This window comes from Stenotrophomonas sp. CASM101 (assembly GCF_049384845.1).
Lineage (GTDB): Bacteria > Pseudomonadota > Gammaproteobacteria > Xanthomonadales > Xanthomonadaceae > Stenotrophomonas > Stenotrophomonas hibiscicola.
Genome location: NZ_JBMRFR010000002.1, coordinates 56,338 through 502,602, shown reverse-complemented (window position 1 = coordinate 502,602; position 446,265 = coordinate 56,338). Strand labels below are relative to the sequence as shown.

Sequence of the window (446,265 nt, the reverse complement as noted above, 5' to 3'; positions counted from 1 at the left end):
GGACGCCGTGAATCCCCAGTCCGGCCCAGCCGCTGGCGGCTGGGCGTTCGGGCGCTTGCGAAGCAATGCTTCGCAAGCGAAGCGCCCTCACCCATGGGGGCTCGGTCGCGCCTTGCTCGTGTGCGCTGTCCTGCGCACACGGCAAGACCGGGGTTGGGCGTCCTGCCCAACCCGCCCGAGGCATGCCTCGGGCCCATGGCGCTCACGCCCCCGCAACCGGACCCACCCCGCCTTCGACAGGTTCCTGCGGTCTGTTGGAATGGCTCTTGGGGTCAGATCCGTTTTCCTTCGGAAAACGGATCTGACCCCTGATTGATTTCGATATCTGACAGAAGTGTCGACCAAGGTCGACACCTACCAACCGCCATCGGAATCTGTCAGAAGTGGGGCGGTGTCGGAGTGCGGGGTGTCAGCCGCATGGATGCGGCTGCCAAGCTTACAGGGACGTACTTGCAGCGTCCCCGCAGTCCGACACCGCCGCGCCATCCCACGGAGAGCCCGCTTTTGATTTTGCTGTTGAGGTTGCCGGCCAGCGGCCGGCACTACCGCGGGTGCAGGGCTGCAGGCCCTGCCGAACCCCCCCCCTAATCGTGCCCGCTGTCGTCCAGGCTGATGATGCCGCGCCGCAGCGCCTGGGTGACCGCATGGGTGCGATCACCCACGCCGAGCTTGTCCATCAGGCTTTTCATGTGCGCCTTCACCGTCTGCTCCGAAATCTGCATGCGCTCGCCGATGCGCTTGTTCGACAGCCCTCCGGCCACGTACCGCAGTACCTCGGTCTCGCGCGGTGACAGGCGGTCTTCGATCACATGCGCGGCGATGCTGGCGGCCACCGCTGGAGGAATCGGCGCACGGCGGCCACCGGCCACCATGCGGATGGTGTCGACCAGTTCGTGGCGCAGCATGTCCTTCAGCAGATACGCGCTGGCGCCGGCCTGCAGTGCCCTCACCGCACGTACGTCACCGCGATAGGTGGTCAGCACGATGATGCGGGCGCGTGGGTCCAGCGCGCGGATCCGCACGATGGCTTCCACACCATCCAGGCGGGGCATCTGCAGGTCCATCAGCACCACGTCGGGCTGCAGCTGCTGGTAGCGTGCGATGGCTTCCTCGCCATCGGCGGCTTCGCCCAGCAGGCGCAGGTCGGCATGAGCGCCCAGCAGTGCCGCCAGGCCATCACGCAGCAGCGGGTGGTCGTCGACCACCAGCACGCCGATCGGGGCAGGGGACTCAGTCATGGTTTTCTCTACTCCAGGGCCAATGCCAACGCGATCGGCGGCGCTGATACAGCCGCCGGGCCGGAACTGCCAGCGCGACTTCGGTACCCAGCCCGGGGCGGGTCCACAGCTGCAGTTCCGCGCCGAGGCGCTGGGCGCGCTCACGCATGCCCTGCAGGCCCCAATGGCCATGGCCGGCATTTTCGTGGGTGATGCCCACGCCATCGTCGCGCACGTGCAGCAGGAAGCAGCGCGTTCCGTAGGAAAGTTCCACTTCGATGGCGCTGGCGTTGGCATGACGCAGCGCATTGCGGATGGCCTCGCGCCCGATCAGGAACACCTCCTCGGCCGCGTCGGCCTGCAGCGGTGGCGTCGCGCCTTCCACGGTCAGGCGCAGGGGATTGATGCCATGCCCGGCGTATTCGGCGTGCACGTCGGCCAGCGCCGAAGCGAGGTCGCGGCCCGCGAACGGCGCCTCGCGCAGCGCATTTACCCGCTCGCGACCCTCGGCCAGGTTGCGCTCGGCCAGCTGCATCGCTGACTCAAGCTGGCTGCGCACCGGTTCCGGCGTCTGCGCTGACTGGCTGATCGCGTGCAGGCGCAGGATCAGGCCCTGGCTACCCTGCAGCAGGGTGTCGTGCAGGTCGCGCGCGATGCGTTCGCGTTCGCCGTTGCGCTCCTGCAGGCGCGCGCGGAACAAGGCTGCCAGCTGGCCGCTGCGGATGCGTACGGCCAGCACCAGCAGTGCAAGCACGGCGGCGGTGCACAGCAGCTTGAACCACAGGGTCTGCATGAAGGTGGGAGCGATGCGGAAGCTGCGGCTGGCCGGTGCGGTGCTCCAGATGCCATCCTCGTTGGCGGCTTCCACCTCGAACCGGTAGCTGCCGGGCGCGAGGTTGGTGTAATACGCACGTGTGCTGCTGCCAGCGTCCTGCCAGCCGTCATCCACGCCCGACAGGCGGTAGCGGTATCGGTTGCGCTCCGGACGTGCCAACGACAGCGCCACGTAATCGATCTGCAGCTGGCTGGTGCCGGCCGGTAGGCGCAGACCATCGCGTAGCGGCGCGTGCTCGCTGCCATACAGCACCTCGCCGATGCGCACGCTGGGAGCCATCGTATTGACGTGCGAGCGGGTGGTGTCCAGCCAGGCCAGGCCCTGGTTGGTGGCCAACCACAGCAGGCCGTCGTCGGCCAGCGTTGCGGTGGCGATCGGTCCGCTCTGCAGGGCAATGCCCGGCATGCCGTCAGCTGCGTCGAACAGGCGTGGCATGACCGGCAGGCCGTTGCGCACGGCGCGGCGCAGCAGGCCGGTTTCCAGGCGAACCAGGCCACGGCTGCCGTTGAGCCACAGGTATCCATGTGCATCGGTGACCATGCCGGTGATGCCTTCCAGTACGCCGGCCATGTCAGTGCGCACCGGAACGAAACGGCCATTGCCCAGGCGTGCTGCCAGCCCGGCCTCGCCGGCGATCAGCAGAAGGTCCCGGTGGTGCAGCATCGCGGTGATCGGCCCTACCGACAGGCCGTCCCCGGAGTCGAAGCTCTCGGTGCCATTCGCACCCAGGCGGCGCAGGCGGCCATCGGCATAGCCGAGCAGCAGCTGGCCATCGGCATCCAGCGCCAGCGATGAGCAGGCCTGCTCGGGCAGGCGGATTTCACGTTGCCACTGGTCATGCTGGTAGTGCAGCACCCCGCGTTCGCCGGTGCAGACCCAAGCCTGTCCGTCATCGGGGAACAACAGGGCATGCAGCGGCTGCCCGGTGAACGGCGCCGGCAGCGGGATCAATGTGGTGTGGCCGGCGACCGTGCGCGCGAGGTTGACCCAGTCGAACTGCCAGATCGGCGTGGGTGTCTGGCGCGCGGCAGCCTGCAGCTGCGTGGCGCTGCCATCCAGCAGGGTGCGCCGCAGGTCGTAGGGCTTGAGGTCTTCGCCATAGCCATACACGCGGCCATCGCTGGCCCGTACCAGCGAGCGGTAGGGATCGCTTGGACCCACCGCCAGGGTGTGCACGCTGCGTGCGCGGAAACGGTTGAGGCCGAGATTGGTGCCAATCCAGAGATTGCCTTCGCGATCGACGATGATCGGCACGGCCGAGGTGGCGGTCAGTCCTTGCGGCGAATCGAAGCGTTCCATGCGCGCGGCCCGGGTGCCGGCGAAGGTGATGTGGGCAACGCCGCCGTGCGGACTCATCGTGGCCCACAGCGCGCCATCGGCAGTGAACTGCAGGCGCGCAGCGACCAGTTCCGGCAGCCGCCGTGCCTCACGTTCGCTGTCTGCCAGCAGACCCTGCGCGTTCGCCAGTGGCGAGGTGCCGCGCACCCGGTCGGCCAGCCACACTTCACCCTGCGGGCTTTCGGCCAGCGTCGCCATCTGCGAGACCGCGATGCCGGTGTCCTCGAACGCGGTCTGGCCCGCCGCGCGCATCCAGATCTTCAGGCCGGCCAGCACCCAGAACCTGCCCCGGCTGTCGTGCAGCACCCACTGCACACGGTGCTCGGGCAGGCCGGCAGCGGCCGGCAGTGGCTGCCAGCGGTGTCCGTCAAAGCGGCGCAGCCCGCCATTGATCGCCGCCCAGAGTTGGCCATCGCGATCCTGGCTGAAGCGCGGCACCACGCCGACCGGCACCCCCTGCTCACGGCCGTAGCTGTGCAGCCGTCCCTGCGCGAAGCGGCTGATGCCGGCCTGGAAGTAGCCGATCCACAGGGCGCCGTCGGCGGCATGCGCCAGCGTGACCATGTTGGTGGACGGGAACTGGCTACCGACGGGCGCTGCCTGCCGTTCGAAGCGACGGCCATCGAAGCGGTACAGGCCCGAGCCGGTAGCCAGCCACAACAGGCCCTCACGGTCCTGGGCAATGTCCCATATATCGCCTGGGGCGCCCTGGCCGACACGCCAGGCGGTATGTTCGTAATCGGGCAGGCCACCGCTCACTGGCGGGCGCTGCACGGCAAGGGCGGGCAGGGCGGTCAACAGCAGCAGGCACGTCAGCAGCGCCGGCAGGCGACGCAGGAACGGGAAGGGGCGGCCACGCATGGCGCGCATTCTGGCAGGTGTGGGGCAGCCCGGGGTGACCCGAACGGGGTAGGCGGTGGCCGCTGCGGTCGGCTATCACGCCGGCATCTCCTCCTGGAACCTGGCCATGCAGCGCCTGTTCGTGATGTTCCCTGATCGGGGGCCGGGCATCGGCCTGCTGTGGTTCCGGCTGTGCGTGACCGCCGCGCTGTGCGCGCCGGATGCTCAGGGCAGTGGGTGGTCGGCGCTGTGCCTGCTTGCAGCGGCCATGCTTGCACTGGGTATGTTGACGCCACTGGCAGCGCTCACGGCGGCCGTGGGCCTGTTCGCGCAGCAGGCGCCCTGGCCACTGGTGGCATTGCCGCCGGCGCTGCTGCTTGTGGGGCCGGGGGCTTATTCACTGGACGCGTGCCTGTTCGGGCGCCGCCTGCTCGGCCGTCGGCCTCCCCCATTCGGGTAGGTGCCGGCCTCGACCGACGGGGGTAGGGCATCGCGCAACGGCCACGCACCATGGGGCACCCCCTCGCGGCGCCCCGCATGGTCACCGTCACTCCGCCCGATCCGCCCGCCGCGCCACTGGCACCGCAGCAGGCCGCCGCACTGCAGCGCGCCCTGCGCTATGTCGATGAGCATCTGTCGCAGCCGCTGCGGGTCACCGAACTGGCGGCCGTCGCCTGCGTCAGCCGCTTCCACCTTGTGCGCCTGTTCCGTAGCGGCACCGGCGCCAGCCCGCTGCGCTATGTGCGCCGCCGCCGCATCCAGCGCGCCTGCCAGTTGCTGCCGGGCGCGCAGTTGCCGATGGCGTGCCTGGCCCAGCAGCTGGGCTTCTTCGACCAGAGCCACTTCGTCCGCAGCTTCCGCGCGGAGACCGGCTGCAGCCCCGGCCAGTACCTGGCCGGCGATGCCGCCCTGTCGCTTCCCCTTGATCGTGTTTCCAACGGAGTCCATCCATGACCCATGCCACCGCCACGCCCGCCCCGGCCCTGCTGTCGCCCACCGACCATGCCCTGGTGCTGATCGACTTCCAGTCACAGATGGCGTTCGCCACCCACACCATCGATATCTCCACGCTGCGCAACAACGTGTCGCTGATCAGCAAGGGCGCCAAGGGGTTCAAGGTGCCGGTGGTGCTGACCACGGTCGCCGAAGCGTCGTTCTCCGGGCCGATGTTCCCGGAACTGCCGCAGATCTTCCCCGGCCAGCCGGTGTTCGACCGCACGTCGATGAATACCTGGGAAGACCGGCCGGTGATCGACGAGATCAACCGCATCGGCAAGCGTCGGCTGGTGCTTGCCGGCCTATGGACCAGTGTCTGCATCGTGGGTCCGGCGCTGTCTGCGCTGGCGCAGGGCTTCGAGGTCTACGTGATCACCGATGCCTGTGGCGATGTCAGCGAAGAAGCGCACGAGCGTGCGATCACCCGCATGGTGCAGGCCGGCGCGGTTCCGATGACCAGCGTGCAGTACCTGCTCGAGCTGCAGCGCGACTGGGCGCGGGGTGAAACCTACGACCTGACCACCGGCATCGCCCGCGACCACGCCGGCGGCTACGGCATCGGCATCCAGTATGCCAAGCGCATGTTCGGCGCGCAGGAAGGCGGGCACTGAGCATGCTGGCCGGCCATGGCCTTGACCTGGCCCTGCTGATGCTGCGCGTGGCGGCAGGAGGCTTCCTGCTGCCGCACGCGCTGGGCAAGCTGTTTGGCTGGTTCGGCGGACCGGGGCTGGCCGGCTTCGCCACCGAGCTGCGCGGTTTCGGGCTGCCGGCAGTGGCGCCGTTGCCGCTGCTGTTGGCCCTGTTGCAGGTGCTGTCCGGGCTGGCCGTGCTGCTGGGATGGCAGACCCGCATTGCCGCGCTTGCAGCGGCCGCCTTCATCGGCTTCACCGTGCTGTTGGCCCTGCCCAGGGGCTGGTTCTGGATGCGCGGTGGCAGTGAGTACCCGTTGATGTGGACCACGGTACTGCTGGCCATCGCGCTGGCCGGGCCCGGCACCTGGGCACTGGACGTCCATCGCCTTCCGGGAGACCTCGCATGAGTCACGATCCCCTCGACCACGGCCGCCGCACCGTGATGCTGGCCAGCGGCGCCGCGGTTGCGCTCGGCCTGGCCGGTCGTGCCGCTGCCGCACTCGATTCCACTTCCAAGGAGCGTCGCATGAGCACCCTGGTCATCCGCAATGCCCGCATTACCACCCTCGACCCTCAGCAGCCGCACGCCCAGGCACTGGCCGTGCAGGAGGGCCGCATCGTCGCCGTCGGCAGCGACGAGGAGATCATGCGCGGCTGGGGCAATGAAGCGACGCTGATCGACGCGCAGGGCAGGCGCCTGCTGCCTGGCCTCAACGACAGCCATACCCACCTGATCCGTGGTGGCCTGAACTACAACCTTGAACTGCGCTGGGACGGCCTGCGTTCGCTGGGCGACGCCCTGGACATGTTGAAGGCCCAGGTCGACCGCACCCCTGCACCGCAGTGGGTGCGCGTGGTCGGTGGCTTCACCGCCGCACAGTTCAACGAGAAGCGCCTGCCGACGCTGCAGGAGCTCAACGACATCGCGCCGGATACGCCGGTGTTCCTGCTGCACCTGTACGACCGCGCGCTGCTCAACCGCGCCGCGCTGCGTGCGTGCGGCTACAGCAAGGACACACCGGATCCGCCGGGTGGCCAGATCGTGCGCGATTCGCTGGGCAACCCGACCGGGCTGCTGCTGGCCAAGCCGAATGCGCTGATCCTCTACGCGACGCTGGCCAAGGGCCCGCGCCTGCCGATCGAGTACCAGGCCAACTCGACGCGCCACTTCATGCGCGAACTGAACCGGCTTGGCATCACCTCGGTGATCGACGCCGGCGGTGGCTTCCAGAACTACCCCGAGGACTACCAGGTCATCGAGCAGCTGCATCGCGATGACCAGCTGACGGTGCGCATCGCCTACAACCTGTTCACCCAGAACAAGGGCAGGGAAGTGGATGACTTCCGTGGCTGGAGCGAGATCCTGCAGCCGCGCCAGGGCGATGACCTGCTGCGCCACAACGGCGCGGGCGAGATGCTGGTGTTCTCCGCCGCCGACTTCGAACTGTTCAACGAGCCGCGCCCGGAACTGCCGCCGGAGCTGGAGCCCGAACTGCACGACGTGGTGAAGCTGCTGGTCGAGAAGCGCTGGCCGTTCCGCATCCACGCCACCTACGACGAGAGCATCACCCGCATCCTGGATGTATACGAACAGGTCAACCGCGAGGTGCCATTCGATGGCCTGCACTGGTTCATCGACCACGCCGAGACCATCACTCCGCGCAATATCGAGCGCATCCGCGCGCTGGGTGGGGGTATCGCCGTGCAGCACCGCATGGCCTACCAGGGCGAAGCCTTCGTCGAGCGCTACGGCGTGCAGGCGGCACGGCACACGCCGCCGGTCAAGCGCATGTTGGCCGAGGGCGTGCCGGTGGGCGCAGGCACCGACGCCACCCGCGTGGCCAGCTACAACCCGTGGGTGGCGTTGTCCTGGCTGGTGACCGGGCGCACCGTGGGCGGGTTGGCCCTGTATGGCGAGGAAAACCTGCTCGAACGCGAGCAGGCGCTGCGCCTGTGGACCCAGGGCAGCGCCTGGTTCTCCGGCGACGAAGCAGTGAAGGGGACATTGAAGGTTGGTCAGCTGGCCGACTTCATCCTGCTCTCGGCCGATTTCTTCCGCGTCCACGACGCGCAGATCGCCGACATCACCAGCATGCTGACCGTGGTCGGCGGGCGCATCGTGCACGCCGACGGCGATTATGCTGGGCTGGCGCCGCAGCTGCCGCCGGCGATGCCGGACTGGTCGCCGGTCAACCGGTTCGGTGGTTACCACGTTGGTGGTGCCGCCACCGGATTGGCCGCTGCCCATCGCCACCATCACGGTGTGGCCTGCAGTACGCATGGTGCTCACGGTCATGCCGCGCATCACGCGGCGCCGACCGATGACCTGGCCGGGTTCTGGGGCGCGATGGGATGCTCGTGCTTCGCGTTCTGAGCCTGGCGCTACTGTCCGTGCCCTCGCTGGCGCTGGCCTGCGAGGGCGGCCGCTGCAGCGACGCGGGCAACGGCGAGCTGCAGCTGGACGCATCGCTGCGCCTGCGTGGCCTGTACTACGACCCGACCCGGTTCGGTATCGGCGGCAGCGAAGATGGCTATGGCCTGCTGCGCGCACTGGCGTCGGCCACCTATGTGGAGGACACCTGGCAGGCAAAACTGCAGCTGGGCGTGCATGCCGAGAATGGCAAGGCAGGCGGCCCGGGCCGCACCGACCGTGGTGCCTTGGACGTGCAGCAGGCGTACTGGCGCTGGCAGCGCGGTGGCTTCCATGTGCAGCTCGGCCGGCAGGAAGCCGGCTATGGCAGCTCGCGGCTGTTGTCGGTACGCGATGGGCCGAACATCCGCCTGGCCTTCGATGGTGCGCGCCTGGGCTGGGAGGGGCGGCTCGGCACGCTTGACCTGATGGCCCTGCGGCCGGTCGAGAACCGGCCGGGTGCCTTTGATGATCGCAGCGAACACGGTGCGCACCTGTGGGGTGCCTATGCCACCGCGGCACGCGGGCAGGGCGTGGGACAGTGGGATCTGTACCTGCTGGACTATCGTCGCGACGGTGCGCGCTTTGCGGCGGGCTCGGGAACCGAGCGCCGGCAGACACTCGGTGCGCGCTGGTTCGGCCAGTCAGGTCTGCTGGACTGGAACAGTGAGCTGGTGGCCCAGGGCGGTGAACTGCGTGCCGCCACCGGCCCACTCGACGTCCGTGCCTGGACGCTGGCGACCGACACCGGCTGGCGCTGGACCGAGCGGCCGCTGCAACCGAGGCTGGGGCTGAAGGCGGATATCGCCAGTGGCGACGGCAAGCTGCATGACGGCCGCCTGGGAACCTTCAATGCACTGTTCCCTAAATCGGCCTACTTCAGCGAGGCCAGCCTGCTGGCCCCGGCCAACCTGATGGACCTGCAACCGACCCTGACCCTGCGCCTGCATCATGCGGTGACCACGGAACTGGGCGTACAGATGGCGTGGAAGCAGCGTCGTGCCGATGCGGTCTACACCACACCGGCACCGCTGCTGGCGTTGCCGGGGAGCGCCGGTGGCGCGCGCCGCATCGGCACCCAGTACAAATCTGAAACCCGCTGGCAGGCCAGCAAACATTGGCAATGGCAGCTGCAGCTGGCCTGGGTCGACGCCGGTCCTGCACTGAAGCAGGCCGGAGGCCAGGACACGCAGTTCGCCTCGATCGTTGGAGCATGGCAATGGTGAACGCAACCGCGTCGCAACACTCCACACAGGCCGCAGGCGCCTGGTCCCCGCTGAAGATCCAGATGTTCCGTTCGATCTGGCTGGCAATCCTGGCCAGCAACATCGGCACCTGGGTCAATGATGTAGCCGCCGCCTGGGTGATGGCCGAACGCACCGGTTCGCCGTTGATGGTGGCCCTGGTGCAATCGGCCACCACGGTGCCGATCGTGCTGCTGGCGCTCGCTGCCGGCACCCTGGCCGACATTGTCGATCGCCGGAAGTACCTGCTGGCGACCCAGGGCTGGATGCTGCTGGTGGCCGCAGCGATGGCCGCGTTGACCGCGATGGACCTGCTGACCCCGCAGTTGCTGGTGCTGCTGACCTTCTGCATGGGCTGTGGTGCGGCGATGGCAATGCCCGCGCAGGCCGCCATTGTCTCCGAGCTGGTACCGCAGCCGATGCTGGCCTCGGCGGTGGCGCTGAACTCGATCGGCATCAACATCGCGCGCTCGATCGGCCCGGCCATTGGTGGCGTGATCGTGGCGCAGCTGGGTGCGGTGTGGGCATTCGGCTTCAACGCCATCACCTTCGCCGCGATGCTGTTCGTGGTGTGGGGCTGGACGCGTGATCCCAAGCAGTCCAGCCTGCCACCGGAAGGTTTCGGTGCCGGCTTGAAGGCGGGCCTGCGTTACGCCAGCCGCGCCGGGCGGCTGCAGGCGGTGCTGATCAAGTCGGTCGGCTTCTTCTTCTTTGCCGCGGCGATGAACGCGCTGTTGCCGGTGGTGGTGCGTGGGCAGATGCATGGCGGGGCGGGGCAGTACGGCATGCTGCTGGGCTGCATCGGCATCGGCGCAGTGGGCGGTGCGCTGCTGCTGCCGAAGCTGCGTGCGCAGCTGGATCGTGACCTGTTGGTACTGCTGGCGACCTTGTCGCTGGCCCTGAGCCTGGTCGGGCTGGCGCTGACCCGCAGCTGGTACGTGCTTCCGGCGGTGATGCTGGTCAATGGATTTGCGTGGATCACCGTGCTGTCGTCGCTGCAGATCGCTGCGCAGACTGCGGTTCCGGCATGGGTACGTGCGCGTGCGCTGGCGCTGTACATCATGGTGTTCTCTGCCGGCATGGCCGCCGGCGGCCTGAGCTGGGGCGCGCTCGCACAGCGTACGTCGCCGGAGCTGGCGTTGCTGGTGGCTGCCGCAGGTGCGGTGATCGGCGGATTGCTGGTGTGGCGCGTGCGCATTGCTGGCACCGAGGATCTGAACCTGCGTCCGGCCGGGCACTGGCCGGCGCCGGAACTGTCGGTGCCGGTGTCGAATGATCGGGGGCCGGTGCTGGTTACCATCGAGTACCGCATCGACGATGCTGACCGTGCCAAGTTCCAGGCGCAGATGCGCGCGCTGGGCACGATCCGTCGCCGCGACGGTGCGGTGGTCTGGGGTGTCGTCGAGGACGTGGCCAGCCCGGGCATCCACCTGGAGTATTTCGTGACCCCGTCGTGGCTGGAGCACCTGCGCCAGCACGAGCGCATCACCGCGGATGACAAGGCCATCCAGGAAGTGCTTCGGGAGCTGCATCGCGGCGAGCGCGCCCCCGTGGTGCGTCACTTCGTGGGAGGGCATGACCCGCTGCCAGCCGCCGTGCCGCATCACCACACCGACATCTGACCCGCAGGTGGCAGAGCCGGCCGCTGGCCGGCTCCGCGTGATCACGATGGATGATCGGGTTGCCGGCCAGCGGCCGGCACTACCGAAGGAGCGGCGGCGCCCTGGGGCGCCACCGCGGGACATCATTTGCGCGCGAACGCCAGCAGGTCGGCGTTGAACTGGTCGGCGTGGGTGATGGTCAGGCCATGCGGCGCACCGGCGTACACCTTCAGTTCGGCATCCTTGATGATCTGCGAGGACAGCTTGGCCGAGGCATCGAACGGCACGATCTGGTCGTCATCGCCGTGTACCACCAGCGCCGGCACGTCGATCTTCTTCAGGTCTTCGGTGTAGTCCACTTCCGAGAATTCGTGCACGCAGTCGTACTGGCCCTTGACGCCACCGAGCATGCCCTGCAGCCAGAACGCATCACGCATGCCCTCGGTGACGGTATTGCCATCGCGGTTGGCACCGAAGAACGGTGTGGTCAGGTCCTTGAAGAACTGCGAGCGGTCACCGCCCGTGCCCTTGCGGATGCCGTCGAAGACCTCCAGCGGGGTGCCGGCGGGGTTGGCATCGGTCTTCAGCATCAGCGGCGGCACCGCGCCGACCAGGACCACCTTGGCCACGCGCGCGCTGCCGTGGCGGCCGATGTAATGGGCCACTTCACCGCCGCCGGTGGAATGGCCGACCAGGATCGCGTCCTTCAGGTCCAGCGCTTCGATCACCGCGGCCAGGTCATCGGCATAGGTGTCCATGTTGTTGCCGTTCCAGGTCTGGCTGGAGCGTCCGTGGCTGCGGCGATCGTGGGCGATCACGCGGAAGCCGTTCTGGCCCATGAACAGCATCTGCGGATCCCAGGCATCGGAAGACAGCGGCCAGCCGTGGGCGAAGACGATCGGCTGGCCGGTACCCCAATCCTTGTAGAAGATGCGGGCGCCGTCGGCGACGGTGATGAAGTTGCTCATTGTGGTTTCCTTGGCGGAAGGGAGGGACGGCCCCGGCGTGGATGCCGGAGCCTCCGGCAGTACAGCGCAGCGCCAGAGCGGCGACTTGCACGGCTGTGCTGGATTGCGCCGGATGTGACGCATATCGCTCTAGCACGAAGCCGTTCCGGCATTGACGATGGCGGCTGCCCTGTCGAGGAGCCTGCAATGTCGAATGCGTTCTGGAGCCTGTGGGTGTGCCTGCTGCTGACCACGGCGGCGCACGCCCGGACCAACGTCTACAAATGCGTTGACGGGCCGCATCCTGTCTACCAGCAGACGCCGTGCCAGGGGCGTGCGGAATGGCGCTGGGAGGTGCCGCCGGAGCCGCCTTCGACAGGTGCGACCGTGGCCAAGCCAGCGAGCCCGGCCTCAAGCCGTCCGCGTGTGGTGCAGCAGGGGCGTGCGCGGGCCGCTCTGATACCCATCAGCACCGATCCCGCCGCCTGTGAGCACGCGCGGCAGCAACGCGGGAAGGCGCTCGCCCAGGCCAAGCGCCTGGACTTCGTACAGCGGCGGCAGCTGGATGATGCGGTGCATGACGCGTGCCGTTGAATCCAGGTGCCAGAAACGACAACGGCGCCCAAGGGCGCCGTTGAGAGCAGATGCCAGGTGCCGGACCTCAGCGACCGTCGCTGGCCGTCGCCGGTGCCGGCGAGGGCACGCTGTCAGGTTTGGGCAGGCTCAGCTCCGGGTTGCCCTGTTCGGCCTGCAGGATCTGGATGCGGCGCTGCAGGGCGTCCAGCTGGCTGTTCGTGCTCTGCACGTCGCTGCTCAGGCTGACTGCCTGCTGCTGGGCCTGCTGCAGGGCCGCGCTGACCTGGGCCGACTGCGCCTGCTGCTGTTCCATTTCCTGCTGCAGGGTGCGCAGGCGTTCCTCGTTGTAGGCCACCAGGCGCTCGGTATAGCGCTTGCCGGCTTCCAGGCGGGTGGTGTCGATGTAGACCTGGGCAAGCTGCTCGGACTGTTGCGCGAAGGTGCGGTAGACACGCTCGGCGTTGTCGACGGCGTCAGTCTTGATCACCCGCCAGAAATTCTTCTCCTGGAACAGGGCGACGTAGTAGGTCAGGGTGTTGGCGTTGAACAGCAGGCTGGCGCCGTAATTGCCGTTGTAGGTGGTGCGCAGCTCGGTCAGCTGGCGGGCATCCATCAGCTGCTTGAGCTCGTCAACGGTATTGCGCACCACCGGTGCGCTACGAGCGGCCGGCTCTGCGGCAGCTTCGCGGTCGCCACGGGCAGCCATCGCCGCTGGTGCCACCAGCATCATGCTCACGGCCAGCAGTGCCGCGCCGTACGCGCGCCGGGCGAAGACCACGCCCCCTGAAGTTTCTCGCATGTCTAGACCATCCACGGATGAGTGTGGGTTGAGATGAAAGTGGTTCCCCGCCGGGAGTCTAGCATGCGCGCGGGCGCCGCCAAGGGCGCCCGCCACGGGTCAGTAGACCAGCTGTGCGGCGCTGCACTGGATCGACTGCACGTTGACGTCGGTGCGCCCCAGCTCCAGGCCCAGCACGCTGGCCAGCAGGTTGGTCAGCAAGGTGCCGACGCTGTTGAGGACCGGGCGCAAGGCGGACAGGATCGGCTTCAGCAGCGTGCACAGCAGGCCACTGCAGCTGACCGTGCCATCGGGGTTGGTGACGCCGGTGCCGCCGGTGCCGTCAAGGAACCCGGCCGGCGCGGTCTGTATGTACGAGGCCAGGTTGTTGCGCACGCAGCCGTTGTAGTCGATCAGGTTGCCCAGCAGGCTGTCGCAGCGGTTGATCAGCAGGCCACCCACCAGCGAGCCGAGCAGTCCATCGAGCACGCCCAGTCCTTGACCGGTGACCGTCACCTTGAACGCATCCCAGACCGGACCGTCCTTGTGGCAGGTGGACAGGTTCAGCAGGCCACAGGCGTAGGGCAGGCCTCCGGGTACGGTCCAGCTGTTGAGCGGGGCCAGTTGCCGGCTGGCGTCGCCATCGCGCAGCAGTGGAATCAACTTGTCCACCTCATACCGGGTGTTCGGCGGGAAGGTGGCCTGCAGGTAACGGTCGGCCAGGGCCTTGGCCGTGTCGTTGGCACTCATGCCCTGCTTGGGTGAACTGAGCATGCCCGACAGCACGCGCAGCAGCTCATTGACAAGGTCGGATACTGCGTTGCCGAGAGCAAGTGGATTGATGCGCGTCGAGCCGGTTTCGCCAGCGGCCAGGGTGAGGTTCTGCGAGCTGGTCAGGGCCGGCAGCGTGATCTTGTCGTTGATCAGGGGTTGTCCGAGCAGTTTCAGCAGCTGTTCGTTGTTCAGCGTCGCGTCGCAGACATTGTTCTTCGAGAAACGCTGCGATGGATCGACGTTGCCGACGCAGGCCCGCAGGACCGACGAATCCACCTGGATGGTGGCCCTGGGTGGATTGGCGCCACACTGGATTCCGGTCAGCGTTCCCATTCCGTTGGCGACATCGACATGCAGCGGCAGGTGCAGGCGCGTGCCCAGCAGGTTCAGAAGTGGCCCCAGTGCGAACAGGTTGTTGCTGTCCACGTCTGCCACCAGCCTTACCTGCGCGTTGTAGGCGCGGCTGCCGACACCGCCGATGGCGATCGATGGCGGCTCGACCACGCCGGCCTGGATCTTGATGCCCAGCAGGTCCAGCCCCTTGACCGCCACGCCGTTGCGATCGTTGGCGATGGAGATCGCAGTGTTGATCAGGTTGAGCACGTTGATCTGTGACTCCAGTGCACTGCCGACCGTGCCGTCGGGCGAGACGACTTCGGCGAACAGGCCGCCGCCGCCGGACTGGCTGCCCAGCACGATGTTGAGCTTGTTGATGTCCAGCTGGGTGGCAACCAGGTCGGACAGGGCGCGCAGCTGCACGCCCACCGTGGAGTCGCGGCCGACCACGGTGGCGGTGGCGTCGACCAGCTGCGCCAGCGAAACCTTGTTGACCGACAGAAGCCGGTTGAAGTCAGCCACGCTGAGGTTGGCGCTGACCGGGATGTTCAACGCCTTGAGCAGGCCCGATGGCGTGATGTTGGCCTGGGCGAGGCCGTCATAGGAGAGCACGGTGGCGTTGGTCACATCCAGGCCGACCAGGCGCAGGGTCGACAACAGTACCGAGTCGCCATTGGTGCGCAGTAGCTGCGAACCGACCGCGAACACCGCAGTCGGTTCGGAACGGCGGGCCACGGCCTCCACGCTGACGGTGGGCAGGGTGGTGTTCTGCCCGAAGAACGGCAGCACGCTGCGCTGCGCGACGACCTGCACGGCATTGCGCGGGTTGCTGGCATCGATGGTGGTGACGAAGCGGTTGGCGGTGGTGCGGTTGGCGCTCCAGTTGCCGCAGCGGATCTGCAGGCTCCCTTCGAACGTGTTCTGGGTGAGCGCGCTGTGCCGCGCAGCGCTGTTGTCGCTGTTGTCCGAGGTGCACAGCTCCAGTCGTTGCGCTCCGGCCAGTGCGGCCAGATCAGCAACTTTCTGCGCATCGCGCTTGGCCCAGAACAGGTAGCCGATCTCGATCAGGCCCAGCATCGCCAGCAACGCCAGCATGACCAGCATCATGGTGATCGACATGCCGCCCCGTGCGCGGCTGAAACTGAACTGGCGTGGGCGTTTCATGGCCTACCTCAGCGTCCGGATGAGGATGATCCCTTGGACTTGGCGACATCGGTCTCAAAAAAGTCCGGGATCTCGTGTTCGAAGCTCTTCATGTAGCGTGCGTAGCTCAGCGTCGCCTGGTCGCCGAGGATCGGCAGGTGCTGCCCGGCCTGCTGTCCGGACGCCTGCAGGCGGAACAGGTTGCGCGCGGTATCACCGATCTGGCTGCGGCCGGGTCGCGCGGTTGCAGCGTTGCCGTCGGTGATGTCCACTGCAGCAGGCGCCGCCTGCGGCACTGGTGCGGGCCGGGCCGCCAGGTCCACGGCGGGCAATGACTCGGACTGCAGCGGCTGCGCAGCCGGCGCTGCCGGTGTGCTGCGGCCAAGCATCTGTCCGGTGAGCGGCTGTTGCTGCGCCTGCACTGCGGCGGCCGGCAGCAGGCAGATCAGAGCGGGCAGCAGGCGTCGGGCCAGGGGCGTCGCGGTCATGGTGTGTTTCCGTTCGGGTGGTCGTTGGCGCTGAAGCGTTCCAGCATCGAGGGCGGCAGGCGCTGTGGATCGCGTTCGTCGCGGCTGTCGCGGCGCGGTTCCGCCGCCAGTCGCGTGACGCCGCGCGGGTTGTTGGTGGCGTCGCTGTCGACAGCGCGCACAGGGGGCGGCACGACCGCCGCAGCAGCCGCTGCGGCCTGGCGCTGCTGCAGGCGGGCCCGGATCTGCGCCGCCTGCTGCTGGATGCTGAGCCGGGTGTCCTTGTTGAGGTTGGCCTGCTGGGCGAGGCGCTCGGCGGTGGCGGTGTCGCCACGCAGCACCGCCCACAGGGCGAGGTTGGCGGTGGCCTTGGCATTGCCTGGGGACAGTTCCAGGGCCTTGGCCAAGGGTTCGCGCGCGCGCTCGAACTGCCCGGCGCGCAGCCTCGCATAGCCCAGATCGCCGAGATAGCTGGTATTCAACGGTTGCAGTTGGGTTGCCCGTGCCAGCGCCTGCTCGCTGCCGGCGTCATCGTCTCGGCGCGCGGCGATCAGGCCGAGCCCATGCGCGGCTGCGGCGGCCTGGGGGCCGCTGGAAAGCGCGCGGTACAGTGCGATCGCGGCATCGGCCTGGCCGGTCTCTCGCAGCGCATCGGCCTGCAGCAGCCGCAATGCCGGCGGGTCGCCGTAACGCTGGCGGAAGGCGTCGACGTGGGCGAGCGAGGCATACCACGCGCCTTGCTGCTGCATGCGCTCGATCAACTCCAGGTACGCATTGCGGCTGTCCTGCGGTGCCGGTTCGGGCGCAGCCAGGCTGGGCGCGCGCAGGTACTTCGGCGTGGTCGACCCACAACCAACGGTGATGGCAGCGAGGGCAAGCAGCAGGCAGGAGGTGCGCAGGGCAGGCATCAGGGCGATCCCATCTTGGACAGGGTGGTGGCCAGCGCGACCAGCGCCGGCCCGGCGAGCACCAGCATCAACGCTGGCAGCAGGGTCAGCATCATCACCACGGTCATCTTCACCGAGAGCTTGCCGACCTTTTCCTTCAACGTGTTGCGACGCTGCTCGCGCAGGCGGAGGCTGAACTGCCGCAGGGGCTCCTGCACCGCACCACCATGGGCATGCACCTGCAGGATCAGCTGCATCAGGCTGGTCAGGTCATCGTCGGCATAGACTTCGCTCAGCCGCCGCAGGGACTGCGCGCGCGTGCGGCCATGGGTATAGGCGACATTGGCCTCCTGAAGTTCGCTGCCGAGTACCGGCAATGCATCGCGAAGCTTGTCGCCGAGCGTCTGCAGGCTCTGGTCCATGCTGAAGCCTACGCCCTGCAGCAGGCGCAGCAGGTCGATCAGCAGCGGCAGCTCGGTTTCGACTGCACGCCGGCGCCGCTTCACCCAGGAAGAGAGAACGAATTTGGGCAACAGCAGTCCAGCGGCCAAGGCACCGATGATCACCATGATCCTGGCCAGCCCGGTGACGCTGCTGAATGTCAGCACCAGTGCCAGCACCAGCACGGCCAGCAGCAGGCGCAGGCCGAGGTAGATGGCCGTACCGCGACGGGTGTTCCACCCGGCCAGATCCAACAGCAGCCGATCTTCATTGGCCAGCAATGCCGTTTCCAGGCGGCCGCCGCTGAGGGCACGGCCGAAGCGTTCGAGCCAGCCCAGCGAATCGTGCCGTGCAGGTTCGGTGTCACGGGACGTCTCGCGCGGCTGCAGGGCGGTCTTCAACGTGGCCGTTGTACGCTGCTCACGATGGCTGCGTATCCAGCCGCCGATACCCAGCAGGGCGATGCCGGCAGCCAGCACGAGCAGGGAGAGGGCGAACCAGGCGCTGGCGCTCATCGGTCGTCTCCGGCGGGGCGGGGGTTCATAGCGATTTGGCCAGGCGATACAGCAGGAAGCCGCCGACAAGCTCCATGCCCAGTGCAAGCAGCAGGATCTTGTGGCCAAGCGGATCGTGCAGCACCGGCTGGAAGAAGTCCGGGCTGGCGATCGCCATCAGCACCGCGCAGGCCGGTGGCAGCAGGCCCAGCACCCACGCAGACATGCGTGTCTCGGAGGTCGTCGCCGAAAGCTCCTGCTGCGCCTGTTCCAGGTCGCGCATGAAATCACCCATGCGCTGCAGGATCTGGTCGGAGCGCCCGCCGATGCGCACGCTGACACCGATCACCACCGACAACACCTTCAGCACCTCCATGCGATAGGGGTGCGCGGCCTGCGCGAGTGCACGGTCCAACTCCATGCCGCTGCGCGCAAAGCGCACCGTGGTGTCCAGCAGCCCGCGCAACGGCGCGCTGGTCTGCATCGACGCAACCTGGAACGCGGCCTGCAGGCTGTTGCCCAGTGCAGTCAGCCGCACCAGGTTGTCGAGGAAGTCCGGCAGCTGATGCAGCAGTTGCGCACGCAGCTTCGTGGTCCGCCGCATCACCCACAGCCAGCAGCCAAGCAGGTACAGCAGCAGGGTCAGCGGAAACATCCACGCGGTGCCCAGCCGCGCCATCGCCACCACCGACAGTACCAGCCCCGGTACCAACAGCATGATGGGGATTTTCCAGCCGGTCTGCAGCCCTGCGCGCTGCAGCAGGCCATCCAGCGGCAGCACGCGGCGCCCGGTGCTGGCGGGCCGCGCCGGATCATTGGCAGCGGTGACGGACGGCCCGGCGGGTGCCCCGCCCGTGGCGCTTCCGCGCGAAAGCTGCTGCTCGGCGTGCCGCATTGAAACCTGGCGTTGTTCACGGCTGCTGGCCGTGCCCCACAGCCAGGCTGCCAGCGCCAGCAGCACCGCGATGATGCTCAACATGCCCAGCAGCGCGCCGGTTCCCATGCTCAGAAGTCTCCGTAGAGCGATTCGCGCAGCTGTTGGCGGAACGGCTCCAGCTTGTGCGAGTGTGGATAGAAGCCCAGCCCGACCCAGCGATCGATCTCTTTGCCGTTGCCGTCGATCTGCAGTTCGTGGCGGAACATTTCCTGGGTGGTGATCAGGTTGTCGCTGACACCGGTGATCTCGGTGATCGATACCAGCACGCGGCGGCCGCTGCCCAGGCGCGAGATCTGCACGATGAAGTCGATGGCACTGGCGATCTGCCGGCGCAGGCTGTCCTCGCTGCCCTGGAAGCCGGCAAATCCAGCAAGCATCTCGATCCGGTACAGGCAGTCGCGTGGTGAATTGGCGTGGATGGTGGCCATCGAACCGTCGTGGCCGGTGTTCATGGCCTGCAGCATTTCCAGCACCTCGGCGCCACGCACCTCGCCCACCACGATGCGATCAGGGCGCATGCGCAGGCTGTTGCGGACCAGATCGCGGATGCTCACCGCGCCATGGCCTTCGGCGCCACCGATGCGGCTTTCCAGGCGGACCACATGCGGGTGGTTGAGCGAGAGTTCTGCGGTGTCCTCGACGGTGATCACGCGCTCGTTCGCGGGGACGTAGCTGGCCAGGGCGTTCAGCAGCGAGGTCTTGCCGGAGCTGGTGCCGCCGGATACCAGGATGTTGCAGCGGCCCAGCACCATCGCCTTCAGCAGGGCGTGCATCGGTTCGTCGAAGGTGCCCTTGGCCAGCAGTTCATCGGGAGTGAATGGATCCTTGCGGAACTTGCGGATGGACACCATCGGTCCGTCCACGGCCAGCGGCGAGATGATCGCGTTGAGACGGCCGCCGTTGGGCAAACGCGCATCGACCATCGGGTTGGAGTCATCCAGGCGGCGCCCGAGCGGGGCCAGGATACGTCGCAGGATGCGCAGCAGGTGCGTATCGTCGGTGAATCGCTGGGTGGCCCGCTTGAGCTGGCCACCCTGGGAAACATGCACATCCTTGAAACCGTTGATCAGGATGTCTTCGATGGACGGGTCGTGCAGCAGGTCGTCCAGCGGGCCAAAGCCGGTCAGCTCCTTGACCAGGCCGTCGGCGACCACCTGCATCTCTTCTTCGTTGATCGGGATGCGCCACTCCTGGATGAAGCCCACCGTCTGCACCTGCACCCAGCGGGCGATGGTGTCGGGCGCCCAGGAATCGATGTCGATGCGCTCGTCCTCGATGCTGTTGAGCAGGTGCTCATGCGCTGCCGACAGCACCTTCTGGTACTGCTCGGTCTGCGCGAACGGCTGATGGCCCGGCGTGCTTTCGGGCAGCACCGGCCGGGCAACGGCATGCGGGAAAGGGGTTACCTTGTCTTCCATTGCGATCCACCCAGGGCAAGGGAGAGTCTTTCCCGCAGGCCCTGCGCCTGCACCCGGCAAGCGGCCGGGTCCAGGCGCGAAACCAGTGGGGCGAGGGCACGCAGATAGGGGTCACGCGGCGCATCCTGCAGCAGCAGGTGGCCCTGGCTCGCTGACAGGCGCACGCGGGGGCGCTCGGGAAGCGTGGCCAGCAGGGGCACCTCGAAGCGGCGCGCAATCTGCTCCGGGCTCATTCCGCTGCTGTCATCGTGGCGGTTGATCACCAGCTGCAGCCGCTTCTCGCGTTCGCGTTGCCCGGCAAGGTGCTTCAGTGCCTGATCGAGCGACACCAGCGTGGCGATCGAGGCATCTGTGACCAGCCAGATCTCGTCGGCCTGGTCCAGCAGCAGCGGTGGCAGCTGGCGCACCGGGCAACCGCCGGCATCACACAGCACGTTGGCGAACACGGTGCGCAGGCGCTGCAGCAGCGCACCCGGATCGGACGGCGGCACCGCGTCGCTTCCGCTGGCGCGGTCCAGCAGCACCAGTCCGGAATCGTGCCGGGCCATGGCCGTGCGGGCGAGGGTGGCGTCGATGCGGCTGGCGTTGCGCAGCGCGTCTTCGTAATGGAAGCGGCTGTCCAGGTTGAGGTACAGCGCAAGGTCACCCGAAGGCTGGGCCAGTTCCATCAGCAGGCCGTCCTGCTGCACTGCCTCGCCCTGTGCCAGCGCACGGGTCTGCTGTGCCAGCACCGAAAGGTGCGCGGCCATCGTACTGGTGCCGACCCCGGCGCGCACGCCCAGCAGGACGATCAGGCGCGCCTTGTGCGCGTGTTGCGCGGCGGCAGCTGGTCGTGGTGACAGGGCACGACGCAGTGCGGCCTCGACACCGGCGTTGTCGCTGTCCAGGTCCAGTACGTCACGCAGGCCCGCCCGCAGTGCGATGACGACGCCCTCTACCTGTCCGGCACTGGTGGCACCGACGGCAACCAGTGCGAGGTCCGGTTCTGTCTGTTGCAGTTGCTGGCCAGCACGCTGGAGGCGGCGGCATGCTCGGGGCGGAAGTCGAGCAGCACAAGGTTCTGCGGCCCGCGGTGCAGGTCCTGGGCGGAGGTCGGGGCGCTGCTGTCCTGCCAGTGCAGGGTGGTGGTCGGCGGCAGTTTGGCCGCCAGCCGGGGCAGCAGTTCGCGATCCATTCCGTACAGGACCAGGTTCATCGGCGGTCCTTGCGGATGCAGCGGCTGGGCAGTGGCGTAGGGCATGGGCGTGGTATCGCAGGCATCATGGAATCAGCGTGAGAAGCCGGGTACCGGGTCCTGGCTGATTGGACCCAGCAGCCAAGCGCCCCATTCGGGCATGTGCGGCTTGGCTTCGCGGTCGCCGGGCAGTGGCAGTTCGGTGTTGCGGGCCAGCGGCTTCACCAGGCGTGGCGTGACGATGATCACCAGCTCCTTGTCCTGGCGCTTGTAGTCGAAGTTGCGGAAGAACGAGCCGATGACCGGCAGGTCACCCAGCAGCGGAATCTTGCCGACGCTGGAAACCACGTTGGAGCTGACCAGGCCACCGATCACGAAGCTCTCGCCATCGCCCAGCTCGACCGTGGTGTCGGCGCGGCGGGTGGTGATCGATGGAATCTGCACGCCATTGAGCGCGATGGCGTTGCTGTAGTCCAGGTCGCTGGCTTCCGGCGCGACTTTCAAGGCGATGCGGTTCGGCGCCAGTACCGTCGGTGTCACGGTCAGGCCGATGCCGAAGGGCTTGTAGGTGATCGTGGTGGTGCCCAGCCCTTGCGGCTCCAGGATTGGCAGCTCGCCGCCGGCAAGGAAGCTGGCGCTCTGGCCGGACAATGCGACGAGGGTAGGTTCGGCCAGCACGCGCGCCATACCATTGCTCTGCAGCAGGTCGACGTCGGCATTCCACAGGCCCTTGGTCGAGCCGAACACCAGGCGGAACGCCGAAGAAATGGGCGATTCGGCTTCGTTGCTGGAGTTGCCTTCCTGCATGCCGGGCAGGATGCCGGTGTTGCCCGGCAGCTGGCCGCCCGGGCGGGCGAATCCGTAGGCGAAGCTGCCATTGCGGTTCTGGAAGCTGATGCCGATCTGCTTCAGAGCGGTCTTGTTGAATTCGACCACCTTGACCTCGACCTGCACGACGCCGCCGCTGCTTACGGTCGATGCGTCGGCAAGCAGTCCGTCCTTGCCCAGGGCCATCGCGGCGGTCTTCTGTTCCTGCATGTGGGACAGCACACTGTCGGTGCTTCCCTGCAGCAGGCCCTGATTGTCCTGCTGGGTGAACACCAGTCCGTTCGCGCCCGCGTCGGCCGCGCCCTGCACCGCGCTTTGTACCCGCACCTGCAGGCGCTGTGGCTCGGCCTGCTTGCGGTGCCAGAGCAGGAGCGTGGTGGTGCCCGGTGCCTTGCCGACCAGCAGTGCCTGGCGCTGGCCGCGCAGCATCACGATATCGGCCACGCCCGGGTCGGCAATGGCCACCCGCTCCAGGTCACCCGGCAGGGGCCAGGGGCGCTGCTCGCGCGTCTGCAGTACCAGGTCGTCGGCGGCCACGCTCGTCGCCGGTGCCAGCAGCACCAGCAGCAGGGCCAGCCAGCGCTGGCGGGGGGAAGGGCGTGGACTGCGGCGACGTTCGGTCATGGATGCGCTCGATGCAGGTCAAAGGGAACCACGGGGGGCGGAGCTGTCACCCCGGATGATTTCGATACCCGATGCGCGCGGGGCGCTGCGCCGGGGTGCGGGTGTGCGTGCCGTGGCATCCTGGGTGCTGCGGGCCGGCGTGTTGCTGCGGCCGGCCAATGCATCACCGTCGATGCCGGCGTAGGCGTGATTCTCCGGCCGTTGCAGCGCAAGCTGCTGTTCCGCATCCAGCCCCCGCAGCGGATCGATCACACCGCGTGCCTGCGGGAACAGCGCTAGATCGGGCTGGCCGGGATCGGCAGGGTTGCGCAGGGCCAGGAACAGTTTGCCCTGCTGCGCACCCAGCAACAGCCGGTTGGCGTCGGCCACCGGTACCGCCAGTACCGCGCTGCGTGCCGGCTGGGTGGTCTCGCTGCCCGTGCTCTGGGTGCTGCTGCTTCCGGTGATGTCGGCGGCGCGTGGATCGTTGCGCGCATCGGCTTCAGTGCTGGCGACAGCGCCAGCGTTGGCCAGGGCGATGTCCTGCTGGCCATAGCTGAGCACGCGCAGGCGCGACAACAGCAGGCGCGTCTGTGCTGCATCGGCCGGCCCGCTGGCGTTGGGTTGGGCGTTGCGCAGGTTGAGGAACACGTCGACAAAATCGCCCGGCACGATGCGGTTGCCGGCACCCACCAACTCGTCAACCGGTACCGCGAGTGCGCGCTCTCCGGGGCGCAGCTGCAGCGAGAATCCCTGCGCAAGCGCATTGCTGCTGATTGCCGTGCCTTCGGCAATGTCCTGCACCGGCACCTTTCCCACCACGGCGGAAATGCTGGAGGCGGCACCGGCAATCGGGGCGCTGCGCTGCGCCAGGCGCAGTCCATTGGCAGAAATGGGTTCGCCGGCCGGCAGTCGCGCCACCGCCTCCACCACGGTGATTGCCTGGGCTTCGCTCTGCGCGGCCGGGGCAGCCGTGGCCGGCGCGGCTTGCCTGCGCCCGATCATCAGGGCGATGACCGCCAGCAGCACGGCCAACCCGATCAGGGCGACGGCGGCGATGCGGGTCAACTTGAGCATGGAACCGTCTCCTGTAGCGATCGTCAGTTGCCGCTGCCGAGGTCGAGTTGCGCGACCGCCACGCTGCGGATGGGAGCCCGCATTACCCACTTGTAGAGCGTGGCGGTGCCGGGCAGGAAGGGATGGCTTGCGTAGTCGTAGCTGACGGTCACGGTCATGCACTGGGCGCTGGCCAGTCCGGCGCAGGGCGCCTGCGCGGAAACCAGGATGGCGTTGCTTCCCCCATTGCTGCAGTCGACGGACTGCCCGGAGAAGTTCAGCAGCCACTGCATCGAGCTGCGCGCCGCAATACACGCCGCGGTACGACGTTCATTGGCGCTGCCATAGCGCAGCGATGCGCGCGCACCCTCGGCTGAAGCGGTTGCCAGCGTCTGCTGGGCCGCCATGATCATCACGCCGGAGAACGTAAACAGCAGCAGTGGCAGCAGGCCCAGCATGAGCATCAAGGCGAACTCGATGCTGGCCGCACCACGTTGCCGGCGCGGGTTGGGGGCGTTCATGGCACACCTCCATACGTAGTGATGAGGATCCAGGCGATGGCCGACACGGCCAGGTAGGCTGCATAGGGAATGCCATGGCGTCCCTGGCGGGCGTTCTGCATGTCGCGCAGCGCCGGGTGTGAATGCCACTGCGAACTGGCCCGGTTCAGCTGGGCTTGCAGGCCGATGGGCAGTACTGGACCCACCCGGCGTGACGCCAGCACCAACGCGGCATGTGCGCCCGCTGCGAGGCTGGCCGCGATCCAGATCGGCAGCAGTGTCTGCCAGCCCAGCATCAATCCCAGCACGGAAAAGAACTTGACATCCCCGGCGCCCATCCAGCGCAACGCATGGAACGGCAGCAATGCGACCAGGCCGAGCGCCGCGCCGGCAACGTGGGAAGCCCACGGCAGGCGCGGCGCGTTGAACTGTCCGGCGATGAGCACGACAACGGTGATCGCGCATGCGGACAGCAGCCAGGCGTTGGGCACCCGCCGGGCGTACAGATCGCTGATCGCGATCCGCAGGCATACGCCGATGGCCAATAAACCCAGCAGTGTCATCGCACACTCCGTCGCCCGTCAGTGGACGCTCAGCAGTTGCTGTCCCTGATCCAATCCAGGAGGCGGCTCAGGCGGGCGTACTGCCTGAAGCCTTGTTGGCAAGCTTGGTGAGATTCTCAAAGAGCGTGCTGAAGAATGTCTGGATCTGCGTACTGCCCAGTGCGATCAGCACTCCCGCAATCACAGCGGCCAGCAGCCCGTACTCGAGCGCGGTGACACCATCTTCTTCCTTCAGGAACTTGCGGATCGATGCGTTCATGACGATTGTCTCCCTCTACCTGTCTGCTACAGGACACCTGTTGGGCGGTGGCCCGGCTCCGCCGGGATCGTCCGTGGACCTCCGCACGTCCTGGCGGAGGAGGCAAGGCGGGATGGACCCGCTGTGCTCAAGCAGGGTGATCGCTTCCAGGCGGGACGCCGTTCGCACAACCGCGACCGCGCGGCGCGGGGCCGGTGGTCGACGTGTCGAGCGATACGTGCATGGTCATGCTGTCCCCCTGGGTGCGGTCATTATCAAAGACCGGATCACCGTGTTATCGACTTTGCCTGAATGGCGGCCGGCTGCAACCGGAACCTATATGCAAATTCGGCAGAATCTCTTCGGTCCTTAATTTTTCACGCGGGTTCTGTGACGGAAATCCGTTCGCTCGCACAACGATTCATCGACGTGCAGATAATGTGATTTTGGGTTCAGTCGAATGCGAGAACTGTGCCAATCACGTCAGCATGATTTTCACGTCTGTATCCATCCTATTCAACGCGGGGCAGATGTTTACCCCGCTGAATTATCGGGCATACTCGTATTCAAGTACTCGCGTTTCTTTTGGGGTGCGCACTTTGCTGGCGCGCATCCCGGCGATGGAAGAGATTCCATGAGAGGTGCGCGCCCTGTCAGGCAGTGGGGGCCGTATCGCACGACGGATAATCGGGGGACGACACTGTCATGGTCGATGGTGGGGTAGGAGACAGCGACGACAGCGGCCTGCGGTCGATCGACCTGGCGACGCTGAGCGGCGTGCTTCGTGTATGTGATGTTGAACTGCTTCTGCTCGATGGCAATGGGCCGCGGGCAGCCTTCGCTTCACGCGTGCACGAGGAGGCGTTGTTCTGCAGCATCAGCTGTGGATTCCATTGCCGTGGCCGCTTCATGCTGCCGCCGGACTGGGCGATGCTCGGCTATCTGCACGCCACCGATGAGACGCTGAGCTGGTGCCATGGTGTACCGCTTGCGGCGGGTATGGCGTTGACCGTGATGCCGGAGGGCATCAGCGAGTTCACCTGAGCCCGGGCACGCACATGACGCTGATGCTGGTGCCGGCGGCGCGCGTGCAGCGCAAGCTGACCGAACTGAGCCTGCGCAGCACGCCACCGGCTGGGCAGGCACTTTCGTTGTTCAGCCTGGCCAACGAAGCAGCGCCGTTGGCGCGCCATTATCAGCAGCTGCACCTGCAGCTGGGGCAGGGTTCCGGCCTGCAGCCGGAAGAAGCCGAGCGGCTGCTGCATGAGCATGTGCAGGCACTGCTGGGCGCGGGTACCGCCGACCGCCCGGGCTGCAGCCGTGCGCGGCGCACACATTATCTGATTGCTCAGCGTGCCGAGAATTTCATGCGGCTCAACCTGCGCCGCAACATCTACATGAATGAAATCTGCGATGCCGCTGGCGTCAGCGAGCGCGGCCTGCGTTATGCATTCGAGGACCTGTTCGGCACTTCGCCGAACCGGTACCTCTCCATGCTGCGCCTGTGTGCCGCCTGCCGGAGCCTGTCGATGGCCGATTCCAGCCGCCGCTCGGTGAAGGCCATCGCGCTCAGCTGCGGGCTTTGGGACCTCTCGCGCTTCGCTGACAATTATCGCAAGGTATTCGGCGAACTGCCGCGCGATACCCTGATGCGCGCGCCCGCGCAGATCGGCCAGCCGGCCTGAGCCAAGGTCCCGCAAGGGTTTCCACGGCATTTATGCCGGAATTGCGCATCCGTTTGCCGATCATGCTGCCGCTTCTGCATAGACGGCTGCCGATTCCGGCCGTGGATTTGCCGGAATGCGCGATTGCCGTGCCGGATTGAAGTGCGCCACCGCCGTTGCAAACGCTGAAATGTCAGTCACCTGCCTAACGGCAAGTCCACTGACATTCCAGTTGTTCGCCTACGGGGGAAATGCTCATGAACCGCATCTACCGGCGTGTATGGAACCGCCAGCTCAATGCTCTGGTTGTGGCCTCGGAACTGGCCACCGGCGACAGCGGCGGCAGCGCCGCCCGCGATCCGCGCAGTGCACTGCTGATGCCGACCGCCCTGGCCCTTGCCCTGTTGTGTGCGCTGGCCAGCGGGCATGCGGGCGCAACCGAATCCAATCAGTCGCTGCGCGACCTGCAGGCGCTCGCAGCCAAGTACGCGCAGCCGATGCCGGTCAAGGTCGACGCGGAAGTGGCGCTGGCTGCCGCATCGCGCCAGGCGCAGAGCAGTCCGGCTATCAGCGCTGACGCGCGTGTCGGCCTGCAGCTGAGTACGAACTCGCTGCCGATCGTACGCGACGTGCTGCCGGCCACCGTGCAGGTGAAGCTGGCGGCGAGCGCTGCGCCGAAGCAGGTCGCGGTTCCTGCGCTGGCTGCCGATGTCCGCGCCAATGTCGGGCTGGGTCATGCAGCGTCCCATGTGGCGAAGATTGATGCATCGCTGGCGGCCAACGTTGCGCCGTCCGCGCATGCGCCGCTCGGTGTGGCTGCGGATGCCCAGGCGAAGGCCGGCGTTGGCATCGCCGGTACCGAGGTGGCCTCGATCGATACCGGTGCCAAGGCGGCCGCCGCTGTTGCTGGCGCACCGGCTGGCTCGCTGTCCGGCCTCAAGGCGTCCGTTGACGGCAAGGTGGATTCGCAGCTGAAGCTGGCGGGCCACCAGATCGACGGCCAGGGGCAGGTCAAGGCGACGGCGGCGGTCACGCTGCCGGCCAAGGAGGAGCTGCCGGGCGAGACTCATGATCGTGCGATCACCGCGGCCTTCGATACCGGTGTTGCCGGCAACGTGCGCGTGCAGGCGCCGGGTGGCCACGAAGTCGTGGCCGACCGCAATCTGAAGCTGGCCGGCCAAGCGACCGTGGCGGCGCAGAACAGCGCGCTGGGCGTCGATGGCCTGGTGGGCGGCGTTGTCGGCGCGGCAGGCGGCGCCGTAGGTGGCGTGCTTGATGGCACCGTAGGCAACACGGTTGGTGCGGTCGGCGGCGCCTTGCACGGCACGGTTGGAACGGTAGGCGAAGCACTGGGCAGCACGCTCGATGGCACCGTTGGAACTGTCGGTAGCGCGGTGGGTGGTGCAGTGAACGGGGCTGTTGGCACGGTTGGTGCAGTTGGCGGCACCGTGGGTGGTGCACTCAACGGCACGGTCGGTTCGGTCGGCAGCACCGTCGGTGGCGCGCTCAACGATGCAGTTGGCACCCTCGGTGCCGTTGGCGGTGCCGTGGGCGGCACGCTCAACAATACAGCGGGTGCAGTGGGCAGCACCGTCGGCGGTGTCCTCAATGGCGCTACAGGTGGCAGCCTCGGCGGCCTGGGTGGCCTGCTGGGCGATACGCTGGGCAATGTCGGCAGTGCCGTAGGCAACCTGCTCAACGGCGACCTCAACGGCACCATCGGCAATCTCGGCAGTGCCGTAGGCGGCCTGGTCGGCGGCACGCTTGGCGGGCTCGGCCTGACCCAACCCTCGGCCATACCGCCCACCAGCCCAAAGGCGCCGGCGCCGGCCGACCCGAACGCGGGCCTGATCATCGGCACCGGTGGCCTGGTCGGCAATGTCGGCCAGCTCATCGGGCCGACCACCAGCAGCCTGTTCGGCGGCGACGGCTACCTGAGCAACGGCAATCTCAAGCTCAGCAACGCCAACGTGATGCAGACCTACTCGACGGTCAATGTGCTGGGCCTGCCGGTGGTCAACCTGTCGCCGGTCGGTAGCACCCTCAATGGCCTCGGCGGCGCCGTCACCGGCGGCAGCTCGCACCTGACGCTCATTGGCGGCGTTACCTCGGACAGTTACATCTACAACATCAACAACGGCAATCCGGGTGGCCTGCTCGGGCTGCTGCTGCCAACGGATTCGCCGGAATGGGCGGCGAAGTGCCTGGACATCGCGCTGGCCGACATCTCCTGCTGGGCCGTCAACGCGGCACAGGACTACCAGGTGCTGATGGGTGACGGCGCCTTCGCCAACGGTTCGAAGGAAGTGGTGATCGGCGCCAATGCACGGCACGAACTGCCCAGGGTCGATGCCAACGTTGCCTTCCCGGGCGATGGCGTGAACGATCCCACCAACCCGACCGGCGTCCCGACCGCAGACTACGCTGCGCGCATGGGCCATTCGGTGATCGTCGGTGACAGTGCCGTCGGTACCGCCAACGGCCAGACCCTGCTGGGTGCTGAAGCCACCTCCAACCAGGCGAACTCGGTCGCACTGGGCTACCGTTCGGCTGCACTGCGCGGCGCGCAGGCCAGCTACAGCGCTTATGGCCTCACTGCACCGCAGGTCTCGGCCGGCGAAGTATCGGTGGGCACCGCCGGTGGCGGCGAGCGCCAGATCACCAACGTGGCTGCCGGCAGCGTCAACACCGATGCGGTCAATGTGGCCCAGTTGAAGGGCGCCATCAGCCTGATCGATGATGTGGCGGCAGCTGCGGTGACCTACGACCTGGACGGTGCCGGCAACCCGAACTACCGTCGGGTGACGCTTGGCGCGGGCACTGGCACCACCACCATCGGCAACCTGGCCGGCGGCGCGGTCACCGCGGGCAGCCTGGAAGCAGTCAACGGTGGCCAACTGGCTGCGACCAACGCCGCCATCGCCAGCTTCTTCGGTGGCCGCGCCGCGTTCGATCCGGCCAGCGGTGCCTTCACTGCGCCGCTGTTCGAGATCAGCACGATCTCCACCACCGGCGCCATCGCCCAGGGCCTGTACACCAACGCCACCGATGCCTTCGCGGCGGTGGATGGTTCGCTGGTCAACCTCAACACGCAGATCACCGATATCCGCAACGGCGGTACCAAGTACCTGCGGGTGAACTCGACCGGTACCGAGGCCGTGGCCACCGGCGCCGACTCGATCGCGGTTGGTACCAATGCCCGCGCCACCGCCTCCAACAGCATCGCGGTGGGCGCCGGCAGCCTGGCTGACCGTGCCAACAGCGTATCCATCGGTGCCGCCGGTGCCGAGCGCCAGGTCACCAACATGGCGGCCGGTACCGCAGCGACCGATGCGGTCAACCTGGGCCAGCTGCAGGCCTCGGAGCAGGGCGCCCTGCGCTAGGACCTCAACGGCGACGGCAGCGTCAACTACGCCAGTGCCACGCTGGGCCAGAGCGGCACCGCCACCACGCTGCGCAACCTGGGCCCGGGCCAGGTCAGTGCCACCAGCAGCGAGGCCATCAACGGTGCCCAGCTGTTTGCGGCCAACCAGGCCGTTGCCACCCACCTCGGAGGTGGCGCGGCGGTCAACGCCAGCGGCGTACTGACCGCGCCGACCTATTCGATCAATAACGTTGCCGCCAACGGCACGATCACCAAGGGCAACTACAACGACGTCGGTACCGCCTTCGACGCGGTCAGCAATTCACTGGCCAATGTGGCCGACCAGACCGGCGAGATCGACAAGCTGGCCGTGAAGTACGACGTCGACGGCAGCGGCAACGTGCTCAACAGCGTGACGCTGACGGGCACCGGTACCGGTGCGGTGAAGATCACCAACGTCGCCGCCGGCAGCATCCTGGCCGGCAGCAGCGACGCCATCACCGGCGACCAGCTGTTCAGCACCCACAGCACCATCGCCAACTACTTCGGCGGCACCACTGCCTACAACGGCACCACCAACGCGTGGACCGCGCCGACGTTCAGCATCTCCAGCATCGCCACCGATGGCACCTTTACCAGCGGCGATTACAACAACGTCACCGCCGCCTTCACTGCCGTCGATGGCTCGTTGAAGGTCCTCAACCAGCGCATCACCAACGGTGGCGGTGGCAGTGCCTACCTGGCGGTGAACTCGACGGCGGCCGCAGCCACCGCGGCCGGTGCGGAAGCGGTGGCGGTCGGCCCGCAGGCCAGTGCGGCCGGTGCCAACAGCGTGGCGGTCGGCAACGGTGCCAGCAGCAGTGCCGGCAACAGCGTGGCGCTGGGTGCCGGTTCGGTGGCCAGCGTTGGCGCACAGAGCGGCTATACCGGTGCCTACGGCCAGACCGGTGCCAGCAACTCGGCCGGTGAGGTCTCGGTCGGCAGCAGCGGCAGCGAGCGCAAGATCACCCACGTTGCCGACGGCTCGGACACCTACGACGCGACCAATGTCGGCCAGCTGAAGAACGGCGTGAATTACGCCATCGACGAGTCGAAGAAGTACACCGACCAGAAGATCCAGAACATCACCAACGTGGCGGGCAGCTTCCGCGCCAACAACACCAACAACCTGGCCGACCCGTCCGCCAGCGGTGCCAACTCGGCCGCCGGCGGTGCAGGCTCCACCGCCGCCGGTACCAACTCGACCGCGCTGGGCAATGGTTCACAGGCGCAGGCCGACAACTCGGTGGCATTGGGTGCGGGTTCGGTGGCGAACCGGGCCAACACGGTCTCGGTGGGTGCGAGCGGCGCCGAACGCCAGGTGGTCAACGTGGCTGACGGCTCGCAGGCCACCGACGCGGTCAACGTGCGCCAGCTGCAGGCCTCGCAGCAGGGTACGCTCCGCTACGACACCACGGTGAACGGTGCGACCAATTACAACAGCGTCACGCTGGGATCCACCGGCAGCGGCCCGACCACGGTGCGCAACGTTGCCGCTGGTACCGCCGGTACCGACGCGGTCAACGTGGATCAGCTGAAGTCGGGGATGGCGCAAACCCTGGACTGGTCCAAGGCCTACACCGACGAGCGCATGGGTGGCTTCGAGCGCGACCTGCGCAAGACCGACAACCGTGCTTCGGCCGGTATCGCCTCGGCGATGGCCACCGCAGCGCTGCCGCAGCCCAGCGAGGCGGGCCGCAGCATGGCCTCGATCGCGGCTGGCAGCTACAACGGCGAATCGGGCGTGGCGCTGGGCATCTCCGGTGTCTCCGAAGGCGGCCGCTGGATCTACAAGTTCAGCGGTTCGACCAACAGCCGTGGCGAGGCCGGCGTGGCCGTCGGTGCCGGCATCCAGTGGTGATATCTCCGCCGCCGGGCCGCACGCGCGGCCCGGTACCGCGGAAACGTCTACAGGGGGAATGACATGAAACAGCATCGTATCGCCCGCGCCGGCCAACATGCCGCTACGCTGGGCCTTATCCTGGGGATGGGCCTGCTGGCCGCCTGCCGCAGCCATGCGCCGGCCACCGACGGTCCTGCCGAAGCCACCGTCGTGCAGTTCCCTGAGGCCTCCAGGGCCTCGTTGAAGGAAGGCATCTATCCGGACGTCGCCGACCTGCGCCGCTTCGCGCCGGGCATGAGCAAGCGGCAGTTGTACACGCTGCTGGGCACGCCGCATTTCAATGAAGGCATGTGGGGCGTGCGCGAGTGGAACTACCTGTTCAACTTCCGCACCGCGCAGGGCGCGGAGTACTTCACCTGCCAGTTCCAGGTCCGCTTTGACAGCAAGGGCATTGCCCAGGCGGGGTACTGGAAGCCGGAATCGTGCGCGGCCGTGCTGGAGCCGCCGCGGCCACCGGCCCCGCCGGCACCGGCACCGCTGCCAGAACAGCCGCTGCGGCTGTCTGCCGACGCGCTGTTCGGCTTCGACAGCGCTGTACTCAGCGCCGAGGGCCAGCAGGCGGTGCAGGGCATCCTGGCGCAGGTGCGTGAAGCCGCACAGGTGCAGTCGATCCGGGTGACCGGCTACACCGACCGTATCGGCAGTGCCAGCTACAACCAGACCCTGTCGCAGCGCCGCGCCGAGGCCGTGCGCAGCGCGCTGGTGCAGGGCGGCGTGCCTGCAGCCAGCATCAGCGCCGAAGGACGCGGCGCGGCCGAGCCGATCGTGCAGTGCGAGCAGCGCAATCGGCGCGCGCTGATCGCCTGCCTGGCGCCAAACCGCCGCGTGCAGATCGCCGGAGTGGCACAGCCGCGCTGAAATTCCCTCACCGGGGCCAGGCCCCGGTCCCGAGTCCCCCCTGACCGCCGGCAGGCGTGGCAACGTCTCCCCCGTCGTCCACGCCTGCCTGCGGCTCAGGTCTTCTAACGGTGCACGCGATGAACGCTCAATTCCTGCCTCTTTCCATGAAGACGGAAACCACACTCAGCGTGTACGGCCAGCTCGGCAACCATGCCGTGGTACGCATTCCGGGGCGGCGCCTGCCAGGCCTGATCCTGCAGGCCGATACCGTGGCCGGGTTCCTTGCCCAGCTGCAGGAGGCCCAGGCCTGCCTGCGCAGCGGCCGCGCGCAGCGTACCGATGCGGAGCTGGACATGCTGATCGACGTGCTACAGCAGTGGTATGCGTTGATCGAATCTCGTCTGGCCGACGCCGGTGAGGCGCTGTAGACGACAAAAGGGGACGGAGGGGATTAAGTCGTTTCCGGCACGACACGGACATGGACGACTTAATCCCCTCCGTCCCCTTTTCTGTGTCATGCGCGTGCGCGGATCAACCAGCAGGCAGCACCCACGCGGACCCGATCGCCCTCGATGAATGGTGTGAATGCTGCCAGCGCCTGGTCGCGCAGCCCGGCGGCCTCCGCTTCGGGCAGCGCCCGCAGCGCCTGGCCCACCGGGCCCAGCTGGCCGACGTAGGTCGGCAGCTCATCGCGTGCGATCGAACACGGAAGGTCCACCGCAACCACCTCCACATCCTTCCAGCCGGCAGCCTGCAACAGGCGCTGCACGCGTTGGCCATCTGCGAAGGCGAACTGTCCCGGGGCACCGGGTGCGCGCGGCGGAAGCTCAAGCGCATCGCCGATCGCGCGCTCGGCCGTGGTCATGAATGGATTCTCGTCAGCGCTGCGCCAGGCAATGAAACGCAGGCCGGCACCGGGCCGCGTGGCGCGGCGCAGGTTGGCGAAGGCCGCACCGGTATCTTCGAAGAACATCACGCCCAACCGAGATTGGATCCAGTCGAAGTGCGCGGTGGGCAACGGATGCTGCTGTGCGTCGGCGACGATGAAGTCTGCGTCCAGCCCTGCCGCCTCGGCGCGTTGACGGGCCAGCGCCAGCATCGGCGCGGAGATGTCCAGGCCGGTGCAGTGCGCCGACGGGCGTGCGGCGGCTGATGCCAGCAGGCTGGCCCCGGTACCGCAGCCGATGTCGAGCAGTTGCGTGACGGTTTCCGGAAGTTCGGCCACGAGCAGGTCGGCCATCGGCTGGAACAGGCCATCGAGAATGGCCTGCTGCGCAACCCAGACCTGGCCGCCAGGGCCGTTCCACAGGGCGTTCTGATCAAGGGGGGGGGTGCTGGCCATGGCCTTGCCTCGGTGGGTAGTTGCCCATAGGTTGGCGCTTGAAGGTCACTTGAGGTCAAGCCCGTGCGCGAACTGGATATTGGCGAGGTGGTCAAGCGCAGCGGCGTGCCGGCCTCGACCCTGCGCTACTACGAACAACTTGGGCTGCTGCAGGCACTGGGCCGTCGCGGCCTGCGCCGGCAGTACGACGAGCAGGTGCTGGAACGGCTCGCGTTGATCGGCCTCGGCCAGGCGGCCGGTCTGTCGCTGCAGCAGATCGGGGCATCGCTGCCACTGCAGCGCGGGTGCATCTCCCTGGACCGGGAGGCCCTGCTGGCGCAGGCCGATGTGCTGCAGCGGCAGATCACCCGGCTGCAACGGGTGCGCCGGCACCTGCAACGCGCGGCGGCCTGCCCGCAGGCGGAGGACGCCCGGAAGTGCGGTTCGTTCCAGAAACTGCTGCGTGCGCAGCAGCGCATGGCGGGTCGGTGAGAGAAGCATCCACGCATGGCGTGGATCTACTTCACCACGACCTCGGTAGATCCACGCCATGCGTGGATGGAATCAATCGCGGGTACTGACTTCCCAGGTGGCATGCAGCACGCCCGGCACCTGCTCCATCCGTGCCAGCACCACGTCCAGTTCATCGGCACTCACCGCCGTACTGACCAGCACCGCGATCACATCGGTGGGCGCGTCGGCATGCTCGACCAACTGCACATCGCCCACCGGATACTGCGCTGCTTCCAGCGCGTCGACCAACCGCTCGCGCACGCGCGGCACGGCTTCGGCATCCACGCTCAGGCGCACTTCGTAGGTCGCCTCGGTGGCGGCCTCATTGATCGGAATGCGGTTGATCGCATTCACCAGCGGCCGCAGCAGGGTGTTTCCGGCGATGATCAGCACGGTCAGCAGCACGCCTTCGGCCAGCATGTCCGCGCCGGTGCAGCTGCCGACCGCCGCAGAGCACCACAGGGTGGCGGCGGTGTTCAGGCCGCGCACGTTCATGCCTTCCTTCATGATCACGCCGGCGCCAAGGAAGCCGACGCCGGAGACCACGTAGGAGATCACCCGCACCGCCTCGGCGCTGCCGGCGATGCGCATGCCCAGGTCGACGAAGGCAGCCGCGCCGACGGCCACCAGCACGTTGGTGCGCAGGCCGGCGGTGCGCTGCCGGTACTGGCGTTCGGCGCCGATCAGCGTGCCCAGTACGAAAGCGGCCAGCAGGCTGACCACGGTGTCGGCGAAGGGACCGGCCTGGAAGGTCTCAATAAAGCGCATGGCCGGAGTCTACCCGGTTGAGGTGACAGTAGATCCACGCCATGCGTGGATTTCCAGCGGTCCACGCCACGCGTGGTTAGTCAGCGTGCCCGAAACGACTTAATCCCCTCCGTCCCCTTTTTGCGGGGTCAGTCGGTGTCCTCGACGCGCTCGCCCATCAGTTCGCGCTGGCGCTTGTCCAGTTCCTCGGCGTAGCGCTTGCGCACGAAGGCTTCGGAGACGACGCCCAGCACCTGGCCGTCGGCGCCGACCACCGCCAGTTCGTCGGCCTGGGTCTGGTCGAAACGCTGCATCACGCTGACCACGTCCGCGGCCGGCGACAGTGAAACGTCACGGTTCTCGGCCAGCTCGCCGATCATGGTCTCCGGTTTCACGCCATCGCCGTAGACCCGTGGAATCTGCACGATGCCAGCGTAGTGGCCCTCGCTGTCGATCAGGATCACCCGGCTGCCCGAGCCCAGCGGGAAGCGCTGGCGGAACGCGGCGGCATCGAGATCGGCCGGAGTAGTGGCCACGCCCTTGCGCATCAGCCGGCCGGCGTTGAGGTTCTGCACCCAGCCCACGTCGCGGGCGCTCTTGATGGTCTCGCCGCGCAGGTGCATGCGCCAGGTCGAGAACGAGTAGCCGAACCACTGCCGCACCAGCGTGCTGGACACCAGTACCGCGCTCATCACCACGCTGGTCAGCAGGAAATCGTGCGTGCCTTCCAGCACCAGCATGGCCATGGTCATCGGCGCGCCAACGACGGCAGCAGCCAGCGCGGCCATGCCGGCCAGCGCGGCCGAGGTGGCGTCGATCACCGGAACGCCGGTGGCCATGCCCAGCAGTCCGGCGAACAGCGCGCCGACCAGGGTGCCCATGAACAGCGAGGCGAAGAACAGTCCGCCACGGAAGCCGAAGCCCAGCGAGATGCCCGAGGCCAGGCACTTCAGGGTCAACAGGCCGCCGATCCAGATCAGCGGCAGGTGCGTGGTCAGGTCCAGATGCAGGGCGCCGTGGCCGGACGACAGCACCTGCGGGCTGGCCAGTGCCAGTGGAATCAGCAGCAGCCCACCCACCACCGGCCGTCCCCACGCGGGCAGGGGGCTGCGCTTGACCGTGCCTTCGATCGAGGCGATCAGCCGCATGATGGCGATGCCGACCATCGCGCAGCAGCAGCCCAGCAGGCCGTAGATCGCGTAGTCGGCGGCGCGCACGTCGATGGTCGAGGCCGCTGGCAGTACATAGGCTTCGATGCCGGCCTGGTCGGCCACGAACGCACCGGCCAGCGCTGCGACGGCCACCGGTGCCAGCGCAGCGGGGGTGTAGGCGCCGATGACGATCTCGAAGGCGTAGAACGCACCGGCCAGCGGCGCACCAAACGCAGCGGCGATGGCACCGGCGGCACCGGCACCGACCAGGATGCGCACGTCGTTGCGACGCAGGCGCATCACCCGGCCCAGCTGCGAGCCGCTGCCCGCGCCCATCTGCGTATACGAAGCCTCAAGGCCGACCGACGCGCCGCAGCCGTTGGACAGCAGGGTCTGGGTCAGCACGATCAGGTTGTCGCGCATCGACATGCGGCCGCCGTGCAGCGCATTGGCTTCCACCGCATCGAGCAGTGGCCGTTTCAGTCGCGTCGCCGCCAGGCTGACCAGGCCGACCAGCAGTCCGCCCAGTGGCAGCACCAGTAGCGCGGTCCAGGTCAGCGAGGGCAGGGAGCTCAGCCGCATGCCGTCGTCCAGCCCATACAACGTGCCCTGCAGCCAGCGCGCGATGCCCGACTGCAGCAGGGTCAGGTAGCCGGCGATCAGGCCAACCAGCAGCGCCAGCGCGATGAACCACAGGTCGCTGCCGCGCAGCCGCAGGCGCAGGCCCTGGAAGGCCAGATGCAGGCGCGATGGCGAAACGGGCGAAGACATGGTGGCGGCATGATACGCCGCCACCGTGAGCGCCACCGTCACCGCATCGGGTGGCTACCGCCTCAGAAGCGGTAGCGGCCCTGCACGTAGAACGTGCGCGGCGCGGCCACCATGCGGCCGGCGTTGCCATCAACGTTGCGGGTGTACCAGCGCTTGTCGGCCAGGTTGTTCACGCCCAGTGCAATCTCGCTGTCACCCAGGCCCGGCACCTGCCAGGCCACCTGCGCGTTCCACAGGCGCACGCCCGGCACGCGACCCACGCGCGCATCGGCGGTTTCTTCCCAGGTGTTGGCGGCATCGGAGAACTGGCCGCTCTGGTGGGTGCTGGAGACATTGAAGGTCCAGCCGGCCAGCGCTTAGCGGGCGCCCACGCTGTCAGTGTCGCGCGAGTAGAAGGGCACGTCCAGGCCACGGTTGTCGCCGGACTGCTGGATCGCCTTGGTCCAGGTGTAGTTGGCGTACAGCTCCAGCCCGGCCAGCGCGCCGTCCTCGGCGAAGTGGTACTCCAGTGCGCTCTCCACACCCTTGTGGTCGGTGGCACCGATGTTCTGGAAGGTGGGCGGGGTGATGCCCGGCACCTGCAGGATCTGGTTGTCGAAGCGCATCTTGAACACGGTCACTTCCGCGCGCAGTGCCCCATCCTGCCAGCGTGCGCCCAGCTCGGTGGTCCTGGCCACTTCCGGGTTCAGCGGATTGCTGGCGGTCTGCGAATTGAGCTGGATGTTCTGTACCGGTCCGAACGAGGTGGTGTAGTTGCCGAACACGGTCAGCTGCGGAGTCAGCAGGTAGGCGATGTTGATCGAGGGCAGGGCCTTGTCGTTGCGGCTGCTGAAGGTCGCCGTGCCTCCGGCCTGGCGGCGGTCCATGTCGATCCATTCCATGCGCACGCCCGGCGTGATCCGCCACTGGCCGATCGCAATGCGGTCGTCGATGTAGAAGGCGTGCGCGTCGGTGGCGTTGTCGAAGCGGGTGGTGGCACTGGCCGCGCCGGTGCGGCGGGCGACGGTGGAGCTGCGGTCGTTGCCGCGCTCGCGCAGGAAGCGGTAGCCGGCGGTGATGTCATGCACCGCGCTGCCCCAGTGCAGGCGCCGGGTATAGCGCGGCTCGATGCCAAGCACGCGGTAGTCGCGCGGCTGCACGGTCAGCTGGGTATTGGCGGCGTTGATCAGCGAGCTGGCTCGGCTGCTTTCGTTGTAATAGGCCAGTACCTCGAACTCGCTGTTGGCCGACAGCGTGTTGGTGTAGGCCAGGTCGACGCCGGTGCGGTGGCCCTTCCAGAAATCGGTGGGGCGGGTGTTCTGGAACGGATCGGCCTCGTACTGGTTGCGGGTCAGGCCGCCCGGGGTCAGCGAGCGCACATCGTAGTAGGACAGCTTGGCGCGCAGTTCCTGCTGCGCATCGATGGCGTAGGCGAACTTCAGCGCGAGATCATTGAAGCGGTCATCGCTGCCCCGGCGCCAGCCGCGGCCGTCCTGGCCGGAGTAGAGCAGGGCGGCGCCCAAGCCGTTGTCGCCGGTGCCGCCGAGGAAGGCGTTGTACTGGGCGCTGTCGCCGCCGCCATGGTCGTAGGCGGTGTAGCGCACGCCGGCTTCGCCGTGCAGGCCGGCCTCGGTGGGAATGGCGCGGGTGCTGAAGTTGATGATTCCACCGACGTTCTGCGGTCCGTAGCGCACCGCGCCGCCGCCGCGCACCACGTCGATCGACTCGATGTTGGACAGGCTGGTCGGCGCGAACGACAGCTGTGGCTGGCCATACGGCGCCACCGCCAGCGGCACGCCGTCCAGCAGTACGGTCGAGCGTGGCGAGTAGCGCCCGGTCAGGCCGCGCACGCCGATGTTCAGCGAGACCGAGCTGCCGGCCGTACCGGAGTTGTCGGTGACCTGCACGCCGGGGATGCGGCGCATGGCATCGCCGATGCTGGCCGCGCCGCTGGCCTCGATGCGCTGGCGGTCGACCACCGTGCGCGCGCCGGCGAAGCGCTTCACGCTGTCATGCAGGCCGGTACCCAGCCAGCTGCCAGAGACCTGGATGCTGTCGAGCGTGGTAGCGCCGTCCTGGGCGAAGACGCTGGCGGCCGGAAGCAGGCACAGGGTGAGGGCGGCGGCCAGGGGCAGGCGGGCCGGTTGCAGGGCGTGGATGGGCATCGGTGCAGGCTGTGGAAGGTCGTAAATGAGAATTATTGCTGATTCCATTCGCCAATGGAATGCGCGTCGGGTTCATGCCGTTGCCCCGGTGGTAGAGTGGGCGATTGCTTCCTGACTCGCCGAGATCCGCCATGTCCCAAGCCGCCTTCTACCCCGTCGGAACCCCTGGCCAGCCGTGGGGAGCGGCGGAACGGGAGCTGTGGCGTGGCCGCCAGCAGCGCCTGCGTCGCTATGACCAGGAGGTGCTGCCGCGCATCGAAGCGCTGGCCTCGCGTTTCGACAAGGTGGCCTATGGCCAGCTCGACTACGCTGGCGAGACCTATACGTTGTTCGCCCTGCGCAGCCGCGACTGGAACCCGGCGCTGCCCGCCGCGCTGGTTACCGGTGGCGTGCACGGCTATGAGACCAGTGGCGTGATGGGCGCGCTGGAGTTCCTCGAAAAGCACGCCGCCGACTATGCCGGCAAGGCCAACCTGCTGGTGGCGCCGTGCGTGAATCCGTGGGGCTTCGAGCGCATCAACCGCTGGAACTTCGATGCGATCGACCCGAACCGCAACTTCCGCGCCGATGGCCCGGCCCGCGAGTCGACCGCGCTGATGGAGCTGATCGCACCGATCAAGGACCAGTTCGTGCTGCACATCGACCTGCACGAGACCACCGACAGCGACGAGAGCGAGTTCCGCCCGGCGCTGGCCGCGCGTGACGGCAAGCCGTTCGAGCCGGGCCTGATTCCCGATGGCTTCTACCTGGTGGATGACAGCGAGAACCCGCAGCCGGCCTTCCAGCAGGCGGTGATCGCCGCGGTGGAGAAGGTCACCCACATCGCGCCGGCTGACGACAAGGGCGAGATCATCGGTTCGCCGCTGGTGGCCCACGGCGTGATCGAATATCCGCTGGTGAAGCTGGGCCTGTGTGCCGGCATCACCGGTGCGACCTACACCACCACCACCGAGGTCTACCCGGACAGCCCGCGGGCGACCCCGCAGCAGTGCAACGACGCCCAGGTTGCAGCGGTGTGCGCGGCGCTGGATTACGCGCTCGCCCATCGTTGACCGGTAGTGCCGGGCGCGGGCCGGCAATCTTGCTGTCGCGTGGTTGCCGGCCCGCGGCCGGCGCTACCTCACCCCAACGCGTCGGCCCACCACAGCGCCGCTGGCCCCGGCGGCGTGTCGCGGCGCCACAGCAGGTCGCTGTGGATGCGCCGCGGCCACCCGGGCAGGGTCAGTTCCACCAGTTGCCCGCGGTCGTAGCGCTGCACCAATGCGCGGGGCAGCTCGGCCCAGCCGATGCCATCCTCGGCCATCTCCATCACCATCAGGTAGTCGGTGGCGGTCCACGCCAGCCCGGTAACCGCCCGCGCATGGTCGACCTCCGCGCTCAATCGCACCTGCCGGTACCGTGCCAGCTGGGAAGCTGCGCGACGGCCGGCGTCGGCCAGCGCATGGTCGCGCGCCACATACACCGACAGTTCGCTGTGATGGGCCAACGGCCGTGCCACCAGACCATCCGGGTAGCTTTCCTGGCGCGGCAGCAGGCCCAGCGCGGCGCGACCACTGCCGACCAGTTCCAGGACGTCTTCGCCTTCGGCATCCAGCCATTCCAGTTCGATCTCGGGGAACGCTTCGGCAAAGCGCTGCAACACGCGCTGCTCCGGATCGAGCTGATACACGTCGGAGAACACCACGGTCAGCCGCGCTTCGACCGGGGCGGCCAGCCGCACGCTCAACTGCTGCAGGCGGGTATCGGCGGCGAGGATTTCCTGGGCATGGGCGAGCACCTGGCGCCCGGCTTCGGTCAGCTGCGGGTAGCGTCCACTGCGGTCGAACAGGCTGACGCCCAGGTCCGCCTCCAGGTGGGCGATGGCGGTGCTGACCGTCGATTGGGTCTTGCGCAGGCGACGCGCCGCCGCCGAGAACGATCCGAGCGCGGCCGCTTCGACGAACGCCTGCAGGGATTCAGGGGAATAGGGCATTGATCCATCGCTCCTATCGATGGTATCCATTTTGAATCGACCGTAAAAGGCGATGATACTGTCCGCCGTCGCCCCCTTTCTGCGGGGCATCCACGCATGGCGTGGATCTACTGAGGGCGGGGCGCTGTCCGCGTCCCGCAAGGAGTTTCACATGTCCCGTACTGTTCCCGCCCGTGGCGCGCTGGTCGCCTGGGCCTGCCTGACCGTGGCGATCGTTGCCGAAGTGGTCGGCACCTCGTTCATGGCCCATGCCGCCCGCGATGGTGGCTGGACCGGCTACCTGATCATGGCCGGCGCGCTGGCGTTGTCCTACTTCTTCCTGGCGCAGTCGGTGCGCCGCATTGCTGTGGGCGTGGCCTACGCGGTGTGGGAAGGCCTGGGCCTGACCCTGCTGACCGTGGTCGGCCTCACCGTGTTTGGCGAGAGTCTGTCGCTGCAGCAGCTGGCCGGCCTGATGCTGGCCGTGGTCGGCATCGTCTGTGTCACCCTCGGGGAGGCGCACTGATGAATACCCTGGCTCTGTTTTTCGTGATCTGTTCTGCGCTGATCGACGTTGCCGCCAACATGATGGTGGCAACGTCGGAAGGCTTCCGCCGCTGGCGCTGGGGTGTCGGCGCGGTCGTCATGGTCTGGATCGCCTTCGCCCTGCTGGGCCAGGCGGTGCGCTACATGGACCTGGCCACCGCCTATGCGATGTGGGGTGCAATCGGCGTGATCGGTACCGCCACTTGCGGCCGCGTTTTGTTCGGCAACCGCCTGCGGCCGATCGGCTGGGTTGGCATCGCCCTGGTCACGGCGGCGGTACTGCTGCTCAGCACCGCCAAGTAGCAGAGCGCCTTGTCGCGAGCTGGGCGGCGATTGTGCAGCGATTTGCGAAGTCGCCCCTGCTCATCGACACTGCGGTTTTCCACATGGAGTGCCCGCATGTTCAGCCACATCACCGTAGGAACGAACGACATGGAGGCCGCGCGTCGCTTCTACGACGCCCTGTTCGCCGCTATGGGGGCACGTGCGGGCGTATTCGACGAGAAGGGACGGCTGCTGTACTTCAAGGATGGGCGGATGTTCGGTGTAACCGCGCCGATCGATGGGCAGCCAGCGTGCCATGCCAACGGTGGCACCATCGGTTTCAGTCTGGGCAGTGCAGAGGCCGTGCGTGCCTGGCAGGAAGCTGGCGTGGCTCACGGTGGTACCGCCATCGAAGATCCCCCCGGCGTCCGCAACATGTCCGGTCGGCAGGTGTTCCTGGCCTATCTGCGTGACCCGGATGGCAACAAGCTGTGTGCGGTGCATGTGATGTCGTGATTGGACAGGACGCGCGTGGCCGCACCGCAGCCCGCGCGGCCAAGGTTGCGCTCCGGCGCGCGCGTGATAACACGGAATGGTGGGCCGGGCCTGTGACCACAGGCCGCAACTTCATGCTCTGTCCACTGCGGTTCAGCCAGAATCGGTCGGCTAACCCTTTGATCTACCGGAGAACGCCGCCCCATGGATGTACTGGAGCCGCAACAATCCCCGGTGCGCACCCTTCGGCCTGTGTTCGCCTTCGCGGCGATCGTTGTCGTGGCGTTCGCGCTGTTCGTCAGCCTGTTCCCGCTGGGCGCAGGCCGCCTGCTGCTGAAGGCGCAGGACTGGGCCGCACTCAACGTCGGCTGGTACTACCTGCTGGCCATGACCCTGTACCTGGTGTTCGTGGTCGGCGTGGCGCTGTCCAAGTACGGTGGCATCAAGCTCGGTGCCGACCATGACGAACCGGAGTTCAGTTACCTCTCCTGGGCCGGCATGCTGTTCGCTGCAGGCATCAGCATCACCCTGTTCTTCTTCTGCGTATCCGAACCGCTGACCCACTACCTGCAGCCGCCGCAGGGCGATCCGGCCGCAGGCGAGGCTGGCGCGCGCCAGGCCATGCAGCTGCTGTTCCTGCACTGGGGCCTGCACGGCTGGGGCGTGTTCGCGCTGGCGGCGATGGCGATGGCCTACTTCGCCTATCGCCACAACCTGCCACTGGCGCTGCGCTCGGCGCTGTACCCGCTGATCGGCAAGCGCATCAATGGCCCGATCGGCTACACCGTGGATGCGCTGGGCATCGTCGCCACCGTATTCGGCATCGGTGCCGACATGGGCTTCGGTGTGCTGCACCTCAATGCCGGCCTCTCGCACCTGTTCGACATTCCGCACTCCAACCTGGTGCAGATCATCCTGGTGGTCAGCATGATGGGCGCGGCCGTGGCCGTGGCCGTGTCCGGCGTCGAGAAGGGCGTGCGCTGGATGGCCAACATCAACATGCTGCTGGCGATCGCGCTGGTGCTGTTCATGCTGTTCGCCGGGCCGACGCAGTACCTGTTCAGCACGCTGATGCAGAACCTGGGCGACTACCTGGGCAGCGTGGTCGGCAAGAGTTTCGATGTGTACGCCTATGGCGGCCGACCGGAATGGCTGGGCGGCTGGACGGTGTTCTACTGGGCCTGGTGGATCGGCTGGGCACCGTTCGTCGGCCTGTTCATCGCGCGCATCTCACGTGGCCGCACCATCCGCGAATTCGTGTTCGGGGTGCTGCTGATCCCGCTCGGCTTCACCCTGGCGTGGTTGTCGATCTTCGGCAACAGCGCGCTGGACCAGGTGCTGCACCACGGCCAGCAACAGTTGGCGCAGCTGGCGGTGGATGATCCACCGACCGTGCTGTATGCGCTGCTGGACGGCTACCCCTGGAGCCGCGCGGTGATCACGGTGACAGTGCTGGTCAGCTTCATCTTCTTCGTGACCTCGGCCGACTCGGGCGCGGTGGTGTTGTCCACGCTGTCCTCGCATGGCGGCGCACCCGAGGATGATGGTCCGCGTTGGCTGCGGGTGTTCTGGGGCACGGTGATCGCGGTGCTGACCGCGGGCCTGTTGCTGGCCGGCAGTATCGACGCACTGAAATCGGCGGTGGTGCTGGCGTCGTTGCCGTTCTCGGCGATCCTGTTGTTGATGATGTGGGGGCTGACCCGCGCCTTCAGTGACGAATCGCACCGCAAGCGCGCGCTGCAGTACCGGCCATCGCCGCTGATCGGCGATGATCGCCATCATCAGGGCTGGCGCCAGCGCCTGAGCCAGGCCATGCACTTCCCGGTGCGCGACCAGGTCTACCGCTTCATGGATGACACGGTGAAGCCGGCGATGGAGGCGGTGGCCGAGCAGCTGCGCGGGCAGGGTTGGGATGTATCCACCCGCTTCGAGGCCGGCGACATGGAGCTGACGGTGAACCACGGCGAGCAGCAGGACTTCCTGTACCGGGTGATCCTGAGCGGCTACCTGACCCCGTCGTTCGCCGCGCAGCAGTTGCGCAACCAGCGTTACTACCGCGCCGAGGTGCACCTGTTCGAAGGCAGCCAGGACTACGACCTGGTGGGCTACAGCCGCAAGCAGATCATCAACGACATCATCAGCCAGTACGAACGGCACCTGCAGTTCCTGCACCTGAGCCGGTGATGCGGTGGGTGCGGACCGTTGATCCGCACCCCCTGTAGAGCCGAGCCCGCGCTCGGCTCCTCGGTGTCGGAAGAGCAGCCGAGCATGGCTCGGCTCTACAGTGGCAATCAGAACCTGTAACGAGCACCCAGCGAGACGAACTGTCCGCGCAGGTTGTACTGGCTGATGTCGAAACCGTTGGAGCCACCGGCGGGGTCGAACGGCGGGTCCTTGTCGGTCAGGTTCAGCACCGACAGCGACAGCGTGGTGTTGGCAATACCTTCGTACGCTACGTACAGGTCCAGCTGGTGATACGGCTTGATGCGGTCGCGCAGACCCGGGTTGCTGGTTGCCGTCGCCACACGCTGGTCGTAGCCACTCACGTACTGCAGGCTCAGCGTACTGCTCCAGTCGCCCACCGCCCAGTTCAACGAGGTGGTGCCGCGGGTACGCGGCAGCGCGCCGTGGCGGTTGTTGCCGGCGCCGTCATACGGTGCCTGCCCAGCCACCAGCGGCTGCTTGAAGCTGAGCAGGTGGGTCCAGCTGCCGGCCACGGTGAAGTTGCCCCAGCCGTCGGTACGGAAGGTGCGGCTGGCGTCCAGATCCAGCCCCGAAGTGGTCAACTCCCCTTGGTTGGCGTACTGGTTGGTGATGAACTGGATGCGTCCCTGCGCATCACGTTGCACGCGGCCCGGGAACAGGGTCGGGTTGTCGACGATGAACTGCGCGCTGTCCGGCTTGACCAGGTTGTCCTGCTCGATGCGGTACCAGTCCAGGCCGATGCTGGTATCGCCATCCGGCGACCACACCGCACCCAGGTTGAAGTTGCGCGAGCGCTCCGCCTTCAGATCCGGGTTGCCGGTGCGGATGTTGGTCACGCCACGGCTGCCGCCCGGTTGCAGCGGATCCAGCGGATCGATCACCGAGCCGTAGCTGACGGTCTGGCCCGGCGCGATCTCCGGCAACGAGGGCGCGCGGAACCCGCGCGAGAACGAGCCACGCAGCAGCAGGCTGTCCAACGGCTGCCAGCGCAGCGCCACCTTCGGCGAGAACGCCTTGCCGAAGTCATCGTAGTGATCGCCGCGGCCGGCCACCTGCAGCTCCAACGTGCGGTGCAGTGGCACGCTCAGTTCGGCATAGGCGGCACTGACCTGGCGCTCGCCGTTGACCACGTTGATGGCCGGGCGCAGTTCGGTGCCCGACAGCACCTGCGCGCTGGTGCGCGCATCCAGCGATTCCTTGCGGAACTCCGCACCCCAGGCAAAGCCGACCGTACCGGCGGGCATCTCCCACAGCGAGGTCGAGGCCTTCACGTTCAACGCGTGCAGCTTGTACCAGCCCGGACGCTTGGTCTGCAGGCGCAGTGCATCCAGCGCGCCCGGCGTGCTGGACGGGTTGAGGAAGTTGTAGCTGCCATCGCGCAGGATCTGCTCGAACGCATAGCGATTGACGAAGTTGTCGACGTACTCGCGCTGTGCACTCTGCGAGGTCAGCGCTGCCACTTCCCAGTCCCAGCGTTCGCCGCTGCCGCGCACGCCCGCCAGGGCACGGTAGAACACCTGGGTGTTGTCCTTCAGGCGCGGGCCGAGGTCGAAGAAGGTGTACTCGAACGGCAGTGGCGTGCTGCCCGGGTTGTTGGGATGGCCGACCGGCAGCACCGCCGGCACGTCGATCAGCGTGCCGCTGGCCGGGTTGTAGGCACGCAGGCCAGGGCCAACGGTCAGCGGCGCACTGAAGATCTGGTCGGCTTTGTTGTGGCTGTACAGCACGTCGGCGAACGCTTCGACACTGTCATTGAAGCGGTAGGTCGCGCTCAACGACGCCTGCAGGCGCTCGGCGCCGGGCTGCAGGGTCTTGAACGGCTGCGCGTTGAAGGCGCAGGCCTGGCCGGGCAGGGTGCTGCCGGAATCGCTGTAGGGACGCAGCTGACTGCCATCCGGGCAGTTGGCGAACGGTTGCGGCGCGCGCGGGTTGGACAGCCAATTGCCACCGGCGGTGGACCAGCCGGCCAGGCGTCCGCCGGGCTTGTCGCGGAAATCGCCGCTGCGGGTATAGGCGCGCTGGTCGGCGTCGAGGCGATCACGCTTGAGCAGGTCCAGCCCGAACAGCACGTTCCAGCCCTGCTGCTCCAGGTCGCCGAAGCCGGCCAGCAGGTTGGCCTTGCGTTCGTCCAGGCCGCCCTGTGTGGCGGTACCGAAGCCGCCGCCCACTTCCAAGCCCTGGAAGTTCCTGCGCAGGATGATGTTGATGACACCGGCGATGGCGTCGGAGCCATACACCGCCGAGGCGCCGTCCTTCAGCACTTCGATGCGTTCGACCGCGCTGATCGGCAGCGCGTTGAGGTCGACGAAGGTGTCCTGGGTATTGAGCGCGAAGCCGAAGTTGGACACGCGGTAGCCGTTGACCAGCACCAGTGTGTTCTTCGGCGACAGGCCACGCAGGCCGATCGAGGCCGAGCCGGCGGCGAAGCTGCCGGTGTACTGCTCGTCGAAGCTGTTGCCGGCATTGGCCGACAGGTTGCGCAGCACGTCGGTGAGGGTGGAGCGGCCGGTCTGCTCGATCTGTTCGCGGCTGACGATCTGCACCGGGTTGGGCCCGGCGGTATCGCTGCGCTTGATGTTGGAACCGGTCACCAGCACGGTGCCGAGGGTGGTGCTGTCCTTGCCGGTGTCGGCGGATTCAGCGGCGCCGGCAGCGCCGGCGGTGAGGCCCAGCGCGATCGCGCCGGCAAGCAGGTTCAGGGTGGTGCGGTACATGGAAGCGACAACGCCGAACGGGGGAGGAGCCGTCAGTACCGCACGCAGGCACGTGCACCTTCCAATGACGAAAGCGCATTCAGTTATACATCACAGGTTCTTAACGAAAGTCGGTGCCTCCGTTGGAGCAGACCCACTCGGTGGGTGCGGACCGACCTTTGGTGGGTGCGGACTGTTGGTCCGCACGCCCCTGTAGAGCCGAGCCTACGCTCGGCTCCACACACTGGCCGGAAAGCAGCCGAGCATGGCTCGGCTCTACAGAACGCAATGTCAGACGATCACGGCCGCAGCAGCACCTTGCCGTTACGACCCGAACCCGCACCGGCCTTCGCTGCCTGGGTGATATCGTCCAGTGCGAAGATCTGTTCCACCGGCAAGGTCAGTTCGCCGCTGGCCGCACGCTTCAGCAGCTCACCCACCAGCCGGCGCTTGTCCTCCACGGCCATCGCCTGGCTGACCTTGCTGCCCCAGAAACCCTTCACCGTGGCCTCCTTGTAGATCAGGCCGCCGGCCGGGATGCGCATCGGTTCGCCGCTCATCACCCCGAACGACACCAGCGTGCCGTGGTGGACGAGCAGGTCGACCAGGTCACCGCTGGCATCACCGCCGATGGAATCCACCGCGGCCGCGGCCTGTGCTTCGCCGGTCGCTTCACGCACACGATCCTTCCAACCATCCACCGAGGTGTCGAACACATGATCGACGCCCAGCGCCCGCAACTGCGCGACCGCATCGGCATTGCGCACCAGGTTGGCCACATGCACGCCACGCGCCTTCGCCAACATCGCCAGCGACTTGCCGACCGCGCCGTTGGCGGTGTTCTGCACGATCCACTGGCCCGGCTCGACGTGCAGGAATTCCAGCAGCATCAGCGCGCTCAGCGGCATCGCGATCAACTGTGCGGCCATCTCGTCCGGAATCGCCTCCGGCATCGGAATCACCATGCGTTCCGGTGCAATGAACGCTTCGGCCCAGGTACCGTGCACCGATGCGGCGGCGACGCGTTGGCCGATCTGCAGGCCGTCGACGCCGTCGCCCAGTGCGTCGACCACGCCCAATGCTTCGCTGCCGCCAATCGCCGGCAGCGTCGGCTTGTAGCCATACAGCCCGCGCACGGTCAGCAGGTCGTGATTGTGGATCGAGGCCAGCACAGTGCGGATGCGCACCTCGCCGGGGCCGGGCTCGGGCAGGGCGGCATCGGCAGTGGCTAGGACGTCGGCCGGGTTGCCGAAGGAGGAGTACTGGGCAGCGCGCATGGGTGGTATTCCGGGGAAAGTTGATGTTGTACCGAACTGGGGCCGCAGGGGCTGTCGACAAGGCGCCGCAGCTGCAACACGGCATCCTGCGACTGATCGTCGCGACATGTGCTGATTACCGCATCTTGTGTTGACGGTTCGGGATATCCCCACTATGTTGTGGCCGTCACTCCCGGTCAGCCGCCGCCGCCGGACATGCAGCAAACGTCCCGCGGCCCGCCCCTGATGGCTTGCCGTGTCGACGCGGCCGCCATCGTGCGGACGCAGGTCGCCCCCACGGCCCGGATACCGGCCGCAGGCGCAGGCAGATGCCGACGACCTACGTTCCCGTGCCCTGGCAATCCACCCGTTCGCCCCGTGCGCCGGTATCGCGTTCAGGGCCGCCATGGCATCGACCGCCAAAGCGCGTGCGAGCCTGGAGTTCCACCACCATGACCGACAGTACCTTCCGCGTGGCCGATCTGGCCGGCGCCGGCGACGCCTTGCGCGCCGGTGGCGAGCGCGTGCCGACCTGGATCACCAAGGAGGCCGGCAACCGCCGCCTGCCGTTCGAGGCCGAGCGCCTGCAGCGCAGCATCGACGCCGTGCATGCCGAGTTCCCGCAGCTGGACGTGAGCGACTATCGCCGCGTGGTGCAGGCGATGGTCGAGCGCAAACCGAGCATCAGCGCCGACGACCTGGTCGATCTGCTGATCCGTGAGGCCGAATCGCGGGTGGACCTGGTTGCACCCGAGTGGGAACAGTTTGCCGCGCGCATCTACCTGCGTCGCCTGTACAAGCGCGCCAGCCGCAACCGCTTCTACGACGTCGGCTTGAAGTACGGTTCGTATGTGGGCCTGCAGGAAAGCCTGGCTGACCGCGGCATCTACAGCAACGACATCCTGCGCTGCTATTCGAAGGAAGAGCTGCAGCAGGCCGGCGAGATGATCGACCCGGAGCGCGACCGCCTGTTCGCGTACAACGGCCTGTACCTGCTGGCCACGCGCTACCTGGCCAGCGATCGCAGCCGCGAGGTCTACGAACTGCCGCAGGAGCGCTGGCTGACCATCGCGCTGTACCTGATGCAGGAGGAAAAGCCGCGCGAACGCCGCATGCAGCTGGTCGGCGAGGCGTACTGGGCGCTGTCCAACCTGTACATGACCGTCGCCACACCGACCCTGGCCAATGCCGGCAAGGTGGGTGGGCAGCTGTCCAGCTGCTTCATCGACACGGTGGACGACAGCCTGCAGGGCATCTATGACTCCAACACCGATATCGCCCGCGTGTCCAAGCACGGTGGCGGCGTCGGCGCCTACCTGGGCTATGTGCGCAGCAGCGGCGCGCCGATACGGGGCGTGGCCAATTCCTCCGGCGGCGTGGTGCCGTGGATCAAGCAGCTCAACAACACCGCGGTGTCGGTCGACCAGCTTGGCCAGCGCAAGGGCGCGGTGGCGGTGTACCTGGACATCTGGCACCGCGATATCGAGGCCTTCCTGGATCTGCGCCTGAACAACGGCGACCAGCGCCTGCGCGCGCACGATGTGTTCACCTCGGTGTGCGTGCCCGACCTGTTCATGGAAGCGGTCGAGCGCCGCGCCGACTGGTACCTGTTCGACCCGCACGAGGTGAAGCAGGCCAAGGGCTGGTACCTGCAGGACTTCTACGATGAGACGCGCGGCGCGGGCAGCTTCCGCGACCGCTATGCCGAACTGGTGGCCGACGAGCGCATCAGCCGCCGCACGGTGAAGGCGATCGATCTGTTCAAGCGGATCATGCTCAGCCAGCTGGAGACCGGAAATCCGTTCCTGTTCTACCGCGACGAGGTCAACCGCCGGAACCCGAACAAGCACGCGGGCATGATCTATTCCAGCAACCTGTGCACCGAGATCCTGCAGAACATGAGCCCGACGCGGATGATCCAGGAGATCGTCAGCGGCGACCAGATCGTCACCACGCGCCGCGCCGGTGACTTCGTGGTCTGCAACCTGTCTTCGATCAACCTCGGCCGGGCAATCAGTGCGCCGGATGACCTGCTGGCCACCGATGTGCTGGAGCGCCTGATCCCGATCCAGGTGCGCATGCTCGACAACGTGATCGACCTCAATGCGTTGCCGGTGCCGCAGGCCACGATCACCAACCGCAAGTACCGCGCCATCGGCCTGGGCACGTTCGGTTGGCACCACCTGCTGGCGCAGCAGGCGATCCAGTGGGAGTCACCGGATGCCGAGGATTTGGCCGACCGTCTCTACGAGCGCATCAACTTCCTGACCATCCAGGCCAGCGCGCAGCTGGCGAAGGAGAAGGGCAGCTATCCGATGTTCACCGGCAGCGATTGGCACCACGGGCGTTACTTCCGTGACCGCGACTACACTGGCGCCGCATGGGACAGCCTGGCCCGCGAGGTCGCCACGCACGGCCTGCGTAACGGCTGGCTGCTGGCCGTCGCGCCGAACATGAGCACCGCGCAGATTGCCGGTTCCACCGCGTCGATCGACCCGATCTACAGCGCGTTCTACTACGAGGAAAAGAAGGACTTCCGGCGGCCGGTGGCGGCCCCGGGCCTGTCGCTGGAAACCTGGCCGTACTACGAGAAGGGTGCCTACAAGGTCGACCAGTTCGCCAGCGTGCGCCAGAACGCCCGCCGCCAGCGCCATGTCGACCAGTCGATCAGCTTCAACCTGTACGTGCCCAGCACCATCCGCGCCAGCACGTTGCTGGAGCTGCACCTGAGCGCCTGGCGCGAGGGCCTGAAGACCACCTACTACGTGCGCTCCAACGACATCGACATCAGCGAATGCGAGTGGTGCTCCAGCTGATCGCTGCGCCTCTTGTAGAGCCGAGCCCGCGCTCGGCTCAGACGCGAAGAGCAGCCGAGCATGGGCTCGGCGCTACATCCGCAATGCACGTAATACGAAGGTAAACGACCATGGCAACTCCCCTCGACCGCATCAAGATCCTCGAACCACGCCACCCCAACCGCAGCACCGGCATCATCAACGGCCAGACCAGCGGCATCCTCAACTGGAACGATATCCCGTACCCGTCGTTCTATCGGGCCTACAAGGAGCTGTCGACCAACTTCTGGATTCCCGACGAAGTGGACATGAAGCTGGATGCGCGCCAGTACGGCGAGCTGTCAGGGCGCGAAAAGAACGCCTACGATTCGATCATCGGCCTGCTGGCCACGCTGGATTCACCGCAGACGCGCTTCATCTACAACGTGGCCGAGTACATCACCGACCCGGCCGCGCATGCCAACGCAGCCATCATCGGCCAGCAGGAAGTGATCCACAACGAGAGCTACAGCTACGTGCTGGCCTCGATCACCGACCTGCCGAACCAGAACCGCATCTTCGAGATCGCTCGCACCCACCCGACCATCATCAAGCGCAATGCCCCGATCATGGGCGCGTATGACGATTTCATGCGCGAGAAGACCGCCGAGACCCTGCTCAAGTCGCTGATCCAGTCCTCGATCCTGGAGGGCATCAATTTCTATTCCGGGTTCGCGTACTTCTACAACATGGTGCGGCAGAACCGCATGAACGGCACCGGCAAGATCATCAGCTTCATCAATCGCGACGAGCTGGCCCATACCAAGTTCATCAGCGAGCTGATCCGCGCCATCATCGGCGAAAACCCCGAGCTGCAGACCAATGAGTTGACCGCCTATGTGCACCAGTCATTCGAACATGCCATCGAGCTTGAGACGCAGTGGTCGTCGGAGGTGCTGGATGGCATCGATGGCATCGACGTGGACGAGATGACGCGCTACGTGAAGTACCGGGCCAACAAGATGGCCGGCATGCTCGGCATCGAGCGCCTGTACAGCGACACCACTGACAACGTGATGCCGTGGATCAAGGCCTACGCCGACAACTTCACCGAGACCAAGACCGACTTCTTCGAGATGCGCAATGCAAGTTACAAGAAGACCAACGTCGACAACGGCTTCGACGACCTGTGAGCCAGGCGCCGCGCTGAGCATCCTGGTGGTGGTCGCCTCGTTGAGCGGTAATACCCGCGAACTCGGCCGGCAGATCGCCGAGCGCTGCCGCGCTGCCGGCCATGTGGTGCACTGGCAGGAGGCCGACGACCTGCGTCAGGCCCCCTCATTGGCGGCCAACGAGGCCGACCTGGTGCTGCTGGGCTGCTGGACCGACAACGCCGGCCGCACGCCAGCGGAGATGAAGGCATGGGTGGCCGGCATCGCCGAGCGCGGCGAGCGGCCACGGCAGCTGGCGGTGTTCGGCACCGGCGAAACGCAGTGGGGGCAGGAGTACTACTGCGGCGCCGTGCACCGGCTGATCGGCTATTTCCGCAGCGACTATCCGCCGCTCGAGATCGAGCAGATGCCGCATGGCGAGCGTCACGCCGCAGCCATCGACGCCTGGACCGATACGGTCCTGGCCCACTACTGGAGCAACACCGATGCAGATCATCGACGCCACCACGCCTGAGCAGTTCCAGCAGCTGCTGGCCGAGCACCCGCGGGTGCTGGTGGATTTCCACAAGGACCAGTGCCCGGGCTGCCGGATGCTGGAGATGTCGTTGCATCGCGTGGCCAACAGCGTGGCGGGGCAGGGCACGACCCTGCTGCGCGTGCAGCTGGAGGTGCTGGGTGAGGCGTTCTTCAGGGAGCTGGGACTGCGGCAGACGCCGACGCTGTCCCTGTTCCGTGATGGTAACGAACGCACGCGCCTGGCCGGGTTCCAGTCGCCGCAGCAGATCGAGGCCGCGATCGCGCTGCATTTGTAGAGCCGAGCCCATGCTCGGCTGCCGTTCGCGCGGTGAGCGATGAGTCGAGCATGGCTCGACTCTACAAGGGCATCCACGCGTGGCGTGGATCTACCGGGGCAGGGTCCGTGCTTTGGCGTCAGGCTCCGCTGAAGGTATCCACCAGCAGCTTCACGTTCAGCACCACGATCACCAGCGCGATCACCCAGGCGATCGCGCCGAGCCAGCGCGGTGCCACCAGCGTCCCCATCGTCACTTTGTCGGTCACGATCCGCACCAGGGGGATGATCGCGAACGGCAGCTGCATCGACAGCACCACCTGGCTCAGCACCAGCAGCTTCACCGCGCCCTGGTCGCCGAACAGCATGATCACCACCACCACTGGAATGATCGCCAGTGCGCGCGTGATCAGCCGACGCAGCCACGGCGGCAGGCGCAGGTGCAGGAAGCCTTCCATCACGATCTGGCCGGCCAGCGTGGCGGTCACTGTCGAATTCAGGCCCGAGGCCAGCAGGGCAATCGCAAACAGTGTCGCCGCCGCGCCCACGCCCAGCATCGGCGCCAGCAGCTGGTGGGCCTGCTCGATGTCTTCCACATCGAAACGGCCATTGGCATGGAACACCGCCGCCGCCAGGATCAGGATGCTGGCGTTGATGAACAGTGCCAGCGTCAGCGCGAGGGTGCTGTCGGTCACCGCCCAGCGCAGCGCGCTGCGACGGCCCTCGTCGGTGCGCGGATAGGCGCGGGTCTGCACGATGGAAGAATGCAGGTACAGGTTATGCGGCATCACCGTGGCGCCGATGATGCCGATGGCGATGTACAGCGCGTGCGGATCAGTCACTACCTGCGCGCGCGGAATGAATCCGCCCAGCACGTCCATCACCGGCGGTGCGGCCAGCGCGATCTGCACCATGAAGCAGCCGAAGATCACCATCAGCAGCGCGATCACGAAGGCCTCCAGCGCACGGAAGCCGCGGTTCATCAGCAGCAGAACCAGCAGCGTATCCAGCGCAGTGAACACCGCGCCCCAGAGCAGTGGCAGGTCGAACAGCAGCTTCAGCGCGATCGCGGTGCCGATCACCTCGGCCAGGTCGCAGGCGATGATCGCCGCCTCGCACAGCGCCCACAGCGCCAGGTTCACCGGCTTGGGGTAGCGCGCGCGGCAGGCCTGCGCCAGGTCCATGCCGGTGGCGATGCCGAGCCGCGCCGACAGCGCCTGCAGGATCACCGCCATCAGGTTGGAGATGAGGATGACCGACAGCAGCAGGTAGCCGAAGCGCGAACCGCCGGCGAGGTCGGTGGCCCAGTTGCCCGGGTCCATGTAGCCGACCGAGATCATGTAACCCGGGCCGAGGAAGGCCAGCAGGCGGAACCACCAGTGACCCTTGTCGGGCACCGCCACCGAGGCATTGAGTGCGCCCAGGCTGGCCGAGGTGGAGGCCGAAGGGTCGTGGGGCGCCAGGGTGTTCATGGGTCCGAATATAGCTCCTGCTATAGTCATTAGCAATGTGAAACAATCGTCTTTATCGCGTTACTGGTCCAGAATTCAGTTTCAAACCCGGAGTAGACCGGAAGGACAGGCGCAGGCGTGGGCAAGACCGACGATTCGACATCGCTGAAAAGCACCCCCTTGATCGAGGCTGAGCGCCAGGTCGAGAGCTTCCGGCAAGTGCGCGAAGCGCACCGGATGGAGCTGGTGGAGGACTATGTCGAGCTGATCTCGGACCTGCTGGCCGACGGCGGCGAGGCCCGCCAGGTCGACATCGCCACCCGCCTGGGCGTGGCCCAGCCCACCGTGGCGAAGATGCTGCGGCGCCTGGCCCGCGATGGCTGGGTGGTGCAGCGACCGTACCGCGGCGTGTTCCTGACCCCGGAAGGCGAGGCGCTGGCCCATGCCAGCCGCCAGCGGCACCAGACCGTGGAGCGTTTCCTGCTGGCGCTGGGCGTGGACCCTGATACGGCACGGCGTGATGCGGAGGGTATCGAGCACCATGTGAGCGAGCAGACGCTGGCGCTGTTCGAGGCGTTCGTGCGCAAGGCCGAGGGCGAGGCGCCGTATCGGTAGCACCGGGCCATGCCCGGCGGCCGTTCGCGCGATCCGGTTTTTGTAGAGCCGAGCCATGCTCGGCTGCCGTTCGCACGGTGATGGAATGCGTCGAGCATGGCTCGACGCTACAGGTCAGGCGGGCAGCGGGCCTGTACCTGCGCGCACGCCCGTTTCGTCCATTCCTTCAACACCGGCTGCAGGCCTTGGTAACGCCGGCCTTGCCAGCCATTGGCCAGCACTGTGCCGTCGGCATCGATCAGTATCAGATTCGGCGGTGCCAGCCCGGCCAATGCCTGCAGGGCCGGCATGCGCGCAGCGCGGCGCGGGTCAAGCACCGGCCACGGCATGTCCTGCGCGTGCATGTAGCGGCGAAGCGCGGCCTCGCTCTCATCCAGGCTGATGTAGACCACTTCGGTATCGGCCCCGGCCTCGCGCAACATGTCGCGTACGCTGCGCAGCGTGGGTACGAACGCATGGCACGGTGCGCACCAGTCGGCACCGAAGTACAGCGCCACCAGTTTCGGCGGCTGTGTCCATTGCATCGGTCGCAGCGAGCGCTGTTCCGGCCGCATCAGCGAGGCCGAGACCTGCGCGTGCAGGTCCGCAGCCATCGCCGGTGCAGCCAGCAGCACGGCACAGGCCAGCAACAACGCTCGCAGAGCTTCAGAACGCATAGCGCAGGTTGACGTACCACGAACGCGCGAAGCGCGGCCCGTAGACATAGTCGCTGTCACGCAGCGCGCCCACTTCCAGATCTTTCTGGCGCTGATCGAACACGTTCTTGACACCCGCGGCCACCGACACTTCCTGCTGCGCCTGCGCGCCCAGATGGCGGTGCCAGCGAGCACCAAGATCGGTGACCAGGAAGGAACGCGTACGGTGCAGCTCGCCCAACCGGTTGTTCAGCACCGACATCGGCCCGGTATGGCGCAGCGCGACGAAGGTTTCCCACGGCTCGGCGGGCATCCAGCTGAGCTGCGCCAGGCCGGTCCAGCGCGGGGTCTTCAGGTAGTCGCGGCTTTCGATGATGGTGTCGCCACCGTCGCCGGTGTCGTCGAAGATGCGCTGCGGTTCGCGGAAGCGCGAGCGGTACCACGAGGCACCGGCGGTCAGGCGCCACTGCGGCGAGGGTTGCCAGCCGAGGTTGGTTTCCGCGCCCAGCACGTTGGAGCCGGAAGCGTTGTAGCGCAGCTGGCTCAGTTGTCCGTCATCGCCGCGCTGGATCTCGCCCAGCGCGAAGGTGTCGCGGATGCGTGCATAGGAGGCGGTAGCATCCCAGCTCCACACTGGATTGGCCGGGTCCGAGCGCCAGTCGAAGCCGAACAGGGTGGTCAACGCGCGCTCTTCCTTCAGGCCATCGGTGTTGCGCACGCGCACCTGCTCGCCACCCAGCGTATCGACGTGCACGTCCTCGACGAAGATCTCCGGCGCACGGAAGCCGGTGGCGATGCCGGCGCGCCATTTCAGGTTGGGCGTGGCCTGCCAGGCCAGGGCGATGCGCGGCGAGAACACCGCGCTGTCCAGTTCCGAGCTCTTGTCCACGCGTGCGCCCAGTACCAGGTCGACGTTGTCACGCAGGCTCCATTCGTCCTGGATGAAGGCGCCCAGGTTGTGGAAGGTTGCATCTTCCAGCACCGCCAGGCGCTGCCCGTCACCGGTGCGGTTGCCGTCGCGCAGCGCCTCGTGCTTGTACTGCACGCCGAAGGCCAGCGCGTGCGCGCCCAGCCGCCAGTTCAACTGGCTGTCGATATAGTGCAGCGGGTTGTGGGTGCGGCCGTATTGGCGCCACGAACGCGAGGCCGCGCTGCCGGCCACGTTGGGATCCAGCTGCGACGGGTCATAGCCGGGTGCAGACGGATCGGTAACCACGTCGCCAAGACCGCCGTAGAAACTGTCGCGGTCGATGTCGGCGAAGGCGTAGGCCAGGCGGAAATCGACGTCGGCATTGATTTCCTGATCCCACGACACGCTGCCGCGCCGGTATTTCGTATCCAGCGATTCGGCGATGTTGGCCAGGTATTCGGGCTGATCCAGTCGATTGCCGCCACGCCGGGTTTCATCGGTCACCTGCAGGTCCAGGCGCAGCCGCGTGCCCGGCGTGGGCGCGTACCAGGCCTGCAGCCCGCCGACCTTGAGGTTCTTGCGGGTGATCTCGGTGTAGCCGTCACCGTTGTAGTCGATGCCGCTGTTCCAGTTGCGCTGGGCAATCACTGAAAGCCCGGCGTCGGCATCTTTCGCCACCAGGTCCAGGCGCACGTCGGCATTCTTCTGCGGTGTGCCCTTCAGGACATCCACGCCGGCCTGCACATGGCCGCCGCTGCGCGCCGGCAGCGGCCGAATCAGGTTGATCACGCCGGCCACCGCACCCGGGCCGTACAGCGCCGAGCCGCCGCCCTTGACCACTTCGATGCGGTCGACGAACCCGGCCGGGATCTGTTCCAGGCCGTACACGCTGCCCAGCGTGGACAACAGCGGGATGCCATCGAACAACAGCTGGTTGTAGGCACCGGGCAGGCCCAGCAGCTGCACTTCGCTGGTGTTGCAGTTCTGGCAGTTGCTTTCCACGCGCAGGCCGTTGATCAGCTCGGCGGCGCGCGAGAAGTCGGTGGCCGCGCGCAGCGCGATGTCTTCCTTGCGCAGCACTTCGGTGCGGATCGGGACATCGGATAGCAGGCGTTCGCTGCGGGTGGCGGTGCTGACCTTGACCTGCACGCGGTCCAGCTCGGTGGGCTTCGAGGTGGCGGCCAGTGCAGGCAGCGGCACGGTCAGGGCAATGGCGGCGGCCAGGGGCAGCCGATGGAAGAGGGGCGTGGCAACGGGCATGAGGGCGTCGTCCTTGGGAGAAGAAAGGCGGCGAGGGCGACCTGGCTGACGCATATGAAAGCAGCGGCTTATTAATATAGCAAGTGCTATATAACGAGGCTGAGGCAATTACGCTTTGGGTACCAGTCGAGTCAGATCATGCATGTGTTATAACATTACATAAAACGACCGCAACCCTGCCGGTGGTCATGTCCATAGGATGGAGTTGCCGTGTAGGCGCGGTCGGATCGTCAGCCGCGGCGGAATGCGGCGGGGGTCCGGGCGCCGACGATGATCATGCGGATCATCGTGGAGATCTGTTCGACCAGTTCCGGATCCTTCTCCGGCGGCAGGTCCATGGCGGTGGCACCCATCGCGAACACCAGCCGGGTGATGGCCTTGGCCACCAGCTCGGGGGCATGCAGCACGGCGCCGTCCAGTGCAGCCAGGCGCACCAGGTCGTGCTGCAGCTCTTCTTCGAAATAGTGCAGTTCGCGTTCGACCGCATGCTTGAAGTCGTCCGAGCCGACCGCGCCTTCACGCAGCAGCACGTGCAGCAGCTTGTCGTCGGCGCGCAGCTGTTCCATGAAGGTCTCCACGGAAACGCGCACCACGCTGGTGGCGGTAGACGTGGCGCGCTGGCGGGCCTCGCCGATGATGGTGCGCAGCGAGCGGCCGGCGGCGTCGATCAGCGCCACGGCCAGTTCGTCCATGTCGCGGAACTGCCGGTAGAAGCTGTTCGGCGCAATGCCGGCCTCACGTGCCACTTCGCGCAGGCTGAGCGTGGACAGGCTGCGGTGTGGCCCGATCAGCTTCAGGGCGGCGGCCAGCAGATCCTCGCGGCTCACCGTACGGCGGGCCGGGCTGTTGGCATCTTCAGGCGTCGACAAGGCGGTGGCGGCGGCCATGGGGGTTCCGGTGGGGCGAGGCTGAATCATACCCAATCCGGTTCAATATACACATGTATACACAGGTGTATGTGCGCCCGTATAGTGCGCCCATGAGCGCTGTCGTCCGTCCGTCCCTGTTCTCTCCGTACCGCTGGGTCTCGCCGTCGCTGTTCGATTTCTGGGCGGGCCAGCTCAATCCCCTGTGGACCCTGCGCGAGCCGGTGGCCCGACTGGTCCGGCGCGAGCCGGCCGGCGAGGGCGCGGCGACCCTGGTCCTGCGCACCAACCGGCACTGGGCCGGCATGCGCGCCGGCCAGCACGTCACCCTGGGCGTCGAGATTGAGGGGCGCCTGTGGCAGCGCAGCTACAGCCCTACCGCACTGGGTCGGCGCGAGCTGGCGATCACCGTCAAGGCGATCGATGGCGGCCGGGTCAGCCAGCATCTGGTCAACCATGCACAGCCGGGCGAACTGTTCCGCCTCGATGCCGCCTTCGGCGAGTTCCATATGCCGGCCGCGGCGCCGGTGCTGCTGCTGGCTGCCGGCAGTGGCATCACGCCGATGCGCAGCCTGTTGCGCGACGCCTGCCAGCGCCCGCTGGCAGCACCGGTGGACCTGTTCTATTGGGAGCGCACCGCCGCCCATCTGCAGTTCCGTGATGAACTGCAGGCGCTGGCCGCGGCACATCCGAACCTGCGCGTGCATCTGCTGACCACCCGCGAGGGTGAGGCGCCGGCCGCGCGCATCGATACCCATGATCTGCAGGTGGCCGGCGATGACACGCCGCTGGCGCAGCGCCATGTGTTGGTCTGCGGTCCGGATGGATTCGTTGCCGCTGCGCGTGAACGCCTGGCGCACCAGGTGGCTGGCTTCCAGGCCGAAGCCTTCACCCCGCCGGCGCCACTGCGCGATGCCAGCAGCGAAGGCGAGGTGTCGCTGACGCTTGCGCGCAGTGGCCGCCAGCTGAGCGTGCCGCGAGGCCGCTCGCTGCTGGAAAGCCTGGAAGCGCATGGCATCAAGCCCAAGCACGGTTGCCGCATGGGCATCTGCAACACCTGCACCTGTGATCGCGTCAGTGGCGCCACCCGCCACCTTCGCACCGGCGACCTGCAGTCCGAATCGGCACAGCCGGTGCGGATCTGCGTGAGCGCACCGATCACCGACCTGACTCTGGATCTCTGAGGACGCCTGCCATGACCCGCGCTACCGACCGTGCCCTGAGCACCGCCGAGATGCATGCCTTCGGTGAGGAACTCGATGCGATCCGCGACCGTGTGATCGGCAGCCTCGGCGCCTCCGATACCCGCTACATCCGCCGTGTGGCTGCCGCCGTGCGATGGTTCGGCGTGGGTGGCCGTGGCCTGCTGTTCCTGGCAGCATTCTCGCCGCTGTTCTGGATGCCGCTGCTGTGGCCGGCCGCGATCACTGGCACGCTGCTGCTGGCGTTGTCGAAGATCCTGGAGAACATGGAGCTGGGCCACAACGTCATGCACGGCCAGTTCGACTGGACCGGCGACCCCAAGCTCAATGGCAACACCTACGAGTGGGACATCGTTGCCACCGCCGACAACTGGCGCAAGACCCACAATTTCCGCCACCACACCTACACCAATGTGCGTGGCATGGACGATGACATTGGTTATGGCCTGCTGCGAATCTTCCCGGAACAGCGCTGGAAGCCGTTCTACCTGCTGCAGCCGATCATCGCGCCGATCTTCGCGCTGCTGTTCCAGTGGGGTGTGGCCGCGCAGGACCTTCGCCTTGGCCGCTGGCTGAAGGGCCGCATCAGCGGCCGTGCGATGTGGCTGCAGACCCGCCCGGTGGCGCGCAAGATGGCCCGCCAGGTGCTGAAGGACTACGTGTTCTTCCCGCTGCTGGCTGGTCCGTTCTTCCTCACCGTGATGCTGGGCAACCTGGTCGCCAACGGCCTGCGCAACATCTGGACCTACGTGATCATCTTCTGCGGGCACTTCACCGCCGAATCGGAAACCTTCCCCAAGGAGTGCCTGCGCAATGAGTCGCGCGGCCATTGGTACCTGCGCCAGCTGCGCGGTTCGTCCAACATCAGCGGTGGCTTCCTGATCAACGTGCTGTCGGGCAACCTCAGCCACCAGATCGAGCACCATTTCTACCCGGATCTGCCGGCCAACCGTTATGCGGCCATCGCCAAGGAAGTGAAGGACATCTGCCGTCGTTACGGCCAGCACTACAACAACGGCTCGCTGCCGCGCCAGTTCGGCCAGGTGGTCTGGCGCATCCTGCGTCACGCGTTCCCGAGCAAGCCGCGCCGCCTGCCGATGCCGGACATCATGTCCGCACCGGCATCGGCCAACGCGGGCTGATCGACTCAGCCCGCTTTCGCCAGGTCCGCCTGCTCGCGGTCCAGGCGACGCAGGAACACCTGCATTTCCTTGCGTGCCTGCTGGTCGCCCTTGCTGCCGGCCACGCTCAAGCCGCGCCGCCATGCTTCGCGCGCCGCCTGCGGCTGGCCACTGGCCAGCCAGGCTTTGCCCAGCAGCTTCCACGCCGCGGAGTACTGCGGATCAAGCACCACGCACCGGCCCAGATGGGTGGCCGCGCGCACAGGGTTGCCGGCATCCAGCCAGCCCTTGCCCAGGCCGAAGCGCAGCAGCGCGCCGTCCTTGCCGGCGGCGAGCATGCATTCCAAGGCTTCGATGTTCATCCGCGCACCTCCACCAGCAGTTCGGTGGGGCCGGGCTGGAAGCGGCCACGATGGAACAGCAGCGGCGCGCCGCCGTTCTCGTGCACTTCGATGATGCGGCCAGCCAGCAGCAGATGATCACCCACCGGCCACTGTGCGTGGCGGGTACAGGTGAGGTGGGCGACCGCACCGGCGATGCGTGGTGGGGCATCCTCGTCATCATCCAGCAATGCCAGGCCGTCGAAGCGGTTGCGTACCTGCGGATCGGCAAAGCGCCGCGCCAGTGCTTCCTGGTCGGCCGCCAGCACGCTGATCGCAAAGCGGGTGGCGCGCTGGAAGGTGGACAGGCTCTGCGCGTGCAACGCCAGGTTCCACAGCACCAGCGGCGGCTGCAATGACACCGGCACGAACGAATTGATGGTCAGGCCGATGGGTTTGCCCTGCGCATCGCGGGTGCAGACGATGGCCACGCCGGTAGGAAAGTGGCCGAGCAGCCGCCGCAGGGCCCGCGGCGGCATCTCGACCGACGGCACCGGGGCCGGGGAGGGGAAGACCCCCGCCCACGGCCCGGCGTACGGCAGTGTCTCGCCGCTCATGAGGCCCTGGCCTGGCGGTAGCGCCGGCCGACCTCGGCCCAGTTGATGATGTTGAAGAACGCACCGATGTAGTCCGGGCGACGGTTCTGGTAGTGCAGGTAGTAGGCGTGTTCCCAGACATCCAGTGCGAGGATCGGGGTGTTGCCGGACAGGCCCACGGCTGCACCCATCAGCGGGCTGTCCTGGTTGGCGCTGCTTTCCACCTGCAGGCGGCCATCGCGATCGCTGGTCAGCCAGGCCCAGCCGCTGCCGAAGCGGGTCTGCGCCGCCTTGGTGAAGGCCTCCTTGAAAGCATCGAAACCGCCGAGGTCACGGTCGATGGCGGCGGCCAGTTCGTCATCGGGTGCACCACCGTTGGTGCTGAGCACGGTCCAGAACAGGCTGTGGTTGGCGTGGCCGCCGCCGTTGTTGCGGATGGCGCCGCGCTGCGCCTCGGGCACGGCATCGAGGTTGGCGATCAGCGCCTCGACCGGCTGCTCGGCGATGCCGGCCTGCTCGATGGCGGCGTTGAGGTTGTTGACGTAGGCCTGGTGGTGCTTGCTGTGGTGGATCTCCATCGTGCGCGCATCGAAATGCGGCTCAAGGGCGTCGTAGGCGTAGGGGAGCGGGGGAAGCGAGTACGACATCGAAGCAATCTCCGTGGGGAAGGCCAGAGGGCTGGCCGTGGGGAGACTGTTATCGCACCTCAACATTGGTTGAGGTCAAGGGGCGGGATTGAGGTGCGTGCGCGTTCATCGCTTTGATTCTTCCTGCAGGACAGCACGAGCGAAATGGTAGTGCCGGCCGCTGGCCGGCATGCCGGCAAGGTCGGGTTGCCGGCCAGCGGCCGGCACTACCAGAACCCGCTTTTCGAACCTCACCGGCGCGCTGAAGTGCTGCCCGCGCTCGCAGGAAACGGTCCGGTGGCGGGGGGAGGGGCTGGCCGGGACCGTCGGCGCCATGGATGGCGCCATCGAGCCCCCAAGGATGGGTTTACGGCGTGTCCCGGCCAGCCCCTTCCCCCGCCACAACCGGTATCAACAAAGGCGCCGGCAGGCGAACCAGCCGCCGGCGTTTTCATCAACTCAACTCAACCAATCCTTGCAGGCGCCATCCACCTGCTCCCCGCACGCCTGCTGCATCCGCTGCTGCAACCGCGCCAGCGTCTCCGCGCCCTGGTGCTTGCCGCTCCACGTCTTCAACTGTCCTGCCAGGCGTTCGAAACGCTGGCGGGTACGCTGGTGGTAACCGGAAGGCTGCGCTTCCAGTTCGGCGATCAGCGAGGCGGTGGCCTGCTCGATGCGTGGTGCGTCGTCCGGCGCCAGCTTCAGCAGGCCCTCCACGTACAGCACGCCCCACTGCACGCGGGTGGCCGGGCCCTGCGCACCGTCGTAGGCACGCTTCAACCACTCCAGCGCACCGGCGGTGTCGCCGCGCTGCTCGGCCAGTTCGGCCAGCTCGGGCATGTAGTAGTACGGCTGTTCGCTGCGCTTCAGTTCCGCCAGCAACAGCGACTCGGCGCCTGCGTCGTCGCCGACCTGGCGTAGTGCGTAGACCGCGCTGCTGATCGTGGCCTGGCGCGCATGCGCATCGGTGGCGGCAGCGTCGGCAGCAGCCACGCGCTGCTTGACCCGATCAACCAGGGCCGCGGGCAATGCGCCCTTCGGCTGCTGCTGGCGGGCCAGCGACACTTCGGTCAACGCACGCGACAATGCGTCGTCGGCGCGGTCGCCGCGCTCGGCGTCTGCCCGCTCCAATGCCACCAGCAGCTGCTGTCCCAGCGTGTTGCTGGTGGCCGGCCCGGCACTGGCCTGCTTGACCAGCTGCACGCCTGCATAGCCCAGCAACTCACGGTTGCGGCGGACTTCGGCGGGCTGCGCCAGCACCGCCTGCAGCAGCTCGCGTACTTCGGTGGGCGAGGCATCGGGCTTTTCGGCCGTTGCCAAGGCCAGCAGGGCGAAGCGGCGCTGCAGGGCGGCATCCGGTGCGGCCTTGGACAACTGGTGCAGCACATCCTCGCTGCTGCGCTCGCCGGCCAGGCGGTTGGCGTCGACTTCCCAGCCGTAGTCGCCCAGCACCTGCCAGTCTTCTGCGGCCAGTCGGTCCGGCGTGGCCAGTGCCGTTGCCAGGGTGGCGGCGATGGCGCTGCGGCGCCCGGCCGCGACGGTCAGCGCACGGGTCAATTCGGCCGCGTCGTTGCCGCCGGCCACGCGGGTCAGTTCATTGCGCTGTGGGTCCAGCACGATCAGGGTGGGATAGCCGCGTACGCCGAAGCGTTCGCCCCAGGCCTGCGCACCTTCCTCGTCGCCATCCAAGTAGACGGGAACGAATTTGCTGGTCAGCGCGATGAAGGCCGGGTCCTTGAACAGGCCCGCCTTGAGCTGGTTGCACGGTGGGCACCAGACGGCGCCCCAGTACAGCAGCACCGGCTTGCCGCTGTCGGCGGCCTCGGCGAAGGCATCATCGACATCGCCCTGGCGCCAGGCGATTGCCTTGGCCGGCGCGGGCACCTCGGCGGAGTTGGCGATGGACACCGGGGCCGGGGTGCAGGCGCTCAGCGCCGAAGCCAGCAGCAACATAGAAAGCGCGACGCGCATCGGCAGCATCTCGAAGGGCAGGGTGACAGGCCATTGTAGGAACGGCCGGGGAGCCTGCTGATTCAGTTTGCTTATGACGGGCGTGCCGCAGGGCATGACGCCCGCCGGGCATTGGCCGGCGGATGCCTTCAGGCCGCTGCCCGCACCATCTGCTGATACACCAGCCCATTGAACTCGCCGACGTCGCCGTCCAGCACGAAGCCATAGCGCAGGTAGGTTGGCACTGCATTGAGTGAGGCGCGCACGGTCAGGACCGGCTCGCGCACCTGCGGGAGCACCGCGTCGAACAAAGCATGGCCGATGCCTTGGCCCTGGTAACTGGGATCGACGAACAGCATCGCCAGGTGCCGGCCTTCCTTCAGTTCGATCACGCCGACGACGCGGCCGTCCTGCTCGGCCACCAGGATGTGGTTGTCGCCGTGTAGGCGCGCGCCGAACGCTTCGGCCGCGGCGACGCTGCCGAAGGTGGCGATGCCGGCCGCGCTTAGCGAAGGTGCGACCGCCGCAGTGAAGGCAGCCAGGCACACCGTGCTGATCGCGGGCAGGTCATCGACGTGGGCGGGGCGGATCGTCGGCATGCAGTGTTCTTCCGGTGGTGGGCGGCGCGTCATTGTTGCCGCAGGCCTTCACGCTAAGCTGGCGGCATGAGTGATTTCAATCCCGCGTACGCTGCCTTGTTTCCGCAGCAGGGTCTGAGCCTGGGCCTGATGACGCCCGTGGCGTCGCATGGGTTGGCCGATCCGCGTGAGGCGCGACGTATCGCGCGACTGGCCGATGACCTGGGCTTTGCCGCGTTGTGGACGCGCGACGTGCCGCTGATGGTGCCGCAGGGTCCGGACGCGACAACGAGCGCGTTGGACGACCCGTTCCTGTGGCTGGGCATGCTGGCTGCGGCGACCGAGCGCATCGTGGTCGGCAGCGCGGCCATCGTGCTGCCATTGCGCCATCCGCTGCAGGTGGCGAAGTCGGCCTTGAGCCTGGACCGGATCAGCGACGGCCGCTTCGTGCTGGGCCTCGGGTCTGGCGATCGGCCGGAAGAGTTCGCGGCATTCGGCGAATACCTGGAGGGCAGGGCGGCGACGTTCCGTGAGCGCTGGACCTTGTTGCGCGCGGCGTTGTCACCGGAGGCTGAAGAAAGGGTCGCGGTAGTGCAAGCCACCGGTGGCTTCGACGTACTGCCGGCCCCGGCCACGCGCATTCCGATGCTGGTGGTGGGCACTGCGCGGCAGAGCCTGCAGTGGATCGCACGCGAAGCCGAAGGCTGGGCCACCTATCACCGCGAAGAGGCCGCGCAGGAAGGGCGCATCGGCCTGTGGCAGCAGGCGCTGGTGCAGCGCGGTGGGCCGGGCAAGCCATTCGTGCAGTCGATGCTGCTGGATCTGCAGGCAGATCCGCAGGCGCCAGCCGAGCCGCTGCCGCTGGGCCTGAAGGTCGGCCGCGATGGCCTGCGTGACTACCTGCTGCGCGTGCATGCGCAGGGCGTGGGGCACGTGATGTTCAACCTGGTCGACAACGGGAGGCCGATGGACGCGGTGATGCGCGAAATTGGAGAGCAGGTGCTGCCGGATGTGCTTCGGTAGGTGTCCACCTTGGTGGACACGCCGTGTTGCTGATGACGGTGCGCCCGCCGGGCATGGCCCGGCGCTACCTGCCGAGGCGTGCATCTGCGTATCATTCGCATTTGATACCCCGATGCCGGAGCCCCGCGTGACCCAACGTTCCCCCATGCACCCGACCGGACGCCTGTTCGCCGCGGTCGCTTTCATCGAGGCCGTGACCTGGGCCGGCCTGCTCATCGGCATGTGGATGAAGTACGGCCCGATGGCCAACGTGGCCCTGGTGAAGCTGTTCGGACCCCTGCACGGCGTGGCCTTCCTGCTCTATGTGGCGGTGACGCTGTTCGCGGCGCTGCGCCTGCGCTGGCCGTGGTGGGCCAGTGCGCTGGCGCTACTGGCAGCCATCCCGCCGCTGGTGACGCTGCCATTGGAATGGTGGTTCAAGCGCCGTGGCCTGTTGGGCCTGCGCGCAATGCGCTGAACCCACTGTTGCATGCCCATTCAAGAGAATGGGTATCAAATGCAAATACGAGCCGTTATCATTTGAGGGTAGTATCCGGTCCTGAGTGGGGCGGGTGCCGGGCGGGGCGTGCAGACGCGCCCGGCCAATCCTTTCCTGTTACGGCTGGTGTTCCATGCACGCACGTCCCGTCGTTCCCGGCTTGCCGGCGCTGGTATTGGCCGCCCTGATCGGCACCATGGCGATGATGTCCTTCGTCGCCGTGATCGGTCCGGTGGTCCGCATGCTCGGGCTGTCCGAGTGGCATGCCGGCCTGTCGGTTACCGCCGCAGGCGTGTTGTGGATGCTGGCTGCGCGCCCGTGGGGCCAGCTCAGCGACCGCATCGGCCGCAAGCGCGTGTTGATGCTGGCGATGACTGCCTACACCGTCGTCTATATCGCGCTGGCGGTGTTCATCGATGTCGCCCTGCAGGCAGTGCCGCCGGTGCTGGTGTCAGTGCTGGTGCTGGTCGGTGCGCGTGGCCTGATCGGCCTGTTCTACGCGGCTGTGCCTCCTACCGCAGCGGCGCTGATCGCCGACAAGGCACCCACCGGACAGCGTGCAAAATTCCTCGCCCGCCTGGGCAGTGCCAACGCGCTGGGCATGGTGCTCGGCCCGGCCGCCGCGGGCTGGCTGGCCTATACGAACCTGTCGCTGGCGCTGTATGTGGCCGCCCTGCTGCCATCGGTGGCGTTGGCGCTGCTGGCCTGGCGACTGCCGGCGACGCCCCCGGTGGCCGCTGGCAACGCACAGCGTCGCGCGCCGATGAGCCGCCTCGACCAGCGCCTGCGCCTGCCACAGCTGGCCGCGTTCATCGCGATGGTCTCGGTAACCATCGCGCAGGTCACGGTGGGCTTCTTTGCGATTGATCGCCTGGGCCTGGATGCAGCGGCGGGCGCGCGGATGGCCGGCATTGCACTCACCGCCGTTGGCGTCGGCCTGATCCTGGCGCAGGCGCTGGTGATGAAGCTGGAGGCACATCCACGTCGCTGGATCGTCCTCGGCGCCCTGATTTCCGGCATTGGCTTTGCCTCGGTGGCGGGCGTGCAGCAGGCCTGGCAATTGCCTGCGGCGTATGCGCTGGCTGCGTTCGGCATGGGCTTCGTATTCCCCTCGTTCCAGGCGCTGGCCGCCGACGCGGTGGAGGCGCACGAGCAGGGCGCCGCCGCAGGCACCGTGGCGGCCGCGCAGGGGCTGGGCATGGTGGCCGGGCCGATGCTCGGCACGCTGTTGTATCGCGGCGGGCCAAGCCTGCCTTACCTGCTGGTGGGCGCGCTGCTGCTGTTGCTGTGCCCGCTGGCCGCAGCGCATCGGATGAAGGAGACCCCATGAACGATTCCCTGATGCAGAGCGCGTGGCCGGAGGCTGCGCCAGCACCACAGCAGAGCACCGACGACGCGTCGCTGTTCCTGCTGCGGCATGCCGGCCAGCACGTGCACGCCCGCGGTTGCCGCGCCACGTTGCCAGCCGGTGTACTGGCGACGTTGGCAGAACGCGTTTCGGAGTTCTTTGCCCAGCAGCGTGGCGGCCCGGGCCTGCTGGTTGGCGCGGTGCCGTTCGAGCCGCGTGCCGACGATGCGCTGTACCAGCCCGAGCGCCTGCTGCCGGTGCTGGCACTGCAGCCGCAGGCCGCACCGCCGCTGGACGGCGCCCTGCGTGCCGAACCTGTGCCGCAGGACTATGCCGCTGCAGTCGCTGCGGCAGTGCAGGCCTTGCGTGCGCCCGAGCAGAACCTGCATAAGGTGGTGCTGGCGCGCAGCCTGCTGGCACGCACCCGCCAGGTGCTTTCTCCGGACGTGCTGCTGGCACGTTTGGGCGCGGATCCGTCGGTGGCGACCTACGCGGTGCCGCTTCCGGTGGAGCTGGGCCAGGCGCCGGCCTGGCTGGTGGGCGCGACGCCGGAACTGCTGCTGCGCAAGCGCGGCGCCGAACTGTTGTCGCATCCGTTGGCGGGTTCCGCGCGGCGCAGTGCCGATGCCGCCGAGGACGAGCATGCGGCGCAGGCGCTGCTGGCCTCGACCAAGGACCACGACGAGCACCGCCACGTGGTCGAGGCCATCGTCCAGGGCCTGGCACCGTACTGCAGCCACATCGATGCGCAGCCGCGCCCGGCGCTGCATGCCACCGCCAGCATGTGGCACTTGGGCACCCGCATCCACGCCACGCTGAAGGATCCGCAGACGTCAGCCGCCGAACTGCTGGCGCAGCTGCACCCTACGCCGGCGGTCTGCGGTACGCCGCGGTTGGCGGCGCTGCAGCGCATCCGCGAGCTGGAACCGGTGCCGCGTGGCTTCTATGCCGGCGCCGTGGGTTGGTTGGACGCGCAGGGTGACGGCGACTGGTACGTGGCGATCCGCTGCGCGCGCCTGCAGGGCACGCAGCTGCGCCTGTATGCCGGTGCCGGCATCGTCGCCGAGTCACACCCCGAGGCCGAGGTGGCCGAAACCGCAGCGAAGTTCGCTGCCCTGTTGAACGCGCTGGGTGTCCATGAATCCGCGCCCGCCATCGAGCCTGCCGCATGAGTACCTCCACTGACGCTTCCCGCCTGCCGCTGCAGCAGGTGTGGCCCGACACGCTGGTGGCGCGCTATCGCGAAGCCGGTCACTGGCGTGGCGAGACCTTCCCGGGTTTCCTGCGCGAGCGTGCAGAACGCTATGCCGATGACATCGCGGTGGTCGCCGGCGACGTACGCCTGAGCTATGCGCAGCTGTGGCATGAGGCAGGCCGCATCGGTGCGGGCCTGCTGGCGCTCGGCCTGCAACCTGGCGAACGGGTGCTGGTGCAGCTGGGCAATACCGCCGGGTTCATCGCCACGGTCTGCGGCCTGTTCCGCGCCGGCCTGGTGCCGATGTATGCGTTGCCGGCGCACCGCATCACCGAGCTGGTCCACTTCGCCAACAAGGCGGAAGCCAGTGCCTACATCACCACCACACTGCACGATGGCTTCGATCATCGCGGGTTGGCAAGGGCGCTGCAGGCCGAAGTGCCGGCGGTTCGCCATGTGGTGATCGACGGCGATGCGGCGGAGTTCATCGCGCTGGAGGCACTGCAGGGCGATCGCAGCCAGCTGCCGTCCGATCCGGACCCGCAGTCGGTGGCGTTCCTGCAGATTTCCGGAGGCAGCACTGGGCTGTCCAAGCTGATTCCACGCACGCACGACGACTACATCTATTCGTTCCGTGCCAGCAATCAAATCTGCGGCATCGACCGCGACAGCGTCTATCTGGTCGCGCTGCCGGCCGCGCACAATTTCCCGATGAGCTCGCCCGGTTTCTTCGGCGCGTTGTACGCCGGCGCCCGCGTGGTGCTCAGCCCGGGCCCCGGCCCGGATGCGGCCTTCCCGCTGATCGCACGGGAGCGGGTGACCTGCTGTGGGCTGGTGCCGCCGCTGGCGTTGCTGTGGGCGCAGGCCGCCGCCACCAGCAGGCATGACCTGTCCAGCCTGCGGGTACTGCAGGTGGGCGGCGCCAAACTGGTGCCGGAAGCCGCACGACGGGTGATCGACGGCCTTGGCTGCACGCTGCAGCAGGTGTTCGGCATGGCCGAAGGCCTGGTCAACTACACACGGCTGGATGACCCGGAGGAACTGATCGTCGCCTGCCAGGGCCGGCCGATCAGTCCGGATGATGAAGTGCGCGTGGTCGATGATCACGACCAGCCGGTGGCCGAAGGCGAGGTAGGGCATCTGCTCACCCGTGGCCCGTACACCATCCGCGGCTACCACAACGATGCGGTGGCCAATGCGCGCTCGTTCACCGACGACGGCTTCTATCGTACCGGCGACCGTGTGCAGCAGCTGCCCGGTGGCTACCTGGTGGTACAGGGGCGTGCGGGTGACCACATCAACCGGGCGGGCGAGAAGATCTCTGCCGAAGAGATCGAGGATCACTTGCTGGCACATCCGGGCGTGTTCGATGCGGCCGTGGTCTCCATTCCCGACGAGTACCTGGGCGAGCGCAGCTGCGCCTTTGTGATCCCGCAAGGCGAACCGTTCAAGGCGCCGGCACTGAAGGCCTGGATGCGCGGGCGCGGCCTGGCTGCGTTCAAGGTGCCCGACCAGGTCGTGTTCGTCGACCGCTTCGATACCACCGCGGTCGGCAAGGTCAGCCGCCGCGAACTGCGCGCGCAGCTGCGTGCGCGTCATCTGCAACAGACAGGAGGAGCGCGCTGATGGCGCTGCCCCGTATCACCGACTACCCCTTGCCGACCGCGGCTGAGCTACCGCAGGCGCGCGGACCGTGGCGTCCCCGGCGCGATCGTGTCGCGCTGCTGGTGCACGACATGCAGCGTTATTTCCTGGCCGCATTCGACGCCGGCAATGCACCGCTGCGGCCGGCCGTGGACAACATCGCACGCCTGCTGGCGCATTGCCGCGCGCACGGCATTCCGGTGTTCTACACCGCGCAGCATGGTGACCAGGACCGTCGCGACCGTGGCCTTCAGGCTGACCTGTGGGGACCGGGCATGCGCCGCAGCGCCGACCATGAACCGATCATCGAGGCGCTGGCACCGCACCCGGGCGAGCACGTGCTGGTGAAGCACCGCTACAGCGCATTCCAGCGCAGCAACCTGGAGACGCTGATGCGGGTGCGTGGACGCGACCAGTTGCTGGTGACCGGCGTGTACGCCCATATCGGCTGCACCGCGACCGTCGTCGAGGCCTTCCAGCGTGACATCGAGGCCTTCATCGCCGCCGATGCGGTGGCGGACTTCTCGCGTGCCGATCACGATCAGGCGCTGCACTGGATCGCGCGCACCTGTGGTGTGCCGATGACCACCGATCAGCTGCTGGAGGTGCTGTGATGGCTGCCATGGGTGAGGCGCTGGATCTGGAGCGGATGCGCGCCGACGTAGCGCGCGTGCTGGAGTGCACGCCGGCCGAGATCGGTGACGACGACAACCTGATCGACCTGGACCTGGATTCAATGCGCATGCTCGGCCTGGTCCTGGCCTGGGGCAACACTGGCCTTCCGCTGGAGTTCTCGCAGCTGGCCGAGCACACCACGCTGCGTCAGTGGTGGGGTGTGGTGCAGCAACTGCAGGCCGCGCAGAACGCATGAACACCGCAGCGCTGGCCACGCCGGTGGCGTTGACCGAGGCCCAGGCCGGGCTGTGGTTTGCACAGCGGCTGGCACCGGACAATCCGTCATTCAATACCGCGCACGCGGTATGGATCGACGGCCCGCTGGACGTGGCCGCATTTGTCGCAGCGGCAGACCAGGCTGCGCGCGAGGCCGAGGCCTTCGCATTGCGCTTTGCCGAAGGGGCCGATGGCCAGCCGTTGCAGTGGCATGACCCCGCACACGTGCCGTTGCTTTCGGTGCGTGATGTGTCCACCGAGACGGATCCCGCCTCTGCGGCACGCAACCTGATGCACGCCGACCGGCTGAGCCCGGTCGATCCCACCCGCGACCGGATCAGCCAGCAGGTGCTGCTTGAACTGGGCGGGCAGCGTTGGGTCTGGTACCTGCGCGTGCATCACCTGGCGGCCGATGGTTACGGCATGGCGCTGTTCACTGATCGCGTGTGCGCGTTGTATGCCGGTCGTACCGGTGAGCCACTGCCGGGGCTGACTGGCGTGCTGGCCGATGATGCCGCCTATCGTACCGACCCGCGCCGCACGCAGGCCGGGCAGTGGTGGCGCGAGCACATGCAGGGGGCACCGGCGGGCGTCGGCCTGGCCGGTACGCTCGCGGCCAGTGACGACGCGCTGCGCTGGGTGCAGCCGCTCGATGCGGCATTCCGTGAGCAGTTGCTGCAGGCATCGGTACGTTGGTTGCAGCCCTGGCCGGACGTGCTGGCCGCGTTGTCGGCCGAGTACCTGCGGCGGATGAGCGCGGCCGATGAAGTGGTGCTGGGCGTGCCCTACATGGGCCGGCTTGGCAACGCGTCGGCACGGGTACCGGCGATGGTGATGAATGTGTTGCCGCTGCGCGTGGCCGCCGGCGAGGGCAGCGTCGAAACCTTTACCCGCAGCTTGGGCCGGCAGCTCAGCCAAGGGCGCAAGCACGGCCGTTACCGAGGCGAGCAACTGCGCCGGGATCTGGGCCTGGTGGGCGCGCAGCAGCGCCTGCACGGTCCCATGGTGAATGTGCAGCCGTTCTACAAGCCGCTGGCGCTGACGGGCGTGCAGGCGACGCTGGAGGTGCTGTGCACCGGGCCGGTGGATGACCTGACGCTGGGCTTCCGTGGCGATGGCCAGCGTCTGCTGGATCTGGAGATCGAGGCCAATCCCGCGCTGTACAGTCGCGAGGATGTCGAGGCACACGCGGCACGGTTGCTGCATTTCGTGTCGGCGGCACTGCAGGCTGACGATATCGCGGCCGTACCTCTGGCGACGACCGACGAGGTGCAGCAGGTGCTGCACGGTTTCAATGCCACCGCGCACGCCCTGCCGGAGACGACCCTGGTCGAGCTGCTGCAGCAGGGCATGGATCGGGACCCGCACGCGCCGGCACTGGTGTTCGGCGACACTACGCTGGACTACGTAACGCTGGAAGCGCGCAGTTTCGCGCTGGCGGCACAGCTGCGGGCGATGGATGTCGGCCCGGGCAGCGTGGTGGCGGTGGCATTGCCGCGCTCGCTGGAGCTGGTGATCGCGCTGCTGGCGGTGCTGCGTGCCGGAGCCGCCTACCTGCCGTTGGACCTTGCTCATCCGGACGAGCGCCTGGCGCGTATTCTCGCGTCGGCACAGCCGGTGTGCGTAATGGCTGCGTCCGAGGTTTCGGCGCGCATGGCCGGCGTACCGGTGCTCACGCCGGAGCAGTGGACCGCGCTGAGCTTCGCCGCGCCGTGGGCCGATCCGGCGCCCAGCGATGCGGCCTATGTGATCTACACCTCCGGTTCGACCGGCGAGCCGAAGGGCGTGGTCATCGAACATCGTGCCATCGTCAACCGCCTGCTGTGGATGCGCGAGCACTACGGCATTCGCGCCGATGACCGCGTGCTGCAGAAGACCCCGGCAACCTTCGATGTGTCGGTCTGGGAGTTCTTCCTGCCGTTGCTGTGCGGAGCAACGCTGGTGATTGCCGGGCCCGATGCGCATCGCGACCCCACTGAACTGGCGCGGCTGATCCGCGAGCATGGCATCACCACGGCGCATTTCGTGCCATCGATGTTGGATGCCTTCCTCGCTGCACCGGCCTCCGAAGGGCTGCAGCTGCGACGGGTGTTCACCAGTGGCGAGGCGCTGGATGCTGCGTTGCGCGACCGCTTCCATGCGCGCGTGCACGCTGAACTGCACAACCTGTATGGCCCGACCGAGGCCGCAGTGGATGTAAGCTACTGGCCGGCGTCGGCGCAGGATCGCTCGCGGCCGGTGCCGATCGGGTTCCCGGTCTGGAACACCCGCCTGTACGTGCTGGATGCCCGGATGCAGCCGGTGCCGGTCGGTGTGGCCGGTGACCTTTACCTGGGCGGCGTGCAGTTGGCACGCGGCTATCTTGGTCGCGACGATCTGACCGCCGAGCGCTTTCTTGAAGATCCTTTCCTGGCGGGCGAGCGCATCTACCGTACCGGCGACGTCGCGCGCTGGCGCCACGATGGCGCGGTCGAGTACCTGGGCCGCAGCGACCACCAGGTGAAGCTGCGTGGCCTGCGCATCGAGCTGGGCGAGATCGAGGCGGCACTGCGCGAACTGCCGGGCATGGAGCGTGTGGAAGTGCTGCTGCGCCAGGATGCGCCCGGCGACGCGCGCCTGGTGGCCTATGTGCCCGTGGCCCTTGCCGACGCGGTAGTGCTGCGCAGCCACCTGGCCACGCGCGTGCCGGATTACATGGTGCCCTCGGCGTTTGTCGGCGTGGACCACTGGCCGGTGACCGCCAACGGCAAGCTCGACCGCAACGCGTTGCCGAAGCCCCCGCAGCATGAAGTCGCTGGACTGGCACCACGCACACCGTTGGAACAGGAACTGGCGTTGCTGTTTGCCCAGGCACTGGGGCGTGAAGCGCCGGTAGCGGTAGATGCGGATTTCTTCAGTCTCGGCGGTGACTCGCTGTCGGCGGTGCACCTGCTGCTGGCGGTCGAGCAGCGCTGGCGCTGCGACCTGGGCCTGGGTGCCTTGTTCGCGCAGCCCACCGTGGCCGCGCTGGCGGTTCGCATTGCCGAGCCGCCCGCGCTGGCCGATCACGCACTGGGGCCGGTGATCGCGCTGGCCGCGACTGGCGCTGCCGGGCCCACGCCGCTGTTCGTGCTGCACCCGGCCGGTGGCATCGCCTGGAACTACCGCAGCCTGGCCCGGGCACTGCAACCCGCCCGCCCGGTGTATGGCCTGCAGTCGCCGGCACTGGACGCGCGGTTGCCACTGCCGAGCAGCATCGAGGCGATGGCCAACGACTACGTACAGCGCGTGGTCGCACTGCAGCCGAAGGGGCCGGTGCATCTGCTGGGCTGGTCGGTGGGCGGCATCCTCGCCCAGGCGATGGCGGTGCGCCTGCATGAGATCGGCCGCGGCGTCGGCGAACTGGTGCTGCTGGACGCCTATCCCAGCGAGTGCTGGCGGGCCGAGCCGGAACCGGATGCCATCGCCGCACTGCGGGCACTGCTCGCGATCGCCGGCCACGATCCGGATGCGCATCCGGAACTGGACAGCCGTGAACGCATTCTCGCGTTCCTGCGACGCGGCGGTAGTGCACTGGGCAGCCTGCCGGATATGGTGCTCGATGGCGTGGTGCGCGCGGTGACCGGTACCAATCGGCTGATCCGCGAACACATCCACCAACCGTTCGACGGCACGCTGGTGCACGTCCGCGCGGGCCGGGATCACCAGGCGCGGCCACAGCTGCAGTCGGCGCTGTGGCGGACGCACGCACGCAAGGTGCAGGCGCTGGAACTGCCGTTCCTGCATGCCGAGCTGACCGGCCGCGACGCGGTGGCGCAGCTGGCGCCGTGGTTGTCGGCGCGGTTGCGCCACTGGGACGAGCAACAGGAGATCGCAACATGCAGTTGACCGGCTTTGAAGGTCGCGTGGCACTGGTGACCGGCGCTGCCGGGGGCATCGGCGAGGCACTGGTGCGGCTGTTGGTCGAGGCCGGTTGCATCGTGGTGGCGACTGATCGCGAGGCGCCGCGCGTGGCCGATAGCCGGGTGACGTCGCTCACACTTGATGTAACCAACAGCGCCGCAGTGGACGCCTTGGTGGATCAGGTCGAGTCCAGCATCGGGCCGATCATGCTGGCCGCCAGCGTGGCCGGCGTGCTGCACGTGGGCAGCGTCGCCGAGACCGGCGACGCCGACTGGCGCCGGGTGTTCGCGGTCAACGCCGATGGCGTGTTCCACGTTGGGCGTGCCTTGGCGCGGGTGATGTCGCCGCGCCGGCGGGGCGCGATCGTTACCGTCAGCTCGAATGCGGCCGGCGTCCCGCGGCACGGCATGGCCGCCTATGCGGCATCCAAGGCCGCCGCCACCATGTTCACCCGCTGCCTCGGGCTGGAGCTGGCGCCGTTGGGCATCCGCTGCAACATCGTCGCCCCGGGGTCCACGCTGACCCCGATGCAGACCGGCATGTGGCAGGACGAGCACGGCGCCGAACGGGTGATCGTCGGCAGCCTTGAGACCTACAAGGCCGGCATTCCACTGCGCAAACTCGCTACGCCGGAAGACATCGCGCAGTCGGTGATGTTCCTGCTCTCCGAGCAGGCCGGGCACGTAGCGATGAGCGACCTGTACGTCGACGGCGGCGCGACCCTGCGTGGGTGAGCCCCGACCGCCGCCCGCCGGCAGTGGTAGTGCCGGCCGCTGGCCGGCAATCCATAGCCCCGGTAGTGCCGGCCGCTGGCCGGCAACCTCATTCAACTTCAGACATCTCCCAACCCCCATCGAGGCTTGGCCTGACAGCCAACGCCCAATGATCAACCCACCATGGCGCATGAGCAGCCATCGCCTCCGCCTGGGCCGTCACTCGATCATCGGCCAGGCCTATGTCCTGACAACCACGACCCATCAGCGCCGCAGGCTCTTTGAAAGCGACGCTTCGGCAGCATGTGTAATCGATCAGTTCGATTACATCGAACAGCGCGGGCTCGTACGGTCACAGGCATGGGTTGTCATGCCGGATCACGTCCACTGGATGTTCGAGCTGCGTGCAGCTGACCTTCCCGACATCGCGCGCCGGATGAAATCGTCGAGCGCGCTTGCCCTGAATCGCCTGGCGGGCCGTCGAGGTACGGTGTGGCAGCCCGGCTACTTCGATCATGCAGTAAGGACCGAAGAGTCGCTGGCGCGGCAGGCCCTGTACATCCTGGGGAATCCGGTGCGCGCCGGTCTTGCTGGGCAGATTGGCGAGTATCCGTATGCGTGGTCGGCCTGGGGGTGATGCCGGCCAGCGGCCGGCACTACCACAGCAGAACCGAAGCGCCGCGCAGATCGTGTTCCGGCGCACAGCGCCCGCGATGGTAGTGCCGGCCGCTGGCCGGCAACCGTACGAACCGACGCGGAGACCCGTAGCTGCCGGCCGGCGACCGGCACTACCATTCAGTGTTCAGCGCGGGCATTCGCTGTTCAGCGCCGCTTGCGCGCTTCGGCCGTGGTCAGCCTGGATGTGATGCCGCCGCGCAGATTCCGTTACTGCGCACAGAGCCCCCTCAATGGTAGTGCCGGCCGCTGGCCGGCAACCACATGACCCGCACAGAGATGCGTGGCTGCCGGCCAGCGGCCGGTACTACCAATCAATGGTCAGCGCGGCCATTCGCTGTTCAGCGCCGCTTGCGCGCGCTTCGGCCGTGGTCGGCCTGGATGTGATGCCGGCCAGCGGCCGGCACTACCACAGCGGAACCGAAGCGCCGCGCAGAGTCCGTTCCGGCGCACAGAGCACCGGCGATGGTAGTGCCGGCCGCTGGCCGGCAACCACATGACCCGCGCGGAGATGCGTAGCTGCCGGCCAGCGGCCGGCACTACCATTCAGTGTTCAGCGCGGCTTGCGCGTGCGCTTTGGCTTTGTGGTATCACCGCCGCTGGCGGCGCCATCCTGCAGCGCCTGCAGCCAGGACAAGGTGTCCACATAGTCGATGAAGTGGCGCAGGTAGCCGGGGCTGGTGGCCTGCATCGTGTCCAGCATGCGCTGCACCAGCACCGCCGAGTTCAGCGGGCCGCCGTCAGCCGGGGCCTCGGCGCGTAGCGAGCGGCGCACCTGCAGTTCGCTGCGCAGCTCCGACCATTCGCGCTGCACCTGTTGCAGCATCGGCACCTGCGGGTAATGCGGCAGCGAGCGCGACCCCGCATCGAGGTCACGCACCAATGCGCGCAGGCCTTCCAGGGCGGGCGGCTTACTTGCCATCCGCCGCCTTGGGCTTGGGAATCGGCGCGATCTCCACGCGACGGTTGCGTGCGCGGCCTTCCTCATTGGCATTGGAACTGACCGGCTGCTCGCTGCCGAACGCGGCGGCGAACACGGCATCAGCGGGTACGCCGTCGGCAATCAGGGTGCGGGTCACGGTCAGCGAACGCTGCGCGGACAGCTCCCAGTTGTCGGCAAAGCGGCGGTTGCCTTCGCGCACGGGCGCATCGTCGGTGAAGCCGCTGACCATCAGGATCTCCTCGCGGCTGCCCAGGTAGGCGGCCAGCGGTGCCGCCAGGCTGCGCAGCAGCTCTTTGCCTTCCGGCTGCAGCTGGTCGGAGTTGAGCGCGAACAACACGCTGCCGCTGATGCCGATGCGGCCATCGACCAGGGTCACGCGACCGGCGGCCAGTGGGCCGGCCAGCGCCTGTTCCAGGGTCTGCAGGCGCTTGGCTTCGGCCTGGCGCTGCTTCATTTCCTGGTCCAGCCGCTGCGACAGCTCCAGCTGCACCCCGACCACACCCACCAGGATCAGCACGAACGCACCCAGCAGCACCGACATCAGGTCGCCGAAGGCGGCCCAGATCGGTGCGTGCGAGCCGCCATCGACCTCCAGCTCGTCGCTCATGCGCTACCGGCCTTGCCGCGGCGCGCGGCCAGCTGCTGCAGTTCTTCCATCACCTGCTTCTGCGACAGCAGGCTGAGGTCGACCACCTCGCGCGCCTGCGCCACGTAATAAGCCAGCTGCTCATCGCTACGGGCCAGCGAGGCATCCAGCGCGCCGCCAATCTGTTCCAGACGGCCGGACAGCTCGGTGGAGGCGTTGCTGAACTGCGCGACCGCTTCACCGAAGGCGCCGGCCAGCTGGCTGACTTCACCTGCGCTGCCGTTGAGTGCTGCGGCAATGCCATCCAGCTTCCCGGTCTCGGCGGCGATATGGTCGGTGAAGCGGTTGCCGACGCGCTCCAGCAGCTCGGCCGAACCACCGACCAGCGCGTCCACGGCGGTGCGCTGTTCGTGTGACGCATGGTTGATTGCATCGAGCAGCGTCTGCACGGTGGCCAGCAGGCGGCCGCGCTCTTCCAGCATCGCGTTGTCGCGCACCAGGCTTTCGGACAGCGTACTGCGCAGCTCGTTGATGACGTCGGCCGCAGCCTTCGGAGCGGCGACCGCGGTCTGCAGCAGGGTGGACACTTCGGCCAGCGTGGCACTGGCCTGCGCGCGACCGTTCTCGCCGATCTGCTGTGCGGTGGCCGCCAGCGCGTCGCAGACCTGTTGCTGCTGTGCAGCCAGGCGTTCGCCATTGGCCTGCAGGCGCTCGGCCAGCTCGGTGGAAACGTGCTGCAAGGCATCACTCCAGCGCTGCAGGCGCTGTTCGTCGCCAGCCTGCAGTTGCGCCTGCAGGGCGGCGTGGGCCTGCTGCAACTCGGCGCTGACCGCGTCCCAGCGCGCCTGGCGCTGCTGCTCGCGGCTGTCCAGGTTGGCCTGCAGTTCGGCGTGCGCAGTCGCGGCGGCGGCCTGCGCGGCCTGCCACTGCTGCGAGCGCTGCGCTTCATGATCCTGCAGCAGTGACTGGTTGGCGCTGTGCTGCTGTTCCAGTGCCTGCAGCAGCGCCTGCGCACGCGCATCCAGATGTTCGCTGGCGGCGATCAACGCCTGCTGCTGGCGCTCGACCAGCGCGCTGTTGAGGGCCTGCTGCTGCTCGGCGGCGGCACGCAAGGCGTCTGCATTGCTCTGTGCATCGGCCTGCAGGCGCTCGCCGATGCGCGCGATCAACGCTTCGGCATGCGTGCCCTGGCCATCGCTGAAGGCCTGCAGGTGCTGGCGCAGATCACTCACCAGCGCCTGCTGCGCCTGGGTCTGTTCACTCACCACCTTGGCCCAGCTGGCTTCGGTGGCGACCCGGCTGCGTTCGAAACCGTCGCTCAGGCCGGCCAGCTGCTGCTGCACGGCCTGCTCGACGCGGGCATGCAGTGCTTCGCCGTGATGGGCCAGGCCAGCCAGGGTGGTCTCGGCCATCGGCTGCAGCGCGCCACCGATGGCGGCGGCGCTGGCTTCGGCACCTTCGCGAAGTGACTGCTGCAGCGACAGGGCCAGGCGTTCCTGCAGGGCCTGGCTCTGGGTCAGGAACTCGGCCTGGCCGGCCAGCAGGCGCTCATTGGCGGCGGCACTGTGCTGTTCAAAGGTGCTGGTCATCGCCTGCAGGCGGTCGACCAGCGCCGGCAGCGCTGCGGACTGCGCCTGCAGCAGGCGCAGCGATTCGGCGCGCTGCCAGGCCTGCGAATACGGGTGCAGGTCGCCGGCAATGGCGCGGTCCAGCTGCTGCACGGCCAGCAGGCGGTCACGACGCAGCAGCGCCGCCAGCAGGCCGAGCATGGCCGAGCTGGCCACGCCCGCGATCGAGGTACCGAAGGCCACCGCCAGGCCCTGCACCGGCGAGGCCAGCGAGCCGCGGATGGCGGCCATGTCGGTGGCGCTCTGCAGGGCCAGGCCGGTGCCACGCAGCGTGTCCATCATGCCCAGCAGGGTACCGAGCATGCCCAGCAGCACCAGCAGGCCGACCAGGTACGGGGTCAGCACCGGTGCGGGCAGGGCGGTGCGCTCGCCTTCCACGCGCAGGCGCACGGCGTTGCGCAGGCCTACCGGCACGCGCTCCAGCCATGGGGCGAGGCTTTCCTTCGCGCTGGACAGGTCATTCAGTGCGGCGCGCAGGCCGTTGCTGGCCTGGCGGTAGCGGTACAGCTCCACGCCACCGGCGATGTAGCAGGCCGCGATGATCGCCGCCACCGCTGCACCCAGCGGATGCACCGAAACATAGCCAATGCCGATCCAGCACACGGCCAGCAGGCCGACAAGGAAAACAACGACATGGAAAGCAGTTCTGGACATGGTGTTCCGGTCAGTGGGAGCGCAGGGCGTCTTGCAGCCCTTCGATCGGGTGGAAGCGCAGCTGCAGCTCGGCGAGCAGCAGGGTGCGCATGTCATGGCGGAAGGCCGCGCGCCAGCCGGGCTGGCCGTGCACGCGGTCGAAACGGGCGCCGAGCACTGCCGGCGCCGTGGCCAGCAGGCTGTGCTCGCGCGGGGTGAGGGTCTGTTCCATCACTGCATCGACCTCGGCCAGCCGCGCCAGCTCCGGCGAGACCTGTACCAGCTGGTCGCGCAGGCGGCCGCGCAGGCGCCCGGTGGCGGTCTGGATGGCCTGCTGCAACACCCGGTAGCGCTGGCGCAGCGAGGCGAAGTTGGGTGCGGCAGCGGCCTCGGCCAGGTCCAGCAGGCGCTCGGCCTCGGCGTCCTCACTGATCGAGGCGCGCAGGCTGGCGTGCGCCTGGGCGCAGTCGGCCAGCACATCCTCGACCGCTTCGACGGCTTCACCGGGCTCGGGCAGGCGTCCTCCGAGCGCCCCGGACAGGGCCACGGCACGGCTCCAGTCCACCCACTGGCCGAGGCGATCGGTCAGGGCGGGACTGCTGGCCGGCATCGCGCCGTCGCTGAGACGGGCGAGCAGGCGGAGGAACTCCGGTCCACCCAGGACCGGCTGCGCTGCGTTCGCCATCAAGGGGTGAGGGGCCAAAAACCGTTGATTTTACAACCAGATGACCCCGGCTGGATGAAGGCGGGGCCTGGGGGGCGGTACCCGCAGGCGCGACAAGGCTTAGAATGTCCGGCTGCATCCACCCGTTCGATCCTTGGAGTACCCCCATGACTGTTGCGCAGTTCTACCCGATCGGCACCCCCGGACAGCCCTGGGGCGACGCGGAACGCGCACAGTGGCGGGCCCGCCAGCAGCGCCAGCGCAGCTACCATGATGACGTGGTGGCCGCCCTTGAGCGCCTGGACGACAGCGTTTTCGACGTGATCCAGTACGGCCAGCTGGACTATGCGCCGGACCATTACCCGCTGTTCGCCGTGGTCAACCACGACTGGAACCCGGCGCTGCCGACCGCGCTGATCACCGGTGGCGTGCATGGCTACGAGACCAGCGGCGTGCACGGTGCCCTGCAGTTCCTGGAGCAGCAGGCGGAGCGTTACCTGGGCCGGCTGAACCTGATCGTCGCGCCCTGCGTCAGCCCGTGGGGCTATGAGCGCATCCAGCGCTGGAACCCGGACGCCATCGACCCCAATCGCAGCTTCCGTGACGGCGGCCAGATCGAGGAAGCCGCCGCGCTGATGCGCTGGGTGGCCGAGCGCAAGCCGAACCTGCTGGTGCATCTGGACCTGCACGAGACCACCGACAGCGACCTGAACGAGTTCGATCCGGCGCGCTGCGCCCGCGACGGCAAGCCGTTCGAGCGCGACACCATTCCCGATGGCTTCTACGTGATCGGCAACAGTGAAGATCCGCAGGCCGAGTTCCAGAAGGCACTGATCGCCGCAGTGGCGCCCATCACCCATATCGCCCCGGCCGACGCCGAAGGCAATCTGGTCGGCCTGCCGTTGCAGTCGCCGGGCGTGGTCTGGGGCGAATCCCGTTCGATCGGCGCCTGCGCTGGCTTCACCGATGCGCGCTTTGCCACCACCACCGAGGTCTACCCGGACAGCCCGCGCACCAACCCGCAGGAATGCAACGACGCCCAGGTGGCGGCGGTGTGTGCGGGCCTGGATTTCGCCCTGGCGGCGCAGTAGCGCGCCACGTTCCGGGCAGCGACCGGCATCAGCCGGCGCCTTTCTTTCGCCGGTGAGGTGGCCACAGCCGGCGAAGCCGACGCGCGGCAACCTGCGAACACATCCAGATCGTGCTGGTACACCCCGCTGTTGACCGCGAACAGGCCCAGCAGCGAGTGGAAGAGGTTGTCGTGGCTGTGCGCCCGGTGCAGGGCATTCTGGTGCAGGCAGGCCAGGTCCAGGCCTGCGTTGCGGCTGAATTCGGGTGAGAACCACATCACCATCGGCACCTGGGTCTGCTCGCGCGGGGCGATGAAGTAGGGCGTGCCGTGCAGGTACATCCCGCGTTCGCCCAGCGACTCGCCATGGTCGGACACATAGATCAGTGCGACATCACGCTGGTCCGCATAGCCCTGCAGCAGGTCGATGGCCTTGCCCAGCAGGTGGTCGGTGTGGACCAGAGTGTTGTCGTAGGTGTTGACCAGCGCCTCGTTGCTGCAATGCTGGATCTGATTGCTGTCGCAGGTCGGGCTGAAAGCCCGCGACGCTGCGGGATACCGTTCAAAGTAGGTCGGCCCATGACTGCCGAGCTGATGCAGCACGATCAGGGCGTCGCCGTTGATGGCATCGATGCGTGCGCCCAACTGGTGCAGCAGCACGTCGTCGTAGCAGGTGCCGTCGGCGTTGACGCACTGGCCGGCTACCTTCAGCGCAGGCATGTCCTCGGTCGGTACGCGTTCGCACACGCCCTTGCAGCCGCCGTTGTTGTTGTTGCGCCAGAGCACGCTGATGCCGGTGCGCTGCAGGATGTCGAGCACGTTCTCCTCGGTTGCGGCGCGCACGTCGTCGTACTGGCCTCGGGTCATCTGCGAGAACATGCACGGCACCGAGATGGCCGTGGCGGTCCCGCATGAGGAGACATCATTGAAGCTGATGACGCCTTCCTTGCGCGAGAGCCGGGGATTGGTTGCGCGTGGGTAGCCGTTGAGCTGGAAGTTCTGTGATCGCGCGGTCTCGCCGACGACCAGGATCACCAGCTTCGGACGCGGGCCCGGCGCGCGCTGTGCGTCCATGCCAATCGCGCGCAGCGGTTGCTGGCGGGTGCTGTAGAGACCTTTCAGATAACCGTGGGTATGCCGCACCACGTTCAACGGCAGCACCTGGTCGCGGATGTGGCGGTTGTTGCGCAGCAGTGAGGAATAGTCCTTGTAGAACGCGAAGCCGATTGCCAGCAGTACCAGCAACGACGCCAGGACGCTGGCCGGCCACACCAGCAGCGAACGTGTCGAAGCCGCTCCGCTGGTGGTGCGCACCCAGGCCAGCCCGGCAGCGGGCAGCACGCCCAGCGTCAGCAGGGTCAGCAGCAGCGGCAGCGAGAGATAGGCGTTCAGTTCGGCCTGGTTGGTCTCGAACACGTTCTGCACCATGCTGCGATCGATCAGCACGTTGTAGTGCAGCATGAAATAGCTGCAGGCGGCGCTGGTGACGATGAGTACGGCCAGCAGCGGCTTGCGCACGAAGGGTAGTGCCAGCAATGGCGTCAGCAGAAGATTGAACAGGCAGAACAGCACCAGCGGCAGGCTGGCCAGGAACAGGATGCTGCGCGCACCGTTCAGATCGATCAGTTCCCACAGCGACTTCCAGAGGGCGATGTTTCCAATCGTGGTGAAGAAAAACGCTGCGGCCCAGACCAGGATGATCGGATGGGGCCGTGGAAAACGGAGGCATTGGCGCACGAGCAGGTTCCGCGGAACAGGAGTGCGCGCAGTATCGAAACGGCTTTATCAGGAAGTTGTCAGCCTTGCCGGGCTAGCCCAGCAGGATCACGCCCCACACTGCGCCGACCATCAACAACGCGGTGGTCTGCGCGGCACTGCCCATGTCCTTGGCGTTCTTGGACAGCGGATGCTGCTCCAGCGAAATGCGATCAACCACGGCTTCAATCGCCGAGTTGAGCAGTTCCACCAGCAGGCTGATGAAGCAGACCGCCAACACCAATGCGCGCTCGACCGCGCTGATGTCCAGTACGAACGCTGCAGTGATCAACAGCGCGTGCAGGAGCAGCAGCTGGCGAAAAGCAGCCTCGCCACGAAAGGTAGCGATGAATCCGTCTCGCGAATGGATCAGGGTGTGGAAGATGCGGCCCAGGCCGGTCTTGCCATGCGGGTACTTGCCGCTGTCCTTGGGGTGCTGCATGCCGTTTCCGCCGTGAAGTGAGCAATCCCCAGCATGTGCACGCGCGTGTCAGGAAACCGTCAGGCGGGCCATTCCAGGCTGAACCGGCATCCCTGCTGCGAGGAGTGCACCGTCATCCTCCAGCCCAGGTGCTCGACGATGCGCTGCACGATGGACAGCCCCAGTCCCTCGCCATTGTGCGGGCTGCCGGGCACGAAGCGCTGGAACTGCTGTGGGTCGATACTGGAGGGCAGGCCGGGTCCGGTGTCGGCGACGGTGAGTGCGGTGTCGTGGAGGGTGATCCTCACTTCGCCCCTTTCGGTGTACTGGCAGGCGTTGCGCAGCAGGTTCCAGATCACGCTGTGCGCCAGATCTGCGTTGGTGTCCAGCACGGCGTCATGCCGGGCATCAAACGCAACGATCACCGGCTTGCCGGAAATCCACGGTTGGCAGCGCTCCATGCAGGATTCGATCAATGGGCGCAGGGCCACCTTGTTGCGCGGCACGGAGCCGGGGGTACGTGAGAGCAGCAGCAGGCAGGACAGCTGGCGCTGCATCTCCTGGGTAGTGCGCAGGATACGCTCCGCGCTGGGGACCAGGTGGCTGTCGGACGGAAGCTGGCAGGCAAGGGTTTCCGCAGCGCCGCCGATGATGGCCAAGGGCGTGCGCAGCTCATGGCTGGCATCGCCGCTGAAGCATTGCTCGCGATGCAGGAACCGTTCGAGCTCATCACTGTGCCGGGCGAAGGCACGGGCGAGTACACCGATCTCGTCGCGGGCGTCCTGACAGGGAAAGGGCTTCCGCCCGCTCTGCACGGCATCGGCCAACTGCGTGATGGGCGCGATGACGTGCGATGCCACCCTGCGACCGATCAGGAAGGCGCCGAGCACGCAGATCGAAATGACCACCGCGGCAAAGGCATTGATCAGGTGTTCCAGGTAGCCATAGGGTGCAGCGTCCTGCAGCAGGTAGTAGCGCTGGCCGCCACTGTCGAACACACGCAGGTGCCACTCGTCGGGTCCTGCTTCGCCGTGGTAGCCCAGGCCGTACTGGCGCAGCACCATCGGCACGCTATGGCTGTCGTACAGCTGGCTGCCCGTGGGCAGGGCGGGGCGCTCGCCACGGGCCAGTGCTGCCTGCAGCTTGTGCACGGCACTGTCCTGGGTCCGGGCGATGACCGCGGCCCTGACCTGGTCGTAGTCCACCTGTTCGGCCAGGACGATGAAGCCCATCGCGCCGGCCATCAGCAGCACGAACGAAATCGTGATGCGGGTACGCAGGGCCAGGCGGCGGTAGAGAGCGGCAGGGGTCACGCCGGCATGCGCCAGCCGACGCTGTGCACCGTGGCGATCAACGTGGTGTCGAAGCTGCGGTCCACCTGCAGGCGCAGCTCATGGATGTGGGTACGCAGCGCGCCGCTGTCCGGTGGCTCGTCGCCCCAGACCAGGTATTCCATCTCCTGCTTGCGCACCACGGCCGGGGCCGCGCGTACCAGGCACATCAGCAGTTTGTGCGACGTAGGCGTCAGCGCGATGCAGCGCCCCTGTCGCCAGGCCTGCGGCGAGCGCGTATCTACCTGCAAGTCCTTCCACGCCAGTACGCTGTCGACCTGACGGCCCTGGGCGCGTCGCACCAGGGCCTTGATCCGCGCATCCAGTTCCTTCAGCGAGAACGGTTTGACCAGGTAGTCATCGGCGCCGAGAGCGAGGCCCTGCACGCGGTCCTCGACCGGATCGCGCGCGGTCAGCATCAGGATCGGCACCGGGTTCTGGAATTCCCGGCGCAGCTTTCGGCACAGCGTCATGCCATCCAGGCGCGGGAGCATCAGGTCCAGCAGGATGGCGTCGTAGTCGTGCTGCGTGGCCCGGCGCAGGCCGCTGGCACCGTCGCGGGCGTCGTCCAGCACGTAGCCGATAGGCTCAAAGAAAGCGTACAGGTTGGCTACGAGCTCGGGGTTGTCTTCGATGATCAGCAGGCGGGTCATGGCGTGCGTCCTTGCGCGTGGCCGAACTGTGCCCGATCCCTGACTGATTGCCAATGCGCATGCTGAATGGTTCGCGGCCTGGGTTCGGCCGCGTCAAGCGACGTTCAATCGGCCGGCATCTTCGGAAACGAACTGCCAGCCGATATCTTCCGGTCTGTCCGAAAAGAACAGGCTCATGTAGGTCGGCTTGTCCTTGTTGATGAGCGAGGCGCGGAATGACTCGACCACGTGTTCGATCGCCGCTGCATCAGCCGACGATGGGCGTTGGCTTGCATGGGCCGGCAGGCCTGCGGCGAGGCACGCAGCGAGAAGCGCGTTCTGGATTCCGGTGGTTCGCATCGTTCATGACGGCCTTCGTAGGGTGGAAGCGCCGCCGGGGCCACGGCTACAGGGCCCCGGCGCGCTCCGCATTCAACGATGCAGCGCGTCGATGATCAAGCCGGTCGCGATCTCCACCAACAGGTACTCGGTGTCGGACTGGCGCACCCAGCGCTGGCCGCGACCCGGATTGCGCAGGTCATAACGCGCGTAATCATCCACCCAGTAGCGGCGGTCCACTTCGGCCCAGGGCAGGCGGTCGCCACGACGCCAGGCCTTCTTCTGCCAGCCGGGCGGCGGCGCATCACGGTTGTGCGGGCCGCCGGCATGCGGCGGCGGGCCGTTGCCGCGGGCGTGATGCGGCGGGTCAGCGAAGGCGGGGGCCGCAGCCAACGCGGTGGCGGTGGTCAAAGCGATGGCAAGCAAACGTGTGGTCTTCATGGAAGTGCCTCCGTCATGGCCGCAGCATGCGGCGCTGTGGCGGGAATATAGGGCAGTCAGTGTGAATGAATACGGGTTTGGGCGGCACTTTTCTGAACAGACGGCGCGGCCTGCAGCCGCTGCCAGGCAACGGGTCACTGGACCCCGCCCGGGGCTGAATCTGTTGCAGCCCAGCCTCCACCCAACGACAGGAAAAGATCCATCTGCCGGTCAATGCGCTCCGCGCGCAAGACGGCCAATGCGGACTCCGCATCTGCCAGCGCGGCCTGGGCCGAAAGCAGGTCGAGAAAATCGATCCTGCCGAAACGGTAGAGCTGCTGCGCCTGCCCGGCGGCCCGCGCTGCATCCCCACGCGCCTGCGCCAGGCTGCGCTCGCGTTCAAGTTCCTGCGTGCAGGCAGAAAGCGCGGTCTCGGTCTGGCGCAGTGCCTGCAGCACGACGCCGTCAAAGGACGCGAGCGCGGTATCTGCATTGGCACCTGCCGCTGCGACGCGGGCCTTGGCCACGCGGCGGTTGGGCCAGTGCCATGACAGCGCGGGACCGATGCTCGCACCGAAGCCGTCGGCCGACAGCAGATGCGCCGGTGTGCCGGCCACGCCCGAAGAGGCGCCCAAGGTGATCTGCGGATAGAGACCCGCCGTCTCGACACCGATCATTGCAGTCGCGGCGGCCAGGCTGCGTTCGGCTGCGCGTACGTCGGGGCGCCGCTGGAGCAGTTGCCAACCATCACCGACCGGCAGCGCCTGCTCCAGCTCCGGGGGGCCTGGGCAGGCTTCGGCCTCCCTGGGATAGTCCGCCGGGAGCCTGCCCATCAATGCGGCCAGTTCGAACAGTGCGGCCTGGCGTTCCGCCAGAAGGTGCGGTATCCCCGCCGCGCTGCGGTTGACGGCGGCACCGGCACGGCTGACATCGAAGTCCGTTCCGCGCCCTCCGGCAGCCAGGCGTCGGGTTGCCTCCAGGGTGGCGCGCTGCACCGCCAGCACCTGCCGGGTTGCAGCGAGCGTGTGATTTCGGGTGCATACCTGGAGATAGGCACGGGTGACGGCCACAGCGACGACCACGCGGACCTGGTCCCGCGCCGCAGCGACGGCCTCGGCGTCCGCGTTCGCGGCTTCGATGCCGCGGCGGATACCGCCTGCAAGATCCAGTGGATAGGAGAGGTGAAGGCCCAGCGCGTACGACTGCGGCGCGGCCGACGCCTGGGTGTAGCCACCTGCATGGATGAGCGTGCCCGACGCATCCACGTCGGCCTGTACGGCACCGCGCGCGCGATACTCCAGCACGGTAGCGCTGGCGCGCCGGAGGTTGGCATCGGCAGCGCGTAGGTCGGTGTTGGCCGCCAGTGCTTCGCGCACGTAGCCGTCAAGCTGGGGGTCGCCATACAGTTCCCACCACCGATCCGGTGGCGCGTCGTGGCTGAACGATGCCTCCCCGCCCGAGACGAATGCCCGCGCTGCCCGTGGCGTGGCAGCGACGGCATTCGCAGGCAGGTGATAGTCGGGGCCGGAGACGCAGGCCGTCATCGGCAGCAGCAGGGCAAGCAACCCACCGCGTAGTGTTCGCAGGCTCACTTGCAGGCTCCCGCTGCCGAGGGTGTGATGGTCACGCTCGCAGTGCGACCCACGATCAGGCGGGTATCCGACGGCGCATCATCGATGCGGATGCGTACCGGGATGCGCTGCGCCAGCCTCACCCAGGTGTAAGTTGGCGCCACGGCGGGCAGCAGGTTGTGTGTGCTTGAGCGCTGATCGTCGGCAATGCCGGCGGCGATGGTTTCCACGTGCCCGCGCACGTCGTGGTTGTCGCCCATCAGCCGGGCCACGGCGGCATCGCCCTCGGTGATGCAGCCCAGCTTGGTTTCCTCGAAATAGCCCTCGATGCGCAGGCTGCGGGTGTCGATCAGCGCCAGCGCCTGTGCCCCCGGCTGCAGGTAGTCGCCCGCGTGCAGGTCGAGGTTGGTGATGATGCCATCGGTGGTTGCGCGCACCTCGGTGCGTTGCACGTTGAGCTGGGCAACGCGCTGTTCGGCCCGTGCCTGCGCCAGCGCGGCCAGCTCGGTATCGACCTTGGCGGCGTTGCGTTCGCGGGTTTCCGAAGCGACCAGGTTGCCAAGTGCGTTGTCCCGCGCCGATTCGCGGCGAGCCAGCGCCAGCGTGGCATGCGCGCTCCTGACCGCCGCGTCTGCCTTCTCCAGCGTGGCGGCGAAGCGTGGCTGATCGAGCACCAGCAGCAGCTGGCCGGCACTGACCCGCTGGTTGTCGTGCACGAGCACTTGGGTGACCAGCCCCCCCATGTCCGACGCAACGCGCACCACATCGGCGCGCACCCGTCCATCACGCGTCCACGGGCGTGTTTCGTAACGGTTCCAGAGGGAGAACGCGGCAATGGCGGCAAGCGCACACACGCCCAGCGTTGCGCTCCAGCGCCCGATAACAGCAAGCAGGTCTTTCATTTCATTTCCCGAGCAGGGGCACGAGCCGGATCATCAGCTCCGCCAGGATCACGAACAGGGACAGGCCCACCAAGGGCCGCGCGGCGAACAACCGGTACACGCCGAGGCTGGCGAGCAGGCGTGAAGTCAGTATCGACAGCGCCAAGGCGGCAGCGGCCACGGCGAGCAGGCCAGGAATGAGCACGCCATCAATGGAAAGATCAGAGAGCATGCGGTCAGTGCCGACGGGTGAGCGGTGAGGCCAGCAGGTCGCGGCGCAACCCGCTGAGCAGGTGCAGCAGATTCCCTCGATCGGCCTCGGCGATGGCTGTTGCGGCCTCGCGCATGCAGTCCAACAACTTCAGAAGATGGGCATCGACACTGCGTGGCGCGTGGGCGCGAACCCTGAAATGTGCGGCGACGCGTTCGACCAGCGCCGCGTGTAGCGCCCGAACGTGCGGGGTGTCCAGGTACTTGTCCAGTGTGCGGAGTTGGCTGGATGCATGTGCCGCACGAACGTCCGCAAACAATGCCCGCAGCTCGTGTACTGCGCTGGAACGGCCCTGCAACCTGGGAGCGAGCAGCCCGATTCGATCCAGCATGCGGCTGAGCCACGCGCGGCTCGCACCGCCTTGTCCGGCGGCGTGTCGTGCGATATCCCGACGGATCGAACGCTCCAGCCGTGCGCGGTTGCGGCCCGCATCGGTGGTCTGGAACAGCTGCATGCTGCACAGTGCCACCGTTGTACCAACGAACAACGCAACGCTGTTGTTGAGTGCGCCGACGATGTTGACCGAATTGGTCGCGCCCAGGCCGGCGATGAGCGGAAACGTCAGCACCACGCCCAGGGCAGCCATGGTGAAGGGTGGCCGGGCCAGGAACGATCCGCACAGCAGCAGCATTGGCGCGAGCGCGGCAATCAGGCCGACGAAATCGGAGAGCGCGAGGAAGATCAGTAGACCGTAGAGCAGGCCGACGGCAACGCCGATCAACGACCCCACCAGATAGCGCATGACATGCGGTGCCGGCGCTTCGATCGTGCCGAACAGCACGCACGCCGTGCCGATGATGGACACCGCCGTGGCGCCCTCCGACCAGCCGGTAGCGATCCATAGAACGCAGCTCAGCAGGATGCCGACGAACGCGCCCAGCGCGCTGCGCAGGGCAAGCCGATGATCCCGGTTAAGTACCGCACCCGGCACATGTCGTGCAAGGCGGGCAGGTACATGCCGGCGCCAGTCGGGACGGGCAGTGTGCAGTTGCGCCTGCAGCACGCGGCAGTCGGCGTGGGCGAGGTCGAGCTCCGTCTGTTGCGCGGCGAGGCCGGCCTGCAGCAGATCGCGCCAGCCCGTTGCATCCACCGCGCCGGCCTGTGGTGAACGCAGCCGGTCGATGGAATCTTCCACCGCGCTGGACAGCATCAGCACGTCCAGCATCCGGTCATGCAGGGCGCGCAGGATCTGCACCTGCGCCACGCCGTGGGCGCTGTCGTAGGGCAGGTGGATCGACAGCACATGCAGCTCGAGCAGGTCGGCGGCCACTTTCGAGCGGTCCGTCGCCAGCACCGTGTCCGATGCACCGGCGCGCATGTCCCGTGTCCATCGTTCCGCATCATCCAGCACGGCAGCAACCCGTGCGTGCACGCGCATCGAGACCCGGCGCGGCAGCACCAGCGCATGTACCAGCGTTGCGGCCAGGATGCCGATGGAGATTTCCTGCACCCGCGTGATGGCAATGGTGAACACGTCTCCCGGCACCATCACCGCAGGAAACCCGATCAGGCTGGTGGTATAGCCGGTCAGCAGGAACGCATAGGCACGTGGCGTGCGGTCGAGCATCGCCAGATACAGGCACAGCGCCATCCAGGTGGCGAGCGCGGCGCTCAGCACCAGGGGTGCATTGGCGAAACGCGGCACCAGCACGACGGTGGCGACGGCCCCGCCCACGGTACCGAGCAGGCGGAACAGGCCGCGGCTGAGTGTCGCCCCGGACAGAGGCTGCGATACCAGATAGACCGTGCCGATCACCCAGAACGGGCGATTCAGGCCGATCCTTAGAGAGACATACAGCCCCAGCGACGCGGCGAGCAGGCATTTGAGCGAGAAGAGCACCGCCTCCTGATCGGTCCTGAGGGCAGGGCTTTTCAATCGGGCGAATGCCTGGAACACGTGGGGACGGGCAGGAGTGGGGGAGTGCATGCGGCTCATGCTAGTGATCGGCCGCACTGGCGAATGTCGCTACAATGACAATCAATCGCTAAAACCGGTCAATGTGAGAATGGCTCGCATTTCGCTCCCCGGCTTTGACCTGGACCCGGACGAGACCGATCGCCCGGCGGTTGCCAGCCGCCTGCAGGTGGCCGAGCACGACGCGGAAATTCCGGTGCATGAGCATCGAAAGGGCCAGCTCATTCTTGCGCTGCATGGGGCGGTGACCTGCGAAGTGGCCAATGCGCTGTGGATCGTGCCGCCCCAGTGTGGCGTCTGGATTCCGGGCGGCATGCCGCACAGCAACCGCGCCACCGCCAACGCGCGCCTGTGCTATCTATTCGTCGAGCCCGGCATCGTCGACCTGCCGGCGCAGTGCGTGACGCTGGCCATCTCGCCGATGCTGCGCGAGATGATCCTGCACCTGGCCGACGCGCCGCTGGACTATCCGCATGGCAGCCACACCGACCGGCTGGCGCGGGTGTTGCTGGACGAGCTGGTACAGATGCCGGCCGAGCATCTGTCGCTGCCGGTCAGCCATCACCCGAAGGTGCGTGCGCTGGCGGCGGCGCTGTCGGCGGATCCGGCAGACCGCAGCACCATCAGCCAGTGGGCTGTGCGCCTGGCCCTGGGCGAGCGCACGTTGACCCGCCTCATCGAACGGGAAACGGGACTGTCCTTCGGACGCTGGCGGCAGCAGCTGCACCTGCTCATCGCCATTCGTGAACTCGCCGCGGGCGCACCGGTACAACGCGTATCCGAGACGCTGGGCTATGAGTCGGTGACGGCCTTCATCACGATGTTCAGGAAGGCGCTTGGCCTTTCCCCGGCGCGGTACTTTGCGGTGCGCCTGCGTGGGCAGTAGCAGGGAACAACCCGGAAAGCCATTGCCTGGAACGGCTACTTCAAAGTGCCGGAGACGGATTGAATCGCGGCCACCACTGCAGCAGGATCCTCGCGCTGGAGGGTGTGCCCGGTCGCCAGGTAGCGATGCGAGCCGCGCGTGAATCCCGAGAAGAGCAGGCTATGTCTACAACGGTTTCGGTGATCTGACCGGGCAAGTCAGCCCGGACAGCGGTGCCAGCAGCTTCACCGTGGATGCCGCCGGCAACCGCAAGACGGCTACCGATGCGCGTGGCGTCACCGCCACCTATCACTACGATGCACTCAACCGCCTGATCGGCATCGCCTACCCGGATCCCAATCTGGACGCGGGCTACAGCTATGACGTGGCGCCTGCCGCCTGTGCCGCCGACGAGCGCTTCGCCAAGGGACGGCTGGGGCAGGTGCTGCACGCCAATGGCAGTACCCAGTACTGCTATGACCGTTTCGGCCAGGTCACCCGCAAGGTACAGACCGTCAACGGCGTTGCCAGCACGCTGCGCTACGCCTATAGCAAGTCGGGCCGCCTGACTGCGTTGACCTACCCCGACGGCAGCGTGGCCGACTACGTCCGCGATACCCAGGGCCGCATCAGCCAGATCGGCCTGACCCGCCCCGGCCAGGCCCGCCAGATCGTGGTGAACAACCTGACCTACGCGGCTTTCGGCCCGGCGACCGGTTGGGCCTACGGCAACGGCCGCCAGCTGCAGCGTCCGTTGGATCTGGATTATCGCCCGCAGGCGGTGCATGACCCGGCTGCAGGCGGCCTGTCGCTGGGCTATGGCTATGATCCGGTCGGCTCGATCACTGAGCTGAAGAATGGCGCAGGCTCGACGGTGCTGGCCAAGTACGCCTACGACACGCTGGGCCGCCTGACCCAGACCCAGGACGGCACGACCGGCACCCCGATTGAAACCTATGCGTATGACGCCACCGGCAATCGCACCGCGCTGACCACCTCGGCAGGCACGGCCAGCTACACCTATCCCGCAACCAGCCATCGCCTGACTGCGGTGGATGGCGAGTCGCGCAACCATGACGCGGTGGGCAACACCACCAGCATCGGCGGCAAGACGTTCACCTACAACGATGCCAACCGCATGAACGCAGTGAAGCAGGGCGATGCTGTACTGGAAAGCTACGCCTACAACCATCGCGGTGAGCGCGTACTGCGTACCCCGGCCGGTGGCGCAGCGCAGATCACCTTGTACGACGAAGCAGGGCAGTGGCTGGGCAACTACTCGGCCACGGGCCAGGCGCAGCAGCAGGCCATCTGGCTGGACAACTACCCGGTGGCGTTGATCAACATGCCGGCCACCGGCGTGCCGGAACTGGCCTACGTGCAGCCGGATCACCTGGGCACACCGCGCGTGGTGATCGATCCGGTACGGAATGTCGCGATCTGGGAGTGGAGCAACAAGAGCGAGGTGTTCGGCAACCAGATTCCGAGTGCAGACCCGGACGGGGATGGTGTGGCGTTCGAACTGGCGCTGCGCTTCCCGGGCCAGCAGGCGACGGATGCGAGTGGGTTGTTCTACAACTACCAGCGGGAGTATGACCCTGCGGTGGGTCGTTATTCGCAGAGTGATCCGATTGGGCTCGCAGCGGGGCCAAATACCTTTGGCTACGTGATGGGAAATCCGATGAGTTGGATTGACCCTGGGGGCTTGGAAGTACTTGTATGTAGTCAGCCGGCCTTTGGAGTATCCAACAATCCAATTGATCACCAATGGATTCGTACGGATACAGTTGAGGCAGGCATGGGTGGCACTCGTGGAAACGTACCTGGTAACGACAGTGGAGACATGCCGGGCGATCCCGTGCAGGTGACCAACCATGTCGGTCGTAGCAATGAGCCTGGAGCATCATGCAAAGTGGTTAAAAATGTCGACGAAGCGAGAGTCAATTCCCAGCTTCAGATAGGGAGATCACTTGGTAGGTGGGGGCCTGCCAACCATTGCCAATCATTTGTAGCCAAGACACTTTGGAATGCTAGTACAGTCGAACTGCAGCAAGAGCAGAACAAACGATTGCTCAACTCGAAGGTTCCTGGGCTGAGGTAGGTATGAAGAGATACATGACATGCGTCCTGCTGGCGTCACTTTCTTCGGCATGTGCGGATCAGAAGCAGGGCGCAACGACGAATTCGTTCGACGATGAGCGGATAGAATGTGTTGAGCCCGCTCGACTGAAGACCGAGCCGTGGGGAAAAGCGGGCTCTTTGAAGGGGTGCGAGATTGCTGATGGTCCATTTGTCGCCGCAGATGATGGGTATATTCGTATGCGTGGACAGTTTAAGAATGGGCATAAGGCCGGTGTGTGGCGATGGTACGACCGAAGTGGAAATGTCACTAAAGAAGTCAATTACTCACAGTAGTCTTTGCGGGGGAGGCTGGATGCAGTGCTCTGAAGGACATCCCGTGCCCAGATTCCTCACCCCCGACGAGGTCTCCCTCATCCACAGGCTGCTGCCCGAGACGAACGAGCTGTCCGAACGGTTGTTGAAGGATCTGGCGCTCGCCCAGGTGGAGGACGTGGAGGTCGTCGGATTCGGAGGCGTGGTGTTCCTGTCCAGCACGACCCAGGTCTTCGGAAGCGACATTGCCACTGCAATGCTTGCCGATGCCGACGGCGTGCCGGTGAGAGTCACCCTGTGCCTGGGCAATCACGATCAGCTCTTCGAGCTGGAGCTGTGCAAAGTGGACTTCTCACCGATCATCGGGGTCGATCTGAGGAGTGCTTTCAGCTAGCACTGACGCCTGCTGAAAGCGGTCCTCGCTGAAGGGCGTTGCGCATGCCCTTCACCCTTCGGGCTGCAACCGCCCCACCGCCTGCGCGCACAACGACTGGCAGGCCATGACCAACCCCTCCATCACCCGGTCGCCCACGTACTCTTCCGGTTCGCCGTTCTGGCGGGTGCGCTCCGCCGCCAGCAGCATTTCCAGCACCACCCGCAACCCGGTCAACGCTCAATCGGCGTCGGCCAGGGCGAGGCGGCGGCCGGGCAGCGGGTGACGCTCCGGCCACGGTTGCCCATCGGCCGCCGCACCGGAGCCGATGCGGTGGAGATTGGCAATGAAGGTGTTCCTGTCCACTGTTGGCGCAGCCTGTGGCGAACCGTCATCGCCGGCGGCGCTGCGGTAGGCGTGCAGATGCGGGAAGTCCGATTCGTTCATGGCAAGGCTCCGTGCAGGGCAATCGGTAGCCGCCACCCGAAAGGTGGCGGGCGGTACGTGGTTCGAATCCGGGTTGGCCTCAAGCCGGCGGGCGCGAACGCCCCCAACGCACCGCCCGCCATAGCCGGCAGACGGATTGCCAGCCGGCGCCACGCATGGTGACGCCGGCTGGCAAGCGCACTTACTCAAGGCCAACACGGGATTCGAAGCCCGGCCACCCTTTTCCGGTGGCACGCCATCTGAGCCCCTGGCGCTGTGCAATGCCAATCAGAAGAGTTGCAAACATCACTCGATTGGAGACGCTTTTGACATTGTCCTACGCTGTTAAGCCCCGCCAGTGCTGGCTGGCGTAGTGATCCGCCCGCAACGTGCAATCTGCGACATGTGTCGAGGTTGTCACGGCGAACGGGACGGGCGGGGAGGGCCTATCACGACAGGCGGTGCCAATTCAGGCTGCGTGCCTCCCGGGTTGACGCTTTCAACGCCCCAGCGCACTCTGCGGGTTGGGGTCGACAACCCGTTCAGGGGCAGGGCTGCAGGGTGGTACCAGGAGGCGGAACAGCGATGAGCCAACTCACCGACAGCTTCGGACGCAGCTTTCCGTACCTGCGCTTGTCGCTCACCGAAGCCTGCAACTTCCGGTGCAGCTACTGCCTGCCCGACGGTTACCAGGCCGACGGCCGCCCGCGTTTCCTGCAGGTGGACGAGATCGACCGCCTGGTGCGGGCCTTTGCTGCGCTAGGGATGAGCAAGATCCGCCTGACCGGCGGCGAGCCCAGCCTGCGCAAGGATCTGGACGAGATCATCGCCACCGTGGCGGCGGTGCCGGGTATCCGCAAGGTGGCCATCACCACCAATGGCACGCTGCTGCCGCGGCGCCTGCCGGGCTGGCACCGGGCCGGCCTGACCGCACTGAACGTGAGCATGGACAGCCTGCAGCGCGAGCGTTTCCACACCATCACCGGGCACGACCGCCTGCCGGAGATCCAGCAGGGCCTGGCCTTGGCGCAGGCGCTGGGCCTGCCGGCGATCAAGCTCAACGCGGTGCTGCTGCGCGGCCTGAACGACGACGAGCTGCCGCAGTGGATGGATTACCTGCGTGACCGCCCTTTCAGCGTGCGCTTCATCGAACTGATGCGCACCGGCGACAACGAAGCCTATTTCCAGCGCCACCACCTGCGCGCCGACGTGGTGATCGAGCAGCTGCTGGCCGCGGGCTGGCACGAGCGGCCGCGCGCGGCCGATGCCGGCCCGGCGCGCGAGTTCGGCCACCCCAACCATCGCGGCAGCATCGGCATCATCGCGCCGTATTCGCGTGACTTCTGCAAGGGCTGCAACCGCCTGCGGGTGACCGCCAAGGGCGACCTGCGGCTGTGCCTGTTCGGCAAGTTCGGCGTACCGCTGCGCCAGCTGCTGCAGCGCGACGAGGACCACGACGCGCTGCTGGCACGCATCACCACCCAGCTTGGCCTGAAAGCGGCCGGGCATGGACTGCACCAGGGCCAGACCGGGCTGACCCCGCACCTGGCCTCGATCGGAGGATGAGCAACACGATGAGTGGGGAATTGAATGCGGCCTTCCACATGGCCGATGTCCGTAACAAGCGCATCAGCCGCCGCCGTGCGGTGGCGGTGGGCGAGCTGCATGCCGGTCCAGTGGCCTATCCGCTGATCGTCGAGCGCCGCCTGCCCAAGGGCGATGCGCTGGTGATGGCCGAGATAGCCGGCCTGCAGGGCGCGAAGATGGCCTCGATGCTGATGCCGCTGTGCCATCCGTTGCCGCTGGAGCTGGTGCAGGTGTTCTGTGCGCCTGTGCCGGAGCGGCAGGCGATCCGCGTGTGGTGCGAGTGCGCCAGCGAGGCGCGCACCGGCGTGGAGATGGAGGCACTGGCGGGCGTCAACGCGGCGCTGCTGACCCTGTACGACCTGAGCAAGCCAGTGGAGCCGGCCCTGCGCATCGAAGGCATCCGCCTGCTGTTCAAGGAAGGCGGCAAGCGTGGTGTGTGGCTGCACCCGGACGGCATGGACGAGGCCGAGCGTGAGCGTTTCAACCCGCGTGCGCCAAAGGGGTTGGAGGGTGCGGCCTGCGCGGTGATCACACTGAGTGATCGCGCCAGCGAGGGCAGTTATGAGGATGTGTCCGGCCCGACCCTGGTGACTGGGCTGAAAAAGCTGGGTGGCGAGGTGGTGGCCGCCGAAGTGCTGCCCGATGGCATCGAGCCGTTGGCGGGCCGCCTGCAGGCGTTGGCCGCCGAGGGCGTGCGCCTGTGCCTGTGTACCGGCGGTACCGGGCTGGGCCCGCGTGACCTGACCCCGGAGGCGCTGCGTTCGTTGAATGCGCGGCCGGTGCATGGCCTGGCGCAGATGGTGCGGGCACTGAGTGCACAGCACACGCCGATGGCCTGGCTGAGCCGCGCCGAGGTGGTGCAGCTGGGCAACATGCTGGTGTTCGCGCTGCCGGGCAGCCCAAAGGCGGCGGCGCAGTGCCTGGACATCCTGGCGCCGGTGCTGGGCCACGCCTTGGCCATGGTCGATGGCGGTGGCCACTGATGATTGCCTACAGCGAGGCCTTGCAGCACCTGCTGGACGCGGCTACGCCGCTGCCGGCCGAACGCCTGCCGCTGCACGAGGCCGCGGGCCGCACGCTGGCCCGTGACATCTACAGCGCGCAGTCACTGCCCCCGTTCGACAATTCGGCGATGGACGGCTTCGCGCTGCGCGCCAACGGCGCGACGTTCGAGGCCGGCCGCGAGTTCGCGGTTCAGGGCTGGCAGGCGGCCGGCGATGCCGGCGCCGAAGGCGGCGAGGGTGCCTGGGAAATCATGACCGGTGCGCGCATGCCGGCCGGGCTGGATACGGTGGTACCGGTCGAGAACGTGGAGATCCTCGCCAGCGAGGATGGCCGCCCGACCCGCATTGCCCTGAAGGGCACGGTAAAGCCGGGCCAGAATGTGCGCCTGCGTGGCGAGGATGTGAGCGACGGCGAGCGCGTACTGCAGGCCGGCCAGGTGCTGGACATCAACGCGCGCACCCTGCTGCATGCCATCGGCATGGGCGAGGTGGCGGTGGTGGCAAGGCCAAGGGCCGCGGTGATCGCCACCGGCAAGGAGCTGGTGACCGAGGCGGCGCAGACGCTGGCGTCCGGGCAGATTCGTGACAGCAACCGGCCGTACCTGGTGGGCCGCCTGCAGGCCGCCGGTGCCGAGGTGGTCTGGCAGGGCACGGTGGGCGATGAGGTGGCGGCGTTCAACGCTGTCCTGGATGAATCGCTGGACGCGGGTGCGCAGCTGTTGATCAGCACCGGCGCGGTGTCGGCCGGCCGCTACGATTTCATTCCCGACGCGCTGCGCGGCCGAGGTGCGCGCATCGTGTTCCACAAGGTGGCGATCCGCCCCGGCAAGCCGTTGCTGTTCGCGGTGCTGCCCAATGGCGCGCTGTATTTCGGCCTGCCGGGCAATCCGGTCTCCGCTGCCGTGGGCCAGCGCTTCTTCATCGAGCCGGTGCTGCGCCGCCTGCTGGGGCTGGCACCGGAGCCGGTGCTGACGTTGCCGCTGCAGGCCGACGTGCGCACGCCGCCGGGCCTGCGCTTCCACGCGCGGGCGTGGGTGGAAGTGGATGCGCAGGGTCGCCTGAGTGCGCGCGTGCTGGCCGGGCAGGAGTCGTTCCGGTTGATGTCCATGCTGCAGGCCAACGCCTGGGTGGTGCTGGAAGGCGAGGGCGGTCTGGCCCCTGCCGGCACGCCGGTGCGTGTGCAGGGCTGGGGTCATCAGGACCCGGTGCAGCTGGCGAGCCAGGAGCCGTGATGAGACAGGTGAATCTGCAGTTGTTCGGCGCGTTCTCCGATCTGGATGCAAGCCGTGAAATCGCGGTGGAGGTGGCTGGTGGCACCGTGGCCGATCTGCGCCAGGCGCTGCGCGAGCTGCTGCCACTGCGTTGGCCGGGTTTCCGTGCCGGCCTACTGGATTACTCGGCATTCGCCGATCAGCAACGCGTGCTGCGCGACCACGACGCGTTGCCCGACGATGGCCGGGTGGCGATCCTGCCGCCGGTGAGCGGGGGCTGAGCGATGAGCGAGAAGATCATCGCGAAGGTGGTGGACCGCGCGCAGGCGGCGATTGATCCGGCCGAGGGCATCGCGGCGGTCTCCGATCCGGGCTTCGGCGGCATCGATGTGTTCATCGGCAAGGTGCGCGACGTCAATGTGGGCCGGCGGGTGACCGGGATCACCTACGACCTGTTCGAGCCGCTGGTATTGAACGAGTTCAAGCGCCTGGCGGCCGAGGTCGAAGGCACGTTCGGGCCGAAGCTGAAGCTGTATGTGGCCCATGCCAAGGGCCGGCTCGGCATCGGCGATGTGGCGGTGGTGGTGGCTGCCGGCAGTCCGCACCGGGACGAGGCGTTCCGCGCGTGCCGGCAGCTGATCGAGGTGGTGAAGCACCAGTGCCCGATCTGGAAGCAGGAGCATTACGAGGACGGCGACAGCCAGTGGAGCGAGGGTTGCAGCCTGTGCCATGTGGACAGCGAAGCTTCGCACTCCCACGACCACACACATGACCATGGGCATTGACCGCGCCCTTCGGGAGGGCGCCGGGTCCAGTAGATCCACGCCATGCGTGGATGAGGCGTTCCCGATGAATCCGGCCGACGCAGCCACGCATGGCGTGGCCCTACTGCGATGAGCATCAACGGCATCGTGCTGGCCGGTGGCCTGTCCAGCCGGATGGGCCGCGACAAGGCGCTGCTGCCCTGGCAGGGCCGCACCCTGCTGGAACACATGCGCGGCGTGTTGAAGCAGGCGGGCGCCGGGCGGGTATGGGTGAGCGGCAACTACCCGGCGTTCGGCGGCGTGCCGGACTGCGTGGCACGCTGCGGCCCGCTGGGCGGGCTCTACAGCGTGGCGATGCAGATGCCTGACGGGCCGGCCTGGGTGGTGCCGGTCGATACGCCGCGGATGACGCCCGCGCTGTTGCTACGTCTGCAGGCCGATCAAGCGCGCGCCTGCACGGTATTCGACGATGAACCGTTGCCGATGCGGCTGCAGATCGATGATCATTGCCGCCGCGTGCTGCGGGACTTGATTGATGATCCGATGGCGCGACGTTCACTGCGCGCCCTGCAGGAACGCCTGGGCGTGACCCGATTGCCATTGGCACCCGAGGATCAGGCGTTGCTGCTCAACTGCAATACGCCATCAGAGTGGGAGTCCATCACAGCATGAAGGTCCAGCTGCAACAGCAATCGATGCGCCTGCGCGTGGATGAGGAAGAGCTGGCACGCTTGCTGGCCGGCGAGTCGGTCGAGAACCTGACCCGCTTCGGCGGCAGCGGCGGCTGGGGCGTAGCGCTGTCGCTGCATGCCGGCGATCAGGCGGTGCTGCTCGATGGCGGTACATTCTGCCGGTTGGTACTGCCGCGCCAAGCCGTTGAGTCGCTGGCGGGGCGGTTGCCCTGCCGGGATGGCTTGGGCTTCGGTATCGCCCTGGATGACGACAGCATGTTGCAGCTGCAGTTCGATGTGGACGTGCGCGACAGCATGCGGCAGCGTGGCCCGCAGCGACGCGCTGAACCTGCGCCGGAGTAGGCGCATGACGCGCAGGGCCGGCTGGCACGCTGTCGTATGATGGGCGCCTTCGTTCCTGCGTTGCTGCAATGCCCCTGAACCCCTCCGCTCCCTCTGCGTCCCGACCGGCCACGCCCAATCCGGCAGCGGCCGATGACGGTGACGCGCTGCACTTCTGCAGTACCTGTGCGTTCTCGGACGCCTGCATGTCGCAGGGCTACGACAAGACCGCGCTGGGCGAGCTTCATGTGCTGGTCGACCACGTCGGCCCGTTCCAGGCCGGAGACTATATTTTCCGTGCGGGCGATCCGTTCGATTCGATCGCAGCGGTCCGCGCGGGCATGGTCAAGACCTTCGTCGATGACAGCCAGGGCAACGAGCAGGTACTGGGGTTCAGCCTGCCCGGCGAGGTGATCGGGCTCAATGCCATCCATGGCGCGCGCTTCCCCTGCAATGCGGTGGCCCTGGACACCGTCTACCTGTGCCGGATCTCGTTTCCGCGATTGAGCCTGCTGGCCACCCGCATGCCGGGGTTGCAGGCACGGCTGTTCAGCCTGCTCAGTGCCGAGATCGGCAAGGTGGCCACGCTGGCTGCCAACCATCGCACCGAGGAGCGCATGGCGGCGTTCCTGCTGGATCTTTCCGAGCGCTATGCCCGGCGCGGATTCTCCGCCACCCGTTTCAACCTGAGCATGGCCCGCACCGAGATTGCCAACTACCTGCGGATGGCGCCGGAGACGGTGAGCCGGGTGCTGCGCCGGTTGAGCGACGAGGGTGTGATTGCGGTGAACCAACGTGAGATGCTGTTGCTGCAACCCGAGCGGCTGGCGGAACTGGCCGTGGCTCGGGAATCCGGACTGGACTGATCAGGCAGGCGAGGGGCCGACCCATGATGCGAGCGGGGCTGTTGGTGCTGGGAATGCTGGCTGCAGTGCCGGCCTGGGCGGCCGAGTTGACGGTGTCGGCGGCATCGAGCCTGACCGAGAGCTTCCGCGAACTGGGCAATGCCTATGAGAAGGCGCACCCGGGCACCAGGGTCGATTTCAACTTCGCCGCGTCCGGCGTGTTGCTGCAACAGATCAGCCGCGGTGCGCCGGTGGACGTGTTCGCCTCGGCCGACGAAACCACGATGGACCAGGCCCAGCAGCAGGATCTGCTGGCGGCCGGCACCCGCGAGGTGTTCGCGGTGAACGCGCTGTGGGTGGTGGTGCCGCCGCAGGCCAAGGCCGCGCCGCGTACATTGAAGGACCTGGCCGGTGCCGGTGTGCAGCGCATCGCACTGGGCAACCCGGACAGCGTGCCGGTCGGCCGCTATGGCAAAGGCGCGCTGGAAGCGGCGGGCCTGTGGCCGTCGGTGCGGGGCAGGATCATCACGACGCAGAACGTGCGCCAGTCGCTGGATTACGTGGCGCGCGGTGAAGTGGATGCCGGCTTCGTCTATGCCACCGATGCACAGGCAATGCCCGACCGGGTGCGCCGTGCCTTCGCGGTGCCGGTGCCCGGGCGCATCGCCTATCCGCTGGCGGTGACCAAGGCCAGTACGCAGCCGGTGGAGGCCAGGCGCTTCGCTGCCTTCGTGCGTTCGCCGCACGGCCAGGCGATCCTGGCCAGGCACGGGTTCGGCAAGCCCTGAGGCATGGATCTGGACTGGAGCGCACTGTGGTTGTCGCTGAAGGTGGCCGGCTGGGCCACCGCGATCAATCTGGTGCTGGGCGTGGCACTGGGCGCCCTGCTGGCGCGTCGGCGCTTTCCGGGCCGTGACCTGCTGGATTCACTGCTCACTCTCCCGATGGTGCTGCCGCCGACGGTGCTGGGGTATTACCTGCTGGTGCTGATCGGCCGCAATGGTCCGATCGGTGCGTGGCTGCAGTCGTGGTTCGGCATCAACCTGGTGTTCACCTGGCAGGCGGCCGTGATTGCTGCGACGGTGGCCTCGCTGCCGCTGGTGTTCAAGCCGGCACGCGCGGCGTTCGAGGAAGTGGACGGTCAGCTGGAGCAGGCCGCGCGCACCCTGGGTGTATCCGAAGCGGCGGTTTTCTTCCGCATCACGCTGCCACTGGCCTGGCGCGGCATCCTCGCCGGCCTGCTGCTGGCGTTTGCGCGCGCGATGGGCGAGTTCGGCGCCACGCTGATGGTGGCGGGCAGCATTCCGGGCCGCACGCAGACGCTGTCGATCGCCATCTACGAGGCGGTGCAGGCCGGCCAGGACGGCAAGGCCAATGCGCTGGTGATCCTGACCTCGGTGGTCTGCATCGTGATCCTGTTGCTGGCCGCGCGGCTGGTGGGCGGGCGTCGCCGGGAGCTGCGCGATGTGGCTTGACCTGCAGGTGCAGCGTCGCCTGCAGGCGGCCGGCCAGGATTTCGTGCTGGATGTATCGCTGCAGTGCACGCAGCGCCAAGTGGTGTTGTTCGGGCCCTCGGGCGCGGGCAAGAGCCTGACCTTGAAGGCGGTGGCCGGGCTGCTGCGGCCGGGCCAGGGTCATGTGCGCGTGCAGGGGCAGACCCTGTTCGATGCGGCCACCGGCGTGGATCTGCCGCCGCAGCGCCGCCGGCTGGGCTATGTGTTCCAGGACTACGCGCTGTTCCCGCACCTGAGCGTGCGCCAGAACGTGGCGTTCGGGCTGCAGAAGGGCTGGTTGAATCCGGGGCTCGGCCAGCGTTTCGATGCCGTGGAGCAGTGGTTGCACGCCTTCCGCATCGACACGGTGGGCGATCTGCTGCCCTCGCAGGTCTCCGGTGGCCAGCGCCAGCGCACTGCATTGGCGCGCGCCCTGGTGACGCAGCCGCAGGCGCTGCTGCTGGATGAGCCGTTCTCCGCACTGGACCATGACCTGCGCCAGCACCTGCGTCAGGAGCTGGAAACGGTGCTGGACCGGACCGGCATCCCGTTGCTGTTGATCAGCCATGACCCGCAGGATGTGGCCATGTTCGGCCAGCAGGTGGCGCGCGTGGTGGACGGCCGCATTATAGGCAATTGACCCGTGATGGACGCACCGGCGATGGTTGGTCACATCTGATGGTAGTGCCGGCCGCTGGCCGGCAACCACGGAATCCTGAGCAGCCGGCCAGCGGCCGGCTCTACCGTGATGCGTAGGCGACGGCTATCTAGAGCGGGGTAGTGCCGGCCGCTGGCCGGCAGCCGTGGCATCCGGAGCAGCCGGCCAGCGGCCGGCTCTACCGGTTCAAGGTCCGTGCGGTCCGGTGGCCATGGATCAGTACAGCTCACAGTGCGTGCGGCCTTCACCGCCCAGCGCGTCCCAGCGCCCTTCGCCAGCGACGGCATCGATGGCCTCGCGCACCGCGCCTTCCAGGTGGCGCTTGTTGCCGCACAGGTACAGATGCCCACCGCGGGCCAGCACATCGCGCACTTCATCGCCGCGCTGCCGCAGTACATGCTGCACATAGACCTTTTCGGCGCCATCGCGCGAGAACGCGGTATGCAGGCCAGCCAGCACGCCCCGGGTATGCCAGTCCTGCAGCTGGTCGCGGTACAGGTAGTCGCGCTTGCTGTGCTTCTCGCCAAACACCAGGTGCACCTCGCGTTCGCAGCCGTTGGCCTGCAGTTCCTGCATCAGGCCCATCAGCGGTGCGATGCCGGTGCCGGTGCCGACCAGCAGCAGCGGCGTCTGGCCGGTATCGGGCAGGTGGAAGCCGGGGTTGGAACGGCAGTACACACGGGCGTGGTCGCCACCGTGCAGCAGGCTGCCGGTAGCGGTGCCGAAGCGTTCGCGGCCGCGCAGGGTGTAGCGCACTTCGCGCACGCACAGGCTCAGCTGGTCGTCGCGCGGGTGCGAGGCGATTGAATAGGCACGCGGCAGCCGTGGTGACAGCAGTTCACGCAGCCGGGGCAGCGGCATGCTGTCCGGGGTGGCGTGGTCCTGCAGCACGTCCAGCAGGTCCAGGCCGTGCAGGTAGGCGTCCAGCTCGCGCTTCTGGCTGACCTTCAGCAGGCCCTTCAGCGTTTCGCTGCCACCGAGCCGGGCCAGCTCGCGCAGCACGCTCTTGCTCAGCAGGCGCAGCTCGCGGTCGCGCAGGGCGGCCACGGCCGTGGTATCGCCGTACCAGCGGGCCAATGCGTGCAGCAGGGTTGGGTCGTTCTCCGGCACCACGTGCAGGGTGTCGCCCGCGCGATAGGCCATGCCACTGCCGGCAATGTCCAGCTGCAGGTGCCACGCGGCCGGGTCGCTGCTGTTCAAGCGGCGGCGTTCGAGGATGCGCGCGGCAAAGGCGTTGTCTTCACCATAGGCGGTGACCTGCAGGTGCAGGTCTTGGCCAGCGCTGAGGTCGCCACCCAGCACCTGGCTTAGCACCGGCTGCCATTGCTGGAAGAACTGCTCGTAGCCCAGGTCGGCATCCACCCGGTGCAGCAGCGGCTGCGCCTGGCGCTCGCTCAGCGCGGCATCCAGCGCCTTGGTGAAGCCGCAGAAGCTCGGGTAGCCGGTGTCACCGAGCCCAAACACGGCATAGCGCAGGCCGCTCAGCGTCGGGGTCTGGCGCAGGGTTTCGAAGAACCGCTCGCCATTGGCCGGCGGTTCGCCATCGCCGAACGAGCTGGAAATCGCCAGCAGCACGTCGCCTTGGCCGAGACTGGCCACGTCGATGTCGTTGAACGGGAGCACCTGCGGCGCATGCGGCTGCAGGTCCGCGCCCAGACGCTGGGCCAGGGCGCGGGCGTTGCCCGACTCGGACGCAAAACCCACCAGCAGGCGGCTGAAGGGCGTACTGGTCGGGAGAGCGTTCACGCGGCCTCGTAGAAGTCGTCGAACTTTTCCTTGCTGAACTCGACCAGGTCGTAGTTCTGCATCAGGTCGTTCACCACGCGGCGGATGCTGATGTAGGAGGTGATGTTGCCGTCGGCGTCGAACAGCGGCTGCACGGTGGTGTCGACCACGTAGAGCACGCCGCCCTTGCCGAGGTTGGGCACGATCCCGGTCCAGGTCTTGCCGGCCTTGATGGTGTCCCACATGTCCTTGTAGACCGCCTTGGGCACATCCGGATGGCGCACGATGCTGTGCGGCTGGCCGATCAGTTCCTCGCGGGCGAAGCCGGTGAGCGTGCAGAACAGGTCATTGGCGTAGGTGATGTTGCCCTGCAGGTCGGTGGTGGAGATCACCATGACGTTCTGCAGCGCATTCAGGAGCTGGGCGTTGTCCGGGGAGTAGTTCATCGCGGGGGTCCTTGTAGAGGCCGGCAGCGCCGGTGTGTTCGGGTCCTGCATAGGAATACGCCCGCGTGGCGGCGGGCGATTTGACATTGGTCAAGCGCGTGGCGCGAAGGCCTGCGACCGGGTGTCGCAGGGAGAATCTCTGTAAAGCCGAGCCCATTTTCGGCTCGAGCGCCAACGGGACTGCCCGCAGCCGAGCGTGGGCTCGGCTCTACAGGAGAGGCACGGGCGGCTGGCGGGCGTACCTCATGCGTACTGAGCTCATGACGCCTTGTCACAAAGAAATCGCCATGGCTTCACGGTTGATTGATCGCATGGAGGGCTATTGTCGTCCTGAGCCTCTCGCTGGCGTCCCCCACGTCCTGCGTCGACTTCCTTCCCAGCACCAGCGCCCGTCCGGGCGCCGCTGGCGTCTGTCTGCCTGAAGCATCCGAGATCATCCCCATGGCCCGCGCCGCCCAGTCCGCTTCACCCGTTGCGATCTCTCCCGTCACGCCCGTGCCGATCGGCACGCGCCGCGGCCATTCGCAACCGTTGGATCTGCCGGAACTGGTGCAGCGCGTGTTGTTCGTTGCCACAGAGATGGCGGACTTCGTCAAGGCCGGTGGCCTGGGCGACGTCGCTGCGGCCCTGCCGCGTGCGGTGCGCGGTGCGTGTGATTCGCGCGTGCTGCTGCCCGGCTACCCGGAGGTACTGCAGCGCCTGCCACAGCTGCAGCGGGTGGGGCACGTCAGCGCGCGGGCCGGCCTGCCAGCGTGCACGATCGGCATGGCGGTGCAGGCCGACGGCCTTCCGATCTACGTCTTGCTGTCGGCGGAGCTGTACGAGCGTGAGGGCTCGCCCTACGTGGACGGGCAGGGACAGGAGTGGAAGGACAACGCGGTTCGATTCGCCACGCTTTCGCATGCGGCTGCGGAGATTGCGGCCGGGCGTGCCGGGCTGGACTGGTCGCCGCAGCTGCTGCACCTGAATGATTGGCCGGTGGCCATGGCGGCCGCCTACGTGCGTTGGGACCGGACGGCCGTGCCGACCCTGCTGACGATCCACAACCTGGCTTACCAGGGGCTGTTTCCGTACGCGCTTGCACCCGTGCTGGGCGTGCCGGCCGAACACCTGGATGAACTGCACTTCCACGGGCAGATGTCATTCCTGCAGGGCGGGATCACCAACGCCACGCGCCTGAACACGGTCAGCCTGCGCTACGCGCAGCAGATCACCGCCCCGGATGACGGCTGCGGGCTGCATGATCTGTTGGCGCGTCGCGCGGCCGGCGGGCACCTGAGTGGAATCGTCAACGGCATCGACGCCAGCTGGGACCCGCGCCGCGATATCCATCTCAAGGCCCACTTCGGCATTGGTGAGTGGACCGGGCGCGCCACCAACGCGCATGCGGTGCGCAAGGCGTTCGGCCTGGCGCCGTCGACCGGCCCGCTGTTTGCGGTGGTCTCGCGGCTGGTGCACCAGAAGGGCCTGGACATCACCTGCGACGTGGCGCCCCAGATCGTGGCGGCCGGCGGCCAGCTGGTCATCATCGGCGGTGGCGAGCCGCAGGTGGAAGCACAGGTGCAGGCGCTGGCCCGCCGCTACCCGGGGCGGGTGGGCGCCTTCATCGGGTTTGAGGAAGCGCTGGCCCGCCAGATGTTTGCCGGTGCCGATTTCCTGCTGATGCCTTCACGCTTCGAACCCTGCGGGCTGAGCCAGATGTACGCACAGCGCTTCGGCTGCCTGCCCATCGCGCACGCGACCGGCGGGCTGGTGGATACCGTCGAGGATGGCGTGACCGGATTCCTGTTCCATGGCGCCAACGCTGATGGACTGCGCCGCTGCGTGGAACGGGCGATGCGCACCTTCCGCCTGCCCGGCCTGCTGCAGGCCATGCGCCGCGCCGCCATGCTGCGGCCGGGTGGCTGGGATGCGGCCGGTCGCGCGTATCTGGCCCTGTACCAGCAGACCTGCCAGGTGGCTGCATGAGCCACGACAGCCTGCATCTGGCCGCCCTGGAGGATGAAGCGATCACGGAGACGGGATTGGATCAGCGTATCGCCCCGGCGCTGCAGGACCTCGTCCACGCGCGCCCGGCCGATGCATTTGCCTGGCTGGGCCCGCATCGCCAGCCAGAAGGCGGACGCCAGCTGCGCGTGCTGGTGCCGCACGCGCAGCGCGTCGAGGTGATTGCAGACGGTGGGCAACGCTGGGACTTGTCTCCCGGCCCGTTGTCAGGCCTGTTCGAGGGCGTCGCCGGCGACGCGGCGATACCGCTGCTTGCCCTGCATTTCGAGCAGGGCGTGGAGCAGGTGCACGATGCCTATGCGTTCGGTCCACTGTTGGACGAAGCACTGCTGCAGCGGTTCCATGCCGGTGATGCCGATGCGGCGCGGCAGCTGGGGGCGGTGCCGATGCAGGTGCAGGGCATCGCGGGCGTGCGCTTCGCGGTGTGGGCACCCAATGCCCAGCGGGTCGCGGTGGTTGGCGATTTCAACGGGTGGGATGGCCGGCGCCATCCGATGCGGCTGCGCCACACCGCTGGCGTGTGGGAGCTGTTCCTGCCTGGCGTGCAGGCCGGTGCCCGTTACAAGTTCCGCATTGTCGGCGCCGACGGCCGGGTGATGCCCGACAAGTTCGATCCGATGGCGCGCTGGGCCGAGCTGCCACCGGCCACCGCTTCGCGGGTGCCTTCGGCGGCGCCGATGCAGTGGCACGATGACGCCTGGTTGGAGGCCCGGCGGCAGGCCGGAACCCGCACGCCGCTGTCCATCTACGAAGTACATGCGGGCTCCTGGCAGCGCAGCGACGAGGGTGCGCCGCTGGACTGGGACGCCCTGGCCGACCGGTTGATTCCGTACGTGGCCGGACTCGGCTTTACCCACATCGAGCTGCTGCCGGTCAGCGAGCATCCCTTTGGCGGTTCCTGGGGCTATCAGCCGCTGGGCATCTACGCGCCGACGGCGCGCCATGGCACGCCGCAGGCCTTCGCACGCTTCGTGGACCGCTGCCACCAGGCCGGCGTAGGGGTGATCGTGGACTGGGTGAGCGCGCACTTCCCGAACGATGCGCATGGCCTGGCAGGGTTCGATGGCACCGCGCTGTACGAGCATGCCGACCCGCGCGAAGGGGTGCACGCGGACTGGGACACGCTGATCTACAACTATGGCCGCAATGAGGTGGCCGCCTACCTGATCGGCAGTGCCTTGGAGTGGGTGGAGCGGTTCCACATCGACGGTCTGCGCGTGGATGCCGTGGCGTCGATGCTGTACCGGGATTACAGCCGTGCCGAGGGGGAGTGGATTCCCAACGAGCAGGGCGGGCGCGAGAACCTGCAGGCGGTCGCGTTCCTGCGGCGGATGAACCAGGCGCTGCGTGAGCGTTTCCCGGATGTGCTGGTGATCGCCGAGGAATCCACCGCGTGGACGGGGGTGACCGCGCCGGTGGAGGAGGGCGGGCTTGGCTTCACCCACAAATGGAACATGGGCTGGATGCACGACACCCTGCAGTACCTGGGGCGCGATCCAGTCCATCGCCAGCATCACCACAGCGAGATCAGCTTCGGCCTGGTCTACGCCTTCTCCGAACGGTTCGTGTTGCCGCTGTCGCATGACGAGGTGGTGCATGGCAAGGGAGCGCTGCTGGCCAAGATGACGGGCGAGCCGGCGCAGCGGCTGGCCCAGCTCCGCGCGTACTACGGTTTCATGTGGGCGCACCCGGGCAGCAAACTGCTGTTCATGGGCGGCGAGTTCGGCCAGGGCCACGAGTGGTCGCACGATGCGGCACTGGACTGGGCACAGGCGGCCAGCAGTGAGGGCCAGGGCCTGTCGCGCCTGGTGCGAGACCTCAACGGCGTGCTCCGCGCCGAACCCGCGTTGCATCGCGACGAGCGTGACGAGCGGGGTTTCGACTGGAGCGTGGCCGACGACAGCCGCAACAGCGTTTACGCGTTCATCCGCCGGGATCCGGCCGGCAGCGGCCGCACCCTGCTGGTGGTGAGCAACTTCACCCCGGTACGTCGCGACGGCTACCGGGTCGGCGTGCCGCACCCGGGGCGTTGGAGCGAACGGCTCAACACCGACAGCGCGTATTACGGTGGCGGCAATGCGGGAAACCTCGGTGCAGTGCATACCGAGTCGAGGCCGATGCACGGCCACGCGCAGTCGCTGCGGCTCACGCTGCCGCCGCTTTCCACGCTGTACCTGCAGGTTGATGCATGACCACAGTGGCCCCGCGCCTGGGCGCTTGGCCGGTGGCCGGTGACGGGGTGGAGTTCCGCGTGTGGGCACCGGACGCAAGGACGATGGCGCTGTGCCTGCGCGGCACGCAACAGCCGATGCAACGTGCCCCGGACGGCTGCCACTGGCTGCGGACACCGGCATCGCATGGCGACCGCTACCGTTTTCGCCTTCCTTCCGGTCAGGACGTGCCCGACCCGGCCTCGCGCTGGCAGCCGGACGGCATCGACGGAGACAGCGCGGTGGTGCTGGACACGGCCATGGCGCAACCCGCTTGGCGCGGGCATGCCTGGCAGGATCTGGTGATCTATGAAGCACACATCGAGGCCGGCGGCGGCTTCGCGGCGTTGACCGCGCAGCTGCCGATGCTGGCCGCGCTGGGCATCACCGCCATTGAACTGATGCCGGTCGCGCAGTTTCCCGGCCAGCGCAACTGGGGCTACGACGGCGTGTTCCCGTATGCGCCGGCCCATGCCTATGGCGGGCCGGCAGCGCTGAGGGCCTTCATCGAAGCGGCGCACGATGCAGGGCTGTCGGTGCTGCTGGATGTGGTCTACAACCACTTCGGACCACAGGGCAACCACCTGCGCGACTACGCGCGCGGGTTCTTCCGTGACGACCGCAGCACGCCGTGGGGCGAGGCCATCGACTTCCGCCAGCCCTGGGTGCGGCGCTTTTTCATCGACAACGCGCTGATGTGGTTGCGCGACTACGGCTTCGATGGCCTGCGCCTGGACGCGGTGCACGCCATTGACGATGACCGTTTCCTCCAGCAGCTGGCCGATGAGGTACGTGCGGTGGCCCCGCACGCGCACCTGGTGCTGGAGAACGAGCGCAACCAGGCGCGGTGGCTGCGCGGCGCCTACCAGGGGCAGTGGAACGATGACTTCCACAATGCACTGCACGTGATGCTGACCGGCGAGCAGGAGGGCTATTACGCGGCCTATGCCGGTCGCGCCGAAGCGCTGCTGGCGCGCTGCCTGGCCGAGGGATTCGCCTGGCAGGGCGAACCGGACCTGCGCGGCGATCCCCGCGGCGAACCCAGCGCCGACCTGTCTCCCGCGTGTTTTGTGGCATTCGCGCAGAACCACGACCAGGTAGGCAACCGTGCTTTCGGCGAGCGCTTGTCGATGCTGGTGGATCCGGCGCGGCTGCGTGCGGCGCTGGCGTTGACCCTGCTGACGCCGATGATCCCGCTGCTGTTCATGGGCGAACCGTGGCAGGCGCAATCGCCGTTCCTGTTCTTCACCGACTACGCGCCGCCGCTGGACGAGGCGGTGCGCGAAGGGCGTCGCCGCGAGTTCGCTGGTTTCAGCGCCTTTGCCGACGCCGCCGCGCGCGCGCGTATTCCCGACCCGAACGACCCGGCCACCCTGCAGGCGTCCTACACGTCGCCGCCCGGCGATGATTCCTGGTCGCAGAACTGGCTGCGCTGCACGAGCGGGTTTCTGGCACTGCGCAGGCGCTATCTGCAGCCCGGGTTGCTGCAGGCGCGGTCGTTGGGTGCGCGCGTGCTGGGCGAAGGCGCGGTGCAGGCGGGCTGGCAGCTGCCGTCGGGCCAGTGGTGGATCGCGGTCAATGTCGGCCCGTCGCCGGTGGTGCATGTGATGCCGGCCGGGGAGCACGTTGTAGGGCCGGACGCTGCCACGTTGCTGCCCGCAGGCGGCGGCGTGCTTGCCTGTTGGGTCGCCGCATGAGGACCGATGCGGCGGTTCTGGAGGCGGCACGGCGCGCGGGCCTGCTGGTCCGCTGGACCGACGTGGCCGGAGCAGAGCGCGAGGTTGCGCCCGACGTTCTGCGCGCCGTGCTGGCGGAGTTCGCGTGCGACGGTGCGCCGGTGGCCCACCCGTTGCTCACCGCATGCTGTGGTCAGCTCCTGGCCATGCCTGAGGCAACGGGCGCGGCGTGCTGGGTGGATGAGCAGGGCGCAGCGTTGCCTGCACGTGCGGATGCGCAAGGGCGCTGGCGGGTTCCGGATCAGCCAGGCTATTGGCAGTGGCGCCAGGGCGGGCAGCAACAGGCGGTTGCGGTGGCACCGCAGCGTGCCTGGTGGCCGCAGGGCCTGCTGCGCGGTTGGGGTCTGTCGGCGCAGGTCTATAGCCTGCGCGCGCCCGGTGATGCCGGCATCGGTGACAGCGCCGGCTGTGCGCGGTGGCGCGAGCTGCTGCACCGTCACGGCGGCGATGCACTGGCGTTGAGTCCGCTGCACGCCGGCCTGCCACCGGGCCCGGGCTACAGTCCTTACTCGCCCAGCGACCGGCGCTGGCTCGACCCGCTGCAGGTGTCACTGCCGCAGGTTTTGCCGGAGGCCGCCAGCAGCGTGTTGCGCGAGGACGAAGCACTGGCGATGGCCGTTGAAGCGGCTACCGCAGCACGCCGCATCGACTGGCCGCACTCGGCGGCAGTGAAGTGGCGCTGGCTGCGCCAAGTGCGCCAATGGCTGCGGCAGCAGGCGCCGGCACAGTACGAACAGATGCAGACGTGGCGCGATGCGCAAGGTGAACCCCTGCTGCGCTATTGCCAGCACGCCGCCGACCGGTTCACTGGAAGCGCCGACGACCATGCGTTTGCGCAATGGTTGGCGCGGCAGGGCTGGGCGCAGGTGCAGGCGGGATTGCGCAACGACGGCGCGTTGATCGGGCTGATCGCGGATCTGGCGGTGGGTTGCGCACCGCAGGGCGTCGAGGCGCGGACCGGCGGCGACCAACTGCTGCAGGGTCTTGAACTGGGCGCGCCGCCGGATGCGTTCAATCCGCTGGGCCAGGCCTGGGGTATCACCAGCTGGTCACCCTTCGCCCTGCAGCGCGAGGGCTTTGAGCCGTTCATCCGCGTGCTGCGCGCTGTGATGGCCGGCCGTGGCGGGCTGCGCATCGACCATATCCTTGGCCTGCAGCGCCTGTGGGTGCTTCCCCGCGGGGCGGGCGCCGGGCAGGGCGTTTACCTGCGCTATCCGTTCGATGATCTGATCAACCTGCTGGTGCTGGAATCGTGGCGGCATCGCTGCGTGCTGATTGGTGAAGACCTGGGCGTGGTGCCGCCGGGCGTTCGCCAGCGGCTGGCAGCCCGCGGCATCCTGGGCATCGAGGTGCTGCCGTTCGCCCGCAACGGTGAGCGCTTCCTGCCGGCGCCACGGTGGCGCCGCGATGCGGTGGCCATGCCCTCCACCCATGATCTGCCACCGCTGTCCGGCTGGCTGCACGGGCGCGACCTGCGCTGGCGTGCCCGCCTGGGTGAGCTGAGCGGGCTTCCGTCGGCGCTGCACGCGCGCTCCAGAGAGGTCCAGGCGCTGTCCGCAGTCGCCCGGGGCGAGGGGGCCACGCTTGAAGCGCGTGCGCTGTCGCTGGTCGCGCAAGCATCGTCACGGCTGGCGCTGCTCCCGCTGGAAGACGCCCTGGGCAGTCGCGCGCAGGTGAACCTGCCGGGCACCGTCAACGGCCATCCGAACTGGCGCCGGCGGCTACCGCTAGCGTGGGACCAGGACGCGGTTGACGCACGTATTGCCCGCTTCAGCGCCACGCGGCGGAGGGAGCGGCGATGACTCCATTGCGTGCCACCGTACGCCTGCAATTGCATGCAGGCTTCGACCTCGAGGCCGCCGCGACGCAGCTGCCGTACTACGCCGCGCTGGGCGTCAGCCACCTTTACCTGTCGCCGATCACCGCCGCGCTGCCCGGGTCTACGCATGGCTACGATGGCATCGACCCGGCCCGCATCAATCCGGAACTGGGCGGCGAAGAAGCCTTCCGGCAACTGGCCACAGCGACGCGCGCGCACGGCATGGGCCTGATCCTCGACATCGTACCCAACCATCTGGCGGCGTCCCCGCACAGCCATTGGTGGAGCGATGTGCTGATGCACGGGCGTCGGAGCCCGCACGCAGATTGGTTTGACATCGACTGGGAGGCGCCGGGCTGCGAGGGCCGGCTGTGGCTGCCTGTGCTGGACCGGCCGTTGCACGACGCGGTGCGCGATGGCTTAGTGCGCGTGGTGGTGGACAAGGCGCGGCCCGTGCTGCGCCACCATGGGCTGGCGTTGCCGTTGTCGCCGCGCAGCCATCCACTGGACCCCGCGCAGTGGCCGGCGTGGGCCGAGCGCTGCAACCGCGGCGTTGAACGGCTGCATACCCTGCTGCAGCGGCAGCACTACCGGCTGGCCTGGTGGCGCACGGCGGGCGATCAGGTGAATTACCGGCGCTTTTTCGATATCAACGAACTGGCCGCGCTGCGGGTGGAGCGCGACGACGTGTTCGAGGCGGTGCATGCGCTGCCGCTGCGGCTGGTGCGTGAGGGATGGGTTGACGGCCTGCGCGTCGACCATGTGGATGGCCTGTCGCGTCCGGGCGCCTACCTGCAGCGCCTGCGTGAATCGATCAGGACGGCGTGCGCGGCCGGCGACCGTGATCCGCAGGCGGTGAGCCTGCATGTGGAGAAGATACTGGCCGAGGGCGAGCAGCTGCCCGACAGCTGGGCCTGCGACGGTACCACCGGCTATGACTTCATGGACCAGACCGGTGCCTGGTTGCACGATCCGGCGGCTGCCCCCGCGCTCTCGCGCACGTGGCAGGCGCTGGGCGGTGACTCGCGCAGCTTTGACCGGATTCAGCAGGACGCTCGCGGCATGATGTTGCGCCAAGGCCTTCACGCAGACTTCCAGCGGCTGCTGCGCAGTGCGCAGCAGGTCCTGCAGCCCCGGCTGGCCGAGGCCGATATCGGACTGGCTGCGCTGGCGCGCGCATTGGCTTCATTGCTGCGGCATTACCGCACCTACCGGCCCTATTCGCTGCAGGGGGCGGGTGAACGAAAGGCGCTGGTGGACGCTGCCGGTGCTGCGCGCGAGGCGCTGGACGGTGCCGCACGCGCCGCGCTGGATCTGCTGCTGCAGGCACTTCCCGGCCAGGCGCCGGCTGAAACCGAGCTGCGCGTACGGTTCGGGCAGCTGGCCGCGCCGCTGAATGCCAAGTCGGTGGAAGATACCGGGTTCTATCGCTATTTCAGGCTGCTGTCGCGCAACGAAGTCGGCAGTGATCCACAGCGGCTGGGCATGGAGGGGCGCGAGCTGCTGGAACATGCAGCCGGGCGCCTGCGGCGCCATCCCAGGGCGCTGCTTGCGCTGGCGACCCACGATCACAAGCGCGGGGCCGACAGCCGGGCACGGCTGGCGGTTCTCAGTACCTGCACGGTCGAGTGGCGGGACGCGGTGCGGCGCTGGAGCCGGATGGCGACCCACGCCGGCGCGCCGATGCCGTTGCCGGGTGCCGAGACCTATGCGCTATGGCAGGCGCTCGTCGCCGCGTGGCCGATGCACGGTACCCCCGGCGCCGACTTCGCATCGAGGATGGTGCAATGGCTGACCAAGGCATTGCGCGAGGGTAAACGGGTCAGCAGCTGGTCCGATCCCGACGTGGCCGTGGAGGAGGCCGCCGCGCAGTGGCTGCACGCGCTGCTGGATGGAGCGCCATTGCAGCCGGTGCGGGAGGCGCTGGCGACGTTCGTGGCGCGCATCGCGCCGGCGGGCGCCTGCAACGGCCTGGCACAGCTGTGCCTGCAGCACTGCCTGCCCGGCGTGCCCGACCTCTACCAGGGCGGCGAAGGCTGGGACCTGAGCCTGGTGGACCCGGACAACCGGCACGCGGTGGACTATTCGGCGCGGCACGCGTGGCTGCGTGATGCGCGCGGGTGGCCCGCGCTGCTGGATGACTGGCGGGACGGTGGGATCAAGGCATTCCTGCTCCGGCAGTTGCTCGATTGCCGCCGCAGGCACCCGCATCTTTTCCTGCACGGCGCGCTGCAGCCGCTGTCCGCGCCTGCGCGCTCGCCGTGGCTGGCGTTCACGCGCAGGCATCAGGCGCAGGTGCTGCTGGTGGTCGTACGGCGAAGTTCGCCCACCACCATGCCGGGGCCCAGCCTGCACATTCCGCGCGACGTCGGCAGCGGCGTGACGCTGCGTGGGCTGCCGGCAGGCCCCATGCGCAATGTCCTGGACGGGCGCATCGAACATTTCAACGCAACCGCGGACGTGGCCGGGCTTCTGGCTGGCAGCCCGTTGGCGATATGGATCAACGAGGAGACAGGTAGGGATGGACAGCAGGGAACGACGGCAGCGGATTGAGGCACTTGCCCACCAGATCTGGGAGGCAGAAGGGCGCCCGGACGACCAGCAGCAACGGCACTGGCACATGGCCGAGCGGCTGGTGGAAGCCGAGATTGCCGCCGCGCGCGGGGAGGAGGGCACTGATGGCGAGCCGTAAGTGGACGCAGACCTCGCGGGTGCGCGAAGGCCGGCCGTTCCCGCTGGGGGCGACCTGGGACGGATTGGGTGTGAACTTCGCGCTGTACTCGCGGCACGCCACGCGGGTGGAACTCTGCCTGTTCGATGGACGCAACCGCGAAGTGGAACGCATCGCGCTGCCCGAGTACACCAACGAGATCTGGCATGGTTACCTGCCGGACGTGCGGCCCGGGCAGCGTTACGGCTACCGGGTGCACGGCCCGTATGCGCCGGAAGAGGGCCATCGCTTCAATCCCAACAAGCTGCTGCTGGACCCCTACGCCAAGCAGATCGTCGGCGAACTGAAGTGGGCCCCCCACCTGTTCGGCTACACCCTGGGTCACCGCGATGGCGATCTCAGTTTCGACCGCCGCGACAGCGCCAGCTACATGCCGCGCTGCGCCGTGATCGACCCGGCCTTCAGCTGGGGTGTCGAGCGTGCACCTGCCACGCCCTGGGACCGGACCGTGATCTACGAAGCGCATGTGCGCGGGCTGACCATGCAGCATCCCGATGTCCCGCAGGCCGAGCGTGGCACCTTCTCTGCCCTGCGCCATGACGCAGTGGTCGACCACCTCAGCCATCTGGGCGTGACCGCCATCGAACTGCTACCCGTGCACGCATACGTCGATGACCAGCAGCTGCTCGAGCGCGGGCTGCGCAATTACTGGGGGTACAACACCATCGGCTTCTTCGCGCCGCAGCCTCGCTACCTGTCGCTGGGCATCGTGGCCGAGTTCAAGCAGATGGTCGCGCGGTTGCACAATGCCGGCATCGAAGTGATCCTGGACGTGGTCTACAACCACACCGCCGAAGGCAATGAGCTGGGCCCTACGCTGTCCTTCAAGGGCATCGACAACGCCAGCTACTACCGCCTGGCCGATGATCGCCGCTACTACATCAACGATACCGGCACCGGAAATACGTTCGACCTGACCAATGCCGGTGCGCTGCGCATGGTCATGGACTCTCTGCGCTACTGGGTGACCGAGATGCGGGTGGATGGGTTCCGCTTCGACCTGGCAACCATCCTCGGCCGTGAACGGCATGGCTTCGACGCCTCGGGCAGCTTCCTCGATGCGGTACGCCAGGACCCGATCCTGAGCCAGGTGAAGCTGATTGCCGAGCCATGGGACATCGGCCCGGGCGGCTACCAGCTGGGCCAGTTTCCGCCGGGCTGGGCCGAATGGAACGACCGCTTCCGCGACACGGTGCGCGCGCTGTGGCGTGGCGATGGCGGGCAGCTGGCGGAGTTTGCCACGCGCTTCACCGGCTCGGCCGACCTGTTCGAACACCACGGCAGGCGGCCGTCGGCCAGCATCAATCTGGTGACGGCGCATGATGGATTCACCCTGCACGATCTGGTCAGCTACAACGATCGCCACAACGAGGCCAACGGCGAGGACAACCGTGACGGCCACTCGCACAACCTTTCCAGCAACCACGGCGTGGAGGGAGACACCGATGATGCGGCGATCCTTTCGTTGCGTGCGCGGCAGATGCGCAACCTGCTGGCCACGCTGCTGCTCGCGCAGGGCACGCCGATGCTGCTCGCCGGGGATGAGTTCGGCCATTCGCAGCAGGGCAACAACAACGCCTACTGCCAGGACAATCCACTGAGCTGGATCGACTGGGAGCGCGCAGCATTGCCGGCTGCACAGGCGCAGGTGGCGTTCGTGCGGCGGGCGCTGTCACTGCGCCGGCGCTACGGCCTGCTGCGCCGGAACCGGTTCCTGCGCGGCGAGTACGATGAGGCGCTGGGCCTGCGCGATATCGACTGGCGGCATCCCGATGGTCGCGGCATGGAGGAAGCGGACTGGCATGACGCAGGGCTGCGTGCGCTGCTGATCGTGCTGGACGGTCGCAGTCCGGACAGTGGCCTGCGCGAGCCCGGGCGGCATGTCAGCCTGGCCCTGCTGTTGAACGCCGGGGAGCAGCCGCAGCGGTTCTGTGTGTCAGACGACGCCCTGTCGTTCCGGCGCGTACTCCTGCAGACCGACGAAACGCCGTTGGAGCCGGATGAGGAAGGCGCCTGGACGCTGCCGCCGCGCAGCCTGTGCCTGCTGGCGGCAAGCAGCAGCGCGTGATTGCACTGCTGCGCCACTACGGTGCGCCGGGCGTTGCCCGGCGTACCGGTAGCTACCCCACCAGATAGCGCAACACACCCGCCGAGACCACGCCGATCAGCACGGTCGGGAGCATCGACAGCCGCGTGGCGGCCAGCAGGGTAATGGCCAGCGCGGCCAGGTCGGCGGGTTTGTCGGCAACGAAGTCCGGGGCGATCACCGAGATCAGCACGCAGCCCGGCGCGGCTTCCATCACCGTCACCGCACGTTTGCTCAGGGTGCGGTTGCGCAACGCCAGGAAGCCGACGATGCGGGTCAGGTAGGTGGCGGCGGCCATCAGCACGATGGTCAGTACCGAGGTCCAGTGGATCAGGCCATTGAAGATCATGCTGCGTCCTCCGCCAGCAGCCAGGCGGCGGCCAGGCCGGCCAGTGCGCCGCTGGCCACGTACCACGCGCCCGGGACCAGCAGATAAGTGGCGGCGGCCACGACCAGGCTGACCAGCCACGGCCGCGCCGCCTTCATGCCCTGCCACATGCCGCGCAGCAGCACCAGGAACACGGCGGGGAAGGCCATGTCGAAACCATAGGCGTGGATGTCGCCCAACAGCGGCCCGATGATCGCGCCGAGTGCGGTGCAGGCCACCCAGACCGTGTACAGCCCTGCCGACACGCCTAGGTAGTAGGCCAGGCTGAAGCCAAGCGCGCGCCGGCGCGCATCGGCCACGCCCATCGCCCAGCTTTCGTCGCACATGAAGAACAGGGCCGGCAGCACGCGTCGGCGCGGCAGGTGCTGGAGCAGCGGGGCCAGGCTGGCGCCCATCAGCAGGTGGCGGCTGTTGACCAGGGCGGTGATGGCCACGATCAGCGCGATGTGCGGTGGCGAGGTCCACAGTTCGACGGCGGCGAACTCCGAGCCACCAGCGAAGTTGAGACCGGTCATCAGCGGTACTTCCAGTGCGCTCAGGCCCTTCTGGGCCGCCTGCGCACCGAGCACCAGGGCAAACGGAATGAAGCCGATCATCACCGGCACGGCGGCGCGCAGGCCGCGCAGGAATTCGGCACGCGGGGCGGTATCGCAGGTGGCGGGCGGGGGGAGGGTGGTACGGGCGTCCATGGAACGGCACAACAAGGTGGGGGTGGCCCATGCTAGCGGTCCAATCACGAAATCGGGTTGCGTTGATGCCACTTGATTCTGGATGATTGATATTTCATGCGGCCAGAAGCGAAACGGGTGAAATCCCATGCAGTACCAGCTCGACAACCTCGATCGGCGCATCCTCGACGCCCTGCAGCGCGACGGTCGCCTGCAGAACCTGGAGCTGGCTCGCCTGGTCGGGCTGTCGCCGTCGGCCTGTCTGCGCCGGGTGCGGTTGCTGGAGGAGGGCGGCTACATCGACCGCTATGTGGCCTTGTTGAACGAGGCCAAGGTGGGCCGTGGCTTCACGGTGTTCGTGCGGGTGTGGCTGCGGGGGCAGGACGAGGACACCACCAATCACTTCATCAACAGCATCAAGTCGTTCCCGGAAGTGCTGGAATGCCATCTGATGGCCGGTGACTGCGATTTCCTGCTGCGGGTGGCGGTGGCGGACCTTGATGCCTACCGGCAGTTCCAGATGCAGCACCTGAACCGGATCGCCGGGGTGCAGAACACCAAGACGGAGATTCCGATGCAGCGGATCAAGCAGACGACCCAGCTGCCGCTTTGAGGGATGGGGTTTGCGGCCGGGTTGCACCCGGCACCCGCGGGTAGTGCCGGCCGCTGGCCGGCAACCTCAACAGCAACAGCAACAGCGGGCCTACTGAGGGATGGCGGGGTGGGGCCGGTTGCGGGGGACGCTGCAAGTACGTCCATGTAGGCTCGGTCGCCGCATCCATGCGGCTCACGCCCCCGCAACCGGACCCACCCCGCCTTCGACAGATTTCCACGATCTGCCGGAACGGCATGAGCTGCTCTTGGTGGGTGTCGACCTTGGTCGACACGTCTGGGTCGGCACGGGGTCGGATCCCGTTGCTGCGCAACGGGCTCTGACCCCAGGCGTGGATGAGGTGGTCTGTTCGATCTATTGATTCCTGATGGGTGACTGGCTTCAGGTCGGCTGTAGGTGGCGGTCATCGCAATGACATGTGACCCCGGTACGGTTTGAGCCCGCTTGCGGGTCGCGCGCGGGCCGGGGTTCCGGTCTTGGCGCGCGTCCACTGCAGCTGCTGTCGCTGCCGAGGGTCACGTGTTCTACGTCAGGGGGCTGAATGGACACCATGCGGTCAGAACTTGGAAGGTGGCCATCGCGGCATGGCTGCTGCTGTCCTTTGCCGCTGCCGGGCAGGACGGTGTTCATGCCTACGACATCCCTGCGCAGCCGCTGGAACAGGCGGTCGAGCGCTTCAGCGTCATCAGTGGGTGGTCCGTGATGTACCCGGGTGACCTGGCCGCCGGCCGCAGCAGCCGTGCGCTGCGCGCCAGCCTGCCGCCGCTGCCCGCCCTGCAGGCGCTGCTGCAGGACTCCGGCGTCGAGGCCGAGGTGATCGGCAAACAGCGTGTGGTGCTGCGCCGGGGCGCGCCCTTGGCTGCCGAACCCGGTGTCGGCGCGGAACTCGCCAATGCGGAACGTCGACGTCGCTATGGTGGGCTGCAGCAGCGGCTGCGTGCGGTGTTCTGTGACGATCCGGAGATCGCTCCCGGCCGCTATGCCGCGACGCTGCGTTTCCGTGTCGACAGCGAGGGCCAGGTGCATGCGCCCGAGCTGCTGTCAGGCAGTGGCAGCGAGCGCCGCGATGCGCGCCTGCTGCAAGCGCTGCAGCACTTGGTGCTGGCGCCCGATGCCGCTGCGCTGCCGCAGCCGGTAACGCTGCAGATCCGACCTTCCGGCACCGACCACGACTGTGGCGGGCGCGCGCCCCTTCCATGACTTCAAGGATTCGAACATGAGCAACGGTACGGCTGGGGCAGTTGACCTGATGGACCACCTTCTGGGTGCCTACGATGAACTGAAGCGCCGGCTGGTGCGCAAGCTGGGCTCGGAGGAGCTGGCCGGCGACGCGCTGCAGGACACGTGGATGCGCCTGAGCGCGCGGCGTGACCGCCTGGATGCCGTGCAGAACCCCGCGGCCTACCTGCTGCGCATGGCAATGAATACCGTGATCGACCGCCAACGTGCTGACCACCGCCTGCTGAGCCTGGAGGAGGTGGATACGCTGATGGACATGGCCGACCCTGCACCCGGCCCGGCGCAGGCGGCTGAACTGGACTTCGCGCTGGAAGACATGGTCGGCCTGCTGCAGCGCATGCCCGAGCGCCGTCGCCGCATCCTGCTGGCGATCCGTGTCGACGGCCTGCAGCAGCGCGACGTCGCCGATCACCTCGGTGTGTCGCTGCGGCTGGTGCAGCGTGAGCTGAAGGCCGCCCAGGACTATCTGGCCGAGCGCAGCGGAACGGGGCGCCAGGTGCGGTTCTGAACGGCGGCATCCGTCTACACTTTGACGCCGAGCAGAACCCCGCAGCGTGCGGGTCCGGCATGAGCCCCCATGGATCCTGACGATCGCCCGCAACGCCCGCTGGATGCCGTCGAGCGTCAGGCGCACGCGTGGGTGGTGCGGCTGACCTCGGGCGAGGCGACCGCCGCCGACGGGCGCCGGTTCCGCGCGTGGTGCGAGTCCGACCCGCGTCATCGTGAAGCGTTCGGACGTGCGCGCCGGCAGTGGGAGCAGGTGCGGCTGGCCGGCGAGCAGCTGCCCGCCGCCGCGCGTCAACCGGTCGCGCCGACGCCGGCCCAGCGCTGGAGCCGACGCGCCTTCCTGGGCGCCGCGATTGCCGCCCCGGCCAGTCTGGTGGTGGTGGCGGCCATCCGCCCGCCGATGGGCCTGTGGCCCTCGGTGACAGCCATGGCAGCCGATTTCCATACCGGCACCGGTGAGCGACTGCAGATCGCGCCCTCGCCGCAACTGAAGATCGAACTGGATACGCAGAGCAGCCTGCGCCGCCGTGCGCACACGCAGGGCGAAGGCTTCGAGCTGGTGCAGGGCCAGGCCGCGATCGAGACCCAGGCCGGTCTGCGCCTGGCGTTGCTCGCGGGCCCGGGCTGCGTGATTGCCGATGAGGGCGCGGTGCGCCTGGACGTACGCAACACCCAGGGCCAGGTGCGGGTGACCTGCCTGCAGGGCAGTGCCCGCATCGAGCATCCGCAGGGCCGGCTGCGGCTGCAGGCGGGCCAGCAGACCCGGTACGACGAGCGCCTCAGTGGTGTGGTGGCCGAGGCCGTGGCGTCGGAAGTGAGTGCCTGGACGGAGGGCATGCTGGTGTTCCGCCGCGCACCGCTGCGTGAGGTGGTGGAGGAGATCAACCGTTACCGCCGCGGCAAGGTACTGCTGGGCGAATCGGCATTGGCGCGCGCCCCGGTCAGCGGCCGCTTCCGCATCGATGATCCGGACGCGGCGCTGGAGCAGCTGCGACGGACGATGTCGCTGGATCTGCGTCGCTTTCCGGGTGGCATCGCCGTCCTTGGATAGATGAAGGCGCTGGCCGTGCGCGCCGCGCCGGGCTGTTGCAAGCAAGGAGAATCCAAGGATGCGCAACGAGACCATCGGTGTGCTCGATCTGCGCCGCAATCTGTCTGCATTGCTGGAAACCACCCAGCGAAGGCCCCTGATGGTGCATCGCTATGGTTCGCCCTGGGTGTGCGTGGTGTCTGACGCGCAGTGGCAGCAGCAGGCGGTGCTGCTGGACTTCAATCCGCAGTCACACCCATTGGCGATGCTGCTGCGGCTGCAGCAGCAGGAGATGCCTTTGGTCGAATCCGGGGCGCTGCCGCCTGCGGTGCTCGCACGCGCACTGCTGTTAGCGGGCATGCATGGCATCGACGATCTCACGCAGCTGCATGAGCAGGTACTGCATCATCGGCTCTGGCACTGGTTCGTGGCGGGCGCCCATGGGGTGATGGAGGGCTGGCAGCTGCCCGCACTGCGCGTTGCGCTGGCGTCATGGTGCGATGACGTGGACATGACCGATGCACTGGTCGCATTCGCTGCCCGCAGCGACGTGGCGGTACTGGCCCGCCGTTGTGGGGGTGACGCACCGCGGCTGCAGCGCGAAGCCTGCAGGCGGATGACGCTGCGATGACGTTGCCGATGAAGCGCCACCCCGTGCACAGAGTTGCATTCGCGGTGTCGCTTCACCTGCCTTGCTGACGTCTTCTCCAGAGTACGACGCACCACGCGTCGTGGAGCACGGGCGGCGCAGATGGAAGACAGTCGCAGGATCAGCATGCTGGAGCTGGATCGCCACCTGAGCCAGTCGCTGGAGCAGGCACGGCACACGCCCCTGAACGTACAGCGCTATGGGCGCTCGTGGGTCTGGGTGCTGTCCAGTGACGCCTGGGCGGATGCGGCGCGCTGGGCGGCACTGGACAGCAGTGCGCATCCACGGGCGGCACTTCGAAAGGCCCTCGACCTGCGGCTGTGGCCCTGGCCCGACGCGGCCATGAGCGCGCTGCCGCTTGGCGCAGCCGATGCGCGACTGCTGCAACGTGCGGCCCTGCTGGTGATCGTGCGTGATCTCAACACTGCGCAGCGCGTGTACGACGACCTGCGCTACCACCAGGCCTACCGCATGTTCATCGGCCTCGACCACGGCACCGCGTGGTCGCCGACGCAGTGCGTGCGCCTGCTGCAGGCGTGCGTGCATCCGTTGTTGCGCGAGTGCATCGACCAGACACTGGCCAGCGTGCCGCCGCACCTGCTCGAGGCGGCACGCGTGCCGGCTGCACGTGCGCCCGCACAGGCAACCGCGCAGCGAATCGCAGGCGGATGTTTATCGTACTGACACATGCACCGCTGACCATGGTGCAGCGGTCTCTTCCAGGATGACGAGGGCGGAACAATGGCAAGGCAGGCAGGTGGTTGCAGGGCTCGGCAGCAGGGCTTCAGCCTGATCGAGATCATGGTGGTGGTGGTGATCATTGGCATCCTTGCCGCGCTGATCGTGCCGCGGTTGATGGACCGTCCGGACCAGGCGCGCGTGGTGGCGGCGCGCCAGGACATCGCGGCGCTGATGCAGGCGCTGAAGTTGTTCAAGCTGGACAATGGGCGCTATCCCAGTGCCGAACAGGGCCTGCAGGCGCTGGTGAAGCCGCCGCAGGGCAGCGGTGCGTTGCCGGTGACGCCGTATCTGGATCGCCTGCCGAATGACCCGTGGGGCCATCCGTACCAGTACCAGGTTCCAGGCACTCATGGCGACATCGATGTGTTCTCGCTGGGTGCGGACAGCCAGCCCGGTGGCGACGCCGGAAACGCGGATATCGGCTCCTGGCAGCTGTGAGGCGTGCTGATGACAGCCCGGACGCATTCGGTCTCGTGCATCCGCCAGCGTGGCGTGGCGGTGATCGTCGCCTTGCTGGTGGTGGCATTGGTGGCGGTGATTGCCACTGCGCTGCTGACCCGGCAGTCGGCGCAGTTGCGTGCGCTGCGCGGCGACCAGTTGCGCGCACAGGTACGCATGGCGGTGGATGCCACGCTGGAGCGTGCGGCGCAGCAGCTGCGTGAGGATGTCAAGGAACAGCTGACCACGGTGCGCAGCGGGCGCTGGGCGCGCCCGTTGGAACTGCAGGCGCCGTTGCCGGTGCAGGTGCAGCTGGTCGATGCGCAGTCGATGTTCAACCTGCGCAACCTGCTGGCCCATGGCAGGCCGGACCCCGAGGCGCGGGGCGCGTTCGTCGCGTTGTGTGCCGGGCAGGGGCTGGGCCAGGGCACCTGCGCATCCGCAGTGGACCGCATCCAGGCGCGCCTGCGCGACGGCGATATGCCGGCGCAGGCGCCGCTGCCGCGCGAATCACTGATCGAACAGGCGCTGGCCGGCGCCGACCCGGTGGCGTTGCAGGCGCTGGCGCGGCGCACAGTGGTGTTGCCCGCGCAGACCCTGGTCAACGCCAATACCTGCGACCTGAGCGTCCTGCAGGCAGTGACGCCTGCGGTGGAACCGGCAAGGCTGCAGGCGCTGCTCGCTGAGCGCGACGCCGGCCACTGGCTGCTCAACCGCGGTGACATCGCCAACCGACTCCAACTGAGCAACGAACAGATGGCCGTGCTTCCGCTGGGTATCCATAGCGAGTGGTTCCTGGCCGTCGGCCGGGTGCAGGCCGACGGCAGCGCGGTTGATTTCCGCGCGCTGCTCTGGCGCGAGTACCGCGACGACGGGGTGCGTGTACAACGGGTGTGGACGAGGATCGGCGCATGACCGTGCAGCTTCGGGTGCGCCTGCCGGCGCTGGCGCACCTGCGCGCTGACAGCGCGGTGCACTGGGCGCAGCTGCACAAGGGCGAGGTGCTCGCCCACGGTCGCGACACGCTGGCGGCGCTGGGCCTGCGGCATCCGCGGGCCACGGTGCACGCCTGCCTTGATCCGAACGACCTGATCCTGCTGGAACTGCAGCTGCCGCCGCTGTCCGGGCGCCGCCTGCACGCGGCGTTGCAGGGCGAGGTGGAGGCCATGCTGCTGGATGATCTGCAGGAGGTGGCGCTGGCCCACGGTGCGCAGGCGGCAGACGGTACGGTTCCGGTGGCCTGGCTCGACCAGCAGGCCATTACGCAGGCGCAGCAGCTGCTGGCCTCGTGCGCGCTGCAGCTGCAGGCGTTGCATCCGACGCCACTGCTGCTGCCTTGGCAGGACCGCCACGCCACGCTGCAGGTCAGCGGCGAGCATCTGCTGGTGCGCAGCGGGCGCGATCGGGGACTTGTCCAATGGTATGGCGGACGTGATGCGTCTGCGGTGATGCAGGCGTTGGCCACCCGCCTGCAACAGGCCGGCGTGCAGGCCGTGCAATGGATCGACAGCGTACCGCCGGCGTGGCCGGGCAGCCTGCCGGCCACCGCCGTCGCGCATGAACGGCAGGCCTGTGGCCCCTTGCCGGGTTGGTCATTGCCGCTGCCCGGCGCAGGCCGTCAAGCGCCGCGACTGGCGATCGGCCTGGCACTGGCGGCGGTGCTGTTGGCCGCACTTGGGCTGCAGTGGCAGGTCTCGCGTTGGCGGATCGAGGGTGAGGCGCTGCAGCAGGACATGGCACGGCAGTTCAGCGCACGCTTCCCGGAGATCACCGATGTGGTGGACCCGGTGTTGCAGGCAAGGCGAGCGCTTGCGGTTCCGCCGCCAGCGCCGCCGTTGCCGGCGCTGCAGCGTCAGGTCGCCAGCACGCTGCACGCGGTTCCGGAGCTGGCGGGGCAGGTGCACAGCCTGCACTACCAACCCGGGCAGGTGTACCTGGAGCTGGACGCTGATGCTCGGGCATTGGCCGACGATCCACAGCGGCTTGAGCACTGGCAGCAAGCGATGCAGGCGCAGGGGCTGCAGCTGGCGCGCGACGCCGGTGGACGCTTGCGGGTGAGCGGAGCGGGACAGTGACGACCCGAACCCTGCGGCTGGGCGAGGGGCTGGCGGGCGTGCAGCAGCGCTGGCAACGCCTGCCACCGCGCGACCGGCTGATGCTGTGGGTGATGGTGGTGGCGCTGCTGGTGGCGGGCCTGTGGTCGTTATGGCTGGAGCCCTTGCTGAAGCAGCGCACGCACTGGCAGGCCGAACTCCCACGGCTGCAGGCGCAGCAGCGCGCACTGGCACCGCTGCTGCACGCCCGTGAGCGCCAGCAGCTGGCGCAGGGCCAGCATCCGACCCTGGCCGGACTGCGTGACCAGATCAAGGCTGCCGGTCTGGCTGGCGGCCTGCATATCGAAGCGCGCGACGGGTGCTGGCACCTGCAGGTACGGGCCGTACCTGCCGATGCGCTATGGAACTGGCTGCTGCCGCTGCTGGCCGACCCTGCCATCGAGCTGCAGCAGCTGCAATTGACACGCACAGGGGATGCGAACATGCCGGCGGCACGGATTTCAGGACACATCGTGATGGTGGCCCCTGCGGGTGCCCATCCATGAGGGCGATGCGCAGCCTTGCCTGCAGTGCCGCATTGGCCCTGATCGTGGGCGTGGCCCACATGCCGGCGCCGGTGGCGGCGCAGGACACAGGCGATGAGCCGGTGCAGCTGAACCTGGTGGATACCGATATCGGTGGCGTACTGCGCATGGCAGCGCGCTTCACCGGGCGCCAGTTCCTGGTCGATCCACGGGTGACCGGCAAGATGACAGTGGTTTCCGATGGCCCGGTCAGCCGTACCCAGGCCTATCAGCTGCTGCTCGGGGCGTTGCGCATGCGCGGCTTTGCGGTGGTCGAGAACGGCGGCGTCAGCCGGGTGGTGCCGCAGGCCGACGCCAAGCTGCTTGGCGGCCGGGTGGGCGCCGGTGGTGCAGGGGGCGAGATCGCCACGCGCACCTTCCCTCTGCGCTACGAGAATGCTGCCGCGCTGGTGGCAGTGCTGCGGCCGATGATCAGCCCGGACAATCCGATCACTGCCAACCCCGGCAACAACACCCTGGTGATCACCGACTATGCCGACAACCTGGAGCGCATCGCACGGGTTATCGCCAGCGTCGATACTCCGGCCGGCATGGACACCGATGTAGTGAAGCTGCAGCAGGGCATCGCTGTGGACGTCGCGGCGATGGTCGCGCCGCTGCTGGATGCGCAGGGCGCCGAGCCCAGCCAGAAGGTGGTGGTGATGGCCGACCCGCGCAGCAACAGTGTGCTACTGCGTTCCAGCAGCCCCGGCCGCACCCGTCTGGCGCGGCAGCTGGTGGAGAAGCTGGACCGCGCCCAGGACGAGTCCGGCAACCTGCATGTGGTCTACCTGCGCAATGCCCAGGCCAATCAGCTCGCCGGCGTGCTGCGCGGCGTGGTTGCGGGGCAGAGCGATGCGCCGGCAGTGGGCAGCAATGAAGGCATCACGCCACTGCCTGGCGATGCAAGCCGTTCCGCACCGGCGCAGCCGTCGCAACCGCAGCAGGCCAAGACCGGAAGCAATGCGCTGGAATCGCAGCGGCTGGACCCGAGCCGGCGTGACCCGATCGATGCGGGAAGCACCGGCTTCAGCCAGAACGGCATCTCGGTGCAGGCGGACGTGGCCACCAACACGCTGCTGATCTCGGCGCCGGAGCCGGTGTACCGCAACCTGCGACGGGTGATCGACCAGCTCGACCAGCGCCGTGCACAGGTGCTGGTCGAGAGCCTGATCGTGGAGGTCAACCAGACCGATGCGGCCGAGCTGGGCGTGCAGTGGATGCTGGGCAATGGACGCACCTTTGGTGGCACCCACTTCGGTGGCGCCACCGGCGGCAGTGGACTCAATACCGGTGCCCGCACCACGCTGGACGTGCTTCCCCGGGATGGCCTGAAGATCGGCGTGATCGACGGCACCATCAACCTTCCAGGTGTCGGCCAGATCCTCAACATGAAAGCGCTGGCCAACGCACTGCAGAGCAAGGGCGGCGCCAACATCCTGTCCACGCCGAACCTGATGACGCTGGACAACGAAGCGGCCAGCATCATGGTCGGCCAGACCGTGCCGTTTGTCAGCGGGCGCTACGTGACCGACGGTGGCGGCGGCAGCAACAACCCGTTCCAGACCATCGTGCGCGAGGACGTGGGCCTGAAGCTGCGCGTGCGCCCGCAGATTTCCGAAGGCGGCACGGTGAAGCTGGACATCTACCAGGAAGTCAGCAGCATCGACGCGCAGAGCGCGAACAGCACGGCCGGCATCATCACCAACAAGCGCGCCCTGGATACCAGCGTGCTGCTGGACGATGGCCAGATCATGGTGCTGGGTGGCCTGCTGGAAGACAGCGTCAGCCATGGCCGTGATGCGGTGCCGGGGCTGGGAAAGATCCCGGTGCTGGGCGCCTTGTTCCGCAGCGACACGCGCAAGCGCGCCAAGACCAACCTGATGGTGTTCCTGCGCCCGCACGTGGTGCGTGACCCGGCCGCCGGCCAGCGCCTGACCCGCGACCGCTACGACTACATGCGCAACGCGCAGGCGGGCGCGCAGCCAGTACAGAGCTGGGCCTTGCCGGCGCTGTCGGCACCGCAGCTGCCACCGCAGGACCTGTCTGTACTCGGCCAAGGCAATGCGCGCGATGGCCGGGGCCAGCCGTTGCAGAACACCAGCCTGGCCGCGTTGTATCCGTCCGGTGACGGCGATGCGCAGCTGGTGCAGTTCGCGCAGGGGCTGGACCCGGGGCGTGCCAGCCAGGGCGTGGCGCAGGTGCGGGCGCTGGGCCTGCAGGCCTATGCTGAAGCGACGCCCGGCGAGAGCGGGCAACGCCTGCGCGTGCGATTGCCGCGCGATCCGGCGACGCTGGACCCTGCGCTGCAGCAGCTGCGCGTGCTGGGCTACACGCCGGAACTGGTGATCGGGCCGTGAGCGCTTCCGCGCCGCTGGCGTACGCCTGGGTGCGCAGCCATGGCGCGATGCTGTCCGAAGTTGGCGGCGAGCCCGTGTTGCTGGGCACCGCCGACACCGCAGCGTGGGCCGTGGCCGAGCTGCGCCGGCGGCATGGCCCGCTTCCGTTCCAGATGCTGGATGCGGCAGCCTGGCAGCAGCGCTTGGGCGAGCAGTACCGTGACGGCGGCGATGCCGCTGCCGTGGTGGGGGCCGCCGAGAGTGAAGTCGATCTGGACCGGTTGATGCAGGACATGCCGGAGGTCACCGACCTGCTGGATGCGCAGGACGATGCGCCGGTGATCCGCATGATCAATGCGTTGCTGGCACAGGCTGCACGCGACGGTGCCAGCGATCTGCATATCGAGCCGTTCGAGACCCATTCGGTGGTGCGCTACCGGGTGGACGGCACGCTGCGCGACATGGTTCAGCCACGGCGCGCACTGCATGCAGCGCTGGTGTCGCGCATCAAGATCATGGCCCACCTGGACATCGCCGAGAAGCGGTTGCCACAGGATGGGCGCATTGCGATCCGCGTGGGCGGGCGGCCGCTGGACATCCGTGTTTCCACTGTACCGACCGGGCATGGCGAGCGCGCCGTGCTGCGATTGCTGGAAAAGGATGCCGGCCGCCTGCAGCTGCAGCGCCTGGGCATGGCCGATGACACCTTGGCCACATTCACCGGGCTGATCCGGCAGCCGCACGGGATCGTGCTGGTGACCGGGCCGACCGGCAGCGGCAAGACCACGTCGCTGTACGCCGCGCTGGGCCAGCTCGACAGCAGCACCAGCAACATCCTCACCGTGGAAGACCCGGTGGAGTACGACTTCGCCGGCATCGGCCAGATCCAGGTCAATGCGCGCATCGGCATGAGCTTTGGCACCGCGCTGCGCGCGATCCTGCGCCAGGATCCGGACACGATCATGATCGGTGAGATACGCGACCTGGAAACCGCACAGATTGCCGTGCAGTCGTCACTGACCGGGCATGGCGTGCTGGCCTCGCTGCACACCAACGATGCGATCTCGGCGGTGACCCGCCTGGCCGACATGGGAGTGGAGCCCTTTCTGCTGGCTTCGTCGCTGCGCGGCGTACTGGCGCAGCGGCTGGTGCGGCGGCTGTGCACGCAGTGCCGGCGTGCCGAGGTGGATGGCGAAGGCCGAACCGTGTGGCGCGCGGTGGGCTGTGCGGCCTGCGCCAACAGCGGCTATCGGGGTCGTACCGGCATCCACGAACTGTTCGTGGTCGATGACCGCGTGCGCGCATTGATCCATGAAGGGCAGGGCGAGCCCGCGCTGCGCGAGGCCGCGCGGCACGCCGGCATGCGCACGTTGCGGCAGGACGGCCAGCGCTGGGTCGACAGCGGGGTGACCACGCTGGAAGAAATCCTGCGCGTCACCGGCGACGACTGAGACGACGATGGCACTGTTCGATTATCAGGCCGCCAACGCGCAGGGCCGCGTCGAGAAAGGCCAGCTGGACGCCGACAGCCCGCGCGGCGCGCGTCAGCTGCTGCGCGGGCGTGGGCTGACGCCTGTGCAGGTCAGTGCGGCGCGCAGTGCCGGCAGTGGCTGGGGTGCTCGCCGGTTGTCAGCCAGTGAGCTGGCCTGGGCCACGCGCCAGCTGGCCAGCCTGCTGGCCGCCAGCCTGCCGTTGGAAGGTGCCTTGAGTGCGGTGATCGAGCAGGCCGAGCGCCCGCACGTGGCGCAGGCGCTTACTGCCGTGCGTGCGGATGTACGTGCTGGCCAGCGCCTGACCGTGGCACTCGCCGCGCGGCCTCGCGATTTCCCGCCGATCTATCGGGCCCTGGTGGGGGCGGGTGAAGACTCCGGCGACCTGGCGCGAGTGATGGAGCGCCTTGCCGACTACATCGAAGAGCGCAACGCGCTGCAGGCCAAGGTGCTGACCGCCTTCATCTACCCGGCGGCGATCAGCCTGGTGTCGGTGGCGATCGTCATCTTCCTGCTCAGCTACGTGGTGCCGCAGGTGGTGACCGCGTTCGTGCAGGCGCGGCAGACGCTGCCGATGCTGACCCAGGTGATGCTGGCGGCCAGTGCTTTCGTGCGCAGTTGGGGCGTGTGGGCGGGGCTGGGCATCGCTGCGCTAGTGGTGGCATGGCGACTGGCGCTGCGCCGGCCCGAGCTGCGCCTGCGCTGGGACGCGATGCTGCTGCGGCTGCCGATGGTCGGGCGTTTCGTGCTGGGTGTGAACAGTGCGCGCTTCGCCTCGACACTGGCGATCCTGCTGGATGCCGGCGTGCCGCTGCTGCGCGCGTTGGAAGCTGCACGGCAGACACTGGGCAATGCGTTGCTGGCGCGTTGTGCCGATGACGTGTCCGCGCGCGTACGCGAAGGCGCTGCGCTGGGTGCTGCGTTGAAGGTACAGAAGGTATATCCGCCGATCCTGGTGCATCTGGTGGCCAGTGGCGAGAAGACCGGTTCGCTGGCGCCGCTGCTGGATCGCGCCGCGCAGACCATCTCACGCGAGATCGAGCGTCGCGCGATGGCGCTGACCGCCCTGCTGGAACCGACCATGATCCTGGTGATGGGCGGCGTGGTGCTGACGATCGTGCTGGCGGTGCTGATGCCGATCATGGAAATGAACCAGCTGGTGCAGTGATGCGCAAAGCGCATCACAGGTAGAGTCGACTGTTAGTCGACTAGCGCGCAGCGCGCGTGCTTCGTACTGCTGCTGCGTGTGAAGAGCAGTCGACTAACAGTCGACTCTACCCAGTCGATTCGATCCAGCCGATCCCATCAAATCGATTCGATCCAGTCGATTCCATCGAATCGATCCCATCCAGTCGATCGGACGGCGTCGTTGGAATGTGGCATGGGCCGATTCTCCACACAATCCTCCACACCTTTTTTCGATCTTCCACAGGTTTCTTAAGCGGCCTGTCATCGGTGCGGACCAGCATGGACACGTCGCCGCAGAGTGGGCTGGGAGGCCCTCGGCGGCAGCAGGCGTGTAGTGACCGTTCCTCCCTTGGCGTTTCCCTTCGCAGTAAACCCTTCAGGAGAAGATCATGAACAAGTACAAGACCCTGGCCGCGCTGGTTGCTACCGCGCTGCTGGCCACTGCTGGTGCCGCTTCGGCCCAGACCGCCGTCACCGGCGGCGGCGCTTCGCTGCCGGCCGACCTGTACAAGGGCCAGGCCGACAGCATCCTGCCGGCCAACTTCAGCTATGCCGTGACCGGTTCGGGCACCGGCAAGAAGGCCTTCCTGGAAAACAATTCCAGCCTGTTCCAGGCCACCGGCACCGTACATTTCGCCGGTAGCGACTCGGTGCTGAGCGGCACCGAGCTGAGCACCTACAACAGCACCTACAACGTGTCCGGCGACGCCAACCGCTATGGCGCACTGGTGCAGATCCCGTCGGTCGCCACCTCGGTCACCATTCCGTTCAACAAGGCCGGTTCGGCGGTTGACCTGTCGGTCACCCAGATCTGCGGCATCTTCTCCGGCAAGATCAACAACTGGAGCCAGCTGGCGGGCTTGGGCCGTACCGGCGCCATCCAGGTCGTCTACCGCGGCGAAAGCAGCGGCACCAGCGAACTGCTGACCCGCTTCCTGACCAGCGCCTGCCAGCCGGCTGACGTGTCGGGTACCAACCTGAAGCTGACCAACGGCGTGCCGGCATTCTCGGTGCAGTCGACCTTCGCCAACCTGTTCACCAGCGTGCCGTCGAACTTCATCGCTGCCCCGGCCACCGGTGGCACCGCGCTGTACAACGCCGTCTATGCCGTTGACGGCCGCGTCGGCTATGTCGGTCCGGACGTGATCCCGAGCCTGACCGATGCCACCAAAATCGCCAAGGTCAAGGGCTTCTCGCCGGATGAAGTGAGTGTGCAGGCCACGCTGGAAACCGCTGCGCCGCCGACCGGTGCCGCCGCCGAGAACCCGGCGAACTGGGTGCCGGTGTTCGGCAACCCGAACGCGGGCTATCCGATTGCCGGTTACACCAACTTCGTGTTCGGCCAGTGCTACAAGAATGGCACTGTGGGCGCCAACGTGCGTGCCTTCCTGGCACGTCACTACGGCAGTGTCGTCGATGCCAGCGGCGTCGAGAAGGGGCCGAACGACGACGCGATCCGCGCGCACAAGTTCATTCCGCTGACCAAGACCTGGCGTGATGCGGTCCGCACCCGCTTTGCGACCGCCACGAACGCCGGTGCCGTGAACAACCCCAGCACCTGCTCGGGCATCGGCCGTCCGCTGTAACTGCGATTGCTTTGGTCGTTGCAGGAAACGCAGAGGGGCGCCGGCAGTAATGCCGGCGCCTTCTGCGTATGTCCGCTGCATGACAGTGATGCGCCTGTCGCCTTCACGCCGTCGCCACCGTCTATGAGGTGCAGGGCGTGCCTGGCGCAGGCCCATCCGTACACACGCCGCGGCCGACGCGGCCCATCAGGTTGACGAGGTCCCCGATGTCGCACCCGCATTCGCCCACCGCCCGTTTCCCTGCTGCCCTGTGGCGCAGCCACCCGATGGCCTGGGCCGTCGCAGTGGCCCTGGGCAGCGTGGTGGCTCCGGCCACTCAGGCCCAACAGGCGTTCAGCCCCGGCTGGTTCGCCGAGCGCGGTGCGGCGCAGGGCGCGGCGGCACAGAGCGGGCGCATGCCCAATGGCGTGCCGATCCAGTTACAGCTGCCCGCGCAGCAGCAGGATGCGGCACGGCAGAAGCTGCAGCAGTCGATCGACAACCTCGGCACGGCCGCGCAGGCCATCGCCCTGCAGCAGCGCCTGCAGGAGCAGGCACGGCAGGCGCGCCGCGAGGCGGGTTTCGTAGTGGCCGATGGCCTGGGCAAGGATGGCCTGAAGGTCGACGAGAATCCGCTGACCCGTGGCTGGATCAACGCCCGTGAGGCCATCCAGTCGCAGACCGCCGAGGGGCGGGTGCTGGTCAACATCGAGCAGACCGCCGACCAGGCGATCCTGAACTGGGAGACCTTCAACATTGGTGGCAATACCACGCTGAACTTCCTGCAGAACCCCGACTGGGCCGTGTTGAACCGGGTCAATGATCCCGCTGCAAGACCCAGCCAGATTCTCGGCCAGCTGAAGGCCGATGGCACGGTGTTCGTGGCCAACCGCAACGGTGTGGTATTCGGCAACAACAGCCAGGTCAATGTCCGCAATCTGGTCGCGGCGGCGGCGCGCATCAGCGATGCGCAGTTCCGCAAGCAGGGCCTGTACAGTGCCGACGCGAACACCTCGGCGCTGACCGACGCCGTGGGCAAGGTCATGGTCGAACGCGGTGCACGCATCACCACGCACGAACCGACCACGGCTACACGGGGCGGCGGTTATGTGCTGCTGGCTGGCCACAGCGTGGAAAACGCGGGCCAGATTGAAACCCGCAAGGGACAGGCCCAGCTGGCCGCCGGTGACAGTTTCGTGATCCGTCGCGGCGTGGGAACCGCCCAGAACACCGCGTCCACCACCCGCGGCAATGAGATTGCCCCGCGCTTCGTCGCTGACAGCACGGCGGGCAGTGTTCGCAACAGTGGTCTGATCCAGGCGCGCGAAGGCGATGTCACGCTGGCCGGCCGCACCGTCGAGCAGGCTGGAGTGGCCGTTGCTACTACCACGTTGAACCAGCGCGGTACGGTGCACCTGTTGAACTCGGCGTCCGATGCGGCCGGCAGCGTGACTCTGGCCGCCGGCTCGACCACGGCAGTACTGCTGGAGGACGATGGCAAGAGCACGGCGCTGGACAGCCAGCGCAACGCGCTCATCAAGGAATCGGCCGAGCAGGACAAGCTGCGTGGTTCCAGCAACAGTGGCACCTTCGATAATCTCTCGCGCCTGCAGGACCGCCGCGAGCAATCGCGCATCGAAGTCGTGTCCGGCGGCGATGTGAACTTCCAGGCCGGCTCGCTGGCAGTGGCCACCGGCGGCCAGGTGATCGCCGACTCCAGCCGGCGCAGCTATCTGGATGATGGCGCGCGCGTGGACGTCTCCGGTGCCGTGGGTGTGCAGGTGGCGATGGAAAGCAACAGCGTCAAGGTGAAGGTGCAGGGCAACGAGCTGCGCGACTCGCCGGACAATCGTGACAGCGGCAAGCTGATCAGCAGCGAGGTGTGGATCGACCGCCGCCAGTTGACCGAAGTTGCCGCCGGTACCGGTGGCTATGAAGGCACGCGCTGGTATGCCGGCGGCGGCCTGCTGGAAGTGGGTGGCTATCTGGACAATCAGGGGCATTCGATCAGCGAATGGGCAGCGCAGGGCGGCACCGTCCAGTTGGCAGGCAAGGAAGTCGTCAGCCACGCCGGTTCGCACATCAATCTGGCTGGTGGCAGCCTGGATGTGCAGTCCGGCGTGGTGCAGCAGAGCTGGCTGCGTGGCCGCGATGGCCAGTTGTACCGCCTTGACGACGCGCCGGCGGAGATGCTGTACGACGGCCTGTACCAGGGCTATGAAGTGAAGCAGGAACGTTGGGGGGTGACCGAATCGTTCCGCAATCCGCTGGTTGCCCCGGGCCAGCGCTTCGACAATGGCTACACCGTGGGACGCGATGCTGGCCGCCTGTTGATCTCGGCGCCCACGGCCGTCCTGGAGGGCCAGGTGGATACGGTGGCCTTCCAGGGCGCACAGCAGACGCGCCGGCCCGATCAGGGGCAGGAGGGCTATGCGCAGGCACAGACGGCGGTGGCCCGCAACGCCCAGCTGTGGCTCGGGCGTTTTGACAACAGCGGGCGCAGCGCGGTGTTCGACTCGAATGTCCGCATTGGAGCGCTCAAGGCCGATCCCCGGCCGTGGACGCTGCAGGCGCCGGTCGGGGAAGCACAGCGCAATACCGTGTGGTTGGACAGTGAGGTGCTGAGCGCCCAGCGATGGGGGCAGGTGGACCTCGCTTCGGCCGGCCGTATCGACCTCGATGGCACGCTCAGGTTGCAGGAGGGCGGCCGGCTTGGGCTCACCGCAAGCCGCGTCAGCTTCGGTGGAACGGTGCAGATTGCCGGCGGGCAGGTGGAAGCCGGAAATCTGCTTGCGGCGCTTGGCGGGCCCACGGCATTGCTGACGTCCGGACGTGGTGCGGTGGATGTCGCGGCCGGCGCCCGGATCGATCTTGGCGGTGGCTGGAGCAACGCGCTTGCAGCGCCGGAGGGCGGTCCCGCACAGGCGTGGATCGACGGCGGGCAGGTGCGCTTCAACAGCAGCCACGATATCGACGTGGGCCAGGGAGCAGCGATTCTGGTTGATGCCGGCGGTGCGATCGATGCCAACGGCAAGGGGCGCGTCGGCAAGGGCGGCAGCGTCAGTCTGCTCGCGGCCAGCACCGAGGTCGCCACCGACGGCAGCGGCCGGCTGGGCTTCGGCGAGGGCGCGCGCTTCAGCGCGCTCGGCAATGGCAGCGGCAACTTCATATTGGCAACCGGCGGTGCGGTGTCTATCGGCGTGCCTGGCACGGAAGCATCGGCAGCCTCGCTGCGATTGCAGGCAGCGCTGTTCAACAGCGGCTTCGCCGGCTATGACATCGCCGGTCACAACGGTTTGACGGTTGAAGAGGGCACCCCGCTGCAGGTGCAACGACCTGCGCTGCGCTTGGCCGACGGCGCAGCACAGGCTCTGGTCCGCGAGCAGGGCGTGCAGGCCTGGATGCCATCGTTGTACGAGGCCGATCCGAGCAGTGGTCGCGTGTCGCAGCGTGGCGGCGCGAGCCTGACACTGCGCGCGGGGCATCTGCTGTCCACGGCCGACCTGCGCGTTGGCAAGGGGGCCAGGATCGAGGTCGACCCGGGCCAGTCGATCGAACTGTCCAGCGCCGGCAACCTGAGCGTGGCCGGTCATCTGAAGGCAGCCGGCGGCCGCATCCGCCTGGATGAGGCGTTCGATCCATCCGGTGTACGTGGTGATGCACGCCGCGAGCGCCAGTGGACGATCGCCGATGGCGCGCTGCTGGACGTGAGTGGCGATACCGTTTCGCTGCGCGACGCGCGCGGGACGTTGCGCGGGCAGGTGCGCAAGGGCGGAACGATCGAGATCGGGGGCGCGCTGGACTGGGAAGACCAGGACAACGTACGCCACCTGCCACCCGATACCTTCGTGGTGGTGGAGCGTGGGGCGCGGCTGGATGCCTCCGGTGCGTCGGCGCTGCTCGATATCGATGGCAGCGGGCGCACCCGCGTGGACAGCGATGGCGGCAGCATCGTGCTGCGCAGCGGCAATTCCCTGTACCTGCAGGGTGAACTGAACGCAGCGGCCGGCGGCGACGGCGCGCGCGGCGGCACCCTGGGGGTTGCCTTCGGTGGTGGCACCTACGGCAGGACGGCAAACGGCAAGGACGTGCTGGCACCGCGGATGATCTCACTGACCCAGCACGCCGCGCAGACGGCGGACCTGCCTGCACGCCTTGAGTACGGCCATGCGGCACTGTCGGTGGAGCAGATCGAGGCCGGTGGTTTCGATCATCTGGCCCTGTTCGGTGACATCCGTGCGCAGGGGGATGTCAATCTGCGCATGGACCAGAGCCTGCGCATCCAGGGCTTGAACGAGCGTTACCTCGGCTTCGTCCCGGGTGGCAGCGAGGGCGGCCACCTGCAACTGGCCGCGCCGTATGTCCGCCTTGCGCAGGGCCGCTGGTGGCAACCGGCTGGCGAAGGCACGTTGCGCCCGCTGGAGGCGCCCCTCGACGCCGGCCGGCAGCATCGCCTGGAGGTGGGCGCCGATCTGATCGACCTGCGCGATGTGACCTGGCTGGCGGGCTTTGATCAGGTCGCGCTGCGCAGCCGCGGTGACATCCGCTTGCTGGCCCCGGTCGCCAGCAGTTCGCTGGTCTCCACGCTGGCAAGCCCGGGGTCTATCGACATCAGCGCCGCACGCCTGTACCCGGCAGCCCGGGCCAAGGGACGCATCGTGGCCGGCGTCCCCGACATCGGACCTTCAGGCGAGCCGTTCTGGCAGAACCCCGACGCCGTGCTGCGCATTCATGGCATTGCAGGCGGCGCGCAACCGGCACCGGATTCTGCGTTCGGAAGCCTGGAGCTGGTGGCGGCGACGGTGGTGCATGGCGGCAATGTGCAGGTGCCGTGGGGCCATGTGCAGCTCGGCGGCCGGAAGTTCAACGCCGATGTCGCCGGCCGCGTCGACCTGCTTGCAGGCAGTGTGACGTCGGTGAGCGGGGCGGGCCTGCAGCTGCCGTTTGGCGGTACCGTGGATGGTGTTGGCTGGCGCCGCAACGGTGCCGACTTCGATGTGCTGGGCCCCGGCTCGAACAACATCCCGATCGGTATCGACATCGTGGCCAACGCCTTCAATGGCGTGGCGGGCAGCGTGCTGGACATGTCCGGCGGCGGCGAGCTGTCCGGCGCTGCATTCGTGGCCGGACGGGGTGGCTCGGTGGACGTCCTGCGGCATGCGCTGGCGGATGCGAACCCGCGCTACCGCTTCAGCGGCAGTGACAATGCGGTCTACGCGATCATGCCGGGACGCGAGGGCACGCAGGCGCCGCAGGCGCTCGCTGACGGCAGCGCCGATCCGCGCGTTGGCCAGCAGATTGTCATCCCTGCCGGGGTTCCCGGCCTACCGGCGGGAACCTACACGCTGCTGCCGGCCAGCTACGCACTGCAGAAGGGCGCATTCCGCGTCGAAGTCGGGGCTGAAAGCGCCGTCGGCAGCCGACAGCCAGTGGCGACCGGCACCGGTTCCTGGCGCGTCAGTGGACACCAGGCGCAGAGCCTGGGGGGTGGAGTCTCATCGCTGCTCACTGATCTGGTGCTGACGCCGGCGGATGTGGTGCGCCGCCATGCCAGCTACAACGAGACCTCCTACAGCGCGTTCGTACAGGGCGTGGCCGAGCGGCGTGGTGAAGCGCTGCGCTGGCGGCCAACGGATGCCGGCAACCTCAACCTGGTGCTGGGTGATGGCGCCGGACGTTCGAGCGTGCCAGCCGCGATCTTCCAGGGCGTGTCACGCTTCAACGCCGGCAGCAATGACGGACGGGGCGGCACGCTTTCGGTCAATCTGCTCGCTTCCAATGAGGCGATGCTGGAGATCGCCACCCAGGGCGTTAGTGCCGGCAGTGGAAGCGGTGCCACCCTCTTCGATTCGGCGCTCAATGCGTTCCGCCCGGAAACAATGCTGATCGGCGGCGTGCTGCGACGTGACGCGACGACTTATTCGCTGGAGGGCAGTGCGCAGCACATCGTGGTGCGCAACGGCGTCACCCTGACGGCGCAGGAAGTGCTGCTGTCGGCTGCGTTCGGGGGCAAGGGGATCCTGGTCGAGCAGGGCGCTTCGATCGATACCTTGGCCGGAGCCGATCCCTCGCGCGTGGCGCAGCCCACGGCGCCCTATCTGGTGTCGGGCGGCCTGCTTGCCGTGTCCAACCAGCGCTTGACGGCGCTCAGTGCGCAGGGCGGCAGTGCCGCCGGTCCGGTGGCGATCGACATCGGCGGATGCGAGGTGGACTGCAGTGGCCAGACCCGGTTGCTGTCGGCAGGCAGCATCAATGTGGTCACCGACGGCGCCTTGAACATTGGCGACGCAGTGAGCTATGGAACGCGCCAGCTCGGCCTGGGCATGTCGGCCCTCAACCTCGGTAGTGCCGAAGCCATTGCGACGGCAGCGGCAGCTGGCGGCCTGCCGGCCGGCATGACCATGAACCAAGAGGTACTGCAGCGATTACTGCGCGGAAACACCGCCACCGCCACCGGCGCGCCGGCGCTGGAGGCGCTCAGCCTGACCGCGCGCGATGCCATCAATGTGTTCGGCAGCGTGGACCTGGATACGCGTGACAGTGCGACCGGCCGCAGCAGTCTACGCAGTCTGGTGCTGGGTGCCCCTGCCATTCACGGCTACGGCAGCGCTACCGACCGCGCGCGCATCTTCGCCGATACGCTGGTCTGGGACGGTACGCTGGCCGGCACCGCATTGGCCGGCGGTGAGCAGACCCAACCAGCCGGCGAGGCGATGGTGGGCCGGCTTGGCCAAGGGCAGCTGGAGATCAATACGCGGGTGCTGGAGCTGGGGCGTGCGCCCTTCACCCGGTCCAGCTCGACGGTGGCCGCAGATCGCCAGGTGCTCGGCTTCGCCGGCGTAACGCTGGCGGCGTCGGATCGCATGCTGTTCTCCGGCAAGGGCAGCCTGGACGTCTTCCAGCGCCAGGGCGACTACGTGGCAGGCAGCGGCTGGCAGTTGAATGGCGGCGCGCTGGATATCGTCACCCCGCTGCTGACCGGCAACGCGGGTGCGCAGCTGGCCATCCGCAATGGAGGAACGGTGCAGCTGCGCGGTGCTGCGGCGACCACGGGCAGCGATGCGTTGGGTGCAGAGTTGTCGATCACGGCCGAACGGATCGGCATCGACAGCCGCGTGGCGCTGGCGTCCGGCCGGTTCGAAGCCAATGCCCGCCAGGGCATGACGCTTGGCAGCAACGCGGTGCTTGACATGGCCGGCCGCAAGGTCAGCCTGTTCGACGTGGACAAGTACAGCTGGGGCGGCGACGTGGCGCTGACGAGCCGCGAAGGTGACATCGTTGCCGACACCGGGTCGCGTATCGATCTTTCCGCCCGCAACAACCGCGGCGGCCGCCTGACCGTTGCTGCACTGGGCCCGCAGGGCGGCCGTATCGATCTGGCCGGGACCCTGCTGGGCGGCGCCAGCGGTCGCTACGATGCCGGTGGAACCGAAGTGCCCTATGACGGTGGCGAGCTGGTGGTGCGTGCACGCCAGTTGCAGGACTTCTCCGGCCTGAACGCTCGGCTTACCGCCGGTGGCATCACCGGTGGCCGGACCTTCCAGTTGAGTGAAGGCGACCTGGTGATCGGCGATGAGGTGAAGGCCCGAAACGTTGATATCAGCGTCGATGGCGGCAGCCTGCAGGTCAATGGCCGCGTTGATGCCAGTGGCGAACAGGTCGGCAGCGTCCGCCTGTCCGCCCGCGACGTGCTGCGTATCGATGGCACATTGGACGCGCATGGCAGCGGCCTGCGCGTGGACAGCTACGGCAAGATCATCGACAGCCCGAACCGGGCCATGATTGAACTGACCTCTGCCAACGGCAGCCTGCAGCTGGGTGCGGCTTCCTCGATGGACCTGCGCGCCGGTACGTCGGTGGCGACCGGTAGCGGCCCGGGCCAGAACGACGGCCGCGCACGCGGCAGCGTCAAGCTCAACGTGCCCCGCGTGGGCAGCAACGATGCAGCAATCGAAGTGGCCAGCGGCATCCGCATTGCCGGCGCCGGCGACCTCCAGGTCAACGCCTTCCGCAGCTACGATTCGGCGCCGCTGGCCAGCGCTCCAGACGTGCACGGCCATCGTCCGCAGGTGATCAACCAGCAATGGCTGGATACGGTGGTGGACCTGGACAACAGCCTGTGGATGAACGCCGCGCTGGCCAATACGGGATTGCAGCAGCGCACCGCCGCCCTGGGCAGCTACCGCCTGCGTCCCGGCGTGCAGCTGGTGGCGCGGAGCAGCAATGACAATCCGCGTGGCGACCTGGTGGTGGCCGGTGATATCGATCTGTCCGGCTACCGCTACGGACCGCAGTCGAACCGGACTGATCCAGCGCGCCGTGGCTTCGGTGAATCGGCCGCGCTCGTGCTGCGCGCCGAGGGCGATATCAACGTCTACGGCAGCATCAACGACGGTTTCGCACCGCCGCCTGCCAACCCGGATGAGGACGGCTGGGTGCTGCTGGAAGGGCGGAGCGCGGGCTCGCCGAACACCGCATTTGGTGGCGATCTGATCGTGCCTGGCGAGGGCGTCAAGCTCCAGATCGGCACTGAGTTCCGCGCCGGTGCGACACTGAATTACGACCTGCCGTTCCAGGCGCTGACATTGCCGTCGGGTACGGTGCTGCCGGTGGCCATGACACTTTCCGCAGAGCTCACGCTGCCCGCCGGCAGTGTGTTGGGGGCGGCGGTGACCACCGATGGCGGCCAGGTGCTGGCAGCAGGCACCGTGCTGGCCCAGGCGCTCACCCTTCAGGCAGGCGCACGGCTGGGCGCCGGCTTCCGCCTGCGCAGTCCGGCACCGGTGGCGGCCCAGATCTGGCCTGCCGGAGTGGCGTTGCCGATGGTGATGCGGCTCTCCGGCGCGCTGGATCTGCACGCCGGTGCCATCATCCCCTCGATGACCAAGGTGGAACTGGCCGGCGACGCTCCGGTGAAGCTGCGGGTGGCCGACGCCAGCGGCCGACAGGGGCGCAATTGGGCGTTGGCCTCGATGTTGCCCGAAGGGACCACGTCATGGGACCTGACTGCGGTGGCTGGTGCAGATACAGCGTCTGCCGATCCGCGCACGCGTCGCTGGGGCAGTGACGGCAGCATCGTGCTCGCCGACAGCCACTACAGCACCATCGGTACAGTGACCACCACGACGGAATGGAAAGGCGATCGTGTCGTCAACCTGGAAGGTTCGCTGTTCTGGTGGGGGGACGACAGTCTGGTCGGCAAGTCGCCCCGGGAGGCGGCTGAAATGCTGGGTGTCGCCGAAGGTGACATCTGTGAACTGGGACCGTTCTGCGGCGCGGCGCCGCGCCTGGTGGACAAGGAGGGTTCGCTGATGTGGTGGGGGGACGAGTCCTGGGTCGGCAGGCCTGCGTCGGAACTTGGCGCCGAGATGGGCATGTCCGAGGAAGATATCTGTGCAGTCACCGGTTACTGCTACGGCGGCGGCACGCTTACCGAAGTCACCACCTACGGCAAGCGCCTGGGCTCGCCGGCCTGGAGCGTGTTGCGTACCGGCAAGGGAGACCTGGCGCTGCTGGCGGCGCAGGACGTGCGCATGAAATCCGGCTTCGGTGTCTACACCGCAGGTACGCCCACCCATCTGGGTGATGGCAGCGATCCGCGCTTCAACGCGGCGCGTGCGCCGAAGCCGGAGAACACCTTGCTGCTTGGTTCGACCCAGGCCTCCGGGGCCTACGACGCGGCCCTCGCCAGCTATCAGGCGTGGTATCCGGACCAGGGCGGCAATCTGCGCATCGAGGCGGGGCGCGACATCATCGGCGATACATGGAGCTTCCGCGCGGAATCGGGCACGGTCCAGCGCGACCAGGCTGGCCACTCAAGCGCAGCAGTGGGCAACTGGTTGTGGCGGCAGGGAACGGGCACCACCGGCGGTGTCGTGCAGACGCCGACCAGTTGGTGGATCAATTTCGGAACCTACAGCACGGTGAGGCCCGAACTGGATGCAACCCCCCGCCTGGTGGGCTTTACCGGGTTCGGGACGTTGGGGGGCGGCAATCTGAGCCTGGACGCAGGCCGCCATATGGGCATGCTGGACAGCATGGGCAACGCGCTGGGATACGAGATCTCGCCGCATTCGAGTGCGCTTTCGGTCGCGGTCGGATCAACCGGGCGCGTGGTCGATGGCCAGTTGCATGTCACTGGCGGTGGTGACATGGCCCTGCGCAGCGGGGGTGCACTGAATCCGGGCCTGCGTGCCAGCAGTCGTGGCAGCACATCGGATCAGCAGGACCTGGACGTCAATGGCGTGGTGACCAATGTTCGTGGCAATACCCGCATCGACGCTGCGCGCATTGGTGGCCTCAGTACAGTCCAGGCCAGCTATGGGCAACTGGGCCTGAAGGATCCGCTGGTGGCCGACAGCCCGGTTGCGATGGCCGGACCGGTGCTGGTGCTGGGCGACTCAACCGCGCAGTTGCAGGCGCGCGGCGACGTGGTGCTGGGTAGTGCCGCCGATCCAGGCCGGGTTCCCGTGGCCAATTTCAACACGATCGTGCTGGATGATGGCAGCCGCGCGTCTGGCACGAGCTGGTTCTCGCTATGGACGCCGCGCACCGCGCTGGACCTGTTCTCCGCCGGCGGGAATCTGTCGCCGGGCCTGGTGGGCACGCAGCATGCGAGCGGCAGCAATCAGGCCAGGGAGGTGGTCGAAATCAACGCCAGCAATGGCGACATCTATCTCAACTATTGGTTGCATCCCTCCCGGTTCACCGCCATTGCAGCCTCGGGCAACATCAATCTCGCCAATCTGCGCAGCGGCAGTGTGCCTGATGCCCAGGACGTCATCCTGCTGGCGCCCTCGGCGTCGGGACGGCTGGAGGTGCTGGCGGGAGGATCGATCCTGGCCGCCAACCGAGCGACACAGATCGCGCGCTCCAGCAGTGATGCCCGCATCCCTGGGCCGTTCGATCCCGGCTTCATCGCGCAGGGGCCCGGAAACGCGGGAACGGTGCGCAGCAATGTATCCGTCGATGGGAACGCCGCCAGCCCTGACACCGTGCTGCCGTATTTCGCGTTCGGTCCCAATACCGCGCTTGGTGCGTCGTTGCCGGCTACGCCGACGGCGGTCAGCCGGTTCTATGCCGTGGCCGGCGATATCATCGGGCTGGGCAGCGGCAGCAGGCGGCAGCTCTCGCGCAATGGCCAGAATGGCGGACGTACCGTATTTGACTGGTTTGAGGCGGGCTCGGCGGTACGGCTGCGCGCCGGCCGCGATGTCATCAGCGCCGATGTCACCGCGCTCAACACCCGCGGAACCGATATCAGCGGGATCGAGGCGGGCCGGGACATCATCCGCAGCAATCTGACGGTGGCCGGCCCGGGCAATGTCGAGGTCAGCGCCGGTCGCCAGCTGCGCCAGGAAGAGGCAGGAAGCATCGTCAGCCTGGGCGGCATCGTGCAGGGCGATACGCGCCCGGGCGCAAGCATTGCCTTGACGGCGGGCAATCAGGCCATTGATTTCGATGCACTGCGCACGCGCTACCTGGATCCGGCCAACCTCGCCGATCCCTCGCAGTCGTTGGCTGCGCAACCGGGCAAGGCGGTGAAGATCTACGACAAGGAGTTGAGGGAGTGGCTGCAGCAGCGCTTCGGTCTGGCGGTTGGTGGCGCCGAGGCCCTGGCGGCATTCGACCGGCTGCCGAAGGAACAGCAGCGCATCTTCCTGCGCCAGGTCTACTACGCCGAACTGCGTGAAGGTGGGCGCGAGTACAATGATCGGAATGGGCCACGCGTTGGTTCTTACCTGCGCGGCCGCGAGGCCATCGCCACGCTGATGCCGGACAAGGACGCTGCCGGAACGGCCATCGACCGTACCGGCGACATCCTGTTGTACGGAGGCTCCGGCGTGCGTACCGAAGCCGGCGGCAACATCGAGCTGATGGCGCCGGGCGGACAGATCGTGGTGGGTGTGCAGGGCGTGGTGCCGCCGGCCAGTGCCGGGCTGGTGACCCAGGGGCAGGGTGACATCCGGCTGTTCAGCCAGGACAGCGTGCTGCTGGGCCTGTCGCGGGTGATGACAACGTTCGGCGGTGACATCCTGGCCTGGTCGGAGCAGGGTGACATCAATGCCGGCCGTGGTTCGCAGACCACCTTGTTGTACACGCCACCGCGCCGCGTCTATGACGGCTGGGGCAATGTGCTCCTGTCGCCGCAGGCCCCGGCCAGTGGTGCAGGCATCGCAACGTTGAACCCCATTGCCGAAGTGCGGCCGGGTGATGTCGACCTGATCGCGCCGCTGGGCACCATCGATGCGGGCGAAGCTGGCATCCGCGTCTCGGGCAACATCAACCTGGCCGCGCTGCAGGTGCTCAACGCCGCCAACATCCAGGTACAGGGTGAAAGCAAGGGCCTGCCCGTGCTGGCCACGGTGAACGTCAACGCGCTGGCCTCGGCCAGTGCAGCAGCCAACAGCGCCAGCCAGGCGGCACAGGATGTGATGCGCAAGAGCCAGGATGATGCGCGGCGCAACCAGCCATCGGTGATCAGCGTGCAGATCCTCGGTTTCGGCAGCGGCACCAGCAGCATCAACCCGCCGGCGCGTGGCAATACTGCCAACGCTGGCTATGACGCCAACAGTGCCTTCCAGTTCCCGCAGGCAAGTCGCGACGAGGGCACGCAGCGCCGGTAGGCCTCTTGCAACGGTGCCGATCAACAGTCGGCACCAAGGTAGATCCACGCCATGCGTGGATGCGATCGGGCCGGAAGAACGGACAGCATCGGGCCAGCCGCCACGGAGCGGTGGAGGCCCCAGCCAGGACGGCACGGAGGGCAGGGAACGGCCATCAGCGGTGAGGACCACCGACACAACGCCGCCGGGTGCAGGAGAGTGCCCGGCGGCAGGCGGGGGGATCCATGCAATGCGCGGATTCCGGAGCCAACAACAATGCCGACCAACGGTCGGCACCCACCAAGGCACGGTCGGCACCCACCGTAGATCCACGCCGTGCGTGGATGCTTTTGCCTGGGAAGAATCCTACAGCTCCAGCACGCGCCGGTAACTCAACGGCCCACGCCCATCACGCAGGCCCAGCCGCAGTTCCAGCCCGGTGGCCGGCAGCACTTCGCCTTCGCTCGGCAACGGCGCCCAGCCGGCACCGGGCTGCCATGCCCACACCTCGAACCGCTGTACCTCGTGCGCCACGGCAATGCCCTTCGACAGTTCCGGCGCCGGCAACGGATACTGGTCCGTAGCCGTACCACTGGCCCGCCACAGCGTATTGCCCTGCCGCCACCAGCGTACCCGTTGCCAGTGCAGCCCATCGCTGCCGACACTGCGGGTGATCTCCAGCGCGAAGCTCCCATCCGGGTGCCGCTCGCTCACCAGCGACGGCGGTAGCAACCGCTGCGGTTGATCGGCCGGCCGCACTGCGCCATTCATCAACGCATCGTCTGCGCGCATTTCGATATCACGCTGGAACTGCTGCAGCACGCGCAGCGCCGTCGTGGTCTCGGCATCGGCCTGGCGCAGGCGCTGATTGCTGTTGGCCACGCTGTCGAGCGCCCGCCAGCAGATCAGCGCCAGTACGCCCATGATGGTGATCGCAATCATCACCTCGATCAGGGTGAAACCGCGCACGGCGCGCGTCATTGCGCCGCCGTCCATGGCAACTGCATCCGCGCCAGCGACTGCCGGGGTGCATCTTCGGCAACCACACTCAGCTCCAGCTGCGGCTGGCCGTCGTTGCCCGTGCGCAGATGCTGAAGCACCAGGAAGCTGCTGCGCCCCTGCACACAGCGCTGCCGTGCATCCTGCGGTGCCTGTCCGCTCAGGCGCAGTTCCTGCCAGCGATCCTGCACGCACATCAGTGCCAGGCGACGGTCATGCAGCCGTGACTGATCGTCGGTCGCCACTGCCACCGAGCGCATCACCGCTGCCAGCGCAATCGAAACGATCGCCAGCGCGATCAGCACTTCGATCAGGGTGAATCCGCGCATGTTCCGCTTCACTGCACGACCTGCAACTGTCCGCTGCCATCATCACGAAGACGCAGTTTGCGGCCATCCAGCGACAACGCAAGCTCCCAGGCGATACCGATCCACTCCGGGCTCAGCTCAATGGGGCTGGCGGGCTGCACCGCGATACCCGTTGCCTGCCACTTCTGCGGTCGCAGCAGATCATCGCGTTCAATGATCACCCAACCGCTGCCTTCGCGGCGGCTGAAACGATAGCCGTTGGCGTCGGCCTGCCAACGCAGGGGGCGGCCATCGATGCGCGCCTCATCGCGCGCCACCTGCAGGCGCTGCGCCAACCGCTCGGCTTCCTGTCGCAGCTGCCGGCCCGGGTCGAGCAGGCTGCCCAGGCCCAGCCCGATTCCGGCCGTGCAGATGCCGATGATCACCAGCACCACCATCAGTTCCAGCAGGGTGAAACCACGCTGCACGCGCTGCATCGACGTTGCCTCCTGTCCGTGTCGACACCTGCCAGCGTAGGCCTGCATGATGAAACAAAAGCGTCAGCCACAGCTGCTAGCGTAGGCGGACACGAACGTGGCGGTGGTGCGGAACATGGATGGCAGGCGCTGGGATCGCAATCGCATGTTGACCCTGCTGGCGGCGACGCTGCTGCTGGCCGTGGTGGCCTATTGGAGTGTCACCCTGTCTGCCGTGGCGCCAGCGGCCGCGGCCAGCGAGACGAAGGCCGTGGCGCCGGTACGGCCGATGTTCGATGCAGTGGCGAGCCTGCCGCTGGTACGGCTGCTGTCCCCCGGTGCAGTGCAGACCGAGGTGGTGGTGCTGGGCGTGATGGCCGGTGACCATGCGCCATTGGCCCTGCTCTCGGTGGATGGACGCCCGGCGGAAGCGTATGCGCCCGGCCAACGGCTCGGACCCTGCACGGTGCTGGCCAGCATCAGTGCCAGCGCGGTGGAACTGAACCAGGCCGGGCAATCGCGTAGCCTCCCGGTGCCCGAGCTGCCGCCGGTGCCGAGCGATGGCATCGTGCCCGCGGTACCGTAGAGCCGAGCCTACGCTCGGCTGCGCCTGCGCAGCATCGCCGATGAATGCAAAGACAGCCGAGCATGGGCTCGGCTCTACAAAGGCGCTGGCTCAGCGCGCAGGTCGCTGCGGCACCACCGAGCGCCCGAACGCATCGCCCATGCGCTGTCGTGTGCCTTCCAGGTTGTACTGCATCAGTTGGTTGCCGGGCTGCCGCATCAGGCGTTCGGCCTCCGGTAGCGCCGGTGATTTCGCCGTTTTCGATGCCGGCGCAAGTTTGCGCTGCAGGCAGTCCCAGGCCGGAATGCGCTCGCCGTTGACCTGTACTTCGATGCAGGGCGCGGCGTCTTCCTGCTTCTTCGCCTCGTCGGCGCGCACCGGGGCCAACGCCAGCAGCAACGCAAGGGTGAGGGCAGCGCGCAGTTCCGCCATCAATGATTCACGCATCTCGAATCTCCCGCGGCAATCGACGTTCTGCAATGAAGACGTGTGGAGAGGGCAGGGTCCGCCTGCGTGCATTGCGCTGCCGTCAAAAGATGACAGTGCTGTCACAAAACTGTTGGCGGTTTTGACGCGACGTGCACGTCCTGTTGGTAGACCCACGCGCCGCTCCATGGCCATTTCCTTCGATACGACGCGATGCCTTCGATGACTCCTGTTCCGTGCCGAGCCGTCCGCCTTCCGCTGCGCCTGCATCCACTGGTGCTGGCCCTGGCGGCGCTGCCGCTGCCGCTGTTCGCGCAGGAGGCGGGGCCTGCGCCCAGCGTGAACATCAATGAATACATCGTGCGCGGCAACACCGTGCTCGATCCGCGCCAGATCGAGCGCGCGGTGGAGCCGTTCCTCGGCCCGGGAAAGACTCTGGCCGATGTCGAGAAGGCACGCGATGCAGTCAATGCGCTGTACCAGCAGGCGGGCTACCAGTCGGTCTACGTGGAGTTGCCCGAGCAGCAGGTCAGCGGTGGCGTGGTACTGCTGAAGGTACAGCAGACACCGATCGGCCAGCTGCGGGTCGTGGGAACGAAGCACGAATCGCCCGAGCGCATCCGCGAACGCGTACCAGCGCTGGCGGAAGGCAAGGTGCCGGACTTCGACCAGGCCCAGAAAGAACTGACCGCGCTGAATGAGGGCGGGCGTCGCCAGGTGATGCCGCTGGTGCGCGAAGGCCAGGTGCCGGGCACGATGGATGTGGACCTGCAGGTCGAAGAAAAGTCGCCGTGGCGTGCCAGCGCGTCACTCAACAACGACCACAGCGCCGACACCGAGAAGCTGCGCCTGAGTGCATCGCTGGCCTACGACAACCTGTGGAAGCGCGGGCACAGCGCCAACATCGGCGTGTACCTGGCACCGGAAGACACCAAACAGGCCAAGGTGTTCTCGGCCTCGTACACGATGCCGTTTGAAGGTACCCCATGGAGCCTGGAAGCGTCTGGCTACAAGTCCGACAGCCGTGTGCTGAACGCGGGCGGGCAGGTCGGTACCGGCACCGGAACCAATGTGGTCGGCAACGGCCATTCGATCGGTCTCAAGCTCAACTATCGACTGGCCGGCAGCAGCCAGTGGTGGCGCCAGCTCAGCCTCGGCGTGGACTTCAAGGACACCGAGGAAGACACGCAGATGGGCAAGGAGAGCCTGAAGACGCCGCTGAAGTACGCGCCGATCACCCTGGGGTTTGTCGGTGTGCGCCAGGGCGAGCGGGATCAGTTGAGCATCAACACCCAGCTGGTGGCCGGTACCCGCCGCCTGTTCGGCTATGGCAGTGACGCCACCGCCTTCGGCCAGAAGCGCTACTGGGCCGATCCGAGCTTCGTCGCCTTCAAGGCCGACGTGGCCAACACCCACACCTTCAGCAGTGACTGGCAGTGGTATGCGCGTGGCTCGCTGCAGGTAACCGATGCGCCACTGGTGTCGGCCGAGCAGTTCGCTGCTGGCGGCATGTACACCGTGCGTGGCTACCTGTCGGCCGAGGCGATCGGCGACTACGGCGGCCTGGCCAGCCTGGAATGGCGCACCCCGGCGTGGTCGCTGTGGAGCGGCACCGACCTGCGTGTCTACAGCTTTGCCGACGCGGCCTACCTGCGCCTGCGCCAGCCGCTGCCCGAGCAGCGTGACAAGTACAACCTGGCCTCGGTCGGCCTGGGCGCGCAGCTGCGCCTGGGTGAACACCTGCAACTGCGCCTGGACTACGCCTGGCCTTATGCCGATGGCCCGGTCACGCGCAAGGACGACCCGCGCCTGCATTTCAACATCAGCACCAGCTACTGAACCTTCCCTTGAACATGCGTTCTCCGGAGACCCTTCGCATGGACCGTTTGCTTTCCCGAGTGTTGTTGCTGCTGGCCGCGCTGGTTGCGCTGCCGGCCGCTGCGGCCGATGCCAATTGGTGGCAGGCCGAATGGAAGTACCGCAAGCCGATCACTGTCGACGCCGGCCCGCAGGGCGCGGGCCTGGCCGGTGACCCGGGTCGCACGCCGCTGCTGCTGCGCCTGCATACCGGAAACTTCGGCTTCGACGGCACCCAGGATGCGGGCAACGACCTGCGCTTTGTCTCGGGTGATGGCCGCACCGTGCTGGCCCACCAGATCGAACAGTTCGATCCCAAGCTGGGCCTGGCGCTGGTCTGGGTGGACGTGCCGGCGGTCAGCGCTGCGGCACCGCAGACGATCTGGATGTACTACGGCAATGAAAAGGCCCCCGCCAGCGGCAACGGCCAGCAGGTGTTCGATCCGGACTATACGCTGGTCTACCACTTCGCCGAGGCCAATGCGCCGGCACGCGACACCACCGCTTATGGCAACAATGCCGGTGCCGTGGTGCCGCCATCGGAAGGCTCGGTGATCGGCCGCGGCGTTCAGTTGGGTGCAGCCCCGCTGCCGCTGCCGGCCAGCGCATCGCTTGCGCAGGAGGCGGGCGCGCCGCTCACTGTTTCGGCCTGGATCAAGCCAGGCAGCAACAACGCTGCACAGGCGATCTACGCCCGTCGCGACGGTGCGTCCGAACTGGTGCTGGGCATCGAAAACCGGGTGCCGTTCGTGCAGCTCAATGGCCAGCGCAGCACGCCGGCGCAGCCGATTCCGGAAGGGCAGTGGGCGCATGTGGCGCTGACTGCGGAGAAGGGCGCACTGCAGTTGTACCTCAATGGCCGCGTGGTCGCCCAGCTGAGCGGCGAGCTGCCGGCGCTGACCACCGCGCCGGTGGTGGGCGCTGATGCGCCGGGCGCGGTGCAGCCGCTGGCCAATTTCGAGGGCGCACTGGATGAGCTGCGTATCTCGCGCGTAGCACGACCGGCGGCACTGCTGCTGGCCGATGCCACCGCACAGGGCGCCGATTCGCGCCTGATCAGCTACGGTGCCGACGAGCAGTCCGCCGGTCAGAGCCACTTCGCCTTCATCCTCAAGGCAATGCCGTTCGACGCCTGGGTGGTGGTGGCGATCCTCGGCCTGATGATGCTGCTGTCGTGGGCGATCATGATCGCCAAGGGGCGCCACTTCGGCCGCACCAGCAAGGCCAACGCGGTGTTCACCGAGAGCTTCGGCAAGTTGTCCGGCGTGCCGCTGCGCACGCTGTCCGACATGGACCGCCAGGGCAAGGCGCCGACCGCGATGCACGACGGTTCGCTGTGGCGGATCTACCAGGTGGCCATCGATGAAATGCAGCAGCGCCACCAGCGCGATGGCAACAGCGGTTACCTCAGTGGCGCCACCATCGCAGCGATCCGCGCCTCGATGGATGCGGTGATGGTGCGCGAGCAGGAAGCGATGGCACGGCGCATGAACTGGCTGTCGACCACCATCGAAGGCGCGCCGTACGTGGGCCTGTTCGGTACCGTGATCGGCATCATGCTGGTGTTCGTGGTGGCGGCGATGGCCGGCGCGGTGGACATCAATTCGGTGGCACCGGGCATGGCCGCGGCGCTGCTGTGTACCGCAGCCGGCCTCGGCGTCGCGATTCCCGCGCTGTTCGGCTACAACTACCTGGGTGCACGTGCCGAGGCGATCGGCGCCGACATGGCGGTGTTCATCGACGAGTTCGCCGCGCGCCTGGCCGAAGAGCAGGACGGGCGCGGCCCGGCCGCGGTCCAGGGCTGAGGGGCGCGCCATGGGCCAGAAGGCGAAGTTCGGCATCAAGAAGCGCGAGAAGGGCATCAACGTAACGCCCTTCGTCGACGTGCTGCTGGTGGTGCTGGTGATCTTCATCCTGACCAGCAACGCCTCCATCCCCGGCATCGAGGTCAACCTGCCGAAGGCCAGCAACAGCGTCGCACTGGAGAAGCCGAAGACCAAGGCGATCACCATCGACCCCAGTGGTCAGGTGTTCCTGGATGCCTATCCGGTGACGATGGCCGAGCTGGAAGATCGCCTGCGCACCGAGCGCGCGACCACCCCGGATTTCCCGGTGATCGTGCGCGGTGACGCGCAGGTGCAGTACGCCCGTGTGGTCGAGGTGCTGGACCTGCTGCGGCGGCTGGAGCTGGCCCAGGTTGGCCTGGTCACCGGCAAGGCGCAGGGCTGAGGCATGACGGCCCATCAACCCCCTCGGCCGGAGCCCGGCATGCGCGGTCGCCAGTTGCTGGTGACCTTCGCGTTGGTGCTGGCCGCTTTGCTGGTGCTCGGCATCGCCGTGTGGTGGATGCTGTTCAAGGACACCGCCAGCACCCGCAGGCCGGTGGTGCAGCCGCCGATGCTGGCGCTGCCACCACCCCCGCCGCCGCCGCCACCGCCGCCGGAAAAGCCACCGGAACCGGAGACGCCGCCGGAAGAAGCGATGCCAGAGCCGGAACCTCTGGATCCACCAACGCCGGCTGAAGAGCCAACGCCAACGCCGGACAACGCCGACCCGGTGACGATGAATGCTGATGCGCAGGCCGGCGGTGACAACTTCGGTATCCAGTCCGGCAGTGGCGGCGGCTCGTCCGGCGTCGGCCGCGGTGGTGCCGGCAATGCCACCTACGGGCGCTACCTCGGCTACCTGATGCAGCAGGCGATCTCGCGCGACGACAAGGTCAAGCGCCTGGCGTTCCAGCTGCAGGTGAATGTGTGGCTGTCCAACGATGGCCGCCTGGAAAAGGTCGAGCTGGTGCGCGGCAGTGGCAACGGGGAGGCCGACGCGGCCGTGCTCGATGCGCTGCGACGCATCGGCAAGGTCGACCAGGCACCGCCGCCGTCGCTCGATTTCCCCGCCCGCGTGCTGATCCAGGGCCGCCGGCCCGGGGCCTGATTCCCGACTTCCGTGATTTCCCTTCTTTGGATGAGAACCGTGATGAACGACCACGACCGCGCACGAACCGACTCCCGCTGCTCGCGGCCGGCCCGACGGGCGCTGCTGTGCTGCGCCGTGCTGCTCAGCCTGGCCGCCCCGGCCGGTGCGATGGCCGCAGAAACCACCATGGTCAAGCTGATCAAGGGCCTGATCGCCAGTGGCGCGCTGAAGCCCGAAGACGGCCAGGCATTGTTGGTGCAGGCCGAGGCTGAAGCAGCGGCCGCGTCGCGCACCGGGACCACCGTACCTTCGGCCGCCAGCGGTGGCGTGGCCCTGGAGGCCGGCGACGTGCGCGTGCCCTACGTGCCGCAGAGCGTGCGCGACGGCATTCGTGACGAAGTACGGCAGGACGTGATGGCGCAGGCCAGGTCGGAAGGCTGGGCGGCACCGAACGAAGTGGCTGAGTGGACCAGGCGCATCAAGGTGACCGGTGACATGCGCGTGCGCAGCGAGTCGCGCTTCTATTCCGAGCGCAACAGCGACATCGTGAGCAACTGGTCGTCGATCAATTCCGGCAACGGCTTCGACACCAACACCAACACCAACCTGCAGCTGCCGCCGCTGCTGAACACCCGCCAGGACCGCCGCAACCTGTGGCGCATCCGCGCCCGCCTGGGCATCGAGGCCACCATCGGCCAGCACACCACGGCCGGCGTGCGCCTGGCCAGCGGCAGCAGCAATGGCCCGGTGTCGACCACCGAGCAGCTGGGCGGTGGCCTGAGCAAGAAGGACGTGTGGCTGGACCAGGCCTGGCTGGCCTACAGTCCGGCCGACTGGGTGACGGTGCGCGGCGGCCGCTTCGGCAATCCGTTCTGGACCAGCGATACGCTGTTCTCCAACGACCTGAACTTCGACGGCCTGGCCGCCAACCTGCAGTATGACTTTGACGGTGGTGACCTCGGCCTGTTCGCCAACCTGGCCGTGGTACCGCTGGAGTACACCTCCGACAGCGCGCCCAGCCAGAGCCGGGTCAAGACCCCGAACGAGAACAAGTGGCTGTCCGGTGCACAGGTCGGCATGAACTGGCGCTTCAACGACGACAATGCGCTGCGTGCCGCACTGGGCTACTACGATTTCAAGAACATCAGCGGCCGCCTGTCCTCGCCGTGCGCGCTGTATGCGGGCGCGGTGGGCTGCGATACCGACTGGTCGCGCCCAGCGTTCATGCAGAAGGGCAATACCCTGATGCTGATCCGCGACATCGCGCGCAATCCGCTGGACCCGGCCAACACGCCGACCCCGCAGTATGTCGGCCTGGCCTCGGCATTCCGCCTGGCCACGCTCAACCTGCGCTGGGATACGCAGCTGGCCCAGGGCATTGGCCTGCGCCTGGATGGCGACTACATCCGCAACCTGGCCTACGACAAGCAGGCCATGTTCAGCCGCGCCAACAACGGCATCGTCAACAACTACGGTGCCGGTGGCGCCGCCAGCATCGATACCTTCCGCAGTGGCGACACCGCCTGGATGGTGCAGGCCACCTTCGGCGCCACTGACCTGAAGGAGAAGGGCCAGTGGCAGGCGCTGCTGGGCTACAAGCGCATCGAGGCCGATGCGCTGCCCGATGCCTACAACGACCCGAACTTCCACCTCGGTGGCACCAACGCCCGCGGCTACTACGTGGGCGGCGCCTACGCGCTGGACGCGCGCAGCTGGATCAGCGGCAAGTGGATGGCGGCCAAGGAAGTGTCCGGTGCTCCACTGTCGATCGACGTGTTCCAGCTGGAGTTCAATTCCGGGTTCTGAGTGACGGCGTGATGTGGATCACGTAGTGCGTGGCGGGGGCGCAGTGATGCGCCCGTCTAGGGAAAGGAGACCACGCGTTGCACATAAGGAGGAGTGGATGAGCCGTCGCAAGCTGTTTGAAAGTTCCGAACCGTCCAGTCGATCGCTGGGCATCGGGCCGGCCTATGTCTCGGTGGAGGGGCTGCGCCAGCACTTGGCGGAGTTCCTGCTGTATGCAGGCCGGCCGGTGGTGATCATGCGCGGGCGCAGCGAAGTGGGTTACTTCCTGCCGGCGCGCTGCTGGCGCCAGCGTGACGACGATCCGCTGGCGGCGGCCGCCGCCGGCCAGCTGTTGGACGCGGCCGGGTTCCAGGCCGAGGATATCCAGCAGGTGGAGCAGGAATTCAATGCGATGCGCCAGCGCACCGTGCTGCATTCACGGCGCTGAGCGGCCGCCGGGCATGGCCCGGCGCTACCCGATGGCCCCGCGCCGCTCCGGTAGCGCCGGGCCATGCCCGGCGAGCGTCGTCTGTAGATCCACGCCATGCGTGGATGGGGCTACGCTGCAGCCCCACGCTCACTGGTGATGCGCGCACCTTCGCGCATCACCAGGGTCACCGGGGTCTTTTCCACCACCTCCAGCAACCGCTGCCACTGCGCATCGCTCAGCGCGGCGCTGGCATGCAGCACGCGGTGCACATGGAAGCGACCATCCGCGTCACGTTCCGAGCGCAGCTCGGCATGGAACTCGCCCAGTTCCCAGCCCTTGCGCTGCGCATACATGCGCAGGGTGATGGCGGTGCACGCCGCCAGCGAGGCCAGGTACAGGTCGAACGGTGCGAAGCCCTTGCCCTGGCCGCCCAGCGAGGCAGGCTCGTCCGCATCCACATCGAATGTGCCGTTGCTGATGTGGTGCAGGTAGTTGTCGGCGGTCGAAACAATACGTGCGTAGGCCATCACGTTCTCCATCTGTCTGTGGCGTCGAGCCATGCTCGACTGCTCCAAAAGGCGGCGCCAGCCGGGACCGGCGCCGCCACCCAATCACTCGGTACGATCGTACGAGAACTGGATGCCCGCCGTACCGCCGGTTTCAATGAAGAGGTTCATGAAGGCCGGCACCGTTTCCGAACGTGCCCAGTCGCGCTGCAGCTCGCAGAACAGCTGCGGCACGCTGATCAATTGGCCACCGGCCTGTTCGATTCGGCGCAGCGCGGCATCGTGCGCGGCCAGCGAGGTACCGCCGACGGCGTCGACCACCACATACACCTCATAACCTTCCTTCAACGCATCCAGCGCCGGGAAGGTCAGGCAGGCCTCGGTCCACAGCGCGGTCATGATCAGCTTGCGGCGGCCGGTGGCTTCCACCGCCTTGCGGAACTCGACGTCCTCCCAGGAATTGATGGTGGTGCGGTCGTAGGTGGGGTAGTCGCCCAGCACCTTGCGCAGCTGTGGAATCGGCGGCTTGTTCAGGCCGGTCTTGACGTTGACCGTCGAATGCACGATCGGCAGACCGTAAGCCACTGCGGCCTTGGCGGTGCCGACGATGTTGTTGACCAGCAGCTGGCGGTCCATCGAGGCGATGGAGTTCACCTGCACCGGCTGGTAGTCGATGATGATGAAGGCGGAATTCTGCGGGGTCAGCAGGTGGTCGCTGACCGGGTCGCGGATCGGTTCACTGGACATGATGGGTCTCCTGGTTCGGGGAAGTGCCGGCGGTCGGCCGGCACCGGGACAGCTCAGCTGCGTTGAGAATCCAACGGTTCGTGGCTCTTCTGCACCTCCTGCGCCTTCAGGTAGCTTTCGATCAGCAACTGGTAGTTCGGGAAGATCTTCGTGTAGACCTCGGCCCATTGCTGGGCATCGTCGCGGTTCCAGGTGCGCTGGATCTCCGAGGCCACTGCGGCGGTGTCCATCGGTACCACGCCGGCCTGCACCACGCGGGCCAGGGTGATCTCCTCGGCCATCTTCGAATAGGTGCCGGACGCATCGATGACTGCGAACACCTGGTAGCCATCGGCAACGGCGGCGATTGACGGGAAGGCCATGCACACGCTGGTGATGGTGCCGGCAATGATCAGCTGCTTGCGGCCGGTGGCCTTCACTGCGGCAACGAATTCCGGGTTGTCCCAAGCGTTGATCTCACCCTTGCGTGCCACGTACTGGGCATGCGGGGCTGCGTCGTGGATCTCCGGGATCAGCGGGCCGTTCGGGCCCTGCGGAACAGAGGCGGTGGTGATCACCGGCATCTTTGCCAGCGTGGCCATCCTGGCCAGTGCGGTGGCGTGGGCGCGCACGCTGGTGAACGGCATGTCACCGATGGTCTGGAACAGGCCGCTCTGATGGTCGATCAGCAGCATCGCGGCGTTGTCCGGATCGATCACCGGGCGGGCACCGTTGAAGTTGGCGGGGGTACTCATGGTCAGTCTCCTGGAGAAGGTGGGCGATAGCCCGGAAGGTGCGGCGGGCCAATACCGCAGCATTAAAACGATCAGTGCGCGATCTGGCCGAAGCGGCCGCTGTTGAAGTCGTTGACCGCCTGCGCGATCTCGGCCTGGCTGTTCATCACGAACGGGCCATAGCCCACCACCGGCTCGTCGATCGGTTCACCGCTGAGCAGCAGCACGGTGGCGTCGCTGTCGGCGTCGACGAACACGTCCTCGCCGCTGCGGTCGAAGGTGACCAGCTGTGCCTCGCCGACCGGCTGGCCGCCGTTGATCCGCACCGAGCCCTTCAGCACCACCAGCGCCAGCGTGCGGCCATCGGCCACCGGCAGTTCGGCGTGGTGGCCCTGCCGCAGGCGGATGTCCCAGACATCCATCGGCGTGTGGGTACGCGCCGGGCCGGCATGACCGTCGAAGCGGCCGGCGATGACACGCACGCGGCCGGCGCCATCGGGCAGATCCACCGAGGGAATCTGTGCGTCGAGCAGGGTCTGGTAGCCCGGTAACCCCATCTTGTCGCGTGCCGGCAGGTTCACCCACAGCTGGACCATGTCCAGCGTGCCGCCGCGTTTGCTGAATTCCGGCGTGTGGAATTCCTCGTGGAGGATGCCGGAGGCAGCGGTCATCCACTGCACGTCACCCGGGCCGATGGTGCCGCCGGCCCCGGTTGAATCGCGGTGGGCGACCTCACCTTCATAGACGATGGTGACGGTCTCGAAACCGCGATGCGGATGCTGGCCAACGCCACGCGGGGTATCGCTGGGAGCGAAGGTGTAGGGGCCGGCATAGTCCAGCAGCAGGAACGGGCTCAGGTGCTGGCCGTGGGTGTTGTAGGAAAACATCGAACGGGCGGGGAATCCGTCGCCCACCCAGTGCGGGCGGGGGGCGCTGTAGGTACCGGTGACACGCTTCATGGCGATCTCCTGGCCGGGGCTGCCGGCCGCTGTTGTTCGTTGCGAAGACGATATCGCCGCGACAATGGGGCCAGTAGACGCCAATATTTGCCGTCATAGTCCTATCTGGGGAACAATGGTCGCAGGCCATGAGCCGCAGGAGATCGTCCCGTGTTCATCGCAGATATCCGCCGTTGTGACCTCAACGATCTGTTCTACTTCGCCAGGGTGGTCGAGCACGGCGGCTTCTCGCAGGCCGGCCGGGCGCTGGCCATGCCGAAGTCGAAACTGAGCCGGCGCATCGCGCTGCTGGAAGAACGGTTGGGCGTGCGCCTGATCCAGCGTTCGACGCGACGCTTCTCGGTCACTGACGTCGGCCAGGACTATTACCGCCATTGCAAGGCCATGCTGGTCGAGGCCGAAGCGGCCGAAGAAGCCATTGCGATGTCACGCGCCGAGCCGCGCGGCACGATCCGCCTGGCGTGCCCGATCGCGATCCTGCATGCACGCATCGGCACGATGTTGGCCGATTTCCTCGCCCTGCACCCGCAGGTCACGGTGCAGCTGGAGGCCACCAACCGGCGCGTCGACGTGGTGGGCGAGGGTGTGGACGTGGCGATCCGCGTGCGACCGCCGCCGCTGGAGGACAGTGACCTGGTGGTACGCGTGCTGGCGCGCCGGGTCTGGTGCACAAGTGCCAGCCCGGCGCTGTTGCAGCGTCTGGGCGCGCCGCAGGTGCCGGCCGATCTGGCGATGATGCCGACCGTCGATCTGGCATCGCCCAGCCAGCAGCATGTCTGGGAATACACCGGGCCGGACGATGTGCTGGCCAGCGTGCACCATCGCCCGCGGCTGGTCAGCGATGACATGATCGCGCTGCGCACCGCCGCGGTGGCCGGGGTGGGCCTGCTGATGCTGCCGCGGATGATGATCACCGATGAGTTGGCCAGTGGCGCGCTGGTGCCGGTGCTGCAGGAGTGGGTGCCGAGGCACGGCATCGTGCATGCGGTGTTCCCGTCGCGGCGGGGGCTGCTGCCAGCGGTGCGTGCGTTGATCGACTACCTCGCCGAGCGTTTCGATGCGTTGGACGAGCCCTAGGTCTTCCATCCACGCATGGCGTGGATCTACTGAACCTGCCATGCGTGGATGATGGTTTGGGGTGCGGCTTGCCGCCTGCGGCTGCGCAGCCCACAATCCACGTCCGGACCGTCGCCATCACGCCCATCATTCCCCGGTCCGGCCTTGGCACCTATGTCTCCCAATGCCCTGGCGCTGGTCGAGCTGCTGATCCGCGAGCGCCGTGCGTTGTCTCGCTTCATCGCGCGCTATCTCGACCCGGCCAGTACCGAGGACACCCTGCAGAACCTGTACCTGAAGGCCAGCAGCGTGCCCGGCGATCCGCCCATCCTCGAGCCGCGCGGCTATCTGTACCGGATGGCCTACCACCACGCGCTCAACCGCAGCCAGTCCGACGCCCGCGAGCGGCGTGCGATGGCCGAGTACGCCCTCGACATGGCCGAGGCCAGCCGCGATGGCGAGGCGCAGGCGCTGGACCAGGCGCAGCTGCGCGAGATCACCCAGACCATCCTCGCGCTGCCGGCCCAGGTGCGTGAGTGCTTCGTGCTCAACCGCTACCTGGGCCTGAGCGAGCGCGAGATCGCCGCCAGGCTGGGTATTTCCAAGAGCCTGGTCGGCAAGAATGTGCTGCGCGCGGCGCTGTTGATCCAGCAGCATCAGCAGGGAGTGCATTGATGAGCTGCGATTGCCGTGGGCAGATCGCGCCCGCCGTTGTCACAACAGGAAGGCGCACCCGTTCGTGGTGCGGCAGGCCACAACCATGACCACGTCCGAACCCTCGCCGCGTCAGGCCAGGCAGGCGTTGCGCTGGGTGATCCGGTGCAGTGCAGGCCCGCTGCCGGAACGTCAGCAACGAACCCTGCAGCGCTGGCTGCAGGCCGACCCTTGCCATGCGCTGGCCTGGCGCCAGCAGCAGGCCTTCTGGCAAGGCTTGGATGCCGCCGGGCCGGAGGTGCTGGCCGCGCTGCCTGGGCTGACGGCTGATCGCGAAGGGTTGCGCCCGATCGCACCGCGCCGCCGCCTGCCGTGGCTGTTGGCCAGTGCCGCCGCCGTGGTACTGGTGGTCGCGGCCGCACCGCAGGCGTTGCTGCTGGCACGCAGTGACCTGCGCAGCAGCGATGCACCGCGCGTGGTGCACCTGGAGGACGGCAGCACCGCCGTACTCGATGCGGGCACCGCATTGGCGGTTGAGTTCGATGGTCAGCGGCGGCACCTGCGCCTGCTGCGCGGCCAGGCCTGGTTCCAGGTGGTGCATGAACAGCGACCGTTCCAGGTCGAGGCCGGCGGTGGCCAGATCCGTGACATCGGCACCGCCTTCAGCGTGTCGATGCGGGACACCACGGTCGTGACTCAGGTCAGCGAGGGCGTGGTCGATGTGCGCCCGGGCGATGGCAGCGTGCAGCGCCTTCATGCCGGGCAGGCACGGGTGTTCCGTGACGGTCGCTGGCTGCGGCCGGTGCAGCTGGAAGATCTCGAGACGATGGCGCCGTGGCGGCGTGGCGAGGTAGTGATCGACGATCAGCCGGCCGCGCAGGCCATCGCTGATCTCGCGCGCTACCGTCGTGCACCGGTCTGGGTACTGGGCGGGCAGGGCGCGGACTTACGGGTCAGTGGTCTGTTCCATCTGCAGCAACCGGAGGCCGCCATCGATGCGGTGGCCGCGCAGGCAGGGCTGCGTGTGCAGCGCTTGCCCGGCGGCGCGCTGGTGGTGTGGTGAGGCTCGCGCAATGCCCGGATGAACCGGTCGCATAAAAAAAAACATGAAAAAACCGTGGGCAATCGCCACATCGCCCTGTCTATAGAGGTATAGCCAGAGCGAAACACCGTTTCTCCTCAAGCCAGACATGCCACCGGCACCGGATGTGCCCGTGGTTCCGCCACGCTTGAGGAGTTCCTGTCCATGCCGTCCACGGCATCCGCCTGTCATCGTCGCGCCACCGTCCTGGCTCTTGCCATCTCCACCGCATTGCTGCCGCTGGCCTGGGTGCCGGCCGTGCAGGCGCAACCGGCGGTCGTCGCGCCGTTGCGCCAGTACACGATTCCGGAACAGCCCCTGGCCGACGCTGTGCGTGCCTTTGGCCGCCAGGCCGATGTGCAGGTGGTGTTCCGCAGTGACCTGGTGGAGGGCCGCCGCTCCAGTGCGGTGAAAGGCGAGTACAGCCAGATGCAGGCGCTGCAGCAGCTGTTGCGCGGGAGTGGCGTGCGCGCACAGCGCGGCATGGACGGCACCTGGAGCCTGCGGGCCGCAGTGGAGGCGGGTGAAGGGGAAGGGGTGCGGGTAACCGAGACTCTGGACGTGGCCGGTCGCCTGCAGTCGGAAGGGGGCGAGGCGCGTGATCGGCGCGGCTACGATGATGTGTTCGCGCTGGACCTGACCACGGCGTATTCGGGGCGCGACCGGGTGGAGCGCTACCGCGGCTCCAACCCGGCCGACGTGGTCAAGGATCTGGTCGGTGTGTTCAGTGGCGATGCGCGCAACAGCGGCGCACTGGACATCAACATCCGCGGCATCCAGGGCCCGGGACGGGTGCCGGTCAGCATCGACGGTGGCGAACAGGCGCTCACGGTCTGGCGCGGCTACAACGGCGTCAGCAACCGCAATTACATCGATCCCAACCTGATGGGTGGCATCCAGGTCATCAAGGGGCCAGGGCTGGTGCGCGATGTGCACAGCGGGATCGGTGGCGCGCTGGTGATCAAGACCATCGACGTCGATGACATCGTGGAAACGGGTGAGCGCTTCGGCGGGGAGCTGAAGATCGAAGGCAGCAGCAATGCGGTGGCGCCACGCCTGCCGCGGCTGCACACCGGCGAGGATTACCGCACCGTGCCGGGGTTCCCGCAGGGCTCGCCGAACTCGCCCTACGACGACCGCACCCTGGTGGTGCCGGTGAAGTCGCGCAGTGGCAACACCCCCTTGGATGGCGAGGATCAGGCCTGGCGCCTTGCGCTGGGCGTGCGTGGCGACAACGTCGACCTGATGGCCGCCTACGCCTGGCGCAAGCGCGGCAACTACTTCTCCGGGACCCGGGGCAACGCCTACTACGACCAGGACCGGCGCGAGCAGTTCGAGTACCAGGGCATCGACTACATCACCACGCTGGCGCGCTACTTCAAGCCCGGCGATGAAGTGCCCAACACTTCCAGCGAACAGGAGTCCTGGCTGGTCAAGGGCAGCTGGCAGATCAACGATGACCAGCAGTTGAAGGCGACCTGGCGGCGAACGCTGTCGCACTATGGCGAGATCATGCCGTCGCGCATCCTGTCGGCACCGGACTATGGGCGCATCCAGTGGCCGCTCAGCCGGGTTGCGTCCGATGCCTGGAACCTGGAGTACCGCTTCCAGCCGGCCGGCAGCCGCTGGCTGGACCTCTACGCCAACCTGTGGCGCACAGAGACGGACAGCGATACCTACACCGCAGGCGGCTTTCCGAACTTCGCCCCGGGCAATCCGGACTGGAATGCCGGCGCCAGCCCGATTCTGCGCAACACCGCGCTGGCCAATGCGCGCAACGACCGGACCGGCCTGACCCTGAGCAACCGCTTCGCGCTGCATTCGACCCTGGACCTGACCGTGGGCGGCAACTGGCAATACGAGAAGCTCGGTTCGCGCGACCCGTTTTTCGGCCCGTCCGACGGCTGGCGCATGTACCCGCGTGCCGGCCGTCGCCAGGAGGGCGAGGGCTACCTCACTCTGGAATGGCGTCCGGTCGACTTCCTGACCCTCAATGCCGGCGTGCGTTACAGCCGTTACTGGGCGTTCGACGACTTCCTGCAGGCCCACCCGGAACTGCAGACGACCTCGATCGTGCCGCGCGAAGCGCAGTACCGGGTGAATGAACTGCCGCCGCGGCCGGACAGCCTGCAGGGCGAGATCGACGCACTCGAGAGTGAGCGGGAATTCTGGGACAGCATCGGCATGGGCTGGATCGTCGATCAGTCGCTGGCCGACCTGCTGCGCAAGTACGAGACACCCAGGGAGGTCCAGCACGGCATTCCCTGGTTGCCCGATGCAAACGGTAACTACAGCCGAGCCACCAATCCCTGCCTCAACGGCCAGGTCGCCGCCATCCCCGGGCTGCTGCCGATGGTCCTCGGCACCGACATCCGCTGCAGGATCGGGGGCGGGGCGATGCAGTCGGTGGCCGGGCGCAACGAACGGCACCGCGATCACGCCTGGTTGCCGACGTTCTCGGCGACGGTGCGTTTCTCGCCGGCCGCTCGTGCCTATCTGCGCTACAGCGAGGCGGTGCGCTTCCCCAGCATGTTCGAAAGCACCATTGCGTTCTCCAGCAGCCTCAATCCGCTGTATCCACTCAAGCCGGAGCATGCCTACAACTACGAGCTGGGGTACGTGCACAACCTTTCCGGGCTGTTCGGCAACACCGCCGATGCCGACGTCAAGCTGGCCTACTACGTGCACAAGACCCGCAATGTCATCGAGCGTGATGCGTACTTCATGTTCGACAACATCGACAAGCAGACCATCCGCGGCATCGAGCTGCAGGCGCGCTTCGACAACCGGCGCTTCTTCACCGATCTGGGCATCAGCCGCATCCTTGAAAACGAAGTCTGCGATGAAAGCTCGGCGGTACGGCTGGATGCGGACCAGGGGCGGGTCCCCAACTGCGTCCAGGATGGCTTCGTCAGCGGCTATCTGCTGACCCAGGCCACGCCGAAGCTGTCGGTGAACTGGTCACTCGGCACCCGCCTGTTCGATGAGCGCCTGGAGCTGGGCAGCCGCATCGTGCACTACCAGCGGCACGACAATCCGGACCTGCAGGCCTACCGCGACCGCCTGATCGCCGGGGGCAGCAGCCTGCTCTGGCAGAACGTGCCCTTCACCTGGGGAAACATCACCACGGTGGATGCCTACGCCCGCTGGCGCTTCAACCAGCACGCCAGCGTCGAGCTGGTCGGCAGCAATCTCGGCAACCGCTATTACGTCGACCCGGCAACACGCTCAACGCTTCCGGCACCGGGCCGCACGATCAAGCTTGGCATCACCGCGCGCTTCTGAGTCCGCATTCGACAGGGAGAATCAACCGTGAAACAGCCCCGCACCCTTGTACTTTCGATCGGCCTGCTGGCTTCCATGCCGGTCATGGCTGCCGACATCGCTGGCGGGCAGAGCCCGGCCCAGGACGGCGTCCATTACATCAACGCAGGCGAATCGACACTCAATGCCGGTCCGCACCGTTCCGGTCGCGCAGGCATTTCGTTGGGGCCGTATGCCAACGCGGCGCGAGTGGACGTGGCCAGCCTTGTGCCGTACGCCACCACGGTGGTGCGTGGCGCAACCACGGTCCGCACGCTGGGCCCGGACGCAGGCCTGCCGTTCGCCACCGCTGGCGTGGGCCACTTCAGCTTCGTGCAGGTGGGCAATGCAGATGTCTGGTTCGGTGAATGGTCATCCAGCGGCGCGCAGGCGGGCTTCAATCACCGCCAGGTGTTCTTCGTCGGTGACCGTGCCGGTACTTCGCTGCCAGCAGGCATCGTGACCTACACCTTGGCTGGCATCAACCGCTTTGATGGCAGCGGCGTGCTGGAAGGCGCACTGCGGGCGAATTTCGATACCGGCACCGTCACCGCCGGCCTGGTCGGGACCGGATACAGGCTCGCCGCGAGCGGCACGCTGGATCGCGCCACCGGTGCGTTCAGCGGTTCGGCCATCGCCAATGGTTCGATCATCGGTACCAGCAGCGGCCAGTTCTTCGGCGCCGGTGCCAGTGCGGTGACCGGCATCGCAACCTTTGCCGGCAACAGCCAGTTCGATACGTCCTACGGCGGTCAGCGCAACTGATCCGCCGCCGTTCCTTTTTATGTTGTACCCGTAGTTCCCTCAACCCAAGGAGCAATACCATGAAAATGATCAACCGTTCCCTGTTGGCCGTCGCCGCTGCACTGGCCCTGGCCGGCACTGCGCAGGCGGCCGACATCGTCGGCGCTGCCAGCCCGGCGACCGATGCGCAGCTGTACGTCAAGGTGGGTGCGTCGGAAGTCAACGGCGGCCCGCACTCGGCAGGCAAGGCCGGTATCGGCGTTGGCACCGTGTCCAATGCCAAGCCGGTCGATTTCCAGGGCCTGGCGGCCTACTCGGCCCCGACCACCGTCAATGGTGTCACCGTACGCACGCTGGCCATGCCGATCACCGGTACCCCTGGCAGCCATTCCGGCATGGGCCACTTCAACTTCGTGAAGGTTGGCAGTGGTGACGTGTGGTTCGGCGAGTGGTCCAAGGATGGCGCCGCGGGTGGCTTCAGCAACCGCCAGGTCTATTTCGTCGGTGACCGTGCCGGCACCACGCTGCCGGCCGGCGTGGCCACCTACAGCGTGGCAGGCCTGAACAAGTTCAATGGCAGCAACCTGCTGTCGGGTACGTTCCGCGCCAACTTCGGCAATGGCACCCTGCTCGGTGGCCTGAGCGGTGGCGGCCTGTCGATCAACGTCAACGCCAACATCAACAGCGCCAACGCCTCGTTCGCCGGCACCGCCACCGCCAACGGCAGCGTTGCCGGCACCACCCAGGGCCAGTTCTTCGGCGCCAACGCGGCCACCCTGGCCGGTATCGCCACCTTCAGCGGCAACAGCCAGTACGACACCGCCTTCGGCGGCAGCAAGAACTGATCGCCACGCCCCTGACGGGGCAGGGCAGGGACAAGCCGCGATCCGCCAGTCCCTGCTTCGGCCCGCTGCATGCATCACCACGGATCGACCATGCGCCATTCCATCTTCCTTGTCGTACTGCTGTTGGCCGCCACCGAGGTGCGCGCCCAGCAGGACGATCTTCGACGCGTGCTTGAACAGGGCACTGAGCTGCGCCACCAGCAGCAGGACCAGCAGCGCCTGCAGCAGGCCGAGTCGGAGCGGCCAACCATCACCATCGACGGCCAGACGCTGCGCGTGGAGCGCACCGTCGATGATCTGGGCCAGGCTCTCTACCTGTCTCTGCAGCATCAGCAATGGCAGGCCGCCGCTGCGTTTCTCGACGAGTACATCGAACTGCCTGGGCATGATCCCCTGCTGCGCCACCATGCGCAGGGAGCGCTGGCACGGGTGGCCGGCAACCATCGTCGCGCGGCGAAGGAGTACGAAGCCCTGCTGGCTGCGCAGCCGGATTTTCTGCCAGCCCGCCTCGAGCTGGCGCGTGTCTATGCGGAAGATCAGCGCGATCGCGATGCGGTCGCACTGTTCACGGCCATCGCTGCAGGCATCAATGCCGATGATCCGGCCACGGCCGGCGTCCGCGCGCGCGTGGACGGCTACCTGGGTGCCCTGCACGCGCGCCAGCGCTGGAAAGGCGCGCTGTCCGCCGGCCCGGCATGGAGTGACAACATCAACCGCAGCTCGGCCAGCCGCACCTGCCTGTTCGGCGTGGGCGACGCCTGCATCATCGAACGGAAGCTGCCCGACGCCCAGCGCGCGCCCGGTCTTGACTACGACGCCAGCCTGGAACGGCGCTGGGTGCTCAGCGGGCATCATGGGCTGTACGTGCGCGGTCTCGCCTTTGGTCAGACATGGCGCGGGCACAGTGCGTACAACGAGCTCAATGCCAACGTACAGGTGGGTTACAGCTGGCGCAGCGCGCGGCAGACCGTGCTGCTCGCCCCCAGCCATGACTACCAGGGCCTGGGTAACCAGGCGCTGCAGGGCGGCAGTGGCGTGCACGCGGAATGGCAGTACGCCCTGGACGCGCGCAGCCTGCTCAAGCTGGAGGCCGACTGGAAGCGCCAGCGCTATCGCCAGCAGGGCCTGGCCAGCAACTACGACGGCGAGCTGGCATCGGCGTATGCCACCTGGTTCCGCGCGCTCAACCCGCGCTGGACGGTCTTCGCCGGGCTGGATGTCACCGGCAGCAGCGCCGCCGACCCGGCCAACGGTTACCGCCAGCATGGCCTGCGCCTGGGGGCGGCGCGCCAGTGGACGGGCACCACCGCCACCGTATTCGTGTCGCTGCGCCACCGCGACTACGACGCCTGGAGTCCGTTGCTGGAGGCGCGCAGGCAGGACGACGAACAGAACCTGATCGCCATCGTGCGCAGCGAGCGCCTGGCCGTGGCCGGGCTGGTACCCAGCCTGAGCCTGCGCCACGCGCGCATCGACAGCAACGTCGGCTGGCTGTACAGCCACGACCGCAGCCTGCTCAGCCTCAAGTGGGAGCGCGCGTTCTGACCTGATGGCCAGCTGATTTGGCTGGGCGGCCGGGGTACGGCCGCCCACCCAAGGCCTTCATCGATCGTCACGCGTTCTTGCAGGCCGGATCGCGCATTCTGACCGCGTTGCGATCGCAGGCAGGTCGCGTGCATCGAGGAGCGTAGGGCGTGCTGGAAGTGGGCAACAAGACGGAGGGCTTGAAGGGGCTGCGCGTACTGGTGGCAGAGGATGAATTCGCCATCGCGATGTTCCTGGTCGATTACCTCGAGCTGAAGGGCGCGCAGGTAGTGGGTCCTGCTGGCGACCTGCAGGCGCTGGGGCGGTTGGTCGATACCCATCCCATCGATGTGGCGCTGCTGGACATCAATCTGGGCGGCGAACAGGTCTATCCGTTGGCCGACCGGCTGGCCGAGGCCGGCACCCCGTTCCTGCTGACCTCCGGCTACGACGACAACCTGCCAAGCCGCTTCGCCAGCGCGCCGCGCTGTACCAAGCCGTATCACATTGAAGCCCTGGTGCAGCAGCTGGCCGGGCTGGTGGCGACGCCGCAGGTCTCTGCGGGCATCGCCTGATCGCGCGGCATGTCGCGCCGTCCTGAAGGCATCCGCGCCACCGAGCTGCGTGGCGGCATGCCACCTGCAGCGCACCCGCACGGGCGCCACGATGGCATGGCTGCGCGCATCGCCCGCCATGACTGGTCATCCACGCCGCTGGGAGCGTATGAGCGGTGGCCGCCACACCTGCGCGCCACCGTCGACCTGATGCTGGCGCATGGTTTCCCGATGATCGTGCTGTGGGGCGAGCAGCTGGTGCAGCTCTACAACGATGGCTATGCCGAGATCCTGGCCGACAAGCATCCCGGCGGACTCGGCCAGCCGACCCGTGAATGCTGGCCCGAGGTGTGGCATATCAACGGGCCGATCTACCAGCGCGTCTGGCAGGGCGAAACCATCACTTACGAGGACAAACTCTATCCCCTCGCGCGCCGCGGGCGGTTGGAGGATGTGTGGTTCACCATTACCTACAACCCCATCCGTGGCGAAGAGGGGCGCGTCAGCGGCGTGCTGGTCACCATGTTCGAGACGACGGCGGCGCATGTGGCCCAGTCGGCCCGCGAACGCGAAGAGCAGAAGCGGCGGGAGGCGGACCGCCGCCTGGCATTGGCCTTCAAGGTACTGCCGGTGGGCGTCTGCATCGTCGATGCCGAGGGGTGCCTGCAGCTCTCCAACGACCAGATGCGCACCTACCTTCCCACCGGCAAGGTGCCCTCCACGGATCTGCCCAACCACCACCGCTGGCAGGGATGGCACCCCGACGGCTCGCGCATCGAACCCAGGGATTTCGCCATAGCCAGGGCCTTGCGCGGTGAGACGGTAGTGCCCGGGCTGGAGTTCCAGTTCAAGCATGACGACGGGCGCGCGCGCTGGACCCGTGTGGCCGCCGCGCCGCTGCGCGATGCAGACGGCGAGGTGACGGGCGTATTCGCCATCGCTGTGGACATCGACGATCTCAAGCGTGCCACCGAGCGCCAATCGGTACTGCTGGCCGAACTGCAGCACCGGGTGCGCAACATCATGTCGACCATCCATGCCATTGCCTGGCGGACCCGTGAGTCGGTCAGCAGTGTGGATGATTACGCTGAACGGTTGTGCGGACGATTGATGTCGCTGGCGCGCACGCAGAGCCTGCTTACCCGTGGCGCCAATGCCGGGGTCTGCCTGCGTGGCATGCTCGATGAGGAGATCGCAGCGCAGACGCCGGTCACCGCCGCCTATCGCCTGCAGGGCGAGGATGTGCTGCTGCCACCGAAGGCGGCCGAAGTGCTGTCCCTGGCGATCCACGAATTGGCGACCAACGCCCTGCGGCATGGTGCGCTGACCCATGAGGATGGCCGGATCGACGTGTCCTGGCACCTGCAGGTGCAGGACGGACAGCCATGGCTGGGCCTGCACTGGTGTGAACGCCATGCCGCCGTGGAAGACTGGGAGCTGCCGCGCCAGCGCGGCCTGGGCCGTGCGCTGATCGAGCAGCGCGTGCCCTATGAGCTGGCCGGCAGTGGTGAACTGCACTTCGATCCGCAGGGGCTGGATGCCTGGATCCGCTTCCCACTGCGCGAGCGTGACAGCCTGCTGCAGACCGATGCGCCACAGACCGGCTCCGGCGCGTGAAACGGCATTTATATCCAATTTGGCCAAATTGGGTATAGTCGCCATTATCCACTTCTGCCTGGAGCCGTGCCATGACCCTGCCACTGGATCTGCCTGGACTTGAGAAGGCCCCGGCCTCGTCTGTGAAGACCCGGGGCTGGCCGAGCCTGATGCGTACCGTGCGCGAGAAGCAGGCGCTGGTCATCACCAACCACAACCACCCCGAAGCGGTGATCGTGGACATCCGCACCTACCAGGAGCTGCTGGCCAAGGCCGCCGGCAGCGATGCCGGTGAGCGCAGTGAAGAACTGCTGCGCCTGCGCGGCGAATTCGACCAGACCCTGGCTGGCCTGCAGCGCGGTGAGGGGCTGGGCAAGGTGCTGGGCCAGCCGATCCGCCGCGGCCGCAAGGTCACCCTCGGCCGTCCGCTCTGACCGATGGGGCGGATCCTGGTGCTGGCCGGCGTCAACGGCGCCGGCAAGAGTTCGCTGCTGGGAACCTGGCTGGAAGCCGAAGGGCTGGGCTGGTTCAACCCCGATTCGTTCACCCGCCGCCTGGTAGAGGCGGGCTGGCCGCTGCCCGACGCCAATGCCGAGGCCTGGCAGGAAGGCACCCGCCGCCTGCGCCAGGCCATGGCCGATGGCACGGACTTCGCCTTCGAGACCACGCTGGGCGGCAACACCGTTCCGCGCCTGCTGCGCGAGGCCTGCGAGCACCATCACGTCGCGATCTGGTTCTGTGGCCTGGCCACGGTGGACCTGCACATTGCCCGTGTTGCAGCGCGGGTGGCCGCCGGCGGCCATGACATTCCGGTGGAGAAGATCCACGCCCGCTTCGATTCGGCACGCGAGAACCTGCTGGAACTGCTGCCACACCTGGCCGAGCTGCATGTCTACGACAACAGCGCTCCCGCCGGCGCCGACGGCTGCGTCGAGCCGCTGCCGGTGCTGGCGATGGCGCACGGCCAGCTGCAGTACCCGGTCTCGGTGGCCGAGCTGCTGCACACGCCGGACTGGGCCAAACCCATCGTGATGCGTGCGATGGATTTGAACGCTGCGCGCGATTGAGGGCGCGTACGTTGTAGAGCCGAGCCCACGCTCGGCTGATCCCTCGAAAGGCAGCCGCGCGCGGGCTTGGCCGTACAACAACGCCGGCTTCGCCGAGCCTCAGGCCGGCTTTACCTGCTCAGGCTCCGCAGTCTCCGGCAGCGGCGGCAAGGTCGGGTCCACCGTCACCGGCACATCGCTCTTCAGCAGTGCGGCGGCTTCCTTGTCGCTGCCGACCGCCGGCGGTGAACCGCGCAGCGGCAGGCCAGCGGTCTCCTTCACGAACAGCATGGTGACCAGGCCGATCACTGCCGCGCCCATCAGGTAGTAGGCCGGCACCAGCGGATCGCCGGTACGTTCCACCAGCCATGCGGTCACCAGTGGCGTGGTGCCACCGAACAGCGACACCGACACATTGAAGGCGATCGACAGTGCGCTGTAGCGCACCGGGGTATAGAACAGCGCCGGCAGCGTGGACGGCATCGAGCTGGTGAAGCACACCAGTGCCAGGCCCAGCAGCATCAGGCCGAGGAAGATCAGCCAGTCGTTGCCGCTGCCGATCAGCAGCAGGCAGGGTAGGGCCAGCACCAGCAGCGCGATGCAGGCACCGATGATCATCGGGCGACGGCCAAGCTTGTCACTGAACAATCCGCCGACGATGTTCAGCGGCATCATCACCAGCATCACGATGATGATCAGCAGCAGGCCCTTGCTCTCGGCATAGCCCATGGTGACGCTGAGGTAGCTGGGCATGTAGGTCAGCAGCATGTAGTCGGTCACGTTGAACACCAGCACCAGGCCCATGCAGACCAGCAACTGGCGGCCATGTACCTGGAACAGCGCGGCGAGCCCGGGCCGGTCGTGCTCGCGCTTCTCGGCTTCCTCGGCGAAGGCGCGGAAGGCCGGCGTTTCCTCCAGTTTCATGCGCATGTACAGGCCGAGCAGGCCCAGCGGGCCGGCCACCAGGAATGGAATGCGCCAGCCCCAGTCCAGCATCTGTCCGCTGCTCAACAGCATGTGCAGCGCGGTCACGGTTCCGGCGCCGGCGATGTAGCCGCCCAGCGTGCCGAACTCCAGCCAGCTGCCCATCAGGCCGCGGTTGCGGTCGGTGGAATACTCGGCGATGAAGGTGGCCGCACCGCCGTACTCGCCGCCGGTGGAGAATCCCTGCACCACACGTGCCAGCAGCAACAGCACCGGTGCCCAGATTCCGATGCGCTCGTAGGAGGGAATCAAGCCGATCGAGAACGTGCCCAGCGCCATCAGGATCATGGTGAACGCCAGCACTTTCTGGCGCCCATAACGGTCGCCGAGCGGGCCGAACACCAGGCCGCCGAGTGGACGCACCAGGAATGCCACGGTGAAGGTGGCGAAGGCGGCGATCACCTGTGCCGTGGGGTTGCTGGACGGGAAGAACACCTGGCCGATGGTGACGGCCAGATAGCCGTAGACACCGAAGTCGAACCACTCCATGGCATTGCCAAGTGCGGCGGCGCCCACGGCGCGCTTGAGCATGGGCTTGTCGACGACGGTGATCTCATCGACCTTCAGGTGGCGGCGGCGTTTGAACCAGCCGAAGTGGGCATGGGAATCGGGCGTGTCCTGCATAGGGGCTCCCTTGTAGGTATGGAATAGGGGAATGGGTGCTGTGGTGTGTCCCGGAAATCGGAAACGGCGATGCAGGCGCAAGTGGCGCAGGGGCATCGGAAGGCGGCGTGGGGGCCGGGGAATGTGTGCAGGCGCAACGCCACGCGCACGGCAAAGCACCGCCGCAGGGGCGGAGACGCGAAAACGGGATCACAGCGGCCGCGCAGTCAGCGGCCAGGTATCACATCAGCGCAGGGGTGCAGGCAGAGCGCCTGCTGGCGTCATCCGCCGGGATCCAGCGCGAGGCGATGGAAATGCAGGGCGGGAGCATTCGTGGCAAGCGAAGCGCCGGTCGGCAGTGCTTCCCACGTAACAGGTGCGCCCGTCACGTAGTGGGTCGTGTCGATCATCCGTTCATCATAACGGCATCGGCGTGAGCATGCAGCGAAGCAGGCCGATCTGCACGCTGTGTTCCACCTCGCCTGTTCAGAAGGCTCAGGCCGACTTCGCCACCAAACCGAACACCGTGCAGGCCATCGCCAAGGCGCCCGGCAGTGCCAGTTTCCGCGTGACCAGTGCGGCGCCGATCATGGTGAGCACCGAGAGCATGATGGCCAGGGCGAAGAACGGTTGGCCCTGCAGGAACTGGTGGATGCAACCGGCACAGCCGGCAATGGCCAGGCTGGTGGCAAAGCAGACGTGGAACAGTGAGCCAGCGTACACAGACGTTCCTCGCGATGATGGAAGCCATAGCGGCAGGCAGGTGGACAAATTTAGCGCTGATTGCAGATTGCGATGACGGGATCACATCCTGTACCCGCTCTGGTGACATCGGCGTGCATAAGGTGGAGCGCACAGCCACTTTTCGGATTGATGGAGGATGCAATGGCGCGGACGATTCCCGAAGGAACCCTGATAGTGGTAGCCGACGGTGGTTCGGCGCGGGTGTTCACCAACGTGGGCAGCAACCACCAGTTGACCCTGAAGCAGGAAGGCGAACTGCGCCTGCAGGACATCAGCGAGCAGGGTGTATCCGGGCAGGGGCCTGCGGGTGCCGTGCCGAAGGACATGTCGGTCTCGCAGCTCAATGAGGCCACGTTCGCCAAGCAGGTGGCCGAACAGCTCAACGAAGATGCCTTGAAGAACCGCTATGCGCACCTGGTATTGATCGCCGACCCGACCACGCTGGGCCGCATTCGTCCGCTGCTGCATAAAGAGGTCCAGGCGCGATTGCTCGGGGATATTGCCAAGGATCTGACCAACGCGCCGCTGGAAGACATCCAGAAGGCACTGGCGGCGTAGCGCTCATGCCGTTCATGCGTGATCACCTTGCGAACGAGCCCACCTCTGCGGAGGTGGCGGCGCAGCCTGGCTGGCAGGTGCTGGAGTTCGGTGCGCCCTGGTGTGGTCATTGCCAGGCCGCGCAGCCCGCGTTGCAGGCCTTTGTCGAAGCGAACGATCTGCCGCATTGGAAGATCGAGGATGGCAAGGGAAGACCATTGGGGCGAGCGTTCAAGGTGAAGCTGTGGCCGACGGTGGTGCTGCTGCGCGATGGAGAAGAGATCGCGCGGGTGGTAAGGCCGCTGGACAGCGCGGATCTCATGTCGTTGCAGAGCGCACTTCCCGGTTGAAGAGTAAACCCGGTTCGGGACACCGGGCAGTCGCACTGCAGCATGCGGCGTGACAGGCCGGGTGCTAGGATCCGGCTATCGCCTGAATCGATCCAAATGCCGATGCCCACGCTGGACCGTCGTCTCCTGATCGCTGTCGCCGCCACGGCGATGCTCGCTTCCGGCCTGGCGTCGGCCGCGCCTGCCAGAACCGCCGCCGACAAGGCCTATGCCTCGGTCGACCCGTTCATTGGTACGGGTGGTGAAGGCCACACTTACCCGGGTGCCACGGTGCCGTTCGGCATGGTCCAGCTCAGCCCGGACACACGCATCCAGCCACGCGAAAAGGCCTATGGCTGGGCAGCCGGCTACCGCTACGACGACAGCAGCATCGTCGGCTTCTCGCACACGCATTTTTCCGGCACTGGCCATTCCGATCTGGGCGACATCCTGCTGATGCCGTTCACCGGCAGTCCCGCCCTGGAGCGTGGCGATCCTGAGAAGCCGGGCAGCGGCTATGCCTCTCGCTTCCGCCATGACGATGAGAAGGCCGAGCCGGGCTACTACGCCGTCACCCTGGACGACTACAAGGTGCGCGCCGAGCTGACCACCAGTGCGCGCGTGGGCGTGCATCGCTACGCCTTCCCCAGGGGCGCCGACGCCAAGGTGCTGCTGGACATGCGCACCAGCATGTACGACTACCCGGGCAAGGTGCTGTGGTCGCGGGTGCGGGTGCGCGCCGATGGTACCGTGACCGGCTTCCGGGAGACGCGCGGCTGGGCGCCGGGTCGCCAGCTGTACTTCGCGATGCGTTTCTCGCGGCCGCTTTCCGGGCATGAGCTGCACAACACCGAGCAGGACATCGTCTACAAGGGCTTCCCGCCGCCGGGCGAGAAGGATCCAGCGCAGCGCGCACAGGTCGAGGGCCGCCAGCTGGTCGGTACCTTCGCATTCGGCAAGCTGGATGCACCGCTGGTGGTCAAGGTCGCGATCTCGCCGGTCAGCGAAGCCGGCGCCATTGCCAACATCGACGCGGAAGTGGCCGACTTTGATTTCGATCGCGTGCGTGCGCAGGCGAAACAGGAATGGACGCAGGCGCTGTCGGTGCTCGATATCGATGCGCCCGAGCACGCCCGCCGCAGTGCCTATACCGCGCTGTACCACACCCTGCTGGGGCCGACGCTGTTCATGGATGCCGATGGCCAGTACCGCGGGCCGGACAATGCCGTGCACAAGGCCGAGGGCTACACGAACTATTCCACGTTCTCGCTGTGGGACACCTACCGTGCGCTGCACCCGTTGCTGACGCTGGTGCAGCCGGAGAAGCGCAACAGCGACTTCGTCAATTCGATGCTGGCCCACCACGAGCACAGCCCCTACGGCATGCTGCCGGTGTGGTCGTTCCATGGCCTGGAAGACTGGTGCATGATCGGGTACCACGCGGTGCCGGTGATTGCCGATGCCTACGTGAAGGGCATTCGTGGCTTCGACGCCGACAAGGCACTGAAGGCGATGATCGAGACTGCCAACTACGGCCCCTATGACGGCATCGCGCAATACCGCGAGCTGGGCTATGTGCCGATCGACGAGGAAGGCGAGGCCGCCAGCAAGACGCTGGAGTACGCCTTCGATGACTGGACCATCGCGCGCATGGCGCAGGCGATGGACAAGACCGATGTGGCGGCGACCTTCGACAAGCGTGCCGGCAACTGGCGCAATGCCTTCGACAAGGACACCGGCTTCATGCGTGCGCGCAAGCGCGATGGCAGCTTCCGCACTCCGTTCGACCCCAGCGCCAGCGGCTATGGCACCGACTACACCGAAGGCAACGCCTGGCAGTATTCGTGGTACGTGCCGCAGGATGTTGCCGGACTGGCAGCAGCGCACGGTGGCAGCGACAAGCTGCTCGCGCGCCTGGACGATGTATTCAACGCCAAGGTGGATCCGTCCATCTTCGAGCACATGGAAGACATCACCGGCCTGATCGGCTGGTATGCGCACGGCAACGAGCCCAGCCACCACGTGGCCTACCTGTATTCGTATGCAGGTCAGCCGTGGCGCACCCAGGCGCGGTTGAAGCAGATCATGGACACCCAGTATGCCGACCGCCCCGATGGGCTGGCCGGCAACGATGATGTCGGCCAGATGTCGGCCTGGTACGTGTTCACCGCGCTGGGCTTCTATCCGGTGGCCCCGGGCTCGGGCGAGTACATCCTCGGCCGCCCGTTCCTGCCTAAGACCGCGATGCGCCTGCCGAACGGCAAGGCGTTCACCATCGTGGCCGATGGGCTGGATGACAGGCACACCTACGTCGGCAACGTGAGCCTCAACGGCAAGCCGCTGCAGCGCACCTTCCTGCGCCATGACGAGATCCTGGCAGGTGGCGAGCTGCGCTTCAGCATGCAGGCCGAGCCGAACAAGGACTGGCCGGGGCAGGACGCGCAGGCGCCCTATTCGATGAGCCGATGACGCGCACTCGGTAGGTGCCGACCTTGGTCGGCACGCTTCACGGGTGACCTGGAACCTGTAGAGCCGAGCCCATGCTCGGCCCAGGTATCGCGTCAACGGCAGCCGAGCATGGGCTCGGCTCTACAAGGGCAATTCGACAAAGGTCAGCGAAACCGCAACCCCACCCGCGCACCGCCGATCGGGGCGGTATCAATCATCAAGGTCGCGCCATGCCGCTGCGCGATCTCGGCCACGATCGCCAGCCCCAGCCCGCAGCCGTCGCCCTTGCTGCTCGCCCGGTAGAAGCGTTCCGTGACGCGCGCGCGTTCGGCTTCGGCGATGCCTGTACCGTCATCGTCCACCCACACCTGCACGCCCTCGGCATCCCGCTGTAGTCCCAGGGTGATCACGCCGGGCACGGCGCCGTAGCGCAGCGCGTTGTCCAGCAGGTTGCCCAGTGCCTCGCGCAACAGCTGCGGATCGCCTTGTACCTGCACGCCGTCGTCGGGTCCGTCGTAACCCAGGTCCACGCCCGCCGCCAACGCACGGTCGGCGTAGCGCTCGACCACGCCCCGCGCCAGCGCGGCCAGGTCGAGCGGCTGCAGCGGCAGTACGCTGCCATGGGGATCTTCCGAACGGCTGAGCATCAGCAGTTGGTTGACCAGGTGCTGCAGCCGCGCCAAACCGGCCAGCGTGCCTGACAGCGCCAGCTGCTGGGACTGCGGATCCTGTTGCCGCAATGAACTCTCCAGCTCCACCTGCATTGCCGCCAGCGGCGTGCGCAGCTGGTGCGCGGCGTTGCTGACGAAGCGCCGTTGCGCGGCCTGCATGGCGTCCAGTCGCTGCAGCAGGGCGTTGTAGGCCTCCACCGCCGGCCACAGTTCGCGCGGCGCCTCCTGCGCCGGCTCCAGCGGCGCCAGCGGGTCGGGGCGTGGGCTGGCCAACCGCCGTGCCACCTGGTTGGCGTGGCGTGCAGCCGCGCCGGTACCGGACCAGGCCAGCCACGCAGCCAGCGCCAGGATCGCGGCCTGGAACGGGATGCTGGCCAGCAGCAGCTTGCGCTCCAGGCGGTGGCGCTTGCGCAGCGTCTCGGCCACGCGCAGGCGGATATCGTGGCCCGGCCCGGCGCTGACCACGACTTCGACCATGCGCACCGGCTGCCCACGCAGGCGCGCGTCGTAGTAGACGGCATCGTCGCTGCCGGCAGCGATCGCGGGGCGGGGCAGCGCTTCGGGCAGGTCGCCATACAGGCGCCCGCCCGCGGCGTCGACCACTTCGCCATGCACTTCGTCAGCGGTATCCCAGGTGAACATGCGCGACACTGCAGGCGTGATCTCGATCGAGGCACGCCCGTCCTGCACCTTCACCAGCTCGGACAACGACATCGCCGAATCCAGCAGCCAGCGGTCATAGACCTGGCCGGCGTAGAAGCGGGCCAGCGCGAACGAACCGACTGCGCTGCACAGCAGCAGCACCAGCAGGGGCAGCCACAGGCGGCGCAGCAGCAGCCCCCGCAGGCTGTGCACGCGCTCAGTCACCCCCGGCCTCCAGCCGATACCCCAGGCCACGCAACATGCGGATGCCGACGCCGGCGCGTGCCTGCTCCAGCTTGCGGCGCAGGCGGCTGACGTGCACTTCGATCACCGACAGGTTGGCCTCGTGATCCCAGCTGTACAGCGCGTCGAACAGGCGCTGCTTGGTGACGGTGCGGCCGGGATGCTGCATCAGTGCCTCGACCAGCGACAGCTCGCGCGCGGTCAGTTCGATGCGCTGGCCTTCCACCTGCACTTCATTGCGGATGCTGTCGAAGCACAACCGGCCCAGCCGCTTCTTTGCCGGTGCGTCGCTTCGGCGGCGTGACAGCGCACGCAGGCGCGCCTCCAGCTCACCGAGTGCAAATGGCTTGGCCAGGTAATCGTCGCCACCCCGGTCGAGGCCGAGGATGCGGTCCTCCACACCGTCGCGCGCGGTCAGGATCAGCACCGGCAGGGTGACGCCGTCGTTGCGCAGGCGAGAGAGCAGGTTCAGGCCATCGACGTCAGGCAATGAAAGGTCCAGCACCATCACGTCATACGGCACGCTGGCCAGTGCAGCCGGCGCGTGCAGCCCGCGCGAAAGGTGGTCGCACAGATGGCCGGCGCCCTGCAGGGCGCGGATCAGTCCATCGGCCAGAGCGGCGTCGTCTTCGATCAGCAGGATTCGCATTGCAAGCTTCGTGCAAGGTTGGGGCAAGTTTGGCGCAAGTGCATCACCTTACCGTGACGTGCATGAATTTCTCCCGTTGTCTTGCGGCCCTGCTGGCCGCCCTTTCGTGCGCGCCTGCGGCTTCGGCGCTGTCCCTGCAGGAAGCGCAGCGCGCCATGGAAGCACACAACCCGGACCTGCGTGCGGCGGCACTGGAGCTGCGCGGCGTGCAGGGCGATGTGCAGACGGCGGCGTTGCGCCCGGCGACCGAGTTGTCGATCGGCACCAGCAAGATCAGCCCCAAGCATGGCATCGGCTCCGGACGCTGGCAGGACAAGCGGGTGGACAGCACCGTGGGCCTGGGCTGGACCTGGGAGCGCGGTGGCAAGCGTGCGTTGCGTATCCGCCAGGCCGATGCGCTGCTGGAAGTGGCCGGGCTGGAGATGCTCGATGCGCGGCGCCGCCAGCAGGTGGCGCTGCATGAAACCTATTTCGCTCTGAAGGGCGCACAGGAGCGGGCGCAGATTGCCGATGCCAACCGCCAGAGTTCGGCCGAGCAGATGGCGGCGGCGGACAAGCAGGTTGCCACCGGGGCGATGGCGCCGGTCGACCGCGCGCGGCTGGCAGTGGACGACCTGGCGGTGGCCGATGCGGCGCGCGAGGCGGCCCTGGATCTGCGCGATGCACGGCATGCGCTGGGGCTGCTGCTCGGCCGCGACGACAGCCATGACCTCAGCGCCGATGATCCGTGGCCAGACCCCGCGGGCAGGGTCGATACGCGTGCGTTCGACCCACAGCAGCGTGCCGATCTGCGCGCGGCACGTTCGCGCCTGGCCGCGGCCGACGCCGGTGTGGCACTGGCGCGCAGTGAGCGCCATCGCGACATCCAGCTGGGTGTGGAGGCCGAGCGCGAGCCGACCGACATCAGCGGTGTCACCTGGGGAGTGTCATTGACCATTCCGCTCGGCGGCCCGTCACGTGCACGCGGCGCGATCCAGCGTGCCGAGGCCGACCGTGACAGCGCCGCGCTGGAGCTGCAGGTGCTGCAGCGCCAAGCGCGTGCCGAACTGGACCAGTTGCAGGCCAGCGCCCAGTCCGCCGCGCAGCGCCGGAGCGACTACGAAGGACTGCAGTCCGACGCCGCACGCAGGGCGGTGCAGGGCATCGAGCTGGCCTACCGCCGCGGCGCCGCCAGCCTGACCGATCTGCTGGATGCGCGCCGCAGCTGGCGCGAGTTCGAGGCCGCGTTGATTGAAGCGCGTGCCGACCATGCCATTGCTCTGGCGCGCTGGGAAGCGGCCACATCCGTTGCTGAAGGAGAGTCCCGATGAAGTCCACCGTCGCTTATCGACCGCAGGCGCGACAGGCCGTGTTGCCGGCCTTGCTGGCGCTGGCCCTGCTGGGCGGCTGCGGCCGCGAACCGGCGTCGTATACCGAGGACGCGCCGAAGGTCAGTGCTGGCCAGATCCAGTTTCCTGCCGGTAGCCGCCAGCTGGACGTGCTACGCAGCGAGGCGGTCACCGCCGGCGCCAGCGCCAGCCTGCAGCTGCCGGGCCGGGTGGTCTGGGACGAGACGCGCTCCAGCGCGCTGCGTACGCCGTTGGCCGGGCAGGTGGCGCGTATCGAGGCACAGCCGGGGCAGAAAGTGAAGGCGGGCCAGGTGATCGCCTGGATCACTTCGCCCGAATTCGGCCACGCCCAGGCGGAGGGCGTGCGCGGCCGTGCCCAGCTGCAGCAGGCGCGCAAGGAGCTGGAGCGCACCCGCGAGTTGCATGCGGCAGGTGTGGCGTCGGGCCGCGAACTGGACGAGGCCGAGGCCAATTTCGCCGGCAGCCAGGCCGATCAAGCGCGTGCCACCGCCTTCGCCAAGGCCTATGGCAATGGCCAGCACGTCGATCAGCGCCTGCCGTTGCGCGCGCCGATCGATGGCGTGCTGGTGGAGCGGCGGATGAGCCCGGGCATGGCGGTCAGCCCCGACAGCGAACGGCCATTGGCGGTGATTGGCGATCCGGACCGCCTGTGGTTGCAGCTGGATGTACCGGAGGGCCTGGCCGGACGTTTGAAGGCGGGCATGCAGGTGAGCGTGCCCGGGGCCGATGGACAGCCGCTGCAGGCGACCCTGCAGCACGTGGATGACTTCGTCGACAGCGAACGCCGCGTGGTGCAGGCGCGCGCCGAGCTGGACAACCGCGCACGCGGTTTCAAGGCGGGGCAGTACGTGCGCGCCCAGGTGGCGTTGCCGGCCGAGGGCGGTGTCTCGCTGCCCGATGCGGCCGTGTTGTTGATCGACGGCAAGCAGGTGGTGTTCGTGGAGGAGGGCAAGGGCCGCTTCGTGCGTCACGCGGTGCATGCCGAGGAGCTGGGCGATGGCCGGCTGTGGGTGCGTGAGGGCCTGGCCGCAGGCGCCAGGGTGGTGGTAGAAGGCGGCCTGCTGCTGCAGCAGCTGGCGGACAGCGCACCGGCCGCCGCCAGCACCGGCACGGGGCACGCCGCCCCATGATCGATCGCCTGATTGCCTACTGCCTGCGCCAGCCATTGATGGTGATGCTGGCACTGCTGCTGTTCATGGGTGCTGGCATTGCCGCGTTCCGCGTACTGCCGGTGGAAGCCTTCCCGGATGTGTCCGACACCCAGGTGACCGTGGTGTCGCTGCACCCGGGCCGTGCCGCCGAAGAGGTCGAGCGCGAGGTGACGATGCCACTGGAGGTGGCGTTGTCCGGCATCCCGCATTCGGTGCGGGTGTTCTCGCATACGCAGTTCGGCCTGTCGATGATCATCCTGACCTTCGACGACAAGGCCGACGATTACTTCGCGCGCCAGCAGGTGCTGGAACGCCTGCAGGGCGTGGAGCTGCCCGAAGGGGTGACGCCGGAGCTGGAGGCGATGAGCTCGGCGGTGGGCGAAATCTACCGGTACGTGCTGAAAGGCCCGCACCTGACGCCGACCCAGCTGCGCACCGTGCAGGAATGGACGATGGAGCGCAGCCTGCGCACCGTGCCGGGCGTAGCCGATGTGATCAGTTTCGGTGGCTTCGCGCGTACGTTCCAGGTCAAGCCGGACCTGGACAAGCTGCGTGACCGCGGCATCAGCCTGGGTGAGTTCGCCGAGGCGCTGGAGAAGGGCAGCTCGAACGCGGGCGGCGGCTACGTGGAACGTGGCCAGCAGCAGTTCCTGATCCGCGGCGTGGGACTGATGCGTTCGCCGGCCGACATCGGCAACGTGGTCGTGGCGCAGCGCAGTGGCACGCCGATCCTGGTGCGCGACCTGGCTGGCATCGCCGATACCGGCCTGCCCCGGCAGGGCCTGGTCGGCCAGGATGACAACGACGATGCGGTGTTCGGCATGGTGCTGATGCGCAAGGGCGAGAACCCGTCCGACGTGCTCGACGCCCTGCATGCGCGCATCGCCGAGATCGAGGCGAACCAGCTGCCGGCCGGGGTCAGCATCGAGCCGTTCTACGACCGCTCGTGGCTGGTCTCGACCACGCTGAAAACCGTCTTCAGCAACCTGCTGGAAGGCGCGGTGCTGGTGTTCCTGGTGCTGTGGCTGTTCCTGTACAACGCCCGTGCCGCGCTGATCGTGGCGGCGATGATGCCGCTTGCGCTGCTGTCGACCTTCCTTGGCCTGCATCTGTGGGGCGTGCCGGCCAACCTGCTGTCGTTGGGTGCGATGGACTTCGGCATCATCATCGATGGCGCGGTGATCGTGACCGAGCACATCGTCTCGCGATTGTCGAAGCTGCCACCTGCGGCCGATCGTAAGACACGGTTCTCGACCATTCTTTCGGCAGCGTCGGAAGTGGGGCGGCCGACGTTCTTCTCGATGCTGATCATCATCGCCGCGCATATCCCGATTTTCACCCTGCAGCGCCAGGAGGGCCGCATGTTCGCGCCGATGGCGTACTCGGTGACCTCGGCATTGATCGGCGCGCTGATCCTGGCGCTGGCCGTGGTGCCGTTGTTCTGCTACTGGTGGCTGCGGCGCGACCGCATGCGCGACGGCAATCCGCTGATGGACCGCCTGACCGGCTGGTACCGGCCGGTCCTGGAGCGCGCACTGGCCCGCCCGCGTGCGGTGGTACTGACCGCAGTCGCGCTGCTGGTGGGCACGCTGGCGCTGGGCACCCGCCTGGGATCGGAGTTCCTGCCCGAGCTGGACGAAGGCTCGATCTGGCTGACCGCCACGCTAGACCCCAGCACCAGCCTGGCCGAAGCGCAGCAGCAGTCGCGGCGCATCCGCGAACTGGTCGGCACGTTCCCGCAGGTATCGACGGTGGTGGCCAAGCTGGGACGCCCGGAAGACGGCTCCGATGCCAAGGGCGCCAACCAGATCGAGGCGCTGGTGGCGTTGAAGCCGGAGAAGGAATGGCCGAAAAGCGTGGACAAGCGACAGCTGGTGAGCGACCTGCAGCGCACGCTGGAGCAGCGCATTCCGGGCCCCGAGTTCTCGATTTCGCAGCCGGTGCGCGACAACATCCTGGAGAGCATCTCGCAGATCAAGGGCCAGGTCGTGATCAAGGTCAGCGGCTCGGATCTGGACGTGTTGAACCAGCAGGCGCAGGCGATCCTCGGGCAGGTACGCGGCGTGGAGGGCGTGGAGAGCGCCTTCATCGACCGCGACGGCTCGTTGCCGCAGCTGCAGATCGAGATTGATCGCGACCGCGCTGCGCGCTATGGCCTGAACGTGCGCGACATCGACGAGGTGATCGAGACCGCACTGGGCGGGCGCCAGGTCGGCGAGCTGTGGGAGGGGGACCGCAGGTTCCCGATCACCCTGCGCCTGGACGATGCCGATCGTGACCTGCAGCGGCTGCGTACGGTGCCGGTTGGCATCGGCGATGGCCACACCGTGACACTGTCCGACGTGGCCGACTTCCGCATGGCCAGCGGCGCGATCAACATCTCGCGCGAGAACGCACAGCGGGTGAAGGCGGTGAGCATCTTCATCGCCGGCCGCGACATGGGTAGCGTGGTGGCTGACATGCGCAAGCGCGTGGATGCCAGCGTACAGCTGCCGGAAGGCTACCGACTGGAGTGGTCCGGCGAGTTCGAGAACCAGCAGCGTGCGATGAAGCGCCTGGCCTGGGTGATTCCGCTGTCGGTGCTGATCATCTTCGTGCTGCTGTTCGATGCCTTCAAGGACATCAGCAGCGCCGCGCTGATCCTGGCCAACGTGCCACTGGCGATGATCGGCGGCATCCTGGCCCTGTGGCTGACCGGCATTCCGCTGTCGGTGTCGGCGGCAATCGGCTTTATTGCATTGTTCGGGCAAGCGGTGCTGAACGGCGTGGTGATGCTCAGCCGCTTCGCCCAGCTGCGCGAGCAGGGCATGGACCTGCTGCAATCCGTGGTGCAGGGTTCGCTGCAGCGCCTGCGCACGGTGCTGATGACCGCACTGCTGGCGATGTTCGGCCTGCTGCCGATGGCCACCTCGCATGCGATCGGTGCCGAGACCCAGAAGCCGCTCGCGGTGGTGGTGATCGGCGGCCTGCTGTCGGCGATGCTGCTGACCCTGCTGGTACTGCCCACGTTGTACTACTGGGTGCATCGCCGCCGCGAGGCGCGCATCGCCTGACCTACCTGTAGAGCCGAGCCCATGCTCGGCTGCTTCTGGCGTTTGCGCGAAGAGCAGCCGAGCATGGGCTCGGCTCTACAAGGGCGTCGCGCCATGCGTGGATGCCACCTGTGCGGACTACACCATCCCGCCATTGGCGCGCAGCACCTGGCCGTTGATCCACCCGCCATCGGCACCAACCAGGAACGCCACCGCACCGGCGATGTCCTCCGGCGTACCCAGCCGCTCCAGGGGGTTCATCTTCGCCAACCGCTCGATCAGCTCGGGCGATTTCCCATCCAGGAACAGATCGGTGGCGGTCGGGCCCGGCGCCACGGCGTTCACGGTGATGTTGCGCCCGCGCAGCTCCTTGCTGAGGATCGCGCCCATGGTCTCCACCGCCGACTTGCTGGCCGCATACACGCTGTAGTTCTCCAGCCGGGTCCCGACCACGCTGGTGGACAGCGTGATGATGCGCCCGCCGTCGCGCACCCGTCGCGCGCTTTCGCGCAGCACGTTGAAGGCGCCCTTGAGGTTGATGCCGATCACCCGCTCGAACAGGGCGTCGTCGGTGTCGGCGAGCGGCGCCAGCTGCAATACGCCGGCGCTGTTGACCACCACGTCGATGCCGCCGAAACGGGCCTCGATGGCGTTGAACAGCTGGTAGACCGCCTGCGGATCGGCCACATCGGCCTGCAGCGCGATGGCCTGCGCGCCGGCTGCGTTGAGTTCGGCCGCCAAGGCTTCGGCGTCGTCGCGGCGGCCCGCATAGTTGATCGCGACCGCGTGGTCATCGGCGGCCAGGCGGCGGGAGATGGCCGCGCCGATGCCACGGGAGCCGCCGGTGACCAGAGCGACAGAGCGGGCGGGGGAGAGGGTCATGGTGGCTTCCACTGGGGCGCGCCGGAGCGGCGCAGGGCCATGTTCGCGCCATCGCACGTTCGGATAATCCTGCATAATCCGCCAACATCATCCGGATAGCCGAACAATGGACCGCTTTACGGCCATGCGCGCCTTCGTCCGTATCGTCGAGCGCCGTAGCTTCACCCGGGCCTCCGAGGACCTCGGCCTGCCGCGGGCCACGGTGACCGACGCGATCAAGGCGCTGGAACAGCGGCTGGGCGTGCGCCTGCTGCACAGGACCACGCGGCTGGTGGTGCCGACGTTGGAAGGCGAGGCCTTCTATGGCCGTTGCCTGCGCCTGATCGCCGACATGGACGATGCCGAGGCCGCCTTCCGTGACGCGCCGCCGCGCGGCCCCTTGCGCATTGAAGTGCATGGCACGCTGGGCCGGCACCTGCTGTTTCCGCACCTGCCGGAATTCCTGCAGCGCTATCCGGAGATCGAGCTGGACGTCAGTGAAGGCGACCGCTATGTCGATCTGCTGCGCGAAGGCGTGGATGCGGCGTTGCGGGTGGGGACGCTGGCCGATAGCGATCTGGCGGCGCGCCGGTTGACGATGCTGCGCGAGGTGACGGTGGCCTCGCCAAGCTATTTGCAGGTCAGGGGCGCGCCGGGCAGCATCGATGCCCTGCAGGACGGCCACCAGATGGTCGGCTATCGCTCCAGCGCCACCGGCCAGCTGATTCCGCTGGAGTTCCAGCAGGGCGGGCAGGTGCGCTACGTGCCGCTGCCGGCGCGGGTGCGTGTGTCCGGTGCGGATGCGTTCCTCGGCGCCGCGCTGGCGGGCCTGGGCATCATCCAGGCTCCGCGCTACCGGATGGACCCGTATATCGCGCGCGGGCAGCTGGTGGAGCTGTTGCCGGACGCGCCGCCGACCCCAAGCCCGTTGAGCCTGGTCTACCCGCGCAACCGCACGCCGTCGCCGCGCTTGCGGGTGTTCATCGACTGGGTGGCCGGGGTGTTCGAGCAGACCGGGGTTGCCGGCCAGCGGCCGGCACTACCGGAGCGGCACGCGAAGCTGTCCGACCGCAGGGGGTAGTGTCGGCCGCAGGCCGGCATCACAGCGCTGCCAACGGCCCCTGCATGCGATGGAAACTGCCATCGGTGGCGGTGAACCAGGCCAGCGAACGCCCGCCGACGAAGTCATCGACATGCACGACCGTAGCGCCATCGGCTTCCTGCCACGAAATGGCATAGACCCCTTCGCTGATCTGTTGCCACTCGCAGGCGGCGTCGCCCTGCGCACCGGCGTAGGCGCCGGAGACGATGGCGTACTGCACGTGGCGGCCATCGGCGCTGTAGACGTTGTCGGCGGCCAGGCCGTCATAGCGGACGCGGAAGCGACGGCCGGCGAACAAGGGCAGGGCGGAGGCGGCGCTCATCGGATCGCCACCGGGTTGATGTTGACCTGGGTCGAGCCGACGTACAGCGGCTGGCCGAGCACGAACAGGAACTCCCAGGCCTTGTCGCGCACCAGCGCACGGCTGTCGATCAGCTCCAGGTTGTAGATGCCGCGCTTGGCCAGCATGTACTGGTTGATCGGGAACTCCTCGGCACCGTGCGGGTTCGGGTAGACCTCCGAGGCCCAGGTGTCGCCACCGAAGGCGACGATGCCCTGGTCGGCCAGCCACTTCGCGGCCTCCATGCCGATACCCGGCTCCACTTCGAGGAACTGCGTGTTGTCCTTGCCGATCAGTTCCAGCCAGCCGGTGTTGAACAGCACCACGTCGCCCTTGCGCAGGCTCAGGCCCTGCTTCTTCAGCACGGCCTGGATGTCTGCCACGGTGAACTCGGTGCCGCCGGGCACGATCGCCTTGCCGTAGTACGCGGTCATGTCCAGCACGACGCCGCGGGTGACCATCGGCGGTACCTTCTCGACGCCGAGCTTGCGCACGCCGTCCACGGTGACGAAGTCGGCGGCCTTGCTGCCGTTGTAGTAGACGTTGTCGATGCCGATATGGCCGATGCCGTTGAGCTGGGTGCCAACGCCGGTCCAGGCGTTCACCAGTTCATCGTTGAAGGTGAACTTGTTGGGGCCCAGCGACGTGCCGGCCTGCTGGCCGACCTGCACGTTGTACAGGCGGAAGCTGCGGTGGCGGAACGCGGGCAGGTTCTTGTCCACCGGCACCGCCAGCGGATAGGTCTTGCCGGTCCTGACCAGCGATACCGCGTGCTTGACCACGTCCGTGGTGAGCAGGTTGGCGGCGCCGATCTCGTCGTTGGCGCCGTAGGCAGAGGGGTACCAGTCCTCGGCGGTGGCCTGGAAGGACAGCGGCAGGGTGGCCAGCGCAAGCGCGGCCAGGGTCTTGATCTTCATGGCAAAGCTCCGGTAACTGTCAGGCCGTCGCGGGGGCGGCAAGCGGGGCATGCGGCGCAGCGGCGTCGGCATGGGCCGGGAAGTGCGGCAGCACGTACTCGGCGATCTCGTGGAAGGTCTCGGCCAACGGCCGTTCGTTGCGGCGGAACTGCAGGCCGATGTGGTCGACACCGGCCGCCTGCATGGCGTGCAGCTCGGCCAGCAGGGCCTTGCGGCCGCCGCGCAGCCCAAAGCGCCAGCGCTGCAGCGGGGCATCGGCATCGGCCACCAGGTCCAGGTGGATGAAGCTGGCATACGGCTTGTTGCCGGCCACGGCGCGCCAGGCCGCCACGCGCTGCGCATGGTCCTGTGGCGTGCCCGGGTAGGCCAGGCAGCCATCCATGTGCTGGCCGATCCACGCCGGTTGCTGCTGGGCCAGGCCGGCCACGAACAACGGCAGGGCCGGGCCAACCGCAGGCAGCACGTCCAAGCCCTGCGGCAGGTGCGCGGCGGCGCCTTCGCGCAGCAATGCGATCTGCTCGCGGAAGCGGCTGCCCCGCGTGTCGAAATCGCGGCCGAACAGCGGGTACTCCACCGGGCGGTCGCCACTGGCTACGCCCAGCAGCAGGCGGTCTCCGCTCAGCCGCTGCACGCTGCGCGCCGACTTCACGGTCAGCAACGGCTCACGGATCGGCAGCACCACCGCACCGGTGCCCAGCAGGATGTCATAGGTGATGCCGGCCAGGTAGCCGAGGTAACTGAATACCTCGAACACCTGCGCCGCATCGCCGAAGGCTGGGTCGTACACCGGTACGTCGCGCACCCACAGCGCACGGAAGCCGAGGCGGTCGGCCAAGCGTGCCAGTTCTGCATGGCGCTGCAGGTCCGGTTCGCCGGGCAGGCGTCGCGCGGCGCGTCGTGCCTGTTCGCCCAGCGGCGTCCAGTCATTGTCCAGCGGTGCTTCGATGCCGATGCTGAAACCACCGGCCTGCAGCCGCGCCAACGCACTGCCCATGGCGAGGCTCCTCAGTCCCAGGCCGGGGCCAGGCCCGGCGGATCGACTTCGCGGCCGTTGCGGTCAAGCGCGGCGATCGCGGCCATGTCATCGGCATCCAGGCGCAGGTCCTGGGCGAGCAGGTTGCTGGCCAGGTTCTCGCGCTTGGTCGAGGACGGGATGACCGAGTAACCCCGCTGCAGCGCCCACGCCAGCGCAACCTGGGCCACGGTGGCCTGGTGCTTGCCGGCGATGGCGGCCAGCACCGGATCCTTCAGCACCTTGCCGTAGGCCAGGGTCATGTAGGAGGTCACGGTGATGCCCTGGTCCTGCAGGAAGGTGGTCAGTGCCGGGTTCTGCAGGTAGGGGCTCAGTTCGATCTGGTTGGTGGCGATCTCGCCGGCACCGACCACCTCGATGGCCTGCCGGGTCAGCTCGATGTTGAAGTTGGACACACCGATCTGGCGGGTCAGGCCCAGCGTCTTGGCGTCGGCCAGCGCGGTCATGGATTCGCGCAGTTCAACGCCATTGCCCGGCGCCGGCCAGTGGATCAGCAGCAGGTCGACATAGTCGGTGCGCAGCTTGGCCAGGCTGTCGCGCAGGCTCGGGATCAGCTTGTCGGCGGCGTAGTTGTCCACCCAGATCTTGGTGGTCAGGAACAGCTGGTCGCGTGGGACGCCGGATTCGGCGATGGCCTGGCCGACTTCGGCTTCGTTGCCATAGATCTGCGCGGTATCGATCGCACGGTAGCCGACCTCAAGGGCGTTGCGCACCGAGTCGATGACGGTCTGGCCGGTCAGGCGGAAGGTGCCGACGCCAAAGGAAGGAAGGCTCATGATGGACTCCAGGGACTTCGTTGAGAGCCGGTGGGCTCGGGACAGGGCGAAGTGTGGGCGCTTTACATTTGTTGATTAAGCTGTGTATACGGGAAGCGCTTTTGCGCCGAGGTAAAAAATGAAAACCACCCTGGATGAGCTGAAGGCCTTCGTGGCCGTGGTCGACAGTGGTTCGATCACGGCGGCGGCCGAGGCGCTGGAACTGACCATCTCGGCCACCAGCCGCACCCTGGCGCGGCTGGAAGACAAGCTGCAGACCACGCTGCTGCGGCGGACCACGCGGCGGCTGGAGCTGACCGAGGAAGGCGCGGCGTTCCTGGAGTACGCGCGCACGATCCTGGCCACGGTGGACGAGGCCGAGGAACAGATGGCCGCGCGGCGGCTGCAGCCGGTCGGGCGCCTGCGCGTGGACGCCGCCACGCCGTTCATGCTGCATGTGATCGTGCCGTTGCTGGAGGGCTTCCGCGAGCGCTACCCGCAGGTCGAGCTGGAGCTGAATTCCAACGAGGGCATCACCGACCTGATCGAGAAGCGCACCGACGTGGCGTTCCGCATCGGCGTGCTGCGCGATTCCACCCTGCATGCGCGGCCGATCGGCCACAGCCGCATCCGCGTCGTCGCCAGTCCCGAGTACCTGCGACGGCATGGCACGCCGACACGCGTGGAGCAGCTGCGCAAGCACGATCTGCTGGGATTTACCCAGCCCAGTTCATTGAACGAGTGGCCGCTGCACGATGCCGATGGCGGGCCTTTCGTGATCGCGCCGGCGATCGCTTCATCCAGTGGCGAGACGCTGCGGCAGATGGCGGTGGCCGGGCTGGGCATCGCCTGCCTGTCTGATTTCCTGACCCGCCAGGATCGGCGTGAGGGCCGCCTGGTGCAGCTGTTGGCCAAGCAGACGCAGGAGGTGCGGCAGCCGATCAATGCGGTGTACTACCGCAACACCGCGCTGGCCGCGCGCATCACGTGCTTCGTCGACCACGTGACGCAGACGCTGGGACAGCGACCGTTCGACGAATAGAGAAGGGTAGAGCCGGCCGCTGGCCGGCTTTCCCCACCTGCCGGATCACCGCAGCTGCCGGCCAGCGGCCTGGCACTACCGTTGGCTGCGTCGAGCGCATCGGTAGATCCACGCCATGCGTGGATGGCGTGTTCCAACCGACCTGCGGCCGGTGTTAGCGGTTGCGCAGCGCGCGCCGATTGCCGATGTGAGCGAACGCCAGCAGCGCGCCACCACTGGCTGTCACTACGCCATGCCAGAGCAGCGATTCCTTCAGCGGGAGATACAGAGAGGCCGACAGCAGCAGGATGGCGCCGGCGCAGGCCAGCTGCACAGGCCGCCAGCGCCGATGCCGGTGCACCCCGGCCGAGGTGCTCGCCAAGGCCAGCGAGGAGGCCAGCAGCGCGAACAGCCACTCCCAGCGCGACATCATCAGCAGCAATGTCATCGCGCCATGGCCGGGATGCTGGAACGAGCGCAGCGCCATCATCGCTGCCGGCACGAAGGCCAGCAGCAGGGGCAGGGCGATGCAGTGGGCGGCGCAGGCCAGGGACAGCCAGGCACCGGCAAGATCGAAGCGGGGGTGCCAGCGTGCCGAAGTTGGCGGCTGGGCCAGGGCCCTTGCGGGCGTCGTGGGGATATGGTCCATAATGTTACATAGTAACAATTGGAGACTCCCCCCATGAAGCTTCCTGCTGTTCTATTCCTGCTGCTGGCTGCCAGCGCCGCACAGGCCCATGACATCCGCCAGCACGCACCGCACGTGCATGGCCAGGCAACAGTGGATGTTGCGCTTGACCAGCAAACCCTGGAATTCGCCCTTCAGGCCCCCGGCATCGGCATCCTCGATTACGAGCGGCCGCCGGCCAATGCAGCCGAGCAGGCCGCGCTGGCACGGGCGACGTCATTGCTGAAGGGCGGCAACTGGGTCACCTTGCCCACCGCTGCAGAGTGCCGTCTGGCCACCGGTAAAGCCGATGCAGAGGGTTTCGACGCGACGGCCGCCGCGCCGCCGCCGGGACAGCACCGGCACGCAGGTTTCAGCGCAACGCTGCAGTACCACTGTGCCAAACCTGCCGAGCTGCGGGCGATCGTCGTGCGCTTGCCCGTGCTGTTCCCGGGCCTGCACGAAGTCATCGTCAACAGTGCAACCGCCAATGGCCAGAACCGCAGTGTGCTGACGCCCGACAACCTGCGCGTGGTGCTGGCACCGTGAGCGCGGCACCGGTGATCTCGCTGGAAGACGTGCAGTTCGGCTACGGCACGCGGCTGGTGCTGGACATCCCGCGGTTGTGGGTCGAGCAGGGCAGCAGCGTGTTGCTGCGCGGAATCAGCGGTGGCGGCAAAAGCACCCTGCTGGGCCTGCTGGCGGGCGTGCTGCTGCCCGGCAAGGGCCGTGTCGAGGTGGCCGGCCACGCACTGCAGGACGTGGGTGCTGCGGCGCGGGATCGTTTCCGTGCCGACCAGCTGGGCGTGATCTTCCAGCAGTTCAATCTGCTGCCGTTCCTCACCGTGCGCGACAACATCGCGCTGGGCCTGCGCTTCTCGCGCCTGCGCAGCGCACGCATCAGCGGGCCGCTGGATGCCGAGATCGCCCGCCTGCTGCAGGCCCTGCAGCTCAATCCTGAGCTGATGCAGCGGCGGGCGGGTACGCTCAGTGTTGGCCAGCAACAACGCGTGGCGGCAGCGCGCGCCCTGATCGGCCGTCCGACGTTGCTGCTGGCCGATGAGCCCACCTCGGCGCTCGACCGCGAAGCGGCGGCCGCCTTCCTGCAGCTGATGTCCGCGCAGTGCCAGGCGGCCGGCACCACGGTGCTGGTGGTCAGCCATGACGGCAGCCTGCAGCCGTTGTTCGACCGCACCATTTCACTGTCCGAGATCAACCAGGCAGGTGCCGGCCATGCTTGAGCTTGCCTGGGCCAGCCTGCGCAGCCGCGCGTTGAGCGTGGGCCTGACCGTGCTGGTCATCACCCTCAGCGTGGTGCTGCTGCTGGGCGTCGAGCGTGTACGCACGCAGGCGCACGAGGGGTTTGCCAGCACCGTATCGGGCACCGATCTGATCGTCGGTGCGCGCTCGGGACCTGTGAACCTGCTGCTGTACTCGGTGTTCCATATCGGCGACCCGACCAACAACGTGTCCTGGCAGTCCTACCAGGAGCTGTCTGCATTGCCGCAGGTGAAGTGGTCGGTGCCGCTGTCGCTGGGCGATTCCTGGCGCGGCTACCGGGTAGTGGGTACCACTGGCGGCTACTTTGAACACTATCGTTATGGTTCCGGCCACGCGCTGGCCTTTGCACAGGGGCGGCCCTTCGATGATCTGTATGACGCGGTGATCGGCGCGGAGGTGGCTCGCGAGCAGAAGGTCGGCCTCGGCGACGAGATCGTGCTGGCGCACGGCACCGGCGCGGTCACGCTGGCCACGCATGCCGACAAGCCGTTCCGCGTTGCCGGCATCCTGCAGCGCACCGGCACGCCGGTGGATTCGTCGCTGCTGGTCTCGCTGCCGGCCATCGAGGCGATCCATGTTGACTGGCGATCGGGCGTGCAGCTGCGCAGCCAGAGCGTCAGCGCCGAGCAGGCGCGCCACCTGGACCTGACCCCGACCAGCATCACCGCCTTCATGCTCGGCCTGAACTCGCGCATCTCCACGTTCTCGGTACAGCGCAGGATCAACGAGTATCCGGACGAGGCGATGCTGGCGATCCTGCCCGGCGTGACCCTGCAGCAGCTGTGGCAGTCACTGGGCACCGCCGAGCGGGCGTTGCAGCTGATCAGTGCGATGGTGGTACTGCTGGGCATGGCCTCGCTGGTGGCGCTGCTGGTCTCCACCCTGCAGGAGCGGCGGCGTGAGATGGCCATCCTGCGTGCCACCGGCGCGCGACCGGGTTACATCGCTGGCCTGCTGGTGGTGGAGGCGGTGGCGACCAGTGCGGTGGCGTGCGTGCTGGCCCTGTCGCTGCTGGTGGTCGCCAGCATTGCCGGGCGCGGCTGGGTACTGGCCACCTTCGGTCTGTCGATCACCCATGTCTGGCCGGATGGCCGTGAACTGGCATGGGCTGCGGGCGTGCTGCTGATCAGCGCCGTAGCCGGGCTGGTCCCGGCGTTGCTCGCTTACCGGCGCACCTTGGCCGATGGCCTTTCACCGGGAGGCTGAGCATGCGATGGATGCGGGTAGTGGCAATGGTGCTGGCGCTGGCCGCCTGTGAGCGGCCGGTGGATACCGGCGTACAGGCCTTGCCACCCTCGCCGGTCGTCGACCGCGATGACCCTGCAGGCGCTGTGGAGCAGGAGCTGGACTGGTTGCAGATGATGCCCAAGGACGAGCTGGCCGCGCTGGAGCGGGGCGAGGGCCCGGAGGTCGAGCACAACGGCAGCCGGCGCATGCCGCAGTTCGGTACCTTCCGCACGGTGGACACGGTCCTGCAGCGGCCGGTGCGCCTGCCGGGTTACGTGGTGCCACTGGCCAACGCGCAGGACGGGCGGCTGACCGAATTCCTGTTCGTGCCGTACTACGGCGCCTGCATCCACGTGCCACCACCGCCACCGAACCAGATCGTGCACGTAGTGCTGCCGCGCCCGATCGAGATGCCGGACATGTACTCACCGTTCTTCCTGGCAGGCACCCTGCGCGCCGAACGGTTGGATGACGATCTGGCCGGTTCGGCCTACACCATGCGTGACGCACAGCTGAGGCCCTATGAACCGTAGTCACCTGTTGCTGGCGGTGGGATGCCTGTGGTTGGCAGGCTGTACGGCGCCGGGCGGCGATGCCGTGGTGGTCACGCCGCAGGACAAGCCGGCGCCCTCCGCCACGGCCGAAGCCCCCATCGACCGTTGGGACGCGTTGCGACCCGACGAAGTGACCTACCAGCGCCCACCCCCCCAGATCGGCCTGTCACGCAATGGCATGGAGGGCGTGGGTGGCCTGATCGACGACACCGGCTCGGGCACGCCACCGGGGCTGGAGATCGACCATTCCAGCCCGGACCGGGCCAAGCAGTTCGGCTCCTCGCGCGTGGTCGACGCTGTCGACGGTCGCGCGGTGGATCTGGATGGCTACGTGGTGCCGCTCGGCACCAACGATGCCGGCCTGGTCGATGAACTGCTGTTCGTGCCGTTCTACGGCGCGTGCATCCATGTGCCGCCGCCGCCACCCAACCAGATCATCCACGTGACCCTGGCGACACCGATCGCGCTGGGCGATCTGTGGGATCCGTACCGGCTTGCCGGCCGCCTGCAGGTGAAGCGTTTCGACGCGGACATCGCCAGCGCGTCCTACGATGCCGCGGCAGCCACGCTGACGGCGATCCGCAACTGATGCGCAGGCGATGGCTCATGGCTACCGCGGTGCTGCTGGGCGCGGTGGTGCTGCTGGTGTGGTGGCAGCGGCAGCGCGCCCCCATCGCGCCACCGGCGGTCGCGTTTCCGGCGCCTTCTTCCGACGCCAGCCAACGCATCGAACAGCGTCTGGGTGATGACCCCGCGTTTCGCAACGACGTGCTCTTCCTGCTCGCAGCAACATTACGCGACCGCTGCCAGCCGGCGCAGGCGGGGCTGCTGGCACGCATGGCCAATCGTGCATCGCTGCCGGTGCTGGCGGCAGTCAGCGCGGTGACCCAGCAGGACCCATCGCTGGACCGGCCGATCTACCAGTACATCCAGCACCGCGCCGATGCGACGCCGTGCGGGCAGCCGCTGCAGATGCCGTTGGCCGGTGGGCGCAGCATGGCCGTGGACATCGAACAGTATGCGCGCACGTTTCCGGACAGCTACTTCGACCCGCAACGCAGCAGCGAACCGCGGGATTTTGGTGGACTGTCGCTGCAGCAGCGTGCCGGCAACGCCTGCAACAGCGTGGTGTATTCGGTGCTGCCGCTGGGTGGCGCCGACTGGCGGTGCAGCAGCCTGCGCGCGAATGCCCGTGCGCGGGTGCGCGGCCTGTGCGAGGACGAGCTGCGGCGCCAGCATGGGGGAACTGGCGGGGAACTGGACATGGCCGTGGGGAAGGGCATGCAGGCGGCGGTGGTATCGGCGATTGCCGCACTGCCGGAAGATTGCCGGTGATGATCCCTGACACCGGGCACGACCCGGCATGAGGGGCACGACAACATGAACATTGCCCGGGCCCCAATCTGAATTGGTGGTGCTGTTTGATAACTATACAGGACATCCTGTATAGTTATGGCCGTATTCCACCCCCGATCAGGTTCTCCCATGGCTTTGTCCCAGCCCTTGGCCGGTGCGCCGGCCCTGTCGCGTGCCCGTCGCTGGGCACTGTTGTTCACCGTCGCCGCTGGCCTGCTGCTGGTCACGCTCGACAACTCCGTGCTCTACACCGCGCTGCCCACCCTGACCGAGGAACTCTCGGCCAGTGCCGGCCAAGCGCTGTGGATCATCAACGCCTATCCGCTGGTGATGGCCGGCCTGCTGCTGGGTGCGGGCACGCTGGGCGACCGCATCGGTCACCGGCGCATGTTCCTGATCGGCCTGGTGATGTTCGGCGTCGCCTCGCTGGCAGCGGCGTTCGCCGACAGCGCAGCGCAGCTGATTGCCGCACGCGCGTTCCTGGCGGTCGGTGCCGCAGCGATGATGCCGGCCACGTTGGCGCTGATCGGCCTGAGCTTCCACGAAGAGCGCGAACGCAACATCGCCATCGCGATCTGGGGTTCGGTGGCCATCGTCGGCGCGGCGCTCGGACCGATCATTGGCGGCTGGCTGCTGCAGCACTTCTGGTGGGGCTCGGTGTTCCTGATCAACGTGCCGGTGGTGGTGGTCGCGTTCGTGGCCACGCTGTTGCTGGCGCCGGAAGGACGGCGCGACACCTCGCGGCCATGGGACCTGGTGTCGTCAGTGCTGGCATTGGCTGCACTGTCCGGCCTGGTGCTGGCGATCAAGTCGCTGATCGCCACGCCGCCCTCCTATGCGCTGGGCGCAGGCGCGCTGGTGTTGGCCGTCATCAGCGGTGCGGCGTTCGCGCGCCGCCAGCAGCAGCTGCCGTACCCGCTGCTGGACTTTGCGATCTTCCGTAATCCGGCGTTCCTGGCCGGCACGCTGTCGGCGGTGTTCACCCTGTTCGCGATGGCCGGCCTGCAGTTGGTCACCACGCAGCGCTTCCAGCTGGTGGCAGGTTTCACGCCGCTGCAGGCGGGCCTGCTGGTGTCGGTGGCGGCACTGGGCAGCCTGCCCAGTGCGCTGCTCGGCGGCAGCATCCTGCACCGGGTTGGCCTGCGCCCGCTGATCTGTGGTGGCCTGGCCGGAGGTGCACTGGGCGTCGGCGTGGTGGCGTTCGGTTTCCCGCACGGCCTTGGTTGGGTGGTGGCTGGCATGGCCATCACCGGCTTCGGTATGGGTTCGGCCATCTCGGTGGCGTCCACCGCCATCCTCAACAACGTGCCGGCGCACCGTGCGGGCATGGCCTCGTCGGTGGAAGAAGTGTCCTATGAGTTCGGTGGCCTGCTGGCGGTGGCGATGCTGGGCAGCCTGAGTGCCGCAATGTACAGCGCGTTCCTGCCGGTCTCGGCCGATATGCCCGCGCTTGCCCGCGAGGGTTTCACCCAGGCGCTGCATGCCGCGCGCGAGAGCGGGCAGGGCGAGTGGTTCGCACAGGCTGCGGCCGCGTATGACCGTGGCTACCAGATCGTGCTGCTGGTGATCACGGCGGTGCTGGCGCTGGGTGCGGCGATCATCGCGCGCCTGCTGCGCGGCCGCGTCGGCAGCCGCGAGGGCGCGGCCGATCGCGTAAAATGAAGCGATGAGAACCAGCAAGCGCGATCGCATCCTCGACGCCGCCGTCAACGTGATCAATCGTGACGGCGTGCGCGCGGTGACCTTCGAGTCGGTGGCGGCCGAGGCCCAGCTGACACGTGGTGGCCTGCTGTATCACTTCCCGTCGCGCGAGGCGCTGCTGCGGGGGATCGACGAACACCTGGTACAGGCCTGGGAGACGTCGATGGAAGCATTGCTGGGCAAGACCGCCGAGCAGGCCACTGCGTTGGAGCGTTACCAGACCTTCGTGCGCGTGTCAGCCCAGAGCGCCACCCGTGCCGAGCTGATGTTCATGCTCGAATCGGCCGACCCGGACGCCGAAGAGCGCCCGTGGGGACCGGCGGTGCGTCGCTGGGCACCGCTGCCGCCGGAGGCGGGTACAGCGGAAGACAGCGCAGCGCTCGACAATTTCGTGGCGCGGCTGGCCGCCGATGGCCTGTGGATCTACGAGGCGATGTACCAGGGCCAGCTGGATGCAGGCGTGCGCGCCCGTGTTGCCGAGCGCATCGCCGGGCTGTTGGCGAAGTCTGACGGATCACCGCACTTGTAGAGTCGACTGTCAGTCGACTGCTCTTCGCTCAGACAACGAAACCCCGCGCTTCGCGCGATAGTCGACTGACAGTCGACTCTACCGCTCGCGCGTCTGCCCAGCCTGGCCCCCAGCCGCTTGCGGAACGCCTTCGACAGCGAGAATGACGGAACGTCCAGTTGAGCGGCCCGCCGGCGCGCAGACATCGCCCGTGGTAGAGCCGACCGCTGGTCGGCTGCCCTTCGGTCAGGCCACGAAAATGCGCTTCGGTAGAGTCGACTGTCAGTCGACTGCCCTTCGGTCAGACAACGAAAACCCCGCGCTTCGCGCGCTAGTCGACTGACAGTCGACTCTACCGCTCGCGCGTCTGCCCAGCCTGCGCGGCGCCCGCGGCCAGCCACGCCCTCGGCGATACCCCCAATCGCTTGCGGAACGCCTTCGACAGCGAGGCGGTATCGGCAAACCCCACCTCGATCGCCACCTGCTTGACCGCCACGCCTGCCCGCAGCTGCGCGCAGGCCAGGCTCAGCCGCCAGTCCAACAGGTAGCTGGCTGGCGTTGCCTGCATCACGTCCTTGAACACGGCCGCGAACGCGCTGCGCGACATGCCGGCGGTCGCGGCCATGCGCGGCAGCGTCCATTCGTCCTGCGGTGCCTGGTGCATCGCCACCAGCGTGCGTGCCAGCCGCGCATCGGACAGCCCCCGCATCAACCCGTGGCTGACGCCGGCTGCATCCGGGTGGTCGACCACCCAGCGCAGGATCTGGATCAGCGCCACCTCGAACAGGCGGTTGGTCAGCAGCCGTGACCCGCAGCGCTGGCGATCGGCTTCGGCGAACAGCAGCTGCAGGGTGTCATCCAGTTCGGTGATCGCGGCCAGCGGCACCACCATCACCGGTGGCAGCGACTGCACGATCGGATTGCGCGCGCCACCATCGAAATCCAGCGTGGCACAGGTGAAATCCGGGCCATCCAGCGGCGCGTTGAAGAACACATGGTGCAGCGGCTGCGGATACAGCAGGAGGCTGGGTGTATCGATCTTCAACCGGGGCAGCGTGCTATCGCCCCCAGGATGACGGACTTCCATCTCACCCTGGCGCAGGATGTGCAGGAACGCACGACCGGGCTGCGGCTCGAAGACATGCTGCCCGCACAGCGGGCCACTGTGGAACAGGGCCGCCTGCACCCGGAAACGTTCCAGCAGAGAGGAGAGTCGATCTGGCGCAGGGGTGGCGGCGCGCATGCTCATGGACGTATGGACAACATATGTGGCGCATTGAGGATGTTGCGTCCAGGGAGTCTACCTAGGATGAGCGGGTCGTCCAATCCCGGGCGCTTTCCCAAGGAGATCCACCATGTCCCGTGTCCCCCTGATCGATGCCGCCAACACCACCGCCGACCGCCAGGCCCTGCTGGGCCAGGTCCACGCTGCCTTCGGCGCCACCCCGGCCATGTTCCGCGCCGTGGCCAACTCGCCGGCTGCCCTGCAGAGCATGTGGGGTTCGTTCGGCGCGCTGGGCGGCGGTCGCCTGTCGCCGCTGCTGGGCGAGCAGATCGCCGTGGCCATCGCCAACCGCAACGCCTGCGAGTACTGCCTGGCCGCGCACACGGCATTGGGCCGCAAGGCCGGCGCCAGCAGCGAGCAGATGGCTGCCGCGCAGATCGGCCAGTCCAGCGACCCGGCCACTGCGGCGGCGCTCGACTTCGCGTTGAAGGTGGTCGAGCAGCGTGCGCAGATCGCCGACGGCGACGTGCAGGCGCTGCGCGCGGCTGGCTTCGATGATGAGCAGGTCGTCGAGATCCTCGCGCATGTGGCGCTCAACCTGTTCACCAACTACGTCAACGTGGCGTTCGACGTGCCGGTGGACTTCCCGAAGGTCGCGCTGCGCTGAGGTGTACCGGGCCGGGGGACGCGGTGCTCCCGGCCATCCTCAGCGGGCGTGGCCGTCGTGCGCCTGCAGCCGCTCCGGATGGGTATACACATTGAACCCGCTTTCCCGCGCGAACCCGACCAGGCACAGGCCGGCGCTGCGGGCCAGATCGATCGCCAGCGCGGTCGGCGCGGACACCGCCGCCAGCACGCTGGCGCCGGCGCGCACTGCCTTGCTGACCATCTCGTAGCTGGCCCGGCTGGAAATCACCAGCAGGCCGCCTTCGATGGCGTGTTCGTTGTGGTGCAGGGCACCGATCAGCTTGTCCAGTGCATTGTGGCGGCCCACGTCCTCGCGTACCCAGCCGATGCGCCCACTCGCGTCGGCCCAGGCCGCGGCGTGGATCGAGCCGCTTGCCGCATTCATCGGCTGGTGCTGCGCCAGGCTGGCCAACGCCCGCTGCAGGGCGGTGGCGGTATAGCTGCGGCGCTCGCGGATCTGCGGCAGTGGGCGCAGCACTTCTTCCAGCTGGCGCGTGCCGCACAGGCCACAGCCACCACGGCCGGGCAGCAGGCGCCCCTTGTCGGGGTCGAGGTTTGCGCCGGGCGCAGCCTCGTCCACGGTCATCTGCAGCTCGATGCCTTCCAGCTGTGGGTGGATATCGATCGACAGCAGCTGCGAGGGCGCGCTGATCAGGCCTTCGCTGAGCGAAAATCCGAGTGCGAAGTCCTCCAGATCACAGGGTGTGGCCATCATCACGGCAAAGGCGGCATCGTTGTAGCGCAGCGCCACCGGCACTTCCTCGGCCACTACGTCGACCTGCTGCTGTTGCGTGCCGCCGCGCCATCGCTGCAACCGGCGTTGGGCGGTGCCGGCAGGCGGGGTGTGCGGCGGGATCGAATCAGGCATGCAGCGCGTCCGGACAAGGGAGAAACGCGGGCGGGCCACCGCCTGCGGTTTTGAGGATAGCGCAGTGGTCGCGCGCAGACGCGGCTGTAACCGCTGCCATGGCAGGTTGTGCTGAAATCAGGCTGTGCCCTCTGGCGAAGCGCCGTGGGCCGTGCTTGACTGTGCGGCTGGTCGTGCCACTGAATGCACCGCCGGACCGCGTTGTGCCGTTCGTTGTTGCGTTCCTTCCGCCAGGTTCCCGAACATGTCCGAGCAGAAACCGCCGCGCTACAAGCCCTACAACCAGCCCGCCGGAGGCTGGGGTGCCGCTGGTGCCACCGCCAAGGTGCTGCTGCAGCAGAGTGTGATCGGCAAGGGGTCGAAGGCGCTGCTGGCGATGAACCAGCCCGGTGGCTTCAAGTGCCCCAGCTGTGCGTTCCCCGATGCCGACGAACGCAGGAAGCTGGAGTTCTGCGAGAACGGCGCGAAGGCACTGGCCTGGGAAGCCACGCAGTTCCGTGCCGGTCGTGAGCTGTTCGCCCGGCACACCGTGACCGAGCTGATGGCGCAGACCGACTACTGGCTGGAGATGCAGGGGCGGCTGACAGAGCCGATGCGCTACGACGCTGCGACCGATCACTATGTGCCGTGCAGCTGGGACGATGCCTTCGCACTGATCGGCCGTCACCTGCGGGCACTGGACAGTCCTCACCAGGCCGAGTTCTACACCTCCGGGCGCACGCCCAACGAAGCGGCGTTCCTGTATTCGATCTTCGTGCGCGAGTTCGGCACCAATAATTTCCCGGACTGCTCGAACATGTGCCACGAGCCGACCAGCCGCGGGCTGCCGCCGGCCATCGGGGTGGGCAAGGGCACCATCGTGCTGCAGGATTTCGATCACGCCGAGGCCATCTTCGTGATTGGCCAGAACACCGGCACCAATTCGCCGCGGATGATGAGCAACCTGGTGGAGGCACGCAAACGCGGCATCCCGATCGTGGCGGTCAACCCGATGCCCGAGCGCGCGCTGATCCGCTTCGCAGAACCGCAGGACGTGGTGCAGATGGCCACGTTCGGTTCGACAGAGATCAGCAGCGAGTTCGTGCACATCCGCATCGGCGGCGACCTGGCCCTGATCAAGGGCATGATGAAGGTGATGTTCGAGCGCGAGGCGCAGGGTGAGCGTGTGCTCGACCATGCATTCCTCGCCGAACACACGGTGGGCCTGGAGGCGCTGCGCGACGACGTGATGGCGCAGGACTGGGATCAGATCGTGCAGGTGTCCGGCATTTCGCAGGCGCAGATCCGTCGCTGTGCGGAGATCTACATCCGCTCCAATGCCACCGTGATCTGCTACGGCATGGGGCTGACCCAGCACCAGTACGGCTCGCGCCTGCTGCAGCAGGTCGCCAACCTGCTGTTGCTGCGTGGCAACTTCGGCAAGCCCGGTGCTGGCATCGGGCCGATCCGGGGCCATTCCAATGTGCAGGGCGACCGCACTGTCGGCATCGATGAAAAGCCGAAGCCGGCCTACCTGGACCGCGTGCAGGAGGTATTCGGCTTCGACCCGCCGCGCGAGCATGGCCATCACGTGGTCGAGTCGATCGAGGCGATGCTGGATGGCAGTGCCAAGGTGTTCATCGGCCTGGGTGGCAACTTCATTCATGCGGTGCCTGATACACCGCGCGCGTACGAGGCAATGCGCGGCCTGGACCTGACCGTGGGCATCGCTACCAAGCTCAACCGTGGGCATCTTGTTCATGGCCGCGATGCGCTGATCCTGCCGGTGGTGGCGCGCTCGGAGCGCATCGTCACGCCGGCCGGCGAGCAGTTCATCACCATTGAAGACGCGATGTCCAATGTGACCGCCTCGCGGGGCGTACTCGAGCCGGTCAGCCCCGATGTGTTGCCCGAGGTCGAGATCGTCTGTCGCATGGCGATGGCCACGCTGCCACGGAGCAGGGTCGACTGGGCAGGCTGCATGCACGACTACGCACACATCCGTGAGTTGATCGCGGCCGTGTACCCGGAGATCTACACCGGCTTCAACCAGCGCATCCAGCAGACGCACGGCTTCCATCTGGATATCCCGCCGCGTCGCCGCGTCTGGCCCACGCCCAATGGCAAGGCCAACATCCTGGTGATGCCTGGCCTGGACGTGGATGATCCGGTTCACGACCCCGACATGCTGCGGCTGGCCACCGTGCGCTCACACGATCAGTACAACACCACCATCTACAGCTACAACGATCGCTATCGCGGCGTGTACAACGATCGCATGGTGCTGTTCATGAACATCGAGGACCGGCTGGCGCGCGGGCTGCGGAAGGAGGCGCTGGTCAGCCTGGAGACGATCAGCAGTGATGGCGTGCAGCGACGCATTGAAGGCTTGACCGTGCTCGATTACCCGATGCCGCGCGGCGCGCTGGCCGGCTACTACCCCGAACTGAACCCGTTGCTGCCGCTGGATTACCACGACCGGATCAGCGGCACCCCCGCAGCCAAGTCGATCCCGGTGCGGATGCGGGCGATGCCGGCGGTCACCTAGCAGTGGATCAATCCAGTCCTATGGGCTTCCGGCATGTGGATTGGGTTCATCCAGCGCAAAGGAGCAACGGAAATAGTTGGCGGTATCCCGCCAGGCGCCAACGATCGGTTCCTGGATCTGCGCCAGCAGTTCACGGGCCTTGACGGGATCGTTGGCCTGGCAGGCGAAGTACGCGAATGATTGCAGGTTCCATGGCGAGGGATAACGTGACAGCACGTCTTCGAAGCCGCGTTTCATGGTCGGCCAGTTCACTTTCGACTCGGTGAACAAACGGTCCTCGTACTCCCGCTGCGAGGCGACCCAGTAGATACGGGCGTACAGCATGTATTGGTCCTGCGGTGGGGCCGCAGTCATGACCCTGCGTGCATAGGCTTCCAGGCCAGCCGGATCGCCGCCCCACTTCGGAGCGAAATAGCGCACGGCAGCAAAGTAGAGCGGGAAGTAGCTTGGATGGCGCGCGATGCCTTCGTCATGCAATGCGAAGAAGCGGTCTGCATCCCAACTCTGTTCGATTGCCCGGTGTTCCATCGACTCGTACCAGTACGGGTCCGTGCTGGCGATGTCCTTGTACTTCAGCAGGTAGTCAACGGCCTGCTGCTGCAGCGCCTTGAACGGAGCCCAGTCCTCTTCCTTCACCGTATTTGCATAGCCGGGGCCGCGGATGCTCCATCCCTGGTGGCTGAGCATCTCAGCCATGGCCAGGCGCGCCGACGGCGACCTGGGGTAGCGCGAGATCCATGCCTGCACGAGTTTCTCGCGACCCTGCCAATAGGCCGGGTCACGGTTGCTCATGCTGAAGGCATAGCCGATGCCAACGTAGTACGCCGAGAGCTTCCAGACACCGCTGCTGAAGTAGCGATCCGTATCCCGGTAACGACTGGCGAGTTGCTCCAGTCTGGCGAAATCCTGCTTCTCCAGCAGTTGCTTTGCCTGCCGGGAGACTTCGGCGCGTTCGCTTGCTTCATCTTCACCGGATGCACCGGCGTGGGCGATGGTCGCGCACGACAACAGCAGCACCACAAGCAGTGTTCGCATGAATCCATTCATGAAGGGAACTCCGTGTCGGGGACAGGGGCAGGGGCGTGGCAATGCAGGGTGGCACGATTGCCATCTCGCCATAGCAAGGGGCGTCGCGCAAGTCGGCCGCGTGGTTGTCAAGCTGTCAGGGTCGTTGCCAGCCCACTGAGGGTGCCTGCATCGGCTATCATCGGCGTGTGAACCTGCCTGGCCTGCTGCTGCGTTGGATGTTGCTTGTCGCCCTGGTGCTGAATGCACCGGCGCTGGCGCTCGCTGCGTTTTCGTACAGTGGCCCGCCCAGCCAGGAGCATTGCGCTGCACCGCACTCAGCCGCGATGGCTGCGGCCGGCTGTTGCGATGATGCGGTCCCGGCGGTCTGCCAGAGTGGTGAGTGCGAATGCCCGCCGGCCTGTCTTGGCATGCTGGCGACATTGAACGGAACACCGGCCTCGCCTTGGCGCGAGGCGCCTGTTCCGGCCAATACCCAGCAACGCGCGCCGCCGCCGATACTCGACCCGCTGCGGCCCCCCATCGCGTGATTTCCTGCAGGCCTTGCGCGCCTGCCGTAGCTGCTCGACTTCTTCTCGACTCTGCCCGCGCCTTCGATGCGCGGGCGGCGGGCTACGTTGCCCGCCTCTGCAAAGGAATCACTCAATGAACCGTACTCTTTCCCTCGGCCTGCTGCTGGGCACCGTGCTGGCCACGACCGCCTGCGCTCGTGCCGCCGAAGAATCCTCCGCGGCACCGGTCGCCAGCGAAGCACCGGCACCGGCCCAGGCCAGCCCGGCCAAGATCGATCCAGGCTTGCCGGTCGCCATCGTGCACAAGACCGCCAGCTGCGGTTGCTGCGGCATCTGGGTCGACCACCTGAAGGCCGCCGGCTTCCAGGTCGATGTGCGCGACACCGATGACATGAATCCAATCAAGGTCCGCCTGGGCGTGCCGGTCGGCAAGGCCTCTTGCCATACCGCCGAGATCGGCGGTTACGTGGTCGAGGGTCACATCCCGGCCGAGGACATCAAGCGCCTGCTGGTCGAACGCCCGGCCGCGCGCGGGCTGGTGCTGCCCGGCATGCCAGCCGGTTCGCCGGGCATGGAAATGCCGGACGGCTACGTGCAGCCGTACACCGTCGAGCTGGTGCGCACCGACGGCAGCACCGAGCCGTTTGCCCAGCACGGCCAGGGCGGCTGATGGACGGAGGGTGCCGGTCGTCCTGACCGGCACTCTCCGACGCGTCTTGTGTAGAGCCGAGCCTATGCTCGGCTGTGTTTGGCCGGCAAGCCGAGCATGGGCTCGGCTCTACAGGATCAGCGTGCCGTGGCCGTTTCCTTGGCCAACTGCGCGTCGAACTTCTTCTCGGCCGCATCCGCGTAGGCTTTGCAGCTCAGTACCTTCTCGCTGGCGTTGCTGCCAGCAGCATAGTTCCAGTTGCTGGCGCCCGGATGCGGAGTCAGCAACAAGTCGCAGGGCAGGCCGCGCACCATGGCGAAGCTGCGTCGGTAGTCCTGGACCAGGCGGGGATAGCGGGCGTTGCCCTGGAGCTGGTAGCCCGGCGCGCTCAGGCTGTCGGCATAGGCGATGCGCACCGGCTTGCCATCGCGGGTATCGGTCCAGGTCCAGGCGGTGCTGCCGGGGGTGTGGCCCGGCATGAAGTGCGCGGTGAACGCGATGCCGCCCACGGTGACCACCTCGCCATCCATGATGATGCGGTCGGTGCTGGCCGGCGGAAAGGTGATGCTGTCGCCAAAGTGCAGGTCGTTGCTGCCACCGCGCGCCAGCAGCACGGCCGTTTCTGCATTGGCCGCCACATGCGCGCCGGTGCGACGCTTGAGCTCGGCGACCGGGCCGGCGTGGTCGGCATGCGCATGGCTGAGCAGGATCAATCGCAGGTCCTGCGGGGCCACGCCACGTGCCTTCATGTTGTCCAGCAGGTGACCGGCCATCTGCGGCATGCCGCCGTCAAGCAGCACCGCACCGTCGGCGGTCTGCACCAGTAGCGCGGTCAGGTCCTCGGTGCCGATCTGCCAGGTGTGGTCGGCGATCTGCAGCGGTGCCATCGGCTGCAGCCAGGATGCGTCTACGGTGTAGGCCTGCAGCTGTGGCAGCGGTGAGTCGGCGGCAGTGACATCCATGGCAAGCGTGGCAGTCAGGGCAAGGGTCGTCAGGCAAAGGCGCATGGCGGAGAGGTGTCTGGGCAGGGTCGGATGAAGCTAGCACGTACCCTGGGCGGGCCGTTTCGCGAATAATTCATGGCTGCCATAAGCTCCGCCGCAGTCGATGCAGGGATTGTTCGCTTGCTGTGGATTGTGAATCCATCTCCACAGGCTGGAGCGCAGAATCGGCCGGGGCTAGCCTGCTTTCAGGCTCAAGGAGGTGGACCATGCATGTGCTCATGGTGATGCTGGGTGGCGTGCTCCTGCTAGGGGTGTTCCTGCTGTTTGGCCGCCTCTGGAGCGTGGGCACCTCGCAGCTGCCCACGGCGCTGATCGCCTTCATCGCCACCTGGCTGCTGGTGGCCGTGGCCAACATGTGGGTGGGGGTCAGCAGGGCCGGTTACGCAGTACGCGAGGAGCTGCCGATCCTGCTGCTGGTGTTCGCCGTGCCGGCGCTGCTGGCCGGTTTCCTGTACTGGCGCCTGGCGCGCTGAAGGAGTTGCATGAGTACCCGACTGCGCCTGCCCGCGCTGCGCCACCGCGATGGCCATCATGCCCGCGTGACCTACGAAGAACTGTTCTTCGACCTGGTCTACGTGTTCGCGGTCACCCAGCTCAGCCACCATCTGCTGCATCACCTGGACCTGGCCGGCGTGCTGCAGACCCTGGTGCTGTGGTTCGCGGTCTGGCTCGGCTGGCAATACGCGTGCTGGGTCAGCAACTGGTTCGACCCGGAGGCGCCGCGCATCCGGGGCCTGATGTTCGGCACCATGCTGCTGGCGTTGTTGATGTCCTCGTCCATTCCCGAGGCATTCGCCGATCGTGCGTGGATCTTCGCCGGGGCGTACGCCACGATGCAGGTCGGACGCACCGCGTTCGTGTTGCTGGAGGTCGGCCGCAAGCATCCGTTGGCGCCGAACTTCCGCCGCATGCTGGCCTGGGTCAGCGTGTCGGCCTGCTTCTGGCTGGCCGGCGCGGCGGCCGAGGGCCACCTGCGGCTGGCACTGTGGGCGGTGGCGGTGGCCTGCGAATACATCTCGCCGATGTTTGGCTTCGCGTTCCCGGGCATGGGTCGTTCGCACACCCGCGACTGGACCATTGAGGGGGGTCACCTGGCCGAACGCTGCCAGCTGTTCGTCATCGTCGCACTGGGTGAGACGTTGCTGGCCACCGGGGGTGTGCTCAGCGACGTCGAGCACTGGGACCTTGAAGTGGTATCGGCGGTGCTGGCCACCTTCGCCGGCACGATTGCGATGTGGTGGCTGTACTTTGGCATCTCCAGCCACGATGCCACAGAGGCCATCACCCACGCGGAAGACCCCGGACGGATGGGGGCCAACTTCCATTATGTGCATGCATTGCTGATCGCCGGCATCATCGCCACCGCGGTGGGCAACGACCTGGTGATGGATCACCCGGAAGCGGCGGTGACGCCGGTATATGCAGCGGTGCTGGCCGCCGGGCCGTTGATCTACCTGCTTGGCAGCGCCCTCTACAAGCGCGTTGTGTACGGGCGCGCCCCGTATTCGCATCTGTTCGGTGCCATGGCGCTGGTCGTGTTGGGCGTGGTCTTGCCGCACAGCCACCTGCTGGCCGCCGGTTGGCTGACCAGTGCGGTACTGCTGGCCGTGGGGTTGATGGATACGCGGTTGAAGCGTCGCCTGCAGCGGGCGTGATCCGTTGCGTCAGCAAAGCGCTCCAGCCGCCATCGAGCGCAAGCGCTGAGCAGTCGATTGACACTCGACTTCAACACCGCTGCACAAGAAATGCTGGCAGGCTAGGCCAGCGCGGCGGCCATCGCTGCAAGCTTGCCCACCGTGTTCATGTTGCGGGCAGTGCCTTGCTGGGCATAGGGCATCCGCAGGCGCGAGCCGGCCATGCCGTCTCCGTAATGGATGAAGATCTCGCGCGTGCCGAGTGCGAGCTGTTCGTCGCGCAGGCCGGTCACGCCGTCGAGCGGATCGGCGGGCGGGCTGCCGTCGAGGAACAGGGCGACCACACGGTTGCCGGCCGCCTGCGGAAATGGATTGCGCGCCACCACGCCGGCGATCTCGTTGGCCGAGCGCACCAGCACGCCCACCGGCTTGCCAGCATAGACCTTGAGCCGCTCGCCGAGGGCCTGGCGCACGCCCGCCCCGTCGAGCGAGCTGCGGAACACCACGTTGCCGCTGGCGATGTAGGTGCGGACATCGGCGAAGCCTGCGTCCTCGCACATCGCCACCAGTTCGCGCATCGGCAGCTTGCCGGTGCCGCCGACGTTGACCGCGCGCAGCAAGGCGACGTAGGCGTTCATGGCGTCCCCGCCTGCAGGCGGTCGTACATGCGTACCAGGTCAACCAGGGTGCGCGCGCCCATCTTGCGCATCACCTGCGCACGACGCACCTTGACCGTGATCTCGCTGACCCCGAGGTCAGCGGCGATCTGCTTGTTGAGGCGGCCGCGCACCACGCCATCGACCACCTCGCGCTCGCCCGCGCTCAATGAATCCCAGCGCTGCTGCAGGGCGCCCAGCACGTCGCCGTCGCGGCGGCGCTGGCGGTCGATCTCGATGCCCCTGTGGATGGCATCGAGCAGCTCCTGGTCACGGAAGGGCTTGGTCAGGAATTCGATGGCGCCGTCCTTGATTGCGTTGACACCCATGGCGATGTCGCCGTGGCCGGTGATGAACACCACCGGCAGCCGCAACCCATGGTTGCCCATCGTGCGGTGGAATTCCAGGCCGCTCTGGCCGGGCATGCGCACGTCCAGCACCAGGCAGGCCGGTGCGTCTACCAGGTCGTGTTCAAGGAACGCCTGGGTGGATGCAAAGGCGTGCACCCGCAAGCCCATCGATGCCAGCAGGTCTTCCAGCGCCGCGCGCACCGACGGATCGTCGTCGACCACATACACGATGGGTGCCGGATCGACGGCAGGGGTAGCGGGCCTACGCATGTTGGGCATCCGTGACGATGGGCAGGTCGAACACGAAGCAGGCACCGCCGCCTGCCGGCCGTTCGGCGCGGATCTGGCCGTCGTTGGCTTCGATCATCGAACGGCTCAGGCTGAGGCCCAGGCCCAGCCCGTGTGACTTGGTGGTCCAGAACGCATCGAAGACGCGTTCGGGATGGTCGGCGGGCAGGCCGACGCCACGGTCGCGTACGCTGAGGCTGACACGCTGGCCGTCGCGCCGGGTCAGCAGCGACAGACGCCGGTCGCCTGCGGGTATGGCTTCCATTGCATCCACTGCATTGAGGATCAGGTTGCCGATCACCTGCTGCACCTGCACGCGGTCGGCGTGTACCTGTGGCAGGTCGGGGTCCAGCAGCAGGGCTACGGCCACGCCATGCCGGTTCAGTTCGCTGCGCGACAGCGCCAGCATTTCCTCCACCGCCTGGTTCAGGTCGAAGGCGCGTCGTTCCGGTGCCGCGCCCTGCGTCAGACCGCGGATGCGGGCGATCACGTCACCGGCGCGGTGCGCGTCGGCGAGGATGCGGGCTACGGTCTGCCGGGCCTTGTCCACGTTCGGCGGGTCCTGCGCCAGCCAGCGCTGGCAGGCTTCGGCGCTGCTGGCGATTGCGGCCAGTGGCTGGTTGACTTCATGGGCGATGGAGGTGGTGAGCTCGCCTACGGTGGACGCGCGTGCCACCCGCAGCAGGCGGCCCTGCGCTTCCTGCACTGCGGCCTTGGCCGCTTCCATGTTCAGAGCGAGATAGGTGGTGATGCCGATCACCAGCATGCCGATCACCGAGTTGACCAGGCCGATGCGGTAGGTGCCGAAGCGGGTCAGGAAGAAGCTCAACCCCGTCAGCGCGATGCAGGCGATGGCCAGGGTGATCAGCCCGCGCGCGCCCAGCACGCGCGACGCCGCAAGGATGACCGCTGCATAGAAGCAGGCCGCGGCAATCGCATAATCGGTGACGGTGTCGATCAGGAAGATCGCCGCCATCACGACGATCAGGGCCAGCAGCACCAGCGGGCGGCGAGGCGACAGCGATGGCATCGGGGAGCTCCCTGGTGTGGGGGAAAAGGATAGCAAAGCCATCACCGTTGGATGCCGACCTTGGTCGGCGTGCTCTCGTGCGGTGGGTGCCGACTCCTGGTAGGTGCCGACCGTTGGTCGGCACAGCAATTGAATGGCGGGGGCGATGAGGGTTTGTGCCGACCAACGGTCGGCACCCACCAAAGCGATGCACGGTGCGTCCGGGGATCATGGGGTTGCCGGCCGGCGGCCGGCACTACTCCTCAAGGCTGGCGTTCCAGAAGCCCTGCAGTACGCCGGGCGTGGTCGCCAGCGTGGCCAGCACGGCATCGAGCTCACCGGCATCCACCGTGGTGGCATACAGCACCGCTTCGATCTCCACGTCACGCTCGCCGAATGGCCGCTGGTCCACCGCGCGCACCGGGTACTGCGCCTGCTCAAGCAGCAGCAACAACCGGTCCAGTACCTCGGCCTGCTGCTCGCGCTGGCAGACCACGTTGATCGCATAGGTCGCCTCGCTGAACGCTTCCGGCAGCGGCTGCCGCTGGATGCGGTTCACCACCGGCCGCAGCAGGGTGTTGGCGGCCAGCACGAACACTGCCGCCAGCACCGCTTCGGGCAGCAGCTTGATACCGGCACACGCACCCACCGCCGCCGAGCCCCACAGGGTGGCGGCGGTGTTCAGGCCGGACACCTGGGCGCCGTCCTTCATGATCGCGCCGGCGCCGAGGAAGCCGACGCCGGAGATCACATAGGCCACCACATGCAGCGGCGAGGGTGAACCACCGTACAGGTCATGGAAGCGCACGGCCAGATCGACGAACACCGCCGCTCCCACCGCCACCAGCGTGTTGGTACGCAGGCCGGCGGTGCGTTGGCGCAGTTGCCGTTCCAGGCCGATGGCCGTGCCCAGCACGAACGCCACCGACAGGCTGATCAGCGAACTCAGGGTTGCGCCGGCGTTGAACGCCGGCAGGTTCGGATTGATGTCCATTGTGTTTCTCCCTGGACAAAGCGGCGGGCGTTTACTGCCAGCCGTACCGGCGGATGTAGAACTTCTTCAGCGCGGTGGTCAGCACCGCATAGCCGAACAGGATCGCCACCAGGAACGGCCAGTAGCCGGCCGGCAGCGCCTGCAGCTTGAAGTAGCCGGCCAGCGGGCTCATCGGCAGGGCCACGCCAATGGCCATGATCAGGCCGGTCATCAGCAGCAGTGGCGGCGCGGCGATGCTCTGCAGGAACGGCACCTTCGGCGTACGGATCATGTGCACGATCAGGGTCTGGGTCAGCAGGCCGACCACGAACCAGCCGGACTGGAACAGGCTCTGGTCGCCGGCGGTGCGCGCATCGAACACGTACCACATCAGCGCGAAGCAGGTCAGGTCGAAGATCGAGCTGATCGGCCCGAAGAACACCATGAAGCGGCCGATGTCCGCCGGGTTCCACTTCAGCGGCTTGCGCACCAGTTCCTCGTCCACGTTGTCGAACGGAATGGCGATCTGCGAGATGTCGTACAGCAGGTTCTGCACCAGCAGCTGCAGCGGCAGCATCGGCAGGAACGGCAGGAAGGCCGAGGCTACCAGCACCGAGAACACGTTGCCGAAGTTGGAGCTGGCGGTCATGCGGATGTACTTCAGCATGTTGTTGAACGTGCGCCGGCCCTGGATGACACCTTCCTCCAGAACCATCAGGTTCTTTTCCAGCAGGATGATGTCGGCCGCCTCCTTGGCGATGTCCACCGCGCTGTCCACGCTGATGCCGATGTCGGCCGCGCGCAGCGCCGGTGCATCGTTGATGCCGTCGCCGAGGAAGCCGACCACCTTGCCCTGCGCACGCAGCTCGCGTACCAGCCGCTCCTTGTGCAGCGGCGTCAGCCGGGCAAACACGCGATGGTGGTGCAGCGCCCGCGACAGCGCGCCATCATCCATGCGCTCGATCTGCGGGCCGGTCAGTATGGTGTCCGCGTCCAGCCCCACCTGTGCGCAGACACGGGCGGTCACCAGTTCGTTGTCGCCGGTGAACACCTTGACCTCCACGCCATGCGCGGCCAGCGCCTGCAGCGCCTGCGCTGCCGATTCCTTCGGCGGGTCCAGGAAGGCGACGTAGCCGACCAGGGTCAGGCCACATTCGTCGGCCTGCGAATAGGTGGTCTGGCTTGCGGCGGTCTCCTTCATCGCCACCGCCACCACGCGCAGGCCCTGTTCGTTCAGTTCCTCGGTGGTCTGCCGCACCCGCGCCAGGCGACGCTCGTCCAGCGGCATGTCCTGGCCGTTCTCGCGCACGGTGCTGCACACCGCCAGCATTTCTTCCACTGCCCCCTTGCAGATCAGCTCATGATGGTCCTCGCGCTCGGACACCACCACCGACATGCGGCGGCGCTCGAAGTCGAACGGGATCTCATCCACCTTGTGGTAGTCCTGCGACAGCCGCAGCGAGCTTTGCAGCTCCACGTGCTCCAGCACCGCACGGTCCAGCAGGTTGATCAGCCCGGTCTGGAAGTGGCTGTTGAGATAGGCGAACTTCAGCACGTCTTCCGAATCGTGGCCGAACACATCGGTATGACGCTCCAGCGCGATCCTGTCCTGGGTGAGGGTTCCGGTCTTGTCGGTGCACAGCACTTCCATCGCGCCGAAGTTCTGGATTGCATCCAGGCGCTTGACGATCACCTTGCGCCGCGACAGCAGCACCGCACCCTTGGCCAGGGTGGAGGTAACGATCATCGGCAGCATTTCCGGCGTCAGGCCCACCGCCACCGACAGCGCGAACAGGAATGCTTCGGTCCAGTCGCCCTTGGTCCAGCCGTTGATCAGCAGCACGAGCGGCACCATCACCAGCGCGAAGCGGATCAGCAGCCAGCTGACACTGTTGACGCCGGCCTGGAACGCGGTCGGCGCACGGTCGGTGGCGGTGCTGCGCAGGGCCAGCGTGCCGAAATAGGTGCGGTTGCCGGTGGCCAGCACAACGGCGGTGGCAGTGCCGGACACCACATTGGTGCCCATGAACAGCAGGTTGTGCTGTTCCAGCAGGCCAGCCAGGCCGTCGCCCGGGTGCGCGAACTTCTCCACCGGCAGCGACTCGCCGGTCATCGCGGCCTGTGCCACGAACAGGTCCTTGGCAGTCAGCACGCGGCAGTCGGCCGGAATCATGTCGCCGGCCGACAGCACGATGTGGTCGCCGGGCACCAGTTCGCGGATCGGCAGGTCCAGCAGGCGCGCCGGGCGCCGGCTGTGCAGGTGCGCACCGAAGTACTGGTCGGCCACATCGGCGGCCTCGGTGCCCGGATTGCGGCGCAGCACGCGCGCGGTGTTGCCGACCAGTGCCTTCAGCCGCTCGGCTGCACGGTTGGAGCGGCCTTCCTGCACGAAGCGGATCAGCGTGGACAGCAGCACCATCGCACCGATCACCACGGTGGCCTTGATGTCCTCGGTCAGCCAGGACACCGCGGCCAGTACGGTCAGCAGCAGGTTGAACGGGTTGCGGTAGCACTGCCACAGGTGCCGCCACCATGGCAGCGGCTTTTCGTGATCCACCTCGTTGGGGCCGAGCGTGGCCAGCCGCTCCTCGGCTTCATGCGGGCTGAGGCCATCGGCATGCGACTCCAGCGTGGCCAGCAGCTCGGCTTCCTCCTGCTGGGCAAGGGTGACCAGGCCGGTGGTAAGCGCGAACGGCGCGGCCTCGGCGCTGCCCGGGCCAAAGCCGGCTTCGGGCATCGCGCGGCGGCGGAACAGGTTGCCTGCGCGACGGCTGCGCAGGAAGGCATTGAACCAGGCGTTGAGCAGGCTCATGGGGCGCTCCTCGAATGTCAGAGCCGGCCGCAGCCGGAACACGAACGGAATGGGTGAGACAGTTCAGGCGTGGCGCATCGCCAGCACCGCCGGCGACCACGGCTGCATGTGCAGGCGCTGGCTGCCACCAATGCACAGCGGCTTCATCGCATCGCGCAGCGGGTAGGGCAGATGGCGCAGCACGGTGATCCGCTCGCTGATCGGCAGCAGCGACAGCGCGTCGGCCACCACGCGCGGCGAACCGAGCAACAGCGAACGGGCAAACATGACCGGTCCGTGCTGCAGCAGCTGGCTGCGCAGGGCGGCAACATCGCGCTCACCGATCAGGCGGCGCAGGGTGATGTAGAGGATCTTGTAGGACATGGGGGCGATCTCCAGGCAGGCGGCACCTGGCGGTCCCCCGTCACTCAGGCAGGCAGGGACCGGCGGGCAGGCGCCAGGAACAGGCAACAAGCGGGCATCCGGGGCGCGGTGCGCCCGGCAGGGTCGGGGTCCATCTGCGTCTCCATGAGGGGAGGGGGCCGGCCAGGGTTGCCCTGGCCAGTGGCGCTATTGTCCGCCCCTGAATGGGGTAGTCCTAGAGGCCCGTGGGGTAGCCCGGCTATACCTTGGTATAGCCGGGCGTATGCGGTGCCGATCGAGGGTTCAGTGGTGGGTCAATGCGCGCCGCTGGTCTGCTTGCAGACGTCGTACTCGCCACGGGTCAACGTCTTGTCACGGTCGGTATCGCAGGCATGCAGGCGCTCGGCCCAGTCGGGTGCCACGGCATCCACTTCGGCCAGCGTGACGATGCCGTCCTTGTCCTTGTCCAGCGACTCATACGGCGGTATCAGCTTCACTTCGGTGACGTCCTCGGCGGCGGTGGCCTTGCTCGCCTCCTGGGTTCTGGAACAGGCGCCCAGCAGCAGGCCGATGGTGATGAGGAGGACAGCAGGAACGCAGCGAATACCGGTCATGACAGGCTCCAGAAGTGGGGGCGCGGGCCATGGGGGTGGATGGCCACGGCCGGATCTTCGGCCCGGGTCCGTAAGCGAGCTGCGAAGAACCGGCGGGGTCGCCATGCAGCGGTGGGCGCGCGTTCACCCGCACGCCCCATGCGTGTGCCAGCCGCCGATGCTGATCCAGGGCGTGCCGTCGCGATGTGCAACGGGCCAGACCGCCGCGGCCGAGTGCGCGGACAGGATTTCCGGGTTGACCTGGGCGGAGCCACTTTGCGAGGTCGGAAATATCTGACCTTTTTGCAAGTTGTTGCATAGCCTGATTGTAAAGCTGCCGTGAAACTAACCGCTCGCCTCTCCCCGCGGGTTCGTCATGCAACGCGCACTCCTTCTCCTCCTGCTGGCCCTGTTCGCCAGCAGTGCCCAAGCCACGACACCACAGATCAATGTGGGTCTCCTGTTCGATCATCTTGCGCCCGCGCACAGCAACCTGCTCAAGCGCATACGCAATACCGGTGATGTGACCGCATACGTGCGCGTTGAGGTCACCCAGATGCACTTCGATGCAGACGGCAAGGTTGTCGAAACGCCGGTGGACACCGTGGCGCTGGTACGCAACGCACCTGGCGCGAACGGGGTGATCGCCAGCCCCAGCCGCCTGATCATTGCCGCCAACGGCCAACAGGCGACGCGCCTGGTCTATCGCGGTGACCGTGATGAGGAGCGCTACTACCGGCTCCGCTTCATTCCGGTGGTGCCCAGCGCCGAGGAATTCTCACTCAGCGATGCGCAGGTGCAGGAGATCACCGGGCTGACCTCGGCAGTTCGCGTGTTCACCGGCTACGGCACCGTCCTGTTCGTGGCACCGCGGAACACGCGCTATGACACCCGTGTGCAGGACGGTCACGTGCACAACGGTGGCAACGCCACGGTGGTGCTGGACAACCTGCGGTACTGCGAGCGAAGCAGTCCGGATGCCTGCACGCCCGGCATCATCGTCCATGTCCGGCCCGGGCGAACCTATGCGCTGCAGGCCGACGACAGCCGGTTCGCCCGCTACGACCTGAGGGAGGGCGACGACCACCGCAGCATCGACTCGCGCCGCTGATCGTCCGCCCATCTCCCCTTTCTGCAACGTCCCCACCGGGTTCGCCAGGCGCCCGGCGGGGAGGCTGTGTCTTCGTCCTGGCGTCGTATCCCATCGTATCCATCCACCGATCCCGGAGCATTTCCATGTCCCTGAAGAAGTACGCCCTGGCTGCAGCCGCTGCAGCCCTCATCGCACCGGCTGTCAGCCTGGCAGCCACCGAATCCAAGTCGATCACCGTCAACGTGACCGCCGACGTCCCGAACACCGCTGGCCTGCAGGTGTCCACGCCTGACGGCTGGGAAGGCCTGCCGCAGAACCTGCCGTGGGACACCGCGCGCGAAACGCTGGGCGAACTGACCGGGCGCGTCATCAACATCAAGTCGCCGGCTGCCATCACCGCCTACCTGACGTCGCCGGCACAGATGGCGTCGGCCGCAGACGTCGTGGACCTGGTGGTGAAGCTGGACAACGTGGAGGTTCCGGCAACCGCCGCCGCCAAGATCACCGTTGCCAACGCGGCCCAGGCCGCCGCGGGCAAGTCGCTGGCCTTCGCCATTGCGCCGACTGCGCCGACGGGCGGCTACAAGCAGGGCAGCTACGGCGGCCAGTTCCACATGATCTTCGAAAGCGACATCACCCCCTGAGTCCTTTCAGGCGCCCCGTCGCATCCAATGATGCGGCGGGGACGCCGGAACAGCGCCCATGCTCTCGTCCTCCAACCACCGTCGATTCCGACTGGCCCGGCTCGCGACCGCGATCGGTGCCGTGGTCCTTGCCACCTCAGCGCATGCGGCCGGCCTCGCGCCGGGCGAGCTGCCCAGCCTGCTGCAGCAGCGCGAACGCATGCCGGCCGAGTTCCGCGAGCACCTGTTTGGCAACCCGCTCACCGTGCGCGTGGAGCTGGACGGCCAGTATCTGGGTGACGCCGAGGTTCTGCTGCACGAAGACAACCGGGTGCAGGTGATCGGCTTTGGTGACAGCCACGAAAGCCGGCTGGCACAGACCGAGCGTGCCCGTTGGGGCGAGCAGCTCGCTGAACCGATGGCGCTGGGCGTATGCAGGCAGCAGTGCCGGGGCATGGCAGCGCTGCACTACAGTCTGTCCAACTCGCTGCTGAGCGTGCTGACGCCTGCCGGCGCGCAGAAGGAGCGGCGCCACATCGCCTTGCCGGACGCGGGCAGCCGGGGGTTGATCGTGCGCAACAGTCTTGCCGTGCACGGCGGCCAGGAACAGCAGGCCACCGTACGCTACAGCGCCGAACTGCGCGGCAGTGCCGGCCACTGGAGCACGGTTGGCAGCTACCAATACTACGCCCAGCCCGGCAGCAGCGAGCACTACCTCAGTGCCCTGTATGCCCAGCGCGAACTGGGCGATCACTTCGTTCGCGCCGGCTACTTCCTGCCCACCTTCGAGGGCATTGTGCGCCAGCCCCGCGCGCCGGGTACGCAGAACGATACGGCGCTGGGCCTGATGTTCGGATCCTCGGACGTGCTGCTGGCCGATACGCGAAGCCCCAGTGTCTATCCCGTCTATGTCACCGCCAGCGGCGAAGGCGTGGTGGAGATCTATCGCGACGGGAACCTGCTGTCCACGCAGGCCGTCAAGCCCGGCATCCAGGAAATCGATACGCGCCGGCTACCCGGCGGGATCTACGATGTGGAACTGCGGGTGGTCCAGGACGGCCGCGAAGCGTCCCGCGAAAGCGCGTCCATCCACAAGCCCAGCCGCTGGCAGGATCCCAGCCGCCGCTGGCGCTACAGCGCATTCGCAGGGCAGCAGCGCGGGCTGCTGGCCAGCGCCGGAAGCACCCGCGAGGGCGGCGCCGCGGCCGGTGCCGTGGTCAATTACCTGTTGCATTCCCGTGCGGTGGCCGGGGCCACCGTGCAGCGGATCGGCGCGCGGCATGCGGCGGGTGTGTCGATGGACTGGCAGGCCAGTGACCGCTTCAGCACCTATACCAATGTCTATACCTCCAGCGACGCCGGGCGCGGCGTGGACCTGCAGGGCCTGTACCGCTATCGTGCCGGCTCGGTGGTGGCCAACCATGCGCGCGGTTGGGTGGAGCAGCGCGAGCGCGTCGTGGCGGACGCGAGCAGCGCCCCACGCTGGGAGACCCGCGGCGGCTGGCAGGACACCACGGCCATCTCGATCACGCATCGTTTCGGGCACCGCGACACTGCCAGCCTGCGCGTGGCCCGCAGTTCGGGCTTCACCCGCGGGACCGGCATCGATGTCTCGTACGGGCGCCGGGAGACGGTGTTCGGCAAGCATGATGTCAACTGGCGCGTTTCCGCCTATGACCGCCCCGGCGCCCGCTACACGGGGTACCGGCGGCAACGCGGAATCGACCTGACGGTGAGTGTGTCGCTGGGCAGCGATCGACGCAGCTACAGCGGCAGCCTGGGCAGCCGCACCGGCGAAGCCGGACGCCGCGGCACCTATGTGACCGCGACCGCCACACAGCGCGTGGACGGCGCCGTACTGCAGAGCGTGAATGGCACGGTCACCGCCGAACGGGGCGGGCTGGGCGCAGGCGCGGGTGCCTCGCTGCAGAGCGCGTTTGTGGAAGGTGACATGCAGGTCTACCGCGGCGCGGCGTCGGGTCGCATCAGCGGCACCGCCAACCTCGACAGCACCGTGGTCATTGGCGGTGGGCGCGCCGCCGTGCTGGGGCAGGGGCGCGGCAGAAGCGCCGACACCGGGCTGATTGTCGATGTCCGCAGCGATTATCCCGATCTTGCCCTGCGTGCGGACGACAGTCACGGTGGCGGCGTTGCGCTGCGCCCGGGCCGCAACTTCGTTCCGGTGGCCGCGTATCGCGCAGGCCACGTGCAGTTCGATTTCCAGGGCCGGCATGCGCCGTCGGCAACGCTGCAGCCCTCGGTCGTCAGCTATCACCTCAACAAGGGCGGCGTGATGCATGCCACGCTGGACGTGCTGCGCACCTTCACCGTCATGGGCCAGGTACTGGATGCAGACGGCAACGGAGTGCGCGGCGTGCAGGTGATCAACCACGCCGGCCGCAGCGTCAGCCAGGAGGACGGCTTCTTTACCCTGGAACTGAGCGCCCGTGCGCCGGTGGTGGAGTTGCGTTACCCCAACCTGGTCAGCTGCACGCTGACGATGGAGGAGGGGCGCTACCCCAGGGAAGGGGATGTGTTGATGGTGGGCACCGTCGGATGTCCAGCCCCACTGGCAGGTCCGTGAGCGAACGCAGGAGAAACTACGTCATGGCAAACACTGTACTTCGTTCTCGAACATTCCAATCATCCATCGCACTCTACCTCGTTGGGCTCCTGCTGTTCCTGCCGCTGCCGCCTGCGCGTGCGGTAGATCTGCAGATTACCGCGGAGTTCAGGCCGACGGCTCTTGATCCCACCCACAACCGTTTCGTCAATACCACACCGCAATCAGGGTACTGTGCCCAGCACTCGGGCTACTGCAAGCCAGGCGACTTCACCATCAACACGGGCCTGAACGTCAGCCAGCGGCGGCTGTTCGGGGGGGGTGAGGAGGCGCGCGAGAAGTGGTACCTCGGCGCCGATGGAAACTGGCGCGACGTGACGGTTGTCAACGCCGCAGGCCATGAACTGAAGGCGCGCATACGACTGTTCCTCGTCGGCATGGAGTGGGGTTTGGCTCACGATGGCACGTCACCCGGGCTATATGGATCATCTACAGGAGGCTGCGCCGGTCGAACGGGCGTTGGGAATGCGGTGTTCTATCGATATGCCTGGGAAGTGCCAGAGCGCAGTGCGGTCTGCGCGCGCAATCCGCGTGCTACCACCGATTCCGTCGCGAACTATCTGCGATTCTCCATTGGCTATCACCTTGAAACCCCGAATCCGTTGCAGGCGCAGGATGGACAGTACAGCGGCAGCGTGACGTACACGGTTGGCAACGGGCAGCAGATCGACCTGGGGCAGGGTGACTATTCCGACTCGGAGCTGACACTGCAGCTGTTGTTGGACGTGGTCCACGACTTCAAGGTGCGTTTTGCAAGCGAGCGTCCAACCGTCAAGCTTGCCCCGGAAGGAGGCTGGGCACAGTGGAACGATCATGGCCTACCCCCGGCACGCCTCTATCAGGAGCTCCCTTTCTACCTGACTACGTCGATGGACTTCAGCATGAAGCTGCGCTGTGAGCACGACGCGGGCAATCGCTGCGGCATTCGCAATCAGACGCTTGGGCAGGTTGTACCGGTGGATGTGGACGTCACCTTGCCCGGCATGCGCAATCTGCGCGATGGGCGCCCGGCGCAGGACACACCGCTGTTACCCGACGACGCACAGGCGCCGCGCTTCACGCCGGATGGCTATCTGATGCAGCGGCGGTCGACCTTGCGGTTCACCGCAGGGCGGGACGCCGTAACAGAGATGCTGAAGGCGCCAGGCTCGCATTGGGAAGGCAACATGACCGTGGTGTTTGACGCCAACCCGTAGTCGCACGCAGGAGTGTGTTGCGGGGGTGCCGGCCAGCGGCCGGCACTACCCCAGGCGTTCAGAACCGGTCGGCAAAGGCATCCGTCGCCCGCACCAGCGCATCGACCGTGGCCGGCTCGTTGGCGCTGTGGCCGGAGGTCACCATCTCCAGGCGCGCTTCCGGCCAGGCCTTGGCCAGGTCCCAGGCGCTGCGCGGCGGGCAGATGATGTCGTAGCGCCCCTGCACGATCACGCCGGGCAGGTGGCGGATGCGATCGATGTTGCGCAGCAGCTGGTCCGGCTCCAGGAAGATGCCGTTGCGGAAGTAGTGCGCTTCAATACGGGCCTTCGCCAGCGTATCCAGCGGATCATCGGTGGATTCGGCATCCACGTCGTGCTGCAGGGTGGCGGCGTTGTCTTCCCAGCCCAACCAGGCCTGCGCGGCTTCGATGCGGGTCGTCTCGTCCGCGCTGTCCAGCCGCGACCAGTAGGCTGCGATCATGTCACCACGCTCGGCCTCTGGAATGTAGGCCTCATAGCGGTCCCAGCGCTCCGGGAAGATCCAGCGCGCACCCCCATCGGCCTCGGCGAACCAGCGGTTCTCCATTTCGCGGCCGAGGAATACGCCGCGCACGATCAGGCCGGTGGCGCGCTCGGGATGCGCCTGCGCATAGGCCAGTGACAGGGTCGACCCCCAGGAGCCGCCATAGACCAGCCAACGCTCGATGCCCAGGTGCTCGCGCACCTTTTCGATGTCCGCCACCAGGTCCTGCGTGGTGTTGTCGCGCAGCTCGCCGAACGGTGTGGAGCGGCCGCTGCCACGCTGGTCGATCAGCACGATGCGGTAGCGGGCCGGATCGAAGAAGCGGCGATGGGTGGGTGAAATGCCGGCGCCTGGGCCGCCGTGCAGGTACACCACCGGAATGCCCTCCGGCGTGCCGCACTCTTCGATGTGCAGCGTGTGCAGATCGCTCACCTTCAGGGTGAACTCGCGGTAGGGCTCGATGGCGGGGTACAGGGTGCGCATGGCGGGGGCCTCACAAGCAGGGTCGGCCAGCATAGCGCCGCGACCTGCTGGCTGCAGCGACGGACTCCTGCGCGGCGCTGGAAATGCGCTGGCCGATGCGCATAAGCTTCCGCGATGCAAGCGACCACGACCGGGACGTCCACGTTCAACCTCAGCCTCGGCAGTGGCGCGCGCGAGCTGTTGAAGTGGATCGCGCTGCTGGCCATGACCGGCGACCACGTGGCCAAGGTGGTGCTCGGGGGCTACGTGCCGGTGGTCAGCGAACTGGGGCGTATCGCCTTCCCGCTGTTCGCGCTGGTGATGGCCTGCAACCTGGCCCAGCCGGGCGCCGACCTGCGCAAATCGATCCGCCGGCTCGCGCTATGGGGGCTGATCGCCCAGCCAGTGCACGCATTCGCGTTTGGTTCCTGGCTGCCGCTCAACATCCTGCTTACTTTCACTCTGGCGGCCGTGGCCGTTCATGCGCTGGCGAACCATCGGCCCGTTCTGCTGTTGCTGGCTGCCGGCGTGCTGCCGATGTTCGTGGATTACCAGTGGGCGGGTGTCGGCTGCGTGCTGCTGGGATGGATCGCGTTCCGGCATCGCGCGTGGTGGCTGCTGCTGGTCGGGCTCGCAGCGGTGTGCTGGGCCAACCACAACGGCTGGGCATTGCTGGCTGTTCCTATGGTCGTGCTGGCGACGCGGGTGCCGAGGCAACTGCCGCGCTGGCGTTGGGCGTTCTATGGGTACTACGTTGGGCATCTGGCGGTGCTGGCATTGGTTGCCCATCTGCTTGCGTAATGTCGGAACTGGCATGTGGCATGTCCTGAATGCCGGATGCGGTCAAGGAATGCGCGGTGCCGATGCGGGTGAAGCATGCCGCCATCGGCATGCTGCAAGTTATTGAATTTTCGGCGCGATTGTCGATATGCGACAATGCTGCCACTGCGTGAACGTTGCTGTCTTTGCACTTGGGTTGTTGGCGCCTGCCACCCCGCTGTGCACATGATGGATTGCCACCGAAAAAGGGTGGCCGGGTGTGGAAACCCGTTTAGCTATGCGTTGTTTACGCTTGCCAGCCGGCGTCGCCTTGCGCGGCGCCGGCTGGCATTCCGTTCGCGTTCTATGGCGGGCGGTACGTGGGGTGCGCGCAAGCGAACCCACCGGGTAATGACGCTTAGCTACCGGTTTCCACACACGTACCGTCCGCCGCCTTTGTTAAGGGCGGTGGTCCCGCATGCCTTGCACAGAGACCTGCCATGAACGCATCGGAGTTCCCCCATCAGCGCGCCCCGGCCAATGCCGATGAGGGGCACGACATCCCGCCCGATCCCAACAACCTGACGGCCCTGCTGCACAGCATCGGGCTGGGCGCGGCTTCTGACGGCCAGCCTTGGCCCGAGCGCCACCAGCTGCCGGGCCGGTGCCTGGCGTTGGCCGACGCCGACGCTGCGCTGGCCAGGCTGCGTGTGGTGCAGGAGATCCTGCTGGCGGCCGAACGCGCCCGCCAGAATGGCGGCCCGGAACAGTACGTGGGTGATCGCGTAATGGAAGGGCTGAAGCTGGCGGCATTGGCGTTGACCAGCCACGCCATTTTTCGTCTGCACCCCGAGTAGACCTACGACGAGCGTGGATGCTGTTGGTGTAGAGCCGAGCCTGCGCTCGGCTCATCGGGCAAAACGCAGCCGAGCGTGGGCTCGGCTCTACAGGATATTCGCATCCTGCCTGGATGCCGTTGGCGGATGGCCCCGCGTTCTGTAGAGCCGAGCCTATGCTCGGCTCACCGGACGAAACGGAGCCGAGCATGGGCTCGGCTCTACAAGGGGTCCATGCCAGCTCAGAAATCCATCGTCGCCGACAGCAGCACCGTCCTCGGTGCACCCAGCGCCAGGCTCGACAACAACGGCATGCCCCAATACGCCTTGTTGGTCACGTTGTTGACGGTGGCGCGCAGCGCCAGCGGCCTGCCGGCCAGTGTGGTGCTGTAGCGCGCGCCGACATCGAACAACGTCCGCCCAGGCACCGACAGGCGGTTGTCGGCACTGATGTACTGCTTCGACATCGCCGTGGCATTGCCGGTGAGGGTCAGGCCTTCCAGCGCGGGCACATCCCATTCCACACCGAGTTTGGCCTGCCGCTGCGCAATTGCCGTGGCCATGCGGCCTTCATTCACGCCGCCAGCCGTCCGGGTCAGCTTCGGCTGTACATAGGCCACGCCACCGAGCAGGCGCACGCCGTCCAGTGGCGCGCCGAAGAAGCCCCATTCCACGCCACGATTCCGCTGTTCGCCGCCAAACGAGAAGATATTCGTGACCGGGTCGGTGTAGCTGCTGGGTCGCCTGATTTCATACAGGCTGAAGGTGTGCGCGAAGCGGCCCAGATCCAGCTTCAGGCCCAGCTCCTTCTGCTTGGTGCGGAACGGCGCGAACACGTCACCGGCATTGGCGGCGGTCATCGGCGCGGTGGCGCCCTGGCTGAGGCCTTCGATGTAGTTGGTGTAGAGGGAGATCGTGTCGGTCGCCTTCAGCAGCAGCGCCGCAGCCGGGGTGGTGGCGCTCTCGTCGTAGCGTGAGGTGCGTGCGCCCGTGGCCACGCTGAAGGTCTCGCTGACTACCTGCTGGCGGCGCACGCCCAGCGTCAGCTGCACGCGGTCATCGGCGAAGGTCAGCGTGTCGGCGACGCCGAGGCTGTCCAGCCGCAGTTCGGTATGCGAGATGTGCGGTGCCACGAACGGCGCGGCCGGGCCCCATACCGGGTTGTACAGATTGGTGGTCCAGTCCCAGCCGGGTACGCTGCGGCGGCCGTAGTCGTTCTGGGTATGCCGATAGTGGGTCACGTTGGCAGCCCATTGGTGACCGACGCTGCCGGTATGGAACGAACCGCGCAGGCCGGCATCGCCGGACTGCTTCCTGATATCGAAGGCGAGCTGGCCGATCACCGTGGTGAAGTCACCGGCCGGGTTGAGGATCTGCGCACTGATCGAGCCGTTGTAGCGGTAGTCGGTCCTGCTGGTGCCGTAGGCCAGGTAGGCCATCAGGTGTTCGTTGATGTCTAGTTCGCCACGCAGCATCGCGCCCTTGTCCTGGCTGTCCACGTAGGCCCAATCCGGGTTGATCAGCGTGTCGCCACGCGGTGGCCGCGGAATGGCGACGCCGGGTGCCAGGCCGACGCCACGTGCGGGGCCGTCAACACGGTCATCGGCGCTGTACAGGTCGGCCGACAGCCGCGCACGTTCGCCGCGCCAGTCCAGTGCCAGCGAACCGAGCTGGACCTTCTTGCGTTGCTTGCCCACGGGGCCATCGCCATCACGGTACGCGCCGTTGAAGCGGACGCCGAACTGCTTGTCCGCGCCGAGCCGACGGCCCATGTCCACATGGGTGCCGAACTGAGCATCGGAGGCGAAGTTGGCACTGACCCGCAGCAGCGGTTGATCGCCGGCACGCTTGGGGACCAGGTTGACGCTGCCACCGACCGAGCCGCCCGGCGGCATGCTATTGAGCAGCGCGGAGGGGCCCTTCAGCACTTCGATGCGCTCGAACATTTCCGGCGAGGTGCGGTAGTAGGGCGCCATGCCGCTGAGGCCGTTGAAGGTGGTGTCGCTGGTGTTGGAGGCGAAGCCTCGGATCGCGTAGTTCTCGCTCCACGAACCGGTGACGCCGTTGCTGAACACCGTGGGGTCGGTGGCGGCGATGACGTCGGTGAGGTCCTTGGCCTGGCGGTCGCGGATGAAGGACTCGGTGTAGCTGACCGTATTGAACGGCGTGTCCATGAAGTCCTTGTCGCCGAGCAGGCCGACGCGGCTGCCGGCGGCCACCTGACCGCCGGCATAGTCGCCGGTCACGCGGCGCTGTTCCTGCACCTGCACCGAGGGCAGGGTGGACGGCGCGGTTTCGGCCAGCGCGGCGCACGATGCCATCAGGCCAAGCGCGAGCGCCGATGCGCGGTAGCGCCGGGCCAGGCCGTGCAGATGCGCTTGGCCGCATGACGCGGCGGCAGCGCGGTTCTGCGGGGAAGAAGAGGGGTACGTGGTCATTCCAGGGTCCTGTGAATCTTGGGCGCGAGCGCGCCTGGCGCGCTGCCATCGGCAAGCACGGGAAGAGCGCGCAGCGCAGGGTTGTCGGCTGGGTGGGGACCTGGCGGGAAGTGAGCCTGGGGCTCGGTTCGGGTTGCGAGATGGTTGCGAACCAGACGCATTCCGAATTAGTTGAGTAAATTAAACTAAAGAGACCAAAGCGGACAAGAGGGTCCCTTTGCTGGCACCCTCGGCAGGGTATGAACACGCAACGCGAAACCAAGGTGCCGCCTCGCGGCCGTCCACCGACTATCACCCCGGAGCGCCTGGCCGACATCGGCATCCGTCTGGGCCTGCCCAACCTGACCATGGCCAACGTGGCCGCCGAACTGGCGGTGACCCAGGCGGCGCTGTACAAGCGCGTGGCCAACCTGGAGGCGTTGAAGCGGCTGGTGGCCGAAGCCGTGTTCCAGCGCTGGCAGATCCCCCGCGCCTCGGCCGATGCGGCGGGTGGCCTGCAGGGCTACCTGACGGTGTTCGTGGAGTCACTGTGCGAGGTGGTGAAGGCGCATCCCGGGCTGCCCCCGTACCTGCTGCGGCGCACGGTGGCGACCGCGCCGATGCTGGAAAAGATCGCCTCGCACCAGGCACACGTGGCCGAGGTGTTCGGCCTGCCGGTGGACAAGGCGCGCTGGCTGCTGGCCACGATCGCGTTCTACTGCATCGCCGGCGCCGACACCATCTACGCGATTGCGGATGACGAGGAGGGACAGGTGATCACCGAGTTCAAGCAGGGCATGCGGGCGCTGGTAATCGGGTCGTTGCAGTTGTTGGATGCGGACGACGGGGACGGATTGCCGTGACCCCATCCACGCATGGCGTGGCTCTACAATGCGGCCATGCCTGCCACGCCCACTCTCGATGACCTTCGCCGCTACGCGGTGGCGCGCACCCTGTTCAAGCCGACCACGCTGCTGACCGCGATACGACGGTTGGGCTTCGTGCAGGCCGACCCGATCAGGGCACCGGCGCGCGCGCAGGACCTGACCCTGCGCCACCGGGTGAAGGACTATCGCGCAGGCGATCTTGAGCGCCGGTATACCCGCCTGCCGGTGGAAGAGGATTGCCTGGTGAACTACGGCTTCCTGCCGCGCGAGCATCTGGCACTGATGCACCCGCGCGTGTCCAAGCGCGAATGGGACGCCGAGACCCAACGCCGCGCCGCCGACGTGCTGGCCTTCGTGCGCGAGCGCGGCAGCGTGCACCCGCGTGAGGTGGACCAGGCGTTCGCCCATGGGCGGGTGACCAATTACTGGGGCGGCACCAGCAACGCAAGCACGCATCTGCTTGACGGCATGCACTACCGTGGCCTGCTGCGGGTGCAGCGGCGCGATAGTGGCACCCGCATCTATGCAGTGGCCGAGCACGCCGAGCCGGACGCCAGCGAGCAGGCGCAGGTTGAACGGGCCGCCGCCCTGATCGACCTGGTGGTGCGCAAGTACGCGCCGCTGCCCTCGGCCAGCCTGACCTATCTGGTGCGCCTGCTGGGCTATGGCGCCCCACATCTGGCCGAGCAGACCCGGCAGGCGTTGGCGTTGGCCAAGCAACAACTGGCCAGCTGCACGCTGGAGGGCACCACCTGGTACTGGCCGGCGGACGAGAATCCGCGTTCGCGCCGCTATGCACCGGACGAACAGGTGCGCCTGCTGGCGCCGTTCGACCCGGTGGTGTGGGACCGCCGTCGCTTCGAGCTGCTGTGGGGATGGGTGTACAAGTTCGAGGCCTACACGCCTGCACCGAAGCGCCAGTATGGCTACTACGCACTGCCGGTGTTGTGGCACGACCAGGTGGTGGGCTGGGCCAATCTCAGCGTGCGCGAGGGTGAGTTGGTGTCGAACGTGGGTTATGCCGGCAAGTCGCTGGCCCGCGACAAGGTGTTTGGTGGTGCGCTGGACGACGAGCTGCAGCGCATGGCGGAGTTCCTGTAGCGTCAAGCGGCGCATGGGTACCTATCTGGTGCTGGCCGCGTTGATGTGTTGGTCTGTGATCGGGCTGGGCTTCGGCTGCTTCCCGGCACACAGTGCTGCACAGCTGGACCCTATCCAGGCATTGACGGCGGAATAGGGCCGCCCGCTATGCACCTGTAGAGCCGAGCCCGCGCTCGGCTGCACTCCGTTCAGGTCGCGCCGTACCGAGCGCTGCGCGCAGCAAGCCGAGCATGGGCTCGGCTCAACAGCTACTCAGCGCACCTTGCCTTTGATCGGCACGCTTCCCGGCAGCTGGGAATAGCCGCTGTCACCCCAGTGGCGGGTGATGCGCTGGAAGAACAAGGAGTTGGGCACGCGCAGCAGGCAACCGCGCGCGCCTTCGCCACGATCACTCAGCGTGGTGTAGATCAGGTTGATGTCAACCACCTGACCGCACAGGCCCGGCTTGTCCACGCTTTCCAGCACTTCGATGGTGTCATTGATGCGGAACGGGCGCGTGGCGACGATCAGGAACGAACAGAACAGGTTGGACAACACGCTCCATGCGGCGAAGAACGCCACCGCACCGACGGCCATGAATCCGGTCAGCGCGGTCCACAGCACCGAGCGCGAAACGCCCAGCCGCTCCAGTATCAGCAGCGCGGCCGCCAGATACAGCAGCAAGGCACCGCCGCGGCGCAGGCCCACATGAAGCTCTGGCGCCAGCCTGCCGCGCTGCCGGGCCTGCACCAGCAGCCACGCCAGCGCACGCACCATCAGCCATGCGACGCCGAGGATGGCCAGCACCTCGGCCACCGGCACAACCACGGTCAGCCAATCCTGGATCCAGGCGGGCAATCCGGCCATGAGGGGTCACAGTGTTGCCGCGCCGCCGGAGATGGTCAGCAGTGCGCCGGAGGTATAGCTGGCGCTGTCCGAAGCCAGCATCACATAGGCCGAGGCCAGCTCGGCCGGCTGTCCGGGGCGGCCGAACGGCGTCTGCGCGCCGAACTGTTCGACCTCTTCGGCGGCCATGCCAGCGGGAATGAACGGCGTCCAGATCGGGCCGGGCAGCACGGCATTGACGCGGATCTGATGTTCGGCCAGCAGGCCGGCCAGCCCCAGCGTCAGGTTGGCGACGGCACCCTTGGTTGCAGAATAGGGAAGGATGTTCGGCGTCGGCCGCTTGGAGTTGACCGACGCCGTGTTGATGATCGCGCCGCCACCGCGAAGATGTGGCACGCACAGCCGGGTCAGATTGAACACGGCATGCACGTTGGTATCGAACGTCCGCTTCCAGTCATCCAGGGTGATGTCGTCGAAATGCTCGTAATAGCGTTGGTAGGCCGCGTTGTTGACCAGGATGTCGAGGCCGTCAAGCTCGCTGGCCACGCGGTCGACCAGCGAGCGCGCCTGCGCCGGGTCGCTGATGTCACAGGGCACCAGCACGGCCTTGCGCCCGGCCTGTTCGATCTGCTGCTGCACATGGCGGGCGTCGTCCTGCTCTCCATCGAGGAATGCGATGGCAACGTCGGCGCCTTCGCGCGCGAACGCGATTGCCACCGCCGCGCCGATGCCGCTGTCACCGCCAGTGATCAGTGCCTTCTTGCCCTGCAGCAGTCCATGCCCGCGGTAGCTGTCCTCGCCGTGGTCCGGCCGGGGCTGCATCTGCGCGGTCTTGCCGGGGAAGGATTGCTGTTGGGCGGGGAAGGGCGGGCGTGGGTAGTCGGGCAGGGCCATCGTCACTCTCCGGAAGGAAACCGGGGCCAGTCTCCCTCCATGGCGGTAAACGGCCGGAGGGCGCGGTGTCGTTGCGGCGTGGATGTGTGCGCGCAGGACTTCACAGCGGATGGGCGATGGTGGTCATGATGCTGTTGGCCGGTTGACGCGAATCCAGTCGCGTGTGCTGCACGATGATCGGCTGGTCGGATTCGACGAGGGTAGCGAAGCCGGTGCCGCGCGGTACCGGCGCCGGATCCTGCAGGTCATTGAAGCGCAGGTGACAAGTGCGTCGTGCCGGCACGGTGACCCGGTAGGGGCCCACCGGATCTCGGTCTTCGAAGTAGAGGGTCAGGGTGACATGCGCCTCCTCGTTGCCGGCATTGAGGACACAGCAGGTTTCGTGACTCTGCATCTCCGGTGACGGGCCGTTGCTCCAGGCTGGAATGTAGCCTTCGGCGATAGCCCAGCGTCGATGCCCGATGCAGGAAGCGTTCGTTTCCATGACGCCGTTTTAGCCCGGCGGGTGTTGCCATCGTGTCCAGTCCCCGCACGGAATCCGTGATGACCATCGGCTACCACGCATCGCATGAGCAGTTCCCGCCCGCCACTTTGCTGGGCCTGGCACTGCGCGCCGAACAGGCGGGATTCGAGGCTTTGATGTGCTCGGACCACTTCCACCCGTGGACGACCGCGCAAGGGCAGTCCGGCCACAGCTGGGTATGGGCCGGCGCGCTGGCGGTGCAGAGCGCATTGACCCTGGGCATGGTGACCTGCCCGATGCTGCGCCAGCACCCGGCATTGGTGGCACAGGCAGCGGCGACGCTGGAGCAGTTGGCGCCGGGCCGGATCTGGCTGGCGCTGGGTACCGGCGAGGCCCTGAACGAGCGCATCACCGGCCAGCCGTGGCCAGCCAAGCGCGAGCGGCAGAAGGCACTGCGCGATGCGGCCGAGGTGATGCGGCGGCTGTGGGGCGGCGAGCAGGTCGACCACGACGGTGGCTTCCGGGTGCGCCAGGCACGGCTCTACAGTCGCCCGGCGCTTCCCCTGCCGCTGCTGGGGGCGGCCGTCACCGAGGAAACCGCACGCTGGATGGGGGGCTGGGCCGATGGCCTGATCACCATCAGCCAGCCACTGGCGCAGTTGCGGCGTGTGGTGGCGGCGTTCGAGGACGGCGGTGGCAGGGGCAAGCCGATGTACCTGCAGGCCAAGCTGTCCTACGCGCGCGCCGAACAGGCGGCGCTGGAAGGTGCGATGGAGCAGTGGAGCGCCAACGTGCTGCCGCCGGAACTGGCCGAAGGGCTGGACCAGCCCGAACAGTTCGAAGCACAGGCCCGATCGGTCAGCGCCGAGGTGCTGCGCCAGCACGTGCATGTCTCGGCAGACCTGGGCCAGCATCGGGCCTGGCTGCAGGAGCTGCAGGGACTGGGCTTCGATCGCATCTACCTGCACAACGTGAACCGCGAGCAGGAACGCTTCATCGATGATTTCGCCGAGCACGTACTGCCTGCGCTGCGCACTCAGGCACCCTCGGCGGCCAGCCACGTATAGCCATGGCCCTGCAGGTAACAGCGGCGATCCTGCAGCTTGGCGCCGCGGCCAACCAGGGTGTTCAACGGACCGCGCAGGGGCACGTCCACCTCGACCGGCTCGTCGCCGAAGTTGATCAGTGCCAGCGCCTGATGGGGTGCCTCACCGTAGCGGAGCATCAGCAGCGCGGGAGATGGCGGGTCGAGCGTGTGAGGACCCTGCTGCAGCCCGGGATGTGCATTGCGCTGCTGCAGCAGCTCGCGCACCCGCAGCAGCAGTGAACCTGGCGTCGCGCGTTGCGCCTCGACGTTCACCGTGCGGTAACCGTACGGGCCGTCTGCCGGTGGTGCGCGCCAGGCATGCCGCGGTTGATCGGTAAACCCCGCCGCTGGTCCACCGTGCCAGTGCATCGGCATGCGCACGGCATTGCGCTCTGGCAGCTCCAGGCAGTCACCGAGGCCGATCTCTTCGCCATAGCGGATCACCGGTACCTGGCCCAGCGACAGCAATGCCGCCCAAGCCATACCCTGCCATGCGATGTCGCCCTCCAGCATCGGCGCCAGCCGGCGACGGATGCCACGGTCATAGATGCGCATGCCACGCTCAGGGGCGAAGCGCTCCATCACCGCTTCGCGCTCCTCCGGCTCCAGCTGCTCCAGGTCAAGCTCATCGTTGTTGCGCAGCCAGGCGATGCGGGTGTGCGGCGGCGCCTGCGGTCCGTATTCGGCCATGACCCGGGCCACTTCGCTGGCGTCGCCGCGCGCCAGGGCCAGGAAGAAATGATTGTTGAGGTGGAAATCCAGCAGGTGCGAAAGCCGCCGGCCCTGGCAGAGGAAGTCACCGTAGCGCGACGCGGGGACGTCCGCTTCGCCGATCAGCGGCAGGCCTGGCTGCTGCGCGTCTGCCGTGGCGCGCATTTCCTCCAGCAGCCACAGCCCGTCGTCGCGGGGGTCGGCGTGTCGCGCGCGCTCGACCATGTACGGCACCGCGTCCACGCGGAAGCCAGCCACGCCGCGCTGCATCCAGAACGTCATCACCCGCAGCAGTTCGTCGCGTACTGGCGCATGGGCCAGCTCCAGGTCTGGCTCGTGCCGGTAGAACATATGCCGGTTGAACGCGCCGGCCTCGGCGTTCCAGGTCCAGGCAGACGCCTCGATCGGCGGGAACATCGGCTTCAGGCCATCGTCGGGCACGTGGTCGCTCCACAGGTACCAGCGGCGCCAGGCCGGGTCGCCGCGCTGCGCGGCGACGAACCACGGGTGAGCGCTGGCAGTGTGCTGCATCACCAGCTCGACAATGATGCCGATGTCGCGTGCGGCGGCAGCATCGACCAGGCGCTGGAACGCCGCCTCGTCACCCAGGCGTGGATCGATGCGGTAGTGATCGGTGACATCGTAGCCACCGTCACGGCCGGCGTTGCAGTAGAACGGCAGCAGCCACAGGTGGCTGACACCGAGCCACTGCAGGTAGTCCAGCTTTTCGGTGATGCCATCCAGGGTGCCCCAGCCGCGCCCATTGCTGTCGCGGAACAGGTAGGGGTCGACCTGGTAGATCGCGCGCAGCGGACGTACCGCCATGGGGCTTCTCCAGCACCGTTCACGGGTGACCAGCCTGCTGTGCGCCGTGGCAGCGGTTCGTGAACCGAATGGCACCGCATCATGACGTGGCATCCACGGTCCCTGCATGCCTGGGCGCGCAGAGTGAATGCTCGTCCCGCTGCGCCGAGGAACCTTTATCCATGCCCCGCCGCAAAACGCTTCGTATTGCGACGTTCAACGTCAACGGCATCGGCACACGCCTGCCGCAGCTGCTGGACTGGCTGCACAGGGAATCGCCGGATGTGGTTGCCCTGCAGGAACTGAAGGCCACCGACGCCGCGTTTCCCGCTGCGGCATTGGAAGAGGCCGGCTACGGTGCACTCTGGCAGGGTGAGGCGCGCTGGAACGGCGTGGCGCTGCTGGCCCGGGGCACCATGCCGGTCGAGAGCCGCCGCCGATTGCCGGGCGAACCCAAGGATACGCAGAGTCGCTACCTGGAGGCAGCGGTGCACGGCGTCATCGTGGGTGCCCTCTACCTGCCCAACGGCAACCCGCAGCCCGGGCCGAAGTTCGACTACAAGCTGCGCTGGATGGCGCGCCTGATCCGGCATGCGCGCAGCCTGGTCGAGCTGCCGCACCCGGCGCTGCTGCTGGGTGATTTCAACGTGATTCCCACCGAAGCCGACGTCTACGACCCCAAGGCCTGGCGCCGCGATGCGCTGTTCCTGCCCGAGGTTCGCGATGCCTTCGAGCGGCTGCTGGCGCAGGGCTGGACCGATGCGCTGCGAAAGGTGCACGGCGACGCCACGATCTACACCTTCTGGGACTATTTCCGCCAACATGCCGAGCGCGACCGTGGGCTGCGCATCGATCATCTGCTGTTGAATCCGATACTGGCGGAGCGACTGAAGGATGCCGGCGTCGACCGCTGGGTACGACTGCAGGAAAAGGCCAGCGACCACGCGCCAGCCTGGGTGACGGTCAGGGCGTGATCAGCGTGCGGCTGGGTCTTCGCGCCGCTCGCGGCGTACCCGCGCGCGGGTGCGGTACAGGCGGCTGTCCGCCTTCTGGATGGTGTCGGCCACGGGTTCGCCGGGCGTGTTGATGGCCGCACCCATCGAGAACGCGCTGGGCGAGAGCGCGGCGTGGTCCTGGTACCAGTGTTCCAGTTCGCTCAACCGGCCATTTTCGGGCGCGACCAGCACCACCATGAACTCGTCGCCACCCAGCCGTACCACGGTCTCGTCCTTGCCCAGCGGCGAGCGCAGGAAGGTGGCGAACTCGACCAGCACGGCATCGCCACGGCGGTGGCCCTGGGTGTCGTTGATGTGCTTGAAATGGTCCAGATCGAACATCACGCACGCCCAGCGCTCGTCAATCAGTTCATCCAGCCGGTGCAGGTAACGCCGGTTGTAGCACTGCGTGAGCGGATCCTTGAAGGACATGTCGCGCAGCTGCTGCTCCTGCATCCTCAGCGCGGTGACGTCCTGCGCATGTCCCAGCACGTAGGGCGGGCTGGCTTCGTTGTCGAGCACGTTGTGGTACGCCCAGTAGTGGCGCGTACCATCGGCGGCAATCAGCTCGATCACGCCAGCGTCGGTGTGGTTTGCCTGGATCCGGGCGAGGTAGGCCTTGAAGCCCTCGCGTTTTTCCGGTGGCATCAGGTCACACAGGCTGCGCCCGATCATCTGGCTTTCCTCGAAGCCCAGCGACTGCACCGCCGCCGGATTCACCGAGGTCAATGTCCCGTCCAGCGTGTGGGTGCAGATCAGGCCCAGACTGTAGTGGAACAGTCGCCGGTAGCGGGTTTCGCTGGCTTCCAGCGCGTCGAGCGCGGCTCGCTCATCCGTGATGTCCTGGATGGCCCCGACCAGGCGCGGATGGCCGTCGACCTGTTGCCGGCTGCCGACCACCCGGGTCCAGATCGCGCGCCCGTCGGCGGTCGTCATTGGCAACTGCACCTCCCAGGACGTGCCTTCGTCGATGCAACGCTGCACTGCCGCGCGGATGATGTTGCGGCTGTCTTCGCGATAGAACGACAGCGCGGTGTCGAGCGTCGGTTCAAAGTTGCTGCGCACGCCGTGCAACTGCTTGGTCTCGCGGGTCCAGCGCACTTCGTTGGTGACCAGGTCCATCTCCCAGCCGCCCACCCGCGCCGCGCGGTTGGTGCGCTCCAGGAAGTCTTCGCTGCGTTTCAGCTCGCGATGCAGCGCTTTCGCCTGGCCAACCTGCGCCATCAGGGTACTGCGCTGTTCCAGCACCTGGGTGGTGACCCCCGCCAGATGCACCATCAGTTCGCGCTGGGAGGGGGACAGCACGCCGGGCATCGGGTCGAGCAGGCACAGCGTGCCGATACGTGCGCCGTGCGCCGAGCCCAGGGGGATGCCAGCGTAGTGGCGGATGCGCGGCCCACCTGTCACCAGCGGATTGGTGGAGAAACGTGGATCCTGGCGCGCATCGGGTATCTCGAACAGCTGGTCCTGGCGTATGGCATGGGTGCAGAAGGAAATTTCGCGAGCCGTCTCGCTGACGCCCTCAAGGCCGATGTTGGCCTTGAACCACTGGCGGTCTTCGGCCACCACGGTGATCAGGCCCATCGTCAGGCCGGTCGCGGCGCGGGCGGCGGCGACGATGGCATCGAACACCGGCTCCGGGGGCGTATCCAACAGGTGCAGTCGTTCGATTTCGAGCAGTCGTTCGGCTTCGTCCATGGCGCTTTTCAGGGCTGGGTGGCGAGGGCGGTTGCGGCGGCTGTCTTGGATCACGGTAGTGCGTGCGGCGTTATGTATCGCCATGGCAGGGTGATGCCGGCGTGAGGCGCGCGCACCGGCTCAGTGTTGCCGGAGCGATGCCTGCAAGGCGGTAGCCAGCGCGGCATCACCGGACACCAGGTCCTGCCAGCGCAGCGTGATGCCCTTGCGGCGCCCCTTTTCAACCAGCTTCAGTCCTTCGGGGTCCACGATGAGGGTGTAGGGCTGGCCATCGATGTCCAGTTCGCGTCGCAGCGGTTTGTCGAGCGGGGTCATCATCGTTTCCTCGCCGGGGAGAGAGCGCGGCGTGGCTGTATCGATACGTGACGATGATCACGGACGTGCCAACGCCAGGGGAAATCAACAGCGCGGGTGATGCCGATGCGGGGCCCGACCACTGGATCCTCCGGCGGCGGCACGCCGTCGCTGACGATGACAATGCCGTGGTTGCCGGTCACCAGATCAGCGCCGTCGAAGCTGCGGTCCAGCCCGAAGGCCTGCGAGAGCTTGCCGGGCCCGCTGGCCAGATCGTGGTCGCGGCGCGCGGCGGGACGCAGTTCGCGCATGCGCTCCAGGCCCACCAGCGGCTCGCTGGCCCGCAGCAGCACCGCCACGCCTTCACCCACTTCGCCGCAGACAACGTTGCTGCCCCAGTGCATCCCGTAGGTGAAATAGACATACAGGTGGCCGGCCTCACCGAACATGCTGGCCGTGCGCGGCGTCTGCCCGCGATAGGAGTGTGCGGCCGGATCGACACTGCCCGCGTAGGCTTCGACTTCAACGATGCGACCGGCCCGGCCATCGTCACGGACCAGGAGCTTGTTGAGCAGCTCGGGCGCAACCTCGACGGGCGGGCGCCGGTAGAAGCTGCGCGGGAGGATCTGAAGAGAGGCAGGCAACCAATCCGGCACGGTAGAGGCAGGCTCGAGCAAACGGTGATGGCACTGTGGCATCAGGCAGGTGAAACGGGCGCAGACGCAGTGTCATTGCTGCGCAGGACCGGCGGCCAGTGCGGCTCTCCGTGCGGCATAGACCTCCGGCGTCTGTGGCTTGATGAACAGTGCCACCAGTTCCGGATACTCGCGCTTCACCGCCGTTTCGATGCGGGTGATGCAGGCTTCGATCTGCGGGGTCCGCCGATCATCCTCGAACTCGGCGCTGAGCATGGCCACGACCTGTTCCGGGCCCATCTGCATGGTGGTCACGCCATTGGCGCGGCGCAGGTCTGGATCGGTTTCCGCCACGGCCATGATTCGCTCGGCCACTGCGGGATGGGCAGGCTCTCCGACCAGCAGGCCCTTGGTCTCACGGGCCAGGAGGAAGGCGGTGGCGGCCAGCACGGCAGCGATGCACAGCGACGCAACGCCATCAAGCACCGGCATGTCCAGCACCTGCGCGGCCACCAGGCCGATCAGTGCGAAGCCCAGCCCGAGCAACGCAGCGCTGTCTTCCAGCAGTACGGTGAAGGTGGAAGGATCCTTGCTGCGGCGGAAGGCTTCGAAGTAGCCAAGTTTGCCTTTGGTACGCCGGAACTCGCGCAGCGCCACCCACCAGGAGCCACCCTCGAACAGGATGGAAATGCCCAGCACGCTGTAGCTCAACGCATGGTTGGTGGCCGGCTCCGGCCGGCGGATGTGCTGGATACCTTCGTAGGCCGAAACGCCGGCGCCGGCAGCGAACACCAGCAGGGCGACGATGAAGCTCCAGAAGTACAGTTCGCGGCCATAGCCGAACGGATGTACCGGGTCCGGCGCCTTGCCGGCGCGGCGCAGCCCGTACAGCAGCAGCACCTCGTTGAGGGTGTCGACCAGCGAATGCACGCCTTCGCTGAGCATGGCCGAGCTGCCGGAGATGCCGGCGGCGATGAACTTGGCAATCGCAATGGCGAGGTTGCCCGCGAGCGCGGCATAGATGACAAGGCGGGAACCGGTGGGAGCGGACATGTCAGCAGCGGGGCACGGTGGACGGCTGATCTTCGCGGTCTGCCCGTGCCCATCGCGTGCACGTCGCGGTCAACGCCCCCTGGGATTGAGATAAAGCCGGGCTCCATCCGACTCGCGGAACCCCGACCAGCGCCCGCTGCCCGACGCGCGGAAACGCCCGTACACCGTATTGCTGGTATCGGTCAGCAGCAGCTGGTTGCCCGACAGTACCCAGCGGTTGGCCGAGAAGAAGCCGTCCGGGCAGCCGGCAGGCACGTAGGCGCTGTAGCCACCGAACCACTCACTGTTCTTCAGCTCGATGGTGCAGGTGCTGCCGTTCTCCTGGCCCAGCGTCCAGCTGCCAAACAGATCGCTGTCGCGCACATCGCGGTCGCCGCGGTGGCGGTCATGGTTCCAGTCGTCGTTGTCGTCGTGGAAACCGAAGCCCACGTCGATCTCCTTGCTTTCGGTGCGCGACTCGGACTGCGAGCTGCCACTGGTGGTGGTCTGCGTGGTCATCGAACCACTGGTCTGGGTCTGGGTGCTGCTGGATTGCGTGGTCTGGTCGGTGTGGGTGGTCTGTTCGCCGAAGCCGAACGAAGCGTCCTGGGCAAGGGCGGGCAGGGCCAGGAAGTACAGCGCCGACAGGCAGCTACGGGCAAGCAGAGCAGCCATCGCAGGATCCTCGGAAGGGTGGATCGCGCGAGTATCGAACCGGTGGGGTGGGAGACGGTGTGAGGGCGCGCCCTGAGGCAAGCCAGCCAAGAACAGGTGCTGTCCGCTGAAGGGTAGTGCCGGCCGCTGGCCGGCTCCCCTTTGACGCCCAGAGCCGAAGGAATGCCGGCCCGCGGCCGGCACCTCCCGCAGCCAGGCATGGCTTGGCTCTACTGGTCGGGTTTCACCCTTACCACCCGTTTCCGGTACTCATACACGTTGTCACCGCGGATGCGCTTTTCCTCGGTGCCGGTGACCCGGCCCACCTGCTGGTCCGAACCGGTCACGGGCTGTGCCTCGATTTCGGTCTCGTGCTCGAAGGAATGCGATTTGTCGGTGTTGCGGTAATAGCGGTACAGCGCCCAGTACAGCGCGGTCGCGCCGGCTGGACCTGCCGCCAACAGCCAGAGCCCACTGTCGTCGCTCATGTCGATGCTACCAGGAAGGCAATTGCGAGGGCTTCAATGATGGTGCCGGTGGCCAGCGCCGCCAGCAGCATCTTCCATTGCTGCACGGGCACGCTGCCCATGGTTTCGCCGGTACGGCCGTTCACCGCGATGTAGTGCAACATGCCGCCGTTCTTTCCGGGCTGGTGATACGAGTACAACCACACCGGCAGGTACATCGACACCCAGCGCGTTCCATGCACCTCCAGCTGTTCCTGTTCCCAACGCACGCCACGGTTGTAGCGCCTCACCGAACCTTCCACCTGTGCGCGGGCAATCGACAGAAGCTGGTCTTCCAGCCGCGGCCGCAGCTTTTCCACATCCAGGTTGCGCTTCTCCGAAGTGAAGCCGGCCAGATAGGACGCGTTCCACTTCACCGCGTTCTTGGTATCGAACGGCAGGATGGTGTTGATGATGTTGTTGGTGTTGGCGCGGATATCAAGATTCCCGCGCTCGGCCGAGGATTCCAGCGGCAGGTCATCGACAGTGAAGTCGACCTGGCGTTCGACCTGGTAGACATCTGCGTCGTACAGGGTGCGCTTGTTCTTCTCGGTGCCGACCGTGTATTGCCGGGTCTGGATCTCGCCCTTGCCGGCCACGGCCGCGCTGACATTGCTGTCGACGATCATGTAGGGGAGGAACACGCCCACCACGTTTTCCGGGGTGAACTGGTCCTTGAACGCTTTCAGCGCGAACATCCGGCGCTTGTCGACGAACTGGCGGATGCGCGCGACCGCATCGTCCTTCTTGATGTGGAAGGGCAGCACCGCATCGGGCACGGCGCCATTGCTGATCTGTTCGTTGATGCCGAAGACGTGGCGGCACCAGTGGCAGCGCGCCGTCATCGTGCTTTCGGTATTGACCGTGACCTCGGCACCGCAGCCGGTGCACTTGAACGTCATCAACGCCGAGGTGTCGGCGTCGATGTCACGCGCGCCGGAGGCGATGACCGTACCGCGCAGCTGGTCGATGGCCTCGCCCAGCCCGAATTCCTCCTCCACGCGCGCGCCATGCCATTCGTGACGGCAGTACAGGCAGACCAGGATATCGGTGCCGGCCTTGGGCCGGATGTCGGTGGCGCCGCACTTCGGGCAGCGGTTGAGACCGTCTTTCAGCTCGCTGGTCGAGGTATCGATGGCCACAGGATCGGGCGCTTCCACTTCATCGCGGATGGCCTGTGGCAGAGTCGACGTGTCCAGCGGGAAGCTGCCGGGCAGGGGAGGGACGTCCTGCGGCGAACCGGGCCCATCCAACGACGCCGCCGGCAGGAGCGGCGGCGTCGCGGGCGCGGATCCGGGCAGCGGCGGTGGGCCGTTTCTGGGATCGGACATGTGGGTTGCGCGTTCTGCTGTTACAGGCCCAGTGCCTTGGCTTTCAGGGCGTCATAGTCGCCCTGGGTGATCAGGCCCAGGTCCAGCATTTCCTTTGCCTTCTTCAGCTTGGCCACCGGGTCATCCGCAGCCGGGGTGACTGGCTGCTGCATGCCGCCCACACCGAACATGCCCGAGGCCATGCCGACACCGACCAGGCCCGCCGCACCGCCGTTCTCGCCGGCCGACTGGATGCCTTGGGCGACGCTGGCCTGCAGGTTGGAATTGCCGCGCGAACCGGACAGCGCATCGGCGCGCTGCACGGTCTTCAGCAGTTCGCGGGTGTTGGCGTCGTACTCGATCGAGACGATGGCGGTCTTGACGATGGCCAGGCCGCGGTCGGACTTCCACTGGTAACCCTGCTCGACGGCGGCGGACAGGCTCTGCGCGAAGCCCAGCGAGTCCTGCTGCAGCTTGGTGATGCGGTTGCCCTTGCCCGGATCGTTGGTATACAGGCTGAAGGCCGGGGCCAGCGAACCGACCACTTCATTGAACAGCTGGCTGGCAGCGGCGTTGTCCAGATCGGTGAAGTCGAACACCTGGCCCGGCCGCAGGTAGCTGGCCGGCACGAAGTTCTTCACGAACAGGATCGGGTCGACGATCTTCAGGGTGTACGAGCCACGGGTGATCGCACCGACCTGGGTATTGAGGAATCCGTCGTCCCAGTAGATTTCCGACTGGGTGCCGAAGCGGTTGTCCGGCAATTCCTTCAGCGAGACGAAGTAGGCCGCCTGCTGCGCGCCCGGCTGGCCGCCGAACTTGAAGCGTTCCCAGCTCTGCTTGATGAAGGTGCTGACCAGGCCGTCGCCGGCGAAGATCGACTGCGAGTTCAGGTCGTCCGAACGCCATTCGTAGCCACCCGGTTCGGCGACGAAGGCGGTGATCGCGCCGTCCTGGAGCAGCAGCAGGCCGTAACCTTCGGGCACGATGATCTTCGAGCCGTTGGTGATGATGTTGGACGAGCCGCTGGTGTTGGAGCCGCGGCCGGCATTGGTGCCCTGCGGCACCGCCGCGAACAGGGCGGCCGTGGACGGCAGGCCCGCCGGCACGGTGTAGAAGTCCTTCCACTGGTCGGCCAGCACACCGCCAACCGCCCCCTTCACCGCCTGTACCAGACCCATGTCCAACTCCCTGTGATTCGAGGGCAGGCACCATGCCTGCCGAGCTGGACTGAATATAGCAGCGGTGGAGGACGGCAGTAGTGCCGGAACATGAATCCGGATCAGCGCCGGCCAGTGCCGGTTGGCCCGGCCCGTACCGCCTGCAGCACGGCCGCCATGTCCAGCGCCCCCGATCCGGACGCCAGTGCCTGTGCGAACAGCGCGTCGCTGGCGTCGATCAAGGGCGCATGCATGCCCACCTCATGGGCGGCAGCGGCTACCAGCCCACTGTTCTTGCGCACGTCGGTGATCGACGCCTGCACGCTGAAGTCACCACGGATCATTTTGTCCAGCTTGATTCGCGATACTTCGCTGGCCATCGGCCCTGCGTTGAGCACCTGCGCGAAGCGGTCAAGCTCGATGCCGTGTGCTTCGGCGAAGTACACCGCTTCGGCCAAGCCGGTGACCAAGGTGATCAGGTACAGGTTCACCGCCAGTTTCATGCGCAGTGCGGACGGCACTGCACCACAGCACACCGTTTGCCTGCCCATCGGTGCAACCAGTGGGGCGGCTGCCGCGAGGTCGACATCGGCACCGGCCAGCAGGATCACCAGCCGCGCCGCTTCGGCCTGCACGCGTGAGCCAGACACCGGCGCTTCCACGTAGCGGCCGCCCGCGGCACGGATCTGTTCGGCCAGCGCCAGTGAGTACGCTGCCGAGCTGGTACCCATGTTGATCAGCAGGCGGCCCTCGACCCGCTCGCCAAACGCCGCGCCATGCCGATCGAGCACGCTGTCGATGGCATCGTCATTGGCCAGCATCAGGATGAGGGTGTCGCAGGCCGCGAATACCTCGTCCACCGCCTCGCAGACGTTGATGCCGGCGGTGCGCGCGGCCGCATGGTTGCGGTCGGAGCGCGACCAGCCGCATACCTCGTAACCTGCGCGAGCCAGATGGGCCGCCATGGGCGTTCCCATCACTCCAAGTCCCAGGAATCCGATGCGCATGATGGACGTCCGCTGGCCGCAGAGCGCCCATCATGCCATGGGCAGTGGCCGCTAGAGCATGTAAGGAATCTTGAACGCCAACGTGAAGTCCGGCGCATCCGGGGTCAGCCCGATGCCCAGCAGCGTCACCAGCGTGGCGTGCTGGTTCAACGCATAAGTCACGCCCAGGTTCAAGGATGCCGCATTGGCGTCACTGCCGATCACCTTCATCCACTTGCCACCCTGGAAGCGGGTGGAGGCGCGGGCGCTGATGCGGTCGCTGAAGGACAGGCTCAGGCTGGTCCGCTCGTTGAATGCGAAGGCAACACCTGCACCGAAGTACACCGAGCCGCCCAGCTTCACGTCGCCTGGGTTGACCGTATCCGGATTGCTGTCGATGTCGTTGAAGCCGCGAGGGATGGAGTGCACGTACCCGACGTTGGCGAACAGGATGGCCGGGTCGGCGGTCTTCACCATCGACAGGCCGAGGTTGGCCTGCCATACGCCGTTGCCGGTGGGTTGCTCGCGCGGCACGGCGAAGCGGATGTAGTCGTCGTCATCGCGTTCGATCACCTTCCAGTCCAGGCCGTAGGGCGCGCGCCCGGTGGGGGCGGTGACACCGGCCGTGAGCACGGTCTCAGGGCGCCAGCCGCGTTCGCCGAACAGCCGGTAGTTCGCGCTCAGGCCAATGTCGCCCAGGCCGTTGCCGTTGGTCTGCTCCTGCGCGATGGCGGCTGCTGCACCGCCGGCGCCGCCTTTCTGGTACACGGTGCGCCGCGCCAGGTAGGGCACATCCAGGTTGAGCGTCAGGTTCGGGCTGACGCCCCAGCGGGCTGCCACGTTATAGGTCAGCGAGTCGGACTCCACGTTCTCGATGGCGATATTGCCGAGGAAGATCGCGTCCAACGCGAGGAAGCCGTTGAGGGTGAGCTGCTTGCGGTCATAGCGGGCGTAGGTGAGGCTGTTCTCGACGGTGAAGCGACGGGAGAACAGGGCCGATTGCTGCTGCTTCACGTCGTCCACGCTGCGCCGCGACTCCTGCCTGGCCTGCTGGGCCTCGGCAGCGGTACTGGCGTAGCCCTCGCTGCTCGGTGGAACCGCGGCGGCCGCGGCCTGCGCCAATGGCGCGGCCGGTGGGGTCGAAGCCGGGCCAACCCGCCCGCCCAGGCGCGCCTGCATGGCCTGCACCTGCATGTCCAGTTCGCGCAGCCGCCGCACTTCCTGTGCGTAGTTGGCTTTCAGCTGTTCCAGCTGGTTGGCCAGGGCCTGCACGTCGGCGCCATCGTCAGGCGTCGGCGGCACGGCAAGGGCGGTGCCCGCCAGCGCCGCCAGCGCCAACGGGGTGATCCTCATCAGGGTGTGCATGTTCGTGTCCTGCGTTGTGGAGCGTTTCCCCCAATGCCAGGCCCGGCTACTGGCCCGGCCCCATGCCGCGGTTCAACGCAATCGCCTGGGCCACGTTCTGGCTCAACGGCAGATTGCCGCCCACGGCGTTGCGCACCAGCTCCAGCCGCAGCTGGTTGCTGGCGATCTGGCCGTCACCGGTAAGGGCGATGCCCTGGCCGACGCTGCCATTGCGGATCCACTGCTGCACCAGCCCCTGGCCATCAACCTGCAGCAGCAGGTGTGCCTGGTTGCCTTCCAGCACGGCCGTCGCGCTGGCGCCGGCCGGCTGCGCGGTGACGTTGCCTGCGCCATCAGAGAGAACAGCCGGCACGCCACCCTCGCGGACGGTCAGCGTGGTGACGTTGCGCGCGACATTGCCATCGCCGGCCACCTGCACGCTCTGCACCAGGCCGCTGGCATTGGCCAGGCCGCTGCTGTCGATGCTGCGTCCGTGGGTATCGGGCAGCGGCGCATCGGCTGCCGTGACATGCACGCTGGGCTGGAAGCTGAGCTTCGGCGCGCCAGCACCACGGAAGTCCATGCCCAGGGTCAGGCTGCCCTGCAGGGTCGTGCCGTTGCTGGCCTGCCACTGCGACACCATGGTGACCCCGAACCAGGCAACGTTGTTGCCACCCACGGTGTAGCGCCCCCGCATCAGGCTCAGCTCCGGGTCGGGGATTTCCGTGAGTCCACGCCCCGTCCTGCCGTCGGCGGCCTGCAGGGGCAGGGCAGGGGCCATCAGCAGCAGAGCCATCCATACGTGTTGACGGAACATGGTCGTACCTCCTCAGAACAGGTCGGCGTGGCTGAAGCCGAAGTCGACCAGTTCGGCATCGGTGATCGGCCCTTGCCGCGCGTAGAGCGCGCGGGCGCTTGGCCGTTCGCTGGGTTGCAGAAGAACGGTGTTGCGATCGAAGTCGCTGCCGATCACCACGAAGACCGCGCGCGATGGCCAGGCGGCCAGGAACTCCGGCAGCGCCAGGCTGCGGTTGCCGAGGATCGGGTCAGCCACTTCCACGATGCCGTTGCGCACCTGCTTGAGCACCACGAAATGGCGGAAGCCGCGCACGTCCATCAGCACCAGTCCTGGCACGCGAAGGGTGCGCAGTCGTGTTTCATCGATGCGGTAGCCCCGGCCACGCATGCCGAGCGATTCCACGTAGCGCTTGATGTCGAGCAGGGAGAAGCCGCGTTCGGCCACCAGCGCTGGATCGGAAACCCCCATCATTCCTTCGATCACCGTCGCTTCGTCGGTCTGCAGGTGATAGGCATGGCGCAGGATGGTCGCCAATGCGGCTGCCCCGCAGCTGTAATCGGTGTGCTGGCGCACCACGTTGCGGTAGCGCCGCTCCTGCATGCTTTCGACCTTCTGCTGCAGCAGCGCGCCGTTGGGCAGCACGCCGGCGAAGTGGACCTCGCCGGCCCACGCCGATGCGGTGCCCAGCAGCCACAGGCAGGCCAGCAGGCGCATCGATGGAGGGCAACGGATCATCTACGTTCTCCGGCAGCAGGGGGGAGCCCCCGTTCCAAGGGGGAGGAGGAACAGGGGCTCCCGGGGACCCGGCCATTGGCGGACGGCCGGGGTGTTGCGCTTACTCGCCGCTGCCACCACCGCCGCCGGTGCTGGGCTGGGCGACTGCCAGGGCCAGGCTGTTGGCCTGCAGGTTGCCGGTGCCCGCAGCAACGTTCACGCCGATGTTGCCGGAGGCGCCCGAGAAGGCACTGCCGGACAAGGCCGAGGTGTTGGTCGCATTGACGTTCACCCACCGCGTGGTGCTGACCGTGCCGCTGAGGCTGGCATACAGGTCAGCCACGCCCAGTTCGACGAACTGGCTGGTGCCACTCTCACGCGTATCGAAGCCCAGGCCGCCCACCCCTGGCCGGTTGGGGTTCATCGTGGCGTTCTGGATCTGGTTGTCCAGATCGATATGGCCGGTGCTGTTGCCACCCGGGTGCGGCAGCTCGCCACTCCACGTATCCAGGTAGTAGTTGGCCATCTGGTAGGCGTTGCCGGTGCCGCGGTAGGTGCCCGCGCCATAGGCCAGTGTCAGGCCGCTGACGCCGCCACGCATGCCGACCTGCACGGTATCGGTGTAGGACTGCACGAAGCCGGCGTTGCTGACCGTGTTGCCGGTGGAGACCTGGTTGGAGCTGATGCTCGACTGAGCCACCGCCGTGGTCGCGACCGAGGCCGCGAGGGCGTTCTTCTGCTCGTTGTTGTTGCCCGAGGCGATGTTCACGCCGATGTTGCCGGACGCGCCGCCAAAGGCGTTGCCGCTGAGACCTGCGGCGTTGGTGACACCGGAGTTCATGGTGGCGTTGCCGAAGCCGGCCTGGTTGACGAATACCTCGGCGTCGGCCATGCCGAAGCTGAAGGACGCATCGGCCGCAGATAGTGAGGCCGCGTTGTCCTGCGCATTGTTGTCGCCGGAGACGACATTGAAGCCCAGATTGCCCGAGGCACCGGCGCCGACGCTGTCACCGATCGACGCGCTGTTGGTGACCAGGCTGTTGCTGGTGGCGTTGTTGCTGATCGACTGCCGGTTGTCGATCACGGCAATGGCCGCCGAGTCGAGGTCGATGTCGCCGGTGATGTTCGGGTCGCCGGAGAAATTGATGTCGGTGCTCAGGCGCAGGTCCTTCTCCAGGTTCACGTCGACGCCGTGGTTGTTCTTTTCCTTGCGTTCGTCGGCCTGGATGTTGCTGTGCTTCTGCACGTTGACGTTGACAGTGCGGTTGCGCACGTCGTTGTCGGTGTGGTTGTGCGTTTCGCTGCGGGTCTCGCTGACGGTGTGGTTGTGGTTGATGTTCGCGTTGGCGTTCTGGTTGTCCCAGCCATTGGCCGCAGCGGCGGTCGAGGCAGTGGCAATCGCCATGGCGAGCATGGTCTTTTTGACGGTCGCTTTCATGGTGCCCTCTCTCTCATCAGGTGGTGCATCGGTTGGGTGGTTGTCACGGGCGGTCCTGCACGACCAGGCCCAGTACGTTGGCCGTGTCGTTGCCGTTGCCCGCGATCTGATTGAGTTGCAGGACCCCGTCGAATCCCCGCAGTGCGGTGCTGGCTACACCGGCGCTGCGGGTGCCCGTCGCGACGCCGTAACCGGTGTCGTCCCGCCCCCCTGCCAACGCGGAACCCTCGGCGGCCAAGGCCGTATCGTCGGTTTCGCGTATGCCCTGTCGGGCCAGCGTCGCGCTGACGACGTTGAGCGTCGTGTTGGCGATGCCGCTGGCCTGGTTGATGGATGCGATGCCACTGGCACCGGCCAGTGCGTCACCGCCAATGAACGCGGTGGCCTGCAGCGGCCCGGACAGCACGCGGTTGCCCTGCTGCAGTTGCCGGGCATTGATCGCCACGTCGGCGCGATCACCCTTGGCGATACCCCGCAGGTTGGCCTGCACGTTGAGGTCGCCGGCGGCCTGGTTGACGGCGATGGCCCCATTCGCCCCGGCCAGTGCGTGGCCGTCGATGCGGGCCACGTCGAGATAGGCGAGCATGCCGCCGTAGTCATCGGCCCGGGTCGCCCAGGGCGCGGCAGCGAGCAGCAGAAGCACGCCGTGCAGGGCCTTCATTTTCCACCTGCCGGGGCCGTGCCCTGCAGGGGGAACTGGGCCAGTGCGCCGCGCACGGTATCGGCGATACCGCGGGTGCTGCTGCCGACCGCACCGAGCGGACCGCTCATGGCGCCCCCGAGGTTGCTGCCGACCATGCCATCACCACCGCGGCCAAGCGTGCCGCCCAGGGCCTGCTGGGTGACCCGTTCAACGGTAGTGCCGCCCGGTGTCGCGACGGACGCTGCCTGGCCGGCACCCATGCCGGCATAGTCCTCATCGCTCAACTCGTCCATGCCGTTCGTCGTGCCACCGGCGCCCAATGCGGTGGCGATCTCGCGCTGTGGCTTCGGGTCGGCAATCAGGGCCATGCCCGGTGGTGCCATGCGATAGGCCGGCCGCGCGGAGACGTCCCGCAACAGGACGATTTCGCCCGGCTGTGCCTTCACGCCCTGGCGGGCGCCGGACGCGGATGCGCCCGTGCCAACCAACAGCGGGGCGATTGCCAGTGCTGCGGCCAGGCCGCGAACCAGGGTGGTGCCGTCCATGCCGATCTCCCGCGATGGGTGCGGCGGAACCACGCATCAACCGTGCCAACCTGGAAGTGCCCAGCCGCCAATGTCGGGACCGTGCAGCACCTGACCGTGCTGCTGCCACGGTGTTACAGGCACGTCGGGGAATTGTCGGGATTTCGAAGCCCCAGGCACCGCAGGGCAAGGGCGGCGGGCAACTGTTGCATGCGTGTTACAGGTGGCGCCGCCGTCTGCAACGGTGCCGGTTCAGCCACGAATTTCTTGACGCATTGCTCATTGCACCGCCGTTTAGGGAAGCGCTAGGATCCGCCCAACAAAGGCCGCCCCGGTGGCCGTAGAGGTCCCGGCGGGGGGCGGCACGCCGGCGATTGCCTGACAGTCCGCCGTCGGTGTCCGGATGCTGGGGGAAGCATGGCAGCGGTCCCGGAGGCTTCTACGTCACGTTGCGTGCTCTGGTTTGGCGAGCCGTTGGCGAACGAGCGCAGTGCGCTGGCGGCAGCAGGCTGGCATGTGCGCAGCATCCATCCCCATCCCGCCATGGCGATAGGCCTGCGTGGGCGCGATCGATTGCTCGCCGTACTCGATCTGCGCCATCTCGATGCGGCGTCGCTGCAGCTGCTGGAACCGTGGATCGAGCAGCACCAGCATCTGCCCTGGCTGGCGGTACTGCCACCGGGCGCCGGACCCACATCGCCGGCCTGGCTGCCGTTGCTGCAGCGATGTGGCGCGCGCTTCACGCTGCCGTTCGGCCTTCAGGACCTGGTCTGCGCAATGCGCCAGCAGTTCGATGCGGATGATCCGCCTGTCGACGCAACCTGCGGTGGGCACGGACCGCACGCGCTGATTGGCGAAAGCGCCGCGCTGCATGCGGTGCGCACGGTGCTGCACAAGTTCGCGCCGGTGGAACTGCCGGTGCTGGTCACCGGCGAAACCGGTACAGGCAAGGAACTGGCTGCACATGCGCTGCATGCGCTGTCGGGGCGCGCCGGCAGGCCTTTCATTGCGGTGAACTGTGGTGCGATTCCGGCCAGCCTGGTGCAGTCGGAGCTATTCGGCCACGAACGTGGCTCGTTCACCGGTGCCGACAAGCGGCAGATCGGTGTGTTCGAATCCGCCCATGGCGGTACGGTGTTTCTTGATGAGGTAGGCGATCTGCCGGCAGAAGCGCAGACCAGCCTGCTGCGCGTGCTGCAGGAGGGGACCTTCGAGCGCGTGGGCAGCAGCCAGCCGCTGCGCGCGGACGTGCGGGTACTTGCCGCGACCCACGTCGAACTGGAACACGCGGTGGCGCAGGGGCGGTTCCGCAGCGATCTCTACTACCGCCTGAACGTGCTGCGCCTGCTGATGCCACCGCTGCGCGAGCGCGGTGCCGACGTGCAGCTGCTGGCCGAGCACTTCCTGCGCTGCTTCCGGTTGCGCCACAGCGTGCGTGCACGCGGCTTCGCACCGGCCGCACTGCAGGCGATGCGGCGCTTCGACTGGCCCGGCAACGTACGCGAACTACTGAACCGTGTGCAGCGTGCAGCGATCATGGCCGAAGGCGAGCTGATCAGTGAGCGTGACCTGGAGCTGGGCGCATCGGTAGCGGCCCTGCCCGCGGCGATGCTGCACGATGCACGCGGCCAGGCCGAGCGCGATGTACTGCTGCAGACCCTGCGCCAGACCGGCTACAACGTCTCCGAGTGCGCGCGGCAGATGCAGATATCGCGGGTCACGGTGTATCGCCTGTGCCGCAAGCACCGGTTGGAACTGCCTGCACAGCGCTGATCAGCCGGCCGCCAGGTGCTTGAACAGGCGCACCGGTTTGCCCGCGACGCGCTCGATCACGCCCTTGGCTTCCAGGTCCAGCTGCACGGCCTTCAACCACCAGCCGGCGGTGGCACCTGCCGGGAACAGCGCGGCGGGCAGGTGTGGCAGCAGTGCCTGTTTCGCCTGCGCGACGGTCAGGCCGGGCGGTTGCGCGGGCAGCGCCCGCAGCAAGGCATGGCGCATGGCGAGGTACTTGGCGCGATCCACGCGCTGGATGTGCCCGGGCGTGGTGATGCTTTCGATCTCGATCCGTCCTGGCTCAGGCATGGGCATCTCCCGCGACCTCGATGCGTGGGCTGCGGAAGCCCATGGCGATCCACGCCTTCATCAACCGCGCATAGAAGCGCAGCGACCGGGTTTTCAGGTTCGGCACATCGTCAGGAAGCACAGACGCATCAGGAAGATCGCTGACCATGGTCCGCATCTCCACGGCAGGTCTTGTCGATGCCGGCCACAACAGGCCATACAGGCTCAGCCAATGGCCGCCGCTGAACTCCAGGAAGAGCGGCGTATTGCAGCAGCCGGCCAGAACGCGACGGCTGCCGCCCCTGCTGGACAATCGCAAGGCATGCAGCATGGCATGCCCGGCATCGATGCTGACGCGATCCTTGCGGTGCATTACGAAGAGCGTCTGGCCGTGCGGGCCCAGCACGGCCGGTGCTCGGGGCATCGACTGCAGCATGGCGCCGGCCTTGCGGCAGCTGTCGCAGCAGCATTCGACGGTGGCAATCGGTTGGCCCGTGGCGGTCAGGCGCACCTGGCCGCAGGCGCAGGCAAGGGACTGGTGTGAGGCCATCTGCGTTTTGTCCTGGGGTTTCATCCTCTCGACGAACCGGGGCGCGGAAAATCGACAACATCTGCCTTCAAGGGCGCATCATCCGATAGCGGATGCGGTACAGGTCCAGCCCTGCACCGTCCGCGCGGCGCGCCGAATAGGTCAAGGTGTCGGGTTGCGAGCCATCCAGCATCGCGCCGTAGCTGTCGCCGGAGGCCTCGTTCAAGGGGGAGGGCAATGCAAGGCCCGCGTCATACCGGCCTCCACGCTCGTAGGCGATGAACTGGCGTACCGGTGCACTGCCGAAGTCCAGGGCGCGGGCAAACACCAGCGTCCGGCCGTCGCCCAGGAAGGTGGCATCGAACTCCTGCGCTGCGGTATTGAGGTCTCCCGGCAGCGGCCGTGCCGGCTGCGCCATGTCACGGACCATCGCTGCGACGTAGAGGTCATGGCCACCCGCACCGCCTGCGCGATCGCTGGAGAACAGCAGCGTGGCTGCGTCCGGCGAGAGCATCGGCGCGAATTCATCGGCCGCGCTGTTCACTGCCGGGCCAAGATTGACCGGCTTCCCGAATCGACCGTCGTTCCCAATGCTGACCCGGTACAGATCGTCGCCGCCCAGGCCGCCTGCGCGATCCGAACAGAAATACACCACGCGGCCATCGGCGGAAAAAGCGGGATCGAAGTCGCGCCCCGGCGAGTTGAACGGCACCGGCATCGCCGGCCGCCAGCGCTGCCCATCGTTGCGGGAGACCCAGATGTCATACCCACCCGGCCCGCCGGGCCGGTTGCGGCTGAACCACAGTGCGGTTTTTCCGTCCGGGCTCAAGGTCAGTCGAATCTCGTCGTATTGCGTGGATGCAACGCCCGGGGCAAAGCGCTCGGCGGGGCCGACGATCCGCAGCACCCGTGATGGAGACGCGGGAGACGACGCAGCAACCAGCAGCATCACGGCCAGCAGCGCCTTCATGCCTGTCGCTCGAAGTCGCTGACCCAGTTGGTTTCCCAGCTGCGCCCGCCATCGGTCGATGCCGCCTGTTCCCAGCGCGCCGAGCGCGGGGTAATGCGTGACCAGATCACCCGCGTCTGGATTGATCGACCGTCGTGCTGGTCTTCGCCGAAGAAGCGGCCGACACCGGCATGGAAACCACCACGCAGTGGCGCGCCGATCCGGGTTGGCTCCCGGCCATCCAGCCACCAGCTCAGCCAGTGCCGCTCCGCCGCATTCCAGGCGCGGATGCCCATGCCTCGCAGCGGCGCTCCAGGCATGTCCATCAGGTTGTCACCTACGTTGCCGAATCCTCCCAGGACCGGCCAGTTGTGCAGGGTGCCGTTGAACGCGTCCCATGCATCGCTGCCTGCCAGCCGAGCGCGCAGGCGACGATGGCGCACGTTCCAATGGCCCACCAGGAAATCAAAATCGCCCGGTGCATCCGGCAGCTTCGGAAGCGGAGAGGGGACCGCAGCAGTGCGGCGGAACCAGTTGCGCCAGTTCACTTCCCAGTGCGCACCGGCATCGTCGGAGAACGCCTGTTCCCACCACGGCTCCTCGCCGTGGATGTCATGCCAACGGAACCAGACCTCGACGGGGCGCCCGTCGATCCGGTCGGTGCCGCGGAAGCTGCCGGCATCGCCCTTGAAAGCGCCGCGCACAGGGGCTTCGATATGGGCAGGGTTGCGACCATCGATCCACCAGATCGACCACGTGGAAGACACCGGATCGAATGCACGCACGCCCAGGCCCCTGTAGGGGCCCGAAGGCAGCGCGATGACGTTGTCATCGATGGTGCCGAGTCCGCCCAGGGTGAGCCAGACCGCGCTGGAACCGGTGAAGGACTCCCATCGGGTATCGCCGACCAGGCGCTCCTTCAGGCGTCGGTGCCGGACCTGCCAGTTGCCCTGCAACCATTTCCAGTCTTCGCTGTGGCTGGGCAGGGCCCACCCGGAGGGCAGCGCCGTAGATGCCCCCGCGGCGGCCAGGGTGGCCAGGAACTGCCGTCGATCCATGTGCGTGATCCCCTGTCGAAGGTGCCTCCATCGTTGCGCGTACCAGGGGGATTGACCACGCAGATATCGGGGCTCAGGCTAAGTCACACTTATGGTCACCCAACGCCAGCTGCCATCGCTTGCCGCCATCCGTGCCTTCGAGGCGGCGGCGCGGCTGGGCAGCTTCGCGCGTGCCGCCGAAGAGCTCGACACCAGTGCGGCATCGGTGAGCTACCACGTGCGGCGGCTGGAGGCCCAGACCGGTACCTGCCTGTTCCTGCGCCATGCACAGCACTTAGAACTGACAGCGACGGGTGCCAGCGTCGCCCAGGAGGCCACCCGGGCATTCGATGCACTGCGCGCCAGCTTCATGCGCGCCGCAGAAATGGATGCGGCGCGACTGCGCCTGTCCGTGCTGCCCACGCTGGGCACCAGTTGGCTGACGCCGCGACTGGGCACGTTCCGTGCCCGCCACCGGCAGCTCGTGCTGGAACTGGACCTGTCGGCAGCGCCGCAGGATCTGGCCGCCGGTCACTTCGATGCCGCCATCCGCAATGGCCAGGGCGAATGGCCGGGTCTTCAGGCAACTCCCTTGTTTCCCAGCGTGTTCACACCGTTGTGTGCGCCGGCGCTGCTGCCAGCGGCCCGTGGGTTGGGGACCAGCGCGCTGGAGATTCCCCTGCTCGGGCGGCCGGACTGGTGGGCCCTGTGGTTTGCCGCGCACGGGCACATCCCACCGCCGGCAGCGGAGAGTTTCGTCGCGCCCTTTGCCGTCGAGCATCTGGATGTCGGCGCCGCGATCGCCGGGCAAGGCATCGCCATTGGTTCGCCGATCCTGTTCCAGGCCGAGCTGGACAGCGGGCGGCTGGTGCAGGCGCATCCGGGTGTCGCCAGCGACGGTCGCAGCTTCTGGTTCGTGGCACCCACGGCGCGAAATGGCAGTGCCAAGGTCATTGCATTCCGTGACTGGCTGGTCGAGCAGGCCGCTGAGGCGCGGCACGCGGCACGCCACTACCTGGCCCAGGCGGTGGTGCCATGAACCAGAGCCCCGAACTGCTGCGGCGCCTGCTGCGTGCCAAGGACCGGATGGACCGCGCCAGCCATGAGGAATGGCCGGTCGCGCGCCTGGCCGAGGTCAGTGCAGTGTCGCCGGCGCACTTCGCCCGCTCGTTCAAGCAGGCCTTCGGGCTGCCACCGCACCGCTATCTCCTCAGCCGGCGCATCGAACGGGCCGTGGCGATGTTGCGTGACACCGAGTTGCCGGTCACCGAAATCGCCGCGCAGACCGGGTGGAGCAGCCTGGGTACCTTCGGCCGCATCTTCCGTGACATCACCGGTGACAGCCCGGGCAATGTGCGTGAGCGTGAGCGTGCAACCCGGGCGGCGTCGGCCAGCATGCCGGAATGCCATGCACGCGCCGCGCAGCGCCCGGACCTGAAGATCGCAGTTTTGGAGAAGCGCCGCCGCGAGGCGGTTGCTAACGTGGACCCTACCTGAAGGAGGTCCCATGACGAACACTGTGAACACGGTCGGCCTGTACGTGCGCGACCAGGATGAGGCGCTGGCGTTCTACGTCGGCAAGCTCGGTTTCGAAGTGCATACCGACGTACGCAATGGCAGCTACCGATGGCTGACGGTACGCAGCCCGGGCCAGGATGGTTTCCAGCTGGGCCTGTTCGTGCCAGGCCCGCCCACCCACGACGCCGCTACCGCGCTTTCGCTGCAGCAGCTGGTGGCCAAGGGCGCAATGCCGCCGCTGGTGCTGGCCGTGGATGACTGCCAGGCGCGCTACGCGCAATGGCTGGCACAGGGCGTGGAATTCACCCAGGAGCCGATCGAGCGCTATGGCGCCGTCGACGCCGGATTCCGTGACCCATCAGGCAATGGTTGGAAGATGATCGAAGCCCGTTCCGAAGCGAGGCGCCGGCAATGAGCCGCGGTGGCTGGGCACGGCCCGTGCATCGTTGGACCTCGATCGTGTTCACCCTGGCGGTGATCGCCAACTTCGTGGTGCGCGGGCTGGGGCAGGGCGAGCCTGCGGCGTGGATCACCTATGCGCCGCTGCCGCCGTTGTTCCTGCAGCTGTTCACCGGCCTGTACCTGTTTGCGCTGCACTACAGCGGCAGGTGCCGCAGCGCTGGGCAGGGCGCTGCGGGTTGACGCCGGGTCAGGCGGCAGCGTCGGCGGTGTAGGCCGCCAGCAGTGCGGGAAGATCTTCCATGCGCTGGAAGATCACCTGGGCACCGGCCGCGCGCAGAGCCTCGGGCGTGCTGTGGTGCGGGCCGCCCTCGCTGAAGCCGAACACGGTGGCACCTGCGGCCACACCGGCGGTCGCACCGGTCACGGTGTCTTCAATGACCGCGCAGCGTTTCGGATCCACACCCAGCGCGGCAGCGGCCGCCACGTAGACGTCCGGGTGCGGCTTGGTGTTCGGCATGTCCTGGCCGCTGTAGACGTGGTCGCCGAAGGCATCGAGGATGCCGACCTTGCCCAGCTGCAGTTTCACCTTTGGCAGATCGGCGCCGGAGGCGCAGGCGATCCGCCCACCGGTGGCCGCAGCGATCGCACGCACGGCCTCGGGTGCCCCCTGGATCGCTTCCAGGTCACGTTCCAGTGCCCGGTTGCGCTGCTGGCGGAACTCCTCCAGCCATTCCTCGGTGAACGGCTTGCCGGTGCGCTCTGCGATCAGCCCTGCCAGATGGGCCACGGACTGGCCGAGGAAGACTTCACCCGCCTGCGCCGGGGTCAGCGGCCAGCCGCGTGCGGTCAGCATTTCCGAGAGCACGCGGGCGACCAGTGGCTCGGAATCGACGAGTACGCCGTCGCAGTCGAACAGCACGGCATCGAAGGGGAAACGGGACATCTACAGCTCCAGGGGGCAATGCAGTGGTGCAATTGCCCGCCATTTTCCCACAGCCATCCTTGCGTGGCACCCGGACCGGGTGCCACCCATTCCCGGCAGGCCGGTCAGCCCAGGTCACAGCCCGCCGGCTGCGGCCAGGTGCTGGCCGGTAGCATGTTCTTCAGCGAGGCCGGTGCGTTGATCGCGACGTAGCTCGCACCCAGCAACTCCTCCAGATCGGCGATGGTCACCAGATAGCTGTCGAGGCTGCCCAGATTGGCTTCGTTGGGAATGATCCAGCTGATCGCCTTGGCGGTGCCGGTGTCCGGGTCACGGGTGATGATGGTCTTCCAGAAGAACTCCGGCGTCGGGATGCCGTGGCTGGAAAGGAAGTAGTCGTTGGAGGCGTCGCCGTAGACCACGCCACCATAGACATCCACCGGCGCGATGTCGCGGTAGCACTCGGCCACGTTCTCGGCCTTCACCCAGATGCCCTGGTTGAAGCTGGACACCTGCGGAACGATGTTGGTCATGTAGTTGGCGCGGCGGATGTAGGTCGCGTTGTAGTCCATGTGGTTGGACGTCACCAGATGGCCCCGGTCATAGCCGGACGTGATGCTGGCGTAGGAGGCGGTGCTGGTCTGGCCGAGGCAGCCTGCCGGCAGGTCCGGATCCTTGTAGAAGCTGGATGGGCGCGCGGCCGAACCGGTGTCTGCGGTCAGGGTGTATTCGTAGCGGGTGGCGCTGTGGATGCTGCAGTCGTAGGTGAGCACGAAGCCGCCCTTGTTGAGGGTGACGACCTGGGCCTGGGCAGCGCCGGCGAAGGCACTGAGGACGAACGCGAAGAAGAAGCTTGCAAGGCGCATTGCGGTTCTCCAGCAGAAGTTCAGGGCGCAGTCGTCCGCCACGACCTGGCAGGGCGAGGTCACGGGGAGACGGTGCTGAGTCGGGTGCAGCGGATTGCGGTGGGACGTGACCGCGTTGTTGGGCTGTGGAGGCCCTGCGGTGTCGTAAGCGTCACAAGCTGTCGTCTTTCGGTCAACGACGAAAAGACGAAGCTGTGACCGCCCGCAAGCACTGGAGAGGTGTCAGATCACACGGCGCGTGGGTGACATGCGCGCGTGCTAGGGCGTCGTAGCGCAGGGGTGTACGACTCGATATCCTGCGCAGCAGGACCGGAAACCGCAGGATCGAGCAAGGCGAATGATCAACAGTGAACTGCTTGCAGGGGGCGCTGCTGCTGCGCTGATCGGGGTTGCAATCGTGGCTGCGCTGCGTCGGCAGAGACGCCCGCCACATCGCAGTTTCAAGTGTGGGCGCTGCGGCAACGCCGCCCTCCATGACGAACGTACCCGTGGCGCTTGGCGCGCCGGGAAGCAGCGCTTCTACTGCAGGGCCTGTCATGCCGCTTGGCTGCGATCGCATCCACAGGCTTCCGCGCCGCACCGCGGGGCGTCCGGATGCCTGGGCGTCGCTGGCACACTTGCATTGATGCCACTTGCAGGCCTGGTGGCGTGGGTGATCCACCGCGCCTGAATGTGGTCCTGCATCGATCCAGCCGGGCGCCGGGTTCGAAAGCGCCATGCTGCGTCGCAAGGTGCCACCCACCATTCGCACTGGTACGGTCCGATCCGTTGCACCACCACCGACGGGGAGAGACAACGATGCGCAAGGTTCTGCTGCTGTTGATCCTGCTGACCGGGCTGGCGCCCACGGCCCTGGCGGCCACGGTCAAGACCACCCATCGCACCATCCCCAGCTGGGATGGCACGCCCCTCGGGGCCTTCGTCATCGAACCCCAGGATGCCGGCAGTGGCCGCTATCCGCTGCTGGTGATGCCCAGCAGCTGGGCAGTGCCCAGCGTGGAGTACGTGGGCGTGGCACAGTCGCTGGCGCAGCGCGGCTATGTGGTCATCAGCTACAGCTCGCGCGGCTTCTGGGAGTCCGGCGGCAGCATCGACATCGCCGGGCCCGCAACGGTCGAAGACGTCAGTGCGCTGATCGACTGGGCGCTGGCCAACACCCGGGCCGATCCGGCCAGGATCGGTGTCTCGGGCATCTCCTACGGGGCCGGCACCAGCCTGCTGGCGGCGGCACGCGACCCCCGCATCAAGGCTGTGGCTGCACTGAGTGGATGGGCCGACCTGCAGGCCTCGCTGTACAGCAATGACACCCCAAGCGCACAGGGCATCGCGCTGTTGGTTGCCGCAGGCCTGGCCACCGGTCGCCCGGGACCGGAGCTGTCCACGATCAATCGGAATGTGCTGGTGGGTAACTACCAGGGCGCGGTGGACACGCTGTTGCCGGTGGCGGCGCAGCGCAGCCCGGGGGCCAGCATCGATGAGATCAACGCCAACCAGCCAGCGGTGTTCCTGGCCAACGCCTTCAACGACAGCCTGTTCCCGCCGGGCCAGCTGGTCGATTTCTTCAACCGCCTGAAGGGGCCCAAGCAGCTTCAGCTGCGCCATGGCGACCACGCCCTCAACGAGGCCCTTGGCGCTTTCGGTATTCCCAATGAGGTGTATGCCGCAGCGGGCGAGTGGTTCGACCACTACCTGAAGGGGGTGACCAATGGCATCGAACGCCAGGCGACGGTGCAGCTGAAGTCGCAGAAGGGCAGCTGGAGCCACTATCCGGACTGGCAGGCTACCCGGACGGGCGCGGTGAGCTACGGGCTGACCGCGCCGAGCGGGCTGTTGCAGCCCACCGGTGGACTGGTGGCGAACGGTGGCGGCACCGGCTGGAGCTACCGCATCGGCAGCGGCCTGCTGACGGCCGCCAACTCGGGCGTGGTGATGGCGTCCGGCGCGCTGCAGATGATCAACCTGCCACCGGGCGCCTATGTGCCGTTCGTCGGACGCAACGCCGGGGGAGTCTGGCAAGGGCCGATCTACTGGAGTGCGCGCCGTCTGGATGGCGCGCCGGAAGTGCGGATGACGGTCACGCCAAGCCGCGCCGACACCACGTTGTATGCCTATCTCTATGCCGAGGACGTGCTGGGCAATGGCCAGCTGATCAGTCACAAGCCCTATACGCTGCGGGGTGCCACGCCGGGGCAGGCGAAGACCATCGACCTGCGGCTGGAGGCCAGCAGCTGGGAGGTGCCGGCCGGCAGTCGCCTGACCCTGGTGGTGGACACGGTTGACCTGCGTTATGCGGGCATCAGCCAGTTGGGTGGCACGGTAACCTTCAGTTCACCGGCGAACGCGCCGTCGGTACTGAAGCTGCCTTTGCACTGATGGGTCAGCGCAGGTCCGGTGGATTCATCGAAGCGTCGCGGACACAGGGATCACCGGCGTCCGGTGTCAGGCGCGCCTCGATGTCCGGTGGAAACCGCGGAATCCTGCTGGTCTGCATCACCACCCAGCGCATGATCGTGTGCAGGTAGTTGAGTGGCCGCATCGTGAGCCACATGAAACCCGGGAGGCGCGCGTCTTCGGCGAAGATGCGCTCCTTGCCGGACGCGAAGCTCTCGCGCTTGCCGTCCAGCGGCATGCAGTAGTGCACCGCGTCCACGACGGCTGCCGGTCCTTCTTCCATGTAGCGCCGCAGGAACTCCCAGTGGGCATGCGCGTTCTCGATGCGGGAGGTCGCGATGCAGAACGCGAACGTCTCCCGTACTGTCACGCCATCCGCGTCCAGGATCAGTCCGCGGACATCCCAGTTGTACCATCCGAAGGTTCCGGTTCCGCGGCCAAGCGTGAAATGGACCCGGTCCCAGGGCACGCTGAGGGTGGTGCCATCCAGCCGGAACACGTGTATCTGCCGGTGCTTGCGATCGAGCGCGATCGGATAGTAGGTCCAGCGGAACAGCTCGAGGCAAGCCACCCAGATGCTCGCTGCAGTGAAGGCTGCCAGCATCGCCATGCCGATGAATATCGCCTCCCACAGGCCATTTTCGTTGGGTAGCCTGTTCACGATCAGCAACCAGAGCAGCATCAGCATGCCGCCCAGCCCGAAGGCAATGCCGATCGCGCCCAGCAGGGCTGCAAAGCCACGCGCGGCGAACCAGCGATCCACCGAAACCAGGCCGTTCGAATTCATCTTCACCACGCACAGCTGCGCCAACGGCACGACATCCAGCCGCTTCTTCTGCAGCAGGCGGTGCTCGCGATCAAACGCATTCAGTGGGCGGTTGTTGGGAAACTTGCGCGTGTATCCGGTGTAATCCATGGGCGATCCCTGCGCGATTCCAGCGCCCGTTGGATTCTAGCGGGATTCTCCCGGGGGTAGATCAGCGACGAACGTCGAACGGGTGGCTCTCCATCAGTGCCCGGACTTCAGCTTCGCGGGCAGGGCTGAAGTCGCCGGGAATGGCGTGCTTCAACGCGCCCGCGGCCAGTCCGAAGCGGACGGTGCTTTCTGCGCCTAGACCGGACAGCAATCCGTGCAGGATGCCGGCGGCAAAGGCATCGCCGCCGCCGATGCGATCAACGATGCCGGGCAGCGGCCTCGGAGCAGCCTGCGCGCGGGTTCCATCGCGTCCCAGCAGCAGCGCACCGAGCACGTGATGGTCGGCGCTGATCACCTCGCGCTGGGTGCAGGACAGCCACCGCAGGTGCGGGAACGCGGCAAAGGCAGCGGCCGCAGCGGCCTCGGTTCGGGCGACCGCATCGTCCTGCGCGAAGTGCAGCCCCAGCACCAGTTCGATGTCCCGATGATCGGCAAAGACAATGTCGGCCTCGGCGAAGACCTCGCGCAGGATCGCCGCTGCGTCGCCATCCCAGCGTCGCCACAGTGACGGACGATAATTGCCGTCGAAGGACACCTGCACACCGGCCGCGCGAGCCGCACGCACCGCACCCAGCACCGACTCGGCCACGTTGGCGCCCAGCGCCGGACCCACGCCCGAGACATGCAACAGGTGCGCGCCGGACAGCAGGGCGGGCCACGCATGGTCACTGGCATTGCTGTTTGCGAATGCAGAACCGGCCCGGTCATACACCACTTCACTGGCGCGCTGCACCGCACCGGTCGCCAGGAAGTACAGGCCCATGCGGTCACCCTCCACTTCACGCACGGCGGCCACGCCCACGCCATGCCGCCGCAGCTCGGCCACGGCGTGCCGGCCCAGCGCGTTGCCGGGTACCGTGCTGACCATCTGCACATCGTGGCCGAGGCATGCCAGCGAGACCGCTACGTTGGCCTCGGCGCCCCCCACGTGAACCTGCAGCTGCGGCGTCTGCAGCAGCAGTTCACGACCGGGTGCGCCCAGGCGCAGCAGCAACTCACCGAAACAAACGACGTGGTTCATCGGTTCTCTCTCACTCGGGGGTAGTGCAGCCCAGCATGCGCAGATCGATGGCATCGGCCATGCGCCGGTAGCCTTCGTCGTTGGGATGCAGATGGTCGCGGGTGATCTCGTTGGGCAGCGATTCGGCTGCCTTCGGGTCACGCAGCGCGGCGTCGAAATCGATGATGCCATCGAACCCGGTCTTCCCTCCGCGTGCCCACTGGTTGATCGTGATGCGGGTGGCGGCGGACACGGGCTCGTAGCGCTCGGAACCGCCGAACGGGGTCAACGTACCCAGCCAAGCGCGGATGCCGTGCGCATGCAGCCGCGCCGCAACCTGTTGATAGCCCAGCAGCATGTCCGCCGCACTGCGTCCAGGCAGCGGCTGCGCGCCACCGCCGTGGCGGATGTCATTGATGCCTTCGAACAGGATCACCTGATCGGCATCGGCCACGGCGATCACATCGCGATCCAATCGAGACAGCGCACTGTGGCTGCGGCCATGGTCAAGCAGTTTGTTGCCGCTGATGCCCTGGTTGAGTACCACGAACCGGTTCGGGCAGGCCTGCTGCAGGCGCTGCGCCAATCGCTCCGGCCACTGGTTGAAGGTGCCGCGACGTGCGGTGGCGCCTTCCGTGATGGAATCGCCCAGCGCCACGATTACCTGGGGACGATCATCACGCTGCACCATCACTGCCGAGAACACGTTCTGCTGGTAGCTCAGCCGCACGCTGTCGGCGACGGCTGTCTGCCTGCCATCTGCGACCCGCAGCTCGGTGCGGCGCACGGCGGGGCGGGTGGGCTGCGGGAAATAGGCACTCACGCTGATCTCCTGCAGCGCCGCCACCGGCATCCGCACCGGGTCGCTCAGCAGCGCGGCTCCGACCGGTACCTCGATGATCGCGCGGCCATCCACCGTTACCGGCAGCGGTGCGGCCTTGCCGTTCTTCACTCCCACGCGCAGGTCCTCGACCCGCAGCGGCGCCGTGCCGAGCTCGTTGCTGATGCGCAGCCGCAGCGCATCGCCACGGCTGCCGACACGCATGTCCTGGCGCACGGTCTGCGCGGCGAACTGAACTGGCGCATCGGACGTTCCGTCCTTGCGGTCGGGCGCGGGCGCGGCCGTCCAGGCAGTGACCCACACGGGTGCGGCCCACGCAGCGGGCGCCGTCATGGCGGAGCAGAGCGTCAATGAAAACAGAAGTGTCCAGCGCTGCATGGGCAGGATTCCAGTCAGGAGAAGTAGGTGCCGCCGTTGACGTCCAGATTCGCACCGGTAATGAACGCCGCCGCATCCGAGGCCAGGAATACAGCGGCGTCAGCGGCTTCGTCCGGCGCACCCTGGCGGCGCAACGGGGTGGCGCCGGCAACGGCCGTGCGTACTTCCGGCTTGGTGAATTCATCGTGGAAGCGGGTGGCGATCATGCCGCAGCACAGTGCGTTCACCCGGATACCCTTCGGCCCCAGCTCCTTGGCCATGGCGCGGGTGAAGGTCATCACCGCCGCCTTGGCGGTGGCGTAGATCGATGCGCCCGGGCCGCCACCATCACGACCGGCCTGCGAGGCGAAGTTGACGATGGCCGCGCCTTCGCGCATGTGCGGCACCACCGCGTGCGTGGTCAGGTAGGTCGAGGTGAGGTTCAGGTCCATCACAGTGTGGAAGAACGCCGGGTCGATGTCGGCCAGCGGCCGGCGCTGCACCATGCCACCGGCCACGTTCACCAGCAGGTCGATGCGCTCGCCGAACGCGGCCTGTGCCGCAGCGACCAGGCCGGCGACGGCCGTGGCGTCGGTGACGTCGGCACGGTGCACGATGGCCTGGCCACCGGCCGCACGGATCTGTGCCAGCGTTTCCTGGGCACTGGCTTCATCATTGGCGTAGTTGATGCAGACGCGTGCACCGGCGGCAGCCAGCTTGATCGAAACGGCGCGACCGATATCGCGGCCACCGCCGGTGACAATGGCCACCTTGTCCTGGAACGACATGCGGAAAACTCCTTGGTTTGCGGGGGAATTGAAGAGAGATGCAGGCTCAGCCGCCGCGGCGGTCGAGCTTGTGGATCGGGCCGGTCCACCACCACAGCGCGGCCAGCGACAGCGGCACCAGGGCGGCGACGAGGATGAAGATCGGCGCATAGGAGTGGCGGGTCAGCACCGGCACCAGCCAGGTGGTGATCAAGGTGCCGGCCACGGCGGCCAGGCCACCCAGGCCTGCCAGCGTGCCCACCGAGCGGCCGTCGAACAGGTCGCCCGGCAGGGTCTGGATGTTGCCGATGGCCACCTGGAAGCCGAACAGCACCGCAGCGATTGCCAGCACCGCCAGCAGCGGCTGGTTGGCCAGCACGGCACCCAGCAGGGCAGGAGCCATGACCACGCAGCCCAGCGTTATGGACAGCTTGCGGGCGCGGTCCACGCCGTGCCCGGCGCGGATCATCCGCCCGGATAGCCAGCCGCCGCTGAGGCTGCCCAGCATCGCGCCAACGAACGGCACCCAGGCGAACAGGCCGATCTGCTTGATGTCGAAGCCGAAGGTTTCAGCCAGATAGATCGGCAGCCAGGACACGAACAGCCACCAGATCGGGTCCAGCAGGAAACGGCAGGCGAGCATGCCCCAGCTCTGCCGGTGGGCCAGCAGCGAACGTACGCTCACCTTGGGCGCGGTGGCGTCCTGCTGCCCTGCCTGGTCTTCCATGATCAAGCGGCGCTCGGCGTCGCTCACCCACGGATGCCTGTCCGGCCCGGCGCGGTAGACAAACAGCCACGGCAGCAGCCACAGGAAACCGATTGCACCGACCAGCACGAAGGTGCCGCGCCAGCCCAGCCACAGGTAGAGGCCAGCGATGGCCGGTGCGGAAACGATCGCGCCGATCGACGCGCCGGCGTTGAACACGCCCTGCGCCAATGCACGCTCGCGCGCCGGGAACCACTCGGCATTGGCCTTGACCGCGCCCGGCCACGCCCCGGCTTCGCTGATGCCGAGCATCGCCCGCACCAGGCTGAAGGAGAGCATCGAATGGGTGATCGCGTGCAGGGCGATGGAGATCGACCACACGCTGATCGACAGGGCGAAACCCAGGCGCGTGCCGATCATGTCGAACAGGCGCCCGAACAGGAACTGACCAGCGGCGTAGAACAGCATGAACACCGTCACCAGCAGGGCGTAGTCATCCTTGGTCGCGCCCACTTCCCTGGCGATTTCCGGCCACATCACCGCCAGTGCGTTGCGGTCGATGTAGTTGATCACCGTGGCCACGGCGATCAGGCTCACGATCAGCCAGCGCACGGCCGACCGTACCGGCACCTTGCGCAGGTTGGCCACCACCGCAGGGCCGTTCATTTGCCGTCAACCTTGCTGCGGTCCATGCGTGCATGGCTGCCGCTCCAGCGGTAGGCATGGCCGTCCACGCTCACGCTGTGCTCGCCCCTGGCGCTGCTGTCGTCGGCCACGCCGAGGGCGATGCGTGCACCGCTGGCCAGGCGCAGCTCGATCACCTCGGCATCGTTGCCCCGGCTGCGCACGATGTCCCTGATGCGGCTGTCCGCGCCGTGCACGTATTCGGCGGTGCCGTTGTACTCGCCGTGCGGCTCCAGCACGCTGAAGAAGGTCACGTCCTTCTGTCCGTCCACGCGCTGCAGCAGGGCCGGTTCGCGGCGCAGGTTGAATTCCGGATCGTTCGCGCCGCTTTCCACCAGCAGCGCCTGTGCCGGCGCACTGCTGCCGAAGCGGTAGGTGTAGAAGCGCCCGTCCAGCAGCCATGCCAGCGACCGCGGCTCGCTGCCGGGTTTGCTGCGTGCATCCAGCCACAGGTGCTGGTAGCCGTTGTCCTTGCCCAGCACCGGGCGCTGGGCGGGGAAGTGTTCGGCTTCGAAGCCGGTGGTGACGATGTGGCCGTTGAAGTGCAGCGGCAGGTCGTAGCGCGCGGCCTTGCCGCCGTGCACCTGCAGCAGGTCCAGCGCGACCGGCAGGCCCAGGTCGGGATGGCGCAGCAGCGCCTGGGTGCGGGTGAACACCACGCCGGGGTAGGCGTCGCGCATCGTTGCCGAGGCAATCTGGGTATCGGCATCGGCCTGGAAGAAGCGCACCTGCGGCGCGTGTTCCTCGCCGCGTTTCCAGTCGCCCTTGAAGTGGCTCTGCTCGTCCACCACCAGGGTGTTGTGCGCCACGGTCTGCTTGGCCCAGCTGCGGTTCTCGGCCAGGTAGATGCCGCCGCGCTTGGCTTCCACGTTGAGGAAGCGGGCCGCGCCGTAGTCGGTCACCACTGGATTGCCGTTGTCGTAGAACAGCCAGTTGAGCTTGTCGAAGTGGCCATGGCCCATGCCCTGCATCGTGTCCTTCTGGACCAGCGCCTGGCCGCGTTCGCCGTTCATGCGCAGGATCGCCAGGCCGCCGCGATCGCCGTCGGGGCCATCGCGCAGCAGCATCGGCCGATAGTCGAAGGGCCTGGTCTTGTTCGCCGCCAGCGCCTGCGCCACCTCCAGCCCTTCGGGCGACAACAGCAGGCGCTTCTGCTGCTGGGCCACGGACAGCAGGCGGTCATCACCGGTACGCGCATAGGCGATGCCGATGCCGGCCACCAGCTCTTCGGTGTCGATGCCCTTGTCCAGGATGGCGTCGTTGATCGGGAAGAACAAGCCGTTGTAGCTGGACTGCACCAGCACATCCACGGCCTTCAACAGCACGCCGTCGCGGCGCGCGAAGATCTTCCGCTGCGGTTCGTTGCGTTCGATGGCATTGGCGAACAGCAGGAACGGCGCCAGTGCATAGCGCTGGTAGTAGGGGCCTTCCTCGTAGTAACCATCGGGCGAGAACAGCAGGTCGATCTGCCGAAGAAAGCCGAATTGATCGTCCTTCCGGCTGCCGCGCAGGGATTTCTCCACCAGCTCAGGGTCGCGCAGCACGTAGCCGGTCATGCCGGTGGCGGCCACCGCCCACGTGGCGTGGTTGTGGATCTGGTCGTAGTTCTTCGGTTCGCTGACGAGGAACTCTGCCATCGGCCGGAACACCTTCGATTCGATGGTGTCGCGGTCCTCGGCGGACAGCGCGTCACGGATCGCGTCGTAGCCCTGGATGGCGTTGACCAGCCATACCGAATCGTTGAGCACCTGCCAGAACACGCGCCCGGGGATCTGCCCACGGCCTTCCGGGTGCGGGCCCAGCGTCGGGTAGAGCTGGGCATACTGCAGCAGCATGTCGCGCGCATAGTCCACGTAGGCCCTGTCGCCGGTCAGCCGGTACAGCGTGCCCGCCGCCAGCAGCGCCTGGTAGTTGCGCTTGTGCTGTTCATGGGTGCGCCCGCCGCCCTTGTCCTTGGGTACCGGCACGTCGATACCGGCCTTCATCATCTTCTTCAGCGTTGCCTCGGTGCGTGCCTGCTCCTTGGCAAACCACGGGTAGCGGCGGCCTTCGCTGGCCATCTGCTGCCATCGTGCGGCAGTGACCAGCACCGGCGCGGCTTCGGCCTGTCGCACGGCAGCAGTGGGGGCTGCGAACAGCGATGCGCTCGGTAGCAGGGCGAAGGGGGCGGCCAAAGCCAAGGAAACGAACAGCGGCTGCAACCTCATCGATCAACTCCATTGCGGGTGCGTGACAGGGCAACTTCGCCCACCTTGGGATACCAGGCGACGCCGGTCGCCTCGCGCGCGGTCATCGCCAGGGCAGGATCGGCGCCCACGGCGGGCAGGGCAGACGTGGCCACCCACAGTCCGCTGGCAGCCTGCTGCAGGCTGACGCCACGGCCCTCTATGCCCCCCGGGAACACGGCGCTGGCTGCCGGCGACTGCACGTTGCCGCTGAAGTCGATGCCGGCCAGCGAACTGGCGGCAGTGGGCGGATTCCGGTTGTCGCGGTTGACGATCAGGTTGCCGGTGAAGCGGCTGTTGCTGGCGGCGACCACGATGCCCTTGGTCTCATCGTGGCCCACGCCGAAACTGATTTTCGCCACGTCCACGAAGGTGTTGCGGCTGATCGTCGCATTGATCACCGGCGCATAACCGGACAGCGGCGGATTGGCCTGCCCATCCATCACCGCCAGCGCCGACCGGTTGCTGGACCCGGCCAGCCGCTCGAAGTAATTGTTGCTGACGGTCTGGTCGGCGTTGATGATGCGCACGCCGCCGGTGCCGGCCTTGTCATCGCCGAGGAAGACGTTGTCGATCACCCGGTTGCCGTTGCCATGGCGCAGGGTCAGCGCGCCGGCCGAACGGAAGAACACGTTGCCGCGGTAGGTGTTGCCGCCGGACTTGTTGCTGATGATCTCGGTCTCGCCGTCGCAGCCTTCGAACCAGTTGTTCTCCACCGTGGTGTTGGAATCGCTCAGTGAGCTGTCGCTGGTGCCGACGCGGAGGGTTTCGCCGCCATTGACGCCCAGCGCCGGGCGCGGCCCGAACCAGTTGTGGTCGATGCGGTGCTGGTTGTCCAGGCCCTGGGTTGCATCGCGCACCACCACGACTGTGGGTCCCGCATTGGTCTTGCCGCGCAGCTGGCTGTGGTCCAATCGATTGTGGCTGCCATACAGCGACACCCAGTAGTCCTGGTCGCTGGCATCGGGGTTGGTGTAGTCGTCGATCACCAGGCCAGTCACCCGGCTGTGGCTGGCCACCGCCTTGCTGGATTCGCGGAACGCCACCACCGCATCACCCGGCGCATAGCCGCTGCGGAACACCAGGTTGGACACCTGCAGGTAGCTCCCCGCCAGGCGCAGGTCCGAGCGCCCGCTGAAGATGACCTTGCCGGCGGTCTGCGCGCGCAGCACGATCGGGGCATCCGCCGTGCCCTGGCCCTTCAGCAGCAGCCGGGCGTCGGTCCAGGTGCCGTCAGCCAGCACGATCTCATCGCCGGGCTGCAGCGCCGAGGCGGCGGTAGCGAACTCCGCGACATCGTGGACGAGCCAGCTGGTTGCACTTGCTGCTGGAGTGGTCAGGCACATTGCCAGACCAGTGGTCAGGCAAAACAGCCATGAACCATTGGGTCGGTGACGCGTCAGCGAGTGAATGCGCATGAAATCCTTCCGGGGACGGCCGGGCCGTCGTTTCAGGGTGGGCCTGCATACCACTTTCAGGTCTGTTGTAAGCCAGCTTTCGCGCAAAGTCATGCTGCATGAGCACATTAAATTGCGATCGACTGGTATGGATCAAAGGCATTTGAACATTCCCATACCAATTGGTTGACATTTTCATGTCGCCGTGCCGAAGCTGCGTCCCACGCCTGGCATGCAGGCGATCCTTTGGGAGGAGGAAACCATGCGGCGACCCGCCGGAGCAGTGCACAGCATCTCGTTGTCCCCCACACCCCTGATCGTGGCGCTACTCGCCGTGCTGGCGGGCCTGCCCACGGCCCAGGCGCAATCCAGCAAGGAGGCAGCAGGGCAGGATCCCACCACGCTGGACCAGGTGCAGGTCACCGGCATCCGCGAATCGATGCAGAGTTCGATCAACAAGAAGCGCGACGACACGGTCATTGCCGATGTGCTCTCGGCCGATGACATTGGCGACCTGCCGGCGCCCTCGCTGGCCGACGCGATCGAGACCCTGACCGGCGCCGCCTCGACCCGCGACAAGACCGGGGCCTCGGAAATCTCCATCCGTGGCCTGGGCGCCTTCCTCAGCAGCACCAACTTCAATGGCCGCGAGATCACCAACGGCAGTGGCGACCGCTCGGTGAACTTCAACATGTTCCCCGCCGAGCTGATCAATACGGTGGCCATCTACAAGACCCAGCGCGCCGACATCATCGAAGGCGGCGTGGCTGGCACCATCGGCCTGGAAACAGTGCGTCCACTGGAGTACGGCAAGCGTGCGGCGCAGCTGGACCTGCGCGGCAGCTGGGCCGAGTATGACAAGAAGTACCGCGACAACGACGGCATCGGCTATCGCGGCACCGCCAGCTACATCGACCAGTTCGAGTTCGGCGACGGGCAGAAGCTGGGCATCTCGCTGGGCTTCCAGCGCCTGGATGGCACCGACCCGGAAGAGAGCATCACCAGCGGTTCCACCTGGTATGCCTGCGATGGCACGCAGAACGTGAGCAATGCCAACTGCAATGAAGTGTCCGCGCAGGCCATCGCCAACGGCGCGCCGTACTACCTGGTGCCAAGCAGCCGCATCTACCGGCTCAAGCAGGAGCGCAACGACCGGCAGAGCGAGTTCGCCGCATTGCAGTGGCGGCCCAATGACGTGGTTGAAGTGAACCTCGACTTCGAACACACCGAGCGCAACTGGTACGAGAACCGCAGCGACCTGAGCCTGTCCAACGCCCGCCGTGGCATCACCCGGCGCGAGGTGGACGAGGACGGCATCGTGCGCCACCTGCATGGCAGCACCTCGATTGATTCCACCTCAAACCGCTACTGGCGTGGCGAGGAATACACCGGGGGTGGCCTGAACCTGATCCTGCGACCGACCCCGGCCTGGGAACTGTCCACCGATCTTTCGTACTCGCACACCAATCGCCTCGACAGCGAGCGTATGACCCGCCTGCGCGCCAACCAGCGCGACGTCAACAATGCCATCGTGCCGGGCATCAGCAGTGGTGCCACCGGCTACGTGGACTATGACTGGGACTGGCGCGGCGAAGTGCCCAGTGTTGCGCTGGCGCCGAACTTCGACCCCAACAACTGGGACGCCTACACCGGCGCGGCGCGCGTCACGTCCAGCGCAACGGAGAACGACCACAGGATCAAGGCCGGCCGCTTCGATGCCAGCTTCATGCCCGAGTCCGGTTTCTTCACCCGCATCAAGGGCGGCGTGCGTGCCAGCCAGGCCGACTACCGCCTGCGCGACAACACCCTGGTAACCGACTACGACCAGCGCGTGGCGGCCGACAAGGCGAAGATCATCGCCGCCAACCAGGCCTGCCGTGCGCCGTTCCCGCAGGATGACTTCATGGATGCCGCCAGCGGCAACACGATCTCCTCGTGGGCGTACTTCGATCCGGACTGCCTGTACCAGTCGTTCCGTGGCAGCCTCGACAGTGGGTTGGATCCGGGTTTCCAGGATCCGAACAATGTCGATATCACCGAGAAGACACGCGCGCTCTATCTGATGGGTGAGTTCAGCAGCAGCCTGTTCGGCTTGCCGGTGACCGGCAACCTGGGCCTGCGCTGGGTCAAGACCGACGTTCGCTCCGAAGGCGTGCGTACGGGGCTGCGTATCGAGGACAACGGTGACGGCACGATCCGCCTGCAACCCACCGGTGCGTACAGCACGCAGGTGTTCAAGGCGGGCAACGACAAGCTGCTGCCCAGCCTCAACGCGGCCTTCGAACTGCGCCCGGACGTACTGCTGCGGGTCGGTGCATACCGCGCTATGTCACGGCCGGACATCGCCGCGCTGGGCGCCGGGCGCACCATCAACGTCAGTAGTGATGCCACCTACGGCAATCTGGCCGATGCGCTGGATGACATCAGCGCCAGTGGCAACCCGGCGGCACAGCCGCTGATGTCCTGGAACAGTGACCTCTCCCTGGAGTGGTACCCGAACCCGGACACGATGCTGGCCGGCGCGGTGTACTGGAAGCAGTTCAACGGCGGCACCGCCACCGCGCTGGTGCCGGAGACCTACACCATCGACGGCCGGAGCGTGACCGTGCCGGTGCGGCAGCAGGTAACCACCGACGAGGACAGCACGCTGACCGGCTTCGAGCTGACCGCCACCCATCGACTGTCTTACCTGCCCAAGCCGTTCGACGGGCTGGGCTTCAAGGTCAGCTACAACTATGCCGATGCCGACTACCAGACCCAGGATTCACGGCTGGGCGAGCAGTTGGCGGGTGATGGCACGATCATTCCGGCGATCGTGCCGCCGGCCGGTCTCAGCGGCTTCTCGCGGCACGTCCTGTCCGGCTCGATCTACTGGGACGTCGGGCGCTTCAACATCCAGGCCATCGGCAAGTTCCGCTCGCACTACTACCAGGACTTCACCGGCAACACCGCGCAGCAGAACCGCTACTACGATGACAACACCAGCGTGGACCTGCGCCTGCGCTACCGGGTGAACAAGCAGTTGTCGCTGTCGCTGGAGTTGATGAACCTGACCAACGAGCCGCGCGTGGCCTACCAGCCGCTTTATGGGAACTTCCGCGAAGTAGTGACCTACGGGCGGCGTGCGTATTTCGGTGTACGATACAAGTTCTGAACAGGGCGGCGCGGCCAGTGGCCGCGCCGTCGCTCCAACCGGACCCTCGCCGGCCGCGGTGGCAGGGCAGGGACCCGGAAGGAATTGAATTGCCAAGGGTCAGCCGCATGTCCGCCAACCGCCTTTACCAGACCATCGCTGCCAAGCTCCGCAAGCTGATCGAGGACGGCGAATTCCCGCCGGGCTCGCGGCTGCCGGGCGAGCGCGAGCTGGCCGAACGGTTTGGCGTCAGCCGGGTCACCATCCGCGAAGCGGAGATTGCACTGGAGGCACAGGGGTGGATTGCAATCCGTATCGGTTCGGGCGTGCACGTGAAGCCGCGTCCGACGCAGGCGTCCGGCGGGCTGCCGGATGTCAGCGCCTTCGACCTCACCGCTGCCCGCGCGGTATTCGAGGCCGAGGCCGCCGCTCTGGCGGCAAGCAATCTGGATGATGCCGGCATTGCCGAGCTTCAGGCGTTGGCCGAAGCGCTGTGCCGTCGCGACCTGAGCGACGCGGAAGCCGGCGAGTACGACCGCCGCTTCCACCTGACCATCGCGCGCCTCTCCGGCAACCCGGTGGTGGAGTTCTTCGTGCAGCAGATCTGGCGCATGCGCAGCGAGTTGCCGCGGGTAACCGAAGTCTATGCGCGGGTCTGCCATGATGATGGCGCCAGCCGTGCCGACGAGCACATGGCCATCTTCGAAGCATTGCGCGCACGTGATCCGGTGGCCGCGCGCAATGCGATGCGCCATCACTTCCAGCGCCTGTTCGAGGCCATGCTGCAGGCGACCGAAAGCCAGGCGCTGGAGGAGATCCGCCGGCGCACGCAGCAGGATCGTGAACGGTTCCTGGCCACGACGCGGATCTGAACGACGGAGCGGACACCGGCCGAGCGTCTGCGTGCCGCGACCTGGCCAGCGCCGGGGGTAATGGCTGTTGCATCGTTGAGCATGCCGGCGGGTGATCGCCGGTGATGTGTCATGCCAATGATGCATGCCGGTGCCGAGAGGGCAGCGACCATACTGCACCGTTGCGTTTCCATTGAACGATTCACGGCCGCGGCTACGTGCCCATTCGAATCTCATCCCCTGCGACGGCAGCCCGTATCCTTCCTGCATGCATTCCTTCTCCGATCTTCGCGGTCTCCCGGCAGTCCACGCGTCCTCCGGCTGGGTGCAACGCGGTGAGCGCTGGGATCTATGGTGGAGCGGCCGCATCGTGGCCAGCATCGTCCCGCACGCAGTGCTCGGCTTCCAGGTGTACCTGGATGCACGCAGGATGTCCCCGGCCAAGGTGGTGCACGCGGTGAATGCGCGGCAAGCCCGGCGCTATGCCGAGCGCTGGTGCGCGGCTCGGCTTTGCCCCCGGTTGCGGCTGCGCGACGCGGTCGCCTGTCTTGTGGGCGCCGCGCCTTCGGCAGGCGCGGCGCGGCCGCCGCCGCTCACACGGGAGCAGCGCCAGCAGGCGCGCCGCCTGGCCGAGGCCGGGACAGGGGAGGTGGCACGCATCAAGCAGGCGCTCGCACCGCGGCAGCCTGCCAGGCCCTTGGGGCAGTTAACGTGTCAGGCGTGGTCGGTACCCGGCAGGACGCCCACAGCCTTGGCAAGCGCTACGCCGAAAGCTCCTCACGCACGATCCTGGCCCCTTCGCTGAGCGCGCGCAGCTTGCCCCTGGCCACGGTGCGGGCCAGCGGCGCCATGCCGCAGTTGGTGCTGGGGTAAAGCTTGTCGGCATCCACGAACTGCAGCGCCCTGCGCAGGGTGTCGGCCACTTCTTCCGGCGTTTCCACCGCGCTCGAGGCCACGTCGATCGCGCCTACCATCACTTTCTTGCCACGGACCAGCTCGATCAGGTCGATCGGCACGTGCGAGTTATGGCATTCCAGCGAAATGATGTCGAGGCTGGAGGCCTGCAGTTTCGGGAACGATTCCTCGTACTGGCGCCATTCCGATCCCAGCGTCTGCTTCCAGTCGGTGTTGGCCTTGATCCCGTAACCGTAGCAGATGTGCACGGCTGTCTCGCACGTCAGCCCTTCGATCGCGCGCTCGAGGGCGGCCACGCCCCAGTCGTTCACTTCGTCGAAGAACACATTGAAGGCCGGCTCATCGAACTGGATGATGTCCACGCCGGCCGCTTCCAGCTCCTTCGCTTCCTCGTTGAGGATCTTCGCGAATTCCCAGGCCAGCTTCTCCCGGCTTCTGTAGTGGGCGTCGTACAGCGTGTCGATCATCGTCATCGGGCCGGGCAGCGCCCACTTGATCGGCTGCGCAGTCTGGCGGCGCAGGAACTTCGCATCCTCCACGAACACCGGCTTCGGACGGCTCACGGCGCCGACCACGGTGGGCACGCTGGCATCGTAGCGGTTACGGATGCGCACGGTTTCGCGCTTTTCGAAGTCAACGCCGCTGAGATGCTCGATGAAGGTAGTGACGAAGTGCTGCCGGGTCTGCTCACCGTCGCTGACGATGTCGATGCCCGCGTGTTGCTGTTCCTGCAGCGACAGGCGCAGCGCATCCTGCTTGCCTTCAGCCAGGCCTTCGTCCTCCAGCTTCCAGGGCGACCAGAGCTTTTCGGGTTCTGCCAGCCAGGACGGCTTGGGCAGGCTGCCGGCGGTGGAGGTGGGGAGCAGTTTCTTCATCGGTGTCGGGTTGTCCTGGTATGCGAAGGGGAAATTGATGGATCAGCGCGCAGCCCACTGCTCAAGCACGGCGCGGTACGGCTTGATGAAGTGTTCTTCGGTGAACCGGCCCTGCTTGACCGCCAGCTGGCTGCGCTCTTCGCGGTCGTAGACGATGCGGGTGGACGAGTAATCCTGGTGCTTCAGGCTGGGCTGGTAGACCTTGCCGGCCACGGAATTGGCGTTGTAGATCTCCGGGCGGTAGATCTTCTGGAACGCTTCCATCGTGCTGATGGTGCCGATCAGCTCCAGGTTCGAGTAGTCGCCCAGCAGGTCGCCCTGAAAGTAGAACGCCAGCGGCGCGACGCTGCCCGGCGGCATGAAGTAACGTACCTGCAGGCCCATCTTGTCGAAGTAGTGGTCGGTGGCGGAGAACTCGCCCTGCCGGTACTCCACGCCCAGGATGGGGTGATGATTCTCGGTGCGGTAGTAGGTCCTGCTGCTGGAGACGCTGATGCAGATCACCGGCCCCTTGCGGAAGCTGGCGCGGTAGGCGTCCGATCCCACGAAGTGCTTGAACAGCTTGCCATGCAGGTCGCCAAAGCCTTCCGGAAGACCGAAGGTGGCCTTGCCCTCGTTGCTGGCCGGCAGCACCACGCTGAAATCATAGTCACGCACGTAGGACGAGAAATTGTTGCCGACGATGCCTTCGGTACGCGCGCCGGTCCGCGTGTCGACGATGGCCGGTTGCAGCACCTCGATCAACGGAAACGGATCGTTGCCGTCGGCGCCGTCGATGTGCATCTCCACCGAGATGATGTCCAGCTCGACGGCATAACGATCGGCGCTCGGGTTGTCCCAGTGCGCCAGGTCGTTGAAGCGGTTGTTGATCATGCTGAGGGTGTTGCGCAGGTTTTCCCGCCGGGAAGCGCCGCGCGCCAGATTGGCGAAATTGGTGGTGATGCGCGTGCCCTCGGCGGGCTGGTAGTCCTCGTTGAATGGGATGCGCGTGATGCTGAAGGTGAAGGTGTCGTTCGTCATGGGCGGCGTTCCGTGATGCGGGGTGACATCCGGATGCGGGGCGAGCGCATCCGGCATTCAGGGTGCTGCGGCAGCCTCGAGGGCGGCGACGGGATGGCGGGCCAGGGCCAGCAGTGGCATGGCTCGGTGGACCGCCAGTCGAGCGCGCTCGATCAGCGGTTCGTTGTGCACGCGGCCGTCGGCGAAATCGCGGTCGGTGGCATAGACGCCCAGCGGCAGGGTGCGGGCCTGGAAGAAGCTGAAGAGCGGCCGCAGCTGGTGATCGATCACCAGCGCATGGCGCTCGCTGCCGCCGGTCGCGGCCAGCAGGATGGGGGTGTCGACCAGCGCATCCTGGTGGATGAAGTCGAAGAAATGCTTGAACAGCCCGGTGTACGAGCCGCGATAGACCGGCGTGCTCACCACGAGGACATCGGCCTGCTCGACGGCAAGCAGCTGGCGCTCGACAGCCTCGGGCAATTGTGAGCGCCACAGGGCGCCGGCCAGCTGCGGGGCGAGCTCGCCGAGCTCGATCAGATGGTGTTCGCAATGGACGTCGTTGCCGATCACGCCCAGCAGATGCTCGGCCAGGAGGGTGGCCCGCGAGGGGCGCTGCAGTCCGCCGGACACGGCGACGATACGGAGAGGGCGGTGGGATGAAGGCATGACCCGATCCTAGTCATGCCTTTCCATGACGTAAAATGGTATTACTTCACCTATCCATGAGTGAGATTCATCGTCATGCTGGAGCGCATCCATCTCAGCATCGTGCAGCAGGTCGAGCAGCAGGGCTCGCTCACCGCCGCCGCCGGCGTGCTCAACCTGACCCAGTCGGCGCTCAGCCACAGCATGAAGAAGCTGGAGCAGCAGCTGGGTACCGAGGTCTGGCTGCGTGAGGGTCGCAGCCTGCGGCTGACCCAGGCCGGACAGTACCTGCTGGCAGTGGCCAACCGGGTGCTTCCGCAGCTGGACCTGGCCGAGGAGCGCCTGCGCCAGTTCGCGCAGGGCGAGCGTGGCGCGCTGCGCATCGGCATGGAGTGCCATCCCTGCTACCAGTGGCTTCTGAAGATTGTCTCGCCCTACCTGGCGGCATGGCCGGACGTGGATGTGGACGTCAAGCAGAAGTTCCAGTTCGGCGGTATCGGCGCATTGTTCGGCTACGAGATCGACCTGCTGGTTACCCCCGACCCGCTGCTGAAGCCGGGCCTGAAGTTCATTCCCGTGTTCGACTACGAACAGGTGCTGGTGGTGGCCGGGAACCATGCCCTCGCCAAGGTGGACTACGTAAAACCGCGCCAGCTCGGCCAGGAAGTGCTGATCAGTTATCCGGTGCCGTTCGAGCGCCTGGACATCTACAACCAGTTCCTGCTGCCGGCCGGCATCACGCCGCGGCGCCACAAGGCCATCGAAACCACCGACATCATGATGCAGATGGTGGCCAGCGGCCGCGGCGTGGCTGCCATGCCGCGCTGGCTGGTGGAGGAGTACGCCACGCGCATGGACGTGGTGCCCGTGCGCTTGGGCGCCAAGGGCATCCCCAAGCAGATCTACCTGGGCGCGCGCGAGGCCGATACCGGTATCGACTACCTGCAGGCCTTCATCGAACTGGCCCGCAACAGCTCGCCGCTTGCCGGCAATGCACGCGAGGCGCGCTGATGCCGGCCGGTACCTCAGCGCAGGCGGAAGCCTTCATCAACGCTTTTTCACTGGAAGTCAGCGCGAAGGCCATGCCCGCGCTGCGCGCCGAGGCGGATCGGATCCCGCGCGGTACGGTCATCTCCATTCCCTGGCTGGCCAGCGAGGATGACGACGCCCGCCTGGCCGCCGTGCGCACCGTGCGCGCGCTCGGATTCGAGCCGATGCCGCATCTCTCCGCGCGGCGCATCGGGTCACGCACAGCGCTTGAACGCTTCCTGGAGCGCGCCACCAGCGAAGCCGGGGTGGAGCGCTGCCTGCTGATCGCCGGTGACCTCGCGACGCCTGCCGGGCCGTTTGCCGACAGTGCTTCGATCATCGAGACCGGGCGTCTTGAGCGTTTCGGCATCAAGGTCGTAGGTATCGGCGGGCATCCGGAAGGCCATCCGGCGATGAGCGGCGACGCTCGCTGGCAGGTACTCGAACGCAAGTGCCAGGCCATCGAAGCGCGCCGCATGACGCCTGTGATCGCCACCCAGTTCGCCTTCGATGCCGATGCCGTGCTGGCCTGGCTGGATGCACTGCGCGCGCGCGGCATCAGCGTTCCGGTGCTGGTCGGCGTGCCGGGCCCGGCCAGCGTCTCTCGCCTGCTGCGCTACGCCACGATGTGCGGCGTAGGCGCCAGTGCATCGATGCTGGCCCGGTACGGCATCTCGATCGGCCGGCTGCTCGGCACGGCAGGGCCGGAGGTGTTCGTCGATCGCCTGGTGAAGGGGCTGACCCGCGCCCATGGCCAGGTCAGCCCGCATTTCTTCCCGTTCGGCGGTGTTGCGCCGTCGCTGGAGTGGGTGGCGCGGTACCGGCGGCGCATTTCCATCAGCCAGCGCCGATGATCTGCGTCATGGCATGGATCGCGTTGTCCGGGTGCCGGGTTGATCCAGCGAAGGCGCCGGCCTGGAAAGCCTCCCATTGCAGCGACGCATGCCCAGGTCGAGGCGCTCTGCAATGCCCTGCGGGTTGATGTCTCCGGCGCGATTGATCAGTACGACGAGCGTTCTTCGATCGGTGGGACGGTGCCGGAGATACCCGGTAAAGCCTGCGGTCCCGCCGCCATGGCCGACTACCTTTCCGCCATCGGAAACTTCCCAGCCGGCCCCCCAGCCCGCCTTGCTGCCATTGGCGAGGAGTGTGTCGCACCACATCCGCTTCAGGGCCGCCTCGGGCAACAGTCGATGCTGGTCCAGCGCCACAGCAAAGCGCGCCATGTCGTCGATGCTGGCGAGCAGGCCGCCGGCGGCCCATGCCGAGCCCGGAGCAGTGGGCGGTGGTGCGCGCCAGTGGCCATCCTGGAACAGATGCCCCTGGGCAATCCGGCGCCGATCGTCTGCACGACGCGGTCCCGCATCGCGCATGCCCAGCGGCGACAGTATCTCCTCCTGCAGAACCCGCCAGTAGTCCATGCCGGTTGCATGCTCTATGGCCAGGCCGAGCAGGATGTAGTTCGTATTGGAATAGGCGTGCCGCGCACCGGGCGCAAACGCCAGCGGCCGCTCGGCCACCTCTGCGAGCAATTCACGGGGGGCTGGATTCGTCGGCATCAACCGCAGGAAATTTTCTTCATTCAGATAGTTGGGAATGCCTGAGGTATGGCTCAGCAGCTGCAGCAGCGAAGTGGATGCCCATGCGGAAGGCAACCCTTCCACGTACTGGCCGATGGGCGCGGTGACGTCGAGCAGATGCCGCTGCTGGAGCCGGAAAATCAGCAGGGCCGTGAACAGCTTGGTGATCGACCCCAGTTCGAACACGGTATGGCGATCAATCGGTGCAGGTCGGGTGTCATCGAGCCGCCCGGTCGTGCACAGCGCGGCAATGCGCCCGTGATCGACCAGAACGACCGCCATGCCAGGCTGCCGTTCGGCCTGCAGCAATGCGGTCAGCGAACCGCACCCCGCCAACGTCGCCCGGCTCGCCAGCGCCGACGGTGCTGACAGGCCGAAGCCAGTGGCCAGCACCGCCGCACACAGGCGACGTCGAACAGGGTCGTGGTACATGCACGTGGCTCGCAGCGGCGTCGTGGTGATGGTAGCGCGGACTGAGGGCCGGCCCGCGCAGGGTGCACCGGGTGAATCCACCCCGACAGCTGCCGGGGACGCGCAGCATGCCGGCGGGTCATCCGCGATGGCTGACAGCTGTCACTGGCTGCAACCCGGGCGGAAGCGAATAGTGAGCGCCAATGCGAGGGCACCTCGCCACCACTCAGCCACCACTCATCAAGGGGACCGCTCATGAACATGCTCCAGCAACTCGCCTCGCAGACGCCGATCTGGGTCTGGCTGCTCCTGGCCTTCCTGGTCACCCGTGGCATCGCCGCCATGAAGCCTGCAGAAACCTCGCTGCACAAACTGGCGATCGTGCCCGCGCTGTTCGCCGTCTGGGGCGCGTGGTCGATCAGTCATCGCTTCGGCGCGTCGCTGGCCGCCTGGAGCGAGTGGCTTGCCGGCATAGCCACGGGCGCGGCACTTGCCTGGCTGCTGCTGAATCGATTGAAGCTGACGCTGGACCGCAGCACCGGCAAGCTCTGGCGCAGCGCGGACTTCAGCCTGCTGCCGCTGCTGCTGGTCACCTTCCTGGTGAAGTACGGCTTCGAAGTCGCGTTTGCGGTGTCGCCGTCGCTGTCCGCCAGTGCCGGCTTCAGTGCCGCCTACCTGCTGCTGACGGGCGGGTTCACTGGCATCTTCGTCGGCAAGTACGGCCGGTACCTGGCCTCGCTGCGGATGGATGCGGCAGGCAAGGGGCTGGAAACCGCAGGCTGATTGACCTGGTAGTGCCGGCCGCTGGCTTGGCTGCCCGCACGGTGGACGGGGCAACTTGTGGAAGCCCTGGCCGGGACTCAGCCGGCTATCGGCGACACCCGCCATTTGGCCTTCATAGGCTCCATGTTCGGCTTCTGCGTGACCGCACTGATCCTGATGGGGGTGTTGACTGTCACCGGCGAACTGCTGGGTTTCTCCAGGCCCTATGCGCGACGGTCGGAGGCCCAGAACGAAGCGCAGGCCGTCCACCGGAAGGTACTGCTGACTGCATTCGCCACGCTCTCATGGGTGGCCGTGGGATCGCTTGCAGGTATTGCGTCGATCTTCGCGGCCTCGTCATGAAGGGCGGCCCCGTCAGCGCCCCGTGTGCCGGAACGGATGGGTGCGTGAACTGCGGGGCTGCTCACGCCTCCCCACGCCACTGGCTCATCAGCATCTGCAGGAATCGCTCCGCCGTGGGCGAGAGCAGGGCGCCGCGGCGGCGGACGATGCCGATCGTGCGCGACACCACCGGGTTGCCGATCGCGCGTGTCACCAGGGTGGGGTGATCCCCATCTGGCGTGGCCATCTTCGGTAGCACGGACACGCCGATGCCCGCCTCGACCATGCCCAGTGACGTCGACAGGTGGGTCACTTCGTAGTGCCAGCTCAACTTGAGGTTCTCGCGCGCCAGCGCACCATCCAGCAGCGTGCGGTTGCCGCTGGTGCGATGCACGGTGATCAACTGGTGCTCGGCCAAGTCGGCCCATTCCACTTTGCGCTTGCGCGCCAGCGGATGATCGCGACGGCACGCCAGCACGAACGGGTCCTCTGCCAGTACGTCGAAATCGAGATTCGGATCGTTGGCGCCCATGAAGTTGATGCCGAACTCGACTTCGCCACGTTCCACTGCCTGCAGACCCTCCGTCGCCGGGATATCCAGGATGCGGAAGCGCACGTTCGGGTGCGCTTCGTGGAAACGCGCCATCACGCTGGGCAGGAAGTAGAACGCCGCCGTCGGCAGGCAGGCGATGGTCACTGTCGCGCCGCGGGTGTCTTCGCGGCCGCGCAGCGAGAACAGTGATCCATCGAATTCCTCCAGCATGCGGCGCACCAGCGGCAGCAGGTTCTCGCCGACAGCGGTGGTACTGACGCTGCGCGTGGTGCGCTCCAGCAGCGGCGAACCCACCGCCTGCTCCAGTTTCTGGATCCGGCGGCTGAGTGCCGGCTGGGAGACGTGAAGGATTTCCGCGGCCCGATGAAAGCTGCGTGTCTCCGACACCAGCAGGAACGCACGGAGATCGAGGATTTCGCAATTGATGCTCATCAGGTATCAATCATCCAAAAATCAGCAATTCACAGATCAATTGGGGTCATGCCAGTATCGAATCACAGAGGGGTCATTCATCCCCTATACGCATCAATCTAGCACACGTATGTCCAACGATCTGCTCAGCATTCCCTGCGTGCTCATGCGCGGCGGCACCTCCAAGGGCCCGTTCTTCCTGGCCAGCGACCTGCCGGCGGACACCGCCGAACGCGATCGCCTGCTGCTGGAAGTGATGGGCTCGGGACATCCGCTGCAGATCGACGGCATCGGCGGTGGCAACGCGCTGACCAGCAAGGTAGCGATCATCGACCGCTCCAGCCGCCCGGACGCCGATGTCGACTACCTGTTCGCCCAGGTACGGGTCGAGCAGCAAGTGGTGGATACCTCGCCCAACTGCGGCAACATGCTGGCGGCCGTAGGCCCGTATGCCATCGAGCGTGGGCTGGTGCAGGCGCAGGATCCGCAGACCGAAGTGCGCATCCACAACGTCAACACCGGCAAGTTGATCATCGCCACGGTGGAAACGCCGGGCGGCAATGTGGCCTACCGCGGTGATACGCGCATTGCCGGCGCGCCGGGCTCAGCCGCGCCGGTCAGGCTGTCCTTCCTTGATGCCGCAGGCGCCCGCACCGGCAAGCTGCTGCCCAGCGGGCATGCGCAGGAAACCATCAATGGCGTGCCGGCCAGCCTGGTGGACTGCGCCATGCCGATGATGCTGGTGCGTGCCGAAGACCTGGGCGTGCGTGGTGATGCCTCGCCCGCCGAACTGAACGCGGACGCGGCGTTCATGCGCCGGCTGGAAGCGCTGCGCATCGAGGCGGGCGCCCGCATGGGCATCGCCGACGCCGGCAACAAGGTCATTCCCAAGCCGGTGCTGCTGTCGGCGCCGCAACAGGGCGGCGATCTGCAGGTGCGCTATTTCATGCCGCACCAATGCCACACCGCACTGGCCATTACTGGCGCGGTCGGCCTGGCCACCGCCGCCGTCACGCCGGGCACGCTGGCCCACACTTTGGTCGGAGGCCGGTCCGTTCCCGGCAGCATTACCCTCGAACATCCGAGTGGGGCCCTGGAGGTGGGCCTCAGTCGCAGCTCGGGCGATTCGCCGGTGATTGCCAGCGTGGTCCGCACCGCACGCCGCTTGTTCGAGGGGCGCGTGTACGCGACTTCGCCCGCGCCCGCCACGGCCAGTGCCACCCAAGCCCGCCAATGGACGTCAGCGGCATGATCTGAACCCGGACGGGCCTGCGTAGACGCGCATGCCCGCCATTACAACGTAGATGCTTCACTCCTGGGAGGGATGATGTACAAGCAGTTCTTGATGGCCGCGCTGTGCGTGGCCGGGCTGGCCGCGGCCGGATGCAGCAACAGCGGGCGCGTGGAAGGCGCGGCCGCCGGCAGCAGCGACAACGCACCGGTGCGCATCAGCGTCGGCTCCTACAACCTCAACAACCTGCCGTTCTTCATTGCCGACGCCAAGGGCTACTTCAAGGACGTCGGCCTGCAGGTGAAGACCGAGAACTTCGCCCAGGGCGGCTCCAAGGTGCTGCAGGCGCTGGTGGCCAATTCCACCGACGTAGCCGTCGGCTTCTACGACCACACCATCCAGATGCAGGCCAAGGGCAAGGACGTGGTGGCCTTCGTACTGCTCTCGCGCAACTCCGGCCTGGTGATGGCCGGCCGCGAGGATGCCACCTTCGATCCGGCGCGCCCGGAGACCATCAAGGGCCAGAAGGTCGGGATCACCGCACCGGGCTCCTCGTCCGACTTCTTCGTCCGTCACTTCCTCGCCCAGCACGATATTCCGGCCGACAGCATCTCGTTGATCGGGGTCGGCTCGGGCGCCGCAGCAGTGGCCGCGCTGGAGCAGGGCAAGATCGACCTGCTGGTCAACTATGATCCCGCCGCCACCCTGATCACCGAGCGCAAGGTCGGCAGGATCCTCCTCGACGCGCGCAGCGACGACGGCGCCCGCCAGGTCTATGGCGGCCTGTACCCGACCTCGGTGATGTACGCCAACCAGAGCTTCCTGGACAAGCGCCCCGAAGCGGCCGAGAAGATCGCCCGCGCCGAGCAGATGGCCTTGAAGTTCATCGCCGACAACAGTGCTGAAGACATCGTCGCTGCGCTGCCGGACAGCTACGTCTCCGGTGACCGCGCCACCTATGCCCGCGCGGTGGAGAACGCGCGCGCGATCTTCACCCGGGACGGTCACTTCACGCCTGCCGATCTGGAAACACCGCTGAAGGTGCTGCGTGAGTTCAACACGGATGTCGCCAAGGCCGATATCGATCTGTCCCGGACCTACACCAATGCCTTCGTCGAGCGTGCCAACGCTGCGGCGCCGGCTGCCCAACCGTAAGCGGAGGTAACCCATGGCCCTCAATGCCACCGTGCGCCAGTTCAATGGCGCGCCGCAGCTGGAGCCTGCACAGACCATGGTCGCCATCAACAAGGTGACCATGTCCTTCGGCGAATTCACCGCCGTACGCGATGTCGACATCCAGGTGGGGGACGGCGAGTTCCTTGCCATCGTCGGGCCGACCGGCTGCGGCAAGAGCACCATCCTCAATTCCGTGGCGGGCCTGCTGAAGCCGTCGTCGGGCCAGGTCAGCATCGATGGCCGTGCCGTCAGCGGCGTGCAGGAGTCGGTCGGCTACCTGTTCCAGCAGGACGCGCTGCTGCCGTGGAAGACCGCGTACCAGAATGTTGAACTCGGCCTGCGCTTCCGTGGTGTGCCCGAGGCCGAACGCAAGGCCAAGGCCAACGCTTGGCTGGCCAAGGTCGGCCTGGCCGGCTTCGAGCATCGCTACCCGCACCAGCTGTCCGGTGGCCAGCGCAAGCGCGTGCAGATGGCCCAGGCGCTGATCGTCGAGCCGAAGGTGATCCTGATGGATGAGCCGTTCTCGGCGCTGGACATCCATACCCGCCACCTCATGCAGAACGAGCTGCTGCGGTTGTGGCAGGAAGACCGGCGCTCGGTGATCCTGATCACCCACGACCTGGAAGAAGCGATCGCCCTGGGCGACCGCGTGGTGGTGCTGTCCTCCGGCCCGGCCAGCCGCGTGGTGCGCAGTTTCGATGTGGATCTGGAACGGCCGAGGAACGTGGCCGAAATCAAGCTGGATGACCGTTTCACCGACCTGTACCGCGATATCTGGGCCTGCCTGCGCGGCGAAGTGGAGAAGAGCTATGCACGCCAAGACTGACAAATTCATCCAGCTCGCGCTGGTGGTCGCCGTTTTCGGCGGCTGGGAAGGCGGCATCGCGCTGGGCGTGATCGATCCGTTCTTCTTCCCATCGCCAACCGCCATCGTGCAGCAGGCCTGGACCTGGCTGTCCGATACGTCGTTCTATCAGCATGTCTACATCACGCTGACCGAAACCGCGCTGGGCTACATCATCGGCACCGGCCTGGGTGTGGCCGGCGGCGTCTGGCTCGGCCTGAGCCGCCGCTCGGCGCGCATCCTCGATCCCTTCATCAAAGGCTTCAACGCAATTCCGCGCGTGGTGCTGGCCCCGATTTTCGTGTTGTGGCTGGGGCTGGGCCTGTGGTCGAAGGTGGCGCTGGCGGTCACCCTGGTGTTCTTCACCACGTTCTTCAATGCCATGCAGGGCGTACGCGAGGTGAATCCGGTGGTACTGGCCAATGCCCGCATCCTGGGCGCAAGCCGCAGCGACCTGCTACGCCATGTCTACTTCCCCGCAGCGGCGAGCTGGATCCTGTCTTCGCTGCGCACCTCGGTGGGCTTCGCGGTGGTCGGCGCGATCATCGGTGAGTACCTCGGCGCCTCGGCGGGACTGGGCTACCTGATCGCGCAGGCAGAAGGCAACTTCAACGCCGTCGGTGTGTTCGCCGGCATCATCATCCTGGCCGCCTTCGTGCTGGTCATCGACGCGCTGCTGGACGTGGTCGAGAACAAGCTGATCACCTGGCGTCCCAACGCGCAGGCACAGGCCACCAGCTGACCGGGCCGGGCTGAGCCCGCCTGCCGCGCCGCCGGGCCGATCCGGCGGCGCGCGCTTCCTCCCCCGATCTTCCCCCGCACCACCGCAACAGGCCAGCGCCGGGCCAGGCGGCCGGCTGGCCGGAGAGAGAGCCCATGAACCATTCCACCGTGCTGCCGCTGGCAGCGCTGTCGGTCGCGCTCGGCCTGCTGTTGACCAGTGGCCATGCCGACGCACAGTCCGCGTCCTCGCTGCCCGCGCCGCTGAGCCAGGCTGAGCTGTCACGCCTGGTGCAGCAGCAGGCACTGCAGATCCAGCAATTGGAGGCGCGCCTGCGTGCCGTGGAGGGCGGGCAGGGCAGTGCGGGCGCACCGTCAACGCCGCCCCCGCCTGCGCTGGAAACGCGGGTGGCCGCACTGGAAACCAGCCAGTCCAGACTGCCGAAGGTCTCCTGGGCCAAGGGTGCGCCGGAGTTCAGCAGTGCCGATGGCGCCGTGGCGTTCCGTCCGCGCGGACGCCTGTTCGTCGACGCATCCAGCACCGACGGATCCTCAGTGAGTGACCGCAATATCTCCGGTACCGAGATCCGCTCGGTGCGGCTGGGCGCCGAAGGCCGCTACGGTATCCTCGGCTGGGCAGTGGAAGGTGACTTCGCGGACAACGCGGTGGCGTGGAAGTCGGTCTACGCCACCGTGGAACACCGCCTGTTCGGGCTGCCGGCCGACCTGACCGTGGGCAACCGCCTCAACGACCGGGGTATCGACGGCTCCAGCAGCACGTCCAACACGCCTTTCCAGGACCGCAACGTGGTCGGCACGCTGATGCTGCCGCAGCGCGGCCTGTTCGGTGTCGGGCTCACCGAGCGGGTGTATGGAAAGGGCTGGCATGCCAGCCTGTCGGTAGCCGGCAACGACTTCAACAACGCCGGCACCGACAACGACAGCCAGACCTGGGCCACCCGCGTCCACTGGAATCCGCTGGACACTGCCGACGCCACGGTGCATCTGGGCGCATGGGCCTTCCACGAGAAGATTCCTGCCGGGGCCACCGGCGTGGTGCGCAGTTCGGCCATCGCGGGGCATTTCAACGATCTGGTCAGGATCACACCGGGCACGCTGGTGGGCGCCGAGCGCAGCACCGCCTACGGTGCGGAACTGGCCGGCTTCTTCGGCCCGGCGTGGGCAACCGGCGAGTGGGGTACGCGAAGCCTGCGCGGGGCCGATGCCGGCGGGCGCTATGATCGCGACCACGAGGCGTGGGCGATCTCCGCTGGCTGGTTCCTGGTGGGCGCGCTGCCGTCCTACTCGGGCAAGGCCGGCACGTGGGGCAAGGTAAAGGTGGCCGATCCGGTGACGCGCGGCGGCAGTGGCGCGTGGGAGCTGAAGGGCCGCTATGAGGACGTGGACTATGCCGAACTGCCCAGTGGTGGTACCGGCCACGCGTGGACACTGGGCGCGAACTGGTACCTCAACGATTTCAGCCGGGTGATGTTCGAAGCCGTGCGCTGGCAGACCCGCCACCGCAGCGGCAGTGCTGCGGGCAGGGATGAAGGCACCACCTTCAATACCCGTCTGCAGTTGGCCTTCTAGAAGCGCATGCCGCTCGTGCGCCGATCAGAGCAGCAGCAGTGCTCCGATCAACGCCGGCGGCATCACCAGCGCGCCGACGCGCAGGAAGTCGAGCGCGCTGACATGCTCGCCCTCACGGCGCAGCGCCACCAGCCACAGCATCGTCGCCAGCGAACCGGTGACCGACAGGTTGGGTCCCAGATCCACGCCGACCAGCAATGCGGCACGGGTCTGCACCGGCAGATCGGCCATCTGCCCCAGCGAGCCGGCGGCCAGGCCGACCGGCAGATTGTTGGCTACGTTGCTCAGCAGCGCAGCCGCGCCACCGGCCAGCCAGCTGGCCTGGCGGGGAGATGCCTGCGCCAGGGCCTGCAGGGCGCTGGCCGCGGTCTGGATGACACCGGTCTGCGCCACCGCTTCCACCAGCACGAACAGTCCCGCCACCAGCGGCAGCACGCCCCAGGACACGTGGCGCAGCAGTGGCAGCGGGCTGCGCCGCTGGCGGATCGCCACCACCGCCACACTCAGCGTGCCCGCGCAGAACGTGGTCAGGCCCAATGGCCCGTTCAAGGCGGACGTGACCAGCAACACGGTGCCGGTGAACAGCACGCCCAGTGCGCTCAGCCGGCCGCCGTCGGTCAACGGGCGATGTGCCGGCGCGGCCACCAGCGGCTGGGCGATCTCGCGCCGGTGCACCCAGCGCAGCACCAGGTAGGTGGCACCGATCGCCGCCGCCGACGGCAGCGCGAACTGCGCCAGCCACTGCAGCAGCGGTGGCATGTGCTGGCCGTACACCACCAGGTTGGCCGGATTGGAAATGGGCAGCACGAAGCTGGCCGCATTGGCGATGAAGGCACAGACGAACAGGTAGGGCAGGGGATTGGCGCGCGCCGCCTTGCAGGCGGCGTAGACCGCCGGGGTCAACACCACGGCTGTCGCATCATTGGAAAGAAAGACTGTCACCAGCGTGCCGACCAGGAATACCAGGTCGAACAGGCGTCGCCCGGATCCGCCCGCATGCCGGACCGCGTACAACGCCACCCAATCGAACAGGCCTTCGCGCCGCGCCAGTTCGGCCAGCACCATCATGCCGACCAGGAAGAGGTAGACGTCGCGGCCTTCGGCCACCGCGCCCCATGCGGTGTGCAGCGACACCGCGCCCAGCAACGGCAACAGGGCGGCAGCGCACAACGCCCACACATATTCGGGGATGCGGAAAGGACGGAAGAGCAGGCCGATGGTGGCAACGGCGACCGCTGCCCAGATCACGAGGGGGGCTTGGGGGGCGAGCATGGAGTGGGGCTTCAGCGGCACCTGCAGCGACCCCGGCGCAGGGGGGGCCTGGCGCGCGCGATCAGCGGATGGGCGGCCGCTGCAAATCATCGCAGGTTCCGGGTCGCCGCATCATACCGTGCGGCGCGGCATGGCGACCGCTGCAGTCGACCGCGCTGCAGGTGGGCCGGGGCGGCGCCAGCCCACGTTCAGCACTCAAGGACGGCATGACTTCAGGCACTGCAGTTTGACTACACATGTAGTCAAGCTGCACACACACTCATTGGACGAGATTGCGATGCCAAGATCCTGCTGGTTGTCCTGCGCCCTGGCCCTGGTGTTCGGCATCGCCGGGCCCACCCAAGCGGCGATGCGTGCCGAAGCCCTTGCCGCGATCAAGCGCAATGCACGCGCCGCGCATTCCGATGCGGTCCTGGTGATGCATGAGCGGGAGACGCTGCTTGAGCTGAAGCCCGCCGCGGGGCAGGAATCGGTTCACCTGATGTCGGCCACCAAGTCGGTCGTCGCGCTGGCCATTGCGTTGCTGCTGGACGACGGAAAGCTGGCTTCGATCGATACGCCGGTCAGCCAGATCTATCCCGAATGGAAGCAGGGCAGGAAGAGCGCCATTACCGTGCGCATGCTGCTGGACCATACCTCGGGCCTGCAGAACGTGGCGAACGCGGGCGAAGAGCTGGAAGGGGCCCCGGACCTGGTCAGGCTGGCACTGGCCGCCGAGCTGAGCGATGCCCCGGGTGCCGTGTTCTCCTACAACAACAAGGCCACCAACCTGCTGCCCGGTATTGTCGAGCGCCTGGCAGGCGAGCCGCTGGATGCCTATGTGGACGCGCGCCTGTTCAAGCCCCTGGGCATTGCCCACTACACCTGGATGAAGGATGAGGCAGGCACCCCGCTGGGCATGGCCGGGCTGTCCCTGCGCGCGGCCGATCTTGCCGCCATCGGGCAACTGTTGCTGGACGGAGGCGTGGCGCCGGATGGCAAACGTCTCCTGAGTGAGCAGTCGGTCGCGTTGATGACGACCGAAAGCGCCCGTGCGCCAGATGTTGGGCTGCTGTGGTGGCGGATACCGGCCTGGGAACGCTACCAGCTCAAGCCCCGGCTACGGGATCTGCTGGTGAAAAGGGGCGTGGACGACGACGTACAGCGCGCACTGCAGGCCAGCGCAGGGCGAGTATTCGAAAGCCGCAGCACGCTGGTCGCCTTCCTCGCCGATCAACTGGGCGCGGACTGGTCCCAGCGCTACGGCAGCCAGATCTCCGCGCGCGGCCTGAAGCTCGCCGATCTCTACGACATCTCACGGGGGCCGGTCGTCGGCTTTGCCGCCAACGGCTACCTGGGCCAATACCTGATGATCGTTCCGGAACAGCGTGTCGTCGCAGTGCGCCTGATCCACCGGCGCCAGACCCACAACGCTCCTCAGGACGACTATCCCTCCTTCTTCGCCGATGTCCTGCAGTTGGCGCGGGCACTGCAATAGGCCCTGTCGCCATCATGTCCACGCGCGCTGAACATCTTCCTGGAGCGTTCTTCACTGGCATGCCGCCTAAAGTGGGATGACATCTTGGCCGCACACGTACTGAAGCATGTTTGATTATCAGGACTGGACCTTCCACGCCAATGGCCGAACGGTAGTGGCGCGCGTAGCGCTGGACGGTGAAGGTGGCGGCACCATCAACCGCTACCAGCTGGTGCCGGGACCGGCACAGTCGGGGTTGTGCATCAAGGTCGCCTCCCAGGACGAGGCCGCGCAGAAACTGGAGGCCGAAGTGATGAAGCTGCTGGGACCGGTGTGGTAGCCACTACGCCATGCCGGCCGCGCATCCGCATGTTGACGGCGGCATGACCGGCCCGGGCAACGGGCATCGCGCCGGATGCCCGTTGCATGAGGCCGCATACTAGGGCATCAGCACGGTGTCGACCACGTGGATGACGCCGTTGGACTGGCTGACATCTGCAGTGCTGATGCCTGCCTTGCCACCCTTTGCGTCGATGATCCAGAGCTTGCCATCGTGGAGCGCCACGGTGAGAGGCTCACCCTGCACGGTCTTGAGGGTGGCCTTGCCGCCGTGCTTGCGGGCATCGGCCAGAAGCTGCGCCGTACTGTAGCTGCCCGGGACGACGTGGTAGGTCAGGATCCGGGTCAGCTGTGCCTTGTTTTCCGGCTTCACCAGCGTATCGACAGTGCCTGCAGGCAATTTTTCGAAGGCCGCATTGGTGGGCGCGAAAACAGTGAAGGGCCCGGCGCCGTTGAGGGTGTCGACCAGGCCGGCTGCTTTGACCGCTGCAACGAGGGTGGTGTGATCCTTGGAATTGACGGCGTTCTCGACGATGGTCCTGGTGGGGTACATCTCTGCCCCGCCCACGATGACGGCGTTGGCGGCGAAAACTGAGGAGCCGGACGAAACGAGTAGGGCGAAGCCGACTGCGGCGGCGATGCGCTGAAGAGCGTTCACGGTGCGTTCCTTTCTGGATGACCCGCAAGTGCGGGCATCCTTCCTACGTCGGGTGCGCCTGACCGGATGCAGCAGCAGCCGGGTCATGAGCTGTGCCGCGCGCTGCTGGTTTGCTGCGCTGCATGGTGACAAGCGCGAACCGGGGTGATTACTCTCCGCTGCAACGCGATGGTAGCGCTACCAGTCGGACGGGGATCCAAGGTCCAGGGGCTGCCTTCTTTGCCGCGTGTTTGTCCTGGCAGGCTTGAAAAGCAAGTGTAAGTCGCGGCGTGCCCGAGCACCCGTGCTGTTCGGTTTGGAATGCGGGCCACGCCCGTGCGTGCCCCTGGGAGGGGGCGGTACATCCATTCGATCGTATGTCAGAGGGGACTTTCATGAGCACTTGCAGTTTCCGCGGCACCCTGGCCCCGAGGTCCGGTTCATGAGCCGCGCATTGGCGAAGTTCCGGTCCCGGGCCATGTTCACCTTCGTGGGTGGCGCCCTGGTCATCAATCCTGCCTTTGCGCAGGACGCAGCACCGGCAACCGGGCAGCAGCCGCAGAGCCAGTCGCAGCCCACCCAGCTCGATGCAGTGCAGGTCACGGGCATACGCAACAGCCTGAGCCAGGCCATGGACATCAAGCGCGACTCGGCGGGCGTGGTCGACGCGATCAGCGCTGAGGACATCGGCAAGTTCCCCGATACCAATCTTGCCGAGTCGTTGCAGCGCATCACCGGCATCTCCATCGAGCGCCGTGACGGCGAGGGCGCGCAGGTGACCGCGCGTGGCTTCGGCCCCCAGTTCAACATGGTCACGCTCAACGGTCGGCAGATGCCGGGTGCCGATGCATTCGGTGCCTCTGGACAGGTCGCCATCGGCGGTGTCGACGGCGGCACCCGCGCCTTCAATTTCGCGCAACTGGCCGCCGAGGCCATCAATGGCATCGAGGTCTACAAGACCAGCCAGGCACAGGTGCCCAGCGGTGGCATCGGTGCGACGATCAACATCCTGACCTCGCGCCCGCTCGATCACGCCGGCATCGTGGCCAACGCCGGGGCGAAGCTGGTGTCCGACCAGAGCCAGCCGTTCGACAATGACCTGACACCGGAGCTGTCGGGCATCTTCAGCTACAGCAATCCGGAAAAGACCTTTGGCGTCAGCCTCAGCGCGAGCCAGCAGAAGCGCAAGGGTGGCTCGGTGCAGGCCACGGAGAACTACTGGAACGTGCAGCCGTGGACAGGGTCGATGCCGGGCAACCCGACCGTGGTCAATGCCCCGGCCGTCGGCCAGCTTTACGCGCGGCCCAACGACCTGCGCTACGCGTTCTCCGAATTCGAACGCGAACGCGTCAACGGCCAGGCCGTGCTGCAGTTCGCACCGACGGACAGCCTGACCCTGACCGTGGATTACACCTACTCGACCAACGAAATCACCGAGAATCGCGGCGAGCAGGGCATGTGGCTGCAGAACAGCAACTACACCAACGTCGAGTTCGACACCAGTGGCGCCGTCGCGACGCCGGTATACATCCGTGAAATCGCCGGCACCAAGGATTTCGGCCTGGAACAGCAGCGCAGCATGCAGGAGTACAAGCTGGGCTCGCTGGGCTTCAACGCCGTCTGGAATGTCAGCGACCGCTTCAAGCTCAGCTTCGATGCGCACAACTCGAAGAACGAGAGCCGCCCGAATGATCCGCTGACCGGCGGTGGTTCGATCTTCATGAGCATCGCCGGCACCAACAACTGCACCCGTGGCCCGCATTGTGGCGGCTCCTGGGTGCAGGAATTGAACTTCAACAATGGCCTGCCGGTTGGCACCCAGGTCTGGTATCCCAGCACCGCCGATGCGGTCGCCGGGACCAATGGCGTGGTCAATCCGGGCTTCCAGGAAGGCGAGGTTGGCACGCAGGTGCTGCGCGTCAACGCGCAGACCCAGATCAGCGAGATCAAGCAGGCGCGCGTCGATGGCGAATGGAACTTCGACCACGGCCGCTTCCAGTTCGGCGTGGACACCAACAAGTCCACCACCCACCGCATCCAGGCCGCCGAGGCCTACTCCACCCTGGGTGACTGGGGCGTGGCCAACGTGGACCGGGATACCGCCGCGGGCCTGATGGACCTGCTGCAGCCGGTCAGCATCGTCGGCCTGTTCGACGACTACAGTGCCAACAGCTGGCCGGCCTGGCGCGGCAATGCCGGACAGCTCGCGCAATGGGCATCGGGCGAGTACGGCGTCGGCCTGGGTGTGAACCCGCAACGCGCGGCCGACAACTTCGTGGAAGAGAAGACCAAGGCGGCGTACTTCCAGGTGGAACTGGACGGGGAGCTGGGCGGCATGCGCACCAACACCCGCCTGGGCGTGCGCTATGAAACCACCGACGTGGTGTCGACCTCGGTCATTGCCGTTCCCGAATCCATCGAGTGGCAGGCCAACAACGATTTCCGCATCGTGCTGTCCGATGAGCAGCAGCCCTTCACGGAGAAGGCGCGGTACAGCTACATCCTGCCCAACCTTGATTTCAGCATCGACCTCACCGAGGAGCTGAAGGGACGCGTTTCGTTCGGCAAGAGCATCGCCCGCGCGCCGTACGGCAATCTCTATGCGGGACCCGGGGCCCAGCAGCCGTTCGGCTCGGTGCTGATCGATCCCTCCTCGCGCGCCAGCGGCAATTCCCAGAACCCGAGCCTGAAGCCGCTGGAATCGGACAACCTCGACCTGGGGCTGGAGTGGTACTTCGCCGATGCCAGCTATGTGTCATTGACCTACTGGAACAAGTCGGTCAGCAACTTCATCGGCAACACCGTCGTCCAGGAAAGCCTGTACGGCCTCACCGACCCGACCTCTGGGCCGGATGCGCGGGCGGCGTTGGACTTCCTGACCAGCGGCGCCTGCGTCGCCCAGGTCGGGCCGGCCAATGCCGCTGCCTGCTCGGCCAACGACACCTCGCTGTTCACCGCACTGGCGTTGCTGCGCAACAATCCCGCCGGGCTGGGCGCCTACAACGGCACCGATGCGCAGGTGCTGGCCACCGAAGCGGCCTACGATCTGTATGGGCAGGCCAACGATCCGCTGTACCAGTTCAACGTCAATCGCCCGATCAACCAGAACAAGTCCAAGCTGCACGGCTGGGAGCTGGGCGGGCAGTACTTCTTCGGTGACACCGGGTTCGGCGTACTGGCCAACTACACGGTGGTGAAAGGTGATGTCGGCTACAACAACGGCGGCGATCCGGGTATCGACCAGTTCTCGCTCACCGGCCTGAGCGACACCGCCAACGCCATGCTGATGTACGAGAAGTACGGGTGGTCGGTGCGACTGGCATGGAACTGGCGCGATCAGTACCTGATCCTGGCCAACCAGGGCTCCAGCCGCAATCCGTACTATGTGGAGCCGTACGAGCAGTGGGATCTCAGCGTCAACTACGCGCTCGATGACCACTGGTCCTTCAGCCTGGAGGCGATCAACCTGACCGGTGAGGATGTGCGGTGGCGCTCGCGCACGTCGCAGATGATCGTCAAGCTGGCAGACCAGAGCCCGCGCTACATGCTGGGCGTCCGCTACAAGTTCTGAACCTGGTTGCCGATGCGTCCGGCACGGCACCGCTGCCCGCCAGCGGTGCCGTGCCGGGACGGTGTCGCCGCACCTGTCGCGCCTGCGCTACCCTGCCGGCCAGCAACCCGCATTGGACTGGATACCCTGATGGCCCGCTACGAAATGCTCAACAACATCGCGCATCGGGACCTGAAGGTCGCCACCGGATTCGGGCCGCAGTTCGGCGATGCGGTGGGCATGGTGCCGGCCTATCCCAGCGAGTTCGCTGAACTGCAGCGTGAGTATCCGATCTTCCTGCGCAGGGAAACCGGGTCAAAAGCGTGGCAGTCCGTGGCCCTGCTGGGTTTCGAACAACACGAGAACCTGTTCCTGCAGGACGGGCGCTGGAATGCCTCCTACCTGCCTGGTGCGGCCGCCAAAGGGCCGTTCCTGATCGGGTTCCAGGAGCACTACGTGGATGGCCTGCTCACCCAGGATGCGGTGATGCACGTGGACCTGGACCATCCGCGCGTCACCGCCGGCGCCGGTGAGCCGGTGTTCCTGCCGCAGGGCGGCAACACGCCCTACCTGGACCACATCGCCGGCGTGCTGCGCGGCATCCACGAGGGCAGCGCGTACGCGGCCGCAATGTTCGCGATGCTCGACGACTGCGGCCTCATCCAGCCGGTCACGCTCGACGTGCAGATCGCGCCGTACCACCGGGTGAGCGTGAGCGGATTGCACGGCATTGACCGCGAGCGCCTGGCGGCGCTGGACAGTTCACGCCTGGCTGCGTTGAACCGCGCCGGTTACCTGGAAGGTGCGTACCTGATGCTTGCCTCGCTGCATAACATGCGCCGCCTGATCGCCGAGAAGCAGCGCCGTCTCCGCGTCCAGGACGGCACCACGCAGGCGGTCAGGAACTGACCGGTGCAAGCCAGCCTGCCGATGCGGATCCTGGAAGGCATCGATCCTGCCGCGTTGCCATTGGCTGACCTGGTGGACGCCGGTGAGCCGGTCGTACTGCGCGGCATCGCCAGCGGTTGGCCACTGGTCCAGGCCGGACTGGGCGGCGTGCACGACGCGATGGTGTACCTTTGCAGCGTCGATGCGGGTGCGCCCATCCAGTACTCGTTCGGCGGCGCCGAGATCGGGGGGCGCCCGTTCTACAGCGCGGACTTCACCCGGTTGAACTTCGAAGTGCGACGCGGCGTGCTGGCCCAGGTGCTGGAAGAGATCGCCACGACGCTGCATGCGCCTCGGCCGCCAACCTATTACGTGGCCTCGCTGCCGATCGAGCGGGCACTGCTGCCGGCATTCGCGCAGGCCAACGACGCCGGGCTGGCGAAGCAGGGCCTCGACGCCACCGCCAGCATCTGGATCGGCAACCGGGTGACGGCCTCGTGCCATTTCGACACACCCGACAACCTCGCCTGCTGCGCGGTGGGGCGGCGTGAGTTCACCCTGTTCCCGCCCGCCCAGATCGACAACCTCTATCCGGGCCCGCTCGATCCCACGCCGGGCGGACAGGTCGTCAGCGTGGTGGACTTCGAGCGCCCCGACTTCGATCGGCATCCACGTTTCCGCGAGGCGCTGGCGCATGCACGCAGCGCGGTACTTGGACCCGGCGATGCGATCTTCATTCCCAGCATGTGGTGGCACCATGTACGCAGCCTGGAGCCGTTCAACGTGCTGGTGAACTACTGGTGGCGAAGCTCGCCGGCCTGGCTGGGGTCGCCGCTGGCGGCGCTGCAGCACGCGATGTGGTCCGTGCGCGACCTGCCAGCGCGTGAGAAGCAGGCCTGGGAAGGGCTCTTCCGTTACTACGTATTCGGCCCCGGCGAGCGCGCGGGGCAGCACCTGCCTGACGCCGCGCGCGGGGATCTGGCACCGTTCGACGAGCAGCGCGCCCGCCGCATGCGCGCGATGCTGCTGGGCAGGCTCAACCGTTGAGAGAGGGCACCGCGTTGGATACCGAAAGCACGCCTGCAGGGCGCATCCGCAAGGTGGTCATTGCCGGTGGCGGTACAGCGGGATGGCTGGCCGGCTGCGCGCTGGCGCATCAGTTCCGTGACCAGCTGCAGATCACGCTGGTCGAGTCCGAGCAGATCGGCACGGTCGGCGTCGGTGAGTCCACCGTGCCGCCGATCCGCACCTTTCATCGCTTCCTGCAGATTGACGAGCAGGAGTTCCTGCGCGCGGTGGCCGGCACCTTCAAGCTGTCGATCTCGTTCGAGAACTGGCGGCTGCCGGGGGATCGCTTCTTCCATCCGTTCGGCACCATTGGCCATGGCACCTGGGCGGCTCCCTTCCATCACTTCTGGCTGGACAGCCTGCGCCGCGGCATGCCCTCGGACCTGGGCGACTTCTGCCTGGAGAGCATCGCGTCGCGCGGCGACCGCTTCTCGCTGCACACCCAGCCGCAGGCCAGCTATGCGTATCACTTCGATGCCAGCCTGTATGCGCGGTTCCTGCGCGGCAGGGCCGAGGCCAACGGCCTGCGCCGGATCGAAGGCAGGATCGCCCAAGTCAGGCAGCACGCGCACGACGGCTCGGTTCAGGCGCTGGTACTGGACGACGGCCAGGTGATCGAGGGCGATCTGTTCATCGACTGCACGGGGTTCCGTGGCCTGCTGATCGAGCAGGCGCTGGGCACCGGCTACGAGGACTGGCACGAATGGCTTCCGTGCGACCGGGCCGTGGCGGTGCAGACCGAAGCGGTGGCGCCGCCGGTGCCCTATACCCGGGCGATCGCCCACGAGGCGGGGTGGCGCTGGCACATCGCGCTGCAGCACCGCGTTGGCTGTGGGCTGGTGTATGACAGCCGCCATCTGTCTGATGACGAGGCCGCCGCGAAACTGCTACGCGATGCAGGGGCTCCACCTTTGCGCGACCCATGGAACGTGCCGTTCCGCAGCGGGCGCCGGCTGAAGGCCTGGAACAGGAACGTGGTGTCGCTCGGGCTGGCCAGCGGTTTCATCGAACCGCTGGAGTCGACCAGCATCCATCTGGCGATCAGCGCGGTGGTGCGCCTGATCCAGTTGTTCCCGTTCGACGGCATCAGTGCGTCGCTGGTGCAGTTGTACAACGATGTCAGCCGCCAGGAAATGGAGCATGTGCGCGACTTCATCATCCTGCACTATCACGCAACGCAGCGCACCGAACCGATGTGGAAGGCGTGTCGCGAGATGAGCGTGCCCGGATCGCTGCAGCAGCGGTTGCAGGCGTGGCGCGAGCGTGCGCACGCCTGGCAGGACCCCGGCGAGCTGTTCCGCGTGGAATCGTGGACCAGCGTGCTGCTCGGGCAGGGCATCGCGCCCGGTCCTGCCCACCCGCTGGCGCGGGCCGTGAGTGATGTCGATCTGCGCACCTTGTTGAAGGGCATCCAAGGGCCTGTGCAGCAGGCTGCCGCGCAGATGCCGGCGCAGGCGGAGTTCATCGCGCAGTACTGCAGGTCCGGCGTGGACGTATGGCGTTCGACGACGGCGAGCACGTAGCAGGGTTTTGCGTTGCAGCACGCTTTTTCCGCTGCAGCTGGTTACAGTGCGGCAACACCGCGGGCGATGACGCGCGCGGTGGCAACGAGGGGGCCGGACACCACGCCCCCTTTTTGAGTCCACGGAATGTTAGCGCTACCTTTTTGTTGATCGGAGGCGGTTTCGATGGGTCTGGTTGCAGGGATCGATGCAGGGACGCAGAGCCTGAAGGTGCTGGTCTACGACCCGCAGGCGCAAGCGGTGGCCGCCGTCACCAGCGCGCCGCTCACGCTGGACAGCGGTGCCGACGGCAGCCGTGAACAGGCGCCTGCCGACTGGGTGTCGGCCCTGCGCGACTGCTTTGCCAGGATCGACCCCTCGCTGCGCGCTCGCATCGTCGCACTGGCGGTATCGGGGCAGCAGCATGGGTTCGTGCCGGTTGATGATGCTGGCGAGGTACTGGCGCCGGCCAAGCTGTGGTGCGACACCAGCACCTCGGCCGAATGCATCCAGATCATGGACGCCGTGGGCGGATTCCAACGGACCATCGCGCTGGCGGGCAACCCGATCCTGGCCGGCTACACAGCGTCCAAGCTGCCCTGGACCCGGATCCACCGTGCCGACGCCTATGCGCGGCTGGCGACCATCCTGCTGCCACACGACTACCTGAATTTCGTGTTGACCGGGCAGCGGTTCTGCGAGCTTGGCGATGCGTCCGGAACCGGCTGGCTGGACGTGCGCACACGCACCTGGTCGCAGGAACTGCTGCGCGCCACCGATCCTGATCGTGATCTTGCCGCCTGCCTGCCGCCGATCGCCGCACCCGACGCCCTGTTTGATATCGCGCCGAAGGCCGCGGCCGCGCTCGGGCTTGCAGCGGCGGTGAAGGTGGCCGTTGGCGGCGGCGACAACATGATGGCCGCGATCGGCACTGGCTGCGTCACCGAAGGACGCCTGGCGATGAGCCTGGGAACGTCTGGAACGCTGTTCGCCTATTCCAGCGCGCCGGTGATCGACGCTGACGGCGCCTGGGCCGCGTTCTGCTCGTCCACGGGAGGATGGCTGCCGCTGATCTGCACCATGAACTGCACCGTGGCGACCGAACAGGTGGCCCGTGCCTTCGGCTTCAGCACTCGCGACGGCGATGCGCACCTGCGCGCGACGCCACCGGGAGCAGGCGGGCTGGTGATGCTGCCCTTCCTCAATGGCGAGCGTACGCCGGACCTGCCGCTCGGCAAGGGTGTGCTGGCCGGCCTGGACACCGCCAACTTCACTCCGGCGCACCTCTACCGCGCCGCCATGGAGGGCGCGACCTACAGCCTGAGGTACGGCTACGACGCCTTCGTCCGCGCGGGCATGCAGTTTGATCGCATCGTACTCACCGGCGGTGGCAGCAACAGCGCTGCCTGGCGTCAACTGGTGGCCGATGTGTTCGGCCTGCCCGTGGAGGTCCCGGTGCAGGCCGAAGGCGCGGCGTTTGGAGCGGCGCTACAGGCGCTGTGGTCGCTCGCCCGATCGCAGGGCAACGCCACTTCGATCAGCGACATCACCGCACGGCACGTCACCGTCGATCCCACGCTCTCCGCGCGCCCGGATCCGGACCGCAGCGATGCCTATGCACGGGCCTACGCACGCTTCCTCAGTCATCTTGATGCCATCACGCCGCTGCAGCGCGGCTGATGGCTCCTCCACCACACCGTACAACGACAGGAGCACGCACCATGAGCACGCAGCCCTTCATCGGCGCCAAGGAATACTTCCCCGGCATCGGCCGCATTCCGTTCGAGGGCAAGGGCTCGGACAATCCGCTTGCCTTCAAGGTCTACGATGCAAACCGGGTCATCGGTGGCAAGACCATGCAGGAGCATCTGCGCTTTGCCGTGTGCTACTGGCATACCTTCTGCAATGCCGGGCACGATCCGTTCGGCCCGGGTACCCGGCAGTTCCCGTGGGAGGCGGGCTCGCCGCTGGCCACGGCCGAAGCGAAAGTGGACGCGGCGTTCGAGTTCTTCACCAAGCTGGGCGTGCCGTACTGGTGCTTCCACGATATCGACCTGGCGCCGGATGCCGATGATATCGGCCAGTACCAGAAGAACCTCACGCACATGGTGGGCCTGGCCAAGGCGCGCCAGGAGGCCACCGGCGTCAAGCTGCTGTGGGGCACGGCCAACCTGTTCTCGCACCCGCGCTACATGAACGGTGCATCGACCAATCCCGATTTCGCCGTGGTGGCCCGCGCCGCGGTGCAGGTCAAGGCCGCCTTGGAGGCCACGGTCGAACTCGGTGGCGAGCACTACGTGTTCTGGGGCGGGCGCGAGGGCTATGCGTCGCTGGCCAATACGCAGATGAAGCGCGAGATCGAGCACTTCGCACGCTTCCTGACCATGGCCCGCGACTATGGCCGCAGCATCGGCCTGAAGGGCAACTTCCTGATCGAGCCCAAGCCGATGGAGCCGATGAAGCACCAGTACGACTTCGACAGTGCCACGGTGGTGGGCTTCCTGAAGGAACACGGGCTGGACAAGGACTTCAAGCTCAACATCGAGGCCAACCACGCCACGTTGTCCGGCCATACCTTCGAGCACGACCTGCAGGTCGCGTCCGATCATGGCCTGCTCGGCAGCATCGATGCCAACCGCGGCAACGCGCAGAACGGCTGGGACACCGACCAGTTCCCCAGCGATCTGTACGACACCGTGGGCGCGATGCTGGTCGTGCTGCGCCAGGGTGGGCTGGAGGGCGGGTTGAACTTCGATGCGAAGGTGCGCCGTGAGTCGACCGACCTGGAGGATCTGTTCATTGCCCACATTGGTGGCATGGACGCGTTCGCACGCGGCCTGGAGGTTGCCCATGCACTGCTGACCGAGTCTCCCTGGGAGCAATGGCGCAAGGAGCGCTACGCAAGTTTCGACAGTGGCGCCGGCCAGGAGTTCGAGCGTGGCACGCTCAGCCTGCCGGACCTGGCGGCACTGGCCGCCCGCCTCGGCGAACCGCGCCAGGCCAGCGGCAAGCAGGAGCGTTACGAAAACCTGCTCAACCAGTACCTGCTGCGCTGAGCGCGGCAAGCAGGCCAACGGCGGCAACGGTGCACTCAAGGGGACGGGGATGAACCAGGCAGCAGGCAGCGGGGAGAACACCCGGCTGATCGTACTGATCAGCGTGGTAGCGACGATTGGCGGTTTTCTGTTCGGCTTCGACAGCGGTGTGATCAATGGCACCCAGGATGGCCTGCACCAGGCGTTCCGGTCCGGTGAATGGATGCAGGGGTTCGAGATCGCGTCGATGCTGCTGGGCTGTGCGGTGGGCGCGTTCAGTGCCGGCCGCCTGGCCGACCGCCTCGGCCGTCGCAACGTGCTGATCCTGTCGGCGGTGATGTTCCTGCTGTCGGCACTCGGTGCCGGGGCGGCGGTCTCGTCGGGCTGGTTCATTGCGGCGCGGGTGGTGGGCGGATTCGCGGTCGGCGCGGCGAGCGTGATCTCGCCGGCCTACATTGCCGAGGTCGCTCCGGCCCGCTATCGCGGCCGCCTGGCCACGGTGCAGCAGATCGCGATCATCACCGGCCTCACCGCTGCCTTCCTGTCCAACTACCTGCTGGCGGCCGCAGCGGGCGCGTCGACCGAACCGCTGTGGGGCGGGCAGGCCGCCTGGCGCTGGATGTTCTGGATGCAGGCCGCGCCATCGCTGCTGTTCCTGCTGCTGTTGCTGACCATTCCTGAGAGCCCGCGCTACCTGGTGGTGAAGCGGCGCAAGGACGATGCACTGCGGGTGCTGACCCGGCTGCTCGGCGGCGACAAGGCCCGCGCCACGTTCGAGGAGATCGATGCCTCGTTGTCCAACGACCATCATCGCCCGCGCCTGTCCGATCTGAAGAGCCGGGCGACAGGGCGGATCCGCCCGATTGTCTGGGTCGGCGTCGGGCTGGCCTGCTTCCAGCAGCTGGTCGGCATCAACGTGGTGTTCTATTACGGCGCGGTGCTGTGGCAGGCAGTCGGCTTTTCCGAGAACGACGCGCTGCTGATCAACGTGCTGTCCGGCGCACTGAGCATCGGTGCCTGCGTGGTCACCGTGCTGCTGATCGACCGGATCGGCCGCAAACCCCTGCTGTGGTTCGGCTCGGCCGGGATGTCGCTGTCGCTTGCACTGGTGGTGGTGGCTTTTGCCAGCGGTTCGCTGGCCGACGGGCATCTGCAGCTGCCCGGCCGCATGGGCACGCTGGCACTGGTGGCGGCCAATGCCTACGTCGTGTTCTTCAATCTGTCCTGGGGACCGGTGATGTGGGTGATGCTGGGCGAGATGTTCCCGAACCAGATCCGCGGTTCGGCACTGGCAGTCGCCGGCGCGGCGCAGTGGACCTCCAACTTCGTGGTCACGGTGACGTTCCCGATGCTGCTGGCCGCGGCAGGGCTGGCGGCCACCTACGGCATCTACCTGGTGGCTGCCGTGATCTCGGTGATCTTCGTCGTCCGGCATGTGCACGAGACCAAGGGCAAGGAACTGGAGCAGATGGAAGGATGAGCACCATGACATCGCAGGCCTTCGTAATCCGCAGCGGCGCGCTGGTCGCCGCACTGATGCTGGGATTGCTCGGCTGCCGCGGCCAGGACCGGGCTGCCGCCGCCGCAGCCACCGACAAGGATCCCTGGCCGGAGGTCATCTGGCCCCTGGCTGCGGACCCGGCGCTGGAGAAGCGCATCACCGACCTGATGGCCGGAATGACGGTGGAGGACAAGGTCGGCCAGCTGGTGCAGGGCGACATCGCCAGCGTCACTCCAGATGATGTGCGCCGCTACCGGCTCGGCTCGATCCTGGCCGGGGGCAACTCCGATCCCGGTGGCCGCTATGACGCGTCGCCGGCCGAATGGCTGGCGCTGGCCGACGCCTTCTACGACGCCTCGATGGACACCTCGAAAGGCGGCAAGGCCATTCCGCTGCTGTTCGGCATCGATGCCGTGCACGGGCAGAGCAACATCATTGGCGCCACGTTGTTCCCGCACAACATCGGGCTGGGCGCCACGCGCAATCCGGAGCTGCTGCGGCAGATCGGTGGCATCACCGCGCTGGAGACCCGTGTCACCGGCATGGAATGGACGTTCGCGCCGACCGTTGCCGTACCCCAGGATGATCGCTGGGGACGCACCTACGAAGGCTACTCCGAATCGCCGGACGTGGTGGCCAGCTATGCCGCCGCCATGGTGGAGGGGCTGCAGGGCAGGGTGGGAACACCGGAGTTCCTCGATGGCCGCCATGTAATCGCGTCGGTGAAGCATTTCCTCGGCGACGGGGGCACCACTGACGGCAAGGACCAGGGCGACACCCGCATCAGCGAGTCAGATCTGGTGCGCATCCACGCGGCCGGATACCCGCCGGCAATCGCCGCCGGCGCGCAGACCGCAATGGCGTCGTTCAACAGCGTCAACGGTGAAAAGATGCATGGGCACCGGCATTACCTCACCGATGTGCTCAAGGGCCGCATGAACTTCGGTGGCTTCGTGGTGGGTGACTGGAATGGTCATGGACAGGTCAAGGGCTGCACCACCACAGACTGCCCGGCCACCATCATCGCGGGCCTGGACATGGCGATGGCTTCGGACAGCTGGAAGGGCTTCTACGAGACGACGCTGGCTGCGGTCAAGGACGGCCGGATCACGACGCAGCGGCTGGACGATGCAGTGCGCCGGATCCTGCGGGTCAAGTTCCGCCTTGGGCTGTTCGAGGCCGGCAGGCCATCCACGCGGGCCGTCGGCGGGCAGTTCGCACTGATTGGCGCGCCGGAACATCGCGCGGTCGCCCGGCAGGCCGTGCGCGAATCGCTGGTCCTGTTGAAAAACCAGGACCACGTCCTGCCGCTGTCTCCGAAGCAGCGGATCCTCGTGGCCGGCGACGGTGCCAACGATGTCGGCAAGCAGGCGGGCGGCTGGACGCTCAACTGGCAGGGCACCGGCACCACCCGCAAGGACTTCCCCAATGCGGACACGATCTACGAGGGCATCGCGCGCCAGGCCAGCGCGGCCGGTGGTGAAGCCGTGCTTGCCGTTGACGGTCGCTATGCAGTGAAGCCCGATGTGGCGGTGGTGGTGTTTGGCGAAGACCCCTATGCCGAGTTCCAGGGAGACCGGCCGACGCTGGCCTACAAGCCCGGCAACGAAACGGACCTGGCGCTGCTCAAGCGGCTCAAGGCCGAAGGCATACCGGTTGTTGCGGTTTTCCTGAGCGGGCGGCCGCTCTGGGTGAACCGGGAAATCAATGCCGCCGATGCTTTCGTGGCTGCGTGGCTGCCGGGTTCGGAAGGCGCCGGGATTGCCGATGTGCTGCTGCGCGGAAGCGATGGCCGCGTGCAGTACGATTTCAAGGGCAAGCTCAGTTTCAGCTGGCCGCGCACTGCCACCCAGTACGCCAACAACGTGGGCCAAAAGGACTACGATCCATTGTTTGCGTTCGGCTTCGGCCTGACCTACGCCGACAACGGCGACCTGGCCGCGCTGCCGGAGGCATCGGGCGTGACCGGCAACGAGGGCGCGACGGGCGTGTTCTTCGCGCGCGGTGACGCGGGTCCTGGCATGGCGCTGCGGATCGAGGATGCTGCTGGCCAGGGCCTGACCGTGACCCGCGTGCCGGACGCATTGCCCGATGATCGGCTGAAGATCAGCGGCGTGGATCATCTGGCGCAGGAGGATGGGCGACGTCTGGCCTGGTCGGGCAATGGCGAAGCCGCCGCGGCACTGCAGTCGCACACGGCGTTGGACCTGCGGCGTGAATCGAACGGCGACCTGATGCTGCTGACCACGCTGCGGGTCGACGTTGCGCCGCAGGGTGAGGTGTGGCTGTCGGTCGGTTGCGGCGTGGGCTGCTCGGCACGCATTGCCATCGGGCCGTCGCTGGCGGCGCTTCCACAAGGCCAGTGGAAGCGCGTTGGCGTGCCGCTGAAGTGCCTGGCCAAGGCGGGCGCCAAGCTGGACGCGATCGACCGACCGTGGTCAGTGGTGACGGGCGATGCGATGACGATTTCCGTATCACGCGTCGCGCTGGGCGCACTGAACGAAGCCGAGGTCACCCTCGGATGCGGAGCATGATGCCTGCGCTACCGCCGCCGGGGCGGGGCGGCGACCGAATCGCGTGCGATCAGCCGATGCGGCATCACATGATCGCGCAGCACCGTTGCGTCCCCCGCCGGACGGCGGATGGTGCGCAGCAGGATGTCGACGGCCGCGTTGGCCATCGAGGCGATGGGCTGGTGGATCGTGGTCAGTTCCGGCCACACGGTGGTGGCGGCCGAGGTGTCATCGAAACCCACGACCGACAGGTCGCGTGGCACTTCCAGCCCGCGTCGGTGCGCGACGGAGATGGCGGCGGCGCCCATGTCGTCGTTGCTGGCGAAAATCGCGGTCGGTGGGCGGCGTTGGGACAACAGCTTTTCGGCGGCAGCCAGGCCGGACCGGTAGGTGTAGTCACCGTGTTGGACCAGGCCAGGCTCCACCGCAAGCCCGGCCTCGCGCAGGGCGGTGACGAAGCCGTCGTAGCGGAGCGCACTGGCGCTCAGGTCATCGCGCCCTCGGATGAAGCCGATGCGGGTGTGTCCCTGCCGGAGCAGGTGCTCGGTCATTTCCCTGCCCGCACTGAAATCGTCGATGCGGACGCAGGACAGGGCTTCGCTCAGGCGACCCGATGCGATGGCCACCACTGGAATGCCAGCCTTGACCAGTTCGCTTACGGCGGCCTGCGATTCGCACAGGGGCGGCGGCAGGATCACCCCGTCGACGCGTCCGGCGAGCGCGCGCGCCGCCCTACGTTCGGATTCGGCATCCAGGTTGTCCCAGTAGTCGATGACCAGCTGGATGGCGGAACTGGAGGCGACGCGCAGCAGGCCCACCAGCAGTTCGCGCAGGTAGGCGCCGCTGGGGTTGGTGTAAATCAGCGCAATGCGCGTGTGCTGTGCGGCGGCCAGCGAACTGGCGGCAAGATTGGGCGTATAGCCCAGCTCACGCACGGCGCGCAGCACGCGCTCGCGGGTGACGTCGCGCACCTTGCCCTGGTTGATCACCCGCGACACGGTCATCGGCGAAACGCCGGCAAGGGCCGCAACCTCGTCGATCGTCACGCCTGCGGTTCTGCGGCGAACCGATTTCTTCGGCTTGTCCAATGCACGATCCCTTTGTTCTTGGTGGCGCTGCCGCGGGGGTGCGAAGGACGATGATGCGCTGCCCCGGGCCCGGACGGAGTCTACAAAGGCGCATGTTAACGCCCTTGTTGCGTGCTGTCGGCACGCGCCTGTGGGCCGTGGTCGTGCTGCTGGCCTGTGCTGGCGTGGCGCGGGCGGAGGATGGCTACGGGCTGTGGATGCGCTACCAGCCGATTGCCGCAACGGTCGCTGCCGATTACCGGCGGCAATTGGCCGAAGTGGTGGCCCCGGATCGCACGCCGATGCAGCGCGCTACCCGCGATGAGCTTGCGCGCAGCCTCCCTGGATTGCTGGGAACGGCGCCGCCAATGCGAACGGCAATCAGTACTGACCATGCCCTGGTGCTGGGTACGCCGCAGTCTTCGGCGCTGGTCGCCGCGTTCGGCAACGAGGTTGCCACGCTGGGCGACGAGGGCTTCCTGATCCGGCGGGTCCGGATCGAGGGGCGCGATGTACTGCTGGTGGCGGCACGCCGGGATGTCGGCGTGCTGTATGGCACGTTCCATCTGCTGCGCCTGTTGCAGCGTGGCATGCCGCTGCAGGGGCTGGACGTGCGGGAGTCGCCGCGGGTCGCACTGCGTGTGCTCGACCATTGGGACAATCTGGATCGTTACGTCGAGCGTGGCTATGCAGGCAGCTCCCTCTGGGACTGGCAGACGTTGCCGCAGTGGCGTGACCCGCGCTACACCGACTACGCCCGTGCCAACGCCTCGCTCGGCATCAACGGCACCGTCCTCAACAACGTCAACGCCAGTGCGCTGAGCCTGTCGCCGGCCTATCTGGCCAAAGCCGCCGCGCTGGCCGACCTGTTCCGCCCCTATGGCATCCGGGTCTACCTGAGCGCACGCTTCAGTGCGCCCATCGAGCTCGGCGGCCTGGCGACGGCTGACCCGTTGGATCCCGGCGTGCGGCGCTGGTGGCGCGACAAGGTCGATGAGATCCATGCGCGCATTCCGGATTTCGGCGGCTTCCTGGTCAAGGCGAACTCGGAGGGGCAACCCGGCCCGCAGGATTACGGTCGTTCCCATGCCGACGGCGCCAACCTGCTGGCCGACGCGCTGGCACCCTACAACGGCGTGGTGATGTGGCGGGCCTTCGTGTATTCGCACGAGGTTCCCGATGATCGCGCCAAGCAGGCGTACAGCGAGTTTGTCGGGCTGGACGGTGCCTTTCGCCCCAACGTGATCGTGCAGGTGAAGAACGGCCCAATCGACTTCCAGCCGCGCGAGCCGTTCCATCCGCTGTTCGGCGCGATGCCACGCACGCCGCTGATGATGGAACTGCAGATTACCAAGGAATACCTGGGTTTTGCGACGCACCTGGTCTACCTGGGAACGCTCTACGAGGAAGTGCTGCAGGCCGACACCCATGCCCGCGGCGAGGGCTCCACGGTTGCCCGCGTGATCGATGGCTCGCTGGAAGGCCACGCACTGACCGGTATTGCCGGCGTCGCCAACATCGGCGTGGACCGCACCTGGAGTGGCTCGCACTTCGACCAGGCCAACTGGTACGCCTTCGGCCGGCTGGCCTGGAACCCGCAGCAATCCGCGCGCGCGATTGCCGAAGACTGGGCAGCGTTGACGTTCTCGCCCGACCCGCAGGTGACCGGCCCGATCGTGCGGATGATGATGGACTCGCGCGAGGCGGCAGTGGACTACATGACGCCGCTGGGCCTGCACCACCTGATGGCACGCGGCCATCACTACGGCCCCGGCCCCTGGGTGGACGGAGGCCCACGTGCGGACTGGACGTCGGTGTACTACCACCGCGCAGACAGCCAGGGCATCGGTTTTGACCGCAGCGCCGGCGGAAGCAACGCCGTGGGCCAGTACGCCCCGCAGGTCGCCGAGGTCTATGGCGACCCCGAGCGGGTGCCCGAGTCGCTGCTGCTGTGGTTCCATCATGTGCCGTGGGATCACCGCATGCGCTCGGGCAGGACGCTCTGGGATGAGCTGGTCGGGCGCTATTCGCGGGGTGTGCGCCAGGTGCGGTCGATGCAGGACACCTGGGCCGGCCTGCGCGACCGGATCGATCCGCAGCGGCATCGGCACGTTACTGCGTTCCTGCAGATCCAGCACGACGAAGCGCAATGGTGGCGTGACGCCAGCGTGGCGTACTTCCAGTCGCTCAGCGGACGGCCATTGCCCGCCGGCGAACGGCCACCGCCGCAGCCATTGTCGTACTACCAGGCGTTGCAGTTTCCGTTCGCACCGGGGGATGGCCGATGAGCAGGTTCGGAGCGGTTGGTCATGCGCTGATGCTGGTGGCCATGGCCGGGCTTGCGGAGCCGGCCTCGGCGCGGGAAGTGGCGGAATTGCTGCATCCGTTGTTCAGAGATCACGCGGTCCTGCAGCGCGACCAGCCCATTGCGGTCTGGGGGCACGCAGGCCCCGGGCAGCCGGTTTCCGTGACGTTTGCGGGGCAGGCGGTGAGCAGCCGGGCGGACGCCGCAGGCCGCTGGCAGGCGATGCTGTACCCGGTCGCCGCTGGCGGTCCCTACACGCTGGAGGTAAACGACGGAACGCGCCGGCAAACGGCGCGCGACGTGCTGGTCGGCGACGTGTGGCTGTGCTCGGGCCAGTCGAACATGGAACTGCCGGTGTGGCGCTCGCTCAACGCAGCCAGCGAGATTGCCGCAGCCACGATGCCACGGATCCGGCTGTTCACCGTGCCGCAGCACGCCGCCGTGCAGGCACAGGAGACCTTCAGCGACAGCACTGCCTGGACATCGGCAACGCCTGATGCGGTGCGCGATTTTTCCGCCACTTGCTTCTACTTCGCGCGCGAACTGCAGCGCACGGTCGACGTGCCGATGGGGCTGATCGAGGCGGCGTGGGGTGGCTCGCGGATCGAGGCCTGGACCAGCGTTGGTGCACTGCGCGGGCAGGGCGGCCTGGATGAGGCCCTCGATATCCTCGCGCGGTCTGCGCGTGATCCGCTGGAGGCACGCGCGGCCTGGGGCCGCTACTGGCAGCACTGGTGGGCCACACGCGAGGGCACGCTGCCCGGCGACGCCCCATGGCGGGCGGATGCCGATGACCGCGGATGGTCGCGCGCACCGGCCACACTGGGCGCATGGGAGCGGTGGAACGAGCCCGCACTTGCCGACTACAACGGCATGGTCTGGTATCGCACGCAGGTGATGCTGAGCGCTGAACAGGCAGCACGCGGCGCGACCCTGGAGCTGGCATCGGCCGACGAGGTGGACGTGACCTGGGTGAACGGGGTCGCCGTCGGCAGCCAGTACGGCGCCGGCGAGAGGCGCTACCCGTTGCCACATGGCGTGCTGAAGGCAGGATCCAACAGCATTGCGGTCAACGTGCTGGACACCTACGGCGAAGGCGGCCTGGCCGGTCCTTCAACGGCACACGGCCTGCAGTTCGATTCCGGCGAGCGGGTGCCACTGCAGGGACCGTGGATGTATCGGGTTGCGCCGGGCCAACAGGCGCCGCCATTTGCCCCTTGGCAGGCGGCCACCGGGCTGTCGACGCTGTACAACGGAATGATCGCACCGCTCGGCGGTTTCGGGCTGCGCGGCATGCTGTGGTACCAGGGTGAATCGAACACCGGTGATGGCGCGGCATACGCGGCGCGGTTGCGTGCGCTGCGCGACGATTGGCGGCGTCAGTTCGGTGCACGCACGCCACTGCTGCTCGTGCAGCTGGCCAACTATGGCCAGCCGCCGGTTGCGCCTGCCGACAGCGGTTGGGCGCAGGTGCGCGAGGCGCAGCGGCGCGTCGCCGCCGAGGATGCGCGGAGCGGACTCGCCATTGCCATCGACATCGGCGACGCCTACGACATCCATCCGCCGAACAAGCAGGTGCTCGGGCGCCGCCTGGCGCGCGTGGCGCGCCATGTGGTGTACGGCGAGCAGGATCTGGCACCGTCAGGTCCGCGGGCGGTCACGGCCGTGCGGACGCCCGCGGGCGTGGCCATCGCGTTCGAGGATGTCGAAGGCGCGCTCACCGCAACCGGCGCACTGCGTCCGATCGGCTTTGAACTGTGCGAGGCCAGGGGCCATACGCGCCACTGCGAGTACGCCGATGCCGGACTGGATGGGCGCCGGATCCTGCTGCGCGGCCCGCTGTCCACGCGCGCAACGCATGTGCGCTACTGCTGGGCCGATGGCCCGGTGTGCACGCTGCGCGACCGCAGCGGGGCGCCGGCCGGCCCGTTCGAACTTCCCATTGCCGAAGCCGAGGCCCGACGATGATGACGTTGTCCAAGCAGTCCCCTCTGGCCCGCGACAGGGCCGGCCTGAGGTCGATGGCGCGCCACCTGCTGGGGGCGTTGTTTCTGCTGTCGGCCGCAACCACCCGGGCCAGCGCGCCGCCGGATGCTCCGCCGGTGTACTTCGACTGGTTCGAGTACCGCGGCAATGACCAGGCGTTTGAAGTCCCGCTGCCGGCCGGCCACTACCGCAATCCTGTCCTGGCCGGCTTCCATGCCGATCCCAGCGTCGTGCGCGCGAACGGCCGGTTCTACCTGGTCAATTCCAGCTTCACCTACTTCCCGGGCATTCCGGTGTTCGAAAGTGCCGACCTGGTGCACTGGAAGCAGATCGGCAATGTGATTGACCGCCCCACGCAACTGGATTTCGACGGCCTGAGCGTCTCGCGCGGCATCTTCGCGCCCACCATCGATTACCACGACGGCACGTTCTACGTAACCACCACCGCCACCGACAGCGGTGGCAACTTCATCGCCACCGCGCGCGACCCGGCCGGGCCGTGGTCCGATCCGCACTGGCTGCCCGGCATCGATGGCATCGATCCATCACTGTTTTTTGACGACGACGGCAAGGTGTACCTGATCAACAACGATGCACCGCCCGGTCCGCCGCGCTATGACGGGCACCGCGCCATCTGGATGCAGCAGATCGATCTGGCGGCGTTCAAGCCGGTCGGGCCCCGCCGGGTACTGGTTGATGGAGGCGTGGAGCCGGCGAAGAATCCGATCTGGATCGAGGGACCGCACATCTACAAGCGGGAGGGCTGGTATTACCTGTCCGACGCTGAAGGAGGCACCGGGCCGCAGCACTCGCAGGTGGTGCTGCGCAGCCGCGCGGTGTGGGGGCCCTACGTTCCCTATGCGGGCAATCCGATCCTGACCCAGCGCGAACTGCCGGACGACCGTCCGCTTCCGATCACCAATGCCGGCCACGCCGACCTGGTCGAAGGCCCGGATGGCTCGTGGTGGGCGGTGTTCCTGGCCAGCCGCAACTATCAGAAGCGCCACTACAACACCGGGCGCGAGACCTACCTGTTGCCGGTGCGCTGGCAGGATGGCTGGCCGCAGATCCTGCCGGTTGACCAGGCCATTCCCTACGTGGCCAAGGCCCCCGCGTGGATGCAGGGCGAGGCATCCCAGGCCCCGTCGACCGGCAATTTCGTAGCGCGCGACAATTTTGATGGCCCAGCGCTCGATCGCCAGTGGCTGCGCGTGCGCGTGCCCAGGCATGCCTGGGCAGACCTGCACAAGCGCCCCGGCATGCTGGCCGTGCACCCGCTCGCCGAGGATCTGGACACGCTGCGCAATCCGGCGTTTCTCGGCCGGCGCCAGCAGCATCTGCGCTTCGAGGCGAGCACCGCGATGACCCCGCCAGCTTCCGGAGTCGCCGCCGGTCTGGCGGCGTTCCAGAGCGAGGCGTACTGGTACTTCCTTGGCGTTCGGGACCTTGGCGGGGGGCGTCTCTCGCTCTTCCTCGAAGCGCGCGACGGTGGCCGCAGCACGCGGACGCTGGCCAGCCGTGAAGTACCGGTGCCTGCAGCACTGCGCCTGAAGATTGCCGGCAACGAGAGCGACTATGCGTTCTCGTTCGACACTGGCGATGGGCAGGGCTGGCAACTGCTCGCAGGCGAGGTGGACGGCACCGTCCTGAGTACGGACCGGGCAGGCGGCTTCGTGGGCGCACTGCTGGGTCCTTTCGCGCGCGACGAGCGCAACGGGAGAAGCAAATGAGGCTGTCGATTTCGTCCAAGGCCCGCCGCCGTACCTGGCGCGGTGGGATCGCCCTGTTCGTACTGACCTGTGTGGCGGCCGCCGCATCCGCGGCTGCGCCGCGGCCCTGGCTGGACGTTTCGGCCAGCTTCGAGCAACGGGCCGCGGCACTCGTCGCGCAGATGACGCTGGAAGAGAAGGCCGCGCAGATGCAGAACGCCGCGCCGGCGATCGAACGGCTGGGGGTACCCGCCTACGACTGGTGGAACGAGGGACTGCACGGCGTCGCACGGGCAGGGCAGGCCACGGTGTTTCCGCAGGCAATCGGCCTGGCCGCGACCTTCGATGTACCGTTGATGGGGCAGGTGGCCACGACCATCAGCGACGAGGCCCGCGCAAAGCACCACCAGTTCCTCCGCGAAGGCGCGCATGGCCGTTACCAGGGCCTGACCTTCTGGTCGCCGAACGTCAACATCTTCCGCGACCCGCGCTGGGGGCGCGGACAGGAGACCTACGGCGAGGATCCCTACCTCACCGCGCGCATGGGCGTGGCCTTCGTACGCGGCCTGCAGGGCGACGACCCCGTCTACCGCAAGCTGGACGCCACCGCCAAGCATCTGGCCGTGCACAGCGGACCGGAGGCCGACCGCCATCACTTCGATGCACGGCCCAGCCGGCGCGACCTGTATGACACCTACCTGCCGGCGTTCGAGGCGCTGGTGAAGGAGGGCGAAGTGGATGCGGTCATGGGCGCCTACAACCGCGTGTACGGCGAGTCCGCCAGTGCCAGCCGTTTCCTGCTGCACGATGTGCTTCGACGCGACTGGGGTTTCAAGGGCTACGTGGTCTCGGACTGCTGGGCCATCGTCGATATCTGGAAGCACCACCGTATCGTCACCACGCGCGAAGCCGCTGCGGCGCTGGCGGTGAGGAACGGCACCGAGCTGGAATGCGGCCAGGAGTACGCAACGTTGCCTGCCGCAGTGCGCCAAGGGCTGATCAGCGAGGCGGAGATCGACGATGCGGTGACCCGCCTGTTCACCGCACGGATGCGCCTGGGCATGTTCGATCCGCCGGAGCGGGTGCGCTGGGCGCGCATTCCGGCCTCGGTGAACCAGGCGCCGGCCCATGATGCGCTGGCCCTCAAGGCCGCGCAGGCATCGCTCGTGCTGCTGAAGAACGACGGCATCCTTCCACTGTCGCGCGACATCAAGCGCATTGCCGTGGTCGGACCCACTGCCGACGACACCATGGCACTGCTCGGCAACTACTTCGGCACACCGGCGGCGCCGGTGACGATCCTGCAGGGCATACGCGAGGCGGCCAAGGGCGTTGAAGTGCGTTATGCCCGCGGCGTCGACCTGGTGGAGGGCCGCGACGATCCCGGCGCCACACCGCTGATCGAGCCGACCTACCTGCGGCCCTCGGCGGAGTCGCCCGAGCGCGGCCTGCGCGGTGAGTACTTCCGCACGCCCGACCTGTCCGGCACTCCGGCCCTGGTGCGTACCGACGCGCAGATCGGCTTCCGCTGGGACCGCGGCTCGCCGACCGACAACCTGCTGGCACGCGGCGAAGCGGCACCGGGGCAGGGGATTCCCAACGACCGCTTCAGCATCCGCTGGAGCGGCCAGCTGCTGCCCCCCGTGTCCGGTCGCTACCGGCTGGAGGTGGCCGGCGATGATGGCTACCGCCTGTATCTGGACGGCAAGCGCGTGATCGATCACTGGGTGAACACGGATCGCCTGCATGCCGAGGGTGTCGAACTCGACCTGCAGGCCGGGCGTACTTATGACCTGAAGCTGGAGTACTACGACGACCAGCGCGATGCCGGCGTGCGCCTGGGCTGGCGCATGCCCGGCGCCAAGGCACCGTTCGATGAAGCGCTCGATGCCGCACGCGATGCCGATGTGGTGGTGTTCGTTGGTGGACTCACCGGCGATGTCGAAGGCGAAGAGATGACGGTCAACTACCCGGGCTTTGCCGGTGGCGACCGTACCGACCTGCGACTGCCCGCGCCGCAGCGCACCCTGCTGGAGGCCCTGCACGGCACCGGCAAGCCGGTGGTGATGGTGCTTACCGGTGGCTCGGCCATCGCCGTGGACTGGGCGCAGGCGCATCTGCCAGCGATCCTGATGAGCTGGTACCCCGGGCAACGCGGCGGCACCGCAGTCGGTCAGGCGCTGTTTGGCGACGTCAATCCCGCCGGCCGTTTGCCGGTCACGTTCTACAAGGCCGGCGAAGCGATGCCGGCATTCGACGACTACGCCATGGAGGGCCGCACCTATCGCTACTTCCGCGGCACGCCCCTGTATCCGTTCGGTCACGGTCTGTCGTATACCCGATTCGACTATGGAACGCTTCGCCTCGATGCAGACAGCCTCCGCGCCGACGGCCGCCTGGGCGTGGCGCTGGATGTGACCAACGCGGGCACCCGCAGCGGTGACGAAGTGGTGCAGCTGTACGTGCGGCGCGAGCACGCTGGCAGCGGCGACGCCGTGCAGGAACTGCGTGGCTTCCAGCGCGTCCAGCTGGCCCCGGGCGAACGCCGCACGGTGACGTTCACCCTGGAGGCGGCGCAGGCTCTGCGCCACTATGACGAAGCGCGCGCGGCGTACGCGGTGCAGCCCGGTGCCTATGAGGTCAGGGTGGGGGCGTCCAGTGCCGATATACGTGCGCAGGGCAGGTTCACCGTGGTGCCCGCGCTTGACTGATCATCCCCGCCGGCATCGATTCCGCTTCGACCAGATTCCTTTTCAAGGACGTCCGCTGCATGGCAAGCACTGAACACGCGCTATCGGTCCGCGAGAAGCTCGGCTACAGCCTGGGCGATCTCGCCGCCAACCTGATCTTCCAGACCCTGATCACCTACCTGGCGTTCTTCTACACCGACGTCTACCGCCTGCCGGCTGCCACCGCGGCCACGATCATCTTCGTGGTGGGCCTGCTGGGTGCGTTCGTGTTCACGCCGTTGATCGGCATCGCGGCGGACCGCACATCCACACGCTGGGGCCGCTTCCGCCCATGGATCCTGTGGACAGCCATTCCGTTCGGCGTGCTGTCGCTGCTGGCGTTCAGCACCCCGGACCTGGGCGAGCGCGGAAAAGTGATCTATGCACTGGCCACCTACGCGCTGCTGGTCTGCGTCTACGCCGCGAACAACCTGCCGTACTCGGCGCTGAGCGGCGTGCTGACCGGCAGCATGGCCCAGCGCAACAGCCTCTCGGCCTACCGCTTCGTGGCTGTGATGGTCGCGCAGTTCATCATCCAGGTGCTGCTGATGCCGCTGGTGCTGATCCTGGGCGATGGCGACCGGGTGCGCGGCTTCGAGCAGGTCATGACCGCATTCGCCATCATCGGCACGGCGTTCTTCCTGATCACGTTCGCCACCACTCGCGAACGCATCGTGCCGACGCGCGAGCAGACCGGGGGCGTACTGCAGGACCTGTCGGACCTGCTGCACAACCGCCCGTGGCAGGTGATGCTGGCCCTGACCGTGCTGGTATTCATCAACCTGGCGCTGAAGGGCGGCACCTACATCTATTACTTCCAGTACTACATGAGTGAAGCCGCGCTGGCCGGCTTCCTGGACGGCTCAGGCTTCAACGGCCTGATCAGCGCCTTGAATGCTGCCCTGGCCAGCGCCGGCTTCGCGGCGTTCACCTGGCCGAAGGACGCGGCCACCTCGGCGTTCAGCCTGTTCAACGCGTGCGGCATCCTCTGCATGATCCTGGGCATCGGCGCATCACGACGGCTGGCGGATCGCTTCGGCAAGCGCGACGTCTTCGGTGGCGCCCTGTTTGTCTCGACCCTGTTCCTGCTTGCCTTCTACCTGTTTCCACCCACGGGCGTGGCGGTGGCCTTCGCTGCCTTCATGCTGCATGGCTTCTGCTATGGCATCACCATCCCGTTGCTGTGGGCGATGATCGCCGACGTCGCGGACTACTCGGAGTGGAAGAACCATCGGCGGGCGACCGCGATCATCTTCTCGGCGATGCTGTGCGGACTGAAGATCGGCCTCAGCGTCGGAGGCGCGCTGGTCGCGGCCATCCTTGCGCACTACGGCTACCAGGCAGGACTGGCGCAGCAGCCTGAGGGCGTGGTGCAGGGCATCCGCTTGACCGTAAGCGTCTACTGCTCCCTTCCTTTCCTGCTCGCCGTGGCGCTGCTGTTCTTCTACAGGATCGACAAGCGCACCGAGACCCGCATCGAGCAGGACCTCCACCTGCGTCGCCGTTCCGCCGACGCTTCCGCGTAAGGCCAAGATGACAACCATGATCGACCTCCATGCCGGCGAAGACGGCCAGGCCAGCGAAGCCCGTCTTGCGCAGCTCACCGCACACGCCATTTCGCAACCGCTGGTGACCCACATCTACACCGCCGACCCTTCGGCGCACGTGTTCGAGGGGCGCCTGTACATCTATCCGTCGCACGACATCGACGGTGGCCAGCCGTTCGACGACGAAGGTGGCCACTTCGGCATGCAGGATTATCATGTGCTGAAGATGGATACGCCCCACAGCACGGCCGTGGATTGCGGCATGGCGCTGCACGTCCGCGACGTGCCCTGGGCACGGAAACAGATGTGGGCCCCCGATGCCGCCTGCCGCGATGGCCGCTACTACCTGTACTTCCCGGCCAAGGACGCCGAGGGCCGGTTCCGCATCGGCGCGGCGATCGGCACGCGGCCGGAGGGCCCGTTCGTGCCCCAGCCGGAGCCGATCAAGGGCGCGTACTCGATCGACCCTGCCGTGTTCGAAGACGAGGATGGCAGCCACTACCTGTACTTCGGCGGCATCTGGGGCGGGCAGCTGCAGAAGTATCGTGACAACCAGTACAGCGAGGCCCACGAGGAACCCGAGGGCAGCGCGCCGGCGCTGGGGCCGCGCGTGGGCCGCCTGGACGCCTGCATGACCGAGCTGGCCGAACCCACCCGCGAAGTGCAGATCCTGGATGAGCATGGCCAGCCGCTGCGTGCGGACGACCATGCGCGCCGCTTCTTCGAAGGCCCGTGGCTGCACAGGTATCAGGGTCGCTACTATCTGTCGTACTCCACTGGCAACACCCATCAGCTGTGCTACGCCATCGGCGACAGCCCGTATGGCCCGTTCACCTACGCTGGCGTGATCCTCACCCCCGTGGTCGGTTGGACCACCCACCACTCCATCTGCCAGTTCGAAGGGCAGTGGTACCTGTTCTATCACGATGCACTGATGTCCGGCGGCATCACCCACCTGCGCTCGGCCAAGTGCACACCGCTGCACATGGAGCCGGACGGAAGCATCCGCACGATCAATCCGTATGGGGCCTGAGCGCATGCTGCCTGTGGATGATGCGCTGGCCCCGCTGCCGGCCGGTGAACTGCACTGGCTGAGATGCGGCGAACTGGAGGTTGCGCTCGCCGCAGGGGCGGGCGGGCGCGTGGCGCACCTGCGTTACCGGGGCGTGGAGTGGCTGGCGGATCCACAGGAGGGCGGGGCGGCTGCGATCGCCTGGGGCTGCTACCCGATGGTGCCCTGGGCCGGGCGCATCCGCCATGGAACGTTCTGCTTTGACGGCAGGCCGCATCGGCTGCCGCTCAACTTCAACGGGCACGCCATTCATGGGTTGGGCTTCTCGCGACCGTGGCAGATCGACCGGCTGGATGCGGCGGCAGCCAGGTTGTCGCTGGCGCTACCGCGCGACGGCTACTGGCCCTTTGGTGGCATGGCCATGCTGGACCTGCGGCTGCAGGCTTACGCCCTGCAGATGCGCCTTTCGGTCCAGGCCGGCGAGCAGGCGATGCCGGCGGTGCTGGGCTGGCATCCCTGGTTCCGGAAGCCTGACGGGCTGCTGTTCACGCCTCGTGCGATGTACCCGCGGGACGGGGAAGGTATTGCCACGTTGCCCTGTGTGGATCCCACTACCGGTCCCTGGGATGACTGCTTCATCGCCGACAGTGACATCACGCTGATACGCGGAGGCCAGCGCCTGCGGCTGCGCTCGGACCACGACCATTGGGTGGTCTACGACGGCACGCCGCACGCCACCTGTGTGGAGCCCCAGAGCGGTCCGCCGGACGGCTTCACGCTGGCGCCGCACCGGCTGGAGCCCGGCCAGCGCCTCGCGTTGACGTTCGACCTGGCGTGGGCAGCGGACAGGGCGTGAGCCTGGCACTGGCATGCGTCTCCCCGAACCTGCGGTGCCGGCACAGGAGGACGACCGGCTGCGGATCCTGAACACGCCGAGGAAAGGTGCACCGCTGGTCGGATAATGGCGATCGGATCACGGAATACACACGATGGGAACATCCCAGGTCCTCAGATGGGCTACGGTGAGGCCATCGGAATCTGGGGGGATTCGTCACAGGAGCAACCGATGCCTATCAGGGCAGTGGTATACGTCAGCGAAGCCAGCCCAACTGTTGTGGGCGACAACGGGCGCAAAGAGGGCAACAGGCTGGACCAGCTGGTCGACGACGCCGCACGTTTCAACCGGGACGCCGGCGTTACCGGGGTGCTTCTCTTCGATGGGGGGCGGTTTCTCCAGTACATGGAGGGACCGGAGGACGGGTTGCGGGTGGCGTACGCGCGTGTGCTGGGCGCAACCAGCCACGCAGGGCTGGTGGAGCTGCAGCGGGGCAGGGTGGGCAACCGGCGCCTGCCGTTCTGGCCGATGCGCTGGCTTCCGGTAGATCCCGGGCAGTTGAAGTCCCTGGCCCACGCGGACTGGGTCGGCTTCGTACAGCGTGGCGATACGTCGGCCGGCGGGCAATCGGCAATGGATCTGCTGGTGGGACTGGTGGAGCCGTACGCCCTTGCCGCATGACGCAAGGGGATTGCCAACGTACGCTACGGGCGAGCAGTCATCTCGTGCAGTTCCAGTCAACCCGCACTGCCCGCGATCACTGCATCGTGCAGATCATGCTGGCGTGCCGGTTCATTGGACGGGTCCGGACGGACGATGCAGGGCAGGTGCCATGCCGCTCTCCGCGTGAAGACCCTGCACAGTCGTGACACGGTGCTTTCACTGCCGCCGACATCCGTGATGGCCACACTGCAGGCTCCTTCCAGAGCAGGAGGTGCCCGATGGCTACCTGTGATGTCTGCGGCAACGACTACGACAAGAGCTTCACCGTACAGCAAGGCGGGCGTAGCGGCACGTTCGATTCGTTCGAATGCGCGATCCATGCGTTCGCCCCGCGCTGCGCCCACTGCGATTGCGCCGTCATCGGACACGGTGTCGAGGGAAACGGCCAGATTTTCTGCTGCGCACATTGCGCCGGTCATGCCGGTGTAAAGGGTGTCGCAGACCGGGCTTGAGCCGAATACTGCTCCATCCCGCTGGTCATGCCGGCACCAGAGAAGCAATTCGTGCCACCCGGGCTGCTCCCGAATCGGCGAGCAGCGCCATTGCCCGCTGCTTCTGTGACGGCATCCCCGCCACGGCCTCCCTTGCCAGGACGACGTCGAACTCCCTGGCGTTGGCGTCCAACGCGGTTGCCAGCACACACGAATCGGCTGTCATCCCGCTGAGCCAAAGTCGGCGCACGCCCAACTTGGCCAGCAGGACCGGCAGCGGGGTGGCGAGGAACGCCGAGTGCTTGGGCTTGAGTACAAAGTAGTGATCGGGCAGGGGCGAGAGCAGCTCGGCTATCCGCCCGGCTGCGCCCCCGTCCCGCCTGCACTGCGCAACCTGTTGCCGGAAGTCACGCTTCCAGTCGGAGAAATTGTCATTGGCATAGATGACCGGCCACCTGCGGTCATCGAAGTGGTCTCTCAAACGCCGGATCTGTCTGGCCGCCCGCTCCGCAACGGGCGCAAGATCCTGCGCGCCGGGGAAGTCGAAACGGCTGAACATGTCGATGATCAGCAAGGCCGTCGATGGATCCTGTCCCATGGCTCAATCACCTGTCTGTGCGTGCGGGGCCTCGACCGGCTTGGACTGCGGTGAATCCTTCTGGCGCAGGAAGATCGTCAGTACAACCAGGGACAGCACGGCGAGAAATTCGCTCTGCCAGTTCTGCATCGATTCAAACCAGAATGTGCTGCTGGCCAGGTGCTGCAGGAAGCCGGGTGCGGGCAGGCCCCGCAACAGCTGCTCGGCTTGCTCGGCTCGCCAGCTTCCCAACGCATGCAGCGTGAAGCTCAACAGGAACAACAGCCCGAAGGCGATTGCAAGCGAATGACCGTACAGCACCTTCCAGACGCCGCCACGCCTCACCGGCCAGGGCGTAGGTCCTGGCTCGACGCGGCTCTGCTCCTGTGCAGGATCCAACGGCCGCGATTCAGCCGAGCCACGCTGGCGAAGGGTGACGGTCAGGAGAACATACATGCCCATCTGCAGGAATTCGCTCTCCCAGTTCTCGAATGTGGCGCTGACGAAGTGGCCGGTCGCCAGGTAGTGCCATAGATCGATCGGCGCGCACCCGTGCTGCGTCAACTCCTGGTTGTGGACATGGTGCCCCGCAACTGCCTGCCCAACGATGAACACGACGGTGAGTGCAAGCAGCACCAGCGAGAGACCGTTGCGTTTCCACATGCAACACCTCGATCAGCTGTTCCAGAGACCATGCGGAAGCATGCGCGGGCAAGAGGGCAGGGCTCGTGATCACTGCGCATCGAGGATGTGAGGCGGGCTCAACGCTTGCCTGTCGGGTCAGGATCCGGCCGCTCGTAGTCTTCAGGTACCGCCTTGGGGCCGTCCCCATCGTCGGGCATGTCGTGGTCCTTCCACCTGGCCTGGTCGTTGCGACGCTTGTCCGGCGTGTGGGCCTTCGACTGATCGTCCACGTCCGTGGTTGGATTGAAAGGCAACTTGTCGTTCATGAGCAGCTCCTGCGGCGAGAACCTGAAGCCTGCACCGCGCCGGGTTAACGCCACGACGCCGCGGAATGAACGCCGCGCACACCCGGATGTCACCGCAGCAGGGGGACTGCCCTGCGATGCTGATGTTCCGATCTTTCTGGAGAACCGCGATGCAGGCATTGACCTATCACGGCCGCAGGGATGTGCGCGTCGAGACCGTGCCGGACCCGGTGCTGGCGGCCGAGGATGATCTGATCCTGAGGGTGACCGCCACCGCCATCTGTGGTTCGGACCTGCACCTGTACCGGGGCAAGATTCCTGACCTGCACGATGGCGATGTGCTGGGCCACGAATTCATGGGCGTGGTGGAAGAGGTCGGCAGCGGCGTGACCCAGGTGAAACCCGGTGATCGCGTGGTGATCCCGTTTGTGATTGCCTGTGGCGAGTGCTTCCACTGCCGGCTGGCCGAGTATGCCGCCTGCGAGACCACCAATCCGGGCAAGGGCGCCGCACTGAACCAGAAGGGCATACTGCCTCCGGCCGCATTGTTCGGCTACAGCCATCTGTATGGCGGCGTGGCCGGCGGGCAGGCCGAATTCGTACGCGTGCCGAAGGCGAATGTAGGCCCGCTGCGCATCCCGGAAGGCGTGCCCGACGAGCAGGTTCTGTTCCTTTCGGACATCCTGCCCACCGGCTACCAGGCCGCGCTGAACGCTGGGGTCAAGCCCGGCTCGACGGTGGCCATCTTCGGTGCCGGGCCGGTGGGGCTGATGAGCGCAGCCTGCTGCCGGCTGCTGGGGGCCGAGACCATCTTCATGGTGGACCATCTTCGCTACCGCCTTGACTACGCGCGTCGCGCCTACGGGGTGACCCCCATCGACTTCAGGGAGATCGAGGACCCGGCCGATTACATCCTGACCCAGACCAGCGGGCGGGGCGCAGACGCCTGCATCGAGGCCGTAGGCTTCGAGGCCGAAGGGAGTGCGCTGGAGTCAGCGCTGACCGCCGTGAAACTGGAAGGCAGCAGCGGGGTGGCGATCCGGCAGTGCATCGCCGCGGCCCGCCGCGGCGGCGTTGTCAGCATCCCCGGTGTCTATGCCGGCTTCATCCACGGTTTCCTGCTGGGTGACGCGTTCGACAAGGGCTTGACGTTCAAGATGGGGCAGACCCACGTGCAGGGACTGATGCCGGAGCTGCTCGACGCCATCTTGGAAGGAAAGCTGGATCCGGGTGACATCATCTCGCACCGGATGCGCCTGGCCGATGCAGCGCAGGGCTATGCGATGTTTGATGCCAAGGATGACGACTGCCGCAAGATCGTTCTGACACCGTGAGCGTGGCGCCATGAGTGCGATTGTCGTGGGCTGTGTGTACGCACTGTGGTTGGTGGCCGGTTCGCTGGACTTCCATTTTCACCGCCGGACCGACCTTCCACACACCTCCGCGATGCGCGAAAGCCTGTTGCATGGGGTGCAGCTGCTTCTGATCGGCAGCGGCGTGCTGGCGTGGCTGCTGCTGGAAAACACGTTGTCGCTGGTCACGCTCCTGGCGCTTCTGGTCATTGCTCACGCAATCGCCGGCTACCTGGACACCGTCAGCGCAGACGGCCGCAGACGCATCAGTCCGGCGGAGCAGCATGTGCACAGTGTGCTGGATGCCGCGCCGTGGGTCCTGTTGGCCTGGGTGGCCTGGCAGGCCCATCCTCGATGGTCGCTCAGTGTGGAACCGGCAGCACCCGGGATCTGGTGGTGGGTCCTGCTGCCGGCGTCTGGCCTGGTGGTGCTGCCTTGGCTGTGGGAGCTTCTCCAGTGCGTGAGGGCGAGAGCGAGGCGCCCGCGCTGACCGGGTGAGGATCACCGCACAGGGTATTCATGGGCACGCCACGCTTCCAGCCGAGTGATGTGGCCGCCGGCGCCTGCGCCCATTACCATCAACAGCCGTGAACGCTGTTGGCGCTGAACCGCTCGGCCGGGAGCGCAGAAGCTCTGCGCCTGCCGACGCGTTATCGCAGCGTGCAGCTCGGGGCAGGGCACTGGTAGCCCGGCGATTGAACACCTCATCTCTGCCTACATCAGCGCGGCGATCATTGAAGTGCAGGAAATTTCCTGCGCCAGAAGGAACGAATGTGCCCCTCCGTGCAGTCGCCTACGCAAGTGACGCGACATCGGGGCTTTCCATGGACCATGTGGATGACCTCGCCAGGGCCGCCGCCCGCTTCAACCTTGAAGCCGGCGTTACGGGTGTGCTTCTTTATGACGGGCTCCGCTTCCTGCAGTACATCGAGGGGCCGGAAGACAGCATCAACGTGGTGTACAGCCGCATTCTCAGTGCCCGCAGCCATCGCGAGCTGATCGAACTGGGCCGCGGCAGGGTTTCCGGCAGGTTCTTTCCCTATTGGTCGATGCGGTTGCTGTGGGTTGAGGCCTCCGAGATCCGCAGCGTCGCGCACGGCAACTGGGATGGCCTCTCCCGTGGTGGCGCGCTGCGCCAGCTGGGCCTGGTGGTAGCCCCGCACCTGGGGTGACGGTTGCATGGATTCAATGCGGGGGCGGCTGCGCGCAGGTATCGCCCAGCACGCGCCGAACCGTGTCCTGCAATTGACTCACATGGAACGGTTTGGCAACGAAGGCTGCGCGCCGGTGGCGCTGCGGCACCAGCTGGTCGTAGACCGCAGAGACGAACAGGTAGGGGATGCCGAGTTCTGCCAGGCGATCAGCGACGGGAAAGACCACACCGTCGCGAAGTTCGACATCGAGCACGGCGCCGTCGAATCGCTGGGTGTCCAGCAGCCCGAGAGCGTCGAACACGCTGTAGGCATGCGTCACCTGATCACCGACGTCCTCAAGGGCGTGCTCCATGAGTGTGGCCAGATCGAGTTGGTCTTCCACCAGCAGCAGGTTGCATCTGCGCTGGCTCATTGCGGATTGCATGCGTACATGCCTGTGTTGTCCTGGGAACACGAGTTTCTGCTGTGCTGCATCAAGATCCTGCGTGCACATTGTCAGTCCGGCGCGAAGCCTTGCGCGCGTGCCAACCTCGTGGAGGAGGCGTGGAGGGCCTTATGGATCTCGTTGACGGCTTCTTGGCATGCGCTGTGGATACTGCCGCCGACCCCTGTATCGGAGTTTCTGTCATGCCTCTATCCGGAAACGAAGCGGCCTCTCCAGGCGTGCTGCGTATCGAGTGCATGCCGCTCGATTGTGGCGGCGCCGCCATTGTCGTGGAACTGGACCGTACGCCTGAACGGACGTGGATGAAGTCGCTGAAGCGGGCATTGCAGGCCGACGATGCCCTTGAAGGCGCACAGGCCAAATTTGATGGCCGTTTTGTCTATGTCGTGGGCGTGGACGGGGGTGGGCACCGCGCTCAACACCGCGTGATGCAGGCCGTGATGGCGGCGGACGGCGGGGGCGCTTCGAACACCCGCCCCCGGGGCCCCAGGGCGGGCGCGGTCGCATCGAGCGCCCTGGCGACCTGAGGGCGCCCCGGGTCCAGTCCGGGGTGCGGATGTTATCGCTGCATCAGCGCCGCGTGCAATGCCAACCTGCGGCGGCTCACATCGCCCGACAACGCGGTGATTGCGCTCGCTCCACGATGGTCTCCGGAGGCATGTCGCCCCGCACCGGAGATCGAGATGGCAGACCAGAACACCGCCCGAAGCGAGCGCCTGCTGAAGTGGCTGCAGGACGCCTACGCCATGGAACAGGAAGCGGAGACCATGATGAAGGCCATGGCTTCGCGGATCGAGAACTATCCCCAGCTTGCCGCACGCATCAGCCAGCACGTCCAGGAGACGCAGGGGCAGTCTGCCTCACTGCGGCAGTGCATTGAGGCGCTGGGAGGAAGCGTGCCCACCGCGAAGGGATTGTTCGCGAGCATGACCGCCGCCATCCACGCCGCCGGCAACACGCTGATGGAGGACGAGGTGGTCAAGAGCGTGGGCCTTTCATTTGGCTTCGAGAACACCGAGATCGCCACGTACAGGGCGCTGGTGATCGCTGCCGAGCGCGCCGGCGCGCCCGACATTGCGGCGGTGTGCGGCCAGATCCTGCAGGAAGAGGTTGCCATGGCGCGCTGGCTGGAGGACCACCAGGACGGGCTGGTCGGAGCGTTCCTCAACCGTGACGAAACGCCCGGCGCCCAAGCCAAGCGTTGACCCCTAAGCCAGCCCACACCAGCCACCGGAGAAGCCCTCATGTTCTTTCATCACAAGAAACTGATGTATACCGTGCGCGTCCGCGAATCCAACCCGCAGCTCGCCAGCCTCATGCTTGAACAGTTCGGCGGCCCACAGGGCGAGTTGGCCGCCGCGATGCGCTACTTCACCCAGGGACTTGGCGAATGCGATCCCGGGCGCAAGGACCTGTTGATGGACATCGCCACCGAGGAGATCAGTCATCTGGAGATCATCGGCACCATCATCGCCATGCTCAACCGCGGGCCCAAGGCGATCCAGTCCGAAGGGCTTGCCGAGGCCGAGGACATGCGGCTGCTGGGCCAGAACAGCACCAGCCACACCGAACAGATCCTGTACGGCGGCGGCCCCGCGCTGGTCAATTCCAGCGGGGTGCCGTGGACAGCCGCCTACATCGACTCGATCGGCGACCCCACCGCCGACCTGCGCTCGAACATCGCGGCCGAAGCGCGCGCCAAGCTGGTGTATGAGCGCCTGATCAACGTTACCGACGACCCGGGCATCAAGGATGCGCTGCGCTTCCTGATGACCCGCGAGATCGCGCACATGAAGTCGTTCGAGAAAGCGCTGCACAGCATCCAACCCAACTTCCCACCGGGCAAGCTGCCGGGGGATCCGGCGTTCACCGATCTGTACATGGACATGTCGCAGGGTGACGGCGCCGACGATCTGCAGGGCAGCTGGAACAGCGGCGAGCTCTGGGAGCGGGTCAGCGACCGCGACGCACAGGCCGCTGTGGATGGTGGCGACGGCGGCGGCACGGTGGACCTGGACCCGCGCGAACAAGCGGCGGTGCAGGCCATGACCCTGCGCACGCTCTCCGACCCGGAAGCGCGGCCGGCCACCGGGGCCGAGCTGGGGGCAGGCCCGGGTGCAGGTGCACTGGACCTGCCGCCACGCGAGCCGTGAAAGAAGCCGGGGCGCCCGTTCGCGGCGCTCCGGTTGCAACGCCCCTGAGCCGCGTGGGGCGTACAAAAGTGGGCGGACAACACCTCCGCCCACGAAGGGATGCAACGGGTTTCAGCGCCGATCAGCGCTGCTGGCCACCGCGGTTGTTGCCGCCGCCGCGTTCCTGCTGTTGCTGCCCGCCGCCTTGATTGCCGCCCTGGTTGCCACCACCGCGACTGTTCTGGCCGCCTTCGCGGCCGATGTCAGCCATGTGCTGGCGGTCCTGGCTCACTGCTTCGCCGCCCTTGCGGCCGGCTTCGCGTGCTTCTTCCGAGCTGAATTCATGGGCGTTGCCTGACTCGTGCGCGGCACGTCCACCCTTGGCGGCGATCTCGCGCTGCTTGTCCTCGTCCATCGAAGCGAAACCGCGGTTGCTGGTGCCCTGGTTCTGGTTCTGGTTGGCCATGGAAAGTCTCCTTGGGTTCAGCCGCCTCATTGGCGGCAGCGACCATCTTCCAGATCCGGCGCTAGACGGCGGTGGCACGACCGCCAACGTCGCGTCATCCGGAAGGCTCTGATTCCTCATCCGGCCTCCACGAACATCCCTGCACGCGTGCGCACAGTGGCAGACACACGTTCGGCGGCCCAACCGTGCGTCAACGCAATGCAGAAGGTACACGCCACAGTTCGACGCAGCCTCCACACCGGTCTCACCGCGCGTACGATCGGTGTGGCTAAGGTAGAGCGGTCTGCAACAACCGGTGGTGCCATGCCCTTCAGAGCGATTGCCTATGTAAGTGAAGCCTCCCGCAACCTGACGGAACAGCGGCTGCAGCAACTCGTGGCGGAGGCGGTGCAGTTCAACGAGTCCGCCGATGTCACCGGCACATTGCTGTTCGATGGCTCGCGCTTCCTGCAGTACCTGGAAGGCCCGGAGGCAGGGGTCAAGGCGGTGTACACGCGCATTCTGGCTGCAAGCAGCCACAGTGGAATCGTCGAACTGAACCGGGGCAGGGTGGGTCGCCGACAGTTTCCGCGCTGGCGGATGCGCAGCGTGCGGGTGGATGAGCTCGCGCTGGGAAAGATCGCCATTTCCGACTGGACCGGATTCGTGCGCAGCGCGTCGGCGCTGCAGTCGGGCACCAGTGCCCTGGATCGACTACTGTCGGTTTCGCAATCGCAGACGGAAGCAAGCGCGGGTGGCATCATCGAACCAGACGGGCAGCTGGCACGATGAAGGCCACAGCCGCCCAGGTTGCGTCCGGCCCACCACGCGTCGGTTGTGCGGGATGGTCGCTGCCGCGGGCGGATCAGGAAGCGTTCGGCGCGGGCGACAGCCTACTGCAGCGCTATGCCACACGCCTGTCGATGGTGGAGATCAACTCTTCCTTCTATCGACCGCACCAGCCCAGGACTTACGCGCGATGGGCGGCGAGCGTTCCGGAGGGCTTCCGGTTCGCGGTGAAACTCCCGCGCGAGATCAGCCATGAGCGTCGGCTGCGCGATGCAATGCAGCCGCTCGAACAGTTCCTTGAGGGCGTGCTGGAGCTGGGTGGAAAGCTCGGTCCGTTGCTGCTGCAGCTGCCGCCCAGCCTGGTGTACGACACGGCCACGGCCGAAGCCTTCCTGCGGGGCCTGCGCGCGCGCACGCAGGCCGATGTAGCGTGCGAGCCGCGGCATCCGAGTTGGTTCACGGCGGACGTGGATGCGCTGCTGAGCGCGCATGGTGTTGCACGGGTAGCCGCAGATCCGGCACGTGTGCCGGCGGCAGCGGTTCCCGGCGGTGATCGTGCGTGGAGCTACTGGCGCTGGCACGGCCAGCCGCAGATCTATCGCAGTGCGTACAGCGAACAGGCCCTGGCGGAACTGGCGCAAGGGCTGCGGCGCGAAGCTGATGCGCAACGGCCGGCCTGGTTCGTACTGGACAATACAGCACTGGGCCATGCCACCGGCAACGCACTGCGCCTGCAGGCGCTGCTGCAGGAGAACGCCCATGCCTGAAGGTCCTTCCATCGTACTGCTGCGCGAATCCACTAGCCATTTCAAAGGGCACGTGGTCCGCACCGTCTCCGGAAACAGCCGCATCGACCTGTCGCCGCTGCAGGGCCGAAGGGTCAAGGCGGTCCGCAGTTGGGGCAAGCACTTCCTGCTGGAATTCAGCCGCCACACACTGCGCATCCATCTGATGATGTTCGGCAGCTGGCGCATCGACGAACGGAAGCCAACCCCGGCGCGTGTATCCCTGCTGTTCGACAATGGCGAGCTGAACTTCTATGCGTGTTCCGTGCGGCTGATCGACGAGCCGTTGGACGACGTCTACGACTGGCGCGCGGACGTGATGAACGATGCTTGGGATCCGAAGCTGGCCCGGCGCAAGCTGAAGGCAATGCCGGAAGTCATGGTCTGCGATGCGCTTCTGGACCAGACGGTCTTTGCCGGCGTGGGCAACATCATCAAGAACGAGGTGCTGTTCCGTATAGGCGTGCACCCCGCCACCCGCTTGGGCGACCTGCCGCCACGCAGGCTTACCGCGCTGATCGAACAGGCGCGCGCCTACAGCTTCGACTTCCTGGAATGGAAGCGGCGCTTCGAGCTGAAGAGGCATTGGCAGGTGCACACGAAGAAGGTCTGTCCCCTGTGCGGTGGCCCAATCAGCAAGCTCTACATGGGGACCACGCGGCGGCGCACGTTCTTCTGCCCCAATGATCAGGTGCTCTACGGGCACTGAGGCCGCCGTCCGTGGCAGCCGGGTTCCAAGGCGCGCCGATCAGGCGGCCTGCGCGGCCGTGGCGTTGCCGCCGCCCTTGGCCAGCAGGGTCAGCTTTTCGTCGGTGGCCTTCTCTTCCTCAAGCGTCTCCAGCAGCAGCGGCAGGGCGTCCTTGTAGCCCAGCTGCTTGGCCAGCGCGGCAATGGTCCCGTAGGACGCAATCTCGTAATGCTCGACCTTCTGCGCGCCGCCGATCAGCGCAGCATCCCGCACCGGGCCCTTGTCGATGCTGTCGATCACTTCCTTGCCTTCCTCCACCAGGCCCTCCATCGCCGCGCACTTGATGCGCTTCAGGCGAATGCCCAGGATCTCGACAACCTGGTCGATGCGTTCGATCTGGCCCTGGGTCTCTTCCAGGTGCGTCTCAAACGCCGTGGCCAGGTCCGGATTCTCGGCCGCACGGGCCAGGCGTGGGAGGGCCTTGGTCAGCTGCTTCTCGGCGCTGTAGATATCCGAGAGTTCGTGGATGAACAGGTCTTCCGCCGTCTTGATAGCCATACTGGGCTCCGCAGTGAGTGGAGCGATCAGCGTAGGGTCTTCCCGGTTGCGATCAGGCAGGTGCCAGGTGAAGGCGGCATGTGAAGGTCCACGCGAACCGTGCGCGTGCCCTTCACGATGCGGGATCCGCCACTGCGGGTTGGCGCCGGTGCCGCCAGGCCTTCGCCATGGCTTCACAATGGCATCGCCTCGTGCCCATGCACCGGCCGGTACGGTCACTTCACGCCCGACCACGCGCGGAGACTCCCATGAGCGATGACAAGCAGAAAACCGGCCGCCCGGACCGGGATCGCATCAACGTCAACGAAGATTACGAGCTGCAGTACTGGACCACCACGCTGGGCGTGTCCGCCAAGGAACTTCGTGCTGCTGTGGCGGCGGTCGGACCCACCGTCGTTGCTGTCCGCAAGCATCTGGGAAAATAGCGCGGAGTTGCCCATGTCCCTGGTCGAGTACCGCCGCAAGCGCAGTTTTGACAAGACCAAGGAGCCCGAGCCGGGCAAGGCGCTACCGAAAGGGCAACGCGCCATTTTCGTGGTGCAGCTGCACCATGCCAGCCGGAGGCACTATGACTTCCGCCTTCAGGTAGGGGACGCGCTGAAGAGTTGGGCCGTGCCCAAGGGGCCCAGTTACGACCCGAAGGTCAAGCGCATGGCGGTGGAGGTGGAAGATCATCCTGTCGAGTATGCGGCCTTCGAAGGCGAAATCCCCAAAGGCCAGTACGGCGGTGGCCATGTGGCCCAGTTCGACCATGGCGTGTGGGCGACGCAGGGCGACCCGGAAGCCCAGCTCGCCAAGGGCCATCTGCGCTTCGAACTGTTCGGCGCCAAACTGAAGGGCGGATGGCATCTGGTCCGCTCAGGGAAGCCGGCGCGCCAACCGCAGTGGCTGCTGTTCAAGGATGACGACGAATTCGCCGGCGACATCGAGGCAGACGATCTGCTGGCGGATGTCGCTGAAGCGCCAGCGGAGGATCTGAAGCGGGCCGGGGCCGGCAAGAGCGCGAAGAGGCGGCTCACCGCGGTACCCGTCAAGCGCATCCGACGAACGAACTGGGCGAAGAAGGCGCTGGCGCTCAGCAAGGCAAGAAAGGCCGCAGCGCCGTCCGGTCCATTCGAACCGCAGTTGGCCAAGCTGGGAGACGCGCCGCCCCAGGGCGAGCAGTGGGTCCACGAAATCAAGTGGGACGGGTACCGCATCCTTGCCACGGTCGCCAAGGGCGAGGTGCAGCTGTGGTCCCGCAATGCACTGGAATGGACCGGCAAGATCCCCGAGATACGTGACGCGGTGGCGGCGCTGGGCCTGACCTCAGCCGCACTGGACGGTGAGCTCATCGCCGGCGCCGGCACCAAGGAGGACTTCAACCTGCTGCAGGCCACGCTCTCCGGCGAGCGCCAGGGCGTGCTGACGTATGCCCTGTTTGATCTGCTGCATCTTGATGGCGTGGACGTCGCCGATGCGCCGCTCCTGGAGCGCAAGGCCTTGCTGCAGTCCTTGCTGGAAGGGCAGGGCAGCCCGTTGGCGTTCAGTTCCCATGTGCAGGGCGATGGCGACGAGGCCTATCGCCTGGCCGGTGAGCAGCATTTCGAAGGCATCATTTCCAAGCGCGCCGACGGCAGCTACCACAGCGGCCGCAGTGATGACTGGCGCAAGACCAAACAGCTGGCCAGCGACGAGTTTGCGGTGGTGGGCTACACCGCACCCAAGGGCAGCCGTGCCGGCTTCGGCGCGCTGCTGCTGGCCCGTCCAGATGCGGAGCACGGCTGGCTTTACGCCGGCCGGGTGGGGTCCGGGTTCTCGGACGAGCTGATCGGCGAGATCAGCAAGCGCATCAAGGGCGGTGGCGGCCGCAAGCCAACCGCGTACGTGCCCACCCAGGACACCGACCTGCGCGCTGCGACCTGGTTCGAGCCGCGATTCGTGGTGGAGGTCTTCTACCGCGGCATCGGCGGGCAGAAGCTGTTGCGCCAGGCGTCGCTGAAGGCGGTGCGCGCGGACAAGGATATCGCCGACCTCGCCGATTCCGATCGCGCTGGAACGGCCCTGGCGGCGCGCACACCGGCACCCCCGCGACCTGCGCGCAAGACCAGGCTGGCACCGGTGGCGGATCGCGCGGCGCCATCGCTGTCCTCTCCGGGCAAGATCCTGTTCCCCGGCGACGGTTACACCAAGCAGGACGTGTGGAATTACTACACGGCAGTGATGGAGCACCTGCTTCCCGAGGTGATTGATCGCCCGCTCTCGATCATCCGATGCCCCAGTGGCGCCACAAAGCCCTGCTTCTTCCAGAAACACCATACGGCCGGGCTGGAGCTGGTCGACGCAGTAAAGCTCAAGGAGGAAAGCGGGATAAACGCCCATTACCTGGTGGTGCGTGACCCGGCCAGCCTGCTGGAACTGGTGCAGTTCAACGCATTGGAATTCCACCCGTGGGGCAGCCACGCCGAAACGCCCGACAAGGCCGATCGGGTGGTGTTCGATCTGGATCCAGGACCCGGCGTTCCCTTTGCCGAGGTCAGGAAAGCGGCCACCGACATCCGCAAACTGCTGGCGCAGCTGGAACTGGAGTCGTTCCTGCGGGTATCCGGCGGCAAGGGCCTGCACGTGGTCGTGCCGCTCGATCCGGGATGTGATTGGGACCTGACCAAGCGCTTCGCCAGAGGCTTCGCCGAAGCGCTGGCGCAATCCGAGCCCCAGCGGTTCGTGGCAACGGCCACCAAAAGCCTGCGCAACAAGCGGATCTTCGTCGACTACCTGCGCAATGGGCGCGGTGCAACGGCGGTCGCGTCCTACTCGCTGCGGGCCAGGCCGGGGGCACCGGTGGCGCTGCCGATTGCATGGAGTGATCTGTCAAAACTCAAGCGCGCCGACGGGTTCACGATCAAGGATGTGCCGACAAAGCTCAAACGACGCCGCAAGGACCCGTGGGCCGACATCGGAAAAGTGAAACAGAATCTCGCGCGATGGGCGCAGGCAGACCCGTAGCAAACGGCCAGGGCCTCCATGGCCCGCCGGCCACGGAATCTCTCCGCTGCACAGATGGAGGTGCCCGGTGCGCATCACGCAGTACAGCCGGGCCTCCGGGTCCGCACTGGCAGCAATGTAGTCCAGCGCTTCGGCGAGCATGCGCATGAACTGCTGCTCCAGGTAGAACGCCGCCCATTCCGGCAGCATTTCCTCCAGTTGCGGGATCATCAGGTCGATCTCCAGGTGCGTGCTCACTGCGGTTTCCTCCTTCCGGGCAAGCTGGCAACCGCGCGCACCGCAAGAAGGGTGTTGTGGGCCGCACAGCGGACGCAGACGTGCCGTCTACGCGATGTTCAGCCACCCCCTGCTCGGCATCGCTACGGCTACGTGTGTGAGGATTTTCTGCACGGTCGCACCACGGCTGTTTCACCCCCGGCGGCGTATCAGGGAAGACTTCCAGCTGACTCTGCAAGGGTGCATTTCATGACCGACCCGTTACTGCGCGCCAGCCTATGGTCCCGTGATAGCGATTCGAACAGCTTTCGCCCACTTGCCGGAACCACGCGGGCGGACGTGCTGGTGGTTGGCGCCGGCATGACCGGCCTGTTGACAGCGGCCCGCCTGGCCGATGCCGGGCTGGATGTGCTGGTGGTCGATGCGGGGCCCATCGGTGGGCGCAACACGGTGATGTCCACCGGCAATCTTTACGCGCCCGTCTCCCGGCTGGCCGATCTGGTCTCCCGTTGGGGCGGTGACACGGCCAGCCGTGTCGTGCAGTGGCGGCAGCAGGCGCTGCGGTCCATCGAAACCCTGGTTCATCGCTATGATCTGCGCTGTGGCTTCGAACGCGTGGCCATGCAGTACGGTGTGCAGGAGCGCACCCGCGAGGTCACCGCGCAGTTCGAGCGTGAGCTGCAGGCCTATCAGCGCGTCGGCCTGCAGTGCGAACATCGGCAGTCCGGGCTGCCGTTTGCATTGGGCCACGCTTTCCGTGTTCCCGACCAGGCGCAGTTGGATCCGGCGGCGTTCTGCAGGCAACTGGCGGCTCATCTGGCCGGTCGCGTGCGCATCCACGACTGGACCCGGATCAGCAGCATCGAGGCATCCGCCGGCGTTGCGACAGCCGATGGCGCCCGTATACAGGCCAGGCAGTTCGTGCTGGCTACGCATTCGCCCGCAGGCTTCAACCTGGTGCAGGCCGAGATGGAGGTGTACCGCGAGTACGGGATGGCGGTACAGGTTGCCAACCCACCTGCGGCCGGCATTCACTGGATCGCCGACCGGCAGCGCTCACTGCGCGGGGTGCACGGCGCTGATGGCCGCGACTGGCTTGTGCTGGTTGGCGAAACACACCGCACCGGGGAAACGCCAGCGGTGGATCCGGCCCGACATCTGCTCGCCGACGCGCGCCGCAACTTCAACGTGCAGGGCGGGCCGCTGTGCTGGTCGGCGCAGCAATTCCGGCCCGCCGACCAGCTGCCCTATATCGGCAGCAGCGCGCACGATAATGTGTGGGTCGCTACCGGGTATGGGCCGGACGGTTTGACCTGGGCAGGCGTGGCCGCGCGCGCGATCACCGAGGGAATCATCGGCACGGCCAGCGAGATCGAGCAGCTGCTCAGCCCCATGCGTTTCACCCCGGTGCGCTCGGCCTCTGGTTGGGCCCGCACCAACGCCACGGTGGCGCGGCACATGGTGGGAGATCGGCTTGCCACGGCGCCCTCGCGCTCGCCCAGTGAGCTGGCCCGTGGTTGCGGCGCACTGCTGGACGTGGATGGAAAGCGCACTGCGGTCTACCGCGACGAGGGCGGGCGCCTGCACACCATGTCGGCGCTCTGCCCGCACCTGAAGTGCGTTGTTCAATGGAACGGCCATGAGCGCACATGGGACTGCCCTTGCCACGGCAGCCGCTTTTCGGCCACCGGAGCGCTGCTGGAAGGCCCTGCCAGGCAGGGCCTCACACCAGAACCGTGATAGGCGCAGGTAGCCGCCGGAGCCGCGGCCTCAGGCTTCGGCGGCCGCGTCCGCATCGCTGGGCATGCAGCGCTCCTTCTTGGACTTGATGTCTGCAGCGGTCTTGGCCAGTGCCTCGTAGCGCTGGCGTATCTCTTCAAGATGGGCCGGCTCCATCGACTCCAGGTTCAACAACTCCTGGTTGGCGTTCTTGCTCACGCGGATCAGTTCGTCCAGCTTGATGTGCAGCGCAGCGGTATCGGCGTTCTGCGTATGCTGGATCAGGAACACCATCAGGAAGGTCACGATGGTCGTTCCCGTATTCACCACCAGCTGCCACGTGTCATTGAAGTGGAAGGCCGGCCCGCTGGCAGCCCAGGCGATGATCACCCCCAGCGCTGCGACGAATGCCCCCAGGCTGCCGGACAATCGCGCCGTCGCGGCCGCGACACGGGCGAAACAGCGCCGGATCACTGGTCACCTCCCGCGGCCTCCTCATCCGTGTGTCGGTCTGGAAGTTTGACCCGCTCCCCGAGGCGCTTGTCCTGCTCTTCCGGCGTTGGCGCAGCGACGAAGGGGGAGATCGGGTCACTGGCGGGGAAGGTTTCCTGCAGCGCCTCGTCATGATTGCGGCGGTTGTGCAGCCTCGCCTGCAGCGGACTGACAGGATCGGGGCGCTGTGCCTCCTCGTCCGGATGGGGAAGGTCTTTCTGGTCGCGTTGCATGGTGCATCTCCAGGTTGATCACCACCCCTCAGGTGGCGGGCCCAGCATAGGAGTGCGCTGTGAGCGGCCCCATCAAGAGTGGGGCAACGTGATGTCAAACCTTCAGGCAACACGCGTTAACAATCAGCAGGGTGGAGGAGCCCGGCGTCGGCCGCGGCGGCGCCACGCCATCACCTGGCCCACCACCGCCGTCAACAGCAGCATCGCATTGGTCACCACGAAGACCACGCTCCCCAGCATCGCGCTGTACACCGTGAACAGCGCAGAAGCGGTCATCTGGCCCGCGAACAGCCACCTGGATACGGCTTCCGGGTGGGACGACTGCCACTGCTTCACCATCTGCCGGATCAGGGTTGCCATCAGCACCGCCGTGGCGGCCCAGCCAAGTACGTCGGGGTGCATGAGGGCCTCCGATGTGTGGGCACCCCACGCTAGCCCCTGGTTGGGCAACGCCGTACGAAGGGGAGGTGAAGACAACATCCCGCCTCCGGCGCCCTCGCGCCATTCACTCCACAGCGGCGACAATGGCCGCTCGGGCGCACCATGCGCGATCCGCCCACCGAATGCAGGAATGCTGAGATGTCCAACACCCCCTTTGGCGAATCGTCATGTGCTGCCGCAGCCAGCGGCTGCATCGAGGTCCGCGGTGCGCGCGAGCACAACCTGAAGAATGTCGATGTCTCCATTCCACGCAATGCACTGGTGGTGTTCTCCGGCGTGTCGGGGTCCGGCAAGTCCTCGCTGGCCTTCGGCACGGTCTTCGCCGAGGCGCAGCGGCGCTACTTCGAATCCGTCGCGCCCTACGCGCGTCGCCTGATCGATCAGGCCGGCGTGCCCGACGTGGATGCCATTGACGGGCTGCCACCGGCGGTCGCCCTGCAGCAGCAACGCGGTGCCAGCAATGCGCGCTCATCGGTGGGCAGCGTGACGACGTTGTCCAGCCTGGTGCGCATGATGTACTCGCGGGCAGGGGCCTACCCGGCCCACCAGCCCATGCTGTACGCCGAAGACTTCTCGCCCAACACCCCACAGGGTGCCTGCAGCACCTGCCACGGCCTGGGACACGTCTACGAGGTGACCGAAGCGCTGATGGTGCCGGACCCATCGCTGAGCATCCGCGAGCGCGCCATCGCCTCCTGGCCACCGGCATGGCATGGCCAGAACCTGCGCGACATCCTGGTCACACTGGGCTACGACATCGATGTGCCGTGGAAGAAGCTGCCGAAGAAGGACCGCGACTGGATCCTGTTCACTGAGGAAACCCCGACCGTGCCGGTCTATGCCGGCTTCACGCCCGCCGAGACCCGCGCCGCGCTCAAGCGCAAGCTGGAGCCCAGCTACATGGGCACGTACACCGGCGCACGCCGCTACGTGCTGCACACCTTTGCCAACACCCAGAGCGCGCTGATGCGCAAGCGTGTGTCCCGCTACATGGAAGGCCGGCTGTGCCCCGCCTGCCAGGGAAAGCGCCTGAAGCCGGAAGCGCTTTCGGTCACCTTCGCCGGCGTGGACATCGGCGAGTTCATGCGGCTGCCGCTGGACCAGCTGGCGGCCTTGCTCGAGCCCATCGCGCAGGGCGACTTCAGTGCACACAGCCACGGCGCGCGTACCAGCAGGCGTGCAACGCCCCGCGATCGCGCCAAGCGGGCAGCAAGTGGCCGCGCGACCCACGAAGGCGCCCCCGACGTGCGCCTGACCTCAGCCTTGTCTGAGGAAAAGCGCCTGGCGGCACAACGCCTGGCGGGTGGGGTCATGGCGCGGGTGGGGCAACTGCGCGCGCTCGGCCTGGGCTATCTCTCGCTGGATCGCGCCACGCCCACGCTGTCGGCCGGCGAGCTGCAGCGCCTGCGGTTGGCCACCCAGCTCAGCTCGTTGCTGTTCGGCGTGCTGTACGTACTCGACGAACCCTCGGCCGGCCTGCATCCGGCCGACAGCCAGGCGCTGTACGACGCGCTGGAACGGCTGCGCGACGGCGGTAACTCGGTGTTCGTTGTTGAACATGATCTGGAGCTGATGCGCCGCGCGCAGTGGCTGGTGGATGTGGGCCCGCAGGCAGGAGAGCATGGCGGACGCGTTCTCTACAGTGGCCAGCCGGATGGCCTGCGCAACGTTCAGGATTCGCGCACGGCGCAGTACCTGTTCGACCAGGTGCCTGCGCCAGCCAGCCGGCAGCGCAGTGCCATCAGCTGGCTGGAGCTGAAGGGTATCCATCGCCATAACCTGCAGGGCGTGGACGCGCAGGTGCCGCTGGGGCTTCTGACCGCAGTGACCGGCATTTCCGGATCGGGCAAGTCCAGCCTGATGGCGCAGGCGCTGCCTGAGCTGATGCTGCTGCACCTGGGGCACGAGACGGTAGACGACAGCGCCGACAGCGCGCCCACGGATGGACCCACCGTGATCGAAGCCACTCGGGGCCAGCTTGCCGGAGATGTGGATGCCATCCAGCGCGTGGTGCTGGTAGACCAGAAGCCCATCGGCCGCACGCCACGCTCCAACCTGGCCACCTATACCGGCCTGTTCGATCACGTGCGCAAGCTGTTCGCCGCGACACCCGACGCGCGCCGCCGCCGATTCAACGCGGGCCGCTTTTCGTTCAACGTGGCCAAGGGCCGATGCGAAACCTGCGAAGGCGAGGGCTTCGTCAGCGTCGAACTGCTGTTCATGCCCAGCGTCTATGCACCGTGCCCCACCTGCCACGGCGCCCGCTACAACGAAGCCACGCTGAGGGTGCAGTGGAACGGCCGCAACATTGCCGAGGTCCTGCAGATGACGGTGGACCAGGCCCATGCGTTCTTCGCCGGAGAAGAGGCCATCGCCCGCCCGCTGCAGCTGCTGCAGGAGATCGGCCTGGGCTACCTGCGGCTGGGCCAGCCAGCCACCGAACTTTCAGGTGGCGAGGCGCAACGCATCAAGTTGGCCACAGAGCTGCAGCGCAGCCAGCGCGGGCGCACGCTGTACGTGCTGGACGAACCCACCACCGGGCTGCATGCAGCAGACGCGGACAGGCTGCTGGTGCAGCTTCAGCGGCTGGTGGACGCAGGCAACACGGTAGTGATGATCGAGCACGACATGCGTTCTGTCGCACAGGCCGACTGGGTGATCGACGTCGGCCCGGGCGCAGGCGGTGCGGGCGGCACCATCGTGGCGGCTGGGACGCCGCATCAGGTGGCCCACGCCAAGGGCAGCAGGACGGCACCGTTCCTTGCGCGCGAGCTGGCTCCACTGTAGAGCCGAGCCATGCTCGGCTATCGATCTCCAGCGCCGGAAGTCCAGCATGCAGGCCGCGCCTTTCAACAGAAAGCGGGCTCCGGCGCATCGCCGGAACCCCTGGCGGCTCACTTTTCCTGCAGGAACGTCAGCAGGTCCTGGTTGACCTTGTCCTTGTGGGTGTCGGTCAGGCCGTGCGGCGCACCCGGGTAGACAATCAGCTTTGCGCCCTTGATGAGCTTCGCCGATTGGCGGCCTGAGATATCGATCGGCACGATCTGGTCGTCGTCACCGTGGATGACCAGGGTGGGCACATCGAATTTCTTCAGGTCTGCGCGGAAATCGGTGGCCGAGAACGCAGCGATCGAGTCGTAGGTGTTCTTGTGGCCGCCCTGCATGCCCTGTGCCCACCACGCATCGACCAGCCCCTGCGACACCTTCGCGCCCGGGCGGTTGAAGCCATAGAACGGGCCCGACGGAATGTCCTTGTACAGCTGCGCGCGGTTCTCCATCTGTGCCTTGCGGATGCCGTCGAACACTTCGATCGGCAGGCCGTTCGGGTTGTCGGCGGTCTTCAGCATGAACGGCGGCACCGAGCTGATCAGCACGGCCTTCTTCACCCGTCCAGTGCCGTGCCGGCCGATGTAGCGCGCCACTTCGCCGCCACCGGTGGAGAAGCCCACCAGGGTCACATCGTGCAGGTCCAGCGTATTGATCACCGTGGCCAGGTCATCAGCGTAGTGGTCCATGTCGTTGCCATCCCACGGCTGGCTGGAGCGCCCGTGGCCGCGACGGTCATGGGCAATGACGCGGTAGCCGTGGTTGGCCAGGAAGATCATCTGCGACTCCCAGCTGTCCGAGTTCAGCGGCCAGCCGTGGCTGAAGGTCACGACCGGTCCGTTCTTCGGACCCCAGTCCTTGTAGTACAGCTGCACGCCGTCGGCGGTGGTGATGTAGCTGGCGGTGCGCGCGATGGCAGTCACCGCAGCAGGCTTGGCCGGTTCGGTAGCCTGCACGGACAGGCCTGCCTGGACCGAGAGGGCGAGGGTGGCAACAGCCAGGGAGCGGGCGAAGGTGTTCATGCTGGGCATCTCATGGGGGGGTGGTGAGCCGTACTTTGCGCCCGCGATCAGGCGCCAGGGATATGACAAGTCCGAATTTCTTGATAGATCGTCCTGATTGCACGGACCCACAGTGGGGTCGACTGGATGATGATCCGAAGCTGCCCGACCTGGGCCTGCGCACTACCGAACGAGCCAGAGGCGCTTGCAATGGTGGCATTGCAGCCGGTTCCGCATTGCTTCCCGGAACGCAACATGACGTACCCCTTCACGGCGCTACCGCACCTGCGGCGTGCTGCCTAGGCTGATCCCACACGGCACCTGCCGTGTTCCGGGCCCATTGCCCGCGCAGTGGCCCGTCTTCCCATGAACTCCGCAGCGCTGGCCTGCCAGGCAACCGTGCCCTGGCAATGTCACTGCCTGCGCCATGGGAAAGTGCCCGGATTCGTTCGCGCCAGCCTTGCATTGCTGCCCGCCAAATGGCTCTTCGTGGAGATCCCTCATGTTCAGTATGGAAAACACCGCCGCGCCCATTGCCCCCGCCCTCGATGAACTGGTGCCCTCGCGCTACGCCCTGAAAGTGGGCGACGTCGAAGTGCTGGTGATCAGCGATGGCGTCCTGCCGTTGCCCACCCAGATGCTCGGCCACAACGTGCCGGCCGCCGACCGTGCCGAATGGTTCGAAGAGATGTACCTGCCCCAGGATGCCTTCGACTGGGCATTGAACGTGATGGTGGTGCACAGCGGTGATCGCACCATCCTCATCGATGCCGGCCTGGGCATGGACCCGGACCTGCAGCTGCCGCGCGCCGGCCAGCTGATCCGCCGCCTCGGTGCCGCCGGTATCAACCTGGGCGAAATCACCGACGTGGTGATCACCCACATGCACATGGACCACGTCGGCGGCCTGCTGGTTGAAGGCGTAAAGGAACAGCTGCGCCCGGACCTGAAAATCCACGTCGCAGCCGCGGAAGTGGAGTTCTGGAAGTCGCCGGACTTCAGCCGTACCATCATGCCGCAGGGCTTCCCCGATGCACTGCGCGCCACGGCCAAGCACTTCTGGGCCGAGTACAGCAGCTATGTGCACACCTTCCAGGACGAACAGCAGATCGCACCGGGCGTGACGGCCCGCCGTACCGGTGGGCATACCCCGGGCCACTGCGTGGTGCGCGTGGCGTCTGCGGGGCAGGCCTTGACCTTTGCCGGTGACGCGGTGTTCGCGGTCGGCTTCGACCAGCCGAACTGGCACAACGGTTTTGAGCACGACCCGGAGGAATCCGCACGCGTACGCATCGCTCTGCTGAAGGAACTGGCCGGCACCGGCGAAATGCTGGTGGCCACGCATCTTCCGTTCCCGTCAGTGGGCCGGGTGTCGCTGGAGGGCGAGACGTTCCGCTGGGTGCCGGTGTTCTGGGACTTCTGATCGGATCGTGCGGATACAGCGCAAGCAGGGGTTTTCGACGGGGCGCATCGGCGCCCCGCTCGAATCCCGCAAGGACGAGGCCGACAACGGACGCCATCCACACCTGGCGTGGAACTACTGGATGGCGGTAGGGCGAGCCAACCGCTGCAGCTTGTGCGGGTTGCGCTGCACCAGGATCTGCGTGATCCGTTCGCCATCGGTCTCGAAGGCCATCGCCGCCTCCAGCACGCCATCGAAATAGCGTAGCAGTCCCAACCGTCCGTTGAGCATGGCCGGTACCATCCGCAATTGCGCGCTGCGCCGCAGGTGCGGGGCATACAGCAGCTGGGCAATGCGTGCGCCGCCGAGCAAAGGCCCGGGAAAGCTGGTGACGATACCGCCGCCGTCACCCACCAGCTCGGCCGATTCGGCCATCAACGCCTTCATCGTGCGGAAATCTCCACTGGATGCAGCCTCGGCGAAGCGGCGCAGCAGTTTCTGGTGCACGTCCTGCGGGACGTTGTAGCGCGGGCGTTCCTGCCGGAGCTGCTGGCGCGCACGATGCACGATCTGTCGGCAGGCGGCTTCCGTCTTGTCCAGGGTGCGCGCGACCACGGCGTAATCCTGATCGAACACGTCGTGCAGCAGGAAAGCCGCACGCGCATCCGGGGCCAACCGTTCCAGCACACTGAGGAAGGCGACCGACAGATCGCTGGCGGTTTCCAGCACGTACTCGGGCGTGGCGGTGTCATCGGTCAGCAGCGGCTCGGGCAACCACATGCCCACATAGTGTTCGCGCGCATGCCGGGCCAGGCGCAGGCCATCAATGGCGCGACGGGTGGTGGTCGCCACCAGCCAGGCTTCCGGATTCTCGATCTGCGACTGGTCGGCGCCATGCCAGCGCAGCCAGACATCCTGCACCACGTCTTCGGCTTCGTGCGAAGACCCAAGCATGCGGTAGGCCACGCCGAACAGGCGTGGGCGGAGGCGTGAGAACAGCGCAGTGGAATCGTCCATGCCAGCGTAGACGGGATAGGTCCCCGGATTGTGACACCCGGGAACCTGTCGTTGGTGTCAGCGCCGGACGTGCGATCAGTGCGGCGGCAGCACCGCCGGCTTGCCGATGTCCTTGATCAGGAACACCACGAACTTCGCCGGCTCGGTGGCGCTGGCGTTGCGACCCACGGTATGCAGATCGGCCGGGCCTTCATGAAAGGCCTCGCCCGGGCCAAGGGTGACGTCCTTGCCGCCGGCCACACCCATCACGATCCGTCCTTCCAGGACATAGACGAAGCCGTGGGCATCGTGGCGGTGGACAGGATCGACGCCACCCGGCGGGTACTCCACGGTAAGGATCAGCGCTTCCTTGCCGGGCTGCTCCGGAAGGGCGCGGGTCATCACCTCGCGCACCAAGGGCTCGGGCGCCGCAGAGGGCGGGGTGGCGGCAGCGCTGCACAGTGGCAGCAGCGCAGACAGGGCCAGAACAGAAGGACGCATGGCAGGTCTCCAAAGCGGTAGGGGAGGGCCGCTGCATGGGGCAGCGGCGGAAGGGTCAGGCCAGGCCGGCCTTGTCCAGGCCGAAGGCCGTATCCAGGGTGCCGGGCGTGGTACGGAAGGCGACATTGGCGCGGTTCCAGGCGTTGATCGCCATCACCGCGTGGGTGAGGTCGACAATTTCCTGATCGGACAGCTGGCCGCGCACGCGCGCGTACAACTCGTCGGGCACACCCTGCGCCGGCAGCTGGGTCAGTACTTCGGTCCAGGCCAGGCAGGCGCGCTCGCGCGGGCTGAACAGCGTTGATTCACGCCATGCCGCCAGGTGATGCAGGCGCAGCGGGCGCTCACCACGCAGGGTGGCCTCCTTCACGTGCATGTCCAGGCAGAAGCCACAGCCGTTGAGCTGCGATGCACGGATGTTGACCAGATCGATGATGGCCCCTTCGATGGAGGCGGTGTGGGCGGCATGCGAGTACAGGCCGAGCTTCTTGAACAGTTCGGGGGATTGCGCGGCGTAATCCAGGCGTGCGGTCATGGTGTGTTCCTGTAGCGTGTGAAGGGCACAGCGAGGCTAGGCCTGCATTCGCAATGCCGGTAGGCGGGGGCCGGGCCGCACGCTGTTGCATGAAAAGCACCAATGTCCTGTCACAGCGGCCGATGCTCGGCCGTCTGCCGGGCATGGATACCTCATCGCACCTGCGCACCGCATCGCGCCCTGCCAGCGAACAGGTCTGGCAGGCCTTCCTGGCCGCATTGCGCGAACTGCCGCCCGATGCACGTGCGGTGCTGTTGCTGCACGACGTGCTGGGTGCCGGATTCGAGGACATCGTGCCCCTGCTGGGGCTCGATCCTGCCGCGTGCAGGCAACGGTTGAAGCTGGCGCGGAGCCACCTGCACGCACAACGTGCCCGCCCGGAGCCAGGCCGCCCATGAACGCCGCAACGCCCCGCCCGGCCAGCGACGGCCACGATGCGCTCAATGCGTCCTTCTCCACCAGCTACGCCGGCGTGCTGGCCTTCATTGCAGTGGCGTCCGAGGGCAGTTTCGCGCGCGCGGCCGACCGCCTCGGCATCGGCCGCTCGGCCGTCAGCCGCAGCGTGCAGAAGCTGGAAAGCCAGCTGGGCGTGCGGTTGTTCCTGCGCACCACGCGCTCGACCACGCTCACCCGCGAAGGCGAGCTGTTCCTGGAGGGCTGCAACCCGGGCGTGACCTGCATCCTGCAGGCGCTGGAGGAAATGCGCGACCTGCGCGAGGGCCCGCCGCGCGGGCACCTGCGCATCAGTGCCAGCCACGGCTTCGGCCGGCGGGTGATTGCCCCTCTGCTGGCAGCCTTCCGTGCCGAGTACCCGCAGGTATCCGTGGAGCTGCTGCTGGACGAGCAGGCCCCCGACCTGGCCGGTGACCGCATCGACGTGGCGTTTCGCGATGGCCTGCTGGAAGACAGCCAGGTGATCGCCAAGCAGCTGGTGCCGATGCAGTTGGTCGTATGTGCATCACCGGCGTACGTGCAGGCGCACGGCCTACCCGCGTCGGTGGACGCGCTGCCCACGCATGCCTGCATCGGGCGGCGCCTGCCGGGCGGACGCATGCAGCCCTGGGAATTCCGTGTCGACGGTGCCGAAGTGCACCTGCAGCCGCCTTCCGCAATGGTGTTCAACGATGCCGACCTGGCCCTGCAGGCCGTCATCGACGGGCTCGGAATCGCCCAGCTGCCCAGCTATCAGGTGCGTGAAGCGCTGTGGGCGGGCAGGGTGGTGACCTGCCTGGATCGGCATGCGCCGCTCGATCGCGGCCACTACCTGTGCTACCTCAGCCGCCGCCAGCTGCCCAAGCGCGTGCGGGCCTTCATCGACTTCAGCACGCAGCGGGTGCGCGCGCTCGAGCTGGATGTGATCTCGCACTGGGAAGCGCGCCAGCAGGCCACCCCTCTGAACCCAGGCGCACGGCCTGGCTGGGCCTGAGCGTACTGGTGCGTGCCGGGCAACAGTGCGCGGCCGGTCACGGACCTACTGCCTTGCGCCCACGCTACCTACGATGCCTGCGCCCGGCCACACCCCGGTAGCCCTTTCACATTCCAGGAGACAGGCAATGAAGTTCCTCGTCATCGGTGGTACCGGCCGCATCGGCAGCAAGGTGGTGGAGCGCCTGCGCGTAGCCGGGCATGAGATCGTGGTGGCAGCACCCTCCACCGGGGTGGATGTGCTGACCGGTGAGGGCCTGGATGCCGCCATGGACGGCGTCGACGTGGTGGTGGACCTGGCCAACTCGCCCTCGTTCGAAGATGCGGCTGTGCTTTCGTTCTTCGTAACCGCCGGCCATAACATCCTTACCGCCGCCGCCCGTGCCGGCGTGCGCCACCATGTCGCGCTTTCTGTTGTGGGCACCGACAAGCTGGCGGCCAGTGGCTATTTCCGCGGCAAGATTGCCCAGGAGCGACTGATCCGCGACTCGGGCCTGCCGTACACCATCATCCATTCCACGCAGTTCTTCGAGTTCCTGCCGGGCATCATCCAGTCCGCCAGCGATGGGGAGACCCTGCGGCTGCCGGCCGCCGACGTGCAGCCGATTGCCGCCGAGGATGTTGCCGAAACGGTGGCACGTATCGCGCAGCAGCCGCCGGCCAATGGCGTGCTGGAAATCGCCGGGCCGCAGCGTAGCGCGATGGCGGATCTGGCCAGGCAGTATCTGCAACTGACGGGTGATTCCCGGCAGGTCGTTGCGGATGCCAAGGCGCTGTACTTCGGCGCGCCGCTGCAGATCGACACGCTGGTACCGGTCGGGCTCGCGTGGCTGGGGCAGGTCGATTTCGAAGCCTGGCTGCAGCAGTCCGGCCTGCTGCAGCGGAAGCCTGCCTGAGCGGCGAATCGATCGCCTGCAGCAGCTGCGTTTGATGGAGCCATGCAATGACCGAGCTGAAACCGCCTTCGCCCGCTATGCTGGACCGCTACCAGGGCGACGACGTGAGGCCGCTGTACACCGGCCGCGTGCGGGTGAGCGGGGGCCAGGCCCAGCACGGGCGGGCGTCCGGCGTCGTGCGATCAGACGACGGTGCACTGGCGTTGGACCTGCGCCTGCCGCCGGAACTCGGTGGGCCGGGCGGCGGTGCCAATCCCGAGCAACTGCTGGCTGCGAGCTATGCCGGCTGCTTCCACGGTGCCATGGCGTTGGTGGCTGCGCGTGCGGGTCTGCTGCTGCACAACCCCAGCATCGAAGTGGCGGTCACCTTCGCCCGTGATCCGGCAGATGGGCTGTACCTGCTGTCGGCCGAGATCGTGGTACATCTTCCCGGCATGGATGAGAACCTGGCCTGCGAACTCGTTCGCAACACCGAACGCGTCTGTCCATACGCCAAGATGTTCCATCGTGGCATCAGCCATGCGGTGCATGTGCGGGTCGGCCCGCAGGCTTCGCCTCTGTAGAGTCGAGCCATGCTCGACCATGGGAAGATCCTGGCCCTGACGATTACACGGCAAGGCCGTATGCCGCCCCTGCCAACCTCGGCTACGATGGCCGGGGGCCGGCATCCGCGCCGGCGGGGCAGGGGGCGCAATGGACATGCAGGCAGGGGGCGGATTCGATCCGCCGGCAAAGACCGGTTCGCAGGAACTCACGTTCCACTGGCTCTACCAGCGGGTGCAGGGGCTGGTTGAGCACAGCATCTACCCCAAGGCGGGCAGGGTGGAGACGTGGGCGTTCCGCATCGGCATGGGTGCGGCGATCATCGGCATTCTCATTGGTCAGCTTCCGGATCGATGGCTGCCTGTTGGCGCAGTGCTCCAGGTGGTGGTTGCCTGCCTGGCAATCGAAATCGGAGGGTTCATTGTCGGTGGCGTCCTGGCCGCCCGCAGGGGCATTCGCCAGTTCAGCCAGCCGCGGCTCTCGCACGCCCGCGAGATGGATGAAGACTTCGCTCACTGGCAAGCGGTGGTGACCGAGCTTCGCGGATTCCCGCGCGTCCAGCGCGAGCGGCGACTCAAGTTCGTCAGCACCTTGCGCACAAACATGATGGAGCGCATGGGCATGATGTATGGCGGCCTGCAGCGGCTGGGACCATTCCCGCTGTTGATTGCCCTCTACCTGCAGTTCCGTGGATGGAAATGGGGTGACTGGGCGGGCGCTTTCGATGTTGGCCTGCTAGGCGCACTGCTCATCTTCGCCATGGTGCTGCTGTACCTGCTGGGCTGGATGCTGATCGGCTTGCGTACCCGGCTGGATACCTACGTCGCCCTGCTTGAAGGGTCCATCCACGAACCCGAGCCCGCGCAGCCAACGCCGTTGTAGAGCCGAGCCACGCTTGGCTACTGTGCGCCGCATCGCGCCCCGTCAGGCACCTCACCAGCAACAACCCGCAGCATCCGATCCATCAAGACTCGTCGACTACGTCAACGTTGTCTCCTGGGCCACTTCCTTCCCCTGTTCTTGTTCTGCTTTTCGAGCGCGGTTTAGGAATCGGACGATGCGCTGGTGGTAGTCGCGACGATGGCTGGGTCGGCCTGTGGCTGCCAACGAATGGGTGCCTCCCGGGTATACGACCATCTGCACCGGTTGCCTCGATCTACATGCCAGGCCAGCCATGAGCCCTTCACACTGTCCCGTAGGGCAACGCTGATCTTCCGCTCCGTTGAGCAACAGTACTGGTCCTCTGGCGGACGACACATGGGACAGAGGAGAAAGTCTGCGGTAGCGGTCAGGGCACGCGTCCGGTTGGCCATCCATCGCATACGGGGTGACGTAGTAGCCCGAATCTGAGGTGCCGGCATGTGACTGCATGTTGGCCACGGGCGCGCTGACCACGGCCGCCGAGAAGGTGTCGCTGTGGCATATTGCCCAAGCGCTGAGAAAACCCCCGTAGGATTTCCCTGCACAGGCCACCGTTTCGCCAGCGATCCCCTCCAGGCGCAGCTGCTCAACGATGGATTCGACTTGAGGGAGGTCCAGTTCGCCCCACCGACCGATCAGACGCTTCTCGAAGTCCTTGCCGTATCCGTTTGAACCGACCGGATTGGGCGCCACCACGGTCCAGCCTTCCGCCACTGCCTGATAAACGTAGACGTGCGCAGCGAAGTCCATAAGTGCAACGCTGTGGGGGCCGCCATGGAAATCTACCAAGAGGGGTAACGGGCCCTTCTGCTGCTTTGTAGGCTGTAGAATCCAGGCGTCCACGGACTCCGCCGACCCGTTCCCACTCGGCACCTCGAAGGAGCGCAGGGTGCAGGACACCGGCAGGGTCGCGCTTAACTCTGTATTGAGCGAAGTCAGGCGGCGACGTTCTGCTTCCGGTGCCCACGCTGAGAGGTAGAGTTCGTCCAGCTGTGTGTAGCTAGATGCACCGAGCACCAACGATTCACCGCATGGATGCATCGTTGAAACCTGGTCCTGATGTGCCGGAAGCAAATAGTGTTCTCCGGATTCGAGAGCGACAACGGCCACTTCAAAGCAGCCTCGATGCGTGATCACGGTGGCAATTGATCGGCCATCGGGGGCCCACGCAATCTGCATGCCTTCCAAAGTGAAGGGCAGGACGGGGCCAACCACGCCTTCCTCGTGGGACCAGATGTAGAGAAACGTCGCTGAGTCGCCTTCCCGCTTGTTGCCGGCAAATGCAAGGCGCGACCCATCCGGTGACCAGCACACGCTGGCCACAGTCGCAAAGTCCGCGGTGATCTGCCCATGGTTCGATTCTGGCCCAACCAGCCACAGGTTCACGCGATGACGAAGGCAACCAGAAGATGTTCGTGCATAGGCCAACGTTCGTCCGTCTGGCGACCAAGCTCCCGACCGCACGTCGTAATCTCCTGCGGTCAGGGGAAGCGGCTTCGTGCAGCCTTGTGCGTCCAAGCAGAACAAATGGGTTCGGGTGCCGACTGTATACCCCGTTCCATCCAGCTTGTAGGGCAAGTGGTTGATTACCAGTGGGCGCTGAGCATGCGCGGCATCATCGTCGGGGTCCTCGGCATGGGGAAGGGAGACCAAGGCAAGGAGGCGACGGCCGTCGGGGTGCCATTGCAGGAGACTGGATACATTCAACTCGGACACACCCGCCAGCGCTTGAGCCTCCCCGCCAGTGGTGCGAATCAAATGGGGTTCTGGGCGACCGGCCGAGCCGCGGCTGGATAGGAAGGCGATTGATTGACCGTCGGGGCTTAGCTGCGGGGAGCTGACACCCCCCTGGGACGCCAGCAACACCGGGGCGACTGAACCGGCAGAGGGGGTAAACCAGAGCGAGGACCGATAGTCGTCTGTCCCAGCGTCAGGCGCAGACACTACGTAGGCAAGGCCCGCATTTCGGTGGTGCGAAGACAAAAAAAGCACCTTTCGGTGCTTGAAGAGGCTATCAATCGAGAAGTTCATGGCACCCTCCACCAGATTGGGAAAGGGCGGGTCAGTCGACCCGCCCCCGGCGTAACTCAGCGCTGATTGCGCTCGTTGCGCTGTTCCTGCTGATTCTGCTCATTGCGCTCATTGCGCTGATCCTGGTTCTGCTGGTTCTGCTGGTTCTGCTGGTTCTGATTGTTCTGTGCCATGTCGATCTCCGGTAGCACCAAGGAACATCCTCGGCTGCGGGCTCAACATGCGCCGGCGCAGCCTGAAGCGGCGTGTGCCTTCTGTCACCGCAGCGTGACTGACTTGCCCGTCGCTTTGACAAGCTCTAGATGCGGCTGGTGCCAAAGGTCTAGCCCTCAACCCTGTATTTGCTCCTTCCTAATCCCCCATGGCTGGCAATCCCGAGAAGGCACCCCACCCCCGCCAGCTGAGACTCTCCCGATATGGCGGATTAGCGCCCCGTCCCATGTTCCAAGATCGCTCCATGCCCTGATGATGATTGGTCACAGTGGGACTAGTGGTCAGTACTGATCAGGGATGTTCATCGGGAAAAGGCGGGTGCCGATTTCCAGCCCATACAGGACACTTAAGGGGAACTACACTGCGGCCCGCTTCACCTATCCAGCTTCAACCACGCAACCAGTGCCGCAAATGCGGGTGATGGCTGCCGACGGTTCGGGTAGTAGAGGTGATAGCCGGGGAAGGGGACGCACCACCTGTCCAGCACCGCCACCAACCTGCCTTGCGCGATGTGCTCGGCCACCAGCGGTTCCGGTGCATATGCCAAGCCCAAGCCATCCACTGCGGCATTGATAACGTGGGTCATGCTGTTGAAGACCAACGGCCCGTCGCCGCGCACGGTGAATTCCTTGCCCTTCTCTTCGAACTCCCACGCATAGATGGCACCGTTTGGGCGATGTCGGATGTGGATGCAGCGGTGGCGCGTAATGTCGGCAGGCTTCTTCGGCTTCGGATACTTCTCGAAGTAGTCGGGTGAGCCCACCACGACCAGACGCCAATCGCGGCCGACTCTGACAGCAACCATGTCCTTGCTCAGTGCCTCTCCGAGCCGGATGCCCGCATCGAAGCGCTGCTCCACCACATTGGTAAAGCCGTAATCCACGTAGAACTCAAGCGTAATGTCCGGGTATGCGTCCAGGAATCCGGCAAGCCGCGGACGGATGATGGTCTCCATGGAATCATCCGTGCATGAGATTCGTAGCGTTCCAGCTGGGCGGTCGCGCAGGTCACCCAGCGCCTCCACGCTGGCACCGATGGCCTCGAAATGTGGTGCGATGGAGCGCATCAGGCGCTCGCCCGCTTCAGTGGGAGAGACATTGCGCGTGGTCCGCGCGAGCAGGCGAATTCCCAGGCGCTCTTCCAGCAGGCGCATCGAATGGCTCAGCGCAGAGGGCGTTACCCCAAGACGAACGGCCGCCTTGGTGAAACTCTGCTCCTGCGCCACTACCAGGAACGCTTGTAGGTCATGGGTCTTCACGGTGCTCATGGGTCAATTGTGAGCGCAACTCAGTAATGCATCAACTTTCAACTGGCTTATCGATATAGGGGCTGGCGCCTATCGTGGCGACCCGAGTCCCCAACCGAGGCCATACGCCGATGAAACGCACCACGCTATTACTGGCGCTGCTCGCCAGCCTCTACGTTCCAGCTTCGGCCATGGCCGCTGACGCACCGGTGCCGGCCCCGCCCCTTGGAGCCGACAACTTCTACCGCAGCCCCACGGTCAAGGGGGAGCGCGTGAGCTTCCACAACCAGTACCAGATGCAGGTGATGGGTACGCTTTACCGCCCTCAAGGCCTGCCCGACGGCAGCCGCGCCCCCGCAGTGGTCGTTGGCCACCCGATGGGCGCAGTGAAGGAGCAGAGTTCCCAGCTCTACGCGCAGAAGCTGGCCGAGCAGGGCTTCGTCACGCTGGCGATCGATCTTTCCTTCTGGGGCGAGAGTGGCGGCGCACCGCGACACCTGGTGGCGCCGGAAATCTATTCGGACGACATCAGTGCGGCCGTGGATTTCCTGAGCACGCAGTCATTTGTCGACCCGGACCGCATCGGCGGCTTGGGCATCTGTGGCAGCGGCAGCTTTGTAATCAGTGCCGCCAAGATCGACCCACGCATCAAGGCCATCGCCACGGTCAGCATGTACGACATGGGCGCGGCAGCACGGCAGGGGCTGAACAGTGGCCAGTCGCTGGAGCAGCGCAAGGCGGTGATCCAGGCCGCAACAGACCAGCGTCTGGCCGAATTCAAGGGCGGGCCGCCGGTGTTCGTGCCTGGCACCGTGAACCACCTCGATGCTGACACGCCCGCCATCCAGCGTGAGTTCTTCGACTTCTACCGCACCCCGCGCGGCGCCTATACGCCAAAGGGTGACAAGGCCGAACTGACAACCCAGCCGCTCTTCAGCAGCCTGGTCAAATTCATGAACTTCTATCCCTTCAACGACATTGAGACGATCTCTCCCCGGCCAATGCTCTTCGTCTCCGGCGACGTCGCGCATTCCCGCGAGTTCAGCGAAGACGCCTACCGAAGGGCAGGGCAGCCGAAGGAGATCTACTGGGTGAAGGGTGCTGGCCACGTGGATCTGTACGACCGCATCCAGCTGATTCCCTTTGACAAGCTGGCCACGTTCTTCCAGCGCGGCCTGGCCGGGAAATGAGCCGCACCGACCCCCTCGCACATCGCGCCAACTGGGGCGGCGTGCTCGCAATGACGCTGTGCGTCTTCGCGTTGATCGCCTCGGAATTCATGCCGGTGAGCCTGCTCACTCCCTTGGCAGCAGACCTGGACGTGAGCGAAGGCCTTGCCGGCTACGGTATTGCCATTTCGGGTGTATTTGCAGTGTTGACCAGCCTGTCGATCTCGCGATTGGCGGGTAGCGTGAACCGCCGAACGTTGCTGTTGACTCTCACGGCGTTGATGGCGGTGTCGGGACTGGTGGTGGCGCTGGCCCAGAACTATCCGGTCTACATGACAGGCCGTGCGCTGATCGGCGTAGTGATCGGCGGCTTCTGGTCATTGTCCGCCGCAACCGCGATGCGGCTGGTACCGGAGGCCGAGGTCCCGCGAGCCTTGGCGATATTCAACAGTGGCAACGCCCTTGCAACGGTCATTGCGGCGCCACTGGGCAGCTATCTCGGCAGCATGATCGGATGGCGCGGCGCATTCCTCTGTCTTCTGCCGGTGGCAGCTGTCGCCCTGGCTTGGCAGTGGGTTTGTCTGCCGTCCATGGAAGCGGAGGAAGGCCGATCACACAGCGGAGTCGTCGTGTTGCTGCGGCGACGCGTGGTGGCACTGGGCATGATGGCCTGCGCTGCGTTCTTCATGGGGCAGTTTGCCCTGTTCACCTACGTGCGGCCGTTCCTGGAGCGGGTCACGCATGCTGGGGTACCTGCTGTTCCGTGGGTTCTGCTGGCGATCGGAGTGAGCGGTTTCGTGGGCACACTTGCCATCGGGGCATTCATCAGGCGCGGACTCTACCGCACGCTGGTGATTGTTCCCGCGCTCATGGCGCTGATTGCCGTCACTCTGGTTCCACTCGGGCCCCATCTTTGGCCGACCGCCGCACTGCTCTCGGCGTGGGGTCTGCTGGCCACCTCCGCACCGGTCGGCTGGTGGAGCTGGCTGGCGCGCACCTTCACCGACAACGCCGAGGCCGGCGGCGGGCTGATGGTTGCGGTGGTGCAGTGCTCCATCGCGCTGGGCGCCACCCTCGGCGGACTGCTGTTCGACAGCCTTGGCTTTGCCAGTACGTTCCTGGCCAGTGCGGGCATCCTGTTGCTTGCCGCGCTGCTTGCCTACGCCACTGCGGCTGAAGAGATGCACACGTCAGCCGCGGGGATTGCCACACAGGCCCCGAGACGATGACGCGCCTCACTTCCATAGCGGCGAAGCTGCTCGTGCTCCTTGTTGCTTTTGGGGCGGTAGCAGCTTGCTCAGCCGCGCCCGATCATCCAGCCGTCGCTGCCGCCAGAACTGAGGCCAATCAGGAGATTCATCCCATGAAAATTCGACTGATCATCAATGATCAAGTGCTGTCAGCCACCCTGGAGGACAGCCTTCCTGCAAGCGAGTTCATTGCCCAGTTGCCGCTGACCCTACAACTTGAAGACTACGCCGCGACTGAGAAGATTGCGCAGCTGCCGCGCAGTCTGAACGTGGAGGGCGAGCCGGAGGGAATCACGCCCGTGGCAGGTGATATGGCCTTCTATGCGCCTTGGGGAAACCTGGCGATTTTTCACAGGCCTTTTGGCTATTCAAAAGGTCTCGTAAGGCTGGGTCGCATCGAAGGAGGGCTGCAGCTCCTTCGCAAGACCGGGGCCGTAGAGGTCCGCATTGAGTCGTTCTAGAGGCTGGCTGCCCATCTTGGGGCCCAGCCTTCTTGCCAATCTGCTGGTCGCGGCGACGCTTGCTGCCGTTCCTGGTCAGATGGCTTTCGCACACGAAGGAATAGCGATGCACACCAAATCAAATCAAGCCCCCACAACTGAACTGGATCCGCGCCGGAAAGCCATCATTCCGATCGGCGCCTTCGCAGCGGCCGGCGACTTGGATGGCCTTCGTCAGGCGTTGAGCCAGGGCCTGGACGCGGGATTGAGTTTGGCCGAAACGCGAGAGCTCCTGATGCAGCTCTACGCTTATGCGGGGTTTCCTCGGAGCCTGAACGCGTTGAGCGAACTGATGAAGGTGGCGGATGCGCGTAGACAGCAGGGCATCCAGGATGACGCCGGCCGCGAGCCCCGCAAGCCGATTCCCACAGGCGATGCCTTGCTCGCTGCAGGCACGGCAAACCAGACCAGGCTGGCCGGCGCTCCTGTCTCAGGGCCTTTGTTCGATTTTGCCCCGCAAGCAAATCAATACCTCCGTACGCACCTCTTCGGCGACATCTTCGAGCGCGACAATCTTGATTGGCAAAGCCGCGAATTGGCTACGGTCAGCATGCTGGCCGCCATGTACGGGGTGGAGCCCCAATTGCAGTCCCACATTGGAATCAGCATGAACATCGGCCTGCGGCCGGAGCAGCTATACGATCTGGCCGATGTGCTTGAGGAGCGCGTCAGCCTCGAGGCTGCCGAACGTGTTCGCGTCGCGATTCAACGTCAGCTTGATGTTCGAAAAGAATGATGGTCGGGAAAGTGCTCCTTCGGCCTGCCTTGCGCGATGTGCTCGGCCACCAGCGGTTCCGGTGCGTATGCCAAGCCCAGGCCATCCAGTGCGGCATTGATGACGTGGGTCATGCTGTTGAAGACCACCGGCACGTCGCCGCGCACCGTGAACTCCTTGCCCTTTTCTTCGAACTCCAAGGCATGGATCGCTCCGTCCGGGCGATGCCGGATGTGCACGCATCAGTGGGGAAGTGGCGCAGATCAGTGTCAGTGGCGCACTCTTGCCAGAGGCGGCGTTGAAGATGACCGACCAGCAGGCTCGGCCGATGATGCCGGCGCGCCTCCGACCGACTTCACAGATCTGTACCCCGCAGAGGGGCATAGTGGCCCTTCGGTAGTGTGAGCGCGTCCATCCAGCCACGGGGTTTCCCCGAACGCCAGGAGGTCACTGTGCCAAGTTGTGATGAAGGAATGAAGTTGACGCGTCGCCAGGTGATCGCCGGCGGCGTCACGACCGTGGCGATGTCCGCCGCACCGGGGGCATCATCGCTCGCCGCCGAACTGGCGGCGCCCCCGCCGCCCAGGCCGCCGGTCATCAGCACGGTGGCCTTGACCGTCAACGGCGAGCGGCGGGAGCTTGAGCTCGACACCCGGACCACGCTGCTCGATGCCCTGCGCGAACATCTGAAGCTGACTGGAACGAAAAAGGGCTGCGACCACGGTCAATGCGGCGCCTGTACCGTGCTGGTCAACGGTGAGCGCATCAATGCCTGCCTCAGCCTGGCGGTACAGCACCAGGGCGATGCCATCACCACCATCGAAGGCCTCGGCACCCCCGATGACCTGCATCCGATGCAGGCCGCCTTCATCAAGCATGATGGCTACCAGTGCGGGTATTGCACGCCGGGGCAGATCTGCTCGGCGGTGGCGGTACTGGACGAGATCAAGCGGGGTGTCCCCAGCCATGTGCAGGCGGATGTCAGCGCACGGCCCCGTGCCACCAACATGGAAATGCGCGAACGCATGAGCGGCAACCTCTGCCGCTGCGGTGCCTATTCCAACATTGCCGAAGCGATGGAAGAGGTCGCTGGCGTAACCTCTGCAGGGAGGCGCTCATGAGGGCCTTCAGTTACGAACGCGCCAAATCCCCGGCCGAGGCCGCCAAGGCCGTCGCCGGTACCGAGGGCGCGAAGTTCCTGGCCGGAGGGACCAATCTGCTCGACCTGATGAAGCTGGAGGTCGAGACGCCAGCGCACCTGGTCGATGTGCAGGACATCGGCCTGGACAGGATCGAACCCACCGACGAGGGCGGCCTGCGCATCGGCACGCTGGTCACCAATACCGCACTGGCCTCGCATGAGCGCGTGCGCCGCGACTACGCGGTGCTGACCCGCGCGATCGTGGCAGGCGCCTCCGGGCAGTTGCGCAACAAAGCCACCACCGGCGGCAACCTGCTGCAGCGCACACGCTGCCCGTATTTCTACGACCCCAATCTGCCCTGCAACAAGCGCCTGCCCGGATCCGGCTGCGGCGCACTCGAGGGGTTCTCCCGGCAGATGGGCGTGATCGGCACCTCGGACAGCTGCATCGCGACCTATCCGGGCGACATGGCGGTGGCCCTGCGGGTGCTGGACGCCTCGATCCAGACCGTCAGGGGTGACGGCAGTACGCGCAGCATCCCGATTGCCGATTTCCATCGTTCCCCCGGCGACAAGCCGCAGCAGGACAACGTGCTGCAGCGCGGTGAGCTGATCACCCACGTCACGCTGCCACAACCCCTGGGCGGTCGGCACGTGTACCACAAGGTACGTGACCGCGCGTCCTACGCGTTCGCACTGGTGTCGGTCGCCGCGGTCGTGCAGCGTGACGGCTCGGCGCGGTTCGCCTTCGGTGGGGTTGCGCCGAAACCGTGGCGCGTCGAGGCAGCCGAACCGCTGCTGCGCGACGGCGTAAAGGCCGCGACCCGGCAGGTGTTCGCCGGTGCCCGTCCGACGCCGGAGAACGCGTTCAAGATCGCGCTCGCCGAGCGCACTCTCGCAGCGGTGCTGGTGGAAGGAGAGCGCTGATGCCCCTTGAATTCAACGCCCCCGCCGGCGACAACCTGTTCGACAAGGCCAAGGTCGTCGGCAAGTCGACGCCGCGCATCGACGGACCACGCAAGACCACCGGCACCGCCCCCTATGCCTACGAGCGCCACGACGTGGCGCCGAACCAGGCCTACGGCTACATCGTCGGTGCGGGCATCGGCAAGGGGCGCATCATTTCGATGGATGCCTCCCGCGCACGTGCCGCGCCCGGCGTACTGGCGGTCATCACCGCACCGGAAACCAAGCCGGTCGGCACATCGAACTGGAACAATGCGCCGCTGTTCGGCGGACCCGAAGTGGCCCACTACCACCAGGCCATCGCCTGCGTGGTGGCAGAGACCTTCGAGCAGGCCCGCGCCGCCGCAGCGCTGATCCGCACCCGCTACGAGCGCAGCAAGGGCCGCTTCGATTTCCCGGCCCTGGCACCGTCCGCGCCGCTGGCAAAGGGGCGTGACGGCAAGCCCGACCGGCAGGCGCTGGGCGATTTCGACACCGCCTACGCGAGCGCCGCGGTCAAGCTCGACGAGACTTACCACACGTCCGACGAAAGTCATTCGATGATGGAGCCGCACGCCACCATCGCCGCCTGGGAGGGTGACACGCTCACGCTGTGGACGGCGAACCAGATGATCGACTGGGCCAGGCAGGGCATGGCGGCGATCCTCGGCATCGATCCTGCCAAGGTGCGTGTGGACTCGCCCTATATCGGCGGCGGCTTCGGCGGCAAGCTGTTCATCCGTGCCGACGCGGTGCTGGCCGCGCTGGCGGCCAAGCAGGTCGGGCGACCGGTGAAGATCGCGCTGCAACGCCCGTTGATGCCCAACAACACCACGCACCGGCACGCCACCCTCCAGCGCGTGCGGATCGGCTGCGGAAAGGATGGCCGGATCTCCGCCATCGCCCATGAGAACTGGTCGGGCAACATCAACGGCGAGGATGGCGAAAACGGCACCCTGCAGACGCCCAAGCTCTATGCGGGCGCCAACCGCCTGGTGGCCAATTACATCGCCACGCTCGACATGCCCGAAGGCAATGCGATGCGCGCACCGGGCGAAGCACCGGGCCACATGGCGCTGGAAGTGGCGATGGACGAAATGGCCGAGAAGCTGGGTCTCGACCCGGTCGCGTTCCGCATCCTCAACGAGCCCGAGGTGGTACCCGGCGATCCGTCCAAGAAGTTCTCCGACCGCAACCTGGTGCGCTGCCTGCGCGAAGGCGCGGAGCGCTTCAACTGGAACAAGCGCAACCCCAGGCCGGCGCAGGTCAGGGAAGGGGACTGGCTGGTCGGCATGGGCGTGTCCGCGGGCTATCGCGGCGCACCGACGATGAAGTCGGCCGCGCGGGTCCGGCTTGACGGCCAGGGCGGGGTGATTGTGGAGACCGACATGACCGACATCGGCACCGGCTCCTACACGATCATCGCGCAGACGGCAGCCGAGACCATGGGCGTGCCGCTGGACCGGGTCCAGGTGACCCTCGGTGACTCCCGTCATCCCGCCTCCGCCGGTTCCGGCGGCCAGTGGGGCGCGGCAAGCTCGACCGCGGGCGTGTACGCGGCGTGCGTCAGCCTGCGCCGCAAGGTGGGCGAGAAACTGGGCTTCGACGGCGACACCGCAGATTTCGCCAATGGCCGCATCCAGGCGGGTGGGCGGACGATCAAGCTGGCGGAGGCGGGCACACTGTCGGCGGAGGACGGCATTGCCTTCGGCGACTTCAAACAAGGCTACGACGTCGGCACCTATGCAGGGCATTTCTGCGAGGTTGCCGTGCATGCCTACACTGGAGAGACGCGCATCCGCCGCATGCTTGCCGTATGCGATGGCGGCCGGATCCTCAATCCGCTCTCCGCACGCAGCCAGGTCATCGGCGGGATGGTGATGGGTGCGGGCGCGACCCTGATGGAGGAGCTGGTGGTCGACAAACGGCTGGGCTTGTTCATCAACCACGACCTGGCCGGCTACGAGGTTCCCGTGCACGCCGACATCCCGTACCAGGAAGTGGTCTTCCTCGACACGCTGGATCCGGTGATCTCGCCGATGAAGGCCAAGGGTGTGGGTGAACTGGGCATCTGCGGGGTCGGCGCCGCGATCGCCAATGCGGTCTACAACGCAACCGGCGTGCGCGTGCGCAACTATCCCATTACCCTGGACAAGCTGCTGCCCGGCTTGCCCGACGTGAGCTGACCCTTGCGCATGGACCGACCCGCAGCCTCGCCCACTCTGGAGGCCTCCGCCGCAGGCGGAGGGGAGCCCGGCGATCTTGCCGAGGCCCTGTCCGCACCGCCGAGCTTCCTCGCCGAAGGCAGCCCGCGCGGCGTACTCGAGACGGCCTTGACGCGCATGCGCGCGGGGGAGCACGCCGTGCTCGCGCTGGTGCTGGAAACCGATGGCTCCACCTACGCCGGTGCCGGCGACATGGTGCTGTTCTGCAACGGCGGCCAGGTCGGCTGGCTCAGCGGCGGGTGCCTGGAGCCCGAGCTCGCGCGACGCGCGGAACAGGTGAGCGCGGCAGGGCGGGTCGACTGGATCGAGATCGACACCCGCAGTGACGACGACCTGTTGAGTGGGTCCGCGCTCGGGTGCCGCGGCCGGCTGCGGATTGCGCTCCTGCCATTGCGTGCCATGGCCGGCATCGACGCCGTCATCGAGGCGTGGTTGCGCGAGGGCGTGTCGCTCCAGCGCGACCTTCGCACGTCGGGCCAGGTCATTTTCCGTGCCGGCCATCACGAGCAGGCGTGGCAGCTGCATCCGCTGGAGGGTACGCAGCCCTTTGGCGAGGGCGAATGGCATTTGCCGTTGCCCCGGCTTCCGCGGGCCCTGGTGTTGGGCGGCGGTCCGGAAACGCCCTTCCTGGTTCCGTTGCTGCGGGGCCTGGGGTGGCGGGTCAGCGTGGCCGAACGGCGAGCGCGCTGGGCCTCAGCCGGGCAGTGCGCAGATGCGCATCTTCAGACCAGCCCGGCCGAGGCCCTTCATGGCGACCGGTGCGACGCGGCACTGGTGATTCATCACGATTTCGAACTGGACCGGGAGGCGCTGGTGGCCCTGGCTGATACCAAAGTCGCGTTCATTGGACTGCTGGGTCCGCGGCGAAGGCGCGAGGACCTGTTCAAGCTGCTGACACCGGATCAGCGCCACCGCCTTTCCCCGAGACTTCGATCACCGGTCGGCCTGGACATCGGCGGCCGAGGGCCAGAGGCGATTTCGCTCAGCATCGCCGCGCAACTGCAGCAATGGCGAAGCGCGCACGGCAGGTGACTGACGCGCATGCGGTCGTCGTGCTGGCTGCGGGCGGGAGCACCCGGCTCGGCCAGCCCAAGCAGCTTCTGACCCGGCAGGGCGAGACCCTGGTACATCGCGTAGTGCGGCTGGCGCTGGAGCTCGCACCAGCGCAGGTGCTGGTCGTGGTGGGCGCGAACGCACAGGCCGTGACATCCAGCATTGCCGGGCTGGAGGCCACTCCGGTAACCAACCTGCACTGGGAACGCGGCCTGGCAAGCAGCCTGCAGGTTGCCGGCGCACACCTGCTGCCCACCGTGACTGTGGTGATGATCGTGGCATGCGACCAGCCCGCAATCGAGCGCTCCCATCTGCAGGCGCTGCTTTCGGGTGCCAGCGTCTCGGCGTCAGGGTGCGCGGGTACCCGCCACGGAAATGTGCTTGGCATTCCCGCAGTAGTGCCGCGCGCATGGTTCAATCAAGTGGGTGCAAGCGGTGACCGCGGCTTCGGAGCGCGCTTGAGGCAGCTTCCCATCGATGCCGTGCATGCCCTTCAAGCACCGGAACTGGGCCTGGATATCGATACGCCAGAAGATCTTGCACGTGCGCGCGATGCGGGCTGGATCGATGCCGGGAGGTGACTCGCATGATCACTAGGCCAATGCCTGTCGCGCAGGTGACGAGCGGCAGGGCTGGAGCCCGAACCCTCGCAGGCCCGCAGCCCTGTAGAGTCGCGCCATGCTCGACTACGGCACGCCACATCGCGCCCCATAAGGCACATCACCAGCAAGAATCCGCAGCACCCGATCCAGCAGAACAGGCTCCGGCACACCAGCCAATACCTGCTCCAGGTAATCCAACGGCTCCAACTGCCATTGGAGGAGCGCCCGCAACCGCACAACGGCGGGCGCCCGCTGCTTCGCGTCCAGTGAGACCTGCAACAGCAGATGTTGCGGGCGCCTCTCCAGCCACAGCACGGGTATGCCTCGGCAATGAACCTGGAACTCGGCATCTCGATGCCGCTCGACGAACTGGAAGCCCTGTCGTGGCCGAGCCTCCACGAACTGCACGGCTTGGCGGCGCAGTTGTGAGAATCGATGGTCGTTGATGCTTTGGAACGCGACAGGCGAGTGCACCGGCGGTGCCAGCCACTGCGTCTGTGCCGCAACCACCACCACAAGACAGAGCGCGGTGGCCGCCCAGCGCCACCAGGCCACTCAGCCCTCCGGATGCAGTCGGGTACTGGCGTGTGCGGTAAGGCCGATTCCGGCCATGATCAGCCCCTCCATCACGCGCGGGCCGACGTACTGCTCCAGCTCGCCGTTCTCGCGGGCGCGCTGCGCGGCCAGCAGAATCTCCAGCACCACGCGAAGGCCGGCCAAGGAGCAGTCGGTATCCGCCAAGGCGATGCGCCGGCCCGGCATCTGGTGGCGTTCCGGCCAGGGCTGGCCATCGGAGGCGGCACCGGCGCCGATGCTGTGCAGCAGGGCGATGAGGGTGTTCGGGTCCAGCGCCGGGCCATTCGCAGGCGCGTCGTGGATCGGGTGCGGGGCAGGGGAGTGGGGCTGGGTCATGGTGGGGCTCCTTGCGTGCATGCAGAAGCCGCCACCGATAAAGGTGGCGGACGATGCGTGGCTCGAAATCCGGTACGCGACTAGGCCCGGTGGGCACGAGGCCCCCACGCACCGCCCGCCATAGCCGGCCGACGGATTGCCAGCCGGCACCACAAAGCGTGGTGCCGACTGGCAAGCGCAAACTACAGTCGCGTTACCGGGATTTCGAGCCCCGACCACCGATGTATTGGCGGCGCGAAAAGGAATACGCCCGGTTGCGTGCGATGCCAATGCAGTAGGGCTGATGACGTCACTACTTTCAACATTTTCAGAATCGTTGCATACGACGCAACCGAGCTGGAGCCTTGCGCTACAACGCTATCGGCGATGTCGGTGGTGCAAGCCTAGCGAGTGTCGGCATCTGCCTGGCGAAGCTGTGAGCGAGGCGAATGCGACAGGATTGCCAACGGCTGCTAGGCGTCAGTAGCCCTTCAACGCAACCTTGGTCCGCTCCAGCCATGTGGCATTGTGGCTCCGTGCGTGGCGCGACCAATGCTGGGCATCGTCGATGATGCTGGCGAACAGGATGCGGGCTTGCTCGCGATCGTCGGGTTGCGGCTGTGCCATCAGCCATTCGGCGTAGAGGCAGCGAGCGGCCGCATCGTTTCCGCATTCCACGGCGCGCTCGAATGCGGCGCGGGCACCGGGGGCTTGCGCGGTTGCCAATGCCTGCGCGTACAGCAAGGTCTGTTCCGGTTTGCGGCGCACGTCCGGGTGGCGTGCGAACAGGCCGTCCAGCGTCTCCACCGCAAGCGCAGCGTGCCCGGACTCGAGGCGGGCACGGGCAAGGCCGGTCAGGATGTAGGGATCGTCGCCCAGCGGCGAGCTGGCTGCCTGTTCAAGCAGGGTCCTGGCTTCCTCGGCCTGGCCGGCATCCAGCAGCGTCATGCCCAGGCGAACCCGGTTCTGCACGGTGGGCGTGCGGGCCAGTTCGGCGCGGGCATTGCGCAGGTCCTGGCCCGGGTCCATGAGCTGCTTGGCGGAACGGACAACCTGCCGGGCGCCGCGCGAATGGCGGACTTCCGGGAAGTAGATCGCCAGGAAGTAGACGACGCTGCCGAGCAGTGGGAACGAGAAGAGCAGGATGAGCCAATAGAGGCTCTGGCCCGAGCGGATGGCGTGCACCGCGAAGTAGATGGCTGCCAGTACGTGGAGTCCGATTCCGATATAGGGCATGTGTGCCGCCTCGTCCTTGTGAGGGGTGGAACTATAGTTGGGGAGGGGTGGGGCGCCAATGGGCGGGGTGGCCGGGCGTGACGCGTCACGTTAATGGGGTGGATCCTGCAGGACTGAGCGCTGCATGCCACTATGTGGCGGGGCTGCATCGATGGAAGGGGATACATGGAACGTACGCAGAAGACGCTAACGATGGCTGATGTTGCTGGATGGGGTTCGGCGCTCGTCACGTTCGGATTGATTCAAGGGCCTTCTATTTGAAGGCGTATTGGGGGCACTTCGGCCTGGATCCCTTTCAGTTTGTTGCGGTGAGTGAGCTTGCGCTGGCAGGGCTTGCGGGGATCGGCATGGTGTTGTTCTTCATACTGATTGCGCTGCTGCTTGGAGGGTGGGTCGAAGGGAAGGTGACGGCGAGTCCGTCCCAAGCCAACCTGCTGATGTGGCTGACCCTGGCTCTTTGTATTGTCGGAATGGGCGCTTTGATTTGGTGGTCCAATGGCTGGCCCGTTTTGATAGGTGTGGGGCTGACGGGTATATGTGCAATGGCAGTACGCCTGTCCCCAGTGTTGCCGGCCGCCGTGAAGGACTCGCCGTGGCTGGCCTATGCGCTCGTAATGATTGTCTATGTTCCGATCTCGTCAAACTGGCTTGGCTTCGAACGCGCCAAGGCGATTACTTCCGGCAGCAGCAAGTGCACGGTCAATGTGACTATTGATGAGAAGGTCCAGCGCAATCTGAGCCTGGTGGGGCGCTTGGGGGATAGCTATGTGCTTTGGGAGCCGGTCCAGAAGGCTGCAGTTCTTGTGCCAGTGGACAACGTGAGTAGGCTGGAGATTGCGCAAAAATTCGTTCTGCCTGCCAAATCAGTTCAGTCACGATAAGGGCTCGTTATCGCTGACAGCCGCAATGCGGCTGTTTGCCCCGATGATCGGCTCTCACTGGTCATTGCGGCGAGCCGGCTCGTTCGGCAACACGTGATGACATTCATCGAGCCGAGCATTGCTGACGGCTTGGCGCGCGCCGCAATGATTGCAAGTCAGAACTGTGCCGCCGGGTATCTTTCCCAGGGCATCCCCGCTGAGGTCGGTAATCCCGCCGCAGGCTGTGCAACGGATAGAGATTTGTCGCACATGGACGATGTTGCCGTGCTCATCCCGGACAGGGACCAGCGCAAGCACATAAAACTGACCGGTGTTGGGCATGTCCGTGGTTCGATAGCGTTGACGGCGCCATCGTTGCTGCATTTGCTGGCTTCAGAGCGTGACGTGGCGTAGCGACTGGCGCGCACATTCCTGAACACGTCAGGATCGGTATCTCACTTTGGAACAATCGAGAGAGCTACATCATTCATATTTGCTAACGTGCATCGACCATATGGAGAGGGAGCGCGCGATGCCCATTAGGGCGGTGGTGTATGTCAGCGAAGCTTCGAATGCTCTGATGGGAGACAAGCTAGGGTTGCGGGGGAGCAAGCTGGACGATCTGGTGGACGACGCAGCCCGCTTCAATCGAGACGCCGGCGTCAGCGGCATTCTTCTTTTTGACGGCGAGCGCTTCCTTCAATACTTGGAAGGGCCGTCAGACGGGCTAGATGTTGCATATTCGCGCGTCCTTGGAGCCTCTAGCCACCATCATGTCCTGGAGCTGCAGAGAAGCGCGGTCTCCGATCGCCGGCTTCCGTTCTGGCCGATGAAATGGCTCCCCGTAGAGCCAAGCGAGCTGACTTCAACCGCGCTCGGCGATTGGGCCGGATTCAAGAGGCGAGGCGACGGCGAGGCCATGAACGCGACAGCGATGGATCGGTTGCTCCTGTTGGTCTCCCGAGGCGCTGCGCTTGATTGAGGCTACGGCGTGGAGCACTCATCCTAGGTAGCCCGCCGGCAATCCACTTGCTCATGAATCGCCGTGGTGAGCTGACGAAATCGGTAGGGCTTGGGAAGAAAACGGACATTTTCGGGAAGCACCGGCAATTGAGAACGCTGAAGCCCTGACGAAATCACTACCTTCGCCAGCGGTTGGGTCAAAGCCGCTTCAACCGCAACATCCAGGCCGGTCGTAGAGCCTGGCATGCTGTAGTCCGTCACAACGATGGTGAACTTCCCCTCGCCGCGAAGGTGTGCAATTGCCTCAACTCCCGTGCTGGCGGTGGTGACATCGAAACCTTGGGCACTGAGGGCATCGGCAACCACTGCGCGGAGATCTTCTTCATCTTCTACGAAAAGAACATGGATAGGCATTTCAATGGACTCGAATAGGGAAAAGAAGACTAACCCGGGTTCCTTTCCCGACTTCGCTGATCAATTCGGTGTACCCCCCGGATTGGCTCGTGAAGCCAAATACTTGGCTTAGCCCCAACCCACTTCCTTTGCCGATTGACTTGGTAGTGAAGAACGGCTCGAAAACCCGTTCCTGCACTTCCTTGGGAATGCCCTCGCCATCGTCGCAGACCGTGATGCAGGCGTAATCTAACGGGCCATTCGTTGAGCTGGATGGGCTCTGTAGAGAGCGGACTGCTGCTGACACAGTGATTTGTCCACCTTGAGGCATGGCATCGCGGCTGTTGCATACCAAGTTTAGGATGGCGGCCTCCAGCTGGGCCTTATCAAGCTCAATCTCCACATCTTCGTCGGGCAATTGGATGGCCACGTCGACGTGGTCGCCAGCCGCGCGTTTAAGCATGCCCTCGAACTCATGCAGAAGCCTTCCCAGCCGGACCTTCTCCGGGACCAGGGTCTGCCCCTTGCCAAAGGTCAGCAGCTGACGCGTCAATAGTGTTCCCCGTTCGCCCGCACGCTGGGCGGTGTCAATGAGCGCCGCGGCTGCAGGGTTATCCACGTGGATACTGACCATGTCCAGACAATTGGCGATGATCGTGAGTAAGTTGTTGAAGTCGTGCGCCAGCCCCAGCGTGAATTTGCCAATCGCCTCCATCTTTTGCGCTTGAAACAGTTCGCGCTGCGCCTCAAGCAGTTGCTCTTGAGCCTGGTGGAGTTCGGTAATGTCACGGGTGATCTTGGCGAATCCGACGAGATCACCGTCGACCCAAATCGGATCGATGACCACACTAGCGCGGAACGGCGTTCCATCTTGGCGCAAGCGCCAGCCTTCGCAGACGTATCTTCCTTCTTCAGCGGCAACGCGCAAATTGCGTTGTGGAAACCCCGCTTCCGCCTCCTCTGGAAGATAGAACCTGGAGAAGTGGGACCCTACGACATCTGCTGCGGTATAGCCCTTGATCCGCTGCCCTCCGGTGTTCCACGTCCGGATGAAGCCCGCGGTGTCCAGCATATAAATCGCGTAGTCCGTGACCGAGTTCACCAGAAGGCTGAACTGCCTGGACTCATCGCTAAGAGCATCTGTAGAGCGTTGCTGGCTGATCATGGGTCATCCTCGTGGCGAGCCACCGGAGGCGACAGGTGGGGCAGTGTAGGAAGGGCCCACCGTTTGGGCGTTAGGAAACCTTCACATCCGCTGCGTTGGGCCGTCGAACCTCGCTAATGCAGACGATATGGCTTGATTAGCAAGGGTGGGCGATGGCGGGAGGGTCGCGAGCGATGGAGGTCATGGATCAAAGACTGATGACGCTGGGGTATCAAGATGGCGTAGCGCTGAAGAGCATTCAGGGTGAGGCACGCCGGATCAAGGACCAGCGAATGTGCTGCATGCGGGGTCAGGACTCGTGTCGACCGTATTGCCGTCCCCAGTATGCTTCGCTACTGCTTGGATCTAGGCATCCCGTGCGCATCACACAGTGCGTCCTAGCGTCGGGGTCTGCGCTGACCGCGATGTAGCTCAATGCCTCAGCGAGCATCCGAAGGAACTGCTCCTCGGAGTAGAGCGCTGCCCATTCCGGTAGCTTCTCCTCAAGCTGAGCGATCATCAAATCGATTTCGAGACGGGTACTCATGTGGGGTTGCCCTCCTGTATCCCACAATAAGAACCATCGCATTGCGTCCGGTGTCCAAGCGAAGGTCCGGGTTCCACGCCAGCTCTACTCTGCGCTCACGAGTTTTTTGCGAACCCAGTGGGAGGGACCCAGGTGGGGTGCGCGCGTCCTACGCCGTGAAAGCCCTTTTCGCTCCGTCGCCACTCGTTCTACACGAGCAGCCGACAGTGTAAGCGTCAGATAAGGGCACCCGGAACGACTCCTGCCCTCAGATGGATGCCCATGACAAACGACGCCGTTGCTCCCAATCCTGTAGACGCCGTCGTGATCGGTGGAAGCTACGCTGGGATGTCCGCAGCGCTTCAGTTGGCCCGTGCGTGCCGATCAGTGGTGATCATTGATCATGGGCGGCCAAGGAACCGCACCGCCAGCCGAGCCCATGGCTGCCTCGGTTGGGATGGCTGCGCACCGGCCGATCTTTTGACAACCGCTCGGCGGCAACTTCAGGCCTACAGCCACGTGAGCTGGATCTCCGCCGAGGCGGTGGGTGCGCAGGGCTCTGCCCGGACCGGGTTCAAAGTCACCTGTGCCTCTGGGAGAATAGTGTCCGCAAATCGACTGGTGCTTGCCCATGGGGTCGCGGACCAGCTCTCCGACGTCCCCGGCTTGGAAGAGCGGTGGGGCAAAAGCGTCCTTCATTGCCCCTACTGCCATGGCTACGAGGTCTGCGGAGGGTCGCTTGGGCTTCTGGTCGCCGCGGACGACGATGCGTTGGCGCATGCCAAGGCACTGCAGCAATGGGGGAAAATCATGATCTTCCACCGGGGGGATCGGACGGAGGAGGCATTGAACGCTCTGAAGAATCAGCTTAACGGCATTGACGCGGCCTTGGAGCGAACACCGTTGGTCGGCGTTTCTGAAGAAGCAACGGCGGACCTCGCCGACGGGCGCCGGCTAAAGCTACGGGCCCTCTTTTTACACCCCGAAACGAAACTATGCTCCCCGATCGCACACCAACTGGGGTGTGAAACCGAATCTGTTGGCTGCATTTCAACGGACTCGGCGAAGCAGACCACGGTGGAAGGGGTGTTCGCCTGCGGGGATGCAGCCCGGTTCGCAAGCAACATCGCCCTGGCCATCGGAGAAGGCGCGCTCGCTGGCGTGGCGGCGCATCGCTCGTTGTTGGGGCTGCTTGACTAAGCAAGCACGGGCGTTCGCCATGCCTTCACGGTGGCATCGCCTTGCTGCCATGGGCGCCTCGTTAGGGTGGAGGTCCATTCCCTGATGGAGATCACCATGGCAGAGCTCAAAGAGAACCTGTTGGATTGGCTGCGCGACGCACACGCGATGGAGCAGCAGGCGGAAACCATGCTCAAGGGCCAGGCGTCCCGCATCGAGCACTACCCGGTGCTGAAGGCTCGCATTGAAGAACACATCCAGGAGACCATCGGCCAGCGCGAACTGCTGGAAGGCTGCATCAAGCGGCTTGGCGGTTCCCCGTCGACCCTGAAGGATGTGATGGGCAAGATGGCCGCCTTCGGTCAGGCTGTCGGCGGCATGACTGCCTCTGATGAGATCGTCAAAGGCGCCATGGCCGGCTACGTCTTCGAGCACTTCGAAATCGCGTCCTACACGGCGCTTATCGCTGCTGCCAAGACCGCCGGTGATGCGGAAACCGTGAGGGTCTGTGAAGAGATTCTGGTTCAGGAAGAGGCCATGGCCGACTGGCTGGCGGCCCATCTGCCCGAGGTCACCGAAGAATTCATGGTCCGCGACGCCACCCCTGGCGTTGAAGCAAAGAAGTGAGCCACTGAGTCTCGTCGGCTGGGTTCACGCCCGGCCGACGGGGCCGGGCCTACAACGAAAGGCCCTTGGATAGGAGGCGGCTGGCATGCCCAGGCCCATCTGGAGCGGATCCCTGTCGTTCGGTCTGCTCAATGTCCCAGTTTCATTGATGTCCGGCGAGCGACGCATGGACCTCAGTTTCCGAATGTTGGACGCTCGCAACAAGAAGCCCATCCGATACGAGCGCGTCAATGCTGAGACCGGCGAAGAGGTGCCGTGGAAGGACATCGTCAAAGCCTTCGAATATGACAAGGGAAGCTACGTAGTCATAGAAAAGGAAGACATCGCTGCAGCCGCACCCGAGACTCACGAATCCATCGACGTAGAGGCGTTTGTCGACGCCAAGTGCATTGGCCTGCGGTTCTTCGAGAAGCCCTACATCCTGGTGCCCGGAAAGAAGGCGGAAAAAGGCTATGTGCTTCTGCGAGAGACCCTGAAGGAAACGGGCAAGGTCGGCATCGCCAGGGTAGTCATCCGCACCCGCGAATACATCTGTGCGGTGATGCCCGAGGACGATGCGCTGGTGATGATTCTGCTGCGCTATCCGCAGGAGCTGGTGTCGCCGGACGAATACAAGTTGCCTCAAGGCCAAGCATCCGACTACCGGGTGGCTCCCAAAGAACTGGAGATGGCCAAGCAGCTCATTGAGAGCATGACGTCGGAATGGCAACCGGACGGCTACCAGGACGAGTTCCGCGAGCGCCTGTCGGACATCATCAAAAAGCGGGTGAAGCAGGCCGGCGCCACGACCACCTTTGAGGAGCCCGAGCACCGCGAGGATTCGGCGACCAACGTGGTGGACTTCATGGCCTTGCTCCAGAAGAGCCTGGAAACCAACAAGCGCACCCCGGCAAAGGCAACCCCGGTGAAGCCCGCCTCCAAGCCGTCTGCCAAAGACAGCAAATCTGCGAAGAAGGCCGCTGCAAAAAGGGCCCCGGCAAAAAAAAAAGCGACGAAGAAGACTTCCGTCAAGAAGGCTCGAAAGAGCGCCTGATCAGACTAGGAGAATCTCATGAGCGACGACAAGAAGAACACTGGCAGCCCGGACCGCGACCGCATCAATGTCAACGAGGATTACGAGCTGCAGTATTGGACCGAAGCATTGGATGTGTCCGCAGACGAGCTCCGGGCCGCAGTCAAAGCTGTGGGCCCTACCTGCGCAGCGGTTCGCAAGCACCTGGGCAAGTAATGAGGTGCCGTCATGTCCTTGGTCGAATACCGCCGCAAGCGCCACTTTGATCAGACCAAGGAACCACGCGACCGATCTGGGTTGCCCGATGGATGGATCGGGCGTTCGCGCGCCAGCAGGCGCGCCAGAAGAACTAAACGCTCACGGGCAGGTTTCTCCCGGGATGTTCTCCCCAGCCGCCCGGAATGCGCCGGAACGCAACACCTCCTATGCAGCGGATCTCTTCCCGGCGCTGCTTGACCTCTCGTTCTGCCTGTTCTCGGCGTGCGCGGATCTCCGCCAACGCTGCTTTTCGGTCCGTGACTGGCTCGAGCTGGGGAGCCGGGTTGGCGCTGGCTGACTGAGCTGGCATAGGTTCGGCTTGGAAGCGCGCATTCCAAGCGTCGCCGGTCCGCAGATGCAGCCAGATTCCAGCACCGGCCATACCCAGTAGGATCACGGCCCACAGGCCGAGCCACGGAAATTCCCAGCGCGAGCGTGGGATGGGTTGCAGGTACTCCGGTCGTTCGCGTTCCATACGGCCCCCAAGGCGTCCTGCGCGCATTCTAGCCGGGGTGTAGGGGCAGCGCCCCTACGGCAGCGCCTCACACGCGCTGGCGAGGCCTCGGTCCTGGCACCGGCAGGCCAATGGATGACGGGATAGAATCGGACGAAATGGACCGCAAGAGGGGGGCGTAATGGACGACGTATCCATGATTTTTGGAGCAATGTGGGCAGGGCTGGAGGCCATCATCGGCAGCCCGTTGGTACAGACAATTGCAGGTGGCTTGATCGGTGCGGTCGCGGCTACAAAGGCCGTCGATCGCCAGATATCTGCTGACAGGGTCGCTGAAGCGAAATCGGACGAGGCAGCTATCGCTCGGCTGAAACTGGGTCTCCGCGTAGAAATGGAAGCGGTCCTGAAGATGGCGGAGCAATCACTAGGCCCTGAAATCGCCAAATGGAAGGCAGCGGGTGGGCGCGGGGGTTTGGGTCCGTTTTTCCCCTTCAAAGCGACTACTTCACTTTGTTTGCGAAGAATGCGGACCAGTTGGGCTTGGTTGATGAGCGCACGGCGACCCTCGTTATCCAGGGATACATTGACCTCAAGGGTTCGGTGGACAGTTTTCTCTGCAACAACCGTCTTCTTGAAGAATTCGAACAGGCTCGGCTTAAGCTTGGAGCGTCGACGGACAGTTCGTGGGTAGTCGAGCACATAGAGAGCATCGAAGATCAATTGCGCAGGTATGGTCCGCCGTTGATCCAGAATTACGATAAGGCGGTAGCGTCCGTAGGCGCCGCGCTGAAGAGCCTTAAGACTTGATGTCGGGGTGTAGGGGCAGCGCCCCTACGGAAGCGCCTCACACGCGCTGGCGAGGCCTCGGCCCCGATACAGGCAGGACTGCCGCTGGTGGCTCGGCGTCAGGGCCAGTCATCGCTACCGCCGACCGCTGTTTGCGACGACTCACCACGTCCCGCAGATTGACGACAGTGGAAGGATGATGGCGAATGCCGGCGCTGCAATTGCTCACATTTCTGGAACTGTCGATCGACGGCACCGAGCGTGCAGCTTCCATCATCCGACGCCATTCCTGCGCTTGGCAGGCGGTGAGCGACAGCCAGGCCAGATCTTCGGGAAGCAGCTCGCGGCCTTCGGGTGTGATCAGGCGATCACCGATGAAAGAAAAACCGGCCCAAGTGTCTGCCGCACCGAAAACGCCCGGCCTCTAACGCATTGATTTTAGAAGATATGGATGGGGTGGGCTTAGCCTCTTCCTGGCAGCTTCCGTCCACCAAAGATGCCCGATATTTCCGGAAGTCCACCAAACATGCCCGATATTCCCGGAAGTTCACCAAAGACGCCCGGCATTTCCAGAAGTACATAAATAACGCCCAACAGTTCCGGAAGCCCATAAAACACGCCCACGACTGCCGGGGGTTCATTAGAATTGCCAATTAGCCCACGCGGCGGCAAAGCCTCCCCTTGTGTTGCGTACTCGCATGAAGGCTACTGCCGTTCGCAGTCCGGCACGAGACAGTGCCGTTGCCCCAATGATGGCAAAAATTGCTAAGAACTGCCTGCCTTAGGATTTCTGCTGGATTCTAGCTGTTTTTCGAGGTGTCACCCAGGCGACCCGGACTTCTCTCAAGGAACGGGCGGAACCCTGAAGCTCGATGACCGGATACCCACCTGAAGGCAGTACATCCTTCGGATTCAGCTTGAACACCCTTGCAAGCGTCAACGCCAAGCCTTCCTCATAAGCGGTTGCCAGAACCCACACAAGCGCGTCGACCAAGGCGGATCTTCCCTTAATGCTGTCCAATACCGAAGCGACGATTACGGAAGGGGACCTATCCGGCTTGTCGTTCGCGATACCAAAGGCCGCAGCGGCCAGCTCCAGCGCTGTGCCGCACGCTAACGTTACCATCGGGTCGACAACCGAGAGATTGAGCCAAGTCGCGCCGCTGGCAGAAACACCATAGGGAGCTAGGAACGACTCGTGCCGCTCTACCTCAGTGGGTCCTTGGGTGTCGTAGTGCGTTGAGCGGAAGCTCAGGACAGATAGGCCTTCAAGTCCGACCCTGGCGCATGCCGCTGCAGTGGCCCGCGTCAAAGCATCGTAGGCCATCAATGGGAGCGGAGCGCACATGAGGCCCGAGTTGCCGCCAATCATTGCCCAGCCCCAGAACGCCCCTGGCTCCGGATCGTCAGCGGATGGCTGGAAAGCCTCATACCTTACGTGAGCATTGCCATCGTCCTGGTGGACGGGCGGCATAGGAGTCGTTCTATCAATCAGGCGCGCCAGAGCTGAAGGCCAGCTTTGCGCATCACTGGGGAAGTGAATCACTCGGCCTGCCCGCTGGCGTGATGCCCAATGAAGGTAGTCATCCACCCACTGCGACACTTCACGAGCGGGAAATTGCCTGACGTCCAGTAGCGCTGTGTGGGCGTCGATTGGCTGAAATCCACAAGTACAAGTCCCGAGACCACCGGAGTGGTCAAAACTGGTGCCCAGCGTCCTTCCGCATGCCTCGCAGTGGCTGATGAGCTTCTCGCCATGCCAAGGGCACGCAGAGATGGAAGGAAGGAGAAATAGTGAACAATGGTAGCCGTGAAGTGCGCATGCGGGGCACCGCATATATGGAAGCTCACTACCCGCGAGAAGTCGAAGTGATTGAACTGGAAGCCACGCGGCCGGATTCCATAGATTCTTCGTTGTGACGTCACGGACTTCGATGGCTGACGCAAAAGTATCCTGCACCCGGCCCGGCAGAAGCAAAGGGCGGAGCATGGAGCGCCCAGTCTTACGCCTCACCCCCATGATCATGAGTTGCTCACTTGTTGGCATGCCCAGTGCAACGATCCGCTGCAGCACGCCGTAGCCCGATATGTATGGATAGAACTCATGCTCTGCGCCGACAATCCGAGGCGTAGAAGGATTTACGGCGCGAGAGCTATTCATTGCTTCCCCCTACCTGGTTTGCCGTATTCTGTATCTTCTCAATGATGGCGATTGCCTTGTCGGACATCTTCTCGCGCATGCGAATGAACTCGGTTCGCAGGTACCCGACATGCACAAGCGCAGCACGGACGTCAGATGGAGTGAAGCGTTCGAAACTCTGCTGAAACCAAGCGTTCGTTAGCAGATTCCGCACGGTCGATGTGAAGGAGCACATCGGCCAGCCACTATGTTCGGGAAGTCCCACCTCCCTCCGGAGGGCGGACACAGCATCGCAAATCATCTCCGTTTCAGATTCCAGCCGCCATCCGCGATCAAATGCGTCGGTGGCGAAGTATCTAGAAAATGGCATGTCCTCTGTCGGCCACCATGCTGCGCCGTCGTAGCGCGACAGGGCATGCCTGACTTCATCTCGCGCCGCAAGAGGAAGAAATGGGGCTGAGTCCAGAAACCACCGGCGAACAACATGTGACGGATGGTGCTGCCACATGTCGCCAAGCTCGATGCCCTGCTGGTCACTTTGGTACACAAAGACCAAAAAGAGAGTAAGCCTGTCCTTGCTCATCAAGTTATCAAGATCTTCTAAGCACTGAAACTCAAGATTGGTGAGCCGTTGAGCACTGTCGATGAACAATACGTACCTGCGTACGTCGGCGTGCCCACACGCGGCGCGCATGTGATTGTGTATTCGTGCCCTCAGCTCGTGAGGCCTGGCCGATGACCAGCGCGGCATTCCCAGTTGATGTGAAAGCGCGTGCCAGAAGCTCAGCGGGCTCCTGCATGCATCTGAGGTTGCGACGATTGCCCTGGCCACACCTGCGCGGCGTCCGTCCTCCACGAGCCAGCGCCAGTCGGTTTCGACTAGATAGTCTTGCGCCGTGGATTTGCCAACCCCGCTCTCTGAATAAAGAGAGCATCCATGATGACCCTGCTGAATGTTGTACAGAACGAAATCCGCCATGCGTTCGACAGGCTTCGTGTTGATACGGTAGCCAGACTCAATGAAAAGTGGATGGTCGGGGTCAAGGCGACGGACGGCCATGATGGCCTCCGCAAGGTCCGATCTAGTCATCAAGATTCACCTTGCCTCCCCGGGGGACTCTTACCGGGATGTGAGCTGGCTGGGACCGAATGTCGGGCAGACGGCCGAAGTGCAACTGCTGCAAGCGCGCAAGTTGGTCGACTGCGGGTTGGGACGTGTCTGCAGTAGATCGAAGATGCGCTATGAAGGCTTCAATTGCACACTCCACGCCAGCGATTGAGAAATCACTGCGCTGTTTGGACCAACGACAGATGATCCTTCGCGTCCTCTCGTCATGCGGCGCGCGCGACCAAGGCGCTCGCGCGGTAGCCACTCCGAATGGCACGGTGGCACTTTGAAGTAGCACGATTGAACGAAGATCGCGCCTATTCACGCGCGCAAGAATCCTGGTGCCAATCAGTCCCCATTTATCGTTAAGGGAAGGGGATCGGTAGTCCGCATACAAGTAGGTGACATGGGGCAACTCCCCATTATCCTTGTTGCCTTTTACGGGCAGGCTTACGATTGTCGAAGCCATATCTGCAGCATCCAGGCCACAGGTTTCCGGCGCAAACGCAAACGCTGACTCTTTGCGATTCGTGAGATACGCTAGCGGCGTCATCTGTCCGAGTGCGGAGTGAGGCGTCGCGTTGTAGTTGGCTATGATGACGTCCAGGAGCTCCTCGAGAAGGTGCATCTGGATGGGATGGGCATCCGGAGAGAAGTTGCTGATCCTGATCTTGTTTTCCCCCAGCCGTTTGGCGGGCTCAAAACCGCCGGGGATCTTACGCAGCGCACCACGTTCCAAGCGCGAGAAGAATTGCTCTACAATGGGTCGTGAGCGCGGTGTGTGCGACTTTCCGAAGATCATCACACCTCCCCGAGCCCTGCAGAATGCTGCTTCGAGTGCATGGGCCGAGTGCGCAAGGAAGTTGTCCAGTGCGACAGCGGCCGAGCGCGTGACTATCGGCGTTGCTGCCTGATAGACGGGCATTCCAGCGCCAGGTGCGTAGAAGAGGTCCGGGATCGTCAGGTCCCTGGGAGCCCAGGGTTCCATTGACTTGGACAAGCAGAGCGCTACATCAAGATTGTCATAGCTCTGGCCGACACAGAGAAGCCATCCCGTTACCGCCCTGGATTCAGTCTCTATTTCGATGAGAAGCCATAGCCGTGACACTTTGCGCGTAACACGCGCGCCATTGGGCATATCGATGGAGATCTTGCATTCAACATCGATTTGGTGCGCGTCAAACTCCGTTCTGGCGAACAGGCCCATCCGTACTGCTTGCTCCAAAGCGACAGGAGCGTTCGATGCCGATTGAGGTTCATAAAGGTCCACGTCGGCTACTGCCGACTGCCGCCGCTTGAGCAAAGCAAGCAGCGAGCGCTTCCCCTTGCCAGGATCGTTCAGGGGGAATTTGTCCTCCAGGTTGTGCTGCTTCAGCTCCGCAAGGACTCGTTGGTGCAATTTTACGAACGCGCTTGGAGGGCGGCCCGGCGGCAGATGGGTTGCAAAGCCATCGATCAAGGCTTTAACACTCGGCACAGCTTCGGAGACTTTGTGCCACGCAAATCTTCCTGGAACCAGCGGCAATTCCGCGGGTTCGAAGGAAAGCTCAGTCGAGTAACTGCCCCATGGAATGCATACGCGAAATCCGTGCGGCATGCCATCGTGGGCTATCGTGGGCGCTTTCATTGCCATGCGCTTCAGGCGTTTGTGGCAGATTCCATATCTCCGGGATATAGCGGTGATGGTGGAACGGCCCAGAAGCAAGGCGGTGAGTGCTTCCTTGGCCACGCGGAACTTGGAGAGATGATCTGGTGCAATATCAACCGGATGTGGGGAGTACCACTCGTCGAGTGTCGCCTGATCATAGATTTCGTACCTAGCCATGACGCACCTCCACGAGGGCATCCGGATCCCCTGGGCGATAGTCCACGAGTTGTACGCGGCCGGTGTAGACGAGGCTTGCCACTGCGCAAGCCACTGCGAACCGGGCCTGGCCCGTCTGCAGTTGTAATGCGCTCATGGTGAGGCGCTCAACGTTCTGGAGCATGTCCTCAATCCTCACTTCCAACTGCCTGGCCCCCGCGATCTTTGCATTGGCCCAGACAAGCGGAAGTAGTTCGTAGGCAACAGCGACCTCGCTGGCGCGAGATGCCAGAGAGTTTTCGTGGACAAGTCGCAATACGAGCCCTTGATTCAAGGCCATGTGGATGAGCTCGTCATCTGCGGGAAGCTTGACTAAGCCAACGCTCAGTGAAGCCACCCGTTTTGTAGGGATTACAAACTGGTAGTGCTGGGTGCCATCCCTCCGCCCGACCCAGAAGCTCAACTCAAGGTCGCGCTTCTCGCCTACCGTGATTCGACGCGGCCTCTCAACATACATCTCCACCTGGGGGTCAAATTCGAGCATCAGCGCCTGGCAAAAGTTGACCAGGTCGGCCACCGTTACGGTCCGCCCATTCTTCGGGGACTGAAATACAAAGATTTCGCGGCGGTCGCGCTTGCCGCGTGCTAGCTCGAGAGGGGAATGGGGCAGATGCCCCTCACGGCGGTCTTCGTCCGTCGGTTTGGCGGTCGCGCTTTTTCCTGCGGTCATCATCCTGCTCCTCAGCCGTCGGCTTGCGAACGTCTGCCCGGTCTCGAGATTGGAACAAGGTGCCCATTCAGGTTCGCCTCCGCCATATGAGATGGGGAGGAAATGGGCGCACCCCTCCGCGCGAACGGGAAGTCGCTTGACTTTGTCAAGGAAAAGGGTGAGCCTCAGGGTACAGGCTGAGTTTCACCACCATCTGCTCCAACAGATGTCACTTGCCCCCGCGCCAACGGGGGCAAGTCATTTCCAGGGTTCGGAGATGTTAGTTTCCGGCTCTTGGTACTCTCCTCGGCGCTCGGCGAGCGCATCTTCGGGGACGTCTTGAGTCTGTTCTTGAAACGCTACAAGCCCGGCCCCTTGAGTTTGGGTTGTGGGGCGTCATTCCTGGTTGGGCTTCAGAGCAGCCGCTTCATCTTGCGGGGTGCCAGATACTGCCGGCGGACTGATTGCGGCCCTCAGCCCAACCATCCAGTCGGCGATGTCCATCGCAAAGGCAAATTTGCCGCGGCGGCCGGGCACTTTGAATATCTTCACGGGCAAGGTTCCGCGTGCCTCTGCTTGGCGGAGCGCGTGGCTGGAGCGATAGCCAAGAGCTCGCGGCAAGTTTTCATAGCCGATGAGAGGCCCGAAATGAAAGGTCAATTCTCTTTCGATCTCACGGCGTTCCGGGGCCAGGATTGATTCGTTGGTCCGCTCCGTCATGGCGTGGTCACACCCCGTCGCTTGTGTCCTCCTGATTCTGCCCCTCTAATACGGATGGTGGAAGGAGTAACAAACTCGCGTTTCGTTACCCATCAAAGGTGAATGGGGAGGGGCACGGCCATGGCGCTCAAAGAGATACCCTTTTACGGCGAGGCGCGACTTGCCCGCATGCGTGCAAGCACGAGCATACTTCCCGCCAACCGAGCCGTGCCGTACTGCCTGCGATCACTCAGTGTCGGATTGTGGTTTGAATGCTTGCGAAGCCGAATGGGCCTATCCAGCGCATACGCGCTCGGACAGTCGATATCCCCGGAGCGTCCCGGCTGCCACTCCAATGTGTGGGTGAAATATGCCCATGCGGAACACGTCCCGTCCCAGGCGACGCAGGCAGCAGCCGAGGCGCGCTATCCCGGCTCCCGAATGGTTCTATGTTCACCGGTCTGGGCCGCTCTGAATGTCCACGAGGCACTTGGCGGTTGTGGAGAATCAATACTCATGTCGCTCAGTGCACCTGTGCAACTGGAAGTGTTCAGCGGAGCGAGCTTGCGAGCCGGCATGTTTGTCCGCCGAGACCGTCGGTTACGAGAGATCACCGAGGGCTTGTGCGGGCTGGGCACTCTGGATAGCCTGGCGGCACTAGTGGTGATGTTGAGGGTCGCCCATGAGCAGGGCAGACGGCATGACTGCTTTGCCTTGGGGCGTGCACTGCACGATTGCCTGCTACTGGTGGGGCAGGATAGTCCCATCCAGCTTATTGCCGAAGAGCTGTTCTGGTACTTCAGCCATTTCGTGCTTCCTTTCACAGGGTGCCGGGGTGTTCGGATTGCATCGTCGCGACGCCGCTTGCTCCTGCAGCATGAGGTTCTCTCCCGCCTCGTACTTGAGCTTGAAGACAGCGGGTTCGACTATCTCCCAGGCATGCGTCACCCGCTCTTGCGGGTAGTCCGCAATCAGCAGCATGCTCCGTCTTCGCGCTTCTTCTCGCCCGGCGTCGGACCCTGCAGCGCAACATCGCGGCAGATGGCGCGGTAGCGCTATCAATACAGAGTCTTGTTGAGACGAGGAGGCATCCAGGATGGTGAGCGCAGAGACTAAAGGCTCGACCGATTACGAAATGAGCCGCTTGTGGTGGGCGGCACGGCTGTCGCAGTCGAGTAGAGGCTCAAGATGATTGCCTATCTTGGTTGGGGGTCGCTGGTATGGCAACCCGACGGTCTACCGGTTCGTGGACAGTGGCTGGCAGACGGCCCAACGGTTTGCGTAGAGTTTTTAAGGCAATCCGGCAATGGACGGCTTACGTTGGTCATGCATGCGGCCGCGTCTGCTGTCACCTCCTTCTGGGTTGAGGCTGGTACCGACGACGAGGGCGACGCCAAGCGAGCCTTGCGTGAGCGGGAAGCCATTCCCTCAAAGAACATGGAGCGACACTTGGGGGTCTGGACACATGGCTGTCCAGCACCGGCGAGTATTCCTGGGCTCGCTGACTGGGCCGCTGCTCGCGGGATTACCACTGTGCTATGGACGGCGCTGCCACCGAAGTTCAACGGGGAAAATCAACGCGTCCCATCAGTGGAAGAAGCAGTTGCCTACCTCGCAAGCCTCTCAGGGCAAACTGCGACGCTCGCAGAAGAGTACGTCCGGCGAGCCCCGCCCCAGATTGACACCGTCTATCGTCGTGAGTTTGCTGCACGTCTAGGCTGGCATCCCCTTCCGAAAGGGAGCTAACTGCGACGTGCGTGTGATAGCCGATGGCCAAACTCCGGCAATGGCCAGCACCGTTTCTCACCTTGGGCCGACTTGGGCCGGAAGGCCCGGCCCTGTCAGCGCTGCCCGGGGCTCCGGCTCAACAACTGGATGAGCAGAAGCCACTTGTGTGTCACTTTGCCGGCGGAGGCAGCACAACGATGAGTGCCATCCATGGGGCGATTGCCAGAACAGTGGCAATGTACGCGTACTTCAAACAGCTGAATTTTGACGAGAGAATCTTGGAATTGCGCCAACATTGACCCAGGAGGTCTTCCTCGAACTCCATCAGCGTACGCTCCGCGCACTTCTGCAAGAACTCGTGCTCGGCCATGCTCGACACCCGTTCAAAGAAGATGAGCGAATTTGACCCGCCTCGCAGTTCCGGAAAATATCCGTACCACAGGTGCCAGAAGCTAACAGTAAGCGGTGTAAGGAACAAAACGCCCACAACCGAGATCAGGGCCGTTAGTTCATCAAGTTTCGGCAGCCGCGTCGCGATCATGGCAAGCATGCCCAGGTTGATACCCAGGCCGACCGAGAGTTTTGTGTCTACACGGGAGAAGAAGCCCAAGACCAAATTCAGCTGCTGCCAAGCGGCACTAACGCGGTCGCTTTGATTTGGCGGGTGGCCGCCAGAATTTTGAGGTTCTTGCACGGGGTGAGTTCTCTGTCTTGAGGGATACGGTTTGTGTTCGTTTGATGGCAGATCGAAGACCGCAGATGTCCAGCGTTCCGCAGCAGCGCGCTCCTGCAGCCGCACAATCCTCAAGGAAAGCTGTGTCGGCCAGCGCACATCGGTGCTGTTCCAAGATGAAAGTGACCAGGGCCGCAGCGTGGTCGCCACATGCAGTGATCGCACCGTCAGGATCGCGGCCACATGGGCAGACTGGGGGTCTCCCGACCAAGGTTTCAGTGCGCGTCGACACCCGAGCAAGGAGTAGTTTGCCGTGCCAGAGCTCGAGCCTCCGCTTCTGAGGGCGCGAATCCTTGCGGACCATGAACTGCCCCGCGAGCACATCTGCCTTGAATGCCGGACCCAGTCGTTCGGCTGCCTGCTCAGCATTGGCCTGATGCTGCGCAGCACGACCGTGCGCGCGGCCGTTCTCCGCTCCAGGAAAGACCCGGCGGGCGTTCGCGCCGATCTGGTAGGTCAGGTACTGGTAGACCGTGGCCCACCAATGCCTCGCTGCTGCTTCGTCTTGGATCCGGCTCGAATTGTCTTCTCCCCAGCCGAGGCAGAAGCTACGGTCACCGTTGATATGCCGATCGGGACAGAACCCCGGCAGCATGCCGGGGTCGGCGATCTCGCGCACTGAGACGTGCTCGCCTGCAACGGAGACGAGCAATCTAAATGCGTACTCGGCTCCGCCGGCCCGAACCACTGTGATCCCAACCAGCCCCCCGACAGGGTCTACGATCAACGTGGCACCGTAGTCCGGTGCCACGCGCTGCAGCAGCTCCAAAGGCCTTGGCGTCACGTCGCGGCCACATGAGGACGGATCGGCTGCGCGAGCGCAGGAGCCACTGCGGGTGCCACTTCAGCGTAGTGTGCCTCCAGTGTTGCCTTCGCCACGCGGTCCCCGGATGCGGCGAGTTCCTCCACCGCTGCGGCATAGTCTAGGTTCGCCGCCTTTCGCTTGTCGGTAAAGACGGTCCGTATCGCGGCGCTGGCGGCCTTGTAGGCATTTTCACCAATGGCCGTCTCCACACCGTCGCAGAGTCGTTGTTGGGCTTCAGATTCCAACACCGCTCGCCCCGTGGCACACCGCAGAAGGCTCCCCTTCATGCCCAGGCGGGAAATGGCAAGGGGGCCAAGTTCGAAGCCAATGGCCAATCCCAGCTCTGCCACTTCCGCGCCTTCGGCGCTCAGTTGCTCCAGGGCAGTGGAGAAACTGCTGCGCAATGCACCCGCGCACTGGGCAGCGGTGCTGACCGTGTCCTGCGCATCTGTCGTCTGTGACGTGCCCTCCAGCAGCACCCCATGAAGGCAGTCGCCAATAAAACGGACACGACGCCCTCCAAAATCCTCGTGTACGACCGCATCCAGCTCAGAGCGCAATACGTGCAGTGTTCGAACCAGATGTTCGGGATCCTCCTCTAAGTGCTTGTCCACGAAGTCGGTGAATCCGTCAATGTCGGCATAGATCGAAACGCCATCAAATCGCCTTGAGTTCGCCGCGCTGAGCAGGGAGAAGTCCAGATCAGAAAGCGGAGGCGTCGGTCGACTGAACTTGAATTCGCCGATAGGGAGCTCGGCCTGTTCATCTTTCCAGAGTTCGATGATGCGCGACTTGGAAATGCCGAGTGCAGCGGCCTCGACGCATGCGGAAATCTGAGCATCGGTCAGCGAAGTGGTGCGGTCCTTGTTGCCGGTCAAGGTAGGCAGTTCAAGCACGGCACGTGCGCCGTGCGTCAGGTAGATGCCTTCAGCCCCTCCATGCCCGGCACACTTGGCCGCCTGATTGGCTGGGGAGCCTAAGAAAAGAGGTTCTCGGCTGGCGCGACGACCATTGTTGACGGCCAACGCCATCCCGCTGTCAATGCCGACACGAACCTGGGCATTGGGGATGTGCGCGTCCGAGTCGCCCGTTTCAGCCAGCACATCGATGGCGAGCTGGGCGATCGCAACCGCGCGCTCGATCCGGGCGCGTTCGTTGGCATCGCCGTACGGCTTGGTCACAACCGCATGCAGCCGCTGGTTGTGAAAGTCCACACGGATGGCATCACTTTCAACGAGGATGCGATGGACGGCGCGGTAGTGCTGATTCAGGAATCGAAGGGCCCGCTTGTGGCAGGTTTCGCCTTCGATGTCAGTGCAGCTAAGCATGTCCGCCAGATTGACGATGTCGATGTAGACATGCGCCCCTTGGACGCGATAGGCGCGATTGACTGGAATATCCACCAGCGAGGTTTCCCGCTTGTAATCGCGGATGTCCACGTCGCGGACTTCGGCGTAACGGGTGGCAATGCGCTTCTTGGTGCGATCTTTTTTCCAGCTGTGTCCCATCGTGCTACTCCCTGCGCCCAAGAGGAGGCCAGGCCGGGCGGGTCGCGTCGCCTACGGCGTGGCTGGCAGCCGGATTCATTCCAGCTCCTTTGGGCGTATATTGGGACCCAGTTCACACTTTCAAGGGGGCAGTATGGGGACTGGGATCGTCGAGCGCCTCGCGGCGGATGATGGCAGGCGACTGATCGCCGCCTTGGCTGAGTTCCGCCTGCTGGCCGGCTTGGACGCGGCCGCAGCCCAGCTGGCACAGGCCGGGGAATTGCTCGACGTGGGGACAGGGCAGGCCTTTATCACTCAGGACGCCCCAGAGACCGACGTTTTCTTCATTGTCTCCGGCTCCGTGGACGTGCTGGTCAACGGCAAAGTGGTTAATACCCGAAGGGCTGGGGACCACGTCGGCGAAATGGCAGCCATCGAACCGGCGCAACTGCGGGCGGCAACTGTTACTGCACGCGAGCCGACCGTAGTGCTAAAGGTGCCGGAAATCGATTTCAGCAGGATTGCGGATTCACACCCCGTCATCTGGCGGCGGCTGGCCGCGACCCTTTCGCGCCGTCTAAAAGAGCGCAATCACATGATTACCCAACCTCGCGGACAGGTCCGGGTCTTTGTGATGTCGTCGGTGGAGGCGCTCCCTGTCACGCGGTTGCTGGTACAGCACTTCGAGCACGACCCGTTCCTGACGGTGGTATGGGACCACGGGGTGTTCCGCGCCGCCAACTACACACTTGACGAGCTCGAGCGCCAGCTGGAACAGGCAGACTTTGCCATTGCCGTGGCCCACGCGGATGACATGGTCATCAGCCGCGGTGACGAGTGGCCTGTCATGCGCGACAACGTCGTCTTTGAACTGGGTATGTTCATTGGATTCCTGGGGCGTCGGCGCGCCTTCTTGATGGAGCCGCGCGAAGACAAGCTGAAGCTTCCCAGTGATCTCACGGGGCTCACGACCGTCCCCTACCGATACACCCCTGGCCCGGACGCCCGGGCTTTGATTGCACCGGCATGCGAACAAATTCGCTCCCGCATTCTCGAAGCTGGGCCGAGGGACTGACGGTGGCACTGCTGGAAGAGATGACGGCCGCCGTGCAGGCGATAGCACAAACCCGATGGTCTACACGGAGAGGTCAAGTTGTACCCGATCCAGAAGATCTGCGATTGGGCAATGACGCAGTGGAGTTTGATCGTGCCACTGTTTTGTACGCGGACCTGAACGGCTCAACGAATATGGTCGACACCGAAGCCTGGCAGTTGAGTGCAGAGATCTACAAAGCGTTCCTGCACTGTGCAGCGACGATCATCAGGAAAGAGGGCGGCAAGATCACCTCCTACGACGGAGATCGTGTCATGGGCATCTGGGTGGGTGACCGGCAAGCCACGCCGGCGGCTAAGGCCGGGTTGAAAATCAACTATGCGGTCAAGATGATCGTCATGCCAGCGTTGAAACAGCAGTACCCCGACTGGACAGGTACCGTGAGGCATGTCGTCGGAATCGACAGCAGCCCAATCCGAGCTGCTCGCACGGGTATTCGAGGCGGCAACGACATCGTCTGGGTTGGACGCGCGGCCAATCATGCGGCCAAGCTCACGGACCTGGACCTTGCCCCGTCAACCTGGATTACCGATGAGGTGTTCATCCGGTTGGCTGATGAGTTGAAGTACGGTGGAACGCCGCCGACTCTGATGTGGGAGGCGTTCCGCTGGAACCGGCAGGGTGGTCGCCGCATTCACGGATCAGACTGGGCTTGGCGCGTCTAAAGCGCCCTCTGCGGACCCGGCATTCGCAGGGCCAGCATGGCAGGGAAAGGGCGCACTGTTAGAGGCCGATTTCATGGCGCGGGAGTCAGGCAGCCGAGTCCTGCCCTCCGATGAGTGCGCGCCGGGAGAGGAACCCGCTGCCATTGCGGAGCTCTGGCAGAGGTTCATCTACGCACCGGCCCCTAGCGCCGCATTGATCTCAGCGAAGGCCTTCTCAAAGCGCTCCAGCGTTTCATTGATGGCCGTAGTTTCCGCGGCCAGCACGTGCTGATTCTGGATGAGCCAGTTGGCGGGAGTGAAATGATCCAGGGGCGGAACGGAAGCCCCCATGACATTAAACAGTGCTTCGGCCTGTTTGACCTGGCGCGTCAGGGCACCGTCTTGGCTGAACTGCCGGGCGGAAATTTGCCCTTTTCCCTTCAGACCGTAGGCACCGTTGAGGATGTCGGCGAAGACGGCGGGTGCGAAGAAGTCCTCAATGTCGCTCTCCGCCTTTCCGGTGAAATCCGTGGCTACCAAGACGCCGGAAGTCTTCATGATCTGAGACTCCCTCAGCCGCTGCACCTTGCCTTTATCGCCATTGCCGTAGTCACACAAGGCGACCATGTGGATGCCCTTGCCAGAGAAGAGCGAGGCGAACGATTGCACTTTGTCTATGCCGCCTGTGGGGCAGATCACCCACCGGCTGTCCAAGCCTTGGCGCTTGCGTTGCTTGAGCGCGTGCGATGCCGCCTGAAGATAGAGCACATCCGAAGGTCCTTCGACCAACAGGGTATGCGCTCCCACAAACAGGCTTTGGGTAACCTCGTAACCGAGATGGGCCTGAAGGGGGAACAGCGTGTCCTGATCGACGCTCAGGACGTCCGCGGAGACCTGTGTGCCCTTAACGGTGGGGCGGCGACGCTGGTCGTAGGTGACAACGTCCTCGACGACGCGAACGTCCGCAAGACGATCGGCCGGCACCATAAAGGGCGAGTGGGTGCTGTAGATGACCTGGTGGTCGGGGAGTAGACGCTCAATGATGTAGCGGAGCAGATCAGCTTGCGCCTTTCCATGTAGCGTCAATCCAGGCTCATCCAGAAGGATGATCGCACCGGGGTTCCTCTTTCGCATCTGCTTGAACTGCGACAGGAAGGAGAAGAACCAGACGAATCCGGCGCTGCGCTCAGACAGGGGCACCGAAACCTTGTGGTTGTCATTCCGAATGCGGATTTTGGCAACAGTCCCGCTATTGAAGGGGGCGGGATCCTCGGAGAGGCCTTGGGCAAGCGCTATCTCTACACTGAGCGCGTCGTTCTGACTCCAAAACTCGAAGATCTCATCGGTAATTTCATTGGAGGCGGCTTGGCAACGTGCGTTGAGCTCTTCCAGGCGTGTGCTGGACTGCAATTCGCTGACCGACGTCCCGGCGTACTCGAGGAAGTCGAGGAAAATCTGGTCACCCGGGGAGATCGTCGCGCCGCTTTGGGTGTCACGAGACAGCTTGTCCAGCGATATCTCCCCGGACATGCGATCAAAGTGAGAGGTATAGAAGAACGCCGGCATCCTTTTCTGCAGGATATCGATGGCCGCCAGCACTGGTTTCCCCTTGCGGAAGCCGCTGATGGACCGCTTGACCGCCTGCAATTGGTCAGACGGCTCGGGGTGCGCATCTATCTCGACCACGAGTCGATCCAGCAATATCTTGGAAAACTTCTCCCGCTCTTCGCCTGCCACACCGTGCTGGTCGAGCAGAAACGCGCGCACCACGTTGGGATCGACGTGAATGCTCCAAGTGCTGTGGCCACTGTAATCTGTCGTTACGTCAACGGTCGTACTACTTAACGCGCCGGCACCCAGGACGTCGGCGACCGCCTTTTGGTCTTCGTGGCTGAGCTCCCAGGTCAGGGTGGCAACCGGTGCGGGTTCGTCGTCGTGGCGTTCCTCATACCGCGTGAGGAAGCGGCGGGGGTAATCGCGCACCGTGTCGTAAGCAAACTGGTCGGCGATGGGACGGGTACCAAACAACGCCGTCAGAATTGCAGTCTTGCCCGCCTCGTTCTTACCGACCAAGCAGGTCAGCTCTCCGACATCGAACGTTCCGGAATCCTCTGCAGAACGGAAGTTTCGGATCCGTGCCTTGACTAGCTTCATGCTGCCCCCTGATTCCTGCCGTGGATGGTGCGCGTCTTGTGCAGGATAGGGCCCGAGCGGGGCACATTCAACGCGCACTGCTGGCCGCTCGGGCCGGAGGCTCAGTCCTCATCCATCAGGCGCGCGGCGGGGTTGCTGCCGACGCCGCCCTGCTGGAAATATCCGATCACGCTGGCCACGGAGCGGTGATCGGTCATCGCCATCAGCGCCGGCAGGGCCACCCCACGCCGCGCACCTTCGGTAACAAAGCCCGAGCGCAGGCTGTGGCCGGCAAAGTCCCCGTCCAGACCGGCCAACCGCGCCCGGTCCTTAACGATGGCGGCGACCGCCTTGCCGCTGAGCGCGCCGCCCAATGACCGTGGCCAGACGCGCCGGAACAGGGGGCCGTCGGTAATCTCGGCCACGTCCAGCCAGTCCTGCAGTGCGGTGGCTGCCTCTCCCAGGATGGGCTTGTCGGGGCTGCTGCCAACCACTGGCCCGGACTGCAAGGTTTTTCCGTGATCCAAGCGATAGGTGTAGCCGCCTTCGGGCAGTCGGGTGAGGTGATTCACCGTCGCCTCGGCGACTTCGCTGCGGCGGCGCCCGCCGCTAGCAAAGGCAAAGTAGAGCAGGGCGCGATCGCGCTTCCCCTTGAGCGAGGTGTCGCAGGTGGCCGCCATTGCGCGCAGATCTGCGGCTGACAGCGCGGTCTTCTTGGCCGGGCGCTCGCCTCGTTTGTGAGAAGCCCTGCGCCCCTTGGACAGTAGGGTCCTCACGGCGCGATCCTCGCAAGGGTTGTCTTGGCGGGCCTGCTTGTGGGCCGCCGACAAGACCGCCACCCGGTGGACCAGGCTGGAGAACGCCAGCGGCCCAGGCTTCTTCTTCAGGCCCGCATGCACCAAGGCGCTATCCAAGTCTGCAGGCAGATCCCAACGAAGCCCCAAATCGCCTGAGCGCCCCATGTGATCCACGATGAACTGAACCACTGCCGCCGGGGGGACGGGTAGGGCGATGGGCCTGCCATAGCGCCCTTCGAACCAGCCCGCCCAATAGCGCAGGGCGCCGGCGTAGCTGCGAATGGTGTTAGGCGCTTCGGCCTCCTGCAGGATGTCTCGCACCGCTTCTGCGGCGGAAGTGGCCAGCCGCTCCGGAACGAGGGTCGGCAGGGAATCATTACGTACAGGGCCAAAAGCTGCCTAAGCGACTGAATTTCAAAGTTGATTGCTCGTCTCTCGATCAGGTTCTCCCCATCTATGGGGTCTGTTCAAGCACCTTGGCTGTGTAGCTCAGCGGCGCCACTTCCCTTTCAAGATCCAGGTGGTAGTCGCCGAAGCGATTGATGTGGCTGGTCCGATAAGGCGACAGGCCGGCCAGGATCTCGGGCGTCAGTTCAATCCCCTCCTTCCTCATCTCGGCCAAGGTCCGGCTCATGCCTTCCACGTTGTCGAGGATGATCATGTTGGCCACCAGCTGGCTGTACTTGATGATCTTGCGCTGCTCGTGTTGGACGTTCTCAGCAATGATCCCCTGGCTGCCAAAGAACACCCATTTCACGAAGCCGTTGTATTCCTCGCTCTTGTTGGTGGCAGCATGGATCGTTTTGCGGATCTCATTGTCATCAATGTAGCGCAGCAAGAACAGCGTTCGAACGGCCTTGCCAAGTTCCCGGAAGGCGAAGTACAGCTTGTTCTTCCGGCTGTAGGTGCCCAGCCGGCGCAGGATCGAGGACGCGGTGATCTTGCCCAATCGGATTGAGATCACCACCCGCAGCATGTCGTGGAGATGGGTGGCGATCAGTTGCCAGTCGATGCTGTCCCCGAACAGTGCCTGGATGTTCTTATAAGCCCTACCCGGTTCGGGCCGAAAGAATGTCAGGTCCTTGATGTTCCGGATCCGGGGCATCAGCTGGATGCCCAGCATGTGGGCCAGGCCGAAGACCGGATAGCTTTGGGCCTGCGTGTCGCCATGGACGATCTCAGGCTGGATGTCGGAAGTGTTGGCCAACAGACCGTCGAGGATGTAGATGCCCTCGTGCACGCCACAGGGAATGAAGTGGCTGAACAGCGCTACGTATTTGTCGGACACGTGGTAGTAGCCGATGCCACCGTAGCCGCCGTAGCGGATGTGATACTCCGACAGCAGGTTGTCCTCGTAGACGCTCCACTTCGTGCCATCAGCTGATGCGCTCTTGCCGCTGCCCCAATAGCCAGGCAGGTCGAATTTGTTGTAGGTATTGATGACCTCCACGATGGCCTTCTCAAGCACATCCTCGGTCACGTATTTCAGGTTGAGCCAAGCGACTTGGCGCCGGCTGAAGCCCTTGATCGACCGCGCCGTCTGCGTCGGCCCCAGGTTGCAGCCATAGCAGAATAGCGTGGTGATCACACGTCGGGGCAGATCTTCGACCTGGCTCTCGGTGCCGGCGATCGGGCGGAAGAAACGGTGCAGATCCAGCCATTGGCTGGCATCGATCAGGACATCGACGATGCTGGATTCTGGAAGCCGTTCGGCGATGAGGCGATCCACCGTGGTAATCGCGCTGGAGACTTCGGCGCGTTGCCCCTTCCGCAGCACCAGGCGCCCATCCAGGATGTCCGCATGTACGTTCTCCGGGAAACGCGCGTCGACCTCATCGGCCAGGGAGGTCAGTTGTGCACGTAATCCCGCCACGAAAGACTCGGCGTCGGTGGGCAGGCCTGACACCTGGCCGTAGGCTTCCAGTTCCTGGGCCAAGGTGGCTTCATCGACCAGCTGCTCACGGTAGTCATCAAACCGTTCGCTGCTGGGAATGAAGAGATCTCCGGACTTCAGTTCGTCCTTGACCTGCACCAGCACGGCCAGCTCGAAGTACTTACGGTGCATCCAGCCGGCGCCGGCTGCACTGGCCCGCTTGCCGAACACGTGCTGACACCAGAGCTTGGACATCCAGTCAAAGTCCTTTTCCGGGTCCAAACCGAGGGAGGCGACCTCGATCAGCTCACGGCGCTGGTTGCGCAGCGAGAGCACCGCTGCGATCAGCGGCTCCATGCCGGCGTCGTGGCTGGTCGCCCGAAGTTTCATCAGCTCCAGCCCATTGAACAGCAGCGGCCTGACCGCGCCATAGGGCTGCAGCATGAAAGGCAGGTAGTTCTTCCCGGCGTAGGCCATATGTTCTTCGCATTCGGCCAGCAAGGTCGACACTTCCGCTTCCAGGCTGTTGTCGATGGCATCCACGCGCTGACTATCGCTGCCGTCTAGCTGATAGGCCTGCAGGATTTCCTTGAGCTGGCCGATGAGGAAGTCGGCCCGTTTGGCATGTTCGAGCTGGTAGGCCAGCAATTTCTGCTGGGCCGTGTTCTCCAGCCCGCGCACCTGCTTGATGAACAACTCGGCTGCATCATCCAGTGTCTTGGCATGCTGGGCGCGAATGAAGATGGTGGCCAGCGCATAGCGCTTGTCCGGAGCCAGTTCGGCCAGCTCGCTGGCGTCATAGGCCCGAGCCATTGCACGGAACTGCTTGAGCTTGGGCACCGGCACATCGATGGGAGGCAGCTGGTCGGCCAACTGCTGCAGCATGCGGATGTGCTGCAGGTAGAACCGAACTTCCTTGTTGGTGGGCCGGCCGGGCTCGCGCTTGAGTGATTGCCAGCCGGTGAACCTGGACCCTTCCGGTGCGCGCAGCAGTTCGTCGATGAGCGTGCGCGTGGCAGGCGTCAGCGCGTGGCTGATGCTGCGGTAGTAGCCCAGATTGACCCGCTCACGGGCGCCGATGGCGGCCAGCTCCAGAGTGCGGAAACCGGGCAGTTCGTAGCGATGGTGCACCAGCTCTTCGAGCAGGACGTTCACGATGTCCGGGATGGTGTGCTTGGTCTGGGCTGCTCCGGTGGCCACTGTGTCCAGCCAAGCCAAGCCCGATTTATCCAGGGGACGTACCCCGATGAATTGCCGAAGCTGCGGCATATGCCGGCGCTGGCTGCCGGAAGCGTCGTAGCGTTCGAGCTGGTCGGTGTCCAATACGCGCCCGAGTCGGGCGGCCTTGGCGATGTGCTTCCGGATCCGCTCGGGTACGTCGGCCAACAGCGTGAAGTAGCCCAAGCGTTGGAAGAGCTTGAGATGAATCAGTACCGCCAGCTGCGGACCCGGCTGGGTGGTCAGCTGCTTGGCGAATGCAATCTCAGCGGCGGTCGGGGTATAGATCTCCTCCAGTTCCTTGGCGGTGGGATCAGGCTTCAGTCGCGGGTAGGCGGTCTCGTGAAGGGTAGCCATTGGATCCGGAGGGTGTGAGGGAGATCAGTCCCAGTGCCGGCCGTCGTCTGTACTGAGCGACGCTTCCAGGAAGCACTGGTGCGTATCGGCCATGCGGTGCATGTCATCGAGCAACGTGGCCAGGATTTCATCCAGATCCCTTTCGGGATCGGTGGGAGCAGTCAACTGGTACTCGCTGCTGGCGGTGTTCAGGCGCACAGCCTGGAACGGGGCCAAGCAGATCTCTTCAATTCGGCCTCGGGCCTTGGCCGCGCCGCGGCCCGTGCGGGCAAACGGGGTCAGCACCATGCGCAGGCGCAGCTGCAGGGCCGATTTGCCCTCCGGCGCCGGCAGTGCCATCGCCGGTACCGGCACGGTTGGACTGGGCAGGCTTGCTTCAATGCGGTCCCGGGCAAACGGGTCACGCCCGTCCAGGTAACGCATGGCCGACTGCACATCGCGCCAGCCCACGTACTCCATCAAGGCCTTCATGTCCCAGCCTTGGTCGTTGGCCCAGCTGGCAAAGCCGCGGCGCAACGAATGGCTGCTGTGGAGCCCCGCATCGGCAAAGCCGGCACTGGTCAGCAACTCGCGCAGCAGGCGCACCAAGCTGTTGGGATGCAGGCCTTCGGCGCTCACCTGGCCCCATTGGTTGACTGCCCGAAACACCGGCCCTTCTTGCAGGTCGGCCGCCTGCAGCCACGCCTGGGTCGCCTCCACCGGACATAACCGCGACAGCGCCGGCACCTTGTAGGTGACGCCGGCTGCCTGGCGATCACCCTTGCTGCGTGGCAAGAAGCAGGTCATCCCCTGTCCCGGCACCAGCGTGAGATGGGCCACGTCCAGACGCAGCAGTTCATCGCCACGGAATCCCCGCCAGAACCCGAGCAGCACCAGCGCTCGGTCTCGTTGATGGCGCAGCGCCGCCGGCCCATCGCCCCGGGCATGTGCCGCAGCGATCGCCGCGGCCAGCCAGTCATCGAGCTCGACCAGCCGCCGAATCTGGAGCGGCGCGGCTTGCTTGACCTGGCCCGGGTGCAGGGTCTGGATGCCTTTGAGCACCTTGCGCACCAGCGGCGATCGGGTCGGGTCGACAAAGCCGTGGTCGCGGTGCCAAGAGGCGATGGCCGCCAGACGTTGGCGGAGGGTGCTGGTCGCCAAGGTCTGCGCATAAGCGGCCAGGTACCGGGCCACGCTGTCAGGTGTCGCTGGGAGGTGGCCTTGCCATTCAACCTCGAAGTGCCGCAGCGCCGACGCATAGCTGCGCACCGTGTTCTGGCGCGTGGCCGCATCGAGGTAGCGGTCCAGTTCGGTCACTGGCGCGTGGCCTCCACCGAGGTCGTCTGGCGCAGCGTCGACAGGATGGTGCATTCCGCCCGCTGCCCGCCATGGCAACTGGCAATCACCCGTTCCAGCTCGCTGGCCATGCGCTGCAGGTCGGCCATGCGGGCGCGCACGTCGGCCAGATGGCTGCGGGCCAACCGGTCCACGTCCCCGCACGAAAGCTCCTCATCGCCGGCCAGCTGCAGCAGGCTGCGGACCTCCTCCAGGCTGAAGCCCAGGTCCCGGCCACGCGCAATGAAGCGCAGCCGCTCGATGTCGGCCGGGCCATAGACCCGGTAGCCGTTGCCCGTGCGCCCCGGGCGCGGCAGCAACCCGATCCGCTCGTAATAGCGAATCGTCTCCAAGTGGCATCCGCTGGCGTCGGCAGCCTCACTGATTTTCATTCGTAGTACGCTTGACTCCGTAGTAGCTACGGACTTTACGCTGAACCCGTATCCGCCGCCACTCCGGCCGCGGCGCTGCATGTGACGACCATGCCACTGCCCATCGCCTTGATTCGCTACTGCCTGATTGCCTTGCTGATCGGCTGGGTTCTGCCCGCTTCTGCTCAGGCGGAGCCTGCCGCAGCAGACCTGCGCCAAACCTGGCAGATGCTCGATTACATCGCGGTCGACTACCCCGGCGCGGTCCAGGCCGGTCGCGTAATTGCCCCCAACGAATACGCCGAAATGAGCGAGTTTGCCGGCGCCGTGCGCAGTCAGCTGGCAGCATTGCCCGGTGGCCAGAACCAGCAGGAGCTGACGGCCCAGGCCGACCGCCTGGTCCAGGCGGTGGCAGAGAAGGCCGACCCGGCGCAAGTGGCAACGTTGGCGCGCGGGCTCGGCACGACGCTGTTGGCCCGCTACCCGATCGGCGCTGTTCCGGCGAGCGCGCCGAAGACCTCCCAGGCCGCGTCCATCTACAGCCAGCAGTGCGCGGCCTGTCACGGCCCCACAGGTCACGGTGATGGCCCCGCCGCGCAAGCGTTAAGTCCGCCGCCGATCGCGTTCACCGATGCCACTCGCGCCGCGCAGCGAACGCCGCTGTCGTTGTACGAGGTCATTTCCCAGGGTGTGCCGGGTACCGGCATGGTCAGCTTCTCTGGGCTGTCAGAAAGTGATCGCTGGGCGTTGGCATTCTATGTGGGCAGCTTGGGGTACTCCTCGCAAGCCAAGGCTCAAGGTGAGGCGTTATGGCGCACCAGTGCCGAGGCCCATACGCACATTCCCTCGCTCGAAGCGCTGACACGCACGCGAGAGGCCGATCTTGCCACCACGATGCCCGCCGATCAGGCAAACGCGATCATCGCCTACCTGCGTTCGCAGCCACAGGCAGTAAACGAAGCGGTACCAGGAGCCGATCGCTTTGCGGTGGCGCGGCAGCGACTGGCCGCCAGCCAGCGCGCTTACGCTGATGAGGACCTGGCTCAAGCCAAAAAGCTTGCGCTCTCGTCCTATCTGGATGGTGTAGAGCCGCTTGAACCCACGCTGGCCACGCGCAATCCGTCATTGCTGCGAGAGATCGAGACGGCCATGGCAGGCTACCGCGCGCAGCTGGATCAGCATGCGCCCGCGGCTGACGTTGCCGGGCAGGCAGCGCAAATTGCCCAGCTGTTTGATCGCGCGGACGTGGCGCTGCAGGACACCCGAATAGGCGCCAGCACCGCGTTTCTAGGCAGCTTTACCATCTTGGTACGCGAAGGACTGGAAGCGCTGCTGATCGTGATTGGTATCGTGGCGTTCTTGCGTAAAGCCGAGCGGTCTGATGTGTTGCCGTATGTGCATGCGGGTTGGATCTGCGCGTTGTTGGCAGGCGCAGCTACCTGGGCAGTGGCCACTTACTTTGTTGATATCAGCGGTGCGAACCGGGAAGTCACTGAGGGCGTCTCGGCCTTGTTCGCTGCCGCTGTCCTGCTCAGCGTAGGCATCTGGATGCACCAAAAGAGCCTTGCAGGGCGGTGGCAGGAGTACCTGCACGCCAAGCTGACGACTGCGCTGACACGGCGCTCGGCTGTTTTCCTGTTCATGCTGGCCTTTGTCGCGGTGTACCGCGAGGTGTTTGAGACGATCTTGTTCTACATCGCGATGTGGAGCGATCAGGCGTCCACCGCCATCCTCGCAGGCCTGGTGGCGGGAATCGCGGTGTTGGCTGCGGTGGCGTACTGGATGCTGCGCATGAGCAGGCGGCTGCCGATTGGCCGGTTCTTTTCGATCAGCTCGATTCTCATCGCGGTGATGGCGGTCATCCTGATCGGTAAAGGCGTGGCCGCGTTGCAGGAAGCGGGCTGGATCTCTCAAACACCGCTCGCGTTGCCGCGCATCGAGTGGATCGGCCTGTATCCCACCTGGCAGTCGCTGCTGGCGCAGGTATTGGTAGGCACCGCCGCCATCGTGGGGTTCCTCGCCAATGCCCGTTCCGGTGTGCGCAGACAGCCAGGCGCAAACAAGCAATGAAACAACACAGCAGAGGACCAAGACATGAGTGATTGCGGGTGCCACCACGAAGCCAAGAACAAGGAGGAGCGACGCATCCTCTGGATCGCCTTGGTCCTGAATGCAGCGATGGCCGTGATCGGCGGCATTGCCGGCTGGATTGCCCATTCCACCGGGCTGCTGGCTGACGCGCTGGACATGCTGTCTGACGCCACCGCCTATGCCATTGGCCTGGTCGCTATCGGGCGCACGGCGCGCTTCAAGGCCAACGCCGCGTGGGTCAGTGGCAGCGTGCTGCTGGTGCTGGGCGTAGGCGTGCTGGTCGAAGTCGGCCGCCGGGTGATGTACGGCGCCGAGCCGGTCAGCGGTTGGATGATCGGTACCGCTCTGGTCTCGCTGGCCGTGAACCTGAAGGTGCTCCGTATGCTCGCCCCCTTGAAGTCTGGCGAAGTGCATCTGCGAGCGACCTGGCTGTTTACCCGCGCCGATGTGGTGGCCAACGTTGGGGTGATTCTGGCCGGCCTGTTGGTGTGGTGGCTGGCCAGCCCCTACCCGGATTTCGTGATCGGCGCCCTGATCGGCCTGTATGTGATCAAGGAGGCTTTCGAGATCTTGGGTGATGCTCGCCGGGCGCGTGCCGACGCGCGCAAAACGCCTGCATGACAGCGCTTGGCCGGCTGAGCTGTGGCCTGCGCTGGCTGCTGCTGGCGCACTTGGCCGTGGGCCTTGTGACGCAGCCGGTGCTGGCAGTGGTTGGCGAGCTCCATGCTCAAACCCATCTGGCCGCGGCCGACCATGACCCGGCAGTGGCATCACCAGCTTCCGAGCGTGGCGTAGACGCCGCGCTGCACCGGCTACAGCAGCTGGTGCTGTGCTGTAGCCAGGCCGCGCCGGCTCCAGAAATAGTGTTGGCCATTGCTCATATCGGCCGGCATTGGCCGTCGGCGACAGCCCATGCGGACAGATATCGGCATGAGCACCTGCTCGCGCCGTTCCGGCCGCCGATCGCAGGGTGATGCGCGCCGGCGTGCGCCGGATCCCTGTTGGCTATCGAAAATTCTGGAGTACTTCATGCATGTGCGATTGGCGGCCCTGGCCGCGTGGCTACTGTTGAGCGCGGCGGCAACGCCGGCGACAGCAGAAGAGCTGATGACCTTGGACGACGCGTTTGCACGCGTGGCCCAAACCCACCCCGAGCTGCGCCTGGTCGATGCGCGAGCCACGGTGCTCGCTGCCGAGCGCGACCAGGCCGTGCAGCGGCCACCGTGGACGTTGGGGGCGGAGGTTGAAAATGCGCTGGGCACGGGCGCGGCCCGTGGCCTGGACAGCGCGGAGTTGACCTTGAGCCTGAGCTCGGTCCTGGAGCGCGGCGGCAAGCTCGACGCCCGCCGCACCTTGGCCCAAAGCCGGATTGATGCACTGGCCGTGCAGCGCGAGACCGGGCGGCTGGACCTGCTCGCCGAGACGGCGCAGCGCTATTTGGCCGTTGTCGGTGCCGACCGGCAACGCAGCCTGGCGAACATGGATGTCGGCCAGCGCCAGCGGACCGTCGCCGCTGCCCGGCAGCGCCTGCAGGCTGGCGCGTCTCCCGAATCGGTGATGCTCACCGCACAAGCAGCACTGGCGAGAGCAGAATTGACCCGTGATCGGGCCGAGCAGCAGCGCATTGCCGCCCGGCAGCACCTTGCTGCCCTCTGGGGCGAACGTGCTCCGAGCTTCGAGGTGGTCGCGGCGGATCCCATGACCCTGCCGGCGATCGCGTCCATGCAGTCGCTGGCCGAGGAATTGGAGCGCACTCCCGAGTTGGCGCAGTTTGCCGATGCCCGCCGGATCGCGCAGGCACGACTGCAGCTGGCGCGTTCGGCGGCCTCGCCGGACTTGTCGTGGCAGCTGGGCGTGCGCCGCCTGCAGGAGACTGACGACACCGCGCTGGTGGCCAGCCTGTCCATGCCACTGGGCAGCCGCAGCCGCGCGCAGCCGGAGATCCGCGCCGGCGAAGCCGAGCTGGAGGTTCTGACGATCGAGCGCGAGGCCAAGGGCCTGTCGCTGTATTCCACGCTGGTCGAAGCCCATGGTCGCTACACCGTGGCGCAGGCCGAGGTGGCACGGCTGCAAGGCGAGGTGCTGCCGAAGTTGGCCCGGGCTGAGCAGGCCGCCGAGCGCGCCTATCGCGCCGGCGCGATCAGCTACCTGGAATGGGCACAGCTGCAGTCCGAACGCACGGCCATGGCCCAGCAGCAGCTGGACGTGGCGCTCGATGCGCAGCGCGCCCTGATCGAAATTCAACGCCTGACCGGCCAGGCGCTTGTCGCGCCGCCGGCGGCTGCTTCCACCGGAGAGACCCCATGAATCGCTTTTCCTGGACCGCACTGGGCATGGCCCTGATGATGCTGGCCGCCTGCAACGCGTCGGCCCCCAACGAAGCGTCCGAAGGCGGCGCCGCCGCTGAGGGCGAAGAGCACGGCGAGCACGAGGAAGCGCCGCTGGAAACCAAGATTGCCGCCAAAGCTGCGCAGGCAGCGGGTATCCAGGTCGCACCGGCAGGCCCCGGTGAGATTGCTGACGAGCATGAGGTGCAAGGGCTGTTGACCCCGATTGACGGTCGCATCGCGCAGGTCACGGCACGCTTCCCCGGACCGGTCCGCTCCGTGCGTGCGGGCGTGGGTGATCAGGTACGGGCCGGCCAGGCACTGGCCACGGTAGAGAGCAACCTGAGCCTGACCACCTATACCGTCACCGCGCCGATCAGTGGCGTGGTCATGGCGCGCACGGCCGCCGTAGGCATGGCCGCCGCTGAGGGCGCGCCGCTGTTTGAGGTCGCCGACCTGTCCACGCTGTGGGTGGACCTGCACATCTTCGGCGCCGACGCCCAGCACATCGGTGCTGGCGTGCCGGTGACGGTTACCCGCTTGAGCGATGGCGTCACCGCACAGACCACCTTGGAGCGCGTCCTGCCCGGCACCGCCACCGCCAGCCAAAGCACCATTGCGCGCGGCACGGTGGCCAACACCGATGGCCTGTGGCGGCCGGGGTCGGCGGTCAAGGCGCGGGTCACCGTGGATCGCCAATCGGCAGCGTTGGTGGTGCCGATCACGGCGCTGCAGACCGCAGAAGACCAGGACGTGGTCTACGTGCAGCAGGGCGAAACCTACCACACCCGGCCGGTGAAGCTGGGGCGCCGCGACGCCGAACGCGCCGAAGTGCTGGAAGGCCTCAAGGCCGGTGAACAGATGGTGGTGGCCCAAAGCTTCCTGATCAAGGCCGACATCGAAAAGTCCACCGTGGAAGAAGAATGAGGCCCGCCATGCTCGAACGCCTCATTGGGCTGTCCATCCGCCATCGCTGGCTGACGCTAGTGCTCACCGCTGCGCTGGTTGCGCTGGGCGTGTGGAGCTACCGTCACCTTTCCATTGACGCCACACCCGACATCACCAACGTCCAGGTCCAGATCAACACCCAGGCCCCGGGTTACTCGCCGCTGGAGGCCGAACAACGGGTCACCTTTGCCATCGAAACGGCCATGGCCGGTCTGCCCAAGCTGGACTACAGCCGCTCGCTGTCGCGCTACGGGCTTTCGCAGGTCACCGTCGTCTTCAAGGACGGCACCGACCTGTACTTTGCCCGCCAGCAGGTCGCCGAGCGCCTGCAGCAGATCGCCTCCCAGCTTCCCGAAGGGTTGGACCCGGAAATGGGGCCGATCTCCACCGGGTTGGGCGAGATCTTCATGTACACCGTGGAGGCCGAGCCCAACGCTCGCAAGCCCGACGGCACCCCGTACACGGCCACGGACCTGCGCACCCTGCAGGACTGGGTGATCCGGCCGCAGCTGCGCACCACGCCCGGCGTCACCGAGGTCAACACCATCGGCGGCTTCGAGCGGCAGATCCACATCACTCCCGATCCAGCTCAGTTGGTGGCGCTGGGCTTCACGTTGAACGACGTGGTCGCCGCGGTCATGCGCAACAACCAGAACATCGGCGCCGGCTACATCGAGCGCAACGGACAGCAGTTCCTGGTGCGCGTGCCGGGCCAGCTAGCCAATCTGGAGGCAATCGGCAACATCGTGCTGGACCGGCGCGATGGCGTGCCCATTCGGGTGCGCGACGTCGCTAGCGTGGGCGAAGGCAAGGAGCTGCGCACGGGCGCGGCCACCCAGAATGGCCACGAGGTCGTGGTCGGTACCGCCTTCATGTTGTTCGGCGCCAACAGCCGGGAAGTCTCCCAGGCGGCCGCGGCCAAGCTGGATGCCGCCAACGCCAGCCTGCCTGCCGGCGTCCATGCCAAGGCCGTCTATGACCGCACCGCGCTGGTGGATCGCACCATCGGCACGGTGTCCAAGAACCTGATCGAGGGCGCGCTGCTGGTGGTGGTGGTGCTGTTCCTGCTGCTGGGCAATGTGCGCGCCTCGTTGATCACCGCGGCGGTGATCCCGTTGGCGATGCTGTTCACCATCATCGGCATGGTGCGTGGCGGCGTGTCGGGCAACCTGATGAGCCTGGGCGCGCTGGACTTCGGCCTGATCGTGGACGGGGCGGTGATCATCATCGAGAACTGTCTGCGCCGGTTCGGCGAGGCGCAGCACGCGCTGGGCCGCCAGCTCAACGATGAAGAGCGCTATGACCTGACCGCCTCGGCCACCGCCGAGGTGATCCGTCCCAGCCTGTTTGGCCTGGGCATCATCGCCGCGGTCTACCTGCCGATCTTCGCGCTGTCCGGGGTAGAAGGAAAAATGTTCCACCCGATGGCGATCACGGTGGTGCTGGCCCTGACCGGCGCCATGGTGTTGTCGCTGACCTTCGTGCCGGCGGCGATCGCCAGCTTCCTGCGCGGCCGTGTGGCTGAGCACGACAACCGCCTGATGCGCTGGTCGCGTGCCCGTTATACGCCGCTGCTGGATTGGGCCCTGCGTCGGCGCGTGGTGGTGCTGGCCGGCGCGGCCGTGCTGGTGGTGGGCTGTGGCGTGCTGGCCACCCGCTTGGGTTCGGAGTTCGTGCCGAGCCTGGATGAGGGCGACATCACCTTGCAGCCCATGCGTATTCCCGGCACCAGCTTGGAGCAGTCGGTGGCCATGCAGGAAACGCTGGAGAAGCGCCTGGCCCAGTTCCCGGAGGTGGCCAACATCTTCTCAAAGATCGGCACCGCCGAGGTGGCCACCGATCCTATGCCGCCGTCGATGGCCGACACCTTCCTGATGCTCAAGCCCCGCGACCAGTGGCCCGACCCGCGCAAGCCCAAGGCCGAGCTGGTGGAAGAGCTGGAGGCGGCGGCCAAGGAAATCCCGGGCAGCAACTACGAGTTCACCCAGCCCATCCAGATGCGCACCAACGAGTTGATCTCCGGCGTCCGTTCGGACGTGGCGGTCAAGGTCTACGGCGACAACCTTGACCAGTTGACGCGCCTGGCCAGCCGGGTCGAGCGGGTCATGCGTAGCGTCCCCGGCGCCGAAGACGTCAAGGCCGAGCAGGTCTCCGGCCTGCCGCTGCTGACCATCACGCCAGATCCGGCGGCATTGGCACGGTATGGCCTGAACCCGGGCGATGTGCAGGAAACGGTGGCCACCGCCATTGGGGGCAGTGTTGCCGGCCAGTTGATCGAGGGCGACCGCCGCTTCGACCTGGTCGTGCGCCTGCCCGAAGCGCAGCGCCAAGACCCCGCTGTGCTGGCAGATCTGCCCATTCCGCTGCCGGCAAGCACCAGTGTCGATGAGTCCAGCCGTCTGGCCGCCGGCGCCAATGGGGGGCCTCGCACGGTGCCGCTGCGGGAAGTGGCGAAGATCCAGGTAGAGCGCGGGCCCAATCAGATCAACCGCGAGAACGGCAAGCGCCGCGTGGTGATCACCGCCAACGTGCGCGAGCGCGATCTGGGCGGGTTCGTCGGCGAGTTGCGCACACGCATCGGCCAGGATGCCGCGCTTCCAGAGGGCTACTGGATCGATTACGGCGGCACCTTCGAGCAGCTGATCTCGGCCACCCAACGCCTGGGCGTGGTCGTTCCGGTGACACTGGCGTTGATCTTCGCTCTGCTATTCATGGCCTTCGGCTCGGCCAAGGATGCGGCCATTGTGTTCAGTGGCGTGCCGCTGGCGCTGACCGGCGGTGTGCTGGCACTGGCTCTGCGCGGGATTCCGTTGTCGATCTCTGCCGGTGTGGGCTTCATCGCGCTGTCGGGCGTGGCCGTACTCAACGGGCTGGTCATGATCGCCTTCATCCGCCGTCTGCGCGAACAGGGCGATCCGCTAGACGACGCTGTGCGCGACGGCGCCCTTGGACGCCTGCGACCGGTGTTGATGACCGCCCTGGTAGCCTCGCTGGGCTTCCTACCCATGGCCTTGAATGTCGGTGCTGGCTCGGAAGTGCAGCGGCCGCTGGCCACTGTCGTCATCGGCGGCATCGTCTCATCCACCGCATTGACCTTGTTGGTGCTGCCGGTGCTCTATCGTTGGCTGCATCGCGACCGAGCTCCCCGCGCCGGTAGCACTGCTTTGGAGTCCCCATGAACGAGCTCAACCTGGAACAGGTCCGTGCGGCGATGTTTACCGACCCGGGCGTGAAAGCGGTGGACGACCTGCGCCTGGTCGCCGGTGAGCATGGCCGTGCGATCGCGGCCACCATCACGGTCGCGGCGCCCTCGGTCGACCTGGACCTGGTGCATGCTGTGATTGCCCAGGTCCTGGCCGATCAATTCGGCATCGATCAGATCATGCTGTGTTTCAACGACCCGGGCCCGGTACCGCCGCCGCCCACCGCGGCGCCGTTAAAGAAGATGTGATCGCAGCCCCTGGCTCTATGCGTCTGCGCTGGCAGGCGCATAGAGCTGATGACCCGGCAACGCGCACGCGCCGGCATACACAAAGGCCACGCTTTGCCGCGCCCGGGTGAAGGCCACGTAGTATTTCGGCGGCGCGGTGATACGCGCTGCATCGGCCGTGCGCAGGTACTGCGTCAACGGCCCGTTCGGAAAGATGAGGACCCGACTGTAGGTGCGGCCCTTGCACTGCCCAAAGTTCACCGCCGGCAGTCCGTCGCACGCCTGCCGCCGGTCATGCCGGAGCACGGTGGGGGCGAACTCCTGCATGTACGCGGCCACATCCCCTGGAGCGACGAGGTAGATGCCATCGTGTCCGGTGACCTCGCCATTGCCTGATTGGGTCCGCGGCATCTGCGGATAGAGCGTGTCAGCCATATCGCACAGGGCCTGGACGCAGCGCAGACTGGTGAGGCGGTGATCCAGCCGGCATAAGCCGTCGGCCTCCCAAATCTGAAACAGCGCTGCCAGATTCGGACCACGGTATTGGCTGTACCTTTGCGCATAGTTGGTGGCATACGTGGCTTGGCGCGTATCGCCTACCAACGTGATGGCAATCTCGCTCTTCAACAGCCGTTCGACCAGATCCAGATCAAAGCCGGCCAGATCCTGGACTTCGTCGATGTAGAGCTCGTCGTACATCGCCGCCAATCGCGCCACGACCTGGCCTTGGGTCAGCTCATCGCAGCGCACAGCGAAATCGGCCGCTCGGTCCGAATACATCCGGTTGCCCGCCAGGTAGTGGCGCGCCACCTGGGTGCGTGGGGCGCGGTTGTTGGTGACACCTTCTACGAACAGGATGGTCTCGATGCGAGGCTCAGGGCAAAGCGCAGCTTGGTACGGGCGAATGCACTGGCGCAGCAGAAAGCCATACCAGCTGTGCAAGGTGACATGCGCGGGGACCGCGCCTGCGTGGGCCTCAAACGAGCGCCGGATCTCTTCCAGGTTTTCCAGCGTGTAGGTGACAATCGCGATGCGGCGCCCAGGTCGCTCCAAGGCCTGCCGGACCAGCAACGTGGTCTTGCCCGAGCCGGCTGCCGAGAGCAGGACCCGGTTAGGTGATGGCACGCTGGACATAGTCCGGGAACCTGATCGAGTGCGGGCTATTGAAAATCGCCAAGGCCGTATCGGTCTTATGGCCCTTCATGTACTTGAGCAGCGCCACCTCATCGGCAAAGGCCTTGCCCAGCACGGTATTGAGTTCGGCCAGCGAGTTGGCTTTGATCAGCTGCTCTTCCAGCGAAGGGGCGCTCTCGTCGGAATCGTAATAGATCGCGTTGATGTGCTCGGCATAGCGCTCTTGCACAACTGCGATATCACCGTCGTTGTCGGTGATCACCTTGGCCTGAATCCTCAGTCGATCGGCAATCTGCAAGAAGCGTTTGAATGCCAACGACTTGACCGAAATGATGTCTACGCCGTGAGCCATCGGCGCCACGCCGTGATGGTCACTGTAGGCACGCTGCACGATCAGTTCGTCGGAAGGGCCTTCCACCAGGATCGCCTGCTTGGCCAGGATCAACCGCAGCGTGTCGTGGCCCGGCAGCTTCATGAAATAGTCGTGGGTATCGCTGGGCAGCTGGTCCAGCTTCATCTGGCCTTGCGCGCTGAACAGGATCACGTTGTCCACGCCCAGCTTGTTCAACACGAAGCTGCTGTGGGTGGCGATGATCACCTGCTGGGCGGTGGAGAGGGCCGCAATCTTGTCGATCAGCTGGGTCATGCTGGAATAGGACAGATGGTTCTCCGGCTCCTCGATCAGCAGCACGTGAGCCGCGCCGGCCGCGTGCATCGCCAGCTTCATCTTCACCGCGCTTTGCTCGCCCTTGCCGGCCTGGGTGAACGGGAGCTCATCCAGGTAGGGTGACAGGCTGGTTTCCCACGTTGAGCGCGGCGATGTGTCCACGCCTACCGTCAATGCCCTGTGGCTGATGTCCCCGGTGTGCTCGGTCAAGTAGGCATTGATCGCTGCCACATCCGCTTCTTCGGAAAAGCTCTGCCGCATGCGGCGGAAGCTCAGCGACAGCGAGACGCGCTGCGCAGGCGTCAGTGCCTGCTCGATGATGCCGGCGATATAGCGATCGGCACCGGACAAGGTCTTGATGCCGTGCGTGTCGATGATGGTCGAGTCGAACGGAATACTACGGGCGGTGACGCCATTGTTGGCGAAGGAGTACCAGCGCACCGTGTAGTACTCCACCGGCAGGCTGACCGCGCCCTGGTGCTGCTGCAGGTAGGCGTTGAACTCCTCGCGGTAGTCGTCGTTGAGCTCGACCAGCAGCCGGATGCCGGCGGTATCCAGACGCAGGGAGTTGTTGGTGCCGCGTAACGACGCCAGCGCGGCGTCGGCGCCCAAATAGGCTTCGATGGAGATCCGTGGCGGCGAGGCCGGCGTGCCCGTGGCAAGCGCTCCCAAGTACTCCTGCACCATGGGCTGGTGGAACAGGTAGGGCGTGAGCTCGTAGGCAAGATTGCGCCCATGCAGCTGGCCGGTGACCACCGCGTGGATGGCCTCCAGCAGGGTGGATTTACCGACCTCGTTGTCGCCCACCACCAGGTTCATGTGGGCATTGAGGGGCAGGTCCAGATGGCGAAACGACTTGAAGTTGTCGATGACGATACGTTCGATCGGCATGCACAGTCCTTTGATGGCCAACGGGCTCGGTGGCGGAGCCTGCCTGCACCCTGGCTGGCCTCCTTTCCGCTCTGGGCCATACTACCCAGCGATCGCCGGCCCTGGGCGGTTTCGTACTGCTTGGGACGCGGGGAAGGGTCAGAATCCGCCTTACGCGGGATAATTCAATATTATCCCGTATAACTATTTTCGCCGACGAGCGGTCGTCTACCTGCTTTAATAGTATGTAATTACATGGTATGTAATACATTACGAAATAAAGTGAGGTGGCACGATGGCGCGCGCAGGACTCTATAAGAGTGACATCCAGAAGGCGCGCGACGCGCTGCTGGCCCAAGGCAAGAAGCCGTCAGTCGACGCGGTGCGAGTGGCCTTGGGCAACACGGGCTCCAAGACCACGATCCACCGCTACTTGCGTGAACTGGAAGGAGAGGAAGGCGGCGGTCCGGCGAGGACGGTAGCCGTTAGTGATGCTTTGCAGGACTTGGTTGCGCGCTTGGCCTCGCGGCTCCAGGAGGAAGCAGAGGCCATCCTCACCCAGGAGCGTGAGCGCCATCAGGCTGAGCTCCACAGTCGGCAACAGGCGCTTTCCGGTGCCCAAGAGGAGGCTGCCGCCTTGAGCAGTCGGCTGCAGCGCACCGAAGCAAGCCTGCACCAAGAGCAAGCTGCTCACGCCCTCCTTCAACAGAATCTAGGTGACAGGATCGCGGAAATCGCCCAGTTGAACGAGCGCATCGCTGGCATGACGGTGCGGCTGGCTGATCATGAGGCGCATACGCGTTCTCTGGAGGACAAGCATGCCCATGCCCGGGAAGCGCTTGAGCACTACCGCACTTCAACCAAAGAGCAGCGTGAGCAAGAGCTTCGCCGTCACGAGCATCAGGTCCAAGAGCTGCAAGTAGCCTTACGTCAGGCCAATGAAGCCTTGGGCGCGAAGAATCAGGAGCTGTTGGTGCTGAACCGCGACAATGGTCAATGGCTGGAGCGCCACGGGCGGATTGAGCGTGAGCTTGCCCAGCTACGACAGGCCCACGAAGGCCAACACAGCGAGGTCGTGGCGTTGCGCCAGACCGCGACGGACTATTTGGCACTGCAGGAGCGCTGGAAGACTGACGCCAAGACCTTGGATACCATGCGCAACGAGCTAGCTCAAGTTCAAGACACCCTTGCGCGGGAGCGTGAGCGCCGCGAGAGCGCTGAAGCCGATGCGTTGCGTGCCAATGCACGTCTTGAAGCGCTAGAGCCTCTACTGAATCAACTGACGCCAGCACAAAATGCGGTGAAGAAAACTCGGCGCGGCCATGCGCAAGATGGGGGAGCCGACTGACGAGGCTGCTCGTTTGTCTGCTAGCGGCTGGGGTGGCGCTCACCTGTCCAGTACGCCCATTCCATAGGGACGACCCAATCTACAAACAGTTTGGCTACTGAGGACTCCGGTGCCAAATGATAGGGCTTGAACATGCCTTGCTCGGGCGAACTGGTCATCAGGTAGCGCAGGCGCTTCTGGACCTCCTGAAAGATGGCTTCCCGCACATGGGCGCTGTCGTGCACGCCAAGACGCATCGCCACCGAGGCACCTTGGCGTACCGCCGCCCAGCAGCAGTAACGCCACCGCGCGATCGGCAAGCCCCGCGGTCCGGATTGAAAGACGAACCCCACATCACGTGCCCAGCCTGGGTCGAAGTGATGTTTGAGCAATTGCTGCTCCAGAAACTGCTCGGTCTCCCAGAGTGCAAGTTCATCCCACAGCTCCAGTTTCGCGTCCGCCAAGTCTACATCGTGTGCCATATCGCCGAGTTGGTCTTCCAGCACCGGGAGCAGGTGCCTGCGCTCGTGGGTAGACCAGGCGAAAGCCCATTGCAGATCTTCGATGGGCGTGACCTCGGCATCGGGGCGGATCTGCCATCGATCCGCTGGCCAGGGAACTTGGATCAAGGCCAAGTCTCGCAGCGTGTCCAGCACCAGCAAGGTGGAGCGGCGTGTGGGCGCCACCGGTAGGCGTCGTAGCTGCGCGGCTAACAGTGCGGCTAGGAAAAGGGTGCCACGAAGGCCCAACTCCTCGATGCTGGCGACCCCAGATGGCGTCATTGACGAGGTTCCGGGCATGCGGTTTCCGGGGATGAGGGAGCGGCGTGGCTCCTGGGGGGGGGGGCGGCGCTACCGGTGTCGCCGGTTGCCTCAAAGCTAAGAATATCTTAGTATGCAAGGCAGGGTAGATCCGCCATCCTTATGGGGTCTCCATGGGGTGCGCGCGTGACTTTGTCCGTCGACTCAACACCGACCTTCGCTCGACGCCTCAAACAAGCCCGCCTGCACACGGGTTTGTCGCAGAAGGAGTTGGGCATCCGGGCCGGTCTGGATCCTCACGTGGCCAGCCCCCGAATCAACCAGTACGAGCGTGGCAAGCACGAGCCCATGCTGGAGATTGCTGAGCGGTTGGCCCAAGCGTTGGGGATCCCCGCCGCCTTCCTTTACACCGACGATGATCTGCTGGCCAAGTTGCTCCTGCGCTGGGGCTCGCTAAGCAAGCAGCAGAAGCGCGAGTTGGTGAAGCTGATCGAGGCCACGCCCGAGAAGTAAACCGAACAAGCGCTCGCCCTATGGGCAACTCTTCGCCTCAACCCGCCCTTTGGGCGCTTCTGGAGGGAGCTGCAGTGTCCGCGGCTAGTGCGACTGACAAGTCGCGACATCTCAGGCTTACTTGAGATTTTGTTCACGACCGATACACACGCGCCTTGTCTAAAGTGATATACCATGTCGCCCGTGTCAGCCTCCTCACTTCTACTGCGACTGTTCCTGATCACCATGCTCGTGCTTAACGGCGCGTGGTCGGCGTTTGCGTCCGTCAGTATGAACCCGGTCATGGAAGAGCAGGCCAGCGAAGTGGCTGCCGCGGTGCAAGTCGACGAAGACTGCTTCGCCCATCACAGTGCTGAGCATCATCCCGATGCCACATCGATTGAAAAGGCTGGCACTGGGCATGGCGACCATGCCGGTCCCGACTGTTGCAAGTCTTCTGCGTGCCGGTGCGCCTGCGTACACGCTTGCGCGAGCGCACTTCCTGCGCGCCTGCATGTTTCGGTGCAACTGGCCTTGGGCCTGGATGTCATGCCGCTGCCCCTAGGGCATGCGGCACCTGCCTTGCCTCATCTGATCCGACCACCGATCGGCTAAGCGTCCCTAGGCGCCGCAATGGCGCCGTTGGTGTGGCTTGCATGCCTGTTTAGGCCAGCCGCCCGCTCTGTACCACCGCCCGCCGGTGGCAACACGACGCTTGGAGCATTTTCATGTCGCATGATGATTTTCGTGGTCCACGCGGTGGACCGCTGCTGCCTTCGCGGCGGCGATTTGTCCAAGGCTTGGCCTTGGGAGGCGCAGTCGCAGGATTAGGTTTCTGGCCCAAAGCCAGTTGGGCGCTCAAGGGGCCGGGACAACCCAACGTACTATCGGGCACTGAGTTTGACCTGACCATTGGCGAGACGCCGATGAACTTCACCGGCAAGACCCGCACCGCGATCACGGTCAACGGGTCCGTTCCGGCGCCGTTGCTGCGGTGGCGGGAAGGCACCACGGTCAACTTGCGCGTCTCTAATGCATTGCCCGCTAACTCCATCCATGGCGCGGACACCTCCATCCATTGGCACGGCATCATTTTGCCGGCCAACATGGACGGCGTGCCGGGTCTGAGCTTTGACGGTATCGGACGTGGTGAGACCTACCACTACCGGTTCACCCTGCATCAGGGCGGAACCTACTGGTACCACAGCCACTCAGGGTTCCAGGAACAAGCCGGGCTCTATGGCCCGATCGTCATCGACCCATTGGAGCCGGAGCCCTTCAGTTTCGATCGCGACTACGTCGTGATGCTGAGCGATTGGACAGACCTGGACCCGACGGCCCTGTTCGATCGTTTGAAGAAGATGCCGGGCCATGACAATTACTACAAGCGCACGGTCGGCGATTTTGCGCGCGATGTGAAGCGCAACGGCCTGTCGGCCACGTTGGAAGATCGCAAGATGTGGGGCGTGATGCGGATGACGCCCACGGACCTGTCCGACGTCAACGCCAACACCTACACCTACCTGATGAACGGCACGACCTCACTGGGCAACTGGACCGGTTTGTTCCGCAGTGGCGAGAAGGTGCGCCTGCGTTTCATCAATGGCTCTGCCATGACGTACTTCGATGTGCGTATTCCGGGGCTGAAGATGACCGTGGTGGCGGCAGATGGCTTGTATGTCCATCCGGTTTCCGTCGACGAGTTCCGCATCGCGGTAGCAGAAACCTTCGATGTGATCGTGGAGCCCTCCGGGCAGGACGCATTCACCATCTTTGCCCAAGACTCCGGTCGCACCGGCTACATCAGCGGCACGCTCGCTGTGCGCGAAGGATTACGCGCGCCCGTTCCGTCTGTGGATCCCCGGCCGCTGCTGACGATGGCAGACATGGGCATGGATCATGGGTCGATGGATATGTCTGGCGGCAGCAAGGGCATGGAAGGCGGCTGTGGTGCGGCCATGGGCATGCCTGGCATGACCCCACCTGTCAGCGGTAACGCGACCTCGGCCCATGCAGGCCATGCGATGCCCGCCGCCGGCGATGGTGCCATGGCAGGCATGCAGCACGGGGGCATGCAATCACACCCTGCTAGCGAGACCAACAATCCCCTGTTGGACAACCAAGCCATGAGCGTGAGTTCGCGCTTGGATGATCCGGGCAATGGCCTGCGCGATAACGGCCGTCATGTGCTGACGTATTCCATGCTCAAGAGCACCTTTGAAGACCCTGACGGACGCGACCCCGGTCGCGAGATCGAGCTGCATCTGACCGGACACATGGAGAAATTCTCCTGGGGCTTCAACGGTCAGAAGTTTTCCGATGTCGAGCCGCTGCGGCTGAACTACGGCGAGCGTATGCGCATCGTATTGGTTAACGACACGATGATGACCCATCCCATCCATTTGCACGGCATGTGGAGTGACGTGGAGGACGACAACGGCAACTTCATGGTGCGCAAGCACACGGTGGATATGCCGCCAGGTAGCCGACGCACGTATCGCGTGCGTGCCGATGCGTTGGGCAGCTGGGCGTTCCATTGCCACCTGCTTTATCACATGGAAGCCGGAATGATGCGCACGGTGAGGGTCGACGAATGAACATCAATAGACGCGATACCACCCTGACTGCGCTGACGGCTATCTCGCTGGCCCTGGCCAATGCGGCCAGCGCCCAATCTATGCAGCACGGCTCCATGCAGATGGAGCAGGGCGCGCAGACCCAGACTCAGGATCACTCTGCACATCAGGCACCGACATCAAAACCTGCGCCAGCCCAAAAGCCTGCAACACCGGCCAAGACGAGCGAAGCGACGATCGATCATGCGGCGATGGGCACCGCCGAGCCGCAGGCTAACGCAGCCGAGCCTGCCATGCAGGGCATGGACCATTCGCAGATGGGGCACGGCTCGCCCGCGAGCACACCTGCGGCGCCCACAGCGCAGGCGCAGTCGATGCAGGGCATGGATCACAGTCAGATGGCACAGCCCGCTGCAGCCGACACCTCCGGCACGGCCACGCCTGCGATGCAGGGGATGGACCATTCGCAGATGGGCCATGATTCGCCCGCGCCCGCTACACCAGAAGCGGGAATGCAATCGATGGAGGGCATGGACCACAGTCAGATGGGACACGGGCCTGCAGCGCCAACGCAGCCGCGCACCCCGATTCCCGCGGTGACGGACGCGGATCGCAAGGCGGCCATCGCGCCGGAACACGCGCATCCGGTGCATGACAACTCGATCAAGAGCTACGTGCTGCTCAATCGCCTGGAAACCTGGGATGCCGATCCGGGCACCGGGCTGGGCTGGGAGGGCCAGGGCTGGATCGGTACGGACCTCAATCGCGTCTGGCTCCGCAGTGAAGGCGAACGCACGGATGGTCAGACCGAGTCGGCTGATCTGGAAGTGCTTTACGGCCGCAGTATCTCCACGTGGTGGGATGTGGTGGCCGGTGTGCGGCATGACTTCAAGCCTGGGGCATCGCAGAACTTCGCCGCTATCGGTGTGCAGGGCTTGGCGCCGATGAAGTTCGAAGTGTCCGCCACAGCCTATCTCGGCGAAGGGGGCCAGACTGCCGCCAATGTCGAGGCCGAGTACGAATTGCTGCTAACCAACCGGCTGATCTTGCAGCCGCTGGTGGAAGTCACCGCCTATGGCAAGAACGATCCATTGCGCGGGATAGGTTCGGGTCTGAGTGCCGCTGAGGCGGGGCTACGACTTCGCTATGAGTTCACCCGAAAGTTCGCTCCCTACATCGGCGTGGTGTACGAGCGCGCGTTTGGCAATACCGCAGACATGCGACGCGAGCATGGCGAGTCCTTTGAAGACACGCGCTTGGTCATCGGCCTTCGTACCTGGTTCTAAGGGGAACTGACAATGAAATCCAACAAAAAGATGTGGGTATGGCTCGGTGCCGGCGTGGCATTGGTTGCGGTGGTCGCAACCGCCACGGTCTCTCTGGGCGTGTACAACGTGGCCGCCGACGATCCGCATAGTCGCCCGGTGTATGCGCTACTTGAAACGGCGCGCGAGCGTTCCATTGAGGTGCGCGCCGCCAAGCTTCAGCTACCCACGAACCTTGATGATCCTGAGCGTATCCGCCAGGGTGCGGGCAACTACAACGCCATGTGCGTGACCTGCCATCTTTCACCAGACGCGGCGGCCACCGAGATGAGCAAGGGCCTGTACCCCGCGCCACCGAACCTAAGCAAACAGCCGGTCGCTCCAGCTGAGGCGTTCTGGGTGATCAAGCACGGCATCAAGGCCAGCGGCATGCCCGCTTGGGGCGGCAGCATGGACGATGAGTTCATATGGAACATGTCGGCCTTCCTGCAGAAGTTGCCCACGCTGGACGCGACTGCGTACAAGGAACTTGTCGACAGCAGCGAGGGCCATTCGCATGGCGGCGGCGAGACGCAAGGCCACCATGACGACGAAAAGGCCGAGGATCACCCTGCCTTATTCGAGCCGGGCAACAACTCCATGCCGCATGCGCACCCGCCGGGCGTGGACGACGATCACCACGGCCCGACACCCAGCGACACGGAAGTCGGGTTGGTGAGCCACGGCCATCCCGACGGCAAGGTGGAGTCGCACCCTGCACCACACACGCCCGTGGCCGATGACGGCCATGCGCACACCCATTGATCTCCTTGGAGCCCACGCAATGAACGCAACAGCAATCTCGTTCACCCTCGCACTGGCACTGGCCGTCGTGTCCCCCGCAATGGCGCAGGCGACACAGCCGCACGCACATCACCCCGCTGCCGCGGCATCTGCGGACGTCGACGTCCCAGTCACTGCAGAGGCCGCGGTCGCCGTAGCGGAGCGTTTCAACAGGGCCCTGTCTAGCGGCGATCTGGCCACGGTCGAAGCCCTGCTCGCTGCCGACGTTCTCATCCTCGAGTCCGGGGGCGCCGAACGCAGCCGCGAGGAATACATGGGCCATCACGCAGTCAGCGATGCGGCGTTCCTCAAGGGCGCCCATCGCCAGCTGCTCCGTCAGCGCGCACGAGCCGCTGGCGAGTTCGCGTGGGTCGGAACCGAAAGCGAGTTGCATGCCCAGAAGGACGGCCAGCCACTGACCGTCCAGAGCGACGAGACGATGGTGCTGAAGGAGACCGCGGACGGCTGGCGGATCGTCCACATCCACTGGTCCTCGCGGACCAAGCGCTGAGTCGAGAGATTGAAATGACTACGCTCACATTGCACCGTCTGACTTTTGTGGTCCTTGCCGTGGCTGGTCTGGGTGCTTGCACCCAGGATGCTTCATCCGCGCAACCCACAACCTCGCCCTCCGCACAGGTTGTCGTCCAATCAGCCGACGCGACTCCAGCAGCCCTGCCACGCATGACCGTCCACAAGACCCCGACCTGCGGGTGCTGCGGTGTCTGGATCGACCACGTGCAGAAGGCGGGATTCACCGTGGATGCGCACGACATGGATGACCTGGGTCTGGTCAAGGAGCGGTTGGGTGTCCCCTATGCAAAGGGCTCCTGCCACACGGCCGAGATCGGCGGATACGTCATCGAAGGCCACGTTCCGGCCGCGGACATCAAGCGTCTCCTCGAAGAAAAGCCGAACGCACGCGGCCTGGTCCTCCCAGGGATGCCGCTTGGTTCTCCGGGCATGGAGGTCCCGGAGGGACGCCAGCAGCCGTTCACGGTCGAGCTGATCCATCGCGACGGAACCACTGAACCGTTCGCACAGCACTGATCCGTCGCAGCAACAGGGGACGGTGTTGCGGGCGCGCCGATTCTCGCCCGCGAGGAAGAAGGAGAACTACATGACTCACCATTCCGCAGCACACCGGCCCCAGGCCATGAACGAGTGCATCGACAACTGCACGCAATGCCATGCGATCTGCCTGGAGACCATCAACTACTGCCTGACCAAAGGAGGTGTTCACGCGGCCCCGGAGCACATCGCCCTGTTGGCGACGTGTGCCGATACCTGCGCAACCAGTGCCGACGCGATGCTGCGCGGTGCCAGCGTTCACGACGTGGTTTGCGGTGCCTGCGCGGAGATCTGCCGCCAGTGCGCCGATGCATGCGACGCCATGAACGACCCTGAGATGACGCGCTGCGCCGAAGTTTGTCGCCGCTGCGCGGAAAGCTGCAGCGCCATGGCAGCGTAATGCGTCGAGGATCCCGCCTGAGCCGGTGGGATCCTCGTCTCGCGAAAGCGGAAGTATCAAGAAAATCCGACAAATCGTGGTTTCAGTGACAGTCCGACATCTAACGCTTGTCGCATCGAACACAGCGCGGCCCCTCCCGAACGGGCTTTGCATCACATTCCAATGAGGATTTATCCATATGAAGTCGTCCAACGTCATTCGCTCCTTCGCGCTCGTCCTCGCAATCGCGGCCGGGCAGTTTTCGCTGCAGGTCGCGCACGCCCACGCCGCGCTGCAGCAGTCCACACCGGCGGCAAATGCGGTGGTGGCCTCGCCAGGCCAGATCGATCTCGTGTTCAACGAGACATTGATTCCGCGGGCGTCGCGTCTCAAGTTGCTCATGAAGCACGGCAGTTCCACCATGCCGATCGAGAATTTCACGACCGAGATCGTCAACAACGGCAAGACCCTGCGTGCCAAGTTGCCTGGACCGCTGGCTCCGGGCGTCTATACCGTGGAATACCGCGCCGTCGGTGGTGACAACCACCCCATGCCGGGCAGCTTCAGCTTCACGGTGCGCTGAGGAGTCGCGAATGTTCGACCTGTCGGCTTATGCACTGAGATTCTTGGAATACCTTGTCATCATGGTTCTTTTCGGGGTTCCACTCTTCGGTTGGTACGGGTCGCGTCGATCGGCACTCGCCGACGCCTTGGCCGGGTGGTCACTCATGGGCGTTCTATTGGCGGGTGCCGTAGCCGGTCTCGTGCTCACCGGGCTCGATGTCGTCTTCAAGACCGCGGGCATCATGGGAATGCCGCTTGCCGAGGTTGATCGCGCATCGCTTGGCTGGTATCTGCTCGAGACGTCCGCGGGCCGGGCAGCCATGGCGAGAGGCGCGCTGCTGGTCGCCCTGATGTTCGTGCTCGGATGGCATCGTCGCCGCGGGAAGGTGGAGACCGCCTTCCCGCTGGGGGCGATGCTGGCGGGCGGCGCACTCGCTTCGCTGGCATGGAACGGCCACGCCGCCGCTGGCGAGGGCTTGGCAGGCGCGGTCCGGCTTGCTGCAGGCATCGTCCATCTTCTCGCGGCAGGCGGCTGGATCGCAGCGGTCCTGATGTTCCTTGCCATGCTGCTGCGCGGCAAAGAGACGAACGGCAGCGGGCGTCTGCGATCAACGCATGACTTTCTGCATGGTTTTTCGACGCTGGGAACGATCTTCGTTGGTGCGCTCATCGTGTCCGGCATCGCGCACTACGGGGATCTCACCGCGTGGTCGTTTTCGGCCCTGTTCCAGAGCACCTACGGGAAGTTGCTGCTTTTCAAACTGGCCCTGTTCGCTGGAATGCTGGGTTTGGGAGCGCTGCACCGATGGACGCTGGTGCCGCGCTTGGAACGAGCGCTGACCAGCGGAGATCCCGCGCAGGAGGTGCGGGCTTTGCGGCAGAGTGTTACGGCTGAGGCCGCGCTGGCCATCTTGATCCTGATTGTTGTTTCAGTGCTCGGGACGCTCAGCCCCGAATAGCTGTGTAACCCGCAATGGCACACTGCCTTGGCAGTCCATCCCCACTAAAGCGAGCATCGGCATGAACTCACCGTCGTCCCATGACCATCACCATTCTGCAGGCGCAGCCCCTGTCGAGGCTGCGGATGGACGGGTCATCACCAATCCCGTCCGCTATACGGACGATGCTCCCCAGCAAGTTGAAGTGACCGCCCCAGCAGCGGTGGCCCAACCCAGCGGTACCCACGCCACGGTCTACACCTGCCCGATGCATCCGCAGATTCGTCAGCCAGGTCCCGGCACCTGTCCGATCTGCGGCATGGCGCTGGAGCCGGAGATGCCCTCGCTGGAGGAGGACGACAATCCAGAGTTACGCGATTTCACCCGAAGGTTCTGGTGGACGTTGCCTTTGACGTTGATCGTCCTGGTCTTGGCCATGCTGGGACACCGTCTGCCCGGCTTGTCCACGCAGGCGCGCACCTGGATTGAGCTCGTGCTGAGCGCCCCGGTGGTGCTCTGGGCGGGGTGGCCTTTCTTTGAGCGCTGCCTACAGTCCATCGGCAATCGCAGCCCCAACATGTGGACGCTGATCGGCATCGGCGTGGCCGCCGCGTTTGGCTACAGCGTGGTGGCCACCGTGGCACCGGACCTGTTTCCGGACTCTTTCCGCGAGCATGGACGGGTAGGGGTCTACTTCGAGGCGGCAGCGGTCATCGTCTCGCTCACCCTGCTCGGACAGCTGCTGGAACTGCGGGCGCGTTCCAAAACCTCGGCGGCCATCAAGTCCCTGCTGGGATTGGCGCCCAAGACGGCTCGCCGCGTCAAACCCGATGGGGGCGAAGAGGACGTTGCGCTGGATCACGTGCACGTGGGTGATCTGCTTCGCGTACGACCGGGCGAGAAGGTGCCGGTCGATGGGGAAGTCATCGAAGGCCGCGCCAGTGTCGATGAGTCGATGCTGACCGGTGAACCCATTCCGGTGGAGAAGGCTGTCGGTGATCACGTTATAGGCGCCACGCTCAACGGGACGGGCGCCTTAGTCATCCGGGCGGACAAAGTCGGATCCGGGACGGTACTGGCGCAGATTGTGCAGTTGGTAGCCCAAGCCCAGCGCTCCCGCGCGCCGATGCAGCGTATGGCGGACAAGGTGGCGTACTGGTTTGTCCTGGCCGTGCTGGCCACGGCGGTGCTCACGTTCTTCGGATGGGGTCTGTTTGGACCCGAACCGTCCTGGACCTTTGCCGTCCTCAATGCCGTATCGGTTCTGATCATTGCTTGCCCGTGTGCCTTGGGTTTGGCTACCCCCATGTCGATCATGGTCGCCACTGGCCGCGCTGCGCAGGTCGGGGTCCTGTTCCGCGATGCTCAGGCGATCGAGCAGCTACGTCTGATCGACACGTTGATCGTGGACAAGACCGGTACGTTGACCGAGGGGCGTCCAGCCTTTCGCGACACGCTCTCCAACGCCGGCTTCGACGCCGATCAGATCCTTTGTTTGGCCGGCAGCTTGGAGCAGGGCAGTGAGCACCCCTTGGCCGAGGCCATCGTGGCTGAAGCCCAGCGACGTGGCTTGAACCTGGTGGCCGCCCAAGATTTTGATTCGCTCACCGGCCAAGGCGTCCGCGGGCGCGTGTCCGATCAGGATGTCGTGCTCGGCAACCAAAGCCTGATGGCGTCGGTTGGCGCCGATGTAGCACCTTTGCAAAGCAGCGCCGAGCGTCTTCGGAAAGAAGGCGCTAGCGTGATGTTCCTGGCGGTCAATGGTCGGTTGGCCGGCGCCATTGCGGTGGCTGATCCCATCAAAGCCACGACCTTGCCTGCCTTGAACCTGCTACGTGCCGATGGCCTGCACGTGGTGATGGCCTCCGGTGACGCACAGGCGACGGCCGAGGCCGTGGGGCGCACGCTGGGCATCGAGGATGTGCGTGGTGGCGTCAAGCCGCAGGACAAGGCCGACCTGGTCCAGCAACTCAAAGCCCAGGGTCGTCGCGTGGCCATGGCTGGCGATGGCATCAACGATGCGCCGGCCCTGGCGGCAGCCGATGTGGGCATCGCGATGGGGACGGGCACGGATGTGGCCATGTCCAGCGCCCAGCTCACCCTGGTCAAGGGTGATTTGAGGCGCATCGTGCAAGCCCGTGCCATCTCGTCTTTGACGGTGGCCAATATGAAGCAGAACCTGGGCTTCGCCTTCGTCTACAACGCCATCGGCGTGCCTATCGCCGCCGGCTTGCTGTATCCCAGCTTCGGCCTTTTGCTCAGTCCGATGATGGCGGCCCTGGCCATGAGCCTGAGCTCGGTTTCGGTGGTCACCAATGCCCTGCGTTTGTCCGGCTCCACCGTTGTTGCCACCCCCCACCCTGACCGCGCCGATGAGCCTGCGCGCGGCCATTCCTGTCACTGATGGCTCATATCCCACAAGGAGTACTGCAATGAAGCGTTATGCCTCCCTCTCGATGATGGCCTTGTTCCTGATGGCGGGCGCGGCCTTCGCCGGCGGCCAGACCACCACGCCCACCACCGACCACGGTCAGCACAAGCCGGCGGCGGCCGATGCCGATTTCACCAAGCTCGATGCCAACAAGGACGGCTCGCTGTCCAAGGAAGAACTGGCCAAGCACAAGCTGGCGCCGCACTTTGGCATGCTCGATAGCAACAAAGATGGCAAGCTGAGCCCGCAGGAATTCGCTGCCGGCAAGGGTATGTAAGTGTTCTCAGCCCGGGAGCTGTTCCAACAGTTCCCGGGTTCTTCCGCCGTTCTGCCATTCCCACGGAGATTGTTATGTCCTCTTCGCACGGTACGCACGAAAACGCGCAAGACCCGCAGTCCCAGCACGCAAAACCGCACGCCTCACACCAACCTGCCCACCAGGCACAACAAGGGCATCAAGGCCATTACGGCCGCCTGTTGTTGATGATGGGCCTGTCTTTCGTGGCCATGTACGCATTGATGTACGCAATGGTCGATCAGTGGGCTAACGTCTATAACAACGTGAACCAGTTCTACATGGCGGGCCTGATGGCCGCTCCCATGCTGCTGATCGAGCTGTGGCTAATGTCCAGCATGTACCCCGATCGCCGACGCAATCTGATTCTGGCTGGTCTGACGGTGGCGTTCATGCTGTTCTGCTGGTGGGGCATTCGCACTCAAGCAGCGGTCACTGACAAGCAGTTCATCCGTTCGATGATTCCCCACCACGCTGGCGCCATCCTGATGTGTGAGGAGAATCGTCTGAAGGATCCTGAGTTGGTGAAGCTCTGCCAGGACATTATTACCTCGCAGACACAGGAGATCGCGCAAATGAAGCAGTTGCTGGCTGAGCGTTCCCATTAGCTCACTGCCTTTTGCCAGCCGATATCACTTCACTGAGCCTGCGCACTGACCATTCGGTGGATCAAACGCGCGGCCACACGTGCGGTGGCTTGATCCGGATCCAGGGGCGGACACAGTTCCGCCACGTCGACCACACGTACCTTGCCCGAGGCCATGACCAGATCCAGCAGGGCTTCCAGGACCTCCAGACTCACCCCGCGTGGGTTGGGGGCGCTCACGCCCGGGGCCACCACCATTGAGTACGCCGGCAAGATCACCAGCGGCTTGGGTAGCTACACCCAGTGGCGTGGCTTGGGCTCACTGCGTATGGGCAAGAACCGTTGGACCGGCGTCTATTCGGCGCAGTACATCGGCAGCGCGGACGACATCATCGCCGTGCCCGACACGATCGGCTCGCATGTGTCCAGCGTGGTGTACCACAGCCTGCAACTGAGCTACGGCATCAAGAAGAAATGGGATATCTCCGCCGGCGTTGAAAAAGTGCTCGATAAGAAGGCGCCGTTCGTGAAGAACAACCCCAACACCGACACCGACACCATGACGTACGACTTGCTGGGTCGTCGCTGGAACGTGCGCTTTGGTTACCACTGGTAAGCCACGATCACGAGGAGCTACACATCATGAGAAACACGCAACTATCCGCCACACTACTGCTGTTCGCTGTGGCCGGCAGTGCCGGTGCGCACGACCTGTTTGTCGCTTTCTCCAAGCCTGGCACCGCAGCGGGCGAGGCGAACACAGCGTTGGTGAACAATGGCACCTTCGATGAAAGTGCAGGTGCAGTCACCCGAGCGCGTCTACAGGACGTTTCGCTGAGTCAGGGCGGCGCTAAGGCTGCACCGGACTTGGCCAGTTGGAAAGAGGTCGGCAAGCAGAGCCAGCTCACCGTGCATCCGGCGGGCGAGGGCACCTATCTGCTGGGGGTCTCGACGATGGCCTCCACCAGCACGCGTACGGCCAGCGAGTTCGGCAAGTACCTGGAGTTGGAAGACTTGCCCGATACCCTGGCCACCTATGATGCGAGCAAGTTTCCCAAAGGGGTCACCTATAGCTATACCAAGCATGCTCGTACCATTGGACAGGTGGGCACAAAACTGACCGACGATTTCGCTGCCTCGCTGGGCTATCCGCTGGAGATCCGCTTGGCCCGCAATCCTGGAAGCGTGAAGGTCGGCGAACAGCTGTCGTTCCAGGTGCTGCAGCAGGGCACGCCAGTGCCCAACCTACGCGTGTACGTCGGTCATCGTGCTGACGCACCGGTCAAGGGTGGGCACGGTAGCGCTACGCTCCTGCGCACCGATGCCCAAGGCCAAGCCAGTTTCCAGGTGACCACCGCCAAGACCTGGTACATCCACACCAATCACATGGTGCCCTCTACACAAAAGGGTTTGGATTTTGTGTCGGATCGGGCGTCGCTGAGCTTTGAGATTTCCCCGCACGCCGGGCACTGATAAGTAAGCATGTAGGCGGTACTCTCCCCTTTGACGCCAGTCATGACTTCTTCCATGACTGGCGTCTTTTTGTGGGGACTTACCTCAAGTGCTCAGTCTGTCTCTCATTGGTCGCCCCGCGCCGCGCGCAATCCACGTCGCCGCACTAGATAGAACGCTGCGGGAATCACCACCATAGAGAGCACCGGTGCGGTGAGCATGCCACCCAGCATCGGCGCGGCGATACGTTGCATGACCTCCGAGCCGGCACCGGCACCGACGAAAAGCGGAAACAACCCGGCCAGGATGACGGCTACCGTCATCGCCTTCGGGCGCACCCGTTGCACGGCGCCTTCGTAGATAGCCTCTTGCAGGGTAGACACATCTTCCGGCGCACCGCTGGCCAAGCGCTGCTCCCAGGCATGACGCAGGTACAGCAGCATGATGACGCCGAACTCAGCCGCAACGCCGCCCAGGGCGATGAATCCGATCATGCTGGCCACCGAAATCGCATGGCCCAGCCCCCAGATCAACCAGAAACCGCCCACCAACGCCAAGGGCAAGCTGAGCAGGATGATGGATACATCGCTAAGCCGGCGAAACACCATCCAGATGACCAGGAAGATGATCGCCAACGCCGCGGGCACCACCCATTGCAGGCGTGCCAAAGCCCGTTGCAGATACTCGTACTGCCCCGACCACGCCAGACCATAGCCGGCAGGCAAACTCACCTGGGTCTGCACCGCGGCTTGCAGGTCCTGGACCACCGATCCCAAGTCGCGATCGGCCACATCCACGTAGATGTAGCCCACCAACCGGCCGTTATCGCTCTTGAGCATCGGCGGGCCTGGGCTGATTGACAGCTCCGCCACCTGGCTCAAGGTCAGTTGCACACCGCCTGGCGCGATCAGCGGCAGATCCTGCAAGGCCTGCAACGAGTCACGCTGGCCACGGGGGTAGCGCAAGACGATGGGATAGCGTTCGCGCCCCTCGATCGTTTCCCCGATTGGATCACCGCCAACGACCGTGGCAATCAGTTGCTGGAGTTGGCCTTGAGTGAATCCGTAACGTGCAGCGATTTCCGGGCGCACCTGTACATCGACATAGCGCCCACCCGTGACGCGTTCGGCCAGTGCCGAACTCACGCCGGGCACAGTCTTGGCCACCTGCTCGATCTGCTGGCTCAGGCGCTCGATCTGCTCCACATCGGGTCCGGAGACCTTGATCCCAATCGGGCTCTTGATGCCGGTGGCCAACATATCGATGCGATTGCGAATGTGCGGGACCCATAGGTTGGTCAGACCGGGAATCTTGACCGCTGCGTCCAACTCCTGGCGTAGCTTCTGGGGGGTCATGCCCGGGCGCCATTGATCCCGCGGCTTGAAGGTCACGGTGGTCTCAAACATTTCGATCGGTGCCGGATCGGTCGCACTTTCGGCACGGCCCGCCTTGCCGAACACGTGCTCAACCTCCGGTACGGTCTTGATCATCCGGCCCGAGAGCTGGAGCAACTGACGGGCCTTGTCGGCGGACAGGCCGGGCAGGGCCGTGGGCATGTACAACAGGCTGCCTTCTTCCAAGGGCGGCATGAACTCACTGCCCAACCGGCTAAAGGGGATCAAGGTGAGCACTAGCAGCAGGCCGCTGAGCAGCAAGGTGACACCGGGATGTTTGAGGACCCACAGCAGGATGGGCCGATAGCCAGCGATCAGGATGCGATTGATGGGGTTCTGCTGTTCCGGGCGGATGCGGCCGCGGATCAGGTAGCCCATCAAGACGGGGATCAAGGTCACCGACAACCCTGCTGCGGCGGCCATCGCGTAGGTCTTGGTGTAGGCCAGAGGCGAGAACAATCGCCCTTCCTGCGCCTGCAGGGCAAAAACCGGCACGAAAGACAGGGTGATGACCAGCAAGCTGGCGAACAGGGCCGGTCCGACCTCGGCCGCCGAGCGGGCCATCAGCTGCCAGCGCTCCTCACCCTGAGGTTCCCGGCCGTGCGCCTCCCGCCAGTGCTCCAGATGCTTGTGTGCATTTTCGATCATCACCACCGCTGCATCGACCATCGCACCAATGGCGATGGCGATGCCGCCTAATGACAGCAAGTTGGCGGAGATCCCCTGGGCGTGCATCACGATGAAGGCCGCCAGGATACCCAAAGGCAGGGTGATGACGGCCACCAACGCCGAGCGTAGGTGCCACAGGAACAGCAGGCATACCAGCGCTACGACCAGAAACTCTTCGCCAAGCTTGTGGGTGAGGTTGCGTACCGCATCCTGGATCAGCTCGGAGCGGTCGTACACCGGCACCACTTCCACGCCCTCGGGCAAGCTGGATTGCAACGCCTGCAGTCGCGCTTTGACGTTCCGAATGGCCCCCAAGGCATCCTTGCCGGTCCGCAGGACGATCACGCCGCCGGCCACCTCACCTTGACCATCCAACTCTGCGATACCACGACGGAAGACCGGCCCGCGACTGATCGTGGCCACCTCGCCGAGCAGGACGGGGATGCCGTCGTTGCCGGTTACCGGCACCTGTTCGAACGCCTCCTGTGTGCGCAGGTAGCCTTCGCTGCGCACCATCAGTTCGGCTTCGCCTTGTTCGATCACCGAGCCCCCGGTAGCGCCGTTGGCCGCATCCACCGCCTCGATGAGCTCGGCCACCGTCAGTCCACGGGCCGCCAACGCCTGCGGATCGGGCTGGATCTGCCAGGCGCGCACCGCACCGCCCACACTGGCTACTTCAGCCACGTCCGGCACGGTTTTTAGCTCATAACGAAGAAACCAGTCCTGCAACGCACGCAGCTGCCCCACATCACGTTGACCTGTCCGATCCACCAAGGCGTACTGGTAGATCCAGCCCAGTCCTGTCGCATCAGGACCCAGCGCCGGATTCACATTCGGCGGAAGTCGATCGCGTACCTGGCTCAAGTACTCGAGCACTCGAGAGCGCGCCCAGTAAAGATCAGTGGCATCGTCAAACAGGATGTAGACGAATGAATCACCGAAGAAGGAGAAGCCGCGTACCGCCTTCACGCCCGGCACGGACAACATCGTGGTGGCCAACGGGTAGGTGACCTGGTCTTCGATGATGCGCGGGGTTTGCCCCGCCCATTGCGTGCGGATGATGACCTGGGTATCGGACAGGTCCGGCAGCGCATCCAGCGGCGTGTTCTTTACCGACCAGATACCGACCACCGCCAGCAGCGCGGCGGCAACCAGCACCAGCACGCGATTGGCGATGCAAGCATGGATCAGGCGCGCGATCATGGTGTGCCCTCCATCGCTTCGGACATGACCTCGCTTGCCTGGCAATCAGCGGCTGCGGCGGGGCCGAACTTGGGTACCAACTGCATATCCATGAACGGTGACTTGCCCGGCTTGTCGAAATGCTTCTCCGGCACCATCGGGTCATACCAGTACTGCACCGGGCAGCGCGGCGGCGTAGAGGTGGAGGTGTCTGGCGCGACAGGCGCCGGCTGTCTGGACGGTGACGGCACGACAGTGCGTGGTTCGTGCCCGGCGTCATGGCGCTCGTGCACACCTGATGCGCTGGCAGGGCGTGTCGGTTGTGCAGCACCCAGGCGCTCCAACGCACCGGAGAGACTGGCTTCGGAGTCGAGCAAGAACTGACCCGAGACGACCACGCGTTCACCACCGGCCAAGCCTGCCACGATTTGCGTGCGCCCTTGCACGCTACGTCCCACACTCACCCGCACTGGCCGGAAGCTCCCGTCCGGATCCTGCACGATGACCCGGCTGTCCCGCCCGGTGGCGATCAGCGCCTCCGTGGGAACGACTGGCAGGGCCTGCTCGGCGTCGGGCTGCACCAGAACCTCGGCGAACATGCCCGGCACCAGCCGACGCTGCGGGTTGCGCAGCACAATTCGCGCCCGCTGCGTGCGACTAGCCATGTCGACCTGGGGAAGCAACGCCTGGATCTGTCCGGCAAAGCGCTCTGCCGGCCAGGCACTGACCGTGGCCTGCACTGAGGTCCCCGGCCGCAAGGTGCCCAGCGCTGCCTGGGGTACCGAGGCCTCCAGCCACAACGTGTCCAGCCCATTGATCTTGAACAGTGGCGTACCGGGCATCACCGTCTGTCCCTCGCGTGCCAGGATCTCGGTCACGACACCACTGTGATCTGCGCTAAGCACGACGCCACTTCTGGCCGAGGCGCCAGAAGGAACACCCAACGAACGCAACCGTTGTTGCGCCGCACCCTGCAGCTCACGCGCGCCCGCGGACTGAGCTTGGCTCAGGGCATGTGCTTCGGCGATGGCCGCGTTCCATGCCGGGGCCTGCACGGTGGCCAGCGTTTGACCACGACGAACCTCGGTAAACGGCGCCTTTACCTGCACGTGGGTGATCAAGCCTTCCATGCGCGCACTGATCACGCTTTCCTGGGTCAGATCCCACGTCAGTGTGCCCGGCACGCGTACGGCAGTCCCTAGTAACTCTACCGTCACTTCCTGAGTGCGTATGCCCACGTTCTGCTGCAGGCGCGGATCGATCTGCGTTCCGCCCCCTATGGCCTCATCTGCGTATTTGGGCAGCAACTCCATATCCATGAACGGAGATTTGCCCGGCTTGTCGAATCGCTGCTCCGGCGCCATGGGGTCGTACCAGTACAGCACCTTGCGTGCTTGATCTGCGACGCTCGTGCCGGGGGGCGGGGTGGTATCAGAGGTTCGAGTCATCCAGGCGTAGCCGCCGGCAAAGCCGAGCGCCAGCAACCCGAGGGCCACGGCGAGCTGTGTGAGACGCGTCTTGGTCGGGCTCATGGCGTGTTCTCCTCATGGGGTAGCAGATAGGCCAGTGCCGCCCAGGCACGGCCCTGTTCGCCCAGCAGACGGGCGTTCTCCAGGTGCAATTCGATCTCATCGCGCCGCGCTTCCAGCCACGGCTGCAGGTCGGCACCGGCGCCGTAGGCGGCCAACGCCGTGCGTGCACGATCGCGCGCCAAAGGCAGGCTCTGCGTGTTCTGGCGCTCCAACTGGCCGGTTAACCCGCGCCATCGCGCTATCGCGCGTTGCACCGACTCGGCTTGGATGCGCCGGGCCTCATCGCGCTCTGCGGACACCGCCTCCAGCTCGGCCCGCCGTGCCGCGATGCCTCGTGCTTGGCGGTTCTTCTGGAACAGCGGCAGGCCCACACCCACTTCCACCATGAGCATGTCGCTGCGCGCCATGCCGTCGGGTGCGCGCTCGCGACGTCCGTAGGTGAGCTCCACACTCCAATCCGGGCGGGTTTCGGCCACGGCCGCATCCACCTGGGCCTGGGCTAAGCTCTCGCGTGCCTCCCAGCCCAGTAGTGGCGTGTGTTGGTCCAGTTTGGCCAGCAGTTGGGTGGGCTCCAATGGCAACTGCGAAAAATCCGGTGCCGCACCACTGGCCAAGATCGCCTCTGGTGCAATACCCAACCACCGCGCCAGGCCGGCCTGCGCGGCGGCGTGCTCCGCATGTACCTGCTCCAGGCGATTGTCCAACTGCAGTAGGGCGGCCTGGGCGGCAAGCACATCACTGGCCCCGGCCGTGCCGCCTGCCAAGCGAGCACGCGCCGCACGCTCGGCTATACGGGCCGGCTCGCGCAGACCTTCCAACGCATCTACGGCTTGCTGCGTACTCCACAGCTCGATCCAGGCCAGCGCGGCCGCTTGGGCCACCATCTGCTGTTCGGCCATCGACAGTGAGCGCGCTTGCGCCAGCGTCGCTTGCGCCAACGCGTGCTCGGCACGTCGTTTCGCACGCGCAGGAAACTCCTGCATCAGACCGATTTGCTGGGTGGTCATCTCATCGGCCCGCAAGCTGAAGGCATCGGGTCCGCTGACGGGCCAGTTCGCCAGCCCCACGATCAAACGTGGGTCGGGAAGCGCGCCAGCACGCGCGGCTTCTTCGGTACTGGCATCGATCTGCGATCGGCGCACCTGCAGGGTTGGGGCGTTAGCAAGCGCCCGTTGTAGGGCTTCTGTGTAGCTGATCGGGATAGCGGGCGATGCCGCCAGCACAGGACCACTGAGCGCCAGGGCAAACACGAACCCACACGCCATCTTGCGCCTTGCACGCAAGAAGAAAGACATCTCCATAAGACCTCCGGGAAACGACAACGAGCGCGCTGCAACGCATGCAGCACGAGCACGGGTCAATCCAGGAGGGGGCTTAAATCAGCAGGCTACAGAAGCGCTGCAGGGGAGGCGGATCGGACACGCACACCGGAACATCCCGATAGAACTGCGCGTGTACCGGTGGCAACAGAGCCTGCACCAGCGCGAAGGCGGCCAGCGCGGGCTGGTAAGGCACTTGAGGGGCCTTCGCATCGGCCGTGGCGATGTGATCGCGCTGGCAATGCTGGTCGCACAACGCCGGAGCATCGGGATCCGGCGTGGACATCTCTTTGCAACCGACCATCAGGGTCGCTTGTCCAGCTTCCACCGATTCCAGCGGACAGGCGTAAGCCACCAGCGCGAGTTGCTGCAGCAGCAGCGCCCACAGTCCCAGCCATGCCAGTCGGGCACGAGAACGGGGTCGCCGCCATCGCCTCAGCAGCCTCACCATGACAGCTCCCGCACGCCCGAAGCAGCGCCTGCGGACGCTGGGCAGATCAGGGCAGGGGACGTGCGAGCTCTCATGATGGCCAGTCTAGCCCTCTTGGGGCCGACTGTCATTGATCAGGATCAAGCCCTCGCGCGGACTCAGCGGTGGCATCCGCCGCAGCAGGAGGATGCGACGGCCGGGGCGGCCGGCGTACCAGCCTCAGAAGGGAGCACCGCAGCGATCACATAGCCTTGCCGCTGGATAGCCTCAACCGCCTGTTCTACGGCAAGCAGGCCCTCGATCTTGACCACGCCACTGCCCAGATCGACGTCCACCTGGGCGTGGGGGTCAAGGGCCTGAATGGCTTGGGTGACCGTTCGGACACAGTGACCACAGGTGGCACACTAAGAGTGTTTGCGATGAACAACAAGCTCTGACCGATCAGGTGCGCAGTTGGGAACTCAAGGGCGAGCTGGATGTGGAGCCAGAAATCGAGGGCGTCTTAGGTGCGGATCCAGGAATCAAGGGCATCTTTGGGGGAGATCTGGAAATCGCGGGCGTCCTTGTGGGGAAGTACGGGCGGACAGCTGTGGGATCTGGGGCGTTTCCGTTGTGGCAGTCACCAAGGGCCGGTCAAGTCAATACGGTGGTGCGGGTCGAACTCAATCATGCCGCGATCTCATCCTTGGCCGGGGTCCCAGGTCGCAGGCAAGAGCCGAGCCAGAGGCCCAGCCATTGCCATGCGGAGCCAACAAAGGCCCAGATTCGACGGATACGGCATTTCGCATAATGTATATTATGTTCATCGGCTCTGGGCCAGACTGGCACGGAGCTTGCCTCGCCCCTTGGCCCTGCTGTGGCATGGAGCCTGATTGTGCGTGATCGCAACCTAACCGGCCCTTGGGCCGGTTTTTCGTTTAAGGGTGGCCGACTGGTCACGCCCGAAGGCCGCGAGTTGGAACCGCAGGACCTTGCGTGGCTGTCCCTGCTGGCCGCACAGGCGCAGGAATGGCGTCGAATGATGGAGATTGCCCGAGGCGGTCAGAAACGGCCATTCGGGCGTGCGGGCATCGTTGACCTGGCCGAGGTTGCTCATCGTCGCGCAAAGCGGTCTTACGCGGCGATGGCTGGCCCTGACGCCGATCCTGCGGCGGGTGTCCTGCCAATCCCGGGGCCGAGGCCACGCCAGCGCGTGTGAGGCGCTTCCGTAGGGGCGCCGCCCCTACACCCCGGCTACAATGCGCGCAGGACGCCTTGGGGGGCCGTATGGAACGCGAACGACACGAACCGACCTTTAGCGCGCCGGACCTGCAAGAGGTCCGGTTCCGAAATCATCAACGCCGAGCAGTACCCAGACAGGAGCCAACGTCGCCCTGGCTCTACATGGCCGTTGCCGCAGTGGCACTTATCCTGATCGCTATGGGGCTGATCGAGTGGAATGCTCGACGGCAAGCGGCTGCTATGACGCGTGAGCTAATGAGGCCAATGACAGCTCAGGAACAGGCCGCGTTCGACACCGAAATGGAAAAGAAGACCCGTCAGCTTGAGGCGGAAACCGCTGCCGAGGTTGCAGCAGTGAGACGAACGCTTCAGTTGGACCGCGCGCTACCGGTGCGCGAGCGTCGGCCACTCGGAGCCGGTGAGCGATGCATTGAAGGAAAGCGATTCAAGCGAATGGACGGTGGTGGCTGGCGTGACATGCCGGGCGAGCCATGCTGAGACTGCGCGCAGTCACAATTTTCAGAGCCTTGTCGCGGTAGTCGGGCTTGTGAGGTACGTGTCGGACTCGAACGCAGGCGACTCCGGGAAGCTGCCATTGGCGCGTTCGCCGCGGCTAATCACTGCTCCCTGTATGCCGGCCGTCGCACGTGGACTGGCAGCTGCCGGCATTGCGGGAGCTTGCGCAGGCGCTGGAGGCTGCGTTGTCTTGTAGGGGTTGTAGACCGGGCCATTACGCGCCAGCGTGCGGCATTCGGGCTGACTAAGTTCATAGCGCGTGCCCTGCTCTGTCAGGCATGTGCAGGTGGCTTCAGTATGGCGCCCGTTGCCGTCAAGCCCCTCCCCGCTGGCGATGCAGTAGAGCTGCGGGTCCGTGGTGACAGCTCGCTGATCGTAGATAGGCGCAGTCCAGGGCATAGTCCCGATGCGAGGATTGTGAGCCGTTGCGTACTGAGCAGTTGTCTCGTATACGCGCGGAGCCGCCGCACCCGCCGCCGCTCCGCTGTCGGCAGTTGCGGCAGCACGCGCTACCGGTTGTGTAGCCGCCGGTCGTTCGGCTCCATATTCCGCGATCTTGGATGCGAAGTACCACCGGATTCCGAAGAGGATGATCCCCAGGACAACAACACCAAGGATCAGGTAGCGCAGCCACATCGGCATCTGCCGCTTGGTGGTCACCATCGTGGTGCTGGTGTAGTAGTCAAAGACGTACTTTGGTCGAACCCAGTCAACCGTGTCCGCACAAACAGCTTGTACGTTGCTCTGATACTGATTCCAACGCTTGAGCTTGGTCTTGCTGCGCATAATCGACGTCTGCCGAACATGCACATGCTCCTCATAGAGGCCGCGCAGGAAAGGGTCTAGCTGCAAGCCCTGCTGCGCGATCAGGATGAAGTCGAAGCCACGATGACGATGACGGGCCATCGCCTCAATGTGCGGCGGAACCTTCGCACCGGGGTTGCGATTCGGCAGGATCGTATAGCACTCATCGAGCAACACAACGGACCCGTCGGGCAACGCTTCCCACTGGGTAGGGTCATCAAGGTACGTCCACCCCGCCTTCGCATAGTCGAGGTCCTTGACGCCGTGAGCGTAGATCGCCCTGCCCTCCTTCTGGAACTTGAATGCCTTGTCCAGGGCATAGGCCGTTTTGCCATGGCCGGGCTGGCCGGTAACGAGATAGAGCGCCATCAGTTGGACCCCAGCTTCGCAAGCATGGCCTTTTGCGCATAGGTGGCCGCCCATGCCGACAGGATCATCGTGACGGCCACGCCGAACCCGGTGTAATCGAAATAGGCGACAAGTACGGGGCCGAGGGTGGAAATCTTGCTCTGAATGAAGCCCTTGACGGCTGGCAGCGCCACCTCATGCGTAACGAGGCCAATACCGAAGGCAAGCAGAACGCGCCCGATGATGCCCGGTAGATACTGGCGCAGCGCTTGCAGCAACATGCTCACGAGCGCGGCAATGATCATTGGCATTAGTTCTTCCCTCCACTACTAAGGATAAAAGCGCACGTGACCGTTGCGGAAAGAATGATCACTGCGCGAATCAGGATGATGTAGTTGCAGAAGAAGTCCGGAGGCGACGCCATTGCTTGGGCAAAGCCTGAGCCGATTCCACTGCCACCGCTGACGGCGAATCCGATGCAGCTACCGCCACCGCCGAACCCGGATTGATCCAGCTGCTCAACCCCGAGTTTCTTGACCGTTAGAACTTTCGTGTCGTCGGGCGATGACCCAAGCCCGGGATCCGTCGACATGCCACCTACCTTGGTCCACTCAGGCTGCGCACCGTCACCGCCATTGTTGTTGCCCTGGCTTGCGAGCTTCTCTGCAGCACAAGCGGTGCGCCACTGCATCAGAAGTCCCGCGTACTCCATTGCATCGCACTTCTCCCCGGTGCATACGGGCATCGCAGCGCACGAGCCTCCCGCGATGTTGCGGTTCTTTCGGGTGTTACAGTCGATCCGCCACTGGATACGCGCCTGACCGCACAGGATCGGAGAGCCGCTGCACGAAGGTGGAACGCTGCAATCGTCGCCGCCTGAGAAGGTGTCATTCTCGCCCGGCTCATCAGGTTTCCCGTCATCATCGGAATCCTTCTTGCACGTGCCGTCGGGCCCACGAACCTCGCCCTTGGCGCACTGACCATCGCCGGGCAAGCAGCGACCATCGGGCGAACGAACCTGCCCAGCAGGACATTCGTTCTCTTTCTTCCTGCATGTGCCATCCTGCTGTTGCGCCATCCCTTCTGGGCAAGGCTCAGGCGCGCACTTTCCGAGCGAGTTTGGCTTGGCGCCGTTAGGGCATTTTCCGTCGTCAGTCGGCTCGCAGACTTTCAAGAGCGAGTTCCAGAAATACCCACCTCCGAGTGCCTTGCATTGCTGCTCCTCATCATCAGGGCAGATCAATGATGTGGGCGCCCAATTCATAGTTCCGTCAGAATTTGAGTTCCACACGCCATTGCAACCGTTGCGGCAACCGATACTTCCATTTTTTGCGGATTGAATCGAAGACCACGGGCCCGTGCCCGTATAGGTGGCCTCCGAAGAACACTTGTTGCGGTAGTACCAGTTGATACCTGGGTTATAGGGACCAACCTCACCATTGTTGCTGTTCTTACCCCAGAAGTTCATGACGAACCAGCCGCGATCATCACCATTGGGGATACGAATGCACTGCTTGCGTGCAATCGAAACCACCCCAGAAGGAAGCCCCGGCTGATACGCATTACATTGGCCCTGCGCTTCAGCCACTGAACACTGGGCTGCATCGGTGGTGCAGTTCTTGCTTTGAGCGTGCGCATCAACGGGCATCAACGAAAGCCCCGCGATTGCGAAAGAGACTATGAAGCTCAACCATCCAATGCGAGCCATAGCGCCCCCAAAAAACCGATCATCACGAAATACCCTGCGTATGCCATGACGTTCCCCTTCAAATGAAAAAGGGCGGGTTTCCCCGCCCCGTGTGGCACTGCTTAAATCAGCCGCCGGAGGCGCGCTGACCCTTCTTGATCAGTGCGACGACACCGCACAGTGTCAGGACAGCAGCGCCGATGAGCATCAGCTCGCCCTTATCCATGCCTTCGGTTGCCGCAGTAGCGAGGTCACCAGCGAATGCCGGTGCCGCCACCATTGCGGTGGAAGCGATGGCAGCTGCCTTGAGGCCGATCTTGCGCAGGTTCTTGATCATGGTCTTCTCTCTGGATTGGATGGTTAACCACCTGTGACCCGGCGTGCTTGCCGGATCATGAATCCGACGCCCCACATACCTGCGATTGAGCAGCTGATAACTAGGGAATCGGCAACGCTGATCGGTGGCAAAAGGATCGGCGCTGGTCCATAGAAGGGGTGCGCGCATTGCCCTGTTGCAGCATCGAAATCGGATGCCTTGCAGTGCAGGACAAGAACGGTCTCTTCCATAGGGACTCCTTCGCCGTGACCGCGCCAAAGGCACGGGCACGGCTCGATTGGTTACGGGGTCGCGGCGCGAGGTGCAGCCTTGGGCACCATGCGCAGAACGGTGAACTTGCTCAGCGAGGCGACGCCCTTGTTGACCTGCAACATGGATTCAACATCGAGCTCATACTCGCCTTCGGGGTAACCCGGCTGGCCCTTGTCCAGGCGCACGTCGAACGGATACGCAAAACCACCGGTTTCAAGCTTCGCCTTCTGCTTGCGGGTGGTGTACTCGACGTTGTCGCCAGCGTCGTTCTTGAAGCTGCCGCCGCGTTCGTCAATTTCATTCTTGAGGACGGTGACCTTGATGCTCATGTGCTGTTACCCCTTTGAGGTTGGCTGTACGGCCGCGATTTCGGGCCAGTGCGCTGCTGTGTCACCTGTGACCCACTTCGGCAGCGATGGCGAAGTGCAGGATTCGATTACCGACCGCAGGGACTGATCATCCGGGCAGTTCTTGGCGATGAAGTTGAGGGCCGCGCCGTACTGGCGGCGGATGTGGCGGCGAACGCTCTTCCACGTGGCATCGACGGCCGCTTTCGTGATTTCAATACGCGTGGCGACGCACCGCAGAAAGGACAGGACCGGATAGGCACCCAGCAGGTAGGAGGCCGGATCACGCAGAATGTCGAGGGGCAGTTCCTTGCGGTTGGAGTTGCGGAACTGCGCCTCATAGCGCACCCACGGTGAACTCTTGTCGCCCTGCTCCCTGCCCTTCTCGTAGACGCGCAGCTGCTTTTCCGACTTCTTGCCGCCGATATAGAGCGTCTTGCCGTCACCGCTGTCGTAGTCGTCCACCAGCTGCGCCTTGGGGCGCTGACCACGGTTGTCGAAGTCGCCATTGGCGTACCACTTCTGCGCCATGCGCAATGGGTAGTCGCCCACCAGGTCATCGGCGCACACATCGACACGGGTGATCCTTCCGGCGCAGCTTTCGAGCTTCGCTCGAAGCTCCAGCCACCGCTGCGCATGGCCGCAGCGCGCTGCGCCTATCGCCTTGCATCCATCACCGGTTAGCTCGATGCGGGCGGTATACGTGCCATCTGCGCGTCGGCACTCTTCGCCGCCGAGTTCGATCATCCCGACGAACTTCTTGGCAGCGTCGATGATCTTGATACGCCACGTGTAGAAGCGCCCACCACCGGCTGTTTCATCCAGTTCAAGGCCAAGCCCAGCGAAGAACCAGCAGAACACCTGCAGGGCTGCGATACGTGCGTTCTCCGGGGAGAACTCGATCCACTGCCGGACCTCTTCGAAGCTGTCGCCATCACGGAACGCGACCTCGTCCAGCGCTGCGCACAGATCGATGGAAGCGGAAAACCAGTCAATGCCGACCGTCAGGGTTCCATCGGCGTTCCTGAATTCACTGACTCCCCTGTTAGACGAGGGGAGTCCCGACCCGGCCAGCACCGCGCGATCACCGGCCATTGGAGCGGTCCTTGCCGAGCTTCCACAGGCGACGAAGCCCCAGCCATGCCTGCTCGATCACAATGGAGAGCAATGCCACTCCCAGCCAAACGGCGATGAGCGCGGCGCACCCCGCAAGACCCATATCGAACTCCGCCAGTTCGGCGAAAGAGGGAAACGTACTCATGCGGCGCGCTCCTGCTCTTCGGCGTAGCGAGCGGCGGCAAGAAGATCACCGCGCTTGGTGGCGGCGATTTCGGCCTGATAGAGCGTTTCGTGATCCGGGGTCCAACCGGTTGCGGCCAGTTCGGTGCGTGCCTGGACGACGAAGGCCGTTTCGTGTGCGCTGCGACGGGCGGACTCCCCACGCCGGTCGAGGCACCACGAAACGAGCTTGGCGCTGCCAATGGATACGGCCACGATGGCCGCCAGCAGCACGAAGGCAATGAACGGATCGATCATCCCTGCTCCCCTACCCCAAGCCCCAAGAGAACCCGCCAGCGGCCTTGGGGTGCCGGTGGCGGGTGTTGAGTGATCACTCAACGTGGCGCATGTAAACTGATCACGAAACACGTGTCAACTGATCGATCAACTGGAGCCACCATGACAGCCGTCAACGAACTACTTGACAACGTGAAAATCCGCTTGAATCTCGCGTCAGACATGGCTTTGGCCGAAAGGCTGACTGTCACCCGTTCGCTTGTGTCCAGATGGCGGAAAGGCGACACGCCGCTGGCTGATGAGCGAATTGCGCAGATCTGCGCACTGGCAAAACTGGATGGCCCCACGTGGATCGCGATGATCCACGCCGAGCGGGCGACCACTGCAACGGAGCGTGCGCTGTGGCGGCTGATGCTGGACCGAATGAGCGCGGCGGCTGCGGTCGTCGCGCTGGTGGCGCTGTCGTTGCCGAGCGTCGGAAACGCAAAAACCGCCCAAAATCAGGCGGTTAGCGGGGGGCTACTGACCCATTCTGTATATTATGTTCCAGCCGCTGCGGGACTGGCTGGCGCGCCGCCTGTCTCGCCCCCCTCATGTTGAGCGCTGCGAATTTCGGGCAGCTTGCGCGCTAACTTGTAGCAATTGAATCGCCAATGGTGCGTCGCGAATCTGTTAGCGACGCAATCAAATCTTCCCAGTTGAACTCAGCGCAAACGGAATCTTCTCTGAAGCGCAGATATTATCTAACGCCGCCTCCAGCGAACCAGGCTTGCCCAACGTTTTCAGCGTCACCGCTATCCCACCTTTGATACCAAGCTTCCTCTGCGCCACTTCGGCGAGCAGCAGCTGGAGCTTGGAACCCAGCAGGGACACTTCCTCCAGCCCGCCATAGCATGGCTCCAGGCCGCCCCCCACCTCAAGATGGACATGATCCATACCTAACTTCTTATCTTGATCGTCATACTTCTTAGCGTTCTGAATTATCACGTAGCGGGACGGTTCGGTTGAGCTATCTGCCAATCCGACTACGATGCAGTAGCCATCTTCCTCTACGGAAACTACTTCTGCAGTGAACTCATACATCGCCTGATCCTCATTGTTGTCCGCCAGTTGTCCAGCGCCTAGTTTGGCCACCCTCCCGCCACTGATATCTTGCCGCGCGCCGCAAGTCCGATACCAGATGATATAGCTGAAATTGCTTTCGTTTCTGTGGTTTCACAAGAATCCAGAAGTGTCTTTCCTCTCTCAATCGCATCATAGATCGATAGGGCAATTTCTATCCCAGCCCATATCAGCGGCAGTACGACAAACCAGGCGATGTGTCCTGAAGGATCGCTGTAACTGATCGGGTTACCCAGAGCGTAGGCGTAGAAGTTCACATCGCCTGACGCGAAGCCATAGGAATCTTCGCTGATGAACCGACCCATGTCTGGGCTGTAGTAGTGCGCCCGATAATAGCTGCAAACCCATGGTGCAGATCGAAGTTCGCCATCCTGATCACTTACGTTCGATCAGAGTGTCAGTCGGCACCTAAATCTCCTTCACCACGACTGCGCTGCCCGTCTTGTTCGCAATGGAAATTCGTCGACCCTCAATCACAATGTTTGAGATGTGGTAACTGACCTTGAACGGATCGGGAATCAGCTCCATCAGCGTGTACTCGGCTGCCAAACCATCGGCTTCCCCATCCGCTTCCACTGCAACCAGTTGGTACCTATCCGTGGCGTATCGGTGGAACAGCCTCAGCTTCCCGTCCCTTGCGCCACGCCCAGCTATGGCCGTCTCATAGGTATAGCCATTCGAGAAATGCACCATGATTGCCTCAGCAAGAGGTTTCGATAGCGAAATCCCGAAATAGTCATCGATTCGATTAAATCCTTCCAGGTACTTGTCAGCAAAGTAGCTGTGAACGTCCGCATCGGAAGTGGTCGCTTGACCGGGAGCGAACGGTGATCCACTGGCACTTGCTGTTTCTGAGATCCTCACCGCAAACGCCCTGTCCCCCATGACTTGCATGTCAACCTTTGAGCCCTCAACGAAAACCAACCTGTTGAATGACCCCAGGTCCAGATCGCGGCGATTTATCCATTCGGAGATGAACAGCGAAAGGTAGTTGGACGCAAGCTGGTAGCGAACACGCAGCGGGATGGGGTGACTGTAGTATTCAAGATCGATGTAGACTGCGGTTACCTTCACGCTATGGCCTTTGATGGTAGAAGGGATTGGTCAGGTTCTTAGACGCAGCCCATTGGCATTGTCCGCTTCAATCTGACCCTAGGCACAGGATCCCCGAGCGTTACCGGTCACCCACACCAATTGCGATCTTGAACTTGCGCCATCCTGACGCATTTCGAGGCCCCCGTCCTTATAAATCAACAAGATGGAATTTTTCAATCTCCGAGCGTGCAACATTGCCGCCCGAACACCGGCAGAACCGCGCCCCACAGGCCGAGCCTTTCTCACCCCGTATCCAAACGCCCTCGTGCAGGCTCGGCGCACCACTTAAGGATGGGTTTGGCGATGCGCCTGGCTGATTTTATCCAACAGAATGCGCGGGAAATCCTCGAAGACGCGGTGGCATTCGCCGAAACGCAGGCGCCCGATACCGTCGAGTTCAGCGCAAAGCAACTTCGGAATCATCTCCCCCAGATTCTTCAGGCGGTCATAGACGATCTCAGATCCGCAGACAGACTCCCAGCAGCTCGCAAAGTCCCACGGGCTTGCACCGTTGAAACCCGGCCCCGAGTCCGCCGCGTCCTATCATGGCCGAACCCGCGCCATCGCTGGCTTTGGCCTCAACCAGATGGTGGCTGAGTATCGAGCGCTTCGGGCTTCGGTACTTCGGCGATGGGCATCCGACCAGCAGCTGGCCACTTCATCGATCGATGACATCCTTCGTTTCAATGAGGCCATCGACCAGGCGGTGGCCGAATCCCTTGCTCAGTTCTCTGCCGAGGTCGAATCCTGGCGGCAGATCTTCCTGGCAGCGCTCGGGCATGATCTCCGAGGTCCTTTGGCAGCGGTCATGTTCTCGGCGGACACTCTGGCCAGTGGCCTGCAGGACCCAGCTTTGGCCAAGCAGGCCGAGCGGATCATCAACGGCAGCATGCGCATGAACAAGCTGCTCGACGACCTGCTGGCTTACAGTCGCAGCAAGCTGGGCGATGGGATGGCCATTCATCCGGTGGACTGCGATCTTGCCCAATCGCTTGGCGAGGAAGTCGAGCTGCAAAGTACGGCGAACACGGCACCGATGTGCGGATCAGCCTTGAGGGCCTCGTCGACCAGATCATGATCACGGTGAGCAACACCGGCGCCGAACTGCCGGACGAAGCGTTCAACAGTCTGTTCGATCCCTTGCGCCGAGGCTCGCACAACGCGTCACAAGGCGAGCACGCGAGCTTGGGCCTCGGCCTGTTCCTGGTGCGGGAAATCTGCCACGCGCACCGCGGCACTGTCCATGGACGATGGCGTGATGGCCGCACCTCATTCGACATTACGCTCCCGAAGAATGCTGATTGAGGCGACCGACCTGGCGACGGCACTACAGGAACCTGTGCATCACGAAGACATCGACCAACCCGCGCTGGCCATGCCGGAAGGCCTGTGGCAGCGTCCCCACTACCGCAAACCCCAGCTTCCGATACAACGCCACGGCCGGGCCATTGGTACTGACCACGTAATTGAACTGCATGGCCAGGAACCCTTCCGCCCTCGCCCGCTCCAGGCTTTGCTCCACCAGCGCCCGGCCCACACCTTGCCCTTGTGCCGGTGCATCCACCACATACGTGGCGCTGGCCACATGCGCCCCCAGATCGGGGTAGTTCGGGCCCATCTTGTACATGCCCACAACCCGGCCCTCCAGCACAGCTACATGAGGTGCCTGGGCCTGGAACCAATGCGCGCGAAACGTCTCGACTTCAAAAGAGCCGGCAAAGGGCAGCGCATCCTGCGCCGCAATGGCCGCCTTGAACATGCCCCACATCGCGTCGAAATCGCCTGCACGGGCGGGCCGGATCTCCATGCGTCTCCTGCAGATCTGTGGTCGTGACCAGGCTGGACACTACCAGAATCCGGCACCTGCCCCGTAGCCGCTTCACGCGCCACCGCCATCGGCTCCGCAATAGTTGTGGGAATTCCGGCCCTAAGAGCAGTAGATGCCTCCTGTTTCCGTGCACATCCCGCACCGGCTTCGACGGTGGCGCGTCCCTGCCTGCGTCCTGCTGGGCATCTACCTGCTGTACCTGCTGGCCGGCAACATCTTCCTCAATACCCCACTGTTCGATCAGGTCACCAACCGCAAGCCGCACAAGTTCGTGATGACCACCGGCCCGGCCATCACGCTGCTGCCCGGCCATGTCATCGCCTGGAACGTGCACATGCGCGGCCACGTGAACCACACGGTCTACGTGCTGCATGCCGAGCGCGCCAGCGCCCGGTTGGCGGTACTGCCCCTGTTCCAACGCGAGGTACGGGTTCCGCGCTTGCAGGCGACGGGGGTTTCCGCCGAGATCAGCCGCGTCGAAGAAGCCATCCCGCCACCGCCGCGCAGCGACCGCGGCTGGACGCTCCGTTTCGACGCCATCCACAGCGATAGCATCCGCAGCGCACGCTTTGGCAAGCTGCTGATCATCGGCAAGGGCCACGGCACGGTGGGCTTCCTCAAGCAGCTACGCGGCGGGCCGTCGGAGCTCTTCGAGTCCGAAGTTGCGTTCGCCGACGCGGACACCAGCTATGACGGTGTGCAGTTGCTGGGTGACATGAATCTCAGCGCACGCTTCAGCTATCCGCGCCACTATCGGGACCAGGCGCCTGGTCTGGCCAAGCTGAAGCTGCTGCATGCCCAGCTCGAGGTCGACGCCCGCAGCCAGGGCCTGCGCATGGACACGGATGCCACAACGCCGAAGATCTCCAGCGCGCCCATACCCGGACGCCTGCAACTGGCGCTGCACCTGATCGACGGCCAGCTGCAGCCCGGGGACCGCGCAATCTGGCAGGTGCCGCTCTACCTGGGTGACGGCGCCCCCGACCGCGGCGTGCTGGCCCTGCAGCTCAATGTGGCCAACGACCTGCGCCTGCAGGCCCGCCTGCCGCCCAAACCCGGCTCAGGCAGCGAAGTGGATGCCGATCTGCGCGTCAGTGGCCGCGACATCCCCTTCCAGCAGCCCGCACAGCTGCTGGACCGCAGTTCGGGCACAGTGCGCGGCGAATGGACGTTCACTTCGCTCAACTGGATCCCTGCCCTGTTCGTCCGCAAGCCGTGGCTGCAGCTGGACGGAGGCGGCACGCTGAAAGCCGATCTGCGCCTGCGCAACGGCGAACTGATCGAAGGCAGCACTGTGGACATCCCGGCGGCCGCGGCCGTGGCCGAGGTCGCCGGCGTCCGCTTGGCGGGCACGGCCAGTGCCCATGGCGTATTGAAGGCCGGCAGCCCCAGCCAGGCACAGCTGGCTGTCCGACTGCCACGATTCACTGCGCAGCCAACCGATGCCAAGGGCGTGCGCCTGTTCGACGGCCGTGACCTGGCCCTGGACCTGGCCGGCGATGGCCGCCTGCAGGAGTTGCGCAAAGGGGTACGCGCGCAGCTGCGCTTCAGTGAAGCCACCATCCCTGATCTGACGGCCTACAACCGCTACCTCGGCTCGCCGCAGGTGCGGCTGCTTCAAGGCACCGGCAGCCTGAGCGGCGATGCCACGCTCGACACCGATGGACGCGTCGGTCATGGCACGGCCCGGCTGTTTGCGCGCAACGCCAGTGCCAAGGTGGCGGGACTGGAAATGGGCGGCGATATCGGCGTGAACGCGACCCTGCGCCGCGGTGACTTCAATGAACGTCATTTCGATCTCTCCGGCACCACCGTGGAGCTGCGCAATGTGCAGGTGGCCGGTACAGAGCGCCCAAGTGCATGGAAGGGCCGCGTGGCCTTCAAGCGTGGCCGCATCGATGCGCAGTCGCCCTTCCAGGTCGATGCCACCACGGATCTGGATCTCAGCGACGCCCGTCCGTTGCTTGCACTGTTCGCAGAGCGCACCGACTACCCGCGCTGGACCTTGTCGCTGCTGGATTCCGGACAGGTACAGGCACAGGCAACGCTGCGCTGGCGCCCAGGCCATCTGGTCATCGATGGACTGCAGGCCGAGAACGATCGCCTGTCGGTACGCGCGCGGCTGGATCTGCTCGACCAGCGCAAGCGCGGGGACCTGTATCTGCGCTGGGGGCTGCTGGGTGCGGGCATCGAGCTGGACGGTGACCAGCGCCAGTGGCACCTGGCCAAGGCACGCGAGTGGTTTGATCAGCGGCCTTCCCTGCTGCCAGCGAGCCAGGGAACGGGCGCCGCAGGTTCATCGGACTGAAGGCTGGCGGCCTGCATCCATTTGCGGCCTCAGTGCGTAGACGCAATCAAGCGCATCATGGAGCTGCACGGTATGAAGCGGAGTTCACAGGTTTTCGGGCTTCTGGGATGGATGGCGATCACCTTCATCGCGGCCACTCTGGGGGCGTGGGCGTCGGCATCCGCGGCAAGCTTCTACACCACCCTCGCCCTTCCCCCGTGGGCACCACCTGCCAGTGTCTTCGGTCCGGTGTGGACCTTGCTCTACGCCATGATGGCCATTGCCGCCTGGCTGGTCTGGCGCGAACGCGGCTGGCGTGGAGCACGACCGGCGCTGATGCTCTACCTGGTGCAGCTTGCCGTCAATGCGCTGTGGAGCTGGCTGTTCTTCGGCTGGAAGCTGGGCGCCTTGGCCTTCGCCGACATTCTTGTATTGATTGCGCTGGTATGCGCAACAACCGTCGCGTTTGCGCGCGTCCGTCCGATTGCGGCGGCACTGCTGCTTCCCTATCTGGCCTGGATCTCGTTCGCTTCAGCGCTCAACTTCGCGGTATGGCGAGCCAATCCCGGGCTGCTGTGACCTCTGCCGGTCACGCCTGGGCCGCGGCCTGCCGGTGCCAGCTCCGCAGCAGGGCCGGCTTGAACGCCTGCTGCCCGCAGCCAGTAGGGCATCGCACCACCCGCGCCGCAGTATGGCTGACCAGGCCCTGCCCTTCCTCTGCCTTGAAGATCGTCTCGCAGGACAGGCAACGGGCCACCAGCGAGTACAGATGCAGCAACCGGCCGCTGGCAGGGTCCTGCAGCGCATCCACATCCAGCAGTTCGAACTGGCAGCTGTCAGGCAGCATGCGATACGGGGGCAAGGGCACGGTCTGCAGATTCACGGGGCGGTCGCTCAGGGAAGTGGACCCACCCTAGGCAATGACCTGTCGAGCTGATGTGCAGCGCAGATGTACTCTTCGCGAAAACTGCAAGTGTTCGACCTGGCCTTTACATGAAGAATTCAGCTTGGACAGAAACACGCTTCACACGCACACACTGGTAGGCGGATGCACGATTTTGCTTCACCATTGATGGATACGGATGTATCACTGGGCTATCCAGCCATCCACGAACCATGAGCCCTGCCCTTGATGCCTTCTGCTGAATCCGCGCACGACACCGCCTCGTCCAGCTGCGCGCGCGAACCGATCCATACCCCCGGCGCGATCCAGCCGTACGGTGTGCTTCTGGTCGTTGAGCCGCAGTCCCTGCAGGTGCTCGAGCGCGCCATCAGCCATCCGGGGCTGCTGCAGCAGTTCGGCGAGCCGTTGGCGCAGCATGTCAGCAAGGTGCTTGGCGGTGCGCTGGCGCCGTTCCAGGCGTTGTTCCAGCAGGCGACGGTCGGCAGCAGCGCGCATGTCGGTGCCGTGCATCTGGATGGCCATGGCCGCCATCAACTGCTGGTGCATCGCTCCGCCACCGATCTGCTGGTCGAGCTGGAAGCGCCGGTTCCCGGCCAGCCCGGCTCGCTGGAAGAACTGTATCCGGCCATCCGCGAGCTGATGGCCGGGATCGAGTCGGCCGGCACCGTGGAAGACCTCTGCCAGCTGGCTGCCGCGCACATGCGCCGGCTGACCGGCTTTGACCGCACCCTGGTCTATCAGTTCGATGCCGTCTGGAATGGCATCGTGGTGGCCGAGGATGGCAACGGCCTGTTGCCGTCCTACCTTGACCTGCGCTTCCCCGAATCGGACATTCCTGCGCAGGCCCGCGAACTCTACCGCCGCAACCGGGTGCGCCTGATCGCGGACAACAACTACACCCCCGCGCCGTTGATGCGGGCCGACGACCATCGCGACGCACCAGCCACCGACCTGAGCCTGGCCGTGCTGCGCAGCGTCTCGCCGGTCCACCTGCAGTACATGCGCAACATGGGGACCGGCGCATCGATGTCGGTATCGCTGGTGCATGAAGGCCGCTTGTGGGGGCTGGTGTCTTGCCACACCGTGCAGCCACGGCGCCTGCCCTACCACGTGCGTACCGCCTGCGAGCTCATGGGCCAGATCCTGTCGCTGCAGATCGCGTTGAAGGAGCGGGCGCGTGCGATCGAAGAGCGCGTCGCGCGGCGCTCGATACTGGTCAAGCTGCTGGGTCGCATGGCCGGCGACGAGGACTTCATGGCGGCCCTGCGCCAGGACGAGGCCAGCCTGCTGTCGCTGACCGGCGCGGCCGGCGCGGCGATCGTTCACAAAGGCGATTGCCTGCGTGTTGGCCAGTGCCCTTCCGCCAGCGACGTGCTGGCCCTGGCGAACTGGTTGGCCGCGCAGCAGGCCGGTCAGGAAACCTACTGCACCGATCACCTGGCAGCCGACTGGTCGCCTGCCGCGCACCTGGCCGATGTGGCCAGCGGCCTGCTGGCGGTGTCCATTTCGCAGTTGCATGACAGTTATTTGATGTGGTTCCGGCCGGAAGTGGTGCGTACCGTGCGCTGGGGTGGCGATCCCCGCAAGGAAGCCGCACCGGGCGTTGCGCTGTCCCCGCGCAACTCGTTCGAGGCCTGGAAGGAGACCGTGCAGCAGCGCAGCCTGCCGTGGAGCGACGCTGACTGCGAAGCGGCACACGAAATGCGCACGGCCATCGTCGATATCGTGTTGCGCAAGGCCGAGGAAATGGCCGAACTGAACGAGCAGCTGCTCCGCAGCAACAAGGAACTGGAAGCCTTCTCCTATTCGGTCAGCCACGACTTGCGCGCTCCCTTCCGTCACATTGTCGGCTATTCCGAGCTGCTGGGCAGCTCGGCGGGCGAACGCCTGAACGATACCGAGCGCCGCTTCCTGGACACGATCGTGGAATCGGCCAAGTCCGCCGGCACGCTGGTGGATGACCTGCTCAGCTTCTCGCAGATGGGGCGCTCCACGCTGGGGCGTGTACGGCTGGACATGACCGCGCTGGCCGAGGATGTGCGCCGGAGCCTGGCCCTGGACTACACCGGCCGCGACGTGCAGTGGACGCTCGCACCGCTGCCGGAGGTTGAAGCCGATCCGACGATGCTGCGCCTGGTCTGGCAGAACCTGCTGGCCAACGCGATCAAGTTCACCCGCGAGCGCGAACATGCAGTGATCGAGGTTGGTCACGAGCGAAACGACGACGAAGACCACTTCTTCGTGCGCGACAACGGCTGCGGCTTCGACATGCGCTACGTGGACAAGCTGTTCGGCGTGTTCCAGCGCCTGCACCACGTCGAAGAGTTCGAAGGCACCGGCATCGGCCTGGCCAATGTCCGCCGCATCATCGGCCGCCATGGCGGCCGTACCTGGGCCGAGGGCGAGCCCGGCAAGGGCGCCACAATCCATTTCACCCTACCCCGCTTCACAGGAGAACACCCATGAGGGACCTGCGGCCGATCCTCCTGGTAGAGGACAGCCCCAAGGATGCAGAGCTGACGATGGCCGCGCTTGCGCGCTGCCAGCTGTTGAACGATGTCATCCATGTACGCGACGGCGCCGAAGCGTTGGATTACCTGCGCTGCGAAGGCAAGTTCGCCGGCGCCATGCACGGCGGCCCAGTGGTGGTGCTGCTGGACCTGAAGCTGCCCAAGGTCAACGGCCTGGAGGTGCTGGAACAGGTGCGTGGCGACCCGCAGCTGAGCAGCACGCCGGTGGTGATGTTGACCTCCTCGCGCGAAGAACAGGATCTCGTGCGCAGTTACGAACTGGGCGTCAACGCATTCGTGGTCAAGCCGGTCGACTTCAAGGAGTTCTTTGACGCCATCCAAGGACTGGGCATGTTCTGGGGCATCACCAACCAGCCACCACCGCACCGGCCCAGCGGCTCGGGGCAGCACAATGCGTGATGGATCGCGCCGCAGCGAGCGCCTGCGCATCCTCATGCTGGAGGACAGCGCGCTTGATGCGGAGCTGATCACCGCACAGCTGCGGCGTGCCGGCCTGGAGTTCGAGGTCGAGCGCCTGTGGACGCGCAATGCGTTCATCGAGGCCATCGACAACCGTGCGTTCGACGTGATCCTGGCCGACCATGTGCTGCCCGGATTCGATGGCGATGCGGCCCTCGCGCTGGCGCGCGAGCGGATTCCACAGACCCCTTTCATCTTCGTCTCCGGCACGCTGACGGAAGAGCTGGCCGTACAGGCGCTGACCCGTGGCGCGCGCGATTACGTCGTCAAGCAGCGCCTGCAACGCCTGCCGGATGCGATCCGCCGCGCTCGCCAGGAAGCCCATGAACGCGCCCAGCTGATGCATGCCCAGGCGGCGCTGAACGAGAGCCAGGCGCAGCTGCAGCAGGTCACCGATGCCGTACCCGCGCTGATCGCCCAGCTCGACAACGCGCATCGCTACCGGTTCGCCAACAAGGCGTTCCTGGACTGGCATGGATTCAGCCTGGCCGAGCTGCTGGGCCGGACCGCGCGCGATGTCAGCGGCATCTCCGCATTCGAACACGCCTTGCCCAGCCTTGAACGGGTACTGCAGGGCGAACGCACGAGCTTCCAGGTCGAGCTCGTCCATCGCAGTGGCGAGTCGCGTTTCGTACAGATGGAATGCGTGCCGGAGCATGCCGCCGATGGCAGCGTGGCCGGCTACATCTGCCTGGGCAGCGACATCTCGCTGCTGAAGCAGGCCGAGCTGGCCCTGCGTGAGGACAACCAGCTGCTCGAGCAGCAGGTGCAGGCGCGCACGGCCGAGCTGCGCGCCAGCAAGCGCCGCCTGCAGGCGATCTTCGAGTCCAGCTTCCAGCATCAGGTGCTGCTGGATCTGCGCGGATGCGTGGTCGATGCCAATGATGCTTCCTTGGCCGCTGTACTTGCAGACAAGAAGGACATTGTTGGCCAGCACTTCGCCGAATCGGTCTGGTTCGCCACCACCGAGGGCATGGGCGCAGCGATCGACCGCGCAGTCGGAGACGCAGCGCAGGGCCGCAGTTCACTGCATGCGCTGGAGCTGGAGCTCCCGACCGGCCGCCGCAGCTTCGACTTCTCGTTCCGTCCGCTGCTCGACGCCGAAGGGGCGGTCACCGCCGTTGTCTCCGAGGCCGTCGAAACCACCGCACGCCTGCAGGCCGAGCACGCGCTGCGCCAGTCACAGAAGATCGAGGCGGTCGGTCAGCTCACCGGCGGCATCGCGCATGATTTCAACAACATCCTGACCGTCATTTCCGGCAATGTCGAGCACGCCATGCTGCTCAGTGAAAGGGCTGGCGAGGCCGGTGCGCTGGTGGGCCGTGCGCTGGACAATGCGCTGAAGGGGGTGGGCCGTGCCGCCAGCCTGACCCAGCGCCTGCTGGCGTTTGCCCGCCGCCAGCCGCTGCGCAGCCAGGCCGCTGACCTCAATGTCCGCCTGCTGGACATGCACGACATGCTGCAGCGTGCATTGGGTGAACTGGTGCAGCTGGAGATCCGCAGCGCGGAGGACATCTGGTGCGTGGAGATCGACATCAGCCAACTGGAGGCCTCCGTACTGAACCTGGCGGTCAACGCCCGCGATGCGATGCCGCATGGCGGGCGGCTGGTGATTGAAGTCGACAACAGCCATCTGGACCACGACTATGCCGCGCTGTTCCCGGATGCAACGCCGGGCGAGTACGTGATGCTGCGGGTGCGCGACAACGGCCACGGCATGGATGCGGCGACGCTCGCCCGGGTCTTCGAACCCTTCTTCACCACCAAGCAGGTTGGCCGTGGCACCGGCCTGGGCCTGTCGATGGTGCATGGGTTCGTCAAGCAGTCAGGCGGCCACGTGCTGATCGATTCGGTGGAAGGCGGCGGCACCAGCATCACCATGATGTTCCCGCGTTCACTGCTGCCGTTGCCCAGCGAGGCGCGCACTCCGCAGACCGGCCTGGCAGGCTATTCGCCGCGCGAGGAAACCATCCTGGTGACCGAGGACAACGACGATGTCCGCGCCCACACGGTGGATGCACTGCGGCTGCTGGGCTACCGGGTATTGGAAGCCCACGACGGCCCTTCCGCACTGCGGCTGCTGGAACGCCCGGATACCAGGGTGGACCTGCTGTTCTCGGACGTGGTGATGCCCGGCATGTCGGGCTGGGAGCTGGTGCGGGAAGTCCGTGAACGCTGGCCGGAGGTCGCCGTGCTGTTCACGTCGGGCTATCCCCGTGACCACGACCAGGTGGGCAGCCAAGGGCGGGCCGTTGCGCTGCTGCCAAAGCCGTTCACCCGAAGTGATCTGGCGAAGGCCGTGCGCACCGCGCTGGAGGCAGCGCCACACTGAGGTCAGGACGCCGGATCGCGCCCGCCGGCCGCGATCCGGTTGATGTCCGCGCACTCCACCGTCGCCGGTGGATGCTCCCTGGCGGCCAAGGCAATCATCGCTTGGCCCAGTGCCAGGTTGCTCGTCACCAACGAAGGTGCAACCGCACCGGCCAGTTTCATCAATGGCGCACCGCCCCAGTAAAGGGGCTTCAACAGGGCATGACGGGTGCCGGTGCCCGGGACCGGCCTGACACCGCCCGGGCGCAGCATCACGGTGCGCACCGGCAGGCTCTGCAATGCGACTTCGGTCTCGCCCTTGATCCTCAACGGCATCAGCCGGCTCCGAGGGTCCGCGCCGGCACCGGATACATACAGAAAGCACCCTTCGGGATTCGCAGCCGCCCAGGCAAGGGCCACCGCCAGAGTGGTGTCCAGGGTCACGCGTCGGTACTCGGCCTCTGCCGTTCCAACCGGTGGCGCCCCGGCACAGTAGAAGCAGGCATCGAACCCGGCCAGTTCATCCGACCGGTCCTGGATACGCAGGAAGTCCGGAACGATCAGTTCGCTGCCGGCGCCGCTCAGACTTCCCGGATGGCGGACCAGCGCTGTCAGGCCGGACACCTGTGGTGAGCGTTGGCAGGCCAGCGCCACACCTTGCCCGACCAGGCCTGCGGCACCGGTCAACAGAATCCGTAATGCGCCCGTCCCGGCCATCGTCATCCCCGCTAGAGTTTCACGAAACGCTGGATCTTCCGCGCCAGCCAGCCACTAAACACCAGCGGCGCATCCAGCGCTGACACGCAGATGCAGGGGACACCGGGCGCGGTCACCGGTTGATGCTCCACGTCTTCGTCCAGATCTGCCACGTCACCTGGTGCGAACAACCCCAGCGCATCATTGTACGAACCCCGCAGGATCTGGGTCAGTTCGCTGCGGCCATGGCTGTGCATGGGCAGGCACTTGCCCGGGGCAATCTTCAGCATGATCAGCGAGGGCATCTGCTCGGCACGGATGCAATGCACGCCGGGCGCCATCCAGCGCCAACGCAGCTCGCTGAGCGATGCGCCGAAGTACGGGTGCAGTGATGCAGGAAGGTGGTCGGGGTCGGCCTCGGGCCGCTCCCTCGGCACAGGGCGCCTGGTTCCGGCGATGGCGCTCGGCGCCTCCGAGGCCAGCTGCATCAGCATGGCCTCGCGCAACTGCTCGCGACGCCCGTCGGCAGCGGGCGGTTGGGTCTGCTCCAGCAACACCGAGCCGATTGCCTCGGCATAGCGCAGGCGCTGGCGGCAGTGGGGGCACTGCTCGAGGTGGGCACCGGCCACGATGCTCAACGGCGCCGGCAGCGCGCCGGCGGCATAGCTCATCAGCGTGGATTCGTGCAGGTGGTGGTGCGGATTCACAGCGCACCTCCCACTTTGGCCTGCAGTTGCAGGAACGCACGTCGCAGGTGTGACTTTACCGTCCCCAGCGGCATGCCCAGCGCCTGGGCAATCTCACTGTGGCTCTTCGCCTCGAAATAGGACATCCGCACCAGCCTCGCCTGCACGGCGGGCAGCTCGTTGATGCGCTGGCGAAGGCGCGCCTGGTCGGCGAACTGCTCGGCACTGCTGCGCTCGATCACGTCCACGGCCGCGGCGTCTTCCACCGCTGCCTGCACCTGCATCCAGCTGCGCTCGCGACGGATGCGGTCGATCTGCAGGTTTCGCGCGATCCGGTACAGCCAGGTACTCAGCGCGCCCTGGGCCGCATCATACTCGGCCGCCCGCAACCACAGGCGCAGCAGGCACTCCTGCGCCATTTCCTCGGCCACGGCGTCGGGTGCCCCCAGGCCACGCAGATACACGCACAGCCGCGGCATGAAGTAGTCATAGATCCGCATGAAGCAGTCGCGGTCGCGAAGCCGCGCCACACTGTCCATGTCATCGGCCCAGTTCGTCGGCTCGCTGCTCGGCTGCTGGGAACTGGACACGGTGCGTGCGGTATCGAAGTTGAGGAGGGTGCTGGCGGCGTCAGGGTACATCTGCGTGAGCGGCGGGCAGGTGAAGGTCTGTCCTCTCTACGCGCAGGGGTGGCCATTGGATGCAGAAGGCACTGCGCATCCAAGCAGCCACGGCCACCGTATGACCTGAGCCTCCCTACCGGACGAATACCATGCGCACTGCCTGGCTGCTGCTATGCCTGCCCCATGCCGCGCTGGCGGCGCCCTGGCTGCGCAATGAGGGCGTGGCCACCTCGGCGCAGGGCGACCTGCTCTATCGTGAAGTGCACTGGCGGCGCGGCCCATCGGAGGGCGCCGAACGCTGGGTGCTCTATCAGTGCCCCGATGGCCGCCCCTTCGCCCGCAAGCATCTGCCGGCCAGCGCCCGCCCGCAGGCCCGGGGTTATTCGCTGCAGGACAGCCGTAGCGGGCAAACCGCTGAAGTCGACGCCAGTGGCGAGTCGGTGTTGATCGCCTGGAAAGAAGATGCCGCCAGCGAGCTGCGTCAGCGTCGGCTTGAGCTGGCGCCGGATGCGGTGATCGACACGGGCTTCGACGCCGCGGTGCGTCAGCATTGGCCAGCGCTGATGCGAGGTGAACGCATCAGCCTGCCCTTCCTGGTGCCGGGGCGGCAGCGCTTCTTCCCGGTGCAGGTGCGGCGTACCGGCCCTGTTCGCTGGCAGGGCATCGACGCCCAGGCCATCGAGGTCAGTCTGGACACGTGGTACGGCGGCATCGCGCCGCGCCTGTCGCTGGTCTATGCCAGCGCCGACCGCCGCCTGCTGGAATTCCGCGGAACCAGCAACCTGCGCGATACCCGCGGCACCTACCCACAGGTCACGGTGCGCTTCAGCTCGCCGGTTGCCGAGCGGTCCGCCAGCGAATGGCAACAGGCCTGGACGCAACCCCTGGTGGGGCGCTGCAGCGTGATGCCCAAGTGAAGCCGAAATTCTCCACAGCCGGCCGCATCCATTGCGCGCACTGCTGCGTAGAGGAAGACACGACACCCGCCGAGATCCGCCATGGCCTCTGTAGCGCCCCTCCCCCGCCGACCTTGGCGCCTGCTGCGCACCCTGAAGCGCTGGGTCGACACCGGCAGCGCTGCAGACCACGCCGCTGGCGAGCCCGGACGCATCGACTGGCTGCGCGCCGTACCGTTCGCGTTGATGCACCTGGCCTGC

General features: G+C 66.1%; 405 protein-coding genes and 10 pseudogenes (1 of these 415 only partly in view). 230 read left to right on the top strand and 185 right to left on the bottom strand.

Going from position 1 to position 446,265, the window contains the following annotated elements:
- Nucleotides 1–584: 584 nt before the first annotated feature.
- The gene (locus VG543_RS06260) at nt 585–1,238 is read right to left on the bottom strand and encodes a response regulator (protein WP_021204301.1); all 654 of its coding nucleotides are present in this window, start codon (nt 1,236–1,238) and stop codon (nt 585–587) included.
- Nucleotides 1,231–4,260, bottom strand: coding sequence for a sensor histidine kinase (locus VG543_RS06255; RefSeq protein WP_423178364.1), 3,030 nt, complete (start codon nt 4,258–4,260; stop codon nt 1,231–1,233). Before VG543_RS06255 ends, VG543_RS06260 begins: the two co-directional genes overlap by 8 nt.
- Before the next feature lie 97 nt (nt 4,261–4,357).
- Between VG543_RS06255 and VG543_RS06250 the strand changes: the two genes are divergently transcribed.
- The 7 genes from VG543_RS06250 (at nt 4,358) to VG543_RS06220 (ending at nt 11,134) form a co-directional block, all read left to right on the top strand.
- On the top strand, nt 4,358–4,690 hold the full coding sequence (locus VG543_RS06250; RefSeq protein WP_019659977.1) for a hypothetical protein: 333 nt from the start codon (nt 4,358–4,360) through the stop codon (nt 4,688–4,690).
- A gap of 50 nt (nt 4,691–4,740) precedes the next feature.
- Nucleotides 4,741–5,184 carry a helix-turn-helix transcriptional regulator gene (locus tag VG543_RS06245; protein ID WP_171952727.1) on the top strand — a complete coding sequence of 148 codons (444 nt, stop codon included), beginning with the start codon at nt 4,741–4,743 and terminating at the stop codon, nt 5,182–5,184.
- Nucleotides 5,181–5,837 carry a hydrolase gene (locus VG543_RS06240; RefSeq protein WP_019659975.1) on the top strand — a complete coding sequence of 219 codons (657 nt, stop codon included), beginning with the start codon at nt 5,181–5,183 and terminating at the stop codon, nt 5,835–5,837. The genes VG543_RS06245 and VG543_RS06240 overlap by 4 nt, the downstream gene beginning before the upstream one ends.
- A 2-nt stretch (nt 5,838–5,839) precedes the next feature.
- Nucleotides 5,840–6,265, top strand: coding sequence for a DoxX family protein (locus VG543_RS06235; RefSeq protein ID WP_111102432.1), 426 nt, complete (start codon nt 5,840–5,842; stop codon nt 6,263–6,265).
- Nucleotides 6,266–6,384: 119 nt separating this feature from the next.
- Nucleotides 6,385–8,232 carry an amidohydrolase gene (locus tag VG543_RS06230; protein WP_171952958.1) on the top strand — a complete coding sequence of 616 codons (1,848 nt, stop codon included), beginning with the start codon at nt 6,385–6,387 and terminating at the stop codon, nt 8,230–8,232.
- Nucleotides 8,211–9,494 (top strand): alginate export family protein, encoded by a 1,284-nt coding sequence (locus tag VG543_RS06225; RefSeq protein ID WP_423178363.1) that lies wholly within the window; start codon nt 8,211–8,213, stop codon nt 9,492–9,494. Before VG543_RS06230 ends, VG543_RS06225 begins: the two co-directional genes overlap by 22 nt.
- Nucleotides 9,488–11,134, top strand: coding sequence for an MFS transporter (locus tag VG543_RS06220; protein WP_019659971.1), 1,647 nt, complete (start codon nt 9,488–9,490; stop codon nt 11,132–11,134). Before VG543_RS06225 ends, VG543_RS06220 begins: the two co-directional genes overlap by 7 nt.
- Before the next feature lie 122 nt (nt 11,135–11,256).
- Here VG543_RS06220 and VG543_RS06215 read toward each other — a convergent pair whose 3' ends face one another.
- Nucleotides 11,257–12,081: an alpha/beta fold hydrolase gene (locus tag VG543_RS06215; protein ID WP_155029729.1), complete on the bottom strand. Its 825-nt coding sequence runs from the start codon at nt 12,079–12,081 to the stop codon at nt 11,257–11,259.
- A gap of 186 nt (nt 12,082–12,267) precedes the next feature.
- On the opposite strand from VG543_RS06215, the gene VG543_RS06210 reads away from it, so the two are divergent.
- Nucleotides 12,268–12,654 carry a hypothetical protein gene (locus VG543_RS06210; RefSeq protein ID WP_155029728.1) on the top strand — a complete coding sequence of 129 codons (387 nt, stop codon included), beginning with the start codon at nt 12,268–12,270 and terminating at the stop codon, nt 12,652–12,654.
- Nucleotides 12,655–12,721: 67 nt separating this feature from the next.
- Here the strand turns inward: VG543_RS06210 and VG543_RS06205 are convergent, their stop codons facing one another.
- The 13 genes and pseudogenes from VG543_RS06205 to VG543_RS06145 all read right to left on the bottom strand — a co-directional run bounded on the left by VG543_RS06205 (nt 12,722) and on the right by VG543_RS06145 (nt 25,294).
- The gene (locus VG543_RS06205; protein ID WP_308305547.1) at nt 12,722–13,435 is read right to left on the bottom strand and encodes a DUF2968 domain-containing protein; all 714 of its coding nucleotides are present in this window, start codon (nt 13,433–13,435) and stop codon (nt 12,722–12,724) included.
- Between the two features lie 99 nt (nt 13,436–13,534).
- Nucleotides 13,535–15,688 carry a TadG family pilus assembly protein gene (locus tag VG543_RS06200; protein WP_423178362.1) on the bottom strand — a complete coding sequence of 718 codons (2,154 nt, stop codon included), beginning with the start codon at nt 15,686–15,688 and terminating at the stop codon, nt 13,535–13,537.
- A gap of 8 nt (nt 15,689–15,696) precedes the next feature.
- On the bottom strand, nt 15,697–16,155 hold the full coding sequence (locus tag VG543_RS06195; RefSeq protein WP_019659966.1) for a DUF3613 domain-containing protein: 459 nt from the start codon (nt 16,153–16,155) through the stop codon (nt 15,697–15,699).
- Complete coding sequence (locus tag VG543_RS06190; protein WP_423178361.1) at nt 16,152–17,042, bottom strand: Flp pilus assembly protein TadD; 891 nt, start codon at nt 17,040–17,042, stop codon at nt 16,152–16,154. The genes VG543_RS06195 and VG543_RS06190 overlap by 4 nt, the downstream gene beginning before the upstream one ends.
- Entirely contained in the window at nt 17,042–17,977 is a 936-nt protein-coding gene (locus VG543_RS06185; RefSeq protein ID WP_019659964.1) for a type II secretion system F family protein, read from the bottom strand. Before VG543_RS06185 ends, VG543_RS06190 begins: the two co-directional genes overlap by 1 nt.
- A gap of 25 nt (nt 17,978–18,002) precedes the next feature.
- Entirely contained in the window at nt 18,003–18,959 is a 957-nt protein-coding gene (locus VG543_RS06180; protein ID WP_423178360.1) for a type II secretion system F family protein, read from the bottom strand.
- 2 nt (nt 18,960–18,961) lie between these two features.
- Entirely contained in the window at nt 18,962–20,311 is a 1,350-nt protein-coding gene (locus VG543_RS06175; protein ID WP_423178359.1) for a CpaF family protein, read from the bottom strand.
- Nucleotides 20,296–21,551 (bottom strand): annotated as a pseudogene (locus VG543_RS06170) (AAA family ATPase). The gene VG543_RS06175 and the pseudogene VG543_RS06170 overlap by 16 nt, the downstream one beginning before the upstream one ends.
- A 27-nt stretch (nt 21,552–21,578) precedes the next feature.
- Nucleotides 21,579–22,937 carry a type II and III secretion system protein family protein gene (locus VG543_RS06165; RefSeq protein ID WP_019659960.1) on the bottom strand — a complete coding sequence of 453 codons (1,359 nt, stop codon included), beginning with the start codon at nt 22,935–22,937 and terminating at the stop codon, nt 21,579–21,581.
- An 18-nt stretch (nt 22,938–22,955) separates the two neighbouring features.
- Nucleotides 22,956–23,993 carry a Flp pilus assembly protein CpaB gene (gene cpaB, locus VG543_RS06160; protein ID WP_423178358.1) on the bottom strand — a complete coding sequence of 346 codons (1,038 nt, stop codon included), beginning with the start codon at nt 23,991–23,993 and terminating at the stop codon, nt 22,956–22,958.
- Nucleotides 23,994–24,016: 23 nt separating this feature from the next.
- Nucleotides 24,017–24,493: a TadE/TadG family type IV pilus assembly protein gene (locus VG543_RS06155; protein WP_423178357.1), complete on the bottom strand. Its 477-nt coding sequence runs from the start codon at nt 24,491–24,493 to the stop codon at nt 24,017–24,019.
- Nucleotides 24,490–25,035 carry an A24 family peptidase gene (locus VG543_RS06150; RefSeq protein WP_058982314.1) on the bottom strand — a complete coding sequence of 182 codons (546 nt, stop codon included), beginning with the start codon at nt 25,033–25,035 and terminating at the stop codon, nt 24,490–24,492. Before VG543_RS06150 ends, VG543_RS06155 begins: the two co-directional genes overlap by 4 nt.
- Nucleotides 25,036–25,102: 67 nt before the next feature.
- Nucleotides 25,103–25,294: a Flp family type IVb pilin gene (locus VG543_RS06145; RefSeq protein WP_021204284.1), complete on the bottom strand. Its 192-nt coding sequence runs from the start codon at nt 25,292–25,294 to the stop codon at nt 25,103–25,105.
- A 684-nt stretch (nt 25,295–25,978) separates the two neighbouring features.
- On the opposite strand from VG543_RS06145, the pseudogene VG543_RS06140 reads away from it, so the two are divergent.
- The 4 genes and pseudogenes from VG543_RS06140 to VG543_RS06125 all read left to right on the top strand — a co-directional run bounded on the left by VG543_RS06140 (nt 25,979) and on the right by VG543_RS06125 (nt 33,511).
- Nucleotides 25,979–26,958 (top strand): annotated as a pseudogene (locus tag VG543_RS06140) (helix-turn-helix domain-containing protein).
- Nucleotides 26,959–27,194: 236 nt separating this feature from the next.
- Nucleotides 27,195–32,201: pseudogene (locus tag VG543_RS06135) on the top strand (YadA-like family protein).
- Nucleotides 32,202–32,264: 63 nt separating this feature from the next.
- On the top strand, nt 32,265–33,101 hold the full coding sequence (locus VG543_RS06130; RefSeq protein ID WP_423178356.1) for an OmpA family protein: 837 nt from the start codon (nt 32,265–32,267) through the stop codon (nt 33,099–33,101).
- Between the two features lie 119 nt (nt 33,102–33,220).
- A complete protein-coding gene (locus VG543_RS06125; protein WP_019659952.1) occupies nt 33,221–33,511 on the top strand; it encodes a DUF6959 family protein in 291 nt (96 codons plus the stop codon).
- Between the two features lie 86 nt (nt 33,512–33,597).
- Here the strand turns inward: VG543_RS06125 and VG543_RS06120 are convergent, their stop codons facing one another.
- Nucleotides 33,598–34,425: a class I SAM-dependent methyltransferase gene (locus VG543_RS06120; RefSeq protein WP_423178355.1), complete on the bottom strand. Its 828-nt coding sequence runs from the start codon at nt 34,423–34,425 to the stop codon at nt 33,598–33,600.
- 63 nt (nt 34,426–34,488) lie between these two features.
- Here VG543_RS06120 and VG543_RS06115 point away from each other — a divergent pair, with 63 nt between their 5' ends.
- On the top strand, nt 34,489–34,896 hold the full coding sequence (locus VG543_RS06115; RefSeq protein WP_019659950.1) for a MerR family transcriptional regulator: 408 nt from the start codon (nt 34,489–34,491) through the stop codon (nt 34,894–34,896).
- A 72-nt stretch (nt 34,897–34,968) separates the two neighbouring features.
- On the opposite strand, the gene VG543_RS06110 is transcribed toward VG543_RS06115, so the two are convergent.
- The 3 genes and pseudogenes from VG543_RS06110 to VG543_RS06100 form a co-directional block, all read right to left on the bottom strand.
- Nucleotides 34,969–35,685 carry an MgtC/SapB family protein gene (locus VG543_RS06110; protein WP_021204279.1) on the bottom strand — a complete coding sequence of 239 codons (717 nt, stop codon included), beginning with the start codon at nt 35,683–35,685 and terminating at the stop codon, nt 34,969–34,971.
- A gap of 128 nt (nt 35,686–35,813) precedes the next feature.
- Entirely contained in the window at nt 35,814–37,586 is a 1,773-nt protein-coding gene (locus tag VG543_RS06105; protein ID WP_423178354.1) for a chloride channel protein, read from the bottom strand.
- A 62-nt stretch (nt 37,587–37,648) separates the two neighbouring features.
- Nucleotides 37,649–39,730 (bottom strand): annotated as a pseudogene (locus VG543_RS06100) (TonB-dependent receptor family protein).
- A gap of 131 nt (nt 39,731–39,861) precedes the next feature.
- Here VG543_RS06100 and VG543_RS06095 point away from each other — a divergent pair.
- A complete protein-coding gene (locus VG543_RS06095) occupies nt 39,862–40,782 on the top strand; it encodes a M14 family metallopeptidase (protein WP_423181115.1) in 921 nt (306 codons plus the stop codon).
- 68 nt (nt 40,783–40,850) lie between these two features.
- Here the strand turns inward: VG543_RS06095 and VG543_RS06090 are convergent, their stop codons facing one another.
- Complete coding sequence (locus VG543_RS06090; protein ID WP_021204275.1) at nt 40,851–41,702, bottom strand: LysR family transcriptional regulator; 852 nt, start codon at nt 41,700–41,702, stop codon at nt 40,851–40,853.
- A gap of 151 nt (nt 41,703–41,853) precedes the next feature.
- On the opposite strand from VG543_RS06090, the gene VG543_RS06085 reads away from it, so the two are divergent.
- The 4 genes from VG543_RS06085 to betT all read left to right on the top strand — a co-directional run bounded on the left by VG543_RS06085 (nt 41,854) and on the right by betT (nt 45,170).
- Nucleotides 41,854–42,207, top strand: coding sequence for an SMR family transporter (locus tag VG543_RS06085; RefSeq protein ID WP_423178095.1), 354 nt, complete (start codon nt 41,854–41,856; stop codon nt 42,205–42,207).
- Nucleotides 42,207–42,530 carry a DMT family transporter gene (locus VG543_RS06080; RefSeq protein ID WP_423178094.1) on the top strand — a complete coding sequence of 108 codons (324 nt, stop codon included), beginning with the start codon at nt 42,207–42,209 and terminating at the stop codon, nt 42,528–42,530. Before VG543_RS06085 ends, VG543_RS06080 begins: the two co-directional genes overlap by 1 nt.
- A gap of 96 nt (nt 42,531–42,626) precedes the next feature.
- Nucleotides 42,627–43,007: a VOC family protein gene (locus VG543_RS06075; RefSeq protein WP_058982339.1), complete on the top strand. Its 381-nt coding sequence runs from the start codon at nt 42,627–42,629 to the stop codon at nt 43,005–43,007.
- A gap of 183 nt (nt 43,008–43,190) precedes the next feature.
- Nucleotides 43,191–45,170: a choline BCCT transporter BetT gene (gene betT / locus VG543_RS06070; RefSeq protein ID WP_312544589.1), complete on the top strand. Its 1,980-nt coding sequence runs from the start codon at nt 43,191–43,193 to the stop codon at nt 45,168–45,170.
- Nucleotides 45,171–45,277: 107 nt separating this feature from the next.
- Here the strand turns inward: betT and VG543_RS06065 are convergent, their stop codons facing one another.
- The gene (locus tag VG543_RS06065; protein ID WP_423178092.1) at nt 45,278–47,905 is read right to left on the bottom strand and encodes a TonB-dependent receptor; all 2,628 of its coding nucleotides are present in this window, start codon (nt 47,903–47,905) and stop codon (nt 45,278–45,280) included.
- A gap of 278 nt (nt 47,906–48,183) precedes the next feature.
- Nucleotides 48,184–49,161 (bottom strand): zinc-binding dehydrogenase, encoded by a 978-nt coding sequence (locus VG543_RS06060; RefSeq protein ID WP_423178091.1) that lies wholly within the window; start codon nt 49,159–49,161, stop codon nt 48,184–48,186.
- A 431-nt stretch (nt 49,162–49,592) separates the two neighbouring features.
- On the opposite strand from VG543_RS06060, the gene VG543_RS06055 reads away from it, so the two are divergent.
- The 4 genes from VG543_RS06055 to VG543_RS06040 all read left to right on the top strand — a co-directional run bounded on the left by VG543_RS06055 (nt 49,593) and on the right by VG543_RS06040 (nt 53,898).
- A complete protein-coding gene (locus VG543_RS06055; RefSeq protein WP_423178089.1) occupies nt 49,593–51,956 on the top strand; it encodes a ribonucleoside-diphosphate reductase subunit alpha in 2,364 nt (787 codons plus the stop codon).
- Nucleotides 51,957–52,066: 110 nt separating this feature from the next.
- A complete protein-coding gene (locus VG543_RS06050; RefSeq protein WP_111102417.1) occupies nt 52,067–53,107 on the top strand; it encodes a ribonucleotide-diphosphate reductase subunit beta in 1,041 nt (346 codons plus the stop codon).
- A gap of 13 nt (nt 53,108–53,120) precedes the next feature.
- Nucleotides 53,121–53,600, top strand: coding sequence for a flavodoxin (locus tag VG543_RS06045; protein WP_423178108.1), 480 nt, complete (start codon nt 53,121–53,123; stop codon nt 53,598–53,600).
- Nucleotides 53,572–53,898, top strand: coding sequence for a thioredoxin family protein (locus VG543_RS06040; RefSeq protein WP_111098131.1), 327 nt, complete (start codon nt 53,572–53,574; stop codon nt 53,896–53,898). Before VG543_RS06045 ends, VG543_RS06040 begins: the two co-directional genes overlap by 29 nt.
- A 118-nt stretch (nt 53,899–54,016) precedes the next feature.
- On the opposite strand, the gene VG543_RS06035 is transcribed toward VG543_RS06040, so the two are convergent.
- Entirely contained in the window at nt 54,017–55,348 is a 1,332-nt protein-coding gene (locus VG543_RS06035) for an Nramp family divalent metal transporter (RefSeq protein WP_423178087.1), read from the bottom strand.
- 117 nt (nt 55,349–55,465) lie between these two features.
- Here VG543_RS06035 and mntR point away from each other — a divergent pair, with 117 nt between their 5' ends.
- Nucleotides 55,466–55,942, top strand: a complete 477-nt coding sequence (gene mntR / locus VG543_RS06030) for a manganese-binding transcriptional regulator MntR (protein ID WP_021204264.1) — start codon at nt 55,466–55,468, stop codon at nt 55,940–55,942.
- 107 nt (nt 55,943–56,049) lie between these two features.
- Here mntR and VG543_RS06025 read toward each other — a convergent pair whose 3' ends face one another.
- From VG543_RS06025 to fabR, 3 genes are all read right to left on the bottom strand, one after another.
- On the bottom strand, nt 56,050–56,598 hold the full coding sequence (locus VG543_RS06025) for a thioredoxin-like domain-containing protein (RefSeq protein WP_312544599.1): 549 nt from the start codon (nt 56,596–56,598) through the stop codon (nt 56,050–56,052).
- On the bottom strand, nt 56,588–58,747 hold the full coding sequence (locus tag VG543_RS06020) for a TonB-dependent receptor plug domain-containing protein (protein ID WP_423178086.1): 2,160 nt from the start codon (nt 58,745–58,747) through the stop codon (nt 56,588–56,590). Before VG543_RS06020 ends, VG543_RS06025 begins: the two co-directional genes overlap by 11 nt.
- 230 nt (nt 58,748–58,977) lie before the next feature.
- The gene (fabR, locus tag VG543_RS06015; protein ID WP_005409961.1) at nt 58,978–59,634 is read right to left on the bottom strand and encodes an HTH-type transcriptional repressor FabR; all 657 of its coding nucleotides are present in this window, start codon (nt 59,632–59,634) and stop codon (nt 58,978–58,980) included.
- A 92-nt stretch (nt 59,635–59,726) separates the two neighbouring features.
- Here fabR and VG543_RS06010 point away from each other — a divergent pair, with 92 nt between their 5' ends.
- Together VG543_RS06010 and VG543_RS06005 are read left to right on the top strand one after the other, a co-directional pair.
- Nucleotides 59,727–60,797 (top strand): ferredoxin reductase, encoded by a 1,071-nt coding sequence (locus tag VG543_RS06010; RefSeq protein ID WP_423178085.1) that lies wholly within the window; start codon nt 59,727–59,729, stop codon nt 60,795–60,797.
- A gap of 11 nt (nt 60,798–60,808) precedes the next feature.
- The gene (locus VG543_RS06005; protein ID WP_134731576.1) at nt 60,809–61,957 is read left to right on the top strand and encodes a fatty acid desaturase family protein; all 1,149 of its coding nucleotides are present in this window, start codon (nt 60,809–60,811) and stop codon (nt 61,955–61,957) included.
- 5 nt (nt 61,958–61,962) lie between these two features.
- On the opposite strand, the gene VG543_RS06000 is transcribed toward VG543_RS06005, so the two are convergent.
- The 5 genes from VG543_RS06000 to VG543_RS05980 all read right to left on the bottom strand — a co-directional run bounded on the left by VG543_RS06000 (nt 61,963) and on the right by VG543_RS05980 (nt 66,027).
- On the bottom strand, nt 61,963–62,298 hold the full coding sequence (locus VG543_RS06000; RefSeq protein WP_134735564.1) for a tetratricopeptide repeat protein: 336 nt from the start codon (nt 62,296–62,298) through the stop codon (nt 61,963–61,965).
- Entirely contained in the window at nt 62,295–62,873 is a 579-nt protein-coding gene (locus VG543_RS05995) for a flavin reductase family protein (RefSeq protein ID WP_164144729.1), read from the bottom strand. The genes VG543_RS06000 and VG543_RS05995 overlap by 4 nt, the downstream gene beginning before the upstream one ends.
- Nucleotides 62,870–63,499, bottom strand: a complete 630-nt coding sequence (locus VG543_RS05990) for a superoxide dismutase (protein ID WP_049480884.1) — start codon at nt 63,497–63,499, stop codon at nt 62,870–62,872. Before VG543_RS05990 ends, VG543_RS05995 begins: the two co-directional genes overlap by 4 nt.
- Before the next feature lie 438 nt (nt 63,500–63,937).
- Entirely contained in the window at nt 63,938–65,458 is a 1,521-nt protein-coding gene (locus VG543_RS05985; protein WP_423178083.1) for a thioredoxin family protein, read from the bottom strand.
- Nucleotides 65,459–65,577: 119 nt separating this feature from the next.
- Nucleotides 65,578–66,027, bottom strand: coding sequence for a GNAT family N-acetyltransferase (locus tag VG543_RS05980; RefSeq protein WP_111098083.1), 450 nt, complete (start codon nt 66,025–66,027; stop codon nt 65,578–65,580).
- Nucleotides 66,028–66,093: 66 nt separating this feature from the next.
- Between VG543_RS05980 and VG543_RS05975 the strand changes: the two genes are divergently transcribed.
- The 10 genes from VG543_RS05975 to VG543_RS05930 all read left to right on the top strand — a co-directional run bounded on the left by VG543_RS05975 (nt 66,094) and on the right by VG543_RS05930 (nt 77,817).
- Entirely contained in the window at nt 66,094–67,029 is a 936-nt protein-coding gene (locus VG543_RS05975) for a TIGR03571 family LLM class oxidoreductase (protein ID WP_332328821.1), read from the top strand.
- A gap of 145 nt (nt 67,030–67,174) precedes the next feature.
- Nucleotides 67,175–67,486, top strand: a complete 312-nt coding sequence (locus VG543_RS05970) for a DUF3817 domain-containing protein (protein ID WP_329842248.1) — start codon at nt 67,175–67,177, stop codon at nt 67,484–67,486.
- A 154-nt stretch (nt 67,487–67,640) separates the two neighbouring features.
- Nucleotides 67,641–68,837, top strand: coding sequence for an MFS transporter (locus VG543_RS05965; RefSeq protein ID WP_423178080.1), 1,197 nt, complete (start codon nt 67,641–67,643; stop codon nt 68,835–68,837).
- Nucleotides 68,834–70,027: an isochorismate synthase gene (locus VG543_RS05960; RefSeq protein ID WP_423178079.1), complete on the top strand. Its 1,194-nt coding sequence runs from the start codon at nt 68,834–68,836 to the stop codon at nt 70,025–70,027. The genes VG543_RS05965 and VG543_RS05960 overlap by 4 nt, the downstream gene beginning before the upstream one ends.
- A complete protein-coding gene (locus VG543_RS05955; RefSeq protein ID WP_423178077.1) occupies nt 70,024–71,676 on the top strand; it encodes a (2,3-dihydroxybenzoyl)adenylate synthase in 1,653 nt (550 codons plus the stop codon). Before VG543_RS05960 ends, VG543_RS05955 begins: the two co-directional genes overlap by 4 nt.
- Nucleotides 71,676–72,308, top strand: a complete 633-nt coding sequence (locus VG543_RS05950) for an isochorismatase family protein (protein WP_423178075.1) — start codon at nt 71,676–71,678, stop codon at nt 72,306–72,308. The genes VG543_RS05955 and VG543_RS05950 overlap by 1 nt, the downstream gene beginning before the upstream one ends.
- Nucleotides 72,308–72,565: a phosphopantetheine-binding protein gene (locus tag VG543_RS05945; RefSeq protein ID WP_019659922.1), complete on the top strand. Its 258-nt coding sequence runs from the start codon at nt 72,308–72,310 to the stop codon at nt 72,563–72,565. Before VG543_RS05950 ends, VG543_RS05945 begins: the two co-directional genes overlap by 1 nt.
- The gene (locus tag VG543_RS05940; protein ID WP_423178074.1) at nt 72,562–76,452 is read left to right on the top strand and encodes an enterobactin synthase subunit F; all 3,891 of its coding nucleotides are present in this window, start codon (nt 72,562–72,564) and stop codon (nt 76,450–76,452) included. The genes VG543_RS05945 and VG543_RS05940 overlap by 4 nt, the downstream gene beginning before the upstream one ends.
- A complete protein-coding gene (locus tag VG543_RS05935) occupies nt 76,443–77,201 on the top strand; it encodes a 2,3-dihydro-2,3-dihydroxybenzoate dehydrogenase (protein ID WP_423178073.1) in 759 nt (252 codons plus the stop codon). The genes VG543_RS05940 and VG543_RS05935 overlap by 10 nt, the downstream gene beginning before the upstream one ends.
- A gap of 169 nt (nt 77,202–77,370) precedes the next feature.
- A complete protein-coding gene (locus VG543_RS05930) occupies nt 77,371–77,817 on the top strand; it encodes an REP-associated tyrosine transposase (RefSeq protein WP_423178071.1) in 447 nt (148 codons plus the stop codon).
- Between the two features lie 591 nt (nt 77,818–78,408).
- On the opposite strand, the gene VG543_RS05925 is transcribed toward VG543_RS05930, so the two are convergent.
- The 4 genes from VG543_RS05925 to VG543_RS05910 are packed head-to-tail and all read right to left on the bottom strand — an operon-like array spanning nt 78,409 to nt 82,330.
- A complete protein-coding gene (locus VG543_RS05925) occupies nt 78,409–78,777 on the bottom strand; it encodes a DUF2894 domain-containing protein (protein ID WP_423178070.1) in 369 nt (122 codons plus the stop codon).
- Nucleotides 78,767–79,405: an OmpA family protein gene (locus VG543_RS05920; protein ID WP_423178068.1), complete on the bottom strand. Its 639-nt coding sequence runs from the start codon at nt 79,403–79,405 to the stop codon at nt 78,767–78,769. Before VG543_RS05920 ends, VG543_RS05925 begins: the two co-directional genes overlap by 11 nt.
- Nucleotides 79,402–81,666, bottom strand: a complete 2,265-nt coding sequence (locus tag VG543_RS05915; RefSeq protein WP_423178066.1) for a DUF802 domain-containing protein — start codon at nt 81,664–81,666, stop codon at nt 79,402–79,404. Before VG543_RS05915 ends, VG543_RS05920 begins: the two co-directional genes overlap by 4 nt.
- A gap of 10 nt (nt 81,667–81,676) precedes the next feature.
- On the bottom strand, nt 81,677–82,330 hold the full coding sequence (locus VG543_RS05910) for a DUF3348 family protein (protein ID WP_134732382.1): 654 nt from the start codon (nt 82,328–82,330) through the stop codon (nt 81,677–81,679).
- A gap of 146 nt (nt 82,331–82,476) precedes the next feature.
- Here VG543_RS05910 and VG543_RS05905 point away from each other — a divergent pair, with 146 nt between their 5' ends.
- Entirely contained in the window at nt 82,477–83,400 is a 924-nt protein-coding gene (locus tag VG543_RS05905; protein WP_134732384.1) for a M14 family zinc carboxypeptidase, read from the top strand.
- Here VG543_RS05905 and eptA read toward each other — a convergent pair.
- From eptA to VG543_RS05855, 10 genes and pseudogenes are all read right to left on the bottom strand, one after another.
- On the bottom strand, nt 83,304–85,115 hold the full coding sequence (gene eptA / locus VG543_RS05900) for a phosphoethanolamine transferase EptA (protein WP_423178063.1): 1,812 nt from the start codon (nt 85,113–85,115) through the stop codon (nt 83,304–83,306). The genes VG543_RS05905 and eptA overlap by 97 nt on opposite strands.
- 73 nt (nt 85,116–85,188) lie before the next feature.
- Nucleotides 85,189–85,575, bottom strand: a complete 387-nt coding sequence (locus VG543_RS05895; RefSeq protein WP_021204238.1) for a diacylglycerol kinase — start codon at nt 85,573–85,575, stop codon at nt 85,189–85,191.
- 59 nt (nt 85,576–85,634) lie between these two features.
- Nucleotides 85,635–86,867, bottom strand: coding sequence for a HAMP domain-containing sensor histidine kinase (locus VG543_RS05890; protein ID WP_423178061.1), 1,233 nt, complete (start codon nt 86,865–86,867; stop codon nt 85,635–85,637).
- Nucleotides 86,864–87,538 carry a response regulator transcription factor gene (locus VG543_RS05885; RefSeq protein WP_019659910.1) on the bottom strand — a complete coding sequence of 225 codons (675 nt, stop codon included), beginning with the start codon at nt 87,536–87,538 and terminating at the stop codon, nt 86,864–86,866. The genes VG543_RS05890 and VG543_RS05885 overlap by 4 nt, the downstream gene beginning before the upstream one ends.
- A 117-nt stretch (nt 87,539–87,655) precedes the next feature.
- Nucleotides 87,656–87,877, bottom strand: a pseudogene (locus VG543_RS05880) (nuclear transport factor 2 family protein); the annotation flags it as partial.
- 72 nt (nt 87,878–87,949) lie between these two features.
- Entirely contained in the window at nt 87,950–88,297 is a 348-nt protein-coding gene (locus VG543_RS05875; protein WP_021204235.1) for an RcnB family protein, read from the bottom strand.
- A gap of 134 nt (nt 88,298–88,431) precedes the next feature.
- Nucleotides 88,432–89,868: an efflux transporter outer membrane subunit gene (locus VG543_RS05870; protein ID WP_423178059.1), complete on the bottom strand. Its 1,437-nt coding sequence runs from the start codon at nt 89,866–89,868 to the stop codon at nt 88,432–88,434.
- Nucleotides 89,865–90,749 carry a biotin/lipoyl-binding protein gene (locus VG543_RS05865; RefSeq protein WP_423178058.1) on the bottom strand — a complete coding sequence of 295 codons (885 nt, stop codon included), beginning with the start codon at nt 90,747–90,749 and terminating at the stop codon, nt 89,865–89,867. Before VG543_RS05865 ends, VG543_RS05870 begins: the two co-directional genes overlap by 4 nt.
- 1 nt (nt 90,750) lies before the next feature.
- Nucleotides 90,751–90,960 (bottom strand): DUF1656 domain-containing protein, encoded by a 210-nt coding sequence (locus tag VG543_RS05860; protein WP_423178057.1) that lies wholly within the window; start codon nt 90,958–90,960, stop codon nt 90,751–90,753.
- A 4-nt stretch (nt 90,961–90,964) separates the two neighbouring features.
- Nucleotides 90,965–92,935: an FUSC family protein gene (locus tag VG543_RS05855; protein WP_423178055.1), complete on the bottom strand. Its 1,971-nt coding sequence runs from the start codon at nt 92,933–92,935 to the stop codon at nt 90,965–90,967.
- Nucleotides 92,936–93,005: 70 nt separating this feature from the next.
- Here VG543_RS05855 and VG543_RS05850 point away from each other — a divergent pair, with 70 nt between their 5' ends.
- Nucleotides 93,006–93,800, top strand: coding sequence for a helix-turn-helix transcriptional regulator (locus VG543_RS05850; RefSeq protein WP_312545131.1), 795 nt, complete (start codon nt 93,006–93,008; stop codon nt 93,798–93,800).
- 35 nt (nt 93,801–93,835) lie between these two features.
- On the opposite strand, the pseudogene VG543_RS05845 reads toward VG543_RS05850, so the two are convergent.
- A pseudogene (locus tag VG543_RS05845) lies at nt 93,836–93,973 on the bottom strand (alpha/beta hydrolase); the annotation flags it as partial.
- Between VG543_RS05845 and VG543_RS05840 the strand changes: the two are divergent.
- Together VG543_RS05840 and VG543_RS05835 are read left to right on the top strand one after the other, a co-directional pair.
- Nucleotides 93,961–95,490: pseudogene (locus VG543_RS05840) on the top strand (RHS repeat-associated core domain-containing protein); the annotation flags it as partial. The pseudogenes VG543_RS05845 and VG543_RS05840 sit on opposite strands and share 13 nt — an antisense overlap.
- A 747-nt stretch (nt 95,491–96,237) precedes the next feature.
- Complete coding sequence (locus VG543_RS05835; RefSeq protein WP_164144745.1) at nt 96,238–96,567, top strand: DUF6984 family protein; 330 nt, start codon at nt 96,238–96,240, stop codon at nt 96,565–96,567.
- A gap of 51 nt (nt 96,568–96,618) precedes the next feature.
- Here VG543_RS05835 and VG543_RS05830 read toward each other — a convergent pair.
- A pseudogene (locus VG543_RS05830) lies at nt 96,619–96,993 on the bottom strand (hypothetical protein).
- Nucleotides 96,994–97,557: 564 nt separating this feature from the next.
- On the opposite strand from VG543_RS05830, the gene moaA reads away from it, so the two are divergent.
- The 11 genes from moaA to VG543_RS05775 all read left to right on the top strand — a co-directional run bounded on the left by moaA (nt 97,558) and on the right by VG543_RS05775 (nt 105,529).
- Nucleotides 97,558–98,538 (top strand): GTP 3',8-cyclase MoaA, encoded by a 981-nt coding sequence (gene moaA, locus VG543_RS05825; protein ID WP_423178054.1) that lies wholly within the window; start codon nt 97,558–97,560, stop codon nt 98,536–98,538.
- 8 nt (nt 98,539–98,546) lie between these two features.
- Nucleotides 98,547–99,542 carry a bifunctional molybdenum cofactor biosynthesis protein MoaC/MoaB gene (gene moaCB / locus VG543_RS05820; protein WP_423178107.1) on the top strand — a complete coding sequence of 332 codons (996 nt, stop codon included), beginning with the start codon at nt 98,547–98,549 and terminating at the stop codon, nt 99,540–99,542.
- Nucleotides 99,542–100,795 carry a gephyrin-like molybdotransferase Glp gene (gene glp / locus VG543_RS05815; RefSeq protein WP_423178053.1) on the top strand — a complete coding sequence of 418 codons (1,254 nt, stop codon included), beginning with the start codon at nt 99,542–99,544 and terminating at the stop codon, nt 100,793–100,795. Before moaCB ends, glp begins: the two co-directional genes overlap by 1 nt.
- Complete coding sequence (locus VG543_RS05810; RefSeq protein WP_021204222.1) at nt 100,795–101,055, top strand: MoaD/ThiS family protein; 261 nt, start codon at nt 100,795–100,797, stop codon at nt 101,053–101,055. Before glp ends, VG543_RS05810 begins: the two co-directional genes overlap by 1 nt.
- Before the next feature lie 3 nt (nt 101,056–101,058).
- Nucleotides 101,059–101,559, top strand: coding sequence for a molybdenum cofactor biosynthesis protein MoaE (locus VG543_RS05805; RefSeq protein WP_308305671.1), 501 nt, complete (start codon nt 101,059–101,061; stop codon nt 101,557–101,559).
- A 108-nt stretch (nt 101,560–101,667) separates the two neighbouring features.
- Nucleotides 101,668–102,210: a molybdenum cofactor guanylyltransferase gene (gene mobA / locus VG543_RS05800; RefSeq protein ID WP_058981727.1), complete on the top strand. Its 543-nt coding sequence runs from the start codon at nt 101,668–101,670 to the stop codon at nt 102,208–102,210.
- The gene (locus VG543_RS05795) at nt 102,207–102,572 is read left to right on the top strand and encodes a hypothetical protein (RefSeq protein ID WP_021204219.1); all 366 of its coding nucleotides are present in this window, start codon (nt 102,207–102,209) and stop codon (nt 102,570–102,572) included. The genes mobA and VG543_RS05795 overlap by 4 nt, the downstream gene beginning before the upstream one ends.
- A 68-nt stretch (nt 102,573–102,640) precedes the next feature.
- Nucleotides 102,641–103,417, top strand: coding sequence for a helix-turn-helix domain-containing protein (locus VG543_RS05790; protein ID WP_155029679.1), 777 nt, complete (start codon nt 102,641–102,643; stop codon nt 103,415–103,417).
- A 23-nt stretch (nt 103,418–103,440) separates the two neighbouring features.
- Nucleotides 103,441–104,184, top strand: coding sequence for a molybdate ABC transporter substrate-binding protein (gene modA / locus VG543_RS05785; RefSeq protein WP_423178051.1), 744 nt, complete (start codon nt 103,441–103,443; stop codon nt 104,182–104,184).
- 3 nt (nt 104,185–104,187) lie between these two features.
- Nucleotides 104,188–104,871, top strand: coding sequence for a molybdate ABC transporter permease subunit (gene modB, locus VG543_RS05780; protein ID WP_423178050.1), 684 nt, complete (start codon nt 104,188–104,190; stop codon nt 104,869–104,871).
- Nucleotides 104,861–105,529, top strand: coding sequence for a sulfate/molybdate ABC transporter ATP-binding protein (locus VG543_RS05775; RefSeq protein ID WP_423178049.1), 669 nt, complete (start codon nt 104,861–104,863; stop codon nt 105,527–105,529). Before modB ends, VG543_RS05775 begins: the two co-directional genes overlap by 11 nt.
- Before the next feature lie 234 nt (nt 105,530–105,763).
- Here VG543_RS05775 and VG543_RS05770 read toward each other — a convergent pair whose 3' ends face one another.
- Both VG543_RS05770 and VG543_RS05765 read right to left on the bottom strand, forming a co-directional pair.
- A complete protein-coding gene (locus VG543_RS05770) occupies nt 105,764–107,293 on the bottom strand; it encodes a diflavin oxidoreductase (protein WP_423178047.1) in 1,530 nt (509 codons plus the stop codon).
- Complete coding sequence (locus tag VG543_RS05765; RefSeq protein WP_262213816.1) at nt 107,290–107,718, bottom strand: PAS domain-containing protein; 429 nt, start codon at nt 107,716–107,718, stop codon at nt 107,290–107,292. The genes VG543_RS05770 and VG543_RS05765 overlap by 4 nt, the downstream gene beginning before the upstream one ends.
- 441 nt (nt 107,719–108,159) lie before the next feature.
- Here VG543_RS05765 and glgA point away from each other — a divergent pair, with 441 nt between their 5' ends.
- The 7 genes from glgA to glgX are packed head-to-tail and all read left to right on the top strand — an operon-like array spanning nt 108,160 to nt 120,289.
- Nucleotides 108,160–109,686: a glycogen synthase GlgA gene (gene glgA / locus VG543_RS05760; RefSeq protein WP_423178046.1), complete on the top strand. Its 1,527-nt coding sequence runs from the start codon at nt 108,160–108,162 to the stop codon at nt 109,684–109,686.
- Complete coding sequence (locus VG543_RS05755; protein ID WP_423178045.1) at nt 109,683–111,917, top strand: 1,4-alpha-glucan branching enzyme; 2,235 nt, start codon at nt 109,683–109,685, stop codon at nt 111,915–111,917. The genes glgA and VG543_RS05755 overlap by 4 nt, the downstream gene beginning before the upstream one ends.
- On the top strand, nt 111,914–113,632 hold the full coding sequence (gene treZ / locus VG543_RS05750) for a malto-oligosyltrehalose trehalohydrolase (protein ID WP_423178044.1): 1,719 nt from the start codon (nt 111,914–111,916) through the stop codon (nt 113,630–113,632). The genes VG543_RS05755 and treZ overlap by 4 nt, the downstream gene beginning before the upstream one ends.
- Nucleotides 113,629–115,473, top strand: a complete 1,845-nt coding sequence (locus VG543_RS05745; protein ID WP_423178042.1) for a 4-alpha-glucanotransferase — start codon at nt 113,629–113,631, stop codon at nt 115,471–115,473. The genes treZ and VG543_RS05745 overlap by 4 nt, the downstream gene beginning before the upstream one ends.
- Nucleotides 115,470–118,043, top strand: a complete 2,574-nt coding sequence (gene treY, locus VG543_RS05740; protein ID WP_423178041.1) for a malto-oligosyltrehalose synthase — start codon at nt 115,470–115,472, stop codon at nt 118,041–118,043. The genes VG543_RS05745 and treY overlap by 4 nt, the downstream gene beginning before the upstream one ends.
- Nucleotides 118,012–118,182, top strand: coding sequence for a DUF2934 domain-containing protein (locus VG543_RS05735; RefSeq protein ID WP_080352942.1), 171 nt, complete (start codon nt 118,012–118,014; stop codon nt 118,180–118,182). Before treY ends, VG543_RS05735 begins: the two co-directional genes overlap by 32 nt.
- Nucleotides 118,169–120,289 (top strand): glycogen debranching protein GlgX, encoded by a 2,121-nt coding sequence (glgX, locus tag VG543_RS05730; protein WP_171952994.1) that lies wholly within the window; start codon nt 118,169–118,171, stop codon nt 120,287–120,289. Before VG543_RS05735 ends, glgX begins: the two co-directional genes overlap by 14 nt.
- 52 nt (nt 120,290–120,341) lie before the next feature.
- On the opposite strand, the gene VG543_RS05725 is transcribed toward glgX, so the two are convergent.
- Together VG543_RS05725 and VG543_RS05720 are read right to left on the bottom strand one after the other, a co-directional pair.
- The gene (locus VG543_RS05725) at nt 120,342–120,656 is read right to left on the bottom strand and encodes an AzlD family protein (RefSeq protein WP_111102601.1); all 315 of its coding nucleotides are present in this window, start codon (nt 120,654–120,656) and stop codon (nt 120,342–120,344) included.
- Nucleotides 120,653–121,384 carry an AzlC family ABC transporter permease gene (locus VG543_RS05720; protein ID WP_019659873.1) on the bottom strand — a complete coding sequence of 244 codons (732 nt, stop codon included), beginning with the start codon at nt 121,382–121,384 and terminating at the stop codon, nt 120,653–120,655. The genes VG543_RS05725 and VG543_RS05720 overlap by 4 nt, the downstream gene beginning before the upstream one ends.
- A gap of 127 nt (nt 121,385–121,511) precedes the next feature.
- On the opposite strand from VG543_RS05720, the gene VG543_RS05715 reads away from it, so the two are divergent.
- The 15 genes from VG543_RS05715 (at nt 121,512) to VG543_RS05645 (ending at nt 148,405) form a co-directional block, all read left to right on the top strand.
- Nucleotides 121,512–121,976 carry an Lrp/AsnC family transcriptional regulator gene (locus VG543_RS05715; protein ID WP_005413654.1) on the top strand — a complete coding sequence of 155 codons (465 nt, stop codon included), beginning with the start codon at nt 121,512–121,514 and terminating at the stop codon, nt 121,974–121,976.
- Nucleotides 121,977–122,495: 519 nt separating this feature from the next.
- Nucleotides 122,496–123,176: a TonB-dependent receptor gene (locus VG543_RS05710; protein ID WP_423178038.1), complete on the top strand. Its 681-nt coding sequence runs from the start codon at nt 122,496–122,498 to the stop codon at nt 123,174–123,176.
- 16 nt (nt 123,177–123,192) lie between these two features.
- Nucleotides 123,193–123,723: an RNA polymerase sigma factor gene (locus VG543_RS05705; protein WP_026347004.1), complete on the top strand. Its 531-nt coding sequence runs from the start codon at nt 123,193–123,195 to the stop codon at nt 123,721–123,723.
- Nucleotides 123,724–123,792: 69 nt separating this feature from the next.
- A complete protein-coding gene (locus tag VG543_RS05700) occupies nt 123,793–124,773 on the top strand; it encodes a FecR family protein (RefSeq protein ID WP_423178037.1) in 981 nt (326 codons plus the stop codon).
- A 58-nt stretch (nt 124,774–124,831) separates the two neighbouring features.
- The gene (locus VG543_RS05695) at nt 124,832–125,383 is read left to right on the top strand and encodes a hypothetical protein (RefSeq protein ID WP_111098548.1); all 552 of its coding nucleotides are present in this window, start codon (nt 124,832–124,834) and stop codon (nt 125,381–125,383) included.
- Between the two features lie 144 nt (nt 125,384–125,527).
- Entirely contained in the window at nt 125,528–126,085 is a 558-nt protein-coding gene (locus tag VG543_RS05690; protein WP_423181114.1) for a hypothetical protein, read from the top strand.
- 57 nt (nt 126,086–126,142) lie between these two features.
- Entirely contained in the window at nt 126,143–126,580 is a 438-nt protein-coding gene (gspG, locus tag VG543_RS05685; protein WP_155029665.1) for a type II secretion system major pseudopilin GspG, read from the top strand.
- Between the two features lie 9 nt (nt 126,581–126,589).
- A complete protein-coding gene (gspK, locus tag VG543_RS05680; protein WP_171952999.1) occupies nt 126,590–127,495 on the top strand; it encodes a type II secretion system minor pseudopilin GspK in 906 nt (301 codons plus the stop codon).
- Nucleotides 127,492–128,655 carry a type II secretion system protein GspL gene (gene gspL, locus VG543_RS05675; protein ID WP_423178034.1) on the top strand — a complete coding sequence of 388 codons (1,164 nt, stop codon included), beginning with the start codon at nt 127,492–127,494 and terminating at the stop codon, nt 128,653–128,655. The genes gspK and gspL overlap by 4 nt, the downstream gene beginning before the upstream one ends.
- Nucleotides 128,652–129,179 (top strand): type II secretion system protein GspM, encoded by a 528-nt coding sequence (gspM, locus tag VG543_RS05670; protein WP_423178033.1) that lies wholly within the window; start codon nt 128,652–128,654, stop codon nt 129,177–129,179. The genes gspL and gspM overlap by 4 nt, the downstream gene beginning before the upstream one ends.
- Nucleotides 129,176–131,557 carry a type II secretion system secretin GspD gene (gene gspD, locus VG543_RS05665; protein ID WP_423178032.1) on the top strand — a complete coding sequence of 794 codons (2,382 nt, stop codon included), beginning with the start codon at nt 129,176–129,178 and terminating at the stop codon, nt 131,555–131,557. Before gspM ends, gspD begins: the two co-directional genes overlap by 4 nt.
- A complete protein-coding gene (gene gspE, locus VG543_RS05660) occupies nt 131,554–132,987 on the top strand; it encodes a type II secretion system ATPase GspE (protein WP_423178031.1) in 1,434 nt (477 codons plus the stop codon). The genes gspD and gspE overlap by 4 nt, the downstream gene beginning before the upstream one ends.
- A gap of 7 nt (nt 132,988–132,994) precedes the next feature.
- On the top strand, nt 132,995–134,194 hold the full coding sequence (gene gspF / locus VG543_RS05655; RefSeq protein ID WP_423178030.1) for a type II secretion system inner membrane protein GspF: 1,200 nt from the start codon (nt 132,995–132,997) through the stop codon (nt 134,192–134,194).
- A gap of 409 nt (nt 134,195–134,603) precedes the next feature.
- Complete coding sequence (locus tag VG543_RS05650) at nt 134,604–135,800, top strand: substrate-binding domain-containing protein (RefSeq protein WP_312544671.1); 1,197 nt, start codon at nt 134,604–134,606, stop codon at nt 135,798–135,800.
- 206 nt (nt 135,801–136,006) lie between these two features.
- Nucleotides 136,007–148,405, top strand: a complete 12,399-nt coding sequence (locus VG543_RS05645) for a filamentous haemagglutinin family protein (RefSeq protein ID WP_423178029.1) — start codon at nt 136,007–136,009, stop codon at nt 148,403–148,405.
- A gap of 345 nt (nt 148,406–148,750) precedes the next feature.
- Here the strand turns inward: VG543_RS05645 and VG543_RS05640 are convergent, their stop codons facing one another.
- From VG543_RS05640 to gspH, 3 genes are read right to left on the bottom strand one after another with little or no spacing between them, the layout of a single operon-like run.
- Nucleotides 148,751–149,365 (bottom strand): prepilin-type N-terminal cleavage/methylation domain-containing protein, encoded by a 615-nt coding sequence (locus VG543_RS05640; RefSeq protein WP_423178028.1) that lies wholly within the window; start codon nt 149,363–149,365, stop codon nt 148,751–148,753.
- Nucleotides 149,362–149,712 carry a type II secretion system minor pseudopilin GspI gene (gene gspI, locus VG543_RS05635; RefSeq protein ID WP_219633891.1) on the bottom strand — a complete coding sequence of 117 codons (351 nt, stop codon included), beginning with the start codon at nt 149,710–149,712 and terminating at the stop codon, nt 149,362–149,364. Before gspI ends, VG543_RS05640 begins: the two co-directional genes overlap by 4 nt.
- Nucleotides 149,713–149,720: 8 nt before the next feature.
- Nucleotides 149,721–150,167 (bottom strand): type II secretion system minor pseudopilin GspH, encoded by a 447-nt coding sequence (gene gspH, locus VG543_RS05630; protein ID WP_180876728.1) that lies wholly within the window; start codon nt 150,165–150,167, stop codon nt 149,721–149,723.
- Nucleotides 150,168–150,282: 115 nt separating this feature from the next.
- Here gspH and VG543_RS05625 point away from each other — a divergent pair, with 115 nt between their 5' ends.
- Nucleotides 150,283–150,732 (top strand): hypothetical protein, encoded by a 450-nt coding sequence (locus VG543_RS05625; protein WP_423178026.1) that lies wholly within the window; start codon nt 150,283–150,285, stop codon nt 150,730–150,732.
- Nucleotides 150,733–150,822: 90 nt separating this feature from the next.
- Here VG543_RS05625 and VG543_RS05620 read toward each other — a convergent pair whose 3' ends face one another.
- Complete coding sequence (locus VG543_RS05620) at nt 150,823–151,158, bottom strand: hypothetical protein (protein WP_134735471.1); 336 nt, start codon at nt 151,156–151,158, stop codon at nt 150,823–150,825.
- A gap of 201 nt (nt 151,159–151,359) precedes the next feature.
- Here VG543_RS05620 and VG543_RS05615 point away from each other — a divergent pair, with 201 nt between their 5' ends.
- From VG543_RS05615 to VG543_RS05590, 6 genes are all read left to right on the top strand, one after another.
- Nucleotides 151,360–152,976: a ShlB/FhaC/HecB family hemolysin secretion/activation protein gene (locus VG543_RS05615; RefSeq protein ID WP_423178025.1), complete on the top strand. Its 1,617-nt coding sequence runs from the start codon at nt 151,360–151,362 to the stop codon at nt 152,974–152,976.
- 38 nt (nt 152,977–153,014) lie between these two features.
- A complete protein-coding gene (locus tag VG543_RS05610; RefSeq protein WP_180876738.1) occupies nt 153,015–154,799 on the top strand; it encodes a DUF2341 domain-containing protein in 1,785 nt (594 codons plus the stop codon).
- Nucleotides 154,800–154,809: 10 nt separating this feature from the next.
- On the top strand, nt 154,810–155,223 hold the full coding sequence (locus tag VG543_RS05605; RefSeq protein WP_005409874.1) for an ExbD/TolR family protein: 414 nt from the start codon (nt 154,810–154,812) through the stop codon (nt 155,221–155,223).
- Between the two features lie 39 nt (nt 155,224–155,262).
- A complete protein-coding gene (locus VG543_RS05600; protein WP_423178023.1) occupies nt 155,263–155,928 on the top strand; it encodes a cell envelope integrity protein TolA in 666 nt (221 codons plus the stop codon).
- A 42-nt stretch (nt 155,929–155,970) separates the two neighbouring features.
- On the top strand, nt 155,971–157,716 hold the full coding sequence (locus VG543_RS05595) for a putative porin (RefSeq protein ID WP_423178022.1): 1,746 nt from the start codon (nt 155,971–155,973) through the stop codon (nt 157,714–157,716).
- 97 nt (nt 157,717–157,813) lie between these two features.
- Nucleotides 157,814–158,143, top strand: coding sequence for a hypothetical protein (locus VG543_RS05590; protein WP_134735435.1), 330 nt, complete (start codon nt 157,814–157,816; stop codon nt 158,141–158,143).
- 110 nt (nt 158,144–158,253) lie between these two features.
- On the opposite strand, the gene VG543_RS05585 is transcribed toward VG543_RS05590, so the two are convergent.
- From VG543_RS05585 to VG543_RS05570, 4 genes are all read right to left on the bottom strand, one after another.
- Entirely contained in the window at nt 158,254–158,652 is a 399-nt protein-coding gene (locus VG543_RS05585) for an OsmC family protein (protein WP_021202286.1), read from the bottom strand.
- Between the two features lie 84 nt (nt 158,653–158,736).
- On the bottom strand, nt 158,737–159,378 hold the full coding sequence (locus VG543_RS05580) for a hydrolase (RefSeq protein ID WP_024956505.1): 642 nt from the start codon (nt 159,376–159,378) through the stop codon (nt 158,737–158,739).
- A gap of 53 nt (nt 159,379–159,431) precedes the next feature.
- A complete protein-coding gene (locus tag VG543_RS05575; protein WP_312544683.1) occupies nt 159,432–160,112 on the bottom strand; it encodes a hydrolase in 681 nt (226 codons plus the stop codon).
- 71 nt (nt 160,113–160,183) lie between these two features.
- Nucleotides 160,184–161,050 carry a pirin family protein gene (locus VG543_RS05570; protein WP_021202288.1) on the bottom strand — a complete coding sequence of 289 codons (867 nt, stop codon included), beginning with the start codon at nt 161,048–161,050 and terminating at the stop codon, nt 160,184–160,186.
- A gap of 150 nt (nt 161,051–161,200) precedes the next feature.
- Here VG543_RS05570 and VG543_RS05565 point away from each other — a divergent pair, with 150 nt between their 5' ends.
- The 11 genes from VG543_RS05565 to VG543_RS05515 all read left to right on the top strand — a co-directional run bounded on the left by VG543_RS05565 (nt 161,201) and on the right by VG543_RS05515 (nt 173,474).
- On the top strand, nt 161,201–162,127 hold the full coding sequence (locus VG543_RS05565) for a LysR family transcriptional regulator (protein WP_329841932.1): 927 nt from the start codon (nt 161,201–161,203) through the stop codon (nt 162,125–162,127).
- Nucleotides 162,128–162,280: 153 nt separating this feature from the next.
- The gene (locus VG543_RS05560) at nt 162,281–162,781 is read left to right on the top strand and encodes an RNA polymerase sigma factor (protein WP_134735440.1); all 501 of its coding nucleotides are present in this window, start codon (nt 162,281–162,283) and stop codon (nt 162,779–162,781) included.
- A gap of 85 nt (nt 162,782–162,866) precedes the next feature.
- Nucleotides 162,867–163,823 carry a FecR family protein gene (locus VG543_RS05555; protein WP_329841930.1) on the top strand — a complete coding sequence of 319 codons (957 nt, stop codon included), beginning with the start codon at nt 162,867–162,869 and terminating at the stop codon, nt 163,821–163,823.
- A 183-nt stretch (nt 163,824–164,006) separates the two neighbouring features.
- A complete protein-coding gene (locus VG543_RS05550) occupies nt 164,007–167,126 on the top strand; it encodes a TonB-dependent receptor domain-containing protein (protein ID WP_423178021.1) in 3,120 nt (1,039 codons plus the stop codon).
- Between the two features lie 27 nt (nt 167,127–167,153).
- The gene (locus VG543_RS05545) at nt 167,154–167,909 is read left to right on the top strand and encodes a hypothetical protein (protein ID WP_312544690.1); all 756 of its coding nucleotides are present in this window, start codon (nt 167,154–167,156) and stop codon (nt 167,907–167,909) included.
- Nucleotides 167,910–167,968: 59 nt separating this feature from the next.
- Nucleotides 167,969–168,733, top strand: coding sequence for a Slam-dependent surface lipoprotein (locus VG543_RS05540; protein ID WP_423178020.1), 765 nt, complete (start codon nt 167,969–167,971; stop codon nt 168,731–168,733).
- 90 nt (nt 168,734–168,823) lie between these two features.
- Entirely contained in the window at nt 168,824–170,278 is a 1,455-nt protein-coding gene (locus VG543_RS05535) for a porin family protein (RefSeq protein WP_188249841.1), read from the top strand.
- A 149-nt stretch (nt 170,279–170,427) separates the two neighbouring features.
- A complete protein-coding gene (locus tag VG543_RS05530; RefSeq protein WP_057501565.1) occupies nt 170,428–170,832 on the top strand; it encodes a response regulator in 405 nt (134 codons plus the stop codon).
- A gap of 9 nt (nt 170,833–170,841) precedes the next feature.
- Entirely contained in the window at nt 170,842–172,428 is a 1,587-nt protein-coding gene (locus tag VG543_RS05525) for a sensor histidine kinase (protein WP_423178019.1), read from the top strand.
- A gap of 71 nt (nt 172,429–172,499) precedes the next feature.
- Nucleotides 172,500–172,841 carry a type II toxin-antitoxin system prevent-host-death family antitoxin gene (locus VG543_RS05520; RefSeq protein ID WP_010485378.1) on the top strand — a complete coding sequence of 114 codons (342 nt, stop codon included), beginning with the start codon at nt 172,500–172,502 and terminating at the stop codon, nt 172,839–172,841.
- A gap of 3 nt (nt 172,842–172,844) precedes the next feature.
- Complete coding sequence (locus VG543_RS05515; protein WP_312544696.1) at nt 172,845–173,474, top strand: AAA family ATPase; 630 nt, start codon at nt 172,845–172,847, stop codon at nt 173,472–173,474.
- A 99-nt stretch (nt 173,475–173,573) separates the two neighbouring features.
- On the opposite strand, the gene proP is transcribed toward VG543_RS05515, so the two are convergent.
- On the bottom strand, nt 173,574–175,061 hold the full coding sequence (gene proP, locus VG543_RS05510) for a glycine betaine/L-proline transporter ProP (RefSeq protein ID WP_423178018.1): 1,488 nt from the start codon (nt 175,059–175,061) through the stop codon (nt 173,574–173,576).
- A gap of 474 nt (nt 175,062–175,535) precedes the next feature.
- Entirely contained in the window at nt 175,536–175,763 is a 228-nt protein-coding gene (locus VG543_RS05505; protein WP_019337747.1) for a hypothetical protein, read from the bottom strand.
- A gap of 162 nt (nt 175,764–175,925) precedes the next feature.
- On the opposite strand from VG543_RS05505, the gene VG543_RS05500 reads away from it, so the two are divergent.
- From VG543_RS05500 to VG543_RS05490, 3 genes are all read left to right on the top strand, one after another.
- On the top strand, nt 175,926–176,342 hold the full coding sequence (locus VG543_RS05500; RefSeq protein ID WP_019337746.1) for a host attachment protein: 417 nt from the start codon (nt 175,926–175,928) through the stop codon (nt 176,340–176,342).
- A 5-nt stretch (nt 176,343–176,347) separates the two neighbouring features.
- Complete coding sequence (locus VG543_RS05495; RefSeq protein WP_019659840.1) at nt 176,348–176,671, top strand: thioredoxin family protein; 324 nt, start codon at nt 176,348–176,350, stop codon at nt 176,669–176,671.
- A gap of 96 nt (nt 176,672–176,767) precedes the next feature.
- Nucleotides 176,768–179,119, top strand: coding sequence for a GH92 family glycosyl hydrolase (locus VG543_RS05490; RefSeq protein ID WP_423178016.1), 2,352 nt, complete (start codon nt 176,768–176,770; stop codon nt 179,117–179,119).
- A 143-nt stretch (nt 179,120–179,262) separates the two neighbouring features.
- Here the strand turns inward: VG543_RS05490 and VG543_RS05485 are convergent, their stop codons facing one another.
- Together VG543_RS05485 and VG543_RS05480 are read right to left on the bottom strand one after the other, a co-directional pair.
- Nucleotides 179,263–180,636 carry a sensor histidine kinase gene (locus tag VG543_RS05485; protein WP_423178015.1) on the bottom strand — a complete coding sequence of 458 codons (1,374 nt, stop codon included), beginning with the start codon at nt 180,634–180,636 and terminating at the stop codon, nt 179,263–179,265.
- Entirely contained in the window at nt 180,629–181,303 is a 675-nt protein-coding gene (locus tag VG543_RS05480; RefSeq protein WP_423178013.1) for a response regulator, read from the bottom strand. The genes VG543_RS05485 and VG543_RS05480 overlap by 8 nt, the downstream gene beginning before the upstream one ends.
- 62 nt (nt 181,304–181,365) lie before the next feature.
- On the opposite strand from VG543_RS05480, the gene VG543_RS05475 reads away from it, so the two are divergent.
- The 3 genes from VG543_RS05475 to VG543_RS05465 are packed head-to-tail and all read left to right on the top strand — an operon-like array spanning nt 181,366 to nt 186,856.
- Nucleotides 181,366–182,613 (top strand): TolC family protein, encoded by a 1,248-nt coding sequence (locus VG543_RS05475; protein WP_423178012.1) that lies wholly within the window; start codon nt 181,366–181,368, stop codon nt 182,611–182,613.
- Nucleotides 182,610–183,782 carry an efflux RND transporter periplasmic adaptor subunit gene (locus VG543_RS05470; RefSeq protein WP_423178011.1) on the top strand — a complete coding sequence of 391 codons (1,173 nt, stop codon included), beginning with the start codon at nt 182,610–182,612 and terminating at the stop codon, nt 183,780–183,782. The genes VG543_RS05475 and VG543_RS05470 overlap by 4 nt, the downstream gene beginning before the upstream one ends.
- Entirely contained in the window at nt 183,779–186,856 is a 3,078-nt protein-coding gene (locus tag VG543_RS05465) for an efflux RND transporter permease subunit (RefSeq protein WP_423178010.1), read from the top strand. The genes VG543_RS05470 and VG543_RS05465 overlap by 4 nt, the downstream gene beginning before the upstream one ends.
- A 117-nt stretch (nt 186,857–186,973) precedes the next feature.
- On the opposite strand, the gene VG543_RS05460 is transcribed toward VG543_RS05465, so the two are convergent.
- The gene (locus tag VG543_RS05460) at nt 186,974–187,717 is read right to left on the bottom strand and encodes an SDR family oxidoreductase (RefSeq protein ID WP_312544709.1); all 744 of its coding nucleotides are present in this window, start codon (nt 187,715–187,717) and stop codon (nt 186,974–186,976) included.
- A 106-nt stretch (nt 187,718–187,823) separates the two neighbouring features.
- Between VG543_RS05460 and VG543_RS05455 the strand changes: the two genes are divergently transcribed.
- On the top strand, nt 187,824–188,777 hold the full coding sequence (locus VG543_RS05455) for a LysR family transcriptional regulator (RefSeq protein WP_423178009.1): 954 nt from the start codon (nt 187,824–187,826) through the stop codon (nt 188,775–188,777).
- Between the two features lie 19 nt (nt 188,778–188,796).
- Here VG543_RS05455 and VG543_RS05450 read toward each other — a convergent pair whose 3' ends face one another.
- From VG543_RS05450 to dkgB, 4 genes are read right to left on the bottom strand one after another with little or no spacing between them, the layout of a single operon-like run.
- The gene (locus VG543_RS05450; RefSeq protein WP_423178008.1) at nt 188,797–189,120 is read right to left on the bottom strand and encodes a MoaF-related domain-containing protein; all 324 of its coding nucleotides are present in this window, start codon (nt 189,118–189,120) and stop codon (nt 188,797–188,799) included.
- Nucleotides 189,117–190,055: a cyclase family protein gene (locus VG543_RS05445; RefSeq protein WP_423178007.1), complete on the bottom strand. Its 939-nt coding sequence runs from the start codon at nt 190,053–190,055 to the stop codon at nt 189,117–189,119. Before VG543_RS05445 ends, VG543_RS05450 begins: the two co-directional genes overlap by 4 nt.
- Nucleotides 190,056–190,074: 19 nt before the next feature.
- On the bottom strand, nt 190,075–191,049 hold the full coding sequence (locus tag VG543_RS05440) for a TIGR03571 family LLM class oxidoreductase (protein ID WP_423178005.1): 975 nt from the start codon (nt 191,047–191,049) through the stop codon (nt 190,075–190,077).
- 11 nt (nt 191,050–191,060) lie between these two features.
- A complete protein-coding gene (dkgB, locus tag VG543_RS05435) occupies nt 191,061–191,864 on the bottom strand; it encodes a 2,5-didehydrogluconate reductase DkgB (protein ID WP_100445879.1) in 804 nt (267 codons plus the stop codon).
- A 118-nt stretch (nt 191,865–191,982) separates the two neighbouring features.
- Between dkgB and VG543_RS05430 the strand changes: the two genes are divergently transcribed.
- Nucleotides 191,983–192,885: a LysR substrate-binding domain-containing protein gene (locus tag VG543_RS05430; protein WP_423178003.1), complete on the top strand. Its 903-nt coding sequence runs from the start codon at nt 191,983–191,985 to the stop codon at nt 192,883–192,885.
- Nucleotides 192,886–193,039: 154 nt separating this feature from the next.
- Here the strand turns inward: VG543_RS05430 and VG543_RS05425 are convergent, their stop codons facing one another.
- A complete protein-coding gene (locus VG543_RS05425; protein WP_423178002.1) occupies nt 193,040–193,513 on the bottom strand; it encodes a MerC domain-containing protein in 474 nt (157 codons plus the stop codon).
- Nucleotides 193,514–193,546: 33 nt separating this feature from the next.
- On the opposite strand from VG543_RS05425, the gene VG543_RS05420 reads away from it, so the two are divergent.
- The 8 genes from VG543_RS05420 (at nt 193,547) to VG543_RS05385 (ending at nt 200,179) form a co-directional block, all read left to right on the top strand.
- On the top strand, nt 193,547–194,080 hold the full coding sequence (locus tag VG543_RS05420; RefSeq protein ID WP_134729095.1) for a ZrgA family zinc uptake protein: 534 nt from the start codon (nt 193,547–193,549) through the stop codon (nt 194,078–194,080).
- Nucleotides 194,077–194,772 carry an ATP-binding cassette domain-containing protein gene (locus VG543_RS05415; RefSeq protein WP_423178000.1) on the top strand — a complete coding sequence of 232 codons (696 nt, stop codon included), beginning with the start codon at nt 194,077–194,079 and terminating at the stop codon, nt 194,770–194,772. The genes VG543_RS05420 and VG543_RS05415 overlap by 4 nt, the downstream gene beginning before the upstream one ends.
- Entirely contained in the window at nt 194,765–196,018 is a 1,254-nt protein-coding gene (locus VG543_RS05410) for an ABC transporter permease (protein WP_423177999.1), read from the top strand. The genes VG543_RS05415 and VG543_RS05410 overlap by 8 nt, the downstream gene beginning before the upstream one ends.
- Nucleotides 196,019–196,020: 2 nt before the next feature.
- Nucleotides 196,021–196,572, top strand: coding sequence for a DUF3299 domain-containing protein (locus VG543_RS05405; protein ID WP_111098515.1), 552 nt, complete (start codon nt 196,021–196,023; stop codon nt 196,570–196,572).
- Nucleotides 196,562–197,182, top strand: coding sequence for a DUF3299 domain-containing protein (locus tag VG543_RS05400; RefSeq protein WP_155029624.1), 621 nt, complete (start codon nt 196,562–196,564; stop codon nt 197,180–197,182). The genes VG543_RS05405 and VG543_RS05400 overlap by 11 nt, the downstream gene beginning before the upstream one ends.
- Nucleotides 197,182–197,928, top strand: coding sequence for a hypothetical protein (locus tag VG543_RS05395; RefSeq protein ID WP_423177996.1), 747 nt, complete (start codon nt 197,182–197,184; stop codon nt 197,926–197,928). Before VG543_RS05400 ends, VG543_RS05395 begins: the two co-directional genes overlap by 1 nt.
- A 150-nt stretch (nt 197,929–198,078) precedes the next feature.
- Entirely contained in the window at nt 198,079–199,611 is a 1,533-nt protein-coding gene (locus VG543_RS05390; protein WP_423177995.1) for an MFS transporter, read from the top strand.
- Between the two features lie 4 nt (nt 199,612–199,615).
- Nucleotides 199,616–200,179 carry a TetR/AcrR family transcriptional regulator gene (locus VG543_RS05385; RefSeq protein ID WP_019659818.1) on the top strand — a complete coding sequence of 188 codons (564 nt, stop codon included), beginning with the start codon at nt 199,616–199,618 and terminating at the stop codon, nt 200,177–200,179.
- 331 nt (nt 200,180–200,510) lie between these two features.
- Here the strand turns inward: VG543_RS05385 and VG543_RS05380 are convergent, their stop codons facing one another.
- Nucleotides 200,511–201,407 carry an AraC family transcriptional regulator gene (locus tag VG543_RS05380; RefSeq protein ID WP_312544728.1) on the bottom strand — a complete coding sequence of 299 codons (897 nt, stop codon included), beginning with the start codon at nt 201,405–201,407 and terminating at the stop codon, nt 200,511–200,513.
- Nucleotides 201,408–201,513: 106 nt separating this feature from the next.
- Here VG543_RS05380 and VG543_RS05375 point away from each other — a divergent pair, with 106 nt between their 5' ends.
- On the top strand, nt 201,514–202,050 hold the full coding sequence (locus VG543_RS05375; protein ID WP_019659816.1) for a carboxymuconolactone decarboxylase family protein: 537 nt from the start codon (nt 201,514–201,516) through the stop codon (nt 202,048–202,050).
- 39 nt (nt 202,051–202,089) lie between these two features.
- On the opposite strand, the gene fdhD is transcribed toward VG543_RS05375, so the two are convergent.
- Nucleotides 202,090–202,938, bottom strand: coding sequence for a formate dehydrogenase accessory sulfurtransferase FdhD (gene fdhD / locus VG543_RS05370; RefSeq protein ID WP_423177994.1), 849 nt, complete (start codon nt 202,936–202,938; stop codon nt 202,090–202,092).
- A 244-nt stretch (nt 202,939–203,182) separates the two neighbouring features.
- Here fdhD and VG543_RS05365 point away from each other — a divergent pair, with 244 nt between their 5' ends.
- Nucleotides 203,183–205,465, top strand: coding sequence for an FdhF/YdeP family oxidoreductase (locus VG543_RS05365; RefSeq protein ID WP_423177993.1), 2,283 nt, complete (start codon nt 203,183–203,185; stop codon nt 205,463–205,465).
- A gap of 18 nt (nt 205,466–205,483) precedes the next feature.
- Here VG543_RS05365 and VG543_RS05360 read toward each other — a convergent pair whose 3' ends face one another.
- Nucleotides 205,484–206,500, bottom strand: coding sequence for a DUF4034 domain-containing protein (locus tag VG543_RS05360; protein ID WP_423177991.1), 1,017 nt, complete (start codon nt 206,498–206,500; stop codon nt 205,484–205,486).
- A 636-nt stretch (nt 206,501–207,136) separates the two neighbouring features.
- On the opposite strand from VG543_RS05360, the gene VG543_RS05355 reads away from it, so the two are divergent.
- Nucleotides 207,137–207,673, top strand: a complete 537-nt coding sequence (locus VG543_RS05355; RefSeq protein ID WP_423177990.1) for a DUF411 domain-containing protein — start codon at nt 207,137–207,139, stop codon at nt 207,671–207,673.
- 116 nt (nt 207,674–207,789) lie between these two features.
- Here the strand turns inward: VG543_RS05355 and blaL1 are convergent, their stop codons facing one another.
- The gene (gene blaL1, locus VG543_RS05350) at nt 207,790–208,659 is read right to left on the bottom strand and encodes a L1 family subclass B3 metallo-beta-lactamase (RefSeq protein WP_423177988.1); all 870 of its coding nucleotides are present in this window, start codon (nt 208,657–208,659) and stop codon (nt 207,790–207,792) included.
- A 203-nt stretch (nt 208,660–208,862) separates the two neighbouring features.
- Between blaL1 and VG543_RS05345 the strand changes: the two genes are divergently transcribed.
- Together VG543_RS05345 and VG543_RS05340 are read left to right on the top strand one after the other, a co-directional pair.
- The gene (locus tag VG543_RS05345; RefSeq protein WP_019659810.1) at nt 208,863–209,129 is read left to right on the top strand and encodes a hypothetical protein; all 267 of its coding nucleotides are present in this window, start codon (nt 208,863–208,865) and stop codon (nt 209,127–209,129) included.
- Nucleotides 209,130–209,138: 9 nt separating this feature from the next.
- A complete protein-coding gene (locus tag VG543_RS05340) occupies nt 209,139–210,311 on the top strand; it encodes a low temperature requirement protein A (protein ID WP_312544737.1) in 1,173 nt (390 codons plus the stop codon).
- 101 nt (nt 210,312–210,412) lie between these two features.
- Here the strand turns inward: VG543_RS05340 and VG543_RS05335 are convergent, their stop codons facing one another.
- The 7 genes from VG543_RS05335 to VG543_RS05305 form a co-directional block, all read right to left on the bottom strand.
- Complete coding sequence (locus VG543_RS05335; protein ID WP_423177986.1) at nt 210,413–210,928, bottom strand: DUF1697 domain-containing protein; 516 nt, start codon at nt 210,926–210,928, stop codon at nt 210,413–210,415.
- Entirely contained in the window at nt 210,925–211,566 is a 642-nt protein-coding gene (locus VG543_RS05330) for a response regulator transcription factor (RefSeq protein ID WP_021202327.1), read from the bottom strand. Before VG543_RS05330 ends, VG543_RS05335 begins: the two co-directional genes overlap by 4 nt.
- Nucleotides 211,559–212,614 carry a sensor histidine kinase gene (locus VG543_RS05325; protein WP_423177984.1) on the bottom strand — a complete coding sequence of 352 codons (1,056 nt, stop codon included), beginning with the start codon at nt 212,612–212,614 and terminating at the stop codon, nt 211,559–211,561. The genes VG543_RS05330 and VG543_RS05325 overlap by 8 nt, the downstream gene beginning before the upstream one ends.
- Nucleotides 212,615–212,849: 235 nt before the next feature.
- Nucleotides 212,850–213,587, bottom strand: a complete 738-nt coding sequence (locus tag VG543_RS05320; protein WP_019659805.1) for an MgtC/SapB family protein — start codon at nt 213,585–213,587, stop codon at nt 212,850–212,852.
- Between the two features lie 31 nt (nt 213,588–213,618).
- Nucleotides 213,619–216,378 (bottom strand): magnesium-translocating P-type ATPase, encoded by a 2,760-nt coding sequence (gene mgtA / locus VG543_RS05315; RefSeq protein WP_423177983.1) that lies wholly within the window; start codon nt 216,376–216,378, stop codon nt 213,619–213,621.
- A gap of 63 nt (nt 216,379–216,441) precedes the next feature.
- Nucleotides 216,442–216,741 carry a hypothetical protein gene (locus VG543_RS05310; RefSeq protein WP_423177982.1) on the bottom strand — a complete coding sequence of 100 codons (300 nt, stop codon included), beginning with the start codon at nt 216,739–216,741 and terminating at the stop codon, nt 216,442–216,444.
- 293 nt (nt 216,742–217,034) lie between these two features.
- Nucleotides 217,035–217,334 (bottom strand): hypothetical protein, encoded by a 300-nt coding sequence (locus VG543_RS05305; protein WP_075076975.1) that lies wholly within the window; start codon nt 217,332–217,334, stop codon nt 217,035–217,037.
- A gap of 355 nt (nt 217,335–217,689) precedes the next feature.
- On the opposite strand from VG543_RS05305, the gene VG543_RS05300 reads away from it, so the two are divergent.
- The 4 genes from VG543_RS05300 to VG543_RS05285 all read left to right on the top strand — a co-directional run bounded on the left by VG543_RS05300 (nt 217,690) and on the right by VG543_RS05285 (nt 222,848).
- A complete protein-coding gene (locus tag VG543_RS05300) occupies nt 217,690–218,424 on the top strand; it encodes a CS1 fimbrial subunit B flags: Precursor (RefSeq protein ID WP_423177980.1) in 735 nt (244 codons plus the stop codon).
- 125 nt (nt 218,425–218,549) lie between these two features.
- Nucleotides 218,550–219,050 carry a CS1 type fimbrial major subunit gene (locus VG543_RS05295; RefSeq protein WP_049408751.1) on the top strand — a complete coding sequence of 167 codons (501 nt, stop codon included), beginning with the start codon at nt 218,550–218,552 and terminating at the stop codon, nt 219,048–219,050.
- 58 nt (nt 219,051–219,108) lie between these two features.
- Nucleotides 219,109–221,613, top strand: a complete 2,505-nt coding sequence (locus tag VG543_RS05290; RefSeq protein WP_423177979.1) for a TcfC E-set like domain-containing protein — start codon at nt 219,109–219,111, stop codon at nt 221,611–221,613.
- Between the two features lie 23 nt (nt 221,614–221,636).
- The gene (locus tag VG543_RS05285; protein ID WP_197621810.1) at nt 221,637–222,848 is read left to right on the top strand and encodes a hypothetical protein; all 1,212 of its coding nucleotides are present in this window, start codon (nt 221,637–221,639) and stop codon (nt 222,846–222,848) included.
- A 58-nt stretch (nt 222,849–222,906) separates the two neighbouring features.
- Here the strand turns inward: VG543_RS05285 and pip are convergent, their stop codons facing one another.
- Nucleotides 222,907–223,854, bottom strand: a complete 948-nt coding sequence (gene pip / locus VG543_RS05280) for a prolyl aminopeptidase (protein WP_423177977.1) — start codon at nt 223,852–223,854, stop codon at nt 222,907–222,909.
- Nucleotides 223,855–223,968: 114 nt separating this feature from the next.
- Here pip and VG543_RS05275 point away from each other — a divergent pair, with 114 nt between their 5' ends.
- Together VG543_RS05275 and VG543_RS05270 are read left to right on the top strand one after the other, a co-directional pair.
- Complete coding sequence (locus VG543_RS05275) at nt 223,969–224,634, top strand: TraX family protein (RefSeq protein WP_423177976.1); 666 nt, start codon at nt 223,969–223,971, stop codon at nt 224,632–224,634.
- Between the two features lie 458 nt (nt 224,635–225,092).
- A complete protein-coding gene (locus VG543_RS05270; RefSeq protein ID WP_423177975.1) occupies nt 225,093–225,449 on the top strand; it encodes a hypothetical protein in 357 nt (118 codons plus the stop codon).
- A 221-nt stretch (nt 225,450–225,670) separates the two neighbouring features.
- Here the strand turns inward: VG543_RS05270 and VG543_RS05265 are convergent, their stop codons facing one another.
- Nucleotides 225,671–227,866 carry a TonB-dependent receptor gene (locus VG543_RS05265; protein ID WP_423177974.1) on the bottom strand — a complete coding sequence of 732 codons (2,196 nt, stop codon included), beginning with the start codon at nt 227,864–227,866 and terminating at the stop codon, nt 225,671–225,673.
- Nucleotides 227,867–228,105: 239 nt separating this feature from the next.
- Between VG543_RS05265 and VG543_RS05260 the strand changes: the two genes are divergently transcribed.
- Entirely contained in the window at nt 228,106–228,708 is a 603-nt protein-coding gene (locus tag VG543_RS05260; protein WP_423177973.1) for a TetR/AcrR family transcriptional regulator, read from the top strand.
- Between the two features lie 36 nt (nt 228,709–228,744).
- Nucleotides 228,745–229,833 (top strand): DNA glycosylase AlkZ-like family protein, encoded by a 1,089-nt coding sequence (locus VG543_RS05255; protein WP_423181113.1) that lies wholly within the window; start codon nt 228,745–228,747, stop codon nt 229,831–229,833.
- Nucleotides 229,834–230,085: 252 nt separating this feature from the next.
- Here the strand turns inward: VG543_RS05255 and VG543_RS05250 are convergent, their stop codons facing one another.
- From VG543_RS05250 to VG543_RS05240, 3 genes are all read right to left on the bottom strand, one after another.
- Nucleotides 230,086–230,679, bottom strand: a complete 594-nt coding sequence (locus VG543_RS05250) for a mechanosensitive ion channel domain-containing protein (RefSeq protein WP_180876819.1) — start codon at nt 230,677–230,679, stop codon at nt 230,086–230,088.
- Nucleotides 230,680–230,685: 6 nt separating this feature from the next.
- Nucleotides 230,686–231,552 (bottom strand): glucose 1-dehydrogenase, encoded by an 867-nt coding sequence (locus tag VG543_RS05245; protein ID WP_019659796.1) that lies wholly within the window; start codon nt 231,550–231,552, stop codon nt 230,686–230,688.
- A 100-nt stretch (nt 231,553–231,652) separates the two neighbouring features.
- Complete coding sequence (locus tag VG543_RS05240) at nt 231,653–232,036, bottom strand: sensory rhodopsin transducer (protein WP_155029602.1); 384 nt, start codon at nt 232,034–232,036, stop codon at nt 231,653–231,655.
- A gap of 59 nt (nt 232,037–232,095) precedes the next feature.
- Here VG543_RS05240 and VG543_RS05235 point away from each other — a divergent pair, with 59 nt between their 5' ends.
- Nucleotides 232,096–233,082 carry a TIGR03885 family FMN-dependent LLM class oxidoreductase gene (locus VG543_RS05235; RefSeq protein WP_019659794.1) on the top strand — a complete coding sequence of 329 codons (987 nt, stop codon included), beginning with the start codon at nt 232,096–232,098 and terminating at the stop codon, nt 233,080–233,082.
- Here VG543_RS05235 and VG543_RS05230 read toward each other — a convergent pair.
- Nucleotides 233,052–234,638 carry an alpha-amylase family protein gene (locus tag VG543_RS05230; RefSeq protein WP_227844302.1) on the bottom strand — a complete coding sequence of 529 codons (1,587 nt, stop codon included), beginning with the start codon at nt 234,636–234,638 and terminating at the stop codon, nt 233,052–233,054. The genes VG543_RS05235 and VG543_RS05230 overlap by 31 nt on opposite strands.
- A gap of 161 nt (nt 234,639–234,799) precedes the next feature.
- Here VG543_RS05230 and xth point away from each other — a divergent pair, with 161 nt between their 5' ends.
- The gene (gene xth / locus VG543_RS05225) at nt 234,800–235,591 is read left to right on the top strand and encodes an exodeoxyribonuclease III (protein WP_155029600.1); all 792 of its coding nucleotides are present in this window, start codon (nt 234,800–234,802) and stop codon (nt 235,589–235,591) included.
- Here xth and VG543_RS05220 read toward each other — a convergent pair whose 3' ends face one another.
- The 15 genes and pseudogenes from VG543_RS05220 to VG543_RS05150 form a co-directional block, all read right to left on the bottom strand.
- Nucleotides 235,592–237,310: a sensor domain-containing diguanylate cyclase gene (locus VG543_RS05220; protein ID WP_423177970.1), complete on the bottom strand. Its 1,719-nt coding sequence runs from the start codon at nt 237,308–237,310 to the stop codon at nt 235,592–235,594.
- A 120-nt stretch (nt 237,311–237,430) separates the two neighbouring features.
- Nucleotides 237,431–237,625 carry a hypothetical protein gene (locus VG543_RS05215; protein WP_019659790.1) on the bottom strand — a complete coding sequence of 65 codons (195 nt, stop codon included), beginning with the start codon at nt 237,623–237,625 and terminating at the stop codon, nt 237,431–237,433.
- Complete coding sequence (locus VG543_RS05210; RefSeq protein ID WP_423177968.1) at nt 237,625–238,260, bottom strand: DNA-3-methyladenine glycosylase; 636 nt, start codon at nt 238,258–238,260, stop codon at nt 237,625–237,627. Before VG543_RS05210 ends, VG543_RS05215 begins: the two co-directional genes overlap by 1 nt.
- Nucleotides 238,261–238,332: 72 nt before the next feature.
- Nucleotides 238,333–239,292 carry a cation diffusion facilitator family transporter gene (locus VG543_RS05205; protein WP_423177967.1) on the bottom strand — a complete coding sequence of 320 codons (960 nt, stop codon included), beginning with the start codon at nt 239,290–239,292 and terminating at the stop codon, nt 238,333–238,335.
- 69 nt (nt 239,293–239,361) lie between these two features.
- The gene (locus VG543_RS05200; protein ID WP_058982870.1) at nt 239,362–239,946 is read right to left on the bottom strand and encodes an AprI/Inh family metalloprotease inhibitor; all 585 of its coding nucleotides are present in this window, start codon (nt 239,944–239,946) and stop codon (nt 239,362–239,364) included.
- A gap of 209 nt (nt 239,947–240,155) precedes the next feature.
- Complete coding sequence (locus VG543_RS05195) at nt 240,156–240,413, bottom strand: hypothetical protein (RefSeq protein WP_046983345.1); 258 nt, start codon at nt 240,411–240,413, stop codon at nt 240,156–240,158.
- Nucleotides 240,410–241,762 carry a TFIIB-type zinc ribbon-containing protein gene (locus VG543_RS05190; protein WP_423177965.1) on the bottom strand — a complete coding sequence of 451 codons (1,353 nt, stop codon included), beginning with the start codon at nt 241,760–241,762 and terminating at the stop codon, nt 240,410–240,412. The genes VG543_RS05195 and VG543_RS05190 overlap by 4 nt, the downstream gene beginning before the upstream one ends.
- A gap of 20 nt (nt 241,763–241,782) precedes the next feature.
- The gene (locus VG543_RS05185; protein ID WP_111098493.1) at nt 241,783–242,922 is read right to left on the bottom strand and encodes an SPFH domain-containing protein; all 1,140 of its coding nucleotides are present in this window, start codon (nt 242,920–242,922) and stop codon (nt 241,783–241,785) included.
- Nucleotides 242,923–243,023: 101 nt separating this feature from the next.
- Nucleotides 243,024–243,914: pseudogene (locus VG543_RS05180) on the bottom strand (NAD(P)-dependent oxidoreductase); the annotation flags it as partial.
- Nucleotides 243,915–243,959: 45 nt separating this feature from the next.
- Nucleotides 243,960–245,252 (bottom strand): transporter, encoded by a 1,293-nt coding sequence (locus tag VG543_RS05175; protein WP_423177963.1) that lies wholly within the window; start codon nt 245,250–245,252, stop codon nt 243,960–243,962.
- 46 nt (nt 245,253–245,298) lie between these two features.
- Complete coding sequence (locus VG543_RS05170; protein WP_021202351.1) at nt 245,299–246,048, bottom strand: hypothetical protein; 750 nt, start codon at nt 246,046–246,048, stop codon at nt 245,299–245,301.
- 12 nt (nt 246,049–246,060) lie between these two features.
- A complete protein-coding gene (locus tag VG543_RS05165; RefSeq protein ID WP_049481097.1) occupies nt 246,061–246,765 on the bottom strand; it encodes a C39 family peptidase in 705 nt (234 codons plus the stop codon).
- 100 nt (nt 246,766–246,865) lie between these two features.
- Nucleotides 246,866–248,182 (bottom strand): adhesin, encoded by a 1,317-nt coding sequence (locus VG543_RS05160; RefSeq protein ID WP_346469237.1) that lies wholly within the window; start codon nt 248,180–248,182, stop codon nt 246,866–246,868.
- A gap of 43 nt (nt 248,183–248,225) precedes the next feature.
- Nucleotides 248,226–248,843: a hypothetical protein gene (locus tag VG543_RS05155; RefSeq protein WP_111098489.1), complete on the bottom strand. Its 618-nt coding sequence runs from the start codon at nt 248,841–248,843 to the stop codon at nt 248,226–248,228.
- On the bottom strand, nt 248,840–249,370 hold the full coding sequence (locus VG543_RS05150; RefSeq protein ID WP_197575001.1) for a hypothetical protein: 531 nt from the start codon (nt 249,368–249,370) through the stop codon (nt 248,840–248,842). Before VG543_RS05150 ends, VG543_RS05155 begins: the two co-directional genes overlap by 4 nt.
- A 396-nt stretch (nt 249,371–249,766) precedes the next feature.
- Between VG543_RS05150 and VG543_RS05145 the strand changes: the two genes are divergently transcribed.
- Nucleotides 249,767–251,122, top strand: a complete 1,356-nt coding sequence (locus tag VG543_RS05145) for a sigma 54-interacting transcriptional regulator (RefSeq protein WP_423177961.1) — start codon at nt 249,767–249,769, stop codon at nt 251,120–251,122.
- Here VG543_RS05145 and VG543_RS05140 read toward each other — a convergent pair whose 3' ends face one another.
- The 4 genes from VG543_RS05140 to VG543_RS05125 form a co-directional block, all read right to left on the bottom strand.
- Nucleotides 251,123–251,431, bottom strand: coding sequence for a DUF6958 family protein (locus VG543_RS05140; RefSeq protein ID WP_111098486.1), 309 nt, complete (start codon nt 251,429–251,431; stop codon nt 251,123–251,125).
- Nucleotides 251,424–251,960: a GFA family protein gene (locus VG543_RS05135; protein WP_423177960.1), complete on the bottom strand. Its 537-nt coding sequence runs from the start codon at nt 251,958–251,960 to the stop codon at nt 251,424–251,426. Before VG543_RS05135 ends, VG543_RS05140 begins: the two co-directional genes overlap by 8 nt.
- A 67-nt stretch (nt 251,961–252,027) precedes the next feature.
- Entirely contained in the window at nt 252,028–252,909 is an 882-nt protein-coding gene (locus VG543_RS05130) for a TolB family protein (protein ID WP_423177959.1), read from the bottom strand.
- Complete coding sequence (locus tag VG543_RS05125; RefSeq protein WP_423177958.1) at nt 252,906–253,946, bottom strand: twin-arginine translocation signal domain-containing protein; 1,041 nt, start codon at nt 253,944–253,946, stop codon at nt 252,906–252,908. The genes VG543_RS05130 and VG543_RS05125 overlap by 4 nt, the downstream gene beginning before the upstream one ends.
- Nucleotides 253,947–254,037: 91 nt before the next feature.
- Between VG543_RS05125 and VG543_RS05120 the strand changes: the two genes are divergently transcribed.
- From VG543_RS05120 to VG543_RS05105, 4 genes are read left to right on the top strand one after another with little or no spacing between them, the layout of a single operon-like run.
- On the top strand, nt 254,038–254,964 hold the full coding sequence (locus VG543_RS05120; RefSeq protein ID WP_423177956.1) for a LysR substrate-binding domain-containing protein: 927 nt from the start codon (nt 254,038–254,040) through the stop codon (nt 254,962–254,964).
- Entirely contained in the window at nt 254,961–255,422 is a 462-nt protein-coding gene (locus VG543_RS05115; protein WP_423177955.1) for a helix-turn-helix transcriptional regulator, read from the top strand. The genes VG543_RS05120 and VG543_RS05115 overlap by 4 nt, the downstream gene beginning before the upstream one ends.
- 10 nt (nt 255,423–255,432) lie before the next feature.
- Nucleotides 255,433–255,858, top strand: a complete 426-nt coding sequence (locus VG543_RS05110; RefSeq protein ID WP_032966828.1) for a VOC family protein — start codon at nt 255,433–255,435, stop codon at nt 255,856–255,858.
- Nucleotides 255,855–256,085: a hypothetical protein gene (locus VG543_RS05105; protein ID WP_423177954.1), complete on the top strand. Its 231-nt coding sequence runs from the start codon at nt 255,855–255,857 to the stop codon at nt 256,083–256,085. Before VG543_RS05110 ends, VG543_RS05105 begins: the two co-directional genes overlap by 4 nt.
- A 7-nt stretch (nt 256,086–256,092) precedes the next feature.
- Here the strand turns inward: VG543_RS05105 and VG543_RS05100 are convergent, their stop codons facing one another.
- Together VG543_RS05100 and VG543_RS05095 are read right to left on the bottom strand one after the other, a co-directional pair.
- Nucleotides 256,093–256,788 (bottom strand): HAD family hydrolase, encoded by a 696-nt coding sequence (locus tag VG543_RS05100; protein WP_423177952.1) that lies wholly within the window; start codon nt 256,786–256,788, stop codon nt 256,093–256,095.
- Nucleotides 256,789–256,892: 104 nt separating this feature from the next.
- Nucleotides 256,893–257,633, bottom strand: a complete 741-nt coding sequence (locus tag VG543_RS05095; protein ID WP_423177951.1) for a DNA/RNA non-specific endonuclease — start codon at nt 257,631–257,633, stop codon at nt 256,893–256,895.
- Nucleotides 257,634–258,431: 798 nt separating this feature from the next.
- Here VG543_RS05095 and VG543_RS05090 point away from each other — a divergent pair.
- Nucleotides 258,432–260,006, top strand: a complete 1,575-nt coding sequence (locus tag VG543_RS05090; protein WP_423177949.1) for an alpha/beta fold hydrolase — start codon at nt 258,432–258,434, stop codon at nt 260,004–260,006.
- 4 nt (nt 260,007–260,010) lie between these two features.
- Here the strand turns inward: VG543_RS05090 and VG543_RS05085 are convergent, their stop codons facing one another.
- The 7 genes from VG543_RS05085 to VG543_RS05055 all read right to left on the bottom strand — a co-directional run bounded on the left by VG543_RS05085 (nt 260,011) and on the right by VG543_RS05055 (nt 268,998).
- Nucleotides 260,011–260,841 (bottom strand): DUF6708 domain-containing protein, encoded by an 831-nt coding sequence (locus tag VG543_RS05085; protein WP_423177948.1) that lies wholly within the window; start codon nt 260,839–260,841, stop codon nt 260,011–260,013.
- Between the two features lie 160 nt (nt 260,842–261,001).
- Entirely contained in the window at nt 261,002–262,021 is a 1,020-nt protein-coding gene (locus VG543_RS05080; protein WP_423177946.1) for a sugar kinase, read from the bottom strand.
- Between the two features lie 10 nt (nt 262,022–262,031).
- Nucleotides 262,032–263,219 (bottom strand): GDSL-type esterase/lipase family protein, encoded by a 1,188-nt coding sequence (locus tag VG543_RS05075; RefSeq protein WP_423177944.1) that lies wholly within the window; start codon nt 263,217–263,219, stop codon nt 262,032–262,034.
- 14 nt (nt 263,220–263,233) lie between these two features.
- Nucleotides 263,234–263,986 (bottom strand): SDR family NAD(P)-dependent oxidoreductase, encoded by a 753-nt coding sequence (locus VG543_RS05070; RefSeq protein ID WP_021202372.1) that lies wholly within the window; start codon nt 263,984–263,986, stop codon nt 263,234–263,236.
- A 46-nt stretch (nt 263,987–264,032) separates the two neighbouring features.
- On the bottom strand, nt 264,033–265,337 hold the full coding sequence (locus VG543_RS05065; protein WP_423177942.1) for an MFS transporter: 1,305 nt from the start codon (nt 265,335–265,337) through the stop codon (nt 264,033–264,035).
- On the bottom strand, nt 265,334–267,562 hold the full coding sequence (locus tag VG543_RS05060; protein ID WP_423177941.1) for an oligoalginate lyase: 2,229 nt from the start codon (nt 267,560–267,562) through the stop codon (nt 265,334–265,336). Before VG543_RS05060 ends, VG543_RS05065 begins: the two co-directional genes overlap by 4 nt.
- Nucleotides 267,559–268,998, bottom strand: a complete 1,440-nt coding sequence (locus VG543_RS05055; RefSeq protein ID WP_423177940.1) for a polysaccharide lyase 6 family protein — start codon at nt 268,996–268,998, stop codon at nt 267,559–267,561. Before VG543_RS05055 ends, VG543_RS05060 begins: the two co-directional genes overlap by 4 nt.
- 241 nt (nt 268,999–269,239) lie before the next feature.
- Here VG543_RS05055 and VG543_RS05050 point away from each other — a divergent pair, with 241 nt between their 5' ends.
- Both VG543_RS05050 and VG543_RS05045 read left to right on the top strand, forming a co-directional pair.
- Nucleotides 269,240–272,131, top strand: a complete 2,892-nt coding sequence (locus tag VG543_RS05050; protein ID WP_423177938.1) for a TonB-dependent receptor — start codon at nt 269,240–269,242, stop codon at nt 272,129–272,131.
- 107 nt (nt 272,132–272,238) lie between these two features.
- Nucleotides 272,239–272,982: a FadR/GntR family transcriptional regulator gene (locus tag VG543_RS05045; protein ID WP_021202377.1), complete on the top strand. Its 744-nt coding sequence runs from the start codon at nt 272,239–272,241 to the stop codon at nt 272,980–272,982.
- A 740-nt stretch (nt 272,983–273,722) separates the two neighbouring features.
- Here the strand turns inward: VG543_RS05045 and VG543_RS05040 are convergent.
- The 3 genes from VG543_RS05040 to msuE are packed head-to-tail and all read right to left on the bottom strand — an operon-like array spanning nt 273,723 to nt 276,416.
- Nucleotides 273,723–274,751 carry a methionine synthase gene (locus VG543_RS05040; RefSeq protein ID WP_423177936.1) on the bottom strand — a complete coding sequence of 343 codons (1,029 nt, stop codon included), beginning with the start codon at nt 274,749–274,751 and terminating at the stop codon, nt 273,723–273,725.
- Between the two features lie 42 nt (nt 274,752–274,793).
- Nucleotides 274,794–275,771 carry a DUF1852 domain-containing protein gene (locus tag VG543_RS05035; RefSeq protein WP_423177935.1) on the bottom strand — a complete coding sequence of 326 codons (978 nt, stop codon included), beginning with the start codon at nt 275,769–275,771 and terminating at the stop codon, nt 274,794–274,796.
- A gap of 57 nt (nt 275,772–275,828) precedes the next feature.
- Complete coding sequence (msuE, locus tag VG543_RS05030) at nt 275,829–276,416, bottom strand: FMN reductase (protein WP_155029573.1); 588 nt, start codon at nt 276,414–276,416, stop codon at nt 275,829–275,831.
- Nucleotides 276,417–276,491: 75 nt separating this feature from the next.
- Between msuE and VG543_RS05025 the strand changes: the two genes are divergently transcribed.
- Both VG543_RS05025 and VG543_RS05020 read left to right on the top strand, forming a co-directional pair.
- Nucleotides 276,492–277,406, top strand: coding sequence for a LysR family transcriptional regulator (locus tag VG543_RS05025; RefSeq protein ID WP_053443057.1), 915 nt, complete (start codon nt 276,492–276,494; stop codon nt 277,404–277,406).
- Nucleotides 277,406–278,278, top strand: a complete 873-nt coding sequence (locus VG543_RS05020) for a methylenetetrahydrofolate reductase (protein ID WP_423177933.1) — start codon at nt 277,406–277,408, stop codon at nt 278,276–278,278. Before VG543_RS05025 ends, VG543_RS05020 begins: the two co-directional genes overlap by 1 nt.
- 6 nt (nt 278,279–278,284) lie before the next feature.
- On the opposite strand, the gene VG543_RS05015 is transcribed toward VG543_RS05020, so the two are convergent.
- Nucleotides 278,285–279,436, bottom strand: coding sequence for a serine hydrolase domain-containing protein (locus VG543_RS05015; RefSeq protein ID WP_423177932.1), 1,152 nt, complete (start codon nt 279,434–279,436; stop codon nt 278,285–278,287).
- A gap of 234 nt (nt 279,437–279,670) precedes the next feature.
- Here VG543_RS05015 and VG543_RS05010 point away from each other — a divergent pair, with 234 nt between their 5' ends.
- Together VG543_RS05010 and VG543_RS05005 are read left to right on the top strand one after the other, a co-directional pair.
- Nucleotides 279,671–280,198 (top strand): DUF6622 family protein, encoded by a 528-nt coding sequence (locus tag VG543_RS05010; RefSeq protein WP_155029570.1) that lies wholly within the window; start codon nt 279,671–279,673, stop codon nt 280,196–280,198.
- 57 nt (nt 280,199–280,255) lie between these two features.
- Nucleotides 280,256–280,540: a hypothetical protein gene (locus VG543_RS05005; protein ID WP_423177930.1), complete on the top strand. Its 285-nt coding sequence runs from the start codon at nt 280,256–280,258 to the stop codon at nt 280,538–280,540.
- Nucleotides 280,541–280,601: 61 nt separating this feature from the next.
- Here the strand turns inward: VG543_RS05005 and VG543_RS05000 are convergent, their stop codons facing one another.
- Nucleotides 280,602–281,504: a LysR family transcriptional regulator gene (locus VG543_RS05000; protein ID WP_010485668.1), complete on the bottom strand. Its 903-nt coding sequence runs from the start codon at nt 281,502–281,504 to the stop codon at nt 280,602–280,604.
- 109 nt (nt 281,505–281,613) lie between these two features.
- Between VG543_RS05000 and VG543_RS04995 the strand changes: the two genes are divergently transcribed.
- The 5 genes from VG543_RS04995 (at nt 281,614) to VG543_RS04975 (ending at nt 287,044) form a co-directional block, all read left to right on the top strand.
- The gene (locus VG543_RS04995) at nt 281,614–282,735 is read left to right on the top strand and encodes a 4-oxalomesaconate tautomerase (RefSeq protein ID WP_423177929.1); all 1,122 of its coding nucleotides are present in this window, start codon (nt 281,614–281,616) and stop codon (nt 282,733–282,735) included.
- Nucleotides 282,736–282,810: 75 nt separating this feature from the next.
- Entirely contained in the window at nt 282,811–283,869 is a 1,059-nt protein-coding gene (locus tag VG543_RS04990) for an ABC transporter substrate-binding protein (protein WP_111098466.1), read from the top strand.
- A 13-nt stretch (nt 283,870–283,882) separates the two neighbouring features.
- On the top strand, nt 283,883–284,716 hold the full coding sequence (locus VG543_RS04985; protein ID WP_014647218.1) for an ABC transporter ATP-binding protein: 834 nt from the start codon (nt 283,883–283,885) through the stop codon (nt 284,714–284,716).
- A complete protein-coding gene (locus VG543_RS04980; protein WP_005409726.1) occupies nt 284,700–285,476 on the top strand; it encodes an ABC transporter permease in 777 nt (258 codons plus the stop codon). The genes VG543_RS04985 and VG543_RS04980 overlap by 17 nt, the downstream gene beginning before the upstream one ends.
- Nucleotides 285,477–285,610: 134 nt before the next feature.
- Nucleotides 285,611–287,044: an OprO/OprP family phosphate-selective porin gene (locus tag VG543_RS04975; RefSeq protein WP_423177928.1), complete on the top strand. Its 1,434-nt coding sequence runs from the start codon at nt 285,611–285,613 to the stop codon at nt 287,042–287,044.
- A 24-nt stretch (nt 287,045–287,068) separates the two neighbouring features.
- On the opposite strand, the gene VG543_RS04970 is transcribed toward VG543_RS04975, so the two are convergent.
- Nucleotides 287,069–288,316, bottom strand: a complete 1,248-nt coding sequence (locus tag VG543_RS04970) for an arsenic transporter (RefSeq protein ID WP_423177927.1) — start codon at nt 288,314–288,316, stop codon at nt 287,069–287,071.
- Nucleotides 288,317–288,611: 295 nt separating this feature from the next.
- Here VG543_RS04970 and VG543_RS04965 point away from each other — a divergent pair, with 295 nt between their 5' ends.
- Nucleotides 288,612–289,793: a serine hydrolase domain-containing protein gene (locus tag VG543_RS04965; RefSeq protein WP_423178105.1), complete on the top strand. Its 1,182-nt coding sequence runs from the start codon at nt 288,612–288,614 to the stop codon at nt 289,791–289,793.
- Between the two features lie 106 nt (nt 289,794–289,899).
- The gene (locus tag VG543_RS04960; protein ID WP_021202391.1) at nt 289,900–290,112 is read left to right on the top strand and encodes a hypothetical protein; all 213 of its coding nucleotides are present in this window, start codon (nt 289,900–289,902) and stop codon (nt 290,110–290,112) included.
- A 99-nt stretch (nt 290,113–290,211) separates the two neighbouring features.
- Here the strand turns inward: VG543_RS04960 and VG543_RS04955 are convergent, their stop codons facing one another.
- Nucleotides 290,212–290,769 carry a fasciclin domain-containing protein gene (locus tag VG543_RS04955; protein WP_423177926.1) on the bottom strand — a complete coding sequence of 186 codons (558 nt, stop codon included), beginning with the start codon at nt 290,767–290,769 and terminating at the stop codon, nt 290,212–290,214.
- A 421-nt stretch (nt 290,770–291,190) separates the two neighbouring features.
- Between VG543_RS04955 and VG543_RS04950 the strand changes: the two genes are divergently transcribed.
- The 8 genes from VG543_RS04950 to VG543_RS04915 all read left to right on the top strand — a co-directional run bounded on the left by VG543_RS04950 (nt 291,191) and on the right by VG543_RS04915 (nt 304,826).
- On the top strand, nt 291,191–294,319 hold the full coding sequence (locus VG543_RS04950; protein ID WP_031269491.1) for a TonB-dependent receptor: 3,129 nt from the start codon (nt 291,191–291,193) through the stop codon (nt 294,317–294,319).
- A 129-nt stretch (nt 294,320–294,448) separates the two neighbouring features.
- A complete protein-coding gene (locus VG543_RS04945) occupies nt 294,449–295,207 on the top strand; it encodes a SapC family protein (RefSeq protein ID WP_423177925.1) in 759 nt (252 codons plus the stop codon).
- A 3-nt stretch (nt 295,208–295,210) separates the two neighbouring features.
- Nucleotides 295,211–296,233: a cupin-like domain-containing protein gene (locus VG543_RS04940; protein WP_423177924.1), complete on the top strand. Its 1,023-nt coding sequence runs from the start codon at nt 295,211–295,213 to the stop codon at nt 296,231–296,233.
- 14 nt (nt 296,234–296,247) lie between these two features.
- A complete protein-coding gene (locus tag VG543_RS04935) occupies nt 296,248–297,777 on the top strand; it encodes a tryptophan halogenase family protein (protein WP_423178104.1) in 1,530 nt (509 codons plus the stop codon).
- A gap of 165 nt (nt 297,778–297,942) precedes the next feature.
- The gene (xylB, locus tag VG543_RS04930) at nt 297,943–299,436 is read left to right on the top strand and encodes a xylulokinase (RefSeq protein ID WP_134734829.1); all 1,494 of its coding nucleotides are present in this window, start codon (nt 297,943–297,945) and stop codon (nt 299,434–299,436) included.
- 41 nt (nt 299,437–299,477) lie between these two features.
- Nucleotides 299,478–300,812: a xylose isomerase gene (gene xylA, locus VG543_RS04925; protein WP_019659736.1), complete on the top strand. Its 1,335-nt coding sequence runs from the start codon at nt 299,478–299,480 to the stop codon at nt 300,810–300,812.
- Nucleotides 300,813–300,861: 49 nt separating this feature from the next.
- Complete coding sequence (locus VG543_RS04920) at nt 300,862–302,271, top strand: sugar porter family MFS transporter (RefSeq protein ID WP_423177923.1); 1,410 nt, start codon at nt 300,862–300,864, stop codon at nt 302,269–302,271.
- The gene (locus tag VG543_RS04915; RefSeq protein ID WP_423177921.1) at nt 302,268–304,826 is read left to right on the top strand and encodes a glycoside hydrolase family 3 protein; all 2,559 of its coding nucleotides are present in this window, start codon (nt 302,268–302,270) and stop codon (nt 304,824–304,826) included. Before VG543_RS04920 ends, VG543_RS04915 begins: the two co-directional genes overlap by 4 nt.
- A gap of 8 nt (nt 304,827–304,834) precedes the next feature.
- Here the strand turns inward: VG543_RS04915 and VG543_RS04910 are convergent, their stop codons facing one another.
- On the bottom strand, nt 304,835–305,893 hold the full coding sequence (locus tag VG543_RS04910) for a LacI family DNA-binding transcriptional regulator (protein WP_423177920.1): 1,059 nt from the start codon (nt 305,891–305,893) through the stop codon (nt 304,835–304,837).
- A 92-nt stretch (nt 305,894–305,985) separates the two neighbouring features.
- On the opposite strand from VG543_RS04910, the gene VG543_RS04905 reads away from it, so the two are divergent.
- From VG543_RS04905 to VG543_RS04865, 9 genes are all read left to right on the top strand, one after another.
- A complete protein-coding gene (locus VG543_RS04905; RefSeq protein ID WP_423177919.1) occupies nt 305,986–308,160 on the top strand; it encodes an alpha-glucuronidase family glycosyl hydrolase in 2,175 nt (724 codons plus the stop codon).
- Complete coding sequence (locus VG543_RS04900; RefSeq protein ID WP_423177917.1) at nt 308,157–310,145, top strand: sialate O-acetylesterase; 1,989 nt, start codon at nt 308,157–308,159, stop codon at nt 310,143–310,145. Before VG543_RS04905 ends, VG543_RS04900 begins: the two co-directional genes overlap by 4 nt.
- 53 nt (nt 310,146–310,198) lie before the next feature.
- The gene (locus VG543_RS04895) at nt 310,199–311,893 is read left to right on the top strand and encodes a glycoside hydrolase family 43 protein (RefSeq protein WP_423178102.1); all 1,695 of its coding nucleotides are present in this window, start codon (nt 310,199–310,201) and stop codon (nt 311,891–311,893) included.
- A complete protein-coding gene (locus VG543_RS04890; protein ID WP_423177915.1) occupies nt 311,890–314,583 on the top strand; it encodes a glycoside hydrolase family 3 C-terminal domain-containing protein in 2,694 nt (897 codons plus the stop codon). Before VG543_RS04895 ends, VG543_RS04890 begins: the two co-directional genes overlap by 4 nt.
- A gap of 59 nt (nt 314,584–314,642) precedes the next feature.
- Nucleotides 314,643–316,127 (top strand): MFS transporter, encoded by a 1,485-nt coding sequence (locus tag VG543_RS04885; RefSeq protein ID WP_171953081.1) that lies wholly within the window; start codon nt 314,643–314,645, stop codon nt 316,125–316,127.
- Between the two features lie 16 nt (nt 316,128–316,143).
- Complete coding sequence (locus VG543_RS04880) at nt 316,144–317,181, top strand: glycoside hydrolase family 43 protein (RefSeq protein ID WP_423177914.1); 1,038 nt, start codon at nt 316,144–316,146, stop codon at nt 317,179–317,181.
- Nucleotides 317,171–318,016 (top strand): aldose epimerase, encoded by an 846-nt coding sequence (locus tag VG543_RS04875; RefSeq protein ID WP_423177912.1) that lies wholly within the window; start codon nt 317,171–317,173, stop codon nt 318,014–318,016. The genes VG543_RS04880 and VG543_RS04875 overlap by 11 nt, the downstream gene beginning before the upstream one ends.
- 210 nt (nt 318,017–318,226) lie before the next feature.
- Nucleotides 318,227–318,676 carry a BLUF domain-containing protein gene (locus tag VG543_RS04870; protein WP_031269501.1) on the top strand — a complete coding sequence of 150 codons (450 nt, stop codon included), beginning with the start codon at nt 318,227–318,229 and terminating at the stop codon, nt 318,674–318,676.
- A gap of 260 nt (nt 318,677–318,936) precedes the next feature.
- Nucleotides 318,937–319,170 (top strand): hypothetical protein, encoded by a 234-nt coding sequence (locus tag VG543_RS04865; RefSeq protein ID WP_111098449.1) that lies wholly within the window; start codon nt 318,937–318,939, stop codon nt 319,168–319,170.
- Nucleotides 319,171–319,195: 25 nt separating this feature from the next.
- Here VG543_RS04865 and VG543_RS04860 read toward each other — a convergent pair whose 3' ends face one another.
- The 3 genes from VG543_RS04860 to VG543_RS04850 form a co-directional block, all read right to left on the bottom strand.
- Entirely contained in the window at nt 319,196–319,747 is a 552-nt protein-coding gene (locus VG543_RS04860) for a cysteine hydrolase family protein (RefSeq protein WP_019659724.1), read from the bottom strand.
- Between the two features lie 3 nt (nt 319,748–319,750).
- Complete coding sequence (locus VG543_RS04855; protein ID WP_423177910.1) at nt 319,751–320,389, bottom strand: DUF6766 family protein; 639 nt, start codon at nt 320,387–320,389, stop codon at nt 319,751–319,753.
- A 98-nt stretch (nt 320,390–320,487) separates the two neighbouring features.
- Nucleotides 320,488–320,676 carry a hypothetical protein gene (locus tag VG543_RS04850; RefSeq protein WP_019337695.1) on the bottom strand — a complete coding sequence of 63 codons (189 nt, stop codon included), beginning with the start codon at nt 320,674–320,676 and terminating at the stop codon, nt 320,488–320,490.
- A gap of 149 nt (nt 320,677–320,825) precedes the next feature.
- Here VG543_RS04850 and VG543_RS04845 point away from each other — a divergent pair, with 149 nt between their 5' ends.
- From VG543_RS04845 to VG543_RS04835, 3 genes are all read left to right on the top strand, one after another.
- Nucleotides 320,826–321,989: a zinc-dependent alcohol dehydrogenase gene (locus tag VG543_RS04845; protein WP_423177909.1), complete on the top strand. Its 1,164-nt coding sequence runs from the start codon at nt 320,826–320,828 to the stop codon at nt 321,987–321,989.
- Nucleotides 321,990–321,999: 10 nt separating this feature from the next.
- Complete coding sequence (locus tag VG543_RS04840; RefSeq protein ID WP_058982975.1) at nt 322,000–322,497, top strand: hypothetical protein; 498 nt, start codon at nt 322,000–322,002, stop codon at nt 322,495–322,497.
- Nucleotides 322,498–322,780: 283 nt separating this feature from the next.
- Nucleotides 322,781–323,179 carry a BLUF domain-containing protein gene (locus VG543_RS04835; protein ID WP_312544825.1) on the top strand — a complete coding sequence of 133 codons (399 nt, stop codon included), beginning with the start codon at nt 322,781–322,783 and terminating at the stop codon, nt 323,177–323,179.
- 13 nt (nt 323,180–323,192) lie between these two features.
- On the opposite strand, the gene VG543_RS04830 is transcribed toward VG543_RS04835, so the two are convergent.
- Nucleotides 323,193–323,585: a response regulator gene (locus VG543_RS04830; protein WP_111098446.1), complete on the bottom strand. Its 393-nt coding sequence runs from the start codon at nt 323,583–323,585 to the stop codon at nt 323,193–323,195.
- 131 nt (nt 323,586–323,716) lie between these two features.
- Here VG543_RS04830 and VG543_RS04825 point away from each other — a divergent pair, with 131 nt between their 5' ends.
- The 3 genes from VG543_RS04825 to VG543_RS04815 all read left to right on the top strand — a co-directional run bounded on the left by VG543_RS04825 (nt 323,717) and on the right by VG543_RS04815 (nt 325,759).
- Nucleotides 323,717–324,133 (top strand): hypothetical protein, encoded by a 417-nt coding sequence (locus VG543_RS04825; protein ID WP_227844341.1) that lies wholly within the window; start codon nt 323,717–323,719, stop codon nt 324,131–324,133.
- 156 nt (nt 324,134–324,289) lie between these two features.
- Nucleotides 324,290–324,811: a ferritin-like domain-containing protein gene (locus VG543_RS04820; protein ID WP_019659717.1), complete on the top strand. Its 522-nt coding sequence runs from the start codon at nt 324,290–324,292 to the stop codon at nt 324,809–324,811.
- Between the two features lie 39 nt (nt 324,812–324,850).
- Nucleotides 324,851–325,759: a manganese catalase family protein gene (locus VG543_RS04815; protein ID WP_019659716.1), complete on the top strand. Its 909-nt coding sequence runs from the start codon at nt 324,851–324,853 to the stop codon at nt 325,757–325,759.
- Between the two features lie 121 nt (nt 325,760–325,880).
- On the opposite strand, the gene VG543_RS04810 is transcribed toward VG543_RS04815, so the two are convergent.
- Nucleotides 325,881–326,204, bottom strand: a complete 324-nt coding sequence (locus VG543_RS04810; protein WP_058982980.1) for a KGG domain-containing protein — start codon at nt 326,202–326,204, stop codon at nt 325,881–325,883.
- Nucleotides 326,205–326,507: 303 nt separating this feature from the next.
- Here VG543_RS04810 and VG543_RS04805 point away from each other — a divergent pair, with 303 nt between their 5' ends.
- From VG543_RS04805 to VG543_RS04795, 3 genes are read left to right on the top strand one after another with little or no spacing between them, the layout of a single operon-like run.
- Complete coding sequence (locus tag VG543_RS04805; RefSeq protein ID WP_019659714.1) at nt 326,508–326,975, top strand: BLUF domain-containing protein; 468 nt, start codon at nt 326,508–326,510, stop codon at nt 326,973–326,975.
- Complete coding sequence (locus tag VG543_RS04800) at nt 326,972–327,739, top strand: DUF72 domain-containing protein (RefSeq protein WP_423177907.1); 768 nt, start codon at nt 326,972–326,974, stop codon at nt 327,737–327,739. The genes VG543_RS04805 and VG543_RS04800 overlap by 4 nt, the downstream gene beginning before the upstream one ends.
- A complete protein-coding gene (locus tag VG543_RS04795) occupies nt 327,732–328,466 on the top strand; it encodes a DNA-formamidopyrimidine glycosylase family protein (RefSeq protein ID WP_423177906.1) in 735 nt (244 codons plus the stop codon). Before VG543_RS04800 ends, VG543_RS04795 begins: the two co-directional genes overlap by 8 nt.
- Nucleotides 328,467–328,505: 39 nt before the next feature.
- Here the strand turns inward: VG543_RS04795 and VG543_RS04790 are convergent, their stop codons facing one another.
- Complete coding sequence (locus VG543_RS04790; RefSeq protein WP_423177905.1) at nt 328,506–329,003, bottom strand: ferritin-like domain-containing protein; 498 nt, start codon at nt 329,001–329,003, stop codon at nt 328,506–328,508.
- Nucleotides 329,004–329,251: 248 nt separating this feature from the next.
- Between VG543_RS04790 and VG543_RS04785 the strand changes: the two genes are divergently transcribed.
- Genes VG543_RS04785 through VG543_RS04775 form a run of 3 tightly spaced genes read left to right on the top strand, consistent with a single transcriptional unit; the run spans nt 329,252 to nt 333,944 of the window.
- On the top strand, nt 329,252–329,428 hold the full coding sequence (locus VG543_RS04785; RefSeq protein ID WP_019659710.1) for a DUF3606 domain-containing protein: 177 nt from the start codon (nt 329,252–329,254) through the stop codon (nt 329,426–329,428).
- A gap of 13 nt (nt 329,429–329,441) precedes the next feature.
- Entirely contained in the window at nt 329,442–331,988 is a 2,547-nt protein-coding gene (gene ligD / locus VG543_RS04780) for a DNA ligase D (RefSeq protein WP_423177904.1), read from the top strand.
- A gap of 54 nt (nt 331,989–332,042) precedes the next feature.
- On the top strand, nt 332,043–333,944 hold the full coding sequence (locus VG543_RS04775; RefSeq protein ID WP_423177902.1) for an FAD-dependent oxidoreductase: 1,902 nt from the start codon (nt 332,043–332,045) through the stop codon (nt 333,942–333,944).
- 30 nt (nt 333,945–333,974) lie between these two features.
- Here VG543_RS04775 and VG543_RS04770 read toward each other — a convergent pair whose 3' ends face one another.
- From VG543_RS04770 to VG543_RS04760, 3 genes are all read right to left on the bottom strand, one after another.
- Nucleotides 333,975–334,397 carry a low affinity iron permease family protein gene (locus VG543_RS04770; protein ID WP_423177901.1) on the bottom strand — a complete coding sequence of 141 codons (423 nt, stop codon included), beginning with the start codon at nt 334,395–334,397 and terminating at the stop codon, nt 333,975–333,977.
- Nucleotides 334,394–334,648: a hypothetical protein gene (locus VG543_RS04765; protein WP_423177899.1), complete on the bottom strand. Its 255-nt coding sequence runs from the start codon at nt 334,646–334,648 to the stop codon at nt 334,394–334,396. Before VG543_RS04765 ends, VG543_RS04770 begins: the two co-directional genes overlap by 4 nt.
- 123 nt (nt 334,649–334,771) lie before the next feature.
- Nucleotides 334,772–335,050, bottom strand: a complete 279-nt coding sequence (locus VG543_RS04760; protein WP_021202427.1) for a hypothetical protein — start codon at nt 335,048–335,050, stop codon at nt 334,772–334,774.
- Between the two features lie 177 nt (nt 335,051–335,227).
- Between VG543_RS04760 and VG543_RS04755 the strand changes: the two genes are divergently transcribed.
- The gene (locus VG543_RS04755) at nt 335,228–337,876 is read left to right on the top strand and encodes an excinuclease ABC subunit A (protein ID WP_423177897.1); all 2,649 of its coding nucleotides are present in this window, start codon (nt 335,228–335,230) and stop codon (nt 337,874–337,876) included.
- A 107-nt stretch (nt 337,877–337,983) separates the two neighbouring features.
- Here the strand turns inward: VG543_RS04755 and VG543_RS04750 are convergent, their stop codons facing one another.
- Nucleotides 337,984–338,937, bottom strand: a complete 954-nt coding sequence (locus tag VG543_RS04750) for an alpha/beta fold hydrolase (protein ID WP_423177896.1) — start codon at nt 338,935–338,937, stop codon at nt 337,984–337,986.
- Nucleotides 338,938–339,418: 481 nt separating this feature from the next.
- On the opposite strand from VG543_RS04750, the gene VG543_RS04745 reads away from it, so the two are divergent.
- Nucleotides 339,419–340,339 (top strand): MBL fold metallo-hydrolase, encoded by a 921-nt coding sequence (locus VG543_RS04745; RefSeq protein ID WP_423177894.1) that lies wholly within the window; start codon nt 339,419–339,421, stop codon nt 340,337–340,339.
- Between the two features lie 114 nt (nt 340,340–340,453).
- Here the strand turns inward: VG543_RS04745 and VG543_RS04740 are convergent, their stop codons facing one another.
- The 3 genes from VG543_RS04740 to VG543_RS04730 form a co-directional block, all read right to left on the bottom strand.
- On the bottom strand, nt 340,454–341,335 hold the full coding sequence (locus tag VG543_RS04740; protein ID WP_423177893.1) for an RNA polymerase sigma-70 factor: 882 nt from the start codon (nt 341,333–341,335) through the stop codon (nt 340,454–340,456).
- A gap of 75 nt (nt 341,336–341,410) precedes the next feature.
- A complete protein-coding gene (locus tag VG543_RS04735) occupies nt 341,411–341,815 on the bottom strand; it encodes a cupin domain-containing protein (RefSeq protein WP_423177892.1) in 405 nt (134 codons plus the stop codon).
- Nucleotides 341,816–341,870: 55 nt separating this feature from the next.
- Nucleotides 341,871–342,350: a carboxymuconolactone decarboxylase family protein gene (locus VG543_RS04730; protein ID WP_049455241.1), complete on the bottom strand. Its 480-nt coding sequence runs from the start codon at nt 342,348–342,350 to the stop codon at nt 341,871–341,873.
- A gap of 89 nt (nt 342,351–342,439) precedes the next feature.
- On the opposite strand from VG543_RS04730, the gene VG543_RS04725 reads away from it, so the two are divergent.
- The 5 genes from VG543_RS04725 (at nt 342,440) to VG543_RS04705 (ending at nt 346,096) form a co-directional block, all read left to right on the top strand.
- Nucleotides 342,440–342,748 (top strand): sigma factor-like helix-turn-helix DNA-binding protein, encoded by a 309-nt coding sequence (locus VG543_RS04725; RefSeq protein WP_180877416.1) that lies wholly within the window; start codon nt 342,440–342,442, stop codon nt 342,746–342,748.
- Nucleotides 342,745–343,776 carry a LysR family transcriptional regulator gene (locus VG543_RS04720; protein ID WP_180877417.1) on the top strand — a complete coding sequence of 344 codons (1,032 nt, stop codon included), beginning with the start codon at nt 342,745–342,747 and terminating at the stop codon, nt 343,774–343,776. The genes VG543_RS04725 and VG543_RS04720 overlap by 4 nt, the downstream gene beginning before the upstream one ends.
- Nucleotides 343,777–343,903: 127 nt before the next feature.
- Nucleotides 343,904–344,671 carry an SDR family oxidoreductase gene (locus VG543_RS04715; RefSeq protein WP_329847710.1) on the top strand — a complete coding sequence of 256 codons (768 nt, stop codon included), beginning with the start codon at nt 343,904–343,906 and terminating at the stop codon, nt 344,669–344,671.
- 47 nt (nt 344,672–344,718) lie between these two features.
- Nucleotides 344,719–345,234, top strand: a complete 516-nt coding sequence (locus tag VG543_RS04710; RefSeq protein WP_423177890.1) for an OsmC family protein — start codon at nt 344,719–344,721, stop codon at nt 345,232–345,234.
- Between the two features lie 130 nt (nt 345,235–345,364).
- The gene (locus VG543_RS04705) at nt 345,365–346,096 is read left to right on the top strand and encodes a hypothetical protein (RefSeq protein WP_423177889.1); all 732 of its coding nucleotides are present in this window, start codon (nt 345,365–345,367) and stop codon (nt 346,094–346,096) included.
- A 96-nt stretch (nt 346,097–346,192) separates the two neighbouring features.
- Here the strand turns inward: VG543_RS04705 and VG543_RS04700 are convergent, their stop codons facing one another.
- Nucleotides 346,193–348,166, bottom strand: a complete 1,974-nt coding sequence (locus tag VG543_RS04700; protein WP_423177887.1) for a S9 family peptidase — start codon at nt 348,164–348,166, stop codon at nt 346,193–346,195.
- A gap of 586 nt (nt 348,167–348,752) precedes the next feature.
- Nucleotides 348,753–349,646 carry a LysR family transcriptional regulator gene (locus VG543_RS04695; RefSeq protein WP_423177886.1) on the bottom strand — a complete coding sequence of 298 codons (894 nt, stop codon included), beginning with the start codon at nt 349,644–349,646 and terminating at the stop codon, nt 348,753–348,755.
- A gap of 110 nt (nt 349,647–349,756) precedes the next feature.
- Between VG543_RS04695 and VG543_RS04690 the strand changes: the two genes are divergently transcribed.
- From VG543_RS04690 to VG543_RS04675, 4 genes are all read left to right on the top strand, one after another.
- Entirely contained in the window at nt 349,757–350,815 is a 1,059-nt protein-coding gene (locus VG543_RS04690; RefSeq protein WP_423177884.1) for an alpha/beta hydrolase, read from the top strand.
- Nucleotides 350,812–352,023, top strand: coding sequence for an MFS transporter (locus tag VG543_RS04685; RefSeq protein ID WP_180878910.1), 1,212 nt, complete (start codon nt 350,812–350,814; stop codon nt 352,021–352,023). The genes VG543_RS04690 and VG543_RS04685 overlap by 4 nt, the downstream gene beginning before the upstream one ends.
- A gap of 134 nt (nt 352,024–352,157) precedes the next feature.
- A complete protein-coding gene (locus VG543_RS04680) occupies nt 352,158–352,505 on the top strand; it encodes a cyclophilin-like fold protein (RefSeq protein WP_423177883.1) in 348 nt (115 codons plus the stop codon).
- A gap of 106 nt (nt 352,506–352,611) precedes the next feature.
- Entirely contained in the window at nt 352,612–353,280 is a 669-nt protein-coding gene (locus VG543_RS04675) for a carboxymuconolactone decarboxylase family protein (RefSeq protein WP_423177881.1), read from the top strand.
- Here the strand turns inward: VG543_RS04675 and VG543_RS04670 are convergent.
- A complete protein-coding gene (locus VG543_RS04670; RefSeq protein WP_423177880.1) occupies nt 353,256–353,459 on the bottom strand; it encodes a hypothetical protein in 204 nt (67 codons plus the stop codon). The genes VG543_RS04675 and VG543_RS04670 overlap by 25 nt on opposite strands.
- Nucleotides 353,460–353,732: 273 nt before the next feature.
- On the opposite strand from VG543_RS04670, the gene paoA reads away from it, so the two are divergent.
- From paoA to VG543_RS04645, 5 genes are read left to right on the top strand one after another with little or no spacing between them, the layout of a single operon-like run.
- The gene (gene paoA, locus VG543_RS04665) at nt 353,733–354,380 is read left to right on the top strand and encodes an aldehyde dehydrogenase iron-sulfur subunit PaoA (RefSeq protein ID WP_423177879.1); all 648 of its coding nucleotides are present in this window, start codon (nt 353,733–353,735) and stop codon (nt 354,378–354,380) included.
- Nucleotides 354,377–355,327, top strand: coding sequence for an FAD binding domain-containing protein (locus tag VG543_RS04660; protein ID WP_165710462.1), 951 nt, complete (start codon nt 354,377–354,379; stop codon nt 355,325–355,327). Before paoA ends, VG543_RS04660 begins: the two co-directional genes overlap by 4 nt.
- Nucleotides 355,327–357,531: an aldehyde oxidoreductase molybdenum-binding subunit PaoC gene (gene paoC / locus VG543_RS04655; protein ID WP_423177878.1), complete on the top strand. Its 2,205-nt coding sequence runs from the start codon at nt 355,327–355,329 to the stop codon at nt 357,529–357,531. The genes VG543_RS04660 and paoC overlap by 1 nt, the downstream gene beginning before the upstream one ends.
- Before the next feature lie 9 nt (nt 357,532–357,540).
- Nucleotides 357,541–358,602, top strand: coding sequence for an XdhC family protein (locus VG543_RS04650; RefSeq protein WP_423177877.1), 1,062 nt, complete (start codon nt 357,541–357,543; stop codon nt 358,600–358,602).
- On the top strand, nt 358,578–359,204 hold the full coding sequence (locus tag VG543_RS04645) for a nucleotidyltransferase family protein (RefSeq protein ID WP_423177876.1): 627 nt from the start codon (nt 358,578–358,580) through the stop codon (nt 359,202–359,204). Before VG543_RS04650 ends, VG543_RS04645 begins: the two co-directional genes overlap by 25 nt.
- Before the next feature lie 105 nt (nt 359,205–359,309).
- Here the strand turns inward: VG543_RS04645 and VG543_RS04640 are convergent, their stop codons facing one another.
- The 3 genes from VG543_RS04640 to VG543_RS04630 all read right to left on the bottom strand — a co-directional run bounded on the left by VG543_RS04640 (nt 359,310) and on the right by VG543_RS04630 (nt 361,352).
- Nucleotides 359,310–359,780: a hypothetical protein gene (locus tag VG543_RS04640; RefSeq protein WP_423177874.1), complete on the bottom strand. Its 471-nt coding sequence runs from the start codon at nt 359,778–359,780 to the stop codon at nt 359,310–359,312.
- On the bottom strand, nt 359,781–360,137 hold the full coding sequence (locus tag VG543_RS04635; RefSeq protein WP_053496619.1) for a hypothetical protein: 357 nt from the start codon (nt 360,135–360,137) through the stop codon (nt 359,781–359,783).
- 459 nt (nt 360,138–360,596) lie between these two features.
- Entirely contained in the window at nt 360,597–361,352 is a 756-nt protein-coding gene (locus VG543_RS04630) for a tetratricopeptide repeat protein (RefSeq protein ID WP_423177872.1), read from the bottom strand.
- Between the two features lie 209 nt (nt 361,353–361,561).
- Here VG543_RS04630 and VG543_RS04625 point away from each other — a divergent pair, with 209 nt between their 5' ends.
- The 3 genes from VG543_RS04625 to VG543_RS04615 all read left to right on the top strand — a co-directional run bounded on the left by VG543_RS04625 (nt 361,562) and on the right by VG543_RS04615 (nt 363,194).
- Nucleotides 361,562–362,233 carry a hypothetical protein gene (locus VG543_RS04625; RefSeq protein ID WP_423177871.1) on the top strand — a complete coding sequence of 224 codons (672 nt, stop codon included), beginning with the start codon at nt 361,562–361,564 and terminating at the stop codon, nt 362,231–362,233.
- A gap of 96 nt (nt 362,234–362,329) precedes the next feature.
- Nucleotides 362,330–362,626, top strand: a complete 297-nt coding sequence (locus VG543_RS04620) for a hypothetical protein (RefSeq protein WP_423177870.1) — start codon at nt 362,330–362,332, stop codon at nt 362,624–362,626.
- A gap of 118 nt (nt 362,627–362,744) precedes the next feature.
- A complete protein-coding gene (locus tag VG543_RS04615) occupies nt 362,745–363,194 on the top strand; it encodes a BLUF domain-containing protein (protein WP_111096972.1) in 450 nt (149 codons plus the stop codon).
- Between the two features lie 23 nt (nt 363,195–363,217).
- On the opposite strand, the gene VG543_RS04610 is transcribed toward VG543_RS04615, so the two are convergent.
- The gene (locus VG543_RS04610; RefSeq protein ID WP_423177869.1) at nt 363,218–363,589 is read right to left on the bottom strand and encodes a response regulator; all 372 of its coding nucleotides are present in this window, start codon (nt 363,587–363,589) and stop codon (nt 363,218–363,220) included.
- Nucleotide 363,590: 1 nt separating this feature from the next.
- A complete protein-coding gene (locus tag VG543_RS04605) occupies nt 363,591–364,733 on the bottom strand; it encodes a two-component system sensor histidine kinase NtrB (RefSeq protein ID WP_423177868.1) in 1,143 nt (380 codons plus the stop codon).
- A gap of 787 nt (nt 364,734–365,520) precedes the next feature.
- Here VG543_RS04605 and VG543_RS04600 point away from each other — a divergent pair.
- The 5 genes from VG543_RS04600 (at nt 365,521) to VG543_RS04580 (ending at nt 369,575) form a co-directional block, all read left to right on the top strand.
- Nucleotides 365,521–366,438 (top strand): NAD(P)/FAD-dependent oxidoreductase, encoded by a 918-nt coding sequence (locus VG543_RS04600; protein ID WP_423177867.1) that lies wholly within the window; start codon nt 365,521–365,523, stop codon nt 366,436–366,438.
- A 96-nt stretch (nt 366,439–366,534) separates the two neighbouring features.
- The gene (locus VG543_RS04595) at nt 366,535–367,044 is read left to right on the top strand and encodes a ferritin-like domain-containing protein (RefSeq protein ID WP_049417379.1); all 510 of its coding nucleotides are present in this window, start codon (nt 366,535–366,537) and stop codon (nt 367,042–367,044) included.
- A gap of 85 nt (nt 367,045–367,129) precedes the next feature.
- Nucleotides 367,130–368,077: a Ku protein gene (locus VG543_RS04590; protein ID WP_423177865.1), complete on the top strand. Its 948-nt coding sequence runs from the start codon at nt 367,130–367,132 to the stop codon at nt 368,075–368,077.
- A gap of 18 nt (nt 368,078–368,095) precedes the next feature.
- Complete coding sequence (locus VG543_RS04585; protein ID WP_423177864.1) at nt 368,096–368,272, top strand: DUF3606 domain-containing protein; 177 nt, start codon at nt 368,096–368,098, stop codon at nt 368,270–368,272.
- 940 nt (nt 368,273–369,212) lie between these two features.
- Nucleotides 369,213–369,575 carry a hypothetical protein gene (locus VG543_RS04580; RefSeq protein ID WP_423177863.1) on the top strand — a complete coding sequence of 121 codons (363 nt, stop codon included), beginning with the start codon at nt 369,213–369,215 and terminating at the stop codon, nt 369,573–369,575.
- Nucleotides 369,576–369,612: 37 nt separating this feature from the next.
- Here the strand turns inward: VG543_RS04580 and VG543_RS04575 are convergent, their stop codons facing one another.
- From VG543_RS04575 to VG543_RS04530, 10 genes are all read right to left on the bottom strand, one after another.
- The gene (locus VG543_RS04575; protein WP_423178101.1) at nt 369,613–369,894 is read right to left on the bottom strand and encodes a hypothetical protein; all 282 of its coding nucleotides are present in this window, start codon (nt 369,892–369,894) and stop codon (nt 369,613–369,615) included.
- A gap of 441 nt (nt 369,895–370,335) precedes the next feature.
- Complete coding sequence (locus VG543_RS04570) at nt 370,336–370,881, bottom strand: hypothetical protein (RefSeq protein WP_126412179.1); 546 nt, start codon at nt 370,879–370,881, stop codon at nt 370,336–370,338.
- 826 nt (nt 370,882–371,707) lie between these two features.
- A complete protein-coding gene (locus VG543_RS04565; protein ID WP_072167141.1) occupies nt 371,708–372,754 on the bottom strand; it encodes an ATP-binding protein in 1,047 nt (348 codons plus the stop codon).
- 22 nt (nt 372,755–372,776) lie between these two features.
- Nucleotides 372,777–374,627, bottom strand: coding sequence for a hypothetical protein (locus tag VG543_RS04560; RefSeq protein WP_024956856.1), 1,851 nt, complete (start codon nt 374,625–374,627; stop codon nt 372,777–372,779).
- A complete protein-coding gene (locus VG543_RS04555) occupies nt 374,620–375,336 on the bottom strand; it encodes a hypothetical protein (RefSeq protein WP_049401583.1) in 717 nt (238 codons plus the stop codon). The genes VG543_RS04560 and VG543_RS04555 overlap by 8 nt, the downstream gene beginning before the upstream one ends.
- Nucleotides 375,337–375,711: 375 nt before the next feature.
- Nucleotides 375,712–376,035, bottom strand: a complete 324-nt coding sequence (locus tag VG543_RS04550) for a hypothetical protein (protein WP_024956858.1) — start codon at nt 376,033–376,035, stop codon at nt 375,712–375,714.
- 720 nt (nt 376,036–376,755) lie between these two features.
- Nucleotides 376,756–376,995: a hypothetical protein gene (locus VG543_RS04545; protein WP_126412177.1), complete on the bottom strand. Its 240-nt coding sequence runs from the start codon at nt 376,993–376,995 to the stop codon at nt 376,756–376,758.
- A 916-nt stretch (nt 376,996–377,911) separates the two neighbouring features.
- The gene (locus VG543_RS04540) at nt 377,912–378,283 is read right to left on the bottom strand and encodes a Pycsar system effector family protein (protein ID WP_228756380.1); all 372 of its coding nucleotides are present in this window, start codon (nt 378,281–378,283) and stop codon (nt 377,912–377,914) included.
- A gap of 97 nt (nt 378,284–378,380) precedes the next feature.
- Nucleotides 378,381–379,163: an E2 domain-containing protein gene (locus tag VG543_RS04535; RefSeq protein WP_423178099.1), complete on the bottom strand. Its 783-nt coding sequence runs from the start codon at nt 379,161–379,163 to the stop codon at nt 378,381–378,383.
- Nucleotides 379,164–379,255: 92 nt separating this feature from the next.
- Nucleotides 379,256–380,788, bottom strand: a complete 1,533-nt coding sequence (locus tag VG543_RS04530) for an adenylate/guanylate cyclase domain-containing protein (RefSeq protein WP_043033494.1) — start codon at nt 380,786–380,788, stop codon at nt 379,256–379,258.
- 133 nt (nt 380,789–380,921) lie between these two features.
- Here VG543_RS04530 and VG543_RS04525 point away from each other — a divergent pair, with 133 nt between their 5' ends.
- On the top strand, nt 380,922–381,842 hold the full coding sequence (locus VG543_RS04525) for a TIR domain-containing protein (RefSeq protein ID WP_095052052.1): 921 nt from the start codon (nt 380,922–380,924) through the stop codon (nt 381,840–381,842).
- Nucleotides 381,843–381,844: 2 nt separating this feature from the next.
- A complete protein-coding gene (locus tag VG543_RS04520; RefSeq protein ID WP_024956864.1) occupies nt 381,845–382,546 on the top strand; it encodes an adenylate/guanylate cyclase domain-containing protein in 702 nt (233 codons plus the stop codon).
- Nucleotides 382,547–382,714: 168 nt separating this feature from the next.
- On the opposite strand, the gene VG543_RS04515 is transcribed toward VG543_RS04520, so the two are convergent.
- The 5 genes from VG543_RS04515 to VG543_RS04495 form a co-directional block, all read right to left on the bottom strand.
- Nucleotides 382,715–384,679, bottom strand: coding sequence for an AAA family ATPase (locus VG543_RS04515; RefSeq protein ID WP_024956865.1), 1,965 nt, complete (start codon nt 384,677–384,679; stop codon nt 382,715–382,717).
- 101 nt (nt 384,680–384,780) lie between these two features.
- Nucleotides 384,781–385,776: a site-specific integrase gene (locus tag VG543_RS04510; protein ID WP_024956866.1), complete on the bottom strand. Its 996-nt coding sequence runs from the start codon at nt 385,774–385,776 to the stop codon at nt 384,781–384,783.
- Between the two features lie 133 nt (nt 385,777–385,909).
- The gene (locus VG543_RS04505; RefSeq protein WP_024956867.1) at nt 385,910–388,903 is read right to left on the bottom strand and encodes a Tn3 family transposase; all 2,994 of its coding nucleotides are present in this window, start codon (nt 388,901–388,903) and stop codon (nt 385,910–385,912) included.
- A gap of 24 nt (nt 388,904–388,927) precedes the next feature.
- On the bottom strand, nt 388,928–390,199 hold the full coding sequence (locus tag VG543_RS04500; RefSeq protein WP_005413373.1) for a site-specific integrase: 1,272 nt from the start codon (nt 390,197–390,199) through the stop codon (nt 388,928–388,930).
- Nucleotides 390,196–390,609 (bottom strand): MerR family transcriptional regulator, encoded by a 414-nt coding sequence (locus tag VG543_RS04495; RefSeq protein ID WP_012480230.1) that lies wholly within the window; start codon nt 390,607–390,609, stop codon nt 390,196–390,198. Before VG543_RS04495 ends, VG543_RS04500 begins: the two co-directional genes overlap by 4 nt.
- A 90-nt stretch (nt 390,610–390,699) precedes the next feature.
- Here VG543_RS04495 and VG543_RS04490 point away from each other — a divergent pair, with 90 nt between their 5' ends.
- Genes VG543_RS04490 through VG543_RS04460 form a run of 7 tightly spaced genes read left to right on the top strand, consistent with a single transcriptional unit; the run spans nt 390,700 to nt 399,405 of the window.
- Complete coding sequence (locus VG543_RS04490) at nt 390,700–392,658, top strand: FTR1 family protein (RefSeq protein WP_021201907.1); 1,959 nt, start codon at nt 390,700–390,702, stop codon at nt 392,656–392,658.
- A gap of 24 nt (nt 392,659–392,682) precedes the next feature.
- The gene (locus tag VG543_RS04485; protein ID WP_005413376.1) at nt 392,683–393,300 is read left to right on the top strand and encodes a cation transporter; all 618 of its coding nucleotides are present in this window, start codon (nt 392,683–392,685) and stop codon (nt 393,298–393,300) included.
- Nucleotides 393,297–393,653, top strand: a complete 357-nt coding sequence (locus VG543_RS04480; RefSeq protein ID WP_012480228.1) for a hypothetical protein — start codon at nt 393,297–393,299, stop codon at nt 393,651–393,653. Before VG543_RS04485 ends, VG543_RS04480 begins: the two co-directional genes overlap by 4 nt.
- A 55-nt stretch (nt 393,654–393,708) precedes the next feature.
- A complete protein-coding gene (locus VG543_RS04475) occupies nt 393,709–394,986 on the top strand; it encodes a TolC family protein (protein WP_024956869.1) in 1,278 nt (425 codons plus the stop codon).
- Nucleotides 394,983–395,933 carry an efflux RND transporter periplasmic adaptor subunit gene (locus tag VG543_RS04470; RefSeq protein WP_024956870.1) on the top strand — a complete coding sequence of 317 codons (951 nt, stop codon included), beginning with the start codon at nt 394,983–394,985 and terminating at the stop codon, nt 395,931–395,933. Before VG543_RS04475 ends, VG543_RS04470 begins: the two co-directional genes overlap by 4 nt.
- 8 nt (nt 395,934–395,941) lie before the next feature.
- Nucleotides 395,942–399,133 carry an efflux RND transporter permease subunit gene (locus VG543_RS04465; RefSeq protein ID WP_021201905.1) on the top strand — a complete coding sequence of 1,064 codons (3,192 nt, stop codon included), beginning with the start codon at nt 395,942–395,944 and terminating at the stop codon, nt 399,131–399,133.
- Complete coding sequence (locus VG543_RS04460; RefSeq protein ID WP_019184735.1) at nt 399,130–399,405, top strand: hypothetical protein; 276 nt, start codon at nt 399,130–399,132, stop codon at nt 399,403–399,405. The genes VG543_RS04465 and VG543_RS04460 overlap by 4 nt, the downstream gene beginning before the upstream one ends.
- 15 nt (nt 399,406–399,420) lie before the next feature.
- Here VG543_RS04460 and VG543_RS04455 read toward each other — a convergent pair whose 3' ends face one another.
- Both VG543_RS04455 and VG543_RS04450 read right to left on the bottom strand, forming a co-directional pair.
- Nucleotides 399,421–400,518 carry a UvrD-helicase domain-containing protein gene (locus VG543_RS04455; protein WP_012480224.1) on the bottom strand — a complete coding sequence of 366 codons (1,098 nt, stop codon included), beginning with the start codon at nt 400,516–400,518 and terminating at the stop codon, nt 399,421–399,423.
- Nucleotides 400,496–402,076: an ATP-dependent nuclease gene (locus tag VG543_RS04450; protein ID WP_021201904.1), complete on the bottom strand. Its 1,581-nt coding sequence runs from the start codon at nt 402,074–402,076 to the stop codon at nt 400,496–400,498. The genes VG543_RS04455 and VG543_RS04450 overlap by 23 nt, the downstream gene beginning before the upstream one ends.
- Nucleotides 402,077–402,350: 274 nt before the next feature.
- Between VG543_RS04450 and VG543_RS04445 the strand changes: the two genes are divergently transcribed.
- Nucleotides 402,351–403,403, top strand: coding sequence for a DNA-binding protein (locus tag VG543_RS04445; RefSeq protein WP_024956871.1), 1,053 nt, complete (start codon nt 402,351–402,353; stop codon nt 403,401–403,403).
- 20 nt (nt 403,404–403,423) lie between these two features.
- On the opposite strand, the gene VG543_RS04440 is transcribed toward VG543_RS04445, so the two are convergent.
- Nucleotides 403,424–404,182: a hypothetical protein gene (locus VG543_RS04440; protein WP_223224790.1), complete on the bottom strand. Its 759-nt coding sequence runs from the start codon at nt 404,180–404,182 to the stop codon at nt 403,424–403,426.
- A gap of 123 nt (nt 404,183–404,305) precedes the next feature.
- Between VG543_RS04440 and VG543_RS04435 the strand changes: the two genes are divergently transcribed.
- The 13 genes from VG543_RS04435 to VG543_RS04375 all read left to right on the top strand — a co-directional run bounded on the left by VG543_RS04435 (nt 404,306) and on the right by VG543_RS04375 (nt 415,584).
- Nucleotides 404,306–404,656, top strand: a complete 351-nt coding sequence (locus VG543_RS04435; protein WP_043033515.1) for a helix-turn-helix domain-containing protein — start codon at nt 404,306–404,308, stop codon at nt 404,654–404,656.
- Between the two features lie 174 nt (nt 404,657–404,830).
- Nucleotides 404,831–405,250: a transcriptional regulator CopL gene (gene copL, locus VG543_RS04430; RefSeq protein WP_076738343.1), complete on the top strand. Its 420-nt coding sequence runs from the start codon at nt 404,831–404,833 to the stop codon at nt 405,248–405,250.
- Nucleotides 405,251–405,363: 113 nt separating this feature from the next.
- Complete coding sequence (locus VG543_RS04425) at nt 405,364–407,232, top strand: copper resistance system multicopper oxidase (protein ID WP_012480217.1); 1,869 nt, start codon at nt 405,364–405,366, stop codon at nt 407,230–407,232.
- Nucleotides 407,229–408,497: a copper resistance protein B gene (locus tag VG543_RS04420; RefSeq protein WP_423177860.1), complete on the top strand. Its 1,269-nt coding sequence runs from the start codon at nt 407,229–407,231 to the stop codon at nt 408,495–408,497. Before VG543_RS04425 ends, VG543_RS04420 begins: the two co-directional genes overlap by 4 nt.
- 12 nt (nt 408,498–408,509) lie before the next feature.
- Entirely contained in the window at nt 408,510–409,280 is a 771-nt protein-coding gene (locus VG543_RS04415) for a c-type cytochrome (RefSeq protein ID WP_012480216.1), read from the top strand.
- A gap of 19 nt (nt 409,281–409,299) precedes the next feature.
- Nucleotides 409,300–409,809, top strand: a complete 510-nt coding sequence (locus VG543_RS04410; RefSeq protein WP_031269112.1) for a nuclear transport factor 2 family protein — start codon at nt 409,300–409,302, stop codon at nt 409,807–409,809.
- A 14-nt stretch (nt 409,810–409,823) separates the two neighbouring features.
- On the top strand, nt 409,824–410,348 hold the full coding sequence (locus VG543_RS04405) for a DUF411 domain-containing protein (RefSeq protein WP_024957403.1): 525 nt from the start codon (nt 409,824–409,826) through the stop codon (nt 410,346–410,348).
- A gap of 70 nt (nt 410,349–410,418) precedes the next feature.
- Nucleotides 410,419–410,769: a four-helix bundle copper-binding protein gene (locus tag VG543_RS04400; protein ID WP_012480213.1), complete on the top strand. Its 351-nt coding sequence runs from the start codon at nt 410,419–410,421 to the stop codon at nt 410,767–410,769.
- 178 nt (nt 410,770–410,947) lie between these two features.
- On the top strand, nt 410,948–411,331 hold the full coding sequence (gene copC, locus VG543_RS04395; RefSeq protein ID WP_005413416.1) for a copper homeostasis periplasmic binding protein CopC: 384 nt from the start codon (nt 410,948–410,950) through the stop codon (nt 411,329–411,331).
- 10 nt (nt 411,332–411,341) lie between these two features.
- A complete protein-coding gene (gene copD / locus VG543_RS04390; protein WP_017354978.1) occupies nt 411,342–412,271 on the top strand; it encodes a copper homeostasis membrane protein CopD in 930 nt (309 codons plus the stop codon).
- 247 nt (nt 412,272–412,518) lie between these two features.
- Nucleotides 412,519–414,654 carry a copper-transporting P-type ATPase gene (locus tag VG543_RS04385; protein WP_024957401.1) on the top strand — a complete coding sequence of 712 codons (2,136 nt, stop codon included), beginning with the start codon at nt 412,519–412,521 and terminating at the stop codon, nt 414,652–414,654.
- Nucleotides 414,655–414,682: 28 nt separating this feature from the next.
- The gene (locus VG543_RS04380) at nt 414,683–414,958 is read left to right on the top strand and encodes a hypothetical protein (RefSeq protein WP_005413412.1); all 276 of its coding nucleotides are present in this window, start codon (nt 414,683–414,685) and stop codon (nt 414,956–414,958) included.
- 74 nt (nt 414,959–415,032) lie between these two features.
- Entirely contained in the window at nt 415,033–415,584 is a 552-nt protein-coding gene (locus VG543_RS04375) for a DUF305 domain-containing protein (protein WP_031269107.1), read from the top strand.
- A 29-nt stretch (nt 415,585–415,613) separates the two neighbouring features.
- On the opposite strand, the gene VG543_RS04370 is transcribed toward VG543_RS04375, so the two are convergent.
- Nucleotides 415,614–415,820 carry an arginase family protein gene (locus VG543_RS04370; RefSeq protein WP_005413410.1) on the bottom strand — a complete coding sequence of 69 codons (207 nt, stop codon included), beginning with the start codon at nt 415,818–415,820 and terminating at the stop codon, nt 415,614–415,616.
- On the opposite strand from VG543_RS04370, the gene VG543_RS04365 reads away from it, so the two are divergent.
- Nucleotides 415,738–416,178 carry a TonB-dependent receptor gene (locus tag VG543_RS04365; RefSeq protein WP_229298439.1) on the top strand — a complete coding sequence of 147 codons (441 nt, stop codon included), beginning with the start codon at nt 415,738–415,740 and terminating at the stop codon, nt 416,176–416,178. The two genes, VG543_RS04370 and VG543_RS04365, sit on opposite strands and share 83 nt — an antisense overlap.
- 26 nt (nt 416,179–416,204) lie before the next feature.
- Nucleotides 416,205–417,035, top strand: a complete 831-nt coding sequence (locus VG543_RS04360; RefSeq protein ID WP_049452571.1) for a DUF4198 domain-containing protein — start codon at nt 416,205–416,207, stop codon at nt 417,033–417,035.
- Between the two features lie 104 nt (nt 417,036–417,139).
- Here VG543_RS04360 and VG543_RS04355 read toward each other — a convergent pair whose 3' ends face one another.
- From VG543_RS04355 to VG543_RS04335, 5 genes are all read right to left on the bottom strand, one after another.
- Nucleotides 417,140–420,280, bottom strand: a complete 3,141-nt coding sequence (locus VG543_RS04355) for an efflux RND transporter permease subunit (RefSeq protein WP_423177859.1) — start codon at nt 420,278–420,280, stop codon at nt 417,140–417,142.
- Nucleotides 420,277–421,791: an efflux RND transporter periplasmic adaptor subunit gene (locus VG543_RS04350; protein WP_005413406.1), complete on the bottom strand. Its 1,515-nt coding sequence runs from the start codon at nt 421,789–421,791 to the stop codon at nt 420,277–420,279. Before VG543_RS04350 ends, VG543_RS04355 begins: the two co-directional genes overlap by 4 nt.
- Nucleotides 421,788–423,092 (bottom strand): TolC family protein, encoded by a 1,305-nt coding sequence (locus VG543_RS04345; protein ID WP_170935783.1) that lies wholly within the window; start codon nt 423,090–423,092, stop codon nt 421,788–421,790. The genes VG543_RS04350 and VG543_RS04345 overlap by 4 nt, the downstream gene beginning before the upstream one ends.
- Nucleotides 423,093–423,165: 73 nt before the next feature.
- Nucleotides 423,166–423,561: a hypothetical protein gene (locus VG543_RS04340; RefSeq protein ID WP_024957397.1), complete on the bottom strand. Its 396-nt coding sequence runs from the start codon at nt 423,559–423,561 to the stop codon at nt 423,166–423,168.
- 137 nt (nt 423,562–423,698) lie between these two features.
- The gene (locus VG543_RS04335; protein WP_076738464.1) at nt 423,699–423,902 is read right to left on the bottom strand and encodes a hypothetical protein; all 204 of its coding nucleotides are present in this window, start codon (nt 423,900–423,902) and stop codon (nt 423,699–423,701) included.
- 494 nt (nt 423,903–424,396) lie between these two features.
- On the opposite strand from VG543_RS04335, the gene VG543_RS04330 reads away from it, so the two are divergent.
- Complete coding sequence (locus VG543_RS04330) at nt 424,397–424,738, top strand: DUF3653 domain-containing protein (RefSeq protein ID WP_423160597.1); 342 nt, start codon at nt 424,397–424,399, stop codon at nt 424,736–424,738.
- 200 nt (nt 424,739–424,938) lie between these two features.
- Nucleotides 424,939–425,259, top strand: coding sequence for a hypothetical protein (locus VG543_RS04325; protein WP_423177857.1), 321 nt, complete (start codon nt 424,939–424,941; stop codon nt 425,257–425,259).
- 21 nt (nt 425,260–425,280) lie between these two features.
- Here VG543_RS04325 and VG543_RS04320 read toward each other — a convergent pair whose 3' ends face one another.
- From VG543_RS04320 to VG543_RS04285, 8 genes are all read right to left on the bottom strand, one after another.
- On the bottom strand, nt 425,281–426,450 hold the full coding sequence (locus tag VG543_RS04320; RefSeq protein ID WP_423160593.1) for a zonular occludens toxin domain-containing protein: 1,170 nt from the start codon (nt 426,448–426,450) through the stop codon (nt 425,281–425,283).
- Nucleotides 426,450–426,734, bottom strand: coding sequence for a DUF2523 family protein (locus VG543_RS04315; RefSeq protein ID WP_423160591.1), 285 nt, complete (start codon nt 426,732–426,734; stop codon nt 426,450–426,452). The genes VG543_RS04320 and VG543_RS04315 overlap by 1 nt, the downstream gene beginning before the upstream one ends.
- A gap of 5 nt (nt 426,735–426,739) precedes the next feature.
- Complete coding sequence (locus VG543_RS04310) at nt 426,740–428,119, bottom strand: hypothetical protein (RefSeq protein ID WP_423160589.1); 1,380 nt, start codon at nt 428,117–428,119, stop codon at nt 426,740–426,742.
- Between the two features lie 124 nt (nt 428,120–428,243).
- Nucleotides 428,244–428,453, bottom strand: a complete 210-nt coding sequence (locus VG543_RS04305; RefSeq protein WP_329762793.1) for a hypothetical protein — start codon at nt 428,451–428,453, stop codon at nt 428,244–428,246.
- Between the two features lie 281 nt (nt 428,454–428,734).
- The gene (locus VG543_RS04300; RefSeq protein ID WP_423160586.1) at nt 428,735–429,034 is read right to left on the bottom strand and encodes a single-stranded DNA-binding protein; all 300 of its coding nucleotides are present in this window, start codon (nt 429,032–429,034) and stop codon (nt 428,735–428,737) included.
- Between the two features lie 6 nt (nt 429,035–429,040).
- Nucleotides 429,041–430,147, bottom strand: a complete 1,107-nt coding sequence (locus tag VG543_RS04295; protein ID WP_423160584.1) for a replication initiation factor domain-containing protein — start codon at nt 430,145–430,147, stop codon at nt 429,041–429,043.
- Entirely contained in the window at nt 430,137–430,313 is a 177-nt protein-coding gene (locus tag VG543_RS04290; protein WP_423160582.1) for a hypothetical protein, read from the bottom strand. The genes VG543_RS04295 and VG543_RS04290 overlap by 11 nt, the downstream gene beginning before the upstream one ends.
- Nucleotides 430,310–430,588, bottom strand: coding sequence for a hypothetical protein (locus VG543_RS04285; protein ID WP_423160580.1), 279 nt, complete (start codon nt 430,586–430,588; stop codon nt 430,310–430,312). Before VG543_RS04285 ends, VG543_RS04290 begins: the two co-directional genes overlap by 4 nt.
- Nucleotides 430,589–430,729: 141 nt before the next feature.
- Between VG543_RS04285 and VG543_RS04280 the strand changes: the two genes are divergently transcribed.
- Nucleotides 430,730–431,167 carry a DUF3693 domain-containing protein gene (locus VG543_RS04280; RefSeq protein ID WP_423177856.1) on the top strand — a complete coding sequence of 146 codons (438 nt, stop codon included), beginning with the start codon at nt 430,730–430,732 and terminating at the stop codon, nt 431,165–431,167.
- An 84-nt stretch (nt 431,168–431,251) separates the two neighbouring features.
- On the opposite strand, the gene VG543_RS04275 is transcribed toward VG543_RS04280, so the two are convergent.
- From VG543_RS04275 to VG543_RS04260, 4 genes and pseudogenes are all read right to left on the bottom strand, one after another.
- Entirely contained in the window at nt 431,252–431,650 is a 399-nt protein-coding gene (locus tag VG543_RS04275; RefSeq protein ID WP_058981654.1) for an Imm10 family immunity protein, read from the bottom strand.
- A 38-nt stretch (nt 431,651–431,688) separates the two neighbouring features.
- Nucleotides 431,689–432,018, bottom strand: a pseudogene (locus tag VG543_RS04270) (RHS repeat-associated core domain-containing protein); the annotation flags it as partial.
- A 79-nt stretch (nt 432,019–432,097) separates the two neighbouring features.
- Nucleotides 432,098–432,763, bottom strand: coding sequence for a hypothetical protein (locus tag VG543_RS04265; protein WP_058981655.1), 666 nt, complete (start codon nt 432,761–432,763; stop codon nt 432,098–432,100).
- A gap of 306 nt (nt 432,764–433,069) precedes the next feature.
- Nucleotides 433,070–433,207, bottom strand: a complete 138-nt coding sequence (locus VG543_RS04260; protein WP_251102018.1) for a hypothetical protein — start codon at nt 433,205–433,207, stop codon at nt 433,070–433,072.
- A gap of 88 nt (nt 433,208–433,295) precedes the next feature.
- On the opposite strand from VG543_RS04260, the gene VG543_RS04255 reads away from it, so the two are divergent.
- Both VG543_RS04255 and VG543_RS04250 read left to right on the top strand, forming a co-directional pair.
- The gene (locus VG543_RS04255) at nt 433,296–433,862 is read left to right on the top strand and encodes a histidine kinase dimerization/phospho-acceptor domain-containing protein (RefSeq protein WP_423177855.1); all 567 of its coding nucleotides are present in this window, start codon (nt 433,296–433,298) and stop codon (nt 433,860–433,862) included.
- The gene (locus tag VG543_RS04250; protein WP_423177853.1) at nt 433,823–434,089 is read left to right on the top strand and encodes an ATP-binding protein; all 267 of its coding nucleotides are present in this window, start codon (nt 433,823–433,825) and stop codon (nt 434,087–434,089) included. The genes VG543_RS04255 and VG543_RS04250 overlap by 40 nt, the downstream gene beginning before the upstream one ends.
- A 22-nt stretch (nt 434,090–434,111) precedes the next feature.
- Here VG543_RS04250 and VG543_RS04245 read toward each other — a convergent pair whose 3' ends face one another.
- Nucleotides 434,112–434,591, bottom strand: coding sequence for a GNAT family N-acetyltransferase (locus VG543_RS04245; protein WP_423177852.1), 480 nt, complete (start codon nt 434,589–434,591; stop codon nt 434,112–434,114).
- A 133-nt stretch (nt 434,592–434,724) separates the two neighbouring features.
- Between VG543_RS04245 and VG543_RS04240 the strand changes: the two genes are divergently transcribed.
- Nucleotides 434,725–436,920, top strand: coding sequence for a hypothetical protein (locus VG543_RS04240; protein ID WP_423177851.1), 2,196 nt, complete (start codon nt 434,725–434,727; stop codon nt 436,918–436,920).
- 72 nt (nt 436,921–436,992) lie between these two features.
- Nucleotides 436,993–437,478: a TspO/MBR family protein gene (locus tag VG543_RS04235; protein ID WP_026346980.1), complete on the top strand. Its 486-nt coding sequence runs from the start codon at nt 436,993–436,995 to the stop codon at nt 437,476–437,478.
- A gap of 10 nt (nt 437,479–437,488) precedes the next feature.
- Here the strand turns inward: VG543_RS04235 and VG543_RS04230 are convergent, their stop codons facing one another.
- Complete coding sequence (locus VG543_RS04230) at nt 437,489–437,782, bottom strand: hypothetical protein (protein ID WP_031269080.1); 294 nt, start codon at nt 437,780–437,782, stop codon at nt 437,489–437,491.
- 249 nt (nt 437,783–438,031) lie between these two features.
- On the opposite strand from VG543_RS04230, the gene VG543_RS04225 reads away from it, so the two are divergent.
- The 3 genes from VG543_RS04225 to VG543_RS04215 are packed head-to-tail and all read left to right on the top strand — an operon-like array spanning nt 438,032 to nt 443,125.
- Entirely contained in the window at nt 438,032–440,269 is a 2,238-nt protein-coding gene (locus VG543_RS04225; RefSeq protein WP_423177849.1) for an ATP-binding protein, read from the top strand.
- Nucleotides 440,266–440,733, top strand: coding sequence for a response regulator (locus tag VG543_RS04220; RefSeq protein WP_423177847.1), 468 nt, complete (start codon nt 440,266–440,268; stop codon nt 440,731–440,733). The genes VG543_RS04225 and VG543_RS04220 overlap by 4 nt, the downstream gene beginning before the upstream one ends.
- Nucleotides 440,726–443,125, top strand: coding sequence for a hybrid sensor histidine kinase/response regulator (locus VG543_RS04215; protein WP_423177845.1), 2,400 nt, complete (start codon nt 440,726–440,728; stop codon nt 443,123–443,125). Before VG543_RS04220 ends, VG543_RS04215 begins: the two co-directional genes overlap by 8 nt.
- A gap of 2 nt (nt 443,126–443,127) precedes the next feature.
- On the opposite strand, the gene VG543_RS04210 is transcribed toward VG543_RS04215, so the two are convergent.
- Genes VG543_RS04210 through VG543_RS04200 form a run of 3 tightly spaced genes read right to left on the bottom strand, consistent with a single transcriptional unit; the run spans nt 443,128 to nt 445,126 of the window.
- Nucleotides 443,128–443,820, bottom strand: a complete 693-nt coding sequence (locus VG543_RS04210; protein ID WP_423178097.1) for an oxidoreductase — start codon at nt 443,818–443,820, stop codon at nt 443,128–443,130.
- An 11-nt stretch (nt 443,821–443,831) separates the two neighbouring features.
- Nucleotides 443,832–444,506 (bottom strand): ChrR family anti-sigma-E factor, encoded by a 675-nt coding sequence (locus VG543_RS04205; protein WP_423177843.1) that lies wholly within the window; start codon nt 444,504–444,506, stop codon nt 443,832–443,834.
- On the bottom strand, nt 444,503–445,126 hold the full coding sequence (locus VG543_RS04200; RefSeq protein WP_058981669.1) for a sigma-70 family RNA polymerase sigma factor: 624 nt from the start codon (nt 445,124–445,126) through the stop codon (nt 444,503–444,505). The genes VG543_RS04205 and VG543_RS04200 overlap by 4 nt, the downstream gene beginning before the upstream one ends.
- Nucleotides 445,127–445,257: 131 nt before the next feature.
- Here VG543_RS04200 and VG543_RS04195 point away from each other — a divergent pair, with 131 nt between their 5' ends.
- The gene (locus VG543_RS04195) at nt 445,258–446,025 is read left to right on the top strand and encodes a hypothetical protein (RefSeq protein WP_423177842.1); all 768 of its coding nucleotides are present in this window, start codon (nt 445,258–445,260) and stop codon (nt 446,023–446,025) included.
- 81 nt (nt 446,026–446,106) lie between these two features.
- Nucleotides 446,107–446,265 carry the start of an acyl-CoA desaturase gene (locus VG543_RS04190; protein ID WP_010485789.1) on the top strand. It continues 792 nt past the right edge of the window, so 159 of the gene's 951 nt are visible here — the first part of the coding sequence; it begins with the start codon at nt 446,107–446,109; the stop codon falls past the right edge of the window.

Bases quoted from the DNA above. Each gene is read 5' to 3' on its own strand.
- VG543_RS06260 (WP_021204301.1), bottom strand. From the start codon at position 1,238: ATGACTGAGTCCCCTGCCCCGATCGGCGTGCTGGTGGTCGACGACCAC.
- VG543_RS06255 (WP_423178364.1), bottom strand. From the start codon at position 4,260: ATGCGCGCCATGCGTGGCCGCCCCTTCCCGTTCCTGCGTCGCCTGCCG.
- VG543_RS06250 (WP_019659977.1), top strand. From the start codon at position 4,358: ATGCAGCGCCTGTTCGTGATGTTCCCTGATCGGGGGCCGGGCATCGGC.
- VG543_RS06245 (WP_171952727.1), top strand. From the start codon at position 4,741: ATGGGGCACCCCCTCGCGGCGCCCCGCATGGTCACCGTCACTCCGCCC.
- VG543_RS06240 (WP_019659975.1), top strand. From the start codon at position 5,181: ATGACCCATGCCACCGCCACGCCCGCCCCGGCCCTGCTGTCGCCCACC.
- VG543_RS06235 (WP_111102432.1), top strand. From the start codon at position 5,840: ATGCTGGCCGGCCATGGCCTTGACCTGGCCCTGCTGATGCTGCGCGTG.
- VG543_RS06230 (WP_171952958.1), top strand. From the start codon at position 6,385: ATGAGCACCCTGGTCATCCGCAATGCCCGCATTACCACCCTCGACCCT.
- VG543_RS06225 (WP_423178363.1), top strand. From the start codon at position 8,211: ATGCTCGTGCTTCGCGTTCTGAGCCTGGCGCTACTGTCCGTGCCCTCG.
- VG543_RS06220 (WP_019659971.1), top strand. From the start codon at position 9,488: ATGGTGAACGCAACCGCGTCGCAACACTCCACACAGGCCGCAGGCGCC.
- VG543_RS06215 (WP_155029729.1), bottom strand. From the start codon at position 12,081: ATGAGCAACTTCATCACCGTCGCCGACGGCGCCCGCATCTTCTACAAG.
- VG543_RS06210 (WP_155029728.1), top strand. From the start codon at position 12,268: ATGTCGAATGCGTTCTGGAGCCTGTGGGTGTGCCTGCTGCTGACCACG.
- VG543_RS06205 (WP_308305547.1), bottom strand. From the start codon at position 13,435: ATGCGAGAAACTTCAGGGGGCGTGGTCTTCGCCCGGCGCGCGTACGGC.
- VG543_RS06200 (WP_423178362.1), bottom strand. From the start codon at position 15,688: ATGAAACGCCCACGCCAGTTCAGTTTCAGCCGCGCACGGGGCGGCATG.
- VG543_RS06195 (WP_019659966.1), bottom strand. From the start codon at position 16,155: ATGACCGCGACGCCCCTGGCCCGACGCCTGCTGCCCGCTCTGATCTGC.
- VG543_RS06190 (WP_423178361.1), bottom strand. From the start codon at position 17,042: ATGCCTGCCCTGCGCACCTCCTGCCTGCTGCTTGCCCTCGCTGCCATC.
- VG543_RS06185 (WP_019659964.1), bottom strand. From the start codon at position 17,977: ATGAGCGCCAGCGCCTGGTTCGCCCTCTCCCTGCTCGTGCTGGCTGCC.
- VG543_RS06180 (WP_423178360.1), bottom strand. From the start codon at position 18,959: ATGGGAACCGGCGCGCTGCTGGGCATGTTGAGCATCATCGCGGTGCTG.
- VG543_RS06175 (WP_423178359.1), bottom strand. From the start codon at position 20,311: ATGGAAGACAAGGTAACCCCTTTCCCGCATGCCGTTGCCCGGCCGGTG.
- VG543_RS06165 (WP_019659960.1), bottom strand. From the start codon at position 22,937: ATGACCGAACGTCGCCGCAGTCCACGCCCTTCCCCCCGCCAGCGCTGG.
- cpaB (WP_423178358.1), bottom strand. From the start codon at position 23,993: ATGCTCAAGTTGACCCGCATCGCCGCCGTCGCCCTGATCGGGTTGGCC.
- VG543_RS06155 (WP_423178357.1), bottom strand. From the start codon at position 24,493: ATGAACGCCCCCAACCCGCGCCGGCAACGTGGTGCGGCCAGCATCGAG.
- VG543_RS06150 (WP_058982314.1), bottom strand. From the start codon at position 25,035: ATGACACTGCTGGGTTTATTGGCCATCGGCGTATGCCTGCGGATCGCG.
- VG543_RS06145 (WP_021204284.1), bottom strand. From the start codon at position 25,294: ATGAACGCATCGATCCGCAAGTTCCTGAAGGAAGAAGATGGTGTCACC.
- VG543_RS06130 (WP_423178356.1), top strand. From the start codon at position 32,265: ATGAAACAGCATCGTATCGCCCGCGCCGGCCAACATGCCGCTACGCTG.
- VG543_RS06125 (WP_019659952.1), top strand. From the start codon at position 33,221: ATGAACGCTCAATTCCTGCCTCTTTCCATGAAGACGGAAACCACACTC.
- VG543_RS06120 (WP_423178355.1), bottom strand. From the start codon at position 34,425: ATGGCCAGCACCCCCCCCCTTGATCAGAACGCCCTGTGGAACGGCCCT.
- VG543_RS06110 (WP_021204279.1), bottom strand. From the start codon at position 35,685: ATGCGCTTTATTGAGACCTTCCAGGCCGGTCCCTTCGCCGACACCGTG.
- VG543_RS06105 (WP_423178354.1), bottom strand. From the start codon at position 37,586: ATGTCTTCGCCCGTTTCGCCATCGCGCCTGCATCTGGCCTTCCAGGGC.
- VG543_RS06095 (WP_423181115.1), top strand. From the start codon at position 39,862: ATGTCCCAAGCCGCCTTCTACCCCGTCGGAACCCCTGGCCAGCCGTGG.
- VG543_RS06090 (WP_021204275.1), bottom strand. From the start codon at position 41,702: ATGCCCTATTCCCCTGAATCCCTGCAGGCGTTCGTCGAAGCGGCCGCG.
- VG543_RS06085 (WP_423178095.1), top strand. From the start codon at position 41,854: ATGTCCCGTACTGTTCCCGCCCGTGGCGCGCTGGTCGCCTGGGCCTGC.
- VG543_RS06080 (WP_423178094.1), top strand. From the start codon at position 42,207: ATGAATACCCTGGCTCTGTTTTTCGTGATCTGTTCTGCGCTGATCGAC.
- VG543_RS06075 (WP_058982339.1), top strand. From the start codon at position 42,627: ATGTTCAGCCACATCACCGTAGGAACGAACGACATGGAGGCCGCGCGT.
- betT (WP_312544589.1), top strand. From the start codon at position 43,191: ATGGATGTACTGGAGCCGCAACAATCCCCGGTGCGCACCCTTCGGCCT.
- VG543_RS06065 (WP_423178092.1), bottom strand. From the start codon at position 47,905: ATGTACCGCACCACCCTGAACCTGCTTGCCGGCGCGATCGCGCTGGGC.
- VG543_RS06060 (WP_423178091.1), bottom strand. From the start codon at position 49,161: ATGCGCGCTGCCCAGTACTCCTCCTTCGGCAACCCGGCCGACGTCCTA.
- VG543_RS06055 (WP_423178089.1), top strand. From the start codon at position 49,593: ATGACCGACAGTACCTTCCGCGTGGCCGATCTGGCCGGCGCCGGCGAC.
- VG543_RS06050 (WP_111102417.1), top strand. From the start codon at position 52,067: ATGGCAACTCCCCTCGACCGCATCAAGATCCTCGAACCACGCCACCCC.
- VG543_RS06040 (WP_111098131.1), top strand. From the start codon at position 53,572: ATGCAGATCATCGACGCCACCACGCCTGAGCAGTTCCAGCAGCTGCTG.
- VG543_RS06035 (WP_423178087.1), bottom strand. From the start codon at position 55,348: ATGAACACCCTGGCGCCCCACGACCCTTCGGCCTCCACCTCGGCCAGC.
- VG543_RS06025 (WP_312544599.1), bottom strand. From the start codon at position 56,598: ATGCGTTCTGAAGCTCTGCGAGCGTTGTTGCTGGCCTGTGCCGTGCTG.
- VG543_RS06020 (WP_423178086.1), bottom strand. From the start codon at position 58,747: ATGCCCGTTGCCACGCCCCTCTTCCATCGGCTGCCCCTGGCCGCCGCC.
- fabR (WP_005409961.1), bottom strand. From the start codon at position 59,634: ATGGCCGCCGCCACCGCCTTGTCGACGCCTGAAGATGCCAACAGCCCG.
- VG543_RS06010 (WP_423178085.1), top strand. From the start codon at position 59,727: ATGAGCGCTGTCGTCCGTCCGTCCCTGTTCTCTCCGTACCGCTGGGTC.
- VG543_RS06005 (WP_134731576.1), top strand. From the start codon at position 60,809: ATGACCCGCGCTACCGACCGTGCCCTGAGCACCGCCGAGATGCATGCC.
- VG543_RS06000 (WP_134735564.1), bottom strand. From the start codon at position 62,298: ATGAACATCGAAGCCTTGGAATGCATGCTCGCCGCCGGCAAGGACGGC.
- VG543_RS05995 (WP_164144729.1), bottom strand. From the start codon at position 62,873: ATGAGCGGCGAGACACTGCCGTACGCCGGGCCGTGGGCGGGGGTCTTC.
- VG543_RS05990 (WP_049480884.1), bottom strand. From the start codon at position 63,499: ATGTCGTACTCGCTTCCCCCGCTCCCCTACGCCTACGACGCCCTTGAG.
- VG543_RS05985 (WP_423178083.1), bottom strand. From the start codon at position 65,458: ATGCTGCCGATGCGCGTCGCGCTTTCTATGTTGCTGCTGGCTTCGGCG.
- VG543_RS05980 (WP_111098083.1), bottom strand. From the start codon at position 66,027: ATGCCGACGATCCGCCCCGCCCACGTCGATGACCTGCCCGCGATCAGC.
- VG543_RS05975 (WP_332328821.1), top strand. From the start codon at position 66,094: ATGAGTGATTTCAATCCCGCGTACGCTGCCTTGTTTCCGCAGCAGGGT.
- VG543_RS05970 (WP_329842248.1), top strand. From the start codon at position 67,175: ATGCACCCGACCGGACGCCTGTTCGCCGCGGTCGCTTTCATCGAGGCC.
- VG543_RS05965 (WP_423178080.1), top strand. From the start codon at position 67,641: ATGCACGCACGTCCCGTCGTTCCCGGCTTGCCGGCGCTGGTATTGGCC.
- VG543_RS05960 (WP_423178079.1), top strand. From the start codon at position 68,834: ATGAACGATTCCCTGATGCAGAGCGCGTGGCCGGAGGCTGCGCCAGCA.
- VG543_RS05955 (WP_423178077.1), top strand. From the start codon at position 70,024: ATGAGTACCTCCACTGACGCTTCCCGCCTGCCGCTGCAGCAGGTGTGG.
- VG543_RS05950 (WP_423178075.1), top strand. From the start codon at position 71,676: ATGGCGCTGCCCCGTATCACCGACTACCCCTTGCCGACCGCGGCTGAG.
- VG543_RS05945 (WP_019659922.1), top strand. From the start codon at position 72,308: ATGGCTGCCATGGGTGAGGCGCTGGATCTGGAGCGGATGCGCGCCGAC.
- VG543_RS05940 (WP_423178074.1), top strand. From the start codon at position 72,562: ATGAACACCGCAGCGCTGGCCACGCCGGTGGCGTTGACCGAGGCCCAG.
- VG543_RS05935 (WP_423178073.1), top strand. From the start codon at position 76,443: ATGCAGTTGACCGGCTTTGAAGGTCGCGTGGCACTGGTGACCGGCGCT.
- VG543_RS05930 (WP_423178071.1), top strand. From the start codon at position 77,371: ATGAGCAGCCATCGCCTCCGCCTGGGCCGTCACTCGATCATCGGCCAG.
- VG543_RS05925 (WP_423178070.1), bottom strand. From the start codon at position 78,777: ATGGCAAGTAAGCCGCCCGCCCTGGAAGGCCTGCGCGCATTGGTGCGT.
- VG543_RS05920 (WP_423178068.1), bottom strand. From the start codon at position 79,405: ATGAGCGACGAGCTGGAGGTCGATGGCGGCTCGCACGCACCGATCTGG.
- VG543_RS05915 (WP_423178066.1), bottom strand. From the start codon at position 81,666: ATGTCCAGAACTGCTTTCCATGTCGTTGTTTTCCTTGTCGGCCTGCTG.
- VG543_RS05910 (WP_134732382.1), bottom strand. From the start codon at position 82,330: ATGGCGAACGCAGCGCAGCCGGTCCTGGGTGGACCGGAGTTCCTCCGC.
- VG543_RS05905 (WP_134732384.1), top strand. From the start codon at position 82,477: ATGACTGTTGCGCAGTTCTACCCGATCGGCACCCCCGGACAGCCCTGG.
- VG543_RS05895 (WP_021204238.1), bottom strand. From the start codon at position 85,575: ATGCAGCACCCCAAGGACAGCGGCAAGTACCCGCATGGCAAGACCGGC.
- VG543_RS05885 (WP_019659910.1), bottom strand. From the start codon at position 87,538: ATGACCCGCCTGCTGATCATCGAAGACAACCCCGAGCTCGTAGCCAAC.
- VG543_RS05875 (WP_021204235.1), bottom strand. From the start codon at position 88,297: ATGAAGACCACACGTTTGCTTGCCATCGCTTTGACCACCGCCACCGCG.
- VG543_RS05865 (WP_423178058.1), bottom strand. From the start codon at position 90,749: ATGAAAGACCTGCTTGCTGTTATCGGGCGCTGGAGCGCAACGCTGGGC.
- VG543_RS05860 (WP_423178057.1), bottom strand. From the start codon at position 90,960: ATGCTCTCTGATCTTTCCATTGATGGCGTGCTCATTCCTGGCCTGCTC.
- VG543_RS05855 (WP_423178055.1), bottom strand. From the start codon at position 92,935: ATGAGCCGCATGCACTCCCCCACTCCTGCCCGTCCCCACGTGTTCCAG.
- VG543_RS05850 (WP_312545131.1), top strand. From the start codon at position 93,006: ATGGCTCGCATTTCGCTCCCCGGCTTTGACCTGGACCCGGACGAGACC.
- moaA (WP_423178054.1), top strand. From the start codon at position 97,558: ATGAGCCAACTCACCGACAGCTTCGGACGCAGCTTTCCGTACCTGCGC.
- moaCB (WP_423178107.1), top strand. From the start codon at position 98,547: ATGAGTGGGGAATTGAATGCGGCCTTCCACATGGCCGATGTCCGTAAC.
- glp (WP_423178053.1), top strand. From the start codon at position 99,542: ATGATTGCCTACAGCGAGGCCTTGCAGCACCTGCTGGACGCGGCTACG.
- VG543_RS05810 (WP_021204222.1), top strand. From the start codon at position 100,795: ATGAGACAGGTGAATCTGCAGTTGTTCGGCGCGTTCTCCGATCTGGAT.
- VG543_RS05805 (WP_308305671.1), top strand. From the start codon at position 101,059: ATGAGCGAGAAGATCATCGCGAAGGTGGTGGACCGCGCGCAGGCGGCG.
- mobA (WP_058981727.1), top strand. From the start codon at position 101,668: ATGAGCATCAACGGCATCGTGCTGGCCGGTGGCCTGTCCAGCCGGATG.
- VG543_RS05795 (WP_021204219.1), top strand. From the start codon at position 102,207: ATGAAGGTCCAGCTGCAACAGCAATCGATGCGCCTGCGCGTGGATGAG.
- VG543_RS05790 (WP_155029679.1), top strand. From the start codon at position 102,641: ATGCCCCTGAACCCCTCCGCTCCCTCTGCGTCCCGACCGGCCACGCCC.
- modA (WP_423178051.1), top strand. From the start codon at position 103,441: ATGATGCGAGCGGGGCTGTTGGTGCTGGGAATGCTGGCTGCAGTGCCG.
- modB (WP_423178050.1), top strand. From the start codon at position 104,188: ATGGATCTGGACTGGAGCGCACTGTGGTTGTCGCTGAAGGTGGCCGGC.
- VG543_RS05775 (WP_423178049.1), top strand. From the start codon at position 104,861: ATGTGGCTTGACCTGCAGGTGCAGCGTCGCCTGCAGGCGGCCGGCCAG.
- VG543_RS05765 (WP_262213816.1), bottom strand. From the start codon at position 107,718: ATGAACTACTCCCCGGACAACGCCCAGCTCCTGAATGCGCTGCAGAAC.
- glgA (WP_423178046.1), top strand. From the start codon at position 108,160: ATGGCCCGCGCCGCCCAGTCCGCTTCACCCGTTGCGATCTCTCCCGTC.
- VG543_RS05755 (WP_423178045.1), top strand. From the start codon at position 109,683: ATGAGCCACGACAGCCTGCATCTGGCCGCCCTGGAGGATGAAGCGATC.
- treZ (WP_423178044.1), top strand. From the start codon at position 111,914: ATGACCACAGTGGCCCCGCGCCTGGGCGCTTGGCCGGTGGCCGGTGAC.
- VG543_RS05745 (WP_423178042.1), top strand. From the start codon at position 113,629: ATGAGGACCGATGCGGCGGTTCTGGAGGCGGCACGGCGCGCGGGCCTG.
- treY (WP_423178041.1), top strand. From the start codon at position 115,470: ATGACTCCATTGCGTGCCACCGTACGCCTGCAATTGCATGCAGGCTTC.
- VG543_RS05735 (WP_080352942.1), top strand. From the start codon at position 118,012: ATGGACAGCAGGGAACGACGGCAGCGGATTGAGGCACTTGCCCACCAG.
- glgX (WP_171952994.1), top strand. From the start codon at position 118,169: ATGGCGAGCCGTAAGTGGACGCAGACCTCGCGGGTGCGCGAAGGCCGG.
- VG543_RS05725 (WP_111102601.1), bottom strand. From the start codon at position 120,656: ATGATCTTCAATGGCCTGATCCACTGGACCTCGGTACTGACCATCGTG.
- VG543_RS05720 (WP_019659873.1), bottom strand. From the start codon at position 121,384: ATGGACGCCCGTACCACCCTCCCCCCGCCCGCCACCTGCGATACCGCC.
- VG543_RS05715 (WP_005413654.1), top strand. From the start codon at position 121,512: ATGCAGTACCAGCTCGACAACCTCGATCGGCGCATCCTCGACGCCCTG.
- VG543_RS05705 (WP_026347004.1), top strand. From the start codon at position 123,193: ATGAGCAACGGTACGGCTGGGGCAGTTGACCTGATGGACCACCTTCTG.
- VG543_RS05700 (WP_423178037.1), top strand. From the start codon at position 123,793: ATGGATCCTGACGATCGCCCGCAACGCCCGCTGGATGCCGTCGAGCGT.
- VG543_RS05695 (WP_111098548.1), top strand. From the start codon at position 124,832: ATGCGCAACGAGACCATCGGTGTGCTCGATCTGCGCCGCAATCTGTCT.
- VG543_RS05690 (WP_423181114.1), top strand. From the start codon at position 125,528: ATGCTGGAGCTGGATCGCCACCTGAGCCAGTCGCTGGAGCAGGCACGG.
- gspG (WP_155029665.1), top strand. From the start codon at position 126,143: ATGGCAAGGCAGGCAGGTGGTTGCAGGGCTCGGCAGCAGGGCTTCAGC.
- gspK (WP_171952999.1), top strand. From the start codon at position 126,590: ATGACAGCCCGGACGCATTCGGTCTCGTGCATCCGCCAGCGTGGCGTG.
- gspL (WP_423178034.1), top strand. From the start codon at position 127,492: ATGACCGTGCAGCTTCGGGTGCGCCTGCCGGCGCTGGCGCACCTGCGC.
- gspD (WP_423178032.1), top strand. From the start codon at position 129,176: ATGAGGGCGATGCGCAGCCTTGCCTGCAGTGCCGCATTGGCCCTGATC.
- gspF (WP_423178030.1), top strand. From the start codon at position 132,995: ATGGCACTGTTCGATTATCAGGCCGCCAACGCGCAGGGCCGCGTCGAG.
- VG543_RS05650 (WP_312544671.1), top strand. From the start codon at position 134,604: ATGAACAAGTACAAGACCCTGGCCGCGCTGGTTGCTACCGCGCTGCTG.
- VG543_RS05645 (WP_423178029.1), top strand. From the start codon at position 136,007: ATGTCGCACCCGCATTCGCCCACCGCCCGTTTCCCTGCTGCCCTGTGG.
- VG543_RS05640 (WP_423178028.1), bottom strand. From the start codon at position 149,365: ATGACGCGCGCCGTGCGCGGTTTCACCCTGATCGAGGTGATGATTGCG.
- gspI (WP_219633891.1), bottom strand. From the start codon at position 149,712: ATGCGCGGATTCACCCTGATCGAAGTGCTGATCGCGCTGGCGATCGTT.
- gspH (WP_180876728.1), bottom strand. From the start codon at position 150,167: ATGCAGCGCGTGCAGCGTGGTTTCACCCTGCTGGAACTGATGGTGGTG.
- VG543_RS05625 (WP_423178026.1), top strand. From the start codon at position 150,283: ATGGATGGCAGGCGCTGGGATCGCAATCGCATGTTGACCCTGCTGGCG.
- VG543_RS05620 (WP_134735471.1), bottom strand. From the start codon at position 151,158: ATGCGTGAATCATTGATGGCGGAACTGCGCGCTGCCCTCACCCTTGCG.
- VG543_RS05615 (WP_423178025.1), top strand. From the start codon at position 151,360: ATGACTCCTGTTCCGTGCCGAGCCGTCCGCCTTCCGCTGCGCCTGCAT.
- VG543_RS05610 (WP_180876738.1), top strand. From the start codon at position 153,015: ATGGACCGTTTGCTTTCCCGAGTGTTGTTGCTGCTGGCCGCGCTGGTT.
- VG543_RS05605 (WP_005409874.1), top strand. From the start codon at position 154,810: ATGGGCCAGAAGGCGAAGTTCGGCATCAAGAAGCGCGAGAAGGGCATC.
- VG543_RS05600 (WP_423178023.1), top strand. From the start codon at position 155,263: ATGCGCGGTCGCCAGTTGCTGGTGACCTTCGCGTTGGTGCTGGCCGCT.
- VG543_RS05595 (WP_423178022.1), top strand. From the start codon at position 155,971: ATGAACGACCACGACCGCGCACGAACCGACTCCCGCTGCTCGCGGCCG.
- VG543_RS05590 (WP_134735435.1), top strand. From the start codon at position 157,814: ATGAGCCGTCGCAAGCTGTTTGAAAGTTCCGAACCGTCCAGTCGATCG.
- VG543_RS05585 (WP_021202286.1), bottom strand. From the start codon at position 158,652: ATGGCCTACGCACGTATTGTTTCGACCGCCGACAACTACCTGCACCAC.
- VG543_RS05580 (WP_024956505.1), bottom strand. From the start codon at position 159,378: ATGTCCAGTGAACCGATCCGCGACCCGGTCAGCGACCACCTGCTGACC.
- VG543_RS05575 (WP_312544683.1), bottom strand. From the start codon at position 160,112: ATGAGTACCCCCGCCAACTTCAACGGTGCCCGCCCGGTGATCGATCCG.
- VG543_RS05570 (WP_021202288.1), bottom strand. From the start codon at position 161,050: ATGAAGCGTGTCACCGGTACCTACAGCGCCCCCCGCCCGCACTGGGTG.
- VG543_RS05560 (WP_134735440.1), top strand. From the start codon at position 162,281: ATGTCTCCCAATGCCCTGGCGCTGGTCGAGCTGCTGATCCGCGAGCGC.
- VG543_RS05555 (WP_329841930.1), top strand. From the start codon at position 162,867: ATGACCACGTCCGAACCCTCGCCGCGTCAGGCCAGGCAGGCGTTGCGC.
- VG543_RS05550 (WP_423178021.1), top strand. From the start codon at position 164,007: ATGCCGTCCACGGCATCCGCCTGTCATCGTCGCGCCACCGTCCTGGCT.
- VG543_RS05540 (WP_423178020.1), top strand. From the start codon at position 167,969: ATGAAAATGATCAACCGTTCCCTGTTGGCCGTCGCCGCTGCACTGGCC.
- VG543_RS05535 (WP_188249841.1), top strand. From the start codon at position 168,824: ATGCGCCATTCCATCTTCCTTGTCGTACTGCTGTTGGCCGCCACCGAG.
- VG543_RS05525 (WP_423178019.1), top strand. From the start codon at position 170,842: ATGTCGCGCCGTCCTGAAGGCATCCGCGCCACCGAGCTGCGTGGCGGC.
- VG543_RS05520 (WP_010485378.1), top strand. From the start codon at position 172,500: ATGACCCTGCCACTGGATCTGCCTGGACTTGAGAAGGCCCCGGCCTCG.
- VG543_RS05515 (WP_312544696.1), top strand. From the start codon at position 172,845: ATGGGGCGGATCCTGGTGCTGGCCGGCGTCAACGGCGCCGGCAAGAGT.
- proP (WP_423178018.1), bottom strand. From the start codon at position 175,061: ATGCAGGACACGCCCGATTCCCATGCCCACTTCGGCTGGTTCAAACGC.
- VG543_RS05500 (WP_019337746.1), top strand. From the start codon at position 175,926: ATGGCGCGGACGATTCCCGAAGGAACCCTGATAGTGGTAGCCGACGGT.
- VG543_RS05495 (WP_019659840.1), top strand. From the start codon at position 176,348: ATGCCGTTCATGCGTGATCACCTTGCGAACGAGCCCACCTCTGCGGAG.
- VG543_RS05490 (WP_423178016.1), top strand. From the start codon at position 176,768: ATGCCGATGCCCACGCTGGACCGTCGTCTCCTGATCGCTGTCGCCGCC.
- VG543_RS05480 (WP_423178013.1), bottom strand. From the start codon at position 181,303: ATGCGAATCCTGCTGATCGAAGACGACGCCGCTCTGGCCGATGGACTG.
- VG543_RS05475 (WP_423178012.1), top strand. From the start codon at position 181,366: ATGAATTTCTCCCGTTGTCTTGCGGCCCTGCTGGCCGCCCTTTCGTGC.
- VG543_RS05470 (WP_423178011.1), top strand. From the start codon at position 182,610: ATGAAGTCCACCGTCGCTTATCGACCGCAGGCGCGACAGGCCGTGTTG.
- VG543_RS05465 (WP_423178010.1), top strand. From the start codon at position 183,779: ATGATCGATCGCCTGATTGCCTACTGCCTGCGCCAGCCATTGATGGTG.
- VG543_RS05460 (WP_312544709.1), bottom strand. From the start codon at position 187,717: ATGACCCTCTCCCCCGCCCGCTCTGTCGCTCTGGTCACCGGCGGCTCC.
- VG543_RS05455 (WP_423178009.1), top strand. From the start codon at position 187,824: ATGGACCGCTTTACGGCCATGCGCGCCTTCGTCCGTATCGTCGAGCGC.
- VG543_RS05450 (WP_423178008.1), bottom strand. From the start codon at position 189,120: ATGAGCGCCGCCTCCGCCCTGCCCTTGTTCGCCGGCCGTCGCTTCCGC.
- VG543_RS05445 (WP_423178007.1), bottom strand. From the start codon at position 190,055: ATGAAGATCAAGACCCTGGCCGCGCTTGCGCTGGCCACCCTGCCGCTG.
- VG543_RS05440 (WP_423178005.1), bottom strand. From the start codon at position 191,049: ATGGGCAGTGCGTTGGCGCGGCTGCAGGCCGGTGGTTTCAGCATCGGC.
- dkgB (WP_100445879.1), bottom strand. From the start codon at position 191,864: ATGAGCCTTCCTTCCTTTGGCGTCGGCACCTTCCGCCTGACCGGCCAG.
- VG543_RS05430 (WP_423178003.1), top strand. From the start codon at position 191,983: ATGAAAACCACCCTGGATGAGCTGAAGGCCTTCGTGGCCGTGGTCGAC.
- VG543_RS05425 (WP_423178002.1), bottom strand. From the start codon at position 193,513: ATGGACCATATCCCCACGACGCCCGCAAGGGCCCTGGCCCAGCCGCCA.
- VG543_RS05420 (WP_134729095.1), top strand. From the start codon at position 193,547: ATGAAGCTTCCTGCTGTTCTATTCCTGCTGCTGGCTGCCAGCGCCGCA.
- VG543_RS05410 (WP_423177999.1), top strand. From the start codon at position 194,765: ATGCTTGAGCTTGCCTGGGCCAGCCTGCGCAGCCGCGCGTTGAGCGTG.
- VG543_RS05405 (WP_111098515.1), top strand. From the start codon at position 196,021: ATGCGATGGATGCGGGTAGTGGCAATGGTGCTGGCGCTGGCCGCCTGT.
- VG543_RS05400 (WP_155029624.1), top strand. From the start codon at position 196,562: ATGAACCGTAGTCACCTGTTGCTGGCGGTGGGATGCCTGTGGTTGGCA.
- VG543_RS05395 (WP_423177996.1), top strand. From the start codon at position 197,182: ATGCGCAGGCGATGGCTCATGGCTACCGCGGTGCTGCTGGGCGCGGTG.
- VG543_RS05390 (WP_423177995.1), top strand. From the start codon at position 198,079: ATGGCTTTGTCCCAGCCCTTGGCCGGTGCGCCGGCCCTGTCGCGTGCC.
- VG543_RS05385 (WP_019659818.1), top strand. From the start codon at position 199,616: ATGAGAACCAGCAAGCGCGATCGCATCCTCGACGCCGCCGTCAACGTG.
- VG543_RS05380 (WP_312544728.1), bottom strand. From the start codon at position 201,407: ATGAGCATGCGCGCCGCCACCCCTGCGCCAGATCGACTCTCCTCTCTG.
- VG543_RS05375 (WP_019659816.1), top strand. From the start codon at position 201,514: ATGTCCCGTGTCCCCCTGATCGATGCCGCCAACACCACCGCCGACCGC.
- fdhD (WP_423177994.1), bottom strand. From the start codon at position 202,938: ATGCCTGATTCGATCCCGCCGCACACCCCGCCTGCCGGCACCGCCCAA.
- VG543_RS05365 (WP_423177993.1), top strand. From the start codon at position 203,183: ATGTCCGAGCAGAAACCGCCGCGCTACAAGCCCTACAACCAGCCCGCC.
- VG543_RS05360 (WP_423177991.1), bottom strand. From the start codon at position 206,500: ATGCGAACACTGCTTGTGGTGCTGCTGTTGTCGTGCGCGACCATCGCC.
- VG543_RS05355 (WP_423177990.1), top strand. From the start codon at position 207,137: ATGAACCGTACTCTTTCCCTCGGCCTGCTGCTGGGCACCGTGCTGGCC.
- blaL1 (WP_423177988.1), bottom strand. From the start codon at position 208,659: ATGCGCCTTTGCCTGACGACCCTTGCCCTGACTGCCACGCTTGCCATG.
- VG543_RS05345 (WP_019659810.1), top strand. From the start codon at position 208,863: ATGCATGTGCTCATGGTGATGCTGGGTGGCGTGCTCCTGCTAGGGGTG.
- VG543_RS05340 (WP_312544737.1), top strand. From the start codon at position 209,139: ATGAGTACCCGACTGCGCCTGCCCGCGCTGCGCCACCGCGATGGCCAT.
- VG543_RS05335 (WP_423177986.1), bottom strand. From the start codon at position 210,928: ATGAACGCCTACGTCGCCTTGCTGCGCGCGGTCAACGTCGGCGGCACC.
- VG543_RS05330 (WP_021202327.1), bottom strand. From the start codon at position 211,566: ATGCGTAGGCCCGCTACCCCTGCCGTCGATCCGGCACCCATCGTGTAT.
- VG543_RS05325 (WP_423177984.1), bottom strand. From the start codon at position 212,614: ATGCCATCGCTGTCGCCTCGCCGCCCGCTGGTGCTGCTGGCCCTGATC.
- VG543_RS05320 (WP_019659805.1), bottom strand. From the start codon at position 213,587: ATGGACATCAATCCGAACCTGCCGGCGTTCAACGCCGGCGCAACCCTG.
- mgtA (WP_423177983.1), bottom strand. From the start codon at position 216,378: ATGAGCCTGCTCAACGCCTGGTTCAATGCCTTCCTGCGCAGCCGTCGC.
- VG543_RS05310 (WP_423177982.1), bottom strand. From the start codon at position 216,741: ATGTCCTACAAGATCCTCTACATCACCCTGCGCCGCCTGATCGGTGAG.
- VG543_RS05305 (WP_075076975.1), bottom strand. From the start codon at position 217,334: ATGACCGGTATTCGCTGCGTTCCTGCTGTCCTCCTCATCACCATCGGC.
- VG543_RS05300 (WP_423177980.1), top strand. From the start codon at position 217,690: ATGCAACGCGCACTCCTTCTCCTCCTGCTGGCCCTGTTCGCCAGCAGT.
- VG543_RS05295 (WP_049408751.1), top strand. From the start codon at position 218,550: ATGTCCCTGAAGAAGTACGCCCTGGCTGCAGCCGCTGCAGCCCTCATC.
- VG543_RS05290 (WP_423177979.1), top strand. From the start codon at position 219,109: ATGCTCTCGTCCTCCAACCACCGTCGATTCCGACTGGCCCGGCTCGCG.
- VG543_RS05285 (WP_197621810.1), top strand. From the start codon at position 221,637: ATGGCAAACACTGTACTTCGTTCTCGAACATTCCAATCATCCATCGCA.
- pip (WP_423177977.1), bottom strand. From the start codon at position 223,854: ATGCGCACCCTGTACCCCGCCATCGAGCCCTACCGCGAGTTCACCCTG.
- VG543_RS05275 (WP_423177976.1), top strand. From the start codon at position 223,969: ATGCAAGCGACCACGACCGGGACGTCCACGTTCAACCTCAGCCTCGGC.
- VG543_RS05270 (WP_423177975.1), top strand. From the start codon at position 225,093: ATGAACGCATCGGAGTTCCCCCATCAGCGCGCCCCGGCCAATGCCGAT.
- VG543_RS05265 (WP_423177974.1), bottom strand. From the start codon at position 227,866: ATGACCACGTACCCCTCTTCTTCCCCGCAGAACCGCGCTGCCGCCGCG.
- VG543_RS05260 (WP_423177973.1), top strand. From the start codon at position 228,106: ATGAACACGCAACGCGAAACCAAGGTGCCGCCTCGCGGCCGTCCACCG.
- VG543_RS05255 (WP_423181113.1), top strand. From the start codon at position 228,745: ATGCCTGCCACGCCCACTCTCGATGACCTTCGCCGCTACGCGGTGGCG.
- VG543_RS05250 (WP_180876819.1), bottom strand. From the start codon at position 230,679: ATGGCCGGATTGCCCGCCTGGATCCAGGATTGGCTGACCGTGGTTGTG.
- VG543_RS05245 (WP_019659796.1), bottom strand. From the start codon at position 231,552: ATGGCCCTGCCCGACTACCCACGCCCGCCCTTCCCCGCCCAACAGCAA.
- VG543_RS05240 (WP_155029602.1), bottom strand. From the start codon at position 232,036: ATGGAAACGAACGCTTCCTGCATCGGGCATCGACGCTGGGCTATCGCC.
- VG543_RS05235 (WP_019659794.1), top strand. From the start codon at position 232,096: ATGACCATCGGCTACCACGCATCGCATGAGCAGTTCCCGCCCGCCACT.
- VG543_RS05230 (WP_227844302.1), bottom strand. From the start codon at position 234,638: ATGGCGGTACGTCCGCTGCGCGCGATCTACCAGGTCGACCCCTACCTG.
- xth (WP_155029600.1), top strand. From the start codon at position 234,800: ATGCCCCGCCGCAAAACGCTTCGTATTGCGACGTTCAACGTCAACGGC.
- VG543_RS05220 (WP_423177970.1), bottom strand. From the start codon at position 237,310: ATGGACGAAGCCGAACGACTGCTCGAAATCGAACGACTGCACCTGTTG.
- VG543_RS05215 (WP_019659790.1), bottom strand. From the start codon at position 237,625: ATGACCCCGCTCGACAAACCGCTGCGACGCGAACTGGACATCGATGGC.
- VG543_RS05205 (WP_423177967.1), bottom strand. From the start codon at position 239,292: ATGTCCGCTCCCACCGGTTCCCGCCTTGTCATCTATGCCGCGCTCGCG.
- VG543_RS05200 (WP_058982870.1), bottom strand. From the start codon at position 239,946: ATGGCTGCTCTGCTTGCCCGTAGCTGCCTGTCGGCGCTGTACTTCCTG.
- VG543_RS05195 (WP_046983345.1), bottom strand. From the start codon at position 240,413: ATGAGCGACGACAGTGGGCTCTGGCTGTTGGCGGCAGGTCCAGCCGGC.
- VG543_RS05190 (WP_423177965.1), bottom strand. From the start codon at position 241,762: ATGTCCGATCCCAGAAACGGCCCACCGCCGCTGCCCGGATCCGCGCCC.
- VG543_RS05185 (WP_111098493.1), bottom strand. From the start codon at position 242,922: ATGGGTCTGGTACAGGCGGTGAAGGGGGCGGTTGGCGGTGTGCTGGCC.
- VG543_RS05175 (WP_423177963.1), bottom strand. From the start codon at position 245,252: ATGCACACCCTGATGAGGATCACCCCGTTGGCGCTGGCGGCGCTGGCG.
- VG543_RS05170 (WP_021202351.1), bottom strand. From the start codon at position 246,048: ATGTTCCGTCAACACGTATGGATGGCTCTGCTGCTGATGGCCCCTGCC.
- VG543_RS05165 (WP_049481097.1), bottom strand. From the start codon at position 246,765: ATGATCCGTTGCCCTCCATCGATGCGCCTGCTGGCCTGCCTGTGGCTG.
- VG543_RS05160 (WP_346469237.1), bottom strand. From the start codon at position 248,182: ATGAAAGCGACCGTCAAAAAGACCATGCTCGCCATGGCGATTGCCACT.
- VG543_RS05155 (WP_111098489.1), bottom strand. From the start codon at position 248,843: ATGAAGGCCCTGCACGGCGTGCTTCTGCTGCTCGCTGCCGCGCCCTGG.
- VG543_RS05150 (WP_197575001.1), bottom strand. From the start codon at position 249,370: ATGGACGGCACCACCCTGGTTCGCGGCCTGGCCGCAGCACTGGCAATC.
- VG543_RS05145 (WP_423177961.1), top strand. From the start codon at position 249,767: ATGGCAGCGGTCCCGGAGGCTTCTACGTCACGTTGCGTGCTCTGGTTT.
- VG543_RS05140 (WP_111098486.1), bottom strand. From the start codon at position 251,431: ATGCCTGAGCCAGGACGGATCGAGATCGAAAGCATCACCACGCCCGGG.
- VG543_RS05135 (WP_423177960.1), bottom strand. From the start codon at position 251,960: ATGGCCTCACACCAGTCCCTTGCCTGCGCCTGCGGCCAGGTGCGCCTG.
- VG543_RS05130 (WP_423177959.1), bottom strand. From the start codon at position 252,909: ATGAAGGCGCTGCTGGCCGTGATGCTGCTGGTTGCTGCGTCGTCTCCC.
- VG543_RS05125 (WP_423177958.1), bottom strand. From the start codon at position 253,946: ATGGATCGACGGCAGTTCCTGGCCACCCTGGCCGCCGCGGGGGCATCT.
- VG543_RS05120 (WP_423177956.1), top strand. From the start codon at position 254,038: ATGGTCACCCAACGCCAGCTGCCATCGCTTGCCGCCATCCGTGCCTTC.
- VG543_RS05115 (WP_423177955.1), top strand. From the start codon at position 254,961: ATGAACCAGAGCCCCGAACTGCTGCGGCGCCTGCTGCGTGCCAAGGAC.
- VG543_RS05110 (WP_032966828.1), top strand. From the start codon at position 255,433: ATGACGAACACTGTGAACACGGTCGGCCTGTACGTGCGCGACCAGGAT.
- VG543_RS05105 (WP_423177954.1), top strand. From the start codon at position 255,855: ATGAGCCGCGGTGGCTGGGCACGGCCCGTGCATCGTTGGACCTCGATC.
- VG543_RS05100 (WP_423177952.1), bottom strand. From the start codon at position 256,788: ATGTCCCGTTTCCCCTTCGATGCCGTGCTGTTCGACTGCGACGGCGTA.
- VG543_RS05095 (WP_423177951.1), bottom strand. From the start codon at position 257,633: ATGCGCCTTGCAAGCTTCTTCTTCGCGTTCGTCCTCAGTGCCTTCGCC.
- VG543_RS05090 (WP_423177949.1), top strand. From the start codon at position 258,432: ATGCGCAAGGTTCTGCTGCTGTTGATCCTGCTGACCGGGCTGGCGCCC.
- VG543_RS05080 (WP_423177946.1), bottom strand. From the start codon at position 262,021: ATGAACCACGTCGTTTGTTTCGGTGAGTTGCTGCTGCGCCTGGGCGCA.
- VG543_RS05075 (WP_423177944.1), bottom strand. From the start codon at position 263,219: ATGCAGCGCTGGACACTTCTGTTTTCATTGACGCTCTGCTCCGCCATG.
- VG543_RS05070 (WP_021202372.1), bottom strand. From the start codon at position 263,986: ATGTCGTTCCAGGACAAGGTGGCCATTGTCACCGGCGGTGGCCGCGAT.
- VG543_RS05065 (WP_423177942.1), bottom strand. From the start codon at position 265,337: ATGAACGGCCCTGCGGTGGTGGCCAACCTGCGCAAGGTGCCGGTACGG.
- VG543_RS05060 (WP_423177941.1), bottom strand. From the start codon at position 267,562: ATGAGGTTGCAGCCGCTGTTCGTTTCCTTGGCTTTGGCCGCCCCCTTC.
- VG543_RS05055 (WP_423177940.1), bottom strand. From the start codon at position 268,998: ATGCGCATTCACTCGCTGACGCGTCACCGACCCAATGGTTCATGGCTG.
- VG543_RS05050 (WP_423177938.1), top strand. From the start codon at position 269,240: ATGCGGCGACCCGCCGGAGCAGTGCACAGCATCTCGTTGTCCCCCACA.
- VG543_RS05045 (WP_021202377.1), top strand. From the start codon at position 272,239: ATGTCCGCCAACCGCCTTTACCAGACCATCGCTGCCAAGCTCCGCAAG.
- VG543_RS05040 (WP_423177936.1), bottom strand. From the start codon at position 274,751: ATGAAGAAACTGCTCCCCACCTCCACCGCCGGCAGCCTGCCCAAGCCG.
- VG543_RS05035 (WP_423177935.1), bottom strand. From the start codon at position 275,771: ATGACGAACGACACCTTCACCTTCAGCATCACGCGCATCCCATTCAAC.
- msuE (WP_155029573.1), bottom strand. From the start codon at position 276,416: ATGCCTTCATCCCACCGCCCTCTCCGTATCGTCGCCGTGTCCGGCGGA.
- VG543_RS05025 (WP_053443057.1), top strand. From the start codon at position 276,492: ATGCTGGAGCGCATCCATCTCAGCATCGTGCAGCAGGTCGAGCAGCAG.
- VG543_RS05020 (WP_423177933.1), top strand. From the start codon at position 277,406: ATGCCGGCCGGTACCTCAGCGCAGGCGGAAGCCTTCATCAACGCTTTT.
- VG543_RS05015 (WP_423177932.1), bottom strand. From the start codon at position 279,436: ATGTACCACGACCCTGTTCGACGTCGCCTGTGTGCGGCGGTGCTGGCC.
- VG543_RS05010 (WP_155029570.1), top strand. From the start codon at position 279,671: ATGAACATGCTCCAGCAACTCGCCTCGCAGACGCCGATCTGGGTCTGG.
- VG543_RS05000 (WP_010485668.1), bottom strand. From the start codon at position 281,504: ATGAGCATCAATTGCGAAATCCTCGATCTCCGTGCGTTCCTGCTGGTG.
- VG543_RS04995 (WP_423177929.1), top strand. From the start codon at position 281,614: ATGTCCAACGATCTGCTCAGCATTCCCTGCGTGCTCATGCGCGGCGGC.
- VG543_RS04990 (WP_111098466.1), top strand. From the start codon at position 282,811: ATGTACAAGCAGTTCTTGATGGCCGCGCTGTGCGTGGCCGGGCTGGCC.
- VG543_RS04985 (WP_014647218.1), top strand. From the start codon at position 283,883: ATGGCCCTCAATGCCACCGTGCGCCAGTTCAATGGCGCGCCGCAGCTG.
- VG543_RS04980 (WP_005409726.1), top strand. From the start codon at position 284,700: ATGCACGCCAAGACTGACAAATTCATCCAGCTCGCGCTGGTGGTCGCC.
- VG543_RS04975 (WP_423177928.1), top strand. From the start codon at position 285,611: ATGAACCATTCCACCGTGCTGCCGCTGGCAGCGCTGTCGGTCGCGCTC.
- VG543_RS04970 (WP_423177927.1), bottom strand. From the start codon at position 288,316: ATGCTCGCCCCCCAAGCCCCCCTCGTGATCTGGGCAGCGGTCGCCGTT.
- VG543_RS04960 (WP_021202391.1), top strand. From the start codon at position 289,900: ATGTTTGATTATCAGGACTGGACCTTCCACGCCAATGGCCGAACGGTA.
- VG543_RS04950 (WP_031269491.1), top strand. From the start codon at position 291,191: ATGAGCCGCGCATTGGCGAAGTTCCGGTCCCGGGCCATGTTCACCTTC.
- VG543_RS04945 (WP_423177925.1), top strand. From the start codon at position 294,449: ATGGCCCGCTACGAAATGCTCAACAACATCGCGCATCGGGACCTGAAG.
- xylB (WP_134734829.1), top strand. From the start codon at position 297,943: ATGGGTCTGGTTGCAGGGATCGATGCAGGGACGCAGAGCCTGAAGGTG.
- xylA (WP_019659736.1), top strand. From the start codon at position 299,478: ATGAGCACGCAGCCCTTCATCGGCGCCAAGGAATACTTCCCCGGCATC.
- VG543_RS04920 (WP_423177923.1), top strand. From the start codon at position 300,862: ATGAACCAGGCAGCAGGCAGCGGGGAGAACACCCGGCTGATCGTACTG.
- VG543_RS04915 (WP_423177921.1), top strand. From the start codon at position 302,268: ATGAGCACCATGACATCGCAGGCCTTCGTAATCCGCAGCGGCGCGCTG.
- VG543_RS04905 (WP_423177919.1), top strand. From the start codon at position 305,986: ATGTTAACGCCCTTGTTGCGTGCTGTCGGCACGCGCCTGTGGGCCGTG.
- VG543_RS04900 (WP_423177917.1), top strand. From the start codon at position 308,157: ATGAGCAGGTTCGGAGCGGTTGGTCATGCGCTGATGCTGGTGGCCATG.
- VG543_RS04895 (WP_423178102.1), top strand. From the start codon at position 310,199: ATGGCGCGCCACCTGCTGGGGGCGTTGTTTCTGCTGTCGGCCGCAACC.
- VG543_RS04890 (WP_423177915.1), top strand. From the start codon at position 311,890: ATGAGGCTGTCGATTTCGTCCAAGGCCCGCCGCCGTACCTGGCGCGGT.
- VG543_RS04885 (WP_171953081.1), top strand. From the start codon at position 314,643: ATGGCAAGCACTGAACACGCGCTATCGGTCCGCGAGAAGCTCGGCTAC.
- VG543_RS04880 (WP_423177914.1), top strand. From the start codon at position 316,144: ATGATCGACCTCCATGCCGGCGAAGACGGCCAGGCCAGCGAAGCCCGT.
- VG543_RS04875 (WP_423177912.1), top strand. From the start codon at position 317,171: ATGGGGCCTGAGCGCATGCTGCCTGTGGATGATGCGCTGGCCCCGCTG.
- VG543_RS04870 (WP_031269501.1), top strand. From the start codon at position 318,227: ATGCCTATCAGGGCAGTGGTATACGTCAGCGAAGCCAGCCCAACTGTT.
- VG543_RS04865 (WP_111098449.1), top strand. From the start codon at position 318,937: ATGGCTACCTGTGATGTCTGCGGCAACGACTACGACAAGAGCTTCACC.
- VG543_RS04860 (WP_019659724.1), bottom strand. From the start codon at position 319,747: ATGGGACAGGATCCATCGACGGCCTTGCTGATCATCGACATGTTCAGC.
- VG543_RS04855 (WP_423177910.1), bottom strand. From the start codon at position 320,389: ATGTGGAAACGCAACGGTCTCTCGCTGGTGCTGCTTGCACTCACCGTC.
- VG543_RS04850 (WP_019337695.1), bottom strand. From the start codon at position 320,676: ATGAACGACAAGTTGCCTTTCAATCCAACCACGGACGTGGACGATCAG.
- VG543_RS04845 (WP_423177909.1), top strand. From the start codon at position 320,826: ATGCAGGCATTGACCTATCACGGCCGCAGGGATGTGCGCGTCGAGACC.
- VG543_RS04840 (WP_058982975.1), top strand. From the start codon at position 322,000: ATGAGTGCGATTGTCGTGGGCTGTGTGTACGCACTGTGGTTGGTGGCC.
- VG543_RS04830 (WP_111098446.1), bottom strand. From the start codon at position 323,585: ATGCAATCCGCAATGAGCCAGCGCAGATGCAACCTGCTGCTGGTGGAA.
- VG543_RS04825 (WP_227844341.1), top strand. From the start codon at position 323,717: ATGGATCTCGTTGACGGCTTCTTGGCATGCGCTGTGGATACTGCCGCC.
- VG543_RS04820 (WP_019659717.1), top strand. From the start codon at position 324,290: ATGGCAGACCAGAACACCGCCCGAAGCGAGCGCCTGCTGAAGTGGCTG.
- VG543_RS04815 (WP_019659716.1), top strand. From the start codon at position 324,851: ATGTTCTTTCATCACAAGAAACTGATGTATACCGTGCGCGTCCGCGAA.
- VG543_RS04810 (WP_058982980.1), bottom strand. From the start codon at position 326,204: ATGGCCAACCAGAACCAGAACCAGGGCACCAGCAACCGCGGTTTCGCT.
- VG543_RS04805 (WP_019659714.1), top strand. From the start codon at position 326,508: ATGCCCTTCAGAGCGATTGCCTATGTAAGTGAAGCCTCCCGCAACCTG.
- VG543_RS04800 (WP_423177907.1), top strand. From the start codon at position 326,972: ATGAAGGCCACAGCCGCCCAGGTTGCGTCCGGCCCACCACGCGTCGGT.
- VG543_RS04795 (WP_423177906.1), top strand. From the start codon at position 327,732: ATGCCTGAAGGTCCTTCCATCGTACTGCTGCGCGAATCCACTAGCCAT.
- VG543_RS04790 (WP_423177905.1), bottom strand. From the start codon at position 329,003: ATGGCTATCAAGACGGCGGAAGACCTGTTCATCCACGAACTCTCGGAT.
- VG543_RS04785 (WP_019659710.1), top strand. From the start codon at position 329,252: ATGAGCGATGACAAGCAGAAAACCGGCCGCCCGGACCGGGATCGCATC.
- ligD (WP_423177904.1), top strand. From the start codon at position 329,442: ATGTCCCTGGTCGAGTACCGCCGCAAGCGCAGTTTTGACAAGACCAAG.
- VG543_RS04775 (WP_423177902.1), top strand. From the start codon at position 332,043: ATGGAGGTGCCCGGTGCGCATCACGCAGTACAGCCGGGCCTCCGGGTC.
- VG543_RS04765 (WP_423177899.1), bottom strand. From the start codon at position 334,648: ATGCAACGCGACCAGAAAGACCTTCCCCATCCGGACGAGGAGGCACAG.
- VG543_RS04760 (WP_021202427.1), bottom strand. From the start codon at position 335,050: ATGCACCCCGACGTACTTGGCTGGGCCGCCACGGCGGTGCTGATGGCA.
- VG543_RS04755 (WP_423177897.1), top strand. From the start codon at position 335,228: ATGTCCAACACCCCCTTTGGCGAATCGTCATGTGCTGCCGCAGCCAGC.
- VG543_RS04750 (WP_423177896.1), bottom strand. From the start codon at position 338,937: ATGAACACCTTCGCCCGCTCCCTGGCTGTTGCCACCCTCGCCCTCTCG.
- VG543_RS04745 (WP_423177894.1), top strand. From the start codon at position 339,419: ATGTTCAGTATGGAAAACACCGCCGCGCCCATTGCCCCCGCCCTCGAT.
- VG543_RS04740 (WP_423177893.1), bottom strand. From the start codon at position 341,335: ATGGACGATTCCACTGCGCTGTTCTCACGCCTCCGCCCACGCCTGTTC.
- VG543_RS04735 (WP_423177892.1), bottom strand. From the start codon at position 341,815: ATGCGTCCTTCTGTTCTGGCCCTGTCTGCGCTGCTGCCACTGTGCAGC.
- VG543_RS04730 (WP_049455241.1), bottom strand. From the start codon at position 342,350: ATGACCGCACGCCTGGATTACGCCGCGCAATCCCCCGAACTGTTCAAG.
- VG543_RS04725 (WP_180877416.1), top strand. From the start codon at position 342,440: ATGAAAAGCACCAATGTCCTGTCACAGCGGCCGATGCTCGGCCGTCTG.
- VG543_RS04720 (WP_180877417.1), top strand. From the start codon at position 342,745: ATGAACGCCGCAACGCCCCGCCCGGCCAGCGACGGCCACGATGCGCTC.
- VG543_RS04715 (WP_329847710.1), top strand. From the start codon at position 343,904: ATGAAGTTCCTCGTCATCGGTGGTACCGGCCGCATCGGCAGCAAGGTG.
- VG543_RS04710 (WP_423177890.1), top strand. From the start codon at position 344,719: ATGACCGAGCTGAAACCGCCTTCGCCCGCTATGCTGGACCGCTACCAG.
- VG543_RS04705 (WP_423177889.1), top strand. From the start codon at position 345,365: ATGGACATGCAGGCAGGGGGCGGATTCGATCCGCCGGCAAAGACCGGT.
- VG543_RS04700 (WP_423177887.1), bottom strand. From the start codon at position 348,166: ATGAACTTCTCGATTGATAGCCTCTTCAAGCACCGAAAGGTGCTTTTT.
- VG543_RS04695 (WP_423177886.1), bottom strand. From the start codon at position 349,646: ATGAGCACCGTGAAGACCCATGACCTACAAGCGTTCCTGGTAGTGGCG.
- VG543_RS04690 (WP_423177884.1), top strand. From the start codon at position 349,757: ATGAAACGCACCACGCTATTACTGGCGCTGCTCGCCAGCCTCTACGTT.
- VG543_RS04685 (WP_180878910.1), top strand. From the start codon at position 350,812: ATGAGCCGCACCGACCCCCTCGCACATCGCGCCAACTGGGGCGGCGTG.
- VG543_RS04680 (WP_423177883.1), top strand. From the start codon at position 352,158: ATGAAAATTCGACTGATCATCAATGATCAAGTGCTGTCAGCCACCCTG.
- VG543_RS04675 (WP_423177881.1), top strand. From the start codon at position 352,612: ATGCACACCAAATCAAATCAAGCCCCCACAACTGAACTGGATCCGCGC.
- paoA (WP_423177879.1), top strand. From the start codon at position 353,733: ATGAAGTTGACGCGTCGCCAGGTGATCGCCGGCGGCGTCACGACCGTG.
- VG543_RS04660 (WP_165710462.1), top strand. From the start codon at position 354,377: ATGAGGGCCTTCAGTTACGAACGCGCCAAATCCCCGGCCGAGGCCGCC.
- paoC (WP_423177878.1), top strand. From the start codon at position 355,327: ATGCCCCTTGAATTCAACGCCCCCGCCGGCGACAACCTGTTCGACAAG.
- VG543_RS04650 (WP_423177877.1), top strand. From the start codon at position 357,541: ATGGACCGACCCGCAGCCTCGCCCACTCTGGAGGCCTCCGCCGCAGGC.
- VG543_RS04645 (WP_423177876.1), top strand. From the start codon at position 358,578: ATGGCGAAGCGCGCACGGCAGGTGACTGACGCGCATGCGGTCGTCGTG.
- VG543_RS04635 (WP_053496619.1), bottom strand. From the start codon at position 360,137: ATGACCCAGCCCCACTCCCCTGCCCCGCACCCGATCCACGACGCGCCT.
- VG543_RS04630 (WP_423177872.1), bottom strand. From the start codon at position 361,352: ATGCCCTATATCGGAATCGGACTCCACGTACTGGCAGCCATCTACTTC.
- VG543_RS04625 (WP_423177871.1), top strand. From the start codon at position 361,562: ATGGGGTTCGGCGCTCGTCACGTTCGGATTGATTCAAGGGCCTTCTAT.
- VG543_RS04620 (WP_423177870.1), top strand. From the start codon at position 362,330: ATGACATTCATCGAGCCGAGCATTGCTGACGGCTTGGCGCGCGCCGCA.
- VG543_RS04615 (WP_111096972.1), top strand. From the start codon at position 362,745: ATGCCCATTAGGGCGGTGGTGTATGTCAGCGAAGCTTCGAATGCTCTG.
- VG543_RS04610 (WP_423177869.1), bottom strand. From the start codon at position 363,589: ATGCCTATCCATGTTCTTTTCGTAGAAGATGAAGAAGATCTCCGCGCA.
- VG543_RS04605 (WP_423177868.1), bottom strand. From the start codon at position 364,733: ATGATCAGCCAGCAACGCTCTACAGATGCTCTTAGCGATGAGTCCAGG.
- VG543_RS04600 (WP_423177867.1), top strand. From the start codon at position 365,521: ATGACAAACGACGCCGTTGCTCCCAATCCTGTAGACGCCGTCGTGATC.
- VG543_RS04595 (WP_049417379.1), top strand. From the start codon at position 366,535: ATGGCAGAGCTCAAAGAGAACCTGTTGGATTGGCTGCGCGACGCACAC.
- VG543_RS04590 (WP_423177865.1), top strand. From the start codon at position 367,130: ATGCCCAGGCCCATCTGGAGCGGATCCCTGTCGTTCGGTCTGCTCAAT.
- VG543_RS04585 (WP_423177864.1), top strand. From the start codon at position 368,096: ATGAGCGACGACAAGAAGAACACTGGCAGCCCGGACCGCGACCGCATC.
- VG543_RS04580 (WP_423177863.1), top strand. From the start codon at position 369,213: ATGGAAGGCAGCGGGTGGGCGCGGGGGTTTGGGTCCGTTTTTCCCCTT.
- VG543_RS04570 (WP_126412179.1), bottom strand. From the start codon at position 370,881: ATGGCCTACGATGCTTTGACGCGGGCCACTGCAGCGGCATGCGCCAGG.
- VG543_RS04565 (WP_072167141.1), bottom strand. From the start codon at position 372,754: ATGGCCGTCCGTCGCCTTGACCCCGACCATCCACTTTTCATTGAGTCT.
- VG543_RS04560 (WP_024956856.1), bottom strand. From the start codon at position 374,627: ATGGCTAGGTACGAAATCTATGATCAGGCGACACTCGACGAGTGGTAC.
- VG543_RS04555 (WP_049401583.1), bottom strand. From the start codon at position 375,336: ATGACCGCAGGAAAAAGCGCGACCGCCAAACCGACGGACGAAGACCGC.
- VG543_RS04550 (WP_024956858.1), bottom strand. From the start codon at position 376,035: ATGACGGAGCGGACCAACGAATCAATCCTGGCCCCGGAACGCCGTGAG.
- VG543_RS04545 (WP_126412177.1), bottom strand. From the start codon at position 376,995: ATGCTGCTGATTGCGGACTACCCGCAAGAGCGGGTGACGCATGCCTGG.
- VG543_RS04540 (WP_228756380.1), bottom strand. From the start codon at position 378,283: ATGATCGCGACGCGGCTGCCGAAACTTGATGAACTAACGGCCCTGATC.
- VG543_RS04530 (WP_043033494.1), bottom strand. From the start codon at position 380,788: ATGGGACACAGCTGGAAAAAAGATCGCACCAAGAAGCGCATTGCCACC.
- VG543_RS04525 (WP_095052052.1), top strand. From the start codon at position 380,922: ATGGGGACTGGGATCGTCGAGCGCCTCGCGGCGGATGATGGCAGGCGA.
- VG543_RS04515 (WP_024956865.1), bottom strand. From the start codon at position 384,679: ATGAAGCTAGTCAAGGCACGGATCCGAAACTTCCGTTCTGCAGAGGAT.
- VG543_RS04505 (WP_024956867.1), bottom strand. From the start codon at position 388,903: ATGGCTACCCTTCACGAGACCGCCTACCCGCGACTGAAGCCTGATCCC.
- VG543_RS04495 (WP_012480230.1), bottom strand. From the start codon at position 390,609: ATGAAAATCAGTGAGGCTGCCGACGCCAGCGGATGCCACTTGGAGACG.
- VG543_RS04490 (WP_021201907.1), top strand. From the start codon at position 390,700: ATGCCACTGCCCATCGCCTTGATTCGCTACTGCCTGATTGCCTTGCTG.
- VG543_RS04485 (WP_005413376.1), top strand. From the start codon at position 392,683: ATGAGTGATTGCGGGTGCCACCACGAAGCCAAGAACAAGGAGGAGCGA.
- VG543_RS04480 (WP_012480228.1), top strand. From the start codon at position 393,297: ATGACAGCGCTTGGCCGGCTGAGCTGTGGCCTGCGCTGGCTGCTGCTG.
- VG543_RS04475 (WP_024956869.1), top strand. From the start codon at position 393,709: ATGCATGTGCGATTGGCGGCCCTGGCCGCGTGGCTACTGTTGAGCGCG.
- VG543_RS04470 (WP_024956870.1), top strand. From the start codon at position 394,983: ATGAATCGCTTTTCCTGGACCGCACTGGGCATGGCCCTGATGATGCTG.
- VG543_RS04465 (WP_021201905.1), top strand. From the start codon at position 395,942: ATGCTCGAACGCCTCATTGGGCTGTCCATCCGCCATCGCTGGCTGACG.
- VG543_RS04460 (WP_019184735.1), top strand. From the start codon at position 399,130: ATGAACGAGCTCAACCTGGAACAGGTCCGTGCGGCGATGTTTACCGAC.
- VG543_RS04455 (WP_012480224.1), bottom strand. From the start codon at position 400,518: ATGTCCAGCGTGCCATCACCTAACCGGGTCCTGCTCTCGGCAGCCGGC.
- VG543_RS04450 (WP_021201904.1), bottom strand. From the start codon at position 402,076: ATGCCGATCGAACGTATCGTCATCGACAACTTCAAGTCGTTTCGCCAT.
- VG543_RS04445 (WP_024956871.1), top strand. From the start codon at position 402,351: ATGGCGCGCGCAGGACTCTATAAGAGTGACATCCAGAAGGCGCGCGAC.
- VG543_RS04440 (WP_223224790.1), bottom strand. From the start codon at position 404,182: ATGCCCGGAACCTCGTCAATGACGCCATCTGGGGTCGCCAGCATCGAG.
- VG543_RS04435 (WP_043033515.1), top strand. From the start codon at position 404,306: ATGGGGTCTCCATGGGGTGCGCGCGTGACTTTGTCCGTCGACTCAACA.
- copL (WP_076738343.1), top strand. From the start codon at position 404,831: ATGTCGCCCGTGTCAGCCTCCTCACTTCTACTGCGACTGTTCCTGATC.
- VG543_RS04425 (WP_012480217.1), top strand. From the start codon at position 405,364: ATGTCGCATGATGATTTTCGTGGTCCACGCGGTGGACCGCTGCTGCCT.
- VG543_RS04420 (WP_423177860.1), top strand. From the start codon at position 407,229: ATGAACATCAATAGACGCGATACCACCCTGACTGCGCTGACGGCTATC.
- VG543_RS04415 (WP_012480216.1), top strand. From the start codon at position 408,510: ATGAAATCCAACAAAAAGATGTGGGTATGGCTCGGTGCCGGCGTGGCA.
- VG543_RS04410 (WP_031269112.1), top strand. From the start codon at position 409,300: ATGAACGCAACAGCAATCTCGTTCACCCTCGCACTGGCACTGGCCGTC.
- VG543_RS04405 (WP_024957403.1), top strand. From the start codon at position 409,824: ATGACTACGCTCACATTGCACCGTCTGACTTTTGTGGTCCTTGCCGTG.
- VG543_RS04400 (WP_012480213.1), top strand. From the start codon at position 410,419: ATGACTCACCATTCCGCAGCACACCGGCCCCAGGCCATGAACGAGTGC.
- copC (WP_005413416.1), top strand. From the start codon at position 410,948: ATGAAGTCGTCCAACGTCATTCGCTCCTTCGCGCTCGTCCTCGCAATC.
- copD (WP_017354978.1), top strand. From the start codon at position 411,342: ATGTTCGACCTGTCGGCTTATGCACTGAGATTCTTGGAATACCTTGTC.
- VG543_RS04385 (WP_024957401.1), top strand. From the start codon at position 412,519: ATGCATCCGCAGATTCGTCAGCCAGGTCCCGGCACCTGTCCGATCTGC.
- VG543_RS04380 (WP_005413412.1), top strand. From the start codon at position 414,683: ATGAAGCGTTATGCCTCCCTCTCGATGATGGCCTTGTTCCTGATGGCG.
- VG543_RS04375 (WP_031269107.1), top strand. From the start codon at position 415,033: ATGTCCTCTTCGCACGGTACGCACGAAAACGCGCAAGACCCGCAGTCC.
- VG543_RS04365 (WP_229298439.1), top strand. From the start codon at position 415,738: ATGACCAGATCCAGCAGGGCTTCCAGGACCTCCAGACTCACCCCGCGT.
- VG543_RS04370 (WP_005413410.1), bottom strand. From the start codon at position 415,820: ATGGTGGTGGCCCCGGGCGTGAGCGCCCCCAACCCACGCGGGGTGAGT.
- VG543_RS04360 (WP_049452571.1), top strand. From the start codon at position 416,205: ATGAGAAACACGCAACTATCCGCCACACTACTGCTGTTCGCTGTGGCC.
- VG543_RS04355 (WP_423177859.1), bottom strand. From the start codon at position 420,280: ATGATCGCGCGCCTGATCCATGCTTGCATCGCCAATCGCGTGCTGGTG.
- VG543_RS04350 (WP_005413406.1), bottom strand. From the start codon at position 421,791: ATGAGCCCGACCAAGACGCGTCTCACACAGCTCGCCGTGGCCCTCGGG.
- VG543_RS04345 (WP_170935783.1), bottom strand. From the start codon at position 423,092: ATGGAGATGTCTTTCTTCTTGCGTGCAAGGCGCAAGATGGCGTGTGGG.
- VG543_RS04340 (WP_024957397.1), bottom strand. From the start codon at position 423,561: ATGGTGAGGCTGCTGAGGCGATGGCGGCGACCCCGTTCTCGTGCCCGA.
- VG543_RS04320 (WP_423160593.1), bottom strand. From the start codon at position 426,450: ATGGCGCTCTATCTCGTTACCGGCCAGCCCGGCCATGGCAAAACGGCC.
- VG543_RS04315 (WP_423160591.1), bottom strand. From the start codon at position 426,734: ATGATCATTGCCGCGCTCGTGAGCATGTTGCTGCAAGCGCTGCGCCAG.
- VG543_RS04305 (WP_329762793.1), bottom strand. From the start codon at position 428,453: ATGATCAAGAACCTGCGCAAGATCGGCCTCAAGGCAGCTGCCATCGCT.
- VG543_RS04300 (WP_423160586.1), bottom strand. From the start codon at position 429,034: ATGAGCATCAAGGTCACCGTCCTCAAGAATGAAATTGACGAACGCGGC.
- VG543_RS04295 (WP_423160584.1), bottom strand. From the start codon at position 430,147: ATGGCCGGTGATCGCGCGGTGCTGGCCGGGTCGGGACTCCCCTCGTCT.
- VG543_RS04290 (WP_423160582.1), bottom strand. From the start codon at position 430,313: ATGAGTACGTTTCCCTCTTTCGCCGAACTGGCGGAGTTCGATATGGGT.
- VG543_RS04285 (WP_423160580.1), bottom strand. From the start codon at position 430,588: ATGATCGATCCGTTCATTGCCTTCGTGCTGCTGGCGGCCATCGTGGCC.
- VG543_RS04280 (WP_423177856.1), top strand. From the start codon at position 430,730: ATGACAGCCGTCAACGAACTACTTGACAACGTGAAAATCCGCTTGAAT.
- VG543_RS04275 (WP_058981654.1), bottom strand. From the start codon at position 431,650: ATGTATGAGTTCACTGCAGAAGTAGTTTCCGTAGAGGAAGATGGCTAC.
- VG543_RS04260 (WP_251102018.1), bottom strand. From the start codon at position 433,207: ATGATTCCGAAGTTGCTTTGCGCTGAACTCGACGGTATCGGGCGCCTG.
- VG543_RS04245 (WP_423177852.1), bottom strand. From the start codon at position 434,591: ATGGAGATCCGGCCCGCCCGTGCAGGCGATTTCGACGCGATGTGGGGC.
- VG543_RS04240 (WP_423177851.1), top strand. From the start codon at position 434,725: ATGCCTCCTGTTTCCGTGCACATCCCGCACCGGCTTCGACGGTGGCGC.
- VG543_RS04235 (WP_026346980.1), top strand. From the start codon at position 436,993: ATGAAGCGGAGTTCACAGGTTTTCGGGCTTCTGGGATGGATGGCGATC.
- VG543_RS04225 (WP_423177849.1), top strand. From the start codon at position 438,032: ATGCCTTCTGCTGAATCCGCGCACGACACCGCCTCGTCCAGCTGCGCG.
- VG543_RS04220 (WP_423177847.1), top strand. From the start codon at position 440,266: ATGAGGGACCTGCGGCCGATCCTCCTGGTAGAGGACAGCCCCAAGGAT.
- VG543_RS04215 (WP_423177845.1), top strand. From the start codon at position 440,726: ATGCGTGATGGATCGCGCCGCAGCGAGCGCCTGCGCATCCTCATGCTG.
- VG543_RS04210 (WP_423178097.1), bottom strand. From the start codon at position 443,820: ATGGCCGGGACGGGCGCATTACGGATTCTGTTGACCGGTGCCGCAGGC.
- VG543_RS04200 (WP_058981669.1), bottom strand. From the start codon at position 445,126: ATGTACCCTGACGCCGCCAGCACCCTCCTCAACTTCGATACCGCACGC.
- VG543_RS04195 (WP_423177842.1), top strand. From the start codon at position 445,258: ATGCGCACTGCCTGGCTGCTGCTATGCCTGCCCCATGCCGCGCTGGCG.